The sequence below is a fragment of the Sphingobacterium athyrii genome (genome assembly GCF_003071065.1).
Lineage (GTDB): Bacteria > Bacteroidota > Bacteroidia > Sphingobacteriales > Sphingobacteriaceae > Sphingobacterium > Sphingobacterium athyrii.
Genome location: NZ_QCXX01000004.1, coordinates 614 through 461986, shown reverse-complemented (window position 1 = coordinate 461986; position 461373 = coordinate 614). Strand labels below are relative to the sequence as shown.

Here is a 461373-nt window from a genome sequence, read left to right as displayed (position 1 = left end):
TAAGCCAATAATGGTACTACAAACGACCACCGCAATAGAAACTACATAACTCAAACGGATCTGCTTCTTTGGTGAAGCAGACCGGTACATAAACTTCAGCAGTACATCATTTACCAGATAAGCCTGTGCGGCATTGACTGTTGAAGCGAAAGAAGACATAAATGCGGCCAATAGCCCCGCCAGCAATAGTCCAGTCAGCCCAACTGTGCCGAAGCGGCTGATTGCTTTGGGCAAGATGATCTCAAAATCCATCTGATTGCCCATCTGTGCAAATTCATCCCTAAAAAACACAAGTGCTAACACTGTGAAGCCCATGATCATCAGATAACGCGGAATAAGTAAGATTACCGACACCGAACCACTCATTAAAGCGGCCTCTCTAGGGGTTCTACAGGCTAATATCTTCTGCATGTCATAGTTGGCCGCCGGTCCTGCCATGCTCATAAATATGCCTTTAAATAGCATCATCATCACAAATACCGTAAAAAGACTGTATTGATCATCGGCGATCCGATCCATGATGGAGGGAAGTAAAGTACGCCAGTCCAAATCCAAGTGCCAACCGAAGAAGGGAGAGTCCCAGCCTTCTGGTGTGTTTGCCGCCAATAGCTCGGGGCTAACCTGCTGCATGGCGATAACCGCGATGGCAATTCCCGAAATAATCATAATGCCAAACTTGACCATATCCGCCCACACAATACTATGCATCCCACCAAGCATAACATAAAATGTTGTTATCGCTGTAAAGAAAATACCATACAGTTGCGGAGCCATTGCCGGGTCAATCGTTAAGGGAATAAAGCGGGATACCTGTTCCCACGGAAAAAAAACTTCCATGAATTTCCCTATACCAATAAAGCCATAACATAAAAAACCCATTACCGCAACAATGGCATATAGAATAACGATGGTATAAGCTCCATCAGCTCCCCGACCATGACCAAAACGTGTACGGATCCATTCTGCTCCGGTCAGGACATTGGACCGCCGCAGCCAGACCGACAGATAGACCATCAAAAAAATCTGATTAAAAACAGGCCATAACCAAGGGATCCACATGCTTTTTAAGCCATATACAAAAGCAAGATAGACCATCCACATGGTTCCCGAGATGTCGAACATGCCCGATGCATCAGAAATGCCGAGCATGTAATAGGGAAGCGTTTTTCCACCTAAAAAATACGAATCAAGATTCTTGGCGGCTCGCTTTTTAAGGATCAAACCGATGACAATCATCGCCAGCAAATAACTGACGATGATAACTATATCTATTACGGAAATTTCCATGAATATTCTTTTCGTGGTCATCCGCAATCTACAATTATATTTCTATTTCTCCAATTGATCAATCACGACCGACACCGGATAGTGATCGGATATCCCCTCAAGTGCAGGACCATTATGTACCTCCACCTGCTTCGCATGAGATGCTAAAGGTTCAGACAGCAAAATATAATCAAGTCGTTCTGAAACCGCTGCTAACCTTGGGTCTCCCCATTTCCAATTGTAAAGCGTAGCTGAAGGATAGCTGGCACGTTTGATTTCGGGAAATATAGATCGTCCGATACAATCTTCAAAACCCATGGCCAAAAAAGTCGATAGAACACTATAATCAAATCGCCCCCCTCTCATGTTGCCATATTGGGGATGCTCCTGATCCCATTTTCCCAAATTTGCCTTCAAGACAGACTTCGGCTCCAACCAACTGGCATCCAATGGGGAGTAGGCATTCAAATCCCCCAGAATAATACAGCTGTCCAGGTGATTATTCTTTACATATTCTGTGATTTGTTTTGCTTCCCCCAGCCGATATTGCCAGGAAAAAGGGCTTAGATGGGTTACAATAAAATCTAAGTTTTCGATCTTCACATGCAGCATTCCATGCCAAAAACTATCTACCTGCGCTTTGATCAGCGTAATCGGATAACGCGAGGAAATACCAACGGGGTAACCTTTCTCTTTTAATAAAACAACGTAGCTGTGGCTGTATGTCTTTGCCAATTGCAGCAAGTCGGCCCGCTTAAAGTCCACCAGTTCCTGCAATGCCACAACATCAGGTTGCTCCTTCTTCATCCACGCAGTAAATTTATCCTTGCGATCCTGCTGCTTTTCAAAACCATTCCAGATATTATAGGAGATAATTTTCAACGTCGCCCGTTCTTGCGCGTACAAAAAGGAGGTCAGACACAGAAGACCAATCAGAGTCAGAATTTTAATATTATCTTTCTTTAACATATCACGAGTTTGTTCAACGTACATTTTTTTTACAGCATTTCACACAGCCATAACTTTCATAAATCCACAAGATTTCTTTTATACCGGGCGATTGAGCTCGATACCCGATCAAGTATGCCCTCTAGCCCAGTTTATCTACACCTATTTTGTCAGGCGACCGATCGTTCCATTGCTATTATTACCCACGTAGGCGGCATTATGATCGATCAGATGAATCACTTTGCGCAATGATTCCGCAGAGCGTAGCCCGTCCTCCGCAGTATTCAGGCAATAATCCAGCAGTTTGGCCACCGAAGAAACCGCGACATGTATCCGCGTATCGCTAGAAGCATAATAAATATACACGGTACCATCCGCGTCCATAATCCAACCATTAGAAAACAACACATTGGAAACATCGCCTACCCTTTCCTCTCCCTCGGGAGCCATCAGATAACCCGCTGGTTCCGCTACTAATTCACTCGGATCCTCCAGGCTCGTGAGATAAAGGTATAACACATAGCGTAATCCGGCTGCAGTCCCCCTTACCCCGTGCGCGAGATGCAGCCAGCCTCGATCCGTCTTTAGCGGCGCTGGTCCCTCCCCATTTTTGAGTTCTTTGATGGTATGGTAAAAACGTTTATTAATAATCTTTTCCTGGCTGATTACGGCATTGCTAATATCGTCCACAAGTGCCCAGCCGATACCGCCGCCACTTTTTGCCAGAATAAAATCATCCTGAGGGCGTGTATAAAATGCGTACTTGCCTTCCACAAACTCGGGATGCAGTACCACATTACGTTGCTGGCTATTTGCCTTTAGATTGGGCAGACGATCCCAATGAATCAGATCTTTCGACCTGATGATTCCTGCTGAAGCAACCGCACTTGAAAGATCACCTGGAGCAGCATCAGGAGCATGCTGCTCACTACAAAAAATACCGTATACCCAGCCATCCTCATGAGCTGTAAGCCTCAAATCATAGACGTTTGTTTCCGCTTCGTCCAAATCAGGCAACAGCAGCGGATGCTCCCAAAAATGAAAATTGTCAACACCATTATCACTTTCAGCGATCGCAAAAATAGACTTCCGGTCAACACCTTCCACACGGACGAATAGCAGGTACTTACCTTTCCAATGCAGTGCACCAGCATTCATCGTTGAGTTGAATGCAATTCGCTCCAAAAAATGAGGATTCGTCAATGGATTGAAATCATAGCGCCAGCTGAGTGGAATATGTTCTTTGGTGACGACAGGATTTAAATAACGGGTGACAATCTTTCCCGTATCTGACAGTCCGACATTCGTTTTTTCCAATAATAAGCGTTGCGTTTCGACAATATAAGTTTGTTGACGTTCAAAGGATTCGGACATAAAATTACGTAAGTTCAAAAAGTTTATTTATAAATTCGCGGGATAAAGTGGTATACGTGTTACGCGGTGAAATGCCGTACCACTACTGGCGGTGATCTCCAGCTCAAATACAACCTCTTTCGTTTTAGGGTTGATCTCAATCACACGTCCTCCCGTTCCGGTACTTGTTTTGACGCCCATACCCGGAAAGAATAGCATATTACCTGTCTGTGGGAGGTATTGCACACCGGACAAAGCCTGAGAAAAAGCCTCGACTCCCCTTTCCTTTCCATAAGACCAAAGTTGTTGCACTGTTCTTTTAGTTGCGTCAATTTTATACTCAACAACCCGGCTATAATTATTTGCACCGCTCCCAAAATTGGGAATCCAATTCCGGTTATAGCCATTATCGAAGACCAAAATACGATCTTCCGCAAGTGCGACCGGAGTATGAGGGCCCCAAGCCCAGTCAAATCCTGCGGTGCTGGCATCCCCATTGATAACAGCAGGGTCAGTAATGCGTGTCCCATCTTCTGCAATAGGTTTTAAAAGCAAGGATTGATATTTAGCTCCCCAAAACTTATGTGGAGATATCATCCATTGTGGTTGCCCAGAATGGTTAAAACGTAGGATTCCCTGGTATCTTAAAGTCGCCAATAAGTCATTTCCGATTTCGGCAATAGAATTATTGTGGGCCCAATTATTGGGCGTCTGTGAAAATGCAGGCGGTGTAATACCATCAGGTTTTACATAGCGAGCTGTATCCAGTTGTTTGGCCAGATCCCATTCCATGACCAAACTCCCTGTTTGGGGATTCAGTTCGATGATATGATCATTCACACGCGGTTCACCATTAACTAAACGCGCGGCTGTTTTTGTGACTGTTATTAAAAAATTGCCATTGGCAGCCTCTGTAATTTCATGGTGAAATCCGAATCCTAATTTAGCGAGATCCCATTCACGCTTCAAATTACCGAACATATCAATTTCCACTACCCTTTGCTGGGATTGGTCACCTGCAATAAAAGTTCCGCTTTTAGTACGCTTGAGGCCAATGGAATAAGAGAGCCGTTGCAGTTCAGGTGATGATTTAAACTGTAGAAGCCAACGCAATTCACCCTCCTGATCAACCATATATGGAAGTGAAACATCAGCTTCGCTTCGCCCTGGATAATGCACCAGATTGACGCCCGGCTCCATTTTACCGGCTTGGGCTTTTACTATTTTCCACCTTGGAAAGTCCTGCATATTCAATGCCGCAGTCTGGATATGTATGGTCGTTTTCCCTCTTTCATTTCCTTCCCGATCGGTAAAAATCAAATCGACAATATTGTCGTGATCAGGATATAAGCCCAGCACAGGCACGCTTTGTCGCGGAATATCGGTATGGCACAAATGTGTAATTGTTCCCGCGGAACCATTTTTGCCCTGCACAGTTACTTTTACACGACCGTAAGTAGGTAGCCAAACATCAACCAAAGCCGCAAGTGGATTGCAGCCCGAAGGATTGAGCTTAATTTTTTCGACAATATAATCAAGCGCAGTACCTTTGGTCGGAACGATTAATTTATCCCCATCTCTGAAGGTTAGATTGGTACGCCAGTGTTCGAGCTCAGCTTTAATGTCAGAAACCTCCTGTAGTGGAATATGGACACGGCTCTTTTCAAAATTGAAAACATACTCTTCTGCTTTCTCCTCGATGTTGAGGAGCAATTCACCAGCCTCAACTTTTGCATTTAGGGATAGCTTTGCCGTTGATGCTTCCGATGTCTCCCGATCTTTCTTACACGAAACAAACAGTATAAGCAAGGTTGTGGTATATAAAGCCAAAATTGCAAAGGTCCTAGCTATTCTTGTTGTTATCATACCCATATGTTATAAAAATGGAACTTCTATTATATTTCAACAGCGAAAATTCCGCTGTTGGCGGAGATTTAGGTTTACGGTTGGGGGCAAAATTTAAGCTGAAATGCTTACAGTTTCAGATGAACTAAAACCGTAAGCATTTTCTGCGTTTATCGCCACAATAGATGTTGCTGAATTTTTGAATTTGTATTGATTTCACCTTCAGGAATAGGAAGATAATAATGTTTGGGCTGAAAATTATTCGCGCCTTGCTTTTTATTATCAACAAAAATCTGCTTCATTTGTGTTGGTGTATACCAACGTTTTAGATCAAAAAAGCGATGTCCCTCAAAGAAAAATTCCAATTCATTCTGTTTTATTATTTCTTTCATCAACTCATCGGCATTGGCCCAGGTTTTATTTGCTAAACCTGCGCGATCACGAACACGCTTCAAGCTAGATGCGGCTCCAGCGATATTTCCATTTTTAGCACAGGCTTCAGCATGCAGCAATAAGACCTCAGCAAACCGAAATACACGAAGGTTATTATTCCGGTTCGCAGCATCGTACATACTATTTGCTCCAGCAATATTTCTATAAAAATTGGTATATTTCTTAATTAGGAAACGACCGGTTTTACCATCAATTGTTGGGTAAGTAGGCTCCCCACGTTGCCGCTTCGGTCCAGCATTACTCCACATAAGGTCAAAAGACTGATTGCCAAACCAGGCACCATCAGTAAGGCCTGTCTCATAATCTGAATATTTCCAGAAGAAACTTGTGTACATTCGTTTATCAAAGCGCGTATCTGAACCTGCGGGACGTTCTTCTGAAATAAAATCACGAACAACAGCTGCCCCGGGCATTAATTTAAACCAGGCACCTGTACCATCTGGCCCAGCAAAGTTAGGCAGCACAAACCCCATCGCACAAGAAGCACAGTCTACCCCCCAATTTCCATCCCCACCGAACTTACTGTCATAAACTATTTCCCAAACTGACTCCTTATTCAGCTTAGTTGTTTCCTTGAAATTATCTTCAAAATTAGTCGTCAGATCATAAGCATAGGGTGCAGTCAATAAGGCCTTCAATTCTGTTTCGGCCTCGGCATATTGTTTGGTATATACCAATGCCTTTCCCAAATAGGCGATCGCAGCCCCTTTCGTAACCCGGCCAGCCTCGGCTGCAGATCGTGTTATTGGTAGATTGTCCTTCGCTATTTTAAAATCTGCAACGACTTGTTTCCATATTTCGGCTTCAGGTGACGCAGGTTTGCTCGCACCATCTGGATCATCGTCTGTCGGCAATACTCTTAAAGGCACATCACCATAATTAGCTGCAAGCAGAAAATAATACATTCCCCTTAAAAAGCTAGCTTCTCCGACCAGCTCTTTTTTTCGGCTTTCATCCATTGAAACACGCGGTATATTTTTTAAAAACACATTTGCTCTATTTATTCCGCTATACAAGCTACCAAAATCACTTTCAGGGGTACCCGCAGAATTGAGGAAGTTGACATATTCCCAGGTAAATGCTTCCTCACCACTGAGAAACCACATATCATCCGCTCTGTTCATCGTTTGATAACCACCGTACGCTCCGTAGTAACCTGACATTTGTGAACGAATTGGTGAATAAATCGTAGCCATCGCAGACTGCGCATCGGATTCAATTGCCCAATAAGTCTCCTCAACAGGTAAATTAGGATTGGTTCGATCCAAAAAATCTGACTTACAGCCTCCTAAGAACAATAAGGATGCTGCTATAACTGTATATTTTTTTATTGAAAAGTTCATCTATATCGTATTTAAAACATAAAATTTATTTATATAACAGATCTATTATCCATTAAAAGTTAGCCTGAACACCAAACATAATGGTCCGTGCCAATGGGAAACGACCATGATCCGTTCCAGCTGTTAATACACCCGATGGCGTTCCATTATCACCGTTGCTTTGACCTAGATCCGGGGTATAGCCTTTATATTTTGTCACCGTAAACAGATTATCCCCAGCCAGAAATACGCGTGCGTTTTTCAAAGTGGCCTTACTTAGCCATTCCGCGGGTAGTGTATACCCAACTTCAATAGTTTTTAAACGGAAGAAAGCTCCGCTCTCAATCCAACGGTCACTCACCCGACGCTTATTATCATTTGGATCCTCCCGTGTGTACCGCGGAATATCAGTATCTGGTTTGCTTGGCGTCCATGAATCTAGTAAACGGGCAGAATGATTATTCACTTCATTGGTTTGTTCCATGCGTGCCCGGGTATAGTTATAAATCTTATTGCCATACATACCATCAAAGAAGACAGCCATATCGAATCCTTTATAGTCCAGACCTCCGCGAATACCATAAGCAAGACTTGGGAAAGGGCTACCAACATACTGACGGTCATTATTGTCAATACGACCATCTTTGTTATAATCTACAAATTTGATATCCCCCGCAGCGGCATTTGGCTGAATTACTTTACCATCTGCCGATTTATAGCCTTGTGCTTCTGCATCTGACTGGAAAAGTCCATCGGTTTGGATCACCCAGAAACCCCCAATTGGATAACCAACTTTAGCCCAGGTAATTGTACCCTCACCCTGCGGATTATAGCCACCAAATTCCTGAACGTTACCTATTGTAACGGCTTTCACTTTATTTTTCACCGTGGAAGCATTCACACCAATGTTATAGTTCAATGCTCCAACAGAATTCTTGTATGTCGCTAATAATTCAAAACCCTTATTGCTAATTGTTCCCGCATTCATCACCGGAGTTCCCTTAAGCCCGGCCGAAGGAGGTTGATTGATCCCTAAAAGAATATCCTTGGTTTCACGCACGTAATAATCAGCACTGATGTTCAATTTCTTTTGCATAAATGCCAAATCCAACCCAATATTGCTTGTCGTTGTTTCTTCCCAAGTCAGGTTTCGCGGCGAAACCCAGTTGATACCAGTACTTGCCCCCTGCCACCAGGTACCACCTTGCAAATAATTGATACCATAAGTAGTTATCCTTTGTGTGGTGTAATTTGCAATTTCCTGATTACCCAGTCGACCATAACTGGCACGGAGTTTAAATTCATTGACTGTAGCTTTTGCTGTTTCGAAAAATTTCTCATTCATCACATTCCAGCCCAAAGCGATAGACGGGAATACCCCATATCGTGCTCCATCTGCGAATTTGGAAGAACCATCGCGACGTATTGTCGCTGTAAGTAGGTAACGACTATCATAACTATATATCAAGCGTCCAAACTGGGAGATCAATGCCGCTTCATTTAGACTACCCGAAGTCGTTTGTTCTGTCGGAGAAGCAGCATCAATAGCATCAGTTCCCAATGGCAGATTATTCCGTCCCGCACCAAAACCTCGATTGGTATTTTCCTGCGCGGAATAACCCGCTAATAATGAAATAGTGTGTTTGTCAAACGTGTTATCATAATGCAATGTATTTTCAACTAACCATTGATTGTTAAAAAATGCGCTTTCATTGAGAAAAGATTTACGCACATCGGTACCATAGGTATAGGCATCTCCTTTATTATAATTCCTGCCGGTTGTCTTGTTGACCCCGACATTTAATTTATATTTTAGCCCCTTAATAAACAAATCCACTTCGGCGTATCCATTGAGCATAAGATCCGTCTGATATACATGTCGGTTAAATAAGTTCAAAATCCCCACCGGATTGTCCAAGTTCTTCATCCACGGCGCATACGTAGCATATCCACCAACTAAATTGGCATCATAAATAGGTACCAGGGCATTTTGCCGTAAAATATCTGTGATAGTCAGGTCTGAAAATTTTCGGTCACCTGATTTTATCAAAAAGGTATTTCCTACCCGTAAGTGGTTGTTAAAAAAACTAAAGGTATTTTTTGTACGCAGATTGAAAGCTTTATAACCGGTAGTCTTCAAGATACCTTGCTGATTTAAATAACCTCCGGACACGCTATAGGTAGACTGTTCTCCCCCACCCGAAATATCGAGATTGACCTTATTAACTGGGGCTGTATGAAACACCTCGTCCTGCCAATTCGTATTTGTATTTAGATTTTGTGCTTCTGTTGGTAGATACCCGTTGTCATGCTGAAACTGCTTCCATTGTGGGCCATCCATCAAATCCATTTTTTTCGGAAGGCTTTGAATACCAGTGTATGCATTTAAGCTTAAGGTAGCTGGGGTTGCTTTTCTACCACCTTTTGTAGTAATGATAACGACACCATTGGCCGCCCGAGATCCATAAATTGCCGCTGCAGAAGCATCTTTCAGTACTTCGAGCGATGCAATATCATTCGGGTCAACCATATTGATATCACCAAATACCCCGTCAATGACGTAAAGAGGCGCATTATTCCCCATAGAACTTAGCCCACGGACATTAATGCTCATACCTGCACCCGGCGTTCCACTAGCGCTAGATACCGTTACCCCGGCAACACGCCCCTGCAATGCACCAGCAGCACTCTTTGCTAGATTAGACTGCAGGTCCTTTCCTGTAACAGATGCTACAGCACCTGTTAAATCACCTCTTTTTACCGTACCATACCCGATAACAACAACTTCGTCCAAGTCGGTGCCCGACTGAAGTATAATACGATATGTCGATGCTTCATTAACAAGAACCTCTTGTTCCTTCATCCCTACATAGGTAATTTTTAAGGTCTTCCCTTTCTCAACATCAAGCACGAACGAACCATCAGCATCAGTTTTTGTCCCCCCGGCACCACCTTTGATGTTTACAGTGGCACCCGCCACTGGCCTATTATCTGCATCAAGGACTTTTCCCCGTACTTTTTGGGATTGTTGCGCCCAAGCAAACGTGCCATAAGCCGAAAATAAAAGCAGTAAAGCTGTTTTTTTCATATTTTGTGTATTTAAGGTTTACAATAAATAAATAAATAGATAGATTGTATATAATATGTTTATACTTAATTGGTATGCTATTATTGGTCTACAGGACGAAATTAGAGAAAAGGAGAAGTCAGGAATAGCAAGATCAGGTCATTTGTATTGTACTTTTAATTCATATTTCCGATCAAGGCATCTCAAGAAATACAAACACAAACGATTGCGCATTCCAAAATATAAAAGAGGTTAATGAAAATATGCGCCAGCTTAAAACAAAGATCAAAACACTGTAAAACAATATATTACAATAAAGCTAACAGCAATTCATTGAACTCTAAGTTCATTTTTATTGAATTATTTCACAGCATTGGACAATGCTGTGCGATCGTTTGTCAAACAGTATGGTTACTATCCGACAAATTTCCGGTACGCAGCCATTGCTGTCGTAAGTATAAAAGAATGTACCCGGAATCTGCGTATAGGAGAAGATTAAGCAGCCAGGTTGCTAGATAATCATTTGCTGTTTCCGCAGGCTATTTCTGTATTCGATGGGTGTTATCCCTTTTTTCTTTTTGAATACACGGTAGAAATAAGAAACACTATTAAAACCACATTGCTCGACGATATCGGCAATTGGAGTCTCCTCTTTTAACAGCCTTACAGCCATATTGATCCGAAAGTCAAGCAGGTAATCTGTAAAATTCAATGTTGTAGCCGATTTCAAAAAGCGAGAGAAGGTCGATTTGCTCATGTTCATAATCGCCGCCACCATAGGCAGGCTCAATTCTTTGTTGATATTGGCAACGACATATTCCTGCAGACGCCCCATAAGCAGTTCGCTATTGCTCAAAACAGTATTTGTTGCGGTGGATAATACACGGATATCCTCGCCCTTGGAGAGTTCATAGAGCAAGACAAACAGCTTCATCACCGAATAGAAGCCATCGCGCTCTAATGTCAATATACGGAGCAAAGGAAGCACGCGATCGACAGTATCTTTTCCAAATACAACCCCGCGAGATGCTTTTGACAAAAGTTGTTGTATACTTGCAAATTGCTTCTTATCCAGATATTGTTCGATGAGAGAGGGATGAAATTGTATGGTGATTTCATGAATATCGCTCGATTGGCATTCGCCATCTTTCCAGGCATGTTCAAGCTCAGGGCTTGCAATTAGTACCAGATCCTGTTCACCGATCGTTTCTACGGAATTACCGATGATACGTTGTGCACCGGAAGCACCCTCCACATAATTGAGTTCGTACTCGGGATGGATATGTACCGGAAAAGTGAAAGAAGATTTTCGCCTGTCAAAGACCACAAAGCAGTCATCAGCGGACAATGGTGATTTCTCTCGAAATATATCAGGTCTCATAATCAGTTCTTTTTTCCCTTTGGTAAATTACCCAAACTTAACTAAAATTATACGGATAACCAATGCCACCTTCTTCTCAAAAAACATGTCAACTCAGCGACAGTCCGTTAATTTGAGCTGCTGCCTCCCCGTCACTCCAGGGTCGGTCTTCATTTTGTACAGTGGAAAAGTACCTGATGAGACTTTATTCTTCTTATAAGATAGTCAAAAAAATAGGCTGTCTAAAATGCAGCCTATTTTTTCATTCAAACACAACAATTAATTCTTTAAGTATTTTTCCAGGAATTGATCCTGTTCCCATAGGAGGTGAAAGATATTCTCCTTCGCGACGTAGCCATGGGCCTCGCGCGGCAAAATCACCATCCGCACAGGCGCGCCCAAATTCTTTAAGGCCTGAAAATAACGTTCTGTCTGTAGCGTAAATGTTCCCGGGTTATTATCGGCCCCGCCATGGACAAGCAGTAAAGGCGTCTTCATCCGGTCTGCACTGACAAATGGGGACATGGTCATATACAACTTTGGATCATCCCAAAAGTTACGTTGTTCACTTTGGAAACCAAATGGCGTTAATGTCCTGTTATAAGCCCCTGAACGGGCAATTCCTGCAGCGAATAGTTTTGAATTGGACAATAAGTGCGCCGTCATAAAAGCCCCGTACGAATGTCCGCCCACCGCAACCTTTTTGCGGTCAATATAGCCCAGTTTGTCTACGGCATTAATTGCAGCCTCGGCATTGGCGACTAACTGTTCGATAAAGCTGTCATTAGGTTCTTTCTTCCCTTCACCTACAATCGGGAAGGCCGCATTATCCAGTACAGCATAGCCTTTGGATACCCAATAGATAAATGAGCCATAACTTGGAAAGGTAAATTCCTTCGGATTCGCCGTACTTTGCCCTGCTGTATTTTTGTCTTTATATTCCCTCGGATACGCCCACATCAACAAGGGTAATTTTTCCTTTTTATTCAGGTCATAGTCAGCTGGTAGATATAACGTCCCCGAAAGCTCTACACCATCCTTACGTTTATAGTTTAAGATTTCTTTATGAACTTTTTCAAGTGATTTAAATGGGTTTTCTAATGTTGTCAATGCAACCTGTTTACCCGATTTTATATTTTTTAGGTAATAATTCGGATAGACTGATGCGGATTGAAGTGAAACCAGTAACTCACCCGTTTTTGGATTTATAATCTCTCCTATCCGTTCCTGTAACTCAGATGCGGCAGCTGTATACAATCGTTTTTTCTTTAACGTTTGTAGGTCCAACTCTTCAACAAATGGGAACTCACCTTCTTTGGTAAAGCCTTTTCCTACAAATAAGACTTTGTCTTTATCGATATACATGCTGTAGTTTCCGAGCGCATTTTTCTGCTGATATACAGTTCCCGGATCGTTATAGACATCCTGACTATTTCTGTCATGCAGCAATTTGGATTCACCGGTCGAAGGATTGACAACAAAAGTCTTGGCATTACGCGTATCATACCATTGCGAATGGACCAAGGCATACTTATCATTACCCCACACAACTCCGGCATAGCGGTCCTTCATTTTGAAAATTAGCTTTCCATCGCCTTGATAAGGGTAATCCAATGTATAAAGGGCATCACGAAATTCTGCCGCTTTGTTGGCATCGCCACCATCCAGGGCTTCAACATAAGCTAAGGTTGCCGGCCGATCGTCTCGCCATTGCAAAGACCGTCTTCCTGGACGTGTCGAAGAAAACCCTTTGGGCATAACCTCCGTTAAAGGTACCTCGTTAACCAGTGCAATCTCTTTTCCGGATAGATCATAGATCCGTGTCTGTTGCGGAAAACGTGAGGCTGGCACCACATAAGAATAAGGCTTTGCTATTGTTGTTATCATCACATAGGCACCGTTAGGCGAAAAGGAAACCCCTGTGTAGATACCTTTGTCCTTAAAATTGGAAATTGTTCCGTCCAGATCCACAAACTGTAAATTGGACTGTACCAAGGTTTCAAAATTCTGTTCGTCCTGTGGGTTTTTCAATAGATCCTGATAGGTTCTCAATTGCGATACCTTTCCGTCACTTGTTGATACAACCGGTCCAGTGGGCAGATCTCTGGACGGATCCAGCAATGGTTTTTTTTCTTTTGGCAACGCCGTAATGATTAATCTCTTTGAATTACCAAGCCATTGAAAAGGTGCATCCAACGTCGCATTTAAATTGTAGGCGGTCAATTGTTTTACTGTTTTCGTTGTCAAATCCAGAACAAACAAAGCCGTCCCATTATCGTTTGTATTGGTAAATGCCAAATGGCTATTGTCCGGGGAGAATACAAAATTGGATAAGGAGGGCGTGTTCGGCATCCCAACAAAATCTGTATCTTCTACCTGTTGTCCGATTTTCTTCAAACCGATCTTATTGTAAAAGACTGTCGAACTTTCCATATTTGTGCGTGGATTGATCCGTAGTCCGGCCAATTTCATTTCTTCCTGCCCCAGTTCCTCCAGGCTCTTATAGGTTGACCGATAAGTGAATAAAAGCCATTTGTTGTCACTTGACATTTTTATTTGAGGCGGGCGGACAAAATCGGCCAGGGCCAAAATTTCGGAAGTCGGTTTTTGAAAGGTAATATTCTCTTGCGCTTGTGTTTTTAGAGACAATAATAGCAAGAGACCATAGCATAGCTTCTTCATAAATTTATTTTGCAAATTAGGGCAATAAAAAGTAATAAATTTATGCAAAAAAATCAAGTATTGTAGTCGTTTTATGACACTAAAATTAAACTTAAATTGTTTCAAAAAAAACAGGCAAAATTTCATAATTTAAAGTTATCCACATTTATAAACATAAGATTATCAGTTTATTAATAAAGACAACTAGCGACAAACGCATCCTGTGACAAACTTTTACCCAAAATGTGGAAAAGTCAAACTACCGCTTCGCAAGAAAATATGTGATATTTGTTAAGCTAATGAAAGAATTGGCAATTCAACGAAGTAACGACCTTTCTTTTTCTACGAAGATTGGATTAAAAAAATAAACATACAAACATGGCAAGAATTATCAAATTTGAGAAAAACGATTGTGCTCCTTGTGCGCAAGTATCGGCTTATTTGGATCAAAAAGGTATCCAATATGAAACAGTTAATCCTTTTGATGAACCTGACTTGGCCGCAAAATTCAAAATCCGTACGGTTCCAACGGTAATCGTATTGGAAGATGAAGAAATTCAACACCGTATCATTGGCTTTAAACCAGAAGAATTGGCAGCCATTGCACTTTAATAAATCGAGGTATCATTAAAACAAACACGACAACATGATACACATTTATTACGATTCCAGAACGGGTAACGTACAGCGTTTTATGGACAAAGTCGCACAGATCACTGGCTGGCAGATCCATAAAATTAGCGCTGACCTTCAGGTAAATCATCCCGGCCATTTGGTCACATTTACCACGAATTTTGGACAAGTGCCCGAAAACACAAAAGAATTCATGAAACGAGAAGCTAAAAATATTTATTCTGTAACCTCCAGTGGCAACCGCAACTGGGGTCCAAATTTCGGTTTGGCAGCGGATCGTATTTCACAGGATTTCGACATTCCACTGGCATTCAAATTTGAATTGTCCGGAACAATGGAAGATATAAACCAATTTATTGACATCTTAAAGAACTTTTGCGATGGTAGCAAACGAAGTAGCAAAAAACTGGATATTGCTTAATAATGAAATCATGATTAAGCATGATGACGAATTCAGCTTACATAAAGATAAGGAAGCTGTTCGTGCATATTTCCTGGAATATGTAAATAAGAACACGGTGTTCTTTTATACATTGAAAGAAAAAATAGACTATTTGATAGAAAACAATTATTATATTGATTTTTATCAATGGTTTACATTTGAAGAAATTGAAGAAGTATTCAACTATGTGTACGCCAAAAAATTCCGTTTCGAATCCTTTATGGCAGCCTTCAAATTCTTCCAGAGCTATGCACTTCGTGATGACTCCGGTGAAAAATTCCTAGAGCGCTACGAGGACCGCGTTGTTGCGGTATCCCTGTTCCTAGCGCGCGAAGAAGGTGTAAAAAAAGCGATTGAATATGCGGAGATCATGATCAACCAAGAATACCAACCTGCAACACCAACATTCTTGAATGCGGGTAAAAAACGCTCTGGAGAATTGGTATCCTGTTTCTTGGATGAAATTGGTGACAACCTGAACGGTATTGGTTATGCGGTTGATTCAGCCATGAAATTATCCTCTATCGGAGGGGGCGTATCATTCAATATCTCCAAAATCCGTGCACGTGGCGAGGCTATCAAAGGTGTTGAAGGTCGTGCCGGAGGGGTACTTCCGATCATGAAAATCATGGAGGATACATTCTCCTATGCGAATCAATTGGGACAACGTCCCGGTGCTGGGGCTGTATATCTGAATATTTTCCACTCTGATATTGAAGAATTCCTTGATTGTAAAAAGATCAATGTGGACGAAAAAGTACGTATCAAATCCCTTTCAATCGGCATCATCGTTCCGGACAAGTTCATGGAACTAGCGGAGAAAGACGAACCATGCTATTTGATCTACCCACATACGGTGATGCAAGAGTATGGACAATTCTTGGATGAAATGGATATGGACAAGATGTACGATGAGTTGATCACCAATCCAAATGTCAAAAAGAAAAAAATCAACGCACGCCACCTGTTAGTTAAGATTGCGCAAACGCAAAAAGAATCCGGTTACCCGTATATCTTCTTCAAAGAAAACACCAACCGTGTACATGCTTTGAATGAAATCGGTCAGGTGAAATTCTCGAACCTGTGTACAGAGATTATGCAGGTATCACAAGTATCCGATATCGAGATCTACGGCAAACAAGATACGATCCGTTATGGTATCTCCTGTAACCTTGGTTCGTTGAATATCGCTACGGTGATGGACAACAAACGTATCAAAGAAACGGTTAAGACAGCTATGCGAGCTTTAACAGTTGTCACAGATGTCACTAACATCGATATGGTTCCTTCCATTGCAAAAGCAAATCGCGAGCTGCATTCCGTAGGACTTGGAGCGATGAATCTACATGGATACTTGGCAAAAAGCTTTATTATGTATGAATCTAATGAAGCATTGGATTTTGCCAATACATTCTTCATGATGATGAACTACTATTCATTGGAGGCATCCATGGAAATTGCAAAAGAACGCGGAAAAACATTTGTTGGATTTGAGAAATCAGCCTATGCAGATGGCACTTATTTCAATAATTACGTGAACCGTGATTACCTTCCAAAAACAGCTAAGGTACAAGAATTGTTCGAAGGTATCCATGTTCCAACTGTTGAAGATTGGTTAGAATTAAAAGCAAAAATCAAAGAACATGGTATCTACCATGCGTACCGTTTGGCGATTGCTCCAAATCAATCTACGTCCTATATCATGAATGCAACAGCATCGGTTATGCCAATTGTCGACATTATTGAAGTGCGCGAATATGGGGACAGTACAACCTATTATCCAATGCCATATTTGACAAATGATAATTATTTCTATTTCAAATCGGCTTACGATATGGATCAGTTCAAAGTATTGAAATTGATTTCGGTCATCCAACGTCATATCGACCAAGGGGTATCTACAATCTTGCATACCAATTCGAAAGACTCCACAAGAGATTTGTCTAGATATTATATCTATGCACATAAATTGGGATTGAAATCCCTTTATTACACACGAACAAGAAAATCGACCATTGACGAATGTGTCTCTTGTTCAGCCTAATCTTGAGATTTTAGTATTTGGATATATAATGTGAATAGGTCAAAAGTTGCCAAGTTATCGGCAACTTTTGGCTTAATCTACCAAGCAGAAATTCAAGTACATGATAATAAATGCCTAATACTTTAAAATAAAAATGAGTAAAACATATAAAGCTGTCAATTGGAATACCCCTGAGAACGATTATGTATTGATGTTCTGGGAACAAAATATCCGTCAATTCTGGATTGACACCGAATACATTCCATCAAAAGATATCGATAGTTGGAAACGTATCAGCCCGGAAATGAAAGATGCCTATAAAAAAGCATTAGGTGGTTTGACCCTGTTAGATACCTTGCAGAGTCATACGGGTATGCCAAAAATTATCGACCACATAGATACTTTACAAAATAAAGCTGTATTGTCCTATATGTGTATGATGGAAGCCATTCACGCAAAATCCTATTCCACTATTTTCACAACGGTTTCAACGACAGCTGAAATCAATGATATCTTCGAGTGGGTTCAACAGAATAAATACCTGCAATATAAAGCACAAATGATCGATGGTTATTACCGTGCTATCGATAAAGAAGATGCCTCTGATGAAGAGATCTATATGGCTATGGCTGCTTCTGTATTGTTGGAATCCTTCTTATTCTACTCTGGCTTCTTCCTACCTTTATGGTTATGTGGTCAAGGTGAAATGGTTGCTTCTGCAGATATTATTAAGAAAATCATCGCTGACGAATCTATTCACGGTGTTTTCGTCGGATTGATGGCCCAAGATCAATTCAAAAAATTAAAGAATCAAGATCAGGTAAAAGCACGTTTCTTGGCTTTACTTTATAACCTATATGAAAACGAGCTGAAATATACCGAAGAGATCTATACTGAAGTAGGTTTGACCGCTGAGGTTAAAGAATATGTTCGTTATAATGCAAACAAGGCATTGATGAACTTAGGTTTTGATCCGATCTTTGAGGTGAAACAAGTCAACCCAATTGTATTGAATGGCTTGAATACAGAAACGACACAACATGACTTCTTCTCCAAGAAATCAACAAACTACGAAAAAGCCACTGAGATTGTCCATCTGAAAGATGATGACTTCAAAATGGATGTCCTCGTAGATATATAAGGATTTTCAATAGATCTAATAAAAAATCCCCGGGAGTTAAAACTTCCAGGGATTTTTTATTGGGGTGAACGTATTCTATTATTGCTGAAAAGCTTTAATGGCCTGACCGCGCCAAGCAGCATCAAGCGGAGCGCCAAGCAACCAGGTTAATGTGGGTGCGATATCATAAATCATCACTGTCCCTTTGATCTCCTTACCTTTGGGCACTCCCGGCCCGGTCATTACCCATGGAATCTCAACTTCTGCCAAGGATTTGCCACCATGTCCTTTACCCGTACCCCCATGATCTGCGGCGACAACAAAGATAGTTTCATCTGCAATGCCCGCATCCTTGACGGCCTGCTGCAATGTTCCGATCCGTCGGTCAACCTGCTTTAGTTCGGCGTAATACTCGGGGGTATCGTGGCCTATATTATGACCGACACCATCGGGCTGGTCGAAATGCACAAAAGTGACTGTCGGTTTTTCTTTTTTGATAATATCCACAGTCGTATTCAATGCTGCTTCGTCATCATCCTTGGTATTAATAATCTTTTGCACGACTTTATTATCAATCAGATACCCTATTCCCGGCCAACTGTGAACCACAGCAAATTGCGCTTTGGGATTCTTCTGTGCCACCGCATTAAATAAAGAAGGAAACATCCCATTTTCAGTTCTGACAGTTGAGGGGATTTCAGGTGTTTTACTATCCCATTCCGTATAACCATGCGTTGTCGGTCCGGCCCCCATCAACATGGACGCCCAGTTTACCGCACTAGACGAAGGGAGCACGGTACGTACATGGGTACTATAAGTTCCCTCCTGCATCATCTTTTTGAGATTTGGCATCTCCGCTTTTGGAAGGGCATAGGCTCCAAACCCATCGAATCCTACCAAAACCACATGCTTGATCTTTTTGCTCTGTGCCATCACTGCACTGGTAGATAAACCTAGCAATAGTAATGGCAATAATAAATTTCTAATTTTCATCTGTATAAGTTCGTTTTTTAATTGGGATGAAGCTATCAGATTTATTCATGCTCTTTTGTGATTATTCATTCATAATTAATTTGTTTTTTAATTGTATTCATGAACTCGTTTCACTCGGTCTGAATAAATCATGATGGTCTCATAATTGTTGTACTTTCAAAGACTTGATAACTCAAAAATAGAAACTTTATTATAATTATTATGTTAAGTAAACATTATTTAATATATATAACCAAGATGTTACATTAAATTTAAAACACATAAAAAGCCGCTAGTAATTCTACCAGCGGCTTTGTAAAATAATGTTCACGGGCTACCATCTTATTTGAATCCTATCACCCAAATTTGGCCTGAAGTGGACATTGATGGTGCAACTTAAAAAAGAAGGCCATCGCGAGGATGGCCATTCTTTTGGTATATGTGCCTATTGATACCCCGGATTCTGGGTCAATTTATTGTTACGCTGAATTTCATCAGGAGAAATTGGCCATAATAAATCGGATTCCTTAAATACGGCTCCAGATGCGTTCTTCGCTCCGATTAATGGAACAAAGTCCACTTTTCCTGCTTCGGTTGTAGAGATCACAGGGAACATCTTTGTCCGTACAATATCATCCCACATCTTGTACTCCAAAGGAAATTCACGAAGACGTTCTTTCCAGCACTCTTTGACAAAATTTTCTGCTGACAATCCTTGTAGTTCTGCCGTGAAAGCAGCAACAGATTTTCCCTCTGTATTCGCACGAGCTTTTACCTGCGCCAGATAACCCGCTGCTTCTGCACTTACGCCCGTAGATTTAGCGATACTTTCAGCGGCAGTTAACAATGCTTCCGGATAACGATAAAAATTCCAGTCTTTTGTACCTCTTCCTGTTGTCAGCAAAGCTTGCTCATCCACATAATACCATATCCCGGCATCCTCTGATGTCCATTTTTTACCATTAATCGGATTAGTATACGACCAGTGGTAGAACTGATTGGGTTTGATCCTCAGGTCTTTTTTATCATATACATTCAAAAATTGTTTGGTCGGGCCAAAAACTCGCTCAAATATAGAATAAGTGGTAAACACCGAAACTGCTGACGAACTAAAAGCGGTGGCGGTCCTTGCTCCGCTATTAGTAACAAGGTCATCAAATTCTTGCGCATAAATGACTTCATCCAAGTCATCGGTTTTACGCAGCAAGTTATACGCACTATTCTGTTCAAGGTCAATATTTTGGGTCATCTTATGCGGTGAATTCACCACAATTTTGGCTGCTGTTGCCGCATCAGCAAATTTACCTTGCTGCAAATAAACATCAGCCAAAAGCATTGCTGCTACATATTTTGTAATGCGATGGCCATTGTTTGCAAATGTCTTGGCCGGCAATATTTCTACGGCACTTTTTAGGTCCGCCTCAATCAATTCATAGACTTTTGCAGCATCGGTACGTTCCAGATAAAGTGGATCAGTAAGTTTCTCATTTGGGAGTGTATATAAAGGGAGTGCGCCAAATGTTTTGACAAGATAAAAGTAGTTGTAGGCTCTAAAGAATTTCGCCTCAGCCAATAATGTATTTTTCTTAGTCTCATTGACCATGCTTATTTGCGGGATATATTTTACACCAGCATTGGCAATATTGATGGCCTCATAAGCCTCATCCCAGATGGTATTCATCGTTGGAGATATCACGTTGGCATTTTGCTGCCGTGTCAATTCACGGGCAAACAAGGTGACACGCTCCTGCCCTTCATAACTATTCGTAAAATATCCGGTCAGAATGGTATTAATGGAAGCGGTAGATCCCAAATAAGAACCCGTTGTAGAATAACGTAATGGTGAACCCCGACGGTAAAGCGCATTTACAGTTGCTTCAGCCTGTCCTTCATTCTCATAATAACTTATTAATGACAGGTTTGAGCGAGGATTTTCTTCTAAAAATTTATTACAGGATGTTGTTAACGCCATTCCGGCCAATAACAACAAAAATAATTTAGTCTTCATCTTTTTAAATTCTAAGCATTAAAATGTAACATTAACACCCAAAGAGAATGTTTTCGCTCTAGGATAGGAGAAAAAGGTCATGTTTTGTCCAAATTTTCCATTCCCTTGAGCAGTAAATTGAGAAGTCATTTCTGGATCATACTGAGAAGTACTTTCGGGGTCATAACCTTTAAAATCTTTTGACGTAAATAAAAATGGATTATTCGCATTCGCATAGATCCGTAGTCTAGACAAGCCCATCCGCTTTAATACATCCGCATTAAATGTATAGCCAAATTGGATCAAATTTACGCGCACATAAGAACCGTCCGCAACCCAAGAATCGTCCACGTTGGTATCCTGGCCAGCATGCCCCCCATTGGTCAAATAGATTGCTTGCTGCATCGTATTCGGATTCGATCCATTATACGCATCGGTCAAAATTTCCTTCAGACCATTGGTGATGCCAAAACGATCGTAAGTTGAGTGGAAGAACTGTTGCATGACATCTACCCCCTTAACAAATTGGAGATCCAACGTAAAATCGAAATTTTTATAACGTAAGTTATTTACAAAACTACCGGTCCAATCTGGCAGCCCTTTTCCGATAATTTCTTTCTCGGTTGTACGTTTTGCACGACCTATGTCTTTTATTTCCGCATTTCCTGCATCGACATCTGCCTGTGTATACACTCCCAACCTTCTATAACCGTAGAAGCTATTTAAGTTTTCACCAACACGGATCACACTATTCGCCCCACCAACCCAATCGTTCTTTAGAATATCCGCATTGTTCTCACCTAAAGTCAATACTTTATTTTTGTTATAGTTGGCATTCAATGATGCTTTCCATTCAAAATTCTCATTGGTCACAATCGTACCAGTAATCATCATATCCAAGCCTTGATTTTGAACGGAACCGATATTTTTCATGACGGATTTAAAACCGGTCGCTCTTGGCAGCGGAGTCTCCAACAGGAGGTCTGTTGTTTTTCGACGATAATAAGAAACATCGAAATTTAGGCGATTTTGAAGTAAGCCCAACTCTACCCCAACATCAAATTGCGCTGTTTTTTCCCACTTTAGATCTTCATTTTCAATCGTGCTGACATAAGACCAGGGAACCCGTCCATTATTCAATAAGATTGTTCCCGCATCTACGATCGCCAACGACCTATAAGGATCAATCTCAGAGTTACCGGTCAATCCATAGCTGGTATGTAATTTCAGGTTACTAATGGTCTGATTACCCTTTAAAAACTCCTCATTGGAAACATTCCAGGCGAGTCCTAATGACGGAAAAAATGCATATTTATTGTTCCTACCAAATTTGGATGAACCATCATAACGACTGGTTACTGTGGCAGAATAACGATTGTCATAGGAATAGGCTGCCCTCAAGAAGTACGAATTCATCGCCCAATCATTGTAAAAAGATTCGGGCGTAGCTGGTGTAACACCTAAATTCATTCTATTATACTCATAGAAATCATCCGGAAGGCCTTCCGTCCGCATTTTATCAAAGTCATACGTCTTCTTTTGCCAAGACAAACCCGCCATCGCATTGATTCGGTGTTTATCGAATTGCTTATTATAGGTTAAATACGTCTCTTCCTGCCAATACAAGGTATTTGTATGCGTGCGTTCCGCCCATCCATTCGGTCTGGAAATATTATTCAAGAGCTTTGAAGAGTATCCCTTATAATCTTTCCTATGGTGATCAATCCCTAATTGTGTTTTCAGGTCCAACCCATCGGCCAGATGAAATGTCAATGCCGCATTTCCAAAAATCTGCGTATTATAACGCAAGCGTTTTTGCAAATCCAGAATGGAAACCGGATTTGCCATCCCTTCAAAACTCAGCTGTTCAGCTACGGTAGATGAAGATGAATTCGTATAAAGACCATTCTTATCATAAACCGGATACCAAGGAATCATCTCGATCATCGTACGGCGAGCTTCTTGTCCGCCACCATCTTCAGGAGTATAACGTCCCCAGGTATGATTGACCGTCAAGTTGATTGCCGTAGAGAGCCAAGATGTTGGTTTTGCATCATAAGCCATTTTTGCATTTATCCGTTTATTCCAGGTATTGTTCATAATTCCCTGTTGATCCGTATAATTCAAAAATGCGCCAACGGATGACTTTTCATCCCCCTGTTGTACATTCAATTGATGATTATGTGAAATAGCCGTCCGTGTGGCCTCGCGTTGCCAATCTGTATCATATAAGGGGTTGCCGTTTGCGTCAAAGTAATCTGGATCATTGAACCAATCTTTTTTATTTAAAGACCAAGGTGTCCATTTATCATTCTTGCTTTTCAGTACTTCACTTTGATATTTATTTTCGTTTTCCAATCCAATCATAAAGGCATCTACCCATTCCTGTGCATTCAGTAGATCCATATAGCGTTGCGCAGAACTTACCCCTGCCGATCCCTGGTAACTGATTGTTCTAGACCCATCTTTGTTACCACGTTTTGTGGTTACCAAAATCACACCATTTGCACCCCGCGCACCATAAATCGCTGCAGAAGAAGCATCTTTTAAAACCTCAATGTTTTCGATATCATTTGGGTTCAATAAATTAAAATCTTCCATCACAACACCATCCACCACATATAGCGGGTTTGAAGAGGAGTTGATTGTCGCAACACCACGGATAACGACCCTATTCGCGTTAGCACCCGGCTGACTGGAATTGGAGAAAATGTTTACTCCTGATGCCTTACCCCGTAAAGCATCCAGAGCACTAAAGCTTTGGTCTTTCATCATATCCGAACCTTTTACCATCGCAATGGAACCGGTTACATCTGATTTGCGCATCGTACCGTAACCGACAACAACGACTTCTTCCAATTGGCTCTGATCTTCTTCCAATTGCACGGTGATGGTCGTACCTGCGACAGTCACCTCTTTCGATTTATAACCGACAGAAGAGACTACCAACACATCACCGGATTTAGCTTCCACAGAGAAATTTCCCTGTGCATCCGATTGGGCACCATTTGAGGTCCCCTTAACTGCTACAGATGCTCCTACAAGAGGTTTTCCGGTAGCATCCAGTACTTTTCCTTTCAATTGCTGTTGCAGCTTATGAACTTCTTTTACCAAGGCTTTACCTTCGTGATTCGCTGAAGTTACTACAGCAGCATTGACTTGTTGAAATGTACCAGCAATGACAGCCAATGAGAAAAATAATTTTGATTTTTTCCCAAGCTGCACAAATGATTTTACGTCAACTGTGCTCATATTAATAGTGATTTGGTTTATAAAAACGTTTTAGCAAAAATGCTCTAAACGTCTAGTTTAATTTAGTTTTCCCTGTAATCGATTATAATAAAAGGTTTTAGGTCTTAACCCTTCCCTTATGAATTCTTCCAATTTAACAGTATCGTCCTTAAAAATGTCGGTTATAGTCCATTTTATCAAGCGCCTATACGTACAAGAAATGCTAAATCGCTTTTGCTTTTCTTGCAAAAAAAATTGGTATGTTAGTTTGATTTATTCGTTTGGTTTATGTTATTTCTTTTCTTTTCTTTTCTTTCTTGATTATGTTTTTGCGTTTTAAAATTTTAGTTTAGGTTGTAAGATAGTATTAAAAATTCAAACGGAGAAAGATTTATTTGCAAAATCTTTCTCCGTTAAAACTATATGTTTCCTTTCTTCATTTCGCTTATCGCATAATCAACTGAACGCGCTGAAAAAGCCATATAGGTCAATGAAGGATTTTGTGTTGATGTCGAAGTCATACAGGCACCATCTGTCACAAATACATTTTTTACCGCATGCATCTGATTCCATTTGTTCAATACAGATGTTTTCGGATCGTGTCCCATACGTGCGCCGCCCATCTCATGGATATCCAACCCTGGAGCCTGCCAATGTGTATCCGGACGGATGTTCGTGAAACCAGCATCGGTAAACATCTCCGTCATGACCGCGATGTAATCCTTTTTCATTTTTTCATCGTTCTCATCATAATCGACGGCAATCTTTAACAATGGAATGCCCCAATCATCTTTTTTACTGCCATCCAGGGACACCATACCCGACTCTTTTGGTATGGTCTCGCCCATCATGTGCGAACCCACCTGCCAGATCCCAAGCTTCGGATTTAACAGATTCTCTTTAAGTCCTAAGCCTATGCCCGAACGGTCTGATTCTTTACTGCGGGATGCGCCGAACCCTGCTGCGTAGCCCCGTAAGAAGTCTGTCTCCTGCTTATGCAGATTACGAAAACGAGGGATATATCCACCGCCGGCAGGATTTCTGCCTTCTGCGGTAAAATCCAGTAGACCTTCGTATTCTGCATAAATACGTGCACTATAATTATGGAAAGCGACATATTTTCCCAATACACCACTGTCATTTCCCAAACCATTCGGAAAACGGTTTGACTTGGAATTCAATAAGATCAGATTGGTATTGATCGCAGCTGCATTGACAAAAATCAATTTTGCATAAAAGTCGATTTCCTCCTTGGAATCTGTATCGATGACACGAACACCTACGGCTTTTCCTTTTTGTTCATCATATAAGATAGAATGAACCACCGAATGTGGACGAAGGGTCATATTTCCGGTTTTAGCGGCCCAAGGAATTGTCGTTGCATTCGAACTGAAATATCCTCCAAAAGGACATCCTCTTTGGCATAGCACCCGATTTTGGCATTGTACACGGCCTTGCTCAATATGAATCTGGTTGGGTTTAGAAAGGTGTGCACAGCGTGCCGAGATCACCTTGCGTTCCGGGAATTTCTTTTGCACCCTTTCCTTGAAATATTTTTCAACAATATTCAATGGATATCCCGGCAGGAATTCACCGTCAGGTAACTCCGGAAGTCCGTCATGGTCCCCAGCAATACCTGCAAATTTCTCTACATAGGCATACCATGGGGCTAAATCTGCATAGCGAATAGGCCAATCTACTGCAAAACCATCACGTGCCGGACCTTCGAAGTCAAAGTCTGACCAACGTTGTGTCTGTCTCGCCCATAGCAAAGATTTTCCCCCCACCTGATATCCTCTGATCCAGTCAAAAGGTTTTTCCTGTATGTAAGGATGCTCTTTGTCTTTTACAAAGAAATGCGCTGCGTCTTCATGAAAAGCATAGCATTTGCTGACAATCGGATTTTCCGCTTTCACTTGATAAGGCATTTCATTCCGATGTTCAAACTCCCAGGGCATCATATTCGTGGTCGGATAATCCTTAATATGTTGCACATCACGCCCACGCTCCAATACCAGGGTCTTTAGTCCCTTCTCGCACAATTCTTTTGCGGACCAACCCCCACTAATTCCCGAACCTATCACTATCGCATCATAAGTTCTATTTTTTTCACTGTCAATATTTAGATTCGCCATGTTGGATTTATCCATTAATTTTTACCGCTCCGTTGTACGGCCCCGGAATAAGCTTATAAATCACCTTATTCTTCATCACATATTCTGAATTCATATAACCTTGGATCGCACGCGATTTAAAAATCTCAAAAAAGATCTTTTCATCCGTTTTATCTTTCAGGTTGGCCAAGGAATTTTCTGTTTCCTTAGCATTGGCCAGATTAAGTTGCTTTCTTAGTTTATTAAAACCAGAGACAAATTTCTCCTGATTTTCCGGCGATTCACAATCATCCACCATCTTAATCACAAACAGGTGCAGGTTGAGTTCCTTTCCCCCCGGTGTATCCGATTTTGGGATAAGCACATCCACAAGATCTCCTAAAAATTGCTCATCCTCTGCTGATAATTTCAGCTTATTCAATACAATCGATGCACCACCATCATTTAGACAGGATGACAAAATTGTCAGTCCGCCTGCGATAATGAAAAATTGCTTTATTGCGGTTCTACGGTTCATAATCAGTGTTCCCTTTACAATTCGGTAATATTACGTATATCCGAATAAAATTACAAATGCTAAAACGATTAAATTATACGACTCCCTTTAAATCCAGTCAGATAACAACTGTTTTGCCTGCTGCAAGTTTTCCACAATGTTATCAACATCTGTTAGTCTAGCACGTTCCACTTCTTGTTTTGTTACCGCAATCAACTGCAAGCCGGCATCTAAAGCAGATCTACTTCCTGTTATGGTATCTTCGATCGCAACACAAGAGTCTCCCGCTAAGCCCAATTTCGTCAACGCCAAACGATAAGGCTCGGGATTCGGCTTCGGAGACTCCACGCATTCCCTTGTCACAAAAAACTCAAAGTAATCCAGCAGTTTATGTTTTCCCAAAACGGTATCCACCGTACTGCGATAGCTTGAGGTCACCAATCCGATCCGAATGTTATTTGCCTTTAGGTAGACCAGAATATCCTTTGCAAAAGGCATTAACTCGATATCGCTCATATTAGAGTCTGCATAAGCGGCACGTGTCCTCTTCCACATATGCTCCTCAGTTGTATCATATCCATAATCTTCAACCAGGCGTTTCACGTTATGCGCCAAGGTGTGCCCGGCAAAATCGCGAATCCAATCGTCATAAGTTATCTGCAGATCAAATTCTTGTTTTAAGATAGGTGCCCAATTTTTAAAGTAGAAATATTCCGAATCAATTAGGGTACCGTCCAGATCAAACAAAACGGATTGTAGTTTATTCATAGTGTTAAAGATACACAAGTAGGCTGAAAAATCCTATTAAATGATGCCACAATAGGCCGAATTTGAAAATGCACCTCTATAAGTGTCCCAATAGCCGATGTAGACATGATATTCAGCTTTCTGATTTAATTCAACCGGTATATCCACAACACATTGACCATCCCTAGCGGATGCAATTGCTAATTTTAATGAACAAAAATCTTTTAAGCTAACGCATGCTAGATTTAACTTATAAATTTCGTCATCATACGTTGGGTTTGGTGTCCATTCCAAACATATACGTCCGTCATTCACACTTACCTTAGCACCCTCAGGCGGTGTTAGATCCCCCACAAATACGTTCAAGTTTTCAAAAGACACGACAGGATTATAAGCAGCATCAAAAGCTAGCACATCATTGAAAACATGTTTTTGCGCAAGCTGAAATGCACCATATTTAGACCCTTTTTCTTTTTTTAGCTCATAGCCAAAATCAAAAACAGCCTTGTTTTCCGCACAAAACTGTCCGACAGCTTTCATTTTTTGGCGATGTAAACGCTGTGCCTCAGTCGGAGGTTTATTACTTTTCCTCCTCGCCCCTCGAATAATCCATTGTCCTTTGAGATTATATCCATATACCGATCCTACTTTGCCCCGAAAACCACCATTGGGACCATCCTCTAATATTGCCATTTGTTAAGTTTTTGGTTTAATTATAATTTCTCTATTTCCAGCTCAACAAATAATTCGTAATAAGGTTTTCATTAGTTTAGATTTAAGTTAATATTGGCTTAGGTTTAGTTTAGGTTTTAGTTAGCTAATACCTAAACTAAACCTAACTAAAACCTAAACAAACCCTAACTAAAACCTATATAAATAAATAAGACTATATGCATGATATCTCCAGTTGCTGTCGATCATTTTTGGATAAGCTTAGGACATTTGTTAAGTTTGTTTTTTCAAGCAACCGAGCGGGCATATCATGCCCATAAATTCGTCGTTCTCTTGAGAAATGTTCCGATATCATTCAGAAAATAGACAGGCATGAAATCTTGATGATTTATTCGGCGTGAGTATGATAAATTCATCAATGACTAAAAAGTAAACGATGAATAGTTGCCATCATAATATAGCGCAAAAAATCTGAAAGCTTCATCGCATTAAAAGACTTACACAATGAAAATAATTGCCATCGGCCGAAATTACATCGACCACGCGAAAGAGCTCAATAATCCAGTCCCTGAAAATCCCATCATATTTTTAAAACCCGACACCGCGGTCTTAAAGGACAACAAAGATTTTTATTACCCCGAATTTTCCCAAAACATCCAGTTCGAAACTGAGGTGGTGCTCCGCGTTTGCAAAGAAGGTAAACATGTCACGCCAAAATTTGCGTCAACTTATTACGATGCCATTGGCCTTGGAATCGACTTCACCGCAAGAGATGTACAGCAGGAACTTAAAGCAAACAGCCTTCCCTGGGAATTGGCAAAGGCCTTTGACCACTCCGCTGTGATTAGCAACATGATCCCAAAGGAAGATTTAGCGGATGTCTATGCGATTGATTTCTCTCTGCAACAAAATGGACAAACGGTGCAACAGGGTAACACCAGGGACATGATTTTTTCCTATGAAGAGCTGATTGTTTATACATCAAAGTTTATCACGCTCCGCAAAGGTGACCTGATTTATACAGGCACACCTGTTGGTGTTGGCCCTGTAGCAATAGGGGATCTGTTGGAAGGATATATCGGAGAACAAAAAATGTTTAGCTGCAAGATCAAATAGAGGAAGTAGAGATGATAAAAAAAACGGCATATTTATTAGGCGTATTGACTTTGTCCGCTAGTATTGTCCAGGCCCAGGATATTATCAAAAGCCGCAATTATCCACAAAACTATTTTGTGCGACCGATGGATATTGCTCCCCAGGCTTCGGGGTCATTTGGGGAGTTACGGGCAACACACTTCCATGGTGGAGATGACTACCGAACGCAACAACGCATCAATATCCCCGTCCATGCGGCGGCAGAAGGTTTTGTTTCACGTGTACGGGTACAAATTGGCGGTGGTGGCAACTATGTTTATATTGATCATCCAAATGGGTATACTTCGGTATATATGCATCTGGAAAGCTTTAATTCAGTTCTTGCCAACATTATAAAAGATGAGCAGTACAAACAAAAACGCTTTGATGTCGATGTATTTCTAAAACCAGACCAAGTCCCTGTCAAAAAGGGTGAATTTATCGCCAATTCCGGAAACACAGGCGGTTCAGCAGGGCCGCACCTACATTTTGAAATACGGGATACCAAGGCGCAGCTGCCCCTAAATCCACAATTATTTGGACTGTTGTTTCCCGATGGTGTCAAACCATTAATCCGTGGTATAACTGTTTATGATCTCGGCCGCGAAATTTTTGATGAAAACACACCCCGTCGACATCAGACTATCCGATCAGTTGGTGACGGCAATTATAGTTTAGCATCTGGCTCCCCTATTCCAGTCAATGGCAACTTTGGACTAGGCATCAATACCGTAGACAGACGCGGCGGTATTTCTTTTACGTACGGTGTTTATTCGATCGAACTATTTCTTGACAACAAAAATATCAGTACCATACTATTCGAAGCCATCCCGTTTGACCAGACCCGGGCGATTCAATCTTATATCGACTACCCTTACCTCAAGAAATCGGGCGTCCGCGTACAGAAAAGCTTCAAAGATCCCAATAATCCTATTACAATCTATAAACACCTGGACAACTTGGGTATGATCGAGTTGAAGGACAATGAAGTCCATGACATAAAATATGTAGTCAAGGATGTGCAGGGCAATAAAAGCGAACTCAATTTTAAAGTACAGAACAACCCGTCTTTAGCGATCAGCCGCAAGCCGGCTGAAGGGCTAAAAATGTTCCATTATGCCGATGAAAACAAATATGAGGCTGAAAATGCACGCGTCTATATGGGGAAAAATATTCTTTACAATGACCTTTATTTTAATTATTCCCAAGGTACCAAACCAGCTAAGGGTTATTCGGCAACGCATTACATCCACAATAGCTATACACCGGTATTTGGTTATTACAAACTGATGATCAAGCCGGACTATAGCTTACCGGAAGGTCTATATGGTAAGGCACTGATCGTCTCCACGGACGGCGGAGCGCAAGGTGGTAAATATGAAAATGGCTGGGTTGTCGCCAATGTGCGTGAATTTGGTGGGTTCTATGTTGCCGTGGATACGATTGCCCCTAATATCACTGCGCGTAACCTGACCGACGGCAAGAATGTATCCAGTCAACGCTCCATAGATTTTACCATCAGCGATAATCTCTCGGGAATAGATACCTTCGATGCTTATATAGACGGGAAGTGGGCTTTAATGAAATATGACCCCAAAACAAGACACCTGTGGCATGACTTCGAATCCCGTCTCGGCAGTGGCATGCACAGCTTCAAACTGGAAGTGAAAGACAATAAAGGAAATTTAAAAACATACGAAGCCTCATTCAGCAGATAGTTTAACTCCTGCGGGGAGCTGTCTCCGTCATGGGCTTTTATTCCCGGATGTTTTTGTGATCAAGTCTAGCGCGCATGATGGATTTTTATCGGATAATATCGTATCTTAATGGACTAAATAGATTATATATATGGCAACACTAGAAATAGGACAACAAGCACCGGATTTCAGTGCAAAAAATCAAAATGGTGAAACGGTCCATCTCTCGGATTTTAAAGGAAAAAAAGTAATTCTCTACTTTTACCCTAAAGACAATACGCCCGGATGTACAACCGAGGCCTGCAATTTTAGGGATAACTATCAATCGTTGAAAAAAGAGGGCTTTGAAATTATCGGTGTAAGTGTGGATGATGAGGCTTCTCATAAAAAGTTTATCACAAAACACGAACTGCCGTTTCAACTTCTTGTAGATGAAGACAAAAGCCTTGTTGAGGCATATGGTGTATGGGTAGAAAAAAACATGTACGGAAAAAAATATATGGGTACGGCACGGACGACCTTTGTGATCGATGAGCAGGGTATCATTCAGCACATCATCAAAAAAGTGGACAACAAGAATGCATCCCAACAGATACGCGATCTGAGCATTTAATGGCCTATATTGATGTCGGGGTTCGAATGCCATTTTATGATGTCAATTTCATTTGGATGGCAATCTGGATCTAATATCTCATATCTAGAATCTTATATCTAAAATCTAAATACTAATATCTATATTTGCCACTTATGAGCAAACAGACAGACGATTTTTTCAAAAGTGTAGTATCACACGCGAAGGAATACGGTTTTGTATTCCAATCGAGCGAAATATATGACGGATTAAGTGCCGTCTACGATTACGGTCAATTAGGTTCTGAACTTAAAAACAACCTAAAGACTTATTGGTGGAAATCTATGGTTCAATTGCACGAAAATATTGTCGGTATCGATGCCGCAATTTTCATGCACCCGACAACCTGGAAAGCATCTGGTCACGTGGATGGGTTCAATGACCCTATGATCGATAATAAAGATTCAAAAAAGCGTTACCGTGCTGACCAATTGATCGAAGATAAGATCGCACGTTATGAAGCAGATGGAAAAACGGCAGAAGCAGCAGCGCTTTTGGAAGCGTTGAATACGGCATTAAACGCTGATGATCTTGCTGGATTAAAATCAATCATTGAAGAACACAATATCGTTTGTCCGGTTTCAGGCACCAAAAATTGGACTGAAGTGCGTCAATTCAATTTGATGTTTGCCACACAAATGGGTGCCATGGCAGATGGAGCGGATCAGGTTTATCTTCGTCCGGAAACTGCACAAGGTATTTTTGTTAACTTCCTGAACGTTCAGAAGACGGGTCGTATGAAAATTCCTTTTGGTATTGCCCAGATCGGAAAAGCTTTCCGCAATGAAGTCATCGCGCGCCAGTTTATCATGCGTATGCGTGAGTTTGAACAAATGGAGATGCAATTCTTCTGCCGCCCAGGTACCGAATTGGAATGGTACAACAAATGGAAAGAGACACGTCTAAAATGGCATTTAGCGTTAGGATTTGATCCTGCTAACTACCGTTACCATGACCACGATAAATTGGCACATTATGCCAATGCCGCTGTGGATATCGAGTTTAACTTCCCTTTTGGATTTAAAGAAGTGGAGGGTATTCACTCCCGTACGGATTTTGACCTGAAACAGCATCAGGAATATTCCAAAAAGAAAATGCAATATTTTGATCCGGAGATCAATCAAAATTACATTCCTTATGTCATCGAAACTTCCATCGGATTGGATCGTCTGTTTTTAACGGTTTTATGTAATTCATTGGTAACAGAGGATCTTTCTACAGCAGAAAAACAAGATTCTCGTGTGGTATTAAAATTCCCGCCAGCATTGGCACCAGTGAAAGCAGCGATCTTACCATTGACCAAAAAAGACGGCTTGCCGGAGAAAGCACGCGAGATCTTAAATACGTTGAAATTGGATTACAATGTTCAATACGACGAAAAAGATGCAATCGGAAAACGCTACCGCCGCCAGGATGCAATCGGAACACCAATCTGTATTACTGTTGATTACGATTCTTTGGAAGACAATACCGTTACGATCCGCCACCGCGATACCATGGAACAGGAACGCGTAGCGATCGCCGATCTTGAACGGATCTTAAATGATTTAGCGGGCTGGAATACCTTGCTAAAAAAACTGCTATAAATTTAATTTGCCCCGTGACAGAAAAAAAGCTGTCCAAAAGGCAAACAGCAAAATCCCTGAGTTGAATTTTGATAAGAGACAACATGGGGAACAACAAAAAAATAGGTGTGCCCAACAAGATCGGACACACCTATTTTTTTTATCTATTCAATTGGCTTATTGGTTTGATTTTTAAGATCAGTATTCTACCACGACATTATCACGCCACTTTTCATTTTTAATCACCTGAAAACCTGGATTCTCACTTATTCCATCGAGTAGTTTTCCTTTGAATAGAAGCTGTACGTTATTCCGAATCTCACTGCTCAGTTCAAATGTACGCGCAAGTTCCCCCTTTCTGAAAATACGCAACTCGTACTTAACCATCTTATTTTCTGGAACATCGCCCATAAACTGATTAAATACAAAGGTTTTTGAATTATTAGCAAAATTAGGAATGACGCTCAGCATGGTATTATCTGATTTTTCATCCACCACCGTTGCGAAAGGATAATATAGGAAAGCATTATGCTGTTGTTTAATTTGAATACTGTCAACAAGATCTAGCCCCTCGGTATCTGTACATTCAAATTTAACTTCACTATAGATCCGGCCCATGGTCAATACCCTCTCAAGGGATTCACGTACATCAAAAGTATCCCGCACCGCAAATACCGCAGCGGACTGCTCACTGAAAGTATTTGAAACCGAAAGGCTCCTAAGATCCGTCACCGAAGCCGGAATTATTAGTGGCGTAGCTGAATTTTTAGATAGCAGGCTCAGGTAATAAGTTCCTTTGGGCAAAGCGACATTAAACTTTTCTTTTGCATTGAGTGTCCCCGCCTTCACCAGCAGTTTGGTATTGGCGTCAAAGATGTGGTAGTACAATTTATCAGGCAAAACAGATTGATCGGTCGTTCCCATAATTTTGACATTGTCCATTTTAAAAGTCCCCGTACTTTCGTTGTAGTTACTTCCACCGTTTCTATTTCCCGCAAATAGCGTTAATTTTAACCAACATTCCTTGGCTGCCGTTAGCGTAATCGAATGGAGCGATTGCTCCACTGCTAGCTTCCCTGAAATAGTAAGATTTGACGGGTAATGAATTGTATCGGCTAAGTTGGTAAATGTAGCACCTTGATTGGTCGAATAGCTCAATACTAAAGCTCGGGGTCCAGTGCCCGAACTATTGGCATCAAAAGTCAGGTTGGCCAAAGTAGCAATGCCCGACGCTGGTATCTTGATCAGAATCTCCGTGGCTCCTTTGAAGCTAATGCTTTTTCCGGACGTTGGCCAACCGGCGACATAGCTATAGTCGGTTTTACCATTATTGTAATCGATGACAGCTGCGTCCTCAAGCGCTATAGTTGGGTCAGCGTTTCCATTATCAAAATTCCAATGGTAGAGGAGTTGATTTTCTGTGCCGCTTCCGGTGGTCGACGCACTTTTGGATTTGGGCGATTGCGCTTTCAAGGGGCTTACAATCGTTTCAAAATCTTTGATTTTGAATGTTACTGCATGTGTTTTTTCATTGCTTTCTTCAGGAGGAAGTTTTGCATTTTTCTTACAGGAGGACGTTACGGCTAGCATCACGATGAATAGGCACGAAAAAATTCCCCATGTAGACTGGGTTTTCGTTTTCATAATTATGAATGATTTATAAGTTAACTAACCGGCAGATTAAAATTAACTTATAAATCATTAGCCATCAACACTGTAACTAAAAAATTACTTCCGTTCGATCACTCTTGCAGGTCGTCTCTTTATCTACTTTTTGGACATAAACTTTTCGGACAGTCGCGGAGCGATCGAGAACAAGTTTATTATTTGCACCCGTTGGACGCACATATTCCCCATTGAACGCATCCCATTCGTAAATCGGGCTACCATCTGCATTCAACCAGATATAGTTATAGCGTGTATCCGGTTTTTCCTGTACGGTCAACTGCACCTTATTTTTCTTTTTGTCAATCCTGATACGGATGTCCTTGGGTTTTTCTACTTTGGCCAATGTTTTCAATAGGATTTCCGATGGTTGTGAAGTTTTGTCTTTCCAATGTGCGACAACATGATATTTTTTTGACTGCGAAAGATTTCGGATAAAGACATTTGTTCCGGTTCCGATAGGTATACCGCTCGCTGTCTCATACCAGCGATATTCAAGTCCTGCAACGGGCATTTTGACCGTAAGTACCTGATCGCCCCCAAAACAGGTTTCCAATGTATCCGCCCAGCGATTGGTGGGTTTGGCAAGCGCATTGGATTGAAGCTGATTAAGTTTCCATACAATAGAATCTCTATAGTTCAGATAGCTCGGGTTCCGAAGCAGATCTGTCGTATCCTGAATAATTACTTTCAGTTCATTTGCGCCGCTATGCAGCATTCCGGGATCCAGGTAGATCGAATCTATATTTTGGGCAATGGTTTCATTATTTAGAGACCATATCAGCTTAAATGTATTCGGTGAAGGTTTTGCTAAGCGCAAAGTAAATTTCTGCACACTGTCTAAGGTCAGCACATTATTTAATATTGGTTTCACAGCAATAAAGGGGCTCGATTTTCGCTTTATTGAAGCCACGAACTGTTCTTGACAAACGGGACAAAACGGCGCCAAAAGGTATTGCATTTTGCAGTATTCATGCGGTCTGAACCAAGTTGACGGGGATCCTTTCCCGCCATAAGAATAGATACCTACGCCGTCTTTTCCAAGCCAATATTTCCAGGGAACGGCATTTACATCAGCCGTTTGGGAACGATTGACAGATTCGATGGCATATTGATTTCCTGCCCAATATTCATCAGCCAGCTGAGCAAACGAATGCCCGATCTCGTGGACAGCGATATCATTGCTTTTAAAGTTGACCGTTGAGGTGGCCCACTTCCCTCCCGATCCGCCATAAAATGGTGAATTGACCAATACTACAACTTGTGTATAATTGGGGATATGTGTTTTTAACACTTCTTCAATACGCTCATTTTTTTGAGGCACCACGAGACGGTGCAGTCCACCGTTGTCAAAGCTGCTGCCGAAAATTGTTTTGGGATGCGTGACTGGCACAGCATGATCTCTGGCGAATTTATTATAGCGTTTTGGAAATTTACCAAGATCGGTATCCCCTTGTACGCAGTCACTTGCTTTGCAATCATGTGTAGCACCGGATTCTTCGGATATCGTCCGAATAGCAAATACATTAAAGAAACTGCTGTATTGTTTAAAAGGTTCTATTGAAAAAAAATAATTTGTGAACTGCTTGGAATCTGCCGCATAATCCTCTAGTTGATCTTTTGTGTAGCCGTCGCCCAAAATAACCAAGTTCACGATATTGTTTGCTGTTCCTTGGTATTGTAAGGTGTCAATCTTGAAATTTTGAGATTGGGCTGTTGCCGGGATCAGATAGCCTAATAACGCAAACAGGATAAAAATTAAGTTTTTATTCATCGGAGTAACAATCGTTAGACTCCAAATTTAAGGTTTTCGTATCCCTAATCGTTACATTTTATTGCCGAGTGCTTCTCCGATATTGTCCACTGACGGGATCTGTAACGTCATACGAGACACCTCTTTCCAACAATATTTTTAGTGTACCAAGGATGGCTTAATCCCGCATCCGATGTTCCTGCACATATTCACTTGGTGAATGTTTTGTAATCTTTTTAAACACCCTGTTAAAATTGACCACATTGTTGAACCCTGTTTTAAATGCAATATTGGAAACGCTTTCAGACGATTCGTCAATCAGCATCTTACAGGCTCGTTCAATTCGGATCTCATTCAGGAAGGTCACATACGTCTTGCGCGTGTGTTTTTTAAAATACTTACAAAATGCGTGGGGAGTCATGTGAGCTACTGCTGCTATATCTTCAAGGGAGATTTTATCGCCAAAATGCTGAAAGGTATATTGAAATATTTCGTTGATGCGCAAGCCTTCCGCATCCGAAAATTTCTTCTGGGGGATACCTGTATATAAGGAGGTCCATTGATCGACCTTTTTACTCAAAAAATTAATCAGCTTGACAAAGGATAATAAGCGATCTATTCCGGCACTTGTATTGATCTGGACAAATTTATCTTTTAGTGCGACAGCATGTTCGGCATCCAATTTCTTACTGACATTGATATGTTCCAAAAAATATTTGACATCGTCAAATTCAGGGAAATCCAGAAAAGATTTAAAATGTTCATAATCGAAGAAAATATGAATCGCATGAATGCCATCCTTGATATCCTCTCCAGTTTTAAACATGTGCGGTTCATCTGCATCAACGATATAGATTTCATCCTCTTCAAAACTGTGGGTAAAGTTGCCGATCATAAAGGTCCCCCGCCCTTTTAAGATATAGGTCAGTTGGATCTCTTTATGCCGATGGTAATTACTATAGAAGGAGGGTAAGATATCTTCCTGCACACAAATAGATCCTTGATAGACCACCGGAACCGTAAATTGAACAACTTTCATCGTCTATTGAAATAACAAATATTAAACCGTTAATTCAAATATACCATTTTTTAAGACAATAATCGTTAATTTTTAACCAAAAACTCCTCAACCTTAGCAATGAACTTCGGTAAAGTCGGATCTTCACCAGTGAGTGACAAGATTTTGAAGGTCTGTGGATTGATCCATAAATAACTTGGCGAACGGTCTATACCAAAGTCATTTTCCATTGTTGCCCGATCATTTGTATTTAAATAATAGCTATGAGGCCCCAAAGCGAGGGAGTTGCTGGTTTTGATCCAGGCATCTTGATCAGCATCCAAAGAAAAGTAAATAACCCGCACTCCCATTGCCTTTAACTGCGTTTCTTTTTTGCGTAGTTCAGTAACATCAGAAACACTATATTTACTGGCTGCTTTCCAGAACGCGGCGATCAACATCTTGGCATTTGAAAATTCACTGATTTTTAGCGAATCCCGTTGAACATTCATTGGTGTGATGGGTGGAAAGACGGGCATATTCTGGTAAAAATCTTTCACCCGGTCTACTTTCTCACGCGCAAATTTATAATAAGGATGTTTTTGCAGAGTCGCATCGAAACGTTGTAGTGCAGTATCAAATTTTTTGAAGTTATCCGCATCGATGGAGACATATTTGAAAAAGTAAGGGAGAACTAAAGACGATTGATGTGTACTATCAAGGATAAAATCAGCATATAAACTGCGAAGATTGTAAGGTTTACGAGCTGACAATCGCTGTATTTCGTCAATAGTTTTCTCGTAAGATCCATCATTGCGGAGAGCCATCGCGGAGAGCTGCCCATTTAATCCACCTATTCTGGCGATCTTATTTTCCTCCTTCAATTTTTCTTCTTTTTCACGCTGGCGATAGCGTTCCGTAAACTGAACAAAATCCGTTGCATTACTGGAGGTTGTAGTCAAGGTAATGCCCCCTTTATTTTCTTTCAGTTCATAGTCACTTCCACCTTCCAAAAACAGGATGTAAGGCTCTCCACCATTGATCTGAATTGCATAGAAACCAGTCATTGCCAATTCACCTTCTAAGACAAATTGCCCGTTCGTTACACTTGTTTTTGTAAACTGTTGCATTTTATTTTCAGGATCGATGAGGGTCACTGAGCTCCCCTCCGTAGCACTTGTTTGCCCAGTTATTTTGTACGCGAACGTCTTCAACAGCTCTTCTTTCTTGGCTTTATCTGTCTTCTGGGAACAAGCAGCTGCTCCCAGAAAAATAAATAGAAAGCAAAAATAACTAGCGGACTTTATAATCCTTGTAGGTTCCGTTTTCAAATATGCGAACATTTCCTTTTTTTCCTTTTATTTTAAGCGCGATAATTTTTCCATTTTCCCAGCTCATATCAACCGTATAATTTCCTCTGGCCTTCAGTCCTTTGACCTGTCCCTTAGACCAAGCTTTAGGCAGAGCCGGTAGCAGATGTATGTAGCCATTGTGGCTTTGTATCAGCATCTCCGCGATCCCGGCAGCACCACCAAAATTGCCATCAATCTGAAATGGTGGGTGGGCACAGAATAAGTTAGGATAGGTTCCCGCTCCGACACCCTGATATGTTGTTTCATTGGAAAAAGCAGGTTTGAGCAACTGGCGAAGAATTTCCAGAGCATGATCGCCATCTTGTAATCTTGCCCAGAACAAGATTTTCCAGGCTCTGGACCATCCTGTCCCTTCATCTCCTCTTACGGCAAGTGTCTTGCGCGCAGCTTCAGCCCAAGCCGGTGTCGTCTGAGGAGAAATAAATGCCGCAGGGTACAAGCCATAGAGATGGGAGACATGGCGGTGCTTAGGCTCAACCTCCTGATAATCTTCGAGCCATTCCATCACACGCCCGGATTGACTGATCACTACCGGCGGGGGAATCGCTTTTAGTTTTCCTTTCAAACTGGTGGCAAAGCTATCTTTGATTGCCAGAATAGAATCGGCCTGAATCACTGCCTGGTATAGTTCACGCACGATCTGGTTGTCTATTGTCGGGCCCATCACTACCGCTGCCACCTTTCCATTGGACATCCGAAACGCATTTTCCGGTGATACAGATGGCGAGGTTACCCACCATCCTGTTTTTGGATCCTGAACTAAGGTATGATCGTAAAATTGTGCCGCCCCCTTGAGTATCGGGTAGATCTCCTTCAGATAACCTTGGTCGCCGGTAAAAAGATAGTGCTCCCAGAGGTGGTTGCATAACCATCCTGACGCTGTACTTGCTCCCCAGGAAGCCTGTTCGCCCGGAGCAGAGTAGCCCCAAACATTGGTCATCATATACACGACCCATCCGGGGGCATTATAATAAGCTTTCGCGGTTTGCTCACCTGTTTTCGCTATCCGCTTGATCAACTCAATAAAAGGCTGATGGTATTCACTGAGATTGTTCACCTCCACACCCCAGTGATTCATCTGCGCATTGATATTCAGATGATAATCACCATTCCAGGGCGTCTGGATCTGATGAGCCCATAACCCTTGCAAATTTGGCGGAAGGGAGTTTGAAATTTTCGGTGCCGAACTCGAAATATTCAAATAACGGCCATACTGATAATAAATGGCCGCTAAATCCGGATCCTGCGTTGGATCTTTATAAAAATTCGCGATTCTTTCATTGGTCGGAACACGCGTATTTGATTTATTCCCAAAGAGATTTAGTTCAACCCTGTTAAAAATCTTTTGGTAGGCATTCACATGATTACGGTACATTTTATCCGCATTGGATAACTGCAAGGCAGCAAGGTTCGTCTGGACGGTAACGTTTGGATCTTGCCCATAATAAGAGGTACTTGCTGTGACATAAATAGAGAGATTACCCTCCGCAGAAACTTCCAGCACCTGATCTTTTTTACTGACCTTCAGATTTTTACCCTGCACTTTCAGCAGGCCGGCAAATTTGAGGTTTTTGTTCCCTTTACCATCCGGCAATGATCCTTCAACCAAAATTCCATCGTTCAACAGGCTGTAACGGTCTATATTTTCCTTCCGCGCGAAAGCAATACCTACGGTCTGCCTCGCACTGCTGTTTTGATGTAATTGAATAACACCGACATTCTTGTCAAAGGAGGTATAGTAAGTTCGCTGAATTTTTGTCTTTCCGGCACGAAAAGAAGTCTGTGCCGTCGCAGTGGTCAGATCCAATGATCGTGTGTAATCGGTAATAGTAGCAGATGGCAATTGATAATGCAAAAGCAGATCCCCCAGCAACTGGTAACAACCATAAGGGACATTGGCGCCATTTCCAAAACCTGAGCCCTTGCCTTTGGTGACAAAGGTTTCGTTGACCAGTTTTTCAGCTTCGTCATTTTTACTGGCCTTCAATAGCGCCTGAATGGCACTGACATTTTTATGTGCATCATAGTTATTGGGGTCCTCCGGGCTCCCGGACCACATACTGATCTCATTCAGCACAATTTTTTCCGTCGTTGGATTGCCATCAGGCATCATCCCGATCAGCCCATTGCCCAGGGGCAGCGTCTCTTCCCATATTTTGGCCGGTTTACTATACCAAAGACCGAGTGGATTTTGCTGTGCAAACGAAAGCGTGGTCTGCGAGATGCAGACCACGAGAAGCATTAAAATTCTATTTCGCATATAGTTCAAGCTCCGCAATTGTCAGCTCATTACCTTCGATAAATTGCTTTGGTTCAAATTTGATAAACTTGGTATTGCTATCTGTTTCAAAAAATACCTGTTGCAAAATTGGATTTGCTTTGATATTGGAGAATTCGCCTTCCTTAATGCTTGTCCACTTTTTGCCATCCGTACTGGTAGAAATGATATACTTTGTCGGAATGCCGCCAGTTTTTTTATCCTGACGTGGAAGGAAACCGATACCCGAGGTCGCACCATTCGTTTCAATGACCAGGACTCCTTGATTGCCTACGTTTGCAAAGGTATTTGGGTTGCCATCGGTAATATATGCTTTATCGGTCGCCGTCCCTGCCTGCAATTTAAAGTTCGTTTGCTTTTTAAGCTCTTTTGTATCAAAAGCGAAAGCTTCGTTATATTCCTTAAATAAGCCAAAATCACTCAAGGTAATTGCTACGGGAGCATAGATATGTAAGCGTAGGCGTGCCGTTGTCGTTGGTTGTTCAAGTTTTATCAAGCGATTCGCACCAATACTAGTCGCTCTGGCCAATGGTTTCCATGCATTATCCGCCCATTGTTCAATAGCAACACTGTCGATCCGTTGGCCCAGTTTGATGTTTTCACGCAATTGGATAAGATCAAATGTCGCAGCCGACTTTAGTTTGATTTCAAGTGTAGCCGAAGTTTTTGTATCATCGGTAGCCCAATAGCTATAGCGGTCATTATCGGTAATCAACGATGTCGCATATGTTTTGGAATCACCATTACGCGTATTTGAGGCTGTGATGGTTGCACCTTTTGCTAGATTGGTATGGAAAGTTTCTTTAATTTTTTTACCAAAAGCCTTTAGGGATTTCACATCATTTTCATGAAGTGTACCTGAAGGCATTGGTGCTAGACCAAGATTCATACTGGCACCTCGACCAACGGATTTCAGATAGATTTCAAACAGTTGATTGGGTGTTTTTACACGGCTATTCTGTTCCTCGTGATAGAACCATCCCGGACGTTGGGGCACGTCACATTCTGCGGGGATCCAATATTTTCCATTCCGGTCACCCGATTCCGCATTATGCGATTCGGTCGCACCAGGTACCGCGACCTTTCCATTGAGTCCTATGGGCGTAAAGGTCGCCCACGAAGTTTCGGCGGCAAAGCCATGTTCATTACCGACCCAGCGCATATCAGGACCGATATCAGAGAATATCACCGCATTGGGCTGAAGCTTGCGCACAATTGGCCAGGTCTTTTCATGCCATTCATAATAGGTTGTGCGGTCAATGATCCGTTTCCCTTCATGTCCACCGTAGTAACCATCGCCGCCATTTGCACCGTCATGCCAGGAAGTAAACAAGGGCCCGTAATTGCTCATCAATTCGGTCAGCTGCTGCCTGTAGGCATCTGCATAAGCCGGTGTACCATAATGTTCATCATGACGGTCCCAAGCTGACAGGTACACACCGAATTTCATCCCATTGCGATGTGTCGCTTCCATAAATTCTTTTACCATATCGCCCTTCCCATTTTTCCATGGCGAGGAGGCAATACTATAGGAGGTCGTTTTTGTGGGCCATAAACAAAATCCGTCATGGTGTTTTGCGACGCTGATCAAACCTTTAAAACCACCATCTGCTGCGGCTTTGGCAATCTGATTTGCATTAAATGCCGAAGGATTAAATAAAGCCGGCTGTGCATCACCATAGCCCCATTCTTTATTTTGAAAAGTTGTCGGGGTATAATGGATCAAGCAGTAGGTTTCCATCTCCTGCCATTTTAATTGGCGTTCGGTCGGTAAAGCCCCATAAGGTTTTAAGGTATCCGGTTTGGCGACATGACCGCCGGAAAGTAAGATGGAGGATAACAAGATTGTGAACATATTCTTTATTATAAGTACTCGAAAATTAGGTTGTAAAGTCCTAATATAAGAAGTTTCATAAAATTATCCGTGTAACATTTGCGTACTCAAAGCGGACAAAAAACACCCCAAAAGCATGCTGGGACAGAAAATTGGCCTTATTGAATCATATCAATCGATTGATATAAAACATTCCCTTAAAAGAGCAAAATAATCTCTTGCAGTGTTATCGTTGTGCTTTTTTTAGTATGATTCCATCAAACTGAGCTTATTTCAGCCCTGAAGTGCAAACAAAAAATACCGATCTGTTATTTTATAGAGGATAAAGAAGTTAGCTGTACTACGGCAGGTGGTTGGATGCCATTGGGAAAAGATTGGCATGATAATTACACACTCTAGGGCAGAAAAAGGAATGTTTATATATTATTAAAAATGATTATGAAAGTAAATTTAATGATTTTAACAGTTGCATTGGCGTTTTCAACTGTTGCATGCAACACAACAGGAAAAAAATCTGAAGCAACGGGAAACAGCGATACCGCGACCACGGTTCAAAAACCAAGTGTGGTGGATAATGCATCGCTGGAGGGAACTTGGGAACTTAAGTCACTTACGACACCCGAAACAGCAGGAAAAGGACTCAAAGACCTCTTCAAAGACAAAGTTCCGACATTGACATTCACGACCAAAGAGCACAAAGTAGAAGGTAACAACGGCTGTAACGGCATCGGTGGTACTTATGAAAGTGAGAAAGGCAATTCCATTAAAATCGGCGATAAATTGATTTCTACGATGATGCACTGTGAGAATGCCGCTTATAACGAATTTATGAATGGTTTAAAATCCACAACAAATTTCGATGTCAGAGATAATGAATTGACATTTATATCCGGCGATATTGTCGTGATGCAATTTGTAAAGAAATAATATGATATTCGCCAAGATAGTTGACGCAGACATTGGCCAGCATTGTCCGGCCCGACGATAAATAGAAAAAGAGCTCAGTTGTTAACAAAAACTGGGCTCTTTTTCTATTTATTTATTGGAGTAATCAATACCCCACTTTTTCATCGCTAAACAAGAAAACGATAGACTGTATTACAAGACAAGGAAATAGCCAATTTTTTTTCGACAAAAACAAGTTATTTAGCAGCGAAATATACCATATTAAAATTTCATCTCGTAACTTTACACATCATGAAAAAAGATCAATCTAAAATCATACGTGAACAGGTCGATCGTTCCGCACTTCGCGAACATTCGACTCCTTTATACCTCACATCAAGTTTTATCTTCGACAGCGCTGAACAAGGTCGGGCGGTCTTTGCTGGAGAAGAAGATGCAATGATTTATTCCCGCTATGCCAACCCAAATACTTCCGAATTTATCAACAAGGTCTGTATTATGGAAGGTGCCGAAGCAGGTTTGTCCTTCGCATCGGGTATGGCGGCAGTATTTGCTTCCTTTGCTGCAATTATTGAAAGTGGAGATCATATCGTTTCTTCACGGGCAATATTTGGATCTACCCATCAGTTATTTACCGAACTTTTTCCGCGCTGGGGTGTTACGACAACTTACGTAGATGCGGCTAATCCGGAGGAATGGGAAAAGGCCATACAGCCAAATACGAAAATTATATTTTTGGAATCACCATCCAACCCCGGGTTGGAATTGGTTGATCTGGAATGGCTGGGTAAATTCAAAGAAAAATATCCGAATATCATTCTTTCGATCGACAACTGTTTTGCAACGCCTTATCTTCAGAAACCAATTCAGTATGGATTTGACCTGGTTATCCATTCAGCAACAAAATATATGGATGGACAGGGACGTGTTTTGGGGGGTATTGTGGTCGGAAAACAGGAATTGATAGACAAATTGATGTTCTTTATCCGTCATACAGGCCCAGCATTGTCACCTTTTAATGCCTGGATTATTTCCAAAAGTTTGGATACCCTAGGAATCCGTATGGATCGCCATTGTTCCAATGCACTCGCACTGGCGCAAGCGCTAGAAAATCATCCGGAGATTGAAGATGTAAAATATCCTTTTCTACCAAGCCATCCACAATATGAGCTCGCTAAGAAGCAGATGAAAGCCGGTGGTGGTATAGTTACCCTGGTTGTTAAAGGTGGTTTTGAGCGTGCGAAAGCTTTTGTTGACCAGCTGGAAATGATTTTATATACATCCAACTTAGGCGACTCGCGGTCAATCGCTACGCACCCGGCGTCTACGACGCATTCCAAATTATCAGAAGACGAGCGTTTAAATCTGGGCATACAACCGGGCAGCATCCGTTTGTCTGTTGGCTTGGAGGATCAGGAAGATATTATCAACGATATCTTACAGGCTTTAGAGAAAACCAAATAATCGATAAAAAGCGTGCTGAGGCACGCTTTTTATCGATTATTTGGTTTTTAGTACTGAGATATGAGATTTGTTCTTAACATCCCCTATCCTTCCAGTTAGTTCAATGAAGCAATAGCAGCCGCATAGTTCGGTTCGTCTGCGATTTCCGCTACTTGTTCTTCATACAATACTTTTCCATTCTCATCCAAGGTAATCACGACACGGCTCAATAGGCCTGCTAAAGGTCCATCAGCAATTGCCAATTGATAAGCATCAGAGAAATTCGAATCTTTATATTCGGATAATGTCACCACATTGTTCAAGCCTTCAGCGGCACAAAAACGCCCCTGTGCAAACGGTAGATCTTTCGAGATACACAGTACAACCGTATTGTCCAATTGCGATGCTTCTTTATTAAATGCACGTACAGAAGCTGCACAGGTTCCGGTGTCTACACTTGGAAAAATATTTAACACAATTTTTTTTCCCTTAAAGTCTGCTAAAGATTTATCGGAAAGATCGCCTGCAGTTAATTTAAAATCAGGCGCCTGCTCACCGACTTGTGGTAAGTTGCCTTTAGTGTTCACTGGGTTGCCCTTAAAAGTGATTGTAGCCATAAAATATGATTGTTTAATTTTAGTTTCCTTGCACTTAAAGGTACGAGCAAAAAAAATATTACACAACATTTATTAATATTAGCCAAACATTTACTATGTTAGCATTGTATTTTAAAGAGGAACGTTAACCAACAATAAACACTAGTATGAAGAAATTATTATTCTCAATACTTTGTGCATCACCATCACTGCTCTTTGCACAAGGGTCTCAAGTGAATACACAGGGCGTACGGGCATTAGGCATGGCTGGTGCCGGATCTGCACTGTTCACAGACGAAACAAGTATATTCTACAACCCGGGAGGTTTGGCAAAAATGGACCACAATGCAGTTTCTGCAGGCATATCCGCGGTAATGTATCGATCAGCCTTCAAAGAATCAGGAAGCAATCAAGTGTATAACACGCGCTCGCAAGTGACTCCTCCTTTTTCTGTTTTTGCAACATTTGGGCCAGACAATGCCCGTTGGAAGGCTGGACTGGGTGTCTATACGCCTTATGGCGGAGCAGTGGACTGGGGAGACAGTTGGCCTGGAAAATACGAACTCAACCATCTAAAATTGCGTGCGATTTACATCCAGCCCACTATCAGTTATAAATTGACGGATAACTTAAGCGTAGGTGCTGGTTTTGTTTACAACATTGGCATGGTCGATCTCGCTAGGTCACTACCTTTGTTTTTACCTGACGGATCCTCTGCACATGCCAAATTAACGGGTACAGGTACGGGTATAGGTTACAACGTCGGCGCGCATTACAACTTTGACAACAATGTCGCGATCTCTTTATCTTACCGGTCAAAAGTCGTTACAAAGCTGAAAAAGGGTGATGCCGAATTTACGGTGCCTGATGCTGTTGCAGCCTCGTTTTCCGATACCAAATTCAGCGCAGAACTTCCTTTGCCAGCATCACTTAACCTCGGCCTCTCGGTTCCGGTGAGTGACAAAGTGGATATTGTTGCCGACGGAACTTTTATCCAATACAATATCTATAAAAAGCTAGTCTTTGATTATGCAGATAATACCCCACTGCTACAGGATACAGAGCAAATAAAAAATTATAAGAATGCATTTTCAGGAAAAGTTGGGGTGAATTACAAAGCCAACGAAAAGTTAGCTGTACGTGCCGGAGTGGGATATGTAAAAACACCGGTTGATAAAGACTATGTATATGCAGAGACTCCGGACAACGACCGGCTCATGGGTGCGCTGGGCTTGTCTTACGCCATCAACGACAAATTCAGCCTTCACGCAGCTTATGTTTTACAAAAATTGAAAGAGCGCACTGTCACAAGCCCCGTCACACAAATCGAGGGCGCTTACAAGACAAATATTCACGCCCCTTCAATTTCATTCACCTATAAATGGTAATAGATTATGAAAAGATTTCAAAAAAATATTAAGCTTTATATTGGTTTTGTGGCGCTGGCATTGGCTGCGTCCTGTAAGCCATCTATCGACCTCGATACCAAAGGTGGAAATCCTGAAAATGTGGATTTCAGCAAATATATTGCTGTCGGTAATTCCCTGACTTCCGGTTATGCCAATAGTGGACTTAGTCTTAAGGGGCAGGAACAATCTTTCCCGAATATGCTTGCGCAAGAGATGAAAAAGGTGGGCGGCGGAGAATTTTTGCAGCCTTATTTTCCTGCGGAAAACTATAATGGCAGCGGATTTTTATATTTAAAAGCGCTGGTCAACGGTCAACCAGAATTAGGCACCGTAACTGACCACCTCGCTATCCGGGGGCAGACCGAAGACAAAAAGCCGCTTTACATCAAGTACACTGGTCCCATCAATAATCTGGGTGTACCGGGAATGCGTTTGGATATGGCATTTGCGCCAGGAATAGGTACCACAAAAGGGAATCCTTATTTTGAGCGATTGCTACCAGACAATGCGCCAGCTACCACAACTTATGTAGATTTCGCAACCACGAAAGACCATACATTTTTCTCCTTCTCCTTAGGAAATAACGATGTGCTGGGCTATGCCACAAACGGTGCTGTCCACACTGATGCTACAAACGCATTGATTTCCGAACAGGACTTTACGGGGCGTTATACCAGCTTTATCACTAAATTGACCAACAAAGAACAAAAAGGGGTTGTCGCTACCATTCCTGATGTCACTGCCGTCCCTTATTTTACGACAGTAACCCGTCAAGCCTTATTGGCCGGGGCTAATGCAGCATTAGCGGCAAAAGACCCCAAATTGCCACCTTTCGAGAATATCTATATCAAAACAAAGACTACCCCTCGGGCAGCAACGGATAAAGACATGTTTATCTTACCGTTTTCATCTGCGGGTTTACTGGGCCGACAAGATCTTAAAGACCCAGCAACTGGTATTGTCAATCCGTACCCCTATGGTCTATATCTACAAAATCCTGTTGGTGACAATTTTGTCTTAGATGAGGCTGAGGCAAAAATGGTCCAAGATCGTATTGTTGCGCTAAACGCGATTATTAAACAGGTTGCTGACAGTAAAAAACTTGCGGTGGCCGATATCTATAGTTTCCTGAACAAGGTAAAATCGGGCTATCAGATTAACGGTATCGCCATCAGCAATAAATACATCACCGGTAATATATTCTCGTTGGATGGTGTTCACTTAACGCCTATGGGCTATGCCATTATGGCCAATGTTTTTGTTGACGCCATCAATGCAAAATATAGCACCAAATTAGGAAAAGTAAATGTCAGCCAGTATGGCGGTGTTGCCTTGCCTTAGTGCTATACATGAACTAAAAAGGGCTAAAAAAGGTCATTTGAATTGAACATTCAGATGACCTTTTTTTGTGAAACAATGCGTATTTTTGTTTAACAAAGTCATTCATCAACGTTCAAGAAATGTTTATGTTTGTTTAATGTTCATCCGCTTCGAAGGTTGCATCCGATAAATCTTTTATAAGAGGGGTTTGACAGCAGAAGCTGCTATGGAATGAATGCAAAAAAACAAGTGCTATACGCGTAAATAATTATTCTTATGAAAATCAAATTAAACCGTGTCAATCAAGCTGTGCATTTCGAAGCCAGCAGTGAATTATCTTCCGTCAAAGTGAACATCGATGGCTCTGAAGCAATTGGTGGTGAAGGAAAAGGTGTTCGCCCCATGGAGCTGGTATTGATGGCATTGGGTTCCTGTAGCGTTTTCGACCTACATAGTATCTTGGTCAAACAACGTCAGCAAATTGACGATATCCAGGTGGAAGTAGAAGGAAAGCGTCGCGAAGAGGTTCCACAGGTGTTTACGGATATTCATATCAACTTTTTCCTTAAAGGGGACATCGACGAAGTCAAAGCAACAAAAGCTGCGGAATTAGCCGTGAAAAAATATTGTTCAGTACATGATATGCTTGCTGCGGGTGGTATCAATATCACATATTCGCTAAAAATAAACTAATATTTTTATAGTGCCTACGCTGACAGCTACAGATTTTAATTCCATCTGTGGATGTAAGTGTAGGCATTTTTTATGGGCTAAAGTCTTTTTTGCTCTTCGGTCTTGGTCGGCTGATTGCTGCTCTTGATTTTTTGATTTCCAAAGTGATACCGCAGCGTCACATTGACCTTTCTTGTATCTTGGTAATCGTCAAAATAATTATCCTGATCAGCATACTTTGACGAGATCCTCATTTTTTCAGTCCTGAAAATATCCATAAAAGCCAGATTGACTTCCAGTTTTTTGTTAAAAAATTTACGGTTGGTGGTCAAGTAAGTGCTGGAATAACCTGTAATCCGAAATGGCCCCTGAATAGTCGGTGAAGTAAAACTGTTTCCAAGTTCTACATTCCAGCCGGCATTTTTGTCCAGCACATAGCTTGAACTTATATTGCCATTACCGATGTAAACGTCATTCTTGTGGAGCAGAGCATCAGATCCCATAAAATAATTCTCATTGTACATGCCTTCCAGTTGAAGATTTAATCCCCAGCGGGAGGTTAGCTGAACACTCTTGCCCAGATCTATCCCCGCCCCCTGCCCTTTCTTAATATTGGTATATTGAAAGATCAGTTGATGATTGACGTTATCCTGCAAGGCGATTTCCATATTAGGCCATTTCTCGAACCGGTAAAATAGATCCACATTCCAGCTGTTCTTTGTCCAGGTCAGGTTGAGGTTATGTACAATGGTAGCCCTTAAACGTGGGTCGCCCTGAAAATAGGAAAACAGATTATAATAAGATTTCGCCGGATTGAGCCAGGAGTAAGCGGGACGGCTGATGCGCTTACCATAGGAAAACCCAAATTGCTGTTGGTCTGACCATGCATATTGCATATAGAACGTCGGGAATAGCACAATATAATCCTTCTTGTTGATATCCTTGGGCTCTGAGACAATGCCTTCCAAATCAGTATACTCCCCTCTTAATCCCGCTTTCCAGCTCCATTTCTTCCAGGTATAGTTAAACGATGTATATAAAGCCGCATTGCGTTCTTTGTAATCAAACAGGCTGCTCTTGTCCGGTCGGTGCTGTAGTGTACCAGATTCATCGTCTGAAAATAGCAGGTCACTTGTTGTCTTTACGGCACTAAACTTTCCACCAAATTCTACTTCCAGTCCCCCTATCTTTCCTGTAACGTCTACTTGCGAGGAAAAAAGGCGATTTTTGCTGTCATTATTACTAATAAAACGTGTGCTAGACGGCTTTTCTCCTTTAAAATTCAATGCCGTCAAGACATCCTGATCATTGCTGGCATGGCTGGACGTAAAGTAAGATGACCAATTAATGCTCCACTTAGGGCTGAGTTTCTTCGTCACTTGTAGATAGAGGTTATTGGTCTTGTTGGAACGTTCATGGTCATTTGTTGTAAAATAACTGGACTCCTGCACCCGGTCCTTGTTATAGATTATCATGGGCACTTCATAAACACCATAGGATCTTGGCCCATAATAACCGTTTAAGCCTGCATTGACCGACCATGTTGAGTCTGGCGTATAGTCCATCGAAAGCACATAGCTATTTTGGCTATTATTGGTATCGAAACGGTCCATTGTCCCTTCCCAAGAGGTCTGTTCCTTGGGATAATACACATAGTTTGTTTCATAACGGGCATAGGTACCGCGACCAAAATTGTATGTCCCTCGTAGATTGAACTTTTCGTTTTTATAATACTGCGTCAGTCCAAACAACTGTTTCCAGGTCGTACTCTTTTCGGCCAGAGCCAGCAGGGTACCCCGATAACCATATAAGGTAGATTTGGACAGCTTGATGTTAATGACCGTGCTTCCATCCGCTTCATATTTTGCCGGTGGATTGGTAATCACCTCGATGGATTGTACATCATTACCGGCTGTGTTCTCCAAATAAGTTTTCAGTTCGTCACCGCTCAGCATCACCTTACGGTCATTAATAAGCACCGCGATCTTTTTGCTTCCCCGCACCAGGAGGTCCGAACCGTTGGTCATTACCAAAGGCGTCCGTTTGAGAATATCCCAGGTGTTAAGTGCGGAGAGATTACTATTTTGAACATTAAATTCCAGACGGTCCAATTTACGGATCAATCGCGGTTGCCGACCCACCACATTCACTTCCGCAAGTTCTTTCGCCTTTGGCAAAAGTGTCACTATCAGGGGACTCTTTATGGTGTCGCTGTAAAAAAATATTTCAAGGGATCCAAAGTTCAAATGCGAGGCTTTAAGATAGTATTTGCTATGCTGCATCAATGACACTTCAAATTTCCCGGCACGATCTGTTTTTGTTTCGCTGATCTGTTGATAGGTACTGTCCAACAAAACAATGGAGGCATCAGCCAGCGCCTCCTTGTTACCATTCCGGATCTGTCCCCCGACCTGTTTAGTCTGTGCCGTCACGAACAATGGTGCTGCAAGCAAAAATAATAAGCATTTCATATTTCGGTATTTAATGTCCCAAAATTGTTCATTAACACAGCTAAATATGGTTAATGAAGAGTTAATGCTGCGTTAAGGTCTATGATCTTCGTTAGGAGCGGCTATATTTGTATATGGAATTGAAACCTAAAAATTATATTATCCTTTTCATCCTATTTTTTGCCATCCTCATTGGCATACAAGGTTATCAATTGTACAATACCTACCGGCTCAAACAACGTGAAATATTCGCTGATATCAAAAAGAATCTGGACAGATTAGAAGACTCCGATTCTATTTTTGACAACAACTTATTAAGCAAGGATATCGCCCGTGATTATTACATTAAACTGGTTAAAAAAGAGATCACGGCAGAAGGTTTAAAAAATTTATATAAAACACACGCGCAGAAGACATCCGCGGAGTTAACAAAATATGTCGACAGTATATTCCGGCCACTGGGCATGCATATCATCCTCCGGCAGGAAATATTAGGTATTTATTATAAAGATGCGGCAACCCCATTGGTTGATGGCCCCATCACCGTGTATACCACAAAGGGTACCTTCCATAACCCTACAGAATTATCCAGCAGTAAATGGCTTACGGAAAAAACTGAAACGAACAGGACTCAGGATAGTATCCAAAGCAGGGAGATTCTATATGTTTTTTCTGTTCCGCGCAAGACTTTTTTTGAGGTGGTCAATCTCAACTGGATTCTATTTAAGGAGCTCACCTCACTGCTGTTAAGCACCTTATTGATCCTGGCGGCTTTTATCTGGTTATTTTACCGAACAATTAACAACCTCAGGAAACAAAAAAAACAGATTGCGGTGTTGCACGATGTCGTAGATAATATTTCGCACGAGCTAAAAACACCGATTGCTACCTTAAAAATAGCGGCCAGAACCCTCCAAAAATCTCCCGATAATACAATTGTTGCCGTCATTGAACGTCAAGTGAGCCGTTTGGAACAAACATTGGATCCATTGAACGAAAGTCAAAATGCAACAAGTTTATCCCCAACAACAGCGAAAGAACTACAGGCAATTTTTAGTGATTTTCAGCTGTGCAATCCAACGATCAAACTCATTGTGGAACCAAGCCTCAACTTGCCAATTTGCCTTAACCCAATAGATACAGCGACATTATTTTCAAACCTGATGAATAATGCGGTTAAATATGGTGCCACCCAACTAAATATCCGTTTTGAGGAACAAAAAGACTATCTATCCATTCAGGTCAAAGACAACGGACAGGGCATGGAAGAAAGCGAGTTACCCTATATTTTTGAAAAGTTTTACCGTATCCAGAAAGACAATATTCATGATACAAAGGGCTTAGGAATTGGTCTATTTTTGGTTAGGAACATTGTCAAAAAATATGCGGGGAAGATTAGCGTGATAAGTAAATTGCAACAAGGAACAACTTTTGTGGTGCTATTGCCGCGCTAATTTTTCACTTCATTGGCCTACATTGCCAATCAGCGGCAGAGGTTACCACACGAAGTGCCGCGAAGCAGCACTTGAATAAAAATCGTATTATTAACTTTATAATGGATCAGGAAATAAGGGCCAGATATCCGTTAGATGAAACAAAGAAATGAAGAATAAACTATTGTTGGTAGAAGATGATCCGGATTTTGGATTTATGCTGAGACAATATCTGGAGCTTTCGGACTTTCAGGTGGAATGGATTTCACAGCCAAATGAGCTCACGGCAGACTTTCAGCAGCTTGTGGGATATGATTTAATTATTCTGGATGTGATGCTGCCCCAAGTGAGCGGCTTTGCGCTGGCAAAAGAAATCAATACACTTTTCCCGTCACTTCCTTTTATCTTTTTAACGGCCAAAGAGCAGAAGATCGATAAGTTGACTGGTTTAAAAATCGGTGCTGACGATTATATTACCAAGCCTTGTGATCCCGAAGAATTGTTACTTCGTATACAAAATATACTAAAGCGCAATCAAAAAAATGTGTCCCCGAGTTCCATTCCAATTGGTTCGTACCTATTTTTCCCCGACCAACTGTTGCTGAGTCATGCTTTGGAACAATATAGGCTCACCGAGCGGGAAGCACAATTACTTTTGTTCCTTTGCCAACACAACGGTCAGCTCGTGACACGCGAAGATATCCTTGAAAAGGTATGGGGAAGCGCTGATTTTTTTACCGGCAGAAGCATGGACGTTTTTATCACCCGCATACGAAAACACCTGAGTCATGACCCGAATCTGAGCATCAGTTCAAATCGAGGCGTAGGATTTACCGTTCATTTTTGATATGCAGGTTGCCTCAAAGCCGATCATCCCCTGTTCTGCACATGCGGCTTAGGTCTTCGATGTTATACCCCAAGGCATTCCATCGGATTTATCCTCCTAATTCTTCTTTTCGTCTGTTCCATAGCTTTTCTGCCCAACGGCCGACAAACCAGAAAGAAACTGCGAGGATCAAGAAAAACACGGCTCTATTGATATTATCCCACAGATATTCCACATAGCGGGTATAAATATTCAATACCAAAAACACAAATCCCACCTCACGGGTGACATTATCCTTCGCTTTTAACCCATAAATTACAAGAAACGCCGAGACCGCAGTGGATAAAATCCCCCAATAAAACATGTGATACTGGCGTACGGTGGTCCATTCATAAAAGTCCGAATAGTTGCCGAAGATAGATAGTGTCCACAAAGAAACCATAAGATAAATCAACCCAATGATATAACTGACCGGTTGAAATATCTGTAAACGTTCAAATCGTGGCTGTAGCCAAACAGCTGCCGCCGTGATTATAGCACCGAAAATCGTAAAACGTAGGGGATAATTCATTCCCCAGAATTTAAAGCCCCAGTTGCTATGGTAAGCTGTCTCGGTGGCAAACCAAACACCGAGTGCCAATAGCATAAAGGTCCAGATCAGCTTGCTATCGAGCTTTACGGCGAGAATTCCGTAGATTGCGACGGACAATAAAAACAAGAGCGAATAATGCATGGTATCCTTATCCAATACCTTCCCCATAAAACCAATGCAGGCTGCCGTTCCGAATACGCCGATCAGCATCATGGTCTCCGTGGACAGGTTCTTATAGGGATAACGTTTTTTGTAGCGAAAGCCGAGCGTGTAAAACAGGACAGCGACCGCCGCAAAAAAGAAGCAGAATAAAATATTGGGTGCTTCGTAAAGGGTATCGACGAAAGCAAGGAAAGAAGCATCTGTAAACAACGAAAAAACAGCAAATACCAGGGAGGCCAGCGCAATCCAAAAGGCGTAACGGGCCAACTGTCCCCAATCGAAACTTTTGACGTCGAGGCTATCCATCAGTTCATCGGCCTTTTGTTCATCCAATAAATTTTCCTTCTTCCAAAATTGGACAATATCTTCGATGGATTGCTTTTCCTGTTTGCTGACGTCGTATTTTCGCATTGTTATTGTATTGATATTGTAGAACAAAGAATAAGTAACAAAGATTTTAATCCGGCAAATTTTCGACTTACCGAAGTATCTTCCTGTTTTATTTTTTATTTTTTAGGTCCTGTACAAAATTAGGGCTTACAAGTTGCCATAGCCACCTTAGCCGACCCCAAGATAACAATTACCTTCGTAACTTTCTTAAATCCTCGGGTTGTCGCAGGATATCCAAATCACATGTATATCACATTTTATTCCAAAAGTCAGATATGCTCGCATAATTCCTTTAAAAATCTGTAATTTTGCATGTTTTGCATTTTATCCCTTTCACACGGGTTTTAAGGAGTTTTCATGGCAATAAAAAGAAGCCCGGATTTGGGCGAACAGAGTGAAGTTCAGGTATTTGGAGCGCGTGCGCACAATCTAAAAAATATAGATGTTTCTTTTCCGAGAAATGAATTGGTCGTTATCACTGGCTTAAGCGGTAGTGGTAAATCTTCCTTGGCTTTTGACACCATCTATGCAGAGGGCCAACGTCGGTACATGGAAACTTTTAGTGCCTATAGCCGGCAATTTTTGGGCGGCATGGAACGTCCGGATGTCGACAAGATATCAGGTTTGAGTCCGGTGATTTCCATTGAACAAAAAACAACGAGCAAAAATCCAAGGTCAACTGTCGGAACAATTACAGAAGTATACGATTTTATGCGCCTTTTGTTTGCCCGTGCCGGGGAAGCATTCTCCTATGTCACTGGTAAAAAGATGGAGCGTATGTCTGACGATCAGGTGATCGAACGTATTCTGGATGAGTTTGAAGGCCAAGCCCTCAATATCCTCGCTCCTGTCGTGAAGGGACGTAAAGGTCATTACCGTGAGCTTTTTGAGCAAATTCGCAAACAGGGGTATGTCAAAGTGCGTGTGGATGGCGAAATATTGGATTTGATTCCCAAAATGCAAGTGGACCGCTATAAGATTCACGATATTGAAATTGTCGTTGACCGTTTGAAAATAGAACGTGAAGATAAGAAGCGCTTGCAGACCTCGGTGATGCAAGCGATGAAAACGGCGAAAGGCATTATCAAAGTGTCTACCAAAGACAATCAGGAGCAATTTTATAGCCGTTACCTGATGGATGCCGAATCCGGCATCTCCTACGATGAACCGCAGCCAAATACATTCTCATTTAATTCACCCTATGGTGCCTGTCCGACATGTGATGGATTAGGCTATATTTTCGAGATTGATAAAAATGCGGTCATTCCCGACAAGAAACTCAGCATTCAGAAAGGAGGCCTGGCGCCGTTGGGCCCCACCCGGGAGAACTGGACGTTTGAAGTGCTTAAAGCCGTAGCCAAAAAATTGGATTTTGCCGTCACAACTCCGTTGGAGAAACTTAATGATGAGCAGATCGACCAGCTTTTGTTTGGCAATAAAGAAGAACCTATTGTTGTCACCGTGTCCTATGGGAGCTACGGATCCCGTGAGTATCGTGTTGAATTTGAGGGGATCTTCAAAATGCTGGAGGAATTTTCCGGTAAATCTTCGGATGAAGCGCCTTCGCTGGATGATTTCAGAACCAAAGTTACCTGCCCAACTTGTGAAGGAGCGCGGTTAAAGAAAGAATCATTGCATTTTAAGATCGCAGACAAGAATATCCATGAACTATCGACATTAGATATCTCGGCATTAAAAGAATGGTTCGATCAGGTGGAAAGCAAGCTGGATGAACGCCAGCTGGTCATTGCGACGGAAATACTCAAAGAAATAAGGGCTCGTTTGGGCTTTCTATTGGATGTAGGGTTAAACTATCTGACACTGGATCGTACGGCAAAAACATTATCTGGCGGCGAAGCACAACGGATCCGTTTAGCGACCCAGATCGGCTCACAGCTGGTCAATGTGCTTTATATTTTGGATGAACCGAGTATCGGACTACACCAGCGGGACAATGAACGTCTTATCAACGCACTTAAAAACCTGCGTGATATTGGCAATTCGGTCTTAGTGGTTGAGCATGATAAGGACATGATCCTTCATGCAGACTATGTGATTGACATGGGGCCGGCGGCGGGTGTCCATGGCGGCACTGTTGTTGCGGAAGGTCAGCCCAAGGAGATCTTAAAATCAGACTCCCTGACCGCAGCTTATCTCAATGGAAAAAAAGAAGTTAAAATTCCCGAAACACGTCGTGAAGGCAATCACAAAACACTGTCGATTCATGGCGCTACAGGGCATAATCTCAAGAACCTGACCGTAACATTTCCACTCGGCAAATTGATCGTTGTATCGGGGGTTTCGGGATCCGGTAAGTCCAGCTTAATCACCGGTACGCTCTACCCGATCCTGAATAAACATTTCTTCCGGGCTAAAGCAACCCCACTTCCATTCAAAAAGATTGAAGGCCTGGAGCATATTGATAAAGTTATTGAAATTGATCAGAGCCCGATAGGTCGTACACCACGTTCCAATCCCTCGACGTATACTGGTGTATTCTCCGATATACGCACCTTGTTCGTTCAACTTCCGGAAGCAAAAATCAGGGGCTATAAACCGGGTCGTTTTTCGTTCAATGTCAAAGGTGGTCGTTGTGAAACCTGTCAGGGTGCTGGCTTGAAAGTCATTGAAATGAACTTCCTGCCCGATGTACAGGTTCCTTGTGAAACATGCCACGGAAAGCGTTATAACCGAGAAACTTTGGAGGTAAGATACAAGGGTAAATCTATTTCAGATGTACTCGACATGAGCATCAATGATGCGGTCGATTTCTTTGAAAACGTACCGAGTATTTACAGAAAAATCAAAACCTTACAAGATGTCGGTTTAGGTTATATTACCTTAGGCCAGTCTTCTACAACCTTGTCCGGCGGAGAGGCTCAACGGGTGAAGCTTGCCACGGAACTTTCCAAGAAAGATACGGGAAATACATTTTACATTCTTGACGAGCCTACCACAGGACTTCATTTTGAAGACGTTAACGTGCTTATGGGCGTAATCAACCGATTGGTAGACCGGGGAAATACCGTGTTGATTATCGAGCACAACCTGGATGTTGTGAAATCGGCTGACTGGGTGATTGATATCGGTCCTGAAGGCGGAAAAGAGGGTGGTCAGGTATTATTTGAGGGAACCCCAGAAAATTTAATTAAAAACAAGAAAAGCGAAACCGCACGTTTCTTAAAATTAGAGATGCAATAGGCATTCATTTTGAGGCGGTGTATTTTGTTGGTTTTGTGCCTCTATCCGGTCCGGTGTATGCTGTGCATCAGGATAACCTCCTATCGCAGATTTTAAATAACACCTGATCGGGCCTTTCTTTGACTGAATTTGGTACACGAGCTAAGCAGCAGATTTCATAAAGGTTTTTCGTAACTTTGTATTATATGTCGGATATTATTCAATTACTTCCAGATAATGTTGCCAATCAGATTGCGGCGGGAGAAGTGGTGCAGCGACCAGCGTCTGCCATAAAAGAATTGATTGAGAATGCCATTGATGCTGGAGCTGACAAAATAAAACTTATTGTTAAAGATGCAGGCAAGTCGTTGATCCAAGTCATTGACAATGGCTGTGGAATGAGCGTAACGGATGCCCGTCTTTGCTTTGAACGTCATGCAACCTCAAAGATCCGCAAAGCGGAAGATTTATTTGCTATCCGTACCATGGGCTTCCGTGGAGAAGCAATGGCTTCCATCGCCGCGATCGCACAAGTCGAACTAAAAACACGTCGTATCGAAGATGAACTTGGTACTGTCGTCGAAATAGAAGGATCAAAAGTTATCAACCAATATCCAGAAGCTGTCGCTGCTGGAACAAATATTTTAGTTAAAAATCTCTTTTACAACATTCCTGCCCGCAGGAACTTCTTAAAGAGTAACTCCGTTGAAATGCGTCATATCATTGACGAATTTCAACGTATAGCTTTGTCCAATCCGCAGATTTTCCTTTCCCTGCATAGTGATGGGAATGAAATCTATCACTTACCTGCCGAAACACTGAAACAACGGATTGTCCATATCTTCGGAAACAATTACAACCAACGCCTTGTCCCTGTAGAAGAGGACACTTCCATTATTAAGGTAGAAGGCTTTGTCGGTAAACCTGAATTTGCGAAGAAAACACGTGGTGAACAGTTTTTCTTTGTCAATAAACGCTTTGTTCGCGATCCTTACCTGCACCATGCAGTGATGAATGCGTACGAGGATATCATGCAAGCGGAGACCTTCCCGTTTTATGTACTGTTTATTGATATAGATCCCGCCCGTATTGATATCAATGTACATCCAACAAAGACTGAAATCAAATACGAGGATGATAAAGCGATCTATGCGATCATCCGCTCAGCAGTGAAAAGATCATTGGGGCGCTATAATATCATGCCTTCTTTGGATTTCGAACAAGAGACCAGCTTCACTAATCTGATCACAAAGAAATCATTGGATGAGATTATTATTCCGACAGTCACCTTCAATCCGGACTTCAACCCTTTTGATACGGACAAATCCAAATCATCCTATTCCAGATCGGATAGCTATGCCGAAGGCTTTGCCAAAAAAACCGGGGGAATACCAAGCAATTGGGATTCATTATACGAAATCGTGGAAAAGGAAGAGTCTGTACAGCTCCCCCTGCATACGGATGCAGACCAGGAGACGGATCGCCCACAGGCTATCCAGATGGAAGATAAAACTTCCTCCAAATTGTTTTTTCAGCTGCACAACAAGTATATTGTTTCACAGATTCATTCTGGATTTATCCTTATTGATCAACAGGCTGCGCACGAACGCATTTTATTTGAGCAGTTTCTGGCACAACTCGATCAGCATAAGGGCCTAAGTCAGCAAAGTCTATTCCCGCAGACGATAGACCTCAATCCTTCGGATAATGAATTGATGAAAGATTTATTGGACGACATCAATGGTTTGGGATTTCAGATTCGTGAATTTGGAAAAAATTCCTATATTATTGACGGAATTCCAGCAGACTTGGGAACAGGTTTTGATGAGATAAAAATGATTGAAAAGATATTGGAAGATTATAAGAATAATCAATCCGAGTACAAGCTGTCAAAAAGGGAGAATCTGGCGAAAAGTCTTGCCCGTAATGCAGCGATCAAACCGGGCACACAGCTTGATAACACGGCCATGGCCGAGCTGGTTGATAAGCTCTTTGCCTGCCAATCACCGAATATCTCCATCTATGGCAACCCCGTGATCGTAACATTTACCTTACAGGAATTGGCAGAAAAATTTGGTAAAAACTAGAAGATAAAACTATATGTTTCAACAATTGACACCCGTTATCAAGAATTTACTGATCGTCAATATTATATTTTATATTGGATCGCAACTTGTACCTATAGCATATGATTATCTTGCCGTATATTATCCGGATTCGCCTTATTTCAAAATATGGCAGGTGATCACACATATGTTTATGCATGACAAAAACAACATTACACATATTTTCTTCAATATGTTCTCCCTTGTCATGTTTGGTCCTATGATTGAACAAGTGCTCGGTCCGAAACGCTTCTTAAATTTCTATATGATCTCGGGAATTGGCGCCTGGTTTCTCTATACAGCGGTGAATGGTATACAACTGTATCATGCTACGGGTTCTTTCGCTCCATTGCACGGCATGAGCGGAAATGAAATCATTTCCCTGGCAAATACAGGCAGTAACGAAGCATTATCATATGTCATACCTATGCTAGGAGCCTCTGGAGCGATCTATGGCGTCCTATTGGCTTTTGCTTACCTTTTTCCAAACATACCGCTTCAATTTTTGTTTATTCCTGTACCAGTTAAAGCAAAATATATGATCGGTGGCTTTATCTTGATCGAAATCTATATGAGCTTGTCCAGACCGGGAGATTCAGTAGCCCATCTGGCTCACGTCGGCGGGGCATTGTTCGGTTATTTGCTGCTCAAATTTTGGAAGGTTAGAAAGGGAATCTATTAATAGCGTGTGTCATGAATAACATTGGTTTAAAAGATTTTTGGAGACAAACGTATAAGACTGGTTCGCCGATTCCGGTTGTGATCAGCATACAGGTTTGTTTATTTGTCCTCATCTATTTTCTGGACCTTCTTTTTGAGCTGAAACTTATCTCACAAAGCTTTTTACAGCCGATTGTACAACAGTTGAGTTTACCCAGCAATTTTTCGAGCTTCTTAGCACAACCCTGGTCCCTCATCTCATCCAATTTTGTCTACGTTCAGCTTTTAACCTTGATTTTTGACAGCCTTTGGTTATATTGGGTTGGTCAGATATTCTTTACCTTTTTAAACAACAGACAATTTTTCTTTGTTTACATCGCATCTTGGCTCCTTAGCAGCTCCCTATATGTTGGCTTTGGCACGCTGATACCGCCACCCACAAGCTTGCATTTAATGGGCGGAGCCCATCCGTTGGCGGCTGTCCTTGCGGCAATTGTCACCTTGGTGCCAAACTACGAATTACGGCTGTTGCTTTTTGGTACGGTTAAATTAAAAATAGTAGCCATTGTCTATTTTGCACTGGAATTTTTATTTTTTACCCTTGGCAATAGACCTGCAGCGATCTCATATTTTGCGGTTGTACTATTTGGTATGGCTTTTACCTATGCCCTCAGATCAGGAATGGACTGGTCTACACTTTTTCAGAAAAAACAAAAAAGACCTGCAAAAATGAAAGTTGTTGTAGGCAATAATATACCGACAAATCGGAAACACCGTTATGACTTACCCAATCAGGATGAAATTGATGCCATCTTGGATAAGATTTCAGTATCTGGTTACGAAAGTCTGACACACCATGAAAAAGAAACGCTCTTTCGAGCAAGCAATAGTGGCGACAAGGTTGATGGATAGAAGGACTTTTTTAAGAAGAAAACTGGGATTTATAAGCAAAACAATGTTTCTGGCGAATATGCTTGCGATCATTGCTTTGCTCATGAGTTATTCAGCGACTTTCATCAATCCGAAATCTTTTTGGCCCATCGCATTTCTGGGGTTAGGTTATCTCCCCATTCTGCTCGTTAATATTGGTTTTATCTGTTACTGGCTGCTTCGCAAACGAAAAATTGCGCTTTATTCGCTGTTCGCAATTTTAATCGGCTGGCCATTTCTAACCAAACATTGGAACATCCGCAAAGAAAATCTGCCAGTGCCTCCCGAGACAAGGACGCTCCGCATCATGACCTTCAATGCGCATCTGTTCAAAAAGGTCAATGATGAAAAAAAAAGCTTTAAGGCTGACGTCGTGCGTATCATTGATAGCATCTCACCGGATGTCATCTGCTTTCAGGAATACATCAGTAAAATCAAAGGAAAACATGTATTTTCGGAGGAATTCAAGGACAAACTGGGTTACGACTATTTCTTCTTTGAGCCTAGTTCCAAAAATGACTATGAAGCCTACGGCATGGCTGTTTTGTCCCGATTTCCCATCTATGATTCCGGGACGATCCGTGACAATGATTACGGTATCAATCGAATCTGTTATGTGGACATCAAAAAACAGGATACGCTAATCCGCATCTACAATATCCATCTACGTTCTTTTGCTCTTCAGAATGAGGACAAGGAGTTTATCCAAAACCTGTCCAACAAGAATGAGAACGACAATACAGCAACCCGTCGACTGAGCAGAAAATTAAAAAATGCCTTTGAGCTCCGCAGTGAACAGGCACATTCCTTAAAAAAACACATGAATGACTGTCAATATCCTTACATCGCTGTTGGTGATTTTAACGATACACCGATGAGTTATTCTGTAAATTTGATTGGAGGCGGCATGTATAACGCCTTTAAAGAAAAAGGAAATGGATGGGGCGTAACACATCATTCGCTTTTGCCGATTTTTCAGATTGACTATATCTTTGCCAGCCCTAAATTTGAGGTCATGAATTATCAGGTCGTCAAACAAAAGCTATCTGATCATTATCCGGTATGGTCGGATCTACGGCTTAAGCCTTAGGCAGCTGATAGCCTAGCGATTTAAGACCTATTTCTATAAATTTATCCCTTCTATTTTTTATTTTGTAATAGGCTTCCCTACCAAAATAATATCGTCCGACCAAAGCTTCTATATCCGACTGGATCAGATCATGTAGACTTTTTGCTTCACTTGCGTTAACTGAAATCCTTTTTTGCGCATTCAGAAAGGCGATAAATAAATTAAATTCTGTAGCCGGCAAATGGTAACCACTGATAAAGTTTTCGATAGAATATGCCGGCAGATGTTTTGTAAAACGATCGTACACAAATTCCTCAATTGCATTGGAATGAAAGATTTCGCGATACTTAGCACTTGTTTCATTGGTGTCAATCGGGATATTCACATCAGGTAAAATCCCCCCACCGCCAAAAACCAATTTTCCTTTGCTGGTTGTAAACATCTCCTTCTGACGAAATTCCGTATCCAATGTCCAGAGATCAAATCCGGTCATGTATTTTGCGGCATCAAAATTAGCGCGGCTATATTTACGTTGAATACACCTGCCAAGCGGCGTATAATAACGCGCCACAGTCAGATTAACCGCCGACCCATCGGAGAAATCAAACTGTTCTTGTACAAGGCCTTTTCCATAGGATCGTCTTCCGACGACAGTGGCCCGATCCAAATCCTGTAAGGCACCACTCAGAATCTCACTCGCTGATGCTGTGCTTTCGTTGATCAATATGACAACACGTCCGTCACCAAACTCACCCGGTTTCTCTGAGTAATAGTCCTGACGTTGTTCATTGGCCCCTTCGGTATACATCAATAGCCTCTTTTCTTTGAAAAACTGTCCAGCTAAATCTATGGCCGTATGCACAAATCCGCCACCGTTATTCCTTAGGTCCAAGATTAGGTCCTGAGCACCGCTTTTACGCATATCAATCAGCGATTGCTTGAATTCATCTGCGGTCTTATGTCCAAAGCGACGGATCTTGATATAGGCAGTCTTAGGCGCGATCATATAAGACGCATCCAAGCTGGTAACGTTTACCTGATCACGAATGACTTTCAGCGGATTAACGAGCGTCTGTCCATCCCGTTGAATCGAAATAAATACGGCAGTCCCCTTCTTTCCACGGATCAATTTTTCGATTTCCGCTTCCGGCACCTTTTTTCCGGCAACATCTTTATTCCCAATTTTTAGAATACGATCACCAATCCGCATCCCACTTTTTTCAGCAGGCCCAGCAGAGACCATCCCCACCACAAGTAGCGTATCCTTCAAACGAAAATACTCTACACCTATCCCATCGAAGGAACCTTCAAGGGTTTCCTGTTTGGCAAGGACTTGATTGGGGCGTAAAAAGGAGGAAAAAGGATCAAGGCGGGAAACGACATGTTCAATCGCTTCATCTTGTACCGTGTCTACACTAATATTGTCTACGTAGTTCTCTGAGATTAGCTGGATCAGGTATTGTAATTTGTCTGAATTGCCATTGGAACTTAAACTGGAAAAAGTTCTTTTCTGGTTACTTCCCTGTTCTTCGGCATAATTTTGTCCCAACAGCAAGCCGAGAAGCAATACTGCAGCATATGTAGCAGCTACAAAAATATTTCGCTTAATACTCTTTTGCATAGGAAAAATCCAGTGTTTATAAACAGATAAACTGTGTTTGTGTGTTCATGAAATTACCCCCAAAAGTAACAAGTTTATTCGGTTTTACCCGTATACAGCCACATAATTTTACATTAAAAACAAAAAATTGTCGTTGGCTGTTCATCATTAAAAATTAGTGCTGTCTGCATTGTCAGAAAACACGAAATAGCATGCTTGAAACTTGCAAATAAGCTTAAATTTATCTTAGTTTGGACTTGGAAAGGAATTTAAAATATGCACGAAATCGAACCTTATTATAATTGGCGTGACTATTACATCGCCGCAGAAGACGAACAATCACCATTCTATGGTACTGTCTACAGTGAATTCGATTTCGACAAACAGATTTACAACTTTTTGCTACATCCCCAATGGGATGAATTCGGGTCGCTCACACTCTATCTGAAGGTATTATTTGTCGATTATGAAAAATACTATTGCATTATCGAATTGATCGGCGAGTGGAATGATGCCATATACAATGACATTATGTTACTGAAAAGGGAACTTATCGATGTTATGATCAGTCAGGGGATAAAATATTTTATTCTTGTCGGTGAGAATGTGCTGAATTTCCATTCTTCAGATGACTCGTATTATGAGGAGTGGTTCCAGGATATTGACGATGGCTGGATTGCGGGTGTGGGCTTCCGTGATCATGTCGTCCAAGAGTTTCAACAGCAGAATATCGACTATTACATCAATTTTGGAGGAGTACTCAATGAACTATCCTGGCGTACATTAAAACCAAAGCAAGTATTTCATCATGTGAATGAATCCCTGACAAAACGCCTTGGTTTTTGAGTATTTAGTATTTGGTAATGCGTATTTAGATTTTGGTTTTACAAGTCGATGGCTTACTAATTGTTTCTATTTTTGATTTTTACCTTTTAATTTTTACTTTTTACTGTATTATCCGTTAACTTTGTGATCGATGTGTTGTGTGCCATGCACGCATACCGATTAATTTTTACGTTTTACTTATACAAAACAATATGTCATTCAGAATTGAAAAAGATACGATGGGTGAAGTTCAGGTACCTGCAGATAAATACTGGGGTGCACAAACGGAACGTTCACGCAACAACTTCAAAATCGGACCGGCAGCTTCTATGCCACATGAGATCGTTGCAGGCTTTGCTTACCTGAAAAAAGCAGCGGCCTATGCAAACCACGAATTGGGTGTTTTACCTGTTGAAAAACGTGACGCCATTGCAGCTGTATGTGATGAGATCCTTGCAGGTAAACTAGACGACCAATTCCCATTGGTGATCTGGCAAACTGGTTCGGGCACACAATCCAACATGAATGTAAACGAAGTTGTGGCAAACCGTGCTCAAGTATTAGCTGGATATAAGATTGGTGAAGGAGAACCTGTATTGAAAGCAAATGATGACGTCAATAAATCACAGTCATCAAATGATACTTTTCCTACCGGAATGCATATTGCGGCTTATAAAGCTGTTGCCGAAGTAACTATACCGGGTGTGGAAAAACTGCGTGATACATTGGCCAAAAAAGCTGAAGAGTTCAAAAATGTGGTTAAAATTGGTCGTACACACTTAATGGATGCGACGCCATTGACATTGGGTCAGGAGATTTCTGGTTATGTAGCGCAATTAAACCATGGTTTAAAAGCTTTAAGAAATACACTTTCCCACTTATCCGAATTGGCATTAGGTGGTACTGCGGTAGGTACTGGCTTAAACACACCAAATGGTTATGATGTGGTTGTTGCGAAATACATCGCTGAATTTACAGGTCTTCCATTTGTCACTGCTGAAAACAAATTTGAAGCTTTGGCCGCACATGACGCTATTGTCGAAACACATGGTGCATTGAAACAATTGGCCGTTTCATTGAATAAAATTGCAAATGATATCCGGATGTTGGCTTCAGGCCCACGCTCAGGTATCGGTGAGATCCTTATTCCAGAGAATGAACCGGGATCATCTATCATGCCGGGCAAGGTGAACCCTACACAATGTGAAGCCTTAACAATGGTGGCTGCACAAGTAATGGGTAACGATGTTGCCATCACCATTGGCGGTACACAGGGACATTATGAATTGAACGTGTTCAAACCATTAATGGCAGCAAACTTCTTACAGTCTGCACGTTTATTGGGTGACGCCTGCGTTTCTTTTGAAGAGCACTGTGCTGCAGGTATCGAGCCTAACTACAAACGCATCAAGGAATTGGTTGACAACTCATTGATGTTGGTAACTGCATTAAACACGAAAATTGGTTATTACAAAGCGGCTGAAATTGCACAAACAGCGCATAAAAACGGTACTACCCTTAAAGAAGAGGCAGTACGCTTGGGGTATGTGACTCCAGAAGATTTTGACGCTTGGGTGAAACCTGAAGAAATGGTTGGAAGTTTAAAATAAGCTGTGGCAATAATTTCAATAAAAAATATATCATCAAAAACATACCTATTGGCTCTTGCCATAGGTATGTTTTTCTTTTTTACTGCGTGCAAATTCAATTCGGATATGCAGGGTGAAGGGGCTTCGTTTTTACAGGGCGAGTGGATACAGGACAGTATTCCGGGGCAAGGTCAGATGCTGCAATATACATTGGCCGAGTTTAAATTTACCTGTGATTCCGTTTACGCGACAATGCACGTAAACAATAAGGTACAAACGATCCCGGATAGCTGTTATAAAAATGGTGCTTGGACGGAACACGCCAAAGGGATTTATGTCCTGCGCGGTGACTCGATTATTGTAGACGGTATTTATACCAAAGAAAATGGCAAGCAGAAGATTTCAGGTTGCTATCTTTCGGGGCAATATATCCCTCGTTTTAAAGTAGTCTATCATTCTGCTGATTCTGTGGTACTGGAAAGCCGGTTTGACCAACGTCCTATTGTGCTCAGAAAGACCAAAGATATCACCTGTATACCTAAGAAGAGATATTAGTATTGAGACATTAGGATTTAGACTTTGTTCTCTATGCAAGCCTTTGGCAGGCCTACTTCTACCTTATCTTGATCGACTCGTCTCAAGGGACTATTACATCGATAGAAAAATCAACATGTAATAACCGGTTTTTTATTTTTACTTTTGCCTATCAACTTCCAACCATCCATATGAACAAAGGAATAATTGCCTTAGCTTTTGGAGGACTTGCCATCGGAATGACGGAATTCACGATGATGGGAATCTTGCCCGATATTGCTAAGGATTTGCAGATCGAAATCCCTACTGCGGCCCACCTTATTGCCCTATATGCGCTAGGCGTGGTTGTGGGCGCCCCGACATTGGTCTTATTTACGGGTAAATATCCTCCCAAAAAGGTCTTACTCTTTTTAATGCTCCTCTTTTTTATTTTCAATGGCTTATTCAGTATAGCGCCGGGACAGTTTCTGATCAGTCTCTCGCGTTTTATGGCTGGACTCCCACATGGTGCATTTTTTGGTGTTGGGTCTGTTGTGGCCGCAAAACTCGCTCCAAAAGGAAAAGAAGCCCAGGCCATCTCAATCATGTTTACAGGTATGACAATCGCCAATCTGGCGGGGGTACCTTTGGGTACCTATCTTGGTCATCACTATTCCTGGCGCCTGACTTATGGCATTATCAGTATACTGGGCCTGATTACTTTCGCGGCAATATATGCCTGGATGCCGAAAATTGAGGCTTCTAAAGGAAATAATATCTTCAATCAGCTGAATTTTTTCAACAAAAAAATCGCCTGGTTGCTCATGGCGATTATCGCAATCGGTACCGGTGGATTATTTGCCTGGATCAGCTATATTGCTCCTTTGGCAACCAAGGTTTCCGGAGTTCCAGCTGACCGTGTGCCACTGATTATGATATTGATTGGAGTTGGTATGTTTTTTGGCAATCTGATCGGCGGGAAACTAGCCGATACCATTTCGCCAACAAAAGCTGCAATCGCAAGTTTTTCCGCTATGGCACTGTGCCTCGTGATGGTGTATTTTATCTCACCGCTGGGCTGGACAGCCTATCCACTGGCCTTTATTACAGGTTTGGTATCCTTCACTATCGGCTCGCCGACACAACTGATGTTAATTCGGGCCTCCAAAGAAGCTGCAACATTGGCTGCAGCAGGCGGACAAGCAGCATTTAATCTCGGCAATACACTCGGTGCATTTTTAGGGGGAATTCCCATTACACTAGGACTGGCTTACAATACCCCTTCGCTAGTGGGTGTAGGTATGGCAAGTATTGGCGCTCTACTGACTTTGCTTTATCTCAAGGTTTACGACAATAAAAGTTAACAGTTAAAAAAAATTCAAATGGCCCGAAGTAGTTACATCAGTGTATTGCGTATCATTGCGATCTTTTTGATTATCCTGATCCACTCTTCTTCGGGCTATTTAAACAGCAATGATTTCAATTCTTTCGATTGGAATTATGCCAATTGGATCAACAGCTTCTCCCGTTTTGCCGTCCCCCTCTTTGTCATCATCTCCGGCGCATTGCTTTTGCAGAGAGATGAAGATACAAGTACATGCTATAAAAAGCGCCTGTTTAAAATTATTCCACCATTTATCTTTTGGACCATTGTCTACCTGATCTATTATTTTATCCGGTACATCGATTTCGAATATGTGGGTTTTCCACAAGTTATTAACATTGTGTTAATTCGCTTAAAATCAGGAAGCAATGCACACCTATGGTACCTATACATGCTGATCGGGCTTTATCTGGCCATTCCTTTTCTACGAAAAATGATCCGGAATTGTTCAAAAAGAGAGATTGAGATTTTTTTATGCCTCTGGTTTGCTGCATTATTTTTCAGCAATAAATGGTTTAATGCCTACCTACCAAACTTTGACCTCATGTTCTTTTACGGCTACACGGGGTATCTTGTCCTGGGTTATTACCTTTACAACCATCAGCTCGGGCAGCTGAAATGGTTGGGCATGCTGTTCTTTATAGGCTGCTGTCTGATTACAGGTTGGGGTACCTATTGTTTAAGTATTGAAAAGGGAGAATTTGACCCCACGCTATACAATTATCTGTCGCCGAATATTGCATTAAGTGCAGGCTTTTTATTTGTATTTGTTCAATGTCTAAAACTCCCAGAAAGGTTACGTGCGTTCTGGGAATTTATCGACATCCATAGTTTTGGCATTTATTTAAGCCATATCCTACTCTTGAACTATATACATCCGCTCATTCCCTTAGCCACGCTATGGAAAATTCCGGTAGCAGCAATACTCACGCTGCTCTCAAGTGCCCTGCTGACTTATTGCCTGCGAAAGATCCCATTTGGGAAATATGTCAGCGGTTAGTTCAATTTGGTCCGGTGCTTATTTTTCACCTTCGACTTTATTATAGACATACAGGTGTGCATTGGGACCGTCGATCTCCTTCCCATCCTGATCCAGCCCGATCAATTTATTTTCACCCACCTTTAACTTCATGTTGGTTTCTTTGCCGGTCAGATGTACAACCGAACCATTGTCATGCCACATGACTTTACCTGAATCTTCAACTTTGCTGTTCTTATTGATATATTCACTTACAATCGAAAAAGTGTTGTCATTCTTTAAGGTAATGTTTGTTTTGATACCTTCACAATCAGCACAAGGAATAGTTGCTTCGTACTTGCCCGGCCAATCCAAAGAATTCTGAGAGGTATGGGTCGTATCCGCTGTCATCGTTATATGATCGGATGAATCTGGTGCTACCACGTGTTGATTTTCCTTTTTTGTCTGATTGCAGGCGCTCAAACAAAGTGCTGCGAGGCAAATAAATAATACGGATGATTTCATATTTCTGCTATTTTGAGTTAAATACACCGGATAACAAGCAATTTCGGCGCCAAGAAATGTTTATCCAAATCTAAAAAATGCATCGCCGTTAAAATAATGAAGCGGTGTCCAAAAAGTAAAAACAAAGCGGATAGGAATGGTATGGTTGCCCGGATATCCATGGTTGTCCCGAGATGGTAGCATACCCTGACAAAGTGAAATAAAAAGGACCGCCCATCGTTGGACAGCCCTATTTATATCATATACTGTACGACAATCCATGCCATAAACATGCTATATTTATAGCGTGATGTGCCTACAGGAATTATTGCATGTCTTATTTAGACTAGAACGGTAAATCATCATCATCTGATGAGCCAGACAAATCTACAGGAGCGGGCATATCCGCGTAACCCGGAGAAGATGGTGCCGGTGCAGCATTTCCTAATTTTGTTACTCGCCATGCAACCAGTGAATTGAAATATGTCGTCACGCCATCTTTATTTGTCCAAGGACGGCCACGAAGATTAAAAGATACCTCTACCTCTTCGCCAATAGCCAGGTTATCAAAAATTGAAGTTCTGTCTTGTGTTGATTCAAAACGGATATACTCAACAAATTGTGGGTTTTCAGCATAAGCTACAATCATATCACGTTTTTTGAATGATTCTGTCACTTGTTGTGTCGCTCCTATCTCGTGTACTTTTCCTCTAATTTCCATAATCAAAAAAATAAATATTAAAGCGTAAAATTAAGCAATTTTTGAGGAAGAGTTTAATTAACTTTGTACAAAATATGATGGAAGTTTTCAACACCCCCAATAAAGTTATCATTACGTGCAATAAACGCTTATCGCCGTATTTGCAACAGGAAGTTAAAGAGTTAGGTTTTGACATCGTCAGAGCATTTCCTACTGGAGTCGAATTGAAAGTCAGTGTAAATGATACGATCAAGCTCAATCTGAACTTGCGTACCGCTTCGCAGATTTTATATTCGTTAAAGGAGTTTTCGGCCAACAATCCTACGGAGCTTTACGAAGAGCTCAGCGCGATTGCCTGGGAAGAACTGATCCAATTCGATGGCTACTTCTCGGTAAGCTCCAATGTGGACAATGAAACAATCAGTACGCCTCTATTTGCAAATGTGAAAGTGAAGGATGCGATTGTAGATCGTATTAAAGATAAAAAAGGCATGCGCCCGAATTCTGGTCCGGAAAACAACAAAGCTGTCATTCACCTCTATTGGAAGGATGACCGTGCTGAAATTTTCCTTGATACCTCAGGCGAGACACTTGCCAAACATGGTTACCGCAAGATTCCGGGAAAAGCTCCCATGCTGGAGGCCCTGGCGGCATCAACAATTATTGCATCGAAATGGGATGGCGTATCCGCTTTTGTCAATCCGATGTGTGGATCCGGGACACTGGCCATTGAAGCGGCATTGATCGCTACCAATAGAAAACCGGGACTCCTGCGCATGAATTACTCGTTCATGCATTTCATCGGTTATGATGAAACTGTTTTCTTTCAGGAACGTCGCTTGTTAAAAGATCAGATCAATAAAAAAGCGGCTCCTCAAATTATTGCTTCGGATATCTCCGAAGAAGCGATCAACGTTTCCAAAATGAATGCCCGCACGGCAGGTGTAGAACAATTAATTTCATTTGAAGTATGCGATTTTGCCGAAACACACGTTCCTAAAGAAGGTGGTGTCATCTTATTCAATCCAGAATACGGTGAACGTTTAGGTACGCATACCAAGTTGGAAATTACTTATAAACGCATGGGTGATTTTATGAAACAGGAGTGCAAAGGTTATAGAGGCTATATATTTACAGGTAATCCGGATCTAGCAAAGAAAATTGGTCTCCGTGCGTCCAGACGTATAGAATTTTATAACGGTAAATTAGATTGTAGATTATTAGAATACGAATTATACGAGGGTACTCGCGAAAAAACAAAAGTATTGTATGAATAACATTATTGAACGCACAGTCGCATTTGTGCAAGATCGTTTGAAATTTGCGGAAGCAGGCCATGATTGGTCGCATATTCAACGCGTATGGAACAATACGAAGTTAATTTTAGAAGATGAAGAAGCTGATGTCATGGTCTGCGAATTAGCCGCACTCCTGCATGACATCGCTGACAGCAAATTCCATGACGGTGACGAAACAATTGGCCCTCGCGTTGCCGGAGAGTTTTTGGCAAGTCTGGAAATTTCTCCGGAAATTATCGACCATGTCAAAAAGATCATCTTTAACATGTCTTTCAAAGCAAGTTTGGGTGAGGTCTCTTTCCATTCCAAAGAAATGGAAATTGTACAGGATGCCGACCGTTTGGACGCCATTGGAGCGATCGGTATCGCACGTGCATTTAGTTTTGGCGGAAATAAAGGCCGGGAAATGTACAACCCCAACATCCCCGTACAGGAATATAAAGACAAGGAAGCTTACAAACATTCTGAAGCTCCGACAGTTAATCACTTCTACGAAAAACTACTCTTGTTGAAAGATAAGATGAATACACAGGCCGCAAAAAGAATTGCTGAACACCGCCACCGATATATGCTCGAATTCCTGGATGAGTTCATGGCAGAATGGAATGGTAAAAAATAAATTACAGTTAACAATAACTAAATATAAAAGTGGTATTTTAGATCTTGTGAATCAGGATAAAAAGTACCACTTTTTTATGCTGTAAAAATCAGCATTCAAACTAACACATATGAAAAAACACATTTTTAGCTGTCTGACGTTGGCTATGGTCATTTCATCGACAACATTATTTGCACAGACCAAAGCAATTGCACATCGTGGGGTATGGAAAAACAGTCATCTTCCTCAAAATTCCATTGCCTCTTTAAAAGCCGCACATGAACTTAAACTTTTTGGATCTGAGTTTGATGTCCACCTTACGAAAGACAACGTCCTTGTCGTCAATCATGACAATGATTTTTATGGTATCGACATCGCAACAGCAACGTATGCGGAGCTCCTCGCCAAAAAACATCCGAATGGGGAATCCATTCCAACATTGGAAGAATATATCAAAGCAGGAAAAAAGTTAAAGGGTTTACGTCTGATCCTGGAGTTAAAAACCAACAAACTCGGTGTAGAACGAACGCTTGAGGCTGCAACAAAGTCTGTTGAAATGGTAAAAAATCTGAAAGCAGAGAAAATAACAGATTATATCGCATTCAGTTTCGAGGCTTGTCAAAAGATTCATGAGCTCGCTCCAAAAGCAAATATCCAATACCTAAATGGAGATAAATCACCTGCTGATGTGAATGCTGCAGGAATCAATGGCCTAGACTACCATTTTTCGGTCTTCAAAAAGAATGCGAGCTGGTTACAGGACGCACATCAATTAGGTATGAAAGTAAATGCCTGGACCGTCAATACCGAAGAAGAAATGAGCAATCTAATTGGAAAAAAGATCGATTTTATCACAACGGATGAACCCGAATTGTTGCTTCAGGTATTGAAAAAATAAAGGTTATCCCCGAGATCATCAGCAACATTACAAACTGAAGATCGTTTTATTTCCTGCAAGTCGAATATAAACAAGTTTAGCCTATGGCTTTATTGATACGAGATCCAAGATGGGAAATATAAATGAACTTCGGGATTAAACAACGGACAAAATCGGAATACCATGCAGCCATACATCGATAAGCTCAGGTATTGCAAAATAATTATTCCAATGAAACATCACGATTGATTCGATCACACTAGGGATTGAATAACCGAGCAAAGCGAGCTCATGAATGCCGATGAGATTAACACTTATAAATAATTAATATAGATGAAAAAAATCTTTATACTCGCTGCAGCATTATGCCTATCGTATATTTCTTATGCACAGGATTTTATTGCAGCCACATACAACATCAGACAACGAAATACCGTAGATAGCGGTAATATGTGGACCGACCGCAAGGTGCCCCTGACGAATTTGATCAAGTATCATGGTTTTGATTTATTCGGTGTTCAGGAAGCCTTTCATGATCAGGTTCAGGATCTAAAAACGTTGCTTCCGGGATTCGACTATGTCGGTGTGGGGCGTGATGACGGCGCACAGGAGGGTGAACACTCTGCAATTTATTACAATACCAATCGGTTCAAAGCCATAAAAAGCGGTACGTTCTGGCTTTCAGCGACAGATACCGAACATCCGAATAAAGGTTGGGATGCAGCCTTACCTCGAATCTGTACCTGGGGGATTTTTGAAGATAAAGCCAATAAAAAGCGCTTTATTTTTATGAACACACATTTTGACCATATCGGACGTACAGCGAGAACGGAAAGTGCGAAATTGATTTTGGCCAAAGCAAAAGAATTTGCAAAGGATCTTCCTTTGATCTTAACCGGTGATTTCAATGTGGATGAAAAAGACGAAGCCTATTTTACGCTCGCCAATAGTAAAGTGGTCACCGATGTACACGAACTGTCTCCACTTAAATATGAGCCGAACTCTTCCTTTAACGGCTGGGGGAAAAGTCTTAGGGCATCTGGCCGTATTGATCATATTTTTATCACAAAGCCTTTCCAGGTAAAAAAATACGGTATTCTGACAGATACTTACATGAGTAAATTCCCTTCTGACCACTTCCCTGTTGTAACAACACTTTCATGGAAATAGGTCCTATAAAATAAAAAAAGCAATTTTATTATATAGCAGAAAAAGCGCCCCTTTTGGGGGCGTTTTATTTTTAGACCCTTTCCTTTCAACAAAGACTGCCGTGACAATGCGCAGCTTTCGCAGCATTAAGATTGTGGCGCATTTACTACGGATATGGACAATCTCATGGAAATAATAGTCGACAATTTAAACTTTTACAAAAATTAACGGTCGATATCCTTAATTTTGACAGCAAAACATATCATGATGAAATTTCCATTACTATATTGTACCCTATTTGTTTCGGGGCTTTTGTACTCCAACAACAGCGAAGCGCAGATCTTTAAAAAGATTAATGAGGCCTTGAACAAGGCAAGCCAAGGTCAAACCGATAGCACAAAAACAACGAATTCTTCAACTAGCGGGTCTTCGACTTCAAGTTCAAATAAATCGAATACTTTAGCTTCCTTATCAAGTAAGGATGCATCACTGGGTATTAAACAGGCTTTAAGCAACGGTCTCAACCTAAGTATCGAGTCTCTGGCAAAAAAAGACGGCTTTTTAGGTGATGCAGCAGTTAAGATTTTAATGCCTGCGGAGGCTCAAAAAGTAGAGAAAACACTTCGCGCTGTGGGTATGGGCAAACTATGTGATCAATTTATACAGAGCATGAACAGAGCTGCGGAAGGAGCCGTAAAAGAAGCCGCCCCCGTATTTGTGAATGCATTATCTAAAATGACCATCACCGATGCAACCAATATTCTATTGGGTAGCAAGCAGGATGCCGCAACGACATTTTTCAAAACAAATACATCAACTGAATTGACAAACAAGTTCAGTCCTGTCATTAAATCGGCAATGGGCGTGAATAATGTTGACCAATATTGGACACAGCTGACCAGTGCCTATAATAACTTGCCGCTAGGCAATAAGGTAGAAACAAACCTCACCGCTTATGTCACACAAAAGGCCATAGATGGTTTATTTATTAAGGTAGCGGATCAAGAATCAAAAATTAGAAACAATATCGGCGGAAGCAGAAATACAAATATCTTGCAGAAAGTATTTGGCTACGCCGACGAAAAAAAATAAGCTAAATCTAGAATTAGCCCCAAGAGAGATACAGGAGGTTAGCGAAATATTACCTCTAGTAAACAAGACTTGTCAGTTTATTGACAAGTCTTGTTTGTTTTTGGTCGAAGCCCATTAGAATTTGTAAATTTGGTCACCCTTATCATATTAGGGCGATAAAAATGAGCACATTTGAGATTAATAACATAAGTGACTTTTCAGTTTCGGAAAGATTTCAGCGCTACGTACAGATTGATACACAGTCAGATGTCAATTCTCCGACATGTCCGTCTACGGAAAAACAGAAAAATTTGGGTAAATTATTGGTAGAAGAACTCTTATCATTGGGCATTTCGGATGCCGCTATGGATGAAAATGGTTACATCTATGCAACTATACCTTCCAATACAGCCAAGAAAGTTCCAGTGATCTGTTTCTGTTCTCACATGGACACTTCTCCGGATTCCTCGGGCAAAGATGTCAAACCTTTGGTACACCACAATTACCAAGGCCAAGATCTGGTACTTCCTGACGATACGAGCATTGTAATCAAATATGCAGAACATCCCGACCTGGCCAATCAAATCGGAAACGATGTGATTACCGCCAGTGGAACAACATTATTGGGGGCAGACGATAAAGCGGGTATCGCTGAAATAATGGATGCTGCCCGTCTGTTGATGAAACACCCGGAGATTAAACATGGTGATATCAAGATTTTATTCACACCGGACGAAGAAATCGGCCGTGGGGTTGATAAAGCAGATTTAAAACGTCTGGCGGCAGACTTTGCCTACACCATGGACGGCGAAAAAGCCGGCACGATCGAGGATGAGACATTCTCGGCAGATGGAGCAACTTTAACGATCCATGGCGTCTCCGTGCACCCTGGTTTTGCAAAAGGAAAGATGCAAAGTGCGATTAAAATCGCAAGTGCCATCATCGATGCATTACCGAAAGACAGACTTTCTCCAGAAAGCACCAATAAAAAGGACGGTTTTGTGCACCCAGTGAATATCAGTGGATCGGTGGAGAAGGCAGAGATTCAATTTATCATCCGTGATCATGCAACAGCTAATCTGAAAAAACATGAAGATGAACTGGAAGCAATAGCAAAATCCATCGTCAGTCAATATCCAAATTGCAGCTATACCTTTGTTGTAAAAGAGCAATACCGCAATATGAAAGAGGTCCTTGATCAGTATCCAGAAATTATGGAAATTGGCATGGAAGCTATTACAAGAGCAGGTATGGTCGCAGAAAGAAGAAGTATCCGTGGTGGTACCGATGGATCACGGCTTTCGTTTATGGGCCTTCCATGTCCTAATATCTTTGCGGGTGGACATGCATTTCATGGGAAACAGGAATGGGTATCAGCACAAGATATGGAAAAAGCGGTCAAAACAATTTTGCATGTTGTATCTTTATGGGAAGAAAAAGCATAAATACATTCTAAAATCAACATATTTTTAATGAAAAACGACGTTTTAAAAGCAATACACTACAGAAGATCGGTATTTCAGGCTTCTTTTACTGAAGAGGAAGTAAGCAAAGAGGATATCCTTAGCATTTTGGAAGCAGCTAATGCTGCTCCAACACATAAACGGACACAACCTTGGCGTTTTGTCATCTTCCGCAAAGAAGGACTTCAACGCTTGGGTACTGAATTATCGCGCATCTATAAATCGGTTACACCAGCGGAGAAATATACGGAAGCAACGGAGATCACCATGGGCAAAAAAGCAACACAATCGAATGTTGCCATTGCGCTTATCGTCAATTATACGGGTGAAGTTCCCGAATGGGAAGAATTGGCTTGTACTGCTGCCGCTGTAGAAAATATGTGGCTCGCTGCACATTCGTTGAATATTGGTGGATACTGGGCAACACCGGGCTTAATTAATCATTTGGGAGGTTTCCTTAATCTGGAAGAGAACCAAAAATGTATCGGCCTATTTTACTTGGGACATCACCAGTCAGAGGCGCGTGAGCCGATACGTACACCGATTGAAGAAAAAATTCGTTGGGAAGAATAAATCCCAATATATAGAAATACAGAGCGGTCTAGCCATACCTCTAGGCCGCTTCTGATTTTTTTTACTTAGCATCACGACCAAACCCAATGTCATCTGCTGCGATGTAGGCATTTTCTATGCCTTGAATTTGTTGATTGGACTGGTCTCTCCCTCCTACCTCAAAGATGTATTTTTCATCGACAATAAAATCTCTCTGCTCTACATCGTTTACCTGATGTTGGATTGAAAGTTAGTTAACAAAAAATGTTTCCCTTAGATTTCTATCGTTAACATTATCATGTCCAAATAAGAAGGAAAGATTGATACTAAATACAATTTTGCTTAGGACGTCATCAGTCTAAGGCACATGAACCGGCAGCGAGCGGCTTGGAAGAATCCGAGCGAACCGCTGTTTATAGATTAATTAATTACGGTCAATGGATTACCAAAGTTCATTTTTCTTAAATATTTAATAATAGGTAGTTAATCATTTGGCAATCTTGCAAGGATAATTTCGCAACATACTTGTGACAAGCATCATCAACTAAACTTGAAATTATCATGCACAAAAAAATCATTTGGTTAATGCTCTTAACCCTTATTACATTTGTTCAAATTCCAAATCGAAGCTACGCCCAAGGTACCGAGGCTACAATCACTGGTCGTGTCACTGATGACAAGGGACCAGTGAAAGGAACATCGGTATCCGTAAAAAATGAATCGACCGGTTTTAGACAAACGACACTGACTAACCAAAACGGTGTCTATACCTTTCAGCAATTGCCTTTAGGTTCTCCATATAGTATTACAGTGGTCCACATTGGCTACGCTGAACAAAAGAAAACCGATTATAAATTGAGCTATGGCGATGAACTCAATGTAGACTTTACCTTATCTTCCGCGGAGAATAAATTGGATGAAGTAATCGTACAAGGGGCAGCAGCCGATTTAAAAAACAAGATCAAAACATTGGGAGCATCTACAGCCATTACGGCCAATGATCTCAAAAAGATGCCCGTGAATGGACGTAATTTCTCTTCTTTAATTGACTTATCACCTGTCAGCAGCGGCACAAATCTTGCGGGTCAGCGGGCCTCATCAACTAATTTTACGGTAGATGGCATGAACTCCAGAAGCACAGTAGCTGGTGGAAATAGTGGTGGTGCCTATTCAATTTCTATGGAGGCTATTCGAGAATTCAAGGTGGTCACCAACGATTATGACGTCACCTTTGGCCGCAGTGGCGGCGGAAGCATTACGACTGTGACCAAATCAGGGACAAATACCCTCACTGGAAGTGCCTTTACTTTCGCACGTGCAGGCTGGCTATCGAGCAAGTATAACCTGAACGGAACACCACGCAAACAGAAATTCTCCACCTACCAATATGGCTTCTCTCTTGGGGGACCAATCATTAAGGACAAAGCCCATTTCTTTGTCACCTGGGACCGGCAAATGGATACTCGACCCCTTCAGATCGCTGATATTCAAACAACAGAGGACATTGCCCGTTACAAAGTAACACAAGCTACTTTAGATGAGTTTACAGAGATTGCAGTAGGTAAATATGGCGCTAGTGCCGACCGTCTATTTGGTTCTTTTGACAAAAAGAAGAAGACTGACGCTGCTTTCGCGCGAATCGACTGGCAACTGAATGAAAAAAATTTATTGACTATTCGCAATAATTTTGTTTATGATCTGGATAACCAACAAGAAGGGGACAATACCGGTATCAACGCTTTTGAATCGTACACCAACAGGAAGTATATAAACAATAGCCTTATGGCTTCTTTGCGTACTTCGATTAGTTCCAGATTGACAAATGATCTGAAGATCCAACATTTTTACGAACGCTCCGAGGCACAACATAATGTTGATGGATTTGACCAGTCACATAGTATTCCCCGCGCTATCGTTGAATCTATCCAATCAGTAGATGGTACAAATAAATACAACAATTCGATCCAACTCGGTGGTCAACGCTTTTCGCCAGAATGGTTCAACGGTAATATGTTGCAATTGGTCAACAACGTATACTACAATACGGATAAGATCAAATATACTTTCGGCGCGGATATCATGTATACCAACATGGATTTTCGTTATGGCAGTGAAATGAACGGTCGTTTCTATTTTACAGGTCTACAAAACTTCAATAACCTAACTCCTTATCGCTATGCCCGTGATGTTTATATGACTGACAAAGAGAATACTTTGGTCAACAATTTGGCCATAGGTATTTATGGGCAGATGGAAGCTAAGATCGCGAGAGGCCTTGACGTAGTCGGCGGCCTACGTCTAGACAACACGAAATACCTCAAGAAAGCTACGTTCAACCAAACGGTCTATGACGAGTTAGGTCTTTCAACCGACAATGGGATTAACACATTTCAAATACAGCCTCGTGTGCAATTCAACTGGGATATCAATGAAGAGAAGAAAAATATCATCCGTTTTGGAGCTGGTATATTTGGGTCGGCACTCAACCCATATTCAATGTTAAACAATATGTTGTTTGATGGTTCACGCATTGCTGGCGTAGATATCACGGATCCTACATTAATTCCTAAGCCAAATTTCGCAGGATATCGCAAGGACCCCGATACAGCTCCAGGACGCGAACTGTTGGACAATCCAAAGATCGAAAAACTTGTTACAATCAATATGAACAGTAAGGATGTTAAAGTGCCGACTGTATATAAAGCCAACATCTCTATAAACCACTTTTTCTCGCCTTCGCTACGCATCGGTTTAAGTGCTTATGGAACTTGGGGACGCAATAACTATATGTATGTAGATCGTAACATGGTAGAAGACCCTTACTTTAGATTGACCGCCGAAAGTAACCGTGGAGTGTATGTTCCGGCGTCGAGCATCAATACGACAAATGGTGCAGCCAACTGGACCAATAGCCGTAAGACCAAGCAGGTCGGCCGGGTACTAGAGATGAACAGTGATGGAAAAAACAATTCGTACACCGTTGTATTGGACGGAACTTATCGTTATTACAAAGATGGACAAATAACGATGTCGTATACCTGGAATGATACAAAGGACAACACCTCGTATAATGGCAATGTCGCTAATACCGCGACTCTCTCTCTAATGGTCAAAGATGATCCGCGTGACTTAAGTACAATGGCGTATTCGGATAATCAGTTCCGCCATAAGGTCGTTTTCTATGGTACTATGCCATCGTTATGGGGAGTATCCTTTGGATTGCGTTTTAGCGGAATTGCAGGTTCACGTTATTCCCTGGCCGTAAATGGAAATGTCAATGGTGATTTTGTAAATTCCAACGATCTTGCGTTTGTCTATGACCCGAATAGCAGTAGTACACCAGAATACATTAAGGATGGAATTCAAGCAATTCTGGATGATCCTAAAGCAGAACAAAGCATTAAAAACTATATCAATGGAAACCTTGGGCGCGTAGCCGAGCGGAACGGTGGTATTAACGGCTTCTATGGTGTATTTGATCTACATTTGGCCAAAAATGTAAAGATATACAAGAAACATGGTATTGAGGCATCAGTAGATATCTTCAATGTTGCCAACCTCTTAAAAAGAAGCTGGGGTGTAGGACATAACTTGGGCAAACAGAACCTCTACGCTATCAAGAGTTTCGATGCTGCCAACCAACAATATATTTACAATATGAGCTCAGGTGTTGGTGTATCTAATTTGAACGGTAATCCCTACCAAATTCAGCTGGGGTTAAGGTATGCATTTTAAGGATGGATACTATTTTCAAAAAAATGAGCCGTTTCCTTCAAGAGAAATGGCTCATTTTTTTTGCACTAAGATTTTTCTATCCCAAAACAATGTGGTGGTTTGATGATATTCGATTGGGCGGGATCCTTCATCTCTTTTAGGGGAAAAGTAATCTTCAGGCGACCTTTTGTTCCCTGCCATTTAGCACCCGACCGAAGAAGCCTTATGGTCTCCTCAACAAGAGCTTGAGCAGGAGTCCCCTCCGCCTGAATCTGAGCCGGAAGACCATCTTGACCAATCGTGAAATTGACTATAATCGTCCCTCCAATCCCTGTATCCTTCAGTTGATTGTTTAAATAGTGTTCGAATGCTTTCCAGCCTCCCAGTGGAGTCGCATCGCCGCCATCGAGCAAGGGCTCGATAGTCACTAGGTTCTCCGGCTCACTTAAGGTTACATCCGTGGTGCGCTCGGCTTTACCATTGAAATGTTTAAAATATAGAAGCGCCAATAATACAACAAACAAAACTCCCGCGGCCGCACCTACAGCCAAACGCTGCCAGGTATAATATTGCGCGTGTCTGGTCGCTATTGTATTCTCTACCCGACGGTTAAGCCTTTGCTGTAACAAACTTAACTGTCTAGCATCCACACCATTTTGCAATCGATACCCATCAATGGCATCTTGTAAAAAAGGATCTTCTAATGCTTCTTTTTCAAGTTGAAACATTTCCTCTTTACTCATCAGGCCATGGATGTAATTATGAATTCGCGATAATTGATAATTATTTTCCATTTTCTTTCCTTTCCATACAGATCTTCAAATTGCGCTTCCCATTCTGGATAGCACTCTTGACTTTATTCAGGTCATACCCTGTTAAATCTGCAATATCTTTATAGCACTTTTGTTCCAGATAAAACAAACGCACACATTCTTTCTGTTCCTGATTTAAGGTTTGCATGCAACCTTCTAATCTTTCAAAATCCCGTTCTTCCCATTTTGCCTCTTCACTGCTATTGAGTTTCTGCTCGCTCTCAAACAAATTATCCTCAATATCCACCTGTGTCGTCCTCTTGTCTTTGCGCAATTGCATCAAACAGTAATTCTTACTGTATACATGTAACCAGCTTTTAAAATTGTCAATTTCGTAATGGCGCAGCTTCTGAATGAGTTCTTCAAAAATCTGCATCACCGCATCCTGGCTACGATCGGGATCCTGTAAGTACTTGAAGCATACACCATAAAGCAAAGACATGTAAGGTGAATATAATTTCCCCAGCGCAGATATATCTCCTGTTGTTTTATAATGTTGTAATAGCTCTTTTTCGTTCATGCGCAACTCTTTCACCTTAATGATGAATTAAGATACGGTTTTCCATAAATAATGCAAGCATAAGCCAAGAATTATCGCCAATAATTTTCCATTGACATTATCCCTTGTTTTGGACACAAAAAAAACCGTCCCTAAATCATTAGAGACGGTCAATGAAAATATATTTATGAATTACGGATTTATTTAATTCCCCTGTTTCCAATTGTAGCGCAGCGTTACGCCATAGGTTCTTGGATCGGCTACGACACCAGCATATTGGCCATAACTACCCGGAGCAGCGAGCAACTGCTCATAGTAATCTTTATTTGTCAGATTCCTGCTCCACACAAAAACCGAAACACCATTTGACCCTCTAAAACCAAGTCTTGCATTCAGCAGTGTATAAGCATCGATGTTCAGGTATTGAGACGGGGATGAACTTGAGGAAAACTTAGAACGATGGAAAAGATCAGCACCTAAAAAGTAGGAGCCATTGATTCCGATCAATTTGCCACTCTGATTGATTTCCCCACCTAAAGACCAGGACCATTTGGAAACTCCGGGAAGAACTCCGCCTGAAATATCCTTGAAAGCCTGAGGTCCACCAACCTCCTCCAATGGCACGGGTGCATTCGTAAATTTCACATATTTCGCATCGGTATATGCCAGTGCCCCATTTAAACGCAGAAAGTGCCCGATATTGATGTTACCATCCAATTCCACGCCTTTGACACGTACTTTCTCGGCGTTAGCCAAATAACCGCGATTTACACCTGGTTCGGGTGTTTGAACCTGTGTTTGATAATCTTTGATATCGGTTTGATAAAGGGATAGATTAAGGATCGAGTTGCGTGTTGGATTGGTCTTCACCCCTAGCTCTTTGTGGCGTACCGCTTCCGGTTTTACCTCCGCCAGATCCAACAGTACCGCTCCATTTGCCGTCGGTAATCCCCCCACATTGATTCCAATTGGTTTATAGCTGATGGAATAAGTAGTATAAGCATTGATCTTCGGATTGAAACGGTATTTTGCCGAAAGCTGACCAGAAAAATTATCTGCATCTGCGTTTATATCAAACGTCTGGTTGGTATAGACCCCGTTCTTGAGAGCCAACAGCGCCGGATCGGATGTCTGTAGCCCACCATAAGTCTGTCTGTCGTAATTTGCTTTCTTCTTGTCGTAGTTATAGCGTAGTCCCGGCAAGATATGAAGTTTCGAAGTCACCTCCCAATCAATCTGTGTATAAGCGGCTAAGCTTGTACTTTTGATACCGTAAACGGTCTTGATCCCGAAGTTGTCAAATAGTCCAGGAGTTTCCCATAAGGCGCTTGTCGAACTTTTTTGAAAACGCCAAAATGCGGAACCCGTTTCCTCAGTATGTACAGGATCAGTACCAAGGTCCTGCCACAGACCAAATAAGCCGACCACGCCACTCACTTTCTCACTGATTTTGCCCGAATATCTAAATTCCTGCGACCATTGGTTATGTACCGAATTACCGGCAGAAACTGTGTAAACAGGAAGGCCTAAATAATCCCGGTCATTGAGTGGCACCCAGGTCCATTTTCGCCAGGCTGAAGTTGATGTCAAAGTACCTTCACCAATCTTGATATCAGCATTCAGCGCTACGCCGCCCAGTTTATTGTCCGCTTTGGATTGCGTATCGAGGTCTATCTTACGTTCAAATGCACTTTTGTAAGGCAGCTCATAGCCTAAATCTTTGATAATGGCATCAAACTGCCGGTAATCAGCCCGCTGAGTTTTGACAACACCGGCAACTGCCCAACCATAACCATCCGGCTTTTGGGAAGAAACGTCACCCGAGAGCACAAGTTTGATATTTTCCGTTGGTGTAAACAATAATTGCCCCCTGAATCCGAGGTTATTGATATCGTTGATCTTTCGATTGCTGTGGACGTTGAAAAGATTCCCATCCCGTTGTGTGCCAGAAAAGGAAGCGCGGGCAGCTAGATTTTTAGCCAGAGGTCCAGAGATCGACGTCTTTGCCTGAATAAAGCCCTGATTGCCATAGCTGACTTCAACATTAGCCTCAGGTGTAAATTGAGGTAGCCGCGATGTAATATTAAAGGCTCCTGCGGTCGTGTTTTTGCCGAAAAGTGTCCCCTGTGGACCACGCAATACCTCGATCTGGTCAATATCAATAAAGTCCAGCCAAGTTGCTGCAGGCCGTGCAATATAGACACCGTCAAGATAGAATCCGACACCCGGGTCTATCCCATCATTGGTCAGGCCGTAAGTCGAACCGAGGCCCCGAATGTTCAGAGTTGTATTACGTGCATTGGAAGAGTACAGCTGCACTGTTGGGACAAGTTCTTTTAGTCGATTGACATTAAAAGCCCCGGCGTCTTCCAGTGCTGCCCCACGGATGATAGAAACAGGAATTGGGACATCCTGCAATTGCTCTTTGCGTCTACGGGCAGTCACGACCACTTGGTCTAATGCCTCCAATCGTGGAGTAAGTTCGATCAGGGTAGGCGACTGGTCTACAACAACACGTCGTGTCTGATAGCCCACAATGGATACAATAAGTGTAAAAGGTAGTTTTTGCCCTGTAACAAACTGGAATACGCCCTTGCTATCGGTCTTCACCTGATGGGTAACGGCTTCAAGCTGCACGGTTACACCTTGTAAAGGCTCTTTTGTCACCGCATCAACGACAGTACCTGTTAATGAAGCATTTATAATTGGTTTAGGATTTTCTACTTGCGCATAAGTCTGATAAGACGCCGCCAAAAGCAAGCTAAAAATCACGCTAATTCGAAAAATAGCATTTTTTTTCATAAATTTATTCAGTTTAATAGTGAAAATAAACAAGTGCCAACGCCAATAGAACTTGTTTCATTGTTAAAACTTTGTTTAAAAAGGGAAGCCTCGGCTTCCCTTTTCTAATATAAGAGAGTGTAAGAGAGAAATTTTAACAACACATTCGTTTTTCACTATTTTCTACGGTAGTAAAATCTACTTCTAACGAAGCAGTTTGTAAGCTTGTTTTTAAAAAGTAATCTTGTTTCATTCTTTCCATAATTAAGTATATTCATTTTTCAGCGATCCCTTCATGACAAGTTGTAAATCAGGATAACAGTACAAATATATAAATATTTTTTAAAAGACTACTAATTTGATAGATTTTATAAATATTTTTTCAAAAAATACCATTAAATACTAATTAACAGATACTTACATTGTAAAAAAGAGATTTTATACATTCAGATCTATTCCTGTACATGAGATTTCCCCTTAGATTTAGCTTTGCTTTTTCATTTACGACCAACAATCTCTTATCCGACAACCTAAACACTTTAGTAAGAAAAAATTGCATCTTCTATTTTCTTGGAAGCCATTTGGCGTGACTATTACTATATCTAGAAAATGAAAAAGGCTAGAACAAAAAAATCCACCAACGTTGGTGGACTTTTTCACAAATATTGTTTAATCCCGAAAGTATTCGGCTCAATTTTTCACCTATAAATTATCGAAACAGTATCAACGCTATCAACAAAGTCACTACGACATTAAAGGTCTGCGCAATCAAAAATGCATAAAGGGGTTTCTTATTATCCTGCACAAAAAGATCTTTGAAATTGGTCTCCAGACCGATCGAAGTAAATGCCAGGGTAAACCAGAGGCCTTGTAAATTTTTCAGACTTCCCTTGATAGTATCAATTTTTTCAGGAGAAATTACAAATGAAAATAGTAGTGATGCAAATACAAATCCAAGCACAAATTTAGGAAAGCGTTCCCAGATAATCTTTAGCGTCGGTTTATCCCGCTTTGTTTCATCATCCACAGATTTTGCATAGGTCCAATAGATACTGATCGCAAATGCCGCAAGTCCTAGCAATACATTTTGTGAAAATTTAACAATTGTGCTGATCTTTAACGCTTCTTCTCCCACCAGGGAACCGGAAGCAACAACAGCTCCGGTAGTATCGATACTACCTCCTAACCACGCACCGGTAACCTCTTGGGACAAGCCCATCCATTCCGCCATATAAGGCATAAAAATCATCATTGGAATTGCAGTGATCAACACTAGGGAAATCACATAGGAGAGCTTTTTGCTATCACCCTTAATCGCGCCGGAAGTAGCTATGGCAGCGGAAACACCACAAATGGACACCGCACTAGACAACATCAGGGACATTTCCTTATCTATCTTCAATTTTTTACAGAGCCAAAAAGCAAAATACCATACTGACAACACAACCGCCAAAGCCTGAATAAGCCCTAGCGAACCCGCTTTAAGAATATCGCCAAAGATAACCGTAGTACCCAGTAAAATCAATCCGATCTTGACATATAGTTCGGTGCTCAGGGCTTCTTTAAACCAAGTAGGCAACTTAAAGCAATTACTGATGATCAAACCGATAATCAAACTAAAAATAACAGCTTCGAGATTATATTCTTTCACCGTCGAATTACCTGCCAATATCAAGGCGAATACGGTCAGAATAAAAACTACCGGAAATACGATCAGCAGATGTTTGACGGATTTACCGAGCAAAAATGCCCCCAGAATACCTGCCACAAAGACGAAGATAAACTGCTGAAAAATCTTACTGAGATTGGCCGGCTCAAAAATTGTAGCGGCCAATTCGGAAGAATTATTCCAGGAAAAATTAGGGACGGGCGCAAAAATACCTGAAAGTGCTAAAAAAATGGTGGCGAGTCCCAAAATGACGACTACCCAGTCTTCTGTAAATGCAAATGATCTTGACGATGCCATATATTGGTTAGTATTAAAAGGCTAAATTTACTATAATTGCGGATACTTTTGGTTATTGTAACACAAAAATGGCCGAAGATTTCTCTCCGGCCATACAACCAAAACCAATAATCATTATCAATCAAAAACAATATTTATTTTCTTCTATTAATTTTTTTGCAATCCGCTGACGTGCATCTTTGATGTTGAATGGCTGCGCTTTTGTGAACCTGCGTAATCCAACAAGCATCATATTCAGTTCATCGCCTTCGCCAAAGGAATACAAAGCTTCCTTACCTGCAGCATTAATTTTGTCAATCGCACCATACAAATAGATCTTTGCCATATCTGTCGCGTACTCGGCCTTTTCAGAACCGGTATGCACAAGCTTTTCTGCGCGCAACAGAACGGATTCTGCAATGTATACGTAACCGATAATATCTGCGATATTCATCAGGATCTCTTCTTCTTTCGAAAGTGACATCATCAGCTTCTGAACCGCAGCGCCAGCAATGAGCAGACCTGCTTTTTTGAGGTTGGCGATAATTTTCTTCTCCGCCGCGAATGGGGCATCATCTTCTTCCCCGAAATCAGGAATAGCCAGCAGTTCACTTGCCACGGCCTGTGCTGGCCCCATCAGATCCAGTTCACCTTTCATGGCTCGTTTTAATAACATATCAACAACAAGCAGTCTATTCACCTCATTGGTACCCTCGAAGATCCTGTTGATACGTGAATCGCGATAAGCACGCTCCATCGGCGCATCGGCTGAATAGCCCATCCCGCCATAGATCTGTACTCCTTCATCCACCACATAATCCAGCATCTCGGAACACCATACTTTTATAATGGCACACTCAATTGCAAATTGTTCCACGGATTTCAATTTGGCTTTCGCCTCATCCATACCGCCTGCGATCAATGCGTCATAGGCATCATCAATATTTTGACCGGCGCGATAGGATGCGGATTCCACAGCAAACAAACGTGTTGCCATCTCTGCCAATTTGTATCGAATAGCACCAAATTTAGAAATCGGCAAGTTAAATTGCACACGTTCATTGGCATATTGAACAGCATGATTGATCACCATACGAGCTGAACCATTTGTCGCAGCCCCCAACTTGATCCGTCCGATATTCAGAATATTTACGGCAATCTTAAATCCGTTCTCCCGCTCGGATAGCATGTTTTCAACAGGCACAGGGCAATCATTAAAGAAGATCTGACGCGTGGAAGAGCCTTTGATCCCCAATTTATGCTCTTCGGGGTTCATGGTGATTCCGCCAAAATCTTTTTCAACAATAAATGCGGTCAGGTTTTTATCATCATCGATTTTTGCAAATACAATAAAGATATCTGCAAATCCACCGTTGGTAATCCACATTTTCTGACCATTGATCAGATAATGAGTTCCTTCAGCATTTAGTTTTGCGGAGGTGCGGCCGGAATTGGCATCTGATCCGGCATTTGGTTCTGTCAAACAGTAGGAAGCCTTCCATTCGCCAGTTGCGAGTTTAGGAATATACTTCGTTTTCTGCTCCGCATTACCATAATAAAGAATTGGCAAGGTACCAATACCTGTATGTGCAGACAAAGCGACGGCAAAAGAGAAACCTCCTCCTACTGCCTCTGCTACGAGCATCGACGTATTGAAGTTTTTGCCAAAGCCACCATACTCTTCTGGAATCGACACCCCCAGCATACCTAACTCACCAGCTTTATCCATTAGGCTTGGCATCAATCCTTCTTCCTGTGCGTCAATACGATCAAGTTTATTTAATACTTCTGTCTCTAAAAAGTCTAAACAGGTCTGACGAATCATCTTTGCTTCTTCATCAAACTCTTCCGGGATAAAAATAGCTGTATAGGGAGTCTCTCTAATAACGAACTCACCGCCTTTGATTGCTTTATTTTCGCTCATTGTTTTTTAGATTTGAGGTGCAACCCTTGAGTAGTCTTTTGACCACCCAGGTTTACACAATATTTTGAATATTTTTATCTGCTATGAGATTAGCAAATAAAATGGTTTATACTGTTATTTTTAGTGTCCGAACTTAGTCTAATAGTTCAAAGATACCGGCCGCTCCTTGACCAGTTCCCACACACATCGTCACCATACCATATTTTTTGCCACGACGTTTCAATTCATGCAAAACCTGCACGGTCAGCTTCGCTCCTGTACAGCCTAGCGGATGCCCCAATGCTATCGCTCCACCATTGACATTGACCTTTTCTTCATCAAGTTCCAGTTCACGAATAACGGCCAAAGACTGTGAAGCAAAAGCTTCATTCAATTCGAACAAATCGATATCTTCTTTTTTAAGCCCAGCCCGTTCCAAAGCTTTAGGTATTGCATAGATGGGCCCTATTCCCATAATTCGTGGCGGTACGCCTGCAACAGCAAAACTGACCAGCTTGGCAATGGGCTTAACACCCAGTTCCTTCACTTTAGCCTCTGACATCACCAGCACAAATGCTGCGCCATCCGATGTCTGTGAGGAGTTTCCTGCTGTCACCGAACCATTGGCCGCAAATACAGGCTTCAACTTACCCAGAGCTTCCAGGGAGGTATCTGCACGAGGCCCTTCATCGGTATCTACAACATATTCACGAGTCGCTATCTTACCGTCCTTCAGATAGTTCTCTTTGACTGTAATCGGCACAATACCATCTTTAAGATGACCATTTTTAATAGCGGCAACAGCCTTTTGATTAGACTTCAGTGCAAAGGCATCTTGATCTTCACGGGAGACATTATAATCTTTCGCTACAGCCTCCGCTGTGAGCCCCATACCCCAATACCAATCGGGATGCTCTTTGGCAACGACAGGGTTGGGAACAATTTTCCAGCCTCCGAAAGGCATTCCGGACATCACTTCAACTCCACCGGCGATAATGACATCAGCCATACCGGTTTTGATCTTTGCAACCGCCGTGGCGATCGTTTCCAATCCAGATGCGCAATACCTATTAACGGTAACGCCAGGCACTTTATCGGTATCTAAACCCATTAGGGAAATAAAACGTGCCATATTAAGCCCCTGCTCCGCCTCAGGCATCGCATTACCCACAATGACATCATCTATATCTTCTTTATTTAAATTCGGCACAGTGGACACGAGATGTTTAATTACATCTGATGCTAAATCATCAGCCCGCATAAAGCGAAACCCTCCTCGAGGCGCTTTACCTACTGCTGTACGAAATCCTGCTACTATGTATGCTTCCATTATTTGAGTATTAAGATGTGAGATCGGAGATATGAGATTTGAGATATTCCAATGTCACATATTAGTTTTTAAATTTTTAAGAAATCCAAAAATCATCTTTTGAATCTCATCTATATGAGAACACAATTGTTCTACTTTATCCTTATCTATTAAATTCAGGTTATGAGCTATAATTAGCTGAGTCTGCAACTCGAAAGAAGATCCATTTGCGATACCGAGAAAATGAACAAATTCATTTTTCGTATTTCTCCCTGCTCCTTCAGCAATATTAGATGCAATAGACACAACCGAACGTTTAATTTGAGATGTAAGCCCATATTTTTCATCCATTGGAAAATCTACAACAGCTGTATATACCGCTGTGGATAATTCTATTGCTCTTTGCCAAACTTTCAATTCTTTTAAAGCATGCATAATCTCTTATCTCAAATCTAATAGCTCACATCTACAATCTAATTCCGTAAAGGTTTTCCTTTTGTCAACATATACTGAATTCTTTCAAGTGTTTTACGTTCAGCACAGAGTTCGAGGAATGTTTTGCGCTCAAGATCCAACAAATATTGTTCAGATACTTCCGTTGGCGATGACAGATTGCCACCACACATCACCCAACCCAATTTTTCCGAGATCTTTCGGTCATAGTCCGAGATATAATTTCCTTCACGCATCGAAGATGCACCTACATATACGATACCTAAACCTTGATTGCCCAACACTTTTATATCGTTGCGTGGTGCCGGTTGCACATATCCTTCATCGGCCAGCTCCAATGCTTTTGCCTTTGCATCGGCAAGTAGGCGGGCACGGTTCATCGTGATGGCAAATTTATCTTTCTGCAAGTAGCCCAATTCGTAGGCCTCATAAGCCGAGGTTGATACTTTCGCCTGACCAATGGTCAGGAATTTATCTTTTAATGTATTCTGAACGATCTGGTCATCTTTAAATTCTTCGGAAGCACGCAATGCAAATTCCTTAGTTCCGCCACCACCTGGGATAACACCTACGCCCAGTTCCACTAAGCCCATGTAGGTTTCGGCATGAGCCTGCACAAAATCTGCATGCATTGAAAATTCACAGCCACCGCCTAAGGTCATCTGAAACGGTGCTACGACAACTGGAATCGATGAATAACGCAAGCGCATGGATGTATTTTGAAAGGCTCGAACAGCCATATTTAGTTCATCAAAATCCTGTTCTACGGCCATCATGAATATCATGCCGATATTCGCTCCTGCAGAAAAATTCTTCCCATCATTGGAAACAACTAATCCTCGGTATTCTTTTTCAGCAAGATCTATCGCTTTATTCAATCCCTGAATCACATCACCACCGATCGTATTCATCTTGGTATGGAACTCGCAATTGATGATTCCATCACCGAGATCAATAATAGAAACACCTGTATTTTTCCAGATGGTTTTGCTTTCACGGATATGATCCAATACAATTAAATCTTCGGTTCCAGGAATAGGTTTATAGGATTTGGATGCGATATCATAGTAATAGCGAACACCATTTTCTATTTTATAGAAAGATTCATGTCCTGAATCCAACATTTCATGCACCCAGGATGCCACTTCGCCATCTTGACCGGGCAAACGCTTCTCTTCGGCCTTGATCTTAGCCAATGTCTCGCGAACCCCCAAAGCATCCCAGACTTCAAATGGCCCCAATTCCCAGCCAAATCCAGCGCGCATGGCATCATCTATACGGAAGAAATCATCTGTGATTTCAGGAACACGGCGTGAAACATATTCAAATAAAGGATAATGCATAGCACGGAAGAGCTCCGCTGCCTTGTCTGTTCCTTGTTCATAGACTTTCATCCGTTTACGGATATCTTCAACTGGCTTGGTCGCCTCTAAAGTTGAAGACTTAACTTTTTGCTGGGAACCAAATGTGAGTGTTTTAAGATCAAGCGAAAGAATTTCAGAATTACCATCAGCAGCTTTTACCTTTTCATAAAATCCCTTTTTTGTCTTTTCCCCGAGCCACTTGTTTTCAACCATCTTACCGATAAAGGCCGGAAGCTGGAAGACACCTTTTGCCTCGTCATCAGGCGCATTCTGCGCCAGACCGTTAGCAACATTAACCAAGGTATCGAGACCGACAACATCCGCGGTACGGAAAGTAGCCGATTTTGGATGCCCCATTGCCGGACCCGTATATTTATCCACTTCCTCAACTGTCAGGCCTAAAGGTTCTACCAGATGAGTCACAGCAAGCATCGAATAAACACCGATCCGGTTACCGATAAATGCGGGTGTATCCTTACAAAGAACAACCGTTTTACCCAACATCTTATCTCCGAAATGAAGGACAAAATCAACAACTTCTGGCTTTGTGTGCGGTGTAGGAATTATTTCCAACAAAGGTAGATAACGTGGTGGGTTGAAAAAGTGTGTGCCACAGAAATGATCTTTAAAGTCTTCACTACGCCCCTCAGTCATGAGATGAATAGGAATACCAGAAGTATTGGAAGTAATCAATGTACCCGGTTTACGGAACTGTTCGACACGATCAAAAACAGACTTCTTAATATCTAAGCGTTCTACAACAACCTCAATAATCCAGTCGGCCTGAGCAATATCTTTGAGGTTATCCTCAAAATTGCCTGTTTTGATACGTTTTACAAATGATTTGCTGTAAATTGGTGAAGGATTTGTCTTTAAAGCTGTTTCTAACGAAGTATTGACAATTCGATCCCGAACGGTCTTACTCTCCAACGTTAGACCTTTTGCTTGTTCTGCAGGCAGCAGTTCACGGGGAACAATATCCAGCAACAGGACTTCGACACCAATGTTAGCAAAATGACAAGCAATTCGCGAGCCCATAACACCCGAACCGAGAACTGCCACTTTTCTAATATTTCTGTTCATCATAACATATTTATCATGCACATCCGTACATTTGGTTTAACTTCTACACAATTACTTCTTCCTTATAATTGGTTGCCAACTCATTGAGCTTAGCCAGAGAAGCAATTAATTGATCACGTTCATTTTCCGAAAAATTCTCAGCGAGATACTGGTTAAAATTGCGCACCACATCTTTCGCAATCCTTCTCTTCTCGCGCCCTAACTCTGTCAGGTATACTTTGACAGAGCGTTTATCCGTTGTACTGGTCTCTCGGTAGATAAATCCCAAGGACTCTAAATTATTCAACACCCGGGACAAACTAGTTGTTTTGACCCCGGTCAAATTCGCAATCTGAGAAACAGGCGTACCCTCTTTATGGATATTGATTAAAATATAACCCGCTGCTTGGGTAAAACCATACTGTGAAGCAATTTGATTATATTTATTGGCGATTGTCTGCCAACCTGTTTTTAAAAAATAGTCGATTGTCTGATTTTGGTTCATAGCGTATTCACAAGCGATTTTATTATTATGCCTGCATAACAAATATAATAGTTAAGAATTAGAATAACAAACTTGAAAATGCAAATTTTGTTAATTCCCTGTCCTCATCTTTCTAGAATCACTTTTCTTGCTTTTTTATGACCAAAATCGAAATGTGGAAAACTTTTAACAACTGAAATCCAGTTAAATAAAGTAAAACGCAAAACTTTTATTAACAGCCAATGTGCAATATTCAAAATTAATTGCGTTAAATTTGTCCTAAACAAATATCGACACCGTATGGCTTTAGTAAACATACCACGCTTGGACTTGTTGCATTATACACAAGGAACCCAAGAACAACGAAATCAATTTATTCAAGATATTGGCAAGGCTTTTAACGAAACGGGCTTTGTAACGATTGCAAATCATGGTTTATCAAAAGAATTAATTGAGGAATTATATCAGGTCGTTCCGGAATTCTTTGGTTTACCAACAGAGATAAAAGAAAAGTATGAATTTCCTGAGCTTGCAGGCCAACGTGGATACACGGCTAAGGGAAGAGAAAAAGCGAAAGATGCAAAAACTCCAGATCTAAAAGAATTCTGGCAACGTGGTCAGACGATCGTTGGTGAAGAGTATTCAAAAGCGGACTTCCCAGACAATCCACAAGTGGAAGAAATACCTCGTTTTAATGGCGTAACAGCTGAAGTTTATAAAAAACTAGAAGACACAGGGCGTGAATTACTAAAAGCAATCGCGACTTACCTAGATCTTGAAGAAAATTATTTTGAGAAATTTGTAATCAATGGCAACTCTATCTTGCGTGCGATCCATTATTTCCCAATTACGGATCCTGATGCATTGGCTCCTGACGCTGTACGTGCAGGTGCGCATGAAGATATCAACCTGATTACACTATTAATCGGTGCTAGCGCAGATGGACTGGAAGTTTTGACAAAAGATGGCGAATGGTTTCCGATCAAAGCAAAGGGAGAGGATATCGTCATTAACGTAGGCGACATGTTGCAGCGTTTGACCAACAACAAACTTAAATCAACAACTCACCGCGTTGTTAATCCTCCTCGTGAAAAAATGGGCACTTCCCGCTTTTCCATTCCGTTCTTTTTACATCCAAAATCTTCGATGAGCTTGGCCTCATTGGAATCTTGCATCGACGCAGCTCATCCAAAGGCCTATGAAGACTATACCGCAGGTGAATATCTAGATGAAAGATTAAGAGAAATCGGTTTGAAAATGTAAGGCAAGCTAAATCCATTCATGCTGGATGTTATTATAAAAAAAGCAGATCGGATGATCTGCTTTTTTTGTACAATAAATTATTTCAATCTATAACCGACTCCTACGTTCATAAAGATATTGTGTAATCCAAAACTGATACTTTCAAAACCAGTCTTCATAATATTATTGAAACCATAGTCAAGTTGAGCAAGTGCAAAAAATTTACCATTGACCTTATATTGAGTGCCCAAGCTTAGTCCAATATCAATATTACGTACACTTTCTTTAAAATCATAATCGGCATTGTCGACAATAATCTTGTCACCAGTAGGTTGTTCATGCCGTAGATAGCCATTATAAGCTTCTCCGTAGAACTCCTTTTTTACAGCAAAAGAAATATATGGGCCAGCTTGGACATTCCAACGGTTTGAAAGCTGGTAGGTTGCCTGAATAGGTACAGAAAGATAAAGATTATGTACTTTAGTGGTTATATCCCCTGTGTAATACCCTCTCAATTCATCTTTTGAATCATTAACGGCATTAAAGGTTGTTTTATATCCCTTTACTGCCGCTTTAGTATCCATTCCTTTGCCCTCAAAAGTAAGGCCTAGTGCAACTCCCCATTTGGAATCAATATGATAATTCGCTTTAGCACCCACAAAAAATGGAACGTTGGGGCTGTAACTTTTAATCTTCCGAATTTCTCTCGGCAAGGATAAAGGAGCTGCTCCTCCGATCTTGGTACCCAACATCACCTGAACATCTAATTTACCATCCCTACTATCTATTTCCTGAGCTTTAATAAAAACTGGGATAGAAGCCATTACGACTAATAAAACTATATATATGCTAATTTTCATTATTTCTTCGTTACAATTTTGAGATCATCCACGATCAACTTACTACCAACAGCACCGATAAAATTATCACCATATTTACTTGACGACATCACTATAGCAATACTGTAATCCAAATTGGTAACATCAGATTCGACTACCGAACCAGAGTATTTAAACGGTAAAACAAACTTTACAAAGCCATTACCTCCTGTTGCTCCTCCATTTTCAAGTCGGGCGATAGCAATGATGCTCGGGTCATTCAAAATATTATGCCCTGTCAAATAGGATACTCTTTTTTTAGGATCTGGTTCAGAAGCCATTAATTTTTTCCGATTATAGAAAACCGCATAAATATCACATGAATCCTTCATATTAACAGGTTTTAAATTTTCATCTGTTACATTCGCTCCCGGAGCATATTTATAATACCCTTCTAAAGCCAAAGGAATCTGATTGAAAGGAAGACCAAATTGCGTTGCAGACAGTGGGTCTGTCAATACGGGACCTGTATCGAATGATCCTATAAATAGATTCCCTGCTGCGATTGGTTTTTTAAACATTGCGCCAAAAGATCCGGTGAGTTTTGTTTCTAATAAGGCTGCTTTCGCTCCAGAATGAGCATCTGTAGTGGTCTTCGTCGGATAGGATTCTGGCTCTTTCACTCCACCTCCAAAACTCAACGTAAGTGAGAAACTTGGATTTCCCGAACCCCAGTTATAAAAGTCCTGGCCATCTATTTTATTAAAGAAAATGATATATTTCTCATCTTTGTCAATAGAAATATCTTCAAATCCGTATTCTGTAGGGACAAAACCGCCATCTGTTTTAACAAGTTTAATGAGGTAATTCTTTGCAAACTGCTTATCTTGTGAAATAACTTTGTAATATACTCCGCTCTTCAATAATTGATCTATTATGACTTTATTAACATCCTTTTCACCAGCCGGCATTTCCAAAGAATCTTGCAATAGTTCAATAGAAGCACCCGGAGTTAAATCAAACTTCATATCCAACTTTGCAAGATTGTGAATACTTGGCTGAAGATAAATAGTTACCTGATTATTCGTAATTACCGGATTTAATAGAAAAATATCTTCCTCCGCACGAACCCCAACAATATCAGCTTCCATATTCAGAGCCTCCTCTTTTATGCAACTCCCCAGACTAAAAAGTAGCATAAAGCAAATTACCCAAGGGTAAATTCGTCTTTGTTTCATAAAAAATAGTATTAGTGTAAATATATTCCCAATGCTGTTGACAATGCATTGAAATGAGCACAAAGCTACCGATCTAACCTCCAAAAAAAGACATTTCAATCACCTTTTCTTTCTAGGCAACCAATTCTTTACACTGCAACAGGCAGTTAAGCGTCTTTGATTTCCTGTTTGACTTTAGCAGGCAAGCTCTCAACAATCAGATTATAGCTATGTGTAATAAGTTCTTCCAATGCACCGTCATTCAATTCCTGATTTGCAATCACAGTGTTCCAGTGCTTTTTGTTCATGTGATAACCGGGTAGTACTGTCTGATCATACCGTTCTCTGAGTTCAACGGCTTTCTCCGGATCACATTTCACATTGAATCGTAACCCGTCGATCTGATCCAGCCCCACCAATAAAAATATCTTGCCGCCCACCTTAAATACCAAGGTATCTGGACCAAACGGTGTCTCCTCTGCCACCGGACCAATGGAAAGGCAATAATCTCTTAACTCTTCAATATTCATATTTTCTTAGTTTGATTTAACTCATTCGCAACCATCAACGCTCTTATTTACGTATAAATTTGACAATAATCAATATAAATTTAACAAAACAACAGCTCAGATTTGTGATTAAATTTGTAATAGGTCAAATTACGTAAAGAATCTAATCGGACTAAAAAAGATCATTAACACAGCTAGCAGATGAAAAAATTATATATCAGGATAATTCTACTCACCATTATATCTATATCGACACTCCCGATACAATGTAAAAGTATAGACAATACAAATCAAGACAATATGACTCAGGACAACATCGTCGAAGCCGTTTCCAAGGGACAGCATACTATAGCAAAAAAACTATTGGAAGCTGGCGCCGATGCAAACCAAAAAGGCAATGATTCCAAGCCGTTATTATTAGTTGCAACAGAAAAGAAAGATCTTGCCATGGCAAAGTTACTTCTTGAGCATGGCGCAAACGTCAACCTTCAGGACAATAGTTTAAATAGCTCCTTCCTATACGCCGGGGCTTCGGGGTATACCGAACTGGTTAAACTTTACCTTGATCATGGTGCAGACTTCAAGGTCTTCAATCGGTATAACGGCACTGCACTTATCCCTGCCTGTGAACGCGGCCATGTGGAAACCGTTAGGTTACTTGCCCATACAAAAGGCTTTCCCGTCGACCACATCAATAGATTGGGTTGGACCGGATTATTGGAAGCAATCATACTTGGAGATGGCAGTCAAAAATATGTGGATATTGTCCAAATATTACTCGACGCAAATAGTGATAAAAACATCGCCGACCATGAAGGTATAACCCCAGTTGAGCATGCAAGAAAAAAAGGATTTAATAAAATTGTTGCCTTACTGGAAACGAAAGGCAATGGAATATAAAAAAAGGAGAACCAAATCTATTGAATCTGGTTCTCCTTGACTAAGCATTTTAGGGCATCGCCTTTTATTGACACTTATTTTTGTAAAAGTGTCTGAATTTCTTTTTGGATCGCCGTTCCTTTGTCGGCATTGTACCATTTTTGAATCTCTTCTTTAATATCCGAGAAATCTTTTCCTTGCTCTTTTAAGTTTAAGAATAGATCTTGACAGTCTTTTGGCCGTGGCCCCCAGACCGCCAAATCTACGCCATCCTGATTTCGAATCACCAAAATTGGGATAGACTTCCCCCCATTGGTTAGATACGAATCTATCAAAAAGGGTGCACTGTCGCGCAATTGGATATCGACGGTAATATTGGGATTTTGGGCAGCCATCTTAGCAAGCATTGGTACAGAATGCGCAGCATCGCCACACCAAGGCTCGGTAATAATGATCCATTGTTGTTTTTCCGAAATCGTGTTGACAAACCGCTGAAACGCCTCGCTTGGCTCAAAACGTTTTAACCAACGCCCCATTCTTGTCCAGTTCATTTTGGTGTACTGATAGTATTCGTCATCCTGATATGTCGGGTGATTTTCAGGATGATTCAATATATCTTCGAATTGTTGCAAATAATTTTCAAACGTCATAAAATCAATTTTGTGCAAAGGTAATTTTTAGATCCAACTTTCTCAAAAATTCTGTATACCAAAGATTTTACATTCCCCGATGAGATTTCACACTTATTAACAATTAACTAAATTATCTTTGGCAGATACAACCAGTAAATGAAAAGATTAATTCAATTATTTCTATTATTTTTCATAATCAGCACCGCTTATTCCCAAACGAGTATCAAGGGGAAAATTTTAGATAAAGCTGACAATAAGCCTTTAACTAATGCCTCGGTCATCCTATTGAACAGGGACTCCGTGCTCCGTTATTTTAACAGAGCCAATGAAGAAGGGAGATTTCAGATCAAAAACATTAAACCCGGGAGTTATATCATTCTGGCTACTTATCCCAAATTTGAACTTTATAGCGACACCATCGACATCAAAGATAAGGACATTGATCTCAGCGACATTAAAATCAATTCGCAAAGAAATGTACTGGAGGAAGTTATTATTACACGTCGATTACCCATAACGCTTAAAGGGGACACAATAGAATATGATGCGGCAAGTTTCGCAACCGAGAAAAATGCAAAACTCGAAGATCTTTTTCGAAGATTGCCAGGTTTCACGGTCTCCGGTGACGGGAATATCACAGCGCAGGGCAAAACGGTACAGAAAGTCTTTATTGATGGCGAAGAGTTTTTTGGCTATGACCCTAAAATTGCCATCCGGAATGTCCGCGCCGATGCGGTGGACAAAGTGCAATTGTATGAGAAAAAATCAGAAGAGGCCGAACTTTCAGGCATAGATGACGGTGTTCGGATTCAGACAGTCAATGTCGTGTTGAAAGAAAAGGCCAGAAAAGGTATCTTTGGAAGTACGGAGGTTTTAGGCGGAACAAAAGAGCTCTACGCCGGAAACTTATTTGCAGCTAAATTCAACCAAACTGAACGGATTGGCATCACCGCCAATCACAATAACATGGGAAGTTCCAATAGCCGTGAAGGCTCTTTGCGGATGAACAACCAGATTACGGGCCAACCGCTAAACACCTCCTTGGGGGCGAACTATGAAAATCAGTTTCTCAAAAAAGCATTAAAGGTAAATGCCAATTATAATTACAATAACAGCAGCAACAAAAATCAGTCGGAAAATTACAACAAGAACATCCTCCCAGACAACTCGATTTTAGAACGAAACAGCAAAAATTACAACGAAAATAGTGCAAGAAGCAATGGTGTCAGATCCAATCTCTCCATGCGACTAGATTCAACCCAAAATATAGAACTTCAAGCCAACGGAAACTGGTCGAATAATTTCAGTTTTAGTCAGTCAGAAAGTTTCACCACAGATGCTGCAAGAGATTCAGTTAGCTCTTTCAAGGAAAAAAATGAATCAAATACTTCGAGCCAAAGCAATAATTTTCGCCTGAATTATAGAAAAAGACTCAAAGCCGGCAGCTCATTGAATCTAATGGTCGGGAATAGCTTTAATGAATCTGAATCCTACAGCAAGGTAAATTCCAAGACTATTCTTTATAAAAGCAGCGATACGACGGATATTAACCAAAATCGACGGATTAACAATAATGGTAATAACTTTTCTACCTCATTAAATTTCAACAATCGAATCAATGACGCCATGAATCTGGCGCTAGGCTACAGCTTCAATCAGTCAAAGAACACAAGCTTCCAGGAATCAAAAGATAGTCTAACGAATAAGGTAGATCCATTATACTCTAAAAATCAGATCGACAATAATACCAACCAGGGAGTCAATGTTCATCTGTCTTATCGGAAAGATAAATTTGAGGTTAATTTCTCCAACCGAACATTTTACAAAAATCAAAAGCTAAGCGATAGTGACCGGGATATAAACCTTTCAAGGAATTTCTGGGACAACAATCTAAACGTTGATGCCAATTACCGGATTTCAAACAGTAAAAATATCCGACTGGCCTACCAGAGCTCGAATATCATTCCTTCGTTCGATCAGTTACAGCCACTGCAACCTCAAACAAATCCTTTGTTTCAACAGATCGGTAATCCGAACCTCAAACGGGCTGTCAATAATAACATCTCGGCAAATTATAATGCTTTCAGCTTATTAAAGGGAACCAACATTAACGTGAACGGAAATTTCTCATTTGTCAATAACCCAATTATCAATAAGACAACAGTTATGGAGAATTCGGCCCAGATCAGTAGCTATGAAAATTTATCCGGCAAATCGAACTGGAATGGCGGATTGAACATCAATCACATGCAACCATTGGCCAACCGTCGCATTAACTTCAATAAAAGTGCAAACATCAGATATAACAATAGTTATAGCTACACTAAATTTGAAAACGACCAATCTCAAGGTGAGTTTCTCCTGAACAATTCAAAAAACACCTCTTTCGGCCTCGGGTCGAGTTTAAATGAGCAAGATTCAGAAGGATTTGATTTTGACCTCTCAGTGAATGCAGGGCTCAATGCACAACAAAATTCTATAAACACACAATATAACGCAACTAATTTTGAAGGTGGGGCTTCGGGATATATCAAATATTTTCTACCGAAGAAATTTAACATCATGACAAACATTTACTATAGCTATACCGGGCCTACTAAACTGTACAAGAAATCTATTAATCAATTTTATACCAACCTGGAACTGGAGAAAAAGGTATTGAAGGATGAGAGTCTGACAGTCAGCCTGAAAGCTTTTGACCTCTTCAATACATTTAACAATACACGTCGGAATGGCAGTGATACCAATTACTCGGAATCCACCCAACAGGTATTGACACAGTATTTTTTAGTTGGTGTCAAATGGGATTTTAATAAATATTTAGGAAAAAGCAATGATTAAAACATATTTGACCATTATTATATCCTGTCTTACCGGATTATCTCTCCAGGCACAATACGCCTATTTTGGCAATAGGGGGACCATTAGTTTTGACAAGGTGACGTATACAAAAGCCCGCATGCGACAAATGTCCAATGACATGAGCTCAAAAATGATGGATCGGGGCATGGGTTTTATGGAGCATCTCGATAAGATGCCGGAATCGCATACGGATCGAATGAACCTATATTTTGATGAGAATGCTACCGTGCTTATGCCCGAAGAGAGCACAAGTACCGAAAAGCAGAATGGAGAAGGCAAAATGCGGGCTCCAAATGTTACTGCAAATGGCAGAGGCGGTAGAAATCAAGGGGGTGCACGGGGCGGAGGTGGCGGAAACCAACGCGGTATGCTCAGAGGCGGAGCCAATAAAAATGGTAAAGTACTTTACCAGGATTTAAAAGCCGGAACAGCCGACATTCAATTGGATATCGATGAGAAATATTTACTTTCCGAAACGCTGGACAGCATCACCTGGCGCTTTACCGAGGAATTTCGCAATATCGCCGGCATCAACTGCCGAAGGGTAAATGGGGCTACAAAAGACTCCCTTTATTTGATCGCCTACTATGCCGAGGAAATACCGGTCTCTGCAGGTCCTGCCCTGAGCCATGGTCTTCCGGGCATGATATTGGGGCTGGTCATACCAGAGATGCACATCCAATACTGGGCAACAAATATCGCATATACCAATAATCTGGTCCCCACAGATTGGCGGGACAAAAAATCAAAGCAGATGAAATTGGAGGAATTTTCGGCGCTCTTTGGCAGATATATGCCACGCAATCGGCAAAATGAGTCAGCAAAAAAACGGATCTTGGAGCAACTTGTCTATTGAAAATGTCAGTTTGGCAGTACCTAAGGACAAATTGATGACAAATAGTGATTTTTTTACAAAACATTCGGATTGGCATAAGGGTTGATAATAGAGTGATAGAATTTATTAAGTAAAAAATTAAAATACAAGATATGTCTAAAATTATAGGAATTGACTTAGGTACTACAAACTCATGTGTTGCCGTAATGGAAGGTAACGAGCCTGTAGTAATTACGAACAACGAAGGTAAGCGTACCACTCCTTCCATTGTAGCTTTCGTAGAAGGTGGCGAACGTAAAGTGGGTGATCCAGCTAAACGTCAAGCAATTACTAATCCGCATAAAACTATTTATTCTATTAAACGTTTTATGGGACTTTCATATGATGAGGCAGTAAAAGAAGCTGAACATGTACCTTATAACATCGTTAAAGGTGACAATAATACACCACGCGTAGAAATTGACGACCGTAAATATACTCCACAAGAAATCTCTGCAATGATTCTTCAAAAAATGAAGAAAACTGCTGAAGACTTCTTAGGTCAAGAAGTAACTGAGGCTGTCATCACAGTACCTGCATACTTCAACGATGCACAACGTCAAGCAACAAAAGAAGCTGGTGAAATCGCTGGTTTATCGGTTAAACGTATCATCAACGAACCTACTGCCGCTGCTTTGGCTTACGGTTTGGATAAAGCGCACAAAGACATGAAGATCGTTGTGTTTGACTGTGGTGGTGGTACACATGACGTTTCTGTATTGGAATTAGGTGATGGTGTCTTTGAAGTAAAATCTACTGACGGTGATACTCACCTAGGTGGTGATGACTTCGATAACGTGATCATCAACTGGTTGAATGAAGAATTCAAAAATGAAAACAATGGCTTTGACTTGAAAAAAGACCCAATGGCATTGCAACGTTTGAAAGAAGCTGCTGAAAAAGCGAAAATTGAATTATCAAGTGCAACTTCTACTGAAATCAACTTACCATACATTACGGCAGATGCAACTGGTCCAAAACACTTAGTTCGTACATTATCACGTGCTAAATTTGAGGCTTTGGCAGCTGACTTGATCAAGAGAACAATCGCGCCTTGCGAGTCTGCATTGAAAAATGCTGGTTTCAGCAAATCAGATATCGACGAAATTATCTTAGTAGGTGGTTCTACGCGTATCCCTGCAATTGTTGACGCTGTGAAAGCTTTCTTCGGAAAAGAGCCTTCTAAAGGTGTAAACCCTGACGAAGTTGTTGCTTTAGGTGCTGCAATCCAAGGTGGTGTATTGACAGGTGAAGTAAAAGATGTATTATTATTGGATGTTACTCCACTTTCATTGGGTATTGAGACAATGGGTGGTGTGATGACTAAATTGATCGAAGCAAATACAACTATCCCGACTAAAAAATCGGAAACATTCTCGACAGCTTCAGACAACCAACCATCTGTGGAAATCCACATCTTACAGGGTGAGCGTCCAATGGCAAGCCAAAACCGTACAATCGGTCGTTTCCATTTGAACGATATTCCACCTGCACCTCGTGGAGTGCCTCAAATTGAAGTTACTTTTGACATTGATGCCAACGGTATCATCAAAGTGTCAGCAAAAGATAAAGCAACTGGTAAAGAGCAAAACATTCGTATTGAAGCATCTTCAGGTTTATCTGATGACGAAATCAAACGCATGAAAGAAGAAGCTGAAGCAAATGCTGATGCCGATAAAAAAATGAAAGAAGAAGCTGACAAAGTAAATGCAGCTGACGCCCTGATCTTCTCAACTGAAAAACAATTGAAAGAATATGGTGACAAAATTTCAGCAGATAAAAAAGCACCTATCGAAGCTGGCTTAACAAAATTAAAAGCGGCATATGAAGCGAAAAACTTCGCCGATATTGATGCAGCTTCTGAAGAATTGCAAAATGCTTGGAACGCGGCTTCTGAAGAGATGTACGCAGCTTCTCAAGGCGGTGCACAACAACCTCAAGGAGATGCTGGTCAAGCACAAGGCGGAAGCCAACAAGGTGGTGATGACGTAACTGACGTAGATTACGAAGAAGTGAAATAATCACTCCTCCTGATAAATAAAAAGAGGCTGTCTCAAATTTATTTGGGACAGTTTTTTTGTTTAAAAAGTCTATGAGATAGATCTGTGTGTTGTTTGTTGGTTATTTTGGAAAAAGACTCATATGAAAGAGAAAAATGAACAAAAAGTAGCTTTTTAGGCCGCTTTTTTTCTTAGATTTTGCGCTATTGCCAATAATCCCCATTCTATGGACACTTTTTCTTTACCCCGGAGCATAAATCTTCGGAACCCATGGTTCTGTTTAATGTTTGCAAAGACAGGTTCGACATCATGGCACCTCTGTTTTCGTTTGGCTACACCTACATCGCTGTTGAGCAATTCGTATGCCCTGTCCCTGTACATCTCAAGTTGCTTATTCACCCCGATGATCCTATTTCCCTGTGATTTGTGACAGGCGCCATTCAACGGGCAGTTTGTGCAGTTTTTTGCCTGATACTTTTTGATTTCCTGCCGGAAGCCTGCGGAGGTCTTTTGGTTAAATGTACCTATACAATGCATTTCCTGTCCCATTGGACAGATATAGCAATCCTGTGAAGGATTATAATGTAATTTATCTGCAGAAAATGGTTTCTTATCCCGACAGCTCTTTTTCTGCCCTTTGTCAAACATACCATATTTCACATAGCCCTCAATATTTTTTGCTGCCAGTAATGCATAGTTTTCTTCACTGCCATAACCGGCATCCGCGGTAAGGGTTCCCGGTGTTTTTCCAAAGCTGTCCTCATGTTGTTGCAAATGACCGGATAATGTTCTGGTATCTGTGGGATTGGAATGTATGGTATAATTGACAATGTATTGATTGGACGTGGATATCTGGATATTATATCCTGGTCTGAGCTGGCCATTTTTCATATGATCCTCTTTCATCCGCATAAAGGTGGCATCGGGATCTGTTTTGCTATAACTGTTTCTGTCTCCCAGGGTAGCTTCCTGCTCTTCATATTGTGCGATCTTCTCCGGATAGTTTTTGGTTACATAACGCAACTTTGCTTTCATCTTCTTATTTACCGAAGCTTTGTCGGATAAGACCCTGTTCAGCTTATCGACCGTAGCCCGGACTTTTTCGCTGTCAATTGTCGTCAGATCGGGAGGATCCGGAAGGTTGTCCTCCGACTTGGCGATACTTTGGGCGTAGTCCCATATATCTTTTAAAGCAGCTTTCATCTTTTCCTTATTGGTATGGATAGCTTTTTTCCAAACGAAAGTGTATCTGTTTGCATTAGCCTCTATCTTGGTGCCATCGGTGTAGACATCTTCTATGCTTAACAACCCTTCTTCGGCCAGGAGCTTAACAACTTCTTCAAATACACTGCGAAGTGCTTCCTTTAAGCGGACACCACGAAATCTGTTGATAGTATTATGATCGGGGTAGCTCATGCCGCTCAGCCACATGAAGTTGATGTTCTCCCGGCAGGCTGTTTCCAGTTTCCGACTGCTGTAGACATTGCTTACATAGCCAAACACCAGAACCTTCAACAGCATTTGCGGATGATAACTGGAACAGCCTTTTATCTTGTAGGCATCCAAAAGACCCTGTATGTTGATACGGTTGATCACATCGTTAACAATACGTACCGGATGTCCTTTGGAGACCAATTCGTCCAAAGTTGGAGGAATTGCCATAATCTGGTCCTGATAGTAAGGCTTAAAAGTAGGTCTTTGAGATGACATATATCTTTTTTTACACTTTAAATATATGAAAATCAGTTAATTGAACCAAATTAAACATAATGAAATAATATAAAAAAGAGGCTGTCTTTTTGAGACAACCTCTTTTTTTGTTGTAAAACCCGCCACCTCGGGCTTTACATTTCGAAAAGAAAAAGTTTTGTCATCTATTTTTAGGTATCAACCTTAACAGACAGTTGCTATTTACGATAGTGGCTCAATATGCCCTTGTCCAATGTAGCCCATATCCCCGCTGGCATATCCGCTTTTTTCAAGGCATAGTTTGTCCAGGTATTACAAGAGTAAAACATGCTATAAGCACCTTTAGCTTCATAAAAGGCATCTGCATCATCGTATTGCGCATCTGTCTCGACCAAGATAGGCTTCCCCTCACGCAGGTCCAAAGAATCATAGATATACTTCACCAGTGCACGATATTGCTTTTCGTTTATTTTATATCCAAAGCACAAATCGTCTTCTTCGATAGTGTTATAATAGGTTACATGCATAGCGGACTCTCCCAGACCAAAAGCAGCTACAAAAGCCGTGGATGCCTTAAGATCTTTCCATTCTGGTGTGTCCAAATAAAACCCCTTATCCCCCCAACCTATACCCATATACCGATAGCCCGTTTTTTTACCGACCGTATTGGCATAAGGAAACACGTTGGACCAATCCAGCTCTTTCATGACAATCGGCAACACAATATCCGTATGTACACCGTTGGATTTGACAAACACCTGAATGGTCTGATCTGAAGAGATCTCTTTAGATGATGCGGAGAGTCGCGACAGACAATACTCTGCAACAATATATAAAACACAAAATCCTATAATTCCTAAAATAATATATCCTAACACCTTACCTATTTTTTTCATTTAAATAATTCCCTTTTTTATCATAATCCAACATGTGGGTCTAATCTTGACCACTCCAATGTTTCCATTTCCTACAACACGACTACCATTCGCAACATTTGCTCGATTAGGCACAAAAAAACCTGCATTGTTGCCAATACAGGTGAAAGATAAGCTATTTCTGCTAGCTCTTAAAATAACTTCTCCGGATAAACACCATCCGCAACCAATTTAGAAATTGATTCCTGCACGATAGGTTTATCTTCTTTATAAGTCACTCCAAACCATTTTGATGAAGTTGGGATCACTTTAAAATCGGCCAGTTTATGTTTCACCATATAATCTGGAACCGAAGGGATAAAGAACTCCGCCTTTAAATTCGCTTTGTTTTCCTCAACAAAAGCCGGGAACATCGCTTGCGCGACTTCGAATATTTTTGGTGTAAAACCCCAAAAGTTCATCGAAACGCGCGTCTGTGGGTCCAAATCGTGTTCAACGCCATTTTCCTCATAAACAATTTTACGATCATCGCCCTCACCTTTGTAATAGATGTTGGTACGCTCGGTAACACTTTCCATATGTCCAGAAGCACTAACTTCGCAGACACCGCGAGATACATACCCGTAATCAGACATTGTATTACCCACTTGAAAGCCCATCAATGACATCTGTTGATCTGATACCTCGGTCGTTAAAAACTTGGCCATTTTGTCGAAAGAATCCGAACCATAGAAATCGTCTGCATTGATCACACAGAATGGTTCATTCACCTTATCCTTAGCGCTCATGACAGCATGTGCTGTGCCCCAAGGTTTCGTTCTTTCAATGACGTGATTCACGCCAAATTTCGTTAAATCAAAATCTTGAAAAGCGTAGTCTACTTCTATTTTACCTTCCAATTTTTTATCAAAAACGTCTTTCATCTTCTCCAGAAATTCTTCCCGGATAATGAATACCACTTTTCCAAATCCTGCGCGAATGGCATCATAGATTGAATAGTCAATAATTGTCTCGCCGTGTGGGCCAAAACCATCTACTTGTTTTAAAGAACCATACCGGCTAGCCATTCCTGCTGCCAAAATCAAAAGGGTTGGTTTACTCATATTTAAATTGTGTTAATAGAACTTCTTTTCGTCCGCAAACTTAGCTAAAATTGCCCTTAAAAGCAAATGTAGCTAAGTGCCAAACAGTTGTTAAAAATAGCTTATCGGAACGAAAATTATTAAAAAATTAGTGTTATTTCTTCTTTAAGAATGCGTTCAATAGCCCTGTTGCCAATTTACCCAAAAGCTTGACCCCTTCTCGTGCAAGTGTCGTTGTCGCGGTACGCTGCGCGGCTTCCAACGGTGTTTGCCTTCTTGATGTTGGCCTGTCGGCTTTGGCAGCTTCTTTCTCCGCTGCTGCGCGCTGTTCCTCCTGTTGCACGACCTCCATTTTCTCATCGATCATCTCAGCCGCCGAACGATTTTCCTGTCTTTCCTGATATTTTACCTTCAGGTCTGACTGATTAATAATCTGATTGATTGTCGCATCGTCTGCGGGTCCCATCACAGCACGGGCAGGTACCAGATGAGTCGCCACCACTTCCGTAGGAATCCCCTTATCATTCAGCACAGTAATTAAGGCCTGGCCTGTACCCAAAGAAGTCAAAATCTGATCAATCTCGTAAAAGTCTGATTTAGGATAGGTTTTGACTGTTTTTTTTAGATTTTCGGCATCATTGGGTGTAAAGGCCCGCAAAGCGTGTTGTACCCGGTTTCCCAATTGCGCCAATACGGATTCTGGGACATCTGTCGGAGACTGTGTACAGAAAAACACACCGATCCCCTTGGAGCGGATAAGACGGATAATCTGATCAACTTGCGTTAAAAAGGCTTTGGAAGCTCCGTTGAAAAGAAGGTGCGCCTCATCAAAGAAAAATACCAATTTTGGCTTATCCAGATCCCCTACTTCGGGCATATTCTTAAACAGCTGAGCGAGCAAGCTCAATAAAAAAGTCGAATAAAGCACTGGCTGATCCTGTACATCAGAAATATTTAGCAAACTGATAATACCCTTGCCGTCAACTTTCTGAAATAAGTCATTGATATCAAATTCATTCTCACCAAAGATATAAGCAAGTCCCTGTTGTTCCAAAGCGACGATCTTACGCAAGATAGTCCCCGAACTTGCTGAACTGATCTTCCCATAATCGTTCTTGATCTCTTCGCTTCCGGGACCGTCAGCGAGATAAGTTAACAATTTCTTGGTATCGGTAAAGTCTATCAATGGCATCTGATGATCCTGTGCGTACTTAAACATGGCCGCCAAAACGCCGGTCTGTGTTTCATTCAGCTCCAGGATTCGGCCCAACAAGACCGGTCCAAAATCACCTATCGTAATTCGCATCGGAATTCCTTTGTGCCCCGACAGCGAATACAATTCTACCGGAAAACTTGCCGGTTCAAAGGGTAGCCCTACCGCATTTCCACGATCCAATAAAGCTTGATTGGTAACACCGGGGACGGCAAGACCAGAAAGATCGCCTTTTACATCCAGCATAAATACAGGCACGGAGGCATCCGACAACTGCTCAGCAATCAGCTGGAGCGTCCGCGTTTTCCCTGTTCCTGTGGCACCGGCGATCAGTCCATGGCGATTCATCATTTTCAGCGCCAGATTGACCTTTGCTTCGGCTAAAATTTCACCATTCAAAATACCAGCTCCCAAATATATAAAAGCCCCCTTGGGGTTATAAGAAGCTTGAACCTTCTCGATAAATTGTTCTTTATTTGCCATAGAAAAGGCTTAATATTTATAATTCATAACACTATTGAAAATTTTCCAAAAAATAATCTTTTCGTCACAATTTCGTGCCAAATTTCATTTTTTATGTACTTTTAATTTGAAATTAACATAGAATTGCTATTTTTACCATGTAAAACAATATCATTAAAGGTACTAAAAAATGTTAAATAAGAGATTTAGATTTGTGGCAGCATTCTTATGTGCGATCATCTTTTTTACAAAGATGGCCATCTCTATATCGCCTATTTTTTCCAATAGTTTAGACCAAAACACGATCCTTCAAATTGTTTTACAAATAGAAATCGAGAACAACAATGGCGCAAGCACAGACACGCTTGAGACTGCCTCAAAATTTTTCAATACAAAAACTGACGAACCCATTGTATTCGAAACAATCATTGTTGAGAACCAAGGAAAACAAAAGAATTACCTAAAAAACGAGAAAAGCATTTTAGCTTTCCATCCTACGGTTCCAACGCCGCCTCCTAACTGTTAATAAATACATCCTTATGGGATGTATTCAAATTATCCACATACTGAACCCAGTATGCGGCTTCTTATTGATTTTTCCTGATAATGCCAATGCAAAAAGCATCGAGTGCCCTTCAATCGGTACCCATTGCTATAGCAATAGGCTGCTTCGAGAAAATTTATTATACAGATAAACACAAATTTTATGTTTGGAACTCGTACGTCGGCTTTTCTGAAACTTTCGAAAAGAGACTTAAAATATGATTTCCCTGCTAGTGTTGTGGTGTTTTTGGTGGCACTTCCATTATGTTTGGGAATTGCAATGGCCTCAGGTGCGCCATTGTTTGCAGGATTATTGACTGGTGTAATTGGTGGAATCGTTGTTGCTTCAATCAGTAAATCACCACTCAGTGTAAGTGGACCGGCTGCAGGTCTCACAGTTATTGTTCTAGGTGCAATTCAGAGCTTGGGTGCTTATGAAACCTTCCTCCTTGCGGTTGTCATCGCAGGTGTGGTCCAGGTGATCCTTGGTATTCTAAAGGCGGGTATGATCGGAAATTATTTCCCTTCCGCCGTTATTGTTGGTATGTTGGCCGCTATCGGTATTACCATTATTATGAAACAAATCCCTTTGGCATTGGGATTAATTGAAACACACGCTTTTGAATTGGACAATGGACATGGTATAGGAGCATATTTTGACACCGTTGTCTCAGCTATCAATTTTGGCGCATTGATTATCTGTGCCCTATCCTTAGCGATCTTAATCTTTTGGCCATCGATTCCTAAATTGAATAAGGTACCGGCACCATTGGTTGTTGTGATCGTTGGCGTAGGCTTAGCCTATCTTTTTCAGGGATCTTCCTTTCAGCTACTTGACAAACAGTTTGTTCTTGTTCCAATTGTAGGCTCATTTGCTGAATTTACAGGCCTGTTCACTTTACCTGATTTCACACAGATTGTCAACAAGGATGTTTGGATAGCTGCATTTACCATTGCGATCATCGCTAGTCTCGAAACATTATTGAGCATTGAAGCTGTCGACAAGATTGATCCCTATAAACGTAATACGCCGACTAACCGTGAATTAGTCGCACAAGGAATCGGGAATATGACCAGTGGACTTTTGGGCGGTTTGCCATTGACCTCTGTTATTGTACGCTCATCAGCCAATGTCAATGCGGGCGGAAAAACAAGACAATCAGCCATTATGCATGGTATCTGGCTACTTGTTGCCATGTTGGCCATTCCGACTATGTTAAATATGATTCCTTTGGCATGTCTTGCAGCCATTCTATTGCACACAGGCTATAAATTGGCTAAGCCGAGTCTATTTTCTTCAATGTATCGAAAAGGGTTGGATCAATTCATTCCATTTTTCGTGACTATTGTAGCTATTGTAATGACAGACCTATTAATGGGTGTTGGGATCGGAATCGTTGTGGCTACATTCTATATCCTACGGGCAAATATGAAAAATGCCTTTAAGTATAAGATCGAAAAAGACAACGAAGAAGATAAGGCGGTGATCACATTAGCGGAGGAAGTATCATTTCTGAATAAGGTTCCTATCCAACAAAAACTGTATAGTTTGCCAAAATCAGTAAGTAAGATCCGTATCGATGGGACATTCAGTAAATTTATCGACAAGGACGTGATTGAAGTCATCAAGGACTTCGAACAGAACGCAAAAAGTAAAGGCAAGGAAATCGAGCTTTTACAGGTCGTATATAAAAAATAAAGTTGTTTCAAATAAACAATAGATTTAGAAATTTGTATTAATATAAAATTGAAAAAACGCCTTCGGGCAAATAGAGAATATGGAAAATAAAGATTTAAAAATAGGATTTGACAATATTATTAAAGGGAACAAAGAGTGGATGGATTTCGTAAAAAATGATACTACAGGACGTTTCCAACAACTTGCAAAAGGTCAAAATCCCGAAATTCTTTGGATTGGTTGTGCAGACAGCCGTGTACCGGCCAATGAATTGACTGGTACAAAACCCGGGGAGGTCTTTGTACACCGTAACATTGCCAATATGGTCATCCACTCAGATATGAGTTTATTGAGCGTACTGGATTATGCCGTCAACGTGTTAAAAGTAAAACATGTTATCGTAGCTGGACACTATGGCTGTGGTGGTGTGGCCGCATCTTTAAGTCGCAATCAATACGGTATCATTGATAACTGGCTTGGCCACATCAAAGATGTATACCGCTTGCATAGCGAAGAGATTGATGGTATCGAAGAGAATGAAAAGAAAGTAGACCGTTTAGTTGAACTCAATGTCAAAGAACAGGTTTTTAATCTTTGTTCTACTTCCATCATCCAAAATGCATGGAAAAATGGCCAGGCACTTGCCGTGCATGGTATGGTAATCAATATCGGAACAGGTCAATTGATTGATCAAAGTTGTACATTTACAAGCAATGAATCCCTTGGAAAGGTATTCGCTTTCAAATAGTAACAAATCGGTAAAAAGGGACGGATCTTGTCCCTTTTTTATTTCAGATCATCGCTGCGCCAGCAGTCGCGACTATAGCGGGTATTTTTCGATTGATTACCTGCTCAGACTAAGCTGAATATCTATCATATCCTAGCTAATATCTCGCTTCTAATAATTAACTTTGTATTATGAGTGAAGAAAAATCATTAAATTTTATCGAGGAAATTGTCGAAGAAGATCTTCGTACAGGAAAACATGGCGGACGTGTATTGACACGTTTTCCTCCTGAACCAAATGGTTACCTCCACATTGGTCACGCCAAATCCATCTGTTTAAATTTTGGATTGGCACAGCAGTATAATGGCAAGACTAATCTACGTTTTGATGACACTAATCCTGTCACTGAGGATACCGAGTATGTTGAAAGCATCAAAAAAGATATTCAATGGCTAGGATTCCAGTGGGCAGAAGAATTATATACTTCAGATTATTTTGAAACACTTTACGGCTATGCTGTAGAACTTATAAAAAAAGGACTTGCTTACGTGGACGATAGCACTGCGGAAGAAATTGCGGCAGCAAAAGGTACCCCGACAGAACCAGGTATTCCAACGCCGTACCGCGACCGGTCCATAACAGAAAATCTGGACTTATTCGCAGATATGCGAGCAGGAAAATATAAAGATGGTGAGAAAGTACTCCGTGCAAAAATAGATTTGGCGAGTCCAAATATGCACCTACGCGATCCATTGTTGTACCGCATCAAACATGCCCACCATCATCGGACGGGAAATCAATGGTGCATCTACCCAATGTATGATTTTGCCCACGGCCAATCGGATTCCATTGAGAAAATCACGCATTCGATCTGTACATTGGAATTTATTCCGCATCGCCCACTCTACGATTGGTGTATTGAAAAGCTGGAAATTTTTCCTTCCAAACAATATGAATTTGCACGCTTAAACATGACATATACAGTCATGAGCAAACGTAAACTATTGCAATTGGTCAATGATAAGTTTGTGGAAAGCTGGGATGATCCCCGTATGCCAACTATCTCTGGATTGAGAAGAAGAGGATATACTCCCGCGAGTATTCGTAACTTCTGCGATAAGATCGGCGTTCAAAAGCGTGAAAATATGATTGACGTCAGTCTATTGGAATTCTGCATCCGTGAGGATCTCAACAAAACCGCCTGGCGTAGAATGGCTGTTCTCGATCCGATTAAATTAGTGATCACAAACTATCCAGATGGTCAAGTAGAAAATTTAGTCGGTGAAAATAACCCCGAAGTTGAAGGTGGTGAAGGCCACAGGATCATACCTTTTTCCAAAGAACTATGGATAGAGCGCGAAGATTTTATGGAAGATGCTCCAAAAAAATTCTTCCGTCTTGGCCCTGGGCTTTCAGTTCGTCTAAAACACGCTTATATCGTTACCTGTAACGATTTCGTCAAAGATGAAAATGGAAAGGTAACAGAAGTACATTGTACTTACGTCCCTAATTCTAAATCCGGTGAGGATACTTCAGGACTAAAAGTAAAAGGAACAATCCATTGGATTTCTGTTCCGCATGCAAAAGAAGCCGAAGTAAGATTATATGACAGGTTGTTCAATGATGAAAATCCAGCGGCAGCTGAAAATTTCAAAGAATCTATCAACCCAGCAAGTTTACATGTGGTAGAACGTGCCTATATCGAGCCGGACTTAGCGAACGCCACTCCCGGTAAAGGTTATCAATTTATACGTTTAGGTTACTTTACGTTAGACACACATTCGACTCCAGCACATCTGGTCTTTAACCGTACAGTGACGTTGAAAGATTCCTGGGGAAAAGAAGTAAAGAAAAATGGTTAAGTAAACCAAACAATAAAAAGCAAAGGGTCGGAAACAATTCCGACCCTTTGCTTTTTATATCATAAAACAACCTACCACCCAAATCTGCCCTCTCTCTTTCTAAACATACACAGACAACACCGCTTGTCCACATTTAGAAGAACAGCAAATGATAAAGGTACATCTTTTCTGCCAAGCTGTAAATTATTTCATTCAGTTTTTAACTTGATTATCGTCATTCACGCAATGCCCTAAAACAAATAGTTTTACGGCAAACAAATACCATTAACGATATGAAAAAGTTACTATTTATTGCTTTTGCACTTACACTCGGTACTTTAAATTTACAGGCACAGAACAGTCCTGAGCAACGCTGGCAGATGCGTCTTAGAGGAGTCGCGGTAATGCCCAACGAATCGGCCAATATCAGTACTATTGGTGGCGACATTGCGATCAACACAAAATTTATCCCAGAACTAGATTTCACTTATTTCTTTACCAAAAATATCGCAGCGGAGCTGATTTTAGGAACAAGCAAACACAAGGTCAATACCGTTGGCTCCAACTTAAGTGCCATAGGAGGTAACACCTCCGCAAACGTAGATTTAGGTAGTGTATGGCTCCTGCCTCCGACCTTGACAGCGCAATATCATTTTCTTCCGGATGGAGACCTCAGGCCCTATGTAGGTGCAGGGATAAACTATACAATTTTCTATAGCGCAAATGAGGGTCCCACGGTAAAAAACGTAAAGTATGATAATACGTTTGGATTTGCCACACAACTCGGTATTGATGTCAAGCTTTCAGAAAAATATTTTCTGAATTTGGATGCTAAGTATATTCTCTTGAAGACGGATGTTCAAGTGGATGCGTCCAACTTGGCTCCGAACTTATCAATACCGGCGAAAGTTGATATCAACCCCTTTCTTTTGGGGATCGGATTCGGCATGAAGTTCTAGTATTTCTTTAAACTCCCTATATAAAATGAGGCACCTTCTGATCGTTCAAAAGGTGCCTCTGAATTGCTACTCAATACCATACCATTGCTGATACTGCTTTCTCAACCCCTCGACACGCGCCAGTCGTTTGCTATCTTTGGCTGCCAATAAGATATCTCGATAACGATCTACTGAGTCCAATGCCGTCTGCATATCGCTCCATTCAAAGCCTAGATTTTTTTTATCTAATACCAATTGGTGTAAATAGTCCATATTTTGTGAAACATAGTCCAAGTTTCTGTCTACGATATTTCCGGCCAGGTGTCCTTGTCCAGAACGGTATAAGCTGTCAATGATATCCGCATAGTTAATCGCATCCGACATCGCATATACACGATCCGGCAATTGGTCATATGCTTTCTTAGCAACTTTACCTGCCTGCTTTACCTGCCCTTTTTCTAACAGCAACCGGGCCGTCTTTCCAAAAATATCCCGAGCGTACATACTGGAAAAGCGAAAGGAGTCCGTATCCAAATAGGTTGCATTTTTGACATTTCCCCAATGATATTTATGCATGATATTATCATATAGTGCTTCGACGTTGACCAAAGCAGGTATTTCCTCAGCATTCGTTTGCTGTTCACTGGTGGCAGCGACCGGCATCAGCCTTGAAGCAAATCCTTCATTGACAAGATATTTATCCAGCCCTAGCTTAATATCACCGGGCAGCATATTTGAAAAATAGATCGGCCGATCCCAATGATTATTTTCAAGAAGGGAAAGCAAAGTCAAATCTGATCGACTTAAGTGATCCCCGGGGATTTCCCATTCCATTGTTGAAACGACCGCCTCGTGAAAATAAGCTGGTACGGCATTCTTTTTCAAGATCTCGGCTTTGTTAATAGCCAATTTAACCTTCTTAGTCGGAAAATAATTCTCCAGATTTCCCGAATTCAGCTGTACTTTATAATCTGGATTATCAGAAGTAACAAATTGCAATAATTGTTGGATGTCAACTGCAGCATTCAACTGTCGATCAACGAAAGGGATATAATCCCGAATACCCTTTTTTGTTTTTTCTGCAGGTATCGTTATTGGAAGTCCCGCAGCCTGATAAGTTGGTTTCTTAACCTGCTGCATGTACCAATCACCCGTTAAGTAACTCAGTACAACTATTCTTACGTCGGGACGAACACCTTCAACCTCCTGCAAATACCATAACGGAAAGGTATCATGATCGCCATAGGTAAACAAAATCGCATTCGGCGCACAGGTTTCAAGGTAATTGCGCGCAACATCCCGCGCCAGGGATTTTTCGGAACGATTATGATCATCCCAGTTCTGATGTACCAGAATAATCGGTCCTCCCAAAAGTGCAAAAGATACCCCTGTAGCTAAGGCATAACGGGTATGAAGGAAACGCTTAAAAAAGCGCACCAATGCTATTGCGCCAAGTCCGATCCAAATAGCAAAAGCGTAAAAGGATCCCGCATAAGCATAATCACGTTCACGGGGTTGTAATGGTGTCTGGTTGAGATACACGACAATCGCTATACCCGTAAAGACGAATAACAATGTTAACACCAAAGTGTAGGGCTTATTGTGTTTGTATAACCAAATCGCTCCTGCTATACCCAATAATAAGGGAAGGAAAAAATACGTATTTCGGCTGGGATCATTTTGCTGTGATTCCGAAAGGTCATATTGTCCGCCAAGACGCCAATTGTCCAATGGTTTCAATCCTGAAAGCCAATTCCCATCGGTATATGTTCCATAACCCTGTTTATCATTCTGTCTTCCAGCAAAATTCCATAAGAAATAACGTGCATACATTTCGCCCAATTGAAAATGAAAGAAAAACTTAAAGTTATCGGAGAATTGCGGCTTTTCACCGTCTTTTAACTTGAGATAACTTCTATAGTAAGCTTGATGATTTGCATCCTGGCTATAAATACGGGGAAAAAATGTTTCTCGATCAAAATCATACTTATCCACCTGGGTAAATGCCGTGTAATTGGACTCATCTTTCCGATAACTGGTTTTATTTTCTATGTCCACAGCTTTCGAATCGTAGTAAGGTCCTTTCACCAAAGGTTCCCGTGTGTATTGTTCCCGTCCTAAGTAACCCAAAAACGAAAAGACATTATCTGGTGCATTATTATTGAGGGATGGATTCGCTATACCACGGATCAATACCATGGTATAGGAACTATAGCCAAACAGAATAAAACAAAATACCAATAAGGCTGTGTTTAATGTATACTTCCGGTTTCTATGCGAATAAAAAAGACCATATACAATGACGCCACCGATAAGTACGCACAAGAACAGAATTCCAGACCCAAACCCCAGTCCGAGTGAATTCACAAATAACAGGTCTATTTTGGAAGCAAAACCTACCAACCACTGAATGACACCCCAAAGAATTGCTGCCAAAACCAACAAGCCTAATAAAAATGCCGTTAAAACACCTTTCAGATTAATTTGCGAAGTCCTTTTAAAATAGACCACCATGGCTATGGCTGGAATAGCCAACAGATTCAATAGGTGCACTCCGATCGAAAGTCCCATGACAAAAGCAATAAAAATCAACCAGCGGTCGCTTCCATGCTGATCTGCCCGCGCTTCCCATTTGAAAATTGCCCAGAAAACCACTGCCGTACAAAGCGAGGACATCGCGTACACTTCAGATTCCACAGCGGAATACCAAAATGTATCACTGAAGCTGAAAGCCATTGCCCCGACTGTCCCTGCAGCGAAAAGCTGTAGGTAGTAGGAGAAAGTAGGCTGCTGTGGCTTCTTCAAAATTTTCTTGGCTATAGCAGTGATTGTCCAAAACAGAAATACTACTGTCAAACCACTACAGATCGCCGAACCAATATTCATCCAGTAGGCTATCTTTCCGACGTTACCGAGTGCGAGATTGGAAAAAACATTCTGAATAAGCAAAAATAAAGGTGCGCCGGGCTGATGCGCCACCTCAAGTTTGTAGGCACAGGCAATAAATTCACCACAGTCCCACCAGCTTACGGTCTTTTCAACGGTAGCAATGTAGACAAGCGTGGCAATAAGGCCACAGGTCAAACCGAATAGATTATTTAATTTATTGTACGTCATAAGGTCAACTGGTATAAATCTTTATTCCTTTTAGTACTTTAAATTAAACAGTTATCTCGATTTAAAAATGTTAATTAACACTATTTAACATCATGATTTAATAAAAATATTTTTCTGAGGATGCTGCTTCTATAATGAAAAGAGAAATACAGTTTTTTAAAGGGAAGTGATGCCAACCTTCGCCCGCTATGCACGACAGGCGACAATCGGATGGACAGAAATTCGTTTCACAGAGACATAGACGTATTTCTACTATAGTTTTAATAAAAAAGCGAGGGACTCTTCCCTCGCTCTATTTATATTTTTAGACTAATTTTTCAACAATCTTTTTGGTTGGACCGGGATTACTCATGGTATAAAAATGCAACACTGGCGCACCAAATTTGATCAGTTCCTGACATTGTTGTACAAGCCATTCTTCACCTACTTGCCTTACATCGGCATTGGTTTTACATGATGCAACTGCATCACTCAATTCCTCCGGAATATCCAAATGGAAAATTCGTGGCAATGTGACCAACTGTTTTTTTGTCGTCAAAGGTTTGAGCCCCGGAATAATAGGCACATGAATTCCGTTGTCACGGCATTTGGTCACAAATTCCTTGTATTTTTCTACATTAAAGAACATCTGCGTCACGATAAATTCCGCCCCCATATCGACTTTTTGTTTCAGGTATTTAAAGTCCGTATTGAAATTAGGTGATTCAAAATGTTTCTCCGGATATCCGGCAACTCCGATACAAAAATCAGTTTTTTCAGATGTAATAATATCTTCGTGGAGATACTTCCCCTTATTCATATCCGCGACCTGCTCCAATAGATCCGTAGCAAAAGCGTGACCACCTTCAGTTGGAATAAAATCAGCATCTCCTTTACGCGCATCACCTCGCAGCACCAACACATTGTCGATACCCAAGAAATTCAGGTCAATCAAAGCATTTTCTGTTTCCTCTTTGGTAAAGCCACCACATATCAGATGCGGCACTGCATCTACCTTATACTTATTCATGATAGCAGCACATATCGCCACTGTTCCCGGTCGTTTGCGATAGGATACTCGCTCCAATAACCCGCTAGCATGTTCCTTATAGATGTAATCTTCACGATGATAAGTTACATCTATAAAAGGTGGTTTAAATTCCATCAGCTCATCCATTGTTTTAAAAATACTTTGGATGCCCTGTCCCTTTGCAGGAGGCAATAGCTCAAAAGAAAACAATGTTTTTCCTTTAGCATTCTGGATATGATCGGTAATCTTCATTAAAAAACTGTTTTAAGTTTGGGTTGGCTTACATCGAAACGCACAAGTCGAGGATATGTCTATCTGCATGTAACTTATCTTTCCCACATGGAGCAGGGTAGAATTTAGCACCTTGAACAATACAGGTTGCTAAGGCTTCACTGGGTCTAGTCCCTCGGCCTTTCTCTATAAGCGTTGCTAATATCGTTTTAAAAAACCAAACAACAAAAATATTTTTCGAAAATCTATAAATTACATCGATAAAGCTGTCTTGCTCCCGGCTTTATCGATGTAATTTATCCCAAAGTTGATAGTGAGTTACGTAAATTCTTCAAATAAAATGTAATTAATAGCAACCCCGTCACACTATACTTCTCCTTTTGTCCATACTTAAATCCAGCTAGCAAATATTTATAGGCGACCATTGCATTTTCCTCATTGTAAAACAACTCCTTCCACGAGACAGGAACATCTTTCCATTCCTTTAATACAATTCCATTTTGGGCATAGGTAATCGGCGACTCAACTCCGTCTATCTTGTAATCATTATGAACGCCAGAATTAGAAATGTGCTGAAAATAGGCAATCGAATAATCTAAAAAATTCAATGCACGGCTCTTTATCTCTTGGTCATTCTCAGCTCTTGTTGGAATATTACGCCAAAGATTGATTCCGCTATCAAATTTACTGGGCTGCTCCCGAATGGGTGTCTTGTCCAATTCGAAATTGATGTACAGTCGCTCGGTATTTGGCAAATGAGCGGAATTAAACGCAGAGAAATCACCTTTCAACTGCACAAAATCCTTTTTCATCCGGATAATATCCAAGGATAGTTTTCCCTTTGTAGCATCTATAAGCTCAAGCTTACTCCCGTTAAATGCATATTTACCATACAACAGGATATCGTCTATGGCGAGGACAAAATGTTCTTTATCCTGAAGGGAAAGAAAGGAACGATAATAAAGCGGGTGATCACAACGGGCATCAGGCTCAACATTTAGCGGATTATCGGCTTTAGCCTTTAAATAAACCTCATTGGTATAACCGCAGATAACCTGGTAATTTCCGTCAGGGAACTCCTTATCCCTTCCCAGAAAAACGCAGGAGGACAAAAATAGCGTTAAAATAAGGATCAATAATGGTCTCAAAACGATCATTTAATATGGTCAATATATTGATTATTTAGTACCAATATACTCAAAATCCCCCAAAGTAAGATATACCAGATCATTTCAACAAGTGAATTCCGCCAATAAAATCAAATACTTTTGTGACCTTAACCCAATGAAACAAAAGCAGGTTCAAAACTTCGCTTACGAATTTGAACCTGCTTTGTTAATATTTACACGAATCAAGCAATACGCTTAAATCCCGATCTGGACAACGGATTTAAGCTAAGATCGCCTCTCTTATTCTTTATAGAGATCAACTAGCCCTTCAGGCAATGTAACTTCAATAATCTCTTCTTCGCCATCTATTCCTAAGATTAAATCATCGGATAGCGGAAACATCAATTCTTTACCATTCATATCAACTGTAGCGACGAATTGCTGTGGAAATTCCTGTACATCCGTAATTTCTCCCAGTTCACCATGAGTTTCGTCGATCACCAAAAATCCAATTAAATCCGTATATCTAAAATCATCTGGATCCCGTTCTGGCATTTTATCATTGGACAGATAAACCTTTTTGCGGACAAGTGCCTGTGCCTTATCGATGTGATCGACATCTTCAAATGTCACGTAGGCCGTACTATTTTTCTGCAGTTTTATAGCATCGATAAAATAGGGCACAAGCTTTTTGTTGACCTCCAGGAAAACGACATCCATATCCAGGCTTTCGTAGTCTTCAAATTCGAAAAACAATTGTATTTCGCCTTTAAGCCCCCTCGTTTTGCTGATATAGCCTATATAAAAACTTTGATCGACAGTCATTTGGTAGTATTGCGTATTGAGATATTAGTATTGAGATGCTATTTTGATCAGCTTCGCTATATATTGAGCATCTGTTTAATTTTCATTTTTTTGAATGAAGATATAATGGTATGGCCCGTTCACTATTTTGGACCAGCGCAATCAGCATCACATCTTAACCCATAAACAAGTTTATTAAAAAAAGCCGGCTCAAGATTGAGTCGGCTTTCTCGAATACTTTATGAAAGAATTAACCTTCAGTTTCTTCTGATGCAGGAGCTTCAGTCTCTTCAGCAGCAGGTTCTTCTGCTACAGGAGCATTTTTAGCAGCTACAGCAGCAGCTTTTTCTTCTTTTTTCTTCGCCTCAGCAGCTAAAGCAGCTTTTTTAGCATCAGCTTTAGATTGCGCTAAACCATCTTTTTTACCAGAGATTCTAGCTTCGTTAGCTTCAGTCCAAGCAGTGAATTTAGCTTCAGCAGCAGTTTCATCAAAAGCACCTTTTTTCACACCACCTTGTAAGTGTTTTTTGTAAAGAACACCTTTGTAAGAAAGGATAGCACGAGCTGTGTCAGTAGGTTGAGCACCTTTATTCATCCAATCCAACGCTTTTTCGAAATCCAAAACGATAGTTGCAGGATTTGTGTTTGGGTTGTAAGAACCAATACGTTCGATGAATTTACCATCACGTGGAGCGCGAGAATCCGCTACGACTACGTGGTAAAAAGGACGTCCTTTTTTACCATGTCTTTGCAATCTGATTTTAGTTGCCATTTCTTAATTTTATTTTATGTATTCAACATATCCCCCGAGCTTCATACTAGAGGGGATGCAAAGATAAACATAAAAAAAGGAAAAACGAAAACAAAAACAGCTAAATTTCAGAATACCAAAGCACTAAGTTTCCTCCCCAGATATATCCATATACCGACCACCCTACTTTAGAGCCAATTCGCAAATAGTAAGCTATCTTTTCAAAAAGGTATTGCAAATACGTCATCAACTGACAATTTTATTGTTCAAATCAGGCAAGTTCAAGTCGAGTAATGATACTTCAGCCGGATACACATAACAAATTGCTTTTCTCCAAAGCATTTGCCAATTCACATTTTACTTTCTACCTTCATTCCATGAAATCTGTTGCGCCATTAAAAATACTTAAAGCTTCGGCCGGTTCCGGAAAAACCTTCAGCCTGACCCTGCATTATCTCACTTTACTGTTATCCAATGAAAATAGCTACAAAGAGATACTGGCTGTGACATTTACCAACAAGGCCACCGCAGAAATGAAAGAGCGTATACTCACTGTACTCCATGGCCTGGCTATCGGAGACTCCGGTCCTAAAATCGAAGATTTTAGAAAATTATTACTACAGCAGCACCCCGATTGGACCCCCTATCTAATCCAGGAGAAATCTCATCGCGTCTACCGCCAGATCTTACACGACTATAGCCATTTTACAATAAGTACAATAGATGGTTTTTCCCAAAAAGTCATCCGTGCATTCACTTATGAGCTTAATCTCGATGCGGCCTATAAGATCGAGATGAATGTCAATAAAGTCAAAAATGAGTTGACAGTCATGCTCAATCAGCTACTGGATGAACGTCCTGACCTACTCGATTGGATCATCGCCTATGCGGAGAAAAAAATAGCCAAAAATGAGAACTGGAACTATCGACAACAATTGATGGGGCTGGCCAACCTTATTTTCTCTGAAAATTTCCAGGAGTTTGACAGCTATATTAATTCAGCCAATCCGAGAGAAATTTTCAATCTCCTGAACCAGGAAATCGAACAAAAAATAAATTCCTTCACAGAAGCACTTTCGCTGACCATTGAAGCTTTCAGTGAAACCTTCAAAAGATTCAACATCAGTGAAAATGAACTCAAGGGAAAATCACGCAACAAGATTATTTCGGCGAGCAAGACCAGTAAAAAGACAGACAAGTTAAGTTCTTCCGAAATTGCCAAGATATTGGACAAATACGTACAGCTAATAGACAACGAAGATGCATTTACAGCTAGTGACAAAAATATACGCCATGATCTTCTGTCAGCACTTGCTCCCATCTTAAAATCTTTTCAGACACTACAGGAGAATCTACCGGCTTATATTGCCTACCAAGCAGTACAGAACAATCTCTATTACTTGCGCCTGCTCAAAGAAATGAGCGACCTGCTCACCCAGTGGCGCAAGGAAAACGGCGCACAGTTAATCTCAGATTCACAGATCCTGTTAAATAAACTCGGGATCGATGAGAACAGCGACCCGACATTTATCTGGGAAAAAATAGGCAATCGCTTCAATTATTTTTTATTTGACGAATTTCAGGACACCTCTCGTATCCAATGGAAAAACTATAGCCCACTACTGATCAATGCACTTGCAGATGCAAATGGTACCCTGAGTGAACATCTGATTGTTGGCGATGTCAAACAGAGTATATACCGTTGGCGGAACGGAGATTGGCGTATATTGCTCCATCAGGTCGAACAACAAATTGGTCATGCATTTCACCTTGATGAAAGCGTCAAAACCACTTTTATTGAAAACGGAAGCCTTGACACCAATTTTCGGAGTCTTCCAAATATCATCCAGCTAAACAATTATCTTTTTAGCAGTATTCCTCAACATTTGCAAGAGGTTCTTAATAAAAAGGTCGATGAAAACTTAGACGAAGATGGGAAACGTTGGTGGGCTGCCTCAGGCAACGATAGCATGCTTATCAAAGCCTACGAAAACAGTCAGCAGGAAATCCCCGCACACAAAAAGGGGAGCCTCGACAAGTTGGGCTCCATTGAAATAGCATACATCCCTGTGTCAGATGGTCGCTATAGAAGAAATCAGGTCGTTGAGGAATCACTTCTGTTTTTATGTAAAAAAATAGAAGAATGGTTTATTACTGGGCGATATCATGCCAAACAAATTGGTATCCTTGTCCGCAGTAATGCGCAGGCCAAATTGGTCATCCAAAAATTGATGGATTTCAAAAAAGAGCAAAATCTTACCTTTGAGGTCATCTCCGGCGACGCGCTGGTGCTGGCCGGCAACGATGCTGTGCTTTTGCTGATAGAAACATTAAAAGCACTCGTCTACAATTCGGACAAACACAGCATACACAAAGCAAAAATGGTCTATCTCTATCAGACCATACAGAAAAATACAGTCAGTCAAAATGCTTGGCTAGCATTTGCTTCAAATGACATCCGCGCGCTGAAAGATTTTCTTCCCCAGCCCCTGATCGACTCTTGGGAAACCTGGCAAAAACAGCCATTGGTTCACCTCATAGAAAAACTGATCGAAATCTACGGCTTCACAACCGAGCAAAACATCCATCTGCCTTATCTGCTGGCATTCAAAGATATGATTTCGGGCTTCTCTTCCAACGGCGAGCGTGGCATTATTCAATTCCTGGAATTTTGGGAAGAGGATGGGAATCGCGCAGTACTACCATCCAATGGAGAAATCAATGCGATTGAGGTAACGACAATCCATAAATCAAAAGGACTTGCCTATGATGTTGTCATGCTTCCGTTCTGTTCCTGGGATCTGGACGGAATGATCAATGGGGATTTTTGGATAGATACCCATGAAACGCCGTTTGCCCAATTGGGAAAAATTCCCATAAAATATACAGCAACAGTTGGAAAATCTGTGTTTTTCAAACAGTATTTTGAGGAAATGCTATTCAATTATATGGACGCGCTCAATACCTTCTATGTCGCGACAACACGTGCTATTGAACATCTCTATATTACAGCTCCTTTATTTAAAGAGTCCGTTGATAAGAAGACGGGGGAAATTACGGGCTATGATATCAAGGATGAGTATATAAGTGATATACTTTATCAAGTATTAGATTCAGCTTCCGCTCCATTTACATTGGAAGGTACCTCGGTTAAGATCGACCAGACCATCAAACAAAAAGATCATCAAATCCAACGGAACAACGTCATTTCACTCAGCCACTACCCTATTTCCAAAGAACTGGAAATGGCCTTAGAAAAGTCCAGTACACGTACGATCAACGACATTATGATGCTGGAGAAAGCAGCGCAGTATGGGATACTGGCCCACGAGATCATGTCCCAGATTTCTCGAGAAAAAGATATCTCCAGATTAGTATGGCAGCTAATTCAAGAAGGTATACTCGCAAAAGAGGACGAACCCTTTCTGATGCAGGAAATCAACCAGATCTGGCACCACCCCACCATCAATCAGTGGCTCACCGGAAAATATAAAATCTGGAATGAAGCCAGTATCATTACTGCCAAAGGGGAAACCATCCGTCCCGATAAAGTCTTCACCTCCGAAGAAGAAACAATTGTACTGGATTTTAAGTTTACGCAAACCGACTACATCGGACATAAATATCAGGTCGACAATTACAAAAAAAACTTAGAGAACCTAGGCTATAATAATGTTAGGGCCTACCTCTATTATGCCAAGTCAAATCAATTAATTGAAGTAAAATAAACAATCGCGATGCAGACAGCCTTTTTAAAATTAGTAGCAGCGGATATTCAACAACGTTTTGGAAACGATTTGAGTGAGATTGCCATCGTGTTTAACAATAAACGTCCGATTACGTACCTCAAAAAACATCTTGCCGACGTCTATGGACAGGCCATCTGGTCCCCTCAATTTTTCACCATACAAGAATTCTTTAAATTATCATCCAACGATGCAGAGGCCAGCGCTCTCGGACAATTTTTTCAGCTCTTTAAAATCCACAATGACCTTTTGGCCGCAGAGGGAAAACAACCGGAGACTTTAGAAGAATTCTATCCTATTGCGGAGATTATATTGAGTGACTTTGGACAACTGGATTATGATCTGGTTCCGATCGACCAGATCTACATGGAACTTTATGACAACACCAAAATTGACATTGCTTTTCAACATCTTACGCCAGAGCAGCAGGGGTTCATCCGTCAGTTCTGGCAATCATTTTCCATAGCGGGGCATAGCGGTGTACAAGAACGCTTTTTACAATTATGGAAAAGACTTCCGGTATTATACACTAGATTCAAAGAAAAGCTTAAAGCAGAAGGCCAAACCAATTATCCTACGATCTATCGTGATCTGGTTGAGGGCAGAGCCACAAATCAGGACTTTACATCATCTTTTCAGCAGATCCTATTCGTTGGTTTCAATGCATTAAATCGAGCAGAGGCTAAGTTATTCCGAAAATGGCAAGAAGAAGGAAAAGCGCTGTTCTACTTCGATGCAGATGCCTACTATCTGGAGGACAATATGCAAGAAGCTGGCCTATTTATTCGTCGAAATATCTTTCAGACCGGACTTGTCAATGCACTTGGCGACAGTCCGAATATTATCGGTAACAGAACCTCAACAGTAAACCTATATGCGAGTACAGGAAAAATAAGTCAGGCAAAATTGCTTTATGATATCCTCGAAAAGCAAAATAGTACAGATAAGACTTCGGCCATCTTATTGGCCGATGAGAACCTGTTAGTCCCTTTGCTCCAAAGCCTACCCGATGTTAATCCCAATATTACGACCGGATATCCCCTAACCCAATCGCCTATCTATGGGCTATTGGACTTATGGATGGAAGTGCATCTAGAAATATCACAGTTAAAAAAACGCAAGATTTCCTATCAGACCATTGAGACCTTTATCAATCATCCCCTGACACAAGTCTCTTTGGAAGATAAATTGCAAATTCAGAAAGAAATCGCCGATAGGCAATTATTTGAAATTGCCTTGGAAGAGCTACATTTCAAAAGTTCCTTACCCCAATTTTTCGTTCCGATTGAACATGCTCCCCAATTGATCCCTTCGCTCATCAACATTGTTGAAGACTTGCTACACAGTATATCATCATATGAACGCATCCGTCAGATTGACAATAACCTGCTGATAGAAACCAAAAAGACACTCAACCAGCTGCTATTGGGATTTGATACCGTTGCACCTTTGAGCATCAGCTTCCAGGTCGGCTTGATTAAAAAGGCCATATCACCTATAAACTCCGCAATAGAGGGAAATCCGCTAGAAGGCATACAGATTATGGGGCTTTTGGAAAGCCGATGTTTAAATTTTGACAACGTGTACATCCTGGGGGCCAACGAAGGTATCCTGCCCAAAATATCCAATTCTCCAACGTTTATTCCCAATAGCTTGCGAAGAGCTTATGGACTTCCGATATTGGAAAATCAAGATGCATTGTCAGCCTATTTATTTTACAGACACTTTCAATATAGCGAGGGAATCCATATTTTTTATAACGGATTGGTAGACGAAAGCTCAACAGGAGAGGAAAGCCGATTTATCAAACAGTTGGAATTTGAAAGCAAGTTTAATTTTGAACGAAAAGTTCAGCAACAGACGATCCAGTTCGCCGATAAAACGGCGGAGATTGTCATCGAAAAGAAGGGCGAAGTCTGGACAAAGATGTATCAAGACTTTATTGTCGATCAGAAGCGAATATCAGCGACCGCATTAACAACTTATTTGCAATCGCCATTGCAGTTTTTCCTCAAGCATATTGCGAATATCAAAGAACCGCCTTCTATTTCACAGGAGTTTGAGATGAACAAATTGGGAACTGTCATCCATAATGTCATGGAGAAAATATTCTTGCCTTTCAAGAGCCAGAAAGACTTTACGCCGACCCAAATCCTGCAGCAACAGCTCAATCAGATCGAATCTTTTGTTATTCGGGAAATAGGCATACAATATCAGTTGGAATTAAAATCTATAGATGGTTTAAACAGTTTACAGCGCATCATGCTAAAGATTGCCTGTGAATATGTCAAGATGTACCTTGAATACGATATAGCCAACTACAAAGCTTTTCGGATTATAGAACTGGAAAACGACACCGACTACACCCTTCCATTCACTATTGAAGTCAATGGCAAAGAGGAACAGGTTACTTTATACGGTATCATTGACCGTGTTGACGAAGTCATCACGCATGACGATCGGATCATCAGCCGGATTGTCGATTACAAAACAGGAGGTGATTCCGTTATTTTTAAAGAAATGGATCAGGTTTTTGCCCCCAATACGGAAAATAAAGCATTGATACAAACGCTTTTCTATGCTTATGTATTTGAACAAAAAACAGGACGAAAGCAACTGGAGCCACACCTGTATGTCGCCCGAAAAATGCGTGAAGAAGGAACTTTATTCAATGGAAAAGAAGGCATATTGACCGCGGATTTTTTGGCGTTCCAAAAAGATAATTTTGTCAAATTTCTAAGAGACATACTCCAAGAAATTTTCAATCCCGAAATTTCATTTAGACATAATCCGGATACTGTTATCTATCCCAGCGACCCCTACACCTTGTTTTATAGAGAAGCCAGTAAATGGACGGAAAATGAAGAGTCAGTATAGGAAATGCCTTCCCCCTGTTAGCTCAAGCGCTTAAAAAAATAAGGGGACATTCATGAATGTCCCCTTATTTTTAGCGTTTATTTTTTTTTATCGCATTATTGGCTCGCCGTTTGGCGGTATTTATTTTATAATGAAACCAATGATCTTTAAAGATCTTACGCATGGTATTATCAAAATGTCTGGTGATAAAAAGGTTACGTGCTCCTTTTAGTTTCTCACTGATCGAATTTGCCAATGCCCTTACTGAAATAGAATAACCTTCCGTCTCATATTGTATGTAGTGCCACCAGCCTGCAGGCATATAGAGCGTTTCTCCCGGGTGGATCACCGCCTCATACCCCTCCAAATATTCTATCCCCGGAAATTCCTCCACATTGCTATACTTTGGATTAGCAATACTATGGAAGTTATAGGGTAGCTTATACATCAGATCAGATTGATCATTTGGAAAAAGCCAAATACGTTTAAGTCCCTGAAACTGTGATATGAACACATGGGACATATCGATATCAAAATGATTCCGTGTGCTTGAACCTTCACCTCCGAAAAACATAAAGGGCAGCCACTGCAATACTTTTCCACCTGTTACATCATTATAGATAACATCCTGCTTTAGTTCGGGACGTATCTTGAGCAGATTGAACAGAAACAATCGTAACTCGGTAGGTTCTTTAGTAATAAGATCCAAATATTCCGCAAATGTCATTTGCCCCACAGGAGCACTGGCAGCACGATCCATCGAATCTTCTTCTTTTCCATAGACATCAATCTTAATATCACCGGCTATTTCCTTAAAGTAATCATAACTCCATTTCTTCCATGCAGGACTATCAGCACTAATAAAATCTTTTATAACCACCGGAAACCCAGGTTTCAGATATTTTTTTAAAAAGTCCTCTGATCGAATGCCCGAAATTTTATCAACTTGCTTTAACTTCACGACTGACTAATTTTGCTTAATTACAAACATAAAAAAAATATTTCTACCAAATTTTAAAAATAACGCATACACTTTATTTTTAATCGGAACAAATAACCCAAATACAATTTAATGGAAATATATTTAAAATCTCAATGACATCTGTCACTTTTAATACATTTCTCCCTTACAACAATCCGACTCTTTATTTATTAAAAAATCAATTTAACAAATCGGCGATATCACCTATCAGTTCTTCCAATTATCCACAAACTATATGTACCTATCATACGTTCGTCACCTTTCCTTATCAACGGTGTGAAAACGAAACGCATATTTTTATTGTGATCACACTATGCGGACAAATGCAATTCAAGTATCATTTACCTTGCAGATTCCCTATTCAACAAAAAAAGGGTTTTGAAAAACCCCTTTATATTATTGACCTAAGATAGGTATTATTTATTCACTTTTTTGATATATTCTTCTACGGCCATTGTCATGCTAGGTGCCTTTGGTGTAGGCGCAGGAATATCCAATATCAATCCATGCTCCAAAAGGGCCTGTTGCGTTGAAGCTCCAAACGCAGCTATACGCGTATTGTTTTGCTTAAAGTCCGGAAAGTTATCATATAACGACTGAACACTGGAAGGACTAAAGAATACGATTACATCATAAAATACATCTTTAAGATCACTCAAGTCACTTACTACTGTTCTAAACAGAACTGCAGGTGTAAATCTATAGCCGTTCTGCTGCAACCAGTTGCTTGTTTCTTCATTGGCAACATCTGAACAAGGGAACAGAAAATTTTCTGCTTTATGCTTTTTCAGCACTTCTTCCAAATCTTTAGCTGTCTGTTTACCGAAGAATATTTTGCGTTTCCTATACTGAATATATTTTTGAAGATAGAGGGCGATTGTTTCCGAAATACAGAAATATTTCATTTCTGCAGACACTTCAAATCGCATCTCCTCACATATCCTAAAATAATGATCTACAGCATTTCTGCTTGTAAATATTACCGCAGTATAATCTGCTAAATTAACTTTATCCCTACGCACATCTTTGGCGGGAACTCCTTCTACGTGTATAAAACCTCGAAAGTCTAATTTTAACCCGTATTTCTTTGCTAAATCATAATAAGGGGACTTATCGTTTTCAGGCTTTGGTAAAGTCACCAGTACACTTTTTACCTTCTTTGCTCTTTCTACGTCTGAAGTTTGCATATTAACCAGTTTTAGCTCAATAATCTTAACAGTATTAATATTGGTGCTATTTCTAGGCAACAAAGGTACAAAATTAAATAGGAAATTGAAAATTTATACATCGACATAATATGAGCCGCTGTTTTGAGAAATCTATATAGGAACAGCAAGATGGCTCCAATAATCGCCAGATGCAAGACTATGCCAACGGAGGATAAAGGGACAAGACTCAATATCAATAACACCGGAAGCATCAGGAAAAGTGTATTAAAATAAATCAGATATAATACGGTCACATATTCTTTGACAAGTTTTCTGATTTCAAAAACAAAAGACAAGAATCGGATAAATCCAATTTTAAAAGCAAACAGGCCGCCCACCATACAAACGGTCTTCATATAATTGGGAAAGGTAATAAAATCGAAGCGGTTCAGTTCGTAAGCATAAAATAGACTGACAAACAAAGCTATCGCTCCCGAGAATAATACAAAAAGGAAAATAAACGGCCATGAAGTCAGGATCGTATCCTCTTTACTAACGGACAACAATACCCTGTCATCAAAATAACCCTGAAATACCAATTTTATATCGGAAGGAAAAAATACACGGATTAACCCAACGCCAAATATCAAAAAGAGCGCAGTAAATAATATCCAGTTATCCCGATGCGGCTTAGGTGTTCCATATTGCCGTTCCAGGGCATTACCGCTTTTCTCTCCTTTAAAATATTGTTTTACATTATAGTCATACATATTGTGAATAACCAGCCCTTCTGCCTCCACCGTAACAATCCGATATTGTTTTTGAAGTGCCGGATTCAAAGATGCCAGCATCTCCTGGTTTGACGACACCACTGAATCTCTTAGCATCAGTGTACTATCAGGCAGAGAAACACTTTCTCGAACAGCCTGTCGCGAGATCCGTCGCTGCGCACTCAACTGTACAGCCGAAAACACAAAGAGGATTACAAATACAATATAATATCTAAAGTCGTTAACTTTCATTAAAATAAATTGTCCCTTATCGGCCATTCAGAAATCATGGACCGCTTAGATTCGAAACTCTTTTATGGTCGTAAAGTTAGGATAAAAAGTTATATTGCATTCAAAAAATCTTTATAGAACATGCCAAAAGAAATAATACGCTGTCAATGGTGCGGATCTGACGAACAATATGTGGCCTATCACGATAAAGAATGGGGGCGACAGGTAAAAGATGATAAAACCCTTTTCGAATTTTTGGTGCTCGAATCAGCACAGGCCGGTTTGAGCTGGATTACGATCCTCCGTCGGAGATCGGCTTATCAAGAAGCCTTTGCTAATTTTGATGTCAATAAAGTCGCCGATTTTACGGCAGCTCATGTCGAGGCACTCTTAAAAAACTCCGGTATTATTAAACATCGCAATAAAATTGAGTCGACCATCACCAACGCGCAACTGTTCGAAAAAATCCAGATTGAATATGGTAGTTTTTACAATTATCTATACACATTTTTACCCGAACAGCAACCCCTAGTCAATCACTGGCCTAGTCTACAACAGGTGCCGGCGACGACTGTGATTTCCGATAAAATAGCAAAAGACATGAAAAAAAGAGGTTTCAAGTTTTTTGGCTCCACCATTTGCTATGCTTATATGCAGGCGGTAGGCATGGTCAATGACCATATTGAAAGCTGTTCGTTCAAATATTAAACTGCATTATAGATCAAGGAAAAAAAGATAAAAGACAAACGACCTTTGCGGAAGGATGCTGCTATCGTTCCTTGATCTAATTTCAACAGCTAAGTCGATCTTAGCAAATCAAAATCTCCTTACTCAGATCTCTCATCACAATATCTTAATCCTAAAATCTAAGCAGGAACATTCTTATAGATATCTGGTAAGTTGCGGCAAAGACCGTTAAAATCCATCCCATACCCAACAACAAACTCTTTGCTAATCTCAAAACCAACGTAGGTCAGTTCTTCAAAATGGTATTGTAACGCTTCAGGCTTTACCAAAAGTGCACAAGCAATGACACTGGCCGGATTTAACCGCTTCACAGCATCTAGCGTATGCTTTAACGAATGTCCGGAGTCGACGATATCTTCCACGATAATGACATCACGCCCTTCCAGATCAATACCCAGTCCCAATAGCTCATTCAACTCAGACTGGCCTGTACCGATATAGGAGGCTAATTTAATAAAAGACATCTCACAGGGAACTTCTATCTGTTTGAGCAGATCTGCCATAAACATAAAACAACCGTTCAAAACGCCTATAAAAACAGGCTGCTTATGCTCATATCGTAGACTGATGTCTATCCCCATCAAACGAACCCTTTTCTGAATCTGTTCTTCTTCAAAAAGCGGTTCAAAAAGCAATCCGTCAATTTCTATTTTTTTCATTCCACTAAATTATTTTTATCGATAATATTTCCATCTCCGAGATGGAGTTTCCGAAGTTTTATACCAGCTGATTTTTAGCGTCCACACCTGATGTCAATATATCAAAAGCTTTCTTAAGAGTAAGGCAACCAACCACAAACTTTTCAGTCAGCTACTTCTGTTCTTTTTTAGGATCTTTGGTGGTCTCCGTCTCCGTTTTTTCCTTTTCCTCTTTGTTTCGGCCCAGGATCTTATCAAAAATAGATCTTTTATGTTTTTCCGGCTCGGCTGTTTCCTCGTCCTGCTTTTCAGGATGAGACATCTTTTTTATCGTTTTAGGGAGGGAAACGCCTTCCAGATTATCAACTGCTGCCCCGTTGCCCAGGTCATCGAACAGCAGCGGATCATCGCCCATATCCAATGTATCTATCGAATCTACAACAGCAGGTCTGGCAGCACGCAGATGTGGCTGCAATACGACCTCATAGAAACCATAGGCCGATGTGGTCGAATCAACACCTATCTGCCCAGTCTTAGTCATGATATGACCATAAATGTTAAAATAACGCAACATATTTCCTTTCAGATGCCCTGTCCAGTCAAAGAAGTTAAGCCCTTTCTTCGGACGTGGCACGATACTGGACAAAAATATACTTTCTCCAAGCCCGAGTTGCGCCGGTGTTTTTCCAAAATAGTAGCGAGCAGCTTCAGTAATCCCATATACGTTATTCCCCCACTCGATCACGTTGAGATAAACCTCGTACATCCGTTTTTTACTTACCTGCTGCGAACGTTCCATCAGCCAAACCAACAAAATTTCCTCCAGCTTTCGAACCACGGTCTTATTCCGGTTTAGAAACACATTCTTGACCAATTGCATGGATATGGTGCTTGCGCCACGTTTAAAACCTTTCTCTTTAATATTTGTGACAATAGAGAGTTTGAAAGCCTTCTCCTCAAATCCTTTATGTTTAAAGAAAAATGGATCTTCGGTATTGATCAGACTGATCTGCATATAACGGGAAATTTGATCCAATGGCGTAAAATTTGGGTTTTGCGGGCCGACCACAATCTCACGCATGGGTTTTCCATCTTCATAGGCCGTATAGGTAAAAGGGGTATTTAGCATCCCAATATTAGCTTCACCCCATTTCACCACCTGCAGATCGCGGTCGTCCATTTTGGAAGAAAAAAGAAGTTTATCGGGTCTTTTTAATTCCAAAGCAAAATTTAGATCATATTGAATATGTCCCTCAACCTGAATTCCATCAAGCCCCGGAAATAACCCAACGGGCATGGCATCAAAAAAATCCTGCGCTTTGATTTTATCCGTGTGAATAGCTAGAAAAATTTCTTTTTCAGGCCTGTGTATATATTTTAAATAAGGAGAAAAAACAAAATCTTTTACCTGTACGGTACTTTCTTTACTGACCTCGATAGAAGAGGCTCCTATGTTGAGCGCCCCCTGCATGATCGCTTCAGGAAAAATAACGTCTTTACTGGAAATACGCCAATGATTTACTTTCAGGTTTTTAAATCCCCATTGTCCATGCAATTCCAACAGTTCCTTATTTCGTCGATTAGCTTTATCCAATCGAAAGGATATCTCATCAAAACTAACCGCCAAACCAAATTTACGCTGTAATAAAGGAAGATTAACTTCCTTCTTATCCGAAAAAAGACGTAGGTCACATTCCTGATTGTCCGAATTTATCGTCCCTGTTAGGTTCCAAGCTGCCTCATGATCGTTCAACAAGAATTTGGATTCCATGTCACCACCATCGATAACGGCGGAAGGAATAACAATACGCTGTGAGGTACTGTCGTCTTTGTAGGAAAGCTCAAAATTTTTGAGATCGAGATCATTCGGGATCTTAAAGAATACATTTTTGAGCAGACGATCCGCCAATGCGGCCAAATTCTGCTTTGGATTATCATTCTCAATGGTATCCTTCTTTTGTTTCTTAAACAAAAAATCATAGTTACTGATCGAATCTTTCTTGACCAATGATACGGTGGCATTATCCATAATAACCTCACCGAGCTTCACATCACCGAATAAAAGAGGCCACAATTTAACGGATACGGTCAGGTCATTAATTTGCGCCAGAGGTGCTCTATTTTTAGGCAGCAACTGTATATTTTTAAACTGCACCGCATTAATCCCCTGAAAAGCATAATACTGGATTTTCAAATCCATGTCATACTTTTCCTGCAGTTTCGCTTTTGCTTTATTGATCGCCCCCATGAGCATCCCATCTCTCTTTTGGTAAGCATAAACACCTACCGCGATTACCAAAATCAAGAAAACAGCCAAAGTAATATAAAGCCATCGCCACTTGCGCGACTTCAGAGATGTTATAAATCGATCGGACATAATTAAAATTTCATGCAAATCCATGCATATCAATAGTCAAACTTAGATAAATTTGCTTTTATATACAATTATAATTACACCGAAACCCGCGTGGGTATGGCTCTTTAGTAGAGCTAGTCAAACTGAGCGCTGAATTGTCGGTCCAATTCCTAAAATAAAGAAAACCTTGCTAGCAAAGCCAAAATGGAAACGCATTGTCCGGTCGACGTGACTTCGCTTCAATTTTCTTTAAGGCGGCAGAGCCATTCATTAGGGACAGGGACCTAATTGAACTCCATTAAAAACAAACAAATGACATGAAATTGATCGGCAATGAGTAGTTTTGTATTCCATGATTTCAAATGAATAATAGATGGTTACCAAAGAACAAATATTAAATGCATTATCCTATGTTGAAGAGCCTGATTTAAAAAAGGATCTTGTAACATTGAATATGATTCAAAATATTCAGATCGAAGACCAAAAAATTGCCTTCGATGTCATATTGACTACCCCCGCCTGTCCACTAAAAGACCATATTGAGCATGCTTGCCGCAATGCTATAGCACATTTTATTGATAAAAATCTTGAAGTACAGATAAACATGACTTCCAATGTGATCGGTAAACAGGGAGCTCAGGTTTCAGGGATTAAAAATATCATTCTGGTCTCATCGGGCAAGGGTGGTGTCGGGAAATCGACAGTTGCAGCCAACCTAGCTTTGGCGCTTCACGCCAAGGGTGCAAAAACGGGTCTATTGGACGCCGATATCTACGGCCCTTCGCTTCCGATTATGTTTGGACTGGAGGGTGCGAAACCCGGTTCTGTTGAAATGCCTGACGGTCAGGTTAAAATTGAACCTCTTGAAAAGTTTGGTTTAAAATTACTCTCCATCGGTTTCTTTACCGATCCCAACCAACCTATCCCATGGCGTGGTCCAATGACCACTTCAGCCATCAAACAGCTATTTAACGATGCTAATTGGGGAGAGTTGGATTACCTTGTGGTTGATATGCCTCCGGGGACCGGTGATATCCATATCACGGTATCACAAACCTTTCCAATTGCAGGAGCAGTCATTGTCACGACACCACAGCATGTAGCACTCGCCGATGCAGTCAAAGGAATCGGAATGTTCTTGATGGACAGTATCAATATTCCGCTCTTGGGAGTTGTGGAAAATATGGCATATTTTACCCCTGCAGAACTACCGGAAAATAAATATTATATTTTTGGTAAAGACGGAGGAAAACGCCTGGCCGAAGAATATAAGGTTCCCTTCCTTGGTGAGATACCATTGCTTAAAGGCATTTCCGACGCAGGCGACAACGGTTTCCCGATTGCAACAGATCAAGAAGACCCCGTGACAAAATCCTTTTTAACAATTGCAGAGAAAGTTGCACAACAACTTTCCATTATCCAGAGTCAGGTTTAAGCACTACATTTGGAAGCAGCTGCCCAACATGGTTGCTGCTTAATGCACATACGATTCTATTTAAACGTGATTTACCACAGTTTATTCAATAAGAAAGGCTTTCAGTTAACTGAAAGTCTTTCTTATTGAGTAATAGTTCTTAGTTAAACGTCCAATTCCAACAAAACCGGACAGTGATCCGAATGGACCGCATTCGCCAAAATTTGCGAAGCTTTGATTTGCGCTCCCAATGGTTTTGAGACCATATTATAATCAATGCGCCAACCCAGATTTCGTGCACGCGCACCCGCACGGTAACTCCACCAGGTATAGTTATGCGGCTCCGCATTCAAATGACGAAAAGAGTCGATATATCCTGAATTAATGAAATTTTCCATCCATTCGCGTTCCTCAGGCAAAAATCCGGAGGAGTTTGCATTTGATTTCGGATTATGAATGTCAATAGCACGATGACAGATGTTATAATCTCCGCATACAACCAAATTTGGCCGCTCTAACAACAGCTTGTCACTATACAGCTGAAAATCGTCCAAAAAACGATATTTAAAATCCTGTCTTACATCTCCTGTTGTTCCAGATGGAAAATAAGTACTCATCACCGAAACTTTATCAAAATCAGCACGAATAATACGTCCCTCAAAATCATAGTCTTCATGACCGCAGCCATATTCAACATGCGTTGGAGAAATTTTGGTAAAGAGAGCAACACCGCTATATCCCTTCTTTTGAGCCGGATACCAGTAATGTTCATACCCCATCTCCTCCAGTAGCGCAATTTCTGGAATCTGGTCCGGAGTAGCTTTAATCTCTTGAAGACATATGACATCTGCATCCACATTTTTCAGCCAGCCTAACCAATCCTTCTTTAAAGCAGCTCGCAAACCGTTCACATTATAGGTTACTATTTTCATTGTTTAGATATGAGTATTGAGATATTATAGTTAAAACTTTACATCTGTAAGTCTGAGACTTACAATACAGCGCAATATTTTAATTGTTGTGATCCGATAACACCCGGAAAAACTCAGTGCGTTCTTTCGCAGTACATAATTCAATCAACGACAATTTAATAATCTTTGGAAGAGAATAGGTCACCAATCTTTGTAAAGAATCCAGTCTGTGGTTTTAGACCTTTCAGTTCACGTTCCAGATTAAGTGCCTCTCGTCTGGTCAACAGATGCATGGTCATCTTCTGATCCACCTCCGGCCGGTCATGCTTGTCTGTTTTTACTTCCGCAATCTTGTCGATCACTTCTATTCCATTCACTAATTCACCGAATACGGTATAATTCCAGTCCAGATGCGGAGCACCGCCGATTGTTGTATAAGCCTGACGCTGTGTTTCAGAAAACTTCTTTCCGTTCATCCGCGTCTGCTCCAGGCGGTCAAGATCCTCGGGAGTGAACACCTTGCCCTGAACAAGATAAAATTGAGACCCAGAAGACGCTTTTGCTGGGTTATTGTCCCGGGCAGCACCGATAGCACCTTTTTTATGGAATAATCCATCTTGGATTTCTGCAGGAATCGTATAACCAGGTCCTCCATTTCCTAACTGAGCACCACCGACTGCATTTCTTGAATCCGGATCGCCCCCTTGGATCATAAAGTTCTGAATAACCCGATGGAACAATGTGCTATCATAATATTTACTTTTTGCCAATTTCACAAAGTTGTCCCGATGTCGAGGCGTTTCATTATACAATCGCAATACGCAGGTTCCCTTATCCGTAATAATCTGGACATATTTATACTCAGGTTTAGCGGCAAACGCCATAACCTGTAAAAAGCAAAATAGTGCTACTAAACAAACTTTTAAAAATCTCATGCTTTAGATGACGTTTAATTCTTCAAAATAATCAATAATCAAGGACTTCATGATAAGTTCTTGCTCCAATAATGTATAGTTGGGAATAGGTTTTACCAGTTCCCAATGCGGCCATCCTTCTTCATCCAATCCTTTGAGATTATAAAACCCCATCGAACTGAACAGACGGCATGTGGCAATATGCATCAGTTCCTCTTTCTGCCGTTTCGAGAAACTCTGCGGGCCTTTTCCCAATTCCTGTACACCGATAAGGAATAAACATACCTTGATGTCAGGTTTTTCCATATCAAATAGAGACGCGATTTCACTCTGTAGCGTGCTCCATTTCTTGTTTACTTCTGCTGCTTTCATTTTTTTTCCCTTTAAACAAACGAAGACAATTTCAACTTGGCATACAAGTTACATGTCTCCGATACAAAAAACCACACATTAACGTCATTACCCATAAGGCAAGCGCAATGACAAACCCAATATTATTCCTTCTTCTTTGACATTGTCTCGATCACCTCCATACAGCGCTTGTCAATCATCTGAAAAACCGGATCGAACAAATTATCATCAAAATATGGATCCGGAACAATATCATCAGCCAAAAACAATTGCACTTTCTCCAGGTCAGCTTTATTGGCAGCTTGTGCACATACATCTGCAAAATTCTGACGGTCCATGACAAAAATAAGGTCATATTCTTCGAAAAACGCCGGCTGAAAATGTCTTGCCCTTTGGCCGGATATATCGACCCCATATTTCTTTGCAATCGAAATTGCCCTTCGATCTGGTGCTTCACCAATATGCCAATCACCCGTGCCTGCGGATTCTACGATCCAGTTTAATTGTTTATCTTTTACTTTTTGCTTCAATATCCCATGTGCCAGTGGCGAACGACAGATATTTCCCAAACAAACCATTAAAATTTTCATTAAAATATTTTTTTAAAGCTATGAACCATAAAGGGCAATACGACAAATCGGCTGCTGAATGCTCCTGACATTTGGACACATCGCATTTTAATTGTAAAAACTCTTTAAATGTCGACTATGTAACAATAAATCATAGACCTCATCCCTGACTATGATACCAAACAAAATCAGTCTATCAGATTTTATTGCACAAAATAACTAAACTTAAACTATTAAAGAAACAATCCTGATGAAATCATATTTTCTTATCGCAACTTCAACTTCAGGATGATTTTTGATGACCGGACATTTACAATTCTGTTTCCATGATTTCAATACCGCACAGACAGACCTTTAGGCTTTCATCTCTAGCCAATAAGGTCTTTAATAAATAAAAAAAGGTGGCCTAACCTTACGGTTAGAACCACCTAAACTATATTAATCAACCAATTCTTAATTCAATTTTTAATATTCCACTGGGAAGCTCAACTGAACAGCACCTCCTTGTGGAGAGACACCTTTTAAGCGAACGATATTGCGTTGTGTTGCTCCCAATGCAGACTCGATATCATCAACACTGTTTACGGCTTTTCCATTGACCTCAGTGATCACCAAACCTCTTTCTACACCAAAATAATCAAATATACCACCACGGTTTACTTGTGTCACCACAACACCAGAGTTTACACCCAGTTCTTTCTTCTTCGCAGCAGAAGCAGGAATAAAGCTTGCACCCAATTTGTTGTAGATTTCAGTTGCACTTTTTGAAGCTTTTCCACTTGCACCTGAAGCTGATTTTAGCGACTCCTCACCTTTCAATGTCAACGAAACCTGTTTTTCTTTACCGTCACGTTTGTACGTAATATTTACTTTATCACCCGGACGCAGACGGCCAATAGTTTCACTTAATACCGGAGAGCCAGTGATGGTCTTACCGTTGATCTTAGTCAAGATATCGCCTTTTTTAATCCCTGCAGCTGCCGCAGCTCCACCGGCTACCGCATCCTCCACATATAATCCATTAACATCGGTGATCCCTTTTTCTTTGGCCAGTTCTGAAGTTATCGGCACATAACTAACACCAATATAGCCACGTTTTACATTACCAAATTCCACAAAATCATCCACAATTTTTTTCACTAAATTGACAGGAATAGCAAAACCATAACCTGCATACACCCCTGTTGGTGATGCAATAGCAGAGTTGATACCGATTAATTCACCGGAGGCATTAGTTAATGCGCCACCACTATTCCCCTTATTGATCACCGCATCAGTCTGGATAAAAGACTCGATAGCAGAGCTTGCAAGTGGCTGTTCAGTAGCGCCGCCAAAAGGATTACCACGTTGTTGCTGTCCCTCTCTTAAGATACCAATATCACGACCTGTTGCACTGACAATACCAGCTGTTACGGTTGATTGAAGCCCAAGTGGATAACCAAAGGCCAATACCCATTCACCCACGTTTACATTATCTGAGTTACCCAACTTTACAACAGGAAGACCTTTTCCTGCTACTTTTAATAAAGCAATATCCGTATTTGGGTCGCGACCGATCAATTTCGCTTCATAAGTGCGCTTGTCTGTTAGCACCACCTCAATCTTATCCGCATCCTCTACGACGTGATTGTTGGTAACAATATAACCATCGTCAGAGATAATGACCCCTGATCCTGACGCTTGCACAGGTTGCGCCTGCATCTGACGGCGTCCCCCGCCTTGGGGCATACCAAAGAATTCTTCAAACATATCAAATGGAGAACCTTCGGATTGCTGCGAACCCTTTCTACTATATGTTGTCTTAATATGTACGACACCCGGAGCCACCGCCGCAGATGCTTGTGTAAAATCAGGATTGCCCGTTGAAGACATGACTCCTGTAGGGTTATTAGCAAAATAAACTTTCTGTTTGTCCTCAAAAGACATACTATCAAGTTTCTTATTTTCAATAAGCTTGTAACCACCTAATGCTACTGCTCCACCGAAAACAGCTGTTAATAGCGTTAAACCGACCTTATTCATAAACTTATTTCTATTTTAAAATGTCTTAATATAAGCTGATAATTTTTGCTCTTAAAATTACCGATTTTATTCGGATATGTTCAAATGTAATACCATTTAAAGGCCTTCGGAAAATCCGACACGTTAAAAAATGTTAATTGCTAGACAAATGCAATAATTTTAACAAATCTTAACTTCCCGCCGCTTTTTTGTAACAAAAAAACGTATTTTTGTTACTTCAAATCAATAGAATGGCATCGAAAATAAGATTTTCAAAATATCAGGGAGCTGGCAATGATTTCATCCTAGTCGATAATCGCGACAATTCATTTAACCGCGCGGACGAAGTTCTGGTGAAAAGCCTCTGTGACCGCAGGTTTGGGATAGGCGCGGATGGTCTCATGCTGCTTCAAAACAAAGAAAATTACGATTTTGAAATGATCTATTATAACGCTGATGGTCGAGAAGGAAGTATGTGCGGCAATGGGGGGCGCTGTATCGTGGCCTTTGCACATGATTTAGGCATCATTACTGACAAGACTGACTTTTTGGCAGTAGACGGTGCACACCATGCTTTCCTTTCTGCCGAACTTGTCAACCTGCAAATGATCGACGTACATGAATTTGGACGAGATGGCGATGCTTACATCCTGCACACCGGGTCACCCCATTACGTTAGCTTCGTTACAAACCTAAAAGAAAAAAATGTTTTTCAGGATGGCTACTCGATTCGCAACAACGCTACTTATGCCAACGACGGCATCAATGTCAATTTTATCGAGAAGGAGGAAAATGGTTATTTCCTACGCACATTCGAGCGTGGTGTAGAAGACGAAACTTACGCCTGTGGTACCGGTGCTACCGCTGCGGCAATGGCCGTGGCCCTACAAATGAACCTAGAAGGCGAGATCGTTATTCCTATTCGCGTACTAGGTGGACAATTGTATATCTCTTTTCATAAAAAAGGGAATAGCTTTACAAATGTTTTTCTCAAAGGCCCTGCTCACTTTGTTTTTGAGGGCAATTTCTAGTATTTGGAAAGACATATTGCTATTGCCGGTCAATATAGTCTTGATACGATGCCAATTTATTACCTAAAATATTGCAGGCTATTTCTATAATCTACATTTTTTTAAATTTCGTTCGGCAAATTACGTTTAATGGTATATTTTATTGTATATTAGATACCTTTATTTACAAGGTCCGCTATTTTTAATGCAACAGTCAAAGTCATTTCCAGTATATAAAATCGTTTATTCTATTTGTGAGCATCCCTATCTTGGCTATCTCATTGAGCCACACATGGTCAAACTCAATCCGAACGGAACCTACTCACTACGATACCAACGTATATTTAGCAATACCGTAGATGCCTATGCCGCAGAATTGGATGAGTTAGATTACAAGCTGATCCGACTGCTCGACGACATCGAACAGACAAACCTCATCAAGAAATATTATAAAAAAGCAATCAGACCTGTAGATTTTTTCTCCAAAGTCTTTGACAAAAAGCTCTACGACCTGCTGCGACCCAAAATTGATGAAAAGATGATTCAATTTTTTGAGTCTATTGGAAATAAACCGCTCTTTATGATGAGCAAAGACGGTTACCCGGCAGACCAGGAAATTAAACCGGCAACGTCAGCTGCCTCTATCCTCTTCCACTTTCGCCGTAATGAGGAAGAGACACGTTACTTTCCAACCATAAAGTACGAAAATCAACGCTTGGAATTTATGTTTAAAAATGCCATTGTATTGACCAATGCACAGGCATGGCTACTCTTAAACAATACCTTATACTATTTCGATCAGGCGCTGGAAGGAAAAAAGCTTAGTCCCTTTCTCAATAAGCGATACATCTCTGTGGGGAGAAGTACCGAAAAAAAATATTTTGAAACTTTTGTCTGCGGATTGATTGAACGTTATCATGTTTATGCCGAAGGCTTTGAAATACAAACGCATCAACACCAGGCAATCCCATTGCTGCATTTAATTTATGTAGAAGATGGCGCATCGCAATTACAGTTGCAATTCAGATATGGCCCACATACATTTACTGCGGGAGCGGAAAATAAAGTGACTGTTCGGATGGAATATCATGAAGAGAAAGACTTATATATCTTTCATCGGGTCAAACGTTCTCTACAATGGGAAGAACAGCAGCACGAGAATTTAAAAGCCCTGGGGCTGGAAGATCTGGACCGCCAACTTGGATTACTTGCACCATCTATCCAATCCGGAAAACGCATTTCAATATTTGACTGGATAAATAATCATCAGGAACAAATAAAAGCCTTGGGATTTGAAATCATACAAAACAGCGAACAGAAACGCTTTTTCATCGGACATACCTCATTGGACATCGCCATTGACGAAGATAATGACTGGTTTGATATCAGTGCCATTGCTAAATTCGGCCCCTACGAAATTCCTTTTATAAACTTACGAAACCATATTCTAAACAATATCAAAGAATTTACCCTACCTAATGGGGAAATCGCCATGATCCCTGAAGAATGGTTTGCACAATACAACCATCTCTTTCAGTTTTCTGCCGATAGACATGAGCTTAAATTAAACAAAGTACATATCGGTCTGCTCTTTGAGATCAGCGAACATACCAAATTGGTCTTCAACCGTAAATTGCAAAATCTCGCGACGTTTGAGGAAATTGCCGATATTCCGGAACCAAAACATTTCAAAGGAAATCTTCGCCCCTATCAGAAGGCAGGCTATAACTGGTTTAACTTTCTAAAGCAGTATAAATTCGGTGGTTGTCTCGCAGATGACATGGGATTGGGAAAAACCATACAGACTTTAGCCCTGTTGCAGCAACAAAAAGAGCAAATTACAGATCAGCAGGAAGTACACACCTCACTCCTGGTGTTACCAACATCACTCGTTTACAATTGGCAAAAGGAAGCACAGCAGTTTGCCCCACAACTCAAGATCCATTTGCATACCGGAAATAACCGTATTAAAGATGCCACACTATTTGCTAAGTATGACTTGGTAATTACAACTTATGGCATCGCACGTATTGATGAGGAAATACTGAGTGGCTTTTATTTCAATTACATAATCCTCGATGAAAGCCAGAATATTAAAAATCCGACCTCAAAATCATTTAAGGCCATAAAAAGTCTGAAGAGTAAAAATAAACTCGCATTAAGCGGGACTCCTGTTGAAAACTCTGTTTCTGATCTTTGGGCACAAATGCATTTTACCAATCCCGGTTTATTGGGAAGTTACACCTACTTTCAAAAAGAGTTTGTGCAGCCCATTGAAAAGAAAAAGGATGAAGAAAAAGCACAACGTCTTCAGGCGATTGTCAAACCGTTTATCTTAAGGCGTACAAAAGATCAGGTCGCAACAGAACTGCCCCCCAAAACAGAACAGGTACTATACTGTGAAATGACCGATAAACAATCGGAACTTTATGAAAAAGTCAAATCCGAATATCGCAACGCCATTCTCGACGGGCAATTGGACAACAAGCCAAAGTCAACCCAGATTGCCTTATTACAGGGATTGACAAAGCTTCGCCAGCTAGCCAATCATCCTAGAATGGTCGACGAGGACTTTGTTGGTGATTCGGGAAAATTTGACGCTGTCATTGAAACTCTTGAAATGGTGATGCAGCGAGGAAACAAGGTCCTTATTTTTTCCCAATTTGTCAAACAGCTTAATATCTTCAAACAATATTTTGATAAAAAAGGAACAAACTATGCCTACCTCGATGGCGGAACTAAAAACCGCGACGAAGCTGTTAGTCAGTTCCGTAAAAACAATAACACCAAACTTTTTTTGATATCAATCAAAGCCGGCGGTGTTGGTCTTAACCTGATCGAAGCAGACTATGTCTTTATATTGGATCCTTGGTGGAATCCTGCCGTAGAACAACAAGCGGTAGACCGTTCCCATCGCATTGGACAGACACGAAATGTATTTATTTACAAATTCATCAGCAAAGACACCGTCGAAGAGAAAATATTGGCGCTACAGAACCGGAAGAAATCTATTGCACAAACCCTTATTACAACTGAAGAAAGTTTTATAAAATCACTTTCTCAGGAAGATCTACACGAACTTTTGGCGTAATCCAGTCCAATCAATTTTTGTATTCGTTGATTTTCGACATATAAACCGAAGGACGGATACCCGTAACACGTGTAAAGATATTACTGAAAGACGAAAGTTCATTGTAGCCAATCCGCATCGCAATTTCCAGGATGGAATAGGTATTTTCAGCCATCAGTTCCAAAGCCTTTGCAATGCGTATGGCTCTCAAAAAACGGATATAGCTAATCCCCATATCTTCCTTAAACAGCCGTGAAAGGGACCGGCTACTCATGCCAAACTGTGCCGCTACCTGTTCGATTGTAAAGGCCTGATCAATATTCGTATTTAGATACCGCGCTATACGCCGAAGCTTTTCATTCTTAGGATAGGGATGCTGCATAGGGAAAGCATCTATCGGCGGACTCATCTCCGGAATAATAGCCATCATCGCCCGCAATAGACAATACCTTGAATAGCTGTCTTTTTTACCGACCCCGCCTTCCCAATCCTGCGCAAACAAAAACATCTCCCGCATTAGATCATTGCTCAGAAATATGTTCGGCTCCAACAGAACAGGGTGAACTCCCGGCTGCTCTTTAAAGTAAAAACTATACAGGTGAATACGGGAGCTGGAACTTTCCAGATGGTAGGCCGTATTTGCCGGTATCCACATATAAAACCGGCCCGGCAGATACCAATGCTTCATCGCAGTAAACACATGTATAATGCCACCGTCAGCATAAAGTAAGCGCGCTTTCCGATGTATATATTCACGCGGATCAATCCGATCTACATGCGTATGACACACATAAAAGTCGTTCCGGTCGTCATCTATAGCCACCAGTTGTTCCTGTTCCATAATTTAAAATTACACTTTTTTTATTATATGGCGCAAATGAACAAATATCCGTCCGACTATACAAAACTAAACCTCTACCTCCAGCAGTACCTTTGTGCAAAGTTTTCCTACATGCTCAAGCCTATATATCCGGGGCGACCCTGATTCAACAACAATTTGTCAGCCTTTTCTGAAATTGCCGTTCGAAGCACTGGGAGCCAATCATCCAAACCACAACCGGCAGATTTACTGGAGCGTAGATGGAAAAGCAATAAAATATTCATAAAAATAAGAATGGGTAAAGAAGAAAATAAAGACAGGACAAAAGGATTTAATAAAGTTTTAGTTGTATTTGCCGCGGTCCTGCTCCTTGCCGGAATCGGTATTTTGGGCAAACATCTGTTATTTACAAGTCAACACGTAACGACAAACGATGCTCAAGTTGATCAATATGTAACGCCAGTAGCAAGTCGAATATCAGGCTTTGTGAAGGAGGTCAGATTTGAGGAAAATCAATATGTACATCGTGGAGACACGTTATTACGCATAGATGCCAGCGAGTATCAGACCAAAGTAGATATGGCGAATGCCGAACTTCGAAGTAGTCAACGGAATGCCGAAGTAATTGCCAAAAGCGCAAATGTCACCGCCAATAGCATTTCCGTCCAAAAAGCAAGATTAGAAGCAGCCAAAGTAAGTGTATGGCAAACTGAACAAGATTACAGGCGATTTAAAAATTTGTATGAAGCAGATGCCGCAACCAGACAACAATACGATAATGCCAAGGCAGCGTATGACATTTCTTTGGCTCAGCTCAATGCCATTCAGGAAGAATACAACTCGGCACGATTAAATACAAGCAAAGAAAAAGCTAGCGAACTACCTGCGAAGGCCAATATCGATATTAAAAAAGCAGCAAAAAACAATGCCGAAGTCTTCCTGTCCTATACCGTAGTGACGGCACCTTATGACGGCTTTGTTGGAAAAAGAACGATCCAACCGGGCCAATTTGTTAAAGAGGGACAGACTTTAGTCAATGTCGTCAGCGAAGAGAAATGGATTAATGCCAATTTTAGAGAAACACAGTTAGCGGACCTAAACGAAGGAACCGAAGTCACCATACAGGTGGACGCTTTTCCGAAATTACATTTGAAGGGAAAAATTCATTCCTTTTCTCCGGCATCAGGATCCAGATTTTCGGTCATACCCCAAGATAATGCAACCGGAAACTTCGTTAAAATCGAGCAGCGCATACCCATCAAAATTGTCTTTGCACCAAAACAGGATCTGACAAAACTACGTGCAGGAATGAACGTTGTGGTACATGCACCCCACCAATCTTAATTATTCATGAGTTCAAACAAATCTTTATATTACAGCTGGGTTCCCGAATGGATTAAACTTCCCATGATGATGTTGGCCATGTTTCCACATCTCATGCTGATGTCCCTGTTTCATTCGAACACCGCTTTTACCGCTTCTACATTGGCGATCGAAATGGAAGATATTCAATATTTTCTTTCGTTGATGTATGGCGCTATTGTCGTAGCGCTGTTGATATTCCAACGGCTATTTGCCTTCTTTCGGGTAAGGACATATATCCTGCTGACCTGCACGGCCTCCATCCTCATTTTATTGGCCATTTCTCTGACCAGAGATCCCTTCCTCATTGCGGTGCTCCGGGTGATCGAGGGTATTTTTTGTGTTCTTGAAGGCGCTTGTTTTCTTCCCTTGCTGATGATGCAGATCAGGCATTCCAAAAGCCGCACCATTGCCTATTTCTTCTTGTATACTTTTATGCTAACAGGCGGAACAATAACAACATCCCTCTTAAAAGAAAGTATTATGGATTATGGTTGGGAGGATATGATTCATGTTGTGCTCTATTGGCATTTGATGGTCATCGCGATTGCTTTACTACTTTTGAACAACAGGAGATTAAGCCGGAAATTCCCACTTTATCAATTGGATCTGGCCAGCTGTCTCTTTCTGCTGATTTCGTTAAGCTGTGGCGCATATGTGTTGATTTATGGTCGTAAATATTATTGGTTCGAACACAACACGATCACAATTAACCTCGCACTTTTCCTAATTTTCGGGGCGCTTTTTGTAATCAAACAACATCTCGTAAGAAGACCACTGTTTCATTTTGAAATTTTGAGCTATAAGAACGTTATTTTTGGCGTTATCCTATTTTTTCTATTTTATCTGATCCGGAGCAGTCTCAATAATGTCTACGCTGTCATGTCCAATGTATGGCGATGGCCTTGGCATTACGTTGTTGACATCCAATACATTAATGTACTGGGGACCATAGTGGGAGTAAGTAGCTCAGGAATACTCTTATTGCGCGATGTATCACCGAAATACATCTTTGGACTGGGCTTCCTGGTGTTGACCACATCCTGCTTTTTGTTTGTCCCTACGTTCTATCCCGATACCACTGTTTGGGCAATAGGCCTGCCACTATTTCTCCAGGGAATCGGACAGGGCTGGCTTTTTACGCCACTTGTGATCTATATTCTAACAGGAGTTGCTCCACATCATGTGGGCAATGCAGGTTTAATGGGCACGACCGTTAGATTCTGGAGCACCAATATTGGCTTTGCGCTGATTCAAAACATCACTTACACCTTAAATCAAAAACATTTTATCCAGATCGAACAACACTTAAATACGAGCAATCCGATCACAGTCACCTATTGGAGCGCTTTGGTCGAAAAATACTTGGGAACATCCGGTGATCAATTGGCAACGAATCTTGCCAGTAAAAGTCTTCAGACAACAATTACCCAGCAAGCATCCCTGATCAGTAATATGGAGATCTTTACCTATCTCGGGATCTTGGGAGGAGCCATCACCTTAATCATTTTTCTATTTGCCCCCGCCAAGGCACTGTTTATGCGGTTGAGAATACCATATTTATAAAAAAAGCCATTGCAACGAGTTTGCAACAGCTTTCCTATACGGTATATTTTTAGTCACTAGGCATTAAACGCTAGAAGAGCCTTCTTTATACGCTCGATAACTTCGTTCTGACCGAGTAATTCAACGATTTGAAATACATCGGGACCAAACTTACCACCTACCAGCATAATCCGGAATGGCATCATCAATTCCCCCATCTTCATTCCTGAGTTCTGAATCGCTTCTTTAAAAAATGCCTCCAGCTCAGCTGCTTTCCAATCTGAAAAGCCTTCAAATGACGGGATGATGTTTTCAAAAAATGCTGTCTTCTCCGAAGACCATTTTGGCTTTACGGAATTCAGATCGTATTCAACAGGCTGTACAAAAAAGAAAGCAGCTTGGCCCCAAAAATCTTCAACAAAAGTTAAACGCTCTTTGACCGCTGCCAATACGCGGTTTACATAACCTTCTTCTGCTTCTATTTGATGATGAGCCAACACCTCCTTGATCTGAGGTAATAAAGAATCGCTCGAAGAACGTTTAATCCATTCGTGATTGAACCATTTTGCTTTCTCAAAATCAAATTTTGCTCCGGCTTTGCTAATGCGCTCGACGCTGAATTTTTGGATCAGCTCCTCCAACGAGAATAATTCCTGTTCAGTACCGTCATTCCAGCCCAATACACCAAGCATATTGACAAAAGCCTCAGGTAAGAAACCCATTTCACGGAACCCCTTTGTCGTATCACCAGATTTGGCATCCGTCCAGTTCATGGCATAAACAGGGAAGCCCAAACGGTCACCATCACGTTTACTTAATTTTCCATTGCCATCAGGTTTAAGGATCAGCGGAAGATGCGCCCATTGCGGCATGCACTCACCCCATCCCAGATATTCCCACAACAGAATATGGATCGGAGCAGAAGGCAACCATTCTTCACCACGGAAGACATGGGATATCTCCATTGCCTTATCATCCACAACAACAGCTAAATGATAAGTAGGCATTCCATCAGCTTTAAGCAATACCTTATCATCGACAAGGTTGGTATCAAAGGCAACTTTCCCGCGGATCATATCCGTGAATGATACAGTTTCCTCCGTAGGGATCTTTATCCGGATAGTATGCGGTGTTCCCGCATCCAGTAATCGTTGTGTTTCAGCATCACTTAAGCTCAAAGAATTACGCAATTGCAACCTGTTTTCATGGCTATAACGGAAATTAGGCTGCAGCTTACGCTGCTCTTCCAATTCCTCAGCTGTATCGAATGCGTAATAAGCATATCCATTCTCGATCAACTGTTCTGCATATTTGCGGTAAGATGGTTTTCGTTCACTTTGACGGTAAGGGCCATATTGACCACCTTGCAACGGGCTTTCGTCTGGAGTCAGGCCACACCAAGCTAAACATTCGTTGATATACTCCTCCGCTCCCGCGACAAAACGAGTTTGGTCTGTATCCTCGACACGTAAAATAAAATCTCCCTGATGCTGACGTGCATAGAGAAAATTAAACAAAGCTGTACGTACTCCTCCAAGGTGAAGACCACCAGTAGGACTCGGTGCAAAGCGCACTCTTACTCTTCTTTCTGAACTCATGCCGCAAAATTACCACAAAATTTTTGATTTGGATAACAGGATGACTTCTAAGGTAAAATAAAAGTGCATAAAACAGACATTTATTCATTAATTTGCAGCTGAGTACAAAATACGGAATCATGAAACCCTCTCAGATAAGCCAACAACGCTGGAAATTTATTTTGCTCATCTTTGCGGCGATCATTGCCATCGCATCCTTGGTTTATACCAATTATCTTGTCCGGAATCTCGCACACGCCGAACGTTCCAAAGCCGAGGTATGGGCAATGAGCACCAAAAATATCATGACCATGCCCGATGTGGACGATGAATTCATTACATTCATCTATGCTGTCAGAGATAGTTTAAATCTACCTGCAATCATCACCGACGATAAAGACGATATTATTTTTTGGCGCAATCTGGATTCCACCAAGACCAATATCAAGCCAATCCATAATGACAGTGTTACAAAGCAGCTGGATTATGACCCAAATTATTTCCATAAACAGCTTGCCTTTATGAAAAAGAGTCATCCGCCCATTACTTTGGAATTGGAAAATGGTCAAAAATGGCATGTTTACTATAAAGACTCTTGGTTTTTACAGCAATTGCGTGTATTCCCCTATGTTCAGTTATCACTTATTGCCCTCTTCCTGATTATTGCTTATACCGTTTTCAATTCCATTCGAAAATCCGAGCAGAACCTTGTCTGGGTAGGGCTAACAAAAGAAGCCGCCCATCAATTGGGAACCCCCATATCTTCATTAATGGGCTGGCTGGAGCTGATTCGCATCAAATTTGACGCTGAGGAAGACGATACGCTGAATGAAATGGAAAATGATATTAAACGATTGGAAATCGTCGCCGATCGTTTTTCAAAAATAGGTTCAACACCTGTGCTGACCAATCACAACCTCTATGAGGTCATCAAAAATTACGTGGATTATTTCCGGATACGGACCAGTCATAAAATTACATTCGAATTAACGGGAGATACCCATGTAGAAGCCAAACTTAATATTCCACTTTTTGACTGGATTATCGAAAATTTATTGAAAAACGGCGTAAATGCAATTGGCACAGAAGGAAAGATAACTGTTAATATTTCAGAAAATATTGCGAAAGAAGAAATTTTTATAGACATTAGTGATACGGGCAAAGGAATTCCAAGATCAAATTTTGAATCTGTCTTCCAGCCGGGTTTTACAACACGTAAAAGAGGTTGGGGACTTGGCCTTAGCTTAACCAAACGAATGGTGCGGTATCATCAAGGACAAATCTTTGTTAAAGAATCTGAAATAGGTAAAGGAACAACTTTTCGAATAATCTTAAAAAGCAACTTAAAATATGAAGCCACTCAAATCTGACGAATATCCGGCAGTATATGCTCCTTATATTGAGACTGTAGTCGATAATGTATTAGATGTATTGGAAGAACAAACGCTCTCTTTTCCGGCATTTCTGGATACCATTCCAGAAGAAAGAGGTAATTTCAAATATGCCGAAGACAAATGGACAATTAAAGAAGTAGTCGGTCATGTTATTGACAATGAGCGCATCATGGCTTACCGTGCCTTGCGATTTTCACGCAACGATCTGAAAGAGCTGGCCGGTTATGATCAGGACTACTTTATTCAACACTCCCGTTACAATGACCGTACGTTGGAAAGCCTAAGCAAAGAGTTTACTTATCTGCGTAAGGCCAACCTCATGCTGTTCAACAGTTTCAACGATGCTGAGTTAGAACGCAAAGGCATGGCCTCAGAGCGACTGACCAGTGTCAAAGCATTATTATATGTGATTGCTGGACATCTTAACCATCACCGCATTATAATTCAGGAACGTTATTTAAACTCAGATGATGTCAAAAATTTGGTTTCAGCCTTACAACATTGAGGAAATAAATGTCTTTTTCAATAAATACCTATCCGGTTTATTGGAAATCAGCGCTACCGAAATTGATGACAACAGCATTACGGCAACCATGCCCGTCACAGATAATGTGAAACAACCTCATGGTATCCTACATGGTGGTGCATCGGTGGTACTCGCAGAATCGTTAGGCAGCATTGCATCTAATTTAGTCGTCGACCCAGATAAATATCGCGGTGTAGGGCTCGAAGTCAATGCAAATCACATCCGGCCGGTAAGCAGCGGAATCATTACGGCAAAATGCAGCCCAATTCACATTGGTCGATCGACACATATCTGGGAGATAAAAATGTATGATCGCTTCGATAAGCTGAATTGTATCTCAAGACTTACAGTAGCTATCGTGCCCAAATAAGACCGAGTTTGCTAACTCGATTTATTAGCACCATGTAATTCGAAATCAACAATATTAACAAGCAAAGAAGAATAATTTTAACAATTTATTCTTCTTTTTTTTGCCAAATAATTATCAAAATCCCGCTTTATTTATTTCCGATATTCAAGAAAATTAAGTAGTCTTGTAAGATGGATATTTTAAAAATCAACAAAAATAGCATGCAATCGTTTGCCTAAAGCTATTTTGTACTGATTGACAAATCCGTGAACGATAACTTAACTAAATATATAAAATAAAACATGACCACTAATCCTAACGTTGGTAAAACAGCTTTTCGCCCTATGGCCATTTGCTGTGGATTATTTTTTATCCTCGGTTTTATTACCTGGGCAAACGGAACGTTAATTCCGTTCTTAAAGATTGCTTGTAATTTAGAAACAGATTTACAGGCATTTTTTGTAACCTTCGCATCCTATATTGCTTATTTTTTTCTGGCACTTCCAAGTTCAGTTATTATAAAAAAAATAGGCTTCCAAAATGGCTTAGTAGTCAGTCTTGTTATATTAGGTTTGGGATCCTTGATTTTCATCCCTGCGGCCGATAGCAGAAGTTATGGATTATTTTTAACGGGGATATTTATTCAGGGATCGGGTATGGCCCTACTTCAAACTGCTGTTAATCCTTATTTGAGTATTATTGGCCCAATAGATAGTGCTGCACAACGGATCTCTATAGCAGGATTCTTTAATAAATCCGCAGGAATTATTGTACCGATATTATTTGGAACACTCTTTTTGAAAGACGCACAAAATGTAACGGCTAAATTAGAAGCTACAGTAGATCTAGTGCAAAAAAATGCCATTTTAGATGACCTCCTCCAACGCGTTCACACGCCTTACATCTCCCTGGCTGTAATCTTTGTTGCATTCGCAATTTTCTTAAAATTCACACATCTTCCAGAAGTCGACGTTGATGCAGAAGAAGAAAGTGGAGAAGAAAATGGCAATGTCATAGCGAAAAAAACGTCGATCTTTCAATTCCCACACCTCTTCTTAGGAGCACTGGCCATTTTCTTCTGTGTTGCGGTTGAAGTAATGGCAGGGGACATCATTGGTGTCTACGCACGGGAGCTAAAAGTAGATCCGTTCTTTACAACATACGCCACAGCTTTTACACTTTCGTGTATGCTGATCGGGTACATTATCGGTATCATCTCGATTCCTAAATATGTATCTCAGCAAATGGCACTACGAATCTGTACCATTATAGGAATTACATTTACGCTTATATCTGTTTTTACAACCGGAACCACATCATTCGTCTTTGTTGCTTTATTAGGAATTGCAAACTCCTTAATGTGGCCTGCAATTTTCCCATTAGGAATCAAAGGGCTAGGAAAATTCACAAAAACCGGATCGGCCATCATGATCATGGGAATCGCAGGTGGTGCGATTTGGCCATTAGTCTATGGTTATTTAAAAGATCATTTGCATATTGATTTTCAACATGCATTCCTTTATGCCATGATTCCCGGATATTTATATATCATGTACTTTTCAATAGCAGGTCATAAAATTGGAAAAAAAGCGTAAGAAAAGTACCTAAGAATTTCACAAAAAAGGGCATCTAAAAATAGATGCCCTTTTTTGTGAAATTCTTCCTATTTTTAAAAGATAAATCCAAGTTCAGTTGCAGCACGGATTTACTCGATTACAGATTATGCGACATGCTTGATACGAACTAAAAAAGCATTAGCCATTAATTAGCAAAATTCTATATTCATAAATCACCGGGCTAATTGGCCCAAAAAGTAATTATCGAACAAATGAAAAAGAAATTCTTTGCCATTGCATTTGCAGCAGCTTTAATGTTTACTGCCAATGAATCCTATGCCCAGTTAAAATTTCCGGCAGCAAGTAGTGCCCAAACAGTTACACAGGGATTAGGGATTGAAAATGTAACCCTTAACTACAGCCGTCCGAGCATGAACGGCCGTAAGATCTTTGGTGACCTTGTACCTTACAATGAGGTATGGCGTACGGGTGCCAATACCAATACAACCTTGACCTTCGAAGGTGATGTTACAATCAACGGAAATAAACTCGCTGCAGGAACCTATGCATTATTCACCATCCCTAACAAGAACGAGTGGACTGTAATTATCAGCAAGAATATCAAACAATGGGGTGCCTACACTTATAATCAGTCCGAAGATGCACTTCGTTTCAATGTTAAGCCACAGAATTTAAGTAGTCCGGTTGAAACATTTACGATCTCTTTCGACAATGTCACACCAACAGATGCTATATTAAGTCTTGCATGGGAGAAAACAGCAATAAAAGTAGCGCTTAAAGTCAATCAACAGGCAAAAATCATCGCCTCCATAGAGGAAGCAATGAAAGGTGAGAAAAAACCTTATTTCGCTGCTGCCCAGTATTATTTCAACAATAATATAGACGAGAAGAAAGCATTAGCTTGGTTTGACGAAGCCGCGAAAGCACAGCCTAAAGCAGCCCATGTATTGTACTGGAAGGCAAAAGCGCAGCTCAAAGCCGGCGATAAGAAAGGTGCCATAGAAACGGCTACGAAAGGAGTTGAAGTCGCTACGGAGGGTAAAAATAGCGAATACATCAAATTGAATACGCAGATTATCAATGTGGCAAAAAAATAAAGCAGTGATAACCAGAAGCAAAGCGGGGGTATCCAAAAGATTGGATACCCCCACTTTTTGTTAATTTCATTCGTATACCCCAGCCTCTCCCTTTAAATATTCAATCGGCAGTGAGTTCGCTTTACTCTTGGCCAACTTCATTTTTATAACTCATCTTTCAGTAGCTGTTCCAATTCCTCAGGCGAAACATTCATATTCACATTGCCGTCCTTTGCAAAAGATATCTCTCCGGTTTCTTCGGAGACTATGACCGCTATGGCGTCGGAAATTTCTGTCACCCCGATCGCCGCACGATGCCGCAACCCAAATTGTAGCGGTAAATCCTCACTATCCGAAAGTGGCAATACACAGGAAGCCGTCATAATTTTAAAATCGACAATCACTACTGCACCATCATGCAAGGGGCTATTTTTATGGAAGATGCTCTCGATTAGTCGTTTCGAAATATGAGCGTCAATATATTCGCCGCTGCTCTGGTAATATTCCTCATCAAAATATTTTGAGAAAACCAATAGCGCCCCGGTGCGTGTACGCGACATGCTTCTACAAGCCTCCACAACTGGCCTTAAATCCTCGGTCAGATCCTTCTGTATAGCTTTTTTATTTCCTAAAAAAGACCAGAAAACCTTCTTTCGTTTCATCGATATATTCTTGCCCACATGCAGCAAAAAGCGCCTGATTTCCTGCTGGAATACCACGATAAGCGCAATGGAACCTACAGATATAAATCCCCCGAATATCTCGGTCAATAGACGCATGTGCATCTGTTTGACGACAATATAAACCCCATAAAATAAGGCCACCCCGATCAAAATATTCACCGCAATGGTACCCCGAATCAGACTATAGATATAGTAGATAATAATCGCGACCAATATAATATCGATAACGTCCAATAGGCGAAAGCCACTAAACAAGCTATAATCGATTCCATCCATATATGCAAGTTAAAAAAAAATAGATATTATTCGTATTTTTACCCTATAACATATAGTAAAAATGACTAGACTTTCAGTAAATATCAATAAAATCGCAACACTCAGAAATTCAAGAGGAGGCAATAATCCTAATCTTGTGGCTGCTGCATTAGCCTGCGAACGTTTTGGAGCGCAGGGCATCACTGTCCACCCAAGACCGGACGAAAGGCATATCCGCTATCAGGATGTATTTGACTTAAAAGCTGAAATTCAGACCGAACTCAATATCGAAGGCAATTGCCAGGAACAGAAATTCATTGATCTTGTCCTCGCCAATAAGCCCGCACAAGTCACCTTGGTGCCGGATGCTGAAGGACAGTTGACCTCCAATCATGGTTGGGATACGATCAAAAACAAAGCCTACTTAAAGGATATGTGCCAATTGTTCAAAGATGCCGGTATACGTGTTTCGATCTTTGTGGACCCAGTTGAGGAGATGGTCGAGGCAGCAGCTGAAACAGGTACGGATCGTATCGAATTATACACAGAAGGCTTCGCCAGCGAATATGGTTTTGATAAAGATGCGGCCATCAGCCCCTATTTCAGAGCTGCACTGAAAGCACGTGAAGTTGGATTAGGTCTGAATGCCGGTCATGACCTGGATTTAAACAACCTCCAGTATTTTAATCAGCATATACCCGAATTACTGGAAGTCAGCATTGGCCATGCCTTAATTTCAGACGCGCTATACCTCGGACTTGAAGAAACAATCAAACGCTATCTGGCCTGCTTAAAATAAACGATACGAGGAAGGCTGGCTACACTGTTTAAGCACAGCTAAAGTACATGTCGCTAAAGGTACCTGATAAATAAGTACATCTCTACTGGGGGGAGCGTTCCGGTTAGCGCCAGGATTTTGTCCAAACAGCCGGGTACCGTAAGCCACAGTTGCATCTCCTCGCAAAAAACAAGACTAAAGAGGGGTTCCAGAATAAGGAAAAAACAAATAGAAAAAGGCTTTCTTGCAGGAAGAAAGCCTTTTTCTATTTGTTTTAAATCCACCATCAAAAGAAGATGAACTTCTTATGAAAGGATTAATGAATTCCCTTAAATATACGGTTCCAGCGAATCTTAGAAAAGCCCGAACCGATTTCATCCCAGCTCATCCAGGTGAATAATGCCTTACCCACGATATGGTCTTCAGGAACAAAGCCCCATCCTCTTGAATCCAGAGAATTGTGGCGGTTATCCCCCATCATCCAGAAATAATCCATTTTAAAAGTGTAGCTATCCGCTTTGACATCATTGATATAAATCCCGTCAGCCCGTTTCTCCAATTTATTATTTTCATAAACGTGAATTGCACGTTCATAAATTGGTAGTGTTTGCGCGTTCAGTGCAACCGTCCAGCCTTTTTTAGGAATGAGTATTGGACCGAAGTTATCAAAATCCCACTTATACTGAGGATCATATGGATAGGCACCTTCCCCAACTGGACTTCTTCTGATTTCTTTTACATTTGACCAGGATTTCACCAACGCCAGCTCGTCCTTTGTCATAAACAGTTGATAAACCCCGGGCTGTTGATCCGAGCCTACGGCCTCTATTCTCAATTCCCGTAGACGATCCATGTTCAATGGAGTTCCGTCGGTCAGCACCAGATAATCCAATTGACTTTCAGGCGGATCAAATCCAGGTTGGTCATTGACAAAGAGCTTTGCATCCTTCATTGAGATCTTGTCTCCCGGCAAACCCACACAACGTTTGATATAATTTTCACGTTTATCGATTGGGCGGGCCTGAATCGTAAATTGCGCATTAACTGTTTGCCAGCCATATGCCCTTACCAGGTCATAGTAACTTGCATTCTGATTTTCTAGGGCCACTGTGTCCCCTGCAGGGAAATTAAAGACAACAACATCATTTCGTTCGATCTTTTGAAAACCCGGCAGACGTTTGTAAGGCAGCTCGATAAGCTCAGAGTAGGCTTTACCGCCAGTTATTGGCATGGTATGATGCGCAAAAGGAAATGCTATTGGCGTATTAGGTACACGAGGCCCGTAGTTCAATTTACTCACAAATAGAAAATCACCGATCAATAAAGTACGTTCCATTGATCCGGTAGGGATCATGTAAGCTTCAATTAAAAATCCACGAATAAGCGATGCGGCAACAGTTGCAAACACAATGGCGTCAGCCCATTCACGTACCATAGATTTTTTATACGGATATTTAATCTTGTATTCCCTATAGGACTCCTGCTCAATTTCTGCGCGCTTTTCCTCAGTCAATTCAACACCTTCCTGTGCGGCGGTCTTCAGATTTTTCGCATACAAGCCATTTAGAAAACGTACGTTATTATCTTTTGCCCACATTGGCAGTACAATAAACGGCACCAAAACAGCTGCCGCATTTTCCCAAAAACGACGCTTGCCAAAACAATGGATAAAGTCGAGGTACAGGTTATAGAAAACAAAAATATTAACAATCGGAATCAGCAATAAGATCACCCACCAGGTTGGGCGCCCCGTTAATTTGGCTTGAATATATTGACTATAAAAAGGTACGATTGCTTCCCAGCCTTTTCTGCCAGCTTTAACAAACAATTGCCACAATCCATATCCTGCTATTGCCGTTAAAACCGCAAAGATAATTAACCACATAATCTATTAATTAGTACTATTTATTAAAATCGAAAATTTCCGTCACTTGATAAAATCCCTTTTTACCGTTCAGCCACTCAGCAGCAACTACTGCTCCCAAAGCAAAGCCGTCACGGCTATGTGCAGTGTGCTTAAATTCTATTTGATCTACTTCGGAACTGTACAATACGGTATGTGTACCCGGGACTTCTTCAATGCGATGGCTCTCTATGAGAAGTTCTTGTGGTTTAGGAATAATTTCATCCTGCTCCCCCACAACGGTGTTGACCCAGTTTGTCTTCACATCACTGTGGTCCAAGATACCTTCTGCTATGGTTATCGCTGTACCACTCGGTGCATCCAATTTGTGGATATGGTGAATTTCTTCAACCTGAACATCATATTGTTTATAAGGCTGTAAAGCCTGTGCCAACATACGGTTAATATGGAAAAATACATTCACGCCGATCGAAAAATTTGAACCATATAAAATAGTTCCATCTAAGTCCAAACATTTTTCTCTGACACTTTCCAGTTGATCGTACCAGCCCGTTGTCCCTACGACAATCGGCACACCAGCTTCCAGACAAAGATTCATATTATCCAGAGCAGCAGATGGCACACTAAAGTCGATCGCTACATCAGCTCCCTTAATATCATCAACTGTCAGGCTGGGACGATTATTTTCATCCACAACTAAAAAAATCTGATGGCCTCTTTTCAGTGCATACCTTTCGATAATCTGCCCCATTTTGCCATATCCCAAGAGAATGATGTTCATATATCTAGAAAATAAAGTATAGTTTATTTTTAAAATTAAAAAATTCCAGTGAAAAACAGACACAAAACCGTGGTTAACAACGATTTTTTATTAAAAGTGTCCCTATTCAAAGGCCAATAAAGACTTTAAATTGCCATCCAACGGCACTTCATACGGACTGCGGCCCGAAGTTTTAATTGAATTTCATGGACAACTTTAATCCAACAGTAGGTTTAAAAGTAAACGAACCAGATGCAAGACTCGCATCCATTAATGTAGGTCCAATGGAAAAAGCCGTCTTTTTGGGCTTATCATCGCCGATGCTCCAGCGATATTTTAGCATCGAATCGATATAAGCTTCGGCGACGTTCAATCCATACACACCTAGAGTGAGTAATACCATCAGATCCCGGTCTCGCCTTGCATTATCCTTTGCACGAATAATTGTTTCTGTTGGACGTTCCTGATAAAAGGGATCCTCCGGCGATCCGTCTTCCCTCGCTTTTAGCACCCCCAGAAGTTCTTTGTAATATCTATTATTAAAATCGAAGACGAGCACTGTAGTCGCCAATCCGCCATAGATCGCAGGAACTTTTATCCACCATACACCACCGTTGGTATACTGCCCCCAACCGGGAAGTACCAAAGAACGCTTCCAGGCCTGTTTATTCTTTGCTTCAATCGCTAAACGCGTAGAATCTTTAAATACGACCTTCTCCTTCGCTTTGGCTTCCTCCTTTTCACGTTTTTTACGTTCTTTTCGGGATTCCTTTTTTACTGTATCCTGCGCTGACTTTGGTTTCAAACTTTCTGTTTTGATCGTTTGAACCGGTTTTTTGGAAATTGTATCGACAGTCTGTCCATGCACGATGAGTACAGCAAATAAGGCAAAGAACAAACTTATTAACTTGGTCATATTACCAATCTAAAAGTTCAAGAATACGGCTCAGGTCGTCCTCGGATTCAAAAGGAATCTCAATAGCCCCCTTGCCTTTGGTGCTCTTTAAATTCAATTTGACTCTTGACGAAAATTTCGAAGCCAGATCATCTTCAATTTTCTGTAACTGAAAGGACATTGGAGTTTTGTCCTTACCCGCTTTTTTCTTGCCCCCTTTTTGAAGCTCACGAACCAGCTCTTCAGCTTTTCTAACCGAAAGACCTTGGTCGATGATCAATTTAAAGATATAGAGCTGCTTATCTACTTCTGCAATATTGATCAATGCGCGTGCATGCCCCATAGTCAGAGCGCCATCACGTATGGCAGCTTGAATGACCGGTGGAAGTTTTAATAAGCGCAAATAATTCGTTACTGTCGAGCGGTTTTTGCTGACACGCTCGCCCAATTCCTCCTGCTTCAAATTACATTCCTCGATCATGCGCTGGAAGCTTAAAGCCACTTCGATAGCATTTAAGTTTTCACGTTGGATGTTCTCGATCAAAGCCATTTCCAACATCTGCTGATCATTGGCCGTACGGATATAGGCAGGAATCTCAGTTATGCCCGCCAGTCTTGAAGCCCGAAGACGCCGTTCTCCAGAGATCAACTGGTAGTTTCCCTCCGAAATCTTTCGTACGGTAATCGGCTGGATTAACCCTTGTAAGGTAATGGATTCAGCTAATTCCTGTAACGCGACCGGGTCAAATTCCGTACGAGGTTGAAACGGGTTCACCGATATCTCCTCTACCCGGACGTGGCTGATACTACCATTTTCTTTTGTTGTATTTGCTGTAGAGGGCGTCACTAGAGGAGCCTCCTCTACTTGCTGATTATTTTTAGCAGGAGCTTCTACACTATCGTTTAATAGCGCACCTAAACCTCTTCCCAGTCCTGTTTTACGCTGATGTGCTGCCATATTATGCGGTTACTGTTGTATTCATTTCATTAAAATGCCCGTTTTTCTGCAATATTTCACGCGCCAAATTCAAATAGTTGATCGCACCTTTACAGGAAGCGTCGTGCATGATAACAGAAATACCGAAACTAGGAGCTTCACTTAAACGGGTATTACGTTGAATGATGGTATCAAAAACTAAATCCGTAAAATGCGTTTTCACTTCTTCAACAACTTGATTGGAAAGCCTTAAACGCACATCATACATCGTCAATAAAATACCCTCAATCTCCAAACTAGTATTTAAACGGTTCTGAACAATTTTAATTGTGTTCAGCAATTTTCCCAGCCCCTCTAATGCAAAATACTCACATTGAACCGGTATGATTACTGAATCGGATGCTGACAGGGCATTAATGGTAATTAATCCCAATGAAGGTGAACAGTCAATGATAACAAAATCATAATCATTTTTTACCTGATCCAAGATCTTTTTCATCTTGTACTCCCGCTCGTGCATATTGATCATTTCAATCTCCGCACCTACCAGGTCAATATGAGCTGGTAAAAGATCAAGATTAGGCGTTTCAGTAGACTGAATAGCGTCTCTTGGGTTCAGATCATTGACCAAACATTCATATATACTTTCATTGATCGTACGAGGGTCAAAACCAATCCCAGAAGTAGAGTTTGCTTGAGGATCCGCATCCACCAACAATGTTTTATATTCTAAAACCGCCAAACTAGCCGCCAAGTTAATTGACGTTGTGGTTTTTCCGACCCCACCCTTTTGGTTTGCGATTGCGATTACTTTTCCCATCTTGAATGAAAACCTTTCTTTATTAAAATGTCATTTTACACTACATTTCACTTTCCTGAAGATCAATTTGTCCAAATATTTACGCTAAATTTAAATTAGCCTAACAAATTCAGCATATTTCGTACTTTTGATTGATCAAAAGCACATATCCTCAGGATGCTAAGATACAAAAAATCAAGATATGTATCCACTTTGAAATAGTGCTTTTTATAAGTATCAACAACACAATGATTTTAATAATATCCGGAACAAACCGTCCTCATAGTAAGACGTTAAAAATAGCAAAATGCTACCAACGGCTACTTCATCGTAAATCCGTTGAAAACGAGATCCTTTCGCTATCAGATCTCCCTGCAAATATTTTAGAAACAGACCTTTACGGAAAAAGAAGTTCCGCTTTTGAACCAATCCAGCAAAAGGTCAGCCAAGCCGATATGTTTATTTTTGTCGCCCCTGAATACAACGGAAGCATCCCCGGTGCGCTCAAACTTTTTATTGACTGCTGCACTTTCCCGATCAGTTTTTACCACAAAAAAGTTGCGTTGGTAGGATTATCTTCCGGAAGATATGGCAACCTACGCGGGATAGATCATCTCACCGGAATATGTCACTACCTCAGAATGCATGTCCTCCCGCTCAAGATATTCCTCCCCAATGTGCAGCAGGAACTGAACGAAAACGGGGAATTATTTAAAGAAGACACACTCCAGTTTATCAACGAACAGATTGAGGAAATCATACGGTTTTAATCCATCATTGCAGGTATTCGCCGTGGAGAGTATCCCAACAGGCACGTTGGAGCTTTTCATATCTTACGTGCAACAATTCGGATCATCTGCCAAGACAAGAATATACAGGTAACCGAATCGCAAAAAAAAGAAGCCTTCGACACAGCGAAGGCTTCAAATCCCCTATCTAAAATAGGAATAGCTAAAAAAACTAATACCCAAACAATTCTTTTAAGTCAAGTTTTTTTACTTCGCCCAATTTGGCAAGATCTTCCGATTTAAGGCTATCTTCCTTCGCTACAATACAGTATACGTAAGGTTTTTGGCTCATTTCATTCTTGTGGAACATACTTAAGTCGCCATAAGTCAGCTTAGGCGCCTGTTCATAAACAACTTTACGGATATCTGTTGTATTACCCAAGCGTTGAGCCGCCAGATAGCTACTTAAAATAGATGCGTTCAGCACCCGCTCACTGGCGATGGACTTCTGTAAACTCACTTTAGCAATATCCAGCCCTTTCGCACTTTCAGGCAGCACATCCAATAATTCATTCATACCTTTGATCGCTTCATTGAATTTATCGGCCTGTGTCCCTACATAAGCACCTACTGTATAATGATTTTCTTTTTTATAGGGCTGTCCATAGAATGCGTAAGTAGAATAGGCCAGCGCTTTTGATTCACGAATGGTCTGAAAGACAATACTTCCCATGCCACCTCCAAAATAATTATTGAACAACGACACTGTTGGTGTTAATGGGTTCGAATACTGGCCGGATGTTCTATACCAGAATACTTCGGCTTGCTTCATATCAAAATCGGCAAATAGCACCTGATTTTTAGTCGTTGGCAGCTCAGTAAACACCAAACCTTTTGCACCCTTCACGTAGTCACCCGTGCCCTGTTTCAATGGTTTTGCCTTTGCCACAAATTCACTGGCGCTCAACGGTCCGAAATAAAGCATGGTGTGCTTCATATTGGCTAAATCATGCAGTGCGTTCACCAAATCTTCCGCCTTCAACGCATCCAGTTCCGCATCTGTAAACACATTATTGAACGGATTTTTGGCACCGTATTTTGCATAGGATTTTAAGCCCTCCATGATAGCCCCTTTATTTTCCTTTGCATTGGCTCTGGACTTCTTAAGACGCATAATATACATTTTGAAAGCTTCCTGATCAGAAACACAATTGCGCAATAAGTCCTGAATTAAAGATTGTGTAGCGATAAAATTCGAGTTTAAACCCGAAATTGAAACCAATGTCTCCTCGTTTCCGGCAGACACCGAAAAATCAGACGCCAATTGATAGAAATCCTTACTGAATTGCTCACTGGATTTATCTTTTGTCCCCAAAAACTCCAGGTAACCTGCGGCCAGCGAAAGTAATTTATTATTCCATTTACCTACATCAAAACGATAGGACAGCGAGAATAATTCGTTATCATTATTCTTCACCGCAAGCACAGGCAGGCCATTTGCGGTAGCTTTCTGAACATCTTTATTATAGTCTACCCATACCGGCTGGATTTTATCCTCAGGCATTGCTTCCACTGCCTTCAGAAAATCAGATTGATCGTCACGATTGACAGTGACCGGTGTAATTTCCGGCTTCACAACCTTAACGACATTATTGTCTACCCCTTTGCGTTTATAAACAACAACATAATTATTATCGTTTAGATATTTATTGGCAAAATCGACGATATCCTGTTTTGTAATCTTATTGAGTCCATCAGAATAACTAACTACCGACGCCCAGTCCTGACCTGATGTGAAAGCATCCATCAAAGCTTCAGCACGTTCACCGTAACTTTCATGCTGTTTGATCTCATCTTTTTTCGCATTATTGACAATCGCACCTATCAGGTCATCCGAAAACTCACCTTTTCGCAATTTGTCCAGTTCTTTAAGCAATAACTGCTGCACCTCCTCCAGGCGCTGTCCCTGACTTGGATTCCCCTGAAGGATCAATAAGGAATAATCTTTTAATACATAAGGAAAGGCTCCCGCGCCCAATAATTTCTGGTTCTTTACCAAATCCAGATCGATCAGACCGGCGGAACCGTTCGTCAGAATCTGACTCATCAGATTTAATAGTTGTGCATCTTTGGTCGCCGCCCCGGGGAAACGGAATCCCATAAACATAAATTCCGCATCCGGCCCTTTGACCTCGCGAACAATCGGGCTTAAAATAGGTTTCTCAGGATCAAAAGTATATGGCGGTACTTCTTTTGGCTGCATAAAAGCAAAACTCTTATCGACCTTTTTTACGACCTCTGTAGGCTCAAAATCACCGGACATGATCACCCCCATATTATTGGGCACATAATAGGTATTAAAATATTCACGGATTGCTTTTAATGAGGGGTTTTTCAGATGTTCCACAGTACCGATGGTAGTCTGCTTTCCGTAGTTATTATTTGGGAACGCGGCTTCAAACATAGCCTCAACAGCCTTTCGGCTATCTTTATCCAATCCGATATTTTTCTCTTCATATACTGCCTCGAGCTCCGTATGGAACAGACGCAGTATCGGGTTTCTAAAACGTTCAGCCTGTACAGCAAGATATTTATCCATTACATTACTTGGAATCTGCTCCTGGTATACCGTCTGTTCAAATGAGGTAAACGCATTAGTTCCTTCGGCCCCCATGGATGCCATCAGCTTATCGTACTCATTTGCGATCGCATACTTTGCGGCTTCACCGGACACACGGTCAATTTCCTTGTATATTGCTTTCCGCTGTGTCTCATCAGTCGTACCGTTGTACTTTTCATAGAGTTCGTCAATCTGATCCAATAAAGGCTTTTCTTTTGCCCAATCTTTGGATCCAAATTTATCGGTCCCTTTGAAAAGCATGTGCTCCAGATAATGCGCCAAACCAGTATGGTCCTTGGGATCGGTTTTACTTCCTGCTTTTGTAGCAATGTAGGTCTGGATACGTGGTTCCTTTTTGGTCGGACTTAGAATAACGGTTAGGCCATTTTTAAGTTTATAGAACCTTGAATGAGTGGGGTCATTGGTCACATACTTGTAGGCGTACCCACCCTCAGAAGCTTCTTTCCATTCAAATTTGGCATTTTGGGCAAACAAGGCTCCCCCCGCTGTTGTTAGAGCAAACGTTACAGCGGTAATTTTAAATAGATTTTTAATCATATTTCCTTTTTCTTTTCAACTCAAACTTAGATAAATTGCTGTGGATATGCAATATAATCACGAACATATAAAAACAATTATTACGCTCCGCTGTTGTTGTACGTGTTTCTTTGTCGCTGAGAAGCGTCAATTTATGCCCCGTAATTTAACCAACTGTTAAAGGAAAATTGCTACAATGATTTATCATTCTTACTTTTGCAAAAATTTTAAAAAACGCTAACGTTTTAATTCATGAGATCAAGCATACTTGTTTTTGTGATCTTCGCGCTTCTTTCCTTTCGTACAAATGCGCAGGTCACCCCCAGAATAGAAAATCAGAAAGACACATTAAATAGCCGTACACCGGCAAAAACTAGACTAATATTTCAGCTTGAACACGAAAGTGGTGGTGAACTCAAATTCAATGAACGCTCCAAAGAGACCCTTGCCGATTCTTACTATAGCGGACTTAACTTTCGGGTTGGCTTCCAGACACAGTTCCAAGATTCATTGAAGAGCATTTACAACGAGATATACAATTACCCCATTTATGGTGTAGGAATTTATAGCAGTACTTTTGGCCAGGAACATCTTGGCCGGCCTTTCGCATTCTATGGCTTTGTCGCGATCCCTATAAAACCGAAAGTCAATAGCAAGTGGAACTTCAACTATCGGATCGCACTAGGCCTCTCCGGACGGTTCAATCCATATAATGAAGAGGACAATCCTTTCAATCTATTAATAGGAAGTAAAAACAATGTATTTATTGACTTAGGACTTCAGGCCAATTACCGTCTAAGTCAAAAATTCCAAGTTGGTGCAGGTATTGCATTCCATCATTTCAGCAATGGTGCCCTAGCACTGCCGAATACAGGCATAAACCTGCTCCCTTTAAGTCTTTCTGTTTCGTATACACCAACAAGCAGGCCTTTCGACTACAGGAAAACTAGTGTTCCAAAAATGGAAGAAACAGAAGAACTACATTTCAATTACGCTTTTGGATTCAAACAGATCGATCGGGAGCATGACAGCCAATATTTCAAATCAACCTTGGGAGCTTATTATAGCAGGCATTTGGGATACAAATGGCGTCTTGGCGCTGGAATGGATGCTTTTTATTCAGCAAGCGGAAACGACGAGAAAATCGCCGGTGACAAAGCAGGGAGCTTTGGAGCATTGTTTTCCTATGGCCCTGCGTTCTACATTGACCATGTGTTAAATTCCAGGCTATATATCAATGGAAATGTCGGCGTATATTTACACCGTAATAAATTCAATGGTGAAAGCACACCTGTCTATCTAAGGGCAGGTGTACGCTATAAAGTGTACAAAGATTTCTTTGCTGGAGTTTCCATTAAAGCACATGGCGGTAAAGCAGATTTTATCGAATGGACAACAGGGTATGGCTTTAAACTGCGTAAGAAACGGGCAAATCCAGCCAGCAATTAACAGTTGTTAAAGGAAACTGACAACATGTTAAAAAAATAAAGGGCATTTACAATGCCCTTTAGATTGCATAAAAAAAGCGTTCATAAGAACGCTTTTTTTATTGTGGGGATTACTGGGTTCGAACCAGTGACCCCTACCTTGTCGAGGTAGTGCTCTAAACCAGCTGAGCTAAATCCCCTAACGAAAAAAAAGCACCATTTGATGATGCTTTGTGGAGGCTACTGGATTCGAACCAGTGACCCTCTGCTTGTAAGGCAGATGCTCTGAACCAGCTGAGCTAAGCCTCCGTTTTGGATTGGTGGAGAATACTGGATTCGAACCAGTGACCCTCTGCTTGTAAGGCAGATGCTCTGAACCAGCTGAGCTAATTCTCCGTCTTTGTATGGTGGAGGCTACTGGATTCGAACCAGTGACCCTCTGCTTGTAAGGCAGATGCTCTGAACCAGCTGAGCTAAGCCTCCATACTTTTTTAAAGAACGCCGTTCCCTAATTGCGTGTGCAAATATAGCTTAAAAATTCTATTCTCAAAATTATTTTCGAAGATTTTCTACATCAAAAACCGCAACAAGCTAAGAAACACCCATATAATTTTCACAGAAATTAATCATAAAACTTCCACGAAATACCAAATCTAAAGTTTGCTGTATTCATCGGATAACGTCTAACAGTATAATAGCCATTCGGATAAAAATTCTGGTTTAGGAAATTATAACTTAAAAACATATTGACCCGCTGTATATTTGCCGTGATCCATAAGTCCATAATCGGATAAGTCGAAAATTCGATCTGCTGATAAGCGTTATAAAACTGTCCCGTCCCTATCGAATAATTCGGATTGGCATAAGGTGTATTAAATTTAGCATCAATACCAATACTATAGTCAATCACTTTATAAAAGAGATTGCTGTAATAAAGACTGTGCCAAGTATAAAGTTCGGGAACCGCCAGTATATTCTGCTGATCCGTCTTTTGATAAACCACCAGATTGTCCAGGGTAAAATGATTAAGCTTAAACTTCTGCCCCACACTTACCTTCAGCAAATTAGCGTTATCCAATTGCGCAGGATTGATCCACTTATCTTTCTTCCGGTCATTCTGTGGATTTGATAATTCCTCAAAATAAGTATAATTATTCATCCGAAAATATTCGACCTTTCCATTGAACCCCAATGTCGGGTTGCGGTATTGAAAGGCCACATTCTGAATTTTAGTCTTTTTTAGATCCAGATCATTCCATTTTGCATAGGTATAATTCAGGTTTTCGAAGACCATCTCGGGTGATTTATTTTGTGAATAAGCCGAAAGCGTCACCTTTCCGATTTTATCTCCCATGGAAATATCCGCCTTTGCTTCATAGAGAAAATCACCAATATTATGTCCGAAAACAATTTGATTGGCCTTCAGGCTAAAATCCAGTCGATCCGAAAATTTGTAGCCCAGTTCCCCCTTAACGATTCCATTCTGATAGAAACGATCAAATGTTGTACTATCCGGCAATTTTTTCAAAGGCTCAGGGTAAGCGGCCTGATTGGTATAGTAACGCAGGGAGTCTACCTGACTTTGCTCTACCCAATTCATATCATGCTGGAAAGCCAGATTTAGCTTAGCTTCATTTTTAAAAATCGATTTGCCCCGAAGAAAAAAGTTATACTCAAACTCATTGGAAACATTAGTAATGCCTGTTTTATCATTATTCAAGCTTAATGCCTGATTATTGTAAGGTAACGCGGCATTTTGGTCATTCATATTTTTAAAGAAGTTATACGTCTGCTTCCGGATCCTTGTATTGTGCGCCATACTGTTTGTCGGATAAATCTGCTGGGTAGGCTTCCCCTTATCTACTGTATCAATACGACCAACATAGAGCGACTGCCGCAGGAACAGCGAATTATCCCACCATTTTGATCGTGGTATCCCGGTTCTACCTGCGTCATAAAACTTAGGAATAAACCGATCCGGAGCCTGTCTATTTTCAGGAGCAAATGGCCGGTCTTCGATGATAGACCCATTTTCCATTGCATCCAAACGATTGAATACAGCATTAATTAAGAGATTATACCGGTTATTTTTCGACTCATACCAAGAGGCAATAGATGCTTTCAAATCAGCATAGCTCTGACCTAGATAAAATCCATCTGTTTTTGTTGAATGGAAATCAACATTCATATTCCATTGCGAATTGATATTTTGCGCCACCCGGGCCCGAAAGACCTGATCATTGAAAAAGAATCCCACAGCCGACAGTTCCGAATAGCGAGCCCTTGCCCTAAAATATTGAACAGAATCCGGGTTCAATAGATAACGCTCCAAGGCCGTGAATCCAGACTGAAATCCGATTGTCTTTTTGGGCTGAAATAATAAATCGCGTGTGGCAAGACCATAAGACCCTAGATTTATACTGGGATTCCAGGGCGTATTTTGGGGATTATAATATTGATAATTACGGTGTGAAGTATCTATTTGCCTTGTATAAGTTCCTTTTTTCAGCATATCCAATGTCGCATAACGAATATATTTTGCTGACAGGATAACCGAATCTTTTTTCCCATCTTCTTTGGCTCTCGCCGAATCCAATGCGCTGCTCCACTCCTCCTTGCTTTGCGCAATAACATCCATGGAACAAACAAGTAAGACACACAGTGCGGCTAATACGCGTACGATCAACTTCATCTAAAATTGTATATAGTCTAAATTTACTGCAAAGCTATCAATTCTTTCAAAATTAATGTCATCTTAGGTTCCGCTTTCTCTGCAACAGCGACGATTTCCTGCAAAGAGACAGGTTTTAACACATCGTGAAAGCCCTCATCCGTAACAACAGAAATCGCGAACACCGGAAGAGCCATATGATTGGCAACAATTACCTCCGGTACTGTACTCATACCGACTACATCCCCCCCAATAATTCGCATGAAACGGTATTCAGCTTTTGTTTCCAGATTTGGTCCCTGCGAGGAGACATACACAACCTTTCGTGCGGTAATTCCGTGCTTTGACGCGATTTCAAGCGCCTGTTCAATCATCGCACGGTTATAAGGTTCGCTCATATCCGGAAAACGAGGTCCGAATTCACTTAGGTTCTGCCCTCGCAATGGATTATCGGGCAACAGATTGATATGGTCCTCAATAATACCCAGATCCCCATTTCTGACCTCCGGATTCAGCGATCCGGCAGCGTTTGACACAAAGAGCTTTTTGACACCCAGCACTTTCATGATCCGGATGGGAAAAGTAATCTGCTGCATATCATAACCTTCATAATAATGAAGTCTTCCTTGCATGGCAACCACATTTCTACCATTCAATTTTCCAAAAATTAATTTACCGGAGTGAAATTCGACTGTAGAGATGGGAAAGTTAGGGATATTGGAATACATCAGCTGATACTCGACTTCAATCTCATCAACCAATTTACCCAAACCAGTACCAAGGATGATACCGAATTCTGGAGCAAAATCTCCAATTTTTCTACGGATAAACTCCGTCGTTTCATTTATGCTATGATACATACGTACAAAAAAACTAAGTATCTCAAACTTAACTTAATTTTTTTGTACGCACAAATCAAATATAGCAGCTTAGTTATGAGAAAGCGCCTTTTCGTCCGCTTTACCTGGAGAGCTGATCAAAAGCATCAAGAAAGTGATAAAACCATTGATGATAATCAAGTCGAGCCCGATCACATAAGGTGTATATACTTCAATCACATAAGTTTTCAATAAATACAATACCGTAGGCGAAAGCACACAGATATAAGGCACCGCCTTATCCCGCACAGCAGATTTTGTGAAGATCCCGAAAACAAACAGTCCCAATAGTGGCCCATAGGTGTAGCTTGCCGCAGTAAATATTGCATTTACTACAGAATCATCATTGATAAGCTTAAATACGAGAATAACAAGCAACATAACAATCGAAAAAGCAAAGTGGACATAATTACGCTGTTTGACAAGAGCAGGATCATTTGGATTTTCCTTTTTATTAAAGTTCAGAAAATCCACGCAGAACGAAGTTGTCAATGCTGTCAGCGCGCTATCCGTTGTTGCAAAAGTTGCCGCTGTCAGTCCCATCATAAAGATGATCGCCGGAACGATAGCAAGATGATTCAACGCAATCTCCGGGTACAGGTAATCACGGGTCGCTAATTGCGAGACATCAATACCATTTTTTGCAGCGTAGATATATAATAAAGCGCCCACAGCCAAAAAGAAAATATTGATCACCACAAATACGCTTGTGAATGTAATCATATTCTTCTGCGCTTCTTTGATCGTTCCCATTGACAGATTCTTTTGCATCAGATCCTGATCAAGCCCTGTCATGGCAATGGTAACAAAAATTCCGCCCAGGAATTGCTTCCAAAAATTGGCCTTACTGCCCACAAAATCATCCCAGAAGAAGATTTTGGAATAGCTGCTTTCTTTGACTGCTTCGAACGTATCCACAATTCCAAAATCCAATCCTTTGGCCATAAAATAAATTGAAAGAATGACGGCGGTCACTAAAAAGGTCGTCTGTAGGGTATCTGTGACAATAATCGTCTTTAAGCCCCCTTTATTCGTATATAGCCAAATAAGCACCAGACAGATTATTACAGTAACTGCGAAAGGTACGTTCCAGGCATCAAAAATAAAGTGTTGCAAGACAATTGCGACCAGGTATAAGCGAAAGGCCGAACCGATGGTACGGGAAACCAAGAAGATCGCTGCGCCGGTTTTATAAGTCGTATGTCCAAAACGTTCTTCCAGATAGGTGTAGATGGAGGTCAGGTTCATTCTATAGTACAACGGAAGCAATACATAAGCGATTATGACGAAGCCTACTGCATTTCCAAGAACAAATTGAAAATAGCTGAATTCAGATGCCCCCACAGCACCCGGAACCGAGATAAAGGTCACCCCGGAGAGTGCGGTACCAATCATCCCAAAGGCCACCATATACCATTTCGAATTTCGGTTGGCAACAAAAAAGGTGGAATTATCCGAAGATCCTTTTGAGGTGAAGTGCGCTACTGCGAGTAAGACCGCAAAGTAGATCACAATAAAGGATAATAATATAACTGGTGACATAGTTTGTTTTTAATAGGTGATTTGATAGCTGATGATTTTAATGTGTCGCCTGATAAGCTTCGATCGCTTGCCTTACATTGCCAAATTGTTCCAGCAAAACCGCCGCATCTTCTTCTGTAGCTCCTGTCTGATCCATGATGATCCGTACGCCACGACCGACCAATTTATGGTTTGATAGTTGCATATCGACCATTTTATTTCCCTTCACACGCCCAAGCTGAATCATAACCGCCGTGCTAAACATATTTAATACAAGCTTTTGTGCGGTACCAGATTTCATACGGGTAGAACCCGTCACAAATTCGGGACCCACAATAACCTCAACAGGATACTGTGCAATTTCAGCAATCGGAGAACCACCGTTACAGACAATACATCCTGTTACCAGCCCCCTCTCGTTTGCGGTCTTCAGACCACCGATGACATAAGGTGTGGTACCCGACGCAGCAATACCGATAACGACATCATTTTCGTCTATATCATATGCTTCCATATCCTTCCAAGCCTGTTCCAGATCATCTTCCGCAAATTCCACGGCTTTGCGGATCGCAGTATCCCCGCCTGCAATTAACCCGATAATCCACTCAAATGGCACACCATAAGTCGGAGGCAATTCAGATGCATCTAAGACTCCCAGTCGACCACTTGTACCAGCTCCAATATAAAAAGTCCGACCACCAGCCTTCATTTTCTCCACAGTAACCTTAACCAATGCTTCGATCTGAGGAATAGACCTTTCAACAGCTAGCGGCACAGATTTATCCTCGTTATTGATATTAGTCAATAATTCATGTACAGACATCTTGTCCAAATCCTGATAATTCGAATCTTTCTCCGTTGTATTAACCATTCTTAATATATATTGTATTTCTTAATTCAATAAACCGGGTATATCCACTATTTGATAACCTTTCTTTTTTAATATATTGATCATATCATCCAAATGATGATACAATTTATCTTTCCGTCTTTCATCCGTCCCCATATGGACCAAAATCATAAAACCATTCAGGCCGAACTTCTCTTCATACGACCAAAGTCCCTCCAAAATCGCAATGGAGGACAGATAACGTTCACCCATTTCTGGATAGGTATAATCTGCGGCAGTCCGTATTCCGGGCGTGTAGTTGATTGAAGACAGCCCTATTTCCTTTGCCCATGCTACCGTCTGACTATTATACCATTCATAAGAAGGAATATAATGACGCAGTTGACAGGTATCAATCCCCGAAAGTGCCAGCTCCCCCACATTGGTCTTCAGATCCCGCAGGAATGAATCCCGGCTGACCAGCAATTCATCACGGCTTCCCCAGTCACTGATCAGGAGATGCTTATCGGAATGCCCAGACACCACATGTCCGTCTTTTAACATCCTTCGAACATAAGGTTTGAAACCTGCATTCCGCAGGTAGTCCCCCGTAAGAAAAAAATTCCCTTTCACATGATGATGCTTTAAACTATTCAAAACCGCATCTGTCCCCTCCGATAAATCGTGACCCGTAAAAAGTAAAGCCACTTTTTTCACTGTAGAATCGCCGCGGACTATAGCCCCGAAGACATCCCTGCTTACTTTTTTCCCACAGGCTCCTCCAATGCCTTTCCTTCTTTAGCTGCCAGCAAGTAGATCAACGAAGCCGTCCCATCCATGGTAGGCTCATTGGTGCTGTAGTCACCATAATCGTCATGATAGACGGCAAGGTCACTCTGAAATTCAGCATAACTATCGGGATTATTCAGTTTTATACCGATCAGGTTCCGATAAGTAGATGCCATGATCGGGCCATCCACCAGTCCACCGTCAATCGGGTGCTTACCCAGATAGGTAAAAGCAGAATGCGGATCAACCGGAGTATCACCCCGGGAGGGAAGTCCGTAGACCATGCTTGTCCCCCATGGATTCGCACCAAAGAGCCAGTCAAAGTTTGCCTGTTCCAGTTCATCAAACTGATTATCTCCTGTCAGCTCTTTATACCAAAGGCATTGCATGGCGAACGAAACAGTTAGATTGTTACTGCACCAGATAAAAGGAACCCCTCTCAAAAATGCATTTTGCTCCGCACGTTTATTAACCTCTTCAATACCTTGCCTATAATATGAAACAATCTCCTCGCGATCCTGTCCTTTTAATTTTTTTGCTAATTCATAATGTCCCAAGTTGATAAAAGGATACCACTGATAATGTGCAGCTGTATCTGTTATCATCCAGGGTGTTATTTTTTCCTGTCTGGCATACTGCATGGCCTCCTCGGCAAACTTGTTTTTCTTTGTTGCCGAAAATCCCATTGCTGCCGCCAGCTGCATATCATCCACCCAATTGTCTTCCGCATAGATATAGGGTGATTTGACCGAAACCGTCTGTGTCACCCCGGGTTTTATATTTGCATACGCATAAGCTGTCTCCGCTTTCCGCGACAGCAATTTTGCATATTTTTTATCCTGCTTGCCAAAAAGCACAGATCCCAAACGGAAAGCACTGCTAAACTTTCCTGCTGTAGAACTTGTCCCCGTGGTGTTATTCATAAACTTGCCCCGTTGTTGCGGCTCGCCATCTATGAAATACACTGGGCGTTCAAATCCACGACCATAATACGGATCCTCCTTGGGCATGCGCATACTGGCGTGATCCCGGTCATCCGCAATCTGATTATACATCTGATTTGCCTTTGGATGCATCTTCAACAACCAGTCCAGTCCCCATTTAGCTTCATCCAATATATCAGCACGGCCGTTCTTCCCATCCAGACCATTGGCCTGCTTTTGATCAGCAAATACCTGTGGAAAGTCACGATAGGCTGCCAGCAGATGAAATGTCGCATTGGCCGAGGTAGTTGCATACTGCAAATAATCAGACGCGTCATGCCATCCTCCACCAGCATCGATATGTGTACTATCTGCAATCCCCACTTTACCAGCATACAGCGTAAAACCATCGTGCGTATGACAGCTATCCTTCAAAAAAGGATTGAACAATGTCCGTTGTTGACGCATGTAGCGCAACACAAAATCTGCCGCCCCCCTATAAACATCAGGCGCAACTCTAAAGTCAGGAGATTTAACCTCCCCGACCTGGATAAAAAAGCGTCCGGTATCCTGCATGGCCGAGAAATCAAATCGAAAACTCTGAACAAAAGGGCCATAGCCACCAAAATCCTTCCCTACTGGATGAATATAAACCGTTTTACCTGTCTGTGCATTTTTAACTTCAAAAGAACGAAGCTGCCTGATTGATTTCCCGCCCCATACCGCGACCTTTTTTCCTGTCGGAGTATAGCCTAATTGGTTTATTCGAATCCAAGCATTTTGCTGTGCTTCCGCAAAGTTACAAACAAAACATGCAAAAACAAGCAAAAAAGCTTGACGTAAATTTAAGAAGTTTAGACATTCTTTTATCATAATAAGGCATTTATTTTTAATAAAATCAACTCAAACGGTTGTTTAGAATCGCAAAGAAACTATTTTCCCATCCATCGTACTCGCAACAACCTCATTATTACCATGTATGGCAACAGGGTTGACCATGCCATTGGAAATTTTATACTGCCAGCTAACCGCGCCTGTTTTTGCATCTACAGCCGAAAGCAAACCCGAATGACTCGGCACAAACACCAATTTACGGTTTGTTTTAATTGCCGAAGGCGTCAATTCATAAGGCAATTTTAGTTTTGCTTTCCAAATTACGTCCATTTTATCATCTGAAGAAGAAATCCCCAACAGATCGCCGTCCATTGTCTTTACGTACACCTGCTTTTTATTCACCGCTAATCCCATAGACTCCCGCACACGGATGGTATCTTTCTTTTCGCGCCAGATAACAGCACCACTCTTTGCATCCAAAGCAGTCATAAAGCGATCAGGCGCAACGACAAAAACACGGTTATTCACCCCGACAGGATTACAGGCGGCAGCTGAAAACATCCGATTCGCGTGTCCGTTATTCCATTCCCAGGATAATGTTCCAGTTTTTGCATTCAATGCATAAAACCCATTTCCCCAGGAGCCAAAGATCACATTACCCAAATAATACGTTGGCAAAGTAGACACAAAACCCTTGACCTCATCAAAACTCCATTTTAACTCCCCAGTCTTTACATCCAAGGCCCTGAATTTACCATCTGAGCCGCCGATAAAAGCAACACCATCCTGAATTAAGGGAGACCCCAAGACAGCTTTATCTGTTTGCACCTTCCAGAGGAGTTTTCCATTTTCCGCATTGACAGCATATATAAAGTGATCCGAAGAACCGGCTACAACAATACCCTTCCATACGCCAGGGGTGGAATAGACCTTTCCTCCAGTCCTGTAAGACCAAAGTTTTTTACCAGACCTAAGATCCAGCGCAAAAATATCCCCAGCAGTATTTGAAGTAATTACTTTGTTTTTATCAATGGTCAGTCCAGCACCTATGTCACTTGCATCTTCGAACGTCCAGTTTACACGAACAGCACCCGCATATTTCTCATTGACAGCATAACTTGGCCGTGGATAAACAGCTGTTTCTTTATCATAATGATGATCGAATAAAGGTACCTCCAGCCATGGCTTTTCTTGCGTCCCTACACCTGGATTACGCTCCTGATAAATAGCCTTACCATCACCTATAGTAACAATATTATAGCCGCCGACAGGTTTATTTGCCCGTAGATTTGATCTTCCCATCACGCCAGGAATACCCTCCCAGTCGTAAGCCTTATTTGTATGACCATGCCCACAGAACGCCAATTGAACATTTCGTGTCTTGACTCGTTTTAATGCATCAAACCAATTGTTCAGCGAGGAATCCTGAGGATAATGATTAATATAAATTAATGGTGTTTGTCGGTCCGGGTTCGCAGCAAAGATAGAATCCATCCATACTAGATTTTCACGCGGGATCTGACCGGGACTCATCCGCATATTTGGCCCCGAATTAGTCCCAATAAATTCATAGCCTTTGTGTTTGAAGAAAAAAGTCTCTCCACCAAAGACCGTACGAAAGGTATTGGCGCCATTTTCAGACCAGTTTCCATCATGATTGCCCGGGATTACATACCAGCGCAGCTGCAAGCTATCCAAAATCCGTTTTGCTAGTTTAAGTTCTTGATCAGCACCAAATTCGGTGATATCTCCAGAGAGAATAACAAAATCAATGTCTTTCAATGTATTAAGATCCTTTACAGTACGTCGCAGATCTTCCGCTCCTGTTGCACCACCGACGTGGGTATCCGTCACATGAGCAAATTTAAAGGATTGCGCAAAGGAGAAGTTGAAAATGCATAATAATGCAATAATAACAGCAGTAAACTTCGGTTTCATGGATTAAGTTTTCTTAAAAATAGCGTTTTTATGCATAAATATCAAACAAAAATGCGTTTTTATGCACGATGTTTTTTTTGATTAAAAAATATCACTTATTTATATTCGATGGATTTACAAAAAAGCCTTGTCTAAGAATTAGACAAGGCTTAATACTACTAAGAATCGAATTACCAACCCTTCGTTTGGGTCAATTTATAACCTTTCGAAGCATATTCATTTATCTGCTCAAGACCAACAGGAGCCATATAGGAGCGATCTGAGAAAGACTCACGATTTCGTACAGTTTCGACAAGATAGAAACCAACCATCTGACTAGCGTTCTTACCATCATAAGTGATGATTTTATTCGTAGCATCCACCACTTGAAGAACTCCTATCTTCGAAGGATCCAGCAAAGCCGGAATATCTTTCTGAACATCAACCCAAGGACCACGGTAATAATCCGGATTTTTGTCAAAATTCATATAATCTAGTTTTTTCCAGCGTTTAATATCCAGAAGACGAAGTCCTTCATAAACAAATTCCATGCGACGTTCGCGGCGGATCTCCCAAGTTAACGGCGACACATCAGCATCTCTAGTAGGGTCATTTGCGATAGCTCCGATCTGTAATGGCGCAGTTTTCTGCACCCCTTTTGCAGCAGCTACAGCATCTATAGGACGAGTACGTATCGCATTAATAGACTTATCTATATCACCTTGCGTCACCGTCGGACCGCCAAATCCCTCAGCTAAAATCTGCTTCGCTTCGACAAAATTAAGTACCACCTCAGCCAGGCGGATGACCGGCGCATCGGATGTATTCGTCATCCCGGCCCAAGCGGCTGGATATTTACCACCAACATAGGTTAACGCCTCTCTTGAAGCAAATTTAAATGCGTAAAAAAGAGTCGACGAGGAAGTTAATGGTTTCTCATAAAATGAAGCCTCAAAACGAGGGTCTCGTGTAACAGCTAAATCTTTAATGGAGAAACTGTTCGCATTTGCCACAGATGAGTTTTGCCAAGGCTTTCCGTCATTACACAGAAACGACTTGACAAGAACAAGATTGGATGCATTATCCTGACGTTCTGTACCGTTGCTATACGAACCAACACTATGCGTGACATTTTTAGTCGCGTCATAAGCACGATACATGATCACTTCCTGATTGGCACTTAAATCCTCCGACGCGAAAAGACTCTTAAAATCACTTGTAAATTTATAAGCACCAGAATTCATCACAACTTCGGCCGCTTTCTGAGCTAACTCCAAATATTTCTTCGCTCTTTCTTTATCTATATTGTGATAGTATAAATAAGACCCTTCGAACAACATATAACGAGAAATAAAAGATGCTGCAACATATTTATTTAGGTATTGCTTCCCGTCATTTGTCCGCATGTTATCCAGTACATATTGAAAATCTTCATACACGCGATCCATGACCACACTGCGATTATCCCGGTCTTTGTACAAAAGATCCGTCTCAGTATCTTTCAGCTCCTTATCATAATAAGGAACATCACCAAACACCTCTACCAGACGACTATATTCCGACCCCCTGAAAAAACGAGCCACAGCCATCCAGTGACGATAAGTTTCATCATTAATATTAGGCCTGGTTACACGCTCAATGCGGTCAACAAAAATATTTGCCTTTCTGACATAAACAAAATTCCATGTTGGACCTGAATATTCCCGCAACATTTGCGGGGTCTCCATCAAAGCAATTGTACTTGCATATTCATTTTTGCGGGTAGAAGGAACAGTATTTTCAAAATTATCCTGAATATTTCTCTTTGTCAGGTCATCTGAAAAATTATAACCTGTTACAGGAGCATAAGCAGTTGCATAGCCCGAATTATTACCAGTAAAAAAATTCGGATAGAATCCATTTGCATACAGACGCAAAGCCAGCTCGTTTCCCCAGCTATTTTGATCTTCTATATTGGTTAACTGATCACGATCCAAAACATCTTTATTACAGGAGGACAATAAAACTGTTGCCCCCAGCGCCAAAAAAGCTATTTTCTTTGTAAGTTTCATTTTTGTAAATTTTAGAAGTTAACTTGGACACCAAACGAAACCGATTTGAACATTGGCGTCCCCACCCCTGTTCTACCCGAGTTGTAATTCTTCTCATTAAATATAGAGAAACCATTAATTGCCTCTGGGTCAACAGGCAAACCATTCAACTTATCAAACGTAAAAAAGTTCTCTAAAGAAGTATATATTCTTGCCGTTTTGATATAAGCTTTATTTGTCAATGACGAAGGCAAAGTATACCCTAGCGTAATATTCTTTATACGCATATAAGACATGTCCAATAGATAACGCGATTGTTTTACCATATTATTCGCATCATTACTCGCCGCATTATTAAATGCAGCAGGATAGAAGGCATCTGTATGATCTTTTGTCCAGAAGTTATCCGCAATTGCTGCAGGCATCGCACCGTCTGACGAGTTATACCCGGGAATAGTCAAGAACCCATTCCCCCAAAGTTGACGCTTGCCCACACCTTGTAAAAATGCAGAGAAATCAAAGCCTTTGTAATCAAGCCCGAGACGGAAACCATATTCATAACGTGGAGTTTCATTACCGATAATCTCCAAATCACCATGATCACCTAATGTTTCTGCTCCTTTATCGATCTTACCGTCACCATTCAAATCAACAAACTTAACATCTCCAGGTCCCCAACGGAACTTACTGTCCGTTGAAAATGTATTATACGCTCCATTTGGATCAGAAAGCTTATTAAATTTCTTCTGATTTATATCAATCTCCACCATCTTTCCAGAAGCATCATACTCAAAATCAGATGCCTGATACAACCTATCTGTACGGTAACCCCAAATTTCACCAACATCTTTACCAACATAGTAATCAGAAATCACTTTTGTATCTGTATACTTCAGGATAGTTGATTTAGCATCCGATAATGTCCCACGAACATTGAATCCAAGCCCATTCTCAAAACGGTGATTGAAATCCATCGCCAACTCCCAGCCTTGCGTACGCAATGCACCAAAGTTGCCCTGTGGCGGCGGAGCACCAAAAGTCGCACTGACATTACCACTAGGAACAATCATATTTTTTGTATCACGACGGTACCAGTCGAACACCACGCCGAATTTATTTTTGAACATCCGCATATCCAAACCAATATCTGTGGTTTCAATTCGCTGCCAACCCAAACTACTGAGCACCGCTGATGGTGTTCCAATATTATAATAACGGCTTCCATCTGCGCCCAACCAGTTGATATCACCAGGAATCAGCGTCGAAGTATATAAACTTGGCAATACCGTCTGATCCCCAATTGATCCCCAAGATCCTCTAAATTTCAATTGATTTAATGTAGGTTTTGCCCATTCCATAAAACTTTCTTCGGATGCGACCCAGCCAGCAGAAAAGGAAGGAAACCATTGCCATTTCAGGTCTTTTGGAAATTTCGAAGAACCGTCGTAACGGATATTAGCCTCAAACAGGTACTTATTTTTGTACGCATAGTTTACACGGCCAAAATAACCGAGCTGTGCCTCCCATAAAGCATCCCCTTTAGCTTGCTGTGATGAAGTATTCACACCAAATCCCAGCTGCGGATTTTTGATATCAAGCAGATTAAAGGTCTGAGAGGAATTCATATCATAATCCAAGGTCACGCGGTTGATACCGGCCAAAAACTTGAATTCATGGTCATCATTAATATTCAAATTATAAGTTGTAACAGCATTGATCGTGTTGTTACGGCGATTCCCCGCTGCACGTAGAAAATGGTCTGGATTAGCTCCATTCGCAGTATACATATAATAATTCAGATCATAGGCTGCCGAAGCCCCCTGTGTACCGGCAGGCACAACCTGACCATCCGAATTGACGTAGACTGGAGCTCCGGCCGCATCCTTACGCGCCACACCTGCAATCCAAGAATCTGCAGCAGTAAAACGCGTACCCGGCTGTGTCGTAATTTCTTCCTGATTAGAGAAGGTATAATCAAAATCTATCTTCCAGTTTTTCATAATATTTACGGTAGCTCCCAAATTCAAATTCAGATAATTATTTTGGAAACTAGCCGTATTTGCTGAAGAAACTTCACTCCATGGGCTCCGGATCATCTTACCATTTTCATCGTAGCCCATCGGATATAACGAGCTCCAGCGGTATAAGTACAACCAAGGGTCGGCCGTTGTGGAACTTGTCGTATACGGATACTCCTTTTTGCGGCGTGACACAATTGCACCACCACGTACAGTCAGGTATTTATTCAATTCCGTAGACAAACGTAAAGCAGCATTTGTCCGTCTGAATTGATCGTGGTCAGTAGGCTTCATCATTCCAGATTGATTCAACAAGCCCATGCTTAGATTATAATCCGTTTTTCCCGAAGTACCAGAGATACTTAGATCATGCTGTGAAGTAGGCGCCGCCTTGCGAATCATATAATCCTGTACATTATAAGTACGGACACCATATTTTTTTGTTGGCTCAGCAGGATTCACATACCAGTCACGTCCATATACAGTCGGATCATTGGCACCAATTGTACCGCCGTATTTCTCTTTCCATTTAACGGCTAGATCATAACTCTGCCTATTGACTTTATAGAATGCCCCCGCTTCGGTTTCACCAATCCTTTCCGCAGCCTCAAGCGAATACTTAAGCGCATTCACATCGCCCATATTATAGTCAACAGCTGAGTTCTGGAAAGAAAAATTATTATTATAGCTGATATTAAAGGTATCTCCACCTTTAGCGCCTTTTTTTGACGTGATCAATACCACCCCAAATGCTGCTTTGGCCCCATAGATGGAAGCTGCCGCTGCATCTTTCAATACCGTAATGGATTCTACATCCGCTGGGTTAACCAACTGGATACTTGGAATCTCCACGTTATCTAATAAAATCAAGGGATTCGACTGTCCAGCGATCGATCCTATCTGGCCCCTTATTTTCATCACAGGATCAGAACCGACCTCTCCACTTGGCACGACTACAGTCAAACCCGGTGTAGTCCCTTGAATACCACGGCCGATATCCGCAATAGCACGTCCCTGTAAATTGTCCTTTACATTAATTGTTGAAACCGCACCAGTGAGATTTCCTTTCTTTTGGGTACCATAACCTACCACAACCACTTCTTCCAACGATTGATTATCATCAACCAATGTCACATTAAGTGTATTCGAAGTAACGGTGACATCTTGCGCAACATACCCAATGGATGAAAAACGCAATTTGCTTCCCACCGCAGCTGTAATCTTAAAATGCCCCTGCGCATCGGTTTTTGTAGACACATTTCCGCCAATGACAGAAACGCTTACTTCTGAGACTGGGCCTTTTCCATCCGTTACAGTACCTTGCACCGTATTTTGAACCGAAGTCTTCGATGAAGAGCGAAGCAGGGCACCCGTCAAGTTAGCACTGCTCAAAGCGCCCTCTTTCTTTACGAAAGAATAGGATTCAGAAGGAAAACTCAATCCAAGAGCAACAGAAAATAGTACAAATTTTCTCATTGATTATAGAGTTTTAAAAATAAATGATTCTAGTTAGTATTGTTAGTTATTCGTTAGTATTGTTTGCCGTACCTCATTCAAAATCAGTGTACAGCAGATACTTTTTGCGCATCTGTTTGTAAGCCTTTAAGTCAGCAGCCCAAGATTCCCGGATCTGCACCTCGGACTCTCCCGCAATAATCTGCTTGCGCAGCTGGTCTGTACCAGCCAGCTTATCAAAAAACTCAGGTCTCGCAAAAAAAGTGGACTTGTCTGGTGTTTTCTGATAGAAGTCTAAAAGATATTTTAGTGTAAATTTTTGATTATCAGGACCAAGTCCTCTTAGATCAATACCATAATTTTTAGCACCTTTCCCCTCAACATGTTTTGACATACCATGTCGCTCCCCTGGAGTAAAAGTGAAAGACCCATAGACTGGATTTGTATAGCCCAGCACCTGGAAGGGCCAGTCAGTACCGCGGCCTACCGAGATATCCGTACCTTCAAACAAGCATAAAGACAGATACAGACGCACGGAAAGCTGATTAGGCAGGCTTGGCGATGGAATTACCGGCAGATCGTACATCTTTTTATGATCCCAGTTTTGAACTTTTATTATCTCTAGGTCAGCCTGACGCCCATTCTCCAACCATTTTTCCCCATTGATCATCTGCGCGAGTTCACCGATCGTTAACCCATGGATCATTGCGATTTTATGCCAGGAAACATCAGACTTAAATTTATCGTCGTGCCGCACAGGACCATCTACCTGATCACCGTTTGGATTGGGACGATCCAGCACAATCAACTTCTTATTGTGCTTTGCGCATAACTCCATGACACGGTGCAAGGAAGTAATATACGTATAGAAACGTGCACCGACATCTTGTAAATCAAAAATCATCACATCAATGGAATTGACAATTGAATCTTGTTTTTTATTTCCTCCATACAGGGTAAACAAAGGCAATCCTGTTTTGCGATCTATGTCATTACCAAATTTCTCTCCACGTTCAACATTACCACGAAAACCATGCTCTGGAGCAAAGGCAAACTTCAGATCCACTTTATTTTCAAGCAGAACATCTACGAGATGCCTTTTGTCAGCCCCCACAATTGAAGTCTGATTTCCCATAATCCCAACCTTCCTGCCTTTTAACTGTGACAGATACAACGGCAACTGGTCAGCGCCCGGAGTAATTACAGCACTGGCTGTCTCTCCCACCACTCTTACATCACTTTTTTTATCCGCCTGAACCGATCTAAGTGAATGACCACAGGAGATAAAGGAGAAGGTAGCGACCACAATGGTTAATTTTAGCAAGGTATGTTTCATCATAAATAGACATTAGACCATCCACAAAATGCAGTTTTATGCATGGATAATTGAAAATCAGGATAAAAGTAAGTGAATCTTTTCGTTTTTAAAACAAAAATGCTCATAAAAACGCAAATGAAAGTAAGTGTTCACTTATTAATAAGAAAACAACCTCTTAGACAACATCTTATTAAACAGTAAACATAATAATTAAACAAATACACAAAAACCTAATTAACAATGAATTAAACAGAAATTATATGAAACAACCATTAGATCCTTAGTGTATTATAAACACATAAATGTAATATATATGATACAATTAACAAATCCTTAACAATACGGCAAAACACGGCAAAACAGCAAAAAAAAACTCACCAAAAGCTTATCACATACAATAAAAAAGTCGGAAGAAATTCTTCCGACTTTAATCGATTTAAGCTATTTTAACCCGCATTATTTCATTTTCACAAAGCCAACCCCGTTTAAACTTCCCACCATACTTACAGGAGGCCTATTTACAATATTCCACACAGCCTGTCCACTCGAACCTACCGAAAACTGACTTTGAGTCATCACACTAGCATTACCACTATTCACCACAAATGCATCATAAGAGCCAATTACCTTCATGACCCGCGCCAAATCATTAAAAGTCATTCCAACTGAAAAATTACCATTGGCTCCATCAACAACAACGGCATACAAAGTAGATTTATCAGAAGACAAACCGAGTGCAGTATTTGCCTGCACCACGGCCGATGTAGATACGATCACAGCGCCCCTATACTGCAACCAGCTCGTTCCAGAGATTAACCCCTTAAACTTGTTGATATCATAAGGCTCAAATTTAAACTGGACCGTATCAAAACAATTTCCAATAAAGGACGCCCCATCAAACTGAACAGCGAAAAATGGCCTGGTCTTTTCTATTCCAGAAGTAGTAGAAATATTGATCTTCCGCCCATTTTTAATGTAGGAATAAGTAGAAGCAGTAGCCCCATTAATTGCAGCAAGGAGCTCTCCTCCAGATGAAGCCGCATTATATTTAGCCATATCGGGAATCGGTTGCGCAACATAAAGATTATCATCAAATGAACTCATCACATACGGAACTATCTTTTTCTTGAGATCTACCTCCAAGATCTGAATGCTCGTTGGTTGATTCAATTTATTGAGAAAGCGAATATGGGTCCTTTCTAATCCATCAGCCAGATTGACTGTAGAATCCATCTGAAAACGCCCAACTACATCCGCCTGATTAATAATTTTTTCGGTAATTTTTTCAATTTTATTATCTGGAGGAATAATATCATCCGGAACAATTTCTTCTTTTTTTTCATTGAATTTAGGATAATCATCCCGTTTCTTACACGAAACGAAAGAAGCAAAAAACAAAGCAAGCATCAGCCCCATCCCAGTGAGACCATTTAATAGGTTCTTTTTCATAACTATCTAACTAAAAAAAATGATAGATAAGGTTTCATAATCGTGTTTGTAAACCCATTGTATCCCAATGCGTATACTGTATACGACCTCCGATCGAGCGTAGCACCTGCATTTGAATAAAATGCAATCACCGAAGCATTTGTGACAGGAGCGCCCGCAGGACGAATTTTCCAAGTTCTTGTCGCTATACGGTTCAACTCAAAATAAGGACTTGTCTCCAAGTATTTGACATTTTTTGCGACCAACGAATCTTGAGTCGGCTCAGCCGCAGTTGCCGCCGCTCCATAGTACAAGTCTATAGCAGGAACATTAGGCATCAGATTCGTGAATCGATAACGGGCCTTTGTAGAATCAGGGCGGGATAGATCCTCTTCATTCAAAATCATCCTGGTATTACTGGCAGTATCAGTGACATGCAAGGTATACCTTTTTCCTGCCTCAAAATTTACCTGCGCCTCATACAGGACAACAGAATCCCTACCATCATCCACACGATAAGGCAACCCTACCTGAACTCTGATATTACCCGCCTTATATTTCAAGAAATCTGGACGTGAATCACCCCTTGTGTTATATCCACCGCCCGGAAACGGCTCCCGCCCCCTAATTAGAGAGGTAACGCGTTGCCCATCAAACTTAACATACATATAACGGTCATCAGGATAAATCGACGCCATATTTATTTTAACAATAACATCGCTTTCACCCAAGAAATCAACTTGACCAAAGTCTTGAATAGATTTTTGACAAGCAACCAGTCCAAATGCCACCAGCCCAAAAACCATAATTGTATTTAAAATTCTCATAACACTCCATCTATTTTGTTTAATTCTCAGAAGTAACAAACCATGTAGGTTTAATCACATATTCAGGATCCAGGGCTCCCCAGCGGTCCAATTCTTTCTCATTCCAAACATACTCGGAATTATACCGCGGCCGCACCCTGTAACAGTAATCATTATAAGTAAGCTGACTGCCACTTAAAGGAATATATTGCTTAAAGACGTCAGGATTATAATGATACTTCCTAAGATCACACCATTGCTCGAGACCACCCCAACCCCATTGAACAATATATTTTTGCCCCATAATATCAGCCAAAGTCAAGTCCGCAGCAGACTTTGCGACATCCCCACCTTCCAGATAAGCCTTTACATCATTCAGTGAAATAGCGACCTCTTTATTATCTATATACCTATTTACGAAGTTCATATGGGCTACAATTGCTTTTTGATACGCATCATATGCCCCGGATTTATCACCTTTAATAAACAGCGCCTCCGCTTTTACCAGCTGCAACTGTGCATATGTCATTAAAGGAAAATCAACAGTATTTCTAAAGATAAATTTCCCTTGATATGTATTGTTCACAAATTCACCCAAAATATTGGGTACCGTACTGTTGGTGACATTTGGCTCACCACCTATATAAATACTATCCTTTGCATTATTCATCATCAGCATTCGGGATAAACGAGGGTCCGTTGAAGATTTGGGATTTTCGATCGGTGTACCACGAAGCCCTCCCGTAAGATAATTAACGATAGGCTTTCCAGCACGATTGTAGTATGAAGTTGTATAGATACCAAACAACGCGCTCACAACATTTGCATTTGCAGATTTATCTCCAGTAAATTTCACCCCGGCGTCATCAGTTATAGACTGGAAAGACAAATCGACAAATCGAGCAATAGAATCAACATATTTATTTTTAAAATCCTGCTTGTTTATCAAATGAATATACTGTATCGCTTTCAAGCCATAGACAAACCTCCGCCACTGCTCCATGTTGCCACGGTACAAATTATCCCCCTTAACCGAATTCAATGAAGCACTATAATCTATTGGACTTTTTTTATCCAGGTACAACAAAGCAGAATCACACCACTGCCTCACCTTAGCATATACCTCTGGCTGATCGTTATATTTAAACGAAAGCTGATTTGAACGAAATGCCTCGTCCAAAATAATTGGCCCATGGTAATCTGTCAAAGATTGATAGCCCCAGGCTTTTATCGCATAACCTATCGCCGCATATTCATATTTTTCATTTTCAACCGCATCTTTTATCATACGTTCCAGATTCAAACCCAGATCAAAATATACCATACGCCACATAACTCCACCAACATCACTCCTCTCAGGAAAACCGTGCTTTTCCCAAACTTTGGAAGAAACATCACTGCTCCCCCCGAGGATGCTTTGATTAAACTTATTCATTTGCCGCTGATCCTGCGAATACCCACTAGCCATTTGAGCTATTATGGGAGCCAGCAACAATTCCGCTTTCACCAATTGTGGATTAGATGGATTTTCATTAATATCCAGGTATTTTCTGCAACCACTCATCACCATGAGCACCGCAACAACGATTATATAGAAACGTCTCCGCATCTCTTTTTCCTCCTATAATTTTAAAGTAAGACCAAAGTTAAAACCCCTAGGTTTCGCCATGTTCCCAAAGTCGATACCATAGCCACCAATACCGCCTAAGCCAGGGGTATTCATATTACTTTCAGGATCTAATCCTGTATAATTTGTAAACAAAAAAACATCAGTAGCTGTAAAAAATACACTCAGACCAGCTTGCTCCCCAATTTTTCTTGTCAGATGCTTCGGCAAGTTATACCTCAATGTAACATCGCGCAGACGTACTGTATAAATATCCTTTTCTATAAACATCTGAGGTTCAGTATTTACAGTATAATACCCAGAAGAAGAATAAGGTGTCACAGCAATCCTATTGATTGTCGGATTTTCGGTATTCTGCAAGCCATCCTCCAGCACTCCTTGAATCACCCTTGGCTCTTCCCTATTCAACGTTTTAGAAGACATCCCATTGATATACAACCGATAATCCAACCCATTCAGTACATCCCCACCTTTTCGCCAATCCCACAAAAATGTAAGGTAAAAATCCTTATAGGTCAATTTATTGATGATTCCAAGCGTAAAATCAGGAATACGATCTCCAATAGGATAATAGCGGTCTGTACCTGCAATTGGCAATCCTGTCTGTGCATTGATCAAGACATCACCACGATCATTTCTCTTGAATCGGGTACCCGTCAACGTACCAATACTGTACCCCGGAACCACTCCAGAGCGAACACCACCCAATACTTGGGTATCTGATTCGTATAGCTCCGGAAGATCCTCCGCAAGCGACAGCACCTTACCCTTATATTGTGTAAAGTTGAAGGTTAGATCCCAATTAAGATTATCCCTTCTGATCGGATTAATCGTTGTCTGCAATTCCGTACCATAAGTTTTCACTTCACCGCCATTCATCATGCGCAGCACAAATCCGGAGCCATAACTCAATCTAGGCATAATAATCTGGCCGGTACTTAACCGATTAAAATAACTAAAATCAAAGGTCAGTCTCCTATCCAGCAAGGCCAACTCTAAACCTGTTTCAAAATCTCTCGTTTTTTCTGCTTTCAAATTAGGGTTTCCACCATTAACACCATAGGCAAACCCTCCGCCCGTCGTATTCTTTGGTTCAAAATTTGAAAGGGTATAATAACTCTTATAAGGAGCTTTCCCAGTCGTACCTACCGAAATCCGATACTTTCCGTTGGTCATCCAAGACACCTTCTCTTTGAAAAAATCCAGGTCGGTAAAATTAAAAGCCAAGGAAGCAGAAGGATAGGCAAAGTATGGATTATTAGGCATCATACGCGAGGCCGCATCTAAACGACCGGTCAAATTCAGGTAAATCATATCATTTAGATAACCAAACCCGGTCTGTGCCATAAATCCCACTGTCCGAAAATTCGCCGCAGCACTCTTTACAAGCCGTGAACTTGGAAAAGTATTATTAATGCTATAAAAGTCTGGATCATAAAAATCTTCGCCATATTGTGAATTTGTCAAAAAGTCATAATCCTTAAATTCAGCTCCAAGATTTGCACGAAAAGAAAAGTCTTTTGACAAATTCTTTTTTACGTTAGCCATGAAAGATCCTGAAAGAATACGGCCATTTACCTGGTATTCGTTAATCGAACCATTTCGTACAGCACTAGCAGAACCAGAACCAGAATAAGATTGCGGGTGATACACACTTTGGCCCAGCGTATTAGAATAATCAACCCCAATAATCCCATTAAGGCTCAACCAATTGTTTGCCCGATAGGTGATATTAGAAGTTGCAAGCACACGATTAACAATATCATGAGCTGTATTACGATAAACATCCCAAAAAGGATTATCCCTTTCATTAAAAATATCGGAGTTATGAAGCACACGGTTTCCCTTTTCATCAATCCAGTCACGAACATCAAAAATAGGATTAAAACTCATCAATGTCATCAGATAACCGGATGCACCGCGCCTAACCTTATCATTTTTTGAATAAATATAATTGAGCGAAGTATTGAATTCTAATTTATCTCCAAATTTAGCTGTACTGTTTAAGCGCGTTGAAAAGCGCCTATACAGTGTATTAGGAACAATTCCTGTATTGTTATTATACTCGTTTGACCAGCGATAAGTCACCTTTTCTGTTCCACCCTCAAAAGCTAGGCTATGCTTTTGATTATATCCCGTTGTAAAGAAATTTTGCACATTATCCTCATAGATATGAACACCTTCAGGATAACGGGGCCCAAGCGCTGTCAATGCCGTCCCATCATAAGAGCCATTTAACCCTTGTGCATAAACATATTGTCTTTCAGGAAATTTATTAACGCTCTCAACACGTCCCGAGAAGGTATAGTTCGTAGTAAATTTACCCACCTTACCGCGTTTTGTTGTAATCAAAATAGCTCCACCAGCACCTTGACTGCCGAACTGAGCTGTAGCTTCAGGCCCCTTTAAAACCGTATAGGTCTCAATATCATCCGGATTGATATCCATGGCTCTATTGGAATAATCCAAACTCTGATTCGCGCCATTACTTGCCAAATCATTCTCATTGATTGTGGAATTATTGATAGGTATGCCATCCACAACAATAAGTGCATTATTATCTCCAGATATGGAGGCAAATCCACGAAGGACAATCTGAGCAGAAGCACCGGGCAAACCGCTCGTACTATTAATTGACAAACCGGGCACACGACCTTGCAGCCCCTGAAAAAAGGATTCCCGCTGTGTATCTGACACATCATCACCAGAAACGATTGGCGTTGAGTACCCCAAGGTTTTTCTATCCCTCTTTATACCGTAGGCAGTCACAACAACCTCATCTATTGAAGCACTATTATCCGAAAGAACAACATTAATAACCGACCGTCCCCGAACGACCTCCTCTTTAGACACATAACCTACGGACCGAAAGACCAATGTCGCATCGTCACCCGTCGTAATCTTGTAAACGCCCGCAGAATTTGTAGCAGATTGCGTGTTCTTTCCTTTTTCCAGAACGGTAACGCCTCTTAACGCTTCACCTTTTAAATCGGTTACTTTACCTGTAATGATTTTTTGGGAAAAAACAGTACAGTACATACATAGTAAGCTCATTAGCAAGAGCAGACTTCTTTTCATACATAAATAATTTAATTAGTTAATTAGGTTTAATAACTATATAGCCCCCTTGCCTAGCAAGTAGCTACCGAGACGAAATTTCTCAAATCACCCATCATTTACAAAATGGATTTTAGGTAAAAATATTGGTTTATATATTTCTTTTACCAAATATAGCATAAAAACGCATATATTAAAACAAAAGACAATAAAAAAAACGCTTAATAACGAAAAAAGCCGAATAAACAGGATTCATTCGGCTTTATAAAGTACAAAAAAATTACGGTATTTTACTTAATTTAAGATCAGCAAGATATTTTCTCAATCGCTGCATAAACTTATCCCCCGGATCATCTTTACCTGTGATATATTTCGGATCAGTTTCCTTCCATAAGGCAGTCTTTTTAAAGCGCTGGTACTCATGATGACCGATCACATATTCAATGGGATACATCTTACTGAGGCAACGAATAAGTTCTTCATTTGCTTTTAATTGGGCATCCGTCAAGGGGTTCTGACGGCTACCTATATTCTCGATACCGATCGCACAGTAGTTGAGTCCAATAGTATGTCGGGCAAAAACGGTATCGGGCAAAAATTGATAGATCGTTCCATCACGGTCAATGACATACTGGGAAGAGACATTTAGGGCACTGGCTTTTGTCAGTTCGGGTCTTCCCGGCAGTTTCACCGGATTGAACGTGTTGAATGTTGCTTTCACACTATTGTTTGCAGTCCAGTGAACGACAACCATTTTTGGCTGTATTGTCGGTGCAGACTGGTTTAAACCATGCCTATTTTTCAAATAATCAAGGGATAACTGTATCCGCTCCTGATTCCACGTGATCGGCTTTTGAACAATCTTAGGTGATTGAGCGAAAAGCGAAAATGGAAGTACGACAAAGAAAAATTTTATTAAGTATTGCATTACGAAAAATATTATATGAAGAAAGCCGCAGTTGCGGCTTTCAAATTTAATCTATTCTTTGATATCCCACCAAACCGGGAATGACCATATATCGTCATTTAGCGCATTTGGATGAGAAGCTTTCAGATTATCTGAATTATAATTGATTTCGTGAGAAACCTGACGTACTCTTCTAAACTGTTTTCCGATTGGTATTTTCGTCTGAGCGGCGGCGGTTACTGTATATTCGTAAGGCACAGCCCAACCCGGATACACGGAATTACTGAAATCATAACGACGCATATCGTTCCAATTCTGTTGTGAGAATGATAGGGCAATAAATTTCTGCATCATAATTTTTGCCAGTGTGATATCTCCAGCAGTGCCAATACCTTTATTAAGGAAATTATCAATTTTAGTTTGGTCCATCGGGGATTTACTCACATTAACATTTCCGTAAGTGTTTAATTTGGCATTCATTAAATCTATATGTGCTTTAATCCCATCTTTATACGCATTAAAAGCTCCAGCCTTATCCCCCTTATTGAATAGCACTTCAGCTTTGATAAAACACATTTCAGGATAAGCAACTAAATGAGTCGGCGCATCAGGGCGCGAGTAAAATGTACCCGAAGCAGCAACCGTACCATCATTCCATTTATATATATCGGACACATCGCTATCATATCCGACGGAACTACTTTTAATCGAAACATACACCGTATCACCCCATCGTGCAGTATTAGCATTGTTGATATACCATGAGTGTGGAGCAACACTCCGTCCATTGCTTTGGATTGCAACTGATTTATCGTTGTAAGATGATGCTATTGGCCCTGAATTCATCCTAATATTTGATTTCATATCAACTCCTTTCGAACGAACAAATTTCTTTGGTGAACCGAACTCTGCCCAAGGGAGTAATTTATCCGCCCGCGGATCTTCCACACCTTTATTATCAAAGTTGGTCAGAAGATCTTCATACCATTTGGTAACCAAAGTATTTGTATTCATTCCAGCATTGTTAAACACAATCGACGTTTTAACAGGATCTGCAAAAAGGATATCACCAATATTGTCTGATTTATCATCAATATGCGACACCACTGTACTCTCTCCAATTGAAGTAGCAGCATTGTTTAACGCTGTCAATATTTCATCAGGCTTATACAAACTAGTCTTTTTTGAAAGATTATTTAGCCACCTTGCTTTTAGCCCATAACACATTTTCAACCATTTCTTGACATCACCACCATTCCAGCTATCACCTGCAGATAAAGGGGCAGTAGCAGCCGGTTGCGCCATATTGAAATATTCGATTGCCTTATCTATATCAGCAAGACAACCCTCGAAAATCACCTTTCCATCGTCAAATTTTGGCGTAATATAAGACCCCAATGCTTCTGTATACGGCATCTCGCCGTACCAATCTGTCATCAGCATAAAGCCCATAGCACGAATAGCATGCAATGCTCCAAGATAGTGATAAGCATTTTCAGATTTTGCCTTTTCCTCCATATCCTTGAAGTTTGCCCCTGCTCCTATAAAAAAGAATTGATAAGGTGTTGTTGACATACCAGGCAGAGGATTCCAGCCAGCAATCATACTATTTGAAGCTGTACCATTGACAAATGTCAATTGCTGTGTCACAAAGCTTGCGCGTGTTCCTGCTGTCCCTTGCGCATATAAATAATAATGCTGTATCCACGCCAGACGACTTTGCACCGAAGCGACAGTACTCGACGGCGTATTTGGATCTACATTGATATCCAACCAATTTTTGCTACAGGACGAAAATAAAGTTAGAACCAACAGAAATGAGACTATTCTCTTATATTTATTCATGACTTTTCTATCTTAAAATCTAAAATTTAAACCAAACATAACGCCAGCCGTACTAGGGACACCATTATAATCTATCCCTACCGAACTCGAACCTCTCACACCAGAACCAGCAGCCGACGCTTCCGGATCAAGCCCTTTATAATTGGTCAATAACCATAAGTTAGTTCCCGTCAACGTTGCTGTCAAACCTTTTACAACTTTTGAAACACCGGCATTCTTTAATACACCATCCGAGAAATTATAAGCAACAGAGATATTGCGCAACCGCAACCAGTTTGTCTTCACCATAAAGTTTGCGCTTTCCCGTGCGTAAAAATCACTCCAATAATCCTGGATAATCTTTCTTCCACTGGTAGACACCCCTTTAACGTCGTACATCTGATCCGCTAAAAATGTAAACGTCTTGTCTTCATATACCGGAGCATCATTCGTTCCTCCATTACGGATTGCACCGCTCAATACCAGCTGATCACGATCCTCAGTTCGTTTACTCATCCCACCGACCGTCATCGCATAATCTGTACCGTTATAAATGTCACCGCCTATACGGAAGTCAAATAAGAAGGAAAGGTTAAAATTCTTATAGGTCAAGCTATTATTGAATCCACCTGTCAACTTAGGTTCACGGTTTCCAATATTATATGTCACTTGGTTGTCACTTACTGGCATACCTGTATTTACATCCAAAACAACCTTTCCATCAGGAGTCCGTGTCCATTGCGAACCAGAGATTCCCATAAAATTTCCGCCATTAAAAGAAGCTGCTTTTGCATTACCAACCTGCACATCAGTCACATAAAGAATATTGACACCCGCCAATAGATTATCTACTGTCCCTTTATTTCTGGACATATTTAATGTCGATTCCCAAACAAAGTCTTTCTTAACAATCGGCTTGCCAGTCAGAGACAATTCCATTCCTTTGTTGTATATATCACCAGCATTAACCGAAGCAAAGATATAACCAATAGATTGAGCCAAACGAGGAGATAGAATCTGATTGTAGGAATTGTTAGTATAGTAAGCATAATCTATTCCCAATCGGCCTTTAAAGAAACGCAATTCAGCCCCAATTTCAAACGAGCCTGTTGTCTCTGGCCTCAAATACGGATTACCTTTCTGCCAATTATTTCCCAGTCCAACTATTCCACCTAAATATTGAATTGGTTTCCACAGATAGGTATTCGTAACATAAGGATCAGCATCTTTTCCAACTCTCGCCCAAGACGCTCTTAACTTTCCAAAATCCAGCCATTCTGGACGACTGTCTTTCATCAGCTCAGTGAACACAAAACTACCGCCGACAGAAGGATAAAAATAAGACCTATTATCCGCAGGAAGTGTTGATGCCCAGTCATTTCTACCCGTAACATTCAAAAACAACATATTTTTATAGGAAGCGCGAAACTCACCATATAAACCAAATAAACGTTTCTTTGTATTATTAACGCTAAACTGCTTATTCGCCAATTCTATATTTTCAAAACTGTAAAAACCAGGCGCTTCAAAATGATAGCCCATCCGCCGATTATTGGTTGTTTTGGTTTGCTCAGAGAAAAAACCTACTAAAGCCCCCAGATCAAAATCGCCCACCTTTTTATTGAAATTGGACATGATATTGGAAGACCAATAGTTGTATTTGAAATCACTCTCAGACATCATCCCCTGTTGCCAAGGTTTTTTGATTGCACCTCCTTCACCGATAATCGTTGAGTTTTTTGTCAGGTAACTATCCATTCCCACACGATAGGTAAGGTTCCACCAGTCAAAAATAGGCATCGTAGCATTGATACTTCCCGTAATACGCTCTGTATTATCCCCTAATATATTCCGGTTAATCGTCCAATATGGATTTTCGACATCTGATTCCAAAGGCTGACGTCCTTCAAACATCCGATACTTTGTCCCATCGTCGTTAAGGTATTTTCTCATATTATCGCTTCGCGACCAACTATACAAGGACTCCATCGCTCCCGCACCACCTGAACCCCATAAACCAGCAGAGGTCAACGTTTTATCTGTATTAGCCAGCGAATACCCGACATTGGCACCTACAGTCAACTTACCAAATTTTTGATCACCATTAAAGCGGAATGTGGTTTTATCAAAGCTCGTATTTGGAACGATCCCTTTTTGGTCAAAGCGAGAACCAGACAAATAGAAGGATCCATTTTTACTTCCCCCCGATAAATTAACCGTATTATCAAATACTGTTGAATGCTGGAAAAAATCTTTCACGTTGTTATACACGACATCATTATTTCCAAATTTTTCACCCCAAGATTGAGTTGTATAATCATCCAATACGCCAGCACTATTGTAATAGCCACGTTTATATTTTCCTTGTTGCTCCGGCAACCGATTAACCCAGTTATTTGAAAATCTACTTGAAAAACCGATTTCAGTACGACCTTCCTGCCCTTTTTTTGTAGTAATAATAATGGCTCCTGCAGCCGCCCGCGACCCATATAATGCCGCCGCCGCAGGTCCTTTCAATACCGAGACATTATCAATATCTTCTGGATTAATATCCATCACACGGTTACTATTGGAAGTTGCTGTAGCTTGTGCCCCATCGAATGCACTATTTCCTCCGATAACTGTAGAGTTATCATAGATTACCCCATCTACAACAAACAGAGGTTGATTATCCCGCTCCAAAGATGTCCCCCCGCGTAAGATAATTTGTGCTCCAGCCCCCGCAGAGCCCGAAGCCTGCGTTACGTTGACACCGGCTATCTTGCCCGCTAATGAGTTAACCACATTGGCAGTCTTATTCTTCATCAATTCATCAGACTTGATATCCTGAACAGCATAACCTAAGGCTTTCTTCTCTTTTTTAATCCCCATCGCTGTCACAACTACCTCCTCAAGAGCTTCCTCGCTACCAGTAAGAGAAATATTGATTGTAGCATCCGAGCCCACGAGTTGCTGTTTTTCTTTGGAACCAACAGCCCTAAAAATTAAAATATCTCCGGGCTCGGCTTTAATTGTGAAACTTCCATCTGGATTAGTTTGTGTACTGACAGGTTTACCTTTGATGCTTACCGTAACATTTGCCATAGACCCACCGTCCGACGCATTTGTCACCTTACCTGTAATCGTTTTGGTCTGTGCCCATAAACTGGTAGATAGCATCACTCCTGAGCAGATTAAGAGTAATTTTTTATTCATGGTATTTAGTTAGTTGTTAATAACTGATCATAACGGGAGATTCCAACCCGAGGTCTACACCAATTATATTACAATACTATAAAAAGAGAAGTATTTATGCAAGTTTATGCGTAATTATTTGAAAAAGAAATAAAAATAAAAATATTAACGCACGATTCGACATGAATTAACCCAAAAACAGATCGCATAAGCAATACAAAAACGCATTTATCAGCAAAATTTAAAGCAGAATCAGAGTTAAACAGCATTTTCATCTAATCTGACTTCGCTTAAATCCCATTTAAATCGCATATTGAATGCATATATCAAGTAAAACCTAATGAAACAGCAAACTCCACAAGCAAAAAAGCCACACTAATGCATAAAGCACTTATTATTTAATATAAAGAGCTAAATAATTTCTACAATTATACGGTGCTTGTTCGGTACTAATACGGTTATTATTCGGTGCTCAAACGGTTATAACCGTTTAAGTTTTGTGTAATCTCCGTTATATATCCCTGCAAGATTTGTATTATTGTAGAAGTTATAGTATTGATAAACATGTATTTATTTTGTACCTTAAGCAGAAATAAACACAGTAAATTTAAATTATGGCAATTATTAAAAATGGAGCGAACGGCACGCTTTCGGGTAAAGCTGGTTCAGTTGTCTTCGTTACCAATGGGAACACAACTTACGCAAGAGGTTTACCAAAGAAAACTAGCAAAAAACCCACTTCTGAGCAGATTGTGGCACGTTCGCGATTTTCCATTATTCAAAAATTCATTTCACCGATACTCCCCTTTATAAGGATCGGATTTAAAAATTATAATCCAAATAAAAAGGCACATAGTAATGCGATGTCCTATAACCTTAACAATGGCACAGAAAAAACAGCAAATGGTTATAGGATCAATTATGAGGATTTTCGCGTAAGTAAAGGGTCTCCAAATCCCATTACATCCTTCATGTTTGACCTTGATAGGAAGAACGGCACATTTACACTCTCATGGGAATACGATACAAGTATTGCTACACAGTACCAGCAGGACTCAAGTAGTTGCCAGATCGTTTTGTATAATGCTGAGGAGATGCTAATAAGCAATGTCTTTGCAAATGAAAGCCGCAACACCCTCAAGCATAAGTCGCAATCTGTCGAGTTAAGCGAAACCCAACATATCGGAACATACCACATCTATGTATATTTCTATAAAACAAATGGAAGCAATGAATGTACAGACAGTAAATATCTTGGCACCTTCGAATGGCAGAAGATGGAAACCTAAGGAGCCAAGTTAATCTTCACATCATAATGTTTTTTAATATAAGCTTGTTGCTCGGCTGAATCCGTTTCGAGGTCATGAATCGCACGATCACGCTCTTTGTCCACTTCCATCTTGACCACACAGCGATAAAATCGAAACACATCCTTTTCCGTCTCCAAGATCAACCGGGGCACACGGGCAGGTTTACCCGTCTCATCTTTAGCGACCATGGTAAAATAAGAGGAGTTACAATGCTTCGTTTCACCCGTTTGAATATTCATGGCCTCCACACGGATTCCCACTTCCATCGATGAATTGCCAACGTAATTAACGGATGCAATTAACGTGACCAGCTCTCCTACCTCTATCGGTTTCAAAAAATCAACCTTGCCAACAGAGGCTGTGACGCAATAATGTGCCGAAAACTTAGACGCTACCGCAAAGGCTATTTGATCCATCAACGACAAAATATATCCGCCATGAATCTTTCCGCCGAAATTAGCGTTGGACGGCAACATCAACTGTGAAATTCGGATCACCGACTCACTAACGGTTTTATAAATCTCTTCCATATCCCTAAATTTACTTTGGACAGGCCAAAAATCAAAACAAAATCACTGTGTTTCAACAAATACCAACATTTGTGATCTAAAAAAGACAAATACGTTCTGTCATTCGGTATAGAAGCACATGTCAGACCAATAAGATGATCCGATAAGATATAAAAAAAGCAAAAGGGATATCCGAAATCTCAGATACCCCTTTTCCAAATAGTACAAAAACTCTTTATTTAATTTTTTCAGCGATATAAGGGCTTTCATTGCTCAACCGATCAATAGCCTTTACCGCAACATACTGCAATTTTTTATTATTCAATGCCGTTGGTACATCTTTCGTCGTTACTCCAGGTTCCAAGATCTCATATTTCCATTCGCCGCCATAATTCAGGTATAATACCCATTTCGCAACTTGGTCAATTTGCTGATGTTGCCATTTTAAGAACATATTATTTCCTTGTGGCGTCAGTAGCAACGTCGGCTTCAACAAAGGGTTTGCATTGAGCCATGGACTCGGCGGAACCAAAGCTTTAGATTGATATGGTCCTTCCACCAGCGCCTGCGTCATTGCTGGATTTTTGATCAGTCCGGCCAAACTCCAATGGATGACGCCATTGCGGTTATCCGGCAAAATATTACGTGCTGCGGCAACCTGATTCACAATCTCCTGCACATATTCAGGGCCACGTCTTCCGACTGTATTAATACCCGGCCAAAGATGCCGCCCCGTTGTATTCTCACTTTCCCACCATTTTAATAAAGCCGTATAGCTCTGCTTCGCCGGTTGGATAGGCCAATAAAGCTGTGGCGCGAAATAATCTATCCAGCCTTTATTCAACCACAATTTAGCATCTGCATATAACATATCGTATTGACTCGATCCCTGAATTCCGGCAGGATATCCCGGCTTCCAAATTCCAAAAGGACTAATACCGAATTTCACGAAGTTTTTTTCCCTTTTTATATCCTTGTAGATTCGCTCAATAAACGTGTTTACACTGTTTCTTCTAAAATCACCACGTGACAAGGTTCCACCGTTGCGTTTAAACTCATTATAGCTGTCCGAATCCGGAAAATCTTGTCCACCATTATATTCGGCATAGGGATAAAAATAATCGTCGAAATGCACCCCGTCAATATCATAACGCTTAACGATATCCATCACAACACGTGCCGCATGTTCTTGCGTCGATTGTTTGGATGGATCAAACCAGTAATAGCCCTGTTTTAACTTCACAACAGATTCTGGCATTTTGCGCGCCATCGAAGCCGAAGTCACCGCTCCTCCTGCAGTATGGTGTGCACGGTAGGGGTTCAACCAAACATGAAGTTCAATTCCCCTTTTGTGCGCCTGTTCAACCCAAAATTCAAGTGGATCATAATAGGGGGACGGTGCTTGCCCCTCCGTTCCCGTCAAAAAATACGACCATGGCTCGAGATCGCTCTTATAAAAAGCATCTGCCGAAGGACGCACCTGAAAGATAACTGCATTGAAATTATTAGTCTTCAAAAAGTCGAGGATACCAATCGCTTCCTGCTGCTGTTCGGCTGTACTGAGATAATTTTTGCTCGGCCAGTTGATGTTGGCTACAGAAGCAACCCAGGCCGCACGAAACTCACGGGGCACAAGTGGAAGATCAACAACGATATCCTTCTTTTTTTCAACCGCAGGCTGTTCTTTTGTCTCTATCGTATTTTTCATCCGCTCTCGCTTCGGAACTGAAGGGGGATCTTTTTTTACAATTTCAACATTGGTATTTGTGTTTACAGGTTCTTGCTTTTTATTTTTCTTGGAAGAACAAGAAGACAAAAGAAAGAGTGCCGTAGTTAAAAATAATAAGGAACGTTTCATCAAGCTATAGAATATTATGTTTTTTTTCAAACTAACCCCCAAAACTAAGCTAAATTTCAATAGAAAAGAAATTTAGCAGTCACCCATCCGCTTTAAAAAGATATTTCTATCGGATGAAAAGAAACAGCATATACTTCATTATCAGTTATGAAGCAATCTAATTCAATTTATAAACTCTTGCTAGCTGGAAACTCTTGCAATCCGGAGATCAATAACGCAGCTCCCCTTTAAAGATAACATGTTCCAGCCTGAGGTCATCCGTAAATACGATGACATTGGCCATGCTCCCAGCATTTAAATTCCCGATATCCCTTCGCTGCAATAGCTTAGCCGGATAAGTCGTAGCCATCCGGATCGCCTCATCCAGGGGAATTCCAACCTGTTCCACACAGTTTCTGATTCCTTCAAACAGGGAAATTGCCGCACCCGAAATTGTTCCGTCCGGCAAGGCGTAATAGCCATCGTTCAATACATGCTGATAAATCCCCTTGCTGCATGCCGCCACGGCATCCGTAATCATAAATAAACGCTCGCCCATTTGCCGTTTGGCGATTTTTACAGCTTCAAAGCTGACATGATGTCCATCGACAATAATGCTCGCGCAGGCACTCTTGTGATTAAAAATAGCACCGACCAAACCTACTTCACGATGGTGTAACGGCGACATGGCATTGAACAGATGGGTACTCGTCGGAATTCCCGAATCGTAACCATGTGTTCCTTCCTCGAAAGTAGCATTGCTATGCCCAGCGCTGAGCAGCAGCTGATAACCTTGCAAATACGTCAGCACCTCGTCCGAAAAACATTCAGGTGCAATCGTCATCATCCTGACAACATTATTTCCCTGTAGCAGCTCTTCGATCCTTTCCTTTGTTGGCGTTATAATCAGTTCTTCAGGATGAGCTCCCCGTTTTTTTGCATTCAGAAAGGGCCCTTCCAGATGCAGACCTAAAAAGGCATCATGATGATAGTCCTCAGCGATACGAATGGCTTCTTTGAATACTTGAATAGTATTTGTTGCCAAAGTCATCATATAGGAAGTCGTCCCTTTATCAATCAGCCCGTTGGAGATCCGTTCCAAAGAGTCCAAGGTAAGTTCGGCAGAATACAAATCCGAACCATCACCATACAATTGCAGGTCGACCAAGCCCGCGCAAATATTGGTTCCTTTGACATCAAGCAGTTGATATCCTTCTGGGAGATCCTGCTCATCGACGATGCCCACAATTTTTCCTTCATCCAGGAGCAATGCTCTGTGTTCTATAATTTCTGTGCCGGTATAGATCTTACCGCCAGTCAATGCCATTTTTTTCATTAAAATAATTGTTACATGTTATCCGCTTTTAGCGTTTAGATCCTAGCGCTGGCACCATAGCATATATTCATACGCCGTACAGACCTTCACGCCCTGCAATTCTTCCTGGTAAAAATTTGCCTTTACCCTTCTCCAGCTAAAGTTAGGATTTGTCTTTGCGCTATCCCAAAATTTTTACTTTTTTAATTTTAACTTTTTAATTTACTGTCGTAACTTAGTTCCATGTACTTTTTCAGAAAGCGCAATGCCGATCGCCCCACAAATGGCAGCATTAAAGCCATGCATATCATTAATGCAACGGCCATTATTGTCTTTTTATTGGGGTTGATCTATAAAATATTTTTTTCATCCTAAACTAGCAACCATGTCAAAAAAAGAGATCTTCAATACAGACAAAGCTCCTGCAGCAATAGGCCCCTACAACCAAGCGATTAAGGCAGGTAATACCCTTTATGTTTCCGGACAGATTCCACTTGTTCCTGAAACAATGGAGCTAATCGCATCGGGCGTAAAAGATGAAGCGCATCAGGTATTGAAAAATGTCGAAGCCATTTTAACACATGCTGGTTATACATTTCAGGATGTCGTCAAGGCCTCCATCTTTTTAAGCGACATGGGCAACTTTAGCCTTGTTAATGACGTTTATGCAGAATATTTCAAGGAAGCCCAACCTGCACGTGAGTGCGTGGCAGTGAAGACATTACCGAAGAATGTCAATGTCGAGATTTCGGTAATTGCCTGGAAAGATTAATCCGTGGAAAATAACAACGAAACTGTAAGCCGCGGAAAATATCTTTTCGCGGCTTTTTTGGCTCCCTTCATTTGGGGATTCATGTCCATTCCCGTTCGGTGGATACGGGAATATCCTGCCGAGGATATTCTATATTTTAGGATCGTAACGGCCTTGGCCGCACTTTGGCTCTATCTCCTGCTTTTCCAACGGAAGACGTTACGCTTGGATATTCAGAAGTTCAGGGAGCTTTCAAAAAAAGGAAAAATTCGGCAGACCGGCCTTACTGTCCTTGCTTCCCTGTTGATCTTCGGCAACTGGTTCACCTATATTTATGCCGTCAACCACATCAGTATCCAGTCCGCAGCTCTGGCCTATCTAACTTGCCCGCTGATTACAGCGGCAGCAGCCTATTTCATCTTAAAAGAAGAGCTACGTCCAATTCAGAAGGTGGCTCTCCTCATTGCCTTTGGCAGTGTATGCCTATTAGCTAAAGGATCGCTGCATGATGTGCTATGGGCAGCGACCATCGCCACCTGTTATGCCTTCTATCTTATTGTACAGCGCGTGTCTACTGGTTTCAACAAACTCAATCAGTTGGCTATCCAATTGAGCATCTGCGCGTTATTTGTCATTCCCAGACTGGTCTATAATCATCATGAGATCCCCACAGATCCTGTCTTTTGGGGTACAATCATACTGATTGCAGTTATATTTACCATTATTCCACTATTTCTGAGTATGTACGCCTTGATTGGTATTTCCTCTACCACCACAGGTGTATTGCTATACATCAATCCAATTATCGCTTTCACCTTGGCAGCGACCTATTTTCAGGAGCCTGTTCCCTTCATCAAATATCTGGCTTATGGAATTATATTGATGGCAATCGTCCTTTTCAATAGTATCAATTTCCGCCAGACCAGGAAAAACTAAAGTCATTGTAACCAAAGGTCAACTACACCTGGTGGAATTAAATCTTTATAAATAATCTGGCTTATCACCATTAACTGCAAAGGTAATAAGCTAGATTATTCACTTTTCCTTTGAAAGGAAGATACATTTCCAGCAAGAAACAAAAAATGACAAAACACATTAATCTCACATACAATAACTTACAAAACACCTCTTCGCATTTGTATCAACTTTGTTTACCAAAATTTTTGATTTTTCATCAACAGTAGTAAATTAGTGCTCAATTTAAGGGGAATCACACCCCCTTTTTGCTCCATCACTTCAGTATTGAATAGCATACAATAATCACTGATTTTGCTTTCCATTCATATTCAATACATTTTTCCTAACCGACATGCTAAATGGAATTAGCCCATTACCGTGGAAAAAATCTACTGTTATGAAAAATATGTATATAAAACTGAATATAACACATATACTATATGAATAACAAATTATACACTACACTAAGGATGTTGAGTATTGTTCCGACAATGCTCTTTTCGGCATCTTTACTTCATGCGCAAAGCAGCCAAGTGAAAGGGACGGTTGTTGACGCTAAATCAAAAGCTCCACTTGTGGGTGCTACGATCAAAGTACTAGGCACATCAACAGCTAGTTCTACAGACAGCAAAGGTGCATTCCAGATCAATGTAGACGATAAAAATCGTGTTCTGAATATCAGCACCATCGGTTACGAAAATAAAACCGTTACACTCGGACCGGGCGAAACCACAATTACAGTAAGCATGGATGAGCAGACGCAACAGTTAGAAAGTGTTGTTGTCACCGCTCTTGGTATCAGCCGTGCACAGAAATCATTGACTTACTCCACCCAACAGGTCAACGGGGATGAACTGAACAAGGTAAAAAGTACCAATTTAGCCAACAACCTGAACGGTAAGGTAGCAGGGGTCAATATCGCTTCCAGCTCATCAGGGCCAGGTGGTTCCGCGAAAGTCATTTTACGTGGTAATAAATCGGCTTCCGGTAACAACCAGGTACTTTATGTTGTCGATGGTGTCCCGATCAACAACCAGACATTGGCAAGCCAGCCAGACAACGTCTTCGGCGGACAGCGTGATGGTGGCGACCCTATTTCATTGATCAACCCAGAAGATATCGAAAACATCTCTGTATTAAAAGGAGCATCTGCAGCGGCACTATACGGTAGCCAAGCAGCTAATGGCGTTATCTTAGTGACAACAAAATCAGGTAAACAAGGCCGCACAACGATTAATTTTTCATCAAGTGCACAGATAGAACAAGCGGTATCCACGCCTAAATTCCAAAGCCAATATGGTCAAGGTTCAGGCGGCAAGAACAGTAATACCAGTGTATTTAGCTGGGGAGACAAAACCAATGGTGCCAACTACGACAATGTAGGTGAATTTTTCCGCACAGGTAGCAACTTCACCAATTCATTGACATTATCCGGAGGTAACGAAAAAAATCAGACTTACTTTTCTTATGCCAACACCCTCGCTAAAGGTATACTTCCAGAAAATGACCTGATGCGTCACAATTTCAACCTCAAGGAGAGTGCTACATTCTTCGATGATAAATTGACCGTTGAAGGAAGCGCCAACTACATTACCCAAAAATTGGATAATGCGCCTACTTCGGGTTTTTATTATAACCCATTGGTTGGAACCTACCTATTACCTCGAAGCCTAAATATCGCAGATTACGAAAATTACGAAACGTTCAATACAAGCCGCAACCTTAATGAACAAAACTGGTTCAGCCTAAGTGATAGTCCTACAACACAACAAAATCCATGGTGGATCGTCAATAGGAACCCGACACGCTCAACTCGAAACCGTTTGCTTTTAAATGGTAGTGCAAAATATAAGGTAGCCCCATGGATTAGCATTCAGGCTAGAGGAAGTGTCGATCGCACTTCAGAGGTTTGGGACCGCAAAGTTTATGCGAGCACGCCAAATCCTTTAGGAAAAGCAAATGGTAACTATAATTATACAAATACCACCATTACACAGCAATACGGTGATGTCGTAGCCAATATGAACTTTAATGTCAGCGATAAATTTCAGATCACTGGATTGGTCGGAACAAGCATAACTGACTGGAAAACCGAAGGTGTAGATTTTAATACAGGTATTGATGGATTAAAAATCCCGAATCAATTCTTTATTCAAAATACAACAACACCTGTCACTTCGACATTATCCGCTAACCGGAGACAGCTGCAATCGGTATTTGCATCTGCAAACTTAGCTTATGACAACTGGATCTATTTAGACCTGACCGCTAGAAATGACTGGTCGAGTACATTAGCATTCACAGGAACCAAATCTTTCTTCTATCCATCTGCAGGATTGGGCATCGTATTGAACGACAAGTTAAACTTACCTGAATTTGTCAATATGGCCAAGGTCCGTGGCTCGTATGCGGTAGTGGGTAATGACTTACCTCCTTACACAAGCTTATTAACAAATACTGTGAATCCATACGCTGTATTGACAGTGAACGATATTGCCTTCTTAAAAACATTAAAACCTGAAAAAACGAAATCTTTTGAAATCGGGACAGAATGGCGCATGTGGAACAACCGTTTGAATGTTGATGTAACTTACTACAAAACAAACACAACAAACCAATTCTTTAAAGTCGCAGCAAGCCAGGCATCATTAAACAAACAATATGCTATTAATGCTGGTGACATCCAAAACCAAGGAGTTGAAGCATTGGTATCATTAGATGCAATTAGAAATGATGATTTCAAATGGACAACAAGTATCAACTTCACCTACAATAAAAACAAGATAAAAAAACTAGCTGATGCTGTTCCTGAGTTTAGTTTAACCGGGGAAAACCAAAACAACTTTGCTTCCAAACTTGAAGTAGGAGGCTCTTTTGGCGATATCTATGGACAGGATTTTGTTCGTGATGACCAAGGGAGAATTATTATTTCAGAAGACGGCATCCCTCAGAAAACAAGCGCATATACTAAATTAGGGAATTCAAATCCAATTTGGCAAATGGGCTGGAATAACAGTTTCAATTACAAAAATTTCAATTTAAGCTTCTTGATTGACGGAAAGTTTAATTATGATGTCATGTCAATTACACAGTCTGTGATGGATGGCTACGGAGTATCTGAAGCAAGTGGAGCGGCCCGTGCAAATGGAGGTGTTTCTGTAAACGGTGTCACACCAAATGGAACCCCTGTTTCTGTCGTGGATGCGGAGAAATGGTATACCTCAACTGGCGGTATAGGTCCAGTCAGCAGCCAATATATTTATGATGGAACGGTTGTGAGATTACGAGAATTGACTTTCGGTTATGACTTCAACATCAAAGATAGCTTCTTCAAAAAACTGCGTGTAAATGCTGTGGGAAGAAACCTATTCTACATTTCGAAAAAAGCTCCTTTCGACCCAGAAGTAACCATGTCAACAGGAAATGCGTTAAGCGGTGTAGATATCTTTATGATGCCTGCAACCCGTAACTACGGACTTACATTAAATGCAACTTTCTAAACGATCAACAATGAAATTTAATAGCAAACATATATCCAAATTCTCACTTGCAATTTTACTCCTTGGCGGAATAATGAGCAGTTGCACAAAGAATTTTGAAGATTACAACAAGAACAATATTGGATTGACCGATGAAGATCTAAAAGGTGATGGACAAGATCTTGTGCTTTTTCTAAAAAATGCCCAGATGTCAATCTATAACTTTTCAGGCGCCGGAGACCCGAACTCTTATCAGGTCCAACAAAACCTAAATGCAGATGTTTTCTCAGGCTTTTTCATGTCCCCTACACCTTTTAATAGTGGTCAGAACAACCTGAATTATGCGATGGTTAATGGATGGAATGGCGAACCTTTCCAGGTATTATATCTTAACGTTATCAAATCCATTGAAAAGTTAAAAGGCAATGGACTTGCAGAAACATATCCAGCATTATGGGGTTCGACATTGGTCATCAAAGTAGCAGCTGCCAGCCGTGTTACAGATATCTATGGCCCTATTCCTTATAGTAAAGTAGGTACCTCCAACACTGTACCATACGACAAACAATCCGATGTATATGCAGCTTTCTTCAAAGAGCTCGATGAGGCTGTAATAGCATTAAAATCGTACAAAGCGGATAGTCCAATGGCTGCTAAAATTGACCAGATCGATCTTGTATTTCCTAATTCCGATAATCAGGTCCGTTTTAAAAATTGGTTAAAAATTGCCAATTCATTGCGTCTACGTTTGGCAATGCGCTTGGTAAAAGTTGATGCAGCATTAGCAAAAACACAAGCTGAAAAAGCGTTGGATCCTGCAAACGGAGGTGTAATGGAGAGTAATAGCGACAACTTCAAGATCACAGTTCCAGCAGATGGAACCTATAGCAATCCGCTTTGGTTTATTTCCAAAAACTGGGCCGATACACGTATCAATGCGACACTTTCGTCTTATATGACCGGATTGAATGACCCACGTATCTCTAAATATATGGCTCCCGTGGCTAAAGATGCAACGACAACAGCTTTCGCTGGTAAATACATCGGAATTCGTACAGGTGCTGAAGGTATCGAAAAGGATAAATACCAAAAGCTATCGGCTTTGAATACCGAAGGTACAACACCAACTTTTGTTGCAACAACAGCTCCTATATTGATGACCGCCGCAGAGGTTTACTTTCTTCGTGCGGAAGCAGCATTGAGAGGTTGGAACAATGCAGGCGGAACAGCCCAATCACTGTATGAAAAAGGTGTAGAGACATCTTTCACTCAATGGGGTGTAACATCGGGTCTAAGCACTTACCTCAATGACAACACAAGTAAAGCAGCAGCTTACGAGGATCCTTTCAATGCAGAAAACAATGCCAAATCACCAAGTACCATAACCATCAAATGGAATGAAAGTGCATCTAACGAAGAAAAATTAGAACGCATTATTACACAAAAATGGCTGGCTATCTTCCCTGAAGGACAAGAAGCATGGAGTGAATTCCGTCGTACAGGCTACCCACGCTTATTTCCTGTTGTAGTAAACAACAGCGGTGGACTGATTGACACCAAAATACAGATACGTCGTTTGCCGTTCCCTCAGAATGAATATAATACAAACGCAGCCGAAGTGCAAACCGCAATTTCTCTGTTAGGTGGCCCTGACAATGGCGGCACCAGACTTTGGTGGGATGTAGCAAAAGGAAATTTCTAAAACTGATTTTTTCGCTATATTAAGGCGGCTTAACGACAACGTTAAGCCGCTTTTTTGTTCTTGCGATATCATTCAGAAAACATTTAACATGCAGTAGATCCTGTTTATGTTACCTATTCTACATAGCAACATAAGCTGTAGTTATAAAAAATCTCACCATAGAGAAATTTCAAAATCGCGATGTAGCATTCGCTTAAAATTGTCCGTTCTCTGACTAAACCAAACACGCAATTATGAAAAATTTGTCAATCTTAGGTTTCACCTCTTTGCTTGCATGTAGCATGTTATTTGTCGTCTGTAAATCCGAATCCCATCTCGAAAATCCCTATAAAGAAAAAACTGAAAAAGAACTGGAAACGCTCTCGAATGAAAAACACAGTAAAATTATAGCGCTGGCAAACCCAAAAGAATGTACTGATCCAAACGATTGGAAAATAATAGACATCCAGACCGTATGTGGCACCAATCATATCCCCTACCACCGTTCCGTTGATAAAACGACCTTACAGAACATGATCAATGATTATAATAAGCTGATGGAAATATACCAGCCCATGATGGCTCCAAGGATCAATTGCACTACTTATCGAAAACCGCTTGATGTCATCTGCAAGGAAGGAAAGGCCACGATTAAGTACGAATAAACTGATTCAAAACAGAAAACTTTATGAATCTAAATCCATTGAGCGTAAAAAACAACATGCCAGACCCGCGGCACAAAGCGGAAAAAATCAGTTCAATGCTGGAATGGTAGGCCATTTGTAGAAGTATATAAATCCTAAAAAATTAAATTTTTCGTATTTTAGCCATTCGAGAAGAATGGCTGAATTAAGTTTAATTACCCCAATAGAATACCTCAAAGGTGTAGGTCCCCAAAAGGCAGATGTGCTCAAAAAAGAGTTACAGGTATTTACCATTGGTGATCTGTTGACCCAATACCCCTTCCGCTATATCGACCGTACAGAATTCCACAAGATACGGAAGCTGCACCCCGATATGATGGCAGCACAGGTCTTGGGGCGGCTGGTTTCCTTACAGCTCGTGGGCGAAAAAAGGACCAAGCGCCTTGTCGGCTCATTCAAGGATGAAACCGGCTCGATGGAACTCGTCTGGTTCCAGTCCATTCCTTGGCTCCAAAAGTCATTGAAAGTAGGTTCGGCCTATATCATTTATGGCAAGCCCAGCGAATTTAATGGACAGCTGTCCATTACCCATCCCGAAATGGACCTGTACAATCCACAGGTCAAGCAGGCGGGCAACATGAGCTTACAACCCGTCTATTCCTCCACCGAGAAACTCAAAAAATTCAATCTGGACACCAAGGGCATCCAACGCTTGCAACAGACGGCTTTGGAGACCGTATTTCGGAGCATCGATGAAACGATTCCCCAGGAAATACTAGCAAAACATCAGTTAATTTCCCGCCAGCAGGCTTTAGCCTCCATTCACTTCCCGAGCAACCAGAAGGAATTGAATCAGGCGATCAAAAGGATCAAATTTGAAGAACTGTTTTTCATCCAGCTCAAACTGCTCAACAACAAACAACTGAACACGCAGAAATTCAGGGGACAGCGCTTCAATAAAGTAGGCGAAAAGTTCAACACTTTTTTCAATGAGCGGCTTCCATTCCCGTTGACGGGGGCGCAGAAACGTGTTATTAAAGAAATCCGTATCGATACCAATACCGGCGCGCAGATGAACCGTCTCGTGCAGGGCGACGTGGGTTCCGGCAAAACGGTCGTTGCCCTGATGAGCATGCTGCTCGCGGTCGACAACGGCTTTCAGGCCTGTATGATGGCACCGACCGAGATCTTGGCCACACAGCATTACCACGGACTCAAACAGCTTGTCGGCGATGATCTCGTCAGCATCAAGCTGCTCACGGGATCAACCGGTACCAAAGAACGTCGGCTGATCCATCAAGCGCTCGAAGATGGCTCGCTCGACATCCTGATCGGTACCCATGCACTGATTGAAGACAAAGTACAATTCAAAAACCTTGGCTTCGTCGTTATTGACGAACAGCACCGTTTTGGTGTAGAGCAACGGGCCAAACTCTGGCGTAAAAATGTTATTCCACCACATATGCTCGTCATGACAGCCACCCCCATTCCACGGACACTGGCCATGACCATGTATGGCGACCTTGATATCTCGGTGATCGACGAACTCCCGGCAGGACGTAAGCCTATTAAGACGGTGCACTTCTTTGAAAGCTCCCGCCTACGCATGTTTGGCTTTATGCGTGAGGAAATCGCCAAAGGGAGACAGGTGTATCTCGTCTATCCACTGATCAAAGAAAGTGAAAAACTGGACTTGATTTATTTAGAAGCAGGGCTGGAGAATTTACAGCGCGAATTTCCCCTTCCGCAATATAAGATCAGCATTGTCCATGGCAAGATGCCCGTGAAAGATAAGGATTTTGAGATGCAGCGTTTTGTGAAGCATGAAACACAGATAATGGTGGCAACAACCGTAATTGAAGTTGGCGTCAATGTACCCAATGCATCGGTCATGGTCATCGAAAACTCCGAACGGTTTGGCCTCTCCCAACTCCATCAATTACGGGGACGTGTGGGGCGTGGGGCCGAACAATCCTTTTGTATCCTGATGTCGGGCAATAAGCTCAGCAAAGAAGGCCGTCTCCGGCTGGATACCATGGTGCGCACCAATGACGGTTTTGAAATCGCCGAAGTTGACTTAGAATTGCGTGGCCCGGGTGATATCTCCGGCACACAGCAATCGGGCGTACTTGACCTCAAGATGGCCAACCTAGCCACGGATCAGGCCTTATTGACCGATTGCAGAAATACCGTGATCGCCATATTCAAAGAAGACCCCATGCTTCAAAGCGAAAAAAACTACCTGCTCCGAAGCTTTTTGGCGCGGAAATCAGATGGTATTGCCTGGGACAAAATATCCTGATCACCATCGGGGCAGCATTGACCCGCTCAAATTCAAAATTAGAACGATAACTGTTCGGCACAATCCATCTGACAATGCCATTACCCACTCAGATCAATATCCAATAAGCTATTTGACGCGGTCCAGCCCGCAATAGATCCAAGGAACCTACCAAAGGTATTCTCTACCATCGTCCAAGCAACATACAACCTTTTAGAGTTCCATTCCCCTGAGACCCGATGATCAATAAAGTAAACAAACCGTCATAAATAACTTATAGGCGAACAGCGCTCAATTCATTTGTATATAAAATCAAAATTATTTATTTTTGTATCATTATGAACATGATATAGAAAATATCCCCTTCTTTTACTAGGCAAAAGATGGCGACTGACCGCTTACTTATTTGAGTTGCCCTGGTAAGCAAAAATCACAAAAAACTTATTGGATTTTCTTAAATTCACCTTTTCAAAACAACAATTAAAAGTGGAAGTATGATAAGAGACAGACGGTCGCTATGAATGAATAGCCGGACGCGCTCCATACGCTACAATATACTTAATAGTACAAAATGGCCAGAATTAAAATACACGATACAGCAATAAAACCCGAAACAGCCGTCTTGGTGAGTGTGATCACTCAGGGCGTAACGGAAGCAAAAGCGAAGGAATACCTGGAGGAACTCGAATTTCTTGTGCAGACTGCCGGCGGTGAGACCAAAGGAATGTTTACACAGAAATTAGCTTTTCCCGATAGAGCAACATTTGTCGGTAGCGGAAAACTTGAAGAGATCAAAGCTTATGTTGAAGCGGAAGAGATCGACATTGTTGTCTTTGACGATGAGCTATCCCCATCCCAATTGCGTAATATCGAAAAAGAGCTCAAACGCAAAATCTTGGACCGTTCCAATCTGATCCTGGATATCTTCGCCCGACATGCAAAAACTGCACAGGCAAAAACTCAGGTAGAATTGGCGCAATTACAATACCTATTACCACGACTGACCCGACTTTGGACCCACTTGGAACGCCAACGTGGGGGTATCGGTATGCGTGGTCCCGGTGAGTCGCAGATCGAAACGGATAGACGGATTATCCTCGATAAAATTTCCCTGTTCAAGGAGAGATTGAAGGCGATCGACAAGCAAAATGAAACCCAGCGCAAAAACCGTGGCGAAATGATCCGCGTAGCTCTGGTGGGCTATACGAATGTCGGCAAATCAACGATCATGAACATGATCTCTAAATCCGATGTGTTGATCGAAAACAAACTCTTCGCAACATTGGACACGACAGTACGTAAAGTCGTTATCGACAACCTACCGTTCCTGCTGTCTGATACGGTCGGTTTTATCCGCAAATTACCGCATCACTTGGTGGAGTGTTTCAAATCTACACTGGACGAAGTCAGAGAAGCAGATGTGCTGATCCATGTAGTGGATATCTCACACCCCAACTTTGAGGACCATATTCAGGCAGTAAATGAAACATTGAAAGATCTGAAAGCTTTAGATAAGCCCGTTATTACGGTATTCAACAAGATTGACCTGTACAAACCAGCCGTTGAAGAAGGACATGATGGTGAAGAGGTCGAGATTACATTGGATGATTTCCGCAATTCTTGGATGGCGAAAAACTCCGATCCGGCGATCTTCCTTTCTGCAACAAACAAGACTAATATTGAAGAGTTCAAACAAAAACTTTACGATATTATTGTGAAGATGCATAATGAACGTTATCCCTACAACAACCTGTTGTATTAATTTGACAAACATGACAGCGGATCGTTTCTGACGATCCGCTTCTTAAATTAAAATAAGCAATGAATAAAGTGGTGCAGTTCCAAGACTGGGGACTTGTAGACTATCAAGAAGCCTGGGACAGACAAGAGTCTATCTTTAAGGGCGTATTAGACGTCAAACACGACAATCGGGTGAATGCGACAGCGATAGAGACTCCAAATTACCTGATTTTTACAGCCCACCCCCATGTCTATACCTTAGGAAAAAGCGGGCACGAAGAATACCTGCTCCTGGATGAGAAAGGTCTTGAAGAAAAAGAAGCAAAATTTTATAAGATCAACCGTGGCGGTGATATCACCTACCATGGACCGGGCCAGATTGTAGGATATCCGATTCTGGATCTCGACAATTTCTTTACCGATATCCACCTTTATTTAAGGACATTGGAAGAAGCGATCATCCTGACCTGCGCCGATTATGGCGTTCCGGCTGGCAGATACCCCGGATTTACCGGAGTCTGGATTGAACCGGATAAGCCCACAGCCCGCAAGATCTGTGCGATGGGCGTGCGCGCCTCACGCTGGGTCACCATGCATGGATTTGCCTTTAACGTCAATACAGATCTTGACTATTTTAGCAATATCATTCCCTGTGGTATCGACGACAAGGACGTCACCTCACTGAAACGTGAACTTGGCCAAGAAGTTGATATGGAAGAAGTGAAGGAAAAACTGCGTGGACACATTGCCAGACTTTTTGAAATGGAAGTAATCTAGCAATAGAAATAATAGAAACGAACAAGGACCTGCTCAACACAGGTCCTTATTTATTTACAATGCGCCTAAGAACAGAAAATCCTTCTAAGGCACATCGCTTTATTGAGTATTTTGTTCTGGTTGGCTAACAATAATACATGCAGTCATAACGAAACAGTTTACCATCTTTAAACGTGATGATCAGTTGGCCTGCATCGCCATTTTGAAAACGGTACACATGAGGCTCTTCGACCATATTCGTAGAAATCATATCACCAAAATGATTGATAAAATCCCTTTCATCGTAGTTGGCATCCATACGTTGATCCCCTAGTGCTAAGATCTCACCGTCCGTAAAATATAGTTTATAGACTGTACCGACGATCTTCTTTTTGTAGTTCTCCTCAAAAGCCACGATCATGTTCGGGGTTTTATAAAAATAACGCGGTTCCCAGCCACATTCAGACATATCCGGTATATCCGCTACACGTTGCATCTTCAACTGGTTCATCTGCGCATCCTTGATTTCCCCGTCGACGAGGGATATCCCTTTCCAGATAAAATGCAAGTTCAGCGTCTTCATTTTCCTTTCATACGCTTCAAAATCTGGCTTCTTATCCAATTTACTCGCCAATAACAATTCAAAATCAATATCGACTTTCGAATTTTCGATCCCATAAGCGGCATAAGATTCCTTCCAATAGGACAGGGCTTGTTTCAGGTTTTCCTCCCTCCTCCAGGCCAGCTCGCGCAATCTTCCCACCTGCACCAGTTCTTCTTCCTGATCCTTGCCCTTTACCGCCAAATAATCTTTCAGCACTTTATCGTAGGTCAGTTCCGAGCCTAAGAACTTCAATTGCACATATTCAGGATTTTCATGAAAATGATCGCCGATATACACCCAACCGTCGGTATATAAAGGAACATAATCAATGCATAACAGCTCATTGAGCGATGCGCGACGAACAGCAAGGCTTGTTGTGGTCGGTGCTTTACGGACACGCAGTTCGGCGACACGTACATAATAATGCGGGCACTGATAACCCTCGGTACCCCGATAAAAATACTGCGCAGGTTCATCTGCTGATTTTTTTCCGTCCATGAATTTCTTCAGCGGCTGCCGGTCGATAAAGCCGATATCACCGTTATTGACCTGTACTTTATATTGGGTTTGAGTCGAATCGATTAGGTAAACAGCCGCCTCGGTGGCAAATACCCCCAGACGGTCCTTTTTATTTTCCGCTTCACGGTAGAGGTAGCCCCACTTGGATGTATACACAGATCTTTCACCCGTCGACTGCGCCATGTTTCGGTTCAAAAAACAACTGTATAGGATACAGCACAGGAGTAATACTTTTCTAAACATATAGCTTCATTTCTTTAAATAGCAATGCAGATGAGCATTGACCAAAGGCATTAAAATGGAGCGTCCTATCTTATGGTATGAACATCTCAGCATATAAGGCCAACGGGCTAATGTACTTTCTCTATACAAAAATAGGCAAAAAAAGGGCCAAGGAAATCGCTGTAATCAGCTATTTCGCAAATGAAGAGCAGATCTGCTCCAATTGCAAGCATCAAGCGGCTGTACTATGGAAAAATAGTTTAATGCCTCCCCTTAGAAAAAGCTTCTAAAGATAACGATAGAAAAAAACAAGCAAGATTTGCCTACAGGGGAATTGGGTTTACTTCCGATTCAGCAGTACCACCTGCCCCTCCAAAGCGGAAATGGTCTTTTCCTGTGCTTTGATCGTCTGCTCCAGTGCGGCGACCAATTGTTTGGAAACTGACGAACTTTCGGAACTTGTAGCAGCAATCTGCGGTTCGGGACTAACGGTTCCCGCGCTACGCATCATTTTACCTTCTCCCAACAATAGCCAGGCAGGACTAATATCCGGATGGCGGGTCAATATTGCAATCATTGCATCCGAACTCAGCGCTGTATTTTTCTGACTTCCCTTAAAATTGGCATAGGAAAGCCCCACTTCTTTAAAAAATTCAGTTTTACTGATGCCCTTTCTTTCAGCGATCAGCAATACACGTTCTTTTACGTTCACAATTATTCTACTTTAAGACGCTATTATCTAACCCAACCCATAAACCAACTTGCTCGTTTGTGTAGGAGTTTATCTCCGCAAAAGACGATGCTTGGTGGTTTCTATTGATTCCAAGCAATTGAATAACTTATTCCCATGGAAATAAGAATCAACCTTCCAACTTCGAAAAGAAACAAAAGTCCGGTTAGAATCTATTTGTTCCGCAGCGATTCAATCTCGCGTTCCAACGACAATAATAATCGCTCCAAAGATATAATTGTCTTTTCCTGAGATTTAATAGTGATATTTTGTGACGAAATTAATTGCTTTAATGCATTAATCTCACCATTTGTGATTCTTTCCAAATCTGGTGTTAAATACGTCTCTTCGTCCTCCTTAGCTAAAACAGGCTTAAGCATTTCCCCTTCCCCCTTCAATAACCACTCCGACGAATATTCAGGATATTTTTCGACGATACTAATCAGCCATTTAGCCTGAACATCTGTATTATTCGCCAAGGCACGTGTAAATACGCCTCTACTGGCTCCAATAGCCGATTCAAACGCTGTTACACTTAATCCCTCTCTATCAGCAATAACCTTAATTCTCGTTAAAAAAGAACTCATAATCAATAATTATCAACATATAATTTGTTTTATCGAAAATTAGTGTTTAAATTAGCTTTGTCATTGATAATTATAAACACAGTACTTAACCAAAAAACATTCCTAGCATGAAAAATACGCAAAAGAAACTAAAAGCGAAACATTTTCGCTATTTAAGCAAGGATGTGGTAAAAAATCCGATGATCTACATTAGGGATTTCTACCGCTATGAAACAAATATTATTTACTGGATGAATCATATTCAGCTTTTTGTCAACGCTGCAACTGTTCCCGAAATGGCAGATCGCAATTTCGCTGAAAACGGATATCATTGCAAACAGATGATCAAACAAATTGAAGTAGCTTATGTGATTTTTCACCAATGCCAACTTCCGATACAGGATGCACCTTTAAATTTCTTTTCCACAAAAGAAGATTACCACAACTACCTATTTCGCATGGAGCATACTGTCAACGGAAAATTAGCTCCTGCGGACACGATCAGCAAGTTTTTCTCCTATCAATCGCTACAAAAATGGTATGAAACGATGGATGATATCATGCACTATCTTACCGTGCCAGATTCAGGCAACTACGAATATTTTGGAGATCAAATCATCGTGATACGAGAAATGCTTATTCGACTCGCATTCGCTCTAAGTTATATCTATGAGAATGAAGGGCTCTCTCTTACCGTCCCTTCCTATGTAAAAGCTGTAAATAAAGAGCCGCATCAGTCCACTGAAAAGAAAAATAAATTCCGGCAGCTCATAGAGGACAGTATTGATAAAAAATATGCCGAAAAAGAAGCACAGGAAAATAGCAGTGAAATAGATGAAAACCAAAGCTTGGAGACGCCAGAAATTCCTAAAAACGAAAATAGCGAGCTAGAAACGACATAGAAAAAATAAGAGTATATTATTCCATTTCAAGAGACACTCTCCGATCTCCCAATTGCTTTAAGAGCCATAAATCTAAATGGAGAAATAACAGACAAATAACTACAATACCAAACCGATCAATTATGAACACCGAACTTACTCCAATCATCGAAGCCATTCTTCGCGCTATTGCCGTTGATGAAATCTACCAATGGACTTATACCTGCGATGGTAAGAAATATCAAATGCTGCAGATTAACCGACTGTCAAATACAGCAATTCGATGCATAGATCCTCTTGGTGCGATTAACAAAATCATCAAGAATCACCCAGACCTATACGTCAAAATACATTTCACCCATGAGGTACAAAAAAAACTCGACCAAGGATTGGTCCGTACCTATCTTATTTATCAATCAGAAAATCGCATTTATCAAAATCCGGCGCAGGAAATTCCACTCCTATTACCTCAATATACTCCAGCTGAGATTATCGAAAAAACCAGATCATATATCGACCAAGAGAAAAGTAAAATCAGATCGTTTATAGATGGCCACTTTTTCTATCTGGATAGTAAGAACCATGCACACGCAGCCTTTATGCTTCATCAGGCCATCGAACTATCTCTAAGAACCGCAGAAAAGCTTCTCTTAAACGATGACAGGAAATCACATTCGCTTAGAGGCACAATAGGGTATCTCAAAACTTTTGATTCTAAATTGGCCAAACTAATTGACAGCGAAGATGAAAAAAAAGCACTCGAAAAGATTGACGACGCTTATATTGGTTATCGCTACAATCAAGATTATACGATCGACGAAAGCTTATTAGAAACAGCTTATCAAATTGCTATAAACGCGTTAAACTGGATCTACGATTATTCCAATCTTTTATTCGAAGAAATCAGGGAACAACTTACTCCAAAACAGATCGAACACGGGGAAATTGAAAAATTCAAAAATAACGTTGCTATTTACAATAAAAATCAATACAACAGCAGTTATCGAGACCTTATTTTAAATACTCTGGAGTTATACTGTACTCCTTCGTTAGTTGCCTGTTTCGGTTATCATTCAGATCACCACAAGTACAATAGTTTACTCCAAAACAATAAAGAAGACCAGATAACGCATGTTTACTACCTCTTTATTGCATATGATAGCCTAAATACAGACCTCGCCAACCTACAACAAAAGACCATGGACCTCCTGCCGCAAAATGTGTCGCTCACCTTGGTCACTGAAGAGACACCGCACTTTATCAAAAAACTTTCCAAAGGCCATCCCTTCTTTCTTTCCATTATGAAGGTAGGGGATATCTGGTTTCGAAATGCAGTAATTGAAAATATCAACCCTGATAGCATCGTTGCCCCTCAACTTGACTTGGAGTATGCACGCAAGCAATGGCACAATCGCTATAATAATGCCCGTTGCATCTACTATGCTTTTGAGGATAATTGGACTTTTAGCGTTGAGGCAGGATATCATTCACTATCACAAGTTTTAGAACAAACCTGTCTCGGCGTTATCAATACAATTCTTCAATACAAACCCCAGACCGTCGGGCTCCCCTTCTTAATGAACCTCTGTCGATTAATTGTTCCGGAAGCACACGCGACCTTTTGTCTCAATAATATTGACCATATTAAATTCTTCAAAGAAATTATCAAGGCCCAACAGGAATTTAGATATAACGCCAACTACAAAGGGGATCCATCCGCTATTATCAGATTACAGGAACTTACAAAGCTGTTTATCGAAAGATGTAACAAAGAGATGGAAGATTACTTTGAGAAAATCTCGAGCGTTATTCTGGTCGAGAAAATAGAATAAGAAATAAATACCTATTGTACGTCAAGCTACTTTTAATCAATTGCTGTATCAAAATATTACCAACCCATTCACCAAAAGTAATGCTTTTTAGTGAACGAACTCACCAAAAAGCATTACTTTTGGTGAATAGCATGATTCTTCCCTAGTTTTGTCGAGCCCTGTAAGCTCACCCGCGACCAGTCCAACCTTATATTATCGGCTCTTCGCTGGTGCAAACAAACATGTCAAATTATTTGCAGATAGTCGGAAATATTCCGATTATCTTACCAATTTAATACATTTAGGTTATGAAAGAACTTCAACTAACCCTTTCCGAACACGATCAACTGAATGCATTGCTGTTCAGCATGTCCAAATCACCCCAAATAATTAAAGCACGCAAAAGATCACGTATCCTATTCATTTTACTGATGCTAATACTGGCCATCCCGTTTTTCTATTATGAGCCCCTATTGGCAATCTTGATCATCGTAGTCAGCGTGGTCGCCTTTTTATTCTTTCCCAAATATCTCGGAATATACTATAAACGCTATTTTAGCAAATATGTCAAAAGCCCCGAATTTCAAAATCGGATCGGCATCCCTCATACCATCACTTTTGAAGATAATTATCTCCAGATCAAAAGCACACAAATGGAGTCCAAATATCAATACGATCAGTTTGAATATATGACCGAAACGGCCTTCGCTTTTTTTATCAAACTGAAAATGGCCGATCAACTGTTTTTTCCAAAACAGCAGATCAAAGATACCGCCGAATTTAAAGCTTTCCTGACAGAGCTCAGCCAACGCCTTCATATCGCCTATCAGGAGGAGCTGGACTGGAGATGGAAATAATGGCCGAAAGACCTTATGCCCATCCATGCACTAAGCCAATGCCCTGATATCCTTGATTTCCAATATATTTTTTACATCGTCCCGCTCCACGGCATGAATCATCGCCCGCCCCACTTCATTTAGGGACAACACCACTGAAGGGGCAAAGAACTTTATAATCTTGGCAACAAATGAAAATGGATTGGCATGCTTCTGTCCCGCGACGGTCGTCATACCCCCCGGCCGGAAATTGTATTCCTTCTTAAACGGCAATTTCGCAAGATCATTTTCCGTCTTGCCCTTCACCCTTGCCCACATCATCCGTCCCTGTTCTGTACTATCTGTACTCGCTCCCGACACATAGATAAAGCTGATTTCGGGATTGATCTTCAACAGCGATTTTGCAAATGCCAATGTCGTATCATAGGTAATATAGCGGTACTTATCTTCTTTCATGCCAACTGAACTGACACCTGCGCAATAAAAACAGGCATCATAGCCGCTAATCTCCGCTTCAAACTCGGAAAGATCCATGAAATCTTTAACCAAAAGTTCTTTTAACTTTGGATGTTGTATGTCAGCAGTACGACGTGATATACTCAATACCGCCTCTACCTTATCATTTTGAAGACATTCCAATAAAACACCTTCTCCGACCATCCCTGTGGTCCCTGTTATTATAACTTTCATCGCAATTCAGCTTATGTACCAAGCCCCGAGGGCTACAACTATTATTATTTATCCCGATCAATGGGATACATGGCATTATATCATGCGCAAGCGCTCTTCCTCCAGGTCAATCTGATAGAGCTGCGCGCGGACAATATCCTCATCGATCGTCGATTCACTATTCAATTTTTCAAGGTATTCGCGCTGTACATCCAAAAGCTCAATGAAAATCACTTTCGTACGTTCGTTCATCCACGAATCATCCGCAGCATTGACCTTTTCCTCCCAATGTTTCAAAATCCTTTCCATTGCCTCCCGATTATGTTCTTCTTTCTCATATTTATCTCTGAGGAACTGATAAACATGTTGTTTTAAACCTTGCTTCATCTGCTGTTTGGCAACCTCTTCGGGCGTCTCAGCAAGCACGGCATCAAAAAGCTTCGTTCGCTTGATCAAATAGGGTAATGTGAGTCCCTGAACCAAAAGGGTAGAGAGAATGACGACAAAGGTGATAAATAGAATCAGATGCCGCTGTGGAATCACGGTACCATTCATGACCAAAGGAATGGAAAGCGCCGCTGCCAGGGAAACTACTCCCCGCATCCCTGTCCAGCCCAATAGAAGTGGCATAAAGAAACGCTGTCTCGGAGACCGCGCCCTAGGTGCCACACTTGGACGAAAGATAAGTGTCGCAATCATCGCAGCATAGGCGCTGATCACGCGGGCAAGGATAAGGACTGCTGTCACCAACAGACCATAACTGATCGCCTCCCGTAGGGAAGTTCCGTTCGCACGCAAACCCGCCACAATTTCGGGCAAATCCAGACCGATAATAAAAAACACAATGCCATTCAAAATAAACACAAAACTCTCCCATACGCTCAGCCCCCGCACACGACTGGTACTGTTCAGAAATTTAAGTCGCTGATTGGACATCAGGAGACTTCCCGCAACGACCGCCAATACCCCCGAACTGTGAAACTGCTCGGCAATCCAATACATAAAATAGGGCTCGATCAAGGTAAGCGCTATATCCGATGGCGCATCTGTGGGTAAACGTTTATGCGCCTGAATAAAAAACCAGCCCAACAGAACACCGATACCTACTCCACCGACCAGCATCCAGATAAACGACACTGCAGCCTCCTGCCATACAAACTGTCCCATACCCACAGCAATCAGGGCAAAACGGACAATAATTAAGGAAGAAGCATCATTCAGCAGACTCTCTCCCTCAAGGATCGCAGAAGTAGATTTTGGAACTTTCACAAACTTCATAATGGCCCCGGTACTGACAGCATCCGGAGGAGAAACAATTCCGCCCAGCAGAAAACCCATCGCGAGCGTGAAACCCGGAATATAATGATTGGCAACCACCGCAACGGAAAGTGCCGTAAAGAAAACCACCAAAAAGGCAAAACTTCCAATAATACGCCACCATTTTTTCATCTCCTTGTACGAAATCGACCAAGCAGCCTCACACAACAAAGGCGGGAGGAAAATCAGAAAAATAACATCTGGATCGATCCTCACAACGGGCAAGGTTGGAATAAAGCTAACGATCAGACCCGCCAAAACCAATAGAATGGGATAGGCTACCCGAAGTTTCGTAGCCAGCATCTCAAGCAATACGATGGCCGTGATCATGGCAATAAATAGCGGAAACAAGTTATGCATAGGTTGTCATAATTTACTGGTCTTGAGACATATTATTAACTCTTGTAAAGATCTTAAATGGAAATTAAAAACCACCTACTCCCGGTCATATTTTTTACTTTTTCATCTGTACCCTAATTTCTATATGATTCTGTACCTTAAATACAGCCTGTACCCTTCCTAAATTAGCAAAAAGATTTATTGCCATGTCGACTACAACACTTCAACCGTATTCCATCAGAGAGGTCGACCTCTCTGATCTATCCTTACTAAAAAAGGTACAGCATACTGTGAAAAACAAAAGCCTGTTGCACATGCCTTTTCTACTGCTAGCTCAAAATGAGTCAATAGCTGCCTTTTCCCTGGCTACCGTCTCCGAAGACAATAATCTTACTGTTGAAATTTGCTACGGTACCGACGTTCCAGAAGAGCTGTCAAACGTATTTAAGCACAGGGCGCAGACTTATTTTGAACAACAGCTATTGACAATGTTTGGTAGTGAAGAATCGTTAAAAAGGGGAATCCGTCATTTCCACGATTGGGTAAATCCAAATGGAAACAGTAAATTAGCATAAGCATGGAGCAGCAACAATTATATAAGAAAATTGCGAACATCGTAGAGAACCAGATCAAAAACGGCTCTCTGGCCTACGGCGACCGTCTCCCCTCCGTCCGTAGTGCGCAGAAACTTTATAATGTGAGCTTAAATACTGCAAAGAGTGCGTATATGGAGCTCGAGAGCCGGTCTCTGATCGAATCCCGCCCTAAATCTGGATTTTTTGTCAGCCTGGCCGGACAGCGCCGGATGTCCATCCCTTCTATCTCAACGTTTAAAATTGATGAGAATAAGCAGGATCCTGCCGCATTGATCGACAAGGTATTCCACTCCCTGGAGGATAAGGAAATTACACGATTCTCTCTTGGATTGCCCAGCCCCTCCTTGCTTCCCATTCAGAAACTCAATAAATGTATCCTGGAAACGGTGCATGAACTACACGATTATGGCGATCAGTACGGTCAAGTGCAGGGTAGTCCGACTTTGCGTAAAGAGATTGCCAAATGGTCGCTCGTACTGGAAGGAAAAATAAGCGACGAAGACCTGATTATCACTTCGGGTGCCATGAATGCGATTTATAGCTGCCTACGCGCAGTCACCAAACCCGGAGATACCATTGCTGTGGAAAGCCCCCTCTATTTTGGCTTTATACAAGCTTTTCAGGTACTGGGGCTAAAGACCATTGAGATACCGACCCACCCCATTACGGGCATTGAACTGGACGCCCTGAAAAAAGTGATCCATAAAATCGATGTATGCTGTTTTGTTTCCAATTTCAGCAACCCCCTGGGGGCGCTGATGCCGGATGAACATAAAAAAGAACTTGTCAAACTCCTGGCTTTTCATCATATCCCCTTGATCGAAGATGACCTTTATGGGAATGTTTATTTTGGAACCTCCAGACCTAAGCCCTGTAAATACTTTGATGAGGAAGGCTTGGTCATGTGGTGTGGATCTGTTACCAAGGTATTGGCGCCAAGTTTCCGGATCGGATGGGTCGAACCCGGACAGTACAAAGACAGGATTCTCAAACAACGACTGGTCCAGACCATCTCGCAGCCCGCGATCTATCAGGAAGCGGTGGCCAAATTTCTGCAGATCGGAAGGTATGACCATCACCTCAATACCTTTAGAAAGAAGCTGTATAGCAATTATATCAACTTCAGAAACAGTATCGAGACCCATTTTCCTGACAATACAAAGATGTCGCAACCCGAAGGTGGCTTTGTTCTCTGGCTGGAAATGGATCCAAAAATTGATTCAACGGTACTCTATGATTATGCGCTGAAACAGAAATTGAGCTTTGCCCCCGGCCGAATGTTTACCCAGCATGATCAGTTTAAAAACTGTATCCGGCTGAACTATGCTGTTGACTGGAATGATAAAACAGCACATGACCTGATGCGATTGGGACGTTTCTTTAAAGCCGTTATCTAAGCTATTAATCCCAGTCTACCTCATCATCATCGCCCGGTAAAATAGGCGGCGGCAATTTATCGGATTTTTCGTCAGGAAATATGGTTTCCTTACCCTCACGGATCAGGAATGCATCGAAAACTTCACCGGTCATCAGGGTACTATTATTGGACATAAATTCGTCACACCCATCAGGGCTCGTCAGCCAGCACCTTACTATGCCCAGACATAAAATAACGGCATCTTTACTGTCCTCCAATGTGAAAGTAATGCCACGGTCCACTTTGTGATCTTCTTTTCTTAGCTCCAAGGTTTTGCTAACATGGTAAAATATAGTATGGCGATCATCTAGTTGAATCACCACACAATATATTTTTATGTCTATTTTAGCAAGCCTTTCATGAATTAAATCAAATTTACGGAGACCTGCCAAAGGGAGCTGAACCCGAATTCGTTGCTGAGCTTCATCAAAATGTGCAACTGGGTGATTCATAAAGAAGTTGCTCCAGCTGACCCGTTTGGAGTACCGGAAACCCTTCAAGGGGAGTACTGCCCCATATCCAAGCCGTAAGCTTCCGAGTTCGTGCTCACGGTCGTTGCGTACAGCCGCATAAAGTGCATTCTGTAACCTGAGGTAGGTCGTACGTTCACAGGCGGCTCGTAGCATAGGTTTTAAAATCTGATACAAACGACTCGCCAGATTACTGTTGTACGTAAAATCGCGCCCCGTTAACTTGCTGTTTTCACTCAGATCATAAGCATCCCCTCGCTTTCGTTCTTTTTTACCCGTGCCGGAAGATTTCTTCATACTACTAAGTTAAATTGGTATACTTTAAAACTACAATAATCGTATGAATTAAACAACAGCTCCTTTAACAACACATAAGACCAATATAACTTAGCGCAATAAAGCCCCTTCAACTCCCTTAAAGTCCCCTAAAGTCCGTTCAAACGCCAACAACACTCGGGTACGTTCCGCACCTGCTTCGCACCAACTTCGGGGCAGCTTCGGGATTGCTTCGACATTTGGTCGGGGCTGCTTCGATAATTCATCGGCAACAAGGCAAACAAGAGTCGAAGAACAGTCAGACCAATCCCAACGCTGTCCCGAAGCAATAGCAATGGAATCCCGAAGGATCACCGAACAAGGTCCGAATAGCTATCGAACAAGAGACAGCAAACCAGCGCAAGCGCCTTACCTGCCCAGTACTGCATTTCCTCGCAGATTGTACAAAGCGAAAAGTACTTTACAAGTGCTTCAACCGTACCTTATATGCCTAAAGGCTGCTTTGTTCAAGCAGCCTTTAGGCATATATTTTATCTTACGAAATGTGCATTCCGCCGACCCATCGGATGAGCCTAACGGATTCTAATTACTGAATTTTCTGAAAGAATTTTTTTGTCTTATAAAAGGCCAGTAGTCCGATGATACCAATCATCAACCAAAGAAAATCAACAATAAATAAATCACGTTGACCATCAACAAATGTTTTCCAAAGCCAGTTGTGCGTTACCAACCCATTGGCGAGTGGAACAATAAATGCGAGAATACTTCCGACCAAAAGTGTTTCGCGATTTGTTCTTCTTATACTTCGACGAACTATATAATATAGCGAAAGAACTAACCAAGCATAAAAATAGAGCCGATAGATAAAATCCTGGTCCACTTTGGGACTGATCTTGATCGCAATAAATGTAATTGCCGTAACCGGGAGCATCGTCAGACAAATCGCCGTAAAGATGTTAGCCGCCCAAAAGTTGAATTTACGTTTTCTTGGAATAACATTGTTTTTATCCCGTGCCACGAGCCAGATCAGAATTCCCGAAATAATAACCAGACATCCCATTACGCCCAGGATAAAGTAAATCATTTTGAGTGGGTATCCACCATAATCACCATAATGCAGGCGGTAGATAATACTTCTGACATAGTCTCCATAGCTTGTATCCGTTAACGGTGATTTCTCTTCAACAATTTTATTATCTGTAACCTTCACCGTCAATATACCGGATCCTGCAAAGCTGCTGTTAAAATGTGGTTCGAGTTCCATGATAACATGCATATTCGAATCCGCATAGTTTTTTACGACAATACGTTTAAACTCGCTTTCTGGCCATTTTTTCTTTGCTAGATCTAAGAAAGGCGCAATTTTCACATCCGCCGGAGAGGGTTTATAGCTATACGGATAATTATCATGAGCAGTTACGCCGATATCCTGATACATTTTTTGCTGTTCTCCATTGTAAAGTAATTTGCTGAAAGGGAGAACCAAAACAGCGTTGACAATCAGAAATGTTCCTGTAACGGCAAAAATAAACTGGAAAGGAAACCCAATCACTCCTAGGGCAGTGTGCATATCCGTCCACACGGTCTTCCACTTACTAAATGGTCTAAAAACAAAAAAGTTCGAAACTAGCTTATCCCAGTGCAACAACAAACCTGTTATCAATGCAAACAAGAAGATAAAAGCTGTAATACCGGCAACGAGATATCCAAAAGGCGCGATGCCCACACTGATAGGCACTTGATTGAGCTGCGCCAAAAAGTGCAGGCGGAATAAAAACTCGCCCATATCATAATTCTGCGTATAGTCACCTGCTGTTTTATTAGCAAAATTATACATGAAATTCTTCGAATCGTCATCGCCCCCTCTACGTCTCCGGCCTTTCTTCTTTTCCGCTTTCTGTTCAGGTGTTATCTTCGACAAATTTTCCTTGTTTAGGACTGTATCGTTTGACGCCGTGTAACCAATATAGGCAGAAGTCCCCTCCCGGTGCATATAGAAGTTGATATCACGTCCATGGAGGTTGGTTTCCCCTTTTAGCGAATCCAGAAGCTTGTCAAAGCTTTGATGGTTTTCCTGATATGTTTTGTACGACACATTATTTTGCCAGGCTGCGATCTCATTTCTAAAAAACGCAAATGAACCTGCAAAAAATATCACATACAGCAGTACACAGATGATAATACCACTGATGGTATGGGTATTAAAATAGATGTTATAATTTCTGTTGTTCATGACTGATTACATCTTTAACAAATAAGGCAACGAAAAAACCGAAGCCAAGAGTAGATAAATTCCCCATATTTTCCATCCGCTTTTGGAAAGAAAGGCAAGGAGCATCAATACTGCCCAAAGGAGATAACCCGTGATTCCGGCAGTCATAACAACATCCTTTTTCTCAAAAATGGCTGTCAGCAATACATGGAAAGAAAGCATAACAATATACCCGCCGATAAATCCGGCCGTTATTTTCAGAAACCGTTGAAAGGGCGAACTCAGGTATTTTTTATTTGCTGGCATAAAGAATCAATTATGATATCAAAAATTCGACACAAAGACTGGCAGCATACAGTCCGAGGACATGGTAGGCTGTTAAATAACGATACGGATTCAATAAGACCACTAGGCTCATCATGCACATGACATAGGCAAAAAAAGCAAAGAATCCAGCGCCAAATCCCTGTACATAAAGGATTACCACAAATGGTAAAAGGAGCAACCCGATACTCAAGATACGCACAGACTGAGTCTGTGCGCAAAGCTTTTTCACCCAATCCGGTCTATGCTGAAACTTCACTTTTTTACTGCTGTTGTAAAAGAGATAAGCTCCAATAAGTACGATTACTAAAAGTGTGCTATACATCGGATAAATGATTTATATAGAATCGCTTAGTTAAAATTTGTATGTTATACCTAAACGGAAATTGCGTCTTGCCTCAACGATATAGGTATAATAATCTACTATACCCTGCTTCTTCAATGCCTCACTCGTTTTAGTAATAGAGCCGGAAGTTAATAGCTTTCTGTTATCTAACAAGTTATTAACCATCAAGGAAATACTGTATTTTCCATTTTGAAAACTAATACCGCCATCGGTTCTTATATAATTCTTAAAGTTACTTTCCTTTGTTGTTCCAATAGCACGGTCGAACATCCCCTGAACGCTACCTGTTAATCCCAAGCCTCTCAATGGTCCCTGTTGCAAACGGTAAGTTAACCAGGCATTGGCTGTGTGTTTGGCTGTATTCGGTGTAATATTGCCTATATTTTCCTGTTTTCCATCTTTCGATACTTTGGAATCAGTCAATGCATAGTTTGCGTTTGCACTCAATCCTGGGAGCACTTCACCAGTGATATCAAACTCTATTCCTTTGCTTGTTGTTTCACCGAGAGCGATTTTAAAGTAATTATTAGTCCCCGCTATTGGATGATCAATATCATCTGTTAAAGCGTTTTGTCTTTTAATCCGATAAGCACTTAAAGTAGAGATCCACTTTCCGCCAGCCCATTCCTTTTTGATACCGGCTTCCAAATCATTTCCTCTAACAGGTTTAAACGCATTTCCTTCCCAATCAGTACCTGCCTGTGGAACAAAAGACTGATCAAATAATCCGTAAACACTCGTTGATTTGTCTATTGAATAACTCAATCCGACACGTGGTGTAAGCGCTTTATCCGTCCGATCTGCTGTAGCGGTTTTCCCAATGGTTTCGGCTATCGTGTAACGTAAGCCTAAAGACAAACGTAGTTTTTCTTCCAAAAATGCCATTTCATCATGTACATACAAAGACGAATACGATACGGAGTTGACATAATTTTGACCTCCAGCTCTTACCTTAACACTTTTGGACCTGTCGGGATTAGGAATTGCCGCTGCTGCGATCCCATAAACAGGATTATATACATTCAGTGGTTTTGTGACCAATGTATCTTGTGCTAATACCCCAAAATCACCCCAGAATTTTTTAGTACCAAAGTCAGCACCGGCCAATATACGATGACGCACGTTGCCGGTATATTCTTCTCCTGTAAACGAGAATTGTGCAAATTTATTTTCGCCAGCTTCATCAGCCATATTATAGGTTCGAGACATATCACCATTGGCACGCATCGCACTCACCCATGAACTGGTGGCGACCATATTAAAATTAAAATAGGCCAGCTGTCCATGGAAATTCCATTTGGAATTTAGTTTTCGATCAAAATATAGATATGCACTGTGATCTTTTATTTTGTTTGGCGCGAATGAAGGATCTCCAGCAAAGAAATCATTCGAAATACCCGGATCGGCAAATCCTTTTGGCGAAAATGCATAATTACCGTTCGACAGGTACGTCGAACCTTGATAGGTATATTCAAACGTCAGTGAAGTCAATGAATCCATCTTATACGTCAAGACAGGAGCAATCACAACACGATCACTATAATTATATTTTGTATAAAAATCTTTCTGTTGACCAGCGACATTAAGACGGTAAAGTAACTTACCATCTTTCCTTAATTTACCGTCCAAGTCAACTGCTGCGCGATAGGTACTAAAACTACCAGTATTGAGTGTCACAGAACCTTTCGTGTTTCCGGTTGGCTTTTTGGTAACGACATTATAAAATCCTCCTGGTTCACCGTTTGAAAGCATAAATCCGGCAGGTCCCTTCACAAATTCGATCCGTTCGATCATGCTTGCATCTTCGGCTGTAGGCCCCCATGAAGCTTCGATATTCATACCATTACGGAAGGCTGGAATCTTGGATCCACGCATGCGGATATTGGCATATTGATTGTCCCAATGTCCCTGACGTGTAGCACCACTGATATTACGAGTAATACCATCAACAATATCAAAGACCTGTTGGTCGGCCATCAGATCCGAAGAGATGACCTGAATATTTTGTGGCAGTTCCAAAATCGGTGTTTTGAGACGCAATGATCCGGATATACTGTCAAACTTATAATGTTCATAGTACTTTCCGTATACTGCAACTTCATCAATAGACTCGGATTGGCCTTTCATAATGATGGGCCCCAGGTGTGTTTCCTCCTCTTTTACGGTTACTTCCATGGAGTGTTTACCGTAGCCGAAAGCTTTGATTTCCATGCGGTAAGTTTTGGCAGAAAGTCTATCGAAGATAAAGCGTCCCTCACTGTCGGTACTCGTGGTCACACCTGTATTTGATAATTTGATTGTTGCGCCAGAAATAGGTTCGGATTTTTCATTTACAAGGATCCCCTCAATCTTCAATTTGCTCTGGGCCTGAGCCATCGAAAAAATTGAACTGATCATCGGAACCGCCAAAAAAGATAAAGTTTTGTTCATTTGTGTTTCAATAGTAGATATGTAATAAAGGATGGATTCATTTAAATTTGGGATTTAGCATGAATCCATCCAAGTTGTAGGTATCAACGATTTATTTTACTTCAAAAAATGTTGTGCTTCCCTGCCAGGACGAAGCGTAAGGCTTCCCGCCGTGCTCGCCTGCTTTTTCAACAAAAGTACTTGCTTCAAGTACATAGGCTCCTGACCATAGTGCATCGAATGTAACCACACCATTGCTATCGGCTACAAATTCTTTTCCCCAACCTGTGGATGAAAAAACAGATACTTTGGCATTGGGAACGACTTTTCCTTCACTGGTAATCTTCGCCTGCAGACTGGCACCTTTTTTTGCATTGGCTGAATTCTGTAGCTCAACCTGAAGCGGATTTTTTATCGTGCTATAGTCCAATTTGCCTGATTTGCCAACGATGACGGGTACTAATGACGAAAACTCATATTTCGTCTGCCCACCCAAGTCTTTGGGGGCTTTTACGACAGATAAAAAGTAGGTTCCCTGTTCAGCCGGTTGGAATGAACCGCTAAAATGATCTCCTTTATTGGTCAGTTGTACCTGCACAGGCGCCTTTCCGGGTGCATGCAACAACAGGGTAAAATCCTTCACGTCCGAATACCATTTTTCAATGGGATCTCTTTCATTGGTTACATATTCACCATAATAGACCTTGATCTCATGGGATTGGTTAACTGCACCATAGGGCGCTGATTCTATCCAAAGTGCGTGCGCATAGCTGCTGTTACAGTAAAACAATACTGCAAGAAATGTAAAAAGCGAAACTAAAATTTTCATAATATGTTGATTGATGCGTATAGTTCTGCAACTTATCAGGAAGGTTTCTACTCGTCAAAAACGAGCGTCAAACGAATAAAATCATTAAAATTCGCTATCTTTCAAGTCCTTCCTTGTCCTTTATCGGAAGCAACTGAAGCAGTTAACTGCTCCAGCCATCTACAGACAGTTGCCGCTGTCTGTAGATTTTTGCCATGTAATAGATTGCCGTCTATTACATGGTATTTGCCCCGTAATCAACCTGATCATAGCTCTAAAGCTATTTAGACTGATTAAAAACAGAGCAAATATAAAAGGAATTCTTTGGATATCAAGGATATTTTACATTTTTCGCAGATCGTATTGGATTTTCCCTCCGAGGTATCACCGACCTGGCCCACTAAAACCACAAAAAAGCAACACATCCTGTCCTGCGCTTGTCATTCAGCCTTACAGACAGATGGCAAGTCCATTTATACACATCGGTATTGTGAGAAGAGTAGCGGGGGTTTTGTCTAATGCCCGGCATTAGGGAGGTTAAGAAAGGGCGGCCTCTGCACTGTTGATATGGGCAATATCAAATAATTCTGTTTCCTGATAGCGCGTAGCCACATGAAGCTTGATATGCTCACAATGGGGCTCGAATGTTGCATGAACAAGGTCGACCGTATTATTTTCACCGGAGAGGTGTGTTAAAATTAAATGTTTGAGGCGATCTGTCCTATATTGGTTAAACAGTTCGACGGCAACACGATTGGAGAGGTGCCCCCATCCGCTGCTGATCCTATTTTTCAAAAAATAGGAATATCGCCCCGTACGTAGCATATCCTCATCATAATTGGATTCCAACAGGAGGATATCTGAATGCTGAATCACTTGCTGTACGTTTTCGCAGGGTCTTCCAATATCCGTCAATACACCAATATTATGAACACCATCCGAAACAAGGAAACTACAGGGTTCTTTTGCATCATGGTATTTGGGAATTCCATAAACCTTAAGTCCACCGATTTCAACTTCCTCATTTGGCGCGATGATATGAACCAGCTGGGAAGGTAAATGCAGGCGGGATCCGTCATAGCTCCCTCTGGTGATATATACGGGTAAATTGTACTTTTTGGCGAAAACAGATAATCCGCGAATATGATCTGAATGCTCGTGTGTGATGAAAATTGCTTTGACCTGGGTAGGAATAATACCCAGATTATACATCCGGAGGTGAATATGCTTGCTGTTGATACCGGCATCGATCAAGATGGCCGAATCATCTTTGGCTATATAATAACAGTTTCCATTACTACCGGAGGCTATCGCACAGTATTTCATTCGCGTATACTAATTTATGAGCGTATTTTTGTTCAACTGCGTCAAAGATACGAAAAACAAAAACACGCAGTAAGACCTTAACATTCTGGCAAACTCAATGGAATATTTACCGCCAGCCCCCCGTCTGCCGTTTCTTTGTATTTGGCATTCATATCCAAAGCTGTTTCCCACATGGTTTTAACAACGGTATCCAAGCTTACTTTGGCCTTATCAGGATTAGATTGCAGCGCCAGCTGAGCCGCAGTAATAGCTTTTATCGCGCCCATGGTATTCCGCTCGATACAGGGGATCTGTACCAGCCCGCCGATCGGATCACAGGTCAATCCGAGGTGGTGCTCCATCGCAATTTCTGCCGCCATCAGTACCTGACGTTGTGATCCACCCAATACCTCGGTTAAAGCACCGGCAGCCATGGCTGAGGATACGCCAATCTCTGCTTGACAGCCACCCATGGCCGCCGAAATTGTCGCATTCTTTTTAAAGATGGATCCGATCTCCGAAGCGGTTAGAATAAACTGAACGATTTTATTTTCCCGCATGCCATCATGGAAGGTAATAAAATACTGCAAAACGGCCGGTATAACACCTGAAGCACCATTGGTAGGAGCTGTAACCACACGGCCGAAAGAGGCATTTTCTTCATTGACGGCAAGGGCAAAACAACTCACCCAATCCAGGATATATTGAAAATTCTGTCCGCCTTCACGAATCGCCATCACCCATGATTCATAATCCTGATAGCTCCGGCCCTGCATCAATTTTTTATTTAGTTTCGCCGCCCGGCGCTCTACGTTCAAGCCTCCCGGTAGCGTCCCTCCAGTGTGACAGCCCCGGTAGATACATTCATAGATCGTCTTATAAATATTCAGTACACCAGCGACTGTTTCATTTTCCTCACGCCAAGCGCATTCATTTTCCAAAACAAGTTCCGATATTTTAAGCCCTGTTTTCATCGTCCAGTGCAGCAGTTCCTGCGCGGTATCTACCGGAAAGGGAAGATCTACTTCGGACAGAACACTCTCGGTATCATTTTCCTGCACGACAAAACCGCCCCCTATGGAATAATAGGTCTCGGTAATGGCCTTACCACTTGACAGAAAGGCCTGAAATGTAACGGCATTTGGATGGAAGGGCAAACTCTCGGTGTACAGGAAAAGAAGATCCTCCTGATAGGAGAACGGAACGGTACGTTTACCGGCCACTTCCAGCTGGCCTACGCTTTTGATATGGGCCACCTTTGGTGTCACACGGTCAACATCGAAGGTAACGGGGTCGTCTCCACTCAAGCCTAGCAGAACAGCAATATCCGTACCGTGGCCGGCACCGGTTTTGGCCAAAGATCCATAAAGCAAAATCTTGACCTGCTCCACCTCATTCAATACACCCTTTGCCTGCAGGACATGGGTAAATTGTTGGGCGGCACGCCAAGGCCCCAAAGTATGCGAACTGGATGGTCCGATACCAATCTTAAACATATCAAAAACGGATATTTGTTCTTTGCTCATAATCTCAATTGTTGCGGTTAGCTCATTTTTCATAGCTTTTGTGAAAACCGCATCTAAATTAGCACAAATAACCGTACAATGTTACCTGTATTTGCATTATTATCATTTTGAAAACCAAGCTGACATTCTTTTAACAAGTATCCAACAAACATCTTACATTTTTTAGCGAAAAAGTAAGAAATGCTTCCCTATCTTTGTTGGCTACAATTTATAGCATGACGGGAAAAACATATTTATATTCTTTTTTTGCCTTTTTTATCTGTTTATTTTCGATCAGAACATATTCCCAACAGCTACCTAAACGGGAGTTTCGCGGTGTATGGGTAGCTACCATCGGTAACATAGACTGGCCTTCTGTCAAAGCGAGTAACAATGTAGCATTGCAAAAGCAGGAATTTATCGACCTGCTGGACCAGCACCGAAGCGCTGGCTTAAATGCGATCATCCTGCAGGTACGGCCTGCGGCAGACGCCTTTTATGCAAAAAGCAGGGAGCCCTGGAGCCGATATTTAACCGGAAAACAAGGGCAGGCCCCGACCCCGTTCTATGATCCGTTACAATTTGCAATTGAGGAAGCACACAAAAGAGGAATGGAATTACATGCCTGGTTCAATCCTTACCGTGCTTCGACAACATTGAATCCTGCACATTTCGCTGATGACCATATCACCAAACGTCGTCCCGAATGGTTCTTTACATATGCCGGGAAAAAGCTTTTCAACCCGGGACTACCGGATGTCCGCAAATATATTATTGATGTCATCATGGACGTTGTTAAAAATTATGATGTTGACGGCATCCATTTTGACGACTATTTTTATCCTTATCCGGACAGTCGCAATACATCCGTACCGGATCAGCTGACCTTTGCCCAATACAATAACGGGATTAAAAATATTGAAGACTGGCGACGCAATAATGTGAACATGCTTGTGCGCGACCTTGGTATCGCGATCAAAAGAATAAAGCCTTATGTCAAATATGGCATCAGTCCATGTGGTGTATGGGACAATAAGGACAACAATAGCATGGGCTCGGAAACCCGTGGACTAAGTGCTTACCGGGAGCTGTATGCGGACGGTGTAAAATGGATGCAGGAAGGCTGGATCGACTACATCAATCCGCAGATCTACTTTCCTTTTAAAAATCGTGCCGCGGCTTATGAAATATTGGTATCCTGGTGGCAACGGCATACCTATGGGCGGCATTTTTATGTCGGGCACGGTGCTTACAGGGTAACTGAAAATAAGATCGGGTGGACTGACAAAAGCCAGATTCCCCGACAGGTACGTCACCTGCGCGAAGAACATGATGTCGAGGGAAGTATATATTTCAGTTCCAAATCCCTCACAGACAATTTGGTTGGACTGCAAGACTCTATGCGCAATGACCTGTATCGTACACCTGCTCTTCCCCCAACAATGCCCTGGTTGGATAGCATTCCACCAAATGCTCCTTTCGGCTTACTGGTAAAACCATCCGGTAACGGGAAAATGAATACGCTTTTTTGGCAGAAACCAGATGCCGCTAGCGATGGTGAATCTGCCTATGGTTATGTTGTTTATCGCTTTGCGGTAGGTGAACGCATCAATATCAAGGATCCTGGAAAAATTATTTTTATCACCTATGATGCCGATAAACTGCAGTACACAGATGACGACATCAAACAGCATCAACAGTATAAGTATGTCGTCACAGCGATAGACCGGATGAAAAATGAGAGCCGTCCTTCGGATAGCAGGGAGGCAAATGAAGAGACTTAGGGACAGGTAGAGCGATAGGCTCTGAACTGAAGTGGAGTAAAAAAGGAACCCTCCCGAATTGCGCAGCTGTTGTTGGCTCAGCGATTCAGGAGGGTTCTTTTATTTTAGTATGATTTTAAAGCAATGCTATTTGCCCTGTCCGTATTTGAATTTTTTGTTGATGGTAACGGGCAGCTTTCCCTTTGGGGTATTCTGTCCCAACAGTGTTTCGGCAGCAGCCTTCTGCATAAAAGCATCATTTTGGTAAGCCAATAAAATTGTCTTCGCTTTCTTCGATGCTTCGACACCATCCAAGGCATATACGTTTGTAAATAGCGTCAAAATGGATTTTTTCGAAAACTTCTTCATCAGGTCCTGCACATTTTCATTCAGCTGCATGGTTGGGCGGGGACGTAGTCGCGTATCGTGTACTGCAATAATGAATTGTTTGTTTTTCTTGATCTCTTTTATAAGACGTTTCTTGTCATCTTTACTCAAGCTGTCCGGCACAAAATATTGCGTTTCGTTGGTCAGCGCAGCTGCAAGTTGATCTTGGAAGGTTTGATTGGTAGAAATACCGATATTGATAATTGCTGTAGGCAGTTCTTTTTTAAAGGATTTCAATTTCTCTGTCGAGTTGAGCGCCGTAATGGCAGCCCTGGACAGTTCGTCGATCAACTGTACTGCAGATGCGCGGTGTAAATCGGCATACAGATTCTGCTGCGGGGTAGCCTGATATTTGTCCAATCCCAACCATAGTTTGGCTGCCAACACCCTTTTCACGCGCGCATCAATATCCGCCTGCGAGATACGGCCTTCTTCGATCGCCTTAAGAATAAGATCAATGGCCCGTTTACTATTTTCGGAAACCTCAAGTAGGTCATGTCCGGCAATGATGGCCTGTACATCAGCCTCACCGTTCGGAAAGAACTTTTTGACACCTTTCATATCCATGGCATCAGTGACGGTCAAGCCTTTAAAGCCTAGTTCGTTCCGCAATAGGTCGGTGACGACTTTTTTAGAAATGGAAGATGGCATATTTGGTGTGTCATCCAGGATCGGGATATTCATATGGGCAACCATAACGGCCGGAGCACCTGCTTTAATAAGCTCTTTGAAGGGATACATTTCAAGTGTATCCAGTCTCTTTTTATCAAAAGGGAGCTGAGGGAGGTCGTAGTGTGAATCTACATCAGTATCACCATGTCCCGGGAAGTGTTTGATGGAGGCCAATATACCACCATCCACCATACCGTCCATATAGGCTTTTGCTTTTTGGGTGACATTATATTTATTATCGCCGAAAGAGCGAATCCCGATGACCGGATTTTTAGGGTTGTTATTGATGTCCACATCCGGAGCAAAATTAAAATGCATACCGATGCGATGAAAGTCCTGTGCAACCTCACGTCCCATGCGGTAGATCAATTGATTGTCCTGCACGGCACCAAGCGTCATCTGGTAAGGGAAAGATAAGGTAGAATCCGGCATCCGCATACCCAGCCCCCATTCGCCATCAAATGTGACCAACAAGGGCACTTTAGAAAGGGATTGGTAACGATTGAACATGTCCACGTGGCGCACGGGACCGCCCTGAAAAACAACAAGCCCCCCCAGTTGCTCATCCTGAACAACCTGTGCCACGGAATCAATATATTTCTGACCAAGATTGGTATGTGCCCGCACGAGGAACAACTGCGCTACTTTCTCCTTTGGCGTCAGTGTATTAAATACGGCATCCACCCAATCGTGCTGGGAATTGATGTATTTTACAAAATCTTTCTTGTCCTGTGCTTTCGCAATGGAGAGCGCACCGGCCAATGCCAATAGGCCCAGACTGAATTTTTTGAACATAAATTAGTTTGTATAATGTCTTAAATAGATCACTAATAACGCTATTATTTTGGATAATATGAAATTGTTTTTGCAACAATTATATATAAAAACGCATAAAGACGCATTTTACGGGCAACAATGGAATAATAATGTGCTAACCAAGTGAGATGTGATGCCGGGTTTCAATTACTCAATAGTGGATACTAAATCAAATTATACTTTTTCTCCAGAAAAAGCGTCAGTTCCATCACATTTTCCAATTCACCGATTGCTTCCTTTTTCCACAGCTTGTCGATAATCAACAATAGAAATTGAGTTTCAAGGTCTGGATTTTCATAGTTCAGATCTTGAAATGCACGATGAATAATAGGTTGCACGGGTTTCATGAACTGTTCGTGCTGCTGTTTGGAAAAGGGATGGTGCGACAGGCGCTCCTGTAACTTCCAGAACAGGGGTTCGGCGGTAACCAATTTGTTGGGTAGATTGATCATCGTCCGAAGAAACTCTTTTGGTTCACGGTAAGTCATCATCCCACGGTGATGCGTGAGGACTTTACGGTAACCTGATTTAATCAAATAAACCAACAGCGCGTCTTTATTACCAAAATGTTTGAATATCAAAGCCTCAGAAACCCCAGCGTTCTGCGCTATTATTTTTGTGGAGGTATTGGTATAGCCTTGTTCTGAAAAAAGCAACAACGCTTCTTTCATAATACGCTCTTTTCTACTCAAAACACTCTCTTTCATATCCTATGTCGTTCAGTTGATTTTTAATTCTACTGCAAATATATCTAATCTTTCCGTTCAGTTAGGATTATTGTAACTAAAATGATAGTAATTCGTATCAAATAGTCGCATAAATTTGACAAATAAAAATTTACGACCAATAACAGCGCATTAAAAGACGCAGACATCCTCAACCAATGAAAATCAAGACCTGGACCATTGTTATCCTTTCGCTTAGCTTACTGCTATTAAAGACGAATGTCCTTGCCCAGCAGTATATATCCGGTAAACTCACGGACAACAACAATTCCAAACCTATTTCAGGTGCCAGCGTTACCATCATCGCACTAAAGGATTCCAGCAAACTGCAGACACCTACCGATATTTTGGGCAAGTTTATCAGCACGGCTCTTCCCAATGGGGATTATCTTGTTTCGGTACAGCCAATGGGCTATACGGCAGACATCCGAAAAATTAAATTAACGGGCAAAACCGTGGACATTAATTTTAAGCTCAATGGTTCGGAAATTGTACTGGACGAAATCAGCATCTCGCCGACGAGCATACAGGTGCGGGGCGATACCCTGGAGTTTGATGCAAAAAAATATGTTACTCCTGATTTTGCGGATGCCGACGAGCTGGTAAAACAGATACCGGGTGTAGAAATTGATGAAGACGGTAATGTCAAAGCGCAGGGAGAAGCCGTAAGTAAGATTATTATTGATGGCCGTGAATTCTTCAGCACTGATCCAAAAGTTGCGCTAAAAAACTTACCGGCCGACGTCATTGCCAAAGTTCAGCTCATTGATGACAAGACCGAGCAGGCGAAATTCAGCGGATTTGACGACGGCAAACGGATGAAAGTGATCAATATTGTGACCAAGCCGGACAAAAGGAAATCCTACTTTGGCAAGATCAGCGGCGGAGCCGGTCCGGACAACAAATACGCGGTGAATACCCAAGTGACCAAAATGAATCCAAAGCGTCAGTACTCCATAGACATCAACACCAATAACGTCAACCAACCCAATGGTTTTGCGCCCCGTGGCAATACGCGCGGCCGTACCGGGCAGGGGGTCACAACACGGTTCAATGCCGGATTTAATTATCTCGACCGCTTTTTGGAAGACCGGATGGATTTCAATGCCAATTACACCTACAACTATACGGACAATAATACGGTCAGCCAAAGCAAAACAGAATATACCGCAGGCAACAGGGCCAATCAAATCAACAATCAGCAGCAGTTCGGCAGTACCTACACAAACAATCATGCCCTTTCCCTGCGCGCAAACTGGAAAATAGATTCTATCCAAAAGTTGGATATACAGCCTAATTTCTCCTACCAGAGCAACGATAGGCTTGGTGGTTCCATCGGCAATACACTGTTAAATTTGCAGGACACGCTCAATAGATCAAATCGCAACAATAAAAGCTTCGGTGAGAACTTTAACTGGGGCGGTGACCTGACTTATATGCGTAGACTGAACAAACCCGGCCGTACAGTCAGCGTCAATTTCAATGGTTCTTTCAGCACAAACAAAAGCCATGCGGCCAATTATGCCCTCAACTCTTATTATCGGGATGGCTTGCCTCAACGTATTGATACTGTAGACAACCGAAATTATTCAAATGGTGACAACAACGGCTTTCGCACAAAAATTGCCTATACCGAAATGTTAAGCAAATACGCCCGTGTGCAGGGAAACTATACTTTCCGTAATACAGCACGGTATTCTGACCGAAAAACCTACGAATTCCTTGCGGAAACCGAACAGTTAGGTGAATTAAAAAATCGCCTGTCAAATGAATTCCGCAATGACTTTGTGTACCACAGCGCCGGGCTTTCTTATTTATTCAATAAAAAAGATAGCCTACGTTTTCAAATTGGGCTGGACTATCAGACAGCAAATCAAGTAAACGACAAACTATTTCCGAACATATTGAAAACAAAGAGCCATTTTAACAGCCTGTTGCCCAACTTAAATTTTCAGTACAATTTCGACAAAGAAACCCGTATAGAGGTACGCTATAATGCCAAAACCAATACACCGGCTATTGAACAGCTGCAAGATTTTATTGATAACCAAAATCCATTGCGTATCAGTTCGGGCAACCCTAACCTGAAGCAGGAATATGACCATAACCTGGTCATGCAGTTTAGGTCTGTCAACAAAGCTTCGGGTAGAAGCTTTACATCAGATTTTACGGCAGATTTTATTCAGAATAAGATTTCAACGACCATCTTCACGACAGATTCCGCATTTGCCATCGCTGAGGATGTCATACTCGGACCGGGAGGCCAGTATATCAGACCTGAAAACTTTGACGGGGTATACAACCTGAGGTGGCATAATAGTTTCGGCTATCGTATTGAACCATTAAAACTGAATATCAACCTCAATAACAATGTATATTTCAATCAGAATTATACATTGTTAAATCTGCAGAAGGTAAATGCAAAAACATACGGTATAAATCAACGTGTCGGGGTGAATACGGCTTTCAGCAAAGATGTCGTCATTGGACTGGATTACAACGGAAATTTATCCTATTCAAAAAACTCTGCAACGGAAAAATCCAACTATTCCGTTTATAAACACACCGTTGGCAATTCCATTGCGTTGACATTGTTGAAAAGCTGGACCTTAAATTCGACTTTCAATTACCTATACAACGGCAGCATCCTCAACGCACCGAGCACGACAAGTTTGCTGTGGAATGTTTCTGTTGGCAAGAAATTATTCAAAAGGAGAAATGCCGAGATCAATCTGACTGTTTTCGATATTTTCAACGATAATAAAAACATCAATCAACAGGTCAATGACCTTTGGGTCCGCGTATCAGAATCCAATGCCATTACCCGTTATGCAATCTTAAGCTTTACGTATCATATAAGGGGTATGGGCGGAAAGGCAAACCGGCAGCGAAAGGATTAAAAATCTCCACGTGGAACACTATTTTCAATCTACTGTCAGCATATATCCGACACCACGGACATTGGTAATTTTGATTCTTGGATCCTGGCTTAAATATTTTCGGATACGGCTAATAAACACGTCCAGGCTACGCCCCGTGAAGTACTTATCATGGCTCCAATAAGCCCGCATAATCTCTTCTCTGGGGATCACCTTATCTTTTTGTTCGTACAGTTTACGGAGGAGTTCACTTTCACGAAAAGACAGCTTTAGCGCTTCTCCCTGATAGATCAGCTGGTGCTTCAGGCTGTCCAGCGTATAATCCCCGATCATTAGTTTTTGTCCAAACAGCATCTTCGGATTATTCTTTAACAACGATTCTATTCGGACGATCAACTCCTCAATTTTAAAAGGTTTTTTGACATAGTCATCGCCCCCGAGACGAAATCCCCGTACCACATCTTCGGTCTGTACTTTGGCTGTCAAGAAGATAATGGGAAGCAAAGTGTCCATCTCCCGGATTCTTGTGGCCAAGGTAAAGCCATCCATGACAGGCATCATTACATCGACCACCATAATATCTGGTCTAGCATTATTAAAAGAAGCTAAAGCCTCATCGCCGTTACTACAATGTACGACACGGAAACCATTCGCTTCCAAACTGTCCGCCACAATCATGGCCAGGCTCGGCTCATCTTCTACGTATAAAATATCAATCATAATGCTATCGTTCAATAATTTTTTTGCTACGCTATCGTCCTATCGAAGATAGCATAGTTTACGCTAATATGGTAATCGGATCGTAAAAGTGCTTCCCTTACCCAATTCACTTTCAACACTGATCTTACCTTCGTGACGCTTCACAACCTGTTTGACGTAAGCAAGTCCCAAACCAAAGCCTTTCACGTCATGTAAATTACCTGCAGGCACCCTGAAAAACATATCGAAAATCTGCTGATGGTATTCGGGCGCTATGCCCTTACCATTATCCGTAATACGGAGCTGTACATGTTCCTTAGTACCTTTGATGTCCACCTTGACTTTTACGTGTTGTCCGGCATATTTAATGGCATTTTCCAATAAATTATTGATGACATTTTTCAGATGAGACTCATCCCCCCGGATCAGGATTGACTTCGGATCGGTAAACAGTTCTACTTCGACCGCTTTGGTTTTATTGAGCTGTGCCACTTCAATAACACTTTCCACCATCGCGACAAGATCAAACTCAGACCGTTGCAAGACAATCCCTCTTGATGCATCGATGTCCATCTGCAGTACTTTTTCAATCATACCGGAAAGATGCTCAAGTTCCCTTTTTGAAATATCCAGGTAGCGGTCCATCTTCTCCTTATCCTCACGCACACCATATAGCTGTATCGCTTCAACTGCTGCCATCACCGTCGATACCGGGGTTTTCAGTTCATGAGTCATATTGTCCACAAAGTTTTTTCGCAGCTCGGCCATTTTATTCTGGTTAAGGATGGTTTTCATCAGGTAAAAAAAGGTACCCAACAAAAGCCCGATCAGCAGCAACGAAATCAACAGTTGCCAGCTTAGGCTATAAAGCAGGTATTTCCAATCTTCCTGAAATTTGATCACGAGGAATTCACTTTTTAGGGGATTGACCATCATCGGTCTCGTCCAGGCCAAGTTTTTTTCCCGGTATTCACGACGTACATCCTTTACCTGTTCGCGCGGGATAGTGACGATGCTCAATTCGTAGGGTACTGAAATGCCCTTATTGCTTAGCGATTCCCTGAATTTGTTGTCTATCAGGTCCAGATTGGATTTGTTCATCTCAAAATCACGGAACAAAAAGGGGGGAATAATGGCATTTTGGTTATCCCGATCTTTGGCATACATCTTTACCTTCCGATCCGGATCATTACGAAAAGTATGTTCTTTTCTTGGCTGACGGCTGCGTATTTTTTGTAGCGCCTGATCAAGTTGTGCTTCGGGTATGAAGGGTAGCAATTCACTTTTCACATCGTTGAGCAGGCGATTTCGTTCGTTGTCAGGGCCATCAAGCCGCTGATTTCCATTTTCCGCCTGATACACTTCCTGTACAGCGTTGAAGAGTGAACGTTCGGCAGTGGACAGAAAAAGATCACGGCGGTTAGTATAACTTCCATAAAGCCAGATCCCCAGTACAATGGTAATACCCGTACCTATTAAAACGATCAAGCTGATCAGTAATTTAAATCTACTACCCATAATGAAAACAAATTTAAATTACTAGATTTGCAATCGCTGTGGTAATTAACCATATTTAACAAAATATAACACTGATTAACAGTAAGCATTGATTACTTTTGCACTATTCAAAAATTAATATGATCAAAAACTTTAAGAGACGTAGTATACAATTTTTACTTCCACTTTTTGCGCTGGCAGTTGCTGTCGGTTGTAATAAAGACATTTCACTTTCTTTGGATAATTCGAGAGATGAAACGATTGGCGTAGTACCGATTGATACGGTTTCAGCCAAAGTTTCTACCTATCAATTGGACAATATTCCGACATCTGCAACAGGAACGATGCTGGTAGGGAAAAATAGCAACGCGATCTCTGGAAGTGTAAAGTCAACATCTTATCTACGTCTGGGAATTGGCACCGTGAACAGTGCAAGTATACCTGATGACGCAGTGTTGGATTCGGTAAGCTTAGTTGTTCCTCTAAACAAATACTATTACGGTGATACGACCCAAATTCAAAAAATTTCGGTCCATCGCGTGACTGAAGACATTACTCAAACACAGATCGACCTGACAAAACCTGCTGACGAACGTCCTGTGTTTGTCACTTCAGCAGCGATATTTAGTAAACAAAAATTTGCTTTTGACAACGCTGCTTTAGCGGAACTTTCATTCAAACCCCGTGTTAAATCTATTGACTCTTTACATTTTAGATTTAACAATACGATCGGCAATGAACTGTTTACAATGATCAAAAACAACGACAACAGAATTCAGAATAACACAAGCTTTCAAGAATATTTCAAAGGTTTGGCACTTGTGCCTGATAATAACAATAGCACACTTATTGGCTTTAAAGACACGGTCTATTTACAAGTCCACTATTCTTTTTTAAACAATGAAGGGACAAAGTCCAGTGGGAAACAGTACTTTTCAATTGACAATAAAGCCTTCCAATATAATCAGATTGAGGCAGACCGTTCACAGACCAAATTTGCGCCGTTAACACTGGCAAATCCACAACTTTCAAGTCAGCAGACGGATGGCTATACATTTTTAGAGGGATCTACGGGTGTTGTAGCAAAGTTGGAATTTCCTACGTTATTAGAATTAGTAAATAATCCTTCGGTGTCAATAAATAAGGCTGAACTGGTCATCGAAGTGGAAAATGCTGCAGCGACAAATTTCGCACAGCCTAGTAGCCTCATCTTAATGGTGGCCGGTAATAATGGGAATCCCATCAATCTGGTAACCACACCCTATGGGACTGAAACTCAACAAGCACCTTTACAACGAGGTGATGATTTCGGTTCGAATGGGAAATATACCTTCAATTTAATTGAATATTTGACAAAAATTAAAACTACAGCATATAAAAACACTTCATTATATCTATCTTTACCGACATCGGGGTTGTTTTCTACAGGAAACAGATTAATTTTGGCAAGAGATAATGAGAATGATCCAAAAATTAAATTAAACATCCTTTATACTAAATTTTAATAATTTATGAACAAGAAAAATTGGCTACTCGTTTTATTAGCTTTTGTATTTACAGTTACAACTTTCTCTTCTTGTAAAAAAAGTGACGACGATAACGATTCTGATAAATCAGACGAATGGTTTGAAAAAGCTGCATTTAAAGGGCCACAAACTTCATCTGCTGCAAGCTTTTTGATAAACAATATAGCATATGTTTCAACAGGTTTGGCAAGTAATGCTGGAGGTAAACCTTTCCGTGTTCAAGATACTTATGCATACGATGCTGCATCCAACACGTGGGCAGAGAAAGCTCCTTTTACTGGTGTAGCGAGAAACGGTGCTATTGGTTTTTCAATCGGTAATATCGGTTATATTGGTGGTGGAAATGACGGGACCAACAACTTAAAAGATTTCTACAAATTTGACCCTACGGCTGATAATGGAAAAGGTGCATGGTCTCCTATTGCTCCCCTACCGATCCCTTTATCCAATGCTGTTGCTTTTACATTGAACGGAGCAGCTTATGTGGGCACAGGTGAAACTGTCGTGAACGGTGGAACAACCAACACAAATGAATTCTATAAATACGACCCTACAGCAAACACATGGCAAGCGATCAATGATGCACCTTTTTCTGCAAAAAGAAAATCTGCTTTCTCTTTTGTTGTAAGTAATGTAGCTTATGTTGGTGGTGGTATTTCAAATGGTTCTTATCCAAAAGATTTCTACAAATTTGATGGCAGCAAATGGACTAAATTGAATGACTTAAACAGAGCTGACGACACATACACTTATGATTTAACGCGTTCTAGCGCTGCAGCATTTGCCATCAATGGCACTCCATTTGTTGTAGGTGGATACAAAAACGCAGTGATCAACAGTGTATGGAAATACAATGTCGGCGGCGATTATTGGACAAATGACAATGGAAACTTTGCAGGTTCTGCACGTCAGGATGCTATTGGTTTCGCAGTAGGTGGCAATGGCTATGTAACTACTGGTCTGAACGGATCAACTCGTTTTGACGATACTTGGGTGTTTACTCCGATTTATTAATCATAAAATCTAAGAAAAAGGGATGAAACTTAAAAGTTTCATCCCTTTTTTTATGCTGTATTTCGAAGGCTCAAACTGATGTCCGAATCAATTTTACTTCTAGTCACGTACGTTAGGAATCCAATAGAAATCTTCATGACTACCGCGAGGTTACCTTTAGTCGAATGCGCTGCGCAGAGGATCATCGCTTCGGCTTCAAATAAAGCTTCTTCGATAACGTCGGGTATCATAGGGGGGTAGCGGCAAAATAAAAAGCCACATCCGGGGACATGGCTTTTATTTACATATATTATGCCCTGATAGGCTATTTTTCAATGGCTTTAATTTCGTATAAGGTATTCCATAGCTTACCTGTTACAAACAAGCGTTTATTGGCATGGTCATAAGCTATGCCGTTAAGCTCATTATCATAGGCCGCAGTATGCTCATAGATACCGACGAGGTTAATACGCTCCTCTACTGCCCCTGTCTCCGGATTGATGATTACAATAACATCTTTCTGGTATACATTTGCATAAACTTTTCCGTCAATATATTCCAATTCATTCAGTTCATCTACCGGTCCATTCTCGTCATATACACCAATAGCATTCAACTCTTTACCCGTAACTGCGTCTAAAAAGAATAATTTGTTTGATCCGTCCGATTTGATCAGGTGTTTTCCATCATAAGTAATTCCCCAACCTTCTTTACTATTTTCGTATTTGAACGAGCTTTCTTTTGTAAATGAGTTTTTATCAAACACGTATCCTTCTCCCTGCTGCCAGGTCAACATAAACAACTTATTACCCACCAATGTCATTCCCTCAGCAAAGGTTTTTTCATCGAATTTGATTTCCTTCAGTACTTTTCCTGTTGTCAGATCTACCTTTCTAAGGTTTGACTCCCCATACCGTCCATTTGATTCATATAATACCCCATCGGCAAATTGAAGCCCTTGGGTAAATGCCGTGGTATCATGCGGATATTTGTTGACAACCTGGAATCCGTAGTTCTTAGCATTCGCCGGAACCACGTAGAAGGTACTCGAGACGGAATCGGACTTGCCACCACTGTAGACTGTTGCGGAAATATTCCGCGTGCCGTAGGCCATGTCTTTGGTCTCAACGGTAATGGCTACCGTATCAGTTGAAGATCCCACATGTTTGTCGTCTACAAAATAAGCGACAGAGTCCATGGAAATAGCGTCAAATTTCAATTTTAATTGCACTTGACTACCCTTCAATACTGCTTGGTTCGCACCCGGAGATGCAAATTCCAACGCAGCTTTTTTCGACTTACAGGAAGCAAAAGCAACTACTGCAATCGCAATAAAATACGTGATTTTTTTCATCTATATAATTTATTTTTTAGCACCGATGAAAAGATCATATCTTCATAAAACAATATGTTTAAAAAAAATTATGATCGTCTCATCTTTATGATTTAAAAAGTCCGATTCGAAACCAAAAATGCGGTAAACCGAGAGCTTATGAGGCGCGGGTCTCTTGCCTCGATCCAATACCTAAATACTATGATCAACTATCCCAAAAAGCATCTTTTATATAAGTAAGCTCCGAATGCGTACCATTTGTCAAAGCCACGACATCAAACCTCACTTCACCTACATACGCATATTTCAAGATATAGGCCTGAGCAGCACGAATCAGTCGCCGTTGTTTGCGGGTATCCACAAATTCATAAGGTTCACCAAAATCTGTCCCAGACCTTGTTTTCACCTCCACGAATACCAGTGTATCCCCATCCATGACGATCAAATCTACCTCTAAATTCTTAAATCGCCAATTTCTTAACACTATTTTATAGCCCATGTTGATCAGATATTCCATGGCCAATTGTTCGCCCTTTATTCCTATCTCATGATGTTTTGCCATATCATCGGGGTTACTTTACGATGGTGTTGCCCAAAAATCCGCCCAAAAGGCGCTCCGCTTCTTTGAGCTTTTGGTACTTAAAGATAAGTACTTCCAAATTAGCGATATCCTGTTCTTGCTTCATTTCTTCGCGAATATGGTGCATTTGGGCTGCGATTTTTTGCTTTTTTATCCGGTAGATGGCTTCAACAACCAATTTTTTAAGATGTTCATACTCCTGGCTTACATAGATTTTACGTTTATCGTCATTCCAGTTTTCGCTGAGCGAATATTTTGTTGCGACGCAATTGATTGCCAGTTCGGAAACAGCGGCATCAGGATTGGAATAAAATAATTTTGCATCTGGGATTTCATAGTTTTCAGCCGCATCCCGATAAGCTTTTAGAATAAATGCAGCGGCCTTATCTTTAAATTCGATGTCGGCTATATTCCCTAATAAGACGCCTGCAACCGGAATGTCGCCATCCCCTTCCCAGGTCGCCAGATAGTCACCGTAGTTGATCAGGATGCGGACGATTTCACGTTCCTGCAGGATCTCAGCTGTCAGCTGCGTGGGCTCCGACATGGCCTCCAGGGCCGGCACTCCCCCACGTTCATCGTCCGTCATAAAGAAATCGGGAGGTGGCCCGTCCATTCCGAAGGGGGGCATTCCAGTATTTGCCGGGCTACTCTGTGCTTTACGGCTGGCATCTTTGTCAGCCTTCTTTGCCTTATTTAGCCTTATTTTATTCAGCTCAGCGAGCAAAATACGTTCCTCAATATCCAACAAGCTGCTACATTCCCGAATAAAAACCGAGACTTTAATCTCATCCGGAATCAAAGCAATGCTCTCCACCACATCACGTATGACTTCGGCCCTCTTTATCGGATCGTTATTGGCGTCACGAAGCAAAATACTTGTCTTATAGAAGATAAAATCCTGCTGGTGGGATTTCACATAGTCTTTAAAGGCTGTAGCTCCAAACTTTTGCACATAGGAATCTGGGTCATTTCCGTCCGGGAAGAGTAACACCTTCACATTCAGGCCTTCTTCCAATAACATATCGGTACCACGCAGGGAGGCCTTTATACCGGCTTCGTCGCCATCATAAAGTATGGTCACATTTTTCGTAAACCTGGAGATCAATTTGATCTGTCCCGTCGTCAGGGAAGTTCCCGAAGAAGAAACCACATTTTCCACACCTGCCTGATGTACAGACAGGACATCCGCATAACCTTCCACAAGGTAGCAGTTGTCCTCTTCCATGATTGCTTTTTTGGCAAAATTCAAGCCATAGAGCACATCTGATTTATGGTAGATCTCACTTTCGGGAGAGTTCACATATTTGGCGACCTTTTTATCGGTCTTTAGCGTACGCCCACCAAACCCGATAATACGTCCGGTCAAGTTATGAATAGGGAACATGACACGCCCCCTAAAGCGATCGTAGAGTGATTTATCATCACGCTCAATGGCAAGTCCACTCGCTGCGAGATAATCCGGATGGAACCCTGCTTCCTGTGCTTTATCAACCAGTGCGGTCCATTCTTCCGGCGAATAGCCGAGTTCGAATTTCTTGATGATATCCTCACGGTACCCCCGTTCTTTGAAATAGTTGAGTCCGATGACCTGCCCCATTTCACTTTTCCAGAGCTGTTCTACAAAAAATTTACCTGCCCAGGCGCTTAAGACATAGAGACTTTCGCGCTTATCCTGTGCTGCTAACTGTGCGGGAGAACGCTCAACTTCTTCGATCTCAATGGAATATTTATCCGCCAGATACCGGATCGCCTCGGGATAGGAAAACTTCTCCAGTTCCATGACAAACTTGAGTGAATCGCCCCCGACACCGCAACCGAAACATTTGTAAATACCTTTTGAGACAGAAACGTGAAACGAAGGTGTCTTTTCGTGGTGAAATGGACAGTTTCCGATCAAGGAAGTCCCACGTTTCTTTAAATCAACGAAGTCACCCACCACTTCCTCTATCCGTGCCGTTTCCAGTACTTTATCAATAACCTCTTGCTTTATCAAAACCCTGCTCCTATTTTTAATGTAAAATTAGTATAAATCTGATAGATTTCAGTCTCAATCCAATTATTTATGCCGCCCCGATTCCTGTGTATTTAAACTCGGAAAAAGAGACTTTTTCGTGCTGTCTACCTTCGTCCCGCCCCGACGATCTTGCGGACGGGCGGGACGAAGGTTCCATTAGCAGGCCGTATCTCCGATAAATTTGCTTTTTAAAGTTTTGCAGTGAAATATTGACTTTTATCGACAAAAAACAATTTCGAATTCTTTACATTTGTTGTTCAATTTATAGCTGATTAAGATAATCAAAATGAGTAAAACTATCAAGAAAATATGCTGTATAGGAGCGGGTTATGTAGGCGGACCAACGATGTCGGTAGTTGCCAGGCAATGTCCTCACATTGAGATTACCATTGTCGATATGAATGCCGAGCGTATCGCTGCCTGGAATGATGAAAACCTGGACAACCTTCCCGTTTATGAACCTGGGCTACAAGAAATCGTTGCCGAAGCAAGAGGTCGCAATCTGTTTTTCTCAACCGATATCAACAAGGCTATTGATGAGGCTGATATGATTTTTATTTCGGTCAATACCCCGACCAAGAATTACGGAAAAGGAAAGGGAATGGCTGCGGATTTAAAATATATCGAGCTATGCGCGCGTCAGATAGCAGCAGTCGCCAAAGACGACAAAATTGTCGTTGAAAAATCTACTCTACCTGTACGCACGGCTGCTGCATTAAAAAGTATTCTTGATAACACGGGCAATGGTGTCAATTTCCATATTCTATCCAATCCTGAATTCTTGGCCGAAGGAACGGCAATACAAGATTTGATCAATCCGGATCGTGTGCTTATTGGCGGTGAGCATGAAGAAGCAATTGCGGCTTTAGTGGATATCTATGCTCATTGGGTAGATCACAGCAGAATCTTGACCACGAATTTATGGTCTTCTGAGCTCTCTAAATTGACCGCCAACGCTTTTCTGGCGCAACGGGTCTCTTCGATCAACTCGATATCGGCGCTTTGTGAAAAAACAGGCGCCAATGTAGATGAAGTGGCCAGAGCCATTGGCATGGACACGCGTATCGGTTCCAAATTCCTAAAAGCATCGGTTGGCTTTGGAGGATCTTGTTTCCAGAAAGATATTCTCAATCTTGTTTATATCGCACGCAGCTATGGGCTTACGGAAGTTGCCGAATACTGGGATCAGGTCATCTTAATGAATGATTACCAAAAACACCGCTTTGCCGACAATATCATCCAGACGCTGTACAATACTGTATCGGGAAAAAAGATTGCTTTTTTGGGCTGGGCATTTAAAAAAGATACCAATGATACCCGTGAATCAGCAGCAATCTATGTGGCCGACTATCTATTAAATGAGCAGGCCGAAATTACGGTATACGACCCTAAGGTCTCCGCAGAACGTATTTACGCTGACCTGGACTATCTGAACACCCGTTCATCGGAAGAAAACAGGGCGCTGGTCAAAGTAGTCAATACGCCTTATGAAGCATGTGACAATGCACATGCCATCGCGGTATTAACCGAATGGGATGAATTCAAAACCTATGATTGGAAAAAGATCAAGGATGACATGAAGAAACCGGCTTTTGTATTTGACGGGCGGAAACTACTGAACCGGAAGCAACTTGAAGACCTCGATTTTAAATACTACGCGATTGGGGAATAACATATTCCACGATAAAGAAGAACCCTCAGCTATCTATATTTTCATACGGATATCACTGAGGGTTTTGTTTGTGCCTGTTAGCAACGCATAAGGAAAGAGAGATGAAACACAAGCGAAGCAACAGGACTTTTTATCTTAATTGTTTAACATGCCATAAACTTCATTCATGTAATACGATTCCTGCAAAGCATCCCTAAAGTTTTGCCATTGTTCTTCATCAAAGGAGAAAACGATATCAGGATAGGGTGTCTTCATAATCAAGCGAAACTCCCCATCCGGGAATGTACTGAAGAACAGCTCATCACCATTACTCTTAATAATGTTCAGAAAATCGAAAAACTTATTCTGCGTAAATGTCAGTACAAAACTTTGCTGCCAGATATAATATGTTCTGCACTTATGGCAAACACTAATGTGGGTATCTCCGCGTTGACTTAGGATCTTGGTATCACACATACTATACATATTTATTTAGACTCATTATAAATAATATCCAAATGTAAGCATTGTTTTTAGAATAACAAGTATTTTTAAAAAAAAAGCCATTGATTGTGTTTAATATTAAAAACCGGAAAATTTATTGTGATTTATCAAAAAACCAAACAAAACGCAGTATGCTGACATAAATAAATGGTTATTTGACAATTTATTCAAAAAATTAAAAGTGAATTCCATTTTCATGTAATTAACCCTAATTTTGAATAATTACAGACTAGAAACCAATTTATTATGAATAAACCCAAATAAACATATCCAATGTTTACTTATGGAGATGCCCTCTCTGGCATTTATTACTAACCGTTGCCCATCTCCACTTGACATTGATAAAAAAATGTATATCAATCAATTAATATTAAGTAAAAATTATAAACAGGCCTTGACCTTATTTAATAAAATCTGTATAATTGAAAAAAGTTACATTCCTTTAAACTACCAATCTAAGGAACTCAGCTTCACACTACCACATCATGAAAAACGATAAATATGCGTCTCATAATAACATAAGCCTATTAGCAAGGCTTCGAGAAGGCGATTTAGAGGCTTTCAATATTTTATATAATAGGTATTGGTCTGTACTGCTAGATGAATCCTACAAAAGGCTCGAAGATCTAGCTTCCTGTGAGGAGATTGTTCAAGATGTATTTATCGACCTTTGGGAACACTGTTCGAAAAGAGAAATCCTTAATGTGGAGGCCTATCTTTTTACCTGCATGAAATACAAGGTCTTCGAAACGTATAAAAAAAGCAAACGCAGAAATGTATTGATAGCTGAAAATAAGCAACTCTACCAAAGTCAGGAAGTTGTGGATGGCAATACCTATGGGGAAAAGGATCTAAAATCGCTTATCGAACAATGGGTATCTAATCTTCCGCAAAAAAGGCAAGAAATTTTTAAAATGAGATATCTGGATGGACTCACTACAAAAGAAATCAGCGAGCTGACGAAAACTTCCCAAAACACCGTCCAAAATCATCTCGGTGCATCGATTCAAAAACTAAAGAAACTTGTTCTCCAGCACTTTTTGACATTACTTATGATTTTTTACACCTGTAAATAAGCTACTTACAAATAAAAATCTATTTAGACTAGTACATTTCCCTCACTCAGGGACACTATTTAAGTGAACTTGTACTAATCCTATGCAATACCCTAACCAAGAGCTTGAAAAGCTCATTGACAAATACTTAAACGGCGAAGCCAGTTCGGAAGAAGTAGAGCTTGTAGAACGTTTTTTCGATTCATTCTCATCCCGGCCAAATTTACTCAAAACACTTCCTGATGAGGTACAGGAAGCCCTGAAAACACGTATTCATAGTGGCATTATGAACAAACTAGCGCCTAAAAAGAAACGTACATTCAGTTTCGCTCAAATTGCCGCAGCTGCTGCCCTCTTGTGCATCGCTTTTGCGAGTCTATATTTATACAAAATAAAAGCGCCCAACAATCAAGAAATCAGGCTAACCAATGGACAACAACGTCAAATTGTGCTTGAGGATGGCACAAAGATTACACTAAATGCCTCGAGCAAGATAATCTACCCTACTTCATTCAAGGACTCGAATACACGTGAAGTTACCTTAATAGGAGAAGCATTTTTTGATGTCGCAAAAAATCCTTCCAAACCTTTCCTAATTCACACACCAAGAATGGAAATCAGTGTATTGGGTACTGCATTCAATGTACGTGATTATGCTGAAGAAAACAATGCCGAAACAGCTTTGGTGCGTGGTAAAGTATCTATTTGGAAAACAGGGAGCAACGATCAGAAATTTATACTAAAACCCAAAGAAAAATTTGTGATCACAAAGTTAGATGGATCTGTTAAGGAATCCGCCGATACAGATTTTAAAACTGTAGCAACTCCTACAGCTATAGCTATCCAACCATTCTCTGTATCTGAAAAGGATGGTTCTGCTTTAGAAACCGAATGGTTATTAAATCGAATTACAATTCAAGATGAAAGATTGCTTGATATCGCGCTGAAATTAGAGCGCATGTATGGAGTAGAGATCAAAATTACAAATAAAGCAATCGCTAGCCAACGCTACTCAGCGACATTCGAGAACGAACAACTGGAAAATATCTTAAAAGCATTACAAACTGTCAATTACTTTCAAATAAAAACAACGGGGAAAAATCAACTACAGCTATTTTAAAAACAATCAACCTACATAACTCCATGAACAAAACAAAACCCAAATTTAGAAAAGAATCGAGATTGGCTTTACTGCTCGTTTGTCTAAGCACCATGCATGTACAGAGCTTTGCCTATTCTCAAACCGAAAAAATTGATGTCTCTATCCAAGGCGGAAAGCTTGAAGATGTCTTTCAAACAATCAATGCCAAGAGCAAATACAAAATGTTCTTTAGCAAAGCGAGCCTACCTAATGCGACGGTCAATATTGTAGGAAAGAAAATCAGTATCAAAGATATTCTTTCCCAATCGCTGGCAGGGAGCAACTTAACATGGGAAATATTGGACAACAATATCATCGCTGTAAAGGAAAAACAACAAAATCAGCAACACATCGCGGGTCAAGTAGTCAACGAAAATGGAGCGCCCCTAGCTGGCGTGTCGGTCATGATAAAAGACTGGCAAAAAGCAGAATACCGCAATATGCAAACCAGTACCGCAACTGATGTCAATGGGCAGTGGGGGCTCCGTATTCCAAATGACGATGTCATTATAACCTTTTCTTTTATAGGGTATCAAAAGATGGATATACCAGCGAAACAACTTATAGCTAGTCCTACCCCGATCAAGCTTAAACCCGAAGAAGGTAGTTTGGAAGAAGTGGTCGTTATCGGCTATGGTACAACAACACGAAGACTGAATACAGGTTCGGTTGCTTCGATCACTGCAAAAGACATTACTTCCCAACCTGTAAGTAATCCCCTTGCGGCCCTATCCGGGAGAATGTCCGGCGTATTAATCGCTCAAAACAACGGTGTACCCGGAAGTGCTGTTCAGATTCAGATCAGAAACCAGGCATCATTAAGTGGAACAACTTCAGGATCAATCCCCTTATATGTTGTTGATGGGGTTCCTTTCACCAATTTTAATGGCGGGCAACCAGCTACCGATAACCTCAATTCATTTGGTATCTCAGCTTCTTCTGGAGGGTTAAGTCCGTTCAGCATGATTAACCCAGCCGATATCGAGCGTATCGATGTCTTGAAGGATGCCGATGCCACAGCGATCTACGGTAGCCGCGGAGCTAATGGTGTTGTATTAATCACAACCAAGAAAGGTCAAGCTGGCCGTACCCGTATCGGTGTCAACTTCAATACGGGATTTACTGAGGTCAACCGCTTTATCCCCATGTTAAATCTGGATGAATATCTGACCTTAAGAAAAGAAGCTTTTGCCAATGCTGGAGTTACGCCCACTGCCGATAATGCACCGGATCTTATGCTATGGGATCAGAACAAATCGACAGACTGGCAGAAAATGCTGATTGGAAACAAAGGCCATATAACCGACGTGCAGGCGAATATGTCTGGCGGAAACGAGTCCACCCGCTTTTTCTTCAATTCGGGATATAGACGTGAAAGCACCGTATTTTATGGGGACAGCAAAAATAGTCGGTTTACATCCCGCTTAAATCTGGATCACACCTCTTCCGACAAAAAATTCAATGCCGCCCTATCAGTTAGCTATGCCAATGATAATTCGGATATGCCTTCATCGGATGTGACATCACTCTACAATTTGGCGCCAAATTATCCAATTTATGGCGACAATGGAAAATACTATTGGTTACCATCCTCGGCGTTTATAGACAATCCCATGGCCATGCTTGAACAGAAATACTTTGGCAATACCAATAACCTGATCTCAAATGTTAACTTAAGTTACAAAATAGTACCAGGACTGACAGCAAAAGCAAATTTTGGTTATACTATCACCCAATTGAATCAAAATAACCAACGGCCAATTACTTCCTTAAACAATACCGTCTCCAACCCGCTTGGTTTTTCCAGTTTCTCCAATACAAAGGCCGAAAATTGGATTATTGAACCCACATTGGATTATGTAAAAAATATCGGCGAGGGTAAATTGACGGCATTAATCGGGACAAGTTTTCAGCAGAATTCGTCGCGCTCGCAGACAACCAATGGTTCCAATTATTCAAACGATGCCCTTTTGGGTTCACTCAGCGCCGCAGGATCATTCTCCGCCAGCAACAACCTCGTATACTACAAATACAATGCAGTATTCGGAAAAGTAAATTACGATTGGAAAGCGAAATATTTGTTTAATGGAACGTTCAGAAGAGATGCCTCATCTCGCTTTGGTCCTAAAAATAGATTTGGAAATTTCGGTGCCGTAGGACTTGGATGGGTATTTGGAAAAGAAGATTTTGTACAGGATAATCTCCAATTTTTGAGCTTTGGTAAATTGAGAGCGAGCTACGGAACAACAGGAAACGATCAGATTCCCAATTATATCTATCTCCCACTCTACTCTACGTCAGTGGCTTACCTAAACAATCCTTCCATGAATATCGGGAGGCTTCCCAATGAATATATCAAATGGGAAACGACCAAAAAATTGGAGTTTGCACTCGATCTGGGTTTCTTGAAGGATCGAATCCTATTTACAGGGAACTTTTTCAGAAATCGTTCTTCTGATCAAATCACTGATTTAGTTTTGAGTACCCAGACAGGCTACAATAGTTATATGGAAAACCTACCGGCGTTGATCCAAAATACAGGTTTGGAATTGGAGTTGAATACCACCAATGTGACAAATGAAAATTTTACATGGAAAACATCAGCTAACTTTACATTTTATAAAAACAAACTTGTAGAATTTCCTGGGCTTGAAAACACATTCTACTCAAGTAATTTTATAGTTGGAGAACCGATCAACATGGTCCGTTTGTATCACTATCAAGGTGTGGACGCGGAAACAGGAAGAGCTTTATATGAAGATCGCGATGGTGATGGAGCTATTACAGTCGATGATCGCTATGTTGCTGACTTAGGTACTCCTTTCTATGGTGGATTTAACAATACCTTTTCCTACAAAGGCTTTGAACTTGGCGTATTCTTTCAATTTAACCACCGCTTTGGTGTAACCAAAATCCTCAATACAAGACCTGGCGCTTTGGTCAATCAGAACGATTACTGGTTGGACAGATGGACACCAGGTAATACCAATGCAACTATCCCGGGGGCTATTATCCCTATAACTCCAGCCTCTTCGGCTGAAGGAGTTGATTTAAGTAACTCTTACAATCAATATACCAACTCCGACGCAGTTTATGGTGATGCTTCCTATATTAAATTAAGATCTGTCAACCTATCTTACAACTTACCGAAAAGCTGGACTTCGAAATTAAAAATGTCCAATTGCAATGTTTTTATGCAGGGTCAAAATCTCTTTACCTGGGCCAAAAACAAATATGTTCTGGATACCGAAACAACCGTCCAAGGGGGACCTTCTGGTCTAGGTACCGGAACGATCGCCCAGGTATTGCCTCCATTGCGCACCATTGTATTTGGATTTAACTGTCAATTTTAAAATTAGAGATCATGAAATTAAACATCAATAAAAATATATTACTATTAGCCATTACAAGTGGAACTCTTCTTGTCAGTTCCTGCGAAAAATTTGTGGAGTTGGGTGCTCCTCCAAATCAGGTACTCGCTGGCGAAGCGTTCGCTACAGACGCTTCTGCGAATAGTGTCATACGTGGATTATATGCCACAACACTAAGCATCAATCTCGCCGGGACGTCAACTTTCTATACAGGGATTGCTGCAGACGACCTTCAATACAATAATGCTGATCCGAATACCTCCGAATTTGCCAGCAATAACCTATTGAACACAAATGGCAATGTCGCGAATTTTTGGTCAAATTGCTATCAACTTATCAAGAATGCAAATAATGCAGTTTCAGGTCTCGAAGCATCCAATACGCTTACCCCAGCTGTCAAAGATCAGCTTTTGGGCGAAGCTAAATTTTTCAGGGCTTATGCCTATTTCTATCTCGCTAATCTTTACGGCGATGTGCCCTTGCAATTACGCGACGACCTACACGCTTTTGAAGACGCAACGCTTTCACGGGCTCCTGTACAACAAGTGTATGATCAAATCATTGCAGACCTAAAAGATGCGGAGAGCAGAATGGCTACCGCCTATGACGCAACCGCAAATCCAAGAGGCCGTGCCAACAAAGCTGCCGCCAGCGCACTGCTAGCAAGAGTCTACCTGTATCAAAAAGATTATCAAAATGCGGAATCTTATGCGACCAAAGTATTGCAATCCGCTGATTATGGTATGCCTACACCAGATAAAAACTTTGTCAACTCAAGTAATGAGGTTATTCTACAACTTGCGAATCAGAGTGGAGTGACCACATTTGGTGCCAATTACATAACGACAGCCACAGTTGCACCGGGATACACCTTGCCTGATGCAGTATACAACAGCTTTGAGACCTCGCCTACAATGGACTTAAGAAAGACAAATTGGACAAGTTCAAAAACGGTCTCAAACAAAATCTATTATGCCATCACCAAATATAAGGTAGCCTCGGGAACAGGATCTGAATATCACATTATGCTTCGCCTAGCCGAACAGTATCTTATTCGCGCTGAAGCAAGAGCCAACCTTGGAAAACTGGCCGAAGCCCGCGCTGATGCGGACGCAGTGCGTGCACGTGCGGGGCTGGCTGGACTTAATACCAGTTTAAACCAAACGCAATTATTGTCTGCTATAGCGACCGAACGTCTCCATGAATTTTTTGGTGAATTTGGCCATCGTTGGCTTGATCTCAAGCGGACCGACCGCGCTTCGGCTGTCCTTTCACCGATCAAATCAAACTGGCAAGCCACAGATGTCTTATTCCCGATTCCCCAAGCGCAGATTTTGATCAACAGGAACTTGACACAGAATCCGGGATACGAAGATTAATGAATTTAAAAATTATAAAAATGAAAACTCACATCTTAACGGCTGCTTTCGCATTTTCGCTGACGGCAGCCTTTGCGCAGCAGCCTGCAAAAAACAAATACCAACAATACCTGCCTATTATTGAAAAAGGTACGTTGGTACAAAAGGATTCACTCGCCAATGCATTGATGGGCGAATTAAAAACATATAAATCGGAAGAGGACTATCGGACCACAATTAACGTTTTGCGCTCTTTAGGTAAAGAAGATTTGCAGGTTTCGGCAGAGACATTAGCGAAGAAAAAATATCCAAAAGGATCACTGACACGTGATGCCTTTATCACAGATGTATATTACAATGCAAGTACGCCAGTACAGAAAGAAAAAGCATATAATGAACTCCTAAAAAAATGGCCAGTTAAAAACTTTAGCGAAGAACCGTTGACATACGATTATGTATTAGCTAATCTGGCACAGAGTTTTGCCAACGACGGAAATGCACAAAAAGCAGTTCATTACCTAGGGGAAATGAAAGAACGATTCTGGCGTGGAAATGGATATATCCCTGTCGGTCAAATTCTATTGAGCGCAGGCGACACGACTACAGCGGCTCCACTATTAAAGACCGCTATGGATGATAGCTATTACTATTTAACACTTCCCGAGGATCAAAAAGACAATAAAGCTCGCTTTGCAGCGATGGGGTACGCAAGCTCCATGTCAGCTTATGTAAATATTCTTGTTGCTCAGAAAAAATACGCTGAAGCACTAAATTACATTGAGAATGCGCTCAAAGCTGCGCCAGAGCAAGCGGACGGTCTTGCCATGGTGTATTACAAATCATTAATGGGTACAGGCAGAAAGCTGGAAGCATACAACATTTTGACCAAATTGTATGCTAAAGGACAGTTTGCTGTTGAAAATGATCTCAAAAAACTATATACGGAATTGAACGGATCTATACAGGGATACGAGAACTTTAATGCTTCACTGAAAACAGAGTTAACGCAAAATATCCGAAATCATATCAAGGAGATGGCAACCTTTAAACCAGCACCCAATTTTGAACTACTCAATCTAAAGGGTGAAAAAGTATCTTTGGCCAGTTTAAAAGGAAAAGTTGTCGTCTTAGACTTCTGGGCAACTTGGTGTCAACCTTGTGTGCGTTCATTTCCCGGTATGAAAGCGGCTCAAGAATCTTATGCAAATGATAAAGATGTACAATTCTTGTTTATGAATACTTGGGAACGCGATAAGAATTATAAAGAGAATGTTGTATCCTTTATCACAAAAAATAATTATCCTTTTGAAGTGCTTTACGACGATCAAAAAGATCCGCAAACTGGTGAGGTCATGGCAGCGAAATTTGGCGTCAAAGGTATTCCAGCCAAATTTATCATAGATAAGGAAGGAAATATTCGTTACTTTTTGACCGGATCTACGCCAAACGTGGACTATATCAAATTAGAAATGAAGGAGCTCATCGAAGCTGCCAAAAAACCTTATAAAGGGTAAAAATACAAAAGGCTGTCTCCGACGTTTGCTCAATACAAACATAGGTGACAGCCTCTTTTTTGTGTATGCTAGATTAATTCAATCCTCTTTTTTTCAATAAATATTTCGGATCCGGATCTGCTCCTCTAAAGATACGATACATTTTTGCGGGATCATCCGTTCCTCCTTTTTCAAGGATATTCTTACGGAATGAATCTGCTGTCGCTTTATCGTACAGCGATTTTTCCTTAAAGGCCGCAAAAGCGTCCGAGTCTAATACTTCCGACCAGATATACGCATAGTAACCTGCTGAATAACCTCCAGCAAAGATATGCTGAAAATAAGTGCTTCTATAACGTGGAATAATTGCGTCTATAATACCAATTTTCTTCATTGCCGATTTTTCAAATCCTTTGACATCTTTCGAAATTTCTTTGGTTGTGGCATGATAATCCATATCGAGCAATGCAGCCGAAAGATATTCTACGGTCGCGAAGCCTTGATCAAAGGTTCCTGCTTTTTCCATTTTCTGAATCAAGGAGTCCGGCATGGCCTCTTTGGTCTTAAAATGTTTTGCATAGGTTTTTAATACTTCTGGATCTGCGGCCCAATTCTCCATTATCTGTGAAGGTAATTCCACAAAGTCGCGTGGCACCGAGGTACCCGCCATTGATCTGTACCGAACATTGGAAAGCAGACCATGTAAGGCATGCCCAAATTCGTGGAATAGCGTAGTCGCCTCATCAAAAGTCAGTAATGCTGGATCTTTTCCGACAGGTTTTGTGAAATTACATACGATCGAAATTACCGGTGCGACACGTTTACCATCTTTTGTGGACTGATCACGGTAAGATGTCATCCATGCGCCACCACGTTTCGATTCACGCGGAAAGAAATCCGCATACAAAAGTCCCAGATGTGAACCATCTTTGTCCTTCACTTCGTACACTTCTACTTCCTTATGGTAAGTGGGTACGTTATTTAAGGCAACGAATGTCAGACCGTATAATTTGTTTGCCACAGCAAAAGCACCTTCACGTACTGCTGGCAGGCTCAAGTAGGGTTTTATTTCATCTTCATCCAATGCAAAGCGTTTTTTGCGGATAATCTCTGTATAATACCGCCAATCGTAGGGTGCAACAGCAAAAGTACCACCCTCAGCTTTGATCTCTTTTGCGATATCTGCCTCTTCGCCTTTCGCTTTCGCCAAGGCCGGTGTCCATAACTTATTCAATAAGGCATATACATTTTCAGGTGTCTTGGCCATGGATTCCTCAAGCACATAGGCTGCATGTGAGGTATAGCCCAATAGTTTTGCCTTTTGAAGACGCAGATTAACAATCTTCTGAATGATTTCTTTATTATCACTCGTGTTATCGTGGTTTCCGCGCATTTGATATGCTTCCCAGAGTTGCTTTCTCAGCTCACGGTTTTTGGCATACTGCAGGAAAGGCATGATCGAAGGATTTTGTAAGGTAAATACCCATTTGTCCTTTTTACCCTTGTTAACAGCTTCTTCAGCAGCAGCTGTTTTCAATGATTCCGGCAAACCCTCCAATTGGCTGGCTGAATCCACCACAAGCTGGTAGGCATTGGTTTCAGCCAATAGGTTCTGGCCAAACTGTGTTGTCAATGTCGAAAGTTCGGCATTGATCTTTTTCATTTTTTCTTTATCAGCATCCTTCAGATTTGCACCGGAACGTACAAAGCTTTTATAGGTCTCTTCCAAAAGCTTGTTGTCCTGCGAATCCAAACCAAGTGTATTACGACTGTTCCAAACTGTCTTAACTTTATTAAATAGCTTGGAGTTCATCGAAATTTCGTCGGAATGGCTGGACAATATCGGCGCCAAATCTTTTGCAATTGCCTGAATGCTATCATTGGTATTCGCGCTGTTTAGGTTATGAAATACAGTAGATACGTTGCTTAGCAAGCTTCCTGCATTTTCAAGGGCTACTATCGTATTTTGGAAAGTAGGCTTATCGGAGTTATTGACAATGGTGTCAATCTCCAGATTATGTACTTTTATTGCCTCTTCAAAGGCAGGTCTGAAATGTTCGGTTTTGATCTTGTCAAATGGTGGAACATTAAAGGGCGTCTCATAGGCTAATAAAAGAGGATTATCTGTCATCATTTTTTTTTCCTCACAACCAACAAATGCAGTTGCCACTATCATTAAAAATGGCAAAAGTTGTCTTTTCTTCATATCGTCTGATTATTCCTGATTTTTTTTCAAAGATAATAAAATTAGGCAAATACGGGAGCCCCACCTCTTTGCATCCTAAGTGAGCAAAAAACCGTCATCCTATTGTAAAACAAAAACTTATTCGCAAATCTTGTTAAAAATATTCTGTCAATTTGGATAAAAATATTTTAATGAGCGCTATTAACCGTTTCTTTTGGGGATGTGCAGGTGTACATCAAGAAACTCTTGAAAAGTATCCCGAGGAGCATAGTAAGTACACAGCCATAGGTGCTACTATCTTTTTTACTGGATTATTTGCCAGTCTTTCTGGTGGGTATGCGATGTATTTTGTATTCAGCGGAGGAACGTTGGACTGGTTTCTGGCCATTGTATTTGGCATCATTTGGGGCTTGGCGATATTCAATATGGATCGATACATCGTATTGAGCATCAATAAATCCAAAAGTGGCTGGATGCAGCTCTTACAGGCTTTGCCCCGTATTTTGTTGGCTATTCTAATTGGTTTGGTCATTTCACGTCCATTGGAGCTAAAAATTTTCGACAAAGAGATCCGCGAGAATTTACGTGTACGTTATCTTGCTGACCAACGCGCAAAGATCGACACCCTCAATAATACATTCAACAAAAAATACAGCAATGAGGTCAATCAATTAAAGGCAACAAGTGTAGAGCGTGATTCACTTGAATCTAGTATCAAGACCGACCGCACCAAATTAAATTATGAAATCTATGGTAATAAAACCACGGAGACATCGGGTGTGATGGGTTATGGCCCCTATGCTAAAATGAAGGAAGAAGATCTTAAAAAGAAAGAAGCTTATCTGGATACGCTACGTAATAAAATAGCAGCACAACAAAATGCTATCCGTCAAAAGCAAAAATTTGAAGGGATACTGGATCAAAAGGTTTTGTCAAATGCCTCGCTGGACAGCGCCGTGAACGTTGCAGGTTTCGCCGATCGCAATTCGGCGCTGGGTAATCTGCGCTATGATGCCAATGGAAAGGTCAATGAATCCAATGCGAATGCGGTATTCTTTATCGCACTGCTCTTTGTGTTTCTGGAATGTCTTCCTGTCATTGTCAAACTATTGGCCGGACGCGATCCTTACGACAATGAAATCCAAAATCTAAGAACTCTACACGATTACGAATCGGATACCAATCTCGTTGTGGAGAAGGAGGCTGTTGATCGTCTAAAGGATACTTATGTGGATGTTTCAATCAACAAACGCATGAAAGAACTGTAGGGAGGTATTAGTATTGAGTAGTTAGTCGTGAGTATTGAGACTTTGCCGGGTACAAGCCTACGGCTTATAAGTGAGCTTGCATTATCTATTACTATGGAGATATAAGTACTGAGACTTTACTGTTTTCAAGCTTTCGGCTTATGACCAGCTCTTCAATCTTTGTTGTTATGCCTACAGGACCTGTCGGGAAGGAAGACTTAATTACTCGTCTTCGTCCAGAAATTTAGCATCGATCTGTTTATTCGCCTTTGCGCCCAAGCGTTTCAGCTTCTCTACTTTTCCGATAACATTTCCCGCCCCTGTAGACAGCTTTTTGGTCGCATCTTCATGGCTTTTCAATGCGCGTTCCAGCTGATTTTGAACCTGCTCCATATCCGTCAGGAAGCTCACAAATTTATCGTACAAACTGCCAGCTTCTTTGGCGATTTCAATCACATTGCGTGTCTGACGTTCTTGTTTCCAGATACTGGCGATCGTACGCAATGTCGCTAGCAGGGTGGATGGGCTGACGATCACGACCTTGCGATCCCAGGCATCACTGAATAGATCCGGTTTTTCTGCGACAGACATGCTCAATGCGGATTCAATCGGCATAAACAAAAGAACAAATTCCGGCGATTCTATCCCATATAGCTCATGGTAGTTTTTAGCGGAAAGTTCTTTCACATGATTTTCGACAGACTGTACATGTTGCTTAGCAAAAATCGCGCGGTCTTCATCGGTCTCGGCATTGACCCAACGTTCATAAGCAATCAGGGAAACTTTAGAATCCACGATAAGATGTTTATCTTCTGGGAGATCAATAATTGCATCGGGCTGCATTCTGCGCCCTTCGGCATCCATCAAGGAAACCTGTAGCCTAAATTCACGGTCTTTCATCAGTCCCGAACGTTCCAGCACTCTTTCCAAAATCACTTCCCCCCAATTGCCTTGTTTTTTTGTATCTCCTTTTAACGCTTTGGTTAAGCTATTGGCTTCATCTTTAATCTTGAGACTCTGTTCGACCAATTGCAATACAACGCCCTTCAAGGAATTGCGTTCAGCCGCTTCCTGGTTATAATTTTTATCTACCTTCTCCTCAAACAGCTTGATTTTTTCCTTTAAGGGATCCAAGATCAGACCGAGTGAACGGTGATTTGTTTCGGTAAATTTCTGCGTTTTCTCTTCCAATATTTTATTGGCGATCACTTGAAATTCATTGTTAAACTGTCTTTTTATTTCAGCGATTTCATTTTTTTGTTCCTGGAATTTATCCAATTGGGCCTCATAGAAGGAACGTGTACTTTCCAGCGAGCGCTCAGCGACCAATACACTCTCGCGCTCTTTATCCAATTCGTTCCTCAACATTAAACGTTCTTCGAGGAGACTTTGCTCCCGTTGCTGTGAACGCGCCAGTTCTATTTTCAATGTTTCCATCTCCTTATTCGGACCGATATCCAAACCTGGCGCAGTATTTTTTTTTAATACCAATATGATCAAAATGACCAGCAACAAGACAATGCCTGCAAAGAAAAATATTTCCATGATTTAAATTTTACGAGAATAACAGCTTTTGGCTTTTGTCACCGTATAACTGTTATTGAAATTTTTGATTTACGTTAAGTCCTGCGGAAGTATAGATGGATCGTTTCGTACCATCGTACCCCTTTTGACCGATGCATATATGTTCTCAAAATTCGGGAACGCTGCAATCACTCCTGTGTCACTGAATGTGAACATCTCATAGATAGTTATTTCATGAGGAGTGATCCGCCATTTATTGTTGCCTATTGCAGTTTTTGATGAGTCTTCCACCACAGATCAGGCATTTCGCCAGAAATAGCTAGCTGATAATCTTCGTAGCGGCACGGCACCAGATAATACCTTTCATTGACCGATTTTGATCCAAAGTATGGTACCTGTATCCACCAGCGGTCAGATTTTTTGCTTTTCACAAAAACCAATTCATGTTCTTCATTTTCGAGTGTTGTACGATAGATAATATAGGATGATTTCGGGTACAACGGTGTATCTTGTTTACGGTTATAATAGCCATCAATAAAACACCAGACCATCTGCGACACCAACATGGCCGTCTGTTCCATCGGATCAAATGTGGGGTTCAGTTCATAGAAACCGATAGAAGTACATTTGTCGGACATACCGGCATAGCGTGCCAGCTGACATGCTTCGTCGCCGTACAGCCCATTTGGAATTGCATTGGCATTGCCGGGTGCCTCCGAGGCACGGATGGCCCCAATGTCAAAACTGATCATATCGGCCGCCCGGATAAGAGGTTCGGACTGATCCATCCTACCTGCGATCATGCCCACGCGGGTTGCATTGAAAAACAATTTGTCGTACATATTGATGGATTCTTTACTGACAAGGTAGGTCTGGTAAGCAATGGAATTCAGGTTAAACAAATAATCAGGCTGATGTAGAATAATGTGATTGACATAAGACCTCGAATTGAGACTGACATTTTCGGCTTCTTCCTGATTGAGATCAAAACGTGAATCCACAATAGCAAGCTCAATCTTTCGTTCCAAATTCTGGTATCCCAAGTATTGTGCATAAGTCAAATCCTGTCCGCCACCAATAATTATCGGAAGGATATTGGCCTTCACCAATTCTTCTACCACAGATTTCAGTGCGACATAGGTATCTTGGATGGTATTACCCGCTTTTATATTGCCCAGATCTACTATATTCATCTTATAATCGCCTTGATACAGCGTATAAAGATGTTTGCGTACCGCATCAGGGGCTTTGTCGGTCCCATTGTTATTGATGGATGCCCGATCTTCCTGCACACCGACAATTGCCAACTGGGGCTTATCACTTTCCTCCCAGGTAGGAAAATCGGTCTCATAAGCCTGGATCACATTCCCTAACTGGGAGCTCAGGAAACCATGCTCAGGAGAAATACTTGTAATTGAGATCGGACTGAAAAATACGGACAATGACGACATAAGCTATAGTTTGTTTAAGACACCTCATTTTTTGGGATGCAACTCACACAAATATCCATTTATTAACTAACTTTTGAAAACATTATTTTTAACAGTATCTTTATCAAGTGATATTAATAACTGGAGGAACAGGTTTTTTAGGGTCTACGCTAATCAAACAATTGATAGACCGCGGAATTGACGTCATTGCCATCAAAAGAGCTCAATCGACTATTCCGGCAGCCCTACTGTCCTCATCATTGATTCAATGGATTGATGCAGATATCAACAATTATTTTGAGCTCGAAGATGCGCTGGAAGGAGTGACAAAAGTATATCATTGCGCTGCGCTGGTTTCCTATCAGAAGAAAGATGTCAAATCACTTTTTAAGGTCAATGTAGAAGGAACTGCGCATATTGTCAATCTATGTTTAGAAAAGGGCATTCGCCTGCTTCATGTCAGTTCAATCGCGGCTTTGGGCACAAATAAGGACAACCTGCCAGTCTCGGAGAAAGATCATTGGGAGCACAGTCCGACGACCTCTAATTATTCGCTTTCTAAATATCAGGCAGAAATGGAGGTTTGGCGCGGTATTACCGAGGGCCTGGATGCTGTTATTGTGAATCCATCTGTCATATTGGGCGCAGCGGCCAAAGATAAGGGATCGGGAGCACTGTTCTCAATGATCAATAAAGGATTGAAGTTTTATCCAAAGGGGAGTGTTGGGATAGTTGACGTCGAGGATGTCGCAACAATCATGATCCAATTAATGGAAAAAAGCGATATTACTGCTGAACGTTATATCATCAATCACGTCAACATCCTCAATAAAGATTTGCTCAGTGTAGCCAGTGTCCTAATGAACAAGCCCGAGCCTACGATTGAAGTTTCCGAAACACTTCTTCAGATCGCGTCCACTGTCTCTGGTGTGTTATCTGTCTTCAAGAAATCGGGCTCATCGCTGACCAAAGAAACGGCCGCGGCATCAAGCGCTAAATTACAATACTCCAATGCAAAGGTCCAGTCACTCCTGAACCACAACTATCGTCCATTGGAACAAACATTAAAAGAAATTGCAAATTTGTACAACAAACAGTAAAATAACATAAATAGTAAACAACCAAACCCTGAACCCGTCATGAGCGTATCAAACTATCAGATAAAAAAATAAAGCCTGCATGTTTATGATTGATTCATTTGCTAAACAGTAATCCTGTGAAACAATCACAAACCTCTATTGCTTATTAAGGAATGATTAGTTGGCCATGATAGCTTCATCGTCATTAAAAACAAGTTATTACGATGAAACCATCATGATGTTAACAAAGTCACAATTCAAAAATGATACGTACCGCTCATGATAGCTTCATCACCATTAAAAAACAAGTTATTGCGATGAAACCATCATGAGGTTAACCAAGTCACACTCAATAGTGATACGTACTGCTCATGATAGCTTCATCACCATTAAAAAACAAATTATTACGATGAAAAATTATTACATCATTGATTTTGATAGTACATTTACACAAGTAGAAGCGCTCGATGAGCTCGCCCGGATCTCACTTGAAGATCATCCTGAGCGCGAAGCGATCTATCAAGAAATCGAACGATATACCAATCTTGCCATGGAAGGCAAACTTTCCTTCCGCGAAGCACTCGCCGGCCGGGTAAAATTGTTGAATGCCAACAGAAGCCACTTGGACAAACTGGTATCTCACCTCAAGAAAAAGGTATCAACATCCTTCTCCCGCAACCGGGAATTTTTCAGAAAACATTCAGATACGGCTTGGATCGTTTCCGGAGGTTTTAAGGAATTTATCACCCCCGTTGTGACGCCCTATCATATCAAAACCGAGAATATCTATGCAAATACGTTCAGATTTGATGCGGAAGATAATATTATTGGGTTTGACGAAGAAAATCCTTTGTCCAATGAAGGTGGAAAAGTACAACTACTTAAACAACTCAATATCGAGGGGCGGCTTTTTGGCATCGGCGATGGTTATTCGGATTTTCAGCTAAAAGAGTCCGGATTGATTGAAAAATTCTTTGCCTTTACAGAGAATATCCAGCGCAAAAGTGTCACTGAAAAAGCAGACTTCATTACACCCAGCTTTGATGAATTCTTGTACGTGAATGATTTACCACGAGCGATCTCTTACCCTAAAAATCGGATTCTGTGCCTCATTGTCGGCGATGTTCCTGAGATTGCAGCCCATATTTTAAAAAGAGATGGTTTCTCGGTCCGTACAAAAGAAACCTTCGAAGAAAAATATGTGAAGGATGTTGGGATGCTTTTGTTGGGCGACAATATCGACATTACCGATGAACAGCTGCAACAGGCAGATAAGCTAAAAACGATCGGATATCTGGGCGATATCAAGGGGCATATCAATAAGGATATCTGTAATGCCAAAGGAATTGTCGTCTTTGATGATAAAAAAAGCAAGAAGAAAAATTCGGAATTTATCCCACGTCGCATGGCCGAATTTATCAACAACGGGGATACGTATTTAAGCCGTAATTTCCCGAATTTGATCTTACCAAAAGTAAAACAGGTGACGAGATTGCTCCATATCCATAAAAACGTTCCGGGTATTATGGCCCAAATCAATAATGTATATGCGCAGAATGATATCAATATCGTTGCACAGTTCCTGATGACCAAAAGTGATATCGGTTACGCTGTTACCGATATACAAGGTGAGTATGATAAAGATCTATTGAAGCAATTGAAACAGATTGAAAATACGATCAAGTTTAGAATATTGTATTAGATCAATTGGACCGGGATATCTACGCCATGCGGTGACTCCAATTTAATAAGATAATGAATAAAGGAGCAAGGATGGCGGACTGTTAGCTGAACAAGCAGGCGTCTTTCATCTTTGCTCTATATACAGAGCAGCTATTTACGCGTAGATGAGGAAACTATAAAAAGAGAATATGCCTCTGTGGAGGGTAAGATTATATTAAAACATCATAACTTTAAATCATGTCGCTACACCAAGATGCAGAATTAAAGAAAGCAGTCCTTGAATTACCGCAAAAGGAAAAAGACAAATTACTTGTCCGCCTGATCAGCAAAGACAAAATGCTGATGAAACAATTGCACTTTCAATTGCTGGAAAATGAATATGACTTGGAGGAACGTATTGATAAATTGCGGAAGCAACTCGCTCAATTGTTTGACATCGGGACAAATCAGATTGCCAATACACCACATCACAGCAATTTTATTGCATTGAGTAAGCTGGTCAAACAGGCCAGCGGCCTAGTGAACGAACACGAGAAAGTCACCAAAGACAAAACCAGTGAAGCTGAATTTCGTTTTTATATTCTACAACGGGTCATAGGCGATTATGAGCGACTATTCGATTCATCCTATCAATCGGCAGCCCATAAATTGCATAAATATATCACGGGCCGTATAAAACATGCTGTCGGTAAATACGATAAACTCCATGAGGATTTTCAGTTCGATTATCGGGAAGACTTTCAAAACGCCCTACACGCTTTTGGCAATACAACATTAAAAAGCTATATTAGCGAACAGCGAATTGAGCTCGACCTAAATTAATCATGAGAAACAGCAAAAACCGTGTTAAAATCGGATCCTATCGTATCACTGCCTACGAGCAGTATAAATTAATCTATCTGGCGATCCTTTTGATCTTATTGGTCTTTGCCTATACATTTCACTTAGTAAAATAGCTCATTGAGGAGCCTCAACAGTTAATCTCTAGGGATATGCGGCATAACCCGTGCTTTCCTGACAACGTTTTCGCTCGCAATTCAGGACATACTGCCTTTTGCCTCCGCATCAAAAGTTCACTTCCGGACAAGTTTTTACCAAAAAATTTAGCACAACATACCACATACTTAAGAGGATTTAATTAAATTCGCAATTATTCGAAATTTTTGCTCGTGGGAATTCAAGAAATACTAGAAAAATACAGTCAAAGCGAATCAGTCCAATCGCTTACAACAGCTATGCAGTCCAAAAATCCAAAGATTCAGCTGAAAGGTCTTATCGGTTCTTCGGATGCATTTATTGCCGTTTCCTCCTACAAATTGCAGGAGCGTCCGATGGTCTTTATTTTACCGACGCACGAAGATGCCTCCTATTTTTTAAGTGATCTGGAAAGCCTTCTGGACAAGCAGGTACTTTTTTTCCCATCTTCTTACCGAAAAGCTTTTGATTTCACACAGACGGACTCGGCAAATGTATTACAGCGTGCAGAAACATTAAGTTCGCTCAATCATACGTCGGAATTGCCAAAGATGGTGGTTACCTACCCCGAAGCGATTGCCGAGAAGGTAATCAATCGTACCGATCTGGAGAAAAATACACTGGAGATAACAGAAAACACAGCGCTAAGTATCGATTTTATCAACGAGTTTTTGATCGAGTACGATTTCGAACGTGTAGATTTTGTCTATGAACCGGGGCAATTTGCCATACGAGGTGGTATCGTAGATATTTTTTCTTTCTCGAACGACCTTCCCTACCGCATCGAATTCTTTGGTGATGATATCGAAAGCATTCGGACATTTGACATTGAATCTCAGCTTTCGGTCAATAAAATCCATAAGGTTACCATCGTTCCGAATGTTCAGGCCAAATTTCTGACCTCGCAGCATATTTCTTTACTGGAATATATCGATCAGGGGGCTTCCATCTGGATTAAAGACGCCCAGTTCACCCTAGATGTTGTCAGAGATGGATTAAAAAAAGCAAAACAACTCTGGACCAGCTTGACCGACAAACAGAAAAGAGATAATCCTGAATGGCATAATCCCGAGTACGAATTTACCGACGAGAAAAACCTCAACGCCTTATTTTTTGATTTCCCAATCATAGAATTTGGAAAACAGTTTTTCTATAAGGGGGAAGTCGTGCTCAAGTTTGACATTCATCCACAGCCTTCTTTTAATAAGGACTTTAATCTGCTGATCCATAATTTTAAGGAAAATGAAAGCCATCGAATCCAGAATCTGATCTTTTCGGATTCAACGAAACAGGTTGAACGGATCTATACGATACTGGAGGATCTTGACAAAGCAGCTACTTTTATCCCTATACACAAAGCATTGCGCGAAGGCTTCAGGGATGACAGCCTGAAATTAGCCTGTTATACGGATCATCAGATATTTGACAGGTACTACAAATACAAACGGAAAAAAGCTTACGAACGTTCGCAGGCAATTACACTGAAAGATTTACGTGATCTCAAACCCGGAGATTTTATCACCCATATTGATCATGGTGTGGGCCGATATGGCGGTCTGGAAAAGGTCGATGTCAACGGTAAATCTCAGGAGATGATCCGGCTGATCTATGCCGACAATGACCTGCTCTATGTCAATATCAACTCGTTAAACCGGATTTCAAAATATTCTGGCAAGGAGGGTACGGTTCCGAAAATGAACAAGCTCGGTACGGATGCCTGGGATAAATTAAAGAAAACGACCAAGAAGAAGGTCAAGGATATTGCCCGTGACCTGATTATGCTCTATGCAAAACGGAAGGCTCAACATGGTAATGCCTTCTCGCCGGATAGCTATTTGCAGAATGAACTAGAGGCCTCGTTTATCTATGAAGATACCCCAGATCAGGAAAAGGCTACAGCAGATGTAAAAAAAGATATGGAATCGCCACATCCAATGGACCGGTTGATCTGTGGTGACGTCGGCTTTGGAAAGACAGAAGTCGCCATCCGTGCGGCATTCAAAGCCGTAGCAGATAGCAAACAGGTGGCCGTTTTGGTTCCGACAACGATCTTGGCATTACAACATCATCGTACATTTACTGAACGCCTAAAAGGACTTCCATGCAACATTGACTACATCAACCGTTTTAAAACGACCAAACAGATCAAAGATACCTTGGCTCGGCTTGCGGAAGGAAAAATAGATATTATCATCGGTACGCATCGCCTGGTGAGCAAGGATGTCAAATTCAAAGACCTTGGTCTGATGATTATTGATGAAGAGCAGAAATTTGGTGTCGCCGCCAAAGAGAAACTAAAGGCAATGCGCGCCAATGTGGATTCGCTGACCTTAACAGCGACTCCGATCCCAAGGACCTTACATTTCTCTTTGATGGGAGCGCGCGATCTAAGCATTATCTCAACACCGCCTCCTAATCGTCAACCGGTACAGACCGAGCTGCATGTCTTTAATGAGGCATTGATCGGCGAAGCAGTCAGCTACGAGCTGGACCGGGGCGGACAGGTTTTCTTTATCCATAACCGTGTCGCAGATCTCCCCCAGCTAGGCAATTTAATTCGCAAGCTCGTTCCCGGAGCACGTGTTGGTGTTGCTCATGGTCAACTGGAAGGAGATGAATTGGAAGATGTGATGCTCAAATTCATCAACCACGACTTTGACGTGCTGATTGCAACGACAATTATCGAAGCTGGTCTGGATATACCGAATGCCAATACGATTATCATCAATCACGCCCATATGTTTGGCCTCAGTGACCTGCATCAGATGCGGGGTCGTGTAGGGCGTTCGAATAAAAAAGCATTCTGTTACCTATTGAGTCCACCGCTATCGACATTGACCCCTGAGGCCTATAAACGCCTTTCGGCCATCGAGGAATTTTCGGAATTAGGTTCGGGTTTTAATGTTGCCATGCGGGATCTGGATATCCGGGGTTCAGGAAATTTATTGGGTGGTGAGCAATCGGGCTTTATCGCTGAAATCGGGTTTGAGATGTACCACAAAATCTTGGACGAAGCCATTCAGGAGCTCAAAGATGATGAATTCTCGGAGGTATTTGCGGATGAGCAAGAGCGCAAATATGTCAATTTCACACAAATAGACACAGATCTTGAAGTATTAATCCCCGATGAGTACGTAACGAACATTACCGAACGCTATAATCTGTATACGGAACTTTCCAAACTTGACAATGAACAGCAGCTGGCAGCATTTGAAAAAGAACTCGAAGACCGCTTTGGCCCTATCCCGCACGAAGTATTCGAACTATTCAATACTTTACGCCTGCAATGGTTTGGAAAAACAATTGGGTTCGAAAAGATATCTTATAAAAAGCATACCCTCAAAGGTTATTTTGTGAATAACCCCAAATCGAGCTATTTTGAATCGGATCAATTCGGCCGGGTGCTGTCTTTTGTACAGTCCCATCCTGAGATCAGCAATCTCAAAGAGGTTAAAGGGCAACTCCGTCTCGCATTAAGCAATGTAAACACAATTAGTTATGCGCTGAACCTGCTCAAACAGATGTTATCTTAAGTATGCCAGACTGTCCCTTATAAATAAAATCTACTTATTGCGTAGATTTTATTTATATTTGGTTTACAAGAAAACCTTCCTATAGTGATCTGCACCGGATGCAGTGAAAGGATATTGAAGGTTTTTATTGGTACCCACAAAAAATGAACAGTGATCAATAAAAATTAGCATGGCATCCAATACCGAAACGATTCTCGTCCATGAAGGACAACACTTCAATTCAACTGCCGCAGTAACGGCTCCGATCTTCCAGACTTCAACCTATATTGCGGACAGTGATCCTGCAGAATACATCAAAGCGGCGACAGAAGCCAAACACCCTTACTTTTACCACCGTCATGGCAATCCAACCAATAGCCAGGTTGCAGCGGTAGTCGCCAAACTGGAGAAAACAGAAGATGCACTTGTCTTTGCGACAGGTATGGCCGCCATCAGTGCCGCTATATTGGCTATTGTCAAATCTGGCGATCATATCGTTGCACAGCTTGCCCACTACTCCGGTACGGCCATTTTCTTTAAGGAATTTCTGGCCGACTATGGTATTACAGTCACCGCGGTTGATCAAACGGATACCGCAGCCTTTGCCCGGGCTATTCAGGCGAATACCAAACTGATCTATATCGAAACTCCTTCCAATCCCAATTTAAATATTACGGATCTTAAAGCGGTCGGCGAGCTTGCCCGGCAACGAGGTATTTTGAGTATGGTTGACAATACCTTCGCTTCACCGATCAATCAGACACCGCGGGATTTTGGAATTGATGTCATTGTGCATAGTGCCACAAAATATCTGGGCGGCCATAGCGATCTAACGGCCGGAATTGTCTGTGGAAGTAAAGATTATATCACAAAAGTCTGGAAACGATCCGTTGCGCTGGGTGCATCGCTGGCACCGATGGATTCCTGGCTGTTGCTCCGCGGGCTGAAAACACTGAACTTGCGTGTCAAGCAGATCAATACGAATGCCCTGCAACTGGCTGAGTTCTTGGATCAGCATCCGAAGATCAAGAGCGTAAGTTATCCAGGGCTTTCCAACCATCCCCAGCACGAACTGGCAGCCCGTCAAATGAAAGGCTTCTCCGGAATGATCTGTATTGAAGTTGATGGACAGGACGAAGAGCAGGCTTTTAAAAATGCACAATCTTTAATTAACAACCTGAACATCTTTATCAATGCCGCCAGTCTGGGTGGTGTCGAATCACTGATCGTACATCCGGCAAGCATGTGGGGCGGGCACCATACCAAAGCGCAAAAAGAAATCTCAGGAATCACAATGGGTATGTTGCGGATCTCTGTTGGTATTGAGCATGCCACAGACTTGGTGGACGATCTAGATCAAGCCTTAAGGAAACTTGGTTAAAAATTTAGCGACCTACTTTCTGTTAGTGGATAAAACAAAAGAGCGTGAATAGTTATCAGACTACCCACGCTCTCTTTTGTTTTATGCGATTCTTATCTAGAGTACACGCGTACCATTCGCAATCTTTACTTGAATGACTGAAAGTTCCTTATCAAATTTTTGTTGATATTCTTTCTCCAATCTTGGTAAAATTGATGCAAGCGCACCCTCTTTAACAATATTGATCGTACAGCCACCAAACCCCCCCCCCATCATCCGGGCGCCGATCACTTCGGGGAATTGCCTGACATAATCAACCAGATAATCCAGTTCGGGACAACTGACCTCATATACTTTACTCAAGCCCTCATGGCTCTGGAAGATATACTGTCCTAGCTGAGCAATATCTCCTGAACGTAATGCTTCGCAAGAGTTCTCTACCCTTTCGTTCTCACGGACAACAAAACTTGCCTTGGCGTAGATATCTGCATCTTTATCTTTTACCAGTTCATCCAGCATGTCCACCGTAACGTCTCGCAGATTTTTAACCTCCGGATATTTCTCCCGTACCAATGCCGATGCCTGTTCACATTGCTCACGGCGTTTATTGTACGCTGTAGAAGCCAAAGAGTGTTTCACGTTGGTATTCAAAAGAACGACTTCATAACCTTTGAGATCAAGCGGCACATATTCAAATCCTAGGGAGCGACAATCCAGCTTAATGACATTTTTTTCTTTACCAAAAGCAGAAGCAAACTGATCCATGATACCGCACATCACGCCGGCATAGGTATGCTCAGCCTTTTGTGCAATCTGCGGAATATCAATCTGCTTGACATCCAAACCGAACAGCTCACTAAGCGCTAAGGTAACCGCACATTCCACCGCTGCCGAAGAGGATAATCCGGCTCCCAATGGCACATCGCCATCAATATAAAGATTAAATCCGCCCAATACAGCGCCTCTTTTCCGGTATTGGTCCACTACACCAAGGATATAATTTGGCCAATGTTTTTCTGAAATCGCGATATCCGTTAATTTGACTTCATGGCTTTCTCCGTAGTCTTCGGCATACAATACGATATTATCGTCCGCACGCTTGCTCACAGCAACATAGATTGCCTTGTCAATAGCTGCAGGCAGGACAAATCCATCATTGTAATCCGTATGTTCACCGATAATATTGATCCGGCCTGGGGAGGAAACCACAATAGGATCTTCCTGATATAAGCTTTTAAATTTATTTACTATAGTTTCTTTTGCGATCATTCTTACTTAGATTTATAATGTATAGTAGCACAATTCCGCAGTTGTTCAGCGGCGACTTCAGGTGTAATATCCCGTTGAGGATTTGCAAGCATTTCGTATCCGACCATAAATTTTTTGACTGTTGCCGAACGCAACAATGGTGGATAGAAATGCATATGCCAATGCCATTCTGGATGATCTCCATCATTGACGGGCGCTTGGTGCATACCCGCAGAATAAGGAAAAGATGTTTTGAAAAGGTTATCGTAACGTGTAGTCAATAATTTAAGTATCGCGGCAAGATCTTCCTTTTCCTTTTCGTCAAATCCGGCAATATTCTGCACAGCTCTCTTGCTGACAATCATGGCTTCATAAGGCCAAGCGGCCCAAAAAGGCACCAAAGAGACAAAAGAATCGTTCTCATCAATAATGCGTTCTTTTTTTCTTAATTCTGCTTTGATATAATCGGATAGCAGGGTACGCTGGTATTTGTCGAAATATTTTTTTTGCTGGACACATTCTTTTTGAATTTCTACCGGCAAATGATTTTGAGACCAGATCTGTCCATGCGGATGTGGGTTGCTACAGCCCATGATAGCGCCTTTATTTTCAAAAATCTGAATATAACGGATCCATTCCACCTTAGAAAGTTCCACAAATTCTTTCTGCCAGAGATCAACAACAGCTTTAATAGCGGACTGTTCCATTTCAGGCAACGTCAGATCGTGACGTGGGGTGAATGCAATAACTTTACAGATTCCTTTTTCAGTCTCCGCAATAAATAATTCGTCCTCATTAAATTCCTGTTGGCTGGTATCTTTCAATAAGGCCGAGAAGTCGTTGACGAAAACGAAGCTTTCTTTATAATCGGGATTGATATCCCCATCTGCCCGTTTATTGGTTGGGCACAAATAGCATTGGGGATCATAAACAGGTCGATTATCACCGGGTAAATCTTCAACTTGGCCCTGCCAAGGTCGCTTACTGCGATGTGGAGACACAAGTACTTTTTCCCCGGTAAGAATATTAACGCGTGTGTGGGGAGAGTCCCCAAAGTTTAAAGTTGATTGCATGTCATGTATAACTGGTGTACAGAATACACAATATTAGCTTTTTTAAGTAAAAAGTTAAAATTAAAAAGTAAAATTATCGAAAGATGAGTCCTTTAAAGCACTGTAAAAATGGATCGAAGTCACCCATACCCTTGTTCGATTCAGTCAAAGCAGGGTTAATTAAGCCGAGGGCTGGAAGGACCAAAGCCGCCATACCAAATCTTCTAAGCCTTAAACTTCGGATCTTGACCTTTAATCAATTCAAAGACTGTAATTTCGGGCAGAATACCGACACGGCCGGGATAACCCAAGAATCCATATCCAACATTGACGTATAAGCGCTTGTTTTCCTGCGCACGGTACAATCCGGCCCATTCCTTATAGATATATTGCACCGGGCTCCATTGCAGCATTTCAGAACGAACACCAAACTGCATGCCATGTGTATGCCCCGCAAACATCACATCCACATCGGTATCTAATACTTGTGCACGCCAGTGCGAAGGATCATGGGACAAGAGCAGTTTAACAGCCTGTTCCTCGGTTCCGATCAATGCTTTTTTGATATCCCCATGTTTTGGGAAACGACCAGTTCCCCAGTTCTGAACCCCAACAATGCAGAGCTCTTCGCCATCCACCTTGATCTTACGATGCTCATCCATCAACAGGTCCCAGCCCATGACTTTATGCACATCGATCACATCTTTTAGATTTTTTCGTTTTGCAGGGGAATCTTCTTTTCCGTAGTAGTAATCTCCATAATCATGGTTACCCAAGGTGGAAAATACCCCCAGATCCGACTTCACTCTTGCAAAAATATCTTGGTATTCACGCATTTCAGATGCCTGAGCATTTACGATATCACCTGTGAAAAATGTAACATCGGGTTTTTCCTTAAGCAACATATCTATCCCGCCGGTCACAGCAGTCTTGTTATAGAAAGATCCCGAGTGTACATCCGATATCTGTGCGATGGTCATGCCGTGAAACGCTTTAGGCAGATGAGGTAAGTATAACGGTACCCGTCTGACGCGGTAATCATATGCACCGGAAACAATTCCCCAGCTCAGCGGAATAAGCGGCGAGGCGCCTATTAATATACCGGCTTTGGTCAAAAAATCCGATCGGCTGATTCCTTTCACCGGATTTTCAGGTAAAGGATCGCCAGCATCTTCGACAAGATCCTCAACAGACTCTTTCTTACTGAACAAGCGTTTGACCCACACACCGCCGCGACGGATGTCATCGATCAAGAGGATCAAAAAGAAGAATAATTTTGAAGTTGCTGTCAAAAAGAATCCAACCAAAATAACAGACCTTACAATCAGCGGAATGCTATATTTGGCTGATATAAAAACACCTAATAGCAGGAGGGCGGTATACGACCACCATAACACGGCGAATATTTTTGTTTTGGGAAATTTAATCTTCGTAGCGCGAAGGGCGAAAAAGATATAAAAATCTAAAATGAGTAAAACACATGCATTTATTAACAACATCATCAATTCGTTTTAATTTTTGGCATTGAGCGCCAATTGCTTTAGAGATTTGATCCATTTGGGATCGTCATTGAGACTTTCAACCAGACAGACTTCCTCTCCCCCTAAATTCTTGAATTCATTAGCATATTCCACGCCAATTTCATCGATCGTCTCTATACAGTCGGCCACAAATGCCGGACTGAAGACCAATAATTTTTTATACCCTTTAGTGGCAAGGTCATGCAACAAATCAGAAGTATAGGGTTGAATCCATGGTTCTTTGCCCAACCGAGACTGGAAGCACAGTGAATATTGCTCTTTCTGCAAGCCCAATTTTTCAACAATGGTCCGGGTAGTTGCATAACACTGAGAAACATAACAATAGGCATTGACATTTGTTTTACAGGAATCACAACCTGACTCAGGACATTTTAGCTGGCCTGTAGGATCCACTTTGCCGAGCTGTCTGACGGGAAGGCCATGGTAGCTAAAAACAAAATGGTCAAAATGTGCAAGATCGTATTTTCGGGCATGGTCTGCAAAGGTCTCAGCCATCAATTCATCCGTACAGAAATTGCTCACAAAACTAATTTCAGGCAGATAGCTCCATTTGCGGATCAGCTCCATCACACGGTCGATGACCGAGCCAGAAGTTGCAGAAGCATACTGAGGGAATAACGGAATGACACGGATAGACTCGAGCAGCATGCCTTCCATCTTGCTCAGCGCAGCTTCTATGGACGGATTTTGGTATCGCATGGCCAGTTCCACATGGTACTCGTCGCCCAAAGACTCCTGCAATAGGTCCCGTTGCAAAATACTATAATGCATTAAGGGTGATCCGGTTTTCTTATCCCAGATTGTTTCGTAAATCTTTGCTGATTTTGGTGCACGGGTACGAGCAATTATTCCTTTCACCAATAAAGTCCGTTGGAAATAAGGAATATCTATGACACGTGGATCCATTAAGAATTCGGTCAAATATTTTTTTACATCTGGAGTAGTTGGACTATCGGGTGTACCTAATTGTACTAAAAGAATACCTTTTTTGGCTTTATTGCTCATAGCCTACAAAAATAAACAAAAAAGCACGTACTGCGGATTCACTCGCGATAATATGAAATATCTATGACGGGTAAATTAGGCTAGAGTGCTTCCAGAGCGGCTTTTACATCTTTCATTAACCACATTGGTGTCGAGGTTGCTCCACATATCCCAACACGGTCGCCCACGGCAAAAATGGAGGCTTCTAGTTCGGCGGGATCAGAAATAAAATAACTTTCGGAATTAGCTTTTTGGCAGACTTCAAACAAAACTTTTCCATTGGAAGATTTTTTCCCGGACACAAAAACAATTTTGTCATATTGCTTTGCAAATGCGCCAAGATCTTCATATCGGTTAGAAACTTGCCTACAGATGGTATCATTTGCCTTGACTTCATACCCCCTTCTGATCAACTCCTCTTTGATGGCGTAGAATTTATCCACACTTTTTGTTGTCTGACTATAGAGGGTAAATGAACTTGGTAAATCCGCGTCATCCAATTCGCTAATATCCTGAAACACGAGCGCTTCATTATTTGTTTGTCCCTGTAGGCCAATGACCTCCGCATGCCCATGCTTTCCGAAGATTAAGATCTTTTCCTCCTGGTCAAAAGAGGTTTTGATCCGATTCTGCAATTTGAGCACGACCGGACAAGAGGCATCAATTAAAGTGATGTTGTTTTCCAGAGCGGTACGATAGGTCTCCGGAGCTTCGCCATGTGCACGGATCAGCACCTTCTCGTTTTGTAGTGTAGGCAACGCAGCATGATCAATAATACGCAATCCTTTGGCTTTCAACCGGGCTACTTCTTCGTCATTGTGTACGATATCACCAAGACAATAGAGGTAACCATCCTCTTCCAAAATCTCCTCTGCCATATCTATAGCGTATACCACTCCAAAGCAAAAGCCGGAATCCTTATCGATGTCTACTGTTAGATTTAATGCCATAACATTACAAAGTTACATATTCATATTGAATATATTTATGGAATGGATTTGTTAACAGCTGATTTTTTATTTCCGTTTATTGTCAATTACCTATGATCTTATTACATTTTGTACGATAAAAAGATTGCCAGAGACAGAGTGAAAGCCAAACTTTTGGTTTCAGCACTACTAAACAGCAACTTTTTTCACGAGACTGAGCACGTTAAATTAACACACCATGGCGAATAAATTGTTTTTATATAAGCCTAATTATATTGCATATAAAAAGCAATTTATCTAAGTTTGCAAAAAAATAAAATAATGGCAACTAACAGAACTTTTACGATGATTAAACCTGACGCAGTAGCGAACGGTCACATCGGTGCAATCTTAAACGATATTATTGCTGGTGGTTTCAAAATCATTGCAATGAAATACATTCAGTTATCAAAAGAAACTGCTGGTGCATTTTACGCTGTGCACAAAGAACGTCCTTTCTACGGTGAATTGGTAGAGTTTATGACTTCAGGTCCTATCGTTGCTGCAATCTTAGAAAAAGACAACGCAGTTGAAGATTTCCGTACATTAATCGGTGCTACGAATCCTGCTGATGCAGCTGAAGGTACAATCCGCAATAAATATGCTAAATCTATCGATGCCAACGCTATCCACGGATCTGATTCTGATGAGAATGCGGCTATCGAAGGTAACTTCTTTTTCTCTCAATTTGAAAGATTTTAGTCATTGACAATGCTATAAAAAAAGCGTTGTACTGTTGTACAACGCTTTTTTTATGGATCATCGTTTTCTTATCTCCACATAAATCCACCAATCCTAAAAAAGCGGAGGAATTTATTGATCGCTGTTAGCGCCGGTTTCTTAATCTTCCATTTTAAACCACTTAAACCCGTTGGTGGAGCGTCAAAATCTTGTACTGTAGCGTTACCCGTTCTCATATGAGTAGGCGGCTGCATTTTACGTTTCTCAACAACCAAAATGCTATCGTAATAATGCAAAGAGTTGACCGAACGTGTAAACTCATTGACCTTTAGCCCCCGTTGTTCTGAATGATAGGCATTGATGTAATCAATAAAGTTCTTACTGTATTCGATAAATGTGCCATTTCGCTTATGTCCACCACCATAAAAAACTTGGTAAGAGGTATGCAGATCTTCACATAGATAGACACCATCCTCTTTTACATGCCCAAATAGTTCTTCAAATGTAATAATCTGTTGCAGCATGGTATGCCCGCCATCATCTATCAGAATATCTATCGGAGGAATTGACTCTTTCACTTTGCGCAGGAATTTACGGTCTGACTGAGATCCGATAAATATCTCGACGTTCTCCTCTTCCAGTGCTTTGCAGTTGGGGTTGATATCTACCCCGTAGATTTTTGCTTTGTCGCCAAAATATTTCTTCCACATCTGAAGGCTCCCGCCCTGAAAGACTCCTATTTCCAGCACGACAATCTCCTTACCTTTGAATCGGCGGAAATGACGATCGTATACATCGAAATAATGCATCCATTTGTTGATCAGCTTATCATTATTATTCCGGAAATATTCCTCTAACTCATTCATATTAGACACTTAATAAAAGGTGTAGAAAATTTGTGTCGAAACTAGCTAAATATAATCGAAAAGTCAAATTTTTTTTGATGGAAAAACAAACTGGATAACCTCGTATCAGCCATATTTTCAGCGCGGTTTATCCAGGAAGATCTGTGACAGCAAATGACAGATCACCTGCATGAAGAAAATAAACGAGTAAATGTCAAAAAGGATAAGCACCAACAGGAAGAATTACATACCTGAATGCGGCTCCGAGGTGCTAAGAAGAAAAAGTTATGATAAAAAACTAGAAATTTCGTTTTCCTAGATATTCATCTTCTTTCGCCGTCATCTTGGTTTTATCCGCAGGCTTTTTGTCCGGATATCCACAAAGATGCATAACACCGTGAATAATGACACGATGTAATTCATCGCGCTCGGCAACGTTAAATTTTTGTGCATTCTCCTGAATACGTTCCACACTGATAAAAATATCACCAGCAATGGTATCCTCGTCTTCTGATGAATCAAAAGTCACAATATCCGTATAGGTATCGTGATTCAGGTATTCTTTATTGATCTCCAACAGGTATGCATCCGAGCAAAGGATAAAGCTCAATTCGCCGACACGCTTAAACCCTTCGCCTTTAATCGCATCAGCGATCCATTGGCGAATCTTACCTTTTTCTTTTAGTTTATAATCTATGTCCTCTGTAAAAAATAATATGCTTTTCATCTGTAATTAAGTATTAAGTGAGCACACGGAGCCCAGTTTTCATCCCATCAGTTAGATGGATCTTATGATCTTCAAATCGATATTTCCCCACCCGCAAAGCTGTCATGTATCGGGAAAGAGATCATGCCATGAATTCTCATTTAAAAACTGCGGCTATCCATGTAGCTTTGTAAAATAATCGTCGCTGACACCGTGTCGATCAGGCCTTTCTGTTGACGGTCCTTTTTCTTCTTGCCACTTTGAGCAATGGCTGCGGAAGCCATTTTTGAGGTGAAGCGTTCATCAATTTCGACAACCGGGATCGCCGGATATATCTTTTTCAATTTACGCATAAACCCGACAACGTGCGAAGCTGATTCGGAGTCCGATCCATCCATTTGTCTGGGCTTGCCGACAACAAATGTTTCGATCTGTTCCGTTTGGAGGTAATCCGTTAGAAAAGTCCAAATATCCTGCGGATGTACTGTTGTCAGTGCCGTAGCAATAATTTGCATCGGATCGGTTACTGCAACCCCAATTCGTTTTGTACCGTAATCAAATGCCATTAACCTCATGGAACCATCTTTTTTTACAAAAGTACAATTTAGATATGAGTATTGAGATTAAAAAAGCTATACCTTTGATAGACTATTAAAAACACACATGAGAAAAACAGTTATTGCCAGCCTTTTTGTTGCATTTTGCCTATATGGCCATGCGCAGAGCAATTATGAGCAACAAATTTTGGCCCAGCGCAAGGAAAAAGCTTTGGAATTGGCCAAAGAACAATTTGGCCCGTTGAAGGCAGAACAAGTGGCTTCTTTGGATTACTTCCCTGTAAGCGCAAACTATAAAATCAAAGCCAATATAGAGGTCCTATTTGATGAACCTGTATTTCGTATGCCGACCTATGACGGCACCAGCAACGAGTACAAACGTTATGCGACAGTGACATTTCAATTGAATGGGACTGAAAGAACATTGAATATTTACCAGAGTGTGGCCTTATTTCAAAATCCTGTCTACAAAAAACATTTATTTTTACCATTTTTAGATCAGACAAATGGCCAGGAGAGCTATAGTGGTGGACGATATATCGACTTATCCACGGATGACATCAAGGGCAGTATCATTGAAATAGATTTTAATAAGGCTTACAATCCTTATTGTGCCTACAGCAACGGTTATCGTTGTCCGGTTCCCCCAGTAGAAAACAATTTAGAAACAAAAATTATGGCAGGAGAAAAAGCCTTTCATAAAGCGAAGAATGAGCGTCCCGTTAACCTAAATGGTGGACAGGAATTTACAGAAGCTGATAAGAAGATTATTTTGTCAGGGGATGAAAATACGCTTCTTCGTGTATTGCAAACTACCGATGAAAAAGATTTAAAGGTATTGAAAGCAACAAGCAATGATGTTAAATACAACGACCCGCTGGTAGAAACGCTTTCAAAGCGAATGTTTGCGACCGTTCGGGATCCAAATCACCCAGGCGTGGGAATAGCTGCTCCCCAAATTGGCATCAACAAAAATCTCATTTGGGTGCAGCGGTTTGACAAGCCGGAACAACCTTTCGAGTTTTATGTAAACCCCAAAATCCTATGGCGTTCGAAGCTAAAACGGAAGGGTGCCGAGGGCTGTCTCTCCATCCCCAACCGCAAAGAAGATGTGTTGCGGAGCTATGTAATCCGTCTACAGTACATCAACAAGGAAGGAAAAGTGATTGAAGAGAATATTGAGGGCTTTACCGCAGTAATCTTCCAGCATGAAACGGATCATCTCTTCGGAATATTATTTCCTGATCGTCTGGAGGAACAACAAAAAGAAAACTATTTCCCGCTAAATGATAAAATTGATTTTTCTATTTTACCAAAAACCTTGACACCGTAGTTTCAGATTTACTTGACATCCTCAACGTGCATGACTGGATATCAATCAACCATCATGCGTTATTAAAAAGCCCCCATGAACTGCTTCATGGGGGCTCAATATGATGGAATCTACTTGAGTTAGATCAATCCTTTTTCTGCCAATAGTTCAGCAACTTGAACAGCATTCGTCGCTGCACCTTTACGCAGGTTGTCTGCTACTACCCACATATTTAACGTATTCGGTTGCGATTCATCACGACGGATACGTCCCACAAAAACCTCATCTCTACCATGTGCATCTTTTGGCATCGGATATTGAAGATTAGCAGGATCATCAACAACGATACAACCACTTTGAGCAGCCAATGCAGCACGCACATCATTTAAATCAAAGTCATTTTCAAATTCGATGTTCAATGACTCGGAGTGCCCGCCCATCACTGGGATACGTACAGTTGTCGCCGTTACTTTGATCGAATCGTCGCGCATGATTTTGTTGGTTTCCAAAATCATTTTCATCTCTTCTTTTGTGTAACCGTTCTCCTGGAACACGTCGATATGCGGAATGACATTCAAATCAATCTGATAAGGATAAGCTTTCTCGCCTTCTTTACCGGCGCGCTCGTCCATCAACTGATTAACGGCTTTTACTCCAGTACCTGTTACGGACTGATAGGTTGAAACAACAACACGTTTAATTTTATATTTATCATGTAATGGTTTTAAGGCCACTACCATCTGGATAGTTGAACAATTCGGGTTTGCAATGATTTTATCATCAGCCGATAATACATCGCCATTTACTTCCGGAACGACCAATTTCTTCGTCGGATCCATACGCCAAGCGGAAGAATTGTCAATGACTGTAATTCCGGCTTCTGCAAATTTCGGTGCAAATTCTTTGGACGTATCGCCTCCCGCGGAGAACAATGCAACATCAGGTTTCAAAGCAATAGCCTCAGATGGTGTAACCACCTTATACTTCTTTCCCTTGAATTCAATTTCCTTACCCTTGCTGCGCTCTGAAGCTACCGGAATCAATTCTGTTACTGGGAAATTTCGCGCCGCCAACACGGTTAGCATCTCAGTACCTACAAGGCCTGTTGCGCCGACTACTGCCACTTTCATTTTTGTCTGTGTTTAAATTGTATATAAAATTTGTTATTTGATTTGTTTTTAGTTGATTCTTGAAGAATGAATTCTTCAAATTTAAAAAATATTCCGTAATTACGCTATTAAAATAATAAAATATCCCTCGTTCTGCTAAAAAAGTCACAACAGTTCCATTTTGTTATTCTCAACAACATAAACGGCTACGTTATGTTGACGCTATATGTCACAAAAAACTGAAGTAGCGATAATTCAAAAAAAATAAAAATTTTCGCTGCTCGTTCAAAAAAAAAGAACAAACGATTGAAACGGTTTAAAATCTCATAAAAACTGCGCCAAGAGTCTATAAATTAACATTTTTAGCGGACTATCCTTGACACCAGACAGTTGCTAGATACTGAAAAGCCTTTATATTTGCATCATGAAAGAAAGCATTATTATCATTGGTGCAAACGGCCAAATCGGTACTGAATTGGCAATCGCTCTGCGTAAAAAATTTGGTGCAGAAAATATTGTCACCACAGACATCAGAGAACCACAAACAAAAAGCCCCGACGAAAATTTTGAAATTGCAAATGTACTTGACAAAAATGGTCTTGAGTCATTATTTCAAAAATATAAACCTACTCAAGTATATTTATTGGCAGCGATGCTTTCTGCAACAGGCGAAAAATATCCTGAAAAGGCCTGGGAGCTTAACATGAATGGGTTGCTCAACGTGCTTGACCTTGCAGTTACGTATAAAGTTTCAAGAATATTCTGGCCAAGTTCGATCGCTGTCTTTGGTCCCCATTCACCAAAGGAGAATACAGCGCAATATTGCGTCATGGATCCCAATACAATCTACGGTATCAGTAAGCTTGCGGGCGAACGTCTTATCGAATGGTATCAGGAGCACCGCGGATTGGATATCCGTAGCGTAAGATATCCAGGTATTATCTCCTGGAAGACCGAACCGGGAGGCGGAACAACAGATTATGCTGTTGATATCTTCTATGAGGCCCTGAAAACAGGCACTTACGAATGTTTTCTATCTGAAAATACAGCATTACCCATGTTATACATGGAAGATGCCATCCGCGGTACACTTGAACTGATGGATGCCCCGCGGGAGAGCTTGAGCATCCGCCACAGCTATAACCTTGGCGGTATTACGTTTACTCCGAAAGAACTCGCACAAGAAATTAAAAAAATTCTTCCTAATTTTGCAATCTCTTACGTAGCGAATGACCCAAGACAGCAGATTGCCGATTCATGGCCTGCAAGTCTGGATGATTCATACGCAAGCAAAGACTGGAACTGGAAGCCAGCATTTGACATCCAGAAGATGACAGTCGATATGATTGAGAATCTTAAAAACAAAATATAACAATGGGAAGAGCTTTCGAATTCAGAAAAGAGCGGAAATTCAAACGCTGGGCTAAAATGGCCGTACAATTTACACGTTTAGGTAAAGAGATCGCTATGGCGGTTAAAGAAAGCGGCCCGCACCCTGAAACCAACTCGAGACTTCGCACGGCAATACATAATGCTAAGGCTGTAAACATGCCTAAAGATCGTATCGAAGCGGCTATAAAACGTGCTTCGGAGAAAGATTCAAAAGGTTATGAAGAATATGTATATGAGGGTTATGGCCCACATGGTGTTCCGGTTTTGATCGAAACAGCAACTGACAATACCAACCGTACTGTCGGAAATATCCGCAGCTATTTTACAAAAGCTGGTGGTTCATTGGGAAAAACGGGATCCTTGGATTTTATTTTCAATCGCAAATCCATTTTCCGTTTTGCGGCTACAGAAGAATTAGATCTTGAAGAATTGGAATTAGAGCTTATCGATGGCGGTTTGGAAGAATTATACGTTGAAGCTGATGAAGAAGGTAATGATGTTGCCGTAGTGCAGACTTCTTTTGAGGATTTCGGTAATATGCAAAAATTGCTGGAAGAGAAAGGTATCGAAGTAACCTCGGCAAAATTAGAACGTATCGCGTTATCGCATTCTGACATTACAGAAGAACAAGCTGCGGATGTATTGAAGATGATTGATAAAATCGAAGAGGATGATGATGTACAGGCGGTATACCATAATATGGCTTAAGCCATTTATCTCAAATAATATCTAAAAAGAGCGCTTGTCGCTCTTTTTTTATAAAAGGCCTCTCAGCGCCGTCAGAAAAATTACTACATTTGTAATAGACTATATCAAACTCATAACAGGATGACTTTTGAAGAATTTTTCACGAAAAAGAAAATTGATTTAAAAGCTTTAAAAGCTGCAGATGAACCCTTATTTGAAGAGTTCAAAGCACACTATTCTGCTATGGGAGAGAAAAGCTTTGATCATAGTAAGAAGTTTTGGTTCAACAAACTTCGGAAGAGCTTCCATCTGGCAGAAGAAGAAGCCGTGCTTATCAAAAAACCTGTCCAGACAGATCATGTGGAGACTGCGCCGGCTGCAAAGGACACCATTGCCGCAAAACCTGCAGGTTTCAAACCCCGGTTTAAAGCAGCTCCCCCAGCTGAGCCTGCTGATCAGAAAGAGGAACCGAAAACAGATCCATCCACAACACGTTCAGAAGCGACTGATAGTACAGTAGCAGAAACACCGAAGCCAGCTGGGTTTAAGCCCCGCTTTAAACCGGGCATCACTAAAAATACAGCGAATACAACTGAAACACCTACCCCTACAGATTCGTCAGGGGAATCGGTTCCAGAAACGCCGAAGCCTACGGGATTCAAACCACGGTTCAAGCCTGGCGTAACAAAAGCCGCTGCATCTGAACAGTCAGCACCTTTGGGAGAAAATCCAGTAACAGCTTCAGAGACGAAGGCTCCTGAAGCAGCTGAAACCGCCAAGCCAACGGGGTTCAAACCACGCTTCAAAGCGGGCGTAACGAAAACAGAAAGTGCGGATGCTGCTGCGGTTACTTCAGCTGAAGGCACGGACACGCAACCGACAGCTGAATCTGGCCAACCAATACCGTCGGATGCTGCGGCGAGTAATACGGTGACAACAGCTATTGAAGGACAAACAGACAATACTGATGACCACATAACAACCGCAGCAAACAAACCCGCAGGTTTCAAGCCGAGGTTTAAGCCCGGTGTGACGAAAACAGAAAGTGCGGATTCCACGCAAAAAAAGGCGACGCCAGTAGCGAACACCGTTGACAAGCAACAACAGGAAACTAGCGAGCAGGAGCCAACAATAGCGAAACCAAAAGGGTTTACACCTCGCTTTAAAGCAGGGATAACCAAAACAGCAAATACCGACTCGACACCGGAAGTGGTTCCACCAACAGAAGACCTGAACTTACAGCAGACCGCTGCCCCTACTCTACAGGCAACGCCGACACCTACGGAAAGCAACATGGACAAACCGACCGATGAACTGCAACAGGACAACGATACTACGCAGGAGCAGGCAGCGGCAAACAAGCCGACAGGATTTAAACCTCGCTTCAAAGCGGGATTAACAAAAATTGATAAAAAGGAAGAATAATTTTCACTACATTTAAACTGATTTTTTTCAATTAGTTTAGAAATTCCGATTAAAACCAAAGACCAATGTTAAAGGAAGAAAGACAAGCATTTATTATACATCAGATCAATCTACATAACAAAGTTTTATCTTCAGATTTAAGTGTTCAACTCAATGTATCCGAAGATACCATCCGACGTGACCTGAACGAGCTCGCAGAAAACGGCAAAGTTTTAAAAGTCTATGGTGGAGCACTCTCCAAGTCCTTTCAATTTCCTTTTCAGGATGGAAATGTCTACGCAAAAGAAGCGAAGAAAGAAATTGCAAAAAAGGCAAGCACTCTGATCTCCAATGGTATGACAGTACTTGTTGGCGGGGGAACGACCCTGATCGAGCTGGCGCGGACAATTCCGGATCATCTTCAATGTACCTTTTTTACCATCAGTCCACTAGTCGCATTGGAGCTCGCAGAGAAACCTAATCTCGAGGTGATCTTGGTCGGCGGAAAGCTTTCACGTAATACAAATATTGTGTCTGGCGCACAGGTAGCCAATGAATTAGCAGATTTAAAGGTAGACCTCTGTCTATTAGGAACCAATTCACTTTCTGTAGAAGACGGTGTTACTGACTCGGACTGGGAGGTGGTGCAGATCAAACGCGCAATGATCAAATGCTCCAAAAAGGTTGCTATACTCAGTATTGCGGAGAAACTTAATTCCGTTCAAAAAATGAAAGTAGTACCCTTACGTGATATTTCTTATTTGATTACCGATATCAATCCGACCGATGTTTCCTTAAAAGAATTTGCGAATACAATTGCAATACTTTAATATTGCCGCTCATTTAATTTAGCATGTCATCGCAAACGGAAAATGACTCTTTAAAATCAAAAACAACAAAAGGACTGCTGTGGGGCGGCATGGCCAGTATTATCCAGCAGTTTTTGGGATTCGGTTTCGGCATCCTGCTAAACCGTAAACTGGAACCGGAGGATTATGGTTTAATCGGTTTGATTACAATTTTTTCTGTACTGGCGTCCGCTTTCCAAGAAAGTGGATTTATATATGGTATCGTCAACAAGAAAGAAGTGCAGCATAAAGATTATAATGCCGTATTCTGGACAAGTGTTGGAATAGGCACATTAATTTATATTGTATTATTCTTTGCGGCTCCCCTGATTGCTTTACATTACGATCAACCGATACTGGTTGATCTGAGCCGCTTCACCTTTCTTTCTTTTTGGCTAGGCAGTTTTGGGGTAGCCCACAATGCATATCTCTTCCGGAATTTAAAAATCAAAGAGAGAGTAATTACAGGGACGCTGGCCCTTATCGCATCCAACAGTATTGGAGTCTACTTAGCCTATCAGGACTATGCTTATTGGGCTTTTGCCGTTCAGATTGTCTCCTATAGTGGTTTCAATATGTTGGGCTTTTGGTATTTCTCCAAATTCAGGCCTAACTTTACCTTTGATTTTCAACCGATACGCGATATTTTCGGCTTTAGCAGCAAAATATTGGTTACCAATATATTCATCTATATCAATAAAAATGTCTATGCCGCTGTTCTTGGAACGCATTATACCGAAAAAGAGCTCGGCTATACGATAAATCCTAATAAATGGAGCCAAATGGCTCAGTCTATTTTGACCAATATGGTCAATAATGTCACACAGCCGATCCTGCGGGAAATCGAACATGAAAAAGATCGACAGGTAAGGGTATTTCGCAAACTCATCTCCTTTACAGCTTTCCTGGCTTTCCCAATGCTCTTTGGCTTAACCACAGTTGCACAAGATTTTATTGTAATAACGATCACGGAAAAATGGCTACAGAGCGCGATATTTCTTCAGATTTTCTGTATCGGTGCGGCTTTTGACTCAGTAAGCAATGTCTTCTCTAGCCTGATTATCAGCAAAGGGAAATCCCAGGTCTATATGCGCAATATCGTTGCTTTTGGTTTACTTCAAATTGCAATTTTAGTTTTTGGAAAATCACTGGGTATCGAAACGCTTATCGCATTGACCTCCGGATTAAACGCGCTATGGATATTTGTCTGGTACGCTTCGGCCAAACCCTATATGACCTATTCATTAGGCTATCTGATTCAGGATGTTTTTTCGTATGCTGTACTAGCCGCTATCAGCTGTTTGGCTGCACATTACGTCACTGCATCTATTGCCAACCTGTACCTTCGGTTTGCAAGTACTATTGCTGTCGCCGTATGTGCATATATCATCGTCAATAGAATCTTTAAGCCGAGTATTTTGCTTGAATTATTCAGCTATTTCATCACAGTTATACGAAAAAAATAGATGGCCAGGATTCTCACCATAATCGTTTCTTATAATTTTGAACCCTGGATTCACAAGTGCTTACCCAGCTTGTTAGCATCAAGCCATCAAACGGATATCCTTGTTATAGATAATAACTCAAGGGATCATACTACTCATATCATCAAAGAAACTTATCCTACAGTCAGACTAATAGAAAGCCCCGAAAACCTCGGTTTTGGAAAGGCCAACAACATGGGGTTGGCCATCGCCCTGGAAGAAGATTATGATTACGCCTTTTTGGTCAATCAGGACGCCTGGATAGATCGGAACTGCATAGCCAACCTAATCAAGGTAAACACCACAAACATTGGAATTATTTCCCCCATCCACTATGATGGTACGGAGGAAAAACTCGACCATGGATTCTCAGTCTATACGAAGCATACACAGCTTGAAAACTCCTATCGAACCTGTTCATTCGTCAACGCTGCTTTTTGGTTGATACCAAAAGCTGTCATCAAAAAAGTAGGGGGGTTTTCTCCAATTTTCTTCCATTATGGAGAAGATAAAGATTATGCCAACCGCATCTATTATTATGGATTGAACTTTGTGTTGGCCGAAGATGCCAAGGCTTATCACGACAGACAGCAGCGCCAAGTAGATCGCAAAGCTTTTCTAAAGAGCGAATTCGTCTATCATCTGACAGAATATTGCAATATCAATTATACGTTCACAAAAGCTTTTTCGATGGCTATATTAGCGAGCGTAAAGAAAATGCTGTCTTCTTTAAGTAAAGGTCGTATTTTTGAAACAAGAAGTTATTTCAATATTGCTCTTAGACTATTGGGTACGACCGGAGCAGTCCGTGATACCCGTCAGGCTAATAAAAAAGCATTTAACAAAATTTTTCGATAGATGAACAGTCTTGCTCCAGTTTTACTCTTTGTGTATAATCGTCCGGCACATACGCTGAAGACACTCACAACACTTGAGAAAAACCAGTATGCGGATCAGACGATCCTCTATATCTATTCGGATGCGGCCAAAGATGAGCGCGCGATTGAGGCTGTGGATGAGGTCCGTAGGATTATTAAAAAACCCTGGCATTTTAAACAGATTAAAATTGTCGAAAGGGACAAAAATTGGGGACTGGCTGCGAATGTGATTGATGGTGTCACCAAAGTTGTGCATGAACATGGGCAGATTATCGTTTTAGAAGACGATCTTGAAACATCTTCATTTGCGCTTGATTATTTTAACAAGGCGCTAGACCGTTATCGGGAAGATGAACAGGTCATGCAGATCAGTGGCTACGGTTACCCGGTACAAAACCTGAATCAGCTTCCTGAAACATTTTTCTTTCGGGTCGCCAATAGCTGGAGCTGGGCAACATGGGATCGTGCGTGGCAACATTTTAACCCAGACATAGATGAGCTTGTTTCTGATTTTTCGGAGGAACAGATTCACCAATTCAGTATTGAAGGAAAAGAGAACTTTTGGAAGCAGGTACAGGAACTTCGCAGTGGAAAGATCAATTCCTGGGCAATCCGTTGGTACGCTTCGGTATTCAAAAAAAATGGACTAGTTTTGTATCCGAGGAATTCGATGACACAGAATATCGGCAATGATGGTTCAGGCACCCATACGGCTGCAGAATCAACCTATCAGGTTACATTGGCTGATCATCCTGTAGTTTTTTTTCCAACAGAAATAGCGGAGAATAAGCAGGCCTATGATGCTATAAAATATTTCTATGCACATCGGAAAGGTTCTTTACTCAGGCGGGGCATCCGGTTCCTCAAGAAAAAAATTAACGAATTCAATAAATAGACATGGCTGCTCATCCAAAATTTTCAATTATCACTGTCGTTTACAATAATGTGCGGGATATTGAGCACACCATTACATCGGTTGTTAACCAGACTTACGACAATATTGAATACATCGTCATTGACGGGGAATCATCCGATGGTACATTGGCAGTTATCCATAAATATCAGGACAAAATTGCGGTTTTACTATCCGAAAAAGACAAGGGCATTTATGATGCAATGAACAAAGGCTTGGCTCTGGCGACAGGTGAATATGTTCTTTTTCTGAATTCGGGCGATGAAATATACGATCTCAATAGCATCGAAAACTTGGCGAAACTCAGTAATGATGCCGATATCCTCTACGGTGAAACCATTCTAATAGACGAGGATAGAAATATTATTGGTGAACGAAGACATAAAGTACCCGCAAATTTTGACTGGAAGAGCTTTCGCTATGGCATGAATATCTGTCATCAGGCGATCTATATCAAGCGAAGTATTGCAGAACCCTATGACCTCAATTACAAACTATGCGCGGATATAGATTGGGTCATCCGCTGTGCTAAGAAGGCAAATAAATCTGTTAATGCGCATCAATATGTAGCGCGTTATCTCGTCGGTGGGATGTCAAAACAGAAACATAAGGAGTCGCTAAAAGAACGCTTCGCCATCTTCAAACACTATTACGGCACCATTCCCAATTTATTCAATCATGGGATTATCGCTTTAAAAGCGATCTGGTACCGCATTAATTACGGAAAACCCCAAGACTAATGCTAAATCCCGAAATTCTCACTGAACTTGTAACAGTTAAAATGCCTTTTGGCAAATATCAAGGCTACACGTTGTGTAATCTCCCGGAACCCTATTTGGTCTGGTACAATCAAAAAGGATTTCCCAAGGGCAAATTAGGCCAACAACTGGCCACACTGTACGAGATCAAGCTAAATGGGCTGGAATACCTCCTGGAGCCTTTGAAGAAAAGGTGACGAAGGTCATTTTCATCCATTTATTATTTTTCGTAGCTTTGCAGTGAATTTATTTTTGCATTAAACGCCGTTTGCAGCGGTATCAATGAATATCATGACACAATATCAAACATTGCTGTACTATTGTTACAGCCCTATCGAAAACGCAGAACAATTTGCGGCTGACCACCTTGAATTTTGTAAATCACTTGACTTAGTAGGACGTATCATCGTCGCTGACGAAGGCTTGAATGGTACTGTTTCGGGCACTACTGAAGCATGTCAGCAGTATATGGATGCAATTTATGCGGATGGTCGTTTTAACAAAACAGAATTTAAAATCGATCATGTTGAAGAGCCCTCTTTTATCAAGATGCATTGCCGTTACAAAGCAGAAATCGTGCATTCCGGTTTAAGAGACCCTAAAGAAATCGATCCAAACCGCCAAACAGGTGTGCATCTGGAGCCAAAAGATTTCTTGGCGATGAAAGATCAGGAAGATGTCGTAGTATTGGATGTACGTTCAAACTACGAACATAGTGTAGGGCGCTTTAAAAATGCAGTGACCTTGGACATTGATAATTTCCGCGAGTTTCCAGAAAAGATCAAAGAACTGGAACAATATAGAGGAAAAAAAATATTGACGTATTGTACGGGCGGTATCAAATGTGAAAAAGCTTCTGCCTTATTATTAAAAGAAGGATTTGAAGATGTCTACCAATTACACGGCGGGATCATTAAATATGGCAAAGAAGCGGGTGGCGAAGATTTCGAAGGACAGTGCTATGTATTTGACAATCGTGTCACGGTAGATGTCAATTCGGTCAATCCATCTGTCGTATCGACCTGCTTCAATTGTGGTAAACAGACGACTAAGATGATCAACTGTGCCAATCCGGTATGTAATGAGCATTTTACCCAATGTGATGAATGTGGCTGGGAAATGGACGGCTGTTGTTCGGATGCCTGTAAGGAAAGTCCAAATAAACGGGAATACGATGGAACAGGATACTATGTAAAGATACCACAACCTGTCAATGTAGACAAAATCAGCAAGAGAAAACATAAGAATTTCCCACCTAAAGTAAAGGTCGAAAATTAATTCTATAAAACATAAAAAAGTCGGGAACTGTTCAGTTTCCGACTTTTTTATATTTTAAGATTACCTTACTTCGCAAACATTCCAGCGATTGAATCGAGAATATTTCCCTTGGATTGACCATCGTTACTTTTGTCAAAGAAGCTACCGGCCAAACCACCCAACACGTCAGTCATACTCCCCCCTGCAGAAGCTTGTGGTGTTTCCTGTGCGGACTCTTCTTGTCCACCACCTAAAAATGAACCAAGGATCCCCCCTAGCATACCACCGCCGGCACTTTGACCTCCGCCGCCCAAAACAGAACCTATCAGATCACCAATGCCGCCACCGCTGGACGCCTGTTTTTGTTGACCTAGATATCCCATGACTATAGGCGCGAGTGTTGCCAAAACACCGGTTACCTGAGCAGAACTGATACCCGCTTTATCGGCAATATTCTGCGTCACTACTTCTGTATTTTGCCCAAACATATGGTTGACAATCTTGTTCCCGTCGTCAGATCCGCCCTGACCAAATAAATCACCTATTTTATCGAAGATACCGCCACCGCTATGTTGATCGATCGCTTTGTCGATGTTTTCCGATTGACCTTTGTTTTTCGCATTGTAATTCAATGCTGCGATCATTAAAGGAACGGCCGCTGCAACGATCCATTTTGCTTTGGATTCACTGATGCCTGTCATTTTAGAAATGGCTTCTATTGCTTTCGAGCCAACTCCGCCTGTAACTAAGTCTGTTAAGTTCATAAGTCTTCGTTTATAGTTACGATGAAGATAACGATTTTTTATGAAGAGTTTAGAAAATATATGCCAACAACAGAAAGCCCTGTGGAGTGTTAACTACACAGGGCTTTTATAGGATCAACGATTCGATCTAATAGCTCTTATAGATCGCAATATCATCCAGACCTAGTCTTCCATTATTAATGACATTATTACTCGTTCCGAGACCGAGTTTAGTAACCCTGAAGCGAACAGCTCCTTGGACATTCATTAAGAATACAGCTTGCTTTGAATTCATACTTTCAGTCGTGGTGTGCGCATCTGCTATGGATTCACCTGTTTGTATCCATGTTGCACCTTGATCCGTAGAATACTCCAACTTAAAGGTACAGGAACGATCCGTCCAATAAGAACCATACCAAAGTGTCACTTTGGAAGCGCCATTTGGTACATCAAAATTCATCTGCACATAACCATCCACGCTTAAGTTTTGTTGCATACGTATCGCATTTTTACCCGAGACAATACGGTCACGACCAGCAGTAGTACCCAATATTGCCTGATATAACTTCCATTGCCCAGTTGGGAAAGACACGTCATTCTTTTCACCCATATCGTAACTTCCTTTCACACTCGCGTCTACAGCATCAAAAGTCTCTGGCCATCCAGCATATAATTTGCCGCTCGCGAAAGCCATGTCGGAATAGTCCTGCATACGAATCTGCAGCTTATCCCCTTCTCTAAATGCTATTCCTCTAAAAGAGGCACTTGGAGCAATAGGCTGTCCCGCAAATGTTGCATCATTCTCTGTATGCAAGGTAATTTCATTTTTATCTCCGTCAATCAAAGTCCTCTCGCCTTTTAATGCAGTCCCTGCAGCAGGTTCAGGATCAACTTCTGCCGTAACATTAATATAAGTCGATTCAAATTCCTCAAATTTTGCCTTTAAATTTGCGACCGACACCGGCAATGGGGCAACATTCTTATTTGATGCGAAGACAGTGACCTGTTGATTATTCACTGCAGATAAAAACATTAAACCCGATTTCTTGGTTAATTTTGTTCCATTAATATTGATCTGAACAGAGTCGCCAAATTTAAAGCTTGAAGCATCAGTGACTTCAACCAATATTCCTCTTCGTTGGTTTCGCCAGATATTCTGAACGGCAATAGTATTTTCGGGCAAGTTCTTATTCTCCGCACGTGAGACCACAAGTGCCTTAACATACTTGGCGCCTAGTGCATTGGATTCATTAAGCTGCAAATCCATATTCTTGTGAAGACTACGTAATGTATATAATGATATTTCAGGATTTAATTCCCCAATAGACTCATTGACGTCTTCTTTACAACCTGTCAGGAGCGTTGACATCGCCAACACGGCCCATATTACTAACTTTAACTTTTTCATGCACTAATTGATTGTAGGTTGCCACCACATTTTTTCGTTGATTCCATCCCCGCCCATACGACTAACAGCTTCTTGGTAATTTTCTCTGTTAAGAGACTGAACAATAATTGGATAATTTAACCTAATCGGCATTTTTCCATTATTTAATAAGCCAGGACCTTTGTACAGATCCAATAGTTGGGTTCGACGGTATTCATACCATTGTTGAAAATCAGTAAACATCATGGCAAAATACTTTTGTAGATGTACTTTTTTTAGTTTTTCAGTTTCGGGATCAGTGCTGGAAAAAGCTACTTTTGGATTTGTTAGATAAGTTTCCGGTGCTATTGTTCCCCAAAATTCCATAGCTGCATTTACACCCTTTAAATTTGCGGCTGAAGCATCGACATTAGCATAACCTCTGATGCCACATTCGGCGATAATAAATTGCAATTCGGCATAATTCATGATATTCCCCATACGAGCCTCAGATTTTAAGGCGAGCTGCAGTGTTGATTGAATCTCAGGGACATTACCTCTTTTGTAGCCCGACTGCATACCGCCATATACGCCTAAGGTAGCCTCCGTAGCCCATATCTTAAGACGTGGATCACCAAGGTCCATAAGATTATTAATCAAAAATTCAGCATAGCCTTTTGAACGGTTAAAATCGAAATCCCGCATTGTGAAATTGGGATTCATATACGGCTGCACATTAGTATAATACAATGCCGCTGTTTCGGCGTTACTTTGCATAATTGGATATTCAGCCGCATTGGTTTCTAATATCTCCTTGATCTTTACAGTAGCATTCGTTTCCGTTTTATGTGCAACCCGCAAAAGTAACCGCAAATACAAGGAATTTCCAAATTTGCGCCATTTTTCCGGATCTGAATTATAAATTGGATCCATTGCCGTATTGGCCGACTCAACCGCCACCTTCTCTTTCAATAAGCCGTTGGCTTCCTCCAGTTTTCGGAAAATATCCTTATAGATATCCTCCTGTTTATCAAATTTTGGCGTGAGATTATTCTCGGAAAAACCTTTGTTACTATCAAAATAAGGCACATCACCATACATGTCGGTGATCAGCGAGCTCACCCAGGCATCCAGTATCAGGGAGATTCCCTGATATGTTTGATAACCTTTCTGTTGACCGGCAAGTGCTTTTTGGTACATATCTCGGATATTGGTCAATTGCACATACCAGCCGGACCAGCTTGACTCTGATTCAGATGGCCTAATCTCGTAGCGCTGTATTTCCAAATTATCGTTTACGGTAACCGTAACCTGCATCAATTCATTGTTAATCCGTAAATTGCGCGATAGATTAGTGCTCAGCAGACTGACCAATGCGGGGGCTAATAGGCTCTGGGGTGCCGCTGCCGCAACGGCATTGGGATTGGTATTCTTTTCTACAAAATCCTTGGTACAGCTTTGGAATGCCAAACTTCCAAGCATCAGTAGACTTGCTATACGAATATGTTTCTTCATAATGTCAATAGTTAAAATGAAAACGATAGATTTACGCCCATTGTCCGCGTCGAAGGAAACTGAGCTATTTCAGCTCCTTTTTCAATACCACTGGAAGTCAAAGAAGCGAACTCTGGATCAAAAGCCGGCCATTTAGTAAAAACGAACAGATCCCGCCCATATACACCAATAGATGCTTTTTCAATTTTGTAACGGCTTAAAAAAGATTTGGGCAATGCGTAGTCCAAACGCACTTCTCTGAGTTTAATAAAGTCTGTTGAGAATGTATTGGACTCAATATTATCACGGTTGAAATGTCTGGCATAGTAATCACCGGCTTCTGCAACCACTGTATTTTTGCTATAGCTGCCATCCGGATTCCGCACAACACCGTCACCGATAATTCCATTATACCGTCCGGGTAGCGTTTTCTTCAACTTTCCTTCCTCCATTAACACCGCATGTGTCAATGAATAACCTACACCACCAAACTGTCCGTCAAATAAAAAATTAAATCGGAAACCTTTATATTTAAATTCATTCCCCCAACCGAATTTCGTCGTTGGATTTGGATTGCCGATATAGATATTATCTTGAGTCAATACAGGAACGCCACCCTCGTAAACGATCTTTCCCTCGGAGTTTCTTTCATAACCTAAACCCCAAATATCTCCAAATCGACGATCAGGAATTGCGACAACTGAACCTCGACTACCAAATAAGGTCGACAGCACAAGCTGCCCTTCGAAAGCAGCAGGAATAGACAACACCTTAGAATCGTAATGGGTAAAGTTTCCATACATATTCCAGTTCAGCTTATCTTGGCTTTTCAATATATCCCCCGATAAAGCGATCTCAATCCCCTTACTTCGAACTTCTCCTGCATTGGTATATCGGAGCCGATATCCACTTGACGGATCCACAGGAGGCTTAATCAGCTGTTTATCAGTGGTAGTACTATATACGGTAAGATCTAGCTTAATCCGGTCTTTAAACATTCGAAAATCTGTTCCCAATTCATAGGAAGTTGTACGCTCTGGTTGTAAGTTCTCATCAGGCACCGTTGTCGGGTTAGTAAGCCCGCCATTAAACCCAATCGCGCTTTGATACGCATAGGAATTTCCATAGGGCTCTGTACCACCGCCACCGACCCCAGCTATGGAAGCCCGTAATTTCCAATAGTTGATTGATTTTGGCAGTTCAAAAATCTGGCTTAAGATAAAACTCGTGTTAACAGATGGATAAAAGAACCAGGCAACCTCATTTCTCTTTGGTGAGGCTAGCGTACTCGCCCAGTCTACCCGACCTGTAAAATCAATAAAGTACTTTTCCTTGTAACTATAATTGGCCAAACCATACACACTATGTATGGCATATTCTTCCCGATAAGGATCATAAAGTACTCTTTCACGTGCATTAGCAAAATTATACTGATTTGGATAAAGTAAACTATTTGCCTTTGCATCATCCTTAATATACTTCCTATTTATTAAAGCCCCACCTGCGGAAATACCAAAACGGTGATCTTGCAACCGCTGGTTATTGTACTGCATAAGGAAGTCTGAATTCCGCTCTTCGGCATAGATAGACTGTTCGCGATAGTAACCGAAAGCATATTTATTTGTATCAAAGGGTCTTGACTGCTTACGTTTATCATACCCCATATCAATTCCTGTCCGGAGCATCAAGCTCAGCTCATTGGTAAATTTATAATCCAATTGCACATTTCCGATCAGATTATTTTTATTTTGCGCATTCACCATATCGTAGGATATTGTTCTTGGATTATCTAACAAGCCCGAGAATGGTGTCATTTGTTCAATTCCCTCTTTGCCTGGAATCCAATTTTGATCTAACCATGCGGCATCTATGTTAGGGGTGATACCACGGACAAAATACATATAGCTTTGGTTATTATAGCCACTATTGGGTAGGTTATCCGATCCTCTATTATTAAAGTTAATCTTCGTGGATAAACTCAATTTATCTGTAATTTTATTACTAAACTGCATTGCAATGGTGTGGCGATTATAGCCCATATTGGGGATAATCCACTTATTCCTTACATTGGTATAGGAAAAACGGGCTGTTGTTTTCTCCGTAGACCCTGAAACACTAATGGAATTTGTTGAAGTCAGTTCCGTTTGGAACAGGTCTTTTCGGTTATTTTCATACGGGCGCCACAGCGTACGTTCCGCAGGGGTTAGTCTATAATTAGCAGGATCGTATTGGTAAAAGTATTGGCCATCAAATTTTGGCCCCCAGGCAGAAGAAGTACTCAAGGTACTTGCACCATCTTCCGATTGTCCGTAAGAATAATACAAGTCTTGTCCAACGACACCCTGCCCATATTCATATTGATAATCGGGCCATCGATTAATGGTTCCGATAGCTGTATTCGAATTGACGGTAACCCCGATTCTATTTTGTATCCCCTTTCCTTTTTTTGTTGTAATAATGACCGCGCCATGGGCACCACGATACCCATATAGTGCTGCGGCGCCCGGCCCCTTCAAAACCGAAACCGATTCGATATCCTCAGGATTAATATCGGCCAAAGATGATCCAAAATCTACAGGTGAATCAGCATCCAAATAATTAGAATTGCCTGTTCCCGTCATTGTGACTCCTCCCCCCATAATTATTCCATCCACGACAATCAAGGCATCATTTTGACCTGTCAGGGACGTTTCGCCACGTAGGATAACTTTATTAGACCCCAATGGTCCTGCACCAGATTTAACCAGATTCAAGCCAGCGACCTTACCCGTCAACGCATCTGTCCAGTTGTTAGAAATCGCATTTGTCAATTCCTCCCCTTTTACCGTACTAATGGAATAACCCAGCGCTTTTTCTTCTCGTTGGATACCTAATGCTGTGACAACGACTTCATTCAGTGCCTCAGAGGTAACATTTAACGCAATCTGAGCATCCGTCTGTGCTGTTGCAAAGCTCTTCGTGTGTGACTCATAGCCAATTAATTGAAAACGGATCGAAGCACCCGCTTCAACCTCGATTTCAAAATGACCCGTTCGATCGGTCGTCCCTTTAGGTACCCCCCCCACCAGGATAGATACCGATGCCAAAGGTTCCTTTGTCTGATTATCTACGACTTTTCCTTTTACCTTAATCTTGGTTTGATTAAACGAATGTACAGCTTCGCCATGCTTTATTGAAGCTGCTGTTGCGGTAAGATCCATATTGCCTGCCATCGCCAACGCTATGAAGAGCAATTTTGAGGAGGAGTGCCTCAGATTAATTTGGATAGGGTTAATACTAAACATAGATATGAATGTGGATTGTAATTTTTCAATTTGGCACAAAAATATATTCTTAACAAAAAGTTAGTTTTAATTTAATGTTTTCTTTGTGTTAAGAATTGTTTCGAATTAGATTTCCTTTTGAAAATACAACAATCTTTTTGAATATTGTTTTATATATCAAAAGAGTCTAATTAGCTCCAAATTGCAATTATCAGGTTCAAATAAAATTGTTAGTTCTGGTTATTTGTTTATTATACAATCGAAAATAATTAATATTTCCCAAAAAACGAAATAAATCGAAATTATTTAAAAGAAAACAATCCAATAAAAAACTAACCCTCAGCGGATTGCATAGCAAGGAAACACAACAAAAGAAAAAAACTGCGATTGGCACTCAAAGCAAACTCCCAGCCACACATTTTAAATCCACTAAGGTTGGCTAAATTACATGCTTACAATACTATATTGATACTACATCAATACTGTACCAACACTACAATTATACTTCAATGTAGCAGCAGGGTGAGATAATATTATTTTATACAAATAAGGTGTACAAGTATCAATGAGGTTTAAATTCTAAGAGCTAAATTACTGATACTTTTTACTCCGGCTAAAAAACAACAAGAGGTTGTCTCAAAAAGACAGCCTCTTTTTTATATTATTTCATTATGTTTAATTTGGTTCAATTAACTGATTTTCATATATTTAAAGTGTAAAAAAAGATATATGTCATCTCAAAGATCTACTTTTAAGCCTTACTATCAGGACCAGATTATGGCAATTCCTCCAACTTTGGACGAATTGGTCTCCAAAGGACATCCGGTACGTATTGTTAACGATGTGATCAACCGTATCAACATACAGGGTCTTTTGGATGCCTACAAGATAAAAGGCTGTTCCAGTTATCATCCGCAAATGCTGTTGAAGGTTCTGGTGTTTGGCTATGTAAGCAATGTCTACAGCAGTCGGAAACTGGAAACAGCCTGCCGGGAGAACATCAACTTCATGTGGCTGAGCGGCATGAGCTACCCCGATCATAATACTATCAACAGATTTCGTGGTGTCCGCTTAAAGGAAGCACTTCGCAGTGTATTTGAAGAAGTTGTTAAGCTCCTGGCCGAAGAAGGGTTGTTAAGCATAGAAGATGTCTACACCGATGGCACCAAGATAGAGGCTAATGCAAACAGATACACTTTCGTTTGGAAAAAAGCTATCCATACCAATAAGGAAAAGATGAAAGCTGCTTTAAAAGATATATGGGACTACGCCCAAAGTATCGCCAAGTCGGAGGACAACCTTCCGGATCCTCCCGATCTGACGACAATTGACAGCGAAAAAGTCCGGGCTACGGTCGATAAGCTGAACAGGGTCTTATCCGACAAAGCTTCGGTAAATAAGAAGATGAAAGCAAAGTTGCGTTATGTAACCAAAAACTATCCGGAGAAGATCGCACAATATGAAGAGCAGGAAGCTACCCTGGGAGACAGAAACAGTTATAGCAAAACAGATCCCGATGCCACCTTTATGCGGATGAAAGAGGATCATATGAAAAATGGCCAGCTCAGACCAGGATATAATATCCAGATATCCACGTCCAATCAATACATTGTCAATTATACCATACATTCCAATCCCACAGATACCAGAACATTATCCGGTCATTTGCAACAACATGAGGACAGCTTTGGAAAAACACCGGGAACCCTTACCGCGGATGCCGGTTATGGCAGTGAAGAAAACTATGCATTACTGGCAGCAAAAAATATTGAGGGCTATGTGAAATATGGTATGTTTGACAAAGGGCAGAAAAAGAGCTGTCGGGATAAGAAACCATTTTCTGCAGATAAATTACATTATAATCCTTCACAGGATTGCTATATCTGTCCAATGGGACAGGAAATGCATTGTATAGGTACATTTAACCAAAAGACCTCCGCAGGCTTCCGGCAGGAAATCAAAAAGTATCAGGCAAAAAACTGCACAAACTGCCCGTTGAATGGCGCCTGTCACAAATCACAGGGAAATAGGATCATCGGGGTGAATAAGCAACTTGAGATGTACAGGGACAGGGCATACGAATTGCTCAACAGCGATGTAGGTGTAGCCAAACGAAAACAGAGGTGCCATGATGTCGAACCTGTCTTTGCAAACATTAAACAGAACCATGGGTTCCGAAGATTTATGCTCCGGGGTAAAGAAAAAGTGTCCATAGAATGGGGATTATTGGCAATAGCGCAAAATCTAAGAAAAAAAGCGGCCTAAAAAGCTACTTTTTGTTCATTTTTCTCTTTCATATGAGTCTTTTTCCAAAATAACCAACAAACAACACACAGATCTATCTCATAGACTTTTTAAACAAAAAAACTGTCCCAAATAAATTTGAGACAGCCTCTTGTTAGTATAATGAAAACTTTGATATTAGCGTTTCTCAAAGCTCCATTTCACATAGTTTATATTCTTATCGTCGGCCAGGTACTTTTTCTCATAGTACGTCTTGATTGATAAAACATTATCGACTAAGTCCGAGCGATACAAATCTGTTGTCTCTTTATATTTCTTCAAGTTTTGTAGCTCTATTTGCTCCAAGGTATAGGCATAGAAGCCATCATTATCTGTCTTTAAGTTCATCATCCCTTCTGGCTTCATGACAATCTTGTAACGGTCTAAAAATTTAGGACCTGTCAAGCGTTTCTTTTCGCGACTGTCCTGCGGCTGTGGATCCGGAAAGGTAATCCAAATTTCATCAATTTCATTTTCGGCAAAGTGCTCAAGAAGTGTCTCAATCTGAATCCGTAAAAATGCGACATTCTTGATACCATCTTCCAATGCAGTTTTTGCGCCACGCCAAATACGGTTGCCCTTAAAATCAATACCGATAAAGTTCTTATCCGGAAACATGCGCGCCAAGTTCACCGTATATTCCCCTTTACCACAGGCAAGTTCCAAAACAACCGGGTTTGCATTTCCAAATTGTTTCTCCGCCCATTTTCCTTTATATTCTTTGCCGGCATCGAGCTGGATGACATTCTCAAAAGTCGCTACTTCGGCAAATTTACGTAGTTTATCCTTTCCCATTTTTTAATTAATATCCCGCAAAAATAACCTTATATTTGCAGGAATCAATATCTTATCGTGGAAAAAAACGCTAAAATTTACGTAGCAGGCCATCGAGGAATGGTCGGATCAGCAATCTATCGCAAATTAACGGAACTGGGGTACAACAACATCGTGACCCGTACGTCTCAAGAACTTGATCTGCGCAATCAACAGGCGGTTGCTGATTTTTTCAACGAAGAGAAACCTGATTATGTCTTCTTGGCAGCGGCTAAAGTCGGTGGAATTATGGCGAATAACACCTATCGCGCGGACTTCATCTACGAAAATATGGCAATACAGAATAACGTCATTAAGTCCTCCTATGATAATGAAGTTACAAAATTGATGTTTTTAGGTTCGAGTTGCATTTATCCCAAAATGGCCCCACAGCCTTTAAAAGAGGATCTGTTATTGACAGGTACGCTTGAGCCCACCAATGAGCCTTACGCCATCGCCAAAATAGCTGGTATTAAAATGGTCGAAGCCTTTCGTGACCAATATGGCTGCAACTTTATATCAGTGATGCCAACCAACCTATATGGTATCAACGATAATTATCATCCGCAAAACTCGCATGTCTTACCGGCCCTGATCCGTAGATTTCATGAAGCTAAGGTAAACAACCTGGATGAGGTTGTTATCTGGGGCACCGGAACTCCCCTAAGGGAATTTCTTTTTTCAGATGATCTGGCTGATGCCTGTGTCTTCCTAATGAATAATTATAACGAAAAACAGTTTGTTAATATCGGTATTGGCGAAGATCTCAGCATAAAAGATCTTGCCGAGTTAATTAAAGAAGTTATCGGATATAAAGGCAGTATCTCATTCGATAGCAGTAAACCTGACGGAACACCACGCAAATTAATGGATGTATCTAAATTACATGCATTAGGCTGGAAACATAAAATCAATCTTCGCGAGGGAATTAAATTAGCTTATGCTGACTTCCTGAAAAAAGAGGAAACGGATTCTTAATAGGTCTCGCTATAGGAAGGAATACCATATTCGTTGACTTCATCCTTTAGCGGAACTTCTCCTTCAATTTGTGAGCCTTTCTTTTTCTTCTTTTTGGGACGGATAAAGTTAGTGAGCTTACTGATTAAACCACTGATTTTATCCTGATTGATCTGACCGACAGCCCGTTCAGACAACAACAGCATCAGCGCCTTTTTTAGTACGCCTGTGTTTTTCAGAAAAAGTCTGTTCATAATAAACGGAACACCTATACGCAGGGTTTTTGTCAGCCAATCCGAATCGGGATTATTGCTTTTCGCAAATAATTGTTGAACGATGTTTACTCCGGGAATATTATTTTTTAATGAATTGAAAAATCGGACCGGAGCTTCAATCTTATTGTTAAACAAGGTAAATTGTGCTTTCAAGTAAGCTTCCTGTTCGTTTTTAAGTTCTTTCAAACGAGCAATTTCTTCCTTAAGCTCTTGTAAATTGCGTATTTTCGTCTGCTTATTATTCATTTGTAGCCCCTTCTCTATCAAATTTTTCCTTTTTTTTCAAGTCTTCCTCTTCTTCCTCGATTTCATCATTCCATTTGGCCAAAAAGCGGCGGATAGAAAGATCCATAAACTTCGACTCCAAGGCGGGTTCAAAAATTCGTATGATCACGATAATCACCATAAAAATACCCGCTGTTGCCAAGAATCCCAATGAATAGCTTCCTAATAGTTCACCTAGCCAAAACCCCAATGCTAAACATAAAAAAAAGATAACAAACAAAGTAAAGATTAATTTGGTCGCATCTACTACTAAACTAGCAATCAGGCGCGATGAACGCTCGATTGTCTTCAATTTAACAAGCTTAAACTGGGAATCTACGTACTCCTTGGTTTTCTGGAAAGTACCACTAAGTGAAAATTTTTCTTCTTCCATTCATCTTAAATTTATGTAGGCTATCTCAAAAGTCCAATATCAACTTCTTTATTATCTAAATTCAGTCTTTTGAAATAGCCTATAATGCTATGTATTTCACCAAATCATCCCAAAGGACAACTTGCACTCTATGCATGCTCGATGATATCATCGTCTACAATCTCCTCGGCCTGATTTAATTTACCTTTTAAGGTGGAGACAATTTTTTCCTTAAATTCATTCAACTGATCGAATTGTTCTTCAGCTCTCTCACGAATAGCATCACTCAAATCGCTTAATGAATCATTGATCTTATCTCTTGTATCTGATCCTTTATCCGGAGCAAATAAAACTCCCAAAGCTGCACCCGCAGCAAGACCTGCCAACAACGCCAAAGCTACTTTACTTGTGTCATTCATTTCTTTTTCGTTTTAAAGTTCTAATTCTATTATACGATGAATCTAGTCTTCGATAATAATACAATTTATAAAGCAAATCGTTTGCCAAATACCGCATTTTATCCATTATTTACTAGAATCTATCCAATTACAATATAGTCATTTTCCAACAATTCCCTATCGATTTACAATAATTCGTCAAAGCATTATTATTTATAATTTAATATTTAGTATCTTTAAATCAACCGATTACAAAATTCATGTTGAACAAAACCTATTGTAGTGCCGTCTATGGAATTGAGGCGTGTACCATTACCGTTGAGGTCGTAGTTTCTACAGGACTACATTATTATATCGTCGGACTTCCTGACAATGCTGTCAAAGAAAGTCTCAGACGCATTGAAAGTGCCATTACTTCCTGTCAACTTCACATGCCACGGCAAAAAATTGTGGTCAACTTGGCACCAGCTGACATCAGGAAAGAAGGTTCCGGCTATGATTTATCTATCGCGGTCGGTATACTAGCCTCCTCCGGACAGTTAATAAGCAATCTGTTGGAACATTACCTGATCTTAGGCGAATTGTCTTTAGATGGCAGTATAAAACCCGTCAGAGGTGTCTTATCCATCGCCTTGCAAGCATTAAATGATGGATTTAAAGGAATCATACTTCCTCAGCAAAATGCGCTGGAAGCCGCCATCGTTACTGGAATTGATGTGATCGCTGTCGAAAACCTCAGCGATGTGGTCCAGTTTCTCAATAATTCGAAAAATATTGTTCCAACCAAAGTCGACATCCAATCCTTCTTTCACACCGAAACAAATAGATATGATGTTGACTTTTCGGATGTTCGTGGACAGGAAAATATTAAAAGAGCATTAGAAATAGCCGCCGCCGGAGGACATAATGTCATTTTAATAGGTCCACCGGGAGCGGGAAAGACCATGCTCGCGAAAAGGTTACCGACGATTCTACCGCCGCTTAATATAGCCGAGTCGCTGGAAACAACCAAAATTCATTCTGTTTCGGGGAATCTCAAAGCTAAAGATGCTCTACTGACGATTCGACCATTTCGAGCACCACATCATACCATCTCTGATGTCGCCATGGTCGGTGGTGGCTCTAATCCACAACCTGGAGAGATCTCCTTGTCGCATCACGGCGTACTATTTCTGGACGAGCTTCCCGAATTTAAACGAAGTGTCCTTGAAGTCATGAGACAGCCACTGGAATCCAGAAACATCAACATATCCCGGGCAAAATTATCCATCGATTATCCGGCCAGCTTTATGTTAATAGCCGCAATGAACCCTTGTCCCTGTGGGTACTTTAACCACCCCGAAAAGGAGTGTATCTGCGGCAGCAATACCGTTCAGCGGTATTTAAGTAAAATATCGGGTCCTTTGTTGGATCGCATCGATCTGCATGTAGAAGTCACACCAGTGCAATTTGAAGAATTGAGCGCCTCCCGTCCTATTGAAAACAGTCTGATGGTTCGTAATCGTGTCATTCAGACAAGAAAGATCCAGAAACAACGATTTGAATCCTATCCCGATATTCATTGTAATGCGCATATGAGCACAAAACTTACCCGGGCGATCTGTCAGATCGGTGAATCACAAAAGCAATTACTTAAAACAGCCATTGACCGCTTGAATCTTTCTGCACGGGCTTACGATCGAATATTAAAAGTAGCCCGTACTATTGCAGACATGGAAAATAGCCCTTCAATAGAAAATCATCATCTTGCGGAAGCTATTCAGTATAGGAATTTAGACAAAGAAACCTGGGGCGGGAAATTTTAAAACTGTGCTAAGCAATGTTTGATGACCCAGGGAAAACAGATGATCGTTAGAATCAATCCGGATAATGCGCCATAGAAATGCGCATCATGATTAATCCCGTCCTGAGCCTTTTTGGAGGCCCAGATGCAATACCCCAAAAACAGGAAAGCAAATAAATAGGCGGGCATTGGAATAATCATCATCACACCGATAGTCATCTTTGGATTAAAGAGGATGTAACTGAATAAAACAGCACAGATCGCTCCCGAAGCCCCCAAACTATAATAACCATAATTATTTTTCTGCTGAATAATGGTTGGAATGTCACTCAGCAGCAGACTGCCTAAATAGATAACAGCGAAGAGAAGATGTCCATAGACGCTTGCCTGTGCCAGCATCTGCTCCAACCCGAATGCGAAATAATAAAAAGTGATCATATTGAACAGCAGGTGCCCCCAGTCTTTATGGATAAAACCACTTGTCAGGATAGTGTACAAGCGTTTTTTGCGCGCGATACTATACGGATGGAGCATTAATTTACCATAAAGCTGCTCATGAGAAAAGGTATATATACTCGTTACAAGCGTAAAAAAGAAAATGACACTCGCTACGGGAGTTTGTTGTAAATAGTAAGTCAACATGGTTAGAAACGGTCTTCTAAAAGTAAAACATAGAGTTCTTTTGGGCCATGAGCACCCAAAACTAATCTTTTCTCAATATCAGCTGTTCGTGAAGGCCCTGTAATGGTTGAAATCATCGTCGGAATCTCCTGCCCATAACGTTTCTGCATATAAGCCAAGGCATCTTTCACATCCCATACCAATTGAGAGGCCTTTGCTACTACAATATGAATCGGCGGATAGATGCTCAGACGACGTCCGGAAGCATTTGCATTGCTCACCATAATACTGCCATTACGTGCTATCAATGCTTCACATGAGGTAATGCTCGCATTGGCAGACTCGAAGTCTTTCTCTGTTTTGAAAAATGGGAAACCATAAGGGCTCAACAGATTTTGGATCCCCTGTTCCCAGGCATAGATATTTTTTATATTATTGACCTCTGTCAATGTAATCAGATTCTCAATGAGGCCGATCTCACCATCACAATAAAGAAACTTGCCGCCAGCGGCTGTCAGTTCGCGAACAAAAACAAGATCAACCAACTCATCCTCTTCTTTGTAAAGGGGTGTTTCTTTGAAATTAGGATGTGGATTATCGTTCTTTTGAAGTAGTGCCTGACGTATGCGTTTTAACATTACCTCCTTCGCTGTCGCGTTCTTCACATTCATGGCTCAATAGCAATATAAATACAGCGCTAGAGTTTTTCTAGCGCTGTAAAATCTAAATTAGTTTAAACTACCTGACGGATTATTGTCCAATCGCTGATCATCTTTTGAAGATGCCTCCTCAGGGTGAACATCCAATGGTAAATCGGTCTGTGGTACACCGCCGCCGTCAGCCCCGTTGACAAACTCATCATAAGTTGTTTTGGTATCGAAAGGACGCTTACCTAATATCTCTTCAAGATCAGATTGGAAAAGAATCTCTTTTTCCAATAGTTTCTCCGCGATCTTAATCAACCCCTCACGTTTGTCCAACAAAAGTTGTTTTGTCCGCGCGTAGACGTCTGTAATCAGATTACGGACTTCAGCATCAATCAGCTCTGCCGTTTTGTCAGAGTATGGTTTTTGAAAAGAAGCCTCTGAGCTATCACGGAAAGACACATTTCCTACCTTATCATTCATACCATAAATGGCAATCATTGCATAAGAAAGTTGCGTGATACGCTCCAAATCATTCTGAGCTCCTGTGGAAATTCTCCCGAAAGTAATATCTTCTGCCACACGTCCGCCCATAGTCATACACAAACTATCAACCAGTTGTTCGGTTGTATATAAGAACTGTTCACGTGGAAGATATTGTGCATATCCCAACGCCGCTACTCCACGCGGAACAATAGACACTTTTACCAAAGGATCGGCATGTTCTAAAAACCAACCCGCAATGGCGTGCCCCGCCTCGTGATAAGCAACAATACGCTTTTCTTCGGGGGAAATGATTTTATTCTTTTTCTCAAGACCACCGATCACACGATCCACCGCATCCTGAAAATCCTGCATATCTATTTCAGATTTGTTTTTACGTGCAGCAATCAATGCAGCTTCATTACACACATTGGCGATCTCTGCTCCCGCAAAACCCGGTGTCTGTGCTGATAATTTTTTGGCATCCACTTCCGCTGACAACTTCAATGGTTTTAAATGCACTTTAAAAATATGCTCACGACCTATCAAATCTGGTTTGTCAATAGAAATCTGACGGTCGAAACGTCCTGGACGCAACAATGCTGTGTCCAATACATCGATACGGTTTGTCGCTGCTAAAATAATAACACCTGAATCCGTACCGAAACCATCCATTTCCACCAATAACTGGTTCAATGTATTTTCACGTTCGTCATTGCCACCCATCATAGAATTTTTCCCACGAGCACGACCGATTGCATCAATCTCATCAATGAAGATAATACAAGGGGCTTTCTCTTTGGCTTGTTTGAACAGGTCACGGACACGTGAAGCACCCACACCCACAAACATCTCTACGAAGTCTGAACCTGATAGGGAGAAGAAAGGCACCTGTGCTTCACCTGCAACAGCTTTTGCCAATAACGTTTTACCTGTTCCCGGAGGGCCTACAAGTAATGCTCCTTTCGGAATTTTACCCCCTAGGTTCGTGTACTTACGTGGATTTTTCAAGAAATCCACGATTTCCATAACCTCTTGTTTTGCTTCTTCTAAACCAGCGACATCATTAAAGGTAATGTTGATCTGCGATTCTTTATCAAATAATTGTGCTTTGGATTTGCCGATATTAAAGATCGCACCACCGCCACCACCAGCACCACCACCCATCCGGCGCATCAAGAAAATCCAGATCGCTGCCAATACCAACAATGGCAACATAAATGTCACAAACCAGCTCGCCCAAGGATTGGAACGGTCAGCATATTTCAATTGCACTTTAGGTGTTCCAGGAGCCAATTCAGCTTGTGATGCTGCTAATTTCTTCTCCAACACCTCTGCTGAGGCATCCTTAAAGACATATTGAGGTCCTGTTTCCTCTTGACCAGCAAGACTGGGAATAGGATCATTACTCTTGGTTACATCTTTAAAACTCGGGTTGTCTTTCCAGCCTTTTTTTAGATAGACTTCTACCTCTACAAGATCATTTTTCTTATATGCTTCCAGACGCTCAACGGCTCCGGTTTTTAACATGCGTGTTTCAAAATCACTATAGCTAATTTCCTTAGCCGGGTTTTCTCCAAAAACATATTGCAAGGCAAAAAAACCTAAAAACATGGCAATCATAAGCCACACAAAATTGAATTTCGGCGGTTTTGGGCTTACCTTACTACTTGGGATTTTTTTCATTATATCGTAATTATATTTTCTGTATAAACTATTGTACTGAGGCGGTTATTAGGCGCTTTGGAAATGCTGAATCTGTGCATCTCCCCACAAATCCTCAATTCCGTAATGTGCTCTCTTCTCGGTCTTAAAGATATGTACAACCACATCCACAAAATCCAAAATCAACCATTCTCCATTTGATTGTCCTTCTTTATATTGGGGTTCTTGACCAAAAGCTTTATAAACTTCCTCCTCTACACTCTTGGCAATAGCGTTAACCTGAATGTTCGAGTCGGCATGACAAATCACAAAATAATCAGAAACAGAACTGTGAAGATCTCTTAAATCCAAGCGAACAATCTCGTTTGCTTTCTTTTCCTGCATACCGTGAACGATAATTTCTGATAGACGTTGCGACAATTCTGAACTTTTATTTTTACTCATTAAAAAATATGATAGTTTTGACTTAATATTTATTTAATACTTTCAGTTTGCAAAATAACAATATTTCGGGACTTATCATCGGTCAAAATATAATATATCTTGACAAAGTTGCCTCTACAAACGATTATTTAAGAGAATTATTGTCAAATTTCAAGCCACTCGCAGAGGGTACTGCCATTTTAGCAGAAGATCAGTTTCAAGGAAAAGGACAACGCGGGAGTACCTGGGTCAGCGAACCCGGAAAAAATCTGACCACATCCATTCTTTTAAAACCTCATTTTTTATCCATAGAACAACAGTTTGCACTCTCCGCCTCTGTGGCTATCGCCGTCGTAAAGTGGCTTAAAAGCAAAACGAAGCTGCCTGTAACCGTAAAATGGCCCAATGACATTTATGTCGGCAGCAAAAAAATAGCAGGGATCCTTATTGAAAATAAGTTAAAGGGAAATAAAATTGATGCTTCTATTATCGGAATAGGCATAAACATCAATCAGGTCAATTTTGACACAGCGACAACAATTACTTCATTATCCACCCTTACGGACAGAGACGATTATGTCATTAAAGACCTGGCTGTCGAACTTTTCGCAAGTCTCCAAAAGGAATACAATACCCTTTATACCCAATCGTGGCGTTTCCAATTGGATTATTATAACGAGCTACTTTTCTGGAAAGGCGAGGAAAAACCATTTTTGGTCGCAGGGGAAAAAAAAATCGGGATCATCAAAGCCGTGGGGATCGATGGCCAACTGCAAGTGCTTATTGACAACAAACTGCATAAATTCAACATCAAGGAGATAAGCCATCTTATATCCTAATCTTTACACAAAATCCAGATAAACCATGTTAGAATATGCTAAATTTGTGAAGCGGATAAATTAAACCTTTATCAACTTTAGTTATCAAAGGTGTATAACGAACTGCAATAATTATTTAGGAAAATGAAAAAATTAGTATTGTTAATAACTGTGGTAATTTTCGCAGTTACCGGAGCCTTCGCTCAAATTCACAAACCTGTAAAATGGACTGTAGCCAGCAAAAAACTGAACAACAACGAAGCTGTTGTTTATGTCAAAGGAACAATCCAAAACGGATGGCACATCTATTCGCAGAATATTAAAGATGGCGGACCTATCCCAACTTCATTCAATTTTGCTAAAGCTGCTGACTACGCATTGGTAGGTAAAACCGCTGAGCCAAAACCAAAGGTAAAACACGAAGAGGTATTTAAAATGGATGTTGGTTATTTCACAAATGAGGTAATCTTTCAGCAAAAAGTAAAGTTAAATAAAGGTACTGCAACAGTAAAAGGCACCGTAGAATGGCAGGCTTGTGATGCATCACAATGTCTTCCCCCGGATGAATATGCTTTTGCTGTGACAATCAAATAGTAAAAATGATCATACACGGATAAAATAATAAGGCGATTCTCATCGCCTTTTTTTATTTTTGAAGCTGACATCAGAAACAGATACGCATGTTAAAAAACACATTTATTCTACTTTTAATTGCTTTTTTCAGTTTTCCACTTACAACGACAGCTTTTGCATTTCAACAAGACAGTCTAACGAGTACTGAAGGGCTTCAATTTGAATCTTCACCTGACACCACACCTGTGGTAGAGGCCGTACCAGACGATTTGGCTTTTTCAGAGGCCCCAGACACGACCCTCAGTCAGGATAGCAGCAAATTGGATAAGGCAACAACACATGTCTCTTCATCAAATTCAGATACAGGGAAAAAATCACTTTGGAGCATTTTTATTGCTGGATTAATCGGTGGTTTTGCCGCTCTTTTGATGCCGTGTATCTTCCCGATGCTTCCACTAACGGTCAGCTACTTCACCAAACAGTCGGGCACACGTGCAAGCGGCATTAGCAAAGCGCTCCTCTATGGCCTTTTTATTATTGTGATATACGTGGCTTTGGGCATGATTATCACAATTGCTTTTGGTTCGGACGCGCTGAATGCATTATCAACGAATGGCATATTTAATTTCCTATTTTTTCTTTTACTCGTTGTCTTTGCAGCTTCTTTTTTTGGGGCTTTCGAAATCACGCTACCAAGTTCTTTTGTCAATAAGATGGATGCCAAATCCGATAAAGGAGGCCTGATCGGACTCTTCTTTATGGCTTTCAGCCTTTCATTAGTATCCTTTTCCTGTACAGGTCCGATCATCGGCACTTTGCTCGTTGAAGCAGCATCAAAAGGCGAACGTTTAGGCCCAGCGGTTGGTATGCTGGGTTTTTCCATTGCTTTGGCGATCCCTTTCGGTCTGTTTGCTATGTTCCCTTCCATGCTAAAATCATTACCAAAATCTGGCGGATGGCTCAATTCGGTGAAGGTCGTTCTCGGATTTTTGGAACTCGCTTTGGCGCTAAAGTTTTTGTCCAACGTAGATCTGGCTTACCACTGGAATTGGCTTGATCGTGAAGTATTCCTTTCCTTGTGGATTGCCATATTCGGTCTGATGGGCTTATACCTAATCGGCAAGATCAAGTTTTCACATGATAGTGATCTGAAATTTCTATCTGTACCGAGAACGCTATTGGCAATCATTGTATTCTCTTTTGTTGTTTATATGGTCCCTGGTCTATGGGGCGCACCATTGAAATCCATTTCGGCTTTCTTACCACCTTCTGCAACACAGGACTTTGACCTTTCAGCTGGAGTAGCAAGTGCGCCAGCGCACAGCGATGGTAAAGTAAAGAAATACGCCGAAATCTTCCATGAACGCGGTACACCTAAAGGGTTTGACCCGTACTACGATTATGATCAAGCTCTGGAAGCTGCGAAAGAACTAAATAAACCTGTATTAATAGATTTCACAGGTTGGAACTGTGTGAATTGTCGAAAAATGGAAGCAAATGTATGGACAGATCCAGGTGTTGCCAAACTATTAAAAGAAGAATTTGTTATGGCGGAACTATTTGTGGATGATAAAACAGAATTACCGGCAAACGAACAATTTGTTTCTAAGTATAGCAGCAAGAAGATCAAAACGATTGGCAATAAAAATAGTGATTTTCAAGCATCTACTTTCAATAGCAACTCGCAACCATTATATGTCATTGTCGACGCTTCTGGGACAGTATTAGTGCCACAAACTGGCGCAAACTATAATATTGAACAATACAAAGCTTTTTTGCAAAGTGGTATTGATGCTTTTAAAGCAAAAAAATAAGCGGCCCAACCTTGGGCTGCTTAAATAGCTTGTTATAATTGTTGGCCCTATTATAAAGTTTACATGAAGTTTAATCTTCATTTAGATTAAATGCAGATCAGATGGCTATTATTTAATTGTTTTGAAGTGATTCATAACTTTTAATAACGGAAATATAATTGTATATAAACACAAAAATAGCTAAGTTTGAGTACGTATGAGTAACATTAAAAAAATTGCTGTTTTGACATCTGGAGGAGATGCTCCAGGAATGAATGCTGGTATTCGCGCTGTAGTAAGGGCGGGTATCTATAACAATCTTGAGGTATTTGGTGTACGCAGGGGTTATGATGGTTTGGTCAATGGTGAAATTTTTCCCATGGATGCCAAATCTGTGGCCAATATCATACAGCGTGGCGGTACTATCTTAAAAACTGCCCGCAGCGAAGCCTTCAAGACAATAGAAGGACGCAAACAAGCTTATGATAATTTACGCAGCCATGGAATTGACGCAATGGTTGTCATCGGAGGTGACGGAACATTTACTGGCGCATCAAAATTCATTGACGAGTTTGACTTTCCAATTATCGGTCTCCCAGGCACAATCGACAATGATTTGGCCGGAACAGACTTTACCATTGGCTATGATACAGCAATAAACACCGTTATTCAGGCTGTAGATAAGATCCGTGACACTGCAGAATCCCATGACCGTGTTTTTGTGATCGAAGTTATGGGACGTGACTCGGGCTTGATCGCCATCCGTTCTGGTATAAGCACCGGTGCGGAAGCTGTATTGGTTCCCGAATTTGAGGTGGATTACGATACAATCATGAAAAGGCTGGATAAAAGCCGGAAGAATAAATCTTCACGCATTATCATCGTTGCCGAAGGAGACAAAGAAGGTGGAATGGTCGTTTCGGAAAAAATAAAGGAAAATTTCCCGCATTACGATGTAAGGCTTTCTATTTTAGGCCACATCCAACGTGGTGGAAGCCCGACCTGTATGGACCGTGTATTGGCCAGTAGACTTGGCGTTGCTGCAGTAGAAGCACTCGTTGCAGGACGTAGAGGCGAAATGGCCGGGTTGATCTGCAGCGAAGTTAGATTCACACCTTTCAAGAGCGCGATTAAACATAACGTTAAACTTAACGAAGATCTACTTCGTATCATTGAAATACTTTCCTTGTAAGGACAGTGTTTTCCATCGGATATATAAAAGAAACGCGCATGAAATAAATATCATGCGCGTTTCTTTTATATCCCAAATTAGACAATACCACTATCTGACTAGCTTTTACATTCGTTTGAAATTGCTATTTCAGTAGCTTATTGAGATATTCTTCATTTACGGCAGGTAATTGAATCGCTTGTCCGGCCTTAGCCATTGAATCCGCAAAATGATTGGTATTTTGGATTGCCTGCTCATAGGCTTTGACAACCTGATCGGAGATATATAAAGACTTGGGATCTTTGATATCAACTTGATATTGATTGTCAGCTAAAGACACATGGTGATAGAAGCGATAGGCAGCTGCCTTCAACAGGCCTAGTTCTTTTTGTGACAGCTCATCTATCCGCGCATTTGGCGGTAATGTCACATCTATAAATTCCGTCCCCTTCGCCAGCGCGTCAATGGAATGATCCAAAGGGATTGCACTGAGCGCCTCAAGGTTTACCACTGGCACGCCATTTTCTTTCTTCGAATTACAGGCGACAGCAAAAATAGCCAAGACCATGACCAATATCAGTTTTTCTTTCATTTTATGCTATTCTGAGTACACTTCACTCTGTTCAATCTCCACGAACTCCTGAGTAAATGATTCGCCACACCAAGATTGGTCGGAACGAGTATTTTTTAAAGGTGAGTTCATCCTCCGGACAAAGATAGGTAAAAGATCAATAGCTGGCTTCTATAACAAAAAACACCTATTTAAAATCCATCAACAAAGATAAGATTTTAAGTAGGTGTTTTTGTATTTCAGTACCGGACTGAAAGAACAGTTTATTTCAATAGCTCTGCCAATTTAGCTTCCAAAGCTTCTCCTCTTAGATTTGAAGCGACGATTTTACCCGACGGATCAATTAAGAAGTTCTGTGGAATTCCACGTACTTCGTACAATTTCACGGGAGCAGATTTCCAGCCCTGTAAATCGGACACATGTGGCCATTGTTGCAAATTATCATCATGAATTGCTTTCATCCAAGCATCTTTTTTACCTGGATTGTCCAAGGAAACACCAAACACAGTAAAGCCTTTATCTTTAAATTTATTAAATGCGGCAACAACGTTCGGGTTCTCGTGACGACAAGGTCCACACCAGCTCGCCCAAAAATCCAACAATACATATTTTCCTCGAAGTGAAGATAAAGAGACATTATTACCTGTAGTATCCGGTAATGTAAAATCAGGAGCTACCGAACCTATGGCAACAGCTTTCAGTTTTTGGATGCGCTCGGACAATTCTTTACCTTTTTCAGAATTTTTTAATTCCGGAGACAGTTTCTCGAAAGAAGTTACATACTCGTTTACATTTTCGCCGCTTACGTTTTCGGAAAGCAAATCCAATGTATACCAGCTTTTTGGATTCTTATTGATAAATTCAGCATCAGCTTTCTCCATCTTTTCCGAGATCTCTCCAGCTTGCTTTTGCAGCCCCTCAATAAATTTGGGGTCTTGTTTCTGCGCATCCGAAGCCGCATAATATTGTTGGTTTAATGCTTCAAATCCATCTGCATAAGGCTTAACAAAAGCTTTGTATTGCGTAAAGTCATCATTGATCGCTGTACCTGTTATCACAGCATCTTTAAATCCTTTGGATGCATCTACTTTGATCACACCTTTGGACAAATACAACTGAGCCGTTTCAGGTTGCTTTTGTGCACCCCGGAGTTCGCCAAAGGAAAGCCCTTCTGCAGAATAAATCATCACACCTTTAGTTGGCGATGCTACCTGGCCGTTAAATTTAAACTCACCTTTGACCACAGCAGCTGAATCTAGCTGACGGGTACCATTATTGGCGTACTGCATAAATACTTTAGCCTTATCAGAAGCTGCATTCACTTTTCCTGTCACTGTATAGCTTTCTTGTGCCATCAATAAGGCTGGTAAAAAGCTTAAACCCATCAATATTCCCTTCTTCATAATTATATACTTCCCATAAATGTAAAAGATTTCCGTTGCATTGACATGCTATTTAACATTATTTAGCAAAGTTGTTACCATCGTCCCGAAGCACCGCCACCACCGAAATCACCGCCACCAAATCCACCAAACCCACCGCCGGATCCACCTCCAAATCCACCGCCACCACCTCGGTTACCTCCCCCAAGACCGTTAAGCAAAGTCCACCAGAAAATATCTGAAGAGCCACGGCCATTCATCACACGCCCGCCGCCTTTTCCTCCGCCACCGCGGTTTGAAAACATCACGACAAGAAATATCACGACAATAATGACAAATATGATGGATCCCGATCCACCGCCGCTAGGCTGTTTGGGATCAGCTTTATATTCGCCCTTGGCATAGGAAATCAGGGAATTCGTCGCTTTGTCAACTCCACTGTAATAATCTTTCTGGCGGAATGCCGGTTTGATATCATTCTCTATAATACGATAAGCAATCGCATCTGGTACCGCTCCTTCAATTCCATAGCCGGTCTGAATCGTAACAGCCCGGTCGCCCAATGCTGCCAGCAATAGAATACCGTTATTGTATTTTTTATTACCGACACCCCACTTCTTCGCCAGACGGACAGCGTAATCTGAAATATCATATCCTCCGGTGGAGTTCATCATAACCACAGCGATCTGTGTAGATGTAGAATCTTCAAATGCCAGCAGCTTTTGCTCCAATTGCTGCTTTTGACTCGAAGTCAGCGTATTAGTGTAATCATTAACAAGTCTATTCGGTGCCTCCGGAAAATCCTGACCTATTGCTGTCATGAACGTCAGCGCCCAAAGCAACATCAGCATGACCGGAATCCGAACCCGGTAAAATAATTTCGACATAAGTTTTATTTTTTTATTGACTAGCGATCACCAAAAACAATGTCATTTGGCAATTCATTAATATCGTCATGTTCACGGGGAAAGAATTTCGCTAACTGTTTGCCTGCATGTTCAATCCCTTTCACCAGTCCCTCCACAATTCTATCCATACGGAATTCCTCGACCATTAGATCTTTAGTGCAATTCCAAAAGTCGATTTCTACGCGTTGATCGATCCCTTTATCACCAATGATGGAAAATTTATGATCTTCCAATGCAATATAAATAAGAACCCCATTCTTCAGCACAGTTTTATGCATGCCTAATTTGGAAAAATAGTATGTTGCACGGTCATGAACTTCATCTGGGCAGTGATTTTCTATCACAACACGAATTTCTCCTGACGTCTCGTTTTCAGCCAGATTAATGGCGTGAACGACTCTTTCTTGCTCTTCTGCGTTTAAAGCCATAATATATTTTCATTTATGTTCACATTAAGAGTTCGACCTTCGGCCCAAACGGAATACAAACATCTAACATAAAGCATTTTGTATAAAAAAAATGGATGAAGGGCCATACGCAAGCCGCATCATCCATCATTTCGTCCATTTCTAACAAAGATGTTATTAAAATGATACGGTAGGGGCCTTATCTGAACCAGGGGCAGCAGTAAATGTACCTTTGGCTTTAAAGCCGAACATGCCCGCCATTAAATTATTCGGAAAGCTGCGTACAGTCGTATTGAATTGCTGTACGGCTTCATTATAAGATCTACGTTCCGTCGAAATACGGTTTTCCGTACCTTCCAATTGCGCTTGCAATTCCAAAAAGTTTTGATTTGCCTTTAAGTCCGGGTAAGCCTCTACCGAAGCTAGCAGACGACTCAAAGAACCACTGAACTGATCTTGTACTTTCTGGAATTTAGCAATATTCTCCTCCGATAAATCATCCGCATTGATGGTAACCGACGTTGCCTTAGCGCGCGCTTCAACCACGGCAGTTAATGTGCTTTCTTCATGTTTCGCGGCACCTTTTACAGTGTTCACTAAGTTCGGCACCAAATCTGCACGACGTTGGTAAGCATTTTCAACCTGTGCCCATTTCCCTTTGACATTCTCATCTTGAGAAACCATCGTATTGTAACCACATGAGTTTAATGATACTAATGCAAATAAACCGCATAGGGCTACTAAAAATCTTTTCATTTTCATTGTTAAAAGAATTAAATACTATTCAAATTATATGGATACACTATCAAAGCATATACCAAGCTCCTACTAAGATAAGAATATTTTTATTTCCAAATCGGCAAACAACCAATATTCCGTAACTTTGTGGCGGTTTTGGGATAAAAACCCAGCCCTTTTATCTTATGCAAAAAGAAATTGAAATTGCTATCCTTCCCGAAAAAATCGAAGATGAGCAATATATTCTACAAGAAGGTGTAAAAGCATTGCACCTAAAACCACAACAGGTCAAAGGATTTAAAATTCGTAAACGTTCTATTGACGCCCGCAGCAGACAGGTGGTTTATAGGGCACGGGTCATTTATTACATCGACGAATTCCCTTTGCCTGAGCTATATGAAAATCATTTTAAATCTGTCCGGACAGGAAAGCCGGTTATTATCGTTGGCGCAGGCCCTGCAGGTTTATTCGCCGCGATCCGCTGTATTGAGCGAGGTCTCAAACCAATTGTCATTGAGAGAGGCAAAAAGGTACAGGACCGAAGACGCGATCTTGCGAAGCTAAACCGCGAGGGCACTGTGAACCCCGAATCTAACTACTGTTTCGGAGAAGGTGGCGCGGGGACCTATTCAGATGGGAAACTTTATACCCGCTCCAATAAAAGAGGTGACGTTGACAAAGTCCTTAAGCTTTTTGTGTCCCATGGAGCCACAACGGACATTTTAGTGAATGCCCGCCCCCACATCGGCACCAACAAGCTCCCGCATATTATTGAAGCGATGCGGGAGAGTGTGATCGAATTTGGAGGTGAGTTTCTTTTCGATCAACGTGTAGATGATATATTGGAATCCTTTGGTCAGGTCCGTGGGGTAAAATTAGCCAGTGGAGAAGAAATCAAAGCCGATCATGTGATTGTAGCCACGGGCCACTCCGCGCGTGATATTTTCGAACTATTTCATCGCAATAATTGGTTGATTGAAGCAAAAGCCTTTGCGTTGGGCGTCCGCATCGAACATCCACAGGCTATTATTGATCAGGCGCAATACCATTGTCAGGCCAGAAGTGAGCATTTACCACCAGCCTATTATAGTCTGGTCGAGCAAGTTAATGATCGCGGTGTCTTTTCATTTTGTATGTGTCCGGGTGGCGTTATTGCCCCCTGTGCAACTGACCATAACGAAATCGTCGTCAACGGCTGGTCTCCATCCAAACGGAATAATCCACATGCCAATTCAGGTACCGTCATCCAGATCAACCTCGATGATGTACCTAATACCCTGAATGATCCCTTTGCTCTGCTTGATTTTCAAAAGCAGATCGAACGCAGGGCCTTCGAAGTTGGCGGAGGAAACCTTGTTGCTCCTGCACAGCGGATGGTTGACTTTGTTGAAGGACGAGTATCTATGGATCTACCGGAAAATTCGTATAAACCCGGAACTTCTTCGGCAGACTTACGAGAGGTTTTGCCAACTTTTGTACATGAAGCGCTTCGGGGTGCCCTCCCAATATTTGGTAAAAAGATGAAAGGCTATTATACGAACGAAGCTATTCTGGTCGGTGTAGAATCGAGGACATCTTCGCCTATACGTATCCCGCGAAATAAAGAAAACCTGCAACACCCTCAGGTCAAAGGACTTTACCCTTGTGGGGAGGGAGCCGGCTATGCCGGCGGCATTATTTCAGCCGCGATAGACGGGATTAATTGTGTCGACGCTATTGATTTAAGTTAAGATTTTTTATTTTTTCTCTTGCAGAATAAGAAGAAATGCCTTACTTTTGTAGCATCAACGCGAAAGTAGCTCAGTTGGTAGAGCACAACCTTGCCAAGGTTGGGGTCGCGAGTTCGAATCTCGTCTTTCGCTCTAAAAAAAGCTTCCAAAATTTGGAAGCTTTTTTTATTTATTAGCTTAATTTACGCGCCTCCCCCAAACTCATAATCGAGCTGTTGAAAAAAGACAACAAGCCCACCAATACAACAATAAGACCCGCAATGATAAATGCCGTCGCCACTCCGATCACATCTGCGATAAAGCCTGTAAAGAGAAGTCCTATCATACTTGGTAAAATAGCGATGCTAAAATAAAGCGAGAACACACGACCCAACATTTCCGCCGGCACCTGCTCTTGAATAATTGTCATAAATGAGGCCGATAAAATAGACATTGAAACCCCGCCCAGACCGGTCATAATGACAAAAGGAATAAACCAAGTAGAGGGAAACCAACCCGACAGGGCAAACGTGATTCCTAAAACAATATGCATGCTATTAACCAATACCACCTTGGACACCGACACTTTTGCAAGTCCCAAAAAGCTCCCTCCAATAAGCATACCTATCCCCCAAATAATCTCAATAATGCTCATTTCCCACTTACCACCACTATAATGACCAATGGTCAATAAAGGGAACATGATCGCAACGGGCATAATACAAAAAGTCGCCACCATGGCATAAATAAATAACATTTTTAAGCCCTTATTATGATAGATCGCTCTCATTCCTTGCTTAAGATCTTCCAAAACGGCAGCAATCGAAGGCTTCATATCAGATCGGGAAAGATGTGGAATAGTTACAAAAAATAAAGATGTGATGGCCACCGCGGCACCAATGACATCCAGGTACAGCACCTGTGAAATCGGGAAATAACTAATTGCCAATGTCCCCAATGCAGGGCCTGCAATACTACTTACTGACTGTAGCATCTGATTAATCCCCGATACACGCAATAATTTATCTTCAGGCACAAGCAACGGTGCAATTGCTTGCATGGCCGGCGAATGAAATGCAGAGCCGATCGAACGACAGGCCATCAATAAATAAATTAGAAACATGTTGGTGCCATCACTTTTTAGCACAAATGTCATTCCTAGGGTACAGAGAGCGATAAAACCATCAGCGAAAATCATGACTTTCTTTCTATCCCAACGATCGATATAAACACCGGCAAATGGTCCGATAATCGCCTGTGGTAACAAACCGGCAATAGCGGCAAAAGCCAATATCTCAGCAGATCTGTGTGTCAAACTCAACCAGATCATGATCGAAAAGTTGACCGCTGAACTGGACAGTAAAGAAATAAATTGTCCAATCCATATATAACTATAGGTACGAAACCAGTTATTTTTTTCCATAAAATTTTAAATAAAAAATACAACAGGTGCATGATCAAGAATGATCAGCACATTAAAGTAAAACGCTTTTAGCACCTACCCAATCAGCAAATGAAAATACCGGATCGCGCGCACCGAATATCAGACTTGTCAAAGCTGCAAGTGGATAACTCAGAGAGAACCAATCCATTCATTAAGCGAACAGGTGTGTCCAATGGAGAATTTAAAAACGTAAATGAGCTATAAAACCCAAGGTTTATAAGCGTAAGCTGTATACAAAGACATGTTCATAACGGTACAAAAGTAAGAGAAAAGAAGCAAAAACACAACTCCAAGGCTTCTGCCTATTTTAAAACCGTTTCCACCGGATCTTTTAAAGAGAAATGTTGATCAAAAAAATAAGGCGTATACCGATTGGTAAACGCCTTATTCAGTGTATAGTTTGTGTGATTTTATTTAGTTCGTTTTTAGGCTTTGTTCCACCAGCTCCTCGACATATTTCCGAACAACTTCGTTTGAAAAGCGGGTCGTTACATCAAAGGCAAAAGCATGTACAAGTAGGATACGTGCTGATTCTTCACCTATTCCACGCGCTCTCAAATAAAACAAAGCTTCATTATCAAACTGACCGATCGTACATCCGTGTGAACATTTCACATCATCCGCAAAAATCTCCAGTTGTGGTTTTGTATAAACCGCTGAATTATCCGACATTAACATATTATTGTTCTGTTGGAAAGCGTTGGTTTTCTGTGCATCTTCACGAACGAAGATCTTTCCGTTGAAAACAGCCGTAGATTTATCCTGTGTAATATTTTTATACCATTCGTAGGATTCACAATGTGGCTTAAGATGGTCCACAACAGTGTGATTGTCCACCAATTGATCCCCCGCTGTCAGGTTAATACCATACAGATGACTTTCTACATTTTCAGCATCTAAGCGCACATTAATATTATTGCGAATAAAGGATGCACCGGGGAAATTACAGTTGTAGTTATTGTAAAGACTATATTTTTCCTGATATACTTCTGTATGATTAAAGTAACGGCTCGCAGATTCGGCCACCTGAAGATAGTAATGTTGAACTTTAGCATTCTCTTTTACTATGATTTCCGAAACTTTATTATGCACATTGCTTGCGCTACCATCTGCCATAATAAAACTCTCGATCAGTTCAAGTTCAGCATTAGGTTCGACAACGACCAAATTCCGTGTCTGTGCAAAAAAGTCTTCTTTTCCGGTTGCTACGTGGATAATCTGAATAGGTTTATCAAGTACAACGCCTTTTTTCAAATGGATAAATACACCATTCGTAAAGGCCGCTGTGTTGAGTGCCACCATAATATTATCGGACTTGTCAGCGTATTTCGCAAAATGGGACTGAAATGCAGGTTCCTCAACAGCGTCATCCATTGGAATAACAACAAGTCCCTTTACCTTTTCCAGCTCACTCACCGCCAATACATACTGCCCATTAACCAGAATAATACGGTAGGCATCCAAATTCGGAATCTCTCCTGCGCTAAAATCCAAGCCCTCGATATCCACATCTACATCAAGCGCATAAGGCTTATTGACAATACTGTGGATGTTTGTATATTTCCATTCTTCATTCTTAACTGTGGGAAAGCCTGCTGCTTCGAAACGCTCGAATGCTTGTTGACGCGCTTCCGTAAAGAAAGCAGGTCCGTCTGAAACACTTTGCTCTTTAAAAGCTCCCAACACTTGTTGAAGTAATGATTCTGAAACTAATGTACTCATGTTATTTTTTAATCAAATCGCCAAAATTCTCTTCCACTCCTATTTTATCGGTGTAAAAGATTAGGCGTTTTGTGTATCATATTCTTTTAACCAATCGTATCCCTTTTCTTCGAGCTCCAAAGCCAATTCTTTAGGCCCCGATTTCACGATACGGCCATTGTACAAGACGTGAACAAAATCTGGAACGATGTAATCCAACAGACGCTGGTAGTGTGTGATGACAATAAAGGCATTGTCTTTGGAACGTAACTGATTCACACCATTTGCAACAATACGAAGTGCATCGATATCCAAACCTGAATCTGTTTCATCCAAAATTGATAATTTAGGATTCAACATCGCCAGCTGAAAAATCTCGTTACGTTTTTTCTCACCACCGGAGAAACCTTCGTTCAAAGAACGATTCGCTAAATTGGCCGAAAACTCAACCAGCTTTTGCTTATCCTTTACCATCTGTAAGAATTCTTTGGCTTCCATTGGAGGCAAACCTTTATATTCACGAATATCATTCACTGCTGTTTTCAGAAAATTGATATTCGATACACCCGGGATTTCAACCGGATATTGAAACGCCAGGAACAGTCCCTCACGAGCACGATCCTCCGGAGAAAGATCCAATAAATCCACGCCATCCAAAAAAGCAGAACCTTCATTCACTTCGTATGATTCACGTCCGGCCAAAACATTACCTAAGGTACTCTTTCCAGCTCCATTAGGCCCCATAATAGCGTGGATTTCCCCTGCTTTAACTTCCAGGTTTAATCCCTTTAATATTTGTTTGTCTTCTACAGACGCATGTAAATTTTTAATGCTTAACATTTTATTCTTATTGAGTATTGAACGATACGCCAGCATTAGCTAGCTTGCTCAATTATTTATTATCTATCCTACTGAACCTTCTAAAGAAATCGCCAATAATTTTTGTGCTTCCACAGCAAATTCCATTGGCAACTGATTTAACACCTCTTTAGCGTAACCATTAACAATTAAACCAACCGCTTTTTCGGAATCAATACCACGTTGGTTTAAATAAAACACTTGATCTTCACCAATTTTCGATGTAGTCGCCTCGTGCTCCAATTTTGCTGTCTTATTGCGGTTTTCGATATAGGGGAATGTATGTGCACCACATCTATCACCGATCAGTAAAGAATCACATTGGGTAAAGTTTCGAGAATTATCAGCATTAGGTCCGATTTTCACCAATCCTCTGTAACTATTGTGGCTTTTTCCCGCAGAAATTCCTTTTGAAACAATTTTAGATTTCGTGTTTTTACCCAAGTGGATCATTTTTGTTCCTGTATCAGCAACTTGGTAGTTACGGGTCATCGCTACAGAGTAAAACTCACCGATTGAATTATCCCCTTTTAAAATGACACCCGGATACTTCCAGGTAATTGCCGACCCAGTTTCTACCTGAGTCCATGAAATCTTGCTATTATCACCTCTACAGATCCCGCGTTTCGTTACAAAGTTAAAAATACCACCTTTACCGTCTTTGTCACCGGGATACCAGTTCTGTACAGTAGAGTATTTAATTTCTGCATCGCGTTCAGCAATCAATTCCACTACAGCAGCGTGTAATTGATTCTCATCACGCATCGGTGCAGTACAGCCTTCCAGATACGACACGTAGGCCCCTTCATCCGCAACGATTAAGGTACGTTCGAACTGACCTGTATTTTGTGCGTTAATACGGAAATAAGTTGACAACTCCATCGGACATTTCACGCCCTTTGGAACATAAACAAATGATCCATCCGAAAACACGGCAGAGTTTAACGCAGCATAAATATTATCTGTTTGAGGAACCACGGTTCCCAAATATTTCTTTACGAGATCAGGATGTTCTTGTACGGCTTCGCCAAATGAACAAAAGATTACCCCTTGTTCCTTTAGTTTCTCACGGAACGTTGTCTTTACCGATACCGAATCAAAGACCGCATCAACAGCTACCACACCGGCCAAAATCTTTTGCTCATCCAAAGGAATACCCAACTTTTCAAATGTAGCAATCAATTCAGGATCAACTTCATCCATGGAATTTACTTGTGGTTTTGCCTTTGGGGCAGCATAATAAGATAGATCTTGAAAATCAATCTCTGGAGCTCTGAAATTTTGCCAAGTAGGCATCTTTAACGTCAAGAAATGACGAAAAGCTTTCAATCTCCACTCCAATAACCATTCAGGCTCATTCTTTTTTGCCGAAATAAAACGAACCGTCTCCTCTGTAAGGCCTTTGGCTGCGATTTCCATTTCGATATCTGTCGTGAACCCGTATTTATATTCTTCGAGCTCCAGCTCTTTTAATAAATCGTCGTCTTTAGTACTCATATTTCGCTCTCACGGTTTAACTAATTCGGGAGGGGTCTAACCTCCGCACCTATCGAACTGCAAAGTTACAATTTCAAAGCCAATAAAATACATTTTATGTATCCTCAAACAGGTATTTTTAATAAAAAAATGACATTTATCATTTCATTTCATTGAAATGCGCACATTTCAAACGATTATGACAGTCAAATGATTTTAAATCAATAAAAATTATAACAAACTCCCAATCATATAAACAAAATCTATTTATCATCAATAATTTTGTTTATTTTTAAATTTCCAAATATAATTTTGTATATTTACAAATACTATTGATTATTAAGACTTAAGATATGCCGTTTGCACCAGACAAAACAGATTTAAAAATTCTTAAACTATTACAAGAGAATGGCCGTATTACCAATTTGCAATTAGCATCCAGTATCGGGCTCTCTCCTGCACCTACTTTAGAACGTGTAAGAAAACTTGAGAATTCGGGCTTTATCAAGAGTTATCATGCTTTTGTTGACGAAGAAAAATTAGGGCTAGGCATAAAATCCTTTATACAGATCTCGCTGGATTTCCACACACACAATGCAATTCCAGAATTTGTCGCTGCCGTAAAAATGATCCCGGAGGTAACAGAGTGCCACCATGTCACCGGTAATTGCGATTTTATTCTCAAGGTCTACGTAAAAGACATAAAAGCCTATGAAGGTGTTATCATGGAAAAGATTGCCAAAATTCCTTTTGTAAAGACATTCCAAACGATGATGATTATGTCCACAAGCAAAAAGGAACCGATCATTCCATTGGAATACTAAAAGAAAAGCCTATGAAAACATCATCCCAATATCAGGATCTCGCAATGATCCTTGCTTGGCCTGATGCTACGCGGTGACGAAGCATGGATGATGTTTTTCAAGAAAATAGGCCTTGTTAAAAATCTAAACTTTAAAGTCGGCCACACAGGCATCGTCCTGATCGAACGCGATACAGGCAGACTTTGTTTCTACGATTTTGGCCGATATATTGCCCCAAGAGGATACGGAAGAGCACGTTCAGAAGATTCTGATCCAAAACTAACGATTAAACTTAAAGCACAAATTGAGCGAAACCACATCCTAAACCTGCCGGAAATTGTCCGGTATTTTGAAGAGATGAAAGATGCCATGCAGGGCGTCGGCGATCTTTATTTTTCCATTGTCCAAAAAATAGATTTTTATCGTGCAAAAGCTTTTGCTGATCAATGGGTACACCGGGGATCATACCCCTATGGCGCCGTAGCGTACAATAACAATAATTGCTCCCGATTTATTGTAAGACTCCTTATCCACGCCTCCAAAAAGTTTCATTTCTGGCATCCGATCAATTTTCCAGAAACCATAAAGGCAAGCCCAATGAGCAATATAGTCAACTCTTGCTCCGACGGGTCAATCTATAAATATACGACATCAGGCGGCCTTCAAACCATAAAAATGGGACGATTCACATCATTGTTATTTCTCCTTAAAAAACTAAGGAATAATATCTCCGCTCGTTGCGCTGGAACGCTACCTGAAGATATTACAATTGGCGGAATGCTTCAGAAAGATAAGCCCTGCCACCTCCCAGCCAGCGCACAGTACCTAGGCGGTGTCGGCGAGGGGGCCTGGTTCCACATAGACCCCATTAGTGCGAATCGGGTGATTATACATCGATTCACGCAACAAGGAGAGCATGAATACAGCGTTCTGGGGGAAACGAGCCAGCCCATAGATTTTGAAAGCTCCTATCAGATCACCTACGACAGCCATTTTCTATTCAGTCATCTACGACAAAATAAGAATACCATTCGAATCGAACATATCCATGTTTTGGCAATTGGAGAAACCGGTGTTACTGCCCATGACAAATACGCTTAGACCAAACGCCAATCAATAGGAGTCTTACCATGCTCCACCAAATATTGATTTGCCTTTGAAAAGTGTTTGCTTCCAAAAAAACCCCTGTAAACAGAAAGCGGCGATGGGTGCACAGCTGTCAAAATAAGATGCTTACGCGCGTCGATCAATACACTTTTCTTTTGTGCGTAGCTACCCCAAAGCAGAAAGACCACATGCTCACATCGTTCGGAAATAGCATGTATAATACTGTCTGTAAAAACTTCCCAGCCTCTTTTCTGGTGCGAACCGGCCAAATGCGCCTGCACAGTCAGCGTTGCATTAAGCAACAATACGCCCTGCTTGGCCCAAGACGTCAGATCCCCTGATCGAGGTTCTACAAATCCATCAATATCATCCTGTAATTCCTTAAAAATATTCTTTAAAGAAGGCGGCAATACAATCCCCTCTGGCACAGAAAAAGACAAACCATGTGCCTGACCATCATTGTGATACGGATCCTGCCCGAGAATAACAACTTTAACATGTTGGAGCGGTGTCAGTTTAAAAGCATTCATCACTAGATCAGCAGGCGGAAACACCTTAGTCCGTTGACGTTCCGCCTGTACAAAGGCAGACAATTGTTTCATATAAGGCTGACTGAACAAAGGTTTCAATACTGGTGCCCAAGAATCATCATATAGCTTTTCCATAAACCAAACTTAGAAAAAGTTGCATGTAATGGCAAATTTATTCCCCGGTCGCTGTTCATAAAGCACTTACGATAGCGGAACAGTTATCTGCCATAAGATCATTTTGACGATCGGTATGAGCATGAAATGTATAATTTTACAAAATAACCACTTGAACAAGTTGCTTAAACGACGAAATTAACGGATATTTGCAGAATTAAATTGAACACAAATATTTTTAAACAAAGATTTATGTCAAATCTCGTTAGAATCATCATTTGCAGTGCATTGCTGATTGGGACAGTTGCTTTATTTTGGACCGGAAATTGGGGATGGGGAATACTAGGCATCTTGATCACAATTCTTGGTTTTGTCACTGTATTTTTTCATGAATACATGCTTATCGCGCAATGGTATATGCGCAAACAAGATATGGCTGCTGCCGAAAAATGGTTAAAGAAAATCACGAATTATGAAAAACAATTAATTCCGCAACAACATGGTTATTACAACATGTTAATCGGATTGATCGAATCTCAACGCGCTCCAATGCAATCCGAAAAGTATTTCAAAAAGGCGCTTGCACTCGGACTTCATATGGATCATAATATCGCGTTGGCAAAATTAAGTTTAGCGGGTGTAGCAATGGCAAAACGTAATAAACGTGAAGCGGAAAAATTACTTCAAGAAGCTAAGAAAGCAGATAAAAATAAACTGTTAGCTGACCAAATAAAAATGATGAAAGATCAGATGGGCATGTTAGACAAACAACAGATCCGTTACAATCGATAAGAAATAAATTTCAAAAAGCTAAAAAAGCGCTGGAATCTTTGAAGACTCAGCGCTTTTTCTATTTATGTAAGTCCGATCAACTATTTATTCAGCAAGATGGGGACTTCCAAAAATTTACCTTCCTCCTCGCTACTTTCAAAAACAAGTTTGATACTAACGGGTTTATCGGTCTTCTTCCAGTCTTTCACAATTACCTGGATATCTACAGGTTTATCCTCCTCAAGCAGATAATGCAAATAGTTCTGTTTATCTTCAAAGTTGATCCGGACATTTCCCATCTGAATTGAAGAGAAAAAATGCGGCTGCTTCTTTTGATCCAGAATCTGTGTGGAGAAAGTATTCATTTTATACTCGCGGGGATCTGTACTGTAGGATATTGCAAATAAATTAATAACCAACTCATTTTTTGCCTTATCCACATGAAACTCTTTTAAATCAAATTGGATATCATCAACCACCAATAATGAATCCGCAGATTGAGCTTGCGCTGTGCCAGCAGTAAAACAAAGAAAAAGCAGGATGACAGCACAATGGAAAATTTTAGTCATATATTATACTATTTAAAAAGCCACGCTAACCGTGGCTCCTATCTATTAAAAATCTATTGAAATCAAATTATGCACGCAAACGGTCGGCCGAGCGAATCAGTTTCTCATCCCTGCGTACTCCGCCCAATGCCAGCGCACAAAAAATAATTGATATTGGCAATAAAAAGAAACCAACCCCGATATTACCGGCTCCCAAAAACTGACCGACGGTAGCGAGGTGTGTGCTCGCGGATGAATAAAGCCAGATGGCGAAAAATATAATTGCGACAATCTCTACCCATATCAATAAAAGCTGAACCTTACGTTGTCTAAATTTAAATATGGTGAAAATCGGAAGCAATCCCAATAGCGCTGCCACAATAGTCTGAAGGATATAACCAAAACCACCTTCATGGACCGGCTGCCCAGCAGTAACGCCATAAACACCTGTTACCATCACATTTTTTCCCAAACCGACTAAATCACTGTAATTTACATAAGGGAATAAAAATAAGCCGAATATAATTAATCCTGCCACTAATAAATAAACAGTTTGGATACGTTGAATCATATTTTAATTTTTGTATGTCAACAAATATAATAAGCTTTCTTTCTATTTAGAAATCAGAACAATCGAAAGGGCTATTTTGTTGCAAATTTTGGAAGATAAAAAACTCTCTTCCCGGCCACAGCACATTTGTATCATGCTAAGTTTTTCTTGGGAACCGTTAAAACGATCTACTTTCAGCTCAATATTCAGACTTGGTCCCCGATTTCTTTTTAGCATGTTGATACAGGTTGCCTCATGGAGTTCTTTTCAGAAAGCATTATCTTTGCACAAAAAACAAGATCATGCTATATATATATGGTGCAACAGCGCATGCAAAGACTGCTGTAGATGTAGCCGAAGATTTGGACATCGAAATCGGAGGGCTTATTGACAAATCACTGCTGATCGAGGATGTATTCGATTATGAGGTCCAACTCCACCATCAGGTGAAAGATGCTGCAGAAAATTTCTTTGTTGCCGTTAAAAATCCGGGGCTACGCGAAAGGATCGTGTCCGAAAATCCGGATTGGAATTTTCAGTCCTTAATTCACCCGAAAGCCTATGTCTCCAAAAGAGCTGAAATTGGTGAAGGATGTATTATTCTTCCCGGAGCAACAATAGCCCCCGATGTACAGATTGGCAACCATTGTATCATCTCAGGATCGGCAGTCATTGAAAGCAATACCATTATTGAAGATTTCGTAAACATTGGACCAAATGTTTCCATCGGTGCCAATGTACTGGTAGGCCGAGGCTCAGAAATCAAAGCTAACACTCATATCGAGGACGAAGAGACCATCCCCAAAGAGAGTGTCGTTTAAGGATTAAATTCCCGCCGAGTGAAACTGTAGATCATACAGCTTTTTGTAGTAACCCTCAAAAGACAAAAGCTCTTGGTGTGTTCCAATCTCTTTTATTTCCCCCTTGTCCAAAACAATGATCTTGTCCGCCTTTTGAATGGTGGACAAGCGGTGGGCAATGACAATGGATGTCCGTCCCCGCATTAAATTGTCGATCGCACTTTGGATCATTTCCTCAGTCTCGGTATCTACGGAGGAGGTAGCCTCGTCCAAGATCAGGATTCTAGGATCATGAACCAGCGCCCGAATAAAAGAAATTAATTGAGCCTGCCCGGCAGACAATGTTGCTCCTCTTTCCTTCACGTCGTAATCATACCCACCGGGAAGTCGCATAATAAAGTCATGTGCCCCAACTTCTTTGGCCGCTTCGATAACTTGTTCCCTCGAAATTGAGGGATCACCCAATGTAATATTATTGATGACAGTATCCGAGAAAAGAAACACATCCTGCAGCACCGTCGCAATGGTATTTCTCAAATAATCAAGATCGTAATCGCGAATATTTACACCGTCCAAGAGGATTTCACCTTTATTGATCTCGTAAAACCGACTAAGAATATTGATTGTGGACGATTTACCCGCACCGGTAGCACCCACCAAAGCCAATGTCTCGCCAGGTTGTACACTAAAATTGACATCTCTCAATACCCAACTTTCATCGTTATAAGCAAACCAAACATGCTTAAATGTAATTTCTCCCTTAATATGGTCGGGCTTTAATGTACCCGAATTAGGAGTCATCTCATTGGTATCTAGGACTTCAAAAATGCGTTCAGCACTCACCATACCCATTTGAAGCGTATTAAACTTATCAATAAGCTCCCGAATAGGCCTAAAAATCATGTTGATATACATAATAAAGGCTACAACTACACCGGGTGAAATCACATCGCCCATAATCTGTTTGGCACCAAACCACACCAGCAAGCCTAAGGAAATTGCCATGATAATTTCCAAAACAGGAAAAAAGATAGAGAAATACCAGTTGGTACGGATATGTGCGTTCCGATGCTGTGCATTAATTTCTTTGAATTTATCCATTTCTTGCTTTTCACGTGCAAAATATTGGATAATACCGACTCCAGTAATATGCTCCTGTAAAAAGGTATTCAAATTAGACACCCATTTCCTAACATCGATAAAGGCAGCTTTCATAGCTTCTTTAAATACATAGGTTGCAGCAATCATCAAAGGCATTGGAATAAGTACAATTAACGTCAATTTCCAATCCGAATAGAACATAACGCCCAATATCACCGCCAACTGCAGAAGATCGCCAATAATCTGAATCAATCCTTCCGAGAAGATATTGGAAAGTGTTTCCAAGTCAGATATCGTCCTCGTAATCAACTTTCCCAAGGCAGTGCGGTCAAAATACTTAAGACGCAGCTGTACAATATGATTAAACACCTGAATGCGGATATCCCGGATAACAGACTGCCCCAGTGTATTTGTCATCAGGGTATGATAATAACGAATTAGGGTCTGCACCACGACCAATGCCAGCATGGCCATGAGCATATAGGACAATCCCGCTGTATCAAAATTTAAGATATAGTTATCTAGCGTATGCTGAATAAGCATCGGTAGCGCTGGGGCAACTGCCGCCAATAGTATCGTTAAAACCACGGATATCCAAAATGCGACATGATAAGGCCGCATATAGCGACTCATGCGCCGCAACAAATTGACATCATAGGTTTTACCTGTTATTTTATCTTGACTCACGTTAATATTTATATATAAGGGTAAGCTACTTCTGTTAAATACAATCCATGTGCCGGGACGGATACCCCAGCCTTGCCGCGACTTTTGCTCTTAATCACTTCCTGCATAAAGGAAGCCGGTTTGCCCTTCAGTCCGATCTCCAGCGAAGTACCTACGATCGCACGGACCATGTTGCGCAAGAAACGATCCGCGGTGATATGAAATACCAGATCCTGTTCATTATGCCATAACCATTCTGCTCTACGAATATCACAAATATTTGTAAACACCTGCGTATGAGACTTGCTAAAACATTCAAAATCTTGCTTACCCAATAAAAATTGAGCAGCCTCGTTCATTTTGTCCACATCGGGGCGGTCACGCATGAAACAGGAATAAGGATAAATAAACGGATCTTTATGAAAATGAAGGTGGTACTCATAAGATCTATGCGTCGCATCAAATCGGGCATGAGCATCATCAGCAACTTCAATCAGCCTTTTAACCGCAACGTCAAAAGGTAATAATGCATTAAGTGAATGAATAAAACGGTCCGGCTTTGTTAATATTCCCACAGCAGCTGCATCAAAATGCGCGTACAACTGCTTCGCATGCACACCTGTGTCCGTCCGTCCCGCTCCAGTAGTCTCAATAGGTTCGCGCAACAATGTCGCCAATGCCCTATTCAATACTTCCTGTACCGAAATCGCATTGTTCTGAACCTGCCAACCATGATAAGATTGCCCAAAGTAGGCTATTTCTAAAAAAAAACGTCTTTTATCCATTATACGACACAAAGGTACATTTTTCAAAATGAGCTACATTTCCCCGAGGTATTATTTTGCTTATTTTGCCAATATTTAATCCTCACATGACAAAACTTTTAACGCCTTTGGTTTTAACCTACAGGAATAAGGAAATTACTCAGGTCTACGTTGTTACCAAATTGGTCATGCAGACACCTTGAACCCATGTTGAGTCCACCTTTTTCAAGTGTACTTATGCTGAGCCTATAATATATCTATCAGATTTTCAAAAGCCATACCCCGCGAGGCTTTTAATAATACCGTAGCTCCGATAATCGGTCTTTCCTCCAGGGCGGCTTTCGCATCTAGGGTCGTTTCAAAAAACTCCGCGTCATCATTTTTATGTTCAAGAAATGCCTTTCCGACAAAAATCTTGCGATCAGCGAACATACTTCCTACGTTATCCACGATTTTCCTATGCTCATCAAAAGATTCAGCACCAAGTTCAAACATGTCCCCCAGAATTACCGCTTTCTTGTCAGCCTCAATAATTCGAACATTATCCAAAGCAGCGGCCATACTGGTAGCATTGGCATTATAATAATCACAGATTACCGTGTTGTGGGCCGTTTTCATGATCTGGGAGCGATTATTTGTTGGGGTATAGCCCGCAATACCGGAATTGATCTCCCGGGGCGAGATATCGAAATGCAAACCTACCGCTATCGCAGCCAAAAAATTTTCTGTGTTGTATGAACCTGTAAGTTGCGTATCTATGATATAAGTCTGCGGATCTTCTTTCGTCCTCCACGAGATCTGTAACAACGGAGTCGCTTTCAACAACTTACCAATGACATCATTGGTTTCGGAAAACCCATAAGTCACAATTTCAGCTATTTGCCGTGCTGCAGCCATTTCTCTCAAATGCGGATTATCCGCCTGTAAAAAGAGTGTCCCCCGATGATCTTGCAACCAATCATACAGCTCACCCTTTGTTTTTTTAACACCTTCAAAAGAGCCAAATCCTTCCAGATGCGCCTTTCCGACATTGGAGATCAATCCATGTGTTGGTTCAGCAATTTCACACAAAAACGCTATTTCTCCCAAATGGTTGGCTCCCATCTCTATAACGGCGATTTCAATGGATGCATCAATAGCCAACAGTGTCAAAGGAACGCCGATATGGTTATTTAGATTCCCTTTTGTCGCATAAGCTTTATATTTCTGTGAGACAACGGAATACAATAATTCCTTTGTTGTTGTCTTTCCATTTGTTCCTGTTACACCGATAACGGGAATATTCAATTGTCTCCGATGATAATTTGCCAGCTCCTGCAATGTCTTCAATACATCGTCAACCAAGATATACTGTTCGCCTTTTTTATAAATTTCCTCATCAATAACAACATACTTCGCTCCGATCTCGAGCGCCTGTTCTGCAAATGTATTTCCATTAAAATTTGCGCCCTTCAGTGCAAAGAATATGCTATCCTTCTCAATCTTACGTGTATCTGTTGTAATATTTGGATACTGTTTATAAATCTGATATAACGATTGAATGTCCATGTTTAGAAATTTGATGAGCAAATATAACCATTCTGCCTGATTTCAAATCAATAGGGACGCACATCTCAAATAATTGGACTACAAACACAATCCCCGATAACGTTTGCGCATTTATTTTAACCAATTTTCTTTAACTAAGGCTTTAATATTGGTAATTTCATTGACCAATTAAACAGTTTGAAATGCGGACGATTATACTTTCACTTTTTTCACGTTCTTTCTGTCTTCTTGCTCCGACAGCAAAAAGACAGGATCCGGGTATTGGGGAAGTTGGTTTCTGCGCTTTCCAAACCATACAGGTATCGAATAAAAATTCCCCATGTTTAGTAGAATATAGGAATAAACAGGTTGGCTCTATGTCACAAAATCGTGTCAAATGGGAACATCTTTTAATAGATGGAGCAGCTGATAGCCTTAATTCTCGGCTTGTATTCAAGGATTGGACACCAATCTTACATTTAATTGCTAAGTAATGACCGGTAACGATTGCATAAGTTTTTCATCTAAGTTAGGAACAAAGAATGTACAATTGCTTTTACAAATAACCATTTTTAAACCAAAAATGTAAAAAATGAATTCGTTTAAAAAGCACTATTCCCGTACATTGAAATCTGCGCTTGGATTGCTTCTCGTGCTACCACAGCTGTGTATGGCACAAGAACCTGCCCGTCCTATTATACAACAAGTCGAATTTAAGAAAGACACGTTAAGTATTAGCAATTGTGGCGCTAAAGGTGACGGTCAATTTCTTAATACGGCGTCAATCAACCAAACCATCCGCACGTGTAGCGAACGCGGTGGCGGTGTGGTACTGGTACCCGCCGGAATTTGGCTGACAGGGCCTATTGAAATGCAGAACAATGTAAACCTACATCTCAAACGAGACGCCGTCTTGCTTTTCACCAAGGACTTTGATCAATACAAGCTTGTTGAATCCAATTGGGAAGGTGAACCGGCTTGGCGCAATCAAAATCCAATATCTGGCAAGAATCTATATAATATTGCAATTACGGGCAATGGCATTATCGATGGCAATGGAGGTGCTTGGCGAATGGTCAAAAAAAGTAAATTAACGGCTTCACAATGGAAAAACCTGGTCGCATCCGGAGGTACAGTCGATCCCAAGAGTGAAATCTGGTATCCCTCAGCGAGTTCGCTGAAAGGTTCTCAAGAGAAGAAAGCAGGAGTAATTCGTCCGGGCACAACAATCGATGACTTCAAAGATGTCAAAGATTTCTTAAGGCCCAATCTTTTGGTATTTACAAACTGTAAGAAAATATTGTTAGAAGGAGTGACGATCCAAAACTCCCCTGCATGGAATGTACACCCTTTATTATGTGAAGATCTCACCTTACGTAAACTTTCGGTTCGTAATCCATGGTACGGTCAAAATGGCGATGGTGTGGACGTCGAATCTTGCAAGAATGTCCTGATTGAGGACTGTACATTTGATGTTGGTGACGACGGCATATGTATCAAGTCAGGCCGGGATAAAGCTGGCCGTGACCGTGGCAAGCCAACCGAAAATGTAATCATTCGCAATAATGTTGTTTATCACGCACATGGTGGGTTTGTGATCGGAAGCGAGATGAGCGGTGGCGCCCGTAATATTTGGGTGGAAGACTGTTCATTTATCGGGACTGATATTGGACTTCGCTTCAAAACGACAAGAGGCCGCGGTGGAGTAGTAGAAAACATATTCATCAACAATATCAATATGATTGATATTCCCGGCGAGGCTATTCTATTTGACATGTATTATGCGGCAGTAGACCCCGTTCCACTGGCCGGAGAAAAAAGATCCTCCGTAAAAACAATAACACTTCCGGTTACAGAAGAAACTCCGCAGTTTAAGAACTTCTATATCAAAAATATTGTAGCAAAAGGAGCATCAAAAGGAATTTTCCTACGTGGTCTTCCTGAAATGCATATTCAAAACATCTGGATTGAGCATGCGACCCTGGAAGCAAATAAGGGTATAGAAATCATTGAAGCTTCTCAGATTAATTTAAAAAATATTGTATTAAAGACAACAGAAAACAATCCGTTGATCGCCATCAACAATAGCTCCGCGATAAAGCTAGATAATATCCAAGCATTGGATGCTCCAGAATTGTATATCGAGGTAGCAGGTGAGAAAAGCAGTGATATCCGTCTCTCAAAATCCAACACAAAGGCGGCCAAGACTGTCAGTCAATTTATAGCGGGAAGTACGAACAAATCCTTAACGATCAAAAATTAGGAACGTGATGAGAAAGTTATTTTTAATCCTTTTAAACCTTATAGCACTTGTTCCATTTTCAGGATTTGGCCAAAAAAAGCCTTTTTCTGAGCAGATGGCCAATACTGTACTTGAACAGCTCTATCCGGATTCCCTATTCAACAGGACCGACAAATTTCCGAAATGGTCATACGACATGGGGGTTATTTTTGAAGGTCTCACAGATGTATGGCGCAATACGGCAGACGCGACCTATTTTAATTATATGCAGACCCGCATGGATGCTTATCTCAGCATTCCGGATTCCATTAAGAACTATGATGCGCAAGATTTCAATATCGACAACATCAAAAATGGTACGGCACTATTAACGCTTTACAAAGTGACCGGCAAAGAAAAATACCTTAAGGCCTGCCACCAATTATATGCACAGCTCCAAAAACATCCGCGAACTAATGAAGGAGGCTTTTGGCATAAGAAAATCTATCCTTATCAAATGTGGCTGGATGGCTTATACATGGGACAACCTTTCTACGCGGAATATGCTAGCCTGATGAATATACCTTCCGCCTTTGACGATATCGCCAACCAGTTTAGCTACATGGAAAAAAACGCCCGTGATGCGAAAACAGGCCTGCTGTATCATGGTTGGGATGAATCGAGAAAAGAACGCTGGTCTGATCCGAAAACAGGTTTGTCACCACACTTTTGGGCCAGGGGCATGGGCTGGTATGTGATGGCGCTTGTTGATGTATTGGACTATTTCCCGGAAGAGCATCCTCGTAGACAAGAACTCATTGCGATCTTAAACAGAACGTTATCGGCAATCGTCAAGTATCAAGATGCCAAAACCGGTGTTTGGTATGATATTGTGGATTTAGGCACCAGAAAAGAGAATTACCTCGAATCCTCGGCTTCAAGTATGTTTGTCTTTGCATTGGCAAAATCATTGCGCAAAGGCTATATCCCGGTTTCATTTCAAAAAAGTCTGGACCGGGGTTATCAAGGACTTGTTAAGGAGTTCATTACTCCAGCAGGAGAAAATCGTGTGAACCTTAACAAAACGGTCCAAGTGTCTGGCTTAGGTGGGAAAAAATATCGCGACGGTAGCTTTGCGTATTATATGAGCGAACCCGTCATTACCAATGATCCCAAGGGAGTCGGTGCTTTTATCCTTGCAGCATCAGAAGTTGAATTTTTGAATGAACAAAAGGGTAAGAAACGGCGTACTGTCACATTGGATAATTACTTCAACAACGAATATAAAAAGACAGCATCGGGGCAGCTTAAACCCTATCATTATCTTTGGGATGGCGATGATAACAATGGATTTTCGCTGTTGGGTAGGATAATTGAAAAAAACGGGGGGCAATTAAATACATTAAAGACAGCTCCTACACGACAGAATCTCTCCAAATCCAACATCTATATGATCGTAGATCCCGATACAGAGAAAGAAACCGAAAATCCACATTTCATGAATGAAACCGATGCCCAGCAGATTGCACAATGGGTTGAACAGGGCGGTGTACTCGTTCTTTTATTAAATGATAGTGGCAATTGCGAAATCACCAAATTCAATACCCTCGCACAGAAGTTCGGCATCACATTTAATGAAGACAGTCGCAATCGTGTCAAAGGAAATGAATTCCAAACCGGGGCAGTTCATATCCCGAAAGGTAATACAGTATTTCCAAATACATCCAAAATATATGTCAAGGAGATTTCAACGTTACAAGTTAAAGCTCCTGCCCAAGTACTAATTCAAGAGAATGGTGATAACATCATTGCCACGGCGAAGTATGGAAAAGGGACCGTATTTGCAATCGGGGATCCATGGTTGTATAACGAATATACAGATGGAAGAAAACTGCCCCAGGAATATGAAAATTTTGCTGCGGCAAATGATTTAGTGCACTGGTTGTTCAAGCAGATCAAAAACTAGAACCATGAGAAAAATAGCCATCCTAAGTTTCATCGCGGTATCCGTGTTTCATCATCACTGCGCTGGACAGTCCTTGACTTCCACAGATTCATTAGCAGAAAAGATGCTCATTTATCAACTACCGAATGGTGCATGGCCTAAACAGCTGGTCGACAAAAGTGTCGTTGACTACAAGCTGCCAATAACAAAAGAAATCCTGCAAAAGATTAAAAACACAGCTATTGACCATGCCACGCTCGACAACAATGCGACCACTCGGGAAATAAATGTATTGATCAAAGCTTTTAAGGATACCAAAAATCCGGCTTATCTGACCGCTGCGGAAAAAGGTATCGCATATATCTTATCGGCTCAATATGAGAATGGGGGCTTTCCACAATACTATCCGAATAAATCACTCTATAGAGCTGAGATAACCTACAACGATAATGCCATGATCAATGCGTTATTGGTGCTTTACAAAGTTGCCAATAAACAACAAGGCTTTGAATCTGTCAACCCTATATTTGTGTCAAAAGCGCAAACAGCAGTGGAAACAGGCATAGCGTGTATCCTGAAGACACAGGTCATGCAAGACGGAATAAGGAGTATTTGGGCTGCACAATACGATCAGAATACTTTGGTGCCTGCTCAAGCCAGAAAATTTGAACCTGCTTCATTAAGCACGAGTGAATCCGTTGCCATCGTTCGTTTTCTGATGATGCAGCCTGCGACGCCAGCGATCCAGCAGGCTATCGAATCCGCAATACAATGGTTTCAGCAAAATGATATCGAAGGTTATCGTTTCGACCGCTTGCAAGATAAGCTGACCGGAGAGTATGAACGTAAGCTTGTGGCTGATAGTAGTTCAACAATTTGGGCACGATTCTATGATTTGGCTGACAACCGTCCGCTCTTTGGAGATCGCGACGATACCGTCAAATACAATTTTGAGGATGTATCCGAAGAGCGTAGAAATGGCTATGCCTGGTTCGGCAGCTGGCCAGAGAAACTGATCGAAAAGGACTTTCCGAAATGGAAAAAACAACATAAAATTCAATAATAAATAGTTATCAGATGTTACTCGCACAACATACTATAAATACAATTGGTTCGGATCTGGTCAGTAAGCCTACCGAATCATCTTTCTCTTATCCAGAAAAGATTCTTCAATTCGGCACGGGCGTACTGCTCAGAGGCCTACCAGATTATTTTGTCCATAAAGCCAATCAACAAAACCTGTTCTGTGGCAGAATCCTCGTTGTAAAATCAACAAGTTCAGCCGGTGCTGATGCCTTCGAACAGCAAAACAACCTATATACATTAGCTATTAAAGGGATAGAAGACGGTGAGGAAATTTCACATTACGAAATCAACAATTCGATTTCACGCGTGCTTTCGGCCAACCAAAATTGGTCAGAGATATTAAAAAGTGCCGAAAATCCAGATCTTGAAATTGTTTTTTCCAACACCACCGAAGTTGGCATTGTCATGAGCGAAGATACGATCAACGACGCACCACCAGCTTCATTTCCAGGTAAACTTTTGGCCATTTTATACCGGAGATTTGTTTACTTCAATGCAGATAAAAATAAAGGTTTAACCATTGTTCCGACCGAATTGATCACGGACAATGGAACTAAACTGAAATCAATAGTAAGGGATCTTGCTGAGCTGAATAAGCTCCCGAAAGATTTTTTGAACTGGCTTGATACCGCCAACGACTTTTGCAACACGCTGGTAGACCGTATCGTCCCCGGAGCGCTGCCTCTAGCGGAATACACAAAAACCTGTGCCTTATTGGGCTACGAAGATCAATTGATGATTATGGCCGAACCCTTTCGCTTGTGGGCGATAGAAGCTATTTCTGAACGTGTGCAGCAACGTCTGTCCTTTGCCCTGGCGGATTCAAATGTATTGCTGGTTCCTTCCATTGAAAAATACAAGGAAATCAAACTGAGGCTCCTTAATGGAACACATACATTAAGTTGTGCCCTTGCTCTTCTTGCAGGTTTCAATACGGTAAAGGAGGCTATGCAAAATACAGCATTCAACCAATTTATACGTCTTTTAATGCAAGATGAAATTGGCCCGGCAATATTAAGTGACAGTATTTCCGTTGCGGATACCAACGATTTCTCGTCGAAAGTAATCGATCGCTTTGCCAATCCTCACCTAGAGCACAAATGGGAATCCATTGCCTTAAATTACAGCTCAAAAATGGCCATGCGCAATATCCCGCTGCTAAAAAAGTGGTATACAGCCCACAATGAAGCGCCACAACTGTTTGCACTTGGCTTTGCGGCTTATCTCTATCTATTAAAATCGAAACTGAACGGCGATCAGTATACGCAGGTGATCAATGGACGGACGATCGTACTTCAGGACGAATTGGCCCCAAGATTACATGCCGCCTGGACCAATCCAGATAAACTCGTCCATACCGTACTTTCAGATACGGATTTATGGGGAACCAATTTAACGGAATTTCCTCATTTTGAAGAAACAGTCAATCAGAAATTACAGCAGATCATGGAAGAAGGAGCATTAAAAGCGCTCGAAATTTCATCAGTTCTTGACAATAAAAAGGTATAAATAGCGCTACAGATGAAAAACAACGTATTAAAGATACATCCCAAAGACAATGTTTTGGTGGCCTTACAAGATCTCAAAAAAGGGGATGCGATCTCGTTTGAGGGCACGAATTATATTTTACAGGAAGATATTCCGGCCAAGCATAAATTTTTTATGCAAGACATGCACTTTGGTGACGAAATCCACATGTATGGTGTACTCGTCGGAAAGGCTCAATTTGATATTCCTCAGGGAAGTATCATGAATACAGACAACACCAAACATGCTGTGGAGCCTTATCATTTCAGACCTTCAAACTACCACTGGGAAAAGCCTGATGTTTCAAAGTTCGAAGGAAGAACTTTCAATGGTTATCTCCGCCCGGACGGCCGTGTTGGAACCGCAAATTACTGGTTATTTATCCCAACTGTCTTCTGCGAGAACCGTAATCTTGATGTTATAAAAGAGGCATTGTATAATGAGCTTGGCTATTCAGTCACTGCAAAATACAAGAACTTCACTCATCAGCTGTTAAAAGCCTATGAAAAAGGTGAAACGTTAGACCTGTCCTCACTAGACCAGCTTAACACGATTACCGAACAGTCTGACCGTGTATTCAAGCACGTGGATGGCATCAAATTTTTGAACCATCAGGGTGGTTGTGGCGGAATTCGACAAGATGCGGCCATCTTGAGTAAATTGCTTGCCGCCTACGCCGACCATCCGAATGTCGCAGGCATTACAGTATTGAGTCTAGGCTGCCAAAATTTACAGCTGAATGATCTAGTCAACGACATCAAGCTACGTAATCCAAATTTTGATAAACCTTTGTACTTGTTTGAACAGCAACAATCAAAAAGTGAGGAGCAATTGCTGAAGGAGGCGATACTGCAAACTTTTATTGGGCTGACAGAAATTAATAAACTCGGTAGACAGCCCGTGCCATTGAGCAAATTGACCTTAGGTGTAAAATGCGGTGGAAGTGATGGATTCAGCGGTATTTCAGCCAATCCTGCGGTAGGTTACACGGCCGACCTCCTGGTTGCTCTTGGCGGAAAAGTACTATTGGCCGAATTTCCGGAACTATGTGGGGCCGAGCAAAATCTAATAGACCGTACTATCGATCCAAAGGCCGCCAATAAATTTATTGACCTTATGACTGCCTACAGCAACGCCGCAGAGGCTGTGGGTTCGGGTTTTTATATGAATCCATCTCCAGGGAATATCCGTGATGGACTTATCACGGATGCTATAAAAAGTAATGGTGCCGCAAAAAAAGGTGGAACCTCACCCGTTGTGGATGTCCTGGACTATACCGAGGAAGCGACAAAGCCCGGTCTTAACTTGGTCTGTACACCCGGAAACGATGTGGAAGCAACAACTGGAAAAGCAGCGGCGGGGGCAACACTTATTCTGTTTACAACAGGCTTGGGTACCCCTACAGGTAATCCAATATGTCCGGTCATCAAAGTAGCAACAAATAATGTATTAGCCACCAAAATGGCCGACATCATCGATATTAATACCGGTCCTATTATAGACGGAGATAAATCTATCCAGGCCATGGGAGAGGATATTTTAGAATATTGTATCAAAGCAGCAAGTGGCGAAATAACACCTAAGGCTGTCCAATTAAATCAAGACGATTTCATACCTTGGAAAAGAGGTGTGAGTTTATAAAAATAGGATATTGTATGAAAGCTTTTTTAGACGACAACTTTTTATTAAACACAAAAACAGCCGAAGAGCTGTATCACAACTATTCGAAGCATTTGCCGATTATTGATTATCACAATCACTTGATTCCGGAACAGATTGCTAATAATGTCAAATTTGATAACATTAGTCAAGTGTGGCTGCATGGGGATCATTATAAATGGCGGGCCATGCGCGCCAATGGTATCAATGAACGCTATATTACGGGCGATGCTTCGGATGAAGAAAAATTTATCAAATGGGCAGAAACTGTTCCTTATACATTGCGCAACCCATTACACCACTGGACACACCTTGAATTACAACGTTACTTTGGCATCACAGATTTGCTGTCCCCAAAAACGGCGGCCAAGATATACGCCGATACAGGTGCCCTATTACAACAAGATAGCCATTCGGTTCGCGGGTTACTGAAAATGATGAATGTTGAGGTCGTTTGTACCACTGACGATCCGATCGATAGTCTCGAGTTTCACCAACAATTCGCCAAGGAGAAAGAATCGTTCAAGATGCTTCCCGCCTTTCGTCCCGATAAAGCCATGAACTCGGACGATATCATTGCGTTGAATCAATACATCGATAAACTGGAAAAGGTCAGCGATATTCAAATCAATAATCTTGGAGATTACTTGAAGGCATTAAAAGCAAGACATGATTTCTTTGCTGCCAACGGATGCAAAGTGTCGGATCACGGCCTGGAGCAAATCTATGCAGAAGACTATACCGAACAGGAAATCGTGACGATCTTTGATAAGATCCGTACAAAAAAGGAAATCTCCTTGGCCGAAAATCTGAAATTCAAATCTGCAATGCTGATTTATTTTGCAGAATGGGATCATGAAAAAGGCTGGGTTCAACAATACCACTTAGGAGCATTACGCAACAATAATGCCCGAATGCATCGCTTGATCGGACCAGATACAGGCTGGGACTCCATCGGAGATTTTAGCCAGGCACGTGCATTGTCAAATTTTTTGAATAAATTAGACAATCAAGATAAGCTAACCAAGACAATCTTGTATAATCTCAATCCTGCGGACAATGAACTTATTGCGACTATGATCGGGAATTTCAACGATGGTTCTATCAAGGGAAAAATCCAGTTCGGCTCTGCCTGGTGGTTTTTAGACCAAAAAGATGGTATGACAAAACAAATCAATACACTGTCGAATATGGGTTTATTAAGCCGTCTTGTTGGTATGTTGACCGACTCCAGAAGTTTCCTGTCTTTCCCGAGACATGAATATTTCAGAAGATTATTGTGTGACATCTTTGGGCAGGACATCGAAAAGGGAGAGATACCGAATGATATCGAATGGGTAGGGAAAATCATAACAGATATCAGCTACAATAACGCGAAAGAATATTTTGAATTTTAATGAACATGCAGGGTAAAGTTTTAAGCTTTGGAGAATTGTTGTTGCGGATATGTCCCGACATCGAACAAGATTGGATTGAACAACACCAGTTGCCTTTCTACGTGGGGGGGGCTGAACTGAATGTCGCCACAGCCTTAGCATTGTGGAATGTACCATCATCCTATTTATCCGCAATTCCTCAAAATGCCATCTGTGAAGGTATTGACAACTACCTGCAACGCAGAAATATAGACACCTCGGCTATGCTGTGGACCGGCGAGAGATTAGGAATTTACTATCTCCCAAAAGGGAAAGATCTAAAAAATGCCGGTGTCATCTATGATCGTGCGAATTCGTCATTTGCTAACCTCAAAGTAGGCAGCATTGATTGGGAAGAGGTTTTTGCCGATGTCAAATGGTTTCATTTTTCAGCTATCTGTCCTGCTATTAGCCAAGATATTGCTGATCTATGCCAGGAAGCAGTTATAAAAGCACAGGAAAAAGGCATTTTTGTATCATTGGACCTTAACTACCGTGCAAAGCTTTGGAAATATGGGAAAGCACCGAAAGAAATTATGCCCAAAATTGCACAATACTGCAATTTAATCATGGGAAATATCTGGGCTGCACATCAAATGCTCGGCACGCAGCTAGACGAAAAGTTCCTAACTTCTTCTTCCGGGTATCAGGAAGAAGATTTACTGGCACAGGCAGATCGTACAAGCAAAGAGATCATTTCCGTGAATCCGATTTGTCAATATGTAGCCAACACCTTTCGTTTTGACCATAAAAGTAAGGGAATCAAGTATTACACCACGCTGTTTGACAAAGACAGCCTGATTAAATCAACGGAATATATAGCCGATGAAATTTTGGATAAGGTAGGCAGTGGCGATTGCTTTATGGCGGGCCTGATTTATGGCTTATACTCCAACCTTTCTCCTAAGGAGACCCTGGAGTTTGCAACACTAGCCGCATTTGATAAACTGTTTATCGCCAGCGATGCGACAACAAGTACAGTGGAAGACATAAAAAATAGAATGATAGCATGAATTTGAAAGAAATTGTATTAGATAAAATCATTGAACAAGGGATACTTCCTTTGTTCTTCCATCACGATAAGGCCGAAAGTATAGCTATTCTGCGGACCTTATACCAGGCCGGTATACGTGTCTTTGAATTTACAAACCGTGGTCCCGAAGCATTAACAGTTTTTGAGAGTTTAGTTGCAGCAAAGAAGCTTGACATGCCTGACCTTTATTTGGGTATAGGTACCATCAAATCGGTTGAAGAAGCACAACAGTTTCTGCAAATCGGTGCCGATTTTATTGTCTCTCCGATTGTAAATCCTTTGGTCGGTTCGCTTGTTCATGAGCAGCATAAATTATGGATCCCGGGTTGTATGACCCCAACAGAAATCTATACGGCGCAACAGCAACAAGCAGCACTTATAAAATTGTTCCCCGCAAATATGCTGGGGCCAGCATTTATGTCATCTATCCGGGACCTTTTTAAAGGTCAGAAATTTATACCTACGGGGGGGGTAGAAATCGAAATGGAAAACTTAAAAGCTTGGTTCAAATCCGGTGTATGCGCCGTAGGGATGGGCAGCAAGTTGATTGACCCTAAAGACACAGGCAATTTATTTGAGAACACTAAAAAGGCACTTGACTTCGTCTCGAAAGCACGATAACAGTAAAATCCCTCTGGCACCGGCTTTAAAAAGCAAATACAAAGGGATCTTATTGGCGTGAAAAAACAGACACTTACACTATAAATAAACTATTAAACCCATTATGATTAACACGGAGAAAAAGGGTAATTACCGTTGGGTAATATGCTCCCTACTATTTTTTGCTACTACAATCAATTACCTGGATCGCCAGGTGCTATCCCTGACCTGGAAGGATTTTATTAGCCCCGAATTTCATTGGACAAATACGGACTATGGTAACATTACGGCCCTGTTTTCAATCTTTTATGCCATCAGTATGCTGTTTGCAGGTCGCTTTGTGGATTGGATGGACACAAAAAAAGGTTTTCTATGGGCAATTGGAATCTGGTCCATTGGTGCAATACTGCATGCCTTCTGTGGTATAGCGACGTCAGGAATTGTTGCCGGTGAATGGTTCGTAGGTTTCGAAGGCGCAAAAGAGGCAATTTCTCATGTCAACAATGTGGGATTAGTGATCAGTGTCAGTGTCAATCTATTTATATTTGCGCGGTTCGTATTAGCTGTTGGTGAAGCGGGCAATTTTCCCGCTGCAATCAAAGCTACAGCAGAATATTTTCCAAAGAAAGACCGCGCATTGTCTACTAGTATTTTTAATTCGGGCGCGACAATAGGCGCTTTGGCAGCTCCCTTAACCATTCCTGTAATCGCCGCACATTGGGGCTGGGAAATGTCTTTCATCATCATCGGTGCATTAGGATTTGTCTGGATGGGTTTCTGGATGTTTCTCTATAAAAAACCAAATGAAAACCCAAAAGTCAATGCGGCCGAGCTGGCTTATATCAATCAAGATGACGATGAACAGCAGATCACGCCTACCGGCGATACCAAACTTCCAAGAACGACCATCTCTGAATGCTTAAAATATAAGCAAACCTGGGCATTTGTCTTTGGAAAATTTATGACCGACGGAGTCTGGTGGTTTTTCTTATTCTGGATGCCGGCTTATCTTTCTGCCGTCTACGACATAAAATCATCGGATACAGAAGGACAGCTAGCAATTTTTGTGCTCTATGCAATTACCATGTTGTCTATTTATGGCGGATGGCTACCAACCTATTTTGTTGACAAAAAAGGAATGAACGCATACGAAGGGCGCATGAAAGCCATGCTGTTGTTTGCTTTTGTGCCATTGGTTGTACTCTTTGCACAGCCCCTGGGACATATCTCCTATTGGATACCCGTCATTCTTATCGGTTTTGCCGGGGCCGCACACCAGTCCTGGTCCGCCAATATCTTTTCGACCGTTGGAGACTCTTTCCCAAAGCGCTCCATTGCAACCGTTACCGGAATTGGGGGGCTCGCGGGAGGTGTAGGAGCCTTTATTATCAACAAAACATCAGGATGGCTATTTGATTATGCCAAAGAAACCCAGATGACTTTTATGGGCTTCAAAGGCGAGGAAGCGGGTTATTTCATTATCTTTTCCTTCTGCGCCATTGCCTATTTAATTGCATGGGTCGTAATGAAAACACTAGTTCCTAAACTTATTTTAATAAAAAATTAACATATATTGCAAAATTTATATTATATTAGCAATATCTTTATAAATATCAATCTAAACCATTTTTAAAAACAATGAGCTTAAACTTAGAAGGTATCTTCTACGAGGAGAAAGACATTCCCGCAGAATTTACGCTCGACGAACAGGTCGATCAAAGAGAGTTCCTTTCCAATGGAGAAATGATTTCTTGGACGGGTCAAGTAAACGAAGTTTTTTCACCTATTTGTGTGAAGACTAAGGATGGCTTGAAACGTAAGCGCATCGGTAGTTTCCCTGTTTGTACAGAAAAAGAGTCCATGGAAGCCTTAGACGCTGCTGTAAAAGCATACGACAATGGCCGTGGAGAATGGCCGACAATGAGCGTGGCCGATCGTATTACCTGTGTTGAAAATTTCACACAAAAGATGATCGCCAAGAAGGACATTGTCGTCAAGCTTATTATGTGGGAAATTGGCAAATCCTACGCTGACTCCGTGAAAGAATTTGATCGTACGGTAGAATACATCTATGCGACGATCGATGCACTGAAAGATATAGACCGCGATTCTTCACGTTTTCAAATCGAACAGGGTATCGTTGCCCAAATCCGAAGATCTCCATTAGGAGTCGTACTCTGTATGGGACCATTCAATTATCCGTTGAATGAGACTTTTACGACATTGATTCCTGCATTGATCATGGGGAATACCATGTTATTCAAACCACCTAAACATGGTACGTTATTACACTACCCTTTATTAGAAGCTTTTAAAACAAGTTTTCCTAAAGGTGTTGTCAATACAATCTATGGCCGTGGCAATAAAATTGTCCCTAGTTTAATGCAATCGGGAAAGATCAATGTATTAACGCTAATCGGTTCAAGCCGTGTAGCTGATGAACTTAAAAAATTGCACCCAAAAGTGAATCGACTCCGTGCAATTCTTGGTTTGGACGCAAAAAATGCAGCAATCATTACCAAAGATGCAGATTTGAATCTAGCAGTTTCTGAAACAGTATTGGGTTCACTTTCATTCAATGGTCAACGTTGTACAGCGCTTAAAATTATCTATGTGCACCGTAGCTTGGCACAAGAGTTCCTGAAACGTCTCTCTGCTGAAGTTGCTAAATTGAAGTTTGGCATGCCTTGGGAAAAAGGAGTATCCTTGACTCCGCTTCCTGAAGTCAATAAGCCGGCATATTTGACTGAATGCATTGAAGATGCAAAAGCATACGGTGCTAAAGTAGTGAATGAAAACGGTGGCCAAGTTGCAGAATCATTCTTCTACCCGGCGATTGTTTATCCTGTAAATTCACAGATGAAACTTTATAGAGAGGAACAGTTTGGCCCGGTTATCCCAGTCGTTCCTTTTGATGACCTTGAAGAACCTATCGAATACTTAATTGGATCTTCGCATGGACAACAGGTAAGTATTTTCAGCAATAATGCAGCTGTTGTTTCATCACTTATCGATCCACTGGTCAATCAAGTGAGCCGTGTAAACATCAATTGTCAATGCCAACGCGGTCCGGATACTTTCCCTTTCACAGGTAGAAAGGACAGTGCTGAAGGAACGTTGTCCGTAGTGGATGCCTTGCGTTCATTCTCCATACGTTCTTTAGTGGCGACAAAATTCACTGAGGAAAACAAAAAACTATTAAATGACATCGTAAGTGAAAATGAATCAAATTTCTTAAGCACGAAATATATTTTCTAGTATACGACTGATACAAAAAAGCGACATCGAGATTATCGATGTCGCTTTTTTATGAAAATTCATTTTTTCATAAATTCTCCAAATACTTTTTCATATCTACTGCATCTTTTACGACAGCCCTCCTCAGTCAGTCAAATTGATTTGAGTGTATGCTTCTTTCTGATTTTATAACGTTCTAAAGTTACTTCAGAATCAGATTGTTTTGAATAGGTAACTGTAATTCCCGCATCCCCGCGGCAACGAGCTTTGCCACTTCATTAGCACCAAAAGTATTCAGATGCGTATCATCTTTCTTTCCCTGCGGATAATTCTTATCACCGCTGTCCACATGCAAAAACAATTTCTTACTGTCCACTACTCCGTAGGACATGACAAGTTTTGTTGTCTTATCCTCCATGTCAATACAAGGTGTTTGCATATCCCGAGCGACCTTACGGATAATTGCAGGATATTCTCCATGGGTTTTCACGAGCACATCATTTTCAAATTTACGCCGTGCTATCGGTGTCAAAAGAATCGGAGTGCCGCCCTTCTCTCTTGTTTGATTGATATAGAAAATCAAATTCTGTTCGAACTCTTCCAATGAAGTTCCCACAGCGGGTTTATGAACCTTTTCATCATTATGTCCAAACTGAATGAACACATAATCTCCTCGACGGAGGTTTTCAAAAATAGGCTTCCAATGATTTACAGCACTTCCATCTTTGCCGATATCATGTTTAAAGGATTTGGAACTACGCCCATTTAATGCACGGTTATCGACCTTCACCTGTTGATTGAACATCTTTGCAAAAGCCATTCCCCAACCAGTTTCTGGAAAGGTACGGCTATCTTTATCCGCAGCTGTAGAGTCGCCAATTATATAGATTGTGCGGATTTGTTCCCGCTGTAAAGCCAGGAGAAAAATTACCATCACACAGCCCGAAATAAGTGTACTGATTTTTTTCATATTTTTAGGTATTTAATTAAAATGATTAAATTACTCTTGCACGAACTGCATGGAAATTTATTTGGTTATCATATGATCAAGTTTACAAAGTATATTTCACTTGTTGATGCCAATGTCATTAATAAAGTTATGCAAACGTTGCCGGCAACGTTTGCACGGGGCAGTTAATTAGGTTTTATAATTTTTTTTGATTAATATTATAGTCTATTTTGCCGATTATGAAATTCGAAAACTATACAATCAAAGACATTGCTAAAGCGCTTAACTTATCAACTTCTACCATCTCCAGAGCATTAAGAGATAGTTATGAAATAAGTCCTGAAACAAAAAAAAAAGTATTGGAATATGCCGAAAAAATCAATTATCGTGCTAATCCCATTGCGAGGAGCTTAAAGGAACGTCGAAGCCACTCCATTGGTATTATTGTCAGTGAAATAGCCAATAATTTCTTCTCCCAAGTCATCAACGGCGTCGAATCTATTGCCTATGACAAGAATTTTCAGATCATTATTTCACAGACACATGAGTCTTCGGAAAGGGAACGGCTTAATGTGGAGTACCTAACATCCAGAGGCATAGATGGCCTACTGATTGCATTGTCTTCAGAAACCGAGGATATTTCCTATCTTCATCAATTAAAAGAACGTGGATTTCCAATTGTATTTTTTGATCGAATCCCAAAACAGTTTAACACCTACAAGGTCGTGGTCAACAATCAGCAAGGGGCCTATGATGCGACCCAGCATCTCATAAAACTCGGAAACAAGAGAATCGCGCACCTGACAAGCTCAAAATCCCTGTCCATAACAAGAGATCGCTTAGAAGGATACAAAAAGGCATTGATGGCAAATCATATCGATTTTGATCCGAATCTTGTCAAATATTCTCAATATGGAGGTCTGCATTTAGACGAAATTGAAAAGGCGATCGAAGAGCTTATCCAAATTGGGTTTGATGCCATTTTCATCTCTGGAGACAAATTGACCACAGGATACCTCCATGTCGTGAAAAAAAGAAATTTCGAAGCCGCTAGCAATATCGCTATTGCCGGATTTACAAACTCTAATGTTGTCGAACTATTTTCGTCCAAAGTCACAGCAATTAGACAACCTGCTTTCGAAATGGGGAAAATTGCTACCGAACTGCTGATCAAACTGATAGAAGCCAAATATCCTATTACAGAATTTGAGACCCGTGTATTACCCACCGAACTAATCAACAATCACGAAATAAAAAAACCGTAAGAAAACGATTTTCTTACGGTGCCATATAATAACAACAGTAATGCTCTATTGCGCTCTTTCTTTTTCCTCGTTGCTTGTATCTTTCTTACGATAATTATTTTTAAGGTTACCAAATTTGTACGAATAAGTCAGCCGTATAATCCGACGATCTTGACGTTGCCTGATCTGAGAATCAAATTGACCGAAAGTAGTGACCAGGTTTTGATTGCCCGTATTGAATAGATCACTCACCGCCAATTTTAAGGAACTACGCTGATCTTTAAATGTTTTGGTCGCTCCCACTTCCATGTCCCATCTCCCCTCTAAGTCATACACACTGTATTTAAAAGGTGAAAAATAGCGTAAATTAACATTAGCCATAAGACTCTTACTTAGTTTTAGATTATGCATGGAATTCGCTTGAAGGAGAAATGATTTCCTTCTGATCGGAATACCTGAAATCATACCATCAAAATCAAAGTAGATTCCAGTGATATTATTATTCATGCTCCAGATCTTAAATACAGTGACGGGAATATTTAGATTTAAATAAGAGGTCAGATTTCGACCTAAATTCTCCCGCACAACCCAAGTCTCACCTCTGACAGAGTCTTGTCCCATGCTTTCTACAATTGCGTCTTTCACATCATTGACACCCAGTGTCACATTATAACGCTGCAACAAGGTATAATTCAATGTGAATTCATTGGAAAATTGGGGATTTAAATACGGATTTCCACGCTCGAAGGTCAACTTGTCAATATAATAATCAAATGGATTCAGTTGGCGATAATTAGGACGGGTCACTTTTCTGGTGTATCCTATAGACAATATATGATTCTCATTTAGCGAATAGGTCAAATTAGCGTTGGGGAAAAGTTGAAAATAATCACGTTTCACACGCTTGCTCTTTGTTAATGAGTTTCCATCCGACATCGTATACTCGCCCCGCACACCAGCTTTTAAACTCCACTGTCCAATGCTTGTATTATAATCGAGGTAGCCTGCCACTATTTGCTCCTTATAGACAAAATGGTTAGTACGTGTCGGATCATTTATCCACACAAAGTCTTTCTGTAGCTTTTCGAAAAGCAGATCATTATCAGACTTTACATTCGAATATTTACCCCCCATCTCAAGCTTGGACTTTTTTGATAAGGGATGTTCGTAATCGAACTTCGCAACATAGATATCGATACCGATTGGCATTCTACTGCGTTCATTTTCCAATGGGGCAACTGACTTCATATCGGCATCAAAATATTCATTGCGATAAGTGACACGTTTGTTGCTCCTAAATTTGCTCCAGTCCAAATCAACAGTCAGTTTCCGACCATTGGAATCTATCCTAAACTCATTATTTAGATTAGCGGAGTAGCGGTCAAACAATTCTTTGAAAGAGGACGATGAGCTTAATATCGTATCATAAGCGGATACGGTAGTACCTATATTCGTCCTACTATCATTGTCATTATATTCGGTATTATTTGACCCATTGAATTGTAGTGTTAATGTATTTCTTGAAGATGTCTTTTGTTCAACGCCGAAACGGTAGGAATGATTACGCTCATCTTCATCCAATGTTGATTTTTGATTGAAATATTTCTTTTTACCATCATTCTGTATAACCCGGTCTATATACAGCTTACGGTAAGACTTTTCATCAGAATAAGCATAGGAACCAAACAGTGTTGTATTATTCTTTTTGTAATTTAATGAAAGGGAACTATTTCCCTTGAATTTTTCACCGCTTCCTGCCGTCAGGTTAAAGGTCCCGTTAAATCCTTCCATACGATTCTTCTTAAGGACAATGTTAATCGTTCCTACAGCTCCTTCAGCATCATCCTTAGCGGATCGTGTCGTAATCACTTCAACGGATTTAATCTGATTACCATCCGTGCTTTTCAAAAAGCTCAAAAGTTGCTCACCAGACATATAGGTTTGCCGTCCATCAATGGTAACGGCTACCCCCGATTGTCCCATCAATTGCAAATTATTGTTGTTGTCCAAGCTGACACCGGGTGCACGTTGCACTATATCCAGGGCATTGTTGCCGGCCGCCAATGGAGAATTCTCTACGTTTAGGATCAACTTACCGGGCTTACTCTCGACCATAGGACGTTTCCCTTCCACAGTGACCTCCTCTAATTTTCTGTTATCCGCAATCAATTCGATCACGGCTGGAGAGTAATCGGACTTATCGATAGCAAAAGAGCTACTTCGGTTTGAAGTATATCCCACCATCTTTGCTTCAACGAGATAGTTTCCGGGCCCCACATCCGTAAATTGGTATTCTCCAGATTCATTGGTGACCACTGCTTTTAAGACAACAGCAGAATTGGCTTTCATCAGGTAGGCCGTTGCTAAAGGCAGCGGCAAATGATCCGCCGAGTGCACTTTCCCCGTAATTTTCACTTGCGCATGGGCAAAGGAGACAATCAAAAAACTTAACAGTAAGAAGTAAAAATATTTTTTCATTATTAGGATAATCTTGTTTAAAGGCAATGAAACTTCAAAAGGGTCCTAGTTATCTTGTTTTGCAAGTTAACCTCAGCGCTCAATGGCTTCATCATGGTATTGGCTTGTATGATCTGTCTTCCGCCCGGTTGAGGCGGAAGACAGCTTATTATTTATTTTTTATCTGAACGGACGCGCCATCTTTTTTCGTGTTGATGATCGTATCCCGACGGATCACAATGGAAGTATCGGCAATAACGACTTCATTATGGTCAGCATCTTCTGCCTCCTCTTCGTCTGATTTTTTTGGAGGCAAAGCACATTTAACACCAAGCGAAGTCACAATAAATTCCACATCCTTGACATCCCTTAAATCTTTATTATAACGGTCGCGGCATTCGTAAAATGAAATATCGCGTAATTTACCTTCCAAATTATCATTGATCACCAATTTTGTTCCAACAGGCAAAAACAGGGTAACATTCACTTCCTGATCACGGTAGCGCTCACCTTCGCTCAATTGGAAAGCACTGTCAAAAATCAAGGCAGTTGTATCTTGCTTCAGTGCATAATTGATCTTTGCAGCCCTGTCTGTAGCAATTTTGTAGGTATTTCCTTTTGCAGAATATTCATAACGTACATAAGGTTCCTGCAATGAGTCGATACGTTCAATCCGAATACGGATATCCCGTTTCAGATAAGACGAAAGGTTCTCGCTTTTTATTCCGATACCGGTTTTCACCCCATTTTTTAAACGGATAACCCGAACATCATTTTCCTTCAGATAATATACCGGCTGTTTCTGTAGCGGCTTTTCGTCCACAATCGTGCTCGATTCCCTAAATTCTTTCGCTACCGAAGTTGAATAGTAAATAAGGGCTCCAACGGACAGTAACCACACAACAAACAATGTCGTTGTCAGATAATTACTCATTGGCTTCTTCTCAAATAGCACCCGAAGAAGTAAATAAAACAAACCGGCAAAAGGAATAAATACAGATAAAAAGCCAGCAATCAATGCAAAAGGGACGTCACTAGGATCCATCAGATAAAATGGTCCTGAATCGTCCATCACATCCGGAATAACATTCACGATGGCCAAGGCAAAGAAAATCAAACCTATAATCAAGCCTATAAGAGTCAATCCCACGATGATGACAAAGAAGACGCCAATGATTTTAACGATTATCTGCAATAGCTTCGCCACGCCATCCCCGGTGCGATCCATGCCCCGCGAAAAAGTCTCCTTCACACCGCTCATTTCCTCGTCAAAAGAACGTTTAAAATTCTGGATATTCGGCGCTTCGCCACGCATCTCCATTTTATCCGCTCTGGTAATCGCTGGCGGCATTACAATCCAAAGAATCACATAAACCAATAGCCCCGATCCACCGATTATGACAAAAAGCGCAAAAAGTAACCTTACCCATTTGGCTTCAATCCCAAAGAAATGGCCAAGACCACTACAGACGCCACTGAAAACGCGATCGTCGGGATCCCGCATTAATTTCTTACCGACCTTAAAACCATTGGTATTCGTTTCATGGCGAAAGGAGCTATAGTCATCCTGATCTTCCGACTCAAAGTCACTAACCCTCCCCATCTGATCAATAACTGCATTTACATCTTCCATATTGAGCACCTCTTTACTTCCCGCCTGGATCTTCTCTGTAAACATCTCAGAAATACGGTTCTCAATATCCTGTAAAATCTCACGGCTGTCTTCCGACTGACCAAAATGCTTCTGTATATCAATCATGTACGACCGCAGTACCTCATAGGCATCCTCCTCAATATGGAAGACGATGCTATTTATGTTGATAATTATTGTCTTATTCATCGCTATTGTCTTTAACTGGTTTAGTTGAATCATTGTTTCTACCCACCAATGACGTGTTTACAGCAAACACCAATTCATTCCAGGTAATGTCCAATCTTGAAAGGACATCAAGTCCTTCTTGGGTAATTTCATAATATTTTCTAGGCGGACCTGAAGTCGATTCTTTCCATATATAACTCAACAAGCCATTATTTTTTAGACGTGTTAAAAGCGGATATAGGGTTCCTTCCACAACCAACAATTGAGCTTTCTTCAGTTCGCTGATAATATCGGAGGCATAAATTTCTCCTCGAGAAATTATGGATAGGATACAATATTCAAGTATCCCCTTCCTCATTTGGATTTGTGTATTTTCAGCTATCATAACAATACAAAGATATATGTATTTTATGGTACCATGCAATACATAGTACCATATAAAACAAATAAAATATATTAACAAGCTGATTATTAGGTAAATAATTTTTTAAAATTATTTACATTTCACTTCTATCAAGAAATTTTTGGATATTTATCCCCATGATTAAAATCCTACTGGACTACAAATGGTGTTTTATTTGGGCCATCATAGTCATTGTTTTATGTACGCTCCCCGGAAATAACTTTGATACAGTTCCCAGCTACCCCGGAATGGACAAACTCGTTCATGCGGGCATGTTTTTCGTTTTTTGCACACTGATGTACAACGGTGTTATTCAACAATTTAGCGGAAAACCAACACGCTGGTTACCCATCTTTATTGTCTCTTTTTTCGGTTTTCTGTTTGCAGGATTAACGGAAATACTTCAGCTCTATATTTTTACTTACCGTAGTGGTGACTGGTGGGATTTATTTGCTGATTCTGTAGGAATTGGCATGGCCGGATTTGCCTATCTGTTGAATTATGTCGACAGGAGGCACTGATTGGCGGTAAACTCGGCTATCGAATAAAACTATTGGGCTCTGGCCAAGGTTGCCACGGACACTTTGCATCCGAGGGATTCCTGCAGGGTAATTGCAGCTGAGACAATGGTTGCACCGGTAGTAAGTACATCATCAACAAGTAAAATATGTGCATCTTGTGGCATTGAAAGTTCTTTGCAGACAAAGATGTCTTCCACATTTTCATAACGCGCTAAACGGTCCTTACCTGTTTGTGTCATTGTTGCCCGTTTACGGATCAATACGTCCTCCCATAACGGAATATGCATCGCCCGCGACAGCCCACGACCGAAATAAGCCGATTGATTATAACCTCTTTTCCGAAGCTTACTCGTATGTAATGGTATCGGAACAATAGCCGATAATCCAACGTACAGTTCGGATTGAAGGAGCTTGAGGCCATACTGATAACCAAAGTATTCAGCCAAAAATGGCTGGTTATTATATTTAATCTGGTAGATTAGCCGCTCTACACGACTCCCCTTTTGTAGGAGGAGAAAAGAGCAAGCCTCTTCTATAGGCGCTTTGCCCCAGAGCTGCCTAGCGGTATCGTTATCCGAATATGTATGAAAATTGGTATAAGGCAGATGATAATCACAGGCAATACAGATATATTTTTCCTGATATTTCAGCACACAGCCACAACAGGCACATTCTTTGGGAAAGAATATGGAAACAAAATCACCAAGAATATTCCGTAGATCAAATGGCATCATGCTAACTTCCTAAGTTAAAGATAGCAACAATATTGCAAACTAAGCCTCAGCAGTCTCTTTATCCTTGTCTTTTATGGCCAATTGTCCGCAAGCTGCGTCAATATCCTTTCCTCGGCTTCGTCTTACATTGGTGATGATTCCCTGGCTTTTTAGGTAATTCGCGAATACGTCTATCTTGTCAGCTTCGGCATTCAGGAAGTCGGCCAGAGCAATTGGGTTGTATTCAATCAAATTTACTTTACAGGGGACATGCTTACAGAATTTAGCAAGCTCCTTGGCGTCTTCCAACTCGTCATTGAAATTATTGAATACAATATATTCAAATGTTATCGGACTCTTTGTCTTCGCATAAAAGTATTTTAGCGCTTCAGCTAATGCGGCTAAAGAGTTCTGCTCATTGATTGGCATAATCTCATTACGCTTTTTATCATTTGCCGCATGTAGTGAAAGAGCGAGGTTAAACCGTACCTGATCGTCTCCTAGTTTCTTGATCATTTTCGCAATACCGGCTGTTGACACAGTGATTCGTTTCGCAGCCATATTAAGGCCATCCGGAGCGGTGATCCGTTCAACAGACTTCATCATATTGGCGTAATTCAATAGCGGCTCGCCCATGCCCATATAGACAATATTTGTCAAAGGCTGACCATAGTTCTCTTCAGCCTGCTTACTGATAAGTACCACTTGGTCATAAATTTCATCTGCATTAAGATTACGTTTTCGATCCATGTAACCTGTTGCACAAAATTTACAGGTCAGGCTACAGCCCACCTGCGAACTCACGCAGGCAGTCATACGCTCAGGTGCCGGAATTAATACACCCTCTATGATATTACCGTCATAGAGCCTAAAGCTGCTTTTAATAGTTTTGTCCGAGCTGATTTGTGACTCTTTAACTTTGACTGCATTAATCGTAAAATTTTCCTTCAGCTTTTCACGCAGGGCCTTACTCAAATTACTCATTTGATCAAAATCTGTACAAGATTTTTCCCATATCCATTCATAAATCTGCTTTGCACGAAAGCCCTGTTCACCCAACGCGGTCAGTTGATCTTTGATCTGACTCAAAGACAAACTCCTGATATCTATTATTTTACTTTTTTCGATCACGGTACAAAGATAAGAATAATTAAGTGACAAAAAATCCCGTTCTAAAGAAAATAGAACGGGACAACTGTTATGTATGTGTTTTAAAATAGGTAGATTCGCTATCCTTTAGCCATGTATGGCTTCTTTATTTCCGTAAGACTGGATCAGTTTACCTTCAAAGTCCAACCACTCTTTCCAGCGTTTTTCCACATCGACATCTACGGAATATTTCCTTGCAAAATTAAGGAAAGTTGTATAGTGGTTCGCTTCGGAAACCATCAGATCGTAATAAAACTGAGCAAGCTCCTTGTCTTGGATATTTTGAGACAAGACCCTAAACCGCTCACAACTACGTGCTTCAATCATTGCAGCAAATAATAGTCTATCGATAAACGCCATATTCCGGCTACCGTCCTTTTTGGAAAATTTCATCAACTGACCTACATAGTCATCTTTCCGCTCGCGACCCAATGTATAGCCCCGTTCTTTGATGATGTCAATAACCATTTTGAAATGCTCCATCTCTTCAATGGCTATGGCTGTCAATTCATGAACCAAATCCTCGTGCTCTGAGTTGTTTGTGATCAAGGATATTGCATTTGAAGCTGCCTTTTGTTCACACCACGCATGATCTGTCAAAATCTCTTCCAAATTCCCCTCTGCGATATTAGCCCATCGCGGATCTGTCAACAACTTAAGTCCAAGCATCTTACTATCTAAAATAATTTATTGGCAAAGGTAGGCAATATCTCTGCTTAAAAAAAATGATAATGTGTTCTTTAGCTATCTTTATTGAGTACTGCTCTAATTTTAGGCGCTATTTTTTCACCGTAAATTTCAATTGACCGCAACGTCTCTTTATGTCCCGGAGCACCAACGTCCATATGCGCCGAAAAACGCGTCAATCCAAATTTTTCATGAATTGCCAAAATTTTGTCAACGGCATATTCAGCATCCCCAACAATAAGATGCCCCCTTGAAGACCTGCCAAAATCATATTGTGTCCGCTGATAAGGTGGCCATCCGCGGCTAGCTCCGACACGATCCATCTGTGCCGAGTAGATGGGATAATAGTAATCTGCAATCTGCCTGCTATTATCCCCAAAAAAGGCGTGCATATGCACCCCGACCTGAAATTTTGACATATCGTGTCCATTATCTTCATACGCCTGGCGATACATTTCAAACAAATGGTCGAAACTTTCATACATCCCTCCAATAATTGCGAACATGACCGGCAAACCGAGTTTTCCGGCACGAATAACAGATGATGTAGTACCACCTACTGCAACCCAGATCGGCAAAGATCCGTTCTTTGGACGTGGAAAAATTTCCTGGTTGATCAAAGGAGCCCTAAAATTTCCGCGCCAGGTAACCGGATTTTGTTTATTCAACCGGAGTAATAATTCCAATTTCTCTTCAAACAGATCTGAATAATCCTTTAGGTCATATCCAAAGAGCGGAAATGACTCAATAAATGACCCTCTGCCCGCCATCAGCTCTGCCCGACCATCAGACAAGAGATCAACTGTCGCAAAATCCTGATATAGTTTGACGGGGTCCGCCGAACTCAATACGGAAACAGCACTGCCCAGCTTGATGTCCTTTGTCACCGTAGCCGCAGCAGCCAATATGATCTCCGGGGCAGCAACAGCATAATCTGCCCGATGATGTTCACCGATACCAAAGAAATCCAGTCCAACCTGATCCATCAGTTTGATTTCCTCAATAATTTCTTTCATTCTATCCTGTGGCGCCTGAATCTGACCTGTAGCGGGATCTATCCTGGAGTCACCAAACATTCCTATTCCTAATTCCATGTGTCTTCTCTATTTAAAACTAATTCAAAAATAGCGGCTCCATTTCGTAATTTATTTGATCTAGGATAAGAAATATCAAAAAAGAGATAATGTTGTTTTAACGACCTGCTCCGCATTGCCGCTAAAGTGATGTCCACCCGAAAGATATTTCTTATTAAAGTTTTTTAATGTAATCTTTTTTACCGGAAATTCGGCCTCATCATCTCCTAACACCACACTTGTTTTGACACCTTCTATCCGGTTTATCTCAGCAACTACATCAAGGCTCCGCTTGGTGCTGCTTCTACCCAAAATATCGGCAATATGTATCTCCAGATCGGTCGATACCGATGGTTCCAGTAACACAATGCTACGTACATTTTTCTTTATTAAGGGATCGATACGGTTTATGATAAAAGGTACCGCATCTGCTCCAAACGAATATCCCACAATAAAAAGCTGGTGATTCTGTCGAGACAACATCAGATTTTTGAGTGTATTTGACATATCCGCAGCGATATCCTTAGGTGTTTTTTTCTTCCAAAAATAGCTCTTGGAATCAATCGCAGCCACAGCATATCCAGCATCGGCAATTAACCGACAGATCTTATTCGAAAAAGAATTGAAACCACCATCTCCACTCAAATAAAGGACCAGGGGCAATACCGTTTTGTTGTTCCAATATTTCATCTCGATCAAACGTTGTTGGGCGAGGGCATGAAATGCCATGCAACCAATGATAAATAAAACGGTCAACTTCTTCATAGGATCAGTATTACTCGCCGAATAACGCTCAAGATGATACTAATCATTCGGTTTCATTACTTTAACTAGCGCAACCGGAAGCTGTATCAGATCAAAATCATGATCAAAGATAAGGTATTTGTTTTCCCAAAAAGTCGCATACTTCGCTTTAAAATCACGTAAGCTGTGATAATGTTTAAAATTCCCAAGTCGCGTTGACGCAAATTTCATAATCTTTTCTGCGGGGCTCTCTGTTGCTTCCAGCCCCGTCATCGGAACCATTCCCAGATTCAGGTAACTATATTTTAGCGCTTTTGCATAACTGATCATCTCTACAATCAACGCATCCATGCTCCCGCTGGGTGCTTCCAGTGATTTTCGGATCATATCATAAGTGCATTCATCTTTGGCATAATCGGGAATGACGTTCAAGAAAGCGACGATTTTACCGTTCCCATTTTTAAGCACAATAATATCCTGTTCGATCAGTTCTGCGGTATTGAACATTCCCTGAGAAAAAACCATTTCTTTTTTATCAAATTCTCTTAGCCATTCGTCCGAAATAGCCCGAAGCTCATCAAGGACTGCTGCATGCTGCGGAGCCTTCAGCACTGCGGTTGTAAATCCCTTTTTCTGGATTGCATTCAGTCCATTGCGCAATGATTTACGCTCTTTTCCTTCGAGCGTAAATGTTTCCAGTTCCAAAACAGCTTCTTGCCCAATGGTGATCTTCTGCTTACGAAGCGATGAGAAATGAACCAGGCTGTTTTCATCGACCCGATAATAAATCGCTTTTAATCCATTGGCATAACAATAACGATCGAACTCCTCGACAAGCTCTTCTTTATCCCCCTGTTCACAAACCGGCTCATCCAATACTATGGCAAACTCATTTGCCAATCTATAGGCGGTAAACCCTTCGGAAATCTCAGAGAAAAAAAGATATTTGTCTTTCCCGAGTTTGAAAAAATCCATGGGAGACTGTCCGAATTCATCCAGTAGCTGTTGCGCCCGTTCACGTTCGGATTTACTAGAATCTTCATCTGCGATCAGGCGTGGCCGGGCGAGCGCATAGATCAGAAGGAACCAGCAAAAAATCCCCAGGACCTGCGTAATGCGTAAGAATTCCTGCCCAAAATTGGTATGTGGCATCAGATCGTCATCGGCGAACAACAAAAAGCTCTTTGCGGTATGATAAATGGATTGCCGCCAAGTAAATTCAACTCCAAAATGTTGCTTATCGATAAAGTAGAAGCTCAATACATCGAATAAACAGACCCCGACCAATGCAACGACGAATGTTACAAACCCGATCCTCACCCAGCGAATATTGCTTTTAATTGGGTATTGCTTATAACTGATCCCCAAAAAAACGAGCGTCATTAAGGCCACCGATGCCTCTTCATAGTCCAACGCTTTAAACACATGCCCAAATAACGACAGTGTACTAAAAATAACAGCGATCCAAAAGGCTACACGAAAACCTTTGATCAAATAAGCCGACGTAACCAACAAACCTACTCCTAGAACAAAAACCATAAACTTAGATGCATGGATTGCTTCAAGGGGTAAATAAAACCGATCTAGCTTCATGCGATCGGCCAAAGGCGGTGTCAGCACCGACACAATATTGACCATGCCCAAGAAGAAGATCAGCAGTGCTGGCCCTACACGCGCCAAAAGCTGTCTACCCCGCCAAGCGAAAGCGATTAACCCTAACAATAGTGGCAACCAAAACTCAAATACACGATAAAGAATGGTTATTCCCAAGCCTTCTGCCTGACCGTAGCCATAGGCCTTGAAGATATACAGCATCGTTAATTCCACGGCTCCCAAACCTCTTAAAAAAGGTGACACAATCATTAAAACCACTGAAACGGTATAGGCGATAGCCGCTGCTTCAAAGGAATGATCCAAGTCCAGCGCATACATGCTGACAAAAGCATGGGCTATCCCACAGCATTCAACAACCATAGACGCCAACACGGTACCCAGAAGATATTTCATTTTTACTTCCCCGGAAAATATCTCGTCTATATTAGAGGCAACAGCAGGAAATTTTAGTTCTACCCAACGGTAAATTCCTTTGTGTGTACGGAAAGACCATACGAGCCAGAATACAATAGCGAGCAGTATACCCAAAATTAACAGTGAAATCCAGGCATCACCAAAATTTTTATTGTCCCAAATTGTATACAATATGACGGGGACACCAATCATAAAGACGGTTAACAGTCCGACATACCCATACAGTGCGCCAGCCTGATGAATCTGTGTCGTATTCAGATTCCGCTTTCGCAACTGAGTAGTTGTATAAGCGAGGGAACTAATGCCGCCCGCAGGAAGAAATACACTGAGCAGATTTCTTTTTAGGAATAGATCTATGGCAATTTTCAAATTGATCGAGAGACCAATGGCTTTGAAACTCTGCACATACATCACCCCTTGCAATAGGACATAGAGCAGGGTTATACAGATGCCGACCGAAACCCAGGTTAGATCTGCCGCTTTTAACTGCGGAATAATGGCAGCGAGTTCTTTCCTTTCATTTCTAAAAAAAACGAAAGCCAATAAAATAACCAAAACAGCTATTAGTTCCTTCCAATAGGTTTTTGGTGAAAAACGTCTAATGCGTTGAACAATAGTCTTGCCCATATTATCGTTTATTGTCTAATAACCGTACCGTATATATAAACACGAAATAAAGCTAATCGTTTCAAAATGACAAATTGTTAAGTTTTCATCAATTCTTTTGACATTAATCAGTAATTTTCACCCATGAAAGAGAAAAGGGTATTGTTCATCGGACTGGTTTGGCCAGAACCAACATCATCAGCCGCCGGTTTTCGGATGATGCAACTGATCGAGACATTCCTGGATCGTTCTTATCAAATAACCTTTGCTTCTGCAGCAGCCAAATCTCCCTATAGTGCACCATTAAAGTCGCGAGGTATTAGCGAACAGGCTATTGTGCTCAATAGTGATAGTTTTGACGAATTTATTGCATGGTTACAACCCGATATTGTTGTATTCGACAGGTTCATGGTCGAGGAGCAATATGGCTGGAGGGTGGCTCAACAGTGTCCCGATGCACTTCGGGTGCTCGACACCGAGGACCTCCATTTCTTACGACAGGCACGGCAAACCTGCGTCAAAAATAAAGACGATTTTTCCTTTCAGGAATTGTTTACAGACACGGCAAAGCGGGAGATTGCCTCCATATTGCGTTGTGATCTATCATTAATTATCTCGGAGTCTGAAATGAAAATCCTGACGGAAGTGTTTCGGATTTCGCCTGATATCCTATACTATCTACCTTTTCTGGAAGATGAAATTACGGTCGACCAGACGAATGCATGGAAGTCATTTGAAGAACGAAGAAATCTGCTATTTATCGGCAACTTCATCCATGAACCCAACTGGCATACCGTGCAATACCTAAAGACAACGATTTGGCCAGTTCTTCGTAAAATGCTCCCTAAAGTAGAGTTACATATCTATGGGGCATATCCGACACAGAAAGTACTTCAGTTACATAATCCCAAAGAGAATTTTCATATCAAAGGAAGAACAGATTCTGCAAAGGACACCATGTCCAACTACAGACTATTGATTGCGCCGATTCAATTTGGGGCCGGAGTGAAAGGCAAATTTATCGACGCCATGCATACCGGTACCCCCACCGTCACAACATCGATTGGCGCTGAGGCGATGAAGGGAAATCTATCCTGGAATGGTTTTATTGAAGATGAACCCGAAGCTTTCTGCCAAAAAACCATGGCGCTTTATAACGACAAAGTCGCCTGGGCAACAGCGCAGGCCAATGGTATCCGTATCATCAACGACCGCTACGAGAAACGCAAATATCAAGCGGACTTTATGACCAATCTATCCTTACTGAAGGTACAGCTGGACAAACATCGGCAACACAATTTTATTAGCCAGATCCTCCTACATCACACTGTACAGAGCACAAAATATATGTCACTGTGGATTGCTGAAAAGAACAAGGTATAATTTAATTGACTTCCCGCCACCAGGGAGCATATATTGTATCCAGTTTGTCCAGATGCACCAGTTCCCCTATTTTCGGTGTAATGAGTTTACTGTTTTCTTTTTGGGCAATTTCATAAAACTTTTCCATTGGTTCTTTCCATCCATGCATTGCCAAGGCAAATTTTGACGAATGAACGGGCAAAGTGACTTTGGCTTGTAAGTCTCTGGTTTCAAGCCCCCATTCTTCGGGCAACGAATGGATATAATGCCAGGCATCATTATACTGCCCGTTCTCCAATATAGCCAGATCAAACGGGCCGAATCGATCCCCTATTGTCTTGAAATGCTTACCATAACCACTGTCACCACCTAAAAACAAATTGTATTTCGTTGTTTTCAGGACAAAGGAAGTCCAAAGGGTATTATTTCTTGTAAATCTACGGCCTGAAAAATGTCTTGCGGGGGTAAAAGTTACCTGAAAATCAGGCTGAAGAGTAACCTGATCATACCAATCGCCCTCGACAATCTGTTCTGGTTTATAACCCCAGGATTCAAAATGCGCCCCCACCCCTAAACCACAGATAACCCGACCGACTTTCTCCCGTAGTTTGGTTACAGTCTCATAATCGAGATGGTCATAGTGATCATGGGAAATAAAAAGGAAATCTATTTCAGGAAAGTCTGCCGCTGTATAATCCACGGCAATTTTAAAAGCCTTGTTACTTCCCGGTACGGGTGAAGCATTTTCACTGAATACGGGATCGACGAGCAATAGTTTGCCATCAATTTTCAGCAGATAAGAAGAGTGTCCAAACCAGACCAAAAGATCCTGTGCCGGCAGATTTTTCAGATCACATTTCACCGCCGGTAACACAACCAATGGCTTCAGCCCCGGCTTTTTATTGAAAAGAAAATCCCACATTAAAGAGACGATATTTACATCATTCTTTAGGGAGGGAGTCACTTCAAGATTATGAAATACGCCATCTCTGAAGTTTGGCGACTGTTTCATCCGCTCTAATCGGGCGCCTTTAAAGCTTCCGCCAAACATTGGATGAACAAAATAATAAAGCAATCCACTGATCACGATAATCAGCAGCATCCCTAAAATGATCCATCCAACGTTTTTCATTTAGAAACTATTCTTCCACATCATGGATTCGACAGGACGTATGGTCTTGCCATTATACTTTGCATTCCCCTTTGTATTGTAAAACGTCTCGATTTCGCCTTCTACAGCAAAATAAATCAGTTGACCGATTGGCATTCCAGCATAGACCCTGACGGGCTGTGCGACAGATATCTCCAAGGTCCACGTATTACAAAATCCCACATCCCCTTTACCAGCTGTTGCATGGATGTCAATTCCCAAACGGCCAGTACTCGATTTTCCTTCCAAAAAAGGAACATGTTTATGTGTTTCTGTATATTCCTGTGTTACACCCAAATACAAGGTATTAGGTTCCAATACAAAACCCTCCTCCGGTATTTCAAAATGATCAATTTCATTATGTTTTTTGGCATCCAGTACGCGGTCTGCATAGGTTGCCAAATATTTGCCCAAATGTACATCGTAGGAATTTGTTCCTAAACACTTACGGTCAAACGGTTGAATGACAATACTGCCATTTTCAATCTCTTCAAGAATTCTTTTATCCGATAAAATCATGTGTATCAAGATAGCAAGAGCATCAGGCCATGCTATATAAATTCAAAAATACGGTTCTCACACAAATTTTTACGCTATTTTTTATTTAAAGTACAGCTTTTATTGAGAATTGACTCTTTTAAAGCTTCGACCAGCTCAGTTCGTTCATTTTGACGGGCGTACCAAAATCAGCTTTCCCCCTGCTGTCTGTATTCTACACGACGGTTTATCTAATCGCTCCTGATTGAACATGCGATAATTTGCAATTTGTTTTTTAAATTTGGGTATGAGTCTAGTGTATTTACGTGAAATAGATGGCCAAACCAAATTTGCCATTTGGCGGATTGAAGAATCCGATGATGATCTGTTATCCAAACTTCAGCTGGACGAGCGCGAGAAGGCTAAACTGGGTTCTTTTAATCAAGGTAAACGAAGGTTACATTGGCTTGCTACACGTGTCTTATTGCGGACCCTTCTGAATACTTCGCGTTATATAGATTGCCCTTCCGATGCGAACGGTAAACCTTATTTAGCCAATTTTCCACAGAAGATATCACTTTCGCACTCCTTTGACTATGCCGCCGCAATGATAAGTACCGAGGGGGAGGTTGGGATCGACATGGAAATTATCAAAACAAAAGTTGAGCGGATCCAACATAAATTTCTCAAACCCGTTGAATTTGCTTTTATTACACAGGACGATACACGATACGAGCAGTTGTATGCCTGTTGGTGTGCCAAAGAGGCCATCTATAAACTTCAGGGGAATGCGGGGGTCTCTTTCTTAAACAACATGACGATACAGCCCTTCGACTACCAAAAACAAGGTGTCTTAAAACTCGAACTGGACAGCAACCACCACAAGCAGACTTTTGACGTACATTATGAAAAATTCAATGAATATATGCTTGCATATGCTGTTGGCTGAGATCGCTTAAAAAATAATTTTTCTCAATTTCAGCGAATTAGCGATATAAACGCACTTTTTTTTTGCGCTTATTGAAAAAGCTTCTATATTTGCAGCATCACAAAGAAAATGGCCCGTTCGTCTAGGGGTTAGGACGCAAGATTTTCATTCTTGAAACAGGGGTTCGATTCCCCTACGGGCTACAAAAAAAGACCTGCAAATGTAAAATTTGCAGGTCTTTTTGTTTCTATGTACACGCAATAATAACCATGATGATCAGGATCATACCGAAAGTTTGGGGGTTAAAGATAATTAGGCATACAATTTCATCACCCTATACAAGAAAAAAGTAGTATCTCTTACACCACGGAATACACTGCGAAAAGCCTTTAATTTAGCATTGAAAGACTCAGCTGAAGCATTTGTGCTCCTGTTGTCAAAGTAATGCAGGATTTCAGGGTGGTGTGCTGCAATAGACTTTGCTACACTCTCAAAAGATAGGATGCCCGCATTCTCCACTTGATTATGCCACAGACCCAATTTGGTAAAGGCAAGTGTTTTGTCTTTGCATTTGGTAAAAATAGCACCCAGAGCAATCCCTAAATCATATGCTTGTCTTAGCTTTGGGAAGCGAATAAACAATAACTCTGCACGATGTTTTTGACTTTCTGTCCACCGCCCAGGGTGCTTGAACAACAGATGTCTAGATCTAGCCAATAGTTGCCTGATGGTGTCTCCATTGGATAATACCTCTGGCTCATAAGGAAGACTTTGCTTTCTTGCATCCTTTATTTTTTGGCTTTCTATATCCAATACTTCCCAGCGATACTGGATCCGTAGTTCCTGAACAGCATCGTATGCTAGCTTTTGAACATGAAAACGATCTATTACCCGCCTGGCATTTCTGAAACATCTACGGATAGCCTTAGCCATATTAGGAGCCATATCCATGGTCACCTCTTTAACCTTGTTTCTTGTACCAAGAGGAATTCGCTCTAATACAGCGATAATATCTTCCGCTTTTGTTCCCTTGATTGTCGCTAGAATGGTTCCTTTCCTACCTTTTGCAGATTTACTACTTACAATGGTATAAAGTTCACCATTACTAAAACTGGTCTCATCAATACTTAAGTGTTCAGCTATATTCTGTGGAAATAGTGTCCAATTCTCTGCATGTGATTTTTGATCCCAATCATGGAAATCGCTCAGATGATTCTTATATTGATCTTGTAGCAGCTTGCCATCCATCTGAAAGAACAAACCTACTAACTGGGCACTTACAGGATGGTTATCCAAATATCTTCTTTAAAAAAAGCCCGAATTCTGTTGTCATTCGGGTACCCTCACGTACTAGATTCCAATCTCTTGTGATAATCTCTCCAGTGTCCAAAACAGTCCAACGACGACGACGGATATGCAGGGTAACTTTCTGCCCCCGAATGGGAAAATCGGAAATCTCCGTAGAAGGCATAAAACCTTTTGATTCTAGGTTACTATTTTCATAACCCGCTGGAGTAATATTAAGCTCATCTAAATAGATATGAAGTTGATCTTCTACCTGATCTACTTCTAAAATCTGAAAATATTCTAATAGCCCTTCGGGCATTAACAAGGATAATAATTTACGTTCGGCAGCTTCCAAGTGTTCTCTAGTTTTTAAAAACACTAAACTAAGTATTTTTTCAATTCCCCCCAAGAATTCTGCTTGATCCGATGATCAGGCCTTCAATATCTTTGCTTTTTCCTGGTCAAATTCTTCTTGATTGATAATTCCGGCATCCAGCAGATCCTTTAAATCAAACAAAGCTTGTTTTTTCAGCCCCATATCCATCGGCGAAGCTGGTGGTGCTATGCTGGCACCTGCACTGATGGGACCATCATCCACTGCGTTTGTTTTCGCACCGAAGTCTATCAATAATCTTGTTATCTCATTAAATCCCTGCATATTGGAATAATCTATTGGCTTTTGCTCAAGAACATTAGAAATATCAGTCAGCGCACCGTTTGAAAGCAAATAACGCAATACATCTTTTTTCCCATATGCTGCCGCATAGTGCAAAGCTGTATTACCGGAGGCATCCTGCTTGTCTATAGTCGCACCACTATCCAACAGCTGTTTTACCAAAGACAGATAACCCATTTTCGTAGCAGTATGTAATAATGTTTCACCGGCATAATGAGGTTCAAATCCAAGAATAAAAGTACGTCCACCAGTGCGCTCGATCAGCTTTTCCATATACTTTCCATCCTTTCCATCAAATGAATCTACAGGGCGAGCGTAATCCGCAGAAAGCCCTCTTTCCAAAAACAACGCCAGTAGCTCCTTTTGATTGCTATTACAGACGTACCAAACTGGAGAGATCCCTTCGGCAGACTCAGCAAAAATATCACTGCCTTGTTCTAGTAATCTCTGTGCGAGCACACGATTCCCCATTTTCACGGCTAATAGCAAGGGGCCTTCGCTTTGATCGTTCAACGTGTTGACTGCGGCGCCATTATCCAACAACATATTTACAATGGGCACCGACCCCAATGCTACTGCAATGTTGAGTGCGGTATTGCCTGCTTTATCGGTGATGTCCAAATTGGCTCCTTGTGACACCAGCAATTGAACGACAGGGGGATATTTTGCCTGCACAGCCAACAACAAAGGCGACTCCGCATCATTGTTCAATGCATTTACATCCAATCCTGCAGCGATCAGTTTCTCAGCCATCTCCTGCTGTCCGGTCCGTGCGGTAATATGTAATAAGCTATTGCCCAAGAAGTCATTGATATGAATATTGGCGTTTTTGTCCAGTAAATAAGCCGCGGTTTGCTTCTGCTTTTGTAGCAGGGCAAAATACAATGGTGTCTCACCGCGATGGTCTTCATAATCCACCGCCGCACCGGCCTCGACCAACTTTTTTACCAGATCCAAATATCCGCGATGAGCTGCATAATGTAATGCTGTTCGACCTAATTCATCCGTATATGACACATCGACTTGGTTCTTTTCCAACAAGATTTCAGCAATCTTGCGTTTTCCCCCTTCGCATGCAACTATAAATGATTGAGACATGAATTTTCTTTTTATTTATTGCTTTAATAACCACTCCACGGTCTTTACCTTGAGATTGTCCTCCATGGCATAATCAACCGCTTTTTTGTCCTTGCTATTTTCTATCTGAGGATCAATTCCTTCAGCTACTAAAAACTTCACTTTCTTGTATAGATCCCGTGCTTTATTTTCATCGTAATTGATTTGTTCTTGACAGACCTTATGTAGGAGTGTGTTCCCTTCATTATCAATATAGTTTACATCCAGATATCCTTTTGATATTACATCTTGCAACACGGTAGCGGACTTCTCTATCAACCAGTCGACTCCGGTCTTTTCTTTCTGATACCAGAGCGAAGGTTCGGTAAAATCTGCACCATGCTCCAATAGCATGGAAAGAATTTTTAAATTTTGGTCACTGTCCGTATGCATTGTGCGCAGGAAAGCATTAAGCAGATTCTCCCCTTGTTTAGTGGTACTATGGAAATCTGGCACCCCATAATTTAGAAGCAATTCCAATAGTTCTGGATTAAACTGTCTTGTGGCGGCATAATGAAAAACACTTTCACCATGCCAGTCCTTCAGTCCGGGGTCTGCACCTGCATCCAGTAACTTGACCACGGCGGGCATTTTTATGGTATCTACAGCCATGTGCAAAGCTGTCTTCTGCTCGACATTGCTGATATTGGGATCGACACCCTCGGATAACAACCATTCCACCAGCTCCACAATGCGATCCGCAGATTGCATACGGAGGTTACAAACTTTAAAAAGCAGCGTCTGTCCATATTGATCCATGCGCTGTAAATCAGCTCCAGCTTCGGCAATGGCTTTCAACAATGCCATGCTGACATTTTCCTGTATTGCATATTCAAATAAGGTGGTGCCGGCGACTTCTTCATTAATATCATCTATACGCTCCAGATACCCCTTAAACCAGGCTAAATAAGCTTCCAGCTGTTCTTCCGTTGAAATCTGCGGCTTTAACAAGGCCGTGATAACGGTTGAACTAAAGCGATCATAATCATAAAGGTCTGTTGAAATAAACCCCTTATCAATAAATTCGTCCAACACGTCATAGTGCTGTGATCTGATCAATTGGCTGACGGTGCCGTTCAACTCGTAGTCCTGAAATTCAGCTTTGTTGGTTGCCGAGGCAAAAATTTGCGCTATCCCTGTTATATCGCCCCTACGTGAACATTCAGCAAGTGCTCTTAACTCGTTATTCGTCATTTTTTTTATTTCTGTTAACTTAAGAAAAGACAGTAATGTGGTTCTCTTAAAAACGAGTGAAACAAAAGAATAGTATGAACAACAGTCAAAATCGACCATTATAACGAACAGACCGCCATAGTGACCAGAAAATTAGCCAAATAATATTTAATAAATAGCTTTCGGAGCTGCCTTTTCCTGCGGCTCTTTATATTGCAGAATCTTTTGTAATACCTCAGGATTTTCGATAACTTTTGGCGCAAACCTCGAACTATTCATATAGGTGAGTATGGATTGCAGCATCTGTCTTGCGACGGGCCTGTTGTTTAAATCAGTCGCCAGATCAAATGACGCCACCATCAGTTTACCTTTCCCCACCGAACCCTCAAAGAGTGTAGCCAGTTTTCTATTGTTTGCAAAATTATCTATCATTTCGACAAGGGCTTTTCCACCTTTGATCTGATCTATGACCATTGTTGTGGAGTTGATCTGCAGATCCCACCACTGCCAGTCTGTATGCCCATCTGTTGGAAAACTACCAAACACTGGATGTTTTGGATCACAGAGTAACCCCATTGTTCCGGCCTGCTTCGGAAAATGTACCGGACTCCAGAATACTGGGACAAATTTACCTTCAATACCTGTAATTTTTTTCCAGTCAGGATTTAAAAGAACCTTTTTGCCAGCCTGCAACAGCCGTAAAGCGTCGTCCAGCTCCCTTGTATAGCTTACTTCAGTAAAATCATTTTGATTTTCTTTGGGATAAACCCATATATTCCAGTGATTTTCATAGCTCGTGCCTTTGAGATTAATATGAAGTGTCAACTTTTTGGCTTGCTGTATGGCTTGAAGTGGTACTTCAAAGCGGCCAACATTCCCATTGTACCTCTGACCTACGACTGTTTGAAAGTGACCTTTTGCAACAGTTTTTGCCCCATCTTTCATAGACCACTCGACCAACTGATCGCTCAATGTGACAGCACCATAATTGCTGATGTCTACAACCCCGTCAAATACTTCATCATTCGTATATACAGCTTTGGAAAACTGAAGCAGGGGCACCACAGGGGCGCAAAACTGTCTGAATTCAGCTGCCGAAAGGATATTTTTACTATCCCAGAAGGCATCTAACAGTCCCACCAATGCGGTACCTTGGCCAGGGAAATCATGGAGATCCAGTAATTGGTAACCGCTGATGCCCGGTGTTTTCAGCGCACGTTCCAGCTCTTCTTTATACAGGATTGCGGCCAGCTTACCTGAAGACATTGTATAGGCCTTAGCTTTATGCAATAGGCCTTTGCGTTTGAGATCTTCGGCTACAGCAATAAAGTTTAACGGCTTTAATACACCTGTATACTTTTTAATCTCATCCAAATTGGGGTAAACGGCATATTGCCCGATCTCATGCGTAACGACAGGAATAGAAACACCTTCCAATGAAGCAATGTAGTTCTTATTAAAAACCGGCGGCTCACTGTTAAATACGCCCTGCCCTCGCACCCATCCTTTTGCCGTCCACTGGGTGATCAGAAAATCATCAAAAGGTTCGCCGGAAATTCCATGTCCTTGTTGAAAAGTAAATGATGTCGCCGTATAGAGGTGTCTCTGATCTTTCTCTTTTATATGTTTTACAAGTGTGTTAAGGGCATCAAAGTCACCGCTCAATTCATTCCCCATACTCCAAAAGCAGAACGACGGATGATTACCGTATTGTTTGATCATCCTGTCAGCCTCCTCATATAGAAAACCTAAAACCGCATCATCTTTACCCACATTATTTTCCCAGATCGGCAATTCAACCTGCAGATAGAACCCAAGTTCGTCAGCCACAGCAAAAGCAGCTTCCGGGGGACACCAAGAGTGGAACCTTAAGTGGTTGAGTCCCCATTGCCGAGCTGTCGTAAATACCTTCAGCCACCCAGCTTCTTCCATGGGTGGATGTCCGGTCAACGGGAAAATATTGCACTCCAATGTACCCCGAAGAAAAAGAGGTTGTCCATTGATGTTCATTGCCGTACCCTTTTTTGACAGCTCCCTCATTCCAAAAGAGGTACTTGTTACATTTGTGCCCTCAGTCGAATGACACACTACTTCTACTTCATAGAGATTTGGTGAAAATTCGTTCCATGCCCGCATCTCCGGCCCCAGATCATAGCTGAGTTGTATACTGGAATCTCCCGGCATAAGCAAAATCTCTTTGTCCACCGCCGGAAGGAACGTCTTGTCGCCTTTGCCTCTAACCCTCACCTTGAGCGTGCTACGAGTATTTTTTTGCGTTTTATTCGAAAGTACTATACTTAGATCTACTCGCTTTGCGCTCAAAACCGGAAAAGTACTTAACTGTTTGACATGAATTTTATCCAAGGCTTCAATATACATCGAACCGATGATACCATTCCACATAATCTGGGTATGATCTGTATAGGCATGTGCCATATCATCGACACTGATCGCCATTTTCTTTCGGTTGTCAATGCGAATAGTCAGACGATGCTTTTTTCCGGCCTTTAGAAACGAGCTTAAGTAAAATTCATGTGCACTTACCAAACTTCGTTGTTTTTGAGGAACTTCTTTGCCGTCAATCCAGATCGTGGATTCCCATATAATCCGTTCCAATTTTAGGATCATTTCCTTACCTGCCCAGCCCCGCGGGATAGATAGCTCTTTCGTGTACCAAGCTACGCCCACATACCGATGTTTTCTCGTCAGATGGGAAAGCTGAGGTTTAGTGAGCGCCGGAGCTAGGCTATTCGCCGTTCCCAGTCTCGCGTCATCTGTTGTCCCCGGCAGTTTGATGGATGTTGCGAAAGACCTATTGGTCCACCCGTTCTTCACACCCACATCCTCTGGGTCAAGCTGTACACTCCACTGACCAGCAAGATTGAGCTGATACCCTTCGACCGCCCAAAGGCAGTAACTCTGTAAAAGAGCAAACAATAAAATGAGATAACGATACATGTCTGAAATTAATTATTTAGGATGACTTCCTCCAAATAAGAACGTAAGATAGATAGACAACCCTGATGGTTGGGGTCTAATTCCCGCACCTGTGCAAGATGGCCCTTAGCCAAAGGCAAATCTCCTTTACCGAGGTACCCTAAGCCCATTACATATAGACAATGAATCCTATTTTTAAGGTCAAGGTCGTCCTCCCAGATATCCATATCGGGCAATGAAACGGCAAAATAATCGATTTTAAAAGGTCTGTCCAAGTAGGCTTTACCATGATCAATTAGACCTTGGAAACATTGTTGAGCTTTCTCTTCTTGTTTGAGTTCACGCCAGGCCAGACCTTGAAAAAATATCTTGTCAGGTTGCGGATCATTATAAAAGAGAGCCTGCTGAGGTTCCTGAGCCCCTTGTGTAGCTTTGATGAAATAGGCTGTTGCTTCCGCCTCATTTCCCATTGAACGGTATAAAATGCCCTTATAGTAATCAATATCGTTCTCCTCCATCGTAATCAGTTTACCCTCACCAAGATTATATGGGTAGCTGTCAATGGCTGCAAGCAGTGCAAGTGCATGCTTGAGGTCGTTGACTTTTAAACGCTCCTTGGCCAATTCCAGATGACAGATTGTATATTGACGGGACACCTTTCCTTCTCCACCTTCCCAAGGTTTAAACTGTCGGGAAGCCAGCAGTTGTCTAGCCTCTTCGTATCGCCCCAGGAGATTGAAAAGTGTAATCCGTTCCAAGAAAAGATCATCTCGGCTAACCACAAGGTCTGCATAGCGATCCAATAGCGCCAGTCTCTCCCCATAGTTGTACCCTTGTTTCTTATAGAGCTGGTGCAATTCCATCAGCAGTCGGGCATCAGTCTCATCCAATGCGAATGCTTTTTCAAGCAAAGCAACGGCTTCCTCCTTCCTGTCCATTCGATTATAATAGGCCAAAGCCAAATTTCGAAAAGCGGTAGGGTACTGTTGATCCAATTGTATGGCTTGCTCCCAGCAGTCCACTGCATCTTGATGTTGTCTCCGCCCGTACCATAGATTCCCCAAGTAGTAATAGGCTTTTGCATCGTCATTATTATGCAGGATTGCATCCTGAAGTATAAGGATCTCTTCCAACCGATTTGGGAAGCAATAAGTCGGGTCCATGATACGAGCTTTGTCATAATAGGCTTTTGCTTGATCATTTTGTCCGATACATGCACTAAAATAGCCCAACGCATAATATATCATTGGGTATACAGTTTGCGGATCGTCGATCGTTTTTTCCAATAACTGGATGGCTTCTTCATATAGACCAGCCTGCGCAAAATCCAGCGCATATTCTACCACACTCTGTCTATTTACTTGACATAAATCTAGAACCGGCGTCAAAACAGTCTTGTCCTTTGCCAGCAGATACCATTCAAATTGACAGCCCATATTGAATGGGTCTATTTCCAGCGAATCTTTAATGTAACCCAACGCTTCCTCTACCCGCCCCAGTTTTCTCAAAATCGAGGTTTTTAATTGCCGGGCTTTATGGTGTTTCCAGTTTCGGTTTATTGAACGTTCTATTTTTTCCAGCGCAGCATCCCATTGTCCGCGTTTTGAATCTATTTGTGCGAGACCAAAATACCCCGCATCCTGCCAGGCGGCATTCCAGGTTGCCTTATAAAAGGCGGCGTAGGCTGCATCCAGTTCACCGGACAATTGTAAAGCTAAGCCTAGATTATAATAGGCCTCGCCATCGTAAGGATTTGGATTCCGTTCGGTAAGCCTTGCTATTGCGGTACGGAAGTATGGGATAGATTCGGCTATCTTTCCACTTCTTAATAATAGAGCTCCCAGTGCATTGTTACACCGTGCGTCATGCGGATCCCGTTTCAGTGCCTCGAGATAGTAATCCATTGGATTATAGGTAGCGTGCCGGTATTGTTCAAGATGCTGTCCTGCCAGGAATAACTCCTCCGTCGAGTGAACGGATTCCGGTGCTGAAACAGCCCGTGCGGGTTCGGGGATATCCCTACTATCCCTTTGCTTTTCCAATTGATACTGCAGCATTTCATTACCATTGCTATCATAAACCGAAAGGATCAAATCAAAGGGATTACCCGGTAAATCAGAAACAGTTTGTTTATAAATATCCCGAGGGGAACAATAGATCTCTTCCTCCAGATAAACTCTCCCTTGCTTATTCCTCAAAACAATATGAAGGCCTTCAAATACCGCTGTTGCGTATAGGATAATGTGAGCACACTGTTGATGGACCTCCATATTGAGGACAAGATCTTTCGTTGCATTCTTCACATGGCCAACAGCCGCATAGGGCATAAAATATTGCGACCATGATTTCACTTCATAAGGCTGCAACCAGGCAAAATCGGGCTGATTGTCAGTATACACACCAGCCATTAATTCGATATAAGGGCCATTTTCGTCTGTCAGATTCCGGTCCCAAGCCAAACCAAAATCACCGTTCCCCCATGTCCATTGTTTCTTTCCCGGAGAAATATGGTGGTCTGCAACGTGTAACATCCCCGCATTTGTATCTCCGGCTTCATAACCGCCCACAAAATTATATTTTGACTGGATGGCCATATAGGAGGTCGGAACAGGAATATTCTTGTATTGTGCGATATCAACTCCAGCGGAATAATCGTATTTATAATAAGTTCCTGTTGCTATCGGGAATGTTGAAACTTCTCTTTTACCATGATCAAATACGGCATTTACATCGGGTGGGAAAACAGAATAATAATCATCATTGACGACAACAGCCGGATTGGCCCACCAGAGGAAAGTCTGTGGTAACGCAGTGCGGTTGTAGACCTGCACTTTAATTTCAATAAAGGCTTTGTCGGGATAGAGTGTAAATCCCTGCATGGCCTTCATCCGAAACATACGTTCGATTTCATTGCACCATACCGTCACACTGCCATCCGTATTATGCTCAACTAAATATTCCGTTGGCATAAAGGTCGTCGGGCGGTGATGCTGAGGCCAATTAAACTCGATCCCGCCGGAAATCCAGGGACCTGTAAGCCCGACCAGTGCTGGTTTGATCACTTCATTATAATAGACAAAATGTCGTTCTCTAACCTTATCGTAGGCCATATGGATTCTTCCACCGAGTTCAGGCAGAATCATTACCTTGATATATTCATTTTCTAAAAATAGTGCCTGGTAGACCTTGTCCTTTTTCTCGTCGCTAATTTTTTCGATAATGGGATAGGGATATACCACACCGGAGCTACCTTGGTACACACGTTTTTCAGCAAAAATCGGATTTTTCTCCATCGCGCCAACCGCGTAGGTCGGTATCGCCACAGATTCCGCCCAAACTTTTACTATACCGCGCTGATTGACTGTGGATTTAATCAGGTAACGTGTCAATTCTGTCATGTTGTAAATAGCTATTAGATTATATACTTTAAGTTGATTTAATAATTAAAAAGGGCAACTATCTGCAAAATTTAGGGTGTTATCGCTTCATCCGACCATTCCTGTTCAATCTCCTCGAGACTTTTACCTTTGGTCTCCTTCAATTGTCCCCACAAAAAGACATAGCCAATCAAGCAGACTATTCCATACAGCCAAAATGTGCCCGCTGCGCCCAAGCTTTGATTCAACATCGGAAAGGTATAGGTAAGTACGAAACATGCGATCCATAACAGCGAGGTCGCTATAGCCATCGCTTGCGCTCTAACCGCCGTAGGGAAAATTTCAGCAATGATAACCCAAGTTACCGGCGCTAATGTCATTGCATAAACCGCAATTCCAGCTAATACCAGGAGAAGTACAAAGATGCCGCTGCAATTGAAATAGTAGCAAGCACCTAAAGCCGCATAAATACCGAAAAGTCCTGCAGCACCGAACAACATTAATGCGCGGCGTCCAACCCTATCGACCATATACATGCCTACGAAGGTAAATATGACATTGATCACGCCTGTTATAATTATATTGAAAAGCATCCCCGACACCGTGTATCCCGCAGCTGTAAAAATCTCCTGTGCATAATTGAAGATCACGTTGATGCCACACCATTGCTGAAAGACCGCAATAAAACTTCCTAGAAACAAAAGCCTTAATAACTTACCCCGAAATAGGTTCTTTTTCTTTAGTCTATTATGATCCGTATCGGTAACTTCCATGTTAGCCATACTTTTGCTGGCATAATAATCACCACCCATCCGTAAAAAAATCTGTCGGGCCTCTTCATGTCTTCCTTTGTTGAATAACCATCTAGGACTTTCCGGAATCAGGAAAAGCAGCAATAAAAAAATAACCGCCGGAATCGCTCCCGCCCAAAACATCCACCGCCAGCCCTGCTGTCCGTTCCATGTTGTGGCTATAACTTCTTCGGGCAACACGGGCTTTGCTATCAACCAATTGACAATCTGTGCTGCAAGTATCCCCAGTACAATCGTCAGTTGGTTGATGGAGACAAATTTTCCGCGGCTTTCTGCGGGCGCTATCTCCGCTATATACATCGGTGCGAGATTAGAAGCCACACCTATCCCTATCCCACCCAGTACACGATAAATAATAAAGAGACTAAGGTTGGCAGCCATACCTGTTCCTACAGCAGAAATAATAAAAAGAATCGCCGCGATATAAATCAGGGGCTTTCGACCGTAACGATCTGCCAGACCTCCCGAAAGCAATACACCGATAAAGCTGCCTACAATTGCTGACGACATCGCCCAACCCTGAAGTGCAGGAGCAGACTCCAAATGAAAATATGCCTCATAGAAAGGCTTCGCCCCTCCAATGACAACCCAATCGTAGCCAAAAAGAAACCCTCCAATAGCGGCCACAAAAGTGATTAACAGCAAATACGTCGTCGTGGTCTTTTGCATAAGAATTTACATATTTAGATTTATTGACGTAAAATTAGTGGAATACTGTATGTAAATCATGTAAGTGAACACGATAAACATGTAAAATATTACTATTTTTATAGCATATACCAAATTCCCTGATTTATGAATAGAGATACGGATGTGATGGCAGAAGGATTCAAAGGTGAGAAGGCAATTGTACTCCCTTATTCCGTGTGCAACTACCAAGCTTCCAATGCAATTACTTCAAAATTACACATCACACATATTGGCTACTATCCGAATGCAAAAAAGCATTATCGTGACCGTCAGGAAGGCTGTGCAGAATATATTTTGATTTATTGCGAAAACGGCCATGGGTGGATCAAACAGGATGAAATAACTTATAATATCTCCAGAAATGATCTTTACATCATTCCTAAAAACACAACGCATTCTTATGGTTCCAGAGCCAACGACCCCTGGAGTATTTATTGGATCCACTTTCAAGGTACTGAAGCATCTCTTTTTGAAAATATCATCGGACAGATCAATCACATGAATGATAACCACACAAACAAGCACAACGACCGACTTCAGTTATTTGAAAGTATATACCAAAATCTGGAAATGGGCTATAGTCCAGAAAATTTAGAATACACAAGTTTTTGCTTTCAATATTTTTTGGCATCCATCAAATATGCGACGCAATACAAAGAAAGTAATCCGATTAAAGTAGATAATATCATTCAGGATATCATCCTGTTTATGAAGGACAATCTGGAAAATAACATTAGTCTGGACGAGATTGCTTCACATTTTAACTATTCAAAATCGCACTTGATCAACTTATTCAAACAGAAGACCTCTTATCCGCCCATGGTATACTACAATCAATTGCGCATGCAAAGAGCCTGTTCATATTTGCAATTTACGCTGCTAAAAATTAAAGAGATCGCTTTCAAGCTGCATTTCTATGATCCCTTTCATTTTTCTAAGGCCTTTACCAAAGAGATGAAGATGTCTCCTCAAGATTATCGCAGGATGTATCAAAAGTAGGTTGGATTAAATTCCCGATCGATTGCCTCAAAGATAGCAGGGATATACAAGAACAACCCCATAGTCTATGCTGAGAAACTCTCTGGCACACCAAAGCTTCAAATAGTAGTTCTGTTAAAGGGCACCAAATTTATACGCTGTTTCGAAGTTATTACTGCCTAAGTAAAGTCTTGGACAAAAGAAGAGCTTCCCATTAATTTGAGAAGCTTTCTATCTTTCTAATGCTGTAAGACGGCCTATACTATAGCGGAAAATTGGGTGGTCTCTTCTCCAGAAAAGCCGAAACCCCTTCTTTAAAATCTTCTGTTCCGAACAGGTGTCCAAACGCATCCATCTCGACTTTGTTACCATCCCGCTTTTTGTCCGCAGCCGCATTGATGGCATCTATGGCGTTGGCAACCGCGACACGTGAACGTGTAAATATTTTCCGAAGTATTTCTTCGGCACGCGAAATCAGCTTTTCCTGTGGAACCACTTCGTTCACCAGCCCCATTTCATAGGCTTTATGCGCATCAACCATATCGCCGGTCAAAATCATCTGCATAGCTTGCCCCTTTCCGATCAAAGCGGGCAAGCGCTGTGTCCCACCATAACCCGGAATCAGTCCCAACGAAACTTCAGGAAGTCCCATTTTTGCATTTTCAGAAGCAATACGCATATGACAAGCCAGCGCCATCTCAAGTCCACCACCTAAAGCGTAGCCGTTGATGGCCGCAATAACGGGTTTTGGCGCTCCCTCAATAAGATCTGTAAAAATGATATGCCCGCGCTCACTTAACCAACGTGCCTGAACAACTGACAAGTCAGTAAACTCCTTAATATCCGCCCCAGCGACAAATGCTTTCTGGCCTGCTCCCGTCAATATAATACCACGGACATGGCTATCTGCATTGAAGTGCTTAAAAATTTCCTGTAATTCATCAAGTGTCTCTTGATTCAGGGCGTTCATTTGAGGTTCACGATCTATTAGGATATAGCCGATGCTATCTTTAACCTCATATTTTAAATTCGAATATTGGGTCATAAAGCTAAAAATTAAAATGTATGGATGCTGTAAAGGTATCTGAAGGCACCCCTTCTCCACCTTTGTAGCTCAATCTCTTTTTATACTCTAATCTAAGCAATTTAAAGATATTATCCACACCGACCAAACCTTCAACATAGGGTTTATTGCGCAGGGCTTTTGTTTGGACAATACCATTTTTATCGGCTTCAAATTGAATATTTTCAGGCGTTACAAAAGGGTTATTCACATCGCTCAGTTTTCCATAAAAAGCTTTAAAACCTGTCAGTTCACGCCATTTCAGTTTTCTGAACAAAGGGATTCTATTAAAGAAAAACCCGTTCCAGTTATGATGATAGGTCAATTTTAAAAACTGGTCGGATGCAAACTCTGAAGTGGCCATCAAATCAAAGTTGACCAGCGGCCCTGCTTTATCTTTGGAGACATCGGGGAGCTCCAATAGGGTATACGGCAAATGTTTACCCCAGATCCTTCCTCCGGAGAACTCAAAATCTGCCTGTCCGGCCGGAGATAAAAACATCCGTTTGAACACACTGAACCGTAAGGCATCATAACTATAATCTGCTCCCCAAAAGCCTTTCAGACCCCTGTTATATTGAAGTGTAAAAATCGGGTATTTATTTTCTACTGTACCACGATCTAGGTTATGGTAAGTAAAATCCTCGTTTGGAGCCCAGCGTAGGATGACTTGTAAATCGTTTGTATTTACCCTACGGATGGTATCGGGGCTGGGTAGCGTATTGATATAAAATAAATCACCCCTTGGCTGTCTGCGGGTATGCGTAAATGCTGTGCCGATACTCACATGGTTACCAAACTCAATCAGATGATCAAGACGGTAGAAATCGTTAAATTGCCATTTATTTGGCCTATTCTTTCCAAAAGATCGGAAAAATCCGTCGCCTTTTAGAAAGCCTAGATTACGACCGGGCTCCATGACATCGTGCTGTACAGTAAAGCGCAGGTAGTTTGCTGGAAACTGGACAATACGCTCGCCATTTAGGGTAAATGCTGTACTTAGATAATATTTTATCTCCTTGTCTTTATCGCCATAAGCGGCATACCCTTCTATAAATGCCTTTTCGGAAAACAGACGTGTCGTCCGGCCACTCAGCCGGATACGGTTACCTTCATAATTATTCCGGCTATAGAGGTACTCCAACGGTCCGAACTCAAATTTTCCGGCATTGTAATAGCCCTTTGCCAATAGGTACCCCAAAGCAACCAACTGGTTGAAGGAGCGCATATTTTGAACGGAATCCACTTTCTGGTAGGCCTCCAATTCAGCTTTGCTCAGCGGTGCAGGTCTGACTTGAATCATCGGAACCTTTGCCGCGGATTGAAGCAGGTATCTTTTTTCAACGGGCACACCCGCAAAGTTATCATTCGAGATCGAGTCTGTCCGGTGTCCTAGGTATTTCGTTTCCCTACGTCCATATAAAACATCCGATTTACTTGCACCAAACAATATCTTTAAATCGGTATGTACCGGAATCATACTACCGTTTTTAAATTCGCTGTAGCCTAAATCGATCTGTACATCATTGATCCAGTTGATATTTGCCGCCTTTCCAATATTCAATGTGGCCTGTTGAACAGCAAACCGCGTATCGTCTGAGATAAGGAGAACACCGTAGAAAAGTAAATCAATCTTGGATTTACCCTCAAAATGAAGTTCGATATAGTCTTTACCAGCTATCTGGACGGTATCCTCTATATGGTATTTATAAAAGGTGGTGGCGCCTGTGGCTATCGGACTCAAAATCCCCTTATTTGCGATTTGTATATTATTCTCGTAGAGATCGACGTTCCGAAGTATGGTCTGGAAACGGGTCTGCCAATTGTCGTTATTGAAAAAACGGGGATTTAGTTCTGTCTGATTGTGGCTAGTGACAATCTTTTTACTCCGGTTAGGATCATGCGATGAATAGACGTTTGCATAATTTTCTTCCATGTAGAATGGAGCTATCGTTACGCCTCGAAATACCGTCGAGTCAATATTTTCAAAAAGAAACCGAAAAGGCTTTGGAACTTTTTTTGCTTTATCTTCTGGGTTCACAAAGCCAAATTGCGTCTTCTCGTACTCATCAAAACGGATCTCGGGAATACGGGTATAATGATTTTGCGGACGATGGGCAATGACCTGTTCTATCAGCGCAATTGCAGGATCCTTTGGTTTCCTATTTTTTCGATTGATGACAACCATATCCAGCGTATTGTCTTTCGACGTCAACCGAACAGTCATCAACGTATCAGGGCCCCGGTGTACGTCTATCGTCCTTCGCTCATATCCCACTGCCCCAAATGTCAATTGCCGATGTTGTTTTATATCCTGAATCTTAAAGTAGCCAAGCGTATCGCTGATACCTCCTCCCTCCTCGCCGACCCAGTTTATCGATACACGTGCAATTCCCTTGCCCGTCTGTGCATCAACAACCTTACCGCGAAGAAATTCTTGCGCAACCACTTCCCCCCCGAACAGCAGGAACACTAACACACTAAAAAAGCTTATTGAAAAAGATTTAACACACACTTTAAACACCATCTTCAAACTGATAGGATTTCTTTTTTACAATATACAATTTGTATTCAAGAGTTATACCAATAAATATAAAAAAAGCATAACGATATCGCTATGCTTTAATAAACAACAAGTATTTTAACAGAAATTTTATATTAACTTTAAAAGGCAGTCTGGATATACGCCGATAAGGATGGTCAATCCAACCGCAAGCAATAGAATGAATGAGTAATTCCATTGCACATTTACACAGGATTCTTCGCTGTCTCTAAAATACATCGCAACCACCACTTTCAAATAATAATAGACTGCGATTGCGGCATTGATAACCGCTAACACCAACAACACAATATGGTAATTCTCCATGACTGATGAGAACATCATAAACTTACCAATAAACCCTGCGGTTAATGGAATACCGGCAAGTGAAAGCATGGCTACAGTGATTGCAAATGCCAACATTGGATTTCGTTTTCCTAATCCGTTAAATGCTTCAAAATGCTCTGATCCCGTTGTCTTCTTGACAAGGATCAACCCAGTAAACGCAACAATTGTCGCAAGTGAATACGCTAGCCCATAAGCGAAAATACTATTGGCTGAAGTAGCCCCGACCGCTATAATGGCGAACAGCATGTAGCCTGCGTGAGAAATACTGGAGTACGCCAGCATACGCTTGAAAGAAGATTGCATGACAGCGGAAATATTTCCGACAAACAAGGTAATAATCGCGATGATCAGGAATACTGGTGTCCAAAAATCTTGTAAAGGAAGTAAACTGTAGCTAAACAACCGTAATAACCCCGCAAAAGAAGCCACTTTGACGACAGTACTCATATAACTTGTGATCAAGATAGGTGCTCCATCATAGACATCCGGTGTCCAAAAGTGAAATGGTGCCGCACCAACTTTAAAGGTGAGACCAACAATCAGCAATAAGATACCACCATAAAATAAAGGTGAGATCGTATTGGGGTTGTTTACAACATATGCTTTTATCTCCTCCAAATCAAATGAACCTGTCGCTCCATACAATAAAGCGATCCCAAATAACAAAAATCCGGTGGAAAATGCCCCCATCAAAAAGTATTTCAGTGCCGCCTCATTTGACGCTTTATCCCGTTTACGGATACCTACCAAAATATAAAGTGCGACAGACATGATTTCAATACCCAAAAAGAGCATGGAAAAATTATGATAGCTGCTTACCAGAACAGCTCCTGTCAATGAAAATATCAATAATGAATAATATTCCGCCACTTGCCCACCTTCATCAAAATAGCCCTTTGAGATAATAAATATACACAACGTAACAGCAATACATAAGACCGAAAAAGCAATCGCATAATGATCAAAATGGACCATCCCGCTAAAAAGTGGTCCCTTGTCTATTGTCCAGTCGTTCAACAAGAAACCAATGGCAATCAAGAATCCAAGGATAGAAACAGGTAGAAGCAGTGTTTTTGCCTTGAACAAACCAAGATAAAGAACAACTAATGCTAATATTGAAAGTGTAATTATAGCTCCCATACAATTTGATATATCTATTTATCTGCCTAAAAATGTACTTAAAACTTCCACAGAACCCGCAGAAAGATTCAATAGGAAATTCGGGAATATACCGATATAGAGAATCAACAAAGAGATCAAACCCAATACAAGGATCTCTCGTCCTTTTACATCCTCAAACTGTATCGTCCTGTCCGTTGTTTCTCCCAACATCGTCTGCTGATAAAGACGAAGCATATACACAGCCCCTAATATCAGCGTTAATCCGGCAAAAACTGCAAACCAGAATCCATATTGAAATACACCTTTCAACAGCAGAAACTCACCAATAAAACCATTCGTTAACGGCAATCCCACAGCGCCCATACAGATAATCATGAAAAATATGGCCAGTTTTGGCGCTTTGCTTGCTATTCCGCCAAGTTCAGACAGGCGTCGTGTCTGTGTACGCTGCTGTACAATATCCAGCACATAAAAAAGACCGACAACTGAAATACCATGATTTAACATTTGTATCGTTGCCCCACTTAGGCCATTCGTATTCCAAGAGAAAACCCCCGCACTGATCAGCCCAACGTGTGCAATAGAGGAATAGGCGATCAACCGCTTGGCGTCATCCTGTTTTATGGCAATGATAGAAGCATACACAATCCCGATGACACATAGGATCATTGCAAATTGTCCATACAATGCTACTCCCGTAGGAACCACCGGCAATAACCAGCGCATCAAACCATATACCCCCATTTTCAGCATAATACCAGCTAATAACATCGTGCCCGCCGCCGGAGCATTTGTGTAGGTATTGGGTTGCCAGGTATGAAATGGAAAAATGGGAATCTTAATCGCAAACGCAATAAAAAATGCCCAAAATAACCAACGCTGCGTATTATCTTCCAATTCCAACGCGATAAAGGAAGTCCACTCAAAATCATGGTTAGGCACTTGCTGATAGAGATAAAGAATCCCGATCAACATCAGAAGGCTTCCCAGAAAGGTATAAATGAAAAACTTTAGATTAACCCGGATACGATCACCTTCGCCCCAAAGCGCGCAGATAAAATAAATCGGAATCAACGCGATCTCCCAACCAACATAAAATGTAAAAGCATCCAATGCCATAAATACAAGCAGTAATCCCGCCTGCATAAATGCCATCAAGGCATAAAAATTACCTTTATAGTTTTTAGCAAAAGTAGTTGCAATAATAAAGGGCATCAATCCATTGGTCAACAAGATCAACGGTAAACTAATCCCATCTATCCCGAGGTGAAAATGAATATGTAATGCCGAAATCCACGCCCAATTTTTTTCAAATTGCATTCCGCCATTTGGGTCAAATTGACACAGGAACGGAATAGTCAATGCCAGCGACACTAGTGATAAAATCAACGCGATTAACTTTGCGGCATTAGTCTTTAATAGCGCTAAAATCAATGCGCTTATTAACGGCAATAAAATAAGTAGAAAAAGGTTATCCATCGATTATACTAAATATTAAAGACTCAAAAATCCATAAATGAAAATAGCAATCACTCCAATTACCATCATCAATAAATAAAAGCCAACATTTCCATTTTGCAACAGGCGGAGCACTTTTCCAGTATCAAATGTCGCTTTACCAGCGCCATTGACGATCCCGTCGATCCCACGTTGATCCACCACATTGCCAAAGAAACTCGACAGCCAGTTGATCGGACGTACAATAACCGCATCATATAGTTCATCCACATAAAATTTATGGTAGGAAAGATTTGCCAGAAAACCACGCGGAACTTCATCTCCCTCAGGTGTCTGCTGACGTTTGACGTAAATATTGTAAGCAAGGGCAACCATAATGAGTACACCGACTACAGAAACCGCCATCAGCATATATTCGGTACTATGCTCCAAATGATGTGCAGCAGGCACCAATGCCTTTCCCTCGGCAAATACCGGTGCCAGAAAATCTTCCAGCCAGTGGTTTCCACCTAGCGCTGCCGGTAAATTGATCGCTCCACCAACAACAGAAAGCACTGCTAATACCATTAAAGGGACAGTCATACTCTTGGGTGATTCGTGCAGGTGATGTTTTTGATCGTCCGTGCCCCTGAACGTACCAGAGAACGTCATAAATAGCATTCTAAACATATAGAAAGCTGTCATTAACGCGCCCAAAAATCCGAGGCCCCATAAGAGCGGATTGGCTGCAAAAGCATGAGCTAATATCTCATCTTTGGAGAAAAATCCGGAAAACGGTGGAATACCCGCGATTGCAATCGTTCCAATAAGCATGGTCATATAAGTGATCGGCATTGCTTTCTTCAATCCACCCATTTTTCGCATATCTTGTTCATCACTCATCCCATGAATCACTGATCCGGCACCGAGAAAGAGTAAAGCTTTAAAGAATGCATGGGTCAATACATGAAAGAATGCCCCTGTAAAAGCGCCTACACCAAGGCCGAGAAACATATAGCCCAATTGTGAAACTGTCGAATAAGCCAGTACTTTCTTAATATCATTTTGTGTTAATGCGATAGCTGCGGCCAGCAAGGCGGTACAAATTGCAATGATGGAAATCAGTTGTAGGGTAATCGGTGAAAGTACGAATAATACATTTGACCGTGCGATCATATAGATACCTGCTGTCACCATGGTCGCGGCGTGTATCAAGGCCGATACAGGCGTAGGGCCAGCCATAGCATCCGGTAGCCAAGTAAACAAGGGAATTTGTGCTGATTTACCCGTTGCGGCGATAAAGAGCAATATGGTGATGCTCACGACAGCGATGTCTCCCGCAGCAAAATTCTTCGCCCCCGCAAATACCGTAGAAAATTCGAGAGAACCAAAAGTTCCCAATATCAGAAATACCGCCAACAAGAATCCTAGATCACCAATTCTATTCATCACAAATGCTTTTTTCGCAGCATTTGCATACGAAGTGTTTTTATACCAAAATCCAATGAGCAGGTAAGAACAGAGGCCTACACCTTCCCAGCCAATAAACATGACCAGATAGTTAGCACCCAACACCAACAATAGCATGAAGAAAATAAATAGATTCAAGTAGGCGAAAAACTTACCAAATCCCTTATCGTGATGCATATACCCAATGGAATAAATATGGATCAAGAAACCAATACCAGTGACAATCAACAACATAATTGCACTTAATGGATCCACTAAAAAGGAAAGACTTATTTTGAGATTTCCTACAGAGATCCAGTCAAATACATGTTGTTCGATAATTCCTGCCTGTCCCGCCTGTCTTGATTGATATACTTCAGAAAAAAGGATGCAACTGCAGATAAAAGAAATAAGCACCACGGCACTGCCCAAAGCGCCGATCATACCTTTGGAAAATGCATTTCTGCCCAATCCATTCACTATAAACCCGATCAAGGGCAAAAGGGGAATCAACCAAATTAATTCACTCATCGTATTTATTTCTTAAGTTCTACCAACGAAGTTTATTTAAGGAATCGATATCCACAGACTTCGTATTCCGATATACCATAATAATAATAGCCAGGCCGACTGCGACCTCCGCAGCCGCAAGAGCCATAATGAAGAAGACAAACACCTGCCCTGATGAATCACCATGCTGCACCGAAAAAGCTGCTAACAGCAGGTTGACAGCGTTAAGCATTAATTCGATGGACATCATAATAATGATTACGTTACGACGGATAAGCACACCGACCACACCAATAGCAAAAATAATAGTGCAAAAAATCAAATAATGATTTATTGGTACGCCCTGCAACTGTTGAACAACTGTTTCCATTAGATTTGTTTAGGTTCTTTCTTAGCTAATAATATCGCTCCGATCATGGCTGTCAATAATAATAAAGAAGACAGCTCAAAAGGAAGCAAAAATTCGTTAAACAATACCTTGCCCAGATTTTTTACCAGTCCAATTTCAGGATTAACGACTGTCAAAGGGTTGGAGATCTCAAACACACGATACACTCCAAAAAAGGTGACCACTAAGCAGCAGCCCGCAATTACCCCCATAAATTTGACCAGATTGGACTTCATCGGTTCGGTATCCTTATTTAAATTGAGCAACATAAGTACAAATAAAAAGAGTACCATGATCGCCCCCATATAGACAATAAAATTGACCACAGCCAAAAACTGAGCATTCAATAAAATGTAATGCACTGTAAATGTGAAAAAGGTAATGACCAGATACAATACACTATGCACGGGGTTCTTCGTAAAGATGGTCATCAGCGCAAAGAAAATAGACAAGAAGGCTACTAAATAAAATACTGTCATAATTTCTTGAATTAGCTCTTTAATTTGGTAATATCAAAGGTCGGCTCGACCAGCTTATCCTTCCCATAGATAAAATCCTTACGTAAGTAATCCGCTGTCACATGTGGGCCGTCCAAATAAATGGCCTCTTTTGGACAGGCTTCTTCACAAAGACCACAGAAAATACAACGTAACATGTTAATTTCATAAACCGACGCATACTTCTCTTCACGATAGAGGTGTTCTTCACCCTTTTTACGTTCAGCAGCAGTCATTGTAATTGCTTCCGCAGGACATGACAACGCACATAATCCGCATGCTGTACAGCGCTCGCGTCCCTCCTCATCCCGCTTTAACGAATGTTGTCCCCTAAAATTCTTCGAATAGGGTCTTATTTCCTCAGGATATTTGACAGTGGGGATTTTCTTAAAAAAATGTCTCAATGTAATCCGCAACCCCCTGACAATTGCCGGAAAATAAATTTTTTCCGAAAAGGTCATTGGTTTTTGTTCGATTACTTTCTTACGATTGCTTAGTTGCATAAAAATCCTTTCTTATTATGATGAGAAATAAGTATCTTTTATCAATGTGAATACCCCTGTAAGTACAATATTGGCAATGGCCAGTGGAATCAGCATCTTCCAGCCCAGATTCATCAATTGATCATAACGGAACCGTGGCAAAGTCCAACGTACCCACATAAAGAAAAAGATAAATCCAAATATTTTCAGGAAGAATACAATGACACCAATAACTGTGATCCAATTTGCAGACAGCCCAAGGTCATTCATAAAAGGGAAGTTATACCCTCCGAAATACAGTGACGCCATCAATGCCGAGGACACAAACATATTGATGTATTCCGAGAACATATAAAGGCCCAATTTCATCGAAGAATACTCTGTATGATAACCGCCGACCAATTCCGTTTCACATTCCGGTAAATCAAATGGAACACGGTTACACTCTGCAAATGCGCAGACCATAAAAATAATAAATCCGAGGGGCTGTGCCCAGATATTCCAATTGACAAAACCCGATTGTTGGGCTACAATTTCTTTAAGCGAGAGACTTTGCGTCACCATCAACAATGCGATAATGGAAAGTCCCATGGCAATTTCATAACTGATACTTTGTGATGCCGCACGAATCGCGCCCATTAACGAAAATTTATTATTGGACGCCCATCCGCCCAGCATGATGCCATATACGCCCAATGCGATGACCCCAAACATGTACAATATACCAACATTGACATCTGCCACCTGCAGTGAGACCATACGATCGCCAATCTGTAACTCCTGTCCCCAAGGGATAACTGCCGAACTGATACAGGCCGTAATGATTGCAATGGTCGGCCCGACAATAAAGAGCACCTTATGTGCACCGGCAGGAATAATCTCTTCCTTAAAGAAGAACTTTCCACCATCGCACAATGGCTGTAGGAGACCAAATATACCAGCCCGATCCGGACCATAGCGATCCTGCATAAAACCTGCTATTTTACGCTCGGCAAGTGTTGAGTACATCGCAATTACCAAAGTAATGACGAAGATCACAGACACCAGTATTAATTTTTCTATAACAAAAGACCACTCCATGATTTGTGCTTATTTCAATTTTTCAGTTCTAGCCAGCTGTTCGCGATTTTGCTGCTGAAGTATCGGATTTTCCTTCACCACTTTTGGCGGATTAAATAGTTCATAATGATTGGCAGAAATAACAGACTGTGGATCAATTTCTGTCGGTTCATCCAAGATCCAATCGCTTGTTTTTTTCTGGTCAAAACGACAGGTATTACAAATAAATTCTTCCACCTCGCCAAATTCATCTTTCCGCGCCGTCACCCGAATAACTTCTTCGCCCTTGTACCATAATGTCACTTTGCCCGAACAAGTTGGACAATCACGATGTGCATCTACCGGTTTTGTAAACCAGACCCGATTTTTGAATCGGAAAGTTTTATCGGTCAACGCGCCAACCGGACAGACATCAATCACGTTTCCCGAAAAATCATTGTCAATGATATTTTCGATATAAGTAGATATCTCCGAATGATCCCCACGGCCCAAAATACCATGTACGCGTTGATCCGTCAACTGGTTGGCCACATAAACACAACGATAGCATAGGATACAGCGGTTCATATGCAATTGTATTTTGTCACCCAGATCAATTTGTTCAAATGTTCGGCGATCAAACTCATAGCGTGTATCGGCACTGCCATGTTCATACCCTAGATCTTGTAACTTACATTCTCCGGCTTGGTCGCAGATCGGACAATCCAGCGGATGATTAATCAAAAGAATCTCAACGACGCCCTTTCTGGCCTCGACCACCTCCGGCGAAGTAATATTTTGCACTTCCATGCCATCCATAACAGTCGTTCGACAGGAGGCCACGAGTTTTGGCATCGGCCGAGGATCCTTCTCAGAGCCTTTCGAGACCTTAACTAAACAAGTACGACACTTCCCACCACTCCCTTCCAGTTTAGAGTAATAGCACATAGCCGGTGGAACGATGTCCCCACCAATTTGCCTTGCAGCATTCAATATGGTTGTCCCCGGCGCGACCTCTACTGGTATACCGTCGATTGTGACCTTAAACTTTACATCTTCCGCTTCTGCCATGATAGTTATAATTTATCGTTACAGCTTTTATTATGATACAATTGGTTGTAGTGGATCCGCATAATGCGCCAATCCGTAATTTCTTGTTTGTGACTCCTCCGGATGTAGTATATGCCATTCAAATTCATCCCTAAAGTGTCTGATCGCTGCAGCTACGGGCCAAGCCGCCGCATCACCCAATGGGCAGATTGTATTTCCCTCGATCTTACGCTGTACGTCCCAAAGCAAGTCAATATCGGACATAGCCCCATGTCCACTTTCAATTTTATGCAACACTTTTTCCATCCATCCGGTTCCTTCACGGCAGGGCGAACATTGTCCGCAGCTTTCATGGTGATAGAACCGGGCAAAGTTCCAGGTATTACGAACAACACATTGGTCCTCGTCAAATACGATGAAACCACCCGAGCCAAGCATGGTCCCTGTTTGAAAACCACCGTCGGACAAGGATTCATAAGTCATCAAACGGCTATTTCCAGCAGCTGTCTTCAGGATAAGGTTTGCTGGCAGAATGGGGACTGATGAACCACCGGCCACAACAGCCTTCATCCGCTTCCCATTAGCGATACCACCACAGTATTCATCCGAATAGATAAATTCTTCTACCGATAGCCCCAGTTCAATTTCATATACCCCAGGTTTAACGATATTACCACTGGCTGAAATCAATTTAGTCCCTGTACTACGCTCGACACCGATGGTTGCGTACTCTTCTCCGCCCAGATTAATGATAGGGACAGTTGCCGCAATAGACTCCACATTATTTACTACTGTAGGGCAATTATATAATCCGGCTATAGCGGGGAACGGAGGTTTGATACGAGGGTTGCCCCGTTTTCCTTCCAAAGACTCCAATAATGCAGTTTCCTCCCCACAGATATATGCACCTCCACCCGGTTGGACATAAATCTCCAGATCATAGCCAGAGCCCAATATATTCTTACCTAAAAATCCATTCGCCTTTGCTTCAGCAATGGCACGTTCCAAGATTCTGATCTGCGGCATCATTTCACCGCGCACATAGATATAAGATGTATTTGCGCCAAGGGCAAAACTGGACACAATCATCCCCTCGATCAATGCGTGTGGAATATGTGTCATCAAATAACGGTCCTTAAATGTACCCGGTTCGGACTCATCCGCATTACAGACCAAATAACGCGGCACCCCCTCTGGCTTGGCCAGAAAAGACCATTTCATTCCTGTCGGAAAGCCTGCGCCACCTCTACCACGTAGTCCAGATTTTTTCACCTCCTCAACCACATCTTCGGGAGACATTGTTTTTATTACTTTTTCAACAGCAACATAGCCCCCTTTTTGACGATAAACCTCAAAGGTATTGATGCCGGGAACATCGATATGTGTCAACAAAAGTTTACGTGCCATATTATTCTGTTTTAGCTTTTAAATTATCAATCAATTCGTCCACCTTAGCTTCATCCAAATTCTCATAAAAGGTATATTCCGGCCCGATCTGTAGAACGGGACCAAATCCGCAGGCAGCAAGGCATTCCACACCACGCCAAGAGAAAAGCCCATCCGTCGTCACTTCACCTTCTCTTACACCAAGCTTTTGCTCCAAATGTCCCATGATCCGCTCTGCGCCAACTAAACAACAAGGGCCGGTACGGCAGATCTCCAGGACATATTTACCTTTGGGTTCCAGCAGAAACATCGTATAGAAAGTTGCAACTTCATAGACTTCAATAGGTAAAATATGGAGATAAACAGCTACTTGATCCATTGCATCGGCGCTAACCCAACCAAATTCAGCTTGGACCAAATGCAAAATGGGTAATAGACCTGATTTTTGCTTCCCTTCCGGATAACGGCTCACTACTTCGCCAAACTTTGCCAATAGTTCCGGGGAAAACGTTACATTTTCATTATGTTGTTTTACACTAAGCATCTAATTCTCCTGCTATAACGTTAAGACTACTCATATTTAAAATCGCATCTGATATCAACATACCTGCGCTCATTGGAGCAAACATTTGATAATTGACAAAAGAAGGTCGTCTAAAGTGAAGACGATAGGGCGAACGTCCGCCATCATGAATCAAATAAAAGCCCAGTTCGCCGTTTGCTCCCTCTACCGAATGATATACTTCAGCTTTAGGTGTGTCTACCTCACCCATGACGATTTTAAAGTGATAGATCAGCGCTTCCATATTGGTATAAACCTGTTCTTTCGGTGGCAGATAAAAATCGGGCACCTCCGCATGAAACACACCTTTAGGTTCTTTCTCTATTTTTTCCAACGCTTGCTCAATGATGCGAAGTGATTGCCACATTTCCTCGTTCCGGACCATAAATCGGTCATATACATCCCCCGTTGCTCCGACAGGCACATCAAAATCAAACTCTTCATACGAACAGTAGGGGTTTTGTACCCGAATATCATAGTCTACACCTGTCGCCCTTAGGATTGGTCCGGACCAACCGTAATCCAATGCCTCCTCCGGAGTAACGGCAGCGACACCCGAAGTTCGTTCAATAAAGATCCTGTTTCGCACAAACATCTCCTCAAACTCTTTCAATACCGGGGGATAGCGTTTCAAAAATTCACGGATTTTCTCAAAGGCAACAGCATTGAAATCACGTTCAAATCCGCCAATACGACCAATATTTGTCGTCAGGCGCGCCCCACAGATTTCTTCAAAGATCTCATAGATAAATTCACGTTCCTGCATCACATACAAGAAACCAGAAAAAGCCCCTGTATCGACACCCAAAATTCCATTGCAAATGATATGGTCGGCTATACGGGCGAGCTCCATCACAATGACCCGCATATATTGCACGCGCTTTGGAATTTCGATTTCCAACAGTTTTTCAACCGTCATGTGCCAGCCCATATTGTTAATGGGTGCTGAACAATAATTTAAACGATCCGTGAGTGGAGTGATCTGATAAAACGGTCTGTGTTCAGCAATTTTTTCAAAAGCACGATGAATATAGCCTATAGTGGAAACACCACTGACGATACGCTCCCCATCTATCTGCACCACATTCTGGAATACCCCATGTGTAGCGGGGTGCGTAGGGCCAATATTCAGGGTGATTAGCTCATCCTGTGGATCATTATCCTCGAAAACTGGCTGATTAGATGTTATCTTGCTTATAAACTCGCTCATATCATATAAATTAACGGCCGAAATACAAATCTTTCTTATCTACTCGATTTGGATCTTCCAAAGGATATTCCTTTCGCATCGGAAACACATCCATATCGTCAACATTCAGGATTCTTCTCAAATCCGGATGTCCTATAAAATTTACACCAAAAAAATCATACGTCTCACGCTCCATCCAATTCGCCCCTTTCCAAACAACCGTAGCTGTTGGTATTTCCGGATTTGGACCATATAAAAACACTTTTACTCGTATACGGATATTGTGAATCAAACTATGAATGTGATAGACAACAGCAAACTCTTTCTCCAGATGCGGATAATGTACCGCAGTAATATCTGTTAAATGAATAAACTGTAATTCATTGTCCAACTTCAGAAAGCGCAGCACAGCGGTGATATCTTCGACATCCACAAGAATGGTCAATAAATGATGCGCATCTGGAATTTCTACAATCTTTGCCGGAAAATTTCCTTGGAGTTTCTCCAATAAAAAACTGTTCTCCATCCTTTATTTATTTGTATGTATACCGTATTTTTCTAATAGCGCCCTATATTCGGGTGTATTTCGCCTATTTAAGGACTCATTTTTAACGATATCCTGTAAGCGCAATACACCATCCAAAATAGCCTCGGGCCGAGGAGGACAACCGGGCACATAAACGTCCACAGGAATAATCTCATCAATACCCTGTAACACAGAATAGGTATCAAAGATCCCGCCACTGGAAGCACAGGCTCCCACTGCAATCACCCAACGGGGCTCCGCCATCTGCACATAGACCTGTCTCAGGACAGGAGCCATCTTCTTTGCAATAGTTCCCATGACCAACAGCATATCTGCCTGGCGCGGAGAAAAGCTTGGCCGTTCTGCACCGAATCTAGCCAAATCGTAAGTAGAACCCATCGTAGCCATAAATTCGATACCACAGCAGGATGTGGCAAAAGGCAGGGGCCACAATGAGTTTGCACGTGCCAATCCGATCGCTTTATCCAAACTTGTCGCAAAGAATCCTGCGCCTTCTACTCCCGGAGGAGCTTCTGCCAATTTTATATCACTCATGAAAAGACGATTTATAAGGTTTAAGTACAATCGGCCCTTGTAGCCAATCGTTTCAGGACTGTTTAGTCCCAGTTCAAAGCTTTTTTCTTAATGACATAGATAAAGCCCAATAAGAGCAATCCCATGAAAATAAACATCTCGATCAAGCCCTGAAAGCCCATTTCTCTAAAATTGACGGCCCATGGATACATGAAAATAACCTCAACATCAAAAATGACAAACAGGATCGCGACCAGAAAATACTTAATTGAAAAAGGCTGCCGAGCATTTCCGACGACTTCTACACCGGACTCAAACGCCCCGAGCTTATTTTCCGTCCGGACTTTTGGCCCTATAAGATGTGTAATAATAATGGTACCTACCCCAAAACCTACGGCTACAATGAGCTGTATTAATATAGGTATGTAATCTATCGGCATACTATTGGCGTGCTCCATCTCAATCAAAATTTATATTGGTAACTGTCTTTAAATATAGAGATTCCATGACTAAAATCAAAACAAAAAAGGCGCAGATCGTACGATCTGCGCCTAATTTAGAATGATTTCAGTTAAGCTTATTTCAAAGCGTCTAAGTATCCTTTAACATCCTCGTTTGCAGGATCAATTTCCAATACTTTCTGGAAGGCTTGCTTTGCTTTCACTGTATCTTGCTTCAAGTAATGAAAAAGACCAATGTAAGTATAACCATCTACCAAATACGCTTTATTTTTCTCTTGCGTACCTCTTTGATTAATTGTATCAATCAATTTTTGGAATGCAGCAACAAAATCACCTTTTGGCTGCGCCATATCATCCGCTCCCAAAGCTGAAAATGCTTTGTAATATAACGCATTCACTAAGTATTTATCTTGTGCCTCTTTATTATCGGTAGTTTCAATGATTGTAAGCTCCTTTTGAGCATTACCAAAATCAGCAATAGCTTGATTTCTTAAATCTTGATTAACATAGTTTCCTTCAGCATCTTTCGCTTGAGTATCTTTTTTGAAACCAATTTGGTAGCTACCCTCACCAGCGTAATAGTGCGAATCGAAGTAGTAAGGAGAATCTTTATACTCGCCTACAAGTCCGAATAAAGATATTGCAGTCTGTAATTCTTGCTCTTGGTATTTCGCAAATGCCAATTCAGCAACTTCACCCAACAATTCTTTATCTCCTTCAATCGCTTTCTTAATGTTTGCAATACCTTTTTGGATATTTGCTGTGTTTTCCGGAGTCAAAACTGGAGCAGCCGCTACAGCCGTGCTATCCGTTGCTGTACTATCCGCACCAGCAGCCGGAGCAGCAGGTTTCGGACTGTTAGTAGCAATTTCAGCCATACCTAGGTACATATAATCCAGCGGGATCACACGGTCTTTCTCCATTTTGCTGAACATTTGGTTCAAATATTCCAATGCTTTTGGATAATCTTTCGATTTTTGGAACGCGATATATCCCAAATAACGATAGATTTTTGGATCTATGGAAGGATTTTTAGCCAATTCTTCCGATACAGTTTTCAACTCGTCATATTGACGTGCATAAACCAAGAAATCGGCATAACGAATTTTTGCCTCCAACGTATTGTCACCCGCTACTTCCAAATATTTTTTGTATTGCTCAACACCTTTTTTGTTCAACTCAACATATTTTTCATCTGTCGTTCCAGGCATTTTCGACCATTGGTAATACGTTTCAGCCAACTCGCGATAAGTCGGTGCATAAGTCGGTGTTTCAGCAACAATCGCTTCCAATTGAGTTACAGCCTCGTCATAGGCTTGTGCGCCACGAACGATAATTGCCTGACCAACTTTGGCTTTAACCGAATTTTGATCAATATCCATTGCGTCACCATAGCTGGTATACGCCAACGAACCTTCTCTCAATCCACGGTACGCATCACCTAAAGCTAAAGGAATGGCTATATCCTTGGTATTTTTTGCTTTCGCTTGTGTCAGATATTCCAAAGCTTTCGCATAGTCTGGCTCTGGCGTATTGATATATGCACGACCGATTTCCAATAATGGCTCGTAATCTTTTTTACCTAATTTTGCAGTTGCCAAAGCAAACTTGGATTCAGCACTAGCTTTATCCTTTTTCAGTAAGTCAACATAACCCAAACCTACGTTGTTAATTGTCGCTTTTGGATCATTAGTCAAACCTTGGTTGAAAATTGCAGCGGCAGAGTCTGCTCTGTCGTTTACCAAATAAACTTGACCCAAATAGAAATAATTATCTCCATTCTTAGGTTGCTTAGTCACTAACTGTTGAAGAATAGTTTTCGCTTTACCATAGTTTTCAGCCTCGATGGCTGCTCTAGCATCTTTCAAACTCTGTGCACTTACTGTGCCCACAGACCCAGCCAATAAAAGACTAAATAATAATTTACTGTTTGTCATAATCTATTTTTGTACTATTTATTATCTATTTAATATAACTCTCATCTCTAATAATGATCTCACGTCCGGGCATTGTTGCAGGAACTAATCCCGCTTTTAATATGATCCGCTGGCCGCGATCTCCTGTCAAAAAAGCACTGAAGCCTAGGCCCAAACCCATGTTGGGCTGATAGTTCATAATGTAAACCGGTCTTATGAACGGATACACTCCGTCGGCTATGGTTGACTGTGATGGCTTATAAAAATGTGCCTTGTCTGCCCCCGCACTAACATTTTCGATGCTCAATGTACGAATTTTATCCAATAATTGCGAATTTTTTTCAACTGCTTTCAAGTACCAATTATATCCGATAACACCCACAGCATTAGCATTTTCACTGATGTACTTCATCACATCCTCGCTGTCTTTCATCGCTGAAATAGCCTTTGGATCAATTTTCTCCAACTTATAGTAATCCTTTAAAAAACGTAAAGTACTTGAATTGGCATTATCAAAAACCAACCGTTGGCCACTTACACTACCCTCCAACAAAGACTTAACGTTCTTTTGAGACATTATAGTATCAGCACTACTCCGATTATTGATTAATACCACAGCATCGGATGCCATCTGGAAAATTTTAGGTTGAATACCACGCTTCTTAAAGTATTCATCTTCCTGAGCGGTGAGCTTTCTAGTCAATACGACCACATAAGCAGAATCCGCCAGCAAAGCATTGACCGTTTTGATTTCTGGCCTGGCCATCAGCTCAAGGCTAGAATTCGGATAAGAACTCTCAAATACATCAGCAGATTCTTTAATGATCGGCAATAACGTCTGATCGACTAACACCGGCAGTTTGCCCGTTAGAATATCATCACTCTCCTTTTTCTCCTTGGTCCTGTCTTTGCAAGATTGAAATAATCCTGCACAAAGTCCAAGCATTACAAGAATTACACTATATTTTCTCATACGATACATCATATAATTAGACAATTAAAATAAAAGAATAGTTTAATTTTTGAAGAGAGTTAATTGAAATTAAAAAGAGCGCCAGCCGCTAATTAAAATTGTTTTGCCAAAGTCGTACAAACCGCATAAAAGAATAGAGGATCAATACAACGCCAAAGACTGTTTTGTATGTCGGATTAATCTCAATGGGAAAATTATCCCAAAAAATAATCAGTAGGCCCAAAACAAAATAAAAACCAAACATAAATAGTCCTAAAATAGACAGAAATCGCTTTAAAGGCGATTTCTGTCTATAATTAGAATTATTATTCGAATTAAAATCTGTCATTCTAATTTTGAATAGTATTCAAACGAATTGGCAGGGTGTAAGCTACACGAACTGGACGACCATTTTGAATACCTGGTTTCCATTTTTTAGCTTTCTTCAACAACTTAACAGCTGCATCTCCCGTACCATATTTCAAATCGCGTTTTACGTTGATATCTGTCAAGCTACCATCTCTTTCCACGACGAAAGAAACTTCCACAACACCGTTGATTCCATTTTCTAATGCCGCTTGCGGATAATCATAGTTAGAAGAAATCCATGACATAAACGCTTTCATACCTCCAATTGGCTCTGGATTCACCTCTACCGCCGTAAAGATTTTATCTCCATTTGGATCACCGTTTGGATCTCCTTTTGAAACACCAGTGATTCCACCGTCCTGTTTCTTCGAACCAAACTCACCACGTGCTACCGAAGTACCTGTAGGACTACCTTTCAAAGTGATGCGTGCCGGAGTTTTGTTTGGATCTTTCAACTCTTCCTGAGAAGCAACTTCTTCCACAACTTTATTTGCGGGAGCTACTTTTGGCTCAGGAAAACGAATCAAATCCTCTTTTGGCACATCCATAGCCACTTGCTGAGGTTTCTCTTCCGGTTCTTGTGGAAGGGGCTCCTCTTCTGGTGGTTCTGGTGGTTTGATCTCTTCAAGGTCTTCCAAGGTAACTTCTGTTACTGCAGGAGGTGCTTCAACAGGTTTCTTCGGAAAAATTTTATCTCCGAAAAGACGAAGAAGGCTGGCAAGAACGACTACGCCGATAACGACAAGCAATCCTCTATTAGTCGCTTTAGGGGCAAGTTTACGCAGCTCATACGCTCCGTATTCTTTGTTACGTCCCTGAAAAACGACCTCAAGCCATTCTTTCTTAAAAATATCTAATTTTGACCCTATCATATTTTTATACTTTATCGTGCTATCTAAAAATGATTAATCATTGTAGATATTATCACGTTTTAAAACCTCCACTTCTTCTGGACTGATTTTAGCAATCATGTAACGTTTGATATCAACGATTTTCATTTCGTCAAGAATATCAACTAGGTTACGTTGCGTGCTTTTATCACTCGGTCTAATGATAACGATCAAATCCTTACCGCCAGCAACGCGTGGTACATAGGCTTTTTTCTCCAGCAATACCTTGCGAATACCGTCAGCTCCGTAACCAACAGTCGTTGGTCCTTCGATCGGATTTTTTACTTGTCCGTAAATCACAGAGACTTTGTTATCAGATCCCAATAAAAGTGTCAATGAACGGTTATCAGCTGTCAATAAATCCGGCTGAGGCTCATCCTTAACTTTATTTTTATCTGGCATCGCCACGTCCATCGCTTGTGGTTTATTTAAAGATGTGGTCAACATGAAAAAGGTAATCAATAGGAAGGCCAAATCCACCATGGCTGTAAGGTCGACCTTACCACCATTTTTCTTGGACCGAACTTTCCCGCCTTTGCCTTTTTTACCACTATCCTGATTTAATTCTGCCATTTTTTGTTCTTATTAAATCGTCAATTATTTTTCCTCAGCACGCATGCCAGTGATGAAACTGAATTTGTTTTGCTTTTGATTACGCAATGTTTCGATCACCTGGTTTACAGAAGGATATTTTTCATTTGCATCAGCTTTGATAGCAATCTTCAAAGGGCCCGGGTGAACAAAGTTCCTGTCCGATGATTCCTTTTCTTTATTTACTTCTTCAGCAGCTAAACGTGTGTTTTGCACCCAGTAGTACAACTCGTTAGAGGTATTTTCTGTACTGTCAATCGGAATACCCGTTTGTACACCCTTTTCAGTGCGCTTGCTGCCGTCCAGAGCCAATAATCCTTTCAACTTAGACATTGGTACACCAAAGTTCTCCATCAGTTTGAAATGATCGTAGTCCTCTTGCGAAAAGCCAATGCCGTATTTTGCAGACATTCTTTCTAGTGCTTTTACGCGAACCTGTTGATCCGTCGTTCCGAAGAAAACTTTTCCACCATCACCGATCGTAATCATACCTACATTAGAGTCAGGTAATTTATCTTTCGTAGTTGATGCTGGGGTATCCACCGTCAATGCTTCCGGTTGGCGCGCTGTCGCCGTTAATACGAAGAACGTAAGCAGCAAGAACGATACGTCACACATCGCTGTCATGTCGATAGACGTACTGGCTCTTTTTACTTTTGCTTTACCCATTTTAAATTCTTCTTTTTAAATTAATTAAACTCAATCTTCTATCCTATGATGCTTTAGATTTTTGATTTCCATAAAATAAAATCAAAAATTTTCATCACAGTTCTTATTTGTGGTTTGCAGCGTATGTTTGTACGATTGAGAAACCAGCTTCGTCGATAGAGTAAGTTAATTTATCGATTTTTGCAGTAAAGATGTTATACAATACGATAGCGAATGTTGAAGTCGCGATACCTGTTGCTGTATTGATCAAGGCCTCAGAGATACCGTTTGCTAATTTAGCTGAATCTGGAGCACCACCGGTTGCCAACGCCGAGAAGGCTTTGATCATACCTGTTACTGTACCTAATAGACCACATAATGTACCGATAGAAACTAATGTTGCGATTACGTTTAAGTTTTTCTCTAACATTGGCATTTCTAATGCTGTAGTTTCTTCGATTTCTTTTTGAATTGCGATAGTCGCTTTTTCGGTGTCAACGTTAACGTCAGCTGATACGGCTTTGTATTTCAATAAACCCGCTTTAACTACGTTTGCAACTGAACCTTTTTGCTTGTCACACTCAGCGATAGCTGAATCGATGTTTCCACCATTAATCAAAGATTGAATTTTTCTTACAAAGTTTCCAACGTTTCCAGTACCAGAAGCTTTGTTGATAACGATAAAACGTTCTACGGAGAAAACCCAAACCATTAAGAATAAACCAAGCAAAACAGGTACGATAGCCCCAGCATGGTAAACCATTCCTAAGTAGTTACCTGGGTTAGGAGCATTTTCAGGGTTGTTGTCAACGAAGTTAGTCGGATTTCCCATCACAAATTTCCATACACAGAAACCCACGATGAAACAGATGATGATTGCAGCTTGAGCAAAGAAAGATCCTCCGTTGTTGCTCTCTTGTTTTGCAGCAGTTTTAGGTGCGTTTGCCATTTTTCTAATTTTTAGTTTTTTACTGTTGTTTAAATATATAATGTTGTTTAAATTATATGCACTCTTATTCGCTTTTGAAGTCAATTTTGCAAAGCAAATTTAATATTTAATGTCAAATTTAAAATATTCATCTCAAATATATAAAAAAAATCAAATTTGTTTTTTCAAACTGAATACACCAACCAATGGTGTCATTTTTCTCAGCAGTTCCCGTATATAATCCTTATTACCATCAGCTAAATCGCTTATTAGCAATAATTATTTTACAATGAAAACCATTTTTTTTTTGATATGCAAGAAAAACGAGGATTTTAAGCGACAAAAAGTAAGTGATTACTCATGTTTTCTGATAAATAACTCTGTTTATTCTTTGTCATATTCACCTAATAAACAACCCATTAGATTTGCTATAATTCACACAGATATAGTTGTTTAACCACCAACTAATTTCACCCGATACCCTTCCTTAAGTAACAAATCATAGATCTTTTGCTTAAATTCACCCTGAATAACAATTTCCCCGTCTTTCACCGTGCCCCCCACTCCACATTTTTGTTTCAGGAATTTACCCAAGGCCTCCAGATCTTCCGCTTGTCCTATAAAACCCGTGACCAGGGTAACAACTTTGCCCTTCCGCATTTTGCGGTCAAGCTGCACTTTAAGGTTCTGCTGGTTGACAGGTAATGTCTCCGCTTCCTGGAAAAGATCGGCAAGCTGGTAGTTAAAACTATCATCCGTTGAATATACAACGCCTTCGTAAGACTGTTTCTTATTTTTACTCATGATTTTAACAAATAATTTTTATCGCCTTTGGCATAATGGAAATATTTAGCTTATCACCAAGTTCTAGGGGTTCTCCATCCACATGCACCGGTGACACCGCATCTACCTCAATCTCAATATTCTTGCCTGGAATGATCTCCACATAACTTGACTGATCCGCGGATTTATTAAATAGGTGAAAAATCATTTTTGGTAAGATATATAAAGGGAACTTATGCACGATACAGACATCCAATATCCCGTCGTTGACCGAAGCTTGTGGCGCGATATAAGCATTATTCCCATATTGAGGCGAGTTGGCGACACTGATCATAAAGGCCTGTCGTTCGTAGACTTTTCCATCTATCGTTAATTTATAATGCGCTGGCTGGTATTTGCTCAGCACATTAAAAACAGATTTCATATAGCCCAATGGACCGCGAATATTTTCGTTGGCAAAATTTTCACTCACCGATGCATCAAATCCGAGTCCCGCTATATTAAAAAAACGTCGGTCATTGATAACACCACAATCAACTTCTATAGATTCAAAACGGTTTATACGGCGGATAGCCGCAGCTTCATTCATCGGGATACCTAAGTAGAGTGCCAGACCATTACCAGATCCTTCCGGAATAATACCCAAGGGTATGCCTGAACCGACTAAAGCAGACCCCAGCTCGTTGATCGTTCCATCACCACCCACTGCGATCACCGCATCGTATCCTTCCTGAACGGCCTGCAAACCGATTTCATAAGCGTGGTTGGGTCTTGCAGTTTGCTGAAATGTAGGATCAAATTTCTGCAAATCCAGCACATCCAATACCTGCTTTTTAAAGGACGTTTTACGTTTTCCTCCTGAAATAGGGTTAATAACAAACAATATTTGTTTACGTTCTGACATATCCAAAGATAACGGAAATTACCAATTTCTTAAAATAATGTAATCTTTGTACCGTTTTAGCGTCGCTTTTTAAGTCTTTTAAAATTAAAAGACAAATTTGATTTTAAATATCCCACAAAGTATTGTAGCTTTGTCGCAACAAAAAATAGAATGTGGACTGATTTGCGTGCTGTTGCCTACACAAAGCAACGACAAGGAGATTGCAACCACAGTAAAAAAGTGCTAAAAACCCTTCGCTATCACGGCTCTTATCACTTTGCTGTTATTTCATTTCTAGCGCAAATCCAATATTAAAATTACGTAAGGCATGGCTTATTTATTTACGTCAGAATCTGTTTCTGAAGGGCATCCGGACAAAGTAGCGGACCAAATTTCAGATGCATTAATAGACAATTTTTTAGCATGGGATGAAGATTCACGTGTTGCTATTGAGACTTTGGTAACGACTGGACAGGTCGTTCTCGCTGGTGAAGTTAAATCGAACATCTACTTAGATGTGCAGAAAATAGCCCGCTCTGTTATCCAAAAAATTGGCTACACAAAGTCTGAATATATGTTTGAAGCAAATTCTTGTGGTGTGTTATCTGCAATCCATGAGCAATCTGCAGATATCAATCAGGGTGTGGACCGCAAAACAAGACAAGAGCAGGGAGCTGGTGATCAAGGCATCATGTTTGGTTATGCCAACAATGAAACGGACAACTTCATGCCCTTAGCCTTGGATCTTTCCCACCGCCTTTTATATGAGCTAGCAGAGCTGCGTCGGGAAAACAATGAAATACAGTATTTACGTCCGGATGCCAAGTCACAAGTAACCTTGGAATATGGTGATGACCACAAACCAAAAAGAATTGACACCATTGTAATTTCTACACAGCATGATGACTTCGACACCGAACCGGTCATGTTGGACAAGATTACGCAGGATATCAAAACAATCTTAATCCCTCGCGTAAAGGCACAATTGAAGCCAGAGCTTCAGCTGTTATTCAATGATGAGATTAAATTCCATATCAATCCCACAGGTAAGTTTGTTATCGGGGGGCCACATGGCGATACAGGGCTTACTGGCCGGAAGATCATTGTTGATACGTACGGAGGCAAAGGTGCCCATGGTGGCGGTGCCTTTTCAGGAAAAGATCCGTCAAAAGTGGATCGCTCAGCAGCATATGCGACCCGTCATATTGCCAAAAACCTAGTTGCGGCAGGTGTAGCGGACGAAATCCTTGTTCAGATCTCCTACGCAATTGGCGTAAAAGACCCAATGGGTATTTATGTGAACACCTATGGCACAAGCAAAGTAAATCTCACAGACGGTCAGATCGCTGATAAAATAGCGCATCTATTTGATATGACTCCTTATGGTATCGAGACTCGTCTTGGTTTAAGAAATCCAATCTATTCCGAGACTGCAGCATATGGTCACATGGGACGAACTCCAAGAAAAGTAACGAAAGAATTTGAAAGTTCCACTGGAGAAAAGAAACAAATCGAGGTCGAATTATTCACTTGGGAAAAATTGGACTACATCGAAAAAGTAAAAGAAGAGTTCGGTCTATAAGGACTAGCTACTAAAATAAAAAAAGGGATGCAAGAAATGTATCTCTTTTTTTGTACCTTAATGGTTCTAAACCGTATCATCAATGAAAAGACGCAATTTTTTACTTGCACCTATGGTGCTCGTCACCGCACCCACATGGGCAAATCCGGCGCAGTCAGATAATGACCTACACCCCAGCACAATTATTCATGTTGTTAATTTTTGGCTGAAGGAAGATATCAGTGAAAAAGATAAAAAGGATTTTGTCGGTTTCTTTGAAGAACTCCGCAAAATTGATACGATCAAAACGCTCAATTATGGCATTCCAGCACCGACAAATGCGCGAGCAGTCGTTGATAATAGCTTTGACTATACATTGATTGTCACATTCAAGGACCTTAAAGATATCACTGTATACGAAACACACCCGATCCACCTGAAAGCGATCGAAAAATATCAGCATTTTTGGACGAAAGTCATGGTCAAAGATACTTCCATCATTAAATAAGTCCGCGTGCTTTTATTTCCAAATATTTATTGATTGAGTTGATCGTTAAATTTTCGGGTGCAGTATAGATCGTCTGAAATCCATTGCGGATGAGCTCTTGCACTATAAGCTGTTTCTCGTAGATAAATTTCTCAGCAATGATCTGGTTATAGATCTCAATGGTCTTTTTCGGAGCACTTTTGGCTAAATCTTCTACTTCAACATTTTTGAAGACAATGACAACAATGATATGACTCCGGTTTAACATAGAAAGGTAATTCATCTGCCTTCTTAAAGAGTCTAATGTCTCAAAATTTGTATAGAGAAAGATTAGCGAGCGCTTATTGATATGCGCTTTTGCATAACTATAGAGTTTGCCATATTCAGGTTCCTCAAAGTTTGTGGTCACTTGATATAGTGCTTCCGAAATCTTGAGCATTTGGTTATTTCTCTTTTCGGCAGGTATAAACACATTCACCTCTTTCGAAAAAGTCAACAATCCAGCACGGTCCTGCTTTAATATTGTCGCATTTGAAAGAACCAATGATGCATTGATTGCATAATCCAGTAATGTGAGACCATCAAAAGGCATTCGCATAGCTCGCCCCAAATCTATAAATGAATAGATCGGTTGTGATTTTTCCTCTTCATATTGATTGACCATTAATTTTTTGATCTTCGCAGTAGCCTTCCAGTTCATGTGTCGATAATCATCCCCCTGAACATATTCCCTGACGTGATCAAACTCCATGGCCGAGCCAATGCGACGGATACGTTTTATTCCCAATTCATTAAGTCTATTGCTCGTCGCCAAAAGCTGATACTTCCTCAATTGAATATATGACGGATAACAGGGGATCTGCTGCGCCTGATTGGTCAAAAACCTTCTTTTAAAGAACCCAAACCGCTTCACCAGTGCGATACATCTGCCAAACTCATATATACCTCTTTGCGTTGGTCGCATCAAATAAGAAATTTCAGTGCTTTGATATGCGGACAAACGGGTAAAATATTCATTGTTCCGTATCTGCAACTGTATCGGAAATTCTTCCAAGATTTCGATGGAAGTAGGAAACGGGTAAAAGGAATTGATCATTAATTTCATCGGATTTTCATCGCCGTTGGATAATTTCTCAGGATATATCCTTGTGATTTCGACACGTCCTTTGCCTGAGAATAATACAATGAAATCAAAAATCAATACCGCCAGCCACAGCCAAAACACAATCCATGCAACAGTAAACAATCCCTTCATAAAAAAAGAAATCGCAAAGAACGTCGCTATTCCCAACAAGGAATAGAAAAACTGATTGGTCAGAAAGAGCTGCTTTATTTTCCCCATTATCTTGGAATTTCTACCGAATTAATGATTTGATCTATAACATAAGCCGTTGTAAAGCCTTCCATTTCTCGCTCAGGAGTCAACATGACCCGATGACCTAATACCGCAGCAGCCACTCTTCGAATATCCTCGGGCGTCACAAAATCTCGTCCGCTCAACGCCGCAGATGCTTTGGACGACTCCAGCAGCGCAATAGAAGCCCTCGGTGAGGCCCCCAAAGTTAAGCTCGGATTGGTACGTGTTTTTATGATCACCTGAGCAATATAATTTAGCAGTTCGTCATGTACAAAAATTGATTTGATCAGACGCTGAAAAGAGAAAATCTCTTCCGCCGAAACCACACTGCCAACTTGATCCTCTTTGTTTGATGCTTTTTGTGCATGATGCTCCTTCAAAATTTCCAATTCGTGCTCAAGTTCCGGATAATCCACATTGATCTTAAAAAGGAAACGGTCCAACTGCGCCTCAGGCAAACGATAAGTTCCTTCGTGCTCGATGGGATTTTGCGTAGCGAAAACTATAAATGGAACAGGCAAGAGATAGGTATTTCCATCGACCGAAACCTGATGCTCTGCCATACTTTCAAAAAGCGCGGCCTGCGTTTTCGCAGGAGCACGGTTGATCTCGTCAATCAAAACAATATTAGCGAAAATCGGCCCTTTGCGAAATTCAAATTCATTGCTCTTTAGATCCAGAATAGATGACCCGGTCACGTCTGAAGGCATCAAATCTGGGGTGAACTGAATCCGTTTAAAGTCACTACTGATTGTCTTGGCAATTAATTTTGCAGATAAAGTCTTCGCAACACCCGGTAATCCTTCTATTAAAGAGTGTCCGGATGCCAAAATCGAAATCAATAACATATCAATCAATTGATCCTGTCCTACAATAACTTTTTTTACCTCCGACTTTACCTGAGTCATTTTTTCATATAAACCCGATATATCAATTCGGTTTTCAAAAGATATATATTTATCGAAGTCACTCATATCATTTTTGCTTTATGTTTAAAATCTTCTATAATTTCATTGATCTGTCTTAATTCGGTCAAGTCGTGCACTTGTGTTCCCTGCATTCGAATTATTAACCCAATGAGCTGTTGTGTTTCAGTAAGTGGAACACCTGACCGCTCAGCCAATTCTTCACAGAACCCATTTTCTCTTAACTCCAGTGTATCCATATGAAAACGGCTCCGAAGGTCGTGCAGGAAATAATCTATTTTTTTATCAACCATATTGCCCGGCGTGCCGTTTTCATAATATAAGGTCGCAATTGTTTCACAAAATTCTTTGGAAAGATTCGGCTCCGGTTTGACAATCGCCACCGCACGCTGTTCTCTTTTACTCTTAAACACAAGTAAAAGAATAAGTCCCCCCAATAGCACATACCAAGCTTGCCGTAACCCCTCATTGGTCAATAAAACCCGCAATGGAGTGCGATATTGATCTATATTCGCCTTGAAATCATACCAAGCAATCGGTTTATCGTTTAAGTATGACAATGCTTTGGCGGCATAAGCATATTGAGAAGCTGAGTTCAGTAAATAATAATTGCCAAATAAATCGGGGGTCAAATGTAGGTAAAGCCGACCTTTACCAACCCTCACTTCGACGAAATTAGGTAATAAATAATCTTGATAAGTGATTCCCCCTAGAATAGTCGCATTTTTTGGCAATTTACTAAAAACCTCACTTAAGTCCGATTTAGCATAATGAATTTTAGTATTATCGTTGGTCAGCTTCACCCTTAAATGACTTTTAATATCAACACCTTTCTTGTAGCCATAAAAATCCTTCACTTTTATGTTTAGGGAATCCAAAAGAGTATAGTCAATTGTTTCCGCAATAATCATTGCTTTTCCCCCTTGGGACACATAGTCAAGTAATTTATTGCCCGCGGCTTCACCCAAGGAAAAATACGAGGTATAAAACAGCAGATTCATTGCGGTTCCCTGTGTACTATCCAGGTATTCATAGAGCGGGCGCTTGACATCGACATTGCGCTGATCAATTATATGCTTTAATTCTTGCCGGAGCACATAGGCTCCAAAAGGATTTTTATCTTTTGCATCGAAAGTTCGATCCCAAATAATCGGTTTCTTACTCGTCATATCGATGACGCCAATCAGTAGCAAAACAGCTCCCAGCAATATCAATCCAAATTTTACTGACCCTTTCATTTAATTTGATTTTGATATTGGTTAAACAGTTGTTCATAATGACTAAAGTCGGACTCTTTTAATTCAAATTGTCCAAACCAAACGTAGTCAAATACCCGGGTACATTCCTCGAAGCCCGCACGCAAATTCTTATCTTGGACCTCATTCGCAAATTCTGCATTTGTTTTACTATGCTTCCATTTAATATAACCTGCTTGTGCCAGCTTTTGAATATTCAATAATTGTAGGTAACGAATTCCCAGTGCATAATTTTTTTGCGCGACAGCATCCCTAATATACTGACTGAGATCGCTGTTCATCAAATTTCTTTCCACATATGCCAATGTATCCAAATCGTCTGCTTCCTGCTCATGTTTAATGAAATACTGGTTTTTATTGTATAATACCTTATAGAGTACAAAAGCCAGTGCTATTAACGCCAAGAAGGCAAATACATAACCAAATTCTTTGTTAAATTTATACGGATTATCCGGCATGATATCCCCAAGCCATTCCGAAATACGTTGTAAGATACGTTGCAATACACTTATTTTATCTTTGATATTCTCAGAATACACAAAATCATCACGCTCATATCGCCTGATAATTTCCGGATAGGGATCCATCTTAAAAGCGCGTTCTTGGCTATATTTAGGAATAGAATCAAATAAATGCGGATCCCAAAGGTCATCTTTACTATCCGCTGCTTTAGCCATCGTAACGGAATCCACCGTAGCAGAATCTATGGTGAGGGCGGCAGAATCCACAGCCACCGAGTCTGCTGTATACGTTTCCGAATCCTCAGTCTGCGGTTTGGGGTCACAGGCGCTTAATGAAAGCATGTATACAAAGGAAAAAAAGAATAGTAGCCTATTCATTTCCACCTCCAATCTGATCAATCATCCCATAAATGCGTTCCCCGAATTTGAGATCCTTGGCCGTTTCGTAAATTATGCCGTTGGCCAAGACACCGGACATATATAAAAATAATGTAAATAGGGTAATAAACATCCCGCCCAAAGTCATCAGTAATTTACCCCAGGATGAATCAAAGAAGGCAGCTTCCATCCCCAAAAAATTGTAAGATATCAGCGAAACAATTATTAAAGGAATTACAGAGATCATCATAACAGCCATCTGGAAAATAAAATTGACGATATATGTCGCTACACCATATTGGATCAATTTTTTGCTCAGCATAACATAAGCATCTGTAAAACAGCTCCCCAAATCTGAATAACCTTCACGATAAAATAAAAACGAACTAAATAACCAAATTCCTACCATTGACATTAATATACCAATTGCAAAGCTTCCGATAAACGGGATAAATGCCGAGATTACCGCAACGATGGCGAGAGGTATAAAAACAACGATCAAAGCCAAGATCATCGCAAATAAGAACATAAAATACTTGCCTATATTTGTCCTAAAATTTCGTAGGACCTCCTTTCCTGTGAACAATGTGTTTTTACGTTCTTTCAGCAGAATAAAGTATTCGATAGAAATTCCATATACGTATAATCCCAGCGCAATTAGGGCCATGATCAGTAATGCCGCCCAGGTAAATCCATCAATATCTTCAAATGAACTACTGTGTGCAGAGAACGTAATTTTTGTAGAAAGGAAATAGTATACCAACGCTATTGCTGCTAGCGGTAATACAGACAACCCAAATATGGTCGTCACGAAATGTTTATAGATCAATTTGAAAAGATCAATAAAGCTCTGGACAAAATCGCCTATCTTTCGTTCTTTCTGAAATTCAAAATCTACTTCCATTGAAATCGTTTTGCTAATCGATAGGGGTTAATAACATAAAAAAATAGTATTGCCAGCAATGACAGGAGTATGATGAATAGACTGAGCCAAACAGATACATTATAATATCTTGTTACAAAACCTTCTAATGTACCAGCGACGATAAAAAATGGTACCGTACTGACCAATACTTTCATGGCTGTCTTTGCTGTCTGAACAAAAGAAGCCATCCGGGTATAAGATTTGGGAAACAAAATGCTATTTCCGATTGCAAGCCCACATCCTCCAGCGACAATAATCACAGAAATTTCAATCGTGCCATGGATCCAGATCGCCGACATAGCCTTTCCCATCACACCATATTGAAAAAACATCTGATGGAAAGCGCCCAACATAATGCCATTGCTAAACAATATATAGCCCGTACCAATGCTCAAAAATAGCCCAAAAGCAAAAGCCATAAAAGCCACACGGACATTATTGATTGTAATCCAGATCGCTGATCCAAAATTACTTCCTTTACCATAAACTGCCGCAGGATCGCCTGCTTTAATACTCTCTATGGTGGAATCTACATAAAAATCTCCCAAAATAAGCCGAATAAAATCTATATCGTACATCGCCGAAAGGAAGCCAATCGCTGATGCAAGAACAAAAATCAATAGGGAATAAAAAAGCTGCCTACGAATTGACCAAATTGCCTGTGGAATCTCCTCGTTGATAAAAGACTTGAATTTACTATTGGAGGCTTTTCGATCCTTATAGATTTTTTGATGTGCAGTTACAGCAAGTTCATTTAAATAATTTCGTACCTTACTATTGGGATAAAATGTCTGCGCATAAGCCAGATCATTTGTTAGCTCAATATAGTTCGATGCCAATTCATCTGGGTCTACCTGTATGTTAATTGACAAATTATTTTCAATTAACGTCCATTTTTCTTTATTTCGTTCTACAAATGATGCTTCTCTCATTAATTTTTTTAACTGGCTAAACCAAATATATGAATAAGCTTGAGATAAACACAGCACAAAATGTAAAAATCCAGTATAATCTTGCTAGCCTAGGTTCGAGGATGATCGCATTTGCCATTGATTACTTTATTATTGTCTGTTACTTTTTCTTTTGTATGTTTCTGTTGGATGCATTAAATATCACAAGCAGCGACCCCTATCTTTTCTATGGTATTATAATGGGAATGACATTACCCGCATTTTTTTATACCTTAATTACTGAAACAGCATTCGGCGGACAAACTATCGGTAAAAAGATTATGAAAATTAAAGTGGTGAAGCTTGATGGTTCACGCGCTGATTTTTATCAATACCTATCCCGCTGGACCTTATCAATCGTCGATATATGGATGACAATGGGCGGTATTGCAATTACCTCAATTGTCCTCTCCAAACATGGTCAGCGTATTGGGGATATTGCCGGAGAAACATCTGTCATTAGTTTGAAACCCGGTCTGAAGCTCAGCGATACCATCTATGAGGAAACTTTTGAAAATCATCCTATTTTGTTTCCTCAGGTCATCAAGTTAAGCGACAAAGACGCTAATGTGATCAAAGATGTTTATCAAACTGCATTTGACAGACGGGATGTAGGCATACTGACCGCCCTGGTTCAACGTTTAGAAACAATTATGGAGGTTAAACATCCCGAAAAGATGACCCCGAATGATTTCGTTCTACAAGTCATGAAAGATCACTATAGCATGTTTAAGGACAAATAGCCCCACAATACCTTATTAAGTTCTGCTAATACCTGGTTAAGAGACGAATATTAATCGGATATAATACGGATCTTATACGCTCATGACCGAACCAGCACCGTACAATCACCGAAGAAGAACCGTACGAGCACCGTCAAAAGTCAGCTATTGATGTTCCTTTAATCTACATTTTATCAAGAAAGTGCTGTTGGCTTTTAAATATAAAAAAAGGGCCAGTTGGTGAACTGCCCCTTTAAATTTTTAGTTACGACAAATTATTAAGCTGTTACAGAAGCTGCTGAAGTTGATACCTGACGATCTACTTTTTTTACTAAACCTTGCAAGACATTTCCCGGACCAACTTCCACAAATGCTGTGGCACCATCCGCGAGCATATTTTGTACAGTCTGTGTCCAACGAACAGCCCCAGTCAACTGTGCGATCAAATTTTGCTTAATAATAGCAGGTTCCGTTTGTGGCTGCGCATCAATATTCTGATAAATTGGACATCTCGGAGATAGAATATCCGTAGCTTCAATCGCTGCTTGCAATTCCACTTTAGCGGATTCCATCAAGGGAGAGTGGAATGCACCACCAACATTTAATTTTAGTGCTCTCTTCGCTCCAGCCTCAGTCAATAAGGCACAGGCTTTATCTACACCTTCGATTGATCCTGAGATCACCAATTGTCCCGGACAATTGTAGTTCGCTGCAACAACAACATCATCCACTTTAGCACAAATCTCTTCTACGATGGCGTCTTCCAATCCTAAAATTGCCGCCATTGTTGAAGGTTGCAATTCACAAGCTTTTTGCATGGCATTTGCACGCTGGGATACCAATTTCAATCCATCTTCGAAACTTAAAGCACCAGCTGCCACCAATGCCGAAAACTCACCCAAGGAATGTCCTGCAACCATGTCTGGCTGGAAAGAATCGCCTAATGCCTTCGCCAAAATAACAGAATGCAAAAAAATCGCAGGTTGCGTTACATTGGTCTGTTTCAATTCTTCATCCGTACCGGAAAACATAGTATCCGTGATACGAAATCCCAAAATATCATTTGCTTTCTCGAATAAAGCTTTTGTTTCTTCATTTAAATTATACAGGTCTTGCCCCATCCCAACAAATTGGGCTCCTTGACCAGGAAATACATATGCTGTTTTCATCTGTTATATTTTTCTTTAATGGCTGATGAGAGCTCGCAAGCTCGGTTTCATATTTTAAGAACTACTGTAACCGCAAATATATAGAATTCTATCAAATATTAATCTTCCGGAACAAAACTCAACGACAGCATCTTCCGGGGATCAAACACGTCTTGTGCAATCGCCAAAAGATTTGTGCGATCTAAATGTTGTATTTTCTCGATTACCTCATTCAATAAGATAACACGGTCATAATCCATCACATTCTTCGCCGCCGAAATAATCATGCTCATTCTATTTTCTTCCGTCAGGGCAATTTGGCCAATAAATTTCTGCTTTGCTTTCTTCAATTTGATTTCGGAAAGTGGCTGCTCACACATTTTATGTAGCTCTTTAAATACGAGCTTTTTAGCTTTTTCAACCTTTTCCTCATCGGTCCCTAGATAGATGCTAAATAATCCTGTATCTGAAAAGATCGTGTAATTGGATTCGATGGTATAGGCAATCCCGTATTTTTCCCGAATAGAAAGGTTGAGGATCGACCCCATTCCCATCCCTCCCAACATATTATTCAAAAGCAACAGGCCCGTTTTGCGCTCATCACGGTAGTCGTAAGCCAATGACCCGAGCATATAATGCACCTGATTAATGGGCTTGGGGACTTCAAGATGCTGCGCAGTAATTGGTTTTACATCATTTCTGGAACGTGAAATTGCATGTTGTCCTATCCCTCCAAAGACCTTATGCAACAACTTCTCGACCTCTTTTAGACTGTAATTACCTGTAATACCGATCACCATCTCATGCGTATCGTAGTTTGAGCGCATAAAGTCTGTAATATCATTCTTCTGCAAGGCTAAAAGCTGATCTTCAAGTCCCAATATATTGTGCCCTAAACCAGAGTCTTTAAACACGAGATCCTCAAAATCATCGACGATGGATTCTTCCGGGCTATCCAGATAAGAAGCCATTTCATCAACGATAACTGATTTTTCTTTATCCATTTCCACTTCGGGAAAAGTAGAATGAAAGAAAATATCTTCAAATAGATCCAGTGCCCGGTTGAGATACGGCTGTAGTACAGATGCATGGACACAGGTATATTCTTTTGTGGTGTAAGCATTCAGGTCACCACCGACAGACTCCAGATGATCGATAATCTGCTGCGTTGAGCGTTTCTCAGTTCGTTTAAATAAAAGATGTTCAATAAAATGCGCAACCCCGAATTTACCCTCCGATTCGTCCCTGGAGCCCGCATTGATGACCATGCACACATGGGTTACCGGCAAATTTTGATATTGGAATACCACACGGATTCCATTTGAAAGTCTAATGATTTCGTACTCCATTCAGTTTATGAAATTTCTCTAATTGATGTGTTTACGCATAAATTTGCGCGGGTGAAAAGCAAAACCATTTTTCTTATACAGATGAATGGCCCGCTCGTTATGTTCCTCGACTTCCAGCAAGATCATTTTACAATTCTTCGATTCTAGGTAGGAAGTTACAAAATCGACGGCTAATTTTCCAAGCCCCATCCCCCTGGCTTTTTCGCCCACAAAAAGTTCATCGAGAAGCCCAACTCTTCCTTTGAATTCAAAACTGAAGAAATAAGCGACGATCATATAACCCAAAATATCTTCTCCTTTGCGAATCAACCAAGCTTGTCCAAGTTGAGGGTCATTAACGAAAAGATCAAAATTGTCAATCGTTGTCTTGCGGTCGATATCGTACCCATCGATGGCATAAAATGCTTCCATCATTGTTACAATGGCTGGAATATCTCCTACTTTTAATTCATCAAACTTAATCATTTCGCGCTTGTTTTTGCAAAGCTAGGGATTTTTAAATGCAAAACGGTCATAGTGAAATCACTATGACCGTCTTTTATTCGTTATAAGATTGTTATTATTTACATACGTGGTGGACGCATTCCACCCGGAAATCTGTTTTCCCCTTCGGGATTACCCATCGCGAATTTCTGGAACTTATACGTAAACAAGACCATAAAATAACGGCCCAAACGATTGGTACGGCTATCTGTAGTTAGGAAGCCATCTACAGTACGAGAAAGATTTGTTTGCTGATTTAACAAATCAAATGCTTGCAAACGTAATGTCCCACGTTGATCTTTCAAGAATCTTTGTTCTACATAGGTATTGATAATGAACGGATTGGAGGACAACCCCTGACCATAGCCCTGATTGAAAGACTTCGAAAGATCGGCGCCAAAGATTGTGTTCTTCAAAATATTATATGAACCAATTAATGTTGGTGTCCACGTCTGAATATCGCTATTTCGCTGTAATAAGCTATTTTCTGTATGTGTAAATTGGTAACGAACACCCGGATTAATTTCCAGATTTTCGGATGGATTATAACGAAACATTAGTCCTTGAGTCAGGACGAAATTACGGGCTACATTTTTTTGTCCGATATTATCATTTTCATCGATCGAAGAATAGCCAATTGTTTTATTCACCGAAATACCCCCCATCAACATCACATTGAAGGTTTTTTCTTTCCAGGATTTACCGTAGTGGTAAAATGAATTGATCGCATACGGACGATCCCCCGTCTCATTCAGATAACGCGTCTCTGAGATCAATGCCGAATCAATTTTTCCTGTTGTGGGATCCTTCTGAATAGGACCGTAATACGATTTGTTTAAACTAACAATCTTATTATCAGCTAATGATCCATTGAGGAATACAAAGAAATTATTACCCTTTTGAAAGTCGTTTTTACGGAATCGTAGTTTCAAATCGTGATTAAATTCTGGATTCAGGTTCGCATTACCGTACACGATATTTGTTGAACTTGTACTCAGATTATATGGCAAAATTTGAGATACACTTGGTTCTGTTGGCGATCCGGAGTAGTTAACGCTTAAATTGGATTGACGGGAGAATTTATATTCAAAACGAGCAATTGGCATCCAGTTCATGTTGTTACGGGAAATCGGAATAATCTCGCCCGAATTAATCGCTGATCCCCTCAATTGGGATGGTTGTCCAGCGACTCCCACCGAGTAGGTCACTTTGTCATTGCTAAACAAATAATTCGCTCCGATTTTATGGGTTGTAAAAGCATAGTCATAATTATAATCAAGGTTTAACTTCGCATTTTCAAATGCGTTTTCAATACTACTGCTATCTTTATCGTAACCTTTTTGACTGATATTATTGTCATATTTATTCTTGTTGAAATCATAGGTCACCTCCAATTTGCCATTTTTGGATAAAGGCTCGGTATAATTTACCGAAGCTCCTGCATTCCAACTCTTATTGAGCGCATCCTGAACCGTACGTTGGTAAATGTTACTCATGGGCTGATTGATATTGGAGGGGTCGGAAATATACCTATCAAGTATCTGATTTACATCCTTATCTGTTTTGGCATTATTATAATTGAAATTGAAAAACAAGTTACGTCCATTGTCATTCAGTTTACGGTTATACAAACCACTGATCCCAAACCTTGGCGCTGTGGAGTTTGTTCCAGTTGTTAGTTCCTGTTTATTATCCAAAACATTACTTAAATAAGTAATCGAATTGGTTATCGAATTATTATTCCCGTCATCATAGCCAAACTGTGGCACAATCTTAATGTAATCCTTCGCAGTGGGCTTCCACTCTACGTTTGCCTCAAAACGATGATTGCCGCCAATGGTATTTGAATTCGCATCGACACTATCTGCTTGTGTCCGGCCCGGCGTTGCATTCACGATATATCGCTGGGAAAGGGTTGTATTATTGCTATGGCTATAACTATAGCTACCATAGGCAGTCAATTTATCCGAAAAATCCTTCCGAAAATTAAGTCCGATAGAGCCTATTTTGGTGAGACCGTCTGAGCCACCAAACATACCGCCGCCACGACGTCCACCACCACCTTGCCCGCGTCGGGCTCCGCCTCCTGTTGTGTTGAAATCAAAAAGAGGTGCATTGGTATTGTTTAAATTTCCGAGAACGGAGATCTGCTCGCCTTCGCGCATTCCCATCCACATTCCTGTTGCCTGATAACGGTCTTCTGTACCATATCCTGCACGGAGTGTCGTCATGTGACCTTGGTTATATTTAGGATCAATCTGAATGTTCAATACTTTTTCGGAATCGCCATTCTTATTTCCTGTGATATTGGCCATGTCCCCGTAGTCATCGATAATCTGCATTTTTTGGATAATATTGGCAGGAAGGTTTTGCGTGGCGGTCTTTACATCTCCACCAAAGAAGTCCTTACCATTGATCCGCACCCGTTTCACCGATTCTCCCTGAGCAGTGACATTACCATCTTTATCCACCTCCACGCCCTGTAGTTTTTTTAGCGCATCTTCAGCAACGGATCCATCACGTAATTTCAGGTCCTTCATCGTGTACTCCAGGGTGTCACTTTTCACAACTACCGTCGGCACGCCATCCACAACGACTTCCTCAAGCATTTGAGAATTCTGTTGTAAAGTCAGACTTGGGATAATGTATTTTACCTCTCCCTTCGGAAAGCTGAACTCTTTTTCAAAACGTTCAAAGCCTAAATTAGAAACAGTAATCTTAAATGTATCTGCCTTGATCTTATCGAAAGTGAAAATCCCGGCCATATTTGAACCTGCGGTCATGGAATCCAATTTTGAAGTCAACCTAACTGTTGCTCCCGCAATAACGCGGTTTTTATCGTCTTTCAACATTCCTTGTACGCTTCTCGTCTGACCATATACGGTCCATCCTGTTAACATACTCAACAAAAAAAGCATGAAGCCTCTCATAATACTTATTTTTATATTTCTATAATTGACAAATTCTTGACCGAATGCTCCTGTTTTCATTTAACCCATTCCTCCCCGGTCCATGCTCATCAGCACATTCAATATCTTTACAAAAGAAGAGATTATTAGTGTTAATTAATGTAAAAGGGCATTATTCACACAGAAGTTACAATGCATAACTCTAATTTTATTTGTACTTTCGTTCATTTACAGAATAAAAAGATGCTACTATCATATTATCAAGATCAACAGGTTGAAGCCGGATGTGACGAGGCAGGCAGAGGTTGCTTGGCAGGACCGGTCTTTGCGGCAGCAGTAATTTTCCCTGCCGATTACCATCACGAGCTTCTCAACGATTCGAAAAAACTAAGCGAAAAAAAACGGATGGCATTGCGTCCTATTATTGAACGGGAAGCACTTGCCTATGCTGTGGCGAGTGTCTCAGCGGAAGAAATAGACCGCATCAATATTCACAATGCCAGCTATCTCGCCATGCACAAAGCCTTGGATATGCTACAGATAAAAGCAGAATATATTATTGTGGACGGGAACAGGTTTATTCCTTATCAGTCAATTCCCCATTCCTGCATTATCAAAGGGGACGGAAAATATCTTTCTATCGCAGCCGCTTCTATCTTAGCAAAAACCTACCGTGACGAGTATATGGACAATATTGCTTCGGATTACCCCGCTTACGATTGGCTTAATAATAAAGGCTATCCGACTGTAAGACACCGGACTGCGGTGCTTGAATACGGGTCAACACCACATCATAGAAAAAGCTTTAGAATAACTGATCCACAACTCAAATTATTCTAAAGCTTCAACCTTTAAAAAAAGAAACAGCTTGCTATGCAGCTGTTTCTTTTTTTGTCTCCCGTAACGAGAAATATGCTGCTGCCACTATGCCTAATCCAAGGATAATCGACGATATTAAAGTCAAAAGATTACCCATCTTATGTGATTCCGGATCAAAGATAAATTCGACTTTATGTGTTCCTGATGGCAACTGTAAAGCTCTCAGCAAATAATCTGCACGGATAATTGGTATTTCTTTTCCATCGACATACGCCTTCCATCCTTTATCATAAAAAACTTCAGAGAATACCGCAAATGCGTCATTGGTAGCCGTATATTCGTACTGCATTTTATCAGGATGGTACGATGTCAGTTTAATTTCCCCTGTTGTAGCCGAGCTGGACGTTTTTGCTTTGATTTCATTCTGGTACTGTTGATTCACAAACGCTTCTTTACGCGGATCAAAAGAGCTGATCGCCTGCATTTCTTCCGCATTTCCTTTTACAAAGGTTATTTTGTCCACAAACCATGCATTCCCAGCTGCTGTGCTCCGTCTCACGATACGCTGTGACTGGTTTTGAGGATCTGTTGTGATCAAATAACGCACATTAAACATGTCTAGCACATCTTCGTTGAGCGCTCCGTTGAATTGATTCTCCAAGATTTCCTGAAAACGCATTAATTTAGCAGCATGATAACCGCCTAATGATTTATGGTAATAGGAAGGACGTGCATCAGAAAATGGATCTGTTGTCAGGTCAAGGACGCGATAACTTGGGTCTTTATCCATTAAGATCAATTGGTCAACCTCACGTTGCTGGAATACCTGCTGTGTAGTCGCTCCCTTTTCCATAAAGGATTTATCATTCAAAAAGCGTTTATCTACACTCCACAGATCGAATAGGAACAAGACAAGCAAAGTCCCCAATAACGCCCCTTCACTGACCTTTCTTTTGAGGTAAAACCAAACAGCCCCGAATGTAAGCAACACAATAACAAAGGAACGATAAGCATCTTTACTCGCGATATCTTTACGGTCCAAAACCAATTGGTTTGCCAGCTCTGTCGCAAAAGATTTATCACCAATCTGTTGGGTAAACGACTCAATTAAATTATTATGACCAGCATTTCTGAAGTTCAAGAACAAATCCGGTAGCAGACCGATCAGCAGACAAACTCCGCCGACACCAGCAAAAGTATACAGCACTTTCTTATCCAGGTTTGGAATTTCCTTAGCCCGTGTTAGCAATTCATTTACCGTCATGACAGCCATGAGCGGAACTGTAATTGAAACGAGTATCAAGATGGATTCCACGGCCCGAAACTTGTTGTACATTGGGAAATAATCAAAGAATAAATCCGAAACCAATGTAAAGTTCTTTCCAAATGACAAAAGCAAGGCTAATACAGTGGTTGTTAATATCCACCATTTGAATTTGTTTTTAACAATGACAAGTCCCAGAATGAACAAGAAGAAAACCCCAGCCCCAAAATACCAAGGCCCTGATGTAAAACGTTTATCGCCCCAATAAGTAGGCATTCCTTGCGCCATCTGTCCAGCCTGAACTGCCGATGCACCTCCTCTTTCCATAAAGAATTTGGCCACATGCGACTTCTCGTCCAATTGACCACCTGTGGCTCCGCCATAAGCATTCGGAATCAGAAAAGTCATGCTCTCACCAACACCTTGGCTCCATTCATAAGCATATTCCTTATCCAGCCCTTTTTCTTTTGTACTATTGTTATCGACCTTTGTAATATTAGCATGCCCACGTGTACTCAGCTTACTATACTCCCAGGTGGGCAACAAAATGGAAGCATTCACCATTAAAGCAATGATCACTGCAATCACCTGTCTCCCCGAGGCGATAAAAAACTCCCTTAGTTGTTTTTGCCGGATCGCATCGATTAGGGTAAAAATAACATATACCATCAATGCCATGAGCAAGTAATAGGTTGTCTGTAAGTGATTGACACGAATTTCAAGGGAAAGAAATAACGCCAGCAGCACCGGCCCCCAAAGCCTGCTTCCCCGATAACACATGATCACTGCTGCGATGACAGGCGGTATAAAGGCGATAGCATTGGCGCGGGTGATATGTCCCGCCTCAATATAAATAAAATTGTATGAAGTAAAGGCTATTGCCACTGCGCCTACCGCAGCGAGCCAGGGTTTGATGCGTAATACGCTAAAAAGAAAATAGGCCCCCAAAAGATAAAACAACACGGTGTCCATTGGGCTTGGAAAAACAAATTTGACGGCTTTCAGCATATAAGTGCCGATGTTATTTTCGTTCGCTTGCCAGATCTGATAGGTTGGCATTCCGCCAAACATGGAATTCGTCCACATAGGAGCTTTCCCATCTTTGGCTTTATAGTCAAATAATTCCTTTTGCCCAGCTTGAGCTTGCACCACATCCGATTGAGCAAGAGTCTTTCCCTGCCAGACGGGCGTGAAATAAAAAAATACGAGCACAATGAATAGCGCAATAACGATTAAATGTGCTGAATTTACCTTAAACCAATTTTTCATTTATCCTCTTAGGTTGTTTACAAGTCTTAAAAGCCAAACTTAGATAAATTTGTTTTTATATACAATTATAATTATGACCAATCTATTAAATATGCCTCCCTTGATCCTAGAAAGAAAAGATCACAGAAAGTGTAAGGCCAATGGCGCGATTTTCTTACTTAACGACAGTTCCTGAAAATGAAATGAGACGCCTTTTGCAAAAAAGGCCCTAATTATAGTTAGGGCCAATCTGGATTTATTTCATCTTAACGGCAGTTCCGGTTGCCCCGACCATCATCATTCCGCCTGTTCCTACAGTCTGGAAATCCAGCCGAACGCCTACAACAGCATCGGCCCCTAGCGCCCTAGCACGGTCTTCAAGCTCACGCAATGCTGCCTCACGGGTTTCCTGAAATGCACGCTCATAAGAATTAGAGCGACCACCAAAAAAATCTCTAAAACCGGCCATCATATCTTTAATGGCATTGGCTCCAAGAACAACCTCTGAAGAAACAATCCCCAGATAACGATCGATCTGGTGCCCCTCGATAATACTTGTTGTTGTTAATAACATAATTTTTATTCTCCTTTTTGAATTAACTTATTAATATTGGACAATTCGCCAAAAACAACCAAGATGTCACCTTCTGCCATTACCGTTTCAGAGGTGGCAATACCAGATGCTTCCTTTTGTTCTTTGGTGATTCCGTCCTTTTTTGTCTCTGTAATTTGCACTGTTGTCAGTACGATAATTTTATAAAGGTTGGTCAGATTGGCCTCCCGCAATGTCATTCCGACATAACGCTGTGGCACCTTTGTTTCTACGATAGAATACCGATCTGACACCTTAAATGAATCAACGATATCAATATTGTCCAACCGCATTGCCAATCGTTCTGCGGCTTCTTCCTCTGGCATGATATACTCATTGATCTCCATAGCTTCCAAAACTGTCTTCTGCAGATCAGATACGATACGGCCAATGATACGTTTTACTTTTAGTTGCTTTAGGAGTGCTACTGTCATGAGCGATGCCCCCTCATCCTCTCCAATGGCGACAATGACAGCATGAGCATCTTTTAAAGGCAGCGAAGATACAGCCTCCCGATCTGTTGTATCTAGGCATACTGTATGCGTGATCTTATCTTTGAGCTGCTCTACAATAGTTAGATTTCGATCCGCACCGATTACTTCATGACCGAGTTCAGTAAGATGAACGCCCAATGAACGCCCGAAGTGTCCTAACCCTAAAACAATATACTTCATAACTCAAACTAAGATAAATTTATTTTATTTGCAAGTCTAATCGCTTGCAAATAGACACCCTTTGATCTTTTGTATCTTTATACATAAGCAAACAAAATTAAAACAGGATCTTTTCCTCCGGAAATATAATATTCCTACGGGTCGTATTTTTAATAAATGCTACCAACAAAGTCAACATCCCCACACGACCAACCAGCATGGTCACGACTATGATCAATTTTCCACCCATGCTTAAGGAAGGAGTTATGCCCAAACTTAATCCACAGGTCGTATATGCCGATAAGGATTCAAAAAGCAAATCCTTCATGCTTTTGTCCGGATCGGTAAAAATAAGAACAAAAAAACTCAGCCCAACGACGAGGAATGATAATAGAATAATCGCAAAAGCCTTATTCACGGATTCACTCGCTATTCTCCTTTTAAAAATTTCAATATATTCCTTTCCTTTTGCCAAAGAAATGATATTCAGAAAAGATAGCGCCACTGTCGTCACTTTTACCCCACCTCCAGTAGACCCCGGAGAAGCACCTACCCACATCAATACCATAATCAGAAAAATAGTTGGCGCGCCGACGAAACTTAGATCTATGCTATTGTAGCCCGCCGAACGCGCAGCATTTGCCATAAAAAAAGATGTTGCCCATTCACCGTCAAAACCTTTTTCCAAAGAAAGTGTATTCTTGCGTTCTAAAAAATAAAAGAACAGTGTTGCTGCAACAATAATAATCGCATTACATAGCAAAACCAATTTGGAGTTAAAACTAAAGCTCCACGCCTTATGTTTGTAATTTTTCTTCGTAACCAAACGGTGATACCAAAGCAATATTGACTCCTTAACGTAGGTATAGAAGTTCAGTACAATTCCAAAGCCTAATCCACCAAGAATAAACAACGAAGAGAGCGCCAGCTGAAATGGATAGTTGAACTTATAAGCCTCATTGGTGATTCCGCCAGATAAAATAGAGAATCCAGCGTTACAAAATGAAGAAATGGAATGGAAGATCGAAAAGAAAATCATACTCCCCATATTAGGGAAATTAGCCTTTTCAAGGGTACTAAAGATCAATATCGCACCTAGAAATTCAAACAATAGTGTAATAAATATCATGGTCAATAAGGTTTTGATCACCGAGGCCACTTTATTTTCCCCCAATATTTCGCCAAACATCAATTGGTTTTTGAATGAGAATCCGCCAGAAAAAAAATAGCCAAAGAAACCCGTAAAGGTCATAATTCCGAGTCCGCCGACTTGTATCAATACAATAATAACGGTCTGGCCAAACATGCTAAAGTTGGTCGAAATATCTGCTACGGATAATCCAGTTATGCAGACAGCACTGGTCGCCATAAACAAGGCATCGACAAAACTGAGCGGAGCTTCTATTGTTGTTCGCGGTAGCATCAATAGGACTGTCCCGATCAGGATAAGCACGAGGAAGCTGATGACAAACAGTATGGTGGGATTAAAATAAAAATTATCGAAAAAGAGGGTACTTTTGGAGAGCTCAGCGATAAAAATAATATAAATACCCAGGTAAATCCACTGCTCGCGGGAAAAAACAGCTAGTGCTTCAATTCCGGCAAAACGGGCTATCAAAATAAAAATAAAATAAATCAGGATGAGCAGTCCGGAGTAATGTTCGACGGCAATTTTTTTCAGCGCATAAATGGATGATGACTCCCGCAACGCGATCATAAAAAAAAGCACAAAAAATAAGTAATGAATTGTCTTGCCCAGTAATATACCCAATATCGGGTCTGTGACATAACCTACGTTGAAAATCACAATTGCAGCACAAATCATGCTGGCGTAGAACATGATCTTATCTACTAGACCGTTTTTATATTTGAAAACAAATCGAACAAAACTTAATATCGAATCTACCATTATAAACCGCAAACTAAGATAAATTTGCCTTTATTCAAAAATCTATCTATATCTTCTCATCCAATGGGCAGGCTATTTTCACGTGAAACGGAATCTGCCGATGCCTTTCAATACATCTTCGCTCCCTAATCTCCCGGGGATTCTTTCTCCAATTCCCTTTCAGCCTTCTCTCGATCACGTTTTCGTTTTTCTTCTATTTTTGCGGCAGCTTTTGCCTCCTCTTCTTTTTCCTCCTTTAGCAATTCTTCGGCAGTTTTATGCTTTTTAAATATCCCCGAGAATAATTTTTTCGCTTTCTCCACTCCGTTCACGACCTTCTCAACGCGATCAGCCGTATTCATCAATTTTGCTTCGCGCTCTGGCCCTAAACCAACACATTGCTTAATACCCATCAGCAGACTTTGCCACATCGCTTTAAAGAAAGGATGATAGGGATCCCGATGTTTGTTGATATGTCCTATCGTGTATTTACCATACAGGTCTGGGTTGCCGGGATTGAATAAAACCTGATTGACCATGAAAGAAAGAAAGCCCTTCTTTTCCCTGCGTCCGTCGTCACCTGTTTCAGAGAGTATATTAACCTTTAGATCATTGTAATCCATTTTAAACGTCCCTTTGCTTCGATAATCATTGGCCCAGACATCAAATACGATTTGTTTCAGGTTACCAGATTTAACCTCAACATTAAGCAGTGGCCGAATCATTTTATTAACAACTGTTAAATCCATCTGTCCAAGACTCCCTTTGTAGGTATAAGCCCCAACTTTAGAGGTCATATCAAAAACAAAATTGGTCACGAGCTTTCCTGAATTCATAAAATTAGTGCTCAGATTAGCCCGCATGAGTTTCTGTTTCAGCAACTTTGTCGAATCGTTGGTCACATTCAATATTGTACCGTAGGTATGATTGAAAGTGATAGTTCCTATCTGGCTATATTTATCGCTCATCTCGGAATAAGAAATGCCAATATTATCCAAGATCAGCGAATCAATTCCCAACCGGGTTGACATCCGCATCAATTTCATGTGTGGCGCATTTCCGATCTGCCGGGTAGCAGAACTTTTGTAATGCTTATCGCTATAGATAGAAAGTTGCCCATTCTTTAATAATGCTTTTTGTGCATAAATCTTTTTATCTCTGGAAAGCTGTCCAAAATTGAACTCCGCCAGTTTAAGGGTGTCCATTTTAAAAACAACATAACTCCCGCCTTCCCCTTTTTTCTTGTAGTAAGCCGCTTTATTTAACGTCGGTTGGTAAGCTACTTTAGTCAAAAGAACATTTCTTTCTTTACTATTGATCTTAAGCTTATCAAAATTGATTTTATAAAATCCATCCGGAGTTTGATAAGTAAAGCCCGGCACTTCAATGTCGATCATCTTCGTATGATAAAAACGCTGTCTATCTTGTTCCGAAGTTGAATCAATAAGAACGTCATCAATCCGCACTTTTACTTTTTTTATTTCAAAGTCCTGATGTACCCCCTTTTGTACCTGTGTATATTTAAAATCTATATTATTCAAGTTAACAGCTTCAACATGAATCTTCTTTAAATTATCTTTAATCTTCTCATACAAGGGTTTCTTAGGACCTTGGCTTACCGTATCGTTATAACTATGCAGCTCATTGATAACATGTATAGTGGGCGTATCTACCGTAACATCGTGTAAAAAAAGCTCTTTATCCATCAGCACCTTACGGATGCCAAAACTTTTAATCTTAAGCTTGTTGATGACTATTGCGTAGCGATTGTCCGGAGCCTTTTTCAGAAGCTCCAATTTCTTATACACTATACTATCAGGAATTAAATGAAGGTTATCAATGGTCAGATTCCCCAACGCCAGATTAACATGGATATCGTCATAGTGAACTGTATACAGGCTATCTGTCGCCTGCAAAACCAACTGTTTTATTTTGGTATCCAGCAGCGGTTTCCATTTATTGCTAAAATACATAATGCTTCCGGTCAAAGCCAGAAGGATAAACACAACAATTCCAATGATCCACTTAAAAATAGGCTTCATAAAGTCGCAATCTCTTTGTAATTTAGTCTTTATTTTATTGAATAGCAAACAAGATCAATTCCCTTTTTGTTTCAACTACTATTAAATAAAGCGAATATGCAGCTTCGGACACGACATTTTTTATTTCTTATACCTTTTTGGCTACTTGTATTCAATTCTTGTTCAGATTCCAACCCCGAAACAGGCTTCTATTATTGGAAAACGGTCTTTAAAATTGACACCATGGAATATCGCGCACTAAAAGAAGTCAAAGCCAAATCCATATATACACGAATTATGGATATAGACTTTGACCCATCCGGTGTCCAGGCGGTCCCGATTAGCCCCATTACCTTTCCCCAGCCAGTCCCTAAAGAACAAGCGTTAATACCTGTCGTGTTTATCAATCAACGCATTTTTTCAGAAATGGACAGTTTACAGATAAGGGCTTTAGCCAATAAAATTGTACCTTTTGTCTCTGCAAAAATTAAGCAGGCCGGCAAAGAAAAATTTAACGAATTGCAACTGGACTGTGACTGGACTCAATCCTCACGGGACAAATTTTTCTACCTGCTCAAGTACCTACAAGAATTACCTGATTTAAAAGGCATTGTGGTCAGCTCAACATTAAGGTTACATCAGGTTAAGAACACGGTTACAAGTGGTATCCCACCAGTAAAAAAAGCAACATTAATGTGTTACAACATGGGCAACTTGCGCCAATTCGGAAACCAGAATTCTATCCTGAATCAACAGGATCTGAATACCTATTTAGGTGGTACGCTACACAATTATCCAATGGAAATGGATATCGCTCTTCCCTTATTTCAATGGTTTGTGGTCTTTAGAAACAATAGTTACATCGGCATTTCAAAATATATTAGCGAGCAGGATATCAATAATACAAACCTATTTACCCATAATCCGAACAGCAACTTATATATTTTGGCAGTCGATCTCCCTAAAGCAAACCTCAAAAAAGGAGATGTCGTGCGGTTTGAGAAAGTAACACAAAATGATCTTTTGCAAACGGCAAAATTTTTGAGGGGAGAGTTGAAAGGGAAAAAACATCAGATTATTTTTTATCATTTAGATCAAGCTACATTAGCAAATCATGACAATGCCGAGTTACAGGAAATTATTCGTGCTTTCTAGCACTACTATTGCATTCTTCTTTGGAGAAATTGCAACAAATATCGCTTGTGGTCCCGAAGTGGATCCCTATGACAACCAAACGACTTATTATCTTCCAAATCTTGAAGACAATGGGTTTTCTGCATTTCAATACATCCCTTATCAATTTCTCTACACTGAAGAAGCTCCAGTTAGGGAAAGCCTCGTTAACAGCGAAGCTTGGGCAAAACACTTGGGGCCTGAAGTAAATGTAAATGATATTGAACAATTAATGTACCACAGCGATTCGGCGACGGCTGATTTGGTCAGTAATCAAAAAAAATCTTCCTGGAGTAATCTTCCTGACTCCATCAAAGGAAATACATTTGTACAAACCTTAATTGATGGTAAACATGAGCCTGAGCGAGCTTACTTTGTTTTCACAAAAAAGCAAGAGCCTATTACAAATGTTCAGCATAATTACTGGGATCCCGATACGCGGAATTTTAAAGAGATCGTACAATATGCTGAACTCGCCGAAGCGCAGATCAACAAGCATAAAAAAAACAGTTTTCTTTTTGTGCGTTATGCTTATCAGGCTGCACGCTTATATCTATTCGGTCAGGAATATGGGAAAAGTATTGCTATTTATGAAAAATACCTACAGCCCATTAAAGGCAATGATGCGATTCTAAATTGGGCACTTTCAAACTATGCTGGCGCCGTCCGTAAAAATGGAGATGGAGCCAAAGCCGCCTACCTTTTTTCCAAATTATTCACAGCAAGTCCCGAAAGACGGGTTTTGGCCTACTCAAATTTTCATTACATCACAGCTTCCGATACTGAAATTTTTCAATATGCAACCAATGATGCCGACAATTTTAACATTAACGCCATTATTGGTTTCGGTACAGGGGACCGCACCATGAAATATTTAAACGCCTGTTATAAGCTTGATCCAGCCAATACAGTAAATGCCGTTTTGCTAGGAAGAGAAGTGAATAAAATAGAAGGTGACATGAACGAGTCGTTTTACATCGGCTACGGCGAAAACTATAATTATTATTCCCGAAACGAGGACAAAAACACGGTTAAACAACACTTGGATTCCCTTCGTAATTTTGCTTTAAACCTTTATCAAGACAAAAAATACGTCCAACCACAGCTCGGCTTGATTACTGCAGCCTATTTAAGCTGGATGAACAAAGAAAATGATCTTGCAAAAAAATATCTTGCCCTGGTCAAGGAAAGTGATCTGAACCCTAAGCTGGCAGATCAATATCAGATTACGGCATTACTTGCGCAGTTAGCCGATTGGCAAACCAGCAAACAGATAGACCAACCAAAGCTTGTCAAAACATTGGCATGGTTGGAAGAGAAGGCCAAAGAAGACGGTAAAAGTTCAAGCAAGAAAAACGAATGGAGCTATAGTGCTTTCGAATACAGCAACTATAGTTTAATCGCCAGAAACATACTCCAGAATCTCGTCGTCAAACACTATCTCAGCACGCAGGATACTGCCATGGCGAGTTTAGCCGCTGTTAAAGCAGATATTTTCTATAATTATGGTGTCGCAAAGGATTATCTTGAAGACAACATGCAATGGTCCACCATGCACTTTTGGGAAAATAGTCTTACACCCAAAACATTAATAAAAATAAGAACTTTATTGTCCGACAACACACAGCAAAACACATTATCCCGTTTTTTATTGGAGGATATCAAGCATTTCAATAGAGACTATCTGACCGAGCTTTTAGGGACAGCATATTTACGGGAACTGGACTTCCAAAACGCCGCCAAAACACTACAGACGCTTCCTAAAGAGCACAAAACAAAAGAAATAAAGAACTCGTACAGCGAAGATGAAAATAATGTTATACCCAGCCCATTCATCGTCACCATCAATGATTATCCCAAGAAATACGGAAAAGAAAATACAACCAAGCTAAAATATGCTGAACGTATGGCGCGATTGGAAAATGCCATAAAAAGCGAAAAAAACAATCAGAAGAAAGCAGACTATTATTTTCAGATGGCTACAGGAATTTATCAGACCAGCACCTACGGAAATGCCTGGTCCCTGGTGTCGTACGATTGGGCATCCTCAGACAGTCATGCCGCTACAACAATTCACTGGCAACGGAATTATTTACAGACAAAATCAGCAAAAGAATGGTATTCCAAAGCCCGTTCACTGAGCGCAGATAAAGAATTTAAGGCCAAATGTACCTTCATGCTTGCAAAATGTGAACAGAAGGATTTTGTTTATACAGATGAAACACGCTGGCAATACTATGACTCCCCTTTGAAAAATCCGTTCTACCGCTTTTCGCTGCAGAATAAATACTTTAAAGAGCTAAATACGCATTATAAGGACACGCCTTTTTTCAATATGGCTTCAAAGGAATGTACCTATCTAAGGGACTACCTGAATCTAACACAAGCCATAAAATAAACCCGCTCGTCCTTTAAATACAGAAGAGGCTTCCATATGTGGAAGCCTCTTCTGTATTAAGCTCTACTATCTTCATTATGATATATGCTGAGATAACTATCGTAACGTGAAGATTCAATCTCCCCATCCTCCACGGCTTCCATAATAACACAGCCGGGCTCGTTGATATGTCTACAATTATTGAATCGGCACTGGTTCATCAACGCGCGCATCTCTGGAAAAAAATGGGACAGTTCTTGCTTTTCGATATCCACAATCCCCAATTCGCGAATGCCGGGCGTATCAATCAGTTTTCCCCCAAATGGCAAATCAAACATCTCTGCAAATGTTGTGGTATGCTTGCCTTTGTCAGACCAGTCTGAAATTTCACCCGTTTTCAGACCATATTCAGGTACAATTGCGTTGATCAATGTCGATTTACCCACACCGGAATGTCCCGAAACCAATGTAATTTTATCCTGAAGCAACCCCTTGACAACATCAATGTTCTTTCCTGTTAGGGCAGACACCTCATAACACAGATAACCTATTCGTTCATAAATAGCTTTATACTCGGCCAATATCTCTAGTCCCTCATCACTAAAAAGGTCGAGTTTATTAAAAATAAGCACCGCTGGTATGCCGTAAGCTTCGGTCGTTACCAAAAAACGATCAATAAAACCCAAAGAAGTTGGTGGAGAAGCCAAAGTGACCACCAGTAAGGCTTGGTCCAAGTTAGCTCCGATAATTTGCGTTTGTTTAGAAAGATTCACCGACTTTCGAATAATGTAATTGCGACGGGGCTCCAGCTCGCGAATGACAGCACTTTCAAGATCCGGCTCTACATCAAAATGCACCCAATCGCCCACAGCTACCGGGTTGGTTGTTTTAATTCCCTTGGTACGAAATTTCCCCTTGATCCGGCAATCATATCTTTTGCCGTCTTCGCCCAAAACCTGATACCAACTACCCGTAGACTTTGTTACCAATCCTCTCATAGAACCTGTTGCATTAAATGTGTCATAGCACAAAAATCGGAAAAATTTATTAAACTTACGGTTTGATGAATTTCTTACCTTTGTAAGGAGACTAAAATTCAATTTTGTGAAAAAACTATTTCTTTTAGATGGAATGGCTCTTATATATAGAGCATATTTTGCATTGAGCAAGACCCCACGCATCACCTCGACAGGGTTGAATACAGGGGCAATCATGGGATTTACCAATACACTATTGGAGGTATTGAAAAATCAGCAACCTTCTCATATAGCAGTAGTGTTCGACACGGATGCTCCTACCGCACGCCATATTGAATTTGAAGCCTATAAAGCACATCGCGAAAAAATGCCGGAAGACCTTGCGGCCTCTATTCCTTATATCTACCGTCTGATTGAAGGATTTAATATTCCAATTATTACAATGGACGGCTATGAAGCGGATGATATTATCGGAACATTGGCGAAAAAAGCAGAACAAGAAAACTTCCAAGTCTACTGTATGACACCGGATAAAGATTTTGGTCAGCTTGTCTCGGACAATATTTTTATTTACAAACCGGCACGCATGGGCAATGGGGCTGAAGTACAAGGAGTCAAAGAAATTCTCGAAAAATGGGAAGTTACCGATGTCTGCCAGGTCATTGATATTTTGGGTCTATGGGGAGATGCTGTAGATAATATTCCGGGAATTCCCGGCATCGGAGAGAAAACGGCAAAGAAACTTGTTCAGGAATTTGGCTCCGTTGAAGGCATTATAGCCAATGCGGATCAGCTTAAGGGTAAAATGCGTGAAAATGTCGAAAATTTTGCCGAACAGGGACTGATCTCAAAAAAACTAGCAACAATTCTATTGGATGTTCCAGTTGAACTTAACGAAAAAGCATTGGAACTTGAGGATCCGAATAAAGAGATTCTCGAGCCCCTTTTTGCTGAATTGGAATTTAGAACGCTTGGGAAAAGAGTATTTGGAGAAGATTTCTCCATCCTTGAGAAAAGTGCTCCTGTAAATGGGCAGATGGATTTATTTGCTGTACAGACAACAACTATAACCACAAGTACAGCTATAGAAATAGAAGCATCTAGTGAAAATATTGTTCTAAACAATATCCATAATACGACACACGAATACAGGTTAGTAGATACTCGTGATGAACAAGAAAAACTTGCCAAGGAGCTAGCCACAAAGGACAGCTTTTGCTTTGATACCGAAACAACAGGATTAGACGCGAATCTCGCTGATATTGTCGGACTATCTTTTTCGTTTGAAACAACAAAAGCATATTATATCCCTACGCCAGCAAATCGGGAAGAAGCACAGCGAATCGTCGATATCTTTAAACCAGTGCTTGAAAATCCAGCCATTGAAAAAATAGGTCAGAACATCAAATACGATATTCTCCTATTGGCAAGATATGGTGTTAAGGTCCAGGGGACCTTATTCGATACCATGCTGGCGCATTACCTCATTGACCCTGATACACGTCATGGCATGGATGTACTTGCAGAGAACTATCTAAATTACACCCCAGTCTCAATTACCGAACTCATTGGAGAAAAAGGGAAAAAGCAAGGAAATATGCGGGATGTTGATTTCGAAAAAATCAAAGAATATGCTGCAGAAGATGCGGACATTACTTTGCAGCTAAAAAACATATTTCAACCACTTCTGGTAGAGACAGACACGCTGCAATTAGCTCAGGATGTCGAATTTCCACTTGTTTACGTACTTGCCGAAATCGAGCGTAACGGCGTAAAAGTAGATGTACCTGCCCTCGGTGAATTTTCAAAAATCTTAGAACAGGACATTCGCAATCTCGAAGAAGCTATATTTGAAAAGGCAGGAGTTAACTTTAATATTGCATCTCCCAAACAATTAGGTGAAATACTGTTCGATAAACTCCGATTGGATCCAAAGGCAAAAAAAACAAAAACAGGGCAATATAAAACGGGTGAAGATGTTCTATTAGCTTTAGCGCACAAATCGGATATCGTTCAGGATATTTTGAATTTTAGACAATTACAGAAATTAAAATCAACTTATGTAGATTCATTACCGGAGTTGATCAATCCAGAAACTGGTCTGATTCATACATCCTACAATCAAGCCGTCGCAGCCACTGGCCGCCTGAGCTCTACCAACCCCAATTTGCAGAATATCCCGATTCGCACGGAAAGAGGCCGGGAAGTGAGAAAAGCCTTTATTCCCCGCTCAGCGGACAATGTGATCTTATCCGCCGATTATTCACAGATCGAATTGCGCCTAATTGCGGAATTGAGTAAAGATCAAAATATGCTGGAAGCCTTCAGTCAAGGACATGATATCCACCGTGCTACGGCAGCGAAAGTTTATAACATGGCTTTCGACGAAGTAACGTCCGAACAACGACGCAATGCGAAAGCAGTCAACTTCGGCATTATTTATGGTCAATCCGCCTTTGGTCTATCCCAAAATCTAGGTATCTCACGCAAAGAAGCAGCGGACATTATTAATGAATACTTCAACCAATATACGGGTATAAAAAAGTATATGAGCGATGCTGTTGAATTTGCAAAAGAGAAAGGTTACGTTGAAACAATTTTAAAGCGTAGACGTTATTTGAGAGATATTAATTCGGCAAACATGACGGTTCGAGGATTTGCTGAACGAAATGCAATCAACGCACCGATTCAGGGATCAGCAGCAGATTTAATCAAGATTGCCATGATTGCAATACAACAAGAAATCGAACAACAGGGACTCAAGGGCAAAATGATTATGCAGGTTCATGATGAACTGGTCTTTGATGTTCCGAAACAAGAAATCGAAGCATTCAAAACCATTATTCTGGACAAAATGACAAATGCTATAAAAACGACGGTCCCATTAGTCGTTGAAATCGGAGAAGGTAAAAATTGGCTTGAGGCACATTAATTTTTGTTATGACTAAAAAATTCATTTATATACTGTTGTTTTTATCATCGTTTTGCTTTAAATCTATTTTAGCACAAGAAGGTAAACCCGTATTTTACGAAAAATTAGATCAGGGATTGATTCGTTTCTATTTTGATAAATATTATTATCTGGCAACAAAAGATTGCGAATTCAAAACAATTGAACGCGTCAGCAAATTTGATTTCACAAAACAGATTTTCGACGGGGAATTTCGTGATTTTGCCCCCAATGGCGATCGCATACTGGTGGGAAACTATACAGATGGTAAAAAGGAGGGTTTATTTCAGGCTTTTCACCCAAATGGTGTGCTGAAATGGGAGATAAATTTTAAAGATAACTATCCTGTTGGCGATTGGAAATATTATTATCCTGATGGCAAACCATTATTGACGATCTCCTATGGTGATTTTGGCTATTTCATCAAAGATTACTGGGATAACCGGGGAAAACAGGAAGTTGTTGAAGGTGAAGGAAACTATGAATTTGCAATACCTTTTGAAGGCTTCACTGAATTCGGTTACGATTTTTATCTTCGCAAAGGTAAAGTAAAAGGTGGTAAACCACAGGGAAATTGGAACACCTACTTTTACAATGTGGGGCAGCAACCCATTTACGCAATGACACAGCGATTTGTCAATGGAAAAATCACCGCAACCTACGATGATAATGGAGAACTCCCAAGCGAAGATTTTCAGTCGTTGAGCATTTTGCCCTACGATTATTTTGTCCGTGCAGAATTATTACAGGGTAAATCCTGTAATTTCGATGACTATTCAAATTTCTATACGTTTCTTGCCAAACGCTTTACCGATGGCTTCAATAAAAGTGGAATTGAAGTTACTGGTCAATTAAACTTTTCCTATGATGTTGAGGTCAAGAAAACAGGGATAGCCAATTTACGGAGCCTCAAATTGAATGTAAACTCAGATAATGAAAATTATCTTAATATTTTGAATCGCATTGCCAAAAGCATAGATTTTTATTTTCCAACCTACAAACAAGATCAACCTCAGGACGATACAATTAAAGTTTCTGGAAGTATTGCAACAGCAGGTGATGGAAAGGTCTATACGCATTCAATTAAAATTGAAAGAGAAATCGACAATTCGAGTAAATAATTATCTTTGCAGAAATAAATAGATATGAAATTCCATAAAGAAGGATATACCACCTTAGCGATTGCTATACTTATTATCTTTATCATCAATGCCGTTGCGGATTATTATGATGCGTCACAGTATGTAAAGTGGTTTATATATGCCCTTTCAGCATTCCTATTCATCACTGTTGTCCAGTTTTTTAGAAGCCCCAAGAAAGTCGTTAGTCCACAAGATGGTACAATCTTATGCCCCGCAGATGGAAAAGTTGTAGTTATCGAAGAAACCGAAGAAAACGAGTATTTTCATGACAGAAGGATCCAGGTCTCTATTTTCATGTCTCCCGTCAATGTGCATGTGAATCGAAACCCCATCAGTGGTTTGGTCACTTTTTTCAAATACCATCCGGGGAAATTTTTGGTTGCCTGGCATCCAAAATCCTCTACAGATAACGAAAGAACGACTGTCGTGGTGAAAGATAAAGAAGGAAGAGAAGTTCTTTTCCGTCAAATCGCCGGCGCATTAGCCCGCCGCATTGTTTGGTATGTAAAAGAAAATGATCAGGTTGTTCAGGGAACCGAGTTCGGTTTTATCAAATTTGGTTCGCGTGTCGATCTATTTCTCCCGCTGGGAACAGAAATCAATGTGAATATTGGCGATAAAGTTACTGGGGCCAAGACCATTATCGGAAAATTTTAACAATTTATTAATACCATAATAAGTAACTTAGGCTCCAATTAGGGGCCTTTTTTATTCAACAGATGAATTTTAGACAATTATTATTGGCAAACTCCGCTGGCGTTGGTATCGCAATATCCACCATCAGCTTTTATTATAAACATGATCTTCAGACCGCGCTGATTATATTTTTTGTTGCGCTTGTGGTCTGCTTTCTGCTATTCAACTATCTGTTCGAGAAATACATCTATCGCCGTCTCAATACCATGTATAAGCTAATTCACAACCTCAAGCTTGGCAAGGACCTTAAAGATGCAATTGGTGAACACGTCAGTGAAGATCCCATCACAGATGCCGAGAACGATGTCAAAGCTTGGGCGAAAGATAAAAAAAATGAAATTGAACAATTAAAATCTCAGGAGAAATTTCGGCGTGAATTTCTATCCAATATCTCACATGAATTCAAAACACCACTCTTTGCCACCCAGGGTTACATCGAAACCCTGCAAGATGGATTAATGGAGGAGGATATGGAAATGGCAAAAAATTTCTTGGATAAAGCTGCCCGCAATCTTGATAGATTAAATTATCTCATTCAGGATTTAGATGAAATATCCAAACTGGAATCGGGGAAAATGGTCTTGAACATTGAAAAATTTGACATTGTAGACCTGATTAAAGATACCTCATATTCGTTAGAAGACAAGGCCAAACAACACAATATCAAAATTGAGTTTAAACCTAAAGCTGGTACACCGCACTGGGTCAAAGCCGACCGCAACAAAATACATCAGGTGCTGTATAATCTAATAGACAATTCCCTGAAATATGGGAAGGAAGGAGGGACCACAAAAATCAAAATTTTTCCACTATTCGAGCAAGTGCTCATTGAAATCACTGACGATGGTTATGGTATTGAAGAAAAAAATCTGAGCCGCGTATTCGAGCGATTCTTTCGAACAGACAAAAGTCGATCAAGAGATATTGGCGGTTCTGGCCTAGGTCTCGCTATTGTAAAACATATTATTGAAGCCCATCAGCAAAATGTTAATGTCCGCAGTACCGAGGGGATTGGAACCACGTTTGGCTTTACTTTACAAAAAGTTCAGACCGGAGATTAAACAATTGATGACACTTTTGTGTTTAAACAAAACCAATGTTAACATTAACTTAACATTAGGGTGTTACTTTTGCAAAAATAAATTTAAGATATGTCTTTAAATAGCATTTTTCAATACTTCGTTCCAAAGGACAAAAAATTCTTTCCTTTGTTTGAACAAGCAGGCAACAATTTGATCGAAATGTCTCAGTTGTTAAAAGATATTGTTAACTCAAACAATCCCGAGAAGAAGAAGGAGTTTACACGCAAGATGGAAGACTTGGAGCACAGAGGTGACAACATCACCCATCAAATTCATTTGGAACTAGGCAAAAACTTCATAACGCCTTTTGACCGTGAAGATATACACTCACTAGCAAGTTCATTGGATGATGTAGCGGACTTTATACATGGTGCTGCCAACAGAATGGATTTATACAAAGTAGAAAAAGCAACAGAGCCAATGATCGAAATCGCGGATCTATTGGTAGAAGCTACGGAGCATGTCTCAAAAGCAATCCACGAACTTCGTGACCTAAAAAACATTCGTAACATTACTGATTCGTGCGTACGTATCAATAGTGTTGAAAACAAAGCAGACTATATTTTTGACAAAGCGGTGGCTGATCTTTTTGAATTTGAAAAAGATGCGATCTCATTGATCAAACACAAAGAGGTATTATCCGCAATGGAAGATGCAACAGACAAATGCGAGGATGTTGCTAACGTCTTAGAAAGTATTCTAGTTAAAAACGCATAATCATTCGATCATTAGTGCATAAAAATTCTACGAGATTATGATGTCAACATTACTCGTTGTTGTGATTGTCCTAGCGATTGCATTTGACTACATCAATGGATTCCATGATGCCGCCAACTCAATTGCGACAGTTGTATCAACAAAAGTTCTCACACCGGCAATGGCTGTATTATGGGCTGCCATATTCAACTTTGCTGCTTATTTCTACTTTACAGACCATAAAGTGGCCAACACCATTGCCAAAACGGTATTGGAAGAATATATTACCCTTGAGGTCATTTTTGCGGGCTTGCTCGCAGCAATTGGCTGGAACTTGTTTACCTGGTATTACGGAGTACCATCGAGTTCATCACATACCTTAATTGGAGGTTTTGCGGGATCAGGAATGGCCTATGCTTTCATTCTTGGAGCAGATCCTATTCATGCCATTAATATCGATGCGACTTTAAAAATTATCGCTTTCATCGTTCTGGCTCCAATCATAGGTATGACCATATCCATTATCATTACGCTCATAGTAATCAACTTGGCAAAAAACTCCCGTCCCAGTGTTGCCGAAAAATGGTTTAAAGTATTACAGTTGGTTTCTTCGGCGGGTTTGAGTTTTGCCCATGGAGGTAATGACGCACAAAAAGTAATGGGTATTATCCTTGTAGCCATGGTAGCTGGCGGTTATATGGAAAACACGGAACATATGCCTGAATGGATTCCGTTGACTTGTTACGCAGCGATAGCAGCCGGAACAATGAGTGGTGGCTGGAAAATTGTGAAAACAATGGGAACGAAAATCACGAAAGTAACACCATTAGAAGGGGTTTGTGCTGAGTCCGCGGGAGCCGTTACCTTAGGGATAACTGAACATTTCGGGATTCCGGCATCTACAACACACACAATCACAGGTGCCATTATCGGTGTCGGTGTTGTCAAGCGTGTATCGGCTGTCCGTTGGGGTGTTACCATCAGTTTATTATGGGCCTGGATACTGACAATTCCGGTATCGGCATTGCTTGGCGGACTGTCTTTAGTTATCGTTCATTATTTACTTTAGAAAGAATTTCTTAATTTTTTTCTTAAAGCTATTGAAACAAAACAAAAATTTGGTACTTTCGTACCGAATTTTTGTTTTGTTGTTTCACATTAAATACTTAATTTAGTACAAAATATAGCAAAAACAAAAATTTAACATAATTTTAAGACTTTGGCACGGCAATTGTACTGTTCCATGTGTTAAGACAAGAGAATTTAAAGTTTGAAAACAATTAAAATTAATAATAACCTTAAAAACAAGAGTATGAACTATTCTACAATTAAAAAAACAGCTGTTGCTGCTACATTAGTTGCCGCTTTAGGTTTCGCTGATACAGCACAAGCTCAACAAGTATTCGGTGGTAGATCACAATACAGAACTTGGTCTATCGGAGTTCAAGGCGGTATCACTACTCCTAATGCTTTAGTTGGTGGTAACAATAACTTTGGTCAAAAAGTTGGTTACTTCCAAAACAAAGTAGGTGAGTATTATGGCTTGACAGTACGTAAACAATTCTCTCACCTATTCGGTTTAGAAGTTGAAGCGAACCGTGGTAAGATCAAAACTTACAACCATGACGAGTCTGGTCCTGCAATTGAGAACAAATATAAAGCTCAATCAGCAGAAACAAAAGTAAACTGGGCTGCTAGCTTGAACGGTGTGTTCCAATTGGGTACGATCGACTTCTTGAGAAGAGAAAATGCAGTTAATTTCTACGCTAAAGTAGGTATCGGTACATTTGCTTACAACCCTATTCAGTACTCCAACAATGATTTTGGTGGAACTGTTGTTTATGATCAAAAATGGGGTGAAGATGTTTTGGGAGATCGTTCTCCTTCAGAGCCAAGAGATAAAGATTACCGTTTAGGTATGATCGTTCCTGTAGGTGTTGGTGCTAAATTCAAATTATCAGAAGTTGTTGCCTTGAACTTAGGTTACACAATGAACTTCACTGACGAAGCATTATTGTATGGACCAGGCAGAAACGGAACTACAAAACAACGTTTCGCTAACGTATACGGTGGCTTAGAGTTCACTTTAGGTTCAAAAGACAAACAAAACTTGACTTTTGCTAACCCAGTTGCTACAATGTATGATGAATTGAAAGATCCTTCATTGAGAAACGAAGTTGAAGCATTGAAACAACGTGTAAGCACTTTAGAAGGTACTGTTAACACATTAAGCGCTGATGCTGATGGTGACGGTGTATCTGACAAATTTGATAAATGCCCTAACACACCAGCTGGTACTCCAGTAGATGGTTCAGGATGTCCAATCAAATTCCCAGAGCCAGTTGTTAACAACGTTACTTCTAACGGTTACTATGCGCCAATTCAATTTGAATTTGATAGCTCAGTATTACAGACTTCATCATACTCAACTTTAGACAAATTGGCTAAAGAAGTACGTGATAACAATTCATCTGTAACTTTAGACGGTTATGCATCTGCAGAAGGTTCTGAAGCTTACAACTTGACTTTGTCTAAAGACCGTGCTAACTCTGTAAAACAATATTTGGTAAATGCTGGTGTTTCTTCATCAAGCATCACTGCTAACGGTTACGGAGAGAAAAACCCAGTTGCTTCTAATTCAACTGAAGAAGGTCGTGTTCAAAACCGTCGTGTTGAGATCAAAAAATAATCGTATATAATTTATACCATTATATTAAAAGCCGGCTCTAGAGCCGGCTTTTTTATTTTGACAGTATTTATCCTTAACTTTGTGGATGATATCCAATTTGTGGAAAATTTATTCAAGCAAATTAGATAAGAAATTAGTATTTTGATTTAAGGAACAGAATACTGGTTTTAAACTTTTGAGAATGGAAGAGGATTTTGAATTTGAAAACCCCGAAGAAAGAAAAATCTCGGTGGACAGATATGAGGAAATGCTTCGAAACGAGGATCAGTATTTTTTTGACTCCAAGGCTTTCGAAGGAATAATAGACTACTACGCTGAAAAAAATGACCCTGTAAAGGCTTTACAAGTAACAGAATTTGCGATAAGCCAACATCCCTTTGATATTACCTTTCTGTTAAAGCAGGCCCAATTGTTTTCAACAATTCAGCAATACCGGAATGCATTGGCAGCCCTGGACAAAGCGGAACTACTGGAAGCTTCAGAAGGCGATATATTTTTGATTAGAGGTGGTATACTGGGAAGTATAGGACAGTTTGATGAAGCATTGGATCAGCTATTCAAAGCATTGCCCTTATTGGACAATAAGGATGAAGTCTACTTTCATGTTGCGATGATTTTTCAGGCGCAAATGAATTATGACAAGGCTATTGTCTATTTAAAGAAAGCGCTTGAACTTAATATGGACTATCAGGAAGCTCTCTATGAACTGGCTTATTGCTATGATGTTCTTGACAGACAAGAAGAAAGTATATCTTTTTATAAAAAATATATTGACTCAGATCCGTATTCGTATTATGCTTGGTACAATTTGGGTAATTCTTATCATAAAATCAGCAAATTCGAAGAAGCATTGGACGCTTATGACTATTCCATATTGATCAAAGAAGATTTCTCTTCGGCTTATTTCAACAAAGGGAATGCACTTGTCAACTTAGACCGCTATCAGGAAGCTTTGGATGTCTATAAGCAAACCTTCGAATATGAACAGCCTAGCGCCGACACTTATTGTGCAATAGGCGAATGCTACGAAAAACTCGAACAAATGGAAGAAGCTCGAAACTACTATAAAAAAGCCGTGAAGCTAGATGCCGAACTAGCGGATGCCTGGTTTGGTATCGGAGTTACACTGGATTTTGAAGAACGTTATTTTGAATCGCTTCATTTCTACAAAAAAGCTTTGGAACTGGAAGACACAAATCCAGATTATTGGTTTGCCATCGCAGATGCAAGGTATAAGCTACAGCAAATTGATCAAGCTGAGGAAGCCTATAAGAAAGTTGTTGCATTAAATCCATCCGATATTGATGCTTGGCTCGATTATTCGTCTATCTTATTCGAACAGAGCAAAATGGATGAAGCCATCAATGTGATGTCGGATGCGATCACGCAAAATCCTGAAGCAGCGGAATTATACTATCGTGTAGTGGCTTATCTATTTGCTAATGGACAATACAATGAAGCTTTAAACTTTTTGGAATTAGGCTTAGCTACAAATCCCGAAAAGCATTACATTCTCTTTGATTACCTCCCCCAATTACAGGGAAATCAAATCATTACTGAGATTGTAAAAAAATACACAAAACCAAAAAATTAAAACAGCAAACATAGCTATACCCTTAGGCAATCTTTCAGATATAACTGAAGGTATACAATTAGATTGAGCGTAAAGCTCAAAGAAGTATTAAACCATTCGATGAAAAAATTAGGTCTGATAGGATATCCGCTAGGACATTCGTTTTCCAAGAAATACTATTTAGAAAAATTTGAAAAGGAACATATTGAACATATAGATTATGATCTATATCCAATTGAACGCATAACAGATTTTCCTGCAATTTTTACGAATAAGGACTTTTATGGAGTAAATGTTACTATTCCCTATAAAATAGAAGTCATGGATTATCTCGACGAACTGTCAGAAGAGGCCGAGACCATACAGGCAGTAAACTGTATCCGTATTCGGCACCTATCTGATGGCAGGCCCCATCTTAAAGGTTACAATACAGATGCTTATGGCTTTGAAGCTTCATTAAAACCACTTTTGGTTCCTCACGATAAAAAAGCCCTAATTCTAGGAAACGGAGGAGCGGCAAAAGCCGTAATCTATGCTTTGGATCAATTGGGCATCGCATACAAACTTGTAAGCAGAACCAAACACATAGACAACTATACCTATGATGAGTTAGATGCCGCAATATTAGCTGACTATACATTAATTATCAACTGTTCTCCCGTAGGCACCTTTCCCAATATAGCAGAATTTCCCCACTTACCTTATGAATATATAAATGATCATCATTTGCTTTATGATCTTATCTATAATCCAGAAGAGACAACCTTCCTAAAGAAAGGCAAAGAAAAAGGTGCTCGAACTAAAAATGGGTATGAAATGTTACTGCTTCAGGCAGAGAAGAATTGGGAAATTTGGAATAGCGAATCTTTCCCTATTTAGAGAACAATAAAAAATGTAATTTTACCTTATGCTAACGATCAGAACATTCACATTCAATCCATACCAAGAAAACACTTACGTATTATATAATGAGCAGAGAAATGCCATTATTATCGATCCTGGGATGTATGGTGAAAAAGAGCAGACGGAGTTTTTGACATTTGTAGATCAACATAATCTCAGTCCCCAATCGTTATTGAATACGCATTGTCATATTGATCATGTGTTGGGCAATTATTTCATTCATGAGCGGTTTGGTCTTCTTCCTAAATTTCACGAGGGTGAGCTATCTATTTTGGTAGCGGTTCAGAACTATGCCCCTCAAATGGGATTCCGTTATGACATCTCTCCTATTGGAGAAGCATTTTTAAATGATGGAGACAGCATCCGGTTAGACAATGACGAATTGGAAGTGATCCTAGCGCCCGGTCATTCACCTGCACATATCTGCTTCTATTCTGCTGCACAAAAATTTTTAATTGGTGGGGACGTGCTTTTCCGCAACAGTATTGGCCGCACTGACCTCCCTGGAGGGAACCATCAGCAACTTTTGGATAGCATCAAACAAAGACTCTATACGCTACCTGATGATACTGTTGTCTATCCCGGTCATGGTCCATCAACAACAATAGGATTTGAAAAGAACTCCAATCCATTCATACAAGGATAAGATATGAACCTGCCTCTTCTATTTGCCAAAAGATACCTCTTTTCAAAAAAATCGGTTAACGCAATCAATATCATTTCGTCAATTAGTGTGATCGGAGTTATGGTAAGTAGTGCTGCATTGATTATACTCCTATCCTCATTCAATGGCATGGAGGAGCTGATTCTATCCATGTATGGTAAATTCGCTCCCGAAATAAAAATAGAGCCTCACAGAGGAAAGCTTTTTACAACAAATAAACCGATTTTTAATGAGCTTCGAAAGGATCCAAATGTAGTTCATTATACTGAAGTGTTAGAGGAAAAAGTATTACTCCAATATGCAAATCGACAATATATTTCAACGATAAAAGGAGTCGAGCCTCAATCGCTCAATAAAAGTATCGGCGATAGTATCCTCGTGGACGGAGCATATCGACTCATGCATGACTCGACCAATTTAGCTATACTTGGAGCAAGCGTTCAGGCCAATCTTGGTATATCAATGCAAAATGAACCCGAACTAATCCAGGTTTACTCACCGAGAAAGGGAGTCAAAAACAGCTCCAATCCCGCAGAAGAGTTTAATATTAGAGCTATCAGCCCCAGTGGAGTTCTTAGATATCAACAGGACTTCGATAATTTTATTATTACACCCATTTCATTTGCCAAAGAAGTGCTCGGTGAATATGATCGGGTTTCATCCATTGAATTCTATCTGAAGACTGGTACTAATATTAAATTATTTGAACAAGATCTTCAAAAAAAGTTAGGCACAGATTACATCGTTAAGAACCGCGAAGAACAAAATCCAACGTTATATAAAAACGTGCGTGTAGAAAGATGGGTTGTGTTTTTTATCTTAACATTAATTAGTGTTATCGCCATTTTTAATATTGTGGGTTCATTGACGATGTTGGTATTGGACAAACAAAAAGATATGACAGTCTTAAAAAGTCTAGGCGGAAATAACAGTTTAATTCAACGTATTTTCTTTTATGAAGGACTAATGATTGCAATTATCGGTTGCGTTTTGGGTTTATTGATCGGCGCAATATTTAATTATATTCAGTCGACCTATGGTATTATACGGGTTGAAGATGGAGCGAACACAATTTTAGACAGTTATCCCATGGTCAGCAGATGGAGCGACTATGCATTGGTATTCACTACTGTTACCGGTATTTCGGGGTTAGTGTCCTATTTCTCTGCAAAAGTGAGCGTAAAAGAGCTGAACAAACTAAAAGCAACGGATTAATAGCGTGTACTTTTGGAACGGCTTTGACTACCTTTCGTAATCTGTTGAATTAAACTCCCCCAAGCAAAAGGATTTAACAATGGGTTTGCATAACGCTGGTTGATAACTTTATTATTCATTGTGTTAAAACTCTGAGCGTTGTTGATCGAACGCATCTCATTGCCATCACGAGGTACAACAGCGGCCATGGCGGACAACGATTCATAGGAGAGCGATCTCCTTGCGCGCACTATATTATCCTCAGATACATCCAGATTCATAAATGCAATATTAAATTCTTCGATACTTGCCCAAGGATAAGGGGTTACCATAGGCAACTCAGTTACCAAATTTTGCATGACGATACTAGCCGTGTATTTGTCTCCGGAAACTTCAGGAATAGTTATTGTGAGCGGATCGAACCCTACAGAAGTAAAACGAATTGTATCCCCTACGTGAGCCACAAAAGAAAAATAGCCCTCATTATTCGCAGCAACGGCCTCATTACGGAAAGATAAGTTGGTTACTGTGGCATAACCAACAGGAAGTCCAGATCCCACGGTAGTTACAATACCGGAATATTGAATAATCTTCTTTTCTTGCGCTTTCAAAACCGAAGAGTCAAAAAATATAGATAGAACTAATAATATAGGGATCAGCAACTTCATAGAACAAATTTACACAAAACCAGCTGAGTTAGCCGTTAAATTGTGTTAATAGATAAACTAATTGGCCGAAGGCATCGTCGCATCAGGAGAATCCGGATCGGTAAGGTTGATTGCTTCTACCGCAGTAACCTCCGGTACAGCTTTCTTGATCGCTTGCTCCAATCCCGCTTTAAAAGTCATGATGCTCATTGAACATGAAGCACAGGCGCCCAATAGTTTTAATCGCACGACATTATCCGCTGTAATCTCTTCAACACTCACATTTCCGCCATCAGTTTCCAAATAAGGTCTCAAGGTATCCAATGCTTGCTCCACTTTTTCTTTTAAAGTCATACTCTTTATTAAATTCAATGATTGTATATGTAAAGATAATCAAATATTTTAAAATCTGTATTTTTCCTCTTCTTACGCAAGAGAAAAACAACAAGATCATGACAATACTGCTACTAAATTGCATTCAACGAGTTAAAGAATGTTAATAAAAAATGTTGTTTTTGGGATCAAATAATTATTAAACTATATTGCACAGTAAAATTTAATTGATTAGTATAACAAATTCACTTATCTTTGTAAAATGTTTTTAAATAGGCGTATAGCGGCTATCTGTGCCGGCATGATGTTTCTATTGGTGTTTACCGGTTGCAAGAGTAAATTTGAGAAATTGCGCGCAAGCAATAATATCGCTCAAAAGTATGAAGAAGCCGTAAAACTATATGAGAAAAAGAAATATACAAAGGCATTAGTTTTGTTTGATGACTTGCGGACAAAATTCCGCGGACAAGCTGAAGCAGAAAATATCTACTACTATTTGGCTTTTGCCAATTACCGTCTAAAAGATTATACTTCAGCGGCATATCACTTTAAGGACTTTGCCGATGTTTACCCGAATAGCGCGCGGGCAGAAGAATGTCGTTTCATGCATGCTTATTGTTACTATTTGGATTCACCTCGGTCAACACTGGATCAGGCAAACACCAAGAAGGCAATAGATGCCTTACAGCTTTTTGTCAACCTATATCCAGAATCTGAACGCTCCAAAGAAGCTGCAGATCTTATCCAAAAACTACGGGACAAACTCGAGCTTAAGGCTTTTGCCAATGCTAGGCTCTATTATGACATGGGATTGAATGATGATTATAGAGCTGCTGTCATTGCGTTACAAAATGTACTAAAAGAATATCCTGATACGAAATATGCTGAAGAAATCGAATTCTTAACGCTAAAAGCGCAATACATCTTCGCTTCGAAAAGTATTCTGCAAAAACAGGAAAGCAGGTATGACGAAACATTGGATTATTACCGTAGCTTTGCTAGCGCTTATCCCAATAGCAAGCATATGAAAGAAGCGGAATCTATCCGCGAAGATTCGGAAAAAGGAATTAAAACAGCTGCTTCTCACATGAAAGAATATAACAAAGCGGTTGCTGAGCAGGAAGCTTATATAAAAGAACAAAAGGCGAAAAAAGAAAAAGAAAATACCCAAAAAGATGAGTCAAAAAAATAACAATTCAATTCCAAATTCTACAGTTACACGTGACTTAAGACAATTGGACAAAGGAACTGACAATATCTATGAATCCATTGTAGTTATTTCTAAACGCGCGAATCAAATTGCAGTAGATATTAAAGAAGAACTAAACGGAAAACTTGCTGAGTTTGCAAGCAACAACGATAACTTGGAAGAGGTATTCGAAAACCGCGAACAAATAGAGATTTCTAAGCACTACGAGCGCATGCCCAAACCTACTTTGGTAGCAATCGATGAGTTTTTACACGACAAAGTGTACTACAGAAATCCTTCGAAAGAGCAAGACTAATCCCAAATTCAACGATGGCTTTAGCTGGGAAAAATATTGTAATTGCTGTATGCGGCAGTATTGCCGCATACAAAATTGCAAATCTCATTCGTCTGCTCATAAAAGCGGATGCCCGGGTTAAAGTGATTATGTCTGAGGAAGCCACAGCTTTCATTACCCCTCTTACGCTTTCGACACTATCCAAAAATCCAGTTTTAATTGACTATTACCAACCCAACACAGGTGAATGGAATAATCATGTGCAAATTGCTTTGGAAGCTGATTATATACTCGTAGCTCCTGCAACGGCAAATACCATCGCTAAGATGGCTAACGGACTCTGTGACAATCTACTTATGGCAGTATATTTATCGGCAAAGTGTCCAGTGTTCTTTGCTCCGGCAATGGATTTAGATATGTGGAAACATCCATCTACACAATCCAATATCGCCAAACTTGGAACTTACGGCAATATAATCATACCTCCTGAAAAAGGTGAATTAGCCAGTGGATTAATAGGAGAAGGGCGTCTTGCCGAACCAGAGGAAATTTTACGCTTTTTAGCAGATTTTGCCAACGAAAAACGTCCCCTATCGGGTCTAAAGGCGCTCGTATCAGCTGGACCAACCCATGAAGCCATAGATCCTGTCCGCTTTATTGGCAATCATTCCAGTGGAAAGATGGGCTTTGCCATTGCCCAACAATTAAAGGAACTCGGAGCCGATGTCACATTAGTTTCTGGACCTACTGCACTTCCACATCCCCAACAAATGGCAGTCGTCCCTGTCACTTCCGCGGCCGAAATGCTTGGCGCCTGTGAAAAATATTTCGACGATGCTTCTATCATTGTCATGAGCGCCGCAGTTGCGGATTATACCCCTATCGAAGTGGCATCTCAGAAAATAAAGAAGAAAGAAAATGAATTTTCTATCGCTTTGAAGAAAACAACCGACATTCTAGCAACTTTAGGTGCAAAAAAGAAGAAAAATCAATTACTAATTGGATTTGCTCTAGAGACCAATAATGAACTCGAGAATGCAAAAGACAAATTAGTTCGAAAAAATCTCGATTTTATCGTGCTCAATTCCATGCAGGATCAAGGTGCTGGATTTGCCACAGATACAAACAAAGTCACAATCATCAATCGTTTGGGCGAAAACAAAACATTTGCTTTGAAATCGAAGAAAGATGTTGCAAAAGATATTTGTTCGATCATTGTGCAGCATATTCCCCTCGAAAATTGATCTTATAATTCCAAGGAATAGGTCACGTCTTATTCTACTAAAGGTTCATAATTCTTAGTTCTTTCGGATAGTAATTATTGATCCTATTTGGTAAGATTTTCATCCATCCTAATGACATCCCTTTATATTTTGCCAGGGCCCAGCCCTTAATAATGGGAGAGCCTACCTCTAGTGTCAGGTTTTCCTTCCTAAGGTAATTTTGAGCCTCCTCGAGTGTAAATTCAAGGCTTTGCACATCAGGGTTCAATACATTACTTAATGCTAATGCGTGGCTTGGAATCAGTTCCTTTCGATTGAGCTTTCCTATATTGACTCCAGCATTCTTTAGATAAAGCACATTCTGGAGATACTTCAAATCATTTTCATATTTTTTCGGGAATATATAAAGATCATCATGATGGATAAACGGAAAGAACTCATCCACATCTGATATCCAAGGGTCTAAAATTCCCTTCGGAACGTCTGATTTTTCCGGTTTTATCCGTTTCCTATTAAATGTAGATTGCTCAGCTATTTTGCGCAAAACAGTAATAAAAAAGCCTTCTCCGCCTAATTTATGGGGATAGAAACGGTATCCATGTGCTGTGTATTCAACCGACCTTGTATGCTCGATCCCCCAATTATCATCAATTTCAATCTCTATTGACTCAAAATCTCCCGTCCCTATTAACCAATCTGCTATATCTTCATTTTCCTCTTCAGAATAAGAGCAGGTTGAGTAAAGGAGGTATCCGCCTGTTTTCAATGCAGAGATACTTTCTGCTAATATTCGTTGTTGTCTTTCACTACAAAGTTTAACATTCGCTTCCGACCACTCATCTATTGCATCCGTATCCTTTCTAAACATTCCCGATCCAGAGCAAGGTGCGTCCACAACCATAAGATCAAAGTATCCCGGTAATCGGTCAAAAGCCGAAGGATCATTATTTGTAACCACCGTATTTACGTTTCCCCATTTTGTTAAGTTATCCTGTAAGATATTGACACGTGTCTTAATAATCTCATTGGCAACTAGTAGGCTTTCAGGATGTAAACTACTGTTTAGCAAAGTAGACTTTCCCCCGGGGGCTGCACAGAGATCCAGCGCATAAACTGGCTTAGCTTTTATCTCCAACTTACGGATAATATGGTCTATGAACATAGACGATGCATCTTGGGGATAATAGCCACCAGCGTGAAACAAAGGATCAAGCGTAAATAGGGGGCGTTCCTCGAGATAAAAAGCACTCTCGCACCAAGGTACCATGCCGCTAATGGGAAAGGGACATTCCCTCAATTTTTGAGGATTTAACCGTATTGCCGTTGCCCGTTTGCCCTCTTCGTGTACTCTAATAAATCCTTCAGTATCGAATAATGGATTTACCCCCAGTTTTTTCACTAATGAATTTGGCAGAAAATTACTCATGTGTCCTAATAGTTTGTGCTAAAATTAATATAAATAAAAATGAAGTCAAAATAAGTAGTAAATTACGGGAAAGAGTAAATTTGTGTCATGAAAGATCTCAAGAAATACGCTATTATCCCGGCGACACCAGAAGAACTGTATCTCGCCCTAACAACCGAAATTACAGCCCGTCTTTGGACTGGCGATCTTGTATCGATAGATGCGACAGTAAATGGTGAATTTTCCTTGTGGGATGGGGCGATTGCAGGTCGGTTCCTGGAATTAGAACCTTCTACGAAAATCGTACAGGAATGGTATTTTGGAGAAACTGATCACCCTTCAATTGTTACATTAAAGTTGCATGAGCACAAAAAAGGGACATCACTGGAGATTAGGCAAACCAATATACCAGATGAAGATTACGAAAATATTGCTGAAGGTTGGGAAGATCCCTATATTTCTTCCCTAATTGATTTCTATACGGAAGAAGATTAATTTTTATGAATATCTTCAGAGAGCCTAGTTTTTTTAACTAGGCTTTTATTTTACTTTATTTAATAAAAACATGTAGCCTTTGCCCGAATTTTTTCTCCGATACCGAAAACAGAAAACTTCCCTTGCGATAAGGTCTTTTTAAGCTCTCTAACATTACATTATAAGGCCCCTTGGGCTCTTTAGCTAAAAGAACAGCCTAGTTTAGTCCTTTTGTACCTTTCAGGCGTTCTTTCGGGGGAGATCACCATAGTAGGTCAAGAAATCAAAGCTGATGAGATGGCAATCGATATAGAAGAATATAATAGAACACGTTTTTCAAAGCCATTACAATCTTATATCTTTTCTTAAAGAACATCGGGCGGTTTACCCGGCTGCTGAGTGTGTACAATACGTGGCCGTCCGGTCTCAGGAGTTCCGAGCCTGTTCCCTGGGATTTCCCTGCCCGGCGCTTCTTCATAGGGAACATCGGCCGGAGGCATAGTATCGGCAAAGGAAGATAAAGGAACTGGGGGACAAATAAAAGATCTTCCGGAAAGGAGATATGACCTAAACGAAAGAAGCCCTTGACTGTTTCCAGCAAGGGCTTCCGTGTAAAAAAAGGCACCGACCTACTCTCCCACCTGTTACGGCAATACCATCGGCTCTGGCGGGCTTGACTGCTCTGTTCGGAATGGGAAGAGGTAGACACCGCCGATATAGGCACCTAAAGATTTTTTATAGTATTAAGTAGTTAGATATTAGTATCTAGATTCCTTTGTAGGAAAATACCCATCTTATAGCTTAAACCATAATGACATATATATTGAAAGATTACTTCAAAAATTAAAGAGGAAGACAACAGTGTCTGTCTGCTTGAGAAAGCTTCGGGCTATTAGTACCACTTGGCTTTGGTCTCTCAACCTTTACACCTATGGCCTATCAACGTAGTCATCTCCTACGACCCTATAAGGA

At 41.1% G+C, this 461373-nt stretch carries 364 protein-coding genes, 6 tRNA genes, 1 rRNA gene and 1 riboswitch (1 of these 372 running past the window's edge); of the genes, 154 read left to right on the top strand and 217 right to left on the bottom strand.

Annotated elements, in window-relative coordinates:
- From DCO56_RS16555 to DCO56_RS16520, 8 genes are all read right to left on the bottom strand, one after another.
- Positions 1-1287 carry the 5' portion of a sodium:solute symporter family protein gene (locus DCO56_RS16555; RefSeq protein WP_108634866.1) on the bottom strand. 627 nt of this gene lie to the left of the window's left edge, so 1287 of the gene's 1914 nt are visible here — the first part of the coding sequence; the start codon lies at positions 1285-1287; its stop codon lies beyond the left edge, outside the window.
- 42 nt (positions 1288-1329) lie between these two features.
- Positions 1330-2235 (bottom strand): endonuclease/exonuclease/phosphatase family protein, encoded by a 906-nt coding sequence (locus DCO56_RS16550; protein WP_108635118.1) that lies wholly within the window; start codon positions 2233-2235, stop codon positions 1330-1332.
- A gap of 141 nt (positions 2236-2376) precedes the next feature.
- A complete protein-coding gene (locus tag DCO56_RS16545) occupies positions 2377-3606 on the bottom strand; it encodes a glycoside hydrolase family 130 protein (protein ID WP_425444077.1) in 1230 nt (409 codons plus the stop codon).
- Positions 3607-3615: 9 nt separating this feature from the next.
- The gene (locus DCO56_RS16540) at positions 3616-5433 is read right to left on the bottom strand and encodes an aryl-sulfate sulfotransferase (protein ID WP_108635117.1); all 1818 of its coding nucleotides are present in this window, start codon (positions 5431-5433) and stop codon (positions 3616-3618) included.
- A gap of 149 nt (positions 5434-5582) precedes the next feature.
- Entirely contained in the window at positions 5583-7208 is a 1626-nt protein-coding gene (locus tag DCO56_RS16535; protein ID WP_108634864.1) for a RagB/SusD family nutrient uptake outer membrane protein, read from the bottom strand.
- A 52-nt stretch (positions 7209-7260) separates the two neighbouring features.
- Positions 7261-10275, bottom strand: a complete 3015-nt coding sequence (locus DCO56_RS16530) for a SusC/RagA family TonB-linked outer membrane protein (protein ID WP_108634863.1) — start codon at positions 10273-10275, stop codon at positions 7261-7263.
- A 490-nt stretch (positions 10276-10765) separates the two neighbouring features.
- A complete protein-coding gene (locus DCO56_RS16525; RefSeq protein WP_108634862.1) occupies positions 10766-11635 on the bottom strand; it encodes an AraC family transcriptional regulator in 870 nt (289 codons plus the stop codon).
- A gap of 258 nt (positions 11636-11893) precedes the next feature.
- Positions 11894-14296 carry a S9 family peptidase gene (locus DCO56_RS16520; RefSeq protein WP_108635116.1) on the bottom strand — a complete coding sequence of 801 codons (2403 nt, stop codon included), beginning with the start codon at positions 14294-14296 and terminating at the stop codon, positions 11894-11896.
- A 357-nt stretch (positions 14297-14653) separates the two neighbouring features.
- Between DCO56_RS16520 and DCO56_RS16515 the strand changes: the two genes are divergently transcribed.
- The 4 genes from DCO56_RS16515 to nrdF all read left to right on the top strand — a co-directional run bounded on the left by DCO56_RS16515 (position 14654) and on the right by nrdF (position 18514).
- Positions 14654-14887 carry a thioredoxin family protein gene (locus DCO56_RS16515; protein ID WP_077437059.1) on the top strand — a complete coding sequence of 78 codons (234 nt, stop codon included), beginning with the start codon at positions 14654-14656 and terminating at the stop codon, positions 14885-14887.
- 34 nt (positions 14888-14921) lie between these two features.
- Positions 14922-15329, top strand: coding sequence for a class Ib ribonucleoside-diphosphate reductase assembly flavoprotein NrdI (nrdI, locus tag DCO56_RS16510; protein WP_104383772.1), 408 nt, complete (start codon positions 14922-14924; stop codon positions 15327-15329).
- Positions 15289-17394, top strand: coding sequence for a class 1b ribonucleoside-diphosphate reductase subunit alpha (gene nrdE, locus DCO56_RS16505; RefSeq protein ID WP_108634861.1), 2106 nt, complete (start codon positions 15289-15291; stop codon positions 17392-17394). Before nrdI ends, nrdE begins: the two co-directional genes overlap by 41 nt.
- A gap of 133 nt (positions 17395-17527) precedes the next feature.
- Entirely contained in the window at positions 17528-18514 is a 987-nt protein-coding gene (gene nrdF, locus DCO56_RS16500) for a class 1b ribonucleoside-diphosphate reductase subunit beta (RefSeq protein WP_108634860.1), read from the top strand.
- A 78-nt stretch (positions 18515-18592) separates the two neighbouring features.
- Here nrdF and DCO56_RS16495 read toward each other — a convergent pair whose 3' ends face one another.
- The 7 genes from DCO56_RS16495 to DCO56_RS16465 all read right to left on the bottom strand — a co-directional run bounded on the left by DCO56_RS16495 (position 18593) and on the right by DCO56_RS16465 (position 28733).
- Positions 18593-19486, bottom strand: a complete 894-nt coding sequence (locus tag DCO56_RS16495; RefSeq protein ID WP_108634859.1) for an alkaline phosphatase family protein — start codon at positions 19484-19486, stop codon at positions 18593-18595.
- 424 nt (positions 19487-19910) lie between these two features.
- A complete protein-coding gene (locus tag DCO56_RS16490) occupies positions 19911-21473 on the bottom strand; it encodes a RagB/SusD family nutrient uptake outer membrane protein (RefSeq protein WP_108634858.1) in 1563 nt (520 codons plus the stop codon).
- A gap of 18 nt (positions 21474-21491) precedes the next feature.
- Positions 21492-24704 (bottom strand): SusC/RagA family TonB-linked outer membrane protein, encoded by a 3213-nt coding sequence (locus DCO56_RS16485; RefSeq protein WP_108634857.1) that lies wholly within the window; start codon positions 24702-24704, stop codon positions 21492-21494.
- Positions 24705-25102: 398 nt separating this feature from the next.
- A complete protein-coding gene (locus DCO56_RS16480) occupies positions 25103-26818 on the bottom strand; it encodes a GMC oxidoreductase (RefSeq protein WP_108635115.1) in 1716 nt (571 codons plus the stop codon).
- A 7-nt stretch (positions 26819-26825) separates the two neighbouring features.
- The gene (locus DCO56_RS16475) at positions 26826-27314 is read right to left on the bottom strand and encodes a gluconate 2-dehydrogenase subunit 3 family protein (protein ID WP_108634856.1); all 489 of its coding nucleotides are present in this window, start codon (positions 27312-27314) and stop codon (positions 26826-26828) included.
- An 87-nt stretch (positions 27315-27401) separates the two neighbouring features.
- Positions 27402-28061 (bottom strand): HAD family hydrolase, encoded by a 660-nt coding sequence (locus DCO56_RS16470; protein ID WP_108634855.1) that lies wholly within the window; start codon positions 28059-28061, stop codon positions 27402-27404.
- Positions 28062-28097: 36 nt separating this feature from the next.
- A complete protein-coding gene (locus DCO56_RS16465; RefSeq protein ID WP_108634854.1) occupies positions 28098-28733 on the bottom strand; it encodes a DUF6266 family protein in 636 nt (211 codons plus the stop codon).
- A gap of 483 nt (positions 28734-29216) precedes the next feature.
- Between DCO56_RS16465 and DCO56_RS16460 the strand changes: the two genes are divergently transcribed.
- The 4 genes from DCO56_RS16460 to DCO56_RS16445 all read left to right on the top strand — a co-directional run bounded on the left by DCO56_RS16460 (position 29217) and on the right by DCO56_RS16445 (position 33760).
- Positions 29217-29828 carry a fumarylacetoacetate hydrolase family protein gene (locus DCO56_RS16460; RefSeq protein ID WP_108634853.1) on the top strand — a complete coding sequence of 204 codons (612 nt, stop codon included), beginning with the start codon at positions 29217-29219 and terminating at the stop codon, positions 29826-29828.
- Between the two features lie 11 nt (positions 29829-29839).
- Positions 29840-31564, top strand: coding sequence for a M23 family metallopeptidase (locus tag DCO56_RS16455; protein ID WP_108634852.1), 1725 nt, complete (start codon positions 29840-29842; stop codon positions 31562-31564).
- A 130-nt stretch (positions 31565-31694) separates the two neighbouring features.
- Positions 31695-32156, top strand: coding sequence for a thioredoxin-dependent thiol peroxidase (bcp, locus tag DCO56_RS16450; RefSeq protein ID WP_108634851.1), 462 nt, complete (start codon positions 31695-31697; stop codon positions 32154-32156).
- 134 nt (positions 32157-32290) lie between these two features.
- Positions 32291-33760, top strand: a complete 1470-nt coding sequence (locus tag DCO56_RS16445; RefSeq protein WP_108634850.1) for a glycine--tRNA ligase — start codon at positions 32291-32293, stop codon at positions 33758-33760.
- Between the two features lie 177 nt (positions 33761-33937).
- Here the strand turns inward: DCO56_RS16445 and DCO56_RS16440 are convergent, their stop codons facing one another.
- From DCO56_RS16440 to DCO56_RS16415, 6 genes are all read right to left on the bottom strand, one after another.
- Positions 33938-35383 carry a hypothetical protein gene (locus DCO56_RS16440; RefSeq protein WP_146191076.1) on the bottom strand — a complete coding sequence of 482 codons (1446 nt, stop codon included), beginning with the start codon at positions 35381-35383 and terminating at the stop codon, positions 33938-33940.
- A gap of 76 nt (positions 35384-35459) precedes the next feature.
- Complete coding sequence (locus tag DCO56_RS16435; protein WP_245935850.1) at positions 35460-37178, bottom strand: M64 family metallopeptidase; 1719 nt, start codon at positions 37176-37178, stop codon at positions 35460-35462.
- Positions 37179-37335: 157 nt separating this feature from the next.
- Complete coding sequence (locus DCO56_RS16430; RefSeq protein ID WP_108634848.1) at positions 37336-38196, bottom strand: helix-turn-helix domain-containing protein; 861 nt, start codon at positions 38194-38196, stop codon at positions 37336-37338.
- A gap of 65 nt (positions 38197-38261) precedes the next feature.
- On the bottom strand, positions 38262-39368 hold the full coding sequence (locus DCO56_RS16425) for a hypothetical protein (RefSeq protein WP_181390582.1): 1107 nt from the start codon (positions 39366-39368) through the stop codon (positions 38262-38264).
- Positions 39369-39447: 79 nt separating this feature from the next.
- Positions 39448-41787 (bottom strand): glycoside hydrolase family 95 protein, encoded by a 2340-nt coding sequence (locus DCO56_RS16420; protein ID WP_108634846.1) that lies wholly within the window; start codon positions 41785-41787, stop codon positions 39448-39450.
- Positions 41777-43660, bottom strand: a complete 1884-nt coding sequence (locus DCO56_RS16415) for an alpha-L-fucosidase (protein WP_108634845.1) — start codon at positions 43658-43660, stop codon at positions 41777-41779. Before DCO56_RS16415 ends, DCO56_RS16420 begins: the two co-directional genes overlap by 11 nt.
- A 417-nt stretch (positions 43661-44077) precedes the next feature.
- Between DCO56_RS16415 and DCO56_RS16410 the strand changes: the two genes are divergently transcribed.
- Entirely contained in the window at positions 44078-44566 is a 489-nt protein-coding gene (locus DCO56_RS16410; protein ID WP_181390581.1) for an META domain-containing protein, read from the top strand.
- 270 nt (positions 44567-44836) lie between these two features.
- Entirely contained in the window at positions 44837-46009 is a 1173-nt protein-coding gene (locus DCO56_RS16405; RefSeq protein WP_108634843.1) for a trans-sulfuration enzyme family protein, read from the top strand.
- Between the two features lie 95 nt (positions 46010-46104).
- On the opposite strand, the gene tpx is transcribed toward DCO56_RS16405, so the two are convergent.
- Positions 46105-46605 carry a thiol peroxidase gene (gene tpx, locus DCO56_RS16400; protein WP_108634842.1) on the bottom strand — a complete coding sequence of 167 codons (501 nt, stop codon included), beginning with the start codon at positions 46603-46605 and terminating at the stop codon, positions 46105-46107.
- Positions 46606-46751: 146 nt separating this feature from the next.
- Here tpx and DCO56_RS16395 point away from each other — a divergent pair, with 146 nt between their 5' ends.
- The 3 genes from DCO56_RS16395 to DCO56_RS16385 all read left to right on the top strand — a co-directional run bounded on the left by DCO56_RS16395 (position 46752) and on the right by DCO56_RS16385 (position 50006).
- Positions 46752-47972, top strand: coding sequence for an OmpP1/FadL family transporter (locus DCO56_RS16395; protein ID WP_108634841.1), 1221 nt, complete (start codon positions 46752-46754; stop codon positions 47970-47972).
- A gap of 6 nt (positions 47973-47978) precedes the next feature.
- A complete protein-coding gene (locus tag DCO56_RS16390; protein WP_108634840.1) occupies positions 47979-49334 on the top strand; it encodes an SGNH/GDSL hydrolase family protein in 1356 nt (451 codons plus the stop codon).
- A 255-nt stretch (positions 49335-49589) separates the two neighbouring features.
- The gene (locus tag DCO56_RS16385; RefSeq protein WP_104383749.1) at positions 49590-50006 is read left to right on the top strand and encodes an OsmC family protein; all 417 of its coding nucleotides are present in this window, start codon (positions 49590-49592) and stop codon (positions 50004-50006) included.
- 77 nt (positions 50007-50083) lie between these two features.
- Here the strand turns inward: DCO56_RS16385 and DCO56_RS16380 are convergent, their stop codons facing one another.
- Positions 50084-52456 (bottom strand): outer membrane beta-barrel family protein, encoded by a 2373-nt coding sequence (locus DCO56_RS16380; protein WP_108634839.1) that lies wholly within the window; start codon positions 52454-52456, stop codon positions 50084-50086.
- A gap of 113 nt (positions 52457-52569) precedes the next feature.
- On the opposite strand from DCO56_RS16380, the gene DCO56_RS16375 reads away from it, so the two are divergent.
- Positions 52570-53889: a sensor histidine kinase gene (locus DCO56_RS16375; protein ID WP_108634838.1), complete on the top strand. Its 1320-nt coding sequence runs from the start codon at positions 52570-52572 to the stop codon at positions 53887-53889.
- 148 nt (positions 53890-54037) lie between these two features.
- The gene (locus DCO56_RS16370) at positions 54038-54715 is read left to right on the top strand and encodes a response regulator transcription factor (RefSeq protein ID WP_108634837.1); all 678 of its coding nucleotides are present in this window, start codon (positions 54038-54040) and stop codon (positions 54713-54715) included.
- An 88-nt stretch (positions 54716-54803) separates the two neighbouring features.
- On the opposite strand, the gene DCO56_RS16365 is transcribed toward DCO56_RS16370, so the two are convergent.
- Complete coding sequence (locus tag DCO56_RS16365; protein WP_108634836.1) at positions 54804-55859, bottom strand: DUF2157 domain-containing protein; 1056 nt, start codon at positions 55857-55859, stop codon at positions 54804-54806.
- Between the two features lie 336 nt (positions 55860-56195).
- On the opposite strand from DCO56_RS16365, the gene uvrA reads away from it, so the two are divergent.
- From uvrA to DCO56_RS16340, 5 genes are all read left to right on the top strand, one after another.
- Positions 56196-59039 (top strand): excinuclease ABC subunit UvrA, encoded by a 2844-nt coding sequence (gene uvrA, locus DCO56_RS16360; protein WP_108634835.1) that lies wholly within the window; start codon positions 56196-56198, stop codon positions 59037-59039.
- A gap of 185 nt (positions 59040-59224) precedes the next feature.
- Positions 59225-61105 (top strand): DNA mismatch repair endonuclease MutL, encoded by a 1881-nt coding sequence (gene mutL, locus DCO56_RS16355; RefSeq protein ID WP_108634834.1) that lies wholly within the window; start codon positions 59225-59227, stop codon positions 61103-61105.
- A 13-nt stretch (positions 61106-61118) separates the two neighbouring features.
- On the top strand, positions 61119-61805 hold the full coding sequence (locus DCO56_RS16350) for a rhomboid family intramembrane serine protease (protein WP_108634833.1): 687 nt from the start codon (positions 61119-61121) through the stop codon (positions 61803-61805).
- Between the two features lie 11 nt (positions 61806-61816).
- Complete coding sequence (locus DCO56_RS16345) at positions 61817-62695, top strand: rhomboid family intramembrane serine protease (protein WP_108634832.1); 879 nt, start codon at positions 61817-61819, stop codon at positions 62693-62695.
- Positions 62640-63803 (top strand): endonuclease/exonuclease/phosphatase family protein, encoded by a 1164-nt coding sequence (locus tag DCO56_RS16340; protein ID WP_241254872.1) that lies wholly within the window; start codon positions 62640-62642, stop codon positions 63801-63803. The genes DCO56_RS16345 and DCO56_RS16340 overlap by 56 nt, the downstream gene beginning before the upstream one ends.
- Here DCO56_RS16340 and DCO56_RS16335 read toward each other — a convergent pair.
- Entirely contained in the window at positions 63793-65403 is a 1611-nt protein-coding gene (locus DCO56_RS16335) for a S41 family peptidase (RefSeq protein WP_108634830.1), read from the bottom strand. The two genes, DCO56_RS16340 and DCO56_RS16335, sit on opposite strands and share 11 nt — an antisense overlap.
- 255 nt (positions 65404-65658) lie before the next feature.
- Between DCO56_RS16335 and DCO56_RS16330 the strand changes: the two genes are divergently transcribed.
- From DCO56_RS16330 to DCO56_RS16310, 5 genes are all read left to right on the top strand, one after another.
- Complete coding sequence (locus DCO56_RS16330) at positions 65659-66228, top strand: hypothetical protein (protein WP_108634829.1); 570 nt, start codon at positions 65659-65661, stop codon at positions 66226-66228.
- 191 nt (positions 66229-66419) lie between these two features.
- Positions 66420-67817 carry a class II fumarate hydratase gene (gene fumC / locus DCO56_RS16325; protein ID WP_108634828.1) on the top strand — a complete coding sequence of 466 codons (1398 nt, stop codon included), beginning with the start codon at positions 66420-66422 and terminating at the stop codon, positions 67815-67817.
- Positions 67818-67820: 3 nt separating this feature from the next.
- Entirely contained in the window at positions 67821-68351 is a 531-nt protein-coding gene (locus DCO56_RS16320) for a fumarate hydratase (protein WP_241254873.1), read from the top strand.
- 170 nt (positions 68352-68521) lie between these two features.
- On the top strand, positions 68522-69673 hold the full coding sequence (locus DCO56_RS16315) for an MFS transporter (protein ID WP_108634827.1): 1152 nt from the start codon (positions 68522-68524) through the stop codon (positions 69671-69673).
- A gap of 18 nt (positions 69674-69691) precedes the next feature.
- Positions 69692-70693 (top strand): acyltransferase, encoded by a 1002-nt coding sequence (locus DCO56_RS16310; protein WP_108634826.1) that lies wholly within the window; start codon positions 69692-69694, stop codon positions 70691-70693.
- Between the two features lie 18 nt (positions 70694-70711).
- Here DCO56_RS16310 and DCO56_RS16305 read toward each other — a convergent pair whose 3' ends face one another.
- Positions 70712-71176 (bottom strand): copper resistance protein NlpE, encoded by a 465-nt coding sequence (locus tag DCO56_RS16305; protein ID WP_108634825.1) that lies wholly within the window; start codon positions 71174-71176, stop codon positions 70712-70714.
- Between the two features lie 325 nt (positions 71177-71501).
- Complete coding sequence (locus DCO56_RS16300) at positions 71502-71876, bottom strand: DUF3127 domain-containing protein (protein WP_077437102.1); 375 nt, start codon at positions 71874-71876, stop codon at positions 71502-71504.
- 77 nt (positions 71877-71953) lie between these two features.
- Here DCO56_RS16300 and DCO56_RS16295 point away from each other — a divergent pair, with 77 nt between their 5' ends.
- The 8 genes from DCO56_RS16295 (at position 71954) to DCO56_RS16260 (ending at position 82598) form a co-directional block, all read left to right on the top strand.
- Positions 71954-73132, top strand: a complete 1179-nt coding sequence (locus DCO56_RS16295) for a THUMP domain-containing class I SAM-dependent RNA methyltransferase (RefSeq protein WP_108635112.1) — start codon at positions 71954-71956, stop codon at positions 73130-73132.
- Complete coding sequence (locus DCO56_RS16290; RefSeq protein WP_108634824.1) at positions 73125-73772, top strand: HD domain-containing protein; 648 nt, start codon at positions 73125-73127, stop codon at positions 73770-73772. The genes DCO56_RS16295 and DCO56_RS16290 overlap by 8 nt, the downstream gene beginning before the upstream one ends.
- A gap of 109 nt (positions 73773-73881) precedes the next feature.
- Entirely contained in the window at positions 73882-74649 is a 768-nt protein-coding gene (locus DCO56_RS16285; protein WP_241254874.1) for a glycerophosphodiester phosphodiesterase, read from the top strand.
- Between the two features lie 312 nt (positions 74650-74961).
- Positions 74962-75798, top strand: a complete 837-nt coding sequence (locus DCO56_RS16280; protein ID WP_108634823.1) for an endonuclease/exonuclease/phosphatase family protein — start codon at positions 74962-74964, stop codon at positions 75796-75798.
- Positions 75799-76041: 243 nt separating this feature from the next.
- Positions 76042-76869 (top strand): DUF4197 domain-containing protein, encoded by an 828-nt coding sequence (locus DCO56_RS16275; RefSeq protein ID WP_108634822.1) that lies wholly within the window; start codon positions 76042-76044, stop codon positions 76867-76869.
- A 161-nt stretch (positions 76870-77030) separates the two neighbouring features.
- Entirely contained in the window at positions 77031-78293 is a 1263-nt protein-coding gene (pepT, locus tag DCO56_RS16270) for a peptidase T (protein ID WP_108634821.1), read from the top strand.
- 27 nt (positions 78294-78320) lie between these two features.
- Entirely contained in the window at positions 78321-78884 is a 564-nt protein-coding gene (locus DCO56_RS16265; protein ID WP_108634820.1) for a nitroreductase family protein, read from the top strand.
- Positions 78885-79424: 540 nt separating this feature from the next.
- A complete protein-coding gene (locus DCO56_RS16260) occupies positions 79425-82598 on the top strand; it encodes a TonB-dependent receptor (RefSeq protein ID WP_108634819.1) in 3174 nt (1057 codons plus the stop codon).
- Between the two features lie 65 nt (positions 82599-82663).
- Here DCO56_RS16260 and DCO56_RS16255 read toward each other — a convergent pair whose 3' ends face one another.
- The 9 genes from DCO56_RS16255 to DCO56_RS16215 all read right to left on the bottom strand — a co-directional run bounded on the left by DCO56_RS16255 (position 82664) and on the right by DCO56_RS16215 (position 95210).
- A complete protein-coding gene (locus tag DCO56_RS16255; RefSeq protein WP_181390579.1) occupies positions 82664-83371 on the bottom strand; it encodes an energy transducer TonB in 708 nt (235 codons plus the stop codon).
- Entirely contained in the window at positions 83361-83909 is a 549-nt protein-coding gene (locus DCO56_RS16250; RefSeq protein ID WP_108634818.1) for an RNA polymerase sigma factor, read from the bottom strand. Before DCO56_RS16250 ends, DCO56_RS16255 begins: the two co-directional genes overlap by 11 nt.
- 183 nt (positions 83910-84092) lie before the next feature.
- A complete protein-coding gene (locus DCO56_RS16245) occupies positions 84093-86690 on the bottom strand; it encodes a TonB-dependent receptor (protein ID WP_108634817.1) in 2598 nt (865 codons plus the stop codon).
- Between the two features lie 688 nt (positions 86691-87378).
- Entirely contained in the window at positions 87379-88635 is a 1257-nt protein-coding gene (locus DCO56_RS16240; protein WP_108634816.1) for a YeiH family protein, read from the bottom strand.
- A 121-nt stretch (positions 88636-88756) separates the two neighbouring features.
- Positions 88757-90538, bottom strand: coding sequence for an acyl-CoA dehydrogenase family protein (locus DCO56_RS16235; protein WP_108634815.1), 1782 nt, complete (start codon positions 90536-90538; stop codon positions 88757-88759).
- A 133-nt stretch (positions 90539-90671) separates the two neighbouring features.
- Positions 90672-91847, bottom strand: a complete 1176-nt coding sequence (locus DCO56_RS16230; RefSeq protein ID WP_108634814.1) for an acetyl-CoA C-acyltransferase — start codon at positions 91845-91847, stop codon at positions 90672-90674.
- A gap of 54 nt (positions 91848-91901) precedes the next feature.
- Positions 91902-92261, bottom strand: a complete 360-nt coding sequence (locus DCO56_RS16225) for a four helix bundle protein (protein ID WP_108634813.1) — start codon at positions 92259-92261, stop codon at positions 91902-91904.
- 38 nt (positions 92262-92299) lie between these two features.
- Positions 92300-94729 carry a 3-hydroxyacyl-CoA dehydrogenase/enoyl-CoA hydratase family protein gene (locus DCO56_RS16220; RefSeq protein ID WP_108635110.1) on the bottom strand — a complete coding sequence of 810 codons (2430 nt, stop codon included), beginning with the start codon at positions 94727-94729 and terminating at the stop codon, positions 92300-92302.
- Positions 94730-94769: 40 nt separating this feature from the next.
- Positions 94770-95210: a MarR family winged helix-turn-helix transcriptional regulator gene (locus DCO56_RS16215; RefSeq protein WP_108634812.1), complete on the bottom strand. Its 441-nt coding sequence runs from the start codon at positions 95208-95210 to the stop codon at positions 94770-94772.
- Between the two features lie 279 nt (positions 95211-95489).
- On the opposite strand from DCO56_RS16215, the gene DCO56_RS16210 reads away from it, so the two are divergent.
- Positions 95490-96452, top strand: coding sequence for an isopenicillin N synthase family dioxygenase (locus DCO56_RS16210; RefSeq protein ID WP_108634811.1), 963 nt, complete (start codon positions 95490-95492; stop codon positions 96450-96452).
- 77 nt (positions 96453-96529) lie between these two features.
- Here the strand turns inward: DCO56_RS16210 and DCO56_RS16205 are convergent, their stop codons facing one another.
- The 3 genes from DCO56_RS16205 to DCO56_RS16195 form a co-directional block, all read right to left on the bottom strand.
- Positions 96530-97291: a porin family protein gene (locus tag DCO56_RS16205; RefSeq protein ID WP_108634810.1), complete on the bottom strand. Its 762-nt coding sequence runs from the start codon at positions 97289-97291 to the stop codon at positions 96530-96532.
- Positions 97291-98487 carry a PCMD domain-containing protein gene (locus DCO56_RS16200; protein WP_108634809.1) on the bottom strand — a complete coding sequence of 399 codons (1197 nt, stop codon included), beginning with the start codon at positions 98485-98487 and terminating at the stop codon, positions 97291-97293. Before DCO56_RS16200 ends, DCO56_RS16205 begins: the two co-directional genes overlap by 1 nt.
- 146 nt (positions 98488-98633) lie before the next feature.
- A complete protein-coding gene (locus DCO56_RS16195; protein ID WP_108634808.1) occupies positions 98634-98996 on the bottom strand; it encodes an MmcQ/YjbR family DNA-binding protein in 363 nt (120 codons plus the stop codon).
- A gap of 180 nt (positions 98997-99176) precedes the next feature.
- Here DCO56_RS16195 and DCO56_RS16190 point away from each other — a divergent pair, with 180 nt between their 5' ends.
- Positions 99177-99875 (top strand): ankyrin repeat domain-containing protein, encoded by a 699-nt coding sequence (locus tag DCO56_RS16190; protein WP_108634807.1) that lies wholly within the window; start codon positions 99177-99179, stop codon positions 99873-99875.
- A gap of 74 nt (positions 99876-99949) precedes the next feature.
- On the opposite strand, the gene DCO56_RS16185 is transcribed toward DCO56_RS16190, so the two are convergent.
- Positions 99950-100504 (bottom strand): thioredoxin family protein, encoded by a 555-nt coding sequence (locus DCO56_RS16185; protein WP_108634806.1) that lies wholly within the window; start codon positions 100502-100504, stop codon positions 99950-99952.
- 138 nt (positions 100505-100642) lie between these two features.
- Between DCO56_RS16185 and DCO56_RS16180 the strand changes: the two genes are divergently transcribed.
- The 3 genes from DCO56_RS16180 to dnaK all read left to right on the top strand — a co-directional run bounded on the left by DCO56_RS16180 (position 100643) and on the right by dnaK (position 106243).
- Entirely contained in the window at positions 100643-103327 is a 2685-nt protein-coding gene (locus DCO56_RS16180) for a TonB-dependent receptor (RefSeq protein ID WP_108634805.1), read from the top strand.
- Positions 103320-104204: a GLPGLI family protein gene (locus DCO56_RS16175; protein WP_108634804.1), complete on the top strand. Its 885-nt coding sequence runs from the start codon at positions 103320-103322 to the stop codon at positions 104202-104204. The genes DCO56_RS16180 and DCO56_RS16175 overlap by 8 nt, the downstream gene beginning before the upstream one ends.
- 131 nt (positions 104205-104335) lie before the next feature.
- Positions 104336-106243 (top strand): molecular chaperone DnaK, encoded by a 1908-nt coding sequence (dnaK, locus tag DCO56_RS16170; RefSeq protein ID WP_108634803.1) that lies wholly within the window; start codon positions 104336-104338, stop codon positions 106241-106243.
- Positions 106244-106396: 153 nt separating this feature from the next.
- Here dnaK and DCO56_RS16165 read toward each other — a convergent pair whose 3' ends face one another.
- The 4 genes from DCO56_RS16165 to DCO56_RS16150 all read right to left on the bottom strand — a co-directional run bounded on the left by DCO56_RS16165 (position 106397) and on the right by DCO56_RS16150 (position 111564).
- On the bottom strand, positions 106397-107932 hold the full coding sequence (locus DCO56_RS16165) for an IS1182 family transposase (RefSeq protein ID WP_108634802.1): 1536 nt from the start codon (positions 107930-107932) through the stop codon (positions 106397-106399).
- Positions 107933-108129: 197 nt separating this feature from the next.
- Positions 108130-108807, bottom strand: a complete 678-nt coding sequence (locus tag DCO56_RS16160; protein WP_108634801.1) for a TIGR02117 family protein — start codon at positions 108805-108807, stop codon at positions 108130-108132.
- A gap of 170 nt (positions 108808-108977) precedes the next feature.
- Positions 108978-109889: a sugar phosphate nucleotidyltransferase gene (locus tag DCO56_RS16155; RefSeq protein WP_108634800.1), complete on the bottom strand. Its 912-nt coding sequence runs from the start codon at positions 109887-109889 to the stop codon at positions 108978-108980.
- 133 nt (positions 109890-110022) lie between these two features.
- Positions 110023-111564: a helicase HerA-like domain-containing protein gene (locus DCO56_RS16150; protein ID WP_108634799.1), complete on the bottom strand. Its 1542-nt coding sequence runs from the start codon at positions 111562-111564 to the stop codon at positions 110023-110025.
- A 169-nt stretch (positions 111565-111733) separates the two neighbouring features.
- Between DCO56_RS16150 and DCO56_RS16145 the strand changes: the two genes are divergently transcribed.
- The 5 genes from DCO56_RS16145 to DCO56_RS16125 all read left to right on the top strand — a co-directional run bounded on the left by DCO56_RS16145 (position 111734) and on the right by DCO56_RS16125 (position 117291).
- Complete coding sequence (locus tag DCO56_RS16145) at positions 111734-112069, top strand: hypothetical protein (RefSeq protein WP_223581658.1); 336 nt, start codon at positions 111734-111736, stop codon at positions 112067-112069.
- A 180-nt stretch (positions 112070-112249) separates the two neighbouring features.
- Positions 112250-113785 carry a SulP family inorganic anion transporter gene (locus DCO56_RS16140; RefSeq protein WP_108634798.1) on the top strand — a complete coding sequence of 512 codons (1536 nt, stop codon included), beginning with the start codon at positions 112250-112252 and terminating at the stop codon, positions 113783-113785.
- Positions 113786-113864: 79 nt separating this feature from the next.
- Positions 113865-114512, top strand: coding sequence for a carbonic anhydrase (locus DCO56_RS16135; protein ID WP_108634797.1), 648 nt, complete (start codon positions 113865-113867; stop codon positions 114510-114512).
- Between the two features lie 170 nt (positions 114513-114682).
- The gene (locus DCO56_RS16130; RefSeq protein WP_181390577.1) at positions 114683-116353 is read left to right on the top strand and encodes a glutamine--tRNA ligase/YqeY domain fusion protein; all 1671 of its coding nucleotides are present in this window, start codon (positions 114683-114685) and stop codon (positions 116351-116353) included.
- 272 nt (positions 116354-116625) lie between these two features.
- Entirely contained in the window at positions 116626-117291 is a 666-nt protein-coding gene (locus DCO56_RS16125; protein WP_108634795.1) for an OmpW/AlkL family protein, read from the top strand.
- 66 nt (positions 117292-117357) lie between these two features.
- Here DCO56_RS16125 and DCO56_RS16120 read toward each other — a convergent pair whose 3' ends face one another.
- The 5 genes from DCO56_RS16120 to DCO56_RS16100 all read right to left on the bottom strand — a co-directional run bounded on the left by DCO56_RS16120 (position 117358) and on the right by DCO56_RS16100 (position 124312).
- Positions 117358-120387 carry a glycosyltransferase family 117 protein gene (locus tag DCO56_RS16120; RefSeq protein ID WP_108634794.1) on the bottom strand — a complete coding sequence of 1010 codons (3030 nt, stop codon included), beginning with the start codon at positions 120385-120387 and terminating at the stop codon, positions 117358-117360.
- Positions 120388-120691: 304 nt separating this feature from the next.
- Positions 120692-121648, bottom strand: coding sequence for a methylenetetrahydrofolate reductase [NAD(P)H] (metF, locus tag DCO56_RS16115; protein WP_108634793.1), 957 nt, complete (start codon positions 121646-121648; stop codon positions 120692-120694).
- Between the two features lie 71 nt (positions 121649-121719).
- Positions 121720-121822, bottom strand: a riboswitch (SAM riboswitch).
- Positions 121823-121923: 101 nt separating this feature from the next.
- Positions 121924-122784 (bottom strand): hypothetical protein, encoded by an 861-nt coding sequence (locus DCO56_RS16110; RefSeq protein WP_108634792.1) that lies wholly within the window; start codon positions 122782-122784, stop codon positions 121924-121926.
- A 252-nt stretch (positions 122785-123036) separates the two neighbouring features.
- Positions 123037-123561: a ribosome maturation factor RimM gene (gene rimM, locus DCO56_RS16105; protein ID WP_108634791.1), complete on the bottom strand. Its 525-nt coding sequence runs from the start codon at positions 123559-123561 to the stop codon at positions 123037-123039.
- A gap of 229 nt (positions 123562-123790) precedes the next feature.
- Positions 123791-124312 carry a 30S ribosomal protein S16 gene (locus tag DCO56_RS16100; protein ID WP_108634790.1) on the bottom strand — a complete coding sequence of 174 codons (522 nt, stop codon included), beginning with the start codon at positions 124310-124312 and terminating at the stop codon, positions 123791-123793.
- 272 nt (positions 124313-124584) lie between these two features.
- On the opposite strand from DCO56_RS16100, the gene DCO56_RS16095 reads away from it, so the two are divergent.
- Both DCO56_RS16095 and DCO56_RS16090 read left to right on the top strand, forming a co-directional pair.
- On the top strand, positions 124585-128019 hold the full coding sequence (locus DCO56_RS16095) for a UvrD-helicase domain-containing protein (RefSeq protein ID WP_108634789.1): 3435 nt from the start codon (positions 124585-124587) through the stop codon (positions 128017-128019).
- 9 nt (positions 128020-128028) lie between these two features.
- Positions 128029-130914 carry a PD-(D/E)XK nuclease family protein gene (locus tag DCO56_RS16090; protein ID WP_108634788.1) on the top strand — a complete coding sequence of 962 codons (2886 nt, stop codon included), beginning with the start codon at positions 128029-128031 and terminating at the stop codon, positions 130912-130914.
- Positions 130915-130984: 70 nt separating this feature from the next.
- On the opposite strand, the gene DCO56_RS16085 is transcribed toward DCO56_RS16090, so the two are convergent.
- From DCO56_RS16085 to DCO56_RS16075, 3 genes are all read right to left on the bottom strand, one after another.
- Positions 130985-131854 carry a cupin-like domain-containing protein gene (locus DCO56_RS16085; protein ID WP_108634787.1) on the bottom strand — a complete coding sequence of 290 codons (870 nt, stop codon included), beginning with the start codon at positions 131852-131854 and terminating at the stop codon, positions 130985-130987.
- Positions 131855-132291: 437 nt separating this feature from the next.
- A complete protein-coding gene (locus tag DCO56_RS16080) occupies positions 132292-133062 on the bottom strand; it encodes a uroporphyrinogen-III synthase (protein WP_181390574.1) in 771 nt (256 codons plus the stop codon).
- A gap of 11 nt (positions 133063-133073) precedes the next feature.
- On the bottom strand, positions 133074-134045 hold the full coding sequence (locus tag DCO56_RS16075; RefSeq protein ID WP_181390573.1) for a DUF4271 domain-containing protein: 972 nt from the start codon (positions 134043-134045) through the stop codon (positions 133074-133076).
- A gap of 120 nt (positions 134046-134165) precedes the next feature.
- On the opposite strand from DCO56_RS16075, the gene DCO56_RS16070 reads away from it, so the two are divergent.
- Entirely contained in the window at positions 134166-134732 is a 567-nt protein-coding gene (locus DCO56_RS16070) for a DNA-3-methyladenine glycosylase I (RefSeq protein ID WP_108634785.1), read from the top strand.
- Between the two features lie 158 nt (positions 134733-134890).
- On the opposite strand, the gene DCO56_RS16065 is transcribed toward DCO56_RS16070, so the two are convergent.
- Both DCO56_RS16065 and DCO56_RS16060 read right to left on the bottom strand, forming a co-directional pair.
- On the bottom strand, positions 134891-135430 hold the full coding sequence (locus DCO56_RS16065) for a phosphoribosyltransferase (RefSeq protein WP_108634784.1): 540 nt from the start codon (positions 135428-135430) through the stop codon (positions 134891-134893).
- A 151-nt stretch (positions 135431-135581) separates the two neighbouring features.
- Positions 135582-137786 carry a transglycosylase domain-containing protein gene (locus tag DCO56_RS16060; protein WP_108635108.1) on the bottom strand — a complete coding sequence of 735 codons (2205 nt, stop codon included), beginning with the start codon at positions 137784-137786 and terminating at the stop codon, positions 135582-135584.
- Positions 137787-138138: 352 nt separating this feature from the next.
- Here DCO56_RS16060 and DCO56_RS16055 point away from each other — a divergent pair, with 352 nt between their 5' ends.
- Entirely contained in the window at positions 138139-139200 is a 1062-nt protein-coding gene (locus DCO56_RS16055; protein WP_108634783.1) for an Mrp/NBP35 family ATP-binding protein, read from the top strand.
- 143 nt (positions 139201-139343) lie between these two features.
- Here the strand turns inward: DCO56_RS16055 and DCO56_RS16050 are convergent, their stop codons facing one another.
- From DCO56_RS16050 to DCO56_RS16030, 5 genes are all read right to left on the bottom strand, one after another.
- Positions 139344-140111: an exodeoxyribonuclease III gene (locus DCO56_RS16050; protein ID WP_108634782.1), complete on the bottom strand. Its 768-nt coding sequence runs from the start codon at positions 140109-140111 to the stop codon at positions 139344-139346.
- 155 nt (positions 140112-140266) lie between these two features.
- Complete coding sequence (locus DCO56_RS16045) at positions 140267-141025, bottom strand: peptidylprolyl isomerase (RefSeq protein ID WP_108634781.1); 759 nt, start codon at positions 141023-141025, stop codon at positions 140267-140269.
- Positions 141026-141028: 3 nt separating this feature from the next.
- Positions 141029-141376: a hypothetical protein gene (locus DCO56_RS16040; protein ID WP_108634780.1), complete on the bottom strand. Its 348-nt coding sequence runs from the start codon at positions 141374-141376 to the stop codon at positions 141029-141031.
- A 122-nt stretch (positions 141377-141498) separates the two neighbouring features.
- Complete coding sequence (locus DCO56_RS16035; protein ID WP_108634779.1) at positions 141499-141945, bottom strand: low molecular weight protein-tyrosine-phosphatase; 447 nt, start codon at positions 141943-141945, stop codon at positions 141499-141501.
- A gap of 444 nt (positions 141946-142389) precedes the next feature.
- Positions 142390-143946 carry a Do family serine endopeptidase gene (locus DCO56_RS16030; protein ID WP_108634778.1) on the bottom strand — a complete coding sequence of 519 codons (1557 nt, stop codon included), beginning with the start codon at positions 143944-143946 and terminating at the stop codon, positions 142390-142392.
- A 230-nt stretch (positions 143947-144176) separates the two neighbouring features.
- Here DCO56_RS16030 and dapF point away from each other — a divergent pair, with 230 nt between their 5' ends.
- On the top strand, positions 144177-144956 hold the full coding sequence (gene dapF / locus DCO56_RS16025) for a diaminopimelate epimerase (RefSeq protein WP_108634777.1): 780 nt from the start codon (positions 144177-144179) through the stop codon (positions 144954-144956).
- Positions 144957-145140: 184 nt separating this feature from the next.
- Complete coding sequence (locus DCO56_RS16020) at positions 145141-148026, top strand: DEAD/DEAH box helicase (protein ID WP_108634776.1); 2886 nt, start codon at positions 145141-145143, stop codon at positions 148024-148026.
- A 10-nt stretch (positions 148027-148036) separates the two neighbouring features.
- On the opposite strand, the gene DCO56_RS16015 is transcribed toward DCO56_RS16020, so the two are convergent.
- The gene (locus tag DCO56_RS16015; RefSeq protein WP_108634775.1) at positions 148037-148846 is read right to left on the bottom strand and encodes a helix-turn-helix transcriptional regulator; all 810 of its coding nucleotides are present in this window, start codon (positions 148844-148846) and stop codon (positions 148037-148039) included.
- A gap of 273 nt (positions 148847-149119) precedes the next feature.
- On the opposite strand from DCO56_RS16015, the gene DCO56_RS16010 reads away from it, so the two are divergent.
- Both DCO56_RS16010 and DCO56_RS16005 read left to right on the top strand, forming a co-directional pair.
- Complete coding sequence (locus tag DCO56_RS16010; RefSeq protein WP_108634774.1) at positions 149120-150169, top strand: HlyD family secretion protein; 1050 nt, start codon at positions 149120-149122, stop codon at positions 150167-150169.
- 6 nt (positions 150170-150175) lie between these two features.
- A complete protein-coding gene (locus tag DCO56_RS16005; protein WP_108634773.1) occupies positions 150176-151753 on the top strand; it encodes an MFS transporter in 1578 nt (525 codons plus the stop codon).
- A 56-nt stretch (positions 151754-151809) separates the two neighbouring features.
- Here the strand turns inward: DCO56_RS16005 and gltX are convergent, their stop codons facing one another.
- Positions 151810-153330: a glutamate--tRNA ligase gene (gltX, locus tag DCO56_RS16000; protein ID WP_108634772.1), complete on the bottom strand. Its 1521-nt coding sequence runs from the start codon at positions 153328-153330 to the stop codon at positions 151810-151812.
- A 119-nt stretch (positions 153331-153449) separates the two neighbouring features.
- On the opposite strand from gltX, the gene DCO56_RS15995 reads away from it, so the two are divergent.
- The 5 genes from DCO56_RS15995 to DCO56_RS15975 all read left to right on the top strand — a co-directional run bounded on the left by DCO56_RS15995 (position 153450) and on the right by DCO56_RS15975 (position 158252).
- A complete protein-coding gene (locus DCO56_RS15995) occupies positions 153450-154679 on the top strand; it encodes a sensor histidine kinase (RefSeq protein ID WP_108634771.1) in 1230 nt (409 codons plus the stop codon).
- Entirely contained in the window at positions 154660-155208 is a 549-nt protein-coding gene (locus DCO56_RS15990) for a DinB family protein (RefSeq protein WP_104383679.1), read from the top strand. The genes DCO56_RS15995 and DCO56_RS15990 overlap by 20 nt, the downstream gene beginning before the upstream one ends.
- The gene (locus DCO56_RS15985) at positions 155171-155599 is read left to right on the top strand and encodes a hotdog fold thioesterase (RefSeq protein WP_342749297.1); all 429 of its coding nucleotides are present in this window, start codon (positions 155171-155173) and stop codon (positions 155597-155599) included. Before DCO56_RS15990 ends, DCO56_RS15985 begins: the two co-directional genes overlap by 38 nt.
- Before the next feature lie 281 nt (positions 155600-155880).
- Complete coding sequence (gene gluP / locus DCO56_RS15980) at positions 155881-157173, top strand: glucose/galactose MFS transporter (RefSeq protein ID WP_108634769.1); 1293 nt, start codon at positions 155881-155883, stop codon at positions 157171-157173.
- 233 nt (positions 157174-157406) lie between these two features.
- Positions 157407-158252 carry a DUF2911 domain-containing protein gene (locus DCO56_RS15975; RefSeq protein ID WP_108634768.1) on the top strand — a complete coding sequence of 282 codons (846 nt, stop codon included), beginning with the start codon at positions 157407-157409 and terminating at the stop codon, positions 158250-158252.
- A 143-nt stretch (positions 158253-158395) separates the two neighbouring features.
- Here the strand turns inward: DCO56_RS15975 and cdaA are convergent, their stop codons facing one another.
- On the bottom strand, positions 158396-159190 hold the full coding sequence (gene cdaA / locus DCO56_RS15970; protein WP_181390572.1) for a diadenylate cyclase CdaA: 795 nt from the start codon (positions 159188-159190) through the stop codon (positions 158396-158398).
- Between the two features lie 61 nt (positions 159191-159251).
- Here cdaA and DCO56_RS15965 point away from each other — a divergent pair, with 61 nt between their 5' ends.
- Positions 159252-159968, top strand: a complete 717-nt coding sequence (locus DCO56_RS15965; protein ID WP_108634767.1) for a pyridoxine 5'-phosphate synthase — start codon at positions 159252-159254, stop codon at positions 159966-159968.
- A gap of 295 nt (positions 159969-160263) precedes the next feature.
- On the opposite strand, the gene lepB is transcribed toward DCO56_RS15965, so the two are convergent.
- The 5 genes from lepB to DCO56_RS15935 form a co-directional block, all read right to left on the bottom strand.
- A complete protein-coding gene (lepB, locus tag DCO56_RS15955) occupies positions 160264-161832 on the bottom strand; it encodes a signal peptidase I (RefSeq protein ID WP_108634765.1) in 1569 nt (522 codons plus the stop codon).
- 16 nt (positions 161833-161848) lie between these two features.
- The gene (dapB, locus tag DCO56_RS15950; RefSeq protein WP_108634764.1) at positions 161849-162592 is read right to left on the bottom strand and encodes a 4-hydroxy-tetrahydrodipicolinate reductase; all 744 of its coding nucleotides are present in this window, start codon (positions 162590-162592) and stop codon (positions 161849-161851) included.
- Between the two features lie 172 nt (positions 162593-162764).
- Positions 162765-163487 carry a DUF5683 domain-containing protein gene (locus tag DCO56_RS15945; RefSeq protein ID WP_108634763.1) on the bottom strand — a complete coding sequence of 241 codons (723 nt, stop codon included), beginning with the start codon at positions 163485-163487 and terminating at the stop codon, positions 162765-162767.
- 1 nt (position 163488) lies between these two features.
- The gene (locus tag DCO56_RS15940) at positions 163489-164424 is read right to left on the bottom strand and encodes a ParB/RepB/Spo0J family partition protein (protein WP_108634762.1); all 936 of its coding nucleotides are present in this window, start codon (positions 164422-164424) and stop codon (positions 163489-163491) included.
- Position 164425: 1 nt separating this feature from the next.
- Positions 164426-165223, bottom strand: a complete 798-nt coding sequence (locus DCO56_RS15935) for a ParA family protein (RefSeq protein WP_108634761.1) — start codon at positions 165221-165223, stop codon at positions 164426-164428.
- A 227-nt stretch (positions 165224-165450) separates the two neighbouring features.
- Between DCO56_RS15935 and DCO56_RS15930 the strand changes: the two genes are divergently transcribed.
- Positions 165451-165972: an NADPH-dependent FMN reductase gene (locus DCO56_RS15930; RefSeq protein ID WP_108634760.1), complete on the top strand. Its 522-nt coding sequence runs from the start codon at positions 165451-165453 to the stop codon at positions 165970-165972.
- Positions 165973-166162: 190 nt separating this feature from the next.
- Here the strand turns inward: DCO56_RS15930 and DCO56_RS15925 are convergent, their stop codons facing one another.
- The gene (locus DCO56_RS15925; protein ID WP_108634759.1) at positions 166163-169108 is read right to left on the bottom strand and encodes a M16 family metallopeptidase; all 2946 of its coding nucleotides are present in this window, start codon (positions 169106-169108) and stop codon (positions 166163-166165) included.
- Positions 169109-169339: 231 nt separating this feature from the next.
- Between DCO56_RS15925 and DCO56_RS15920 the strand changes: the two genes are divergently transcribed.
- Positions 169340-170536 carry an acyloxyacyl hydrolase gene (locus DCO56_RS15920; protein ID WP_108634758.1) on the top strand — a complete coding sequence of 399 codons (1197 nt, stop codon included), beginning with the start codon at positions 169340-169342 and terminating at the stop codon, positions 170534-170536.
- A 103-nt stretch (positions 170537-170639) separates the two neighbouring features.
- Here the strand turns inward: DCO56_RS15920 and DCO56_RS15915 are convergent.
- The 21 genes from DCO56_RS15915 to DCO56_RS15820 form a co-directional block, all read right to left on the bottom strand.
- Positions 170640-170714: transfer RNA gene (locus tag DCO56_RS15915), tRNA-Val, on the bottom strand.
- Positions 170715-170748: 34 nt separating this feature from the next.
- A tRNA-Val gene (locus DCO56_RS15910) sits at positions 170749-170823 on the bottom strand.
- Between the two features lie 9 nt (positions 170824-170832).
- Positions 170833-170910: transfer RNA gene (locus tag DCO56_RS15905), tRNA-Val, on the bottom strand.
- A gap of 9 nt (positions 170911-170919) precedes the next feature.
- A tRNA-Val gene (locus DCO56_RS15900) sits at positions 170920-170997 on the bottom strand.
- A 139-nt stretch (positions 170998-171136) separates the two neighbouring features.
- Positions 171137-173206, bottom strand: coding sequence for a putative porin (locus DCO56_RS15895; RefSeq protein WP_108634757.1), 2070 nt, complete (start codon positions 173204-173206; stop codon positions 171137-171139).
- A gap of 23 nt (positions 173207-173229) precedes the next feature.
- Positions 173230-174045: a purine-nucleoside phosphorylase gene (locus tag DCO56_RS15890; protein ID WP_108634756.1), complete on the bottom strand. Its 816-nt coding sequence runs from the start codon at positions 174043-174045 to the stop codon at positions 173230-173232.
- A 69-nt stretch (positions 174046-174114) separates the two neighbouring features.
- Entirely contained in the window at positions 174115-175605 is a 1491-nt protein-coding gene (locus DCO56_RS15885; RefSeq protein WP_108634755.1) for a sodium:solute symporter, read from the bottom strand.
- Between the two features lie 37 nt (positions 175606-175642).
- The gene (gene murQ, locus DCO56_RS15880) at positions 175643-176455 is read right to left on the bottom strand and encodes an N-acetylmuramic acid 6-phosphate etherase (protein WP_108634754.1); all 813 of its coding nucleotides are present in this window, start codon (positions 176453-176455) and stop codon (positions 175643-175645) included.
- Positions 176456-176476: 21 nt separating this feature from the next.
- Complete coding sequence (locus tag DCO56_RS29755; RefSeq protein WP_245935849.1) at positions 176477-177121, bottom strand: polysaccharide deacetylase family protein; 645 nt, start codon at positions 177119-177121, stop codon at positions 176477-176479.
- 50 nt (positions 177122-177171) lie between these two features.
- Positions 177172-178998, bottom strand: coding sequence for a glycoside hydrolase family 9 protein (locus DCO56_RS15875; RefSeq protein WP_245935848.1), 1827 nt, complete (start codon positions 178996-178998; stop codon positions 177172-177174).
- Positions 178999-179040: 42 nt separating this feature from the next.
- Positions 179041-180897, bottom strand: coding sequence for an outer membrane protein assembly factor BamB family protein (locus DCO56_RS15870; protein ID WP_108634753.1), 1857 nt, complete (start codon positions 180895-180897; stop codon positions 179041-179043).
- 170 nt (positions 180898-181067) lie between these two features.
- Positions 181068-182927, bottom strand: a complete 1860-nt coding sequence (locus DCO56_RS15865; protein ID WP_108634752.1) for a RagB/SusD family nutrient uptake outer membrane protein — start codon at positions 182925-182927, stop codon at positions 181068-181070.
- A gap of 11 nt (positions 182928-182938) precedes the next feature.
- On the bottom strand, positions 182939-186400 hold the full coding sequence (locus DCO56_RS15860; RefSeq protein ID WP_108634751.1) for a SusC/RagA family TonB-linked outer membrane protein: 3462 nt from the start codon (positions 186398-186400) through the stop codon (positions 182939-182941).
- Between the two features lie 73 nt (positions 186401-186473).
- Complete coding sequence (locus DCO56_RS15855) at positions 186474-187718, bottom strand: exo-beta-N-acetylmuramidase NamZ family protein (RefSeq protein WP_245935847.1); 1245 nt, start codon at positions 187716-187718, stop codon at positions 186474-186476.
- Between the two features lie 435 nt (positions 187719-188153).
- Positions 188154-189146 carry a phosphodiester glycosidase family protein gene (locus DCO56_RS15850; RefSeq protein ID WP_108634749.1) on the bottom strand — a complete coding sequence of 331 codons (993 nt, stop codon included), beginning with the start codon at positions 189144-189146 and terminating at the stop codon, positions 188154-188156.
- Between the two features lie 2 nt (positions 189147-189148).
- Positions 189149-189952: a DUF4397 domain-containing protein gene (locus DCO56_RS15845; protein ID WP_108634748.1), complete on the bottom strand. Its 804-nt coding sequence runs from the start codon at positions 189950-189952 to the stop codon at positions 189149-189151.
- 19 nt (positions 189953-189971) lie between these two features.
- Complete coding sequence (locus DCO56_RS15840; protein ID WP_108634747.1) at positions 189972-191540, bottom strand: SusD/RagB family nutrient-binding outer membrane lipoprotein; 1569 nt, start codon at positions 191538-191540, stop codon at positions 189972-189974.
- Between the two features lie 12 nt (positions 191541-191552).
- Complete coding sequence (locus DCO56_RS15835; protein WP_108634746.1) at positions 191553-194636, bottom strand: SusC/RagA family TonB-linked outer membrane protein; 3084 nt, start codon at positions 194634-194636, stop codon at positions 191553-191555.
- A gap of 259 nt (positions 194637-194895) precedes the next feature.
- Positions 194896-195543: an N-acetylmuramoyl-L-alanine amidase gene (locus DCO56_RS15830; protein WP_108634745.1), complete on the bottom strand. Its 648-nt coding sequence runs from the start codon at positions 195541-195543 to the stop codon at positions 194896-194898.
- Positions 195544-195594: 51 nt separating this feature from the next.
- Positions 195595-197367 (bottom strand): SusD/RagB family nutrient-binding outer membrane lipoprotein, encoded by a 1773-nt coding sequence (locus DCO56_RS15825; RefSeq protein ID WP_108634744.1) that lies wholly within the window; start codon positions 197365-197367, stop codon positions 195595-195597.
- A gap of 12 nt (positions 197368-197379) precedes the next feature.
- Positions 197380-200541 (bottom strand): SusC/RagA family TonB-linked outer membrane protein, encoded by a 3162-nt coding sequence (locus DCO56_RS15820; protein WP_108634743.1) that lies wholly within the window; start codon positions 200539-200541, stop codon positions 197380-197382.
- Positions 200542-201134: 593 nt separating this feature from the next.
- On the opposite strand from DCO56_RS15820, the gene DCO56_RS15815 reads away from it, so the two are divergent.
- Entirely contained in the window at positions 201135-201809 is a 675-nt protein-coding gene (locus tag DCO56_RS15815) for a DUF6266 family protein (protein ID WP_108634742.1), read from the top strand.
- Here DCO56_RS15815 and DCO56_RS15810 read toward each other — a convergent pair.
- The 3 genes from DCO56_RS15810 to nagA all read right to left on the bottom strand — a co-directional run bounded on the left by DCO56_RS15810 (position 201806) and on the right by nagA (position 205512).
- Entirely contained in the window at positions 201806-202360 is a 555-nt protein-coding gene (locus DCO56_RS15810; RefSeq protein ID WP_108634741.1) for an acyl-CoA thioesterase, read from the bottom strand. The genes DCO56_RS15815 and DCO56_RS15810 overlap by 4 nt on opposite strands.
- 214 nt (positions 202361-202574) lie before the next feature.
- Positions 202575-204197 (bottom strand): glycoside hydrolase family 10-like protein, encoded by a 1623-nt coding sequence (locus DCO56_RS15805; RefSeq protein ID WP_108634740.1) that lies wholly within the window; start codon positions 204195-204197, stop codon positions 202575-202577.
- Between the two features lie 208 nt (positions 204198-204405).
- Entirely contained in the window at positions 204406-205512 is a 1107-nt protein-coding gene (nagA, locus tag DCO56_RS15800; RefSeq protein ID WP_108634739.1) for an N-acetylglucosamine-6-phosphate deacetylase, read from the bottom strand.
- A 222-nt stretch (positions 205513-205734) separates the two neighbouring features.
- Between nagA and DCO56_RS29985 the strand changes: the two genes are divergently transcribed.
- The 9 genes from DCO56_RS29985 (at position 205735) to lipB (ending at position 217801) form a co-directional block, all read left to right on the top strand.
- Positions 205735-205866, top strand: coding sequence for a DUF6728 family protein (locus tag DCO56_RS29985; RefSeq protein WP_310446321.1), 132 nt, complete (start codon positions 205735-205737; stop codon positions 205864-205866).
- A gap of 10 nt (positions 205867-205876) precedes the next feature.
- Positions 205877-206263, top strand: a complete 387-nt coding sequence (locus tag DCO56_RS15795; RefSeq protein WP_108634738.1) for a RidA family protein — start codon at positions 205877-205879, stop codon at positions 206261-206263.
- Between the two features lie 3 nt (positions 206264-206266).
- Positions 206267-207178, top strand: coding sequence for an EamA family transporter (locus DCO56_RS15790; RefSeq protein ID WP_245935846.1), 912 nt, complete (start codon positions 206267-206269; stop codon positions 207176-207178).
- A 461-nt stretch (positions 207179-207639) separates the two neighbouring features.
- Entirely contained in the window at positions 207640-210699 is a 3060-nt protein-coding gene (locus tag DCO56_RS15785) for a SusC/RagA family TonB-linked outer membrane protein (RefSeq protein ID WP_108634737.1), read from the top strand.
- A 10-nt stretch (positions 210700-210709) separates the two neighbouring features.
- On the top strand, positions 210710-212380 hold the full coding sequence (locus DCO56_RS15780) for a RagB/SusD family nutrient uptake outer membrane protein (RefSeq protein WP_108634736.1): 1671 nt from the start codon (positions 210710-210712) through the stop codon (positions 212378-212380).
- A 233-nt stretch (positions 212381-212613) separates the two neighbouring features.
- Positions 212614-213024 (top strand): hypothetical protein, encoded by a 411-nt coding sequence (locus DCO56_RS15775; protein WP_108634735.1) that lies wholly within the window; start codon positions 212614-212616, stop codon positions 213022-213024.
- A gap of 175 nt (positions 213025-213199) precedes the next feature.
- Positions 213200-215305, top strand: a complete 2106-nt coding sequence (gene recG, locus DCO56_RS15770; protein ID WP_108634734.1) for an ATP-dependent DNA helicase RecG — start codon at positions 213200-213202, stop codon at positions 215303-215305.
- A gap of 550 nt (positions 215306-215855) precedes the next feature.
- The gene (gene hflX / locus DCO56_RS15765; protein WP_108634733.1) at positions 215856-217046 is read left to right on the top strand and encodes a GTPase HflX; all 1191 of its coding nucleotides are present in this window, start codon (positions 215856-215858) and stop codon (positions 217044-217046) included.
- A gap of 59 nt (positions 217047-217105) precedes the next feature.
- Positions 217106-217801: a lipoyl(octanoyl) transferase LipB gene (gene lipB, locus DCO56_RS15760; RefSeq protein ID WP_108634732.1), complete on the top strand. Its 696-nt coding sequence runs from the start codon at positions 217106-217108 to the stop codon at positions 217799-217801.
- 124 nt (positions 217802-217925) lie between these two features.
- Here lipB and DCO56_RS15755 read toward each other — a convergent pair whose 3' ends face one another.
- From DCO56_RS15755 to DCO56_RS15740, 3 genes are all read right to left on the bottom strand, one after another.
- Positions 217926-219146, bottom strand: a complete 1221-nt coding sequence (locus DCO56_RS15755) for a hypothetical protein (protein ID WP_146191075.1) — start codon at positions 219144-219146, stop codon at positions 217926-217928.
- Positions 219147-219465: 319 nt separating this feature from the next.
- The gene (locus DCO56_RS15745; protein ID WP_108634729.1) at positions 219466-219837 is read right to left on the bottom strand and encodes a hypothetical protein; all 372 of its coding nucleotides are present in this window, start codon (positions 219835-219837) and stop codon (positions 219466-219468) included.
- A gap of 191 nt (positions 219838-220028) precedes the next feature.
- Positions 220029-220442, bottom strand: a complete 414-nt coding sequence (locus DCO56_RS15740; protein WP_108634728.1) for a hypothetical protein — start codon at positions 220440-220442, stop codon at positions 220029-220031.
- A 107-nt stretch (positions 220443-220549) separates the two neighbouring features.
- Between DCO56_RS15740 and DCO56_RS15735 the strand changes: the two genes are divergently transcribed.
- From DCO56_RS15735 to DCO56_RS15725, 3 genes are all read left to right on the top strand, one after another.
- Positions 220550-221323: a hypothetical protein gene (locus tag DCO56_RS15735; protein WP_108634727.1), complete on the top strand. Its 774-nt coding sequence runs from the start codon at positions 220550-220552 to the stop codon at positions 221321-221323.
- 122 nt (positions 221324-221445) lie between these two features.
- Positions 221446-223134 carry a HEPN domain-containing protein gene (locus DCO56_RS15730; RefSeq protein ID WP_108634726.1) on the top strand — a complete coding sequence of 563 codons (1689 nt, stop codon included), beginning with the start codon at positions 221446-221448 and terminating at the stop codon, positions 223132-223134.
- Between the two features lie 287 nt (positions 223135-223421).
- On the top strand, positions 223422-223970 hold the full coding sequence (locus DCO56_RS15725) for a YcxB family protein (RefSeq protein WP_108634725.1): 549 nt from the start codon (positions 223422-223424) through the stop codon (positions 223968-223970).
- 30 nt (positions 223971-224000) lie between these two features.
- Here DCO56_RS15725 and DCO56_RS15720 read toward each other — a convergent pair whose 3' ends face one another.
- Together DCO56_RS15720 and DCO56_RS15715 are read right to left on the bottom strand one after the other, a co-directional pair.
- Positions 224001-224639, bottom strand: a complete 639-nt coding sequence (locus DCO56_RS15720) for an NAD-dependent epimerase/dehydratase family protein (RefSeq protein WP_181390571.1) — start codon at positions 224637-224639, stop codon at positions 224001-224003.
- Between the two features lie 75 nt (positions 224640-224714).
- On the bottom strand, positions 224715-226295 hold the full coding sequence (locus DCO56_RS15715; protein ID WP_108634723.1) for a Na+/H+ antiporter: 1581 nt from the start codon (positions 226293-226295) through the stop codon (positions 224715-224717).
- Between the two features lie 185 nt (positions 226296-226480).
- Between DCO56_RS15715 and DCO56_RS15710 the strand changes: the two genes are divergently transcribed.
- Positions 226481-226849, top strand: coding sequence for a hypothetical protein (locus tag DCO56_RS15710; RefSeq protein WP_108634722.1), 369 nt, complete (start codon positions 226481-226483; stop codon positions 226847-226849).
- A gap of 2 nt (positions 226850-226851) precedes the next feature.
- Positions 226852-228267 carry an aminotransferase-like domain-containing protein gene (locus tag DCO56_RS15705; protein ID WP_108634721.1) on the top strand — a complete coding sequence of 472 codons (1416 nt, stop codon included), beginning with the start codon at positions 226852-226854 and terminating at the stop codon, positions 228265-228267.
- A gap of 4 nt (positions 228268-228271) precedes the next feature.
- Here DCO56_RS15705 and DCO56_RS15700 read toward each other — a convergent pair whose 3' ends face one another.
- From DCO56_RS15700 to DCO56_RS15665, 9 genes are all read right to left on the bottom strand, one after another.
- Positions 228272-229054, bottom strand: coding sequence for a hypothetical protein (locus DCO56_RS15700; RefSeq protein WP_108634720.1), 783 nt, complete (start codon positions 229052-229054; stop codon positions 228272-228274).
- A 90-nt stretch (positions 229055-229144) separates the two neighbouring features.
- The gene (locus DCO56_RS29085) at positions 229145-229387 is read right to left on the bottom strand and encodes a hypothetical protein (RefSeq protein ID WP_146191074.1); all 243 of its coding nucleotides are present in this window, start codon (positions 229385-229387) and stop codon (positions 229145-229147) included.
- A 232-nt stretch (positions 229388-229619) separates the two neighbouring features.
- A complete protein-coding gene (locus tag DCO56_RS15695; protein ID WP_108634719.1) occupies positions 229620-231266 on the bottom strand; it encodes a PepSY-associated TM helix domain-containing protein in 1647 nt (548 codons plus the stop codon).
- A gap of 6 nt (positions 231267-231272) precedes the next feature.
- A complete protein-coding gene (locus tag DCO56_RS15690) occupies positions 231273-231551 on the bottom strand; it encodes a hypothetical protein (RefSeq protein WP_108634718.1) in 279 nt (92 codons plus the stop codon).
- 10 nt (positions 231552-231561) lie between these two features.
- Positions 231562-231894, bottom strand: coding sequence for a hypothetical protein (locus tag DCO56_RS15685; protein ID WP_108634717.1), 333 nt, complete (start codon positions 231892-231894; stop codon positions 231562-231564).
- Between the two features lie 30 nt (positions 231895-231924).
- Positions 231925-234345: a TonB-dependent siderophore receptor gene (locus DCO56_RS15680; protein ID WP_108634716.1), complete on the bottom strand. Its 2421-nt coding sequence runs from the start codon at positions 234343-234345 to the stop codon at positions 231925-231927.
- A gap of 91 nt (positions 234346-234436) precedes the next feature.
- On the bottom strand, positions 234437-235153 hold the full coding sequence (locus DCO56_RS15675; protein WP_108634715.1) for a DUF4198 domain-containing protein: 717 nt from the start codon (positions 235151-235153) through the stop codon (positions 234437-234439).
- 516 nt (positions 235154-235669) lie between these two features.
- On the bottom strand, positions 235670-236458 hold the full coding sequence (locus DCO56_RS15670) for an MBL fold metallo-hydrolase (protein ID WP_108634714.1): 789 nt from the start codon (positions 236456-236458) through the stop codon (positions 235670-235672).
- A gap of 77 nt (positions 236459-236535) precedes the next feature.
- Entirely contained in the window at positions 236536-237963 is a 1428-nt protein-coding gene (locus tag DCO56_RS15665; RefSeq protein WP_108635106.1) for an L-serine ammonia-lyase, read from the bottom strand.
- A gap of 215 nt (positions 237964-238178) precedes the next feature.
- Between DCO56_RS15665 and DCO56_RS15660 the strand changes: the two genes are divergently transcribed.
- On the top strand, positions 238179-239726 hold the full coding sequence (locus tag DCO56_RS15660; protein ID WP_108634713.1) for a glycoside hydrolase family 10-like protein: 1548 nt from the start codon (positions 238179-238181) through the stop codon (positions 239724-239726).
- 126 nt (positions 239727-239852) lie between these two features.
- On the opposite strand, the gene DCO56_RS15655 is transcribed toward DCO56_RS15660, so the two are convergent.
- On the bottom strand, positions 239853-241559 hold the full coding sequence (locus tag DCO56_RS15655; protein ID WP_108634712.1) for a glycoside hydrolase family 3 protein: 1707 nt from the start codon (positions 241557-241559) through the stop codon (positions 239853-239855).
- A 185-nt stretch (positions 241560-241744) separates the two neighbouring features.
- Positions 241745-242287, bottom strand: coding sequence for a TetR/AcrR family transcriptional regulator (locus tag DCO56_RS15650; RefSeq protein WP_108634711.1), 543 nt, complete (start codon positions 242285-242287; stop codon positions 241745-241747).
- Positions 242288-242463: 176 nt separating this feature from the next.
- Between DCO56_RS15650 and DCO56_RS15645 the strand changes: the two genes are divergently transcribed.
- Positions 242464-245205 carry a TonB-dependent receptor gene (locus tag DCO56_RS15645; RefSeq protein WP_108634710.1) on the top strand — a complete coding sequence of 914 codons (2742 nt, stop codon included), beginning with the start codon at positions 242464-242466 and terminating at the stop codon, positions 245203-245205.
- A gap of 24 nt (positions 245206-245229) precedes the next feature.
- On the opposite strand, the gene DCO56_RS15640 is transcribed toward DCO56_RS15645, so the two are convergent.
- Together DCO56_RS15640 and DCO56_RS15635 are read right to left on the bottom strand one after the other, a co-directional pair.
- The gene (locus DCO56_RS15640; RefSeq protein ID WP_108634709.1) at positions 245230-245904 is read right to left on the bottom strand and encodes a response regulator transcription factor; all 675 of its coding nucleotides are present in this window, start codon (positions 245902-245904) and stop codon (positions 245230-245232) included.
- 63 nt (positions 245905-245967) lie between these two features.
- On the bottom strand, positions 245968-247401 hold the full coding sequence (locus DCO56_RS15635) for a sensor histidine kinase (RefSeq protein WP_108634708.1): 1434 nt from the start codon (positions 247399-247401) through the stop codon (positions 245968-245970).
- Between the two features lie 119 nt (positions 247402-247520).
- On the opposite strand from DCO56_RS15635, the gene DCO56_RS15630 reads away from it, so the two are divergent.
- Both DCO56_RS15630 and DCO56_RS15625 read left to right on the top strand, forming a co-directional pair.
- Positions 247521-248885 (top strand): DUF4270 family protein, encoded by a 1365-nt coding sequence (locus DCO56_RS15630; protein ID WP_108634707.1) that lies wholly within the window; start codon positions 247521-247523, stop codon positions 248883-248885.
- Positions 248886-248891: 6 nt separating this feature from the next.
- A complete protein-coding gene (locus DCO56_RS15625) occupies positions 248892-249920 on the top strand; it encodes a Kelch repeat-containing protein (RefSeq protein ID WP_108634706.1) in 1029 nt (342 codons plus the stop codon).
- A 50-nt stretch (positions 249921-249970) separates the two neighbouring features.
- Here DCO56_RS15625 and DCO56_RS15620 read toward each other — a convergent pair whose 3' ends face one another.
- From DCO56_RS15620 to dnaG, 4 genes are all read right to left on the bottom strand, one after another.
- Positions 249971-250150: a hypothetical protein gene (locus tag DCO56_RS15620; RefSeq protein WP_108634705.1), complete on the bottom strand. Its 180-nt coding sequence runs from the start codon at positions 250148-250150 to the stop codon at positions 249971-249973.
- Positions 250151-250224: 74 nt separating this feature from the next.
- Complete coding sequence (locus tag DCO56_RS15615) at positions 250225-251253, bottom strand: glutaminyl-peptide cyclotransferase (RefSeq protein WP_108634704.1); 1029 nt, start codon at positions 251251-251253, stop codon at positions 250225-250227.
- Positions 251254-251437: 184 nt separating this feature from the next.
- Complete coding sequence (locus tag DCO56_RS15610; protein WP_108634703.1) at positions 251438-251794, bottom strand: YraN family protein; 357 nt, start codon at positions 251792-251794, stop codon at positions 251438-251440.
- A gap of 10 nt (positions 251795-251804) precedes the next feature.
- A complete protein-coding gene (gene dnaG / locus DCO56_RS15605) occupies positions 251805-253808 on the bottom strand; it encodes a DNA primase (RefSeq protein ID WP_108634702.1) in 2004 nt (667 codons plus the stop codon).
- Between the two features lie 307 nt (positions 253809-254115).
- Here dnaG and DCO56_RS15600 point away from each other — a divergent pair, with 307 nt between their 5' ends.
- Positions 254116-255501 (top strand): nucleotide sugar dehydrogenase, encoded by a 1386-nt coding sequence (locus DCO56_RS15600; RefSeq protein ID WP_108634701.1) that lies wholly within the window; start codon positions 254116-254118, stop codon positions 255499-255501.
- Between the two features lie 135 nt (positions 255502-255636).
- Here DCO56_RS15600 and DCO56_RS15595 read toward each other — a convergent pair whose 3' ends face one another.
- Positions 255637-255957: a hypothetical protein gene (locus DCO56_RS15595; RefSeq protein WP_104383616.1), complete on the bottom strand. Its 321-nt coding sequence runs from the start codon at positions 255955-255957 to the stop codon at positions 255637-255639.
- A 512-nt stretch (positions 255958-256469) separates the two neighbouring features.
- On the opposite strand from DCO56_RS15595, the gene DCO56_RS15590 reads away from it, so the two are divergent.
- The 5 genes from DCO56_RS15590 (at position 256470) to DCO56_RS15570 (ending at position 264423) form a co-directional block, all read left to right on the top strand.
- Complete coding sequence (locus DCO56_RS15590; protein WP_108634700.1) at positions 256470-257060, top strand: RNA polymerase sigma factor; 591 nt, start codon at positions 256470-256472, stop codon at positions 257058-257060.
- Positions 257061-257142: 82 nt separating this feature from the next.
- Positions 257143-258159 carry a FecR family protein gene (locus DCO56_RS15585; RefSeq protein ID WP_108634699.1) on the top strand — a complete coding sequence of 339 codons (1017 nt, stop codon included), beginning with the start codon at positions 257143-257145 and terminating at the stop codon, positions 258157-258159.
- Between the two features lie 23 nt (positions 258160-258182).
- The gene (locus tag DCO56_RS15580; protein WP_108634698.1) at positions 258183-261533 is read left to right on the top strand and encodes a SusC/RagA family TonB-linked outer membrane protein; all 3351 of its coding nucleotides are present in this window, start codon (positions 258183-258185) and stop codon (positions 261531-261533) included.
- An 11-nt stretch (positions 261534-261544) separates the two neighbouring features.
- Positions 261545-262930 (top strand): RagB/SusD family nutrient uptake outer membrane protein, encoded by a 1386-nt coding sequence (locus DCO56_RS15575; protein WP_108634697.1) that lies wholly within the window; start codon positions 261545-261547, stop codon positions 262928-262930.
- Between the two features lie 20 nt (positions 262931-262950).
- A complete protein-coding gene (locus DCO56_RS15570; protein ID WP_165309332.1) occupies positions 262951-264423 on the top strand; it encodes a TlpA disulfide reductase family protein in 1473 nt (490 codons plus the stop codon).
- Positions 264424-264496: 73 nt separating this feature from the next.
- Here the strand turns inward: DCO56_RS15570 and DCO56_RS15565 are convergent, their stop codons facing one another.
- Positions 264497-266608 carry a M3 family metallopeptidase gene (locus tag DCO56_RS15565; RefSeq protein ID WP_108634695.1) on the bottom strand — a complete coding sequence of 704 codons (2112 nt, stop codon included), beginning with the start codon at positions 266606-266608 and terminating at the stop codon, positions 264497-264499.
- Between the two features lie 170 nt (positions 266609-266778).
- Here DCO56_RS15565 and DCO56_RS15560 point away from each other — a divergent pair, with 170 nt between their 5' ends.
- Complete coding sequence (locus tag DCO56_RS15560) at positions 266779-267855, top strand: DUF4407 domain-containing protein (RefSeq protein ID WP_108634694.1); 1077 nt, start codon at positions 266779-266781, stop codon at positions 267853-267855.
- A 201-nt stretch (positions 267856-268056) separates the two neighbouring features.
- On the opposite strand, the gene DCO56_RS15555 is transcribed toward DCO56_RS15560, so the two are convergent.
- Positions 268057-269379: a DNA recombination protein RmuC gene (locus DCO56_RS15555; RefSeq protein ID WP_108634693.1), complete on the bottom strand. Its 1323-nt coding sequence runs from the start codon at positions 269377-269379 to the stop codon at positions 268057-268059.
- 242 nt (positions 269380-269621) lie between these two features.
- A complete protein-coding gene (locus tag DCO56_RS15550; protein WP_108634692.1) occupies positions 269622-270809 on the bottom strand; it encodes a formimidoylglutamase in 1188 nt (395 codons plus the stop codon).
- 107 nt (positions 270810-270916) lie between these two features.
- On the opposite strand from DCO56_RS15550, the gene DCO56_RS15545 reads away from it, so the two are divergent.
- The 6 genes from DCO56_RS15545 to DCO56_RS15525 all read left to right on the top strand — a co-directional run bounded on the left by DCO56_RS15545 (position 270917) and on the right by DCO56_RS15525 (position 279418).
- Positions 270917-271888 carry an NAD-dependent epimerase/dehydratase family protein gene (locus DCO56_RS15545; RefSeq protein WP_108634691.1) on the top strand — a complete coding sequence of 324 codons (972 nt, stop codon included), beginning with the start codon at positions 270917-270919 and terminating at the stop codon, positions 271886-271888.
- Positions 271889-272276: 388 nt separating this feature from the next.
- Complete coding sequence (locus tag DCO56_RS15540; protein ID WP_108634690.1) at positions 272277-273569, top strand: HAD-IB family phosphatase; 1293 nt, start codon at positions 272277-272279, stop codon at positions 273567-273569.
- Between the two features lie 218 nt (positions 273570-273787).
- A complete protein-coding gene (locus DCO56_RS15535; protein ID WP_108634689.1) occupies positions 273788-274372 on the top strand; it encodes a hypothetical protein in 585 nt (194 codons plus the stop codon).
- A gap of 2 nt (positions 274373-274374) precedes the next feature.
- A complete protein-coding gene (locus DCO56_RS29885) occupies positions 274375-274506 on the top strand; it encodes a hypothetical protein (protein WP_281259393.1) in 132 nt (43 codons plus the stop codon).
- 213 nt (positions 274507-274719) lie between these two features.
- Positions 274720-278058 carry a transcription-repair coupling factor gene (gene mfd, locus DCO56_RS15530; protein WP_108634688.1) on the top strand — a complete coding sequence of 1113 codons (3339 nt, stop codon included), beginning with the start codon at positions 274720-274722 and terminating at the stop codon, positions 278056-278058.
- Positions 278059-278227: 169 nt separating this feature from the next.
- Positions 278228-279418 carry a trans-sulfuration enzyme family protein gene (locus DCO56_RS15525; protein ID WP_108634687.1) on the top strand — a complete coding sequence of 397 codons (1191 nt, stop codon included), beginning with the start codon at positions 278228-278230 and terminating at the stop codon, positions 279416-279418.
- 96 nt (positions 279419-279514) lie between these two features.
- On the opposite strand, the gene galK is transcribed toward DCO56_RS15525, so the two are convergent.
- The 5 genes from galK to DCO56_RS15500 all read right to left on the bottom strand — a co-directional run bounded on the left by galK (position 279515) and on the right by DCO56_RS15500 (position 285172).
- Positions 279515-280666, bottom strand: coding sequence for a galactokinase (gene galK, locus DCO56_RS15520; RefSeq protein ID WP_108634686.1), 1152 nt, complete (start codon positions 280664-280666; stop codon positions 279515-279517).
- 2 nt (positions 280667-280668) lie between these two features.
- Complete coding sequence (locus DCO56_RS15515) at positions 280669-281718, bottom strand: UDP-glucose--hexose-1-phosphate uridylyltransferase (protein ID WP_108634685.1); 1050 nt, start codon at positions 281716-281718, stop codon at positions 280669-280671.
- Positions 281719-281921: 203 nt separating this feature from the next.
- On the bottom strand, positions 281922-283196 hold the full coding sequence (locus tag DCO56_RS15510) for a metallophosphoesterase (protein ID WP_108634684.1): 1275 nt from the start codon (positions 283194-283196) through the stop codon (positions 281922-281924).
- A 12-nt stretch (positions 283197-283208) separates the two neighbouring features.
- Entirely contained in the window at positions 283209-284243 is a 1035-nt protein-coding gene (gene hemH, locus DCO56_RS15505; protein ID WP_108634683.1) for a ferrochelatase, read from the bottom strand.
- 80 nt (positions 284244-284323) lie between these two features.
- Complete coding sequence (locus DCO56_RS15500) at positions 284324-285172, bottom strand: 4-hydroxy-3-methylbut-2-enyl diphosphate reductase (protein WP_108634682.1); 849 nt, start codon at positions 285170-285172, stop codon at positions 284324-284326.
- 300 nt (positions 285173-285472) lie between these two features.
- Between DCO56_RS15500 and DCO56_RS15495 the strand changes: the two genes are divergently transcribed.
- Positions 285473-285892: a nucleoside-diphosphate kinase gene (locus tag DCO56_RS15495; RefSeq protein ID WP_077437233.1), complete on the top strand. Its 420-nt coding sequence runs from the start codon at positions 285473-285475 to the stop codon at positions 285890-285892.
- 68 nt (positions 285893-285960) lie between these two features.
- On the opposite strand, the gene DCO56_RS30175 is transcribed toward DCO56_RS15495, so the two are convergent.
- The 3 genes from DCO56_RS30175 to ruvX form a co-directional block, all read right to left on the bottom strand.
- Positions 285961-286737, bottom strand: a complete 777-nt coding sequence (locus DCO56_RS30175; protein ID WP_108634681.1) for a class I SAM-dependent methyltransferase — start codon at positions 286735-286737, stop codon at positions 285961-285963.
- A gap of 277 nt (positions 286738-287014) precedes the next feature.
- The gene (gene ybeY, locus DCO56_RS15485) at positions 287015-287443 is read right to left on the bottom strand and encodes an rRNA maturation RNase YbeY (RefSeq protein WP_108634680.1); all 429 of its coding nucleotides are present in this window, start codon (positions 287441-287443) and stop codon (positions 287015-287017) included.
- Between the two features lie 140 nt (positions 287444-287583).
- A complete protein-coding gene (gene ruvX, locus DCO56_RS15480) occupies positions 287584-287997 on the bottom strand; it encodes a Holliday junction resolvase RuvX (protein ID WP_108634679.1) in 414 nt (137 codons plus the stop codon).
- Positions 287998-288085: 88 nt separating this feature from the next.
- Here ruvX and def point away from each other — a divergent pair, with 88 nt between their 5' ends.
- Positions 288086-289312, top strand: coding sequence for a peptide deformylase (def, locus tag DCO56_RS15475; RefSeq protein ID WP_108634678.1), 1227 nt, complete (start codon positions 288086-288088; stop codon positions 289310-289312).
- A gap of 119 nt (positions 289313-289431) precedes the next feature.
- Here the strand turns inward: def and DCO56_RS15470 are convergent, their stop codons facing one another.
- The gene (locus DCO56_RS15470) at positions 289432-290421 is read right to left on the bottom strand and encodes an aspartate-semialdehyde dehydrogenase (RefSeq protein ID WP_108634677.1); all 990 of its coding nucleotides are present in this window, start codon (positions 290419-290421) and stop codon (positions 289432-289434) included.
- 403 nt (positions 290422-290824) lie between these two features.
- Here DCO56_RS15470 and DCO56_RS15465 point away from each other — a divergent pair, with 403 nt between their 5' ends.
- From DCO56_RS15465 to trhO, 10 genes are all read left to right on the top strand, one after another.
- Positions 290825-291772 carry an NAD-dependent epimerase/dehydratase family protein gene (locus DCO56_RS15465; RefSeq protein ID WP_108634676.1) on the top strand — a complete coding sequence of 316 codons (948 nt, stop codon included), beginning with the start codon at positions 290825-290827 and terminating at the stop codon, positions 291770-291772.
- Positions 291773-291774: 2 nt separating this feature from the next.
- Positions 291775-292500 carry a YebC/PmpR family DNA-binding transcriptional regulator gene (locus tag DCO56_RS15460; RefSeq protein ID WP_104383596.1) on the top strand — a complete coding sequence of 242 codons (726 nt, stop codon included), beginning with the start codon at positions 291775-291777 and terminating at the stop codon, positions 292498-292500.
- Positions 292501-292620: 120 nt separating this feature from the next.
- Positions 292621-293904, top strand: a complete 1284-nt coding sequence (locus tag DCO56_RS15455) for a hypothetical protein (RefSeq protein WP_108634675.1) — start codon at positions 292621-292623, stop codon at positions 293902-293904.
- Between the two features lie 65 nt (positions 293905-293969).
- The gene (locus DCO56_RS15450) at positions 293970-294713 is read left to right on the top strand and encodes a DeoR/GlpR family DNA-binding transcription regulator (RefSeq protein WP_108634674.1); all 744 of its coding nucleotides are present in this window, start codon (positions 293970-293972) and stop codon (positions 294711-294713) included.
- A gap of 23 nt (positions 294714-294736) precedes the next feature.
- Positions 294737-296197, top strand: a complete 1461-nt coding sequence (locus DCO56_RS15445) for a lipopolysaccharide biosynthesis protein (RefSeq protein WP_108634673.1) — start codon at positions 294737-294739, stop codon at positions 296195-296197.
- Entirely contained in the window at positions 296198-297073 is an 876-nt protein-coding gene (locus tag DCO56_RS15440; protein WP_108634672.1) for a glycosyltransferase family 2 protein, read from the top strand.
- Positions 297074-297988 carry a glycosyltransferase gene (locus DCO56_RS15435; protein ID WP_108634671.1) on the top strand — a complete coding sequence of 305 codons (915 nt, stop codon included), beginning with the start codon at positions 297074-297076 and terminating at the stop codon, positions 297986-297988. It begins immediately after the preceding gene.
- 2 nt (positions 297989-297990) lie between these two features.
- Positions 297991-298746 (top strand): glycosyltransferase family 2 protein, encoded by a 756-nt coding sequence (locus DCO56_RS15430; protein WP_108634670.1) that lies wholly within the window; start codon positions 297991-297993, stop codon positions 298744-298746.
- A complete protein-coding gene (locus DCO56_RS15425; protein ID WP_046673143.1) occupies positions 298746-298961 on the top strand; it encodes a DUF3820 family protein in 216 nt (71 codons plus the stop codon). Before DCO56_RS15430 ends, DCO56_RS15425 begins: the two co-directional genes overlap by 1 nt.
- Before the next feature lie 94 nt (positions 298962-299055).
- A complete protein-coding gene (gene trhO / locus DCO56_RS15420; RefSeq protein ID WP_108635105.1) occupies positions 299056-300042 on the top strand; it encodes an oxygen-dependent tRNA uridine(34) hydroxylase TrhO in 987 nt (328 codons plus the stop codon).
- A gap of 65 nt (positions 300043-300107) precedes the next feature.
- On the opposite strand, the gene DCO56_RS15415 is transcribed toward trhO, so the two are convergent.
- From DCO56_RS15415 to DCO56_RS15400, 4 genes are all read right to left on the bottom strand, one after another.
- A complete protein-coding gene (locus DCO56_RS15415) occupies positions 300108-300785 on the bottom strand; it encodes a DUF937 domain-containing protein (RefSeq protein WP_108634669.1) in 678 nt (225 codons plus the stop codon).
- 127 nt (positions 300786-300912) lie between these two features.
- Positions 300913-302172, bottom strand: a complete 1260-nt coding sequence (locus tag DCO56_RS15410) for a DUF5689 domain-containing protein (protein ID WP_108634668.1) — start codon at positions 302170-302172, stop codon at positions 300913-300915.
- Positions 302173-302175: 3 nt separating this feature from the next.
- Positions 302176-303645 (bottom strand): SusD/RagB family nutrient-binding outer membrane lipoprotein, encoded by a 1470-nt coding sequence (locus tag DCO56_RS15405; RefSeq protein ID WP_108634667.1) that lies wholly within the window; start codon positions 303643-303645, stop codon positions 302176-302178.
- Positions 303646-303656: 11 nt separating this feature from the next.
- Positions 303657-306908: a SusC/RagA family TonB-linked outer membrane protein gene (locus DCO56_RS15400; protein WP_108634666.1), complete on the bottom strand. Its 3252-nt coding sequence runs from the start codon at positions 306906-306908 to the stop codon at positions 303657-303659.
- A gap of 708 nt (positions 306909-307616) precedes the next feature.
- On the opposite strand from DCO56_RS15400, the gene DCO56_RS15395 reads away from it, so the two are divergent.
- Positions 307617-309152, top strand: coding sequence for an IS1182 family transposase (locus DCO56_RS15395; protein ID WP_108634665.1), 1536 nt, complete (start codon positions 307617-307619; stop codon positions 309150-309152).
- 156 nt (positions 309153-309308) lie between these two features.
- Here the strand turns inward: DCO56_RS15395 and trmB are convergent, their stop codons facing one another.
- Positions 309309-309965, bottom strand: coding sequence for a tRNA (guanosine(46)-N7)-methyltransferase TrmB (gene trmB / locus DCO56_RS15390; protein WP_108634664.1), 657 nt, complete (start codon positions 309963-309965; stop codon positions 309309-309311).
- Between the two features lie 57 nt (positions 309966-310022).
- Between trmB and fcl the strand changes: the two genes are divergently transcribed.
- On the top strand, positions 310023-310961 hold the full coding sequence (fcl, locus tag DCO56_RS15385) for a GDP-L-fucose synthase (RefSeq protein ID WP_108634663.1): 939 nt from the start codon (positions 310023-310025) through the stop codon (positions 310959-310961).
- On the opposite strand, the gene DCO56_RS15380 is transcribed toward fcl, so the two are convergent.
- From DCO56_RS15380 to DCO56_RS15370, 3 genes are all read right to left on the bottom strand, one after another.
- The gene (locus tag DCO56_RS15380; RefSeq protein WP_108634662.1) at positions 310958-311461 is read right to left on the bottom strand and encodes a hypothetical protein; all 504 of its coding nucleotides are present in this window, start codon (positions 311459-311461) and stop codon (positions 310958-310960) included. The two genes, fcl and DCO56_RS15380, sit on opposite strands and share 4 nt — an antisense overlap.
- On the bottom strand, positions 311454-311873 hold the full coding sequence (locus DCO56_RS15375) for a hypothetical protein (RefSeq protein ID WP_108634661.1): 420 nt from the start codon (positions 311871-311873) through the stop codon (positions 311454-311456). Before DCO56_RS15375 ends, DCO56_RS15380 begins: the two co-directional genes overlap by 8 nt.
- Positions 311874-312001: 128 nt before the next feature.
- Positions 312002-312271 carry a YtxH domain-containing protein gene (locus DCO56_RS15370; protein ID WP_104383581.1) on the bottom strand — a complete coding sequence of 90 codons (270 nt, stop codon included), beginning with the start codon at positions 312269-312271 and terminating at the stop codon, positions 312002-312004.
- A gap of 239 nt (positions 312272-312510) precedes the next feature.
- On the opposite strand from DCO56_RS15370, the gene DCO56_RS15365 reads away from it, so the two are divergent.
- Positions 312511-314055, top strand: a complete 1545-nt coding sequence (locus DCO56_RS15365) for a YifB family Mg chelatase-like AAA ATPase (protein WP_108634660.1) — start codon at positions 312511-312513, stop codon at positions 314053-314055.
- On the opposite strand, the gene DCO56_RS15360 is transcribed toward DCO56_RS15365, so the two are convergent.
- From DCO56_RS15360 to rsfS, 4 genes are read right to left on the bottom strand one after another with little or no spacing between them, the layout of a single operon-like run.
- On the bottom strand, positions 314052-314675 hold the full coding sequence (locus tag DCO56_RS15360; protein WP_108634659.1) for a rhomboid family intramembrane serine protease: 624 nt from the start codon (positions 314673-314675) through the stop codon (positions 314052-314054). The two genes, DCO56_RS15365 and DCO56_RS15360, sit on opposite strands and share 4 nt — an antisense overlap.
- Before the next feature lie 2 nt (positions 314676-314677).
- The gene (locus DCO56_RS15355; RefSeq protein ID WP_104383578.1) at positions 314678-315325 is read right to left on the bottom strand and encodes a LutC/YkgG family protein; all 648 of its coding nucleotides are present in this window, start codon (positions 315323-315325) and stop codon (positions 314678-314680) included.
- Positions 315326-315382: 57 nt separating this feature from the next.
- Positions 315383-317467, bottom strand: a complete 2085-nt coding sequence (gene ftsH, locus DCO56_RS15350; protein WP_108634658.1) for an ATP-dependent zinc metalloprotease FtsH — start codon at positions 317465-317467, stop codon at positions 315383-315385.
- Between the two features lie 48 nt (positions 317468-317515).
- Positions 317516-317890, bottom strand: coding sequence for a ribosome silencing factor (rsfS, locus tag DCO56_RS15345; protein WP_077437259.1), 375 nt, complete (start codon positions 317888-317890; stop codon positions 317516-317518).
- A 47-nt stretch (positions 317891-317937) separates the two neighbouring features.
- Here rsfS and DCO56_RS15340 point away from each other — a divergent pair, with 47 nt between their 5' ends.
- From DCO56_RS15340 to pfkA, 4 genes are all read left to right on the top strand, one after another.
- Complete coding sequence (locus DCO56_RS15340; protein ID WP_245935845.1) at positions 317938-318708, top strand: biotin--[acetyl-CoA-carboxylase] ligase; 771 nt, start codon at positions 317938-317940, stop codon at positions 318706-318708.
- Between the two features lie 123 nt (positions 318709-318831).
- Complete coding sequence (locus tag DCO56_RS15335; RefSeq protein ID WP_108634657.1) at positions 318832-319281, top strand: protein-disulfide reductase DsbD N-terminal domain-containing protein; 450 nt, start codon at positions 318832-318834, stop codon at positions 319279-319281.
- Positions 319282-319367: 86 nt separating this feature from the next.
- The gene (locus DCO56_RS15330) at positions 319368-321074 is read left to right on the top strand and encodes a protein-disulfide reductase DsbD family protein (protein ID WP_181390570.1); all 1707 of its coding nucleotides are present in this window, start codon (positions 319368-319370) and stop codon (positions 321072-321074) included.
- Between the two features lie 196 nt (positions 321075-321270).
- Positions 321271-322245, top strand: coding sequence for a 6-phosphofructokinase (gene pfkA / locus DCO56_RS15325; RefSeq protein WP_108634656.1), 975 nt, complete (start codon positions 321271-321273; stop codon positions 322243-322245).
- A gap of 124 nt (positions 322246-322369) precedes the next feature.
- On the opposite strand, the gene DCO56_RS15320 is transcribed toward pfkA, so the two are convergent.
- The 5 genes from DCO56_RS15320 to DCO56_RS15300 all read right to left on the bottom strand — a co-directional run bounded on the left by DCO56_RS15320 (position 322370) and on the right by DCO56_RS15300 (position 326248).
- The gene (locus DCO56_RS15320) at positions 322370-322816 is read right to left on the bottom strand and encodes a hypothetical protein (RefSeq protein WP_245935844.1); all 447 of its coding nucleotides are present in this window, start codon (positions 322814-322816) and stop codon (positions 322370-322372) included.
- A gap of 242 nt (positions 322817-323058) precedes the next feature.
- Positions 323059-324198, bottom strand: coding sequence for a TlpA disulfide reductase family protein (locus DCO56_RS15315; protein WP_108634655.1), 1140 nt, complete (start codon positions 324196-324198; stop codon positions 323059-323061).
- A 74-nt stretch (positions 324199-324272) separates the two neighbouring features.
- Positions 324273-325064, bottom strand: coding sequence for a TPM domain-containing protein (locus DCO56_RS15310; protein WP_425444076.1), 792 nt, complete (start codon positions 325062-325064; stop codon positions 324273-324275).
- A gap of 20 nt (positions 325065-325084) precedes the next feature.
- Positions 325085-325513 (bottom strand): TPM domain-containing protein, encoded by a 429-nt coding sequence (locus DCO56_RS15305; protein ID WP_313533156.1) that lies wholly within the window; start codon positions 325511-325513, stop codon positions 325085-325087.
- Positions 325514-325669: 156 nt separating this feature from the next.
- Complete coding sequence (locus DCO56_RS15300) at positions 325670-326248, bottom strand: LemA family protein (protein WP_108635100.1); 579 nt, start codon at positions 326246-326248, stop codon at positions 325670-325672.
- A gap of 167 nt (positions 326249-326415) precedes the next feature.
- On the opposite strand from DCO56_RS15300, the gene DCO56_RS15295 reads away from it, so the two are divergent.
- Together DCO56_RS15295 and DCO56_RS15290 are read left to right on the top strand one after the other, a co-directional pair.
- Positions 326416-327960, top strand: a complete 1545-nt coding sequence (locus DCO56_RS15295) for an NAD(P)/FAD-dependent oxidoreductase (protein WP_108634653.1) — start codon at positions 326416-326418, stop codon at positions 327958-327960.
- 59 nt (positions 327961-328019) lie between these two features.
- A tRNA-Gly gene (locus tag DCO56_RS15290) sits at positions 328020-328092 on the top strand.
- Positions 328093-328132: 40 nt separating this feature from the next.
- Here DCO56_RS15290 and DCO56_RS15285 read toward each other — a convergent pair.
- The 4 genes from DCO56_RS15285 to sufB form a co-directional block, all read right to left on the bottom strand.
- Positions 328133-329362: an MFS transporter gene (locus DCO56_RS15285; protein WP_108634652.1), complete on the bottom strand. Its 1230-nt coding sequence runs from the start codon at positions 329360-329362 to the stop codon at positions 328133-328135.
- A gap of 435 nt (positions 329363-329797) precedes the next feature.
- A complete protein-coding gene (sufD, locus tag DCO56_RS15280) occupies positions 329798-331105 on the bottom strand; it encodes a Fe-S cluster assembly protein SufD (protein WP_108634651.1) in 1308 nt (435 codons plus the stop codon).
- A gap of 60 nt (positions 331106-331165) precedes the next feature.
- Positions 331166-331924 carry a Fe-S cluster assembly ATPase SufC gene (gene sufC / locus DCO56_RS15275; RefSeq protein ID WP_108635099.1) on the bottom strand — a complete coding sequence of 253 codons (759 nt, stop codon included), beginning with the start codon at positions 331922-331924 and terminating at the stop codon, positions 331166-331168.
- Between the two features lie 63 nt (positions 331925-331987).
- Positions 331988-333439, bottom strand: a complete 1452-nt coding sequence (gene sufB, locus DCO56_RS15270) for a Fe-S cluster assembly protein SufB (RefSeq protein ID WP_108634650.1) — start codon at positions 333437-333439, stop codon at positions 331988-331990.
- Between the two features lie 332 nt (positions 333440-333771).
- Here sufB and DCO56_RS15265 point away from each other — a divergent pair, with 332 nt between their 5' ends.
- Positions 333772-334242 carry an Lrp/AsnC family transcriptional regulator gene (locus DCO56_RS15265; protein WP_028071042.1) on the top strand — a complete coding sequence of 157 codons (471 nt, stop codon included), beginning with the start codon at positions 333772-333774 and terminating at the stop codon, positions 334240-334242.
- 63 nt (positions 334243-334305) lie between these two features.
- A complete protein-coding gene (locus tag DCO56_RS15260) occupies positions 334306-335322 on the top strand; it encodes a DUF6695 family protein (RefSeq protein ID WP_108634649.1) in 1017 nt (338 codons plus the stop codon).
- On the opposite strand, the gene ung is transcribed toward DCO56_RS15260, so the two are convergent.
- Entirely contained in the window at positions 335319-335993 is a 675-nt protein-coding gene (gene ung, locus DCO56_RS15255; protein WP_108634648.1) for a uracil-DNA glycosylase, read from the bottom strand. The two genes, DCO56_RS15260 and ung, sit on opposite strands and share 4 nt — an antisense overlap.
- A gap of 231 nt (positions 335994-336224) precedes the next feature.
- Between ung and DCO56_RS15250 the strand changes: the two genes are divergently transcribed.
- Positions 336225-336764 carry a tetratricopeptide repeat protein gene (locus tag DCO56_RS15250; RefSeq protein WP_108634647.1) on the top strand — a complete coding sequence of 180 codons (540 nt, stop codon included), beginning with the start codon at positions 336225-336227 and terminating at the stop codon, positions 336762-336764.
- Positions 336765-336844: 80 nt separating this feature from the next.
- Here DCO56_RS15250 and DCO56_RS15245 read toward each other — a convergent pair whose 3' ends face one another.
- The gene (locus DCO56_RS15245; protein ID WP_108634646.1) at positions 336845-337312 is read right to left on the bottom strand and encodes a hypothetical protein; all 468 of its coding nucleotides are present in this window, start codon (positions 337310-337312) and stop codon (positions 336845-336847) included.
- 67 nt (positions 337313-337379) lie between these two features.
- Entirely contained in the window at positions 337380-337862 is a 483-nt protein-coding gene (locus tag DCO56_RS15240; protein WP_108634645.1) for a DUF4293 domain-containing protein, read from the bottom strand.
- 281 nt (positions 337863-338143) lie between these two features.
- Here DCO56_RS15240 and DCO56_RS15235 point away from each other — a divergent pair, with 281 nt between their 5' ends.
- Complete coding sequence (locus tag DCO56_RS15235) at positions 338144-338662, top strand: PglD-related sugar-binding protein (RefSeq protein ID WP_108634644.1); 519 nt, start codon at positions 338144-338146, stop codon at positions 338660-338662.
- A 3-nt stretch (positions 338663-338665) separates the two neighbouring features.
- Here the strand turns inward: DCO56_RS15235 and DCO56_RS15230 are convergent, their stop codons facing one another.
- The 3 genes from DCO56_RS15230 to DCO56_RS15220 all read right to left on the bottom strand — a co-directional run bounded on the left by DCO56_RS15230 (position 338666) and on the right by DCO56_RS15220 (position 342720).
- Positions 338666-340429, bottom strand: a complete 1764-nt coding sequence (locus DCO56_RS15230; RefSeq protein ID WP_108634643.1) for an ABC transporter ATP-binding protein — start codon at positions 340427-340429, stop codon at positions 338666-338668.
- A gap of 8 nt (positions 340430-340437) precedes the next feature.
- Entirely contained in the window at positions 340438-341193 is a 756-nt protein-coding gene (gene truA, locus DCO56_RS15225; protein ID WP_108634642.1) for a tRNA pseudouridine(38-40) synthase TruA, read from the bottom strand.
- Between the two features lie 225 nt (positions 341194-341418).
- The gene (locus DCO56_RS15220; protein ID WP_108634641.1) at positions 341419-342720 is read right to left on the bottom strand and encodes a UDP-N-acetylmuramoyl-tripeptide--D-alanyl-D-alanine ligase; all 1302 of its coding nucleotides are present in this window, start codon (positions 342718-342720) and stop codon (positions 341419-341421) included.
- Between the two features lie 571 nt (positions 342721-343291).
- On the opposite strand from DCO56_RS15220, the gene DCO56_RS15210 reads away from it, so the two are divergent.
- The 10 genes from DCO56_RS15210 (at position 343292) to DCO56_RS15165 (ending at position 357443) form a co-directional block, all read left to right on the top strand.
- Positions 343292-344962, top strand: a complete 1671-nt coding sequence (locus DCO56_RS15210; RefSeq protein ID WP_108634639.1) for a glycoside hydrolase family 28 protein — start codon at positions 343292-343294, stop codon at positions 344960-344962.
- A gap of 7 nt (positions 344963-344969) precedes the next feature.
- Positions 344970-346886: a glycoside hydrolase family 88 protein gene (locus DCO56_RS15205; RefSeq protein ID WP_108634638.1), complete on the top strand. Its 1917-nt coding sequence runs from the start codon at positions 344970-344972 to the stop codon at positions 346884-346886.
- A gap of 4 nt (positions 346887-346890) precedes the next feature.
- Complete coding sequence (gene pelA, locus DCO56_RS15200) at positions 346891-347928, top strand: pectate lyase (RefSeq protein WP_108634637.1); 1038 nt, start codon at positions 346891-346893, stop codon at positions 347926-347928.
- A 14-nt stretch (positions 347929-347942) separates the two neighbouring features.
- A complete protein-coding gene (locus DCO56_RS15195; RefSeq protein WP_108634636.1) occupies positions 347943-349460 on the top strand; it encodes a tagaturonate reductase in 1518 nt (505 codons plus the stop codon).
- A gap of 12 nt (positions 349461-349472) precedes the next feature.
- Positions 349473-351119: a UxaA family hydrolase gene (locus DCO56_RS15190; RefSeq protein ID WP_108634635.1), complete on the top strand. Its 1647-nt coding sequence runs from the start codon at positions 349473-349475 to the stop codon at positions 351117-351119.
- A 14-nt stretch (positions 351120-351133) separates the two neighbouring features.
- Positions 351134-352534 (top strand): glucuronate isomerase, encoded by a 1401-nt coding sequence (gene uxaC / locus DCO56_RS15185; RefSeq protein ID WP_108634634.1) that lies wholly within the window; start codon positions 351134-351136, stop codon positions 352532-352534.
- Positions 352535-352539: 5 nt separating this feature from the next.
- Complete coding sequence (locus tag DCO56_RS15180) at positions 352540-353565, top strand: sugar kinase (RefSeq protein ID WP_245935843.1); 1026 nt, start codon at positions 352540-352542, stop codon at positions 353563-353565.
- Positions 353562-354206, top strand: coding sequence for a bifunctional 4-hydroxy-2-oxoglutarate aldolase/2-dehydro-3-deoxy-phosphogluconate aldolase (locus DCO56_RS15175; RefSeq protein ID WP_108634632.1), 645 nt, complete (start codon positions 353562-353564; stop codon positions 354204-354206). Before DCO56_RS15180 ends, DCO56_RS15175 begins: the two co-directional genes overlap by 4 nt.
- A 103-nt stretch (positions 354207-354309) precedes the next feature.
- Positions 354310-355752: an MFS transporter gene (locus tag DCO56_RS15170; protein ID WP_425444075.1), complete on the top strand. Its 1443-nt coding sequence runs from the start codon at positions 354310-354312 to the stop codon at positions 355750-355752.
- A 71-nt stretch (positions 355753-355823) separates the two neighbouring features.
- Positions 355824-357443: an NADP-dependent glyceraldehyde-3-phosphate dehydrogenase gene (locus DCO56_RS15165; RefSeq protein ID WP_108634631.1), complete on the top strand. Its 1620-nt coding sequence runs from the start codon at positions 355824-355826 to the stop codon at positions 357441-357443.
- A 181-nt stretch (positions 357444-357624) separates the two neighbouring features.
- Here the strand turns inward: DCO56_RS15165 and DCO56_RS15160 are convergent, their stop codons facing one another.
- The gene (locus DCO56_RS15160; protein WP_108634630.1) at positions 357625-358392 is read right to left on the bottom strand and encodes a rhamnogalacturonan acetylesterase; all 768 of its coding nucleotides are present in this window, start codon (positions 358390-358392) and stop codon (positions 357625-357627) included.
- Positions 358393-358413: 21 nt separating this feature from the next.
- Here DCO56_RS15160 and DCO56_RS29325 point away from each other — a divergent pair, with 21 nt between their 5' ends.
- Complete coding sequence (locus tag DCO56_RS29325) at positions 358414-358560, top strand: hypothetical protein (protein WP_165309375.1); 147 nt, start codon at positions 358414-358416, stop codon at positions 358558-358560.
- Between the two features lie 50 nt (positions 358561-358610).
- Positions 358611-359636, top strand: coding sequence for a LacI family DNA-binding transcriptional regulator (locus tag DCO56_RS15155; protein ID WP_108634629.1), 1026 nt, complete (start codon positions 358611-358613; stop codon positions 359634-359636).
- Between the two features lie 45 nt (positions 359637-359681).
- Here the strand turns inward: DCO56_RS15155 and DCO56_RS15150 are convergent, their stop codons facing one another.
- The 3 genes from DCO56_RS15150 to DCO56_RS15140 form a co-directional block, all read right to left on the bottom strand.
- Positions 359682-362093: a TonB-dependent receptor domain-containing protein gene (locus DCO56_RS15150; protein WP_108634628.1), complete on the bottom strand. Its 2412-nt coding sequence runs from the start codon at positions 362091-362093 to the stop codon at positions 359682-359684.
- Positions 362094-362241: 148 nt separating this feature from the next.
- On the bottom strand, positions 362242-363912 hold the full coding sequence (locus tag DCO56_RS15145) for a PspC domain-containing protein (RefSeq protein WP_165309378.1): 1671 nt from the start codon (positions 363910-363912) through the stop codon (positions 362242-362244).
- Positions 363905-364276 carry a PadR family transcriptional regulator gene (locus DCO56_RS15140; protein ID WP_104383543.1) on the bottom strand — a complete coding sequence of 124 codons (372 nt, stop codon included), beginning with the start codon at positions 364274-364276 and terminating at the stop codon, positions 363905-363907. Before DCO56_RS15140 ends, DCO56_RS15145 begins: the two co-directional genes overlap by 8 nt.
- A gap of 155 nt (positions 364277-364431) precedes the next feature.
- Between DCO56_RS15140 and DCO56_RS15135 the strand changes: the two genes are divergently transcribed.
- Positions 364432-364815, top strand: a complete 384-nt coding sequence (locus DCO56_RS15135) for a VanZ family protein (RefSeq protein ID WP_108634626.1) — start codon at positions 364432-364434, stop codon at positions 364813-364815.
- A 29-nt stretch (positions 364816-364844) separates the two neighbouring features.
- Here the strand turns inward: DCO56_RS15135 and DCO56_RS15130 are convergent, their stop codons facing one another.
- The 6 genes from DCO56_RS15130 to DCO56_RS15105 form a co-directional block, all read right to left on the bottom strand.
- Entirely contained in the window at positions 364845-365549 is a 705-nt protein-coding gene (locus DCO56_RS15130; RefSeq protein ID WP_108634625.1) for a ComF family protein, read from the bottom strand.
- Positions 365550-365588: 39 nt separating this feature from the next.
- On the bottom strand, positions 365589-366689 hold the full coding sequence (rlmN, locus tag DCO56_RS15125) for a dual-specificity RNA methyltransferase RlmN (protein ID WP_376786660.1): 1101 nt from the start codon (positions 366687-366689) through the stop codon (positions 365589-365591).
- 75 nt (positions 366690-366764) lie between these two features.
- Complete coding sequence (locus DCO56_RS15120; protein ID WP_108634623.1) at positions 366765-367346, bottom strand: MiaE family protein; 582 nt, start codon at positions 367344-367346, stop codon at positions 366765-366767.
- Positions 367347-367417: 71 nt separating this feature from the next.
- Complete coding sequence (locus tag DCO56_RS15115) at positions 367418-368458, bottom strand: Atu2307/SP_0267 family LLM class monooxygenase (RefSeq protein WP_108634622.1); 1041 nt, start codon at positions 368456-368458, stop codon at positions 367418-367420.
- A 75-nt stretch (positions 368459-368533) separates the two neighbouring features.
- A complete protein-coding gene (locus DCO56_RS15110; RefSeq protein WP_108634621.1) occupies positions 368534-369202 on the bottom strand; it encodes an AcvB/VirJ family lysyl-phosphatidylglycerol hydrolase in 669 nt (222 codons plus the stop codon).
- Positions 369203-369241: 39 nt separating this feature from the next.
- Positions 369242-371836, bottom strand: coding sequence for a phosphatidylglycerol lysyltransferase domain-containing protein (locus DCO56_RS15105; protein ID WP_108634620.1), 2595 nt, complete (start codon positions 371834-371836; stop codon positions 369242-369244).
- A 123-nt stretch (positions 371837-371959) separates the two neighbouring features.
- Between DCO56_RS15105 and DCO56_RS15100 the strand changes: the two genes are divergently transcribed.
- The gene (locus DCO56_RS15100) at positions 371960-373198 is read left to right on the top strand and encodes a glycosyltransferase (protein ID WP_108634619.1); all 1239 of its coding nucleotides are present in this window, start codon (positions 371960-371962) and stop codon (positions 373196-373198) included.
- Between the two features lies 1 nt (position 373199).
- On the opposite strand, the gene DCO56_RS15095 is transcribed toward DCO56_RS15100, so the two are convergent.
- Both DCO56_RS15095 and dcd read right to left on the bottom strand, forming a co-directional pair.
- The gene (locus DCO56_RS15095) at positions 373200-374309 is read right to left on the bottom strand and encodes an MBL fold metallo-hydrolase (protein WP_108634618.1); all 1110 of its coding nucleotides are present in this window, start codon (positions 374307-374309) and stop codon (positions 373200-373202) included.
- Positions 374310-374846: a dCTP deaminase gene (gene dcd / locus DCO56_RS15090; RefSeq protein ID WP_108634617.1), complete on the bottom strand. Its 537-nt coding sequence runs from the start codon at positions 374844-374846 to the stop codon at positions 374310-374312. It lies immediately after the preceding gene.
- Positions 374847-375111: 265 nt separating this feature from the next.
- On the opposite strand from dcd, the gene DCO56_RS15085 reads away from it, so the two are divergent.
- Together DCO56_RS15085 and DCO56_RS15080 are read left to right on the top strand one after the other, a co-directional pair.
- Positions 375112-375753: a 4'-phosphopantetheinyl transferase family protein gene (locus DCO56_RS15085; protein ID WP_108634616.1), complete on the top strand. Its 642-nt coding sequence runs from the start codon at positions 375112-375114 to the stop codon at positions 375751-375753.
- A gap of 110 nt (positions 375754-375863) precedes the next feature.
- Positions 375864-375935 (top strand) — tRNA-Glu (locus DCO56_RS15080).
- 109 nt (positions 375936-376044) lie between these two features.
- Here the strand turns inward: DCO56_RS15080 and DCO56_RS15075 are convergent.
- From DCO56_RS15075 to DCO56_RS15045, 7 genes are all read right to left on the bottom strand, one after another.
- Positions 376045-377028 (bottom strand): ISAon1 family transposase, encoded by a 984-nt coding sequence (locus tag DCO56_RS15075; RefSeq protein WP_245935752.1) that lies wholly within the window; start codon positions 377026-377028, stop codon positions 376045-376047.
- Positions 377021-377398 carry an ISAon1 family transposase N-terminal region protein gene (locus DCO56_RS15070; RefSeq protein ID WP_245935753.1) on the bottom strand — a complete coding sequence of 126 codons (378 nt, stop codon included), beginning with the start codon at positions 377396-377398 and terminating at the stop codon, positions 377021-377023. Before DCO56_RS15070 ends, DCO56_RS15075 begins: the two co-directional genes overlap by 8 nt.
- Before the next feature lie 51 nt (positions 377399-377449).
- A complete protein-coding gene (locus DCO56_RS15065; RefSeq protein ID WP_108634615.1) occupies positions 377450-378793 on the bottom strand; it encodes an ankyrin repeat domain-containing protein in 1344 nt (447 codons plus the stop codon).
- Between the two features lie 15 nt (positions 378794-378808).
- Positions 378809-380005, bottom strand: a complete 1197-nt coding sequence (locus DCO56_RS15060) for an ankyrin repeat domain-containing protein (protein WP_181390569.1) — start codon at positions 380003-380005, stop codon at positions 378809-378811.
- A 147-nt stretch (positions 380006-380152) separates the two neighbouring features.
- On the bottom strand, positions 380153-382942 hold the full coding sequence (locus tag DCO56_RS15055) for a sugar-binding domain-containing protein (protein WP_108634613.1): 2790 nt from the start codon (positions 382940-382942) through the stop codon (positions 380153-380155).
- Positions 382943-382950: 8 nt separating this feature from the next.
- On the bottom strand, positions 382951-386319 hold the full coding sequence (locus tag DCO56_RS15050) for a DUF5107 domain-containing protein (RefSeq protein ID WP_108634612.1): 3369 nt from the start codon (positions 386317-386319) through the stop codon (positions 382951-382953).
- A gap of 71 nt (positions 386320-386390) precedes the next feature.
- Complete coding sequence (locus DCO56_RS15045) at positions 386391-387779, bottom strand: sugar porter family MFS transporter (protein WP_108634611.1); 1389 nt, start codon at positions 387777-387779, stop codon at positions 386391-386393.
- A 126-nt stretch (positions 387780-387905) separates the two neighbouring features.
- On the opposite strand from DCO56_RS15045, the gene DCO56_RS15040 reads away from it, so the two are divergent.
- Positions 387906-388799 carry an AraC family transcriptional regulator gene (locus tag DCO56_RS15040; protein ID WP_108634610.1) on the top strand — a complete coding sequence of 298 codons (894 nt, stop codon included), beginning with the start codon at positions 387906-387908 and terminating at the stop codon, positions 388797-388799.
- Between the two features lie 241 nt (positions 388800-389040).
- On the opposite strand, the gene DCO56_RS15035 is transcribed toward DCO56_RS15040, so the two are convergent.
- The 24 genes from DCO56_RS15035 to DCO56_RS14915 all read right to left on the bottom strand — a co-directional run bounded on the left by DCO56_RS15035 (position 389041) and on the right by DCO56_RS14915 (position 413343).
- Positions 389041-389823, bottom strand: a complete 783-nt coding sequence (locus DCO56_RS15035) for an enoyl-CoA hydratase/isomerase family protein (protein WP_108634609.1) — start codon at positions 389821-389823, stop codon at positions 389041-389043.
- A gap of 4 nt (positions 389824-389827) precedes the next feature.
- A complete protein-coding gene (locus DCO56_RS15030; RefSeq protein ID WP_181390568.1) occupies positions 389828-392320 on the bottom strand; it encodes a DUF5686 family protein in 2493 nt (830 codons plus the stop codon).
- A gap of 174 nt (positions 392321-392494) precedes the next feature.
- Positions 392495-393871 (bottom strand): NADH-quinone oxidoreductase subunit N, encoded by a 1377-nt coding sequence (locus tag DCO56_RS15025; RefSeq protein ID WP_108634607.1) that lies wholly within the window; start codon positions 393869-393871, stop codon positions 392495-392497.
- A gap of 18 nt (positions 393872-393889) precedes the next feature.
- The gene (locus DCO56_RS15020; RefSeq protein WP_108634606.1) at positions 393890-395332 is read right to left on the bottom strand and encodes a complex I subunit 4 family protein; all 1443 of its coding nucleotides are present in this window, start codon (positions 395330-395332) and stop codon (positions 393890-393892) included.
- Between the two features lie 15 nt (positions 395333-395347).
- A complete protein-coding gene (gene nuoL, locus DCO56_RS15015) occupies positions 395348-397270 on the bottom strand; it encodes an NADH-quinone oxidoreductase subunit L (RefSeq protein WP_108634605.1) in 1923 nt (640 codons plus the stop codon).
- A 19-nt stretch (positions 397271-397289) separates the two neighbouring features.
- Complete coding sequence (nuoK, locus tag DCO56_RS15010; RefSeq protein WP_108634604.1) at positions 397290-397619, bottom strand: NADH-quinone oxidoreductase subunit NuoK; 330 nt, start codon at positions 397617-397619, stop codon at positions 397290-397292.
- Entirely contained in the window at positions 397619-398116 is a 498-nt protein-coding gene (locus tag DCO56_RS15005; RefSeq protein WP_108634603.1) for an NADH-quinone oxidoreductase subunit J family protein, read from the bottom strand. The genes nuoK and DCO56_RS15005 overlap by 1 nt, the downstream gene beginning before the upstream one ends.
- Positions 398117-398127: 11 nt before the next feature.
- A complete protein-coding gene (locus DCO56_RS15000; RefSeq protein WP_108634602.1) occupies positions 398128-398637 on the bottom strand; it encodes a NuoI/complex I 23 kDa subunit family protein in 510 nt (169 codons plus the stop codon).
- Positions 398638-398652: 15 nt separating this feature from the next.
- Positions 398653-399696: an NADH-quinone oxidoreductase subunit NuoH gene (gene nuoH / locus DCO56_RS14995; protein WP_108634601.1), complete on the bottom strand. Its 1044-nt coding sequence runs from the start codon at positions 399694-399696 to the stop codon at positions 398653-398655.
- A gap of 9 nt (positions 399697-399705) precedes the next feature.
- On the bottom strand, positions 399706-400725 hold the full coding sequence (locus DCO56_RS14990; protein WP_104383488.1) for an NADH-quinone oxidoreductase subunit G: 1020 nt from the start codon (positions 400723-400725) through the stop codon (positions 399706-399708).
- A gap of 30 nt (positions 400726-400755) precedes the next feature.
- Positions 400756-402111: an NADH-quinone oxidoreductase subunit NuoF gene (gene nuoF / locus DCO56_RS14985; RefSeq protein ID WP_108634600.1), complete on the bottom strand. Its 1356-nt coding sequence runs from the start codon at positions 402109-402111 to the stop codon at positions 400756-400758.
- A gap of 1 nt (position 402112) precedes the next feature.
- On the bottom strand, positions 402113-402634 hold the full coding sequence (locus DCO56_RS14980) for an NADH-quinone oxidoreductase subunit NuoE family protein (protein WP_108634599.1): 522 nt from the start codon (positions 402632-402634) through the stop codon (positions 402113-402115).
- Positions 402627-403862 carry an NADH-quinone oxidoreductase subunit D gene (locus DCO56_RS14975; protein ID WP_181390567.1) on the bottom strand — a complete coding sequence of 412 codons (1236 nt, stop codon included), beginning with the start codon at positions 403860-403862 and terminating at the stop codon, positions 402627-402629. Before DCO56_RS14975 ends, DCO56_RS14980 begins: the two co-directional genes overlap by 8 nt.
- Before the next feature lie 10 nt (positions 403863-403872).
- On the bottom strand, positions 403873-404367 hold the full coding sequence (locus DCO56_RS14970; RefSeq protein WP_108634598.1) for an NADH-quinone oxidoreductase subunit C: 495 nt from the start codon (positions 404365-404367) through the stop codon (positions 403873-403875).
- A 3-nt stretch (positions 404368-404370) separates the two neighbouring features.
- Positions 404371-404922, bottom strand: a complete 552-nt coding sequence (locus tag DCO56_RS14965) for an NADH-quinone oxidoreductase subunit B (protein ID WP_104383484.1) — start codon at positions 404920-404922, stop codon at positions 404371-404373.
- 62 nt (positions 404923-404984) lie between these two features.
- Positions 404985-405359 carry an NADH-quinone oxidoreductase subunit A gene (locus DCO56_RS14960; RefSeq protein ID WP_108634597.1) on the bottom strand — a complete coding sequence of 125 codons (375 nt, stop codon included), beginning with the start codon at positions 405357-405359 and terminating at the stop codon, positions 404985-404987.
- Positions 405360-405478: 119 nt separating this feature from the next.
- On the bottom strand, positions 405479-407299 hold the full coding sequence (locus DCO56_RS14955; RefSeq protein WP_108634596.1) for a tetratricopeptide repeat protein: 1821 nt from the start codon (positions 407297-407299) through the stop codon (positions 405479-405481).
- A 25-nt stretch (positions 407300-407324) separates the two neighbouring features.
- The gene (locus tag DCO56_RS14950) at positions 407325-408251 is read right to left on the bottom strand and encodes a PstS family phosphate ABC transporter substrate-binding protein (protein ID WP_165309462.1); all 927 of its coding nucleotides are present in this window, start codon (positions 408249-408251) and stop codon (positions 407325-407327) included.
- Between the two features lie 329 nt (positions 408252-408580).
- Positions 408581-409471, bottom strand: coding sequence for a TonB family protein (locus tag DCO56_RS14940; RefSeq protein WP_108634594.1), 891 nt, complete (start codon positions 409469-409471; stop codon positions 408581-408583).
- Between the two features lie 33 nt (positions 409472-409504).
- Entirely contained in the window at positions 409505-410062 is a 558-nt protein-coding gene (locus DCO56_RS14935; protein ID WP_104383478.1) for an ExbD/TolR family protein, read from the bottom strand.
- A gap of 24 nt (positions 410063-410086) precedes the next feature.
- Positions 410087-410749: an ExbD/TolR family protein gene (locus DCO56_RS14930; RefSeq protein ID WP_108634593.1), complete on the bottom strand. Its 663-nt coding sequence runs from the start codon at positions 410747-410749 to the stop codon at positions 410087-410089.
- Positions 410750-410852: 103 nt separating this feature from the next.
- Positions 410853-411677: a MotA/TolQ/ExbB proton channel family protein gene (locus tag DCO56_RS14925; RefSeq protein ID WP_108634592.1), complete on the bottom strand. Its 825-nt coding sequence runs from the start codon at positions 411675-411677 to the stop codon at positions 410853-410855.
- Between the two features lie 432 nt (positions 411678-412109).
- On the bottom strand, positions 412110-412460 hold the full coding sequence (locus tag DCO56_RS14920) for a translation initiation factor (protein ID WP_108634591.1): 351 nt from the start codon (positions 412458-412460) through the stop codon (positions 412110-412112).
- Positions 412461-412464: 4 nt separating this feature from the next.
- Complete coding sequence (locus DCO56_RS14915) at positions 412465-413343, bottom strand: diacylglycerol/lipid kinase family protein (protein ID WP_108634590.1); 879 nt, start codon at positions 413341-413343, stop codon at positions 412465-412467.
- A gap of 307 nt (positions 413344-413650) precedes the next feature.
- On the opposite strand from DCO56_RS14915, the gene metK reads away from it, so the two are divergent.
- Both metK and DCO56_RS14905 read left to right on the top strand, forming a co-directional pair.
- The gene (metK, locus tag DCO56_RS14910; RefSeq protein WP_108634589.1) at positions 413651-414904 is read left to right on the top strand and encodes a methionine adenosyltransferase; all 1254 of its coding nucleotides are present in this window, start codon (positions 413651-413653) and stop codon (positions 414902-414904) included.
- Between the two features lie 82 nt (positions 414905-414986).
- A complete protein-coding gene (locus tag DCO56_RS14905; RefSeq protein WP_206531839.1) occupies positions 414987-415391 on the top strand; it encodes a Dabb family protein in 405 nt (134 codons plus the stop codon).
- Here DCO56_RS14905 and DCO56_RS14900 read toward each other — a convergent pair.
- From DCO56_RS14900 to DCO56_RS14875, 6 genes are read right to left on the bottom strand one after another with little or no spacing between them, the layout of a single operon-like run.
- The gene (locus DCO56_RS14900) at positions 415384-416712 is read right to left on the bottom strand and encodes a DUF58 domain-containing protein (RefSeq protein ID WP_108634588.1); all 1329 of its coding nucleotides are present in this window, start codon (positions 416710-416712) and stop codon (positions 415384-415386) included. The genes DCO56_RS14905 and DCO56_RS14900 overlap by 8 nt on opposite strands.
- Positions 416712-417701, bottom strand: coding sequence for an AAA family ATPase (locus tag DCO56_RS14895; protein WP_108634587.1), 990 nt, complete (start codon positions 417699-417701; stop codon positions 416712-416714). The genes DCO56_RS14900 and DCO56_RS14895 overlap by 1 nt, the downstream gene beginning before the upstream one ends.
- Positions 417698-418891 carry a DUF4350 domain-containing protein gene (locus DCO56_RS14890; RefSeq protein WP_108634586.1) on the bottom strand — a complete coding sequence of 398 codons (1194 nt, stop codon included), beginning with the start codon at positions 418889-418891 and terminating at the stop codon, positions 417698-417700. The genes DCO56_RS14895 and DCO56_RS14890 overlap by 4 nt, the downstream gene beginning before the upstream one ends.
- On the bottom strand, positions 418888-419712 hold the full coding sequence (locus tag DCO56_RS14885) for a DUF4129 domain-containing protein (RefSeq protein ID WP_181390566.1): 825 nt from the start codon (positions 419710-419712) through the stop codon (positions 418888-418890). The genes DCO56_RS14890 and DCO56_RS14885 overlap by 4 nt, the downstream gene beginning before the upstream one ends.
- A gap of 28 nt (positions 419713-419740) precedes the next feature.
- A complete protein-coding gene (locus tag DCO56_RS14880) occupies positions 419741-420652 on the bottom strand; it encodes an ABC transporter permease (RefSeq protein ID WP_108634584.1) in 912 nt (303 codons plus the stop codon).
- On the bottom strand, positions 420643-421605 hold the full coding sequence (locus DCO56_RS14875) for a stage II sporulation protein M (RefSeq protein WP_108634583.1): 963 nt from the start codon (positions 421603-421605) through the stop codon (positions 420643-420645). The genes DCO56_RS14880 and DCO56_RS14875 overlap by 10 nt, the downstream gene beginning before the upstream one ends.
- Positions 421606-421634: 29 nt before the next feature.
- Between DCO56_RS14875 and DCO56_RS14870 the strand changes: the two genes are divergently transcribed.
- A complete protein-coding gene (locus DCO56_RS14870) occupies positions 421635-422366 on the top strand; it encodes an RDD family protein (protein ID WP_108634582.1) in 732 nt (243 codons plus the stop codon).
- 257 nt (positions 422367-422623) lie between these two features.
- Here the strand turns inward: DCO56_RS14870 and fabD are convergent, their stop codons facing one another.
- The 4 genes from fabD to DCO56_RS14850 all read right to left on the bottom strand — a co-directional run bounded on the left by fabD (position 422624) and on the right by DCO56_RS14850 (position 428255).
- The gene (fabD, locus tag DCO56_RS14865) at positions 422624-423514 is read right to left on the bottom strand and encodes an ACP S-malonyltransferase (RefSeq protein ID WP_108634581.1); all 891 of its coding nucleotides are present in this window, start codon (positions 423512-423514) and stop codon (positions 422624-422626) included.
- A gap of 98 nt (positions 423515-423612) precedes the next feature.
- The gene (locus DCO56_RS14860) at positions 423613-424842 is read right to left on the bottom strand and encodes a M16 family metallopeptidase (protein WP_108634580.1); all 1230 of its coding nucleotides are present in this window, start codon (positions 424840-424842) and stop codon (positions 423613-423615) included.
- An 18-nt stretch (positions 424843-424860) separates the two neighbouring features.
- The gene (locus DCO56_RS14855; RefSeq protein WP_108634579.1) at positions 424861-425307 is read right to left on the bottom strand and encodes a GNAT family N-acetyltransferase; all 447 of its coding nucleotides are present in this window, start codon (positions 425305-425307) and stop codon (positions 424861-424863) included.
- 98 nt (positions 425308-425405) lie between these two features.
- Positions 425406-428255 carry an outer membrane beta-barrel protein gene (locus DCO56_RS14850; protein ID WP_181390565.1) on the bottom strand — a complete coding sequence of 950 codons (2850 nt, stop codon included), beginning with the start codon at positions 428253-428255 and terminating at the stop codon, positions 425406-425408.
- 222 nt (positions 428256-428477) lie between these two features.
- Between DCO56_RS14850 and DCO56_RS14845 the strand changes: the two genes are divergently transcribed.
- Complete coding sequence (locus tag DCO56_RS14845; protein WP_108634577.1) at positions 428478-429074, top strand: ribonuclease HII; 597 nt, start codon at positions 428478-428480, stop codon at positions 429072-429074.
- 31 nt (positions 429075-429105) lie between these two features.
- On the opposite strand, the gene DCO56_RS14840 is transcribed toward DCO56_RS14845, so the two are convergent.
- The 5 genes from DCO56_RS14840 to DCO56_RS14820 form a co-directional block, all read right to left on the bottom strand.
- Positions 429106-431586: a YfhO family protein gene (locus tag DCO56_RS14840; RefSeq protein ID WP_108634576.1), complete on the bottom strand. Its 2481-nt coding sequence runs from the start codon at positions 431584-431586 to the stop codon at positions 429106-429108.
- A gap of 235 nt (positions 431587-431821) precedes the next feature.
- A complete protein-coding gene (locus DCO56_RS14835) occupies positions 431822-432139 on the bottom strand; it encodes a YbjQ family protein (RefSeq protein WP_104383460.1) in 318 nt (105 codons plus the stop codon).
- A 5-nt stretch (positions 432140-432144) separates the two neighbouring features.
- The gene (locus tag DCO56_RS14830) at positions 432145-432831 is read right to left on the bottom strand and encodes a potassium channel family protein (RefSeq protein WP_108634575.1); all 687 of its coding nucleotides are present in this window, start codon (positions 432829-432831) and stop codon (positions 432145-432147) included.
- A gap of 97 nt (positions 432832-432928) precedes the next feature.
- Entirely contained in the window at positions 432929-434719 is a 1791-nt protein-coding gene (locus DCO56_RS14825) for a TrkH family potassium uptake protein (protein ID WP_245935842.1), read from the bottom strand.
- Between the two features lie 125 nt (positions 434720-434844).
- A complete protein-coding gene (locus DCO56_RS14820) occupies positions 434845-436740 on the bottom strand; it encodes a hypothetical protein (protein WP_108634574.1) in 1896 nt (631 codons plus the stop codon).
- 222 nt (positions 436741-436962) lie between these two features.
- On the opposite strand from DCO56_RS14820, the gene DCO56_RS14815 reads away from it, so the two are divergent.
- Together DCO56_RS14815 and DCO56_RS14810 are read left to right on the top strand one after the other, a co-directional pair.
- Complete coding sequence (locus DCO56_RS14815; protein ID WP_146191073.1) at positions 436963-437874, top strand: hypothetical protein; 912 nt, start codon at positions 436963-436965, stop codon at positions 437872-437874.
- Positions 437834-440290, top strand: coding sequence for a hypothetical protein (locus DCO56_RS14810; RefSeq protein ID WP_108634572.1), 2457 nt, complete (start codon positions 437834-437836; stop codon positions 440288-440290). The genes DCO56_RS14815 and DCO56_RS14810 overlap by 41 nt, the downstream gene beginning before the upstream one ends.
- A 56-nt stretch (positions 440291-440346) precedes the next feature.
- Here DCO56_RS14810 and rsgA read toward each other — a convergent pair whose 3' ends face one another.
- The gene (gene rsgA / locus DCO56_RS14805) at positions 440347-441267 is read right to left on the bottom strand and encodes a ribosome small subunit-dependent GTPase A (protein WP_104383456.1); all 921 of its coding nucleotides are present in this window, start codon (positions 441265-441267) and stop codon (positions 440347-440349) included.
- Positions 441268-441373: 106 nt separating this feature from the next.
- Here rsgA and polA point away from each other — a divergent pair, with 106 nt between their 5' ends.
- The 11 genes from polA to DCO56_RS14750 all read left to right on the top strand — a co-directional run bounded on the left by polA (position 441374) and on the right by DCO56_RS14750 (position 454856).
- A complete protein-coding gene (gene polA / locus DCO56_RS14800) occupies positions 441374-444178 on the top strand; it encodes a DNA polymerase I (RefSeq protein WP_108634571.1) in 2805 nt (934 codons plus the stop codon).
- 8 nt (positions 444179-444186) lie between these two features.
- Positions 444187-445317 (top strand): toxin-antitoxin system YwqK family antitoxin, encoded by a 1131-nt coding sequence (locus DCO56_RS14795; RefSeq protein ID WP_108634570.1) that lies wholly within the window; start codon positions 444187-444189, stop codon positions 445315-445317.
- Positions 445318-445341: 24 nt separating this feature from the next.
- Complete coding sequence (locus tag DCO56_RS14790) at positions 445342-445995, top strand: phosphatidylserine decarboxylase family protein (protein WP_108634569.1); 654 nt, start codon at positions 445342-445344, stop codon at positions 445993-445995.
- Between the two features lie 62 nt (positions 445996-446057).
- Complete coding sequence (locus DCO56_RS14785; RefSeq protein WP_108634568.1) at positions 446058-447095, top strand: sensor histidine kinase; 1038 nt, start codon at positions 446058-446060, stop codon at positions 447093-447095.
- A gap of 90 nt (positions 447096-447185) precedes the next feature.
- Positions 447186-447833, top strand: a complete 648-nt coding sequence (locus DCO56_RS14780; RefSeq protein ID WP_108634567.1) for a DUF47 domain-containing protein — start codon at positions 447186-447188, stop codon at positions 447831-447833.
- Between the two features lie 37 nt (positions 447834-447870).
- Positions 447871-448881, top strand: a complete 1011-nt coding sequence (locus DCO56_RS14775; protein WP_108634566.1) for an inorganic phosphate transporter — start codon at positions 447871-447873, stop codon at positions 448879-448881.
- A 201-nt stretch (positions 448882-449082) separates the two neighbouring features.
- Positions 449083-450501: an OmpA family protein gene (locus DCO56_RS14770; RefSeq protein WP_425444074.1), complete on the top strand. Its 1419-nt coding sequence runs from the start codon at positions 449083-449085 to the stop codon at positions 450499-450501.
- 181 nt (positions 450502-450682) lie between these two features.
- Positions 450683-452095, top strand: coding sequence for a tetratricopeptide repeat protein (locus DCO56_RS14765; protein WP_108634564.1), 1413 nt, complete (start codon positions 450683-450685; stop codon positions 452093-452095).
- A gap of 99 nt (positions 452096-452194) precedes the next feature.
- Positions 452195-452953: a shikimate dehydrogenase family protein gene (locus tag DCO56_RS14760; protein ID WP_108634563.1), complete on the top strand. Its 759-nt coding sequence runs from the start codon at positions 452195-452197 to the stop codon at positions 452951-452953.
- Positions 452954-452981: 28 nt separating this feature from the next.
- On the top strand, positions 452982-453623 hold the full coding sequence (locus tag DCO56_RS14755) for an MBL fold metallo-hydrolase (RefSeq protein ID WP_108634562.1): 642 nt from the start codon (positions 452982-452984) through the stop codon (positions 453621-453623).
- Between the two features lie 3 nt (positions 453624-453626).
- Positions 453627-454856, top strand: coding sequence for an FtsX-like permease family protein (locus DCO56_RS14750; RefSeq protein ID WP_108634561.1), 1230 nt, complete (start codon positions 453627-453629; stop codon positions 454854-454856).
- Here the strand turns inward: DCO56_RS14750 and DCO56_RS14745 are convergent.
- Both DCO56_RS14745 and DCO56_RS14740 read right to left on the bottom strand, forming a co-directional pair.
- Positions 454853-455503 carry a carboxypeptidase regulatory-like domain-containing protein gene (locus DCO56_RS14745; protein ID WP_108634560.1) on the bottom strand — a complete coding sequence of 217 codons (651 nt, stop codon included), beginning with the start codon at positions 455501-455503 and terminating at the stop codon, positions 454853-454855. The two genes, DCO56_RS14750 and DCO56_RS14745, sit on opposite strands and share 4 nt — an antisense overlap.
- Before the next feature lie 57 nt (positions 455504-455560).
- Entirely contained in the window at positions 455561-455836 is a 276-nt protein-coding gene (locus DCO56_RS14740) for a NifU family protein (protein WP_104383444.1), read from the bottom strand.
- A gap of 241 nt (positions 455837-456077) precedes the next feature.
- On the opposite strand from DCO56_RS14740, the gene DCO56_RS14735 reads away from it, so the two are divergent.
- From DCO56_RS14735 to coaBC, 3 genes are read left to right on the top strand one after another with little or no spacing between them, the layout of a single operon-like run.
- On the top strand, positions 456078-457007 hold the full coding sequence (locus DCO56_RS14735) for an outer membrane protein assembly factor BamD (RefSeq protein WP_104383443.1): 930 nt from the start codon (positions 456078-456080) through the stop codon (positions 457005-457007).
- The gene (locus DCO56_RS14730) at positions 456991-457320 is read left to right on the top strand and encodes a DNA-directed RNA polymerase subunit omega (protein WP_028070932.1); all 330 of its coding nucleotides are present in this window, start codon (positions 456991-456993) and stop codon (positions 457318-457320) included. The genes DCO56_RS14735 and DCO56_RS14730 overlap by 17 nt, the downstream gene beginning before the upstream one ends.
- 14 nt (positions 457321-457334) lie before the next feature.
- Entirely contained in the window at positions 457335-458543 is a 1209-nt protein-coding gene (gene coaBC, locus DCO56_RS14725; protein ID WP_108634559.1) for a bifunctional phosphopantothenoylcysteine decarboxylase/phosphopantothenate--cysteine ligase CoaBC, read from the top strand.
- A gap of 37 nt (positions 458544-458580) precedes the next feature.
- On the opposite strand, the gene DCO56_RS14720 is transcribed toward coaBC, so the two are convergent.
- A complete protein-coding gene (locus DCO56_RS14720) occupies positions 458581-459948 on the bottom strand; it encodes a methyltransferase RsmF C-terminal domain-like protein (protein WP_108634558.1) in 1368 nt (455 codons plus the stop codon).
- Positions 459949-460035: 87 nt separating this feature from the next.
- Between DCO56_RS14720 and DCO56_RS14715 the strand changes: the two genes are divergently transcribed.
- Entirely contained in the window at positions 460036-460422 is a 387-nt protein-coding gene (locus tag DCO56_RS14715; protein ID WP_108634557.1) for an SRPBCC family protein, read from the top strand.
- A gap of 595 nt (positions 460423-461017) precedes the next feature.
- Here the strand turns inward: DCO56_RS14715 and rrf are convergent.
- Positions 461018-461129: ribosomal RNA gene (gene rrf, locus DCO56_RS14710) — 5S ribosomal RNA — on the bottom strand.
- Between the last annotated feature and the right edge of the window lie 244 nt (positions 461130-461373).

Coding starts and splice junctions, on each gene's coding strand:
- DCO56_RS16550 (WP_108635118.1), bottom strand. CDS start 2,235: ATGTTAAAGAAAGATAATATTAAAATTCTGACTCTGATTGGTCTTCTG.
- DCO56_RS16540 (WP_108635117.1), bottom strand. CDS start 5,433: ATGATAACAACAAGAATAGCTAGGACCTTTGCAATTTTGGCTTTATAT.
- DCO56_RS16535 (WP_108634864.1), bottom strand. CDS start 7,208: ATGAACTTTTCAATAAAAAAATATACAGTTATAGCAGCATCCTTATTG.
- DCO56_RS16530 (WP_108634863.1), bottom strand. CDS start 10,275: ATGAAAAAAACAGCTTTACTGCTTTTATTTTCGGCTTATGGCACGTTT.
- DCO56_RS16525 (WP_108634862.1), bottom strand. CDS start 11,635: ATGAGACCTGATATATTTCGAGAGAAATCACCATTGTCCGCTGATGAC.
- DCO56_RS16520 (WP_108635116.1), bottom strand. CDS start 14,296: ATGAAGAAGCTATGCTATGGTCTCTTGCTATTATTGTCTCTAAAAACA.
- DCO56_RS16515 (WP_077437059.1), top strand. CDS start 14,654: ATGGCAAGAATTATCAAATTTGAGAAAAACGATTGTGCTCCTTGTGCG.
- nrdI (WP_104383772.1), top strand. CDS start 14,922: ATGATACACATTTATTACGATTCCAGAACGGGTAACGTACAGCGTTTT.
- nrdE (WP_108634861.1), top strand. CDS start 15,289: ATGGTAGCAAACGAAGTAGCAAAAAACTGGATATTGCTTAATAATGAA.
- nrdF (WP_108634860.1), top strand. CDS start 17,528: ATGAGTAAAACATATAAAGCTGTCAATTGGAATACCCCTGAGAACGAT.
- DCO56_RS16495 (WP_108634859.1), bottom strand. CDS start 19,486: ATGAAAATTAGAAATTTATTATTGCCATTACTATTGCTAGGTTTATCT.
- DCO56_RS16490 (WP_108634858.1), bottom strand. CDS start 21,473: ATGAAGACTAAATTATTTTTGTTGTTATTGGCCGGAATGGCGTTAACA.
- DCO56_RS16485 (WP_108634857.1), bottom strand. CDS start 24,704: ATGAGCACAGTTGACGTAAAATCATTTGTGCAGCTTGGGAAAAAATCA.
- DCO56_RS16480 (WP_108635115.1), bottom strand. CDS start 26,818: ATGGCGAATCTAAATATTGACAGTGAAAAAAATAGAACTTATGATGCG.
- DCO56_RS16475 (WP_108634856.1), bottom strand. CDS start 27,314: ATGAACCGTAGAACCGCAATAAAGCAATTTTTCATTATCGCAGGCGGA.
- DCO56_RS16470 (WP_108634855.1), bottom strand. CDS start 28,061: ATGAATAAACTACAATCCGTTTTGTTTGATCTGGACGGTACCCTAATT.
- DCO56_RS16465 (WP_108634854.1), bottom strand. CDS start 28,733: ATGGCAATATTAGAGGATGGTCCCAATGGTGGTTTTCGGGGCAAAGTA.
- DCO56_RS16460 (WP_108634853.1), top strand. CDS start 29,217: ATGAAAATAATTGCCATCGGCCGAAATTACATCGACCACGCGAAAGAG.
- DCO56_RS16455 (WP_108634852.1), top strand. CDS start 29,840: ATGATAAAAAAAACGGCATATTTATTAGGCGTATTGACTTTGTCCGCT.
- bcp (WP_108634851.1), top strand. CDS start 31,695: ATGGCAACACTAGAAATAGGACAACAAGCACCGGATTTCAGTGCAAAA.
- DCO56_RS16445 (WP_108634850.1), top strand. CDS start 32,291: ATGAGCAAACAGACAGACGATTTTTTCAAAAGTGTAGTATCACACGCG.
- DCO56_RS16440 (WP_146191076.1), bottom strand. CDS start 35,383: ATGAAAACGAAAACCCAGTCTACATGGGGAATTTTTTCGTGCCTATTC.
- DCO56_RS16435 (WP_245935850.1), bottom strand. CDS start 37,178: ATGAATAAAAACTTAATTTTTATCCTGTTTGCGTTATTAGGCTATCTG.
- DCO56_RS16430 (WP_108634848.1), bottom strand. CDS start 38,196: ATGAAAGTTGTTCAATTTACGGTTCCGGTGGTCTATCAAGGATCTATT.
- DCO56_RS16420 (WP_108634846.1), bottom strand. CDS start 41,787: ATGCGAAATAGAATTTTAATGCTTCTCGTGGTCTGCATCTCGCAGACC.
- DCO56_RS16415 (WP_108634845.1), bottom strand. CDS start 43,660: ATGTTCACAATCTTGTTATCCTCCATCTTACTTTCCGGCGGTCATGTC.
- DCO56_RS16410 (WP_181390581.1), top strand. CDS start 44,078: ATGAAAGTAAATTTAATGATTTTAACAGTTGCATTGGCGTTTTCAACT.
- DCO56_RS16405 (WP_108634843.1), top strand. CDS start 44,837: ATGAAAAAAGATCAATCTAAAATCATACGTGAACAGGTCGATCGTTCC.
- tpx (WP_108634842.1), bottom strand. CDS start 46,605: ATGGCTACAATCACTTTTAAGGGCAACCCAGTGAACACTAAAGGCAAC.
- DCO56_RS16395 (WP_108634841.1), top strand. CDS start 46,752: ATGAAGAAATTATTATTCTCAATACTTTGTGCATCACCATCACTGCTC.
- DCO56_RS16390 (WP_108634840.1), top strand. CDS start 47,979: ATGAAAAGATTTCAAAAAAATATTAAGCTTTATATTGGTTTTGTGGCG.
- DCO56_RS16385 (WP_104383749.1), top strand. CDS start 49,590: ATGAAAATCAAATTAAACCGTGTCAATCAAGCTGTGCATTTCGAAGCC.
- DCO56_RS16380 (WP_108634839.1), bottom strand. CDS start 52,456: ATGAAATGCTTATTATTTTTGCTTGCAGCACCATTGTTCGTGACGGCA.
- DCO56_RS16375 (WP_108634838.1), top strand. CDS start 52,570: ATGGAATTGAAACCTAAAAATTATATTATCCTTTTCATCCTATTTTTT.
- DCO56_RS16370 (WP_108634837.1), top strand. CDS start 54,038: ATGAAGAATAAACTATTGTTGGTAGAAGATGATCCGGATTTTGGATTT.
- DCO56_RS16365 (WP_108634836.1), bottom strand. CDS start 55,859: ATGCGAAAATACGACGTCAGCAAACAGGAAAAGCAATCCATCGAAGAT.
- uvrA (WP_108634835.1), top strand. CDS start 56,196: ATGGCAATAAAAAGAAGCCCGGATTTGGGCGAACAGAGTGAAGTTCAG.
- mutL (WP_108634834.1), top strand. CDS start 59,225: ATGTCGGATATTATTCAATTACTTCCAGATAATGTTGCCAATCAGATT.
- DCO56_RS16350 (WP_108634833.1), top strand. CDS start 61,119: ATGTTTCAACAATTGACACCCGTTATCAAGAATTTACTGATCGTCAAT.
- DCO56_RS16345 (WP_108634832.1), top strand. CDS start 61,817: ATGAATAACATTGGTTTAAAAGATTTTTGGAGACAAACGTATAAGACT.
- DCO56_RS16340 (WP_241254872.1), top strand. CDS start 62,640: ATGAAAAAGAAACGCTCTTTCGAGCAAGCAATAGTGGCGACAAGGTTG.
- DCO56_RS16335 (WP_108634830.1), bottom strand. CDS start 65,403: ATGCAAAAGAGTATTAAGCGAAATATTTTTGTAGCTGCTACATATGCT.
- DCO56_RS16330 (WP_108634829.1), top strand. CDS start 65,659: ATGCACGAAATCGAACCTTATTATAATTGGCGTGACTATTACATCGCC.
- fumC (WP_108634828.1), top strand. CDS start 66,420: ATGTCATTCAGAATTGAAAAAGATACGATGGGTGAAGTTCAGGTACCT.
- DCO56_RS16315 (WP_108634827.1), top strand. CDS start 68,522: ATGAACAAAGGAATAATTGCCTTAGCTTTTGGAGGACTTGCCATCGGA.
- DCO56_RS16310 (WP_108634826.1), top strand. CDS start 69,692: ATGGCCCGAAGTAGTTACATCAGTGTATTGCGTATCATTGCGATCTTT.
- DCO56_RS16305 (WP_108634825.1), bottom strand. CDS start 71,176: ATGAAATCATCCGTATTATTTATTTGCCTCGCAGCACTTTGTTTGAGC.
- DCO56_RS16300 (WP_077437102.1), bottom strand. CDS start 71,876: ATGGAAATTAGAGGAAAAGTACACGAGATAGGAGCGACACAACAAGTG.
- DCO56_RS16295 (WP_108635112.1), top strand. CDS start 71,954: ATGGAAGTTTTCAACACCCCCAATAAAGTTATCATTACGTGCAATAAA.
- DCO56_RS16290 (WP_108634824.1), top strand. CDS start 73,125: ATGAATAACATTATTGAACGCACAGTCGCATTTGTGCAAGATCGTTTG.
- DCO56_RS16285 (WP_241254874.1), top strand. CDS start 73,882: ATGAAAAAACACATTTTTAGCTGTCTGACGTTGGCTATGGTCATTTCA.
- DCO56_RS16280 (WP_108634823.1), top strand. CDS start 74,962: ATGAAAAAAATCTTTATACTCGCTGCAGCATTATGCCTATCGTATATT.
- DCO56_RS16275 (WP_108634822.1), top strand. CDS start 76,042: ATGATGAAATTTCCATTACTATATTGTACCCTATTTGTTTCGGGGCTT.
- pepT (WP_108634821.1), top strand. CDS start 77,031: ATGAGCACATTTGAGATTAATAACATAAGTGACTTTTCAGTTTCGGAA.
- DCO56_RS16265 (WP_108634820.1), top strand. CDS start 78,321: ATGAAAAACGACGTTTTAAAAGCAATACACTACAGAAGATCGGTATTT.
- DCO56_RS16260 (WP_108634819.1), top strand. CDS start 79,425: ATGCACAAAAAAATCATTTGGTTAATGCTCTTAACCCTTATTACATTT.
- DCO56_RS16255 (WP_181390579.1), bottom strand. CDS start 83,371: ATGGAAAATAATTATCAATTATCGCGAATTCATAATTACATCCATGGC.
- DCO56_RS16250 (WP_108634818.1), bottom strand. CDS start 83,909: ATGAACGAAAAAGAGCTATTACAACATTATAAAACAACAGGAGATATA.
- DCO56_RS16245 (WP_108634817.1), bottom strand. CDS start 86,690: ATGAAAAAAAATGCTATTTTTCGAATTAGCGTGATTTTTAGCTTGCTT.
- DCO56_RS16240 (WP_108634816.1), bottom strand. CDS start 88,635: ATGGCATCGTCAAGATCATTTGCATTTACAGAAGACTGGGTAGTCGTC.
- DCO56_RS16235 (WP_108634815.1), bottom strand. CDS start 90,538: ATGAGCGAAAATAAAGCAATCAAAGGCGGTGAGTTCGTTATTAGAGAG.
- DCO56_RS16230 (WP_108634814.1), bottom strand. CDS start 91,847: ATGGAAGCATACATAGTAGCAGGATTTCGTACAGCAGTAGGTAAAGCG.
- DCO56_RS16225 (WP_108634813.1), bottom strand. CDS start 92,261: ATGCATGCTTTAAAAGAATTGAAAGTTTGGCAAAGAGCAATAGAATTA.
- DCO56_RS16220 (WP_108635110.1), bottom strand. CDS start 94,729: ATGATGAACAGAAATATTAGAAAAGTGGCAGTTCTCGGTTCGGGTGTT.
- DCO56_RS16215 (WP_108634812.1), bottom strand. CDS start 95,210: ATGAACCAAAATCAGACAATCGACTATTTTTTAAAAACAGGTTGGCAG.
- DCO56_RS16210 (WP_108634811.1), top strand. CDS start 95,490: ATGGCTTTAGTAAACATACCACGCTTGGACTTGTTGCATTATACACAA.
- DCO56_RS16205 (WP_108634810.1), bottom strand. CDS start 97,291: ATGAAAATTAGCATATATATAGTTTTATTAGTCGTAATGGCTTCTATC.
- DCO56_RS16200 (WP_108634809.1), bottom strand. CDS start 98,487: ATGAAACAAAGACGAATTTACCCTTGGGTAATTTGCTTTATGCTACTT.
- DCO56_RS16195 (WP_108634808.1), bottom strand. CDS start 98,996: ATGAATATTGAAGAGTTAAGAGATTATTGCCTTTCCATTGGTCCGGTG.
- DCO56_RS16190 (WP_108634807.1), top strand. CDS start 99,177: ATGAAAAAATTATATATCAGGATAATTCTACTCACCATTATATCTATA.
- DCO56_RS16185 (WP_108634806.1), bottom strand. CDS start 100,504: ATGACGTTTGAAAATTATTTGCAACAATTCGAAGATATATTGAATCAT.
- DCO56_RS16180 (WP_108634805.1), top strand. CDS start 100,643: ATGAAAAGATTAATTCAATTATTTCTATTATTTTTCATAATCAGCACC.
- DCO56_RS16175 (WP_108634804.1), top strand. CDS start 103,320: ATGATTAAAACATATTTGACCATTATTATATCCTGTCTTACCGGATTA.
- dnaK (WP_108634803.1), top strand. CDS start 104,336: ATGTCTAAAATTATAGGAATTGACTTAGGTACTACAAACTCATGTGTT.
- DCO56_RS16165 (WP_108634802.1), bottom strand. CDS start 107,932: ATGTCATCTCAAAGACCTACTTTTAAGCCTTACTATCAGGACCAGATT.
- DCO56_RS16160 (WP_108634801.1), bottom strand. CDS start 108,807: ATGAAAAAAATAGGTAAGGTGTTAGGATATATTATTTTAGGAATTATA.
- DCO56_RS16155 (WP_108634800.1), bottom strand. CDS start 109,889: ATGAGTAAACCAACCCTTTTGATTTTGGCAGCAGGAATGGCTAGCCGG.
- DCO56_RS16150 (WP_108634799.1), bottom strand. CDS start 111,564: ATGGCAAATAAAGAACAATTTATCGAGAAGGTTCAAGCTTCTTATAAC.
- DCO56_RS16145 (WP_223581658.1), top strand. CDS start 111,734: ATGTTAAATAAGAGATTTAGATTTGTGGCAGCATTCTTATGTGCGATC.
- DCO56_RS16140 (WP_108634798.1), top strand. CDS start 112,250: ATGTTTGGAACTCGTACGTCGGCTTTTCTGAAACTTTCGAAAAGAGAC.
- DCO56_RS16135 (WP_108634797.1), top strand. CDS start 113,865: ATGGAAAATAAAGATTTAAAAATAGGATTTGACAATATTATTAAAGGG.
- DCO56_RS16130 (WP_181390577.1), top strand. CDS start 114,683: ATGAGTGAAGAAAAATCATTAAATTTTATCGAGGAAATTGTCGAAGAA.
- DCO56_RS16125 (WP_108634795.1), top strand. CDS start 116,626: ATGAAAAAGTTACTATTTATTGCTTTTGCACTTACACTCGGTACTTTA.
- DCO56_RS16120 (WP_108634794.1), bottom strand. CDS start 120,387: ATGACGTACAATAAATTAAATAATCTATTCGGTTTGACCTGTGGCCTT.
- metF (WP_108634793.1), bottom strand. CDS start 121,648: ATGAAGATTACCGATCATATCCAGAATGCTAAAGGAAAAACATTGTTT.
- DCO56_RS16110 (WP_108634792.1), bottom strand. CDS start 122,784: ATGATCGTTTTGAGACCATTATTGATCCTTATTTTAACGCTATTTTTG.
- rimM (WP_108634791.1), bottom strand. CDS start 123,561: ATGACTGTCGATCAAAGTTTTTATATAGGCTATATCAGCAAAACGAGG.
- DCO56_RS16100 (WP_108634790.1), bottom strand. CDS start 124,312: ATGGCAACTAAAATCAGATTGCAAAGACATGGTAAAAAAGGACGTCCT.
- DCO56_RS16095 (WP_108634789.1), top strand. CDS start 124,585: ATGATACTTCAGCCGGATACACATAACAAATTGCTTTTCTCCAAAGCA.
- DCO56_RS16090 (WP_108634788.1), top strand. CDS start 128,029: ATGCAGACAGCCTTTTTAAAATTAGTAGCAGCGGATATTCAACAACGT.
- DCO56_RS16080 (WP_181390574.1), bottom strand. CDS start 133,062: ATGCAAACTTCAGACGTAGAAAGAGCAAAGAAGGTAAAAAGTGTACTG.
- DCO56_RS16075 (WP_181390573.1), bottom strand. CDS start 134,045: ATGAAAGTTAACGACTTTAGATATTATATTGTATTTGTAATCCTCTTT.
- DCO56_RS16070 (WP_108634785.1), top strand. CDS start 134,166: ATGCCAAAAGAAATAATACGCTGTCAATGGTGCGGATCTGACGAACAA.
- DCO56_RS16065 (WP_108634784.1), bottom strand. CDS start 135,430: ATGAAAAAAATAGAAATTGACGGATTGCTTTTTGAACCGCTTTTTGAA.
- DCO56_RS16060 (WP_108635108.1), bottom strand. CDS start 137,786: ATGTCCGATCGATTTATAACATCTCTGAAGTCGCGCAAGTGGCGATGG.
- DCO56_RS16055 (WP_108634783.1), top strand. CDS start 138,139: ATGGTTACCAAAGAACAAATATTAAATGCATTATCCTATGTTGAAGAG.
- DCO56_RS16050 (WP_108634782.1), bottom strand. CDS start 140,111: ATGAAAATAGTAACCTATAATGTGAACGGTTTGCGAGCTGCTTTAAAG.
- DCO56_RS16045 (WP_108634781.1), bottom strand. CDS start 141,025: ATGAGATTTTTAAAAGTTTGTTTAGTAGCACTATTTTGCTTTTTACAG.
- DCO56_RS16040 (WP_108634780.1), bottom strand. CDS start 141,376: ATGAAAGCAGCAGAAGTAAACAAGAAATGGAGCACGCTACAGAGTGAA.
- DCO56_RS16035 (WP_108634779.1), bottom strand. CDS start 141,945: ATGAAAATTTTAATGGTTTGTTTGGGAAATATCTGTCGTTCGCCACTG.
- DCO56_RS16030 (WP_108634778.1), bottom strand. CDS start 143,946: ATGAATAAGGTCGGTTTAACGCTATTAACAGCTGTTTTCGGTGGAGCA.
- dapF (WP_108634777.1), top strand. CDS start 144,177: ATGGCATCGAAAATAAGATTTTCAAAATATCAGGGAGCTGGCAATGAT.
- DCO56_RS16020 (WP_108634776.1), top strand. CDS start 145,141: ATGCAACAGTCAAAGTCATTTCCAGTATATAAAATCGTTTATTCTATT.
- DCO56_RS16015 (WP_108634775.1), bottom strand. CDS start 148,846: ATGGAACAGGAACAACTGGTGGCTATAGATGACGACCGGAACGACTTT.
- DCO56_RS16010 (WP_108634774.1), top strand. CDS start 149,120: ATGGGTAAAGAAGAAAATAAAGACAGGACAAAAGGATTTAATAAAGTT.
- DCO56_RS16005 (WP_108634773.1), top strand. CDS start 150,176: ATGAGTTCAAACAAATCTTTATATTACAGCTGGGTTCCCGAATGGATT.
- gltX (WP_108634772.1), bottom strand. CDS start 153,330: ATGAGTTCAGAAAGAAGAGTAAGAGTGCGCTTTGCACCGAGTCCTACT.
- DCO56_RS15995 (WP_108634771.1), top strand. CDS start 153,450: ATGAAACCCTCTCAGATAAGCCAACAACGCTGGAAATTTATTTTGCTC.
- DCO56_RS15990 (WP_104383679.1), top strand. CDS start 154,660: ATGAAGCCACTCAAATCTGACGAATATCCGGCAGTATATGCTCCTTAT.
- DCO56_RS15985 (WP_342749297.1), top strand. CDS start 155,171: ATGATGTCAAAAATTTGGTTTCAGCCTTACAACATTGAGGAAATAAAT.
- gluP (WP_108634769.1), top strand. CDS start 155,881: ATGACCACTAATCCTAACGTTGGTAAAACAGCTTTTCGCCCTATGGCC.
- DCO56_RS15975 (WP_108634768.1), top strand. CDS start 157,407: ATGAAAAAGAAATTCTTTGCCATTGCATTTGCAGCAGCTTTAATGTTT.
- cdaA (WP_181390572.1), bottom strand. CDS start 159,190: ATGGATGGAATCGATTATAGCTTGTTTAGTGGCTTTCGCCTATTGGAC.
- DCO56_RS15965 (WP_108634767.1), top strand. CDS start 159,252: ATGACTAGACTTTCAGTAAATATCAATAAAATCGCAACACTCAGAAAT.
- lepB (WP_108634765.1), bottom strand. CDS start 161,832: ATGTGGTTAATTATCTTTGCGGTTTTAACGGCAATAGCAGGATATGGA.
- dapB (WP_108634764.1), bottom strand. CDS start 162,592: ATGAACATCATTCTCTTGGGATATGGCAAAATGGGGCAGATTATCGAA.
- DCO56_RS15945 (WP_108634763.1), bottom strand. CDS start 163,487: ATGACCAAGTTAATAAGTTTGTTCTTTGCCTTATTTGCTGTACTCATC.
- DCO56_RS15940 (WP_108634762.1), bottom strand. CDS start 164,424: ATGGCAGCACATCAGCGTAAAACAGGACTGGGAAGAGGTTTAGGTGCG.
- DCO56_RS15935 (WP_108634761.1), bottom strand. CDS start 165,223: ATGGGAAAAGTAATCGCAATCGCAAACCAAAAGGGTGGGGTCGGAAAA.
- DCO56_RS15930 (WP_108634760.1), top strand. CDS start 165,451: ATGATTTTAATAATATCCGGAACAAACCGTCCTCATAGTAAGACGTTA.
- DCO56_RS15925 (WP_108634759.1), bottom strand. CDS start 169,108: ATGATTAAAAATCTATTTAAAATTACCGCTGTAACGTTTGCTCTAACA.
- DCO56_RS15920 (WP_108634758.1), top strand. CDS start 169,340: ATGAGATCAAGCATACTTGTTTTTGTGATCTTCGCGCTTCTTTCCTTT.
- DCO56_RS15895 (WP_108634757.1), bottom strand. CDS start 173,206: ATGAAGTTGATCGTACGCGTATTAGCCGCACTGTGTGTCTTACTTGTT.
- DCO56_RS15890 (WP_108634756.1), bottom strand. CDS start 174,045: ATGTATCATAGCATAAATGAAACGACGGAGTTTATCCGTAGAAAAATT.
- DCO56_RS15885 (WP_108634755.1), bottom strand. CDS start 175,605: ATGTCACCAGTTATATTATTATCCTTTATTGTGATCTACTTTGCGGTC.
- murQ (WP_108634754.1), bottom strand. CDS start 176,455: ATGGTTAATACAACGGAGAAAGATTCGAATTATCAGGATTTGGACAAG.
- DCO56_RS15875 (WP_245935848.1), bottom strand. CDS start 178,998: ATGATAAAAGAATGTCTAAACTTCTTAAATTTACGTCAAGCTTTTTTG.
- DCO56_RS15870 (WP_108634753.1), bottom strand. CDS start 180,897: ATGAAACCGAAGTTTACTGCTGTTATTATTGCATTATTATGCATTTTC.
- DCO56_RS15865 (WP_108634752.1), bottom strand. CDS start 182,927: ATGAAACTTACAAAGAAAATAGCTTTTTTGGCGCTGGGGGCAACAGTT.
- DCO56_RS15860 (WP_108634751.1), bottom strand. CDS start 186,400: ATGAGAAAATTTGTACTATTTTCTGTTGCTCTTGGATTGAGTTTTCCT.
- DCO56_RS15855 (WP_245935847.1), bottom strand. CDS start 187,718: ATGATGAAACATACCTTGCTAAAATTAACCATTGTGGTCGCTACCTTC.
- DCO56_RS15850 (WP_108634749.1), bottom strand. CDS start 189,146: ATGAAAAAGAACCTATTAAATGGTCTCACTGGGATGGGGCTGATGCTT.
- DCO56_RS15845 (WP_108634748.1), bottom strand. CDS start 189,952: ATGAGAATTTTAAATACAATTATGGTTTTTGGGCTGGTGGCATTTGGA.
- DCO56_RS15840 (WP_108634747.1), bottom strand. CDS start 191,540: ATGCGGAGACGTTTCTATATAATCGTTGTTGCGGTGCTCATGGTGATG.
- DCO56_RS15835 (WP_108634746.1), bottom strand. CDS start 194,636: ATGAAAAGAAGTCTGCTCTTGCTAATGAGCTTACTATGTATGTACTGT.
- DCO56_RS15830 (WP_108634745.1), bottom strand. CDS start 195,543: ATGCAATACTTAATAAAATTTTTCTTTGTCGTACTTCCATTTTCGCTT.
- DCO56_RS15825 (WP_108634744.1), bottom strand. CDS start 197,367: ATGAATAAATATAAGAGAATAGTCTCATTTCTGTTGGTTCTAACTTTA.
- DCO56_RS15820 (WP_108634743.1), bottom strand. CDS start 200,541: ATGAATAAAAAATTACTCTTAATCTGCTCAGGAGTGATGCTATCTACC.
- DCO56_RS15815 (WP_108634742.1), top strand. CDS start 201,135: ATGGCAATTATTAAAAATGGAGCGAACGGCACGCTTTCGGGTAAAGCT.
- DCO56_RS15810 (WP_108634741.1), bottom strand. CDS start 202,360: ATGGAAGAGATTTATAAAACCGTTAGTGAGTCGGTGATCCGAATTTCA.
- DCO56_RS15805 (WP_108634740.1), bottom strand. CDS start 204,197: ATGAAACGTTCCTTATTATTTTTAACTACGGCACTCTTTCTTTTGTCT.
- nagA (WP_108634739.1), bottom strand. CDS start 205,512: ATGAAAAAAATGGCATTGACTGGCGGTAAGATCTATACCGGCACAGAA.
- DCO56_RS29985 (WP_310446321.1), top strand. CDS start 205,735: ATGTACTTTTTCAGAAAGCGCAATGCCGATCGCCCCACAAATGGCAGC.
- DCO56_RS15795 (WP_108634738.1), top strand. CDS start 205,877: ATGTCAAAAAAAGAGATCTTCAATACAGACAAAGCTCCTGCAGCAATA.
- DCO56_RS15785 (WP_108634737.1), top strand. CDS start 207,640: ATGAATAACAAATTATACACTACACTAAGGATGTTGAGTATTGTTCCG.
- DCO56_RS15780 (WP_108634736.1), top strand. CDS start 210,710: ATGAAATTTAATAGCAAACATATATCCAAATTCTCACTTGCAATTTTA.
- DCO56_RS15775 (WP_108634735.1), top strand. CDS start 212,614: ATGAAAAATTTGTCAATCTTAGGTTTCACCTCTTTGCTTGCATGTAGC.
- recG (WP_108634734.1), top strand. CDS start 213,200: ATGGCTGAATTAAGTTTAATTACCCCAATAGAATACCTCAAAGGTGTA.
- hflX (WP_108634733.1), top strand. CDS start 215,856: ATGGCCAGAATTAAAATACACGATACAGCAATAAAACCCGAAACAGCC.
- lipB (WP_108634732.1), top strand. CDS start 217,106: ATGAATAAAGTGGTGCAGTTCCAAGACTGGGGACTTGTAGACTATCAA.
- DCO56_RS15755 (WP_146191075.1), bottom strand. CDS start 219,146: ATGTTTAGAAAAGTATTACTCCTGTGCTGTATCCTATACAGTTGTTTT.
- DCO56_RS15740 (WP_108634728.1), bottom strand. CDS start 220,442: ATGAGTTCTTTTTTAACGAGAATTAAGGTTATTGCTGATAGAGAGGGA.
- DCO56_RS15735 (WP_108634727.1), top strand. CDS start 220,550: ATGAAAAATACGCAAAAGAAACTAAAAGCGAAACATTTTCGCTATTTA.
- DCO56_RS15730 (WP_108634726.1), top strand. CDS start 221,446: ATGAACACCGAACTTACTCCAATCATCGAAGCCATTCTTCGCGCTATT.
- DCO56_RS15725 (WP_108634725.1), top strand. CDS start 223,422: ATGAAAGAACTTCAACTAACCCTTTCCGAACACGATCAACTGAATGCA.
- DCO56_RS15720 (WP_181390571.1), bottom strand. CDS start 224,639: ATGAAAGTTATAATAACAGGGACCACAGGGATGGTCGGAGAAGGTGTT.
- DCO56_RS15715 (WP_108634723.1), bottom strand. CDS start 226,295: ATGCATAACTTGTTTCCGCTATTTATTGCCATGATCACGGCCATCGTA.
- DCO56_RS15710 (WP_108634722.1), top strand. CDS start 226,481: ATGTCGACTACAACACTTCAACCGTATTCCATCAGAGAGGTCGACCTC.
- DCO56_RS15705 (WP_108634721.1), top strand. CDS start 226,852: ATGGAGCAGCAACAATTATATAAGAAAATTGCGAACATCGTAGAGAAC.
- DCO56_RS15700 (WP_108634720.1), bottom strand. CDS start 229,054: ATGAAGAAATCTTCCGGCACGGGTAAAAAAGAACGAAAGCGAGGGGAT.
- DCO56_RS15695 (WP_108634719.1), bottom strand. CDS start 231,266: ATGAACAACAGAAATTATAACATCTATTTTAATACCCATACCATCAGT.
- DCO56_RS15690 (WP_108634718.1), bottom strand. CDS start 231,551: ATGCCAGCAAATAAAAAATACCTGAGTTCGCCCTTTCAACGGTTTCTG.
- DCO56_RS15685 (WP_108634717.1), bottom strand. CDS start 231,894: ATGTATAGCACACTTTTAGTAATCGTACTTATTGGAGCTTATCTCTTT.
- DCO56_RS15680 (WP_108634716.1), bottom strand. CDS start 234,345: ATGAACAAAACTTTATCTTTTTTGGCGGTTCCGATGATCAGTTCAATT.
- DCO56_RS15675 (WP_108634715.1), bottom strand. CDS start 235,153: ATGAAAATTTTAGTTTCGCTTTTTACATTTCTTGCAGTATTGTTTTAC.
- DCO56_RS15670 (WP_108634714.1), bottom strand. CDS start 236,458: ATGAAATACTGTGCGATAGCCTCCGGTAGTAATGGAAACTGTTATTAT.
- DCO56_RS15665 (WP_108635106.1), bottom strand. CDS start 237,963: ATGAGCAAAGAACAAATATCCGTTTTTGATATGTTTAAGATTGGTATC.
- DCO56_RS15660 (WP_108634713.1), top strand. CDS start 238,179: ATGACGGGAAAAACATATTTATATTCTTTTTTTGCCTTTTTTATCTGT.
- DCO56_RS15655 (WP_108634712.1), bottom strand. CDS start 241,559: ATGTTCAAAAAATTCAGTCTGGGCCTATTGGCATTGGCCGGTGCGCTC.
- DCO56_RS15650 (WP_108634711.1), bottom strand. CDS start 242,287: ATGAAAGAGAGTGTTTTGAGTAGAAAAGAGCGTATTATGAAAGAAGCG.
- DCO56_RS15645 (WP_108634710.1), top strand. CDS start 242,464: ATGAAAATCAAGACCTGGACCATTGTTATCCTTTCGCTTAGCTTACTG.
- DCO56_RS15640 (WP_108634709.1), bottom strand. CDS start 245,904: ATGATTGATATTTTATACGTAGAAGATGAGCCGAGCCTGGCCATGATT.
- DCO56_RS15635 (WP_108634708.1), bottom strand. CDS start 247,401: ATGGGTAGTAGATTTAAATTACTGATCAGCTTGATCGTTTTAATAGGT.
- DCO56_RS15630 (WP_108634707.1), top strand. CDS start 247,521: ATGATCAAAAACTTTAAGAGACGTAGTATACAATTTTTACTTCCACTT.
- DCO56_RS15625 (WP_108634706.1), top strand. CDS start 248,892: ATGAACAAGAAAAATTGGCTACTCGTTTTATTAGCTTTTGTATTTACA.
- DCO56_RS15620 (WP_108634705.1), bottom strand. CDS start 250,150: ATGATACCCGACGTTATCGAAGAAGCTTTATTTGAAGCCGAAGCGATG.
- DCO56_RS15615 (WP_108634704.1), bottom strand. CDS start 251,253: ATGAAAAAAATCACGTATTTTATTGCGATTGCAGTAGTTGCTTTTGCT.
- DCO56_RS15610 (WP_108634703.1), bottom strand. CDS start 251,794: ATGGCAAAACATCATGAGATAGGAATAAAGGGCGAACAATTGGCCATG.
- DCO56_RS15600 (WP_108634701.1), top strand. CDS start 254,116: ATGAGTAAAACTATCAAGAAAATATGCTGTATAGGAGCGGGTTATGTA.
- DCO56_RS15595 (WP_104383616.1), bottom strand. CDS start 255,957: ATGTGTGATACCAAGATCCTAAGTCAACGCGGAGATACCCACATTAGT.
- DCO56_RS15590 (WP_108634700.1), top strand. CDS start 256,470: ATGAAAAACGATAAATATGCGTCTCATAATAACATAAGCCTATTAGCA.
- DCO56_RS15585 (WP_108634699.1), top strand. CDS start 257,143: ATGCAATACCCTAACCAAGAGCTTGAAAAGCTCATTGACAAATACTTA.
- DCO56_RS15580 (WP_108634698.1), top strand. CDS start 258,183: ATGAACAAAACAAAACCCAAATTTAGAAAAGAATCGAGATTGGCTTTA.
- DCO56_RS15575 (WP_108634697.1), top strand. CDS start 261,545: ATGAAATTAAACATCAATAAAAATATATTACTATTAGCCATTACAAGT.
- DCO56_RS15570 (WP_165309332.1), top strand. CDS start 262,951: ATGAAAACTCACATCTTAACGGCTGCTTTCGCATTTTCGCTGACGGCA.
- DCO56_RS15565 (WP_108634695.1), bottom strand. CDS start 266,608: ATGAAGAAAAGACAACTTTTGCCATTTTTAATGATAGTGGCAACTGCA.
- DCO56_RS15560 (WP_108634694.1), top strand. CDS start 266,779: ATGAGCGCTATTAACCGTTTCTTTTGGGGATGTGCAGGTGTACATCAA.
- DCO56_RS15555 (WP_108634693.1), bottom strand. CDS start 269,379: ATGGAAATATTTTTCTTTGCAGGCATTGTCTTGTTGCTGGTCATTTTG.
- DCO56_RS15550 (WP_108634692.1), bottom strand. CDS start 270,809: ATGTCGTCATTGTCCGTATTTTTCAGTCCGATCTCAATTACAAGTATT.
- DCO56_RS15540 (WP_108634690.1), top strand. CDS start 272,277: ATGAAAAATTATTACATCATTGATTTTGATAGTACATTTACACAAGTA.
- DCO56_RS15535 (WP_108634689.1), top strand. CDS start 273,788: ATGTCGCTACACCAAGATGCAGAATTAAAGAAAGCAGTCCTTGAATTA.
- DCO56_RS29885 (WP_281259393.1), top strand. CDS start 274,375: ATGAGAAACAGCAAAAACCGTGTTAAAATCGGATCCTATCGTATCACT.
- DCO56_RS15525 (WP_108634687.1), top strand. CDS start 278,228: ATGGCATCCAATACCGAAACGATTCTCGTCCATGAAGGACAACACTTC.
- galK (WP_108634686.1), bottom strand. CDS start 280,666: ATGATCGCAAAAGAAACTATAGTAAATAAATTTAAAAGCTTATATCAG.
- DCO56_RS15515 (WP_108634685.1), bottom strand. CDS start 281,718: ATGCAATCAACTTTAAACTTTGGGGACTCTCCCCACACACGCGTTAAT.
- DCO56_RS15510 (WP_108634684.1), bottom strand. CDS start 283,196: ATGTTGTTAATAAATGCATGTGTTTTACTCATTTTAGATTTTTATATC.
- hemH (WP_108634683.1), bottom strand. CDS start 284,243: ATGAGCAATAAAGCCAAAAAAGGTATTCTTTTAGTACAATTAGGTACA.
- DCO56_RS15500 (WP_108634682.1), bottom strand. CDS start 285,172: ATGGCATTAAATCTAACAGTAGACATCGATAAGGATTCCGGCTTTTGC.
- DCO56_RS15495 (WP_077437233.1), top strand. CDS start 285,473: ATGGCAACTAACAGAACTTTTACGATGATTAAACCTGACGCAGTAGCG.
- DCO56_RS30175 (WP_108634681.1), bottom strand. CDS start 286,737: ATGAATGAGTTAGAGGAATATTTCCGGAATAATAATGATAAGCTGATC.
- ybeY (WP_108634680.1), bottom strand. CDS start 287,443: ATGAAAAGCATATTATTTTTTACAGAGGACATAGATTATAAACTAAAA.
- ruvX (WP_108634679.1), bottom strand. CDS start 287,997: ATGAGGTTAATGGCATTTGATTACGGTACAAAACGAATTGGGGTTGCA.
- def (WP_108634678.1), top strand. CDS start 288,086: ATGAGAAAAACAGTTATTGCCAGCCTTTTTGTTGCATTTTGCCTATAT.
- DCO56_RS15470 (WP_108634677.1), bottom strand. CDS start 290,421: ATGAAAGTGGCAGTAGTCGGCGCAACAGGCCTTGTAGGTACTGAGATG.
- DCO56_RS15465 (WP_108634676.1), top strand. CDS start 290,825: ATGAAAGAAAGCATTATTATCATTGGTGCAAACGGCCAAATCGGTACT.
- DCO56_RS15460 (WP_104383596.1), top strand. CDS start 291,775: ATGGGAAGAGCTTTCGAATTCAGAAAAGAGCGGAAATTCAAACGCTGG.
- DCO56_RS15455 (WP_108634675.1), top strand. CDS start 292,621: ATGACTTTTGAAGAATTTTTCACGAAAAAGAAAATTGATTTAAAAGCT.
- DCO56_RS15450 (WP_108634674.1), top strand. CDS start 293,970: ATGTTAAAGGAAGAAAGACAAGCATTTATTATACATCAGATCAATCTA.
- DCO56_RS15445 (WP_108634673.1), top strand. CDS start 294,737: ATGTCATCGCAAACGGAAAATGACTCTTTAAAATCAAAAACAACAAAA.
- DCO56_RS15440 (WP_108634672.1), top strand. CDS start 296,198: ATGGCCAGGATTCTCACCATAATCGTTTCTTATAATTTTGAACCCTGG.
- DCO56_RS15435 (WP_108634671.1), top strand. CDS start 297,074: ATGAACAGTCTTGCTCCAGTTTTACTCTTTGTGTATAATCGTCCGGCA.
- DCO56_RS15430 (WP_108634670.1), top strand. CDS start 297,991: ATGGCTGCTCATCCAAAATTTTCAATTATCACTGTCGTTTACAATAAT.
- DCO56_RS15425 (WP_046673143.1), top strand. CDS start 298,746: ATGCTAAATCCCGAAATTCTCACTGAACTTGTAACAGTTAAAATGCCT.
- trhO (WP_108635105.1), top strand. CDS start 299,056: ATGACACAATATCAAACATTGCTGTACTATTGTTACAGCCCTATCGAA.
- DCO56_RS15415 (WP_108634669.1), bottom strand. CDS start 300,785: ATGAACTTAACAGACTTAGTTACAGGCGGAGTTGGCTCGAAAGCAATA.
- DCO56_RS15410 (WP_108634668.1), bottom strand. CDS start 302,172: ATGAAAAAGTTAAAGTTAGTAATATGGGCCGTGTTGGCGATGTCAACG.
- DCO56_RS15405 (WP_108634667.1), bottom strand. CDS start 303,645: ATGAAGAAACATATTCGTATAGCAAGTCTACTGATGCTTGGAAGTTTG.
- DCO56_RS15400 (WP_108634666.1), bottom strand. CDS start 306,908: ATGTTTAGTATTAACCCTATCCAAATTAATCTGAGGCACTCCTCCTCA.
- DCO56_RS15395 (WP_108634665.1), top strand. CDS start 307,617: ATGTCATCTCAAAGATCTACTTTTAAGCCTTACTATCAGGACCAGATT.
- trmB (WP_108634664.1), bottom strand. CDS start 309,965: ATGGGAAAGGATAAACTACGTAAATTTGCCGAAGTAGCGACTTTTGAG.
- DCO56_RS15380 (WP_108634662.1), bottom strand. CDS start 311,461: ATGAATAATAAGCAGACGAAAATACGCAATTTACAAGAGCTTAAGGAA.
- DCO56_RS15375 (WP_108634661.1), bottom strand. CDS start 311,873: ATGGAAGAAGAAAAATTTTCACTTAGTGGTACTTTCCAGAAAACCAAG.
- DCO56_RS15370 (WP_104383581.1), bottom strand. CDS start 312,271: ATGAATGACACAAGTAAAGTAGCTTTGGCGTTGTTGGCAGGTCTTGCT.
- DCO56_RS15365 (WP_108634660.1), top strand. CDS start 312,511: ATGTTGAACAAAACCTATTGTAGTGCCGTCTATGGAATTGAGGCGTGT.
- DCO56_RS15360 (WP_108634659.1), bottom strand. CDS start 314,675: ATGTTGACTTACTATTTACAACAAACTCCCGTAGCGAGTGTCATTTTC.
- DCO56_RS15355 (WP_104383578.1), bottom strand. CDS start 315,325: ATGAATGTGAAGAACGCGACAGCGAAGGAGGTAATGTTAAAACGCATA.
- ftsH (WP_108634658.1), bottom strand. CDS start 317,467: ATGAAAAAAATCCCAAGTAGTAAGGTAAGCCCAAAACCGCCGAAATTC.
- rsfS (WP_077437259.1), bottom strand. CDS start 317,890: ATGAGTAAAAATAAAAGTTCAGAATTGTCGCAACGTCTATCAGAAATT.
- DCO56_RS15335 (WP_108634657.1), top strand. CDS start 318,832: ATGAAAAAATTAGTATTGTTAATAACTGTGGTAATTTTCGCAGTTACC.
- DCO56_RS15330 (WP_181390570.1), top strand. CDS start 319,368: ATGTTAAAAAACACATTTATTCTACTTTTAATTGCTTTTTTCAGTTTT.
- pfkA (WP_108634656.1), top strand. CDS start 321,271: ATGAGTAACATTAAAAAAATTGCTGTTTTGACATCTGGAGGAGATGCT.
- DCO56_RS15320 (WP_245935844.1), bottom strand. CDS start 322,816: ATGAAAGAAAAACTGATATTGGTCATGGTCTTGGCTATTTTTGCTGTC.
- DCO56_RS15315 (WP_108634655.1), bottom strand. CDS start 324,198: ATGAAGAAGGGAATATTGATGGGTTTAAGCTTTTTACCAGCCTTATTG.
- DCO56_RS15310 (WP_425444076.1), bottom strand. CDS start 325,064: ATGTCGAAATTATTTTACCGGGTTCGGATTCCGGTCATGCTGATGTTG.
- DCO56_RS15305 (WP_313533156.1), bottom strand. CDS start 325,513: ATGGCTTTAAACGCAGAAGAGCAAGAAAGAGTCGTTCACGCCATTAAT.
- DCO56_RS15300 (WP_108635100.1), bottom strand. CDS start 326,248: ATGAAAAGATTTTTAGTAGCCCTATGCGGTTTATTTGCATTAGTATCA.
- DCO56_RS15295 (WP_108634653.1), top strand. CDS start 326,416: ATGCAAAAAGAAATTGAAATTGCTATCCTTCCCGAAAAAATCGAAGAT.
- DCO56_RS15285 (WP_108634652.1), bottom strand. CDS start 329,362: ATGGAAAAAAATAACTGGTTTCGTACCTATAGTTATATATGGATTGGA.
- sufD (WP_108634651.1), bottom strand. CDS start 331,105: ATGAGTACATTAGTTTCAGAATCATTACTTCAACAAGTGTTGGGAGCT.
- sufC (WP_108635099.1), bottom strand. CDS start 331,924: ATGTTAAGCATTAAAAATTTACATGCGTCTGTAGAAGACAAACAAATA.
- sufB (WP_108634650.1), bottom strand. CDS start 333,439: ATGAGTACTAAAGACGACGATTTATTAAAAGAGCTGGAGCTCGAAGAA.
- DCO56_RS15265 (WP_028071042.1), top strand. CDS start 333,772: ATGCCGTTTGCACCAGACAAAACAGATTTAAAAATTCTTAAACTATTA.
- DCO56_RS15260 (WP_108634649.1), top strand. CDS start 334,306: ATGCTACGCGGTGACGAAGCATGGATGATGTTTTTCAAGAAAATAGGC.
- ung (WP_108634648.1), bottom strand. CDS start 335,993: ATGGAAAAGCTATATGATGATTCTTGGGCACCAGTATTGAAACCTTTG.
- DCO56_RS15250 (WP_108634647.1), top strand. CDS start 336,225: ATGTCAAATCTCGTTAGAATCATCATTTGCAGTGCATTGCTGATTGGG.
- DCO56_RS15245 (WP_108634646.1), bottom strand. CDS start 337,312: ATGACTAAAATTTTCCATTGTGCTGTCATCCTGCTTTTTCTTTGTTTT.
- DCO56_RS15240 (WP_108634645.1), bottom strand. CDS start 337,862: ATGATTCAACGTATCCAAACTGTTTATTTATTAGTGGCAGGATTAATT.
- DCO56_RS15235 (WP_108634644.1), top strand. CDS start 338,144: ATGCTATATATATATGGTGCAACAGCGCATGCAAAGACTGCTGTAGAT.
- truA (WP_108634642.1), bottom strand. CDS start 341,193: ATGGATAAAAGACGTTTTTTTTTAGAAATAGCCTACTTTGGGCAATCT.
- DCO56_RS15220 (WP_108634641.1), bottom strand. CDS start 342,720: ATGGACATTCAATCGTTATATCAGATTTATAAACAGTATCCAAATATT.
- DCO56_RS15210 (WP_108634639.1), top strand. CDS start 343,292: ATGAATTCGTTTAAAAAGCACTATTCCCGTACATTGAAATCTGCGCTT.
- DCO56_RS15205 (WP_108634638.1), top strand. CDS start 344,970: ATGAGAAAGTTATTTTTAATCCTTTTAAACCTTATAGCACTTGTTCCA.
- pelA (WP_108634637.1), top strand. CDS start 346,891: ATGAGAAAAATAGCCATCCTAAGTTTCATCGCGGTATCCGTGTTTCAT.
- DCO56_RS15195 (WP_108634636.1), top strand. CDS start 347,943: ATGTTACTCGCACAACATACTATAAATACAATTGGTTCGGATCTGGTC.
- DCO56_RS15190 (WP_108634635.1), top strand. CDS start 349,473: ATGAAAAACAACGTATTAAAGATACATCCCAAAGACAATGTTTTGGTG.
- uxaC (WP_108634634.1), top strand. CDS start 351,134: ATGAAAGCTTTTTTAGACGACAACTTTTTATTAAACACAAAAACAGCC.
- DCO56_RS15180 (WP_245935843.1), top strand. CDS start 352,540: ATGCAGGGTAAAGTTTTAAGCTTTGGAGAATTGTTGTTGCGGATATGT.
- DCO56_RS15175 (WP_108634632.1), top strand. CDS start 353,562: ATGAATTTGAAAGAAATTGTATTAGATAAAATCATTGAACAAGGGATA.
- DCO56_RS15170 (WP_425444075.1), top strand. CDS start 354,310: ATGATTAACACGGAGAAAAAGGGTAATTACCGTTGGGTAATATGCTCC.
- DCO56_RS15165 (WP_108634631.1), top strand. CDS start 355,824: ATGAGCTTAAACTTAGAAGGTATCTTCTACGAGGAGAAAGACATTCCC.
- DCO56_RS15160 (WP_108634630.1), bottom strand. CDS start 358,392: ATGAAAAAAATCAGTACACTTATTTCGGGCTGTGTGATGGTAATTTTT.
- DCO56_RS29325 (WP_165309375.1), top strand. CDS start 358,414: ATGATTAAATTACTCTTGCACGAACTGCATGGAAATTTATTTGGTTAT.
- DCO56_RS15155 (WP_108634629.1), top strand. CDS start 358,611: ATGAAATTCGAAAACTATACAATCAAAGACATTGCTAAAGCGCTTAAC.
- DCO56_RS15150 (WP_108634628.1), bottom strand. CDS start 362,093: ATGAAAAAATATTTTTACTTCTTACTGTTAAGTTTTTTGATTGTCTCC.
- DCO56_RS15145 (WP_165309378.1), bottom strand. CDS start 363,912: ATGAATAAGACAATAATTATCAACATAAATAGCATCGTCTTCCATATT.
- DCO56_RS15140 (WP_104383543.1), bottom strand. CDS start 364,276: ATGATAGCTGAAAATACACAAATCCAAATGAGGAAGGGGATACTTGAA.
- DCO56_RS15135 (WP_108634626.1), top strand. CDS start 364,432: ATGATTAAAATCCTACTGGACTACAAATGGTGTTTTATTTGGGCCATC.
- DCO56_RS15130 (WP_108634625.1), bottom strand. CDS start 365,549: ATGATGCCATTTGATCTACGGAATATTCTTGGTGATTTTGTTTCCATA.
- DCO56_RS15120 (WP_108634623.1), bottom strand. CDS start 367,346: ATGCTTGGACTTAAGTTGTTGACAGATCCGCGATGGGCTAATATCGCA.
- DCO56_RS15115 (WP_108634622.1), bottom strand. CDS start 368,458: ATGGAATTAGGAATAGGAATGTTTGGTGACTCCAGGATAGATCCCGCT.
- DCO56_RS15110 (WP_108634621.1), bottom strand. CDS start 369,202: ATGAAGAAGTTGACCGTTTTATTTATCATTGGTTGCATGGCATTTCAT.
- DCO56_RS15105 (WP_108634620.1), bottom strand. CDS start 371,836: ATGGGCAAGACTATTGTTCAACGCATTAGACGTTTTTCACCAAAAACC.
- DCO56_RS15100 (WP_108634619.1), top strand. CDS start 371,960: ATGAAAGAGAAAAGGGTATTGTTCATCGGACTGGTTTGGCCAGAACCA.
- DCO56_RS15095 (WP_108634618.1), bottom strand. CDS start 374,309: ATGAAAAACGTTGGATGGATCATTTTAGGGATGCTGCTGATTATCGTG.
- dcd (WP_108634617.1), bottom strand. CDS start 374,846: ATGATTTTATCGGATAAAAGAATTCTTGAAGAGATTGAAAATGGCAGT.
- DCO56_RS15085 (WP_108634616.1), top strand. CDS start 375,112: ATGAGTCTAGTGTATTTACGTGAAATAGATGGCCAAACCAAATTTGCC.
- DCO56_RS15065 (WP_108634615.1), bottom strand. CDS start 378,793: ATGTCTCAATCATTTATAGTTGCATGCGAAGGGGGAAAACGCAAGATT.
- DCO56_RS15060 (WP_181390569.1), bottom strand. CDS start 380,005: ATGACGAATAACGAGTTAAGAGCACTTGCTGAATGTTCACGTAGGGGC.
- DCO56_RS15055 (WP_108634613.1), bottom strand. CDS start 382,942: ATGTATCGTTATCTCATTTTATTGTTTGCTCTTTTACAGAGTTACTGC.
- DCO56_RS15050 (WP_108634612.1), bottom strand. CDS start 386,319: ATGACAGAATTGACACGTTACCTGATTAAATCCACAGTCAATCAGCGC.
- DCO56_RS15045 (WP_108634611.1), bottom strand. CDS start 387,779: ATGCAAAAGACCACGACGACGTATTTGCTGTTAATCACTTTTGTGGCC.
- DCO56_RS15040 (WP_108634610.1), top strand. CDS start 387,906: ATGAATAGAGATACGGATGTGATGGCAGAAGGATTCAAAGGTGAGAAG.
- DCO56_RS15035 (WP_108634609.1), bottom strand. CDS start 389,823: ATGACCCAATATTCGAATTTAAAATATGAGGTTAAAGATAGCATCGGC.
- DCO56_RS15025 (WP_108634607.1), bottom strand. CDS start 393,871: ATGGGAGCTATAATTACACTTTCAATATTAGCATTAGTTGTTCTTTAT.
- DCO56_RS15020 (WP_108634606.1), bottom strand. CDS start 395,332: ATGGATAACCTTTTTCTACTTATTTTATTGCCGTTAATAAGCGCATTG.
- nuoL (WP_108634605.1), bottom strand. CDS start 397,270: ATGAGTGAATTAATTTGGTTGATTCCCCTTTTGCCCTTGATCGGGTTT.
- nuoK (WP_108634604.1), bottom strand. CDS start 397,619: ATGGAAACAGTTGTTCAACAGTTGCAGGGCGTACCAATAAATCATTAT.
- DCO56_RS15005 (WP_108634603.1), bottom strand. CDS start 398,116: ATGACAGTATTTTATTTAGTAGCCTTCTTGTCTATTTTCTTTGCGCTG.
- DCO56_RS15000 (WP_108634602.1), bottom strand. CDS start 398,637: ATGCAACTAAGCAATCGTAAGAAAGTAATCGAACAAAAACCAATGACC.
- nuoH (WP_108634601.1), bottom strand. CDS start 399,696: ATGGAGTGGTCTTTTGTTATAGAAAAATTAATACTGGTGTCTGTGATC.
- DCO56_RS14990 (WP_104383488.1), bottom strand. CDS start 400,725: ATGGCAGAAGCGGAAGATGTAAAGTTTAAGGTCACAATCGACGGTATA.
- nuoF (WP_108634600.1), bottom strand. CDS start 402,111: ATGGCACGTAAACTTTTGTTGACACATATCGATGTTCCCGGCATCAAT.
- DCO56_RS14980 (WP_108634599.1), bottom strand. CDS start 402,634: ATGCTTAGTGTAAAACAACATAATGAAAATGTAACGTTTTCCCCGGAA.
- DCO56_RS14975 (WP_181390567.1), bottom strand. CDS start 403,862: ATGAGCGAGTTTATAAGCAAGATAACATCTAATCAGCCAGTTTTCGAG.
- DCO56_RS14970 (WP_108634598.1), bottom strand. CDS start 404,367: ATGGAGAACAGTTTTTTATTGGAGAAACTCCAAGGAAATTTTCCGGCA.
- DCO56_RS14965 (WP_104383484.1), bottom strand. CDS start 404,922: ATGAGTGATATAAAATTGGCAGAAGCTCCTCCGGGAGTAGAAGGCGCA.
- DCO56_RS14960 (WP_108634597.1), bottom strand. CDS start 405,359: ATGGAGCACGCCAATAGTATGCCGATAGATTACATACCTATATTAATA.
- DCO56_RS14955 (WP_108634596.1), bottom strand. CDS start 407,299: ATGACAAACAGTAAATTATTATTTAGTCTTTTATTGGCTGGGTCTGTG.
- DCO56_RS14950 (WP_165309462.1), bottom strand. CDS start 408,251: ATGAGAAAATATAGTGTAATTCTTGTAATGCTTGGACTTTGTGCAGGA.
- DCO56_RS14940 (WP_108634594.1), bottom strand. CDS start 409,471: ATGATAGGGTCAAAATTAGATATTTTTAAGAAAGAATGGCTTGAGGTC.
- DCO56_RS14935 (WP_104383478.1), bottom strand. CDS start 410,062: ATGGCAGAATTAAATCAGGATAGTGGTAAAAAAGGCAAAGGCGGGAAA.
- DCO56_RS14930 (WP_108634593.1), bottom strand. CDS start 410,749: ATGGGTAAAGCAAAAGTAAAAAGAGCCAGTACGTCTATCGACATGACA.
- DCO56_RS14925 (WP_108634592.1), bottom strand. CDS start 411,677: ATGGCAAACGCACCTAAAACTGCTGCAAAACAAGAGAGCAACAACGGA.
- DCO56_RS14920 (WP_108634591.1), bottom strand. CDS start 412,460: ATGAGTAAAAATAAGAAACAGTCTTACGAAGGCGTTGTATATTCAACG.
- DCO56_RS14915 (WP_108634590.1), bottom strand. CDS start 413,343: ATGTCAGAACGTAAACAAATATTGTTTGTTATTAACCCTATTTCAGGA.
- metK (WP_108634589.1), top strand. CDS start 413,651: ATGGCTTATTTATTTACGTCAGAATCTGTTTCTGAAGGGCATCCGGAC.
- DCO56_RS14905 (WP_206531839.1), top strand. CDS start 414,987: ATGAAAAGACGCAATTTTTTACTTGCACCTATGGTGCTCGTCACCGCA.
- DCO56_RS14900 (WP_108634588.1), bottom strand. CDS start 416,712: ATGGGGAAAATAAAGCAGCTCTTTCTGACCAATCAGTTTTTCTATTCC.
- DCO56_RS14895 (WP_108634587.1), bottom strand. CDS start 417,701: ATGAGTGACTTCGATAAATATATATCTTTTGAAAACCGAATTGATATA.
- DCO56_RS14890 (WP_108634586.1), bottom strand. CDS start 418,891: ATGAAAGGGTCAGTAAAATTTGGATTGATATTGCTGGGAGCTGTTTTG.
- DCO56_RS14885 (WP_181390566.1), bottom strand. CDS start 419,712: ATGCTTTCATTAAGCGCCTGTGACCCCAAACCGCAGACTGAGGATTCG.
- DCO56_RS14880 (WP_108634584.1), bottom strand. CDS start 420,652: ATGGAAGTAGATTTTGAATTTCAGAAAGAACGAAAGATAGGCGATTTT.
- DCO56_RS14875 (WP_108634583.1), bottom strand. CDS start 421,605: ATGAGAGAAGCATCATTTGTAGAACGAAATAAAGAAAAATGGACGTTA.
- DCO56_RS14870 (WP_108634582.1), top strand. CDS start 421,635: ATGAATAAGCTTGAGATAAACACAGCACAAAATGTAAAAATCCAGTAT.
- fabD (WP_108634581.1), bottom strand. CDS start 423,514: ATGAAAACAGCATATGTATTTCCTGGTCAAGGAGCCCAATTTGTTGGG.
- DCO56_RS14860 (WP_108634580.1), bottom strand. CDS start 424,842: ATGGAGTACGAAATCATTAGACTTTCAAATGGAATCCGTGTGGTATTC.
- DCO56_RS14855 (WP_108634579.1), bottom strand. CDS start 425,307: ATGATTAAGTTTGATGAATTAAAAGTAGGAGATATTCCAGCCATTGTA.
- DCO56_RS14850 (WP_181390565.1), bottom strand. CDS start 428,255: ATGAGAGGCTTCATGCTTTTTTTGTTGAGTATGTTAACAGGATGGACC.
- DCO56_RS14845 (WP_108634577.1), top strand. CDS start 428,478: ATGCTACTATCATATTATCAAGATCAACAGGTTGAAGCCGGATGTGAC.
- DCO56_RS14840 (WP_108634576.1), bottom strand. CDS start 431,586: ATGAAAAATTGGTTTAAGGTAAATTCAGCACATTTAATCGTTATTGCG.
- DCO56_RS14835 (WP_104383460.1), bottom strand. CDS start 432,139: ATGTTATTAACAACAACAAGTATTATCGAGGGGCACCAGATCGATCGT.
- DCO56_RS14830 (WP_108634575.1), bottom strand. CDS start 432,831: ATGAAGTATATTGTTTTAGGGTTAGGACACTTCGGGCGTTCATTGGGC.
- DCO56_RS14825 (WP_245935842.1), bottom strand. CDS start 434,719: ATGGTAGATTCGATATTAAGTTTTGTTCGATTTGTTTTCAAATATAAA.
- DCO56_RS14820 (WP_108634574.1), bottom strand. CDS start 436,740: ATGAAGCCTATTTTTAAGTGGATCATTGGAATTGTTGTGTTTATCCTT.
- DCO56_RS14815 (WP_146191073.1), top strand. CDS start 436,963: ATGGAATATCGCGCACTAAAAGAAGTCAAAGCCAAATCCATATATACA.
- DCO56_RS14810 (WP_108634572.1), top strand. CDS start 437,834: ATGACAATGCCGAGTTACAGGAAATTATTCGTGCTTTCTAGCACTACT.
- rsgA (WP_104383456.1), bottom strand. CDS start 441,267: ATGAGAGGATTGGTAACAAAGTCTACGGGTAGTTGGTATCAGGTTTTG.
- DCO56_RS14795 (WP_108634570.1), top strand. CDS start 444,187: ATGACTAAAAAATTCATTTATATACTGTTGTTTTTATCATCGTTTTGC.
- DCO56_RS14790 (WP_108634569.1), top strand. CDS start 445,342: ATGAAATTCCATAAAGAAGGATATACCACCTTAGCGATTGCTATACTT.
- DCO56_RS14785 (WP_108634568.1), top strand. CDS start 446,058: ATGAATTTTAGACAATTATTATTGGCAAACTCCGCTGGCGTTGGTATC.
- DCO56_RS14780 (WP_108634567.1), top strand. CDS start 447,186: ATGTCTTTAAATAGCATTTTTCAATACTTCGTTCCAAAGGACAAAAAA.
- DCO56_RS14775 (WP_108634566.1), top strand. CDS start 447,871: ATGATGTCAACATTACTCGTTGTTGTGATTGTCCTAGCGATTGCATTT.
- DCO56_RS14765 (WP_108634564.1), top strand. CDS start 450,683: ATGGAAGAGGATTTTGAATTTGAAAACCCCGAAGAAAGAAAAATCTCG.
- DCO56_RS14760 (WP_108634563.1), top strand. CDS start 452,195: ATGAAAAAATTAGGTCTGATAGGATATCCGCTAGGACATTCGTTTTCC.
- DCO56_RS14755 (WP_108634562.1), top strand. CDS start 452,982: ATGCTAACGATCAGAACATTCACATTCAATCCATACCAAGAAAACACT.
- DCO56_RS14750 (WP_108634561.1), top strand. CDS start 453,627: ATGAACCTGCCTCTTCTATTTGCCAAAAGATACCTCTTTTCAAAAAAA.
- DCO56_RS14745 (WP_108634560.1), bottom strand. CDS start 455,503: ATGAAGTTGCTGATCCCTATATTATTAGTTCTATCTATATTTTTTGAC.
- DCO56_RS14740 (WP_104383444.1), bottom strand. CDS start 455,836: ATGACTTTAAAAGAAAAAGTGGAGCAAGCATTGGATACCTTGAGACCT.
- DCO56_RS14735 (WP_104383443.1), top strand. CDS start 456,078: ATGTTTTTAAATAGGCGTATAGCGGCTATCTGTGCCGGCATGATGTTT.
- DCO56_RS14730 (WP_028070932.1), top strand. CDS start 456,991: ATGAGTCAAAAAAATAACAATTCAATTCCAAATTCTACAGTTACACGT.
- coaBC (WP_108634559.1), top strand. CDS start 457,335: ATGGCTTTAGCTGGGAAAAATATTGTAATTGCTGTATGCGGCAGTATT.
- DCO56_RS14720 (WP_108634558.1), bottom strand. CDS start 459,948: ATGAGTAATTTTCTGCCAAATTCATTAGTGAAAAAACTGGGGGTAAAT.
- DCO56_RS14715 (WP_108634557.1), top strand. CDS start 460,036: ATGAAAGATCTCAAGAAATACGCTATTATCCCGGCGACACCAGAAGAA.